This is a genomic window from Pseudomonas putida group bacterium ESBL64 (assembly GCF_045277175.1).
Classification (GTDB): Bacteria; Pseudomonadota; Gammaproteobacteria; order Pseudomonadales; family Pseudomonadaceae; genus Aquipseudomonas; species Aquipseudomonas alloputida.
Genome location: NZ_CP145799.1, coordinates 1,662,197 through 2,118,145, shown reverse-complemented (window position 1 = coordinate 2,118,145; position 455,949 = coordinate 1,662,197). Strand labels below are relative to the sequence as shown.

Sequence of the window (455,949 nt, the reverse complement as noted above, 5' to 3'; positions counted from 1 at the left end):
GGCGGCTTCATTCTCTGGGTGAGCCTGCCGGGTCGGGTCAATACCCAGGAGCTGCATGTGCGTGCGCTGGAGCAGGGCATCAGCATTGCGCCAGGACTGATATTCAGTAACACAGAGCAGTTCAACCACTGTGTCCGACTCAACTGCGGCATTCCTTGGAATAAGGAGGCCGAGCGGGCTGTGATTACGCTCGGTTTGCTGGCGCAGCAGTTGTGCAGGGAGACTGCGGTTACGCTTTTGTAAGGCTTGCAAGCTGCCTATGGAACAGGGAGCATACGCATTTTTCCTGCCAGTCTGTCCATTTGCCATGAACGTTTTGCGCTGCTTTGTTCTGATCGTGTGCCTTTTGCCGTTTTGCTGCCCGGTCGCCCCTGCCTTGGCTGCGCAACCGGCAAACGAGGTTCAGGCGGCTCAGGGTAAGCACGTGCCAAAAAAGGCGACAGCCAAGCCCGCGCACAAGCCGGTCAGCAAAGCGGTTGCCAAGCCATTGCCCAAGACAGGGCTGGACCTTAGCTTGCCCCTCGAGATGGTCAACAACCTTGAGCCGAATGTGGGCACGCTTTCCCCAATCCAGCGGCGCAAACCTTTGTTGCCGCCCATGTTCACAGAAAAGCCAGAGACCAATGACAGCCCGTTCCAGCTCAATGGCCGGCTGATCAACAACGAAATGCAGCTGCAACTGCGCAATGATAGCCGTCGTGAGGTGGAGGGCGCTGCCATCGATTTCGAGTATCGCCAATAGGCGAGAACTGACTGCTGGGTCACAGCAGATTTCATCGTGCCAGCAATTTCAAACGACTGTTTGAGCGGTTACTATCCAGGGACGTTCGTCCCGTTTTGTTCCAGGGAGTCCTGATTTTGGTGAATAGCCATGAAATGCCGTGAGGGCTGTGGTGCCTGCTGCATCGCCCCGTCCATCACTTCTGCGATGCCGCGAATGCCCAATGGCAAGCCGGCGGGTGAGCGCTGCCTGCACCTGACTGCGGCCAACCTTTGCGACCTGTTCGGCAAGCCCGAGCGGCCGGCGGTGTGCGGTGGCTTCAAGGCGGATGCCGAGGTGTGCGGCAGTGATCGTGACGAGGCAATCAGGATTCTTGGCTGGTGGGAGCAGATGACGGCGGCGTGACAGGCTGGATCTTCGACAACAAGGATAAACATGATGAGATCGTTCAAGCGTATTGCACTGCTGTGTGGCGTGGGTGTTCTGCTGTCGCCTGTGGCCTGGGCTGAAAACTGGCAAGTGGCCAAGAACGAGGACGGGATCAAGGTATCCCTCAGCGAAGTGGCGGGTTCCAAGTACAAGGCCTATCAGGGTGTTACCGTGATCAAGGCGCCGCTGGCCAAGGTGCAGGCGTTGCAGGAAGATGTGGTGGGTGCCTGCGCATGGATTCATGAGTGCAAGTTGCAGAAATTGCTCAAGCAAGAAGGTGACCAGACCTGGACCTACACCCAGTTCAATACACCCTGGCCGGTGACGCCGCGTGATTCGGTTTTGCATGTGACCACGGTCAAGGAGACGGACGGCAGCCTGGTGCGTAACCTGAAGGAAGAGCCGACCTATTTGCCGGAAGAGAAGGGCTTTGTGCGGGTGGCCAAGGTTGAGGGCTTCTGGAAGCTGGTGCCCAAGGGCGACAGCACGGAGGTGACCTACCAGGTGCACACCGAGCCGGGCGGCAGCGTGCCGGCAATGGTGGCCAACAAGTTCGTGGTGGATGCGCCGTTCAATACCCTGAAAGCTCTGCGCGAGCGGGCTGAGAAAAACTGAGGTTTAACGCGGCGCGCGGTCTCTGTGGGAGCGGCCTTGCGTCGCGAATGGGGCGCGCAGCGGCCCCCGAATCTTAGGCTTGGCGCAATATTGCGTGGGCTGCTTTGCAGCCCTTTCGCGACGCAAGGTCGCCCCCGCAAAGGCCGAACTGCGACCGGCAGGATTTACAATAAAAAAGGCTGCCCGAGGGCAGCCTTTTACGTTCAGCGATCAACGCTTACTTGCGGTCTTTCAGAGCAACGATGTCACGCTTCTGCTCACCGGTGTACAGCTGGCGCGGACGGCCGATCTTGTACGGGCTGGAGAGCATTTCTTTCCAGTGCGAGATCCAGCCCACGGTACGTGCCAGGGCGAAGATCACGGTGAACATGCTGGTCGGAATGCCGATCGCCTTGAGGATGATCCCCGAGTAGAAGTCGACGTTCGGGTACAGCGAACGCTCGATGAAGTAAGGATCGGTCAGGGCGATCTCTTCCAGGCGCATGGCCAGTTCCAGCTGCGGGTCGTTCTTGATGCCCAGCTCGCGCAGGACTTCGTCGCAGGTCTGCTTCATCACGGTGGCGCGCGGGTCGCGGTTCTTGTACACGCGGTGACCGAAGCCCATCAGCTTGAACGGGTCGTTCTTGTCCTTGGCCTTGGCGATGAATTTGTCGATGTTCGAAACATCGCCGATTTCATCCAGCATGGTCAGTACGGCTTCGTTCGCACCGCCGTGGGCCGGGCCCCACAGTGCGGCGATACCGGCGGCGATACAGGCGAACGGGTTGGCACCCGACGAGCCTGCCAGACGAACGGTGGAGGTGGAGGCGTTCTGCTCGTGGTCGGCGTGGAGGATGAAGATCCGGTCCATTGCCTTGGCCAGCACCGGGCTGATCGGTTTGATCTCGCACGGGGTGTTGAACATCATGTGCAGGAAGTTTTCCGCGTACGACAGGTCGTTGCGCGGGTACATCATCGGCTGGCCCATGGAGTACTTGTAAACCATCGCAGCCAGGGTCGGCATCTTGGCGACCAGGCGCACCGCGGAGATTTCGCGGTGTTGCGGGTTATTGATGTCCAGGGAGTCGTGATAGAACGCCGACAGGGCGCCGACTACGCCGCACATCACCGCCATCGGGTGAGCGTCGCGACGGAAGCCGTTGAAGAAGGACTTCAGCTGCTCGTGAACCATGGTGTGGTTCTTGACGGTACTGACGAACTGGGCCTTCTGCTCGGCATTCGGCAGTTCGCCATTGAGCAGCAGGTAGCAGGTTTCGAGGTAGTCGGACTGTTCGGCGAGTTGCTCGATCGGGTAGCCGCGGTGCAGCAGGATACCTTTGTCGCCGTCAATATAGGTGATCTTCGACTCGCACGAGGCAGTCGCCATGAAACCTGGGTCGAAGGTGAAGTGACCAGTGGCCCCTAACCCGCGGACGTCGATTACATCAGGACCAACGGTGCCGGTTAAAATGGGCAGCTCGACGGGGGCAGCGCCCTCGATGACCAACTGCGCTTTTTTGTCAGCCATGTGGCCTCCTATTAATGCTTGAAATCATCAGACAGACCCCCCACGCAGGGCCCGCACCACTATAGAGGGATAAATTCAGATGTCAATTTGCCTAAAGGCTTGTTGAATCAGGCATTCAAGCCTGATTTTTCCCGAAATTCTCGCCCATTTACGCCTTTTGTTCATTAAAGGCAATGCGCTATTTGGGCTACCCCGTCACGTTGTCATAAGCAGCCTAACTGTCTATACTCGGCACCCGACCGCCAGGGGCTTGCAAGCCCGAACTGCTGGGGGTCGCCGTTCCCTGGGTGGTGGGTACCTGACCAGTACACTTACCAACAACTTTGCCCTGATTCGCTAGGGGCTCTTCAGTGTGAAAAAAGCCGTGAAAAGCCAACGACCTGTAAACCTAGACCTAAGGACCATCAAGCTCCCCGTCACTGCGTACACGTCCATCCTGCACCGTATCTCCGGCGTCATCCTGTTCATCGGCCTTGCCATCATGCTTTATGCACTGGGCAAGTCGCTGGGTTCCGAGGAAGGCTTCGGTGAGGTGAAGGCGTGTCTGACCAGCCCGCTGGCCAAGTTCGTGACCTGGGGTCTGCTGTCCGCCCTGCTTTATCACCTCGTGGCAGGTGTTCGTCACCTGATCATGGACATGGGTATCGGTGAGACGCTGGAAGGCGGCAAGCTGGGCTCGAAAATCGTGATCGTCATCTCCGTGGTGCTGATCGTTCTGGTGGGAGTTTGGGTATGGTAACCAATGTCACGAACCTGTCGCGTTCGGGCCTCTATGACTGGATGGCGCAGCGCGTTTCTGCGGTCGTTCTCGCGGCTTACTTCCTCTTCCTGATCGGCTACGTGGTCGCCCACCCAGGCATCGACTACACCCAGTGGCATGGTCTGTTCTCCAACAACGCGATGCGGATCTTCAGTCTGCTGGCCCTCGTTGCCCTGGGCGCTCACGCCTGGGTTGGCATGTGGACCATTGCAACCGACTACCTGACGCCTATGTCGTTCGGCAAGTCGGCAACTGCGATTCGTTTCCTGTTCCAGGCGGTATGCGGCGTTGCGATGTTCGCTTACTTCGTCTGGGGTGTGCAGATTCTCTGGGGTATCTGATCCATGGCTAGCATTCCAACCATTTCCTTCGACGCCATCATCATCGGTGGCGGCGGCGCCGGCATGCGCGCAGCGCTGCAACTGGCTCAAGGCGGCCACAAGACTGCCGTAGTCACCAAGGTCTTCCCGACCCGTTCGCACACCGTATCCGCCCAGGGCGGCATCACCTGCGCCATCGCTTCGGCCGACCCGAACGACGACTGGCGCTGGCACATGTACGATACCGTCAAGGGTTCCGACTACATCGGTGACCAGGACGCTATCGAATACATGTGTCAGGAAGGCCCGGCTGCGGTCTTCGAACTGGACCACATGGGTCTGCCGTTCTCGCGCACCGAAACCGGCCGCATCTATCAGCGCCCGTTCGGTGGTCAGTCCAAGGACTTCGGTAAAGGTGGCCAGGCCGCCCGTACCTGTGCCGCTTCGGACCGTACCGGTCACGCGCTGCTGCACACCCTGTACCAGGGCAACCTGAAAGCGGGCACCACGTTCCTCAACGAGTACTACGCAGTTGACCTGGTGAAGAACCAGGACGGCGCATTCGTGGGTGTGATCGCCATCTGCATCGAAACCGGCGAAACCCTGTACATCAAGTCCAAGGCCACCGTACTGGCCACTGGCGGTGCAGGCCGTATCTACGCGTCCACCACCAACGCCCTGATCAATACCGGTGACGGTATCGGCATGGCCCTGCGTGCAGGCGTGCCGGTGCAGGACATCGAAATGTGGCAGTTCCACCCGACCGGTATCGCCGGCGCCGGTGTACTGGTCACCGAAGGTTGCCGCGGCGAAGGTGGCTACCTGATCAACGCCCACGGCGAGCGCTTCATGGAGCGTTACGCGCCGAACGCGAAAGACCTGGCCGGCCGCGACGTGGTTGCCCGTTCCATGGTCAAGGAAATCATCGCCGGCAATGGCGTGGGCCCGAACAAGGACCACGTACTGCTGAAGCTGGACCACCTGGGCGAGGAAGTGCTGCACAGCCGCCTGCCAGGTATCTGCGAACTGTCCAAGACCTTCGCCCACGTCGACCCTGTGGTCGCGCCGGTGCCGGTGGTTCCAACCTGCCACTACATGATGGGCGGCGTTGCCACCAACATCCATGGCCAGGCCATCACCATGGACGCCGACGGCCAGGATCACATCATCCCGGGCCTGTTCGCCGTAGGTGAAGTGGCGTGCGTATCGGTTCACGGTGCCAACCGCCTGGGCGGCAACTCGCTGCTCGACCTGGTGGTGTTCGGCCGTGCTGCCGGCCTGCACCTGGAGAAGGCGCTGAGCGAAGGCGTGGAATACCGCGACGCCAGCGACACCGACGTCGATGTTGCCCTGAACCGCCTGAACAAGCTCAACGAGCGTACCAGCGGTGAAGACGTTGCCAGCCTGAAGCGCGAGCTGCAGAGCTGCATGCAGAACTACTTCGGTGTATTCCGTACTGGCGAATACATGCAGAAGGGTATCGAGCAACTGGCCGGTCTGCGTGACCGTATCGCCAACGTCAAGATCAACGACAAGTCCCAGGCCTTCAACACCGCGCGTATCGAAGCGCTGGAGCTGCAGAACCTGCTGGAAGTTGCCGAAGCTACCGCCATCGCGGCGGAAGCCCGTAAAGAGTCCCGCGGCGCTCACGCCCGTGAAGACTTCGAAGACCGTGACGACGAAAACTGGCTGTGCCACACCCTGTACTACCCGGGTGAGAAGCGCGTTGCCAAGCGCGGCGTCAACTTTGCGCCGAAGACTGTTCCAGCCTTCGAACCAAAAGTCCGGACTTACTAAGGGTGGCTGCTATGTTGAAAGTCGAAGTTTATCGTTACAACCCGGACACCGACTCGGCGCCAAAAATGGAGTCGTTCGACGTCGATACCGGCGGCAAGGACCTGATGGTGCTGGATGTATTGGCACTGATCAAGGAAAAGGACGAGGGTTTCTCGTACCGTCGCTCCTGCCGTGAAGGCGTTTGCGGTTCCGACGGCATGAACATGAACGGCAAGAACGGCCTGGCCTGCATCACCCCGCTGTCGGCGGTGGTGAAGGGCGGCAAGCTGGTTCTGCGTCCTCTGCCAGGCCTGCCGGTCATTCGTGACCTGGTGGTCGATATGAGCATCTTCTACAAGCAGTACGAGAAGGTGAAGCCGTTCCTGCAGAACGACACCCCGGCCCCGGCCATCGAGCGCCTGCAGTCGCCGGAAGACCGTGACAAGCTGGACGGCCTGTACGAGTGCATCCTGTGCGCGTGCTGCTCGACTTCCTGCCCGTCGTTCTGGTGGAACCCGGACAAGTTCCTGGGCCCGGCAGCCTTGCTGCAAGCCTACCGCTTCCTTGCCGACAGCCGCGATACCAAGACTCAGGAGCGCCTGGCGTCCCTGGATGACCCGTTCAGCGTATTCCGCTGCCGCGGGATCATGAACTGCGTAAACGTTTGCCCGAAAGGTCTGAACCCGACCAAGGCAATCGGTCACGTACGTAACATGCTGCTGCAAAGCGGCACCTGATACAAAGCGTTGTACCTGCAGTAAGCCGAGGTGCGGGTGGTGAGCCCGCACTGAGGTAAAACCCGAACAAGGGCCCACAAAGCCCGCGTTCATTACCTATGAAGATATGAGACCAGCAGGGGCTTTCCGGGCTGGTACCCGGAAAATCAGCAGGATCCAAGTGGCGTGGTTCAGTCGCTGTTTTCGGACTTTTCCAGGTTTGCTGTGGCTCTCGCCGATCAGTCCCCTAATCGAGGGTGACCAAGCATGCAAGAAAGCGTGATGCAGCGCATGTGGGATAGCGCCCACCTTTCAGGTGGTAACGCTGCATATGTGGAAGAGCTCTACGAGCTCTACCTGCACGACCCTAACGCTGTGCCAGAAGAGTGGCGCACTTACTTCCAGAAGTTGCCAGCCGACGGCAGCACCGCTACTGATGTATCGCACTCGACAATCCGCGACCATTTCGTACTGCTGGCAAAGAACCAGCGCCGCGCCCAACCGGTTTCCGCCGGGAGCGTGAGCAGTGAACACGAGAAGAAGCAGGTTGAAGTTCTGCGACTGATCCAGGCCTATCGTATGCGCGGCCATCAGGCTGCCAAGCTCGACCCGTTGGGGTTGTGGCAGCGCCCTGCGCCCGTAGACCTGTCGATCAATCACTACGGCTTGACCAATGCCGATCTTGATACGACCTTCCGTGCCGGCGACCTGTTCATCGGCAAAGAGGAGGCGAGCCTACGCGACATCTTCGATGCACTCCAGAAGACATATTGTCGCACCATTGGCGCCGAATTCACCCACATCGTCGATTCCGAGCAGCGCAGCTGGTTCCAGCAGCGCCTGGAAAGCGTGCGCGGCCGTCCGGAGTTTTCCGCTGACGTGCAGGCCCACCTGCTCGAGCGCGTGACCGCCGGTGAGGGCCTGGAAAAGTACCTGGGCACCAAGTACCCAGGCACCAAGCGTTTCGGCCTTGAAGGCGGCGAGAGCCTGATTCCGATGCTGGATGAAATGATCCAGCGTTCCGGCTCTTACGGCGCCAAGGAGGTCGTGATCGGCATGGCCCACCGTGGCCGCCTGAACGTGCTGGTGAACACCTTCGGCAAGAACCCGCGCGAGCTGTTCGACGAGTTCGAAGGCAAGAAGATGAACGAGCTGGGCTCCGGTGACGTGAAGTATCACCAGGGCTTCTCCTCGAACGTGATGACCCCGGGTGGCGAAGTGCACCTGGCCATGGCGTTCAACCCGTCCCACCTGGAAATCGTTTCGCCGGTGGTCGAGGGTTCGGTGCGCGCCCGTCAGGACCGCCGCAACGACACCGTTGGCGACAAGGTGCTGCCGATCTCGATCCACGGCGACGCTGCGTTCGCTGGCCAGGGCGTGGTCATGGAAACCTTCCAGATGTCGCAGACCCGCGGTTTCAAGACCGGCGGTACCGTGCACATCGTGATCAACAACCAGGTTGGTTTCACCATCAGCAACCCACTGGATGCGCGCTCCACCGAGTACGCGACCGACGTTGCCAAGATGATCCAGGCACCGATCCTGCACGTGAACGGCGATGACCCGGAAGCCGTGCTGTTCGTCACCCAGCTGGCCATCGACTACCGCATGCAGTTCAAGCGTGACGTGGTCATCGACTTGGTCTGCTACCGTCGCCGTGGCCACAACGAGGCTGACGAGCCGAACGGCACCCAGCCGCTGATGTACCAGCAAATCAGCAAGCAGCGCACTACCCGTGAGCTGTATGCCGAGCAGCTGATCCAGGCCGGTCGCATCGACGCCGAGCGCGCTCAGGCCAAGATCGACGAGTACCGCAACGCGCTGGACAATGGCCTGCACGTGGTGAAAAGCCTGGTCAAGGAGCCGAACCGCGAGCTGTTCGTCGACTGGCGTCCGTACCTGGGCCATGCCTGGACCGCGCGTCACGACACCCGTTTCGACCTCAAGACCCTGCAGGATCTGTCGGCCAAGCTGCTCGAGCTGCCGGAAGGTTTCGTGGTCCAGCGTCAGGTGTCGAAGATCTACGAAGACCGTCAGAAGATGCAGGCCGGTGGCTTGCCGATCAACTGGGGTTATGCAGAGACCATGGCTTACGCCACCCTGCAGTTCGAAGGTCACCCGATCCGCATGACCGGCCAGGACATCGGCCGTGGCACCTTCTCGCACCGTCACGCGGTGCTGCACAACCAGAAGGACGCCAGCACCTACATTCCGCTGCAGAACCTGTTCCCTGGCCAGCCACGTTTCGATCTGTACGATTCGTTCCTGTCCGAGGAGGCGGTACTGGCCTTCGAATACGGCTACTCCACCACCATGCCGAACGCGCTGGTGATCTGGGAAGCCCAGTTCGGCGACTTCGCCAACGGTGCGCAAGTGGTGATCGACCAGTTCATCACCAGTGGTGAGCACAAGTGGGGCCGCCTGTGTGGCCTGACCATGCTGCTGCCACACGGCTATGAAGGGCAGGGGCCGGAGCACTCCTCCGCGCGTCTGGAGCGTTACCTGCAGCTGTGCGCCGAGCACAACATCCAGGTCTGCGTACCGACGACGCCGGCACAGATTTACCACCTGCTGCGTCGCCAGGTCATTCGCCCGCTGCGCAAGCCGCTGGTCGTCCTGACGCCGAAGTCGCTGCTGCGCCACAAGCTGGCCATCTCGACCCTGGAAGACCTGGCAGAAGGCTCGTTCCAGACCGTGATCCCGGAAATCGACGCAATCGATCCGGCCAAGGTCGAGCGTCTGGTGCTGTGCAGCGGCAAGGTCTACTACGACCTGCTGGAAAAACGCCGTGCCGAAGGCCGCGAAGACATCGCCATCCTGCGTATCGAGCAGCTGTATCCGTTCCCTGAGGACGATCTGGTCGAAATCCTCGCCCCTTACACCAACCTCAAGCATGCGGTCTGGTGTCAGGAAGAGCCGATGAACCAGGGTGCCTGGTACAGCAGCCAGCACCACATGCGCCGTATCCTGGGCCGCCACAACAAGGCACTGGTCCTGGAATACGCCGGTCGCGACGCTTCTGCCGCGCCAGCCTGTGGTTACGCTTCGAAGCACGCCGAACAGCAGGAAAAACTGCTGCAAGACGCCTTCACTGTCTAACGCCTTCGCGCACCTGAAACCGAATTTAAGGAAACACAGATAATGGCTATCGAGATCAAAGCCCCAACCTTCCCGGAATCGGTTGCCGATGGCACCGTTGCCACCTGGCACAAGAAGCCGGGCGAAGCCGTCAAGCGTGACGAGCTGATCGTCGACATCGAGACTGACAAGGTTGTCCTGGAAGTACTGGCGACTGCCGATGGCGTGCTGGGCGACATCGTCAAGGGCGAGGGCGACACCGTCCTGTCCGACGAATTGCTGGGTTCGATCGTTGAAGGCGGTGCTGCCGCCGCGCCTGCCGCGGCCGCCGCACCTGCAGCTGCTCCGGCCGCTGCCAGCGCTGACGCCGGCGAAGATGACCCGATCGCTGCCCCGGCTGCGCGCAAGCTGGCTGAAGAAAACGGCATCGACCTGGCTACCGTGGCAGGCACCGGTAAAGGCGGTCGCGTCACCAAGGAAGACGTGGTTGCTGCTGTTGCCAACAAGAAGTCGGCTCCTGCCGCTGCACCGGCTGCCAAGCCTGCCGCTGCTGCCGCTGCCCCGGTTGTCGTCGCCGCTGGCGACCGTACCGAGAAGCGCGTGCCGATGACCCGCCTGCGTGCCAAGATCGCCGAGCGTCTGGTCGAAGCCCAGTCGAACATGGCAATGCTGACCACCTTCAACGAAGTGGACATGACCGAAGTCATGGCCCTGCGTTCGAAGTACAAGGACCTGTTCGAGAAGACCCACAATGGCGTGCGCCTGGGCTTCATGTCGTTCTTCGTCAAGGCTGCCACCGAAGCGCTGAAACGCTTCCCGGCTGTCAACGCCTCGATCGACGGCAACGACATCGTCTACCACGGCTTTGCCGACGTCGGTGTTGCCGTGTCCAGCGACCGTGGCCTGGTGGTGCCGGTGCTGCGTAACGCCGAGTCGATGAGCCTGGCTGAAATCGAGAACGGCATCGCTACCTTCGGCAAGAAGGCCCGTGACGGCAAACTGTCCATCGAAGAGATGACCGGTGGTACCTTCACCATCACCAACGGTGGCACCTTCGGTTCGATGATGTCGACCCCGATCGTCAACCCGCCGCAGGCCGCCATTCTCGGCATGCACAACATCATCCAGCGCCCGATGGCCATCAATGGCCAGGTCGTGATTCGCCCGATGATGTACCTGGCGCTGTCGTACGATCACCGCCTGATCGACGGCAAGGAAGCGGTAACCTTCCTGGTCACTATCAAGAACCTGCTGGAAGATCCGTCCCGCCTGCTGCTGGACATCTAACCCTCTGGCTGCGTACCGTGCCGGGCCTGGCTTCGCGAGAAGCCATGCCGCGCGGTTCGCGGCTTGTAGCTTGTAGCTGATAAGGAATCTTTTATGACCCAGAAATTCGACGTAGTGGTAATCGGTGCAGGCCCAGGCGGCTATGTAGCTGCCATCAAGGCCGCACAACTTGGTCTGAAGACTGCCTGTATCGAGAAGTACACCGACGCCGAGGGCAAGCTGGCCCTGGGCGGCACCTGCCTGAACGTAGGTTGCATTCCTTCCAAGGCGCTGCTGGACAGCTCCTGGAAATACAAGGAAGCCAAAGAGAGCTTCAACGTCCACGGTATCTCCACTGGCGAAGTGAAGATGGACGTGGCCGCGATGGTTGGCCGCAAGGCGGGCATCGTCAAGAACCTGACCGGTGGCGTTGCCACCCTGTTCAAGGCCAACGGCGTCACTTCGATCCAAGGCCACGGCAAGCTGCTGGCCGGCAAGAAAGTCGAAGTCACCAAAGCTGACGGCACCACCGAAGTCATCGAAGCCGAGAACGTGATCCTGGCTTCCGGCTCGCGCCCGATCGACATTCCGCCGGCCCCGGTCGACCAGAACGTCATCGTCGACTCCACCGGCGCCCTGGAATTCCAGGCCGTACCGAAGCGCCTGGGCGTTATCGGTGCAGGCGTGATCGGCCTGGAGCTGGGCTCGGTATGGGCTCGCCTGGGTGCTGAAGTGACCGTCCTGGAAGCCCTGGACACCTTCCTGATGGCTGCCGACACCGCCGTGTCGAAAGAAGCCCAGAAGACCCTGACCAAGCAAGGCCTGGACATCAAGCTGGGCGCTCGCGTCACCGGCTCGAAAGTCAACGGCAATGAAGTCGAAGTGACCTACACCAACGCCGAAGGCGAGCAGAAGATCACCTTCGACAAGCTGATTGTTGCCGTCGGCCGTCGCCCGGTGACTACCGATCTGCTGGCTGCCGACAGCGGCGTGACCATCGACGAGCGTGGCTACATCTTCGTCGACGATTACTGCGCCACCAGCGTTCCTGGCGTGTACGCCATCGGTGACGTGGTACGCGGCATGATGCTGGCCCACAAGGCTTCGGAAGAGGGCATCATGGTCGTTGAGCGCATCAAGGGCCACAAGGCCCAGATGAACTACGACCTGATCCCATCGGTCATCTACACCCACCCGGAAATCGCGTGGGTCGGCAAGACCGAACAGGCCTTGAAGGCCGAGGGCGTTGAGGTTAACGTGGGCACCTTCCCGTTCGCGGCCAGCGGCCGTGCGATGGCTGCCAACGACACCGGTGGTTTCGTCAAGGTCATCGCCGATGCCAAGACCGACCGCGTTCTGGGTGTTCACGTGATTGGCCCATCGGCTGCCGAACTGGTGCAGCAGGGCGCAATCGCAATGGAATTCGGCACCAGTGCCGAGGATCTGGGCATGATGGTCTTCAGCCATCCAACCCTGTCCGAAGCGTTGCATGAAGCAGCGCTGGCGGTGAATGGCGGCGCCATTCACGTGGCCAACCGTAAGAAGCGTTAATTATAAGAAACCACGGCGGGCTGCCCGTCGTGAGTCTTGCGTGCATGACTCACCGCGGAAAGTCCGCCGGACCGGATCACACGGGAAACCCGGGGTCAACGGTCACAGGTGGTGCGGCGCCACTGATGGCGCAGCGCCGAAGCGCAGTACCTAACGAAGACGGTAAAAAGCATGAATCTTCACGAGTATCAGGGTAAGCAGCTGTTCGCTGAATACGGCCTGCCAGTTTCCAAGGGTTTCGCAGTCGACACCCCTGAGCAAGCTGCAGAAGCCTGCGACAAGATCGGCGGGAACGAGTGGGTTGTAAAAGCCCAGGTTCACGCGGGTGGTCGCGGTAAAGCGGGCGGCGTAAAGCTGGTTCGCAGCAAGGAAGACGCCAAGGCGTTCGCTGCACAGTGGTTGGGCAAGAATCTGGTTACCTACCAGACCGATGCCAACGGTCAACCCGTCTCCAAGATTCTGGTCGAATCCTGCACTGACATCGCCAAAGAGCTGTACCTGGGCGCTGTAGTCGATCGTTCGAGCCGCCGTATCGTGTTCATGGCTTCCACCGAAGGTGGCGTGGACATCGAGAAAGTCGCTCACGAAACGCCTGAGAAAATCCTCAAGGCCACCATCGACCCACTGGTCGGCGCTCAGCCGTTCCAGGGTCGCGAGCTGGCTTTCCAGCTGGGCCTGGAAGGCAAGCAAGTTCAACAGTTTGCCAAGATCTTCGTTGGCCTGGCCAAGCTGTTCAAGGATCATGACCTGGCGCTGCTGGAAGTGAACCCGCTGGTGATCAAGGCCGATGGCGACCTGCACTGCCTCGATGCCAAGATCAACATCGACGCCAACGCCATGTACCGTCAGCCGAAGCTGAAAACCTTCCACGACCCGTCGCAGGACGACGCCCGTGAAGCCCACGCTGCCAAGTTCGAACTGAACTACGTTGCCCTTGAAGGCAACATCGGCTGCATGGTCAACGGTGCCGGCCTGGCCATGGGTACCATGGACATCGTCAACCTGCACGGCGGCAAGCCGGCCAACTTCCTCGACGTTGGCGGTGGTGCTACCAAAGAGCGCGTTACCGAAGCGTTCAAGATCATTCTGTCCGACAGCAATGTCGCGGCCGTTCTGGTCAACATCTTCGGCGGCATCGTTCGCTGCGACATGATTGCCGAAGGCATCATTGGTGCAGTGAAAGAAGTCGGCGTTAAAGTTCCGGTCGTCGTTCGCCTCGAAGGCAACAACGCCGAACTGGGCGCTAAAGTACTGGCAGAAAGCGGTTTGAACATCATTGCGGCAACCAGCCTGACCGACGCTGCTCAACAAGTTGTCAAAGCTGCGGAGGGCAAGTAATGAGCGTCCTGATCAATAAAGATACCAAAGTCATCTGCCAGGGCTTCACCGGCTCGCAGGGTACTTTCCACTCCGAACAGGCCATTGCCTACGGCACCAAGATGGTCGGCGGCGTAACCCCAGGCAAGGGTGGCACCACCCACCTGGGCCTGCCGGTGTTCAACACCGTCAAGGAAGCCGTGGAAGCTACCGGCGCTGACGCTTCGGTCATCTACGTACCGGCTCCGTTCTGCAAAGACTCGATCCTGGAAGCTGCCTTTGGCGGCATCAAGCTGATCGTCTGCATCACCGAAGGCATTCCTACCCTGGACATGCTGGATGCCAAGGTCAAGTGCGACGAGCTGGGCGTGACCCTGATCGGCCCTAACTGCCCAGGTGTCATCACCCCGGGCGAGTGCAAGATCGGCATCATGCCAGGCCACATCCACTTGCCAGGCAAGGTCGGTATCGTTTCGCGTTCCGGCACCCTGACCTACGAAGCTGTGAAGCAGACCACCGACGCCGGCTTCGGCCAGTCGACCTGCGTCGGCATCGGCGGTGACCCGATCCCGGGCTCCAACTTCATCGACATCCTGAAGCTGTTCCAGGAAGACCCGAAGACCGAAGCGATCGTGATGATCGGTGAGATCGGCGGTTCGGCTGAAGAAGAAGCCGCGGCCTACATCAAGGCCCACGTGACCAAGCCTGTCGTTTCCTACATCGCCGGTGTTACCGCACCTGCGGGCAAGCGCATGGGCCACGCTGGCGCCATCATCTCCGGTGGCAAGGGTACTGCGGACGAGAAGTTCGCAGCCCTGCAGGACGCGGGTGTGAAAACCGTGCGTTCGCTGGCTGACATCGGCAAGGCCCTGGCCGAGCTGACTGGCTGGGAAGCCAAGAAGTAATACTGCTACACCCCCCACGCGCACAGAGGCCACCTTCGGGTGGCCTTTGTCGTATGTGGGGTTCGTAGGAGCGGGTTTACCCGCGAAGAGGCCGGTGCTGGCGATAGAGACTCTTCGACAGGTTTAATAGGAATTTTCATGCAGACGAATGTTTCAATCCGAGGATAATGCCTGCTGTCCTCGGTCGCGCAGACGACAAACATGTACGCACATCGGACAAGCAGCACTGTGCCAGTGCGTTTGACTGACAAAACAGTTACATTACGCGTTCACTCTGTGCCCGTACCCCAAAAGGGAACGACACGCTAAACGGGTCTGGCCTATCAAGCCGGGCAGCATTTCCCCTTACCCAAAGGGAAATCCCCTCTCGAATCCCGATTTCAGCAGTGTGGTACTACCTTAAATGAAAGTTCTCAAAGGCCAGGATATCCTGGCGCTTGGCTTTATGACGTTTGCGCTTTTCGTGGGTGCAGGCAATATCATCTTCCCGCCTATCGTCGGCCTGCAGTCTGGCCCGCATGTATGGATGGCTGCACTGGGCTTCCTGGTGACTGCCGTCGGCCTGCCGGTCATCACCGTGGTCGCCCTGGCCAAGGTCGGTGGCGGCATGGATGCCCTGAGCAGCCCGATCGGCAAGTTCTTCGGTGGCTTGCTGGCTGCTGTGTGCTACCTGTCGGTAGGCCCACTGTTCGCCACCCCGCGTACCGCGACCGTGTCGTTCGAAGTGGGCGTTGCACCGCTGACCGGTGAAAGCCCGCTGGCGCTGTTCATCTACAGCCTGGTGTACTTCATCGTCGTGCTGGCCGTGTCCATGTACCCTGGCAAGTTGCTCGACACCGTGGGCCGCTTCCTGGCACCGTTGAAGATCATTGCCCTGGCCGTACTGGGCATCGCTGCCTTCGCCTTGCCCGCCGGTACCATCGGTGACGCACAGCCTGCCTATGCCGCCGCTGCGTTCTCCAAGGGCTTCTCCGATGGCTACCTGACCATGGATACCCTGGGTGCCCTGGTGTTCGGTATCGTTATTGTCAATGCCATTCGCTCGCGCGGTGTCGAGTCGCCGAGGCTGATTACCCGCTACGCCATCATCGCCGGCCTGATCGCCGGTGTCGGGCTGGCCCTGGTTTACATCAGCCTGTTCCGCCTGGGTGCCACCAGCCACGACATCGCGGCGGACGCCACCAACGGTGCGGCGGTGCTGCATGCCTACGTACAGCACACCTTCGGCTCCCTGGGCAGCGGCTTCCTGGCCGTGCTGATCGCGCTGGCCTGCCTGGTAACCGCGGTTGGCCTGACCTGTGCCTGCGCCGAGTACTTCAGCCAGATCCTGCCGCTGTCGTACCGCGCGCTGGTGGTGATCCTCGCCGGCTTCTCGCTGCTGATTTCCAACCTTGGCCTGACCAAGCTGATCATGTTCTCGATCCCGGTGCTCACCGCCATCTATCCGCCGTGCATCGTGGTGGTTGGCCTGAGCTTCGTGAAAGACCTGTGGAACTCGCCAACGCGCATCCTGGCACCGGTGATGCTGGTATCGCTGTTGTTCGGCATGGTCGATGCGATCAAGGGCAGCAGCCTTGCCCACGTGTTGCCAGACTTCATGGCGCACCTGCCATTGAGTGATGCCGGCATGGCCTGGCTGGTACCTTCGGTGGTGACCCTGGTGGGTGCCGTGGCCTGCGACCGCATGCTCGGCAAGCCGCGCGAGGCGCTGGCCTGACCGGACAAGTCGAAGCCTGAGGGCGGCACCGGCCACAAGCCGAAGGGTGCCCGCCAAGGGTGAAAACAAGAGAGCCCCGTCTCCGAAAGGATGCGGGGCTTTTTGCTGTTTGCCTGTTTCGGCCGCTTCGCAGCAGGTAATGCATTTTTCAGTGTGCAGGTGTGCCTTTTGCCGCTTGCCAGCGTCGAAATCCGGTCCCTATCCTTTAGGCACATGGCCCTTTCGGTAACCCTGCATGAACTTCATCCAAAGCAACCTCAACAACCTGCTGGCCATCGCCTGGTTCGCCCTGTGCTGGGGTGGCTATACCCGCTATGCGATCTGGAAGGGGCGCGACACCGCGTGCCTGGCCAGTGTGCTGCACTTGTACCGCGAAGACTGGATGCGCCGCATGCTGCTGCGCGACAACCGCATCGCTGATGCCAGCGTGATCGGTAACCTGGAGCGCAACGCTTCGTTCTTTGCCTCCAGCACGCTGATCATTCTGGCTGGCATCCTCACCGTGCTCGGTGCCTCCGACCGGGCACTGTCGTTGCTGGCCGACCTGCCGCTGGTTCAGCAAACATCCCAGGGCATGTCGGAGATCAAGCTGCTGTGCCTGGCCATGGTATTTGTCTATGCCTTCTTCACGTTCAGCTGGTGCATGCGCCAATACAACTTTGCCGCCGTGCTGGTGGGGTCGGCGCCGATGATCGGTGAACGGCTGGTCAATGAGCTGGAGCGCAAGGCGTTCGCCTCCCGCGCGGCGCGGGTGCTGTCACTGGCCGCCAACCAGTTCAACTTCGGCCTGCGCTCGTATTACTTCGGCATGGCCATGCTGACCTGGTTCATCAGCCCTTGGCTATTCATGGTGGTGAGTGTGGGCGTGGTATTGATCCTGTACCGCCGGGAGTTCCATTCCGATGTACTGGAAGTGATGGTCTTCACGCCCACTGAAAGCGCCCCCACGGACGCGGGCAAGGAAAGCGCCGCTGGCAACGCTTGACCCGATCAGGGGGGGCGCCGCCGGGTTGTCTAGCGGCTGCCAACCTGCGCCTGCAGCCAGGCAACTGTCGCCGGCGAGGCCTGGCTGAGGGGGATCGAAGCCTGGTGCACGCTGCCATCCCAGCCTTCCATGGTGATCCACAATTCAGTGTTGGGTCGGGTCTTGGCCGGAACCGGGACGGAAGCGCCCATGCTGTAGGGTGAACCGAAGAAGATGCTCCCGGCCGCGCGCAGGCTGCGTGGCTTACCCACCCGCAGGTAGGTGGCCTTCACTTCGCCGATACAGTGGTTGCACAGCGCCGCACTGAAACTCTTGAAATACCCGGCCGGGCCTTCCTGGCGGGGCGCCGACGCACGGAATTCGGCCAGGCGCAGGCTCCATGGGCCCACTGCGACCACACCCGCCTCACGCTCACCCAGCCCGGCTTCACCTTTGAACAACGCCTGGTCGGCAAAATACCTGGGCATGAACCCCAAGGGGATGAGTATCAGCAGGATGTTCAGGTGAAAGCGCCATTTCAGCCACAGGCGGCGTGAGGCCGAAGGTGCGTCGGTGGTGGTGGCTCGGCTCATCGGGCGGTCTCCGGCAGGTGGGCGTCTTGCGCGGCGTTGGCCGTTGGTGCGCTGCGCGGCTTGCGTTTCAGTGCGGCTGCAGTGGCCTGTGCGGTGCGCTTGCTCCAGATCAACAGGCCGCTGAGCACCATCAAGGTCAGCACCAGGCCAAAAACGAACCAGATCATCTTGACCCACAGTCCGCCGAAGTCGCCTGTGTGCAACGGGCGCATGGATTCGGTGACGAACTCCAGCGACGTGCGATCATCCAGGGTGTGCGAGGTGGCGACCACGCCTGTGTACGGGTTGATGCTGGCGCTCTGGAACATCAGCGGGTACCAGCCGCGGCCACGGATGTTGAAGGTGTCATAGGCATTGCCGGGCAGGCGCACGAAGGATGCCTCGAAGCCGGGGATCTGCGCCTTCACCGTTTCGATGGCATGCTCCAGGCTGACCAGCCGGGGCGCTTCGCCAGCCTGCAGCAGCGGTACGTCCTCGCGGGCCACCACGGCGGGGACGTCGCGGCTTGAGATCGAGATGTGGTTGTCGGCCAGCAACGCCTGGATCAGGAACCAGGTGCCGGTGATCGCGATCACGGCAATGAACCAGATCGACCAGATACCGCTCAGGCGATGGAAGTCACCCCAGAAGATGCGCGCACCTTGGCGAAAGCGCAGGGTAGGTTTCAGAAAGCCTTTCCAGAAGCGCTTGTAGACGACCAGGCCGGTGACCAGCGAGGCAAGCATCGGCAAGCCCAGCAGCGAGACCAGGTACCACCCCCACGGGTAGCCGTTGCCGAAAGGTACCAGCCACCAGCCATGCAAGGCGCGAGTGAACTGGCGGAAGTCGAAGGAAGGGCTGATGCCCTGGATCTTCCCTGTATAGGGGTTCACGTAGAGGTTCTGGGTGGTGTTGTCCGGTTGCACCACCTGCACCTGCAGCGCGAAGTGCGACTCGTCCGGGCGCATGATGTATTGCACATCCAGATCGGGGCGGGCTTCACGCAGGGCCTTGAGCACCTGGTCGTAAGTCAGCAGTGGCGCATCATCGCTCGGCTTCGCCGCGCGTATCTCCGGTTTGGCCAGCCACACCAGCTCTTGGCTGACCACTGCCAGGGTGCCGGTGAAGCAGACGATCAGCACGAAGAACCAGATGGGCAGGGCCAGCCAGCTGTGAACCAGGAACCAGAGTTTCGAGCGTGACTTTTTGGACATAGGGGCCGGTGCCTTGTGGTTTGGGGGGCTTGCGCGTCGATCCCTCGCGGTATGAGGAAAATCCCGCCGGTACCCTTATGACGCGCGAGGGCAGGCAAACCGGAAAACCGTCTGTCATGGCGAACCCCAGGCCCCCGCTGAGCCTGCCTTTGCCGGTGGCCGTGACGGGTTAATTTTCCCGGTGTTCCATCCGTTTCGTAGGGATAGCCGAGTTGTTACTCGAAACCCATGTGCACGGATGAAACCCGATGAATGTTGAGAAGTCCCTGAAGCTCGCCCGCCGTTTCATTGAGCTGCCGGTGGAAAAGCGGCGGCTGTTTCTCGAAACCCTGGCCAGCGAGGGTATCGACTTTTCACAATTCCCGATCCCTGCGGACGTCGCCGTCGACGATCGCCATGCACTGTCCTATGCCCAGCAGCGCATGTGGTTTCTGTGGCAACTGGACCCACACGGTGCCGCCTACAACCTGCCCAGTGCGGTGGTGCTGAAAGGGGCGCTGGACACCTCGGCGGTACAGCGCGCGTTCGAGCAGGTACTGCAGCGTCACCAGGCCCTGCGTACTGTGTTCCAGACCCAGGGTGACGACGTGGTGCAAGTGGTGCAGCCAGCGGCCATCGTCATTGAAGAACACGACCTTCAGGCGCTGGCCGCCGAAGCCCGCGACGCCGCCGTCGCGCAGGCGGTGCGGGACGAAGCCGGTTTGCCCTTCGACCTCCAGCAGGGCCCGCTGTTTCGCGTACGCTTGTTGAAGCTGGCGGCACAGGAGCATGTGCTGCTGTTGACCCTGCACCATATCGTCGCCGACGGCTGGTCGATGAACGTGCTCATCCAGGAATTCGTCCACGGCTACGACGCCTTGGTTCGCGGGCAGGTGCCGGTGCTGCCTGAGTTGCCGATCCAGTACAGTGACTATGCGCTGTGGCAGCGGCGTTGGCTGGAGGCCGGGGAGCAGGCGCGACAGCTGGCTTACTGGCAGGCCAAGCTGGGCGACCAGCACCCGGTATTGCAGTTGCCTGCCGACTACCCGCGCCCGCTGCATGCCAGCCGCCAGGGCCAGCGCCTGCCCATCGCGGTGCCACAGGGCCTGAGCGAGCGCCTGGCGGGCCTGGCGCGTCAGCAAGGGGTCACCTTGTTCAGTGTGCTGTTGGCCGGTTTCAAGCTGCTTTTGCAACATTACAGTGGCCTGCAGGACATCCGTGTCGGGGTGCCGGTCGCCAACCGCAATCGCGAAGAAGTCGAGGGGCTGATTGGCGTATTCGTCAACACCCAGGTGTTGCGCACCGAGCTCGACCCGCAGATGTCCGTCGCCCAATTGCTGGGCGATATCCGCGAAACCACCCGCGCGGCCCAGAGCCACCAGGATTTGCCGTTCGAGCGTTTGGTCGAAGGCCTGCAAGTCGAGCGCAGCCTCAGCCACACGCCGTTGTTCCAGGTGTTGCACAACCATCAGGCGAACGTCGCCGACATCGGCGCCTTGCGCAGCGAATCAGGCCTTGAGCTGCACGTGCTGGAGCGTCACGAGCGCAGTGTCCAGTTCGAGCTCACCCTCGATACCGTGGAGCGCGATGGCCAGGTGCAGGCCGCCTTCACCTATGCCCGCGAATTGTTCGCCCCGGCCACCATCGAACGTATGGCGAGCCATTGGCTGAACCTGTTGCAGGCCATGGCCGCCGACCCGCTGGCGGCCATCGGCGATTTGCCGCTGCTGGGTGCCGGCGAGCGGCAGCGGCTGCTGCAGGCCAGCCAACCGGCCGCCAGCGAGTTCGCCGTCGACAACATACTTGCGCTGTTCGCCGCGCAGGTGGCGCAGCAGCCGCAGGCCCCGGCACTGGTGTTCGGCGACCGGCAGCTGAGCTATGCCGAACTCGATGCCGATGCCAACCGGCTGGCACACCAACTGATTGAGTGGGGCGTCGGGCCTGAAGTACGGGTGGGTATTGCAGTCGAACGGTCGGTGGAGATGATCGTTGGCCTGCTGGCCATCCTCAAGGCCGGCGGTGCCTATGTGCCGTTCGACCCCGAATACCCGCAAGAGCGGCTTGCCTACATGCTCGACGACAGCGGTGTTCAACTGCTGCTGACCCAGCAGGCGCTGCTGCCCCGTCTACCGCAGGACACACAAGTGCGCTACCTGGTGCTCGACCAGGCAGCAGAGGAGCTGGCGCGCTTCAGTACGACGGCTCCGCCTGCACAGCTGAATGCCGATACCCTGGCCTATGTCATCTATACCTCGGGCTCTACCGGGCGTTCGAAGGGTGTCACCATCAGCCATGGCGCCCTGGCCAACTACGTGCAGGCGGCCTTGCAGCGCCTGGCGCTGGGCCGGGTCGCGAGCATGGCGGTGGTTTCCACGCTGGCGGCCGACCTTGGCCATACCACCCTGTTCGGCGCACTGTGCAGCGGCAGCTGCCTGCATGTGATTGCCCTGGACATCAGCCTGGACGCCGAGCGTTTTGCCGCCTACATGCACGCACACGCCGTGGACGTGCTGAAAATTGTCCCTTCCCACCTGCAGGCATTGCTCGATGGCCCGCACCCGGCCCGGGCACTGCCGCAGCGTGCGCTGGTGCTGGGCGGCGAGGCTTGCCCCGCCGGGCTGATGGCACAACTGGCGCAGCTGGCCCCGCACTGCACGCTGTTCAACCATTACGGCCCAACCGAAACCACCGTGGGCGCGCTCGCTGATGCGGTCGAGGCGCCACCGGCGACGGGGCGTGCGCCGCTTGGGCGGCCGTTGGCCAACATGCAGGCTTATGTGCTGGACGCTTCGCTGCAACCGCTGAGCACCGGCTGCCAGGGCGAGTTGTATCTTGCCGGCGCAGGGGTGGCGCGAGGCTATCACCGCCGCGCGGCGATGACCGCCGAACGCTTCGTGCCCAACCCGTTCGGGGCCGCCGGTAGCCGCGTGTACCGAACCGGCGATCTGGCGCGGCAGTTGGCGAACGGCCAGGTCGATTACCTGGGGCGGGTCGACCATCAGGTGAAGATTCGCGGTTACCGCATCGAACTGGGTGAAATCACCGACACCCTCAAGCGCCAGCCCCGTGTGCACGACGCCGTGGCCGTTATCCACGGCACCGGCAGCGCGGCCCGTATCGTCGCCTACGTGGTGCCCGACAGCCAGGCCGACGCCCCGCAGGTGCTTGCCGACGTACAAGCGGCGCTGGCCAGGCAGTTGCCGGACTACATGCTGCCGAGCCGCTTCATGGCATTGCCCGGTATGCCACTGACACTCAACGGCAAGCTCGATTTACGCGCCTTGCCGGTGCCTGACGAAGGCCCGGCACAGGCCTACCGTGCCCCGCAGACAACCTTGCAACAGCAGTTGGCGCTGATCTGGCAGGACGTGCTGAACGTCGCCCAGGTAGGGCTTGATGACAACTTCTTCGCCTTGGGTGGGCATTCCCTGCTGGCGACGCAGATCATCGCCCGGGTCCGGCGCATCCTGGGGCGTGACGTGCCGTTGCGCAGCCTTTTCGAAAGCAACTCGCTGCAGGGCTTTGCCGAACAGGTACTGGGCGCTGGCGCGCAGCACGTCGAGCCGATCGCAGCGGTGCCGCGTGACCAGCCCCTGGTCGCGTCGCACGCCCAGCAGCGGCAATGGCTGTTCTGGCAGATGCAGCCGCACAGCACCGCCTACCACACACCTATGGTCGTGCGCCTGCGTGGCGAACTGGATCGTGCCGCATTGACCCAGGCCTTCGTGATCCTCTGCGAACGCCATGAAGCCTTCCGCACTACGTTCGTCGAGCGCGATGGCGTGTTGCTGCAGCGCATTCAGCCTGCGGGTGAATTACCGCTAACCTGGGACCGACTGCCAGCAACGGCCGAGCTGGCACAGATACAGGCTCAGGTACTGGCCGAGACCCAGCGGCTGTTCGACCTGGGCACCGGCCCGTTGTGGCGCGCCAAGGTGCTGCAGTTGGGCGAGCAGGACCAGTTGCTGGTGGTCACCTTGCACCACATCATTTCCGATGGTGGTTCGATGAGCGTGATGGTGCGTGAGTTCGTTGCCCTGTACCAGGCCTTGCACCGGGGCGAGGCGCCGGCATTGGCCAGGCTGCCGATCCAGTACGCCGATTACGCCGCCTGGCACAAGCACTGGCTCGACCAGGGCGAGCTCCAGCGCCAGCTGGACTACTGGCGCGGGCAGCTGGGAAGCGAGCAGCCCATCCTGGAACTGCCAATCGACCACCCGCGCAGCGCGCTGAAAGACCACCGGCTGGGGCGCGTCGCGTTCGCCCTGGACAGCGAACTGGCGCAGCGCTTGCGGCAGTTGGCGCGTGAGCATGAGCTGACCCTGTTCCAGCTGTTCCTCGGGGCTTTTGCCCTGTTGTTGCAACGCTACTGCGAACAACCCGATGTGCGCATCGGCATACCGGTGAGCAACCGCAGCCGGCAAGAGCTGGAAAACGTCCTGGGCTTTTTCGTCAATACCTTGGTCATGCGCGTCGAAGTCGACCCGGCCATGAGCGGCGCGGCGCTGCTCAGCCAGGTCAAGGCCACGGCGCTGGCCGGCCAGGCGCATCAGGACCTGCCGTTCGACCGCCTGGTCGAGGCCTTGAACCCGCAACGCTCGCTGGACCGCAACCCGCTGTTCCAGGTGATGTACAACCACCTCAGCATTGCCGGCCAGCAGGTGGGCAGCACCAGCCTGGCAGGTTTGCATGCCGAGGAAATGACCCTGCAGGGTGGCACCGCGCAATTCGACCTGACCCTGGAAACGCTGGAGACCGACGCGGCGATCAACGTGTCGTTCCTCTACGCTGCCGAGCTGTTCGAAGCCGCTACCCTGCAACGCATGGCTGAGCACTGGTGCAACTTGCTGCGCGGCCTGGCCGCCGACCCAGCCCAGGCTGTCGGCGAGCTGCCGTTGCTGGCGCCGCAGGAGCAGGCGGCCCTGTTGCAGGGCTGGCAACAGGCGGGGCTCGCGGCCGCGCCGGCGGCGGTCCACCAGCTGATTGCCGAACAGGCCCAGCGCCAACCGCAAGCGGTAGCGTTGCTGGTCGGCGACCAGCAACTGAGCTACGGCCAGCTCGAGGCCCGGGCCAACCAGCTGGCACACCGCCTGCGGGCGCTGGGTGTCGGCCCCGACGTGCTGGTGGGCATCGCCCTGGAGCGTTCGCTCGACATGGTTGTCGGTTTGCTGGGCATTCTCAAGGCCGGGGGCGCGTTCCTGCCGCTGGACCCGCAGTACCCGGCAGAGCGCCTGGCCTACATGATGCAGGACAGCGGCATCGACCTGTTGCTCAGTCACAGCCGGGTGCTGCCGGGCCTGGACGTGCAGGCCGGCATGCGTACGCTGCTGCTCGACCAACGGGTTGAGCAGCCGGGCGCCGAACATGCACCCACCGTGGCATTGAACCCACAGAACCTGGCCTACGTGATCTACACCTCGGGTTCTACCGGCCAGCCCAAAGGCGTTGCGGTCGCACACGGGCCGCTGGCCATGCACTGCCTGGCCACTGGCCAATGGTACGAAATGACCCCGGCGGACCGTGAGCTGCATTTCCTGTCGTTTGCCTTCGACGGTGCTCATGAACGCTGGCTGACCTCGCTGGTCATGGGGGGTAGCCTGCTGCTGCGCGACGATGAGCTGTGGAGCCCCGAGCGCACCTACGAGGAGATACGCCGGCATGGGGTGACCATGGCCGGATTCCCGCCGGCCTACCTGCAACAGCTGGCCGAGCATGCGGCGCATGCCGGTAACCCTCCACCGGTTCGTCTTTACAGCTTTGGCGGCGATGCCATGCCGCGGGCGACTTACGAGCGGGTGCAGCAAAGCCTGCAACCCCAGGTGATGATCAATGGGTATGGCCCCACCGAGACCGTGGTCACGCCGATGGTCTGGCGTACCCGCGCCGGGGATCATTGCGACAGCGCCTATGCACCGATCGGCCAGCCTGTCGGCGAGCGCAGTGCGTGTGTGCTGGACGCCGCCCTGGGCCTTCTGCCAGCAGGCGTGGCCGGGCAGCTGTACCTGGGCGGTGCCGGCCTGGCCCGCGGCTACCTGGGGCGCCCGGGGCTGACGGCCGAGCGCTTCGTGCCCGACCCGTTTGGCACCGAGGGTGCGCGCCTGTACCGCACCGGTGACCAGGTTCGCCTGCGCGCCGACGGGCAGTTCGATTACCTGGGGCGGATCGATAACCAGGTAAAAATCCGCGGCTTCCGTGTCGAACTGGGCGAAATCGAGGCGTGCCTGCTGGCCTGCGCCGAGGTGCGCGAGGCCGTGGTGGTAGCCGTCGACGGCCCAAGCGGCAAGCAGCTGGCGGCTTACCTGGTGCTGGCCGATAGCATTGCCGCACACGGGCCGGCCGAGCAGCGCGAGCAGCTGAAGGCGGCGCTGCGCCAGAGCCTGCCGGACTACATGCTGCCGACCCACTGGCTGGTGCTTGAGCAACTGCCGTTGCTGCCCAACGGCAAGCTCGACCGCAAAGCACTGCCGGCACCCGACTTCAGCGCCCTGCAGCAGGCCTACGTGGCGCCACGCAATGCCCTGGAGCAGCGTCTTGCCGCGTTGTGGCAGCGCGTGCTGAAGCTGCCGCAGGTGGGCGTGAGTGACAACTTCTTCGAGCTCGGGGGCGACTCGATCATCTCGATCCAGCTGGTCAGTCGGGCGCGTCAGGATGGCCTGCTGTTCAGTGCCCGTGATCTGTTCGAGCATCAGACCGTGGCCGCACTGGCCAGCGTTGCCCAGGTCGGCGCATGCGAGGTGCAAGCCGACCAGGGGCCGCTCAGTGGTGAGCAACTGCTGCTACCGGTGCACCAGCTGTTCTTTGCCCAGGAGATCCCGGCACGTCACCACTGGAACCAGTCGATCCTGCTTGAACCACGGCAGCCTTTGAACGCTGCTGACCTGGAGCAGGCCCTGCACGCCCTGGTCGAGCACCATGATGCCTTGCGCCTGAGCTTTGCGCCCGCCGATGACAGCTGGAAGGCGCGCTACCGCAGCCCTGCCCAGTGCGCCCAGGCGGCGCTGCTATGGCAGGCCGCGGTGGCCGACGAAGGTACGTTGCAAAGCTTGGTAGAGCAGGCGCAGCGCAGCCTTGACCTGGAAAACGGGCCATTGCTGCGTGCCTTGCTCGCAACGCTGGCGGACGGCAGCCAGCGCTTGCTGTTGGTCGTTCATCACCTGGTGGTGGATGGGGTGTCATGGCGCATCCTGCTGGAGGACCTGCAACAGGCCTACGCTGCCGTGCTTGCGGGTAACCAGCCGAACCTGCCCGCCAAGAGCCATTCCATGCAGGCATGGGCCAAGCGCTTGCAGGGGCATGCAGCGCACATGCAGGGCCAGCTTGGCTACTGGTGCGAGCAGTTGCAGGGGCGCGCCGCACTGCCGCGTCGGCAGGTCAGCGACCTGGCCGCAGCCAATCAGCAGTGCCACGCCCACACGGTTTACAGCCGCCTGGACCGGGCATGGACCGAGCGGCTGCTGCGCGAGGCGCCGGCCGCCTACCGCACACGGGTCAACGACCTGCTGCTGGCAGCCTTGGTGCGGGTGATTGCAGGCTGGACCGGGCGCGACGAAGTGTCGGTACTGCTGGAAGGTCATGGCCGTGAAGCGCTGTTCGACGACCTGGACCTCAGCCGCACGCTCGGCTGGTTCACCACGGTGTTCCCGCTGAAGCTGGCGGTGCCCAGCGAGCGTTCCCACACCTTGAAGCAGGTCAAGCAGCACCTGCACAGCATTCCCGACAACGGCATCGGTTTCGGGGTGCTGGGCCAATGGGGCAGCGCCGAGGCGCGCCAGCAACTGGGCCATGCACCGCTGCCGGAAATCACCTTCAACTACCTGGGCCAGTTCGATGGCAGCTTCGATCAGGCCGAAGCGCTGTTCGTGCCGGCCAAGGAAGACAAGGGCGCCGATCACGACGCGCAGGCGCCGCTGGGCAACCTGTTGAGCCTCAATGGCCAGGTGTACGGCGGTGAGCTGAGCCTGGGCTGGACGTTCAGTCGCGAACTGTTCGATAGCGCCACCCTTGAGCGCCTGGCCGCAGATTACACCCGCGAGTTGCAGGCGTTGATCGAGCACTGCTGCACACCGGGGGTGTGCGGTGTAACGCCGTCCGACTTCCCGCTGGCGCGCCTGTCGCAGACCCAGCTGGACCAACTGCCAGTGCCCGCGGCCGAGATCGCCGACCTCTATCCGCTGGCGCCGATGCAGCAGGGCATGCTGTTCCACGCCTTGTACGAGCAGCAGGCGGGGGATTACGTGAACCAGATGCGCGTCGATGTCGACGGCCTGGATGTCGAGCGTTTCCGCCGTGCCTGGGAGGCTGTACTGCAGCGCCACGATATCTTGCGCACGCAGTTCCACTGGGAACACGAGCAGGCCCTGCAGGTGGTACGCAAACACGTTGAACTGCCGTTCGTGGTGCACGACTGGCAGGGGCGCGAAGGCCTTGAGGCTGCCCTTGAGCAACTGGCACTCGACCAGCGCCAGCAGGGCTTCGACCTCAGCCAGGCGCCGTTGCTGCGCCTGGCGCTGGTGCGCACCGGTCCGGCCCGACAGCACTTGCTCTATACCAGCCATCACATCCTCATGGATGGCTGGAGCAACTCCCAGCTGTTGGGCGAAGTGCTGCACCAGTACGCCCTGCTGGGCGACGGTCAGCCCTCGGCATTGCCACCGGTCACCAGCCGCTACAGCGATTACATCGGCTGGCTGGGCCGGCAGGACGCCGCTGCCGGTGAAGCGTTCTGGAAAGACTGTCTGCGCGACCTGCAAGGGCCCACCCGCCTGGCGCAGGCCATTGCCTACGAGGCCCAGGCCGAAGCCGGGCAGGGCTACGCCGAGCATGTGCAGGTGATCGATGCCGCCACCACCGGGCAGCTGGTGGCACTGGCGCGCCAACACAAGGTCACCCTCAACACCTTGCTGCAGGGTGCCTGGCTGTTGCTGCTGCAACGCTATACCGGGCAGGACAGCGTCACGTTCGGGGCCACGGTTGCCGGGCGCCCGGCGGCGCTCAAGGGCATCGAGCAGCAGGTGGGCCTGTTCATCAACACCTTGCCGGTCACTGCCAGCCCGGCCCCGCAGCTGCCGTTCGCGCAATTCCTGCAGCAGTTGCAGGCGCAGAACGTGGCCATGCGCGAGTTCGAACACACCCCGCTGTTCGACATCCAGCGCTGGAGCGGGCAGGGCGGCGAGGCCCTGTTCGACAACATCCTGGTCTTCGAGAACTACCCGGTTTCTGAAGCGCTGCAGCAGGGTGCCCCGGCAGGCTTGAGCTTCGGCGAGGTCTACAGCCGCGAACAGACGCATTACCCGCTGACCTTGTCGATCAGCCAAGGGCAGACCTTGCAGTTGCACTACAGCCATGCGCTGGAGCATCTGCAGCGCCCGGCGCTGGCTGCGCTGGCGGACAACTTCCAGCATGTGCTGCAGCAGTGTCTGAGCTTGCCGCTGGACAGCTGCCTGGGCGCGTTCTGCCTGGTAGCCCCTGCCACCCGCGAAGGGCTGTTGCAGCACGTCAACCAAACGGCTGCCGAATACCCGCTGCAGCACAGTTATGCCGAGCTGTTCGAAGCGCAGGTGGCCCGTACCCCACAGGCGGTCGTTGCGCGCTGCGGCGACCGGCAGTACAGCTACAGCGAGCTCAACCGCCGTGCCAACCGTGTGGCCCATGGGCTGATTGCGCTGGGGGTCGGGCCTGACCAGCCAGTGGCATTGCTGGCGCAGCGCAGCCTTGAGCTGCTGGGCATGATGGTGGGCACCTTCAAGGCCGCCGCCGGCTACCTGCCACTGGACCCTGGCCTGCCACAACAACGCCTGAGCCATATCGTCGCCTTGAGCCGCACCCCGGTGTTGCTCTGCACCGAGGCGTGCCAGGCGCAGGCCGAGGCTTTGCTGGACGCACTGGACGAAGCACGGCGGCCGCAGCTGCTGGTGCTGGAAGCACTCGACCGGCCTGGCAGCGCCGAGCACGATCCGCAGCGCTACAGTGGCCCGCAGCACCTGGCGTACGTGATCTACACCTCGGGCTCGACTGGGCAGCCCAAAGGGGTGATGGTCGAGCAGGCGGGCATGCTCAACAACCAACTGAGCAAGGTGCCTTACCTGGGCCTGGGGCCGGACGACGTGATCGCCCAGACCGCGTCGCAGAGCTTCGACATCTCCGTGTGGCAGTTCCTTGCAGCGCCACTGTTTGGCGGCTGTGTACAGATTGTGCCAAACGAGCTGGCCCATGACCCTGAAGCCTTGCTGCAGCACGTGCGCGAGCAGCGCATCAGTGTGCTCGAGAGTGTGCCGTCGTTGATCCAGGGTATGTTCCAGGCCCCGGCCATTGCCGTGCCGTCGCTGCGCTGGATGCTGCCCACTGGCGAAGCGCTGGCGCCGGAGCTCGCTCGTCAATGGTTGCAGCGCTATCCCGATGTCGGGCTGGTCAATGCCTATGGGCCGGCCGAATGTTCCGATGACGTGGCGTTCTTCCGCGTCGACCTGGCGAGCACGCAAGGCGTGTACCTGCCCATTGGCAGCCCCACCGACAACAACCGCCTGTATGTGCTGGACGCCGCGCTGGAGCTGGCGCCGCTGGGCGTCACCGGAGAGCTGTGCGTGGCAGGAACCGGCGTGGGCCGTGGCTATGTCGGCGACCCACTGCGTACTGCCCAGGCCTTTATTCCGCACCCTTGCGGGGCGCCCGGCGAGCGCCTGTACCGCACTGGCGACCTGGCCCGGCGCCGTGCCGACGGCGTGCTGGAATACGTCGGCCGGGTCGATCACCAGGTCAAGATCCGCGGTTTCCGTATCGAGCTGGGCGAAATCGAAGCCGCGTTGCTCGACAGCGATCAGGTACGCGAGGCGGTGGTGATGGCCCAGCCCGGCGCCAACGGGCCGCAGTTGGTGGCCTATTGCGTGGCGGATGACGCTGTGGCTGCCGACGCGCTCAAGCAACAGCTCAAAGCCAGCCTGAAAGCCCGTCTGCCCGACTACATGGTACCCGTGCACTGGGTGCTGATGGCGCGCCTGCCGTTGACGCCGAACGGCAAGGTAGACCGCAAGGCGCTGCCGCTGCCGGACATGAGTCAGGCACGCCAGGCCTATGTTGCCCCGCGCAGTGAACTGGAGCAGCAGCTGGCCGCGATCTGGCAGGACGTGCTCAAGCTTGAGCAGGTGGGGCTGGACGACAACTTCTTCGAACTGGGTGGCGATTCGATCGTTTCCATCCAGGTGGTCGGGCGCGCCCGCCAGGCCGGCATCGCCTTCAGCCCCAAAGATGTTTTCGAGCAGCAGACGGTGCAGGGCCTGGCGCGTGTCGCTCGGCTGGGGGCCGCTCAGCAGCAGATCGACCAGGGCCCGGTCAGCGGTGAGCTGCACCTGCTGCCGGCCCAGGCCGAATTCTTCGCGCTGGCTATTCCCGAGCGCCATCACTGGAACCAGTCGGTGCTGCTGGACGCCCTGCAGCCGCTGGATGCCGACCGGCTGGAACACGCCCTGCACCAGTTGGTGGTACACCATGACGGCTTGCGCCTGAAGTTCGACGAAAGCGAACAGGGCTGGCGCGCCAGCTTCGGCGAAGCGCACGTGCGCCACGCGCTGTTGTGGCAGCGTGACTGTGCCGATGCGCAGGCGCTAGAGGCATTGTGCGACCAGGCCCAGGCCAGCCTGTGCCTGGGCAGCGGCGACCTGGTGCGTGCGGTGCTGGTAACGCAACCGGGCGAGTGCCAGCGCTTGTTGCTGGTGATCCATCACCTGTTGGTCGACGGGGTGTCCTGGCGAATCCTGCTGGAAGACTTGCAGCGTGCCTATCGTCAATGCGTGGCGGGCCAAACGGTGGTGCTGCCGGCCAAGACCAGTTCGCTCAGGGACTGGGCCGGGCAGTTGCAAGCCTATGCTGGCAGCGCAGGGCTTGGCAGCGAGCTGGCGTACTGGCAGGCGCAGTTGCAGCACGACCACGCCGAGCTGCCCTGCGACCACCCGGGTGCCGGGCAACAACGCCGACGTGCGCGCACGGTCAGCACGCAACTTGACCGCGAAGTGACCCGGCAGCTTCTGCAAGAGGCTCCGGCCACCTATCGTACTCAGGTCAACGACTTGCTGCTGACTGCGCTGGCGCGCGTGGTGGGTCGCTGGAGCGGCCAGGCCGCGACGCTGATTCAGTTGGAAGGGCATGGCCGCGAAGAACTGTCCGCCGACCTTGACCTCAGCCGAACCGTCGGCTGGTTCACCAGCCTGTACCCGGTGTGCCTGCGCGTCGAGGGCGAGCTGGGCGCGTCGATCAAGCAGGTCAAGGAGCAGTTGCGCGCCATCCCCAACAAAGGCCTGGGTTACGGTGTGCTGCGTTACCTTGGCAGTGACGAGCAGCGTCAGGCCCTGCAAGGCCTGGCAACACCACGCATCACCTTCAACTACCTGGGGCAGTTCGACGCCAGCTTCGATGGCGCCGGTGATGCCTTGCTGCAACCTTCCCGGCTGGGCGTCGGCGCCGAGCAGAGCGCTGACGCGCCGCTGGAAAACTGGCTCAGCCTCAATGGCCAGGTCTATGGCGGCGAGCTGCGCATGGGCTGGACGTTCAGCCTCGACCTGTTCGATGAACAGACCGTGCAACGCCTGGCGGACGATTACGGGCGCGAGCTGCGCAGCCTGGTCGAGCATTGCCTGCAGGCCAACGAGGCCGGTGAACAGGGCATGACACCTTCGGACTTCCCGCTGGCGGGCCTGAGCCAGGCCCAGCTCGATGCGTTGCCGGTACCGGCGGCGCAAGTCGAAGACATCTACGCGCTGTCGCCGATGCAGCAAGGCATGCTGTTCCACTCGCTGTACGAGCAGGGCAGCGGTGACTACATCAACCAGATGCGTGCCGATGTGCAGGGGCTGGATGCCGAACGCCTGCGGGCCGCCTGGCAGGCAGTCTACGACCGTCACGAGGTGCTGCGCGCCAGTGTGCTGTGGCAGGGCCAGCAGCAACCGTTGCAGGTGATCCACAAGCACCTGGCCGTGGCGCTGGTGTACCAGGATTGGCGCGAGCGGCGGGAGCTGCCCACCGCGCTCGACCAGTTGGCCAACGCCGAACGCCTGCGCGGGTTCGACCTGGGCAAGGCGCCGCTGCAGCGCATCCAGGTCATCCGCATTGGCGACGATCGCTACCACCTGATCGATACCAACCACCACATCCTCATGGACGGTTGGAGCTATTCGCAGCTGCTGGGGGAGGTACTCGAACAATACGGCGCCCAGGCCCGCGGCGAGCCTCGCCCAGCGGCGCCGGCAGGGCGCTACCGCGATTACATCGGCTGGTTGCAGCGCCAGGATGCGCAGGCCAGCGAGCAGTTCTGGAAAGCCCGCCTGGCGGACCTGGAACAGCCCACACTGCTCAGCCGCAGCCTGGCGACCGGCCAGCCATTGGCCGAAGCCGACGTGGCCGGGCAGGGGCAGGTTGTCTTGCTGCGTGATCGCCAGCAAACCCGCCAGCTCAGCGATTTTGCCCGGCAGCACAAGGTCACGCTCAACACCTTGATGCAAGGGGCCTGGTTGTTGCTGTTGCAGCGTTATACCGGGCAGGCGGCGGTCGCATTCGGTGTCACCGTAGCAGGCCGTCCTGCCGAGCTGCGCGGCGTCGAAGCGCACATCGGGCTGTTCATCAACACCTTGCCAGTGGTTGCCAGCCCGCGCCCGGAACAACCCGTGGTGCAATGGCTGCAAGCGTTGCAAAGCCTCAACCTGCAATTGCGTGAACACGAACACACGCCATTGTTCGAGATCCAGCGCTGGGCCGGTCACGGCGGCGAGGGGCTGTTCGACAGCATCATGGTGTTCGAGAACTACCCGGTCTCGGAGATCCTCCAGCAAACGGCACCCGAGGGGCTGCGTTTCGATGCAGTGCACAACCATGAGCAGGCCAACTACCCATTGACCCTGGCGGTCAACCAGGGCGAGACGCTGTCGGTGACCTTCGGCTACGACCGTGGCTGTTTCGCTGCCGTGCAGGTCGAGCAACTGGCTGGCCACCTGCGACAGTTGCTGGAGCAGATTGTCGAGGCCTCGGCGCACCAGGCGCTGGGCAGCCTGACGCTGCTCGATGCGCAACAGCAGCAGGCCACCTTCGCCCAGTGGAACCCGGCCCCCGCCGAGCACTCGGCCGACCAGGCCCTGCACAGCCGGATCGAGGCCCAGGTGCAGCGCACCCCCGATGCCATCGCCGTCACCTGCGAGGGCCAGGCCCTGAGCTATGCCCAGCTCAACCAGCGTGCCAACGCCCTGGCGCGGCGCCTGGTCGACGACGGGGTCGGGCCCGACGTGCTGGTCGGCCTGGCTGCCGAGCGCTCGCTGGACATGGTCGTTGGCATCTTCGCCATCCTCAAGGCTGGCGGTGCCTATGTGCCGCTGGACCCGGCCTACCCGGCCGACCGTTTGGCCTACATGATCGAAGACAGCGGCCTGCAGCGCGTGCTGGCCCAGCCCCAGGTGCTGGCCAGCCTGCCGGTGCCGGCAGGCGTGCGCGTGCTCAGCCTGGCAAGCAACGATGACAGCAGCCAGGCCGACCCGCTGGCCTGCTCGCCGGTCACGGTCAGCCCGGACAACCTCGCCTACGTGATCTACACCTCCGGTTCCACCGGCAAGCCCAAGGGCGTGCTGCTGCCGCAGCGCAACGTGCTGCGCCTGTTCACGGCCACCGACGCCGACTTCCGCTTCGGCAGCGACGACGTGTGGAGCCTGTTCCACTCCTATGCCTTCGACTTCTCGGTGTGGGAAATCTTCGGCGCCCTGCTGTACGGCGGGCGCCTGGTGATTGTGCCGCAGCACACCAGCCGTTCACCCGAGGCCTTCTACCAGTTGCTGGCCGATGAACAGGTCACGGTGCTGAACCAGACCCCGTCGGCGTTCAAGCAACTGATGGCGGTGGCCACCACGGCCGAGCCGCAGCGGCCACTGGCACTGCGCAGCGTGGTGTTCGGGGGCGAGGCGCTGGACGTCAACAGCCTGGCACCGTGGTTCGAACGCTTCGGCGACCGCCAGCCGCAGCTGGTGAACATGTACGGCATCACCGAAACCACCGTGCATGTCAGCTACCGGCCGCTGTCGCTGGCTGACCTGGGCAAGGCGGCCAGCAGCCCGATGGGCGTGCCGATCCCCGACCTGTCCTGGTATGTGCTCGACGGCGACCTGAACCCGGTAGCCAAAGGCTGCATCGGCGAGCTGTACGTGGGCCGCGCCGGCCTGGCGCGCGGCTACCTCAAGCGCAGCGACCTGAGCGCCACGCGCTTCGTGCCGGACCCGTTCGGTGCCCCTGGCGGGCGCCTGTACCGCACCGGTGACCTGGCGCGCTACCACGCCGACGGGGTGATCGAATACGCCGGGCGCATCGACCACCAGGTGAAGATCCGCGGCTTCCGCATAGAGCTGGGTGAGATCGAAGCCCGCCTGCAGGCCCAGCCGCAGGTGCGCGAGGCCCTGGTGCTGGCCCAGGAAGGCGCGACCGGCCAGCAGCTGGTGGCCTACCTGATCCCCGCTGCCGAGGTAGCGCTGGAGCAGCAGGCCGGGCTGCGCGCGCAGCTGCGCGAACAGCTGAAGGAAGCGCTGCCGGACTACATGGTCCCGGCGCACCTGCTGCTGCTCGACCGGTGGCCGCTGACAGCCAACGGCAAGCTCGACCGCAAGGCCTTGCCCAAGGCCGATGCCAGCCTGTTGCAGCAAGGTTATCGCGCCCCAGGCAGTGAGCTGGAACAGCAGCTGGCAGCCATCTGGCAGGACGTGCTCAAGCTTGAGCAAGTAGGCCTGGACGATCACTTCTTCGAGCTGGGCGGCCACTCGCTGCTGGCCGTGAGCGTGGTATCGCGGGTGCAACTGGAACTCGGCCTGAGCCTGACCCCGCAACTGATTTTCCAGCACCCGACCCTGGCGAGCTTCGCCGAACAGCTGGCCCAGGCATCTGCGCCGGCGGACACACAAACACTCAGCAAGCTGTCGGCTCTGCTGGACGAAATGGAGGAGGTGTGATGGACACCGCAGTCGCCACGAAAATTGCTCAGCGCTTCATCAATCTGCCGCTGGAAAAGCGTCGCCAATACCTGCAGAAAATGCTTGAAGAGGGCGTATCCCCGGCGAACCTGCCCATTCCGCTGGTGCGCGACGACACCACCGTGGTGCCGTTGTCGTTTGCCCAGGAGCGCCAATGGTTCCTGTGGCAGATGGAGCCTCAGGGCACTGCCTACAACATCGGGGTCAGCCTGCGCCTGCATGGCCCGCTGAACCTGCAGGCCTTGCAAGGCAGTTTTGATGCGCTGCTGGCGCGGCACGAGAGCTTGCGCACCACGTTCACCCATGACAGCCGCGACGGTGGCCCACGCCAGCAAATCGCCCCACAGCTGACGGTGGCGATCGAATGCCGTGAGCGCGGTGTGGGCGATGAGCAGGCGCAGATTCAGGCCTTTGTCGAAGCCCACCGGGAGCAGCCGTTCGACCTGCAACATGGCCCCGTGTTGCGCGTGGCGTTGCTGCGCCTGGCGGCCGAGGACCATGTGTTCAGCCTGGTGGTGCACCACATCGCCGCTGACGGCTGGTCGCTGAAGGTCATGGTCGATGAACTGCTGCAGGGTTACAGTGCCTGCTGCCAAGGGCATGCCGTGGCTGTTCGGCCGCTGCCCATCCAGTACGCCGACTATGCCATCTGGCAACGGCGCTGGATGGAGGCCGGTGAGCGCGAGCGGCAGCTGGCCTATTGGCAAGCGCAGTTGGGTGGCCAGCAGCCGGTGCTGGAACTGCCCACCGATCGGCCCCGCCCGGGGCTGATGAGCTACCGCGGCGCACGGCATGACTTCAGCTTGCCGGCCGAACTGTGCCAACGCCTGCAAGACCTGGCCCGCCACGAAGGGGTGACCTTGTTCGTGCTGTTGCTGGCTGCGTTCCAGGCCTTGCTGCAGCGCTACAGCGGGCAGCAGGATATTCGCGTGGGTGTGCCCATCGCCAACCGCAACCGGGTAGAAACCGAAGGGTTGATCGGGTTTTTCGTCAACACCCAGGTGCTGCGCGCGCAAATCGAGCCGCAGCAGACCTTCCGCGCGCTGTTGCAGCAAGCCCGCCAGGCCGCCAGCGACGCCCAGGCCCATCAAGAGCTGCCGTTCGAACAACTGGTCGAAGCCTTGCAGCCGGGGCGTAGCCTGAGCCACAGCCCGTTGTTCCAGGTCATGTTCAACCACCAGCGCCAGGGCAATGGCCAGCAGGCCGCCAGCGACACAGCGCTGCGTATCGAGGCTTTGCCTGGTGAAACGCGCACCGCGCCGTTTGACCTCACCCTGGAAACCTTCGAAGCGCCAGGGCAGATCGGCGCTTCTTTCAACTACGCCACCGATCTGTTCGATGTCACCACCATAGCGCGAATGGCCGGGCACTGGCTGCAATTGCTGGACGGCATCGTGGCCGACGCGGGTCAGCGAATCGCTGCGTTGCCACTGCTCAGCGACCTCGAGCTGGACGTGATCGGCCAGGCCTGGAATGACACGGCGGTGCCGGTTGCCGACGCCTGTATCCAGCACATGATCGAGCAGCGTGCCCATGCCACACCGCATGCACCGGCCTTGCAGTTCGAAGACCAGACGCTGAGCTACCAGCAACTCAACGAACACGCCAACCGCCTGGCCTGGCGCCTGATCGAAGGCGGCGTAGGGCCGGACGTCAAAGTCGGGGTGGCCCTCGAACGCTCGCCACAGATGCTCGTCGCCTTGCTGGCCGTGCTCAAGGCCGGGGGTGCCTATGTACCGCTGGACCCCCACTACCCGGACGAGCGGCTGGCCTACATGATGGAGGACAGCGGCATCAGGCTGCTGCTGACCCAACCGTCGCTCCAGGCACGCCTGCCGATACCGGCCACGGTCCAGTGCCTGTTGCTGGCGCCCGAGCACCCGCTGGGCAGTGGCTGCAACGCGGCAGCCTACAGTGTGCACAACCCGCAGCCGCAGCTGTCGGCCGAGCACCTTGCCTACATGATCTACACCTCGGGCTCCACCGGCAGGCCCAAAGGGGTGATGGTGCCCCACGGCGCGCTGGTCAACTTCATCGCCAGCATGGCCAAGGCGCCGGGGCTGGCTACCGGCGACCGCCTGTTGTCCTTGACCACGTTCTCGTTCGATATCTTCGGGCTGGAGTTGTACTTGCCGCTGGTGCAGGGCGCCTGCGTGGTCCTGGCCGGTCCGGATACTGCACAGGACCCGCAGCGGGTGCTGGAGCTGGTAGCGCAGCAGTCAGTGACCGTGCTGCAGGCCACCCCTTCGACCTGGCGCATGCTGCTAGACAGCGGCCGCGGCGAGGTGCTGGCCGGCTGCACGAAGCTGTGTGGCGGCGAAGCGCTGAGCGATGACCTGGCCCAGCGGCTGCTGGCCTTGGGCGGGCCGTTGTGGAACCTGTACGGGCCGACCGAAACCACCATCTGGTCGGCGCTGCACTGCTTGCAGCCCGCCAGGCCGCAGGCATTGCTAGGCAGGCCAGTGGACAATACCCGGCTCTACCTGCTGGGTGAGGACCTGGCGCCAGTGCCTGTTGGCGTTGCCGGCGAGCTGCTGATTGGCGGGGCGGGCCTGGCGCGCGGGTATTACCAGCGGCCAGGGCTGACCGCCGAGCGTTTCGTCCCCGACCCGTTCGCCGGGAGCGGTGAACGGCTTTACCGCACCGGCGACCTGGCGCGTTACCGGGCCGAGGGTGTGGTGGAATACCTCGGGCGAATCGACCAGCAAGTGAAGATGCGTGGCTACCGCATCGAACTCGGTGAAATCGAGGCACAACTGGCGCGTCATCCGGCCATTCGCGAAGCGGCGGTAGTCGCCCGGCCGGGGCCTGGTGGCCAGCAGCTGGTGGCTTACCTGGTGCCGCAGGACGTGGCCGTGGTCGACGATGCGCAAACGCGGGAGGCACTGGGCGAGGCGCTGAAGCGGCAACTGCGCAGCGCGTTGCCGGAGTACATGGTGCCGACCTGGACGACGTTCGTCGCAACCTTCCCCCACACCCCCAATGGCAAGCTTGACCGCAACCGCCTGCCAGCCCCTGACCTGAGTGTCGCCCGGGTGGCCTACCTGGCACCGCAGAGCGAACTGCAGCAGCAAGTGGCGCAGATCTGGCAGGAGGTGCTGCACGTCGATCAGGTCGGCCTTGCCGACAACTTCTTCGACCTCGGCGGGCATTCGCTGCTGGCCACCCAGGTCACCGTGCGCCTGCGTGAGCAGTTGAAGCTGGAAACAGCGGTCAAGGCGCTGTTCACCACCCACGACCTGCAAACCTACTGCGCCGAGATCGCTGGTGCTCAGCCGCACACCCAGGCGGTCAACGATGCCTTGGCTAAATCCTTGGAGGCCCTCAAACGTCTATCAGCCGAAGATCTGGAAAATCTGATCTCTTGACAGGGGAAGGGCGTGCAAAAGTTAATCGAATCGGTAGCAACACTGTCGGCAAAGCAACGCAAGGCGCTGGCGGTGCTGCTCAAGCAGCAAGGTGTCGATCTGTACAGCGTGGCACCTGTTTTTCGACGCGATCCGACCGAGCCGCTTTCGCTGTCCTTCGCCCAGGAGCGGCAGCTGTTTCTTTGGCACCTTGAGCCAGACAGCGCCGCCTATCACCTGCCCAGTGCGCTGAACCTGCGCGGCGCACTGGACCTGGCTGCCCTGCAGCAAAGCTTCGATGCGCTGGTGGCGCGCCACGAGTCGCTGCGCACCACCTTCGCCACTGACGGTGAGCGCACCACGCCAGTGATCCATGCCCCCGCGCCGGTGAGCATTGCCAGGCATACCCTGGCCCTGGCGCCCGGCGAGGACCGGGCGGCGCGGCTGCGCACCTGTATCACCGAAGAAATCCGCCAGCCGTTCGACCTGGCCCAGGGCCCGCTCCTGAGGGCCAGCCTGCTGTGCCTGGGGCCGGACGATCATGTGTTGCTGATCACTCAGCACCACATTGTCTCGGATGGCTGGTCGCTGGCGCTGATGGTGCAGGAGCTGGTGCACCTGTATCGCGCGTACAGCAGCGGCCAGCCTGCCAACCTGCCGGCGTTGCCGATCCAGTACGCCGACTATGCCGCCTGGCAGCGTCAATGGATGGATGGCGGCGAACGGCAGCGCCAGCTAGCCTACTGGACCGCCCAGCTGGGCGGTGAGCAGCCTGTGCTGGCGCTGCCCGCTGATCGCCCGCGGCCGTTGCACAGCAGCTACCGTGGCGCCCGCATCGACCTGCCACTGAGCCCGGCACTGGCCGATGGCCTGCGGCAACTGGCACGGCGCGAAGGGGTGACCCTGTTCATGCTGTTGCTGGCGACCTTCCAGTGCCTGTTGCACCGCTACACCGGGCAGTCGGACATCCGCGTCGGCGTGCCGGTCGCCAACCGCACCCGCAAGGAAACCGAAGGCCTGATCGGCTTCTTCGTCAATACCCAGGTGCACAAGGCCGACATCGATACGCACCAACCGTTCGTCCGCCTGTTGCAGCAGGTCAAGGCCACTGCGCTGGAGGCCCAGGCGCACCAGGACTTGCCCTTCGAGCAGCTGGTGGATGCGCTGCAGGTCGAGCGCAGCCTGAACCGCAGCCCGTTGTTCCAGGTCATGTTCAACCATCGCAGCGCCGAGCGCCGGCTGCCAGGGGCCACACAGCTGCCAGGCTTGAGCGTGGAAGTGCTGGCGTGGGAAGAAGTGAACGCCCAGTTCGACCTGACCCTGGACACGGTCGAGACCGCGGATGGCCTGTGGGCATCGCTGACCTACGCCACCGACCTGTTCGACGCGCCAAGCGTCGAGCGCATGGGGCAGCATTGGCAGCATCTGCTGCACAGTGTGGTAGCCCAGCCGCAACAGCCGGTGGGCGAGTTGCCGATGCTTAGCCCGCAGCAGACGCAAGCGGTGCTGCATGACCTTAACGACACCGCCACCGACTACCCCGGCGACTGGCGCGTGCACCAGCTGTTCGAGGCGCAGGCGCGTCGCCAGCCGGATGCCACGGCACTGCTGTTCGGCGACCAGCGCATGAGCTACCGGGCGTTGAGCGAGCTGTCCAGCCAATGGGCGCACAAGCTGATCGAACAGGGCGTCGGCCCGGAAAGCCTGGTGGGTATCGCCGCCGAGCGTTCGCTGGAAATGGTCGTTGGCCTGCTGGCGATCCTTAAAGCCGGCGCCGCCTATGTACCGCTGGACCCAGACTACCCGGCCGAGCGGCTGGCCTACATGTTCGAAGACAGCGGCATCGAACTGCTGCTGACCCAGGCGCACTTGCGCGAGCAGCTGCCGGCGTTTGCCGGGCAGGTCCTTTTGCTGGACCAGCCCGGCGAACTGGGCGGGTACTCGCGGCAGGTGCCGGCGTGCCGGCTGCACCCCGAGAACCTGGCCTACGTCATCTACACCTCCGGCTCGACCGGGCGGCCGAAAGGCGCCGGCAACCGCCACCTGGCGTTGTATAACCGGCTGGCGTGGATGCAGCAGGCGTATGCGCTGGACGGCGCCGACACGGTGTTGCAGAAAACCCCGTTCAGTTTTGACGTGTCGGTGTGGGAGTTCTTCTGGCCACTGATGACTGGTGCACGGCTGGCCCTGGCGGCGCCGGGGGAGCATCGCGAGCCGGAGCGGCTGATCGACACCATCGAGCGCCACCAGGTGACCACTTTGCATTTCGTGCCGTCGATGCTGCAGGTGTTCGTCCGCGAGCCGGGCCTGCAGCGCTGCCACAGCGTGCGGCAGGTGATCTGCAGCGGCGAGGCGCTGGCGGTGGACACCCAGCAGCAGGTGTTCAGCCACCTGCCCGGTGCCCGCCTGCACAACCTGTACGGGCCGACCGAGGCAGCGATCGACGTCACCCACTGGACCTGTGTCGACGAAGGGCGTGACAGCGTGCCGATCGGCCAGCCGATCGCCAACCTGTACACGCACATCCTTGGCCCGGCGTTCGAAGCCTTGCCCCAGGTGGCCATGGGCGAGCTGATGCTCGGTGGCCAGGGCCTGGCGCGTGGTTACCATCGTCGCCCTTCGCTGACGGCCGAGCGTTTCGTGCCCGACCCGTTCGGCAGCCACGGCCAGCGGCTGTACCGCACCGGCGACCTGGCGCGCTACCGCGACAGCGGGGTGATCGAGTACTGCGGGCGCATCGACCATCAGGTGAAGGTGCGCGGGCTGCGTATCGAACTGGGTGAAATCGAGGCACGGGTGCTGGAGCACCCGCAGGTGCGCGAGGCGGTGGTGCTGGCCCAGGACAGCGGGCATGGCCAGCAGCTGGTGGCCTACGTACTGGCCGAGGAGCAGGGCATGGCAGTGGACGCCGCCGAACTGCGCGACAGCCTTCGCGAACAGCTCAAGGGCAGCCTGCCGGACTACATGGTGCCGACGCACATCCTGCAGGTGCAGGCCTGGCCGGTGACGGCCAACGGCAAGCTCGACCGCAAGGCCTTGCCCAAGCCCGACAACAGCGCCCTGCAGCAGGCCTACAGTGCACCGCAAGGTTCGCTGGAACAGCAGATCGCGGCGATCTGGCAGGACCTGCTCAAGCTGGAGCGGGTCGGCCGCAGCGACAACTTCTTCACCCTCGGTGGCGACTCGATCGTCTCGATCCAGGTGGTCAGCCGCGCCCGCCAGGCGGGCATCCGCTTCACCACCAAGGACCTGTTCCAGCACCAGACGGTACAAGACCTGGCCGCAGTCGCCCAGGTGGGGGGGGCGGCACAGGCCGACCAGCGCCCATTGCACGGGCCAACCCCGATGCTGGCGGTGCAGCATGCCTTCTTCGACACAGCGATTGCCGACCGCCAGCAGTGGAACCAGTCGGTGCTGTTCCGCCCGCTGCAGGCGCTTGATGCACAGGCACTGGAGCAGGCGCTGCAGGCCCTGGTCACGCACCACGACAGCCTGCGCCTGAGCTTCGTCGAGGTTGATGGGCAGTGGCAGGCCAGCTACCGGCCTGCCGGGCCGGTACAGCCACCTTTGCTATGGTGCGCGACACTGGCCGATGCCGGTGAGCTGCAGGCATTGGGCACCGAGGCCCAGTGCAGCCTCAACCTGGCCGATGGGCCGATGCTGCGCGCGGTGCTGGCAACCTTGGCGGACGGCAGTCAGCGCCTGTTGCTGGCGATCCATCATCTGGTCGTCGATGGGGTGTCCTGGCGTATTCTGCTGGAGGACTTGCACCGGGCCTACCAACAGTGTGCGGCCGGGCAGGTGCCACAGTTGCCCGCCAAGACCAGTGCCTTCAGGGCCTGGGCCGAACAGCTGCAGGCCTACGCCGGCAGCGACACGTTGCAGGCCGAACTGGGCTATTGGCAGGCGCAGTTGAGCCATGCCAGCGGCAGCCTGCCGCAGGACAACAGCGCTGGCGCCCTGAGCAACCGGTACGCCCACACGGTCTACAGCCACCTGGACGGGGCGCTGACCCGACAGCTGTTGCAGCAGGCCCCGGCCGCTTACCGCACCCAGGTCAACGACCTGCTGCTGACTGCGCTTGCGCGGGTAATCTGCCGCTGGAGCGGCGAACCCTCGACCCTGATCGAGCTGGAAGGGCACGGGCGCGAAGCGCTGTTCGACAACCTCGACCTGGGCCGCACGGTCGGCTGGTTCACCAGCCTGTTCCCGCTGCGGCTGAGCCCGGCGGCAACGCTGGATGGGTCGATCAAGCAGGTCAAGGAACAACTGCGCGCCGTGCCCGAAAAGGGCATTGGCTATGGTGTGCTGCGCTACCTGGCAGACGCTGCCAGCCGTGAGTGCCTGCGTGCCTTGCCTGTGCCGCGCATCACCTTCAACTATCTGGGCCAGCTGGATGGCCACCTGGCGACCGATGAGCAGGCGCTGCTGGTGCCCTGCGTAGACCCCAAAGGCGATGAGCAAAGCCTGGACGCGCCATTGGGTAACTGGCTGACGCTCAATGGCCAGGTCTACGCCGGTGAGCTGAGCCTGGGCTGGACCTTCAGCAGCGACATGTTCGAAGTCGCCACCGTACAGCGCCTGGCCGATGAATACAGCCACGAGCTACGCGCCCTGGTCGAGCACTGCTGCCAGCGCGAACACGCCGGTATGACCCCGTCGGACTTTCCGCTGGCCGGCCTGACCCAGGCCCAGCTCGACAGCCTGCCGCTGCCGCCAGCGATGGTCGAAGACATCTTCCCGCTTTCACCCATGCAGCAAGGCATGATGTTCCATACGCTGCTGCAGCAGGGCGGGGATTACATCAACCAGCTGCGGGTCGATGTGACTGGCGTGGATCCCGAGCGCTTCCGTGCTGCCTGGCAAGCGGCGGTCGACTGCCATGACCTGCTGCGTGGCAGCTTCATCTGGGGTGAGCTGGCCAGCCCGTTGCAGATCATTCAGCGTGAGGCGCAATTGCCGTTCGCGGTGCATGACTGGCGTGGCCGTGACGACCTTGCCGATGCGCTGGAGGCGTTCGCTGCTGCAGACTGCGGGGCCGGCTTCGACCTGGGCAAGCCGCCGCTGTTGCGCCTGACCCTGATTCGCCTGGATGCGCAGCGTTATCACCTGATCTACACCAGCCACCACATCCTGATGGACGGCTGGAGCAATACCCGGCTGCTGGGCGAGGTGCTGCAGCGCTACCACGGCAGCGTGCCGGAGCAAGGGCCGGGGCGTTTCCGTGACTATATCGCCTGGCTGCAGCGCCAGGATGGCGAAGCCCGCCAGGCGTTCTGGACCCGCCAGTTGCAAGACCTGGATGCACCCACTTTGCTGGCCAGGGCCACGGACTGGGCAGCCGGTAGTGAAGGGCAGGGGCAGGTCGAGCGGGTACAGCAACTGGATGCCCGGCAGACCGCCCGCCTGGACGCCTTTGCCCGTGAGCGCAGGGTCACCGTCAATACCGTGGTGCAAGCGGCCTGGCTGCTGGTGCTGCAGCGCTATACCGGCCAGGCCTGCGTCGCCTTTGGTGCGACCACGGCTGGGCGGCCGGCCGAACTCAAGGGCATCGAACAGCAGATCGGCCTGTTCATCAATACCTTGCCGGTCATTGCCAGCCCACGCCCGGAGCAAGCGCTGGGTGACTGGCTGGACACCGTGCAGGCGCTGAACATCGCCCTGCGTGAGTACGATCACACGCCATTGTTCGATATCCAGCGCTGGGCCGGGCAGGGCGGCGAACCGCTGTTCGACAGCATCCTGGTGTTCGAGAACTACCCGGTGTCCGAAGCGCTGCAGGCCGATACCACCAGCAGCCTGGTGTTTGGTGAGGTGGCGAACCACGAACAGACCAACTACCCGCTGACGCTGGTGGTTAACCTGGGTACGCACCTGTCGCTGCAGTTGAAAGCCGATCGGGCACGGTTCAGTGCCCGGTTGGCCGAGCAACTTGGCGAGCACCTGTTGCAGGTGTTGCAGCAGATGCTTGAGAGCAGCGCCGAAACGGCGTTGGGCGAGTTGCCGATGCTGAGCCCGCAGCAGGCGCAAGCGGTGCTGCATGACCTTAACGACACCGCCACCGACTACCCCGGCGACTGGCGCGTGCACCAGCTGTTCGAGGCGCAGGCGCGTCGCCAGCCGGATGCCACGGCACTGCTGTTCGGCGACCAGCGCATGAGCTACCGGGCGTTGAGCGAGCTGTCCAGCCAATGGGCGCACAAGCTGATCGAACAGGGCGTCGGCCCGGAAAGCCTGGTGGGTATCGCCGCCGAGCGTTCGCTGGAAATGGTCGTTGGCCTGCTGGCGATCCTTAAAGCCGGCGCCGCCTATGTACCGCTGGACCCAGACTACCCGGCCGAGCGGCTGGCCTACATGTTCGAAGACAGCGGCATCGAACTGCTGCTGACCCAGGCGCACTTGCGCGAGCAGTTGCCGGCGTTTGCCGGGCAGGTGCTGCTGCTGGACCAGCCCGGCGAGCTGGGCGGTTACGCGCGGCAGGTGCCGGCGTGCCGGCTGCACCCGGAGAACCTGGCCTACGTGATCTATACCTCCGGCTCGACCGGGCGGCCGAAAGGCGCCGGCAACCGCCACCTGGCGCTGTACAACCGGCTGGCGTGGATGCAGCAGGCGTATGCGCTGGACAGCGCCGACACGGTGTTGCAGAAAACCCCGTTCAGCTTCGACGTGTCGGTGTGGGAATTCTTCTGGCCGCTGATGACCGGTGCACGGCTGGCCCTGGCGGCGCCGGGGGAGCATCGCGAGCCGGAGCGGCTGATCGACACCATCGAGCGCCACCAGGTCACCACTTTGCATTTCGTGCCGTCGATGCTGCAGGTGTTCGTCCGCGAGCCGGGCCTGCAGCGCTGCCACAGCGTGCGGCAGGTGATCTGCAGCGGCGAGGCGCTGGCGGTGGACACCCAGCAGCAGGTGTTCAGCCACCTGCCCGGTGCCCGCCTGCACAACCTGTACGGGCCGACCGAGGCAGCGATCGACGTCACCCACTGGACCTGTGTCGACGAAGGGCGTGACAGCGTGCCGATCGGCCAGCCGATCGCCAACCTGTACACGCACATCCTTGGCCCGGCGTTCGAAGCCCTGCCGCAGGTGGCCATGGGCGAGCTGATGCTCGGTGGCCAGGGCCTGGCGCGTGGTTACCATCGTCGCCCGTCGCTGACGGCCGAGCGTTTCGTGCCCGACCCGTTCGGCAGCCACGGCCAGCGGCTGTACCGCACTGGGGATTTGGCGCGCTACCGCGACAGCGGGGTGATCGAGTACTGCGGGCGCATCGACCATCAGGTGAAGGTGCGCGGGCTGCGTATCGAACTGGGTGAAATCGAGGCACGGGTGCTGGAGCACCCGCAGGTGCGCGAGGCGGTGGTGCTGGCCCAGGACAGCGGGCATGGCCAGCAGCTGGTGGCCTACGTACTGGCCGAGGAGCAGGGCATGGCAGTGGACGCCGCCGAACTGCGCGACAGCCTTCGCGAACAGCTCAAGGGCAGCCTGCCGGACTACATGGTGCCGACGCACATCCTGCAGGTGCAGGCCTGGCCGGTGACGGCCAACGGCAAGCTCGACCGCAAGGCCCTGCCCAAGCCCGACAACAGCGCCCTGCAGCAGGCCTACCGGGCGCCGCAAACCCCGCTCGAGCAGCACGTTGCGGGTATCTGGCAGGAGGTGCTCGGCCTTGAGCGGGTGGGCCTTGGCGACCACTTCTTCGAGCTGGGTGGTCACTCGTTGCTGGCGACCCAGGCGGTATCGCGGATGCGCAAGCTGCCGGGTGTGCAAGTGACGTTGCGTGACCTGTTCGATCACCCGGTGCTGGAGCGCCTGCTGGCAGCGCTCGGCGGCGCTGGCAAGGCTGCGACCGCGCACGGTGTCGAGCTATTGGCCCATGGAGAAAAAGCCACCGCACCGTTGTCGTTGATGCAGCGGCGCTTGTGGGTTGCCGAACAATTGTCCGGGGGCAGTGCTGCCTACGGCATGCCATTGGCCCTGCGCCTGCAAGGGCCGCTGCAGGTCGAGGTGTTGCGCAACAGCCTGAACGCGCTGGCGCAGCGACATGAAGTGTTGCGTACGGCCTACGTGCAGGACGACGAGGGTGATCCGCTGGCGCTGATTGCCGACCGGATCGAGGTGGATATCGCCCTCGACGACTGGTCCGGGTTCAGCCCGCAGGAGCAGCAACGGTGCATTGCCGAAGCCACCCTGGCCAACGCCAGCACACCGATTGCACTGGAGCATGCGCCATTGTTGCGCTGCCGTCTGGCACGCCTGACAGACCAGGAGCATGTGCTGTTCTTCGCCATGCACCACATCATCTCCGATGGCTGGTCGATGGGCGTGCTGGTCCGCGACCTGGTTGAAATCTACCGTCACAGCGCCCCAGGGCAGACCCACCTACTGGCGCCGTTACCGCTGCAGTATTCAGACTTTGCCTTGTGGCAGCAGGCCCTCGAGCAGGCGGGTGAGCTGCAGCGCCAGGCAAGCTACTGGCAACAGGCCTTGGCGGGCCATACCGGCCACCTTGAGCTGCCACTGGAACAGCCGCGCAGCGAGCAGGCCTCCCATGCCGGCGGTGCGGTGGACTTTAGCCTGTCGCCAGCATTGACCGATGCGCTTGGCCAGTTCGCGGCCAAGGCCGGGGTGACCCTGTACAGCACGCTGCTGGCGGCGTTCCAGTGGTTGATGCACCAGACCAGCGGTGCCCACGACGTACTGGTCGGGGCCGACACCGCAGGCCGCCAGCACAGCGAACTGGAAGGCCTGATCGGCTTCTTCGTCAATGTATTGCCGCTGCGTTCCAGGGTGAGCGATGGGCTGGCCTTCGGTGACTTCGTGCAGGGCACCCAGCGCACCTTGCTCGCGGCCCTGGAGCATCAGGACCTGCCGTTCGACATGATCGTCGAGGCCCATGGCGCCCCGCGGGTGCGCGGCATGAACCCGCTGGTGCAGGTGCTGTTCGTGATGAACAACCTGCCCGTACGCAGCGAAGCCCTGGCCGACATTACCGTGCAGGCGCTGCCCGCCCCGGCGCTGTATTCGAAGTTCGACATGGCCCTGTTCATCGAACAGGAGGCCGGGCAGCTCAGTGGCAACTGGCAGTTTGCGACAACGCTTTTCAGGCAAGAGCATATCCAGCGACTCGTCAGCGCATGGATCGCGATGCTCGAACAGATCGTCAGTGTTCAGGATATGAGGTGGCAAGCGATGAACGTTCCATTACAGGGTGGCGCCCTGGCTGGCAGCACACCGGTAAGCGCCCCGGCCAGCAAGGCCGACAAGCTGGGCAAATTCCTCAAGCGCTCTGCCGGTGCCACTGCAGCTGCACCGCCACGGGCAGCGGTGCGCGAGTCGCTGCTGGTACCAGGCCAGCTGTTCCCGTTGCTCGTCGAGCCTGGCGACGCATCGATCGACCTGATCGAGTGGGTGCGCAACAACCGGCCGCTGGTCGAGCGCAAGCTGGGCGAGCATGCCGGGATCCTGTTCCGCGGCTTTGCCCTGGAGGGTATCCAGGGGTTTGAAGCATTCGCCGAAGCTGTACAGCCGGGGCTTTACGGTCAATACGGTGACCTGCCGAAGAAGGAGGGGGGCAAGAACACCTACCGCTCCACGCCGTACCCGGAAACCAAAATGATCTTGTTCCATAACGAGAGTGCGCACCAGGACAGCTGGCCGCGCAAGCAGATGTTCTATTGCGAGCAGCCTTCGCCGGTCGGCGGTGCCACGCCGGTGGTCGACTGCCGCCTGATGTACGAAAAGCTGCCGCAGGCACTGCGGCAAACCCTCGAGGACAAAGGGCTGCTGTATGTGCGCACGTTCGCCGACAAGCTCGACGTGCCATGGCAGCATTTCTTCCGCACCGATGACCGCGCCGAGGTCGAGGCCCGTTGCCGTGCCGCTGGCATCGAATGGCGCTGGCTGGACAACGACGAGTTGCAGACCCGCACCCGCTGCCCGGCAATCATCACGCACCCGATCACCGGCGCACGCTCGTTCTTCAATCAGGTGCAGCTGCACCACATCTATTGGCTGGAGCCGGATGCGCGTGAAGACCTGCTGGCCATGTTCGGCCTGGAGCGCATGCCACGGCATGTGTACTTCGGCGATGGTTCGCCGATCCCCGACCAGGACATGCAACTGATCGGCGAGCTGTATGAAGCCTGTGCCGTGCGGTTCCAATGGCAGAAAGGCGACGTGATCCTGGTCGACAACATGCTGGCGGCGCATGCCCGTGACCCGTACGAGGGACCACGCAAGATCGTCGTGGCGATGGGCGACATGTTCGACCGGGCCGCGCTGGAGGCGGCTGCGGCCATGCAGGTGATGGCGACCGAGGAGGCCCAGGGATGAACAGTTACGTAGACCAGGCCGAGGACATCGGTTTTGCCCTGACCGTCGACCAGCAACACTGGCTCGATGCCTTGCCCGCTTGCCCGGACTGGTCACAGGCCGCGACGCTGCTGAAGATCAGCGTTCAGGGCCGGCCGGACCCGGCGCGCCTGAGCCAGGCGCTTGAGCGCTTGGTCGAGCGCCACCCGATATTGGCCGGGCGCCTGGGCACTGCCCCGGGATACCGCGGCATGCGCCAGTTCATCGGCGCCCGGCGGCCAGCCCTGACGCTGGCAGTGCAGGCCGAGGCAGGTGCGCTGGCACTGCTCGAGCCTTGGTTGCAGCAGCGCTTCGAAATCGACCAGCTGCCAGCCGCCCAGGCCTTGCTGGTACCGGCCGCCGATGCCGGGCAATGGCATCTATGGCTGGGGGTGGCGGGCTTTGCCTGCGACGCGGCTGGCATGGCCATGCTGTACCGTGACCTGGCGGCGTTGTATGACATGCCAGCCGGGCCGGATGAAGACCTGCCTGAAGCCTTCGGGCAGTATCTGGAGTGGCGTGCCGAAGTGGCCCAGGATGAGGATGCAGCGGCAGCCCGTGGCTACTGGCAAGGGCACCTGATGCCAACGGAGCAGGGCATGAGCGCGCCTTGGCCAGCCTATCGCCAGGACCAGCCAGCGACGCATCAGGCACACCATCAGGTGAATCTGCCGCTGGCCTTGCAGGGGCAGTTGCAACGCCTGGCCGACGCCCGTCAGGCCAGCCTGGACACGCTGCTGCAGGCGGCCTGGTGGGCCTTGCTGGGCCGGCTTGGCGACAGCAACCGGTTGTTGGGCGCCTGGCAGCACGATGCGCGACAGGATTATGACTACTTCGCGAACAGTGCGGGGGCGTTCAGCAAGTTATTGCCGTTGTGCCTGCAGTGGGCTGACGAAACCCGTTTCGGCGAGCACCTTGCAGCGCTCGGCGCCGCGCTGGAGCAGCATGTGGCGTGGCAGGAGTACTGGGTACCGGAATGGGTGCCCACAGCCGTGCCGACCGTGGCGTTTTCCACTACGCCGGCGCTCGCGCCGCAGGTTGCCGGCGGGCTGTGCTGGCAGGGCGAGCTACTGGCGCCGCGCCTGCCGACGGGCATCGAGCTGCAGCTGCGCATTTGCCCAGCAGCGGGTGCTGACCAACCGATTACCGTGAGCCTGGATTACCTGGCCGGGCGCTACAGTGCCCGCGGCATGCAAGGCCTGCTGGAGCAGTACATTGAATTGCTGCGCAGCATCGCTCAGGCGCCGGACCGCCCGCTGCGGCAGTTGAACCTGCTGGGTGAGGCCGAGCGCCAGCGCCTGCTGTCGATCAACCCCGCGCCGCAACCACTGGCCGCGACATCACTGGCGGCACAGATCAGCCAGTGGGCAATCGACACCCCCGACGCGCTGGCACTGGTCGCAGGTGACGCGGGCCTGAGTTACGCCCAACTGGAGTTGGCAGTGCAGCGCCTGGCGCTGGCGCTGCAGCAGGCTGGCGTGCAACCCGGGGCGGTGCTGGCACTGGCGCTGCCGCGTTCGCTGGACTGGGTCGTGGCGATGTTGGCCAGTTGGCGTGTCGGCGCAGCCTACCTGGCGCTGGAGCCGCACTGGCCCGTTGCCCGGCAGGTGCGCCTGATGACACAGGCCGGCGCCACGCAGGTGCTGGTCGAACCGGCAGCGGTGGCCAGCCTGCGTGAGCAGGGCATAGAGGCGCTGAGCCTCGACAGCCTGTACCCGCTGGCGGTTGACACTGCACGGCTGCAACCGCACGCCGCCAGCGCCAGCGATGCCGCCTATGTCCTGTTCACCTCGGGCTCGACAGGCACCCCCAAAGGCGTGGTGGTCGAGCACCGGCAACTGCTGAACTACACCGCAGGCGTGTGCCACACGCTGGCGCTGGAGGGCTGTCGTCACTTCGCATTCGGCTCGACGGTGTCGGCCGACCTTGGCCATACGACGCTGTTCGCAGCCTTGTATGTGGGTGCGACACTGCACGTGGCCGCCGACGAGGTGATGAAGGATGCTGAACTGTTTGCTGCGTACCTCGAGCAGCAGGCAATCGACTGCCTGAAGATCGTGCCGTCGCACCTGAGCGCGCTGCTGGAGTCGAAGGCACCGGCAGTACCGGCCACCGTCATCCTGGGCGGGGAAGCCCCGAGCGCGGCGTTGCTGCAGCGCCTGTTGCAGATACGTCCGGACTGCAAGCTGTTCAACCATTACGGCCCGACCGAAACCACGGTCGGGGTCATGGTGCACCCGGTTCGGGCGGTACCGACCGGCACCCTCGGGTTGTCGCAGGTGTTGCCCAACAACCAGGTCTATGTGCTGGATCAGCACTTGCAGTTGGCGGTCACCGGCGTGCTGGGCGAACTGTATGTCGGTGGGCAGCAGGTGTGTCGCGGCTACCTGCAAGACGTGCAGAGTGACCCGCCGGCGTTCGTCGAGAGCCCGTTCGTGGCGGGCGAGCGGCTTTACCGCACCGGCGACCTGGCCCGCTATCGCCCGGACGGTGCTATCGAGCTGCAAGGCCGGCGCGACCATCAGGTGAAGATACGCGGCTTCCGCATCGAGCTGGCGGAGATCGAGGCACAGCTGTCGGGTGCACCGCAGGTGGTCGAGGCGGCGGTGTTGTGTGATGGAGAAGCGCTGAGCGCGTATGTCAGCTTGCGCGACGAGGCCACGGCGGCTGCCCTGGACGCGGTCCGCGAGTACCTTGCCCGGCAACTGCCGGCGGTGATGCTGCCGCGTACCCTGCAGGCATTGCCACGGTTGCCGCGCCTGGGCAACGGCAAGCTCGACCGGCAAGCGTTGCGGCAGGTGGGCAATGAACCTGCGGCGGGTCTGCTGGCCCCGCGTGATGCACTGGAAACCGTGATTGCGCAGCGCATGGCGCAACTGCTGGGGCTGGAGCAAGTGGGCATCGAGCAGGACTTTTTTGCACTGGGCGGGCATTCGCTGCTGGTCATCAAGCTGGCGGCAGGTATTCGCAAGTTGCTGCAGTGCGACATCAATCCAGGCGTCATCTTCGACCACGCTACGGTTGCCGCCCTTGCCCAGGCGCTGCGCGAGCGCGAAGCCAACCCTGGCCAGTTGCTCAAGCTGGCCCAGGCCCGTCTGCGGCTCGACAGCATGAGCCCTGAAGAAAAAGCCCGGCTGCTGGAAAAGAGCCGCTGAGCCTCACCACGCCCAGGGGCGGGCAACCCGCCCCTGGGGTCTTTTGCATTGCCTCCCCCGTACTGCCGTGCCGATTGCGTGGAAGGATGCCGGCGAGATACTAATGCAAAAAATTCTCATTCTGGATTTTCCAGGGTGATGCGTCTTATGTAGGAGCGCGCTGAAAGCCACACGTGGCAAGCCGTTTTGACTTGCGTGTCAGGCGTCTGTCGCGGGATCTGCCCGGGGGAGGATGGGCAGCTCGGCCGTTTGGGGGCCGTTGGCGGGCGCGGGACGATTTCATTACACGATATAAATAGAGAAATACCATGCCAGCAGGATTTTTCGAGTTCAAACCATTGGTCAAGGCGCTTTGCATGTCCCGCTCGATCAGCGCCCGCTCATCACGGGCGTTGCTCGGCAAAGGGGTGCTGGGCGCCGCATTGATGCTGCCCATGGCCGCCCAGGTCTGGGCTCAGGGGGTCAACTTCGACATCGCTGCCCAGTCGCTGCCCAACGCCCTGCGTGCGCTTGGCGAGCAGGCCGATGTGCAGTTCATCTACAACGCCTCGGAAATGGCCGACCTGCGTGGCAATGAAGTGCGTGGCAGCTACACCGTCGATGCGGCAGTGGCCAAGCTGTTGCGCGGCTTGCCGGTCAGCTACAGCCTGGAGGGCGATACCCTGACCCTGGTGCGGCGTGAGCGGCCAGCGTCCTCGGCGCTGGAGCTGGGCACCACCAGCATCACGGGCAACACGTTGGGCGTGACCACCGAAGGCAGCAACTCGTATACCACCGGTGGCGTCACCATCGGCAAGAGCGAACACAAGCTCAAGGACATTCCGCAGAGCGTGTCGGTGATGACCCGCAAGCGCATGGATGACCAGAACATCACCGACTTGCCGACGCTGTTGGCCAACGCGCCGGGCATGACCTTCGCCAAAAGCCCGGGTACCGGCGGCTTCATCACCTCGCGCGGTTTTGAAATCGATTCGCTGCAGTACGATGGCGTGCCCATGACCCGTGGCATCTACGCGCTGGGCAGCTACCTGACGGAACCGACGGCATTCTATGACCGTGTCGAACTGCTGCGTGGCGGCGCTGGGCTGCTGCAGGGGGCCAACAGCCCCGGTGGCGCGATCAACTTCGTGCGCAAGCGCGGCCAGGCCAAGCCGACAGTCACCCTGACCGCCCAGGCCGGTTCCTGGGACCACTATGCCACCCAGGTTGACGTTGGCGGCCCGCTGAACGAGGCGGGCAACATCCGTGGGCGTGCCGTGGTCGACTACGATACGCGCAACTCGTTCATCGACTATGTGGGCGGCTGGGAGCAGAAGGTCTACGGTGCGCTGGACTTCGACCTGTCTGAAGACACCACCCTCGGTGTCGGCATCAGCGATCGCAAGACGCGTTTCACGCCCATGGTCGCCGGTTTGCCGCGCTTCAGTGATGGCCGGGACGTAGGCTTGTCGCGCTCGACCTTCACCGGCTCCGACTGGAACCGCGGCATGACCGAGCAGCTGGCGTTGTATGTCGACCTCGAGCACCGCTTCAACGACCACTGGAAGTTCAAGACCGCGGCGGTGGCGATCAACGAGCGCAACGAAATGACCTACGCCTACGTGGTAGCACCGACCGGCCTGGCCAACGATGGGTCTGGGTTGTTCGACTGGCGCTATGCCACTGATTTCAACTCCCACAGCCGTGGCCTGGACATGTTCGTCGATGGCGACTTCAACGGTTTTGGCTTCGACCAGGAAGTGGTCTTCGGCGGTAACTACTCACGCTTCACCAGCGACAACACCATGGCGGTGGTGCGCAGCGCGGGGGCGAACATTTTCGATCTCGACAACCACTTGCCCTTCGAGAACTACGACAGCCTGGCGGCCCGTGGCACGCGTACCGACAGCCAGTACACGATCGTGCAGAAAGGTATCTACGGTACCTGGCGCGTCAAGCTGACCGACCCGCTGACCCTGATCCTCGGTGGGCGTACCAGCTGGTACTCCTACGATTACGACTCTCAGGTCTATGAGGCCGGTGTCTATCAGTATGACAGCCCGGCTTCCAAGGCCAACAACGGTGTCGTCACCCCTTACGCGGGCCTGGTTTACGAATTGACGCCGCAATGGTCGGCCTACGCCAGCTATGCGGACGTCTTCATTCCGCAGAGTGCCAAGGGCGTCGGTGGCTCTACGATCGAGCCGATCGTTGGCAGCAACTACGAACTCGGTCTGAAGGGTGAACTCTACGATGGCCAGGTCAATACCAGCGTTGCCCTGTTCCGCTATGACCACGAGAACCGAGCGGTGCCGGTTCAGGATGTCACACAAATCTGTGATGGGTCCAGATGCTCCGAAGCGTCCGGCAAAGTGCGTAGCCAGGGCCTTGAGGCCGAGATCAACGGTGAGGTGCTGCCAGGCCTGCAAGCGTCGGCCAGTTACGTCTACAACACCACCAAGTACCTCAAGGACAACACGAACGAGGGCAAGATCTTCTCCACCTGGACGCCGAAACACTCGGTGAAGGTGTGGACGGACTACACCCTGCCTGGTGACTTCAGCCGCTTCAGTGTCGGCGGCGGTTTCAACAGCCAGAGCAGCACCGTTGCCTACGACCGCAAATTCGATTCGCCCGGCTTCACCATCTGGAATGCGCGCCTTGGTTACAAGGTCAGCGATGAAGTCAGCCTGGCGGTCAACTTCAACAACATCTTCGACAAGGTGTACTACATCCCGTCGTATGCTGCGGTCAGTGCCAACAACTACTACGGCGACCCTCGCAACTTCATGTTCTCGGTCAAATACACCCCGCAGTTCTGAACCTGGGGCCACGCAGGCCATCTTGGCGGGTACCCCGCCCAGATGGCCTGCGCCAGATCACAGCTCCCGCGCTACACGAAAGCCCAGGAAGTCGCCACGTACCGTGCGTTCGCGATCATTGCGATTGCCCGAACGCGAGAAGATCGGCGCTTCACCCCAGTCATTCCCGCGCATGTGCGCCGCCTGGCAAAGCCCGCCGTCGGCCTCCATCCAGGCGCTGCCATCGCTGGGCGCGCCGACGTAGTCCTTGTGGTAGCAGTCGGCGACCCATTCATACACGTTACCGTGCATGTCATAGACGCCAAAGGCATTGGGCGGGTAGCTGCCTACCGGTGAGGTGTAGCTGTAGCCGTCCTTGGGGCCGTAGGTATTGGCGTGCTTGCTGATCTGGTAGTCGCCTTCTTCATCGAACGGGAACGGGAACGGCCCTGTGGAGCCGGCCCGTGCCGCGTACTCGCGTTCGGCCTCGCTGAGCATGCGGTAAGTGTGGCCGGTCTTTTTGCTCAGCCACTGCGCATAGGCCTGCACATCGTAGTAATCAACGCACACTGCCGGCTGGCGCGGCCCTTGCGGGTAGCGAGGCTTGCTGGCCTGGCACAGGCGCCCTGGGCGTTTGTCACCGTCCTTGATGACCACGCCGGTTTCCTTGATATAGGCATCCAGCTCGCCGGCGGTGACCTGGAAGCGGCTGATGGCGAAGGGTTTGGCGAAGGTCACGGTATGTTGCGGGCCTTCGTCGGGCTGCTTGCCCGGTTCGTCATCCGGCGTGCCCATGACGAAACTGCCCGCAGGCAGCACGACCATTTCCGGGCAGCCGGCCTTGCAATCCTGGAAGACCTCGCCCGGGGTCTTGCTGGCAGCCTGGGCGAGTAGCGGGCAGGCCGCCATGGCCAGGGCAAGGGCCAGGCCGGTGACGGTGTAGGGGGCGCACTTCATGGCGAACGTTTCCTTTTTGGCAGGTGTGACGGGGTATTCAGGGTGCCGGGCAGCTACGGCCGAACGCCTCGATGAACGAGTCGATCAGGGGCTGCTCCAGCATCATGGTTTCGTGTGGGTAGGGTGAGTGCAGCGAAACGTCCAGCTCACCCCCTGCGCAGAACTGGCGGATGACCTGCTCGGCGGCGTGAATGTGTGCTGCGCTCTTGTGCACCTGCGACCACCAGCAACTGGGCTTGACCCTGAGCGGAGTGAGGGTGAAATCGGCGAAGCTCGCTTCCAGCTGATCGTGGATGTCGAACGCCTGGGCATTCATGATCTGGGCCTTGGCACTGGCCAGCACGCCCTGGACATCGCTGCCAGCGTCAGCCAGGTGCGCCGTGGCCCACTGGTAGAACGCCTTGACGTCCTGAGTAGGGTTGGCGTGCAGCTGCTCGGCGGCGGCCTGTTTGGCCTGCGGGAACAACAGGCCGAACAGCTCGACGGTGTCTTGCAGCTCGCGCTGGCCCGGCGTATCGCTGTGGCGGGCTGGGCGAGGGGTGTGAGGGGGGAACGCGGCGCGGCTTAACTGCGCCTCGGGCAGGGTGCTGTCGACCAGCCCCAGGAATGCGACCTCGCAGCCGGCCTGTTCCAGCTGCCGGGCGATGTCCCAGGCAATGCTGCCGCCCAGGGACCAGCCCATCAGGCGGTATGGCCCGGACGGTTGTGCCTGGCGGATCTGTGCGGTGTAGTCGGTGATCATCGCTTGCCAGCCCTGCCGTTCGGCCGGCGCCGGGCTGCCGCCCCGGTGCTGCACGCCGTAGACGCAAGCCTGCGGTTCCAGGCACCTGGCCAGCGGCTGATAGCTGAAGACCATGCCGCCGCTGGGGTGGATACAGAACAATGCAGGCAGCGGTGTGGCCGGGCGGTTGAGGGGCACGATGCACGGGCTCGCACAGGCATGCTCACGGCCCAGATGTGCAGCCAACAGGTCGATGCGGGGGTAGGCGAGCAGGTCCTGGATACGCACTGCCAGGCCCAGTGCCTGCTTGATGCTGGCCAGCAGCTGGATGGCCAGCAACGAGTGGCCACCCAGTTCGAAGAAGTGATCGTCGCGGCTGATACGTTCGACGTTGAGCGCGGTTTGCCACAACGTGGCCAAGGCCTGTTCCAGCGCGCCCTGGGGAGCGTTGTAGGCTTGCTGCAGCAGGCTGGCATCGGCCTTGGGCAGGGCCTTGCGGTCGAGCTTGCCGTTGGCTGTCAGCGGCCACCGGTCGAGCAGCAGCAGGTGCGCCGGGACCATGTAGTCCGGCAGCGCTTCCTTCAACTGTTCGCGCAGCTGCGCGCGCAGCCCGGCCTGCTGCTCCAGCGCTACCTCGGCAGCGGGGATCAGGTAGGCCACCAGCTGCTGGCCGGTCGCGCCTTCCTGGGCCAGCACCAGGGCCTCGCGCACTTGTGGTTGCGCCTGCAGGCGGGCTTCGATTTCACCCAGCTCGATGCGGAAGCCGCGGATCTTCACCTGGTGGTCGATGCGCCCGGCGTATTCGATCACCCCGTCGGCGTGGTAGCGCGCCAGGTCACCGGTGCGGTACAGGCGCCCGCCAGGGGCACCGAACGGGTCCGGCACGAAGCGCGTGGCGCTCAGGTCGCTGCGCTTGAGGTAGCCGCGCGCCAGGCCAGCGCGGCCGACGTACAGCTCGCCGATGCAGCCTTTGGCTACCGGGTTCAGGTCGCCGTCGAGTACATACCAGGACAGGTCGGGGATCGGCACGCCCATCGGGCTGCTGGCCGCCTTGCCCAGGTCAGCCCGCGACAGCGGCCGGTAGCTGACATGCACGGTGGTTTCGGTGATGCCGTACATGTTCACCAGCTGCGGCTGGCGGTCGCCGAAGCGTTCGAACCACGGTGCCAGGCTGTTGACGTCCAGCGCCTCGCCCCCGAACACCACGCTGCGCAGTGCCAGTGGCCGCTGCGGCTCGGCCGTGGTGGCCACCGCCATCAGTTGCTTGAACGCCGACGGGGTCTGGTTCAGCACCGTGACCTGTTCATCGGCCAGCAGCTGGTAGAAGGCCTCGGGTGAGCGGCTGGTGTGCTGCGGCACGATCACCAGGCGCCCGCCGTACAGCAGGGCGCCGAAGATTTCCCACACCGAGAAGTCGAAGGCATAGGAGTGGAACAGGCTCCACACGTCGTCGCTGCCGAAGCGGAAGTCGGCGTCGGTGGCCGTGAACAGGCGCAGCACGTTGCGCTGCGGCAGCAGCACGCCCTTGGGCTTGCCGGTGGAACCGGAGGTGTAGATCACGTAGGCGAGGTTGTCCGGGCTGACCGTGACCGGCGAGCAGGCCAGCGGGTCGGCCTGGGTGCTGTCATCGTTGCTTTCCAGGCTGAGCACGCGCACGCCTGCCGGCACCGGCAGGCTGGCCAGCACCTGGGGCTGGGCCAGCAGGCGCTGCAGGCCGCTGTCTTCGATCATGTAGGCCAAACGGTCGGCCGGGTAGGCCGGGTCCAGCGGCACGTAGGCGCCGCCAGCCTTGAGGATGGCGAAGATGCCGACGACCATGTCCAGCGAGCGCTCGGCAGCCAGGCCGACCAGCACGTCAGGCCCGACCCCGTCGTCGACCAGGCGCCGGGCCAGGGCGTTGGCACGCTGGTTGAGCTGGGCATAGCTCAGGGCCTGGCCCTCGCAGGTGACGGCGATGGCATCGGGGGTGCGCTGCACCTGGGCCTCGATGCGGCTGTGCAGGGCCTGGTCGGCCGGGTGCTCGGCGGGGGCCGGGTTCCACTGGGCGAAGGTGGCTTGCTGTTCCGGCGTGCCCAGCATGTCGAGCTCGCCCAGCCGTTGCTCGGGCCCCCGGGCCATGGCCAGCAGCAGGTTCTGCCAGTGCCGGGCCATGCGTTGCACGGTGGCGTGGCTGAACTGGCTGCAGTCGTATTCCAGGCTGAAGCCAAGGCCATCGGCTGCGTATTCAAGGTCGATGCCGATCAGGCATTTGGCCTGGGCGCTGGCGGTATCGAGGAAGTCCAGCTGCAGTGGGCCCAGGGCCAGCGGGCCGCTGGCAGTCCCGGCCACGCGCCAGTTGAACAGCGCCTGGAACAACTGGGTGGGTAGCACCTGGCCGTTGTGCTGCAGCGTCTCCAGGTACAGCTCCATCGGGTAGTCGCTGTGGCTCAGGGCCGCAATAGACTGCTCCCGCAGGTTTTGCAGCAGGGTCTGCACGGATTGCTGCGGGTCGAGTTCGGCGCGGTAGATCTGGGTGCTGACGAAAAAACCTACCAGCTGCTGGGTTTCGCTGCGGTTGCGCCCGGCGCTGGGCACGCCGAGGGTGAATTGCCGCTGGCCGCTGTAGCGGCCCAGCAGCACCTGCCAGGCGGCCAGGGCGATGACGAAGGGTTGCACGCCCTGCTGCCGGCTGAGCTGCAGCAGGGCCTGGAACACCTCGGCGTCCAGTTGCAGGCCATGGTAGCGGGCACTGGTGCCCTCGGGCGGTGCGTCAGCGCAGCGCGGGTCGAGGTCACCCGGCAACATCAACGGCTGCAGTTCGTCACCCAGCCGGGTATGCCAGTAGCGGGCAGACGCTTGGCACGCATCGCTTTGCAGGTAAGCCTGGCGTTGCCAGATGGCGTAATCGGCATACTGGATGGCGGGCCGTTGCAGCTTGCAGGCTCCCTGGGCGGCTGCCTGCGAATAGGCGCCGAGCAGGTCCTGCAGCAGGATCGGATTGGACCAGGCGTCTGAAACGATGTGGTGCATGTTCAGCAGCAACACATGCTCGTCACCTTGTACTTTCACCAGCCGGGCCCGGATCAGGGGCGCCTTGCCGAGGTCGAACGGTGCCAGCGCATCCGCTTCGATGAGCCGCTGCAATGCATGAGGGCGTTGCGTGGCGGGCATGGCGGTCAGGTCGTCGCAGGGCATTTCGAGGCGTGCGTCGGCTTCGACGAACTGCTGCGGTATGCCCTCGACCTCGGCGAACCTGCTGCGCAGGATGTCATGGCGGTCGACCACCGCCTGCAAGGCCATGGCCAGCTGCTGGCCATGCAGTTCACCCTTCAGTGACAGTGCCCGTGGCAGGTTGTACGCCGCGCTCTGCGGGTTGAACTGCTGCAGGTACCACAGGCGCTGCTGGGCGAAGGAGAGGGGGGCCGGCCCGGCGCTCTCGCGTGGTGCTATCCGGTCGGGTTCAGGCAGCTCATCCTGGAGGAGGGCGAGCAAGGCGTCGTCCAGCAAGTCTTCAGCGAGCGAGTCGGCATCCAGTGATTCGTGCATGGCGGTCCCTGTGGCAGTCGAGGCGAAGGACAGCAGCATGGGGGCCGGCCTTGCCGGCGAATGGCCGCTGTCCTCTGGAGAGGTGTATGGCCAGTAAACGAGCCGCCGCACGGCAAATTTACCGGCGGGCGTGTGGGTGACGGGGCGGGTGGGCAGGCCCCGGCCAGGGTTGTAACCGACCTGGTCGGGGCGAGGGATGCAGCCGGTCAGGCCGGCTGGGCTGCGGTGCGAACCTTGCCGCTGTCCATGTGTACCAACTGGTCGGCAATATCGAAGTAGCGGTCATCGTGGGAGATGACAATGATGGTCTTGCCCAGGCGCTTGAGGTCCGGCAGCAGCTCTGTGTAGAAGATGCGGCGGAAGGTTGGGTCCTGATCGGCTGCCCACTCGTCGAACACCAGTACCGGGCGCTGCTCCAACCAGGCGCTGATCAGGGCCAGGCGCTTGCGTTGCCCAGTGGACAGGTCGGTGGTGGTGAAGGCGCCGTCACGTACGCTGACCTTGTGCGCGATCTCCAGGCGTTGCAGGTATTGGGTCGCATCGTCGGGAATCTGCTGGTCACCCTGGACCACGTCGTCGAACAGGTAGTAGTCGGCGAAAATGGTGGTGAACAGTTGTCGGTAGTCATCCCGGTCAAGCACCGAGACCGGCTGACCATCCAGTAGGATGTCACCACTGTGCGGCGCATACAGGCCAAGCAGCAGCTTGATCAGCGTGGTCTTGCCACAACCGTTCTCGCCGACGATGAACACGATGTCGCCCTGGTTGATTGTGAGGTTCACCGGGCCCAGGCGAAACGGCGTGCTGCCCTCGACGGCCGGAAATGCGTACTGCACATTGCGCAGTTCCAGGCTGTCGATTGTCTGGCGCGGTGCGCCTTGGCCGTCGAGCAGCAGGTTCGGTTCGGGCGAGGAAAACTGCTCTGACAGCTCGGCAATGCGCTGGAATGCCACCTGTGCCTTGCTGACCAGCGGCAGTACGCTGACCAGATGGTCCAGCGGGCCTTTCATGTACAGCAGCACCAGCACGAAGCCGGTCATTGCCGCCTGATCGACGCTTGTCCAGGTGCTCTGCAGGGCCAGGGCCAGGCCGATGACGATGAAGAACAGCGTCGAGCCGAACGTCTTGGCCAGGATGTAGGTATTGACTGCCTTGATCTGGATGGCGCTGATCCGCTCGCTGATCCCCTGGATGTGCCGGGTGAACATGCGATACCGGCGCGGCCGGTGTATGCGCAGCTCCTTGGCGCCCTGGGCAATGGCGTTGTAATGCTTCTGCAGGTCGTCCTCGGCCTCGCGGGCGCTATTGAACCCCTTGATGCCGCGCGTGCGGGCGATGACCTGGGCGGTGATGCCGGCGCCCAATGCCAGCAGCATCAGCAGGAACAGCGGGCCGGACAATGTTGCCAGGTAGCCCATGCAGCCCAGCGTCACCGTCAGCGAAATGGTCAGGGGGGCGAAGGCGAACGAGAAATCGCTGATGGTATCGATATCGTGGGTCAGCACCGGTATCAGGCGGTGGCTGCGATAGCGCTCGATCTGCTCGATGGGCGCCGAAAGCACTTTTTCGCCCAGCTCCTTGCGCAGTTTGGCAATGATCTTCTGGCCAACGAAATTGGTGCCCATGTCGGAGAAGATGCTGCTGAGCAAGGTCAGCACGCAGAGGCCGGCAAACAACCACAGCACGGCGTGGGTCAGCCCTGCTTCGCTGTTGAGGGCGCGGTTGATGGTGGCCAGCAGCGTGGTGACGCTGAAGCCGCCGAGGATGCCCAACAGTATGGAAACCAGCACGATGGGCCAGAACGGCTTGAGCAACTGGGCAAGCTCGCGGGTCGCGCTGAGCGGTTTGCGAATCATGGGGAAGTCTTCTCCAGGCGGATCAAAGGACGTGGTCATCAAAGAAGGCTTCGCGCTCCAGACGCAGCAGAGCGGCTTTCTTGTGGGCCAGTTGAATGTCCTTCAGGTGGCCGAACCCCTGGGACTTGAGGAAGTCGATCTGGCGCGTATGGTCGATGCGCGGCTCGCCGAGAATCCGCTGGGTGCGTGGGTCATCGAGGAACATGTAATGCATCAGCGAGCGGAACCAGCCGCGCAGTTTGCCGATGCCCTGGTGCTTGGGCTCGCCGATCACCACATGCCAGCCACGGTCGTAATCGGCGACGTCGTAGTAGGGGGCGATGCGGTCTTCCTTGCACCAGTACACCTCGAAGTAGGCGAAGGGTTCGTCGTCGAAGCAGCCGATCAGCGGGTGTACGCGCGGGTCGTCGAGCATTTCGCGAATGTATTGCGCATGTTCTTCCGGAGTGCCGGTCTGCTCCCAGAAGAACGCGACTTGCTCCAGGTTCATCCAGCGGTTGAAGGCTGCAAGGTCCTTCACCGGGTCGATGGTGCGCAGTGAAAAGGTGGCGTTCAGCTTCGGCAGATGGCGTCGATAGACTTCGCCCGCCGGTTTGGGCGGGCGTTGCGGGTGGCGTTTCTCGCCGCTGAAGCAATAACGCGGGGCCGTGTGCACGCTGGCCGGCTCGCGAAGCCACGGCAGGGGTTGCTGCCAGAAGGTCTGGCGGGTACAGCGCAGGGCAAGCCTGCCTTGGTCGTCGACCTGCCAGTGATCGAAAATGCCTTCGCGTACCGCACGCACGGCAAATTCCCGGTCGCCAGGGACCTGCACATTCACCTCGTTGCATTGTTTGCGGTGGCAGAAACGGGTCGCCAGCACTGCCAGCATCGCGCTGGCCGGAAATGCTGGCGGAAGTTGCTCGAAGACGATGCGGTTGTCGACCTCCCGGTAGGGGATGGCGGCGCTGCTGTCGAGGCGCAGGCTACCGCTCTCTGGCGTTTCATCCTGGGCACTGGCTTTGCGGCCATCGGCCAGGATCAGACTGAAAGAGGGTGCGTTCATAGGGCTTCCTGTGAGGGGGCGAGTGCGACTTGTCGGGTGCTGTCCATGGATAAAGACGAACCGCACCTGCCGATGTTTAAGCGCCAGGTGCGGCACCCGGTTCAGCGCCAGCGACCTGCCAGCCGCCGCCCAGGGCCTTGTACAGGGCGATGCTGCCCATGACCCGCTTGAGGCGCAGTTGCACATCCTCGTCCTGAGCCTGGTACAGGGTGCGTTGGGTTTGCAGGACGGTCAGCAGGTCCTCGGCGCCCGCCTGGTAGCGGCTTTCGGCGATGTCGAAGGCTTTGCGCGCCTGTTGCAGTTCGATCGCCTGCCAATGCAGTTGCCGGTCGATGCCGTCCAGGGTATTGAGGGCCTTTTCCACATCGCCGAAACCGGCCAGGATAGCGCCGCGGTAGTTCTGCAGCAGTTCCTCCTGGCTTGCTACCGCCTTGTCGCGTTCAGCGCGCAGGCGGCCGTTATTGAACACCGGCGTGACCAGGCCTGCGGCGAGGCTGGTGAAGGGGTTGCGCAAGACGTCCGGGAAGTGATCGGCGCCGCTGCCGACGATCAGCGTCAGGTTGAGTTTGGGCAGCATCGCCGCGCGGGCTACGCGCACATTGGCCTGAGCCGCCGCCAGCTTGGCCTCGGCATTGGCGATGTCCGGCCGACGGCTGATCAGTTCGCTGGGCAGGCCCGCATCGATCGAGGGCCAGTTGAGCTGTTCAAAGCGCGTGTTGTCCAGTTGCAGGTCCTGCACCGGCTGCCCGACCAGGGTCGCCAGGGTGATCAGGGCCTCCCGGGCCTGTTGCTGGTAAAGCGGGCGTTGCCGTTGCTGGGTGGCGACCAGGCTTTGTTGCTGGGCCAGTTCCAGTGCTGTGGCCGAGCCTGCATCGAAGCGGGTTTGCACCAGTTGCAGGACACGCTCGGCATTGGCCAGGTTAAGGTCGGCAATCCGCCCCTGCTGCTGGAAGGCCAGCGCCTGCATGTAGCTGTCGGCAACCTTGCCGAGCAAGGTCAGTTCAACGGTCGCGCGGTCGAACTCACTGGCTTGCAGGCCGTGCAGGGCACTCTCGCGGGCTGCCGCGTTGCCGCCCCAGAAGTCCACCTCATAGCTGGCCTTCAGGGCCACATCCAGGTAATGAGTGGTGCGCTGGGTCGGGCTGGAATTCAGTTGGCTGTAGCCGTTGCCGTGCTGCAGGCGCTCGCGGTTGGCATTGGCTGCCCCGGTCACCTCGGGCAGCAAGGGGCCGCCGGCGATGATCGCATCAGCCTGTGCCTGGCGAACCCGGGCCATGGCCGCGCCGATTTCGAAGCTGTCGGTGCGGGCTTGCTCCACCAGCTGGTTCAGTGCCGGGCTGCCGAACGACTGCCACCAGCCGGTCAAGTGGCGTGGTGTGCTCTGAGGCGCGGCCGCCTGCCAGCGGGCCGGGGTATGCACACCGTGTTGCGGCGGCGTTGCAGGGGTGGCGCAGGCGCTCAGCAGCAGGCAGGCGCCGAGCAGGGGCAAGGGTTTGATCAACGTTGGGGTACTCATACGCTGGTAAGGGCGGCCACCGGGTCGAGCCGTGCAGCCTTGCGGGCGGGCATGAAGCCGAACGCGATACCGGTGACCACCGCGCAGGCGAAGGCACCGATGGCGGCAGGCAGCGAGAAGGCGACGGCGACCTGGCCCAGGCTCAGGGCGCCGCCGATCAGTAATGCCAGGGCGATGCCGCTGACGCCGCCGACCATCGTCAGCATCACGGCTTCAGTAAGGAACTGGCGCAGGATGTCGCGCTGGCGCGCGCCGGTGGCCATGCGGATACCAATTTCCCGTGTGCGCTCGCGCACGGTCATCAGCATGATGTTCATCACCCCGATGCCGCCCACCAGCAGCGAAATGGCGGCAATGGCGCCCAGCATCAGCGACAGTGCGTTCTGCGTTTTGGCTTCGGCCTGGATCATGGCCGCATTGTTGGTCAGTTCGAAGTCGGTTACGCCGTTGTGCAGTTTCAGCAGCAACTGGTCGATGACCTGCTCGGTCTGCTTCACCTGGCGCGCATCTGCGGCGGCGATCACCACGTATTCCGGGGCCTGGTTGCCGAACAGGCGCACGCTGGCGGTGGTGTAGGGCACCATCACTCGGGCGTCGGCATCCTGGTCGCCAGAGCTGGCGCCCTTGCCGGCCAGCACCCCGATGACCTGGAACGGTGCGTTCTCGATGAGAATGTACTGGCCCACCGGGTTGCGGTCGGCAAACAGTTTTTCCCGGGTCTTTTCGCCAATCACTGCCACTGCCGCGCCGGCGGCTTCGTCGGCCTCGGTGAAGAAACTGCCCTGCGCCACTGGCCAGTTGAATATCTGCGGGAAGTAGGTGTTGGAGCCGCCGACATAGAGCTTCAGGTCCTGGTTGCCATAGCGCACACCGGCCTTACCGCCATTGACGGGCATGATCATGCGCACCTGGGGCAGGGTGGCGATGGCGCGGGTGTCGTCCAGGGTGATGATGCCTTCCGGCGCCCTGGGGGCGGGTGGCTTGCCGTTGAGGTAGATGATGTTGGAGCCGAAGGCGCCCATCTGCGCCATGACCTGGCGCTTGCTGCCTTCACCCACTGCCAGCATGACCACCACCGACGCCACGCCGATGATGATGCCCAGCAACGTCAGTGCGGTGCGGAAGCGGTTGATCCACATCACCCTCCACGCCGCCTTGACGGCGTCCAGCAGTTCGCCTTTCCAGGCACCGTTGTGCTCGCTGCCGTCGTTCAGGCGCTGGCGCAGGTCGACGGCCTGCAGCACGTCGACCTCAGGGTGCGAAGCGGGCAGTGGCTCAGGCTGGGCCTGGTCGCTGATGATCTGGCCATCGCGGATTTCGATGATGCGCTTGGCCCGTGCGGCGACTTCCCGGTCGTGGGTGATGAGGATCACCACATGGCCCTGGCTGGCCAGTTCGTCGAGCAGGGCCATGACTTCGGTACCGCTGCGGCTGTCGAGGGCGCCGGTGGGTTCGTCTGCCAGAATGATGTGGCCACCGTTCATCAGCGCGCGGGCTATCGATACGCGTTGTTGCTGGCCGCCGGACAACTGGTGCGGGCGATTACCGGTACGTTCGGCCAGGCCCAGGCGGGTCAGCAGGGCATGGGCGCGTGCGTGGCGCTCGGCGGCAGGCGTGCCGGCATAGATCGCCGGCATTTCGACATTTTCCTGGGCGGTGCCGGAGGCAATCAGGTGATAGCCCTGGAACACGAAACCGAAGGCTTCACGCCGCAGCCAGGCGAGTGCGTCACTGTCCAAGCTGGCCACCTGTTCACCCGCGAACAGGTAGTCGCCACTGGAGGGGCGGTCCAGGCAGCCGAGGATGTTCATCAGCGTAGACTTGCCTGAGCCGGAGGTACCGACAATGGCGACGAATTCACCGGCGTGAATGCTCAGGTTGATACCGCGCAAGACCTCGATTTGCGGTGTATCGACGCCGCCATAGCATTTGCGGATATCGCGCAGCTCAATCAGTGGGACTGGCATTTACCCTCCTGCACTGAGCAAGGGGCTGATCAGCAGGCGATCACCTTCTTCCAGCCCTTCGAGAATCTGCACGCGCAGGCGGTCGCTGATGCCTGTGCGCACTTCGCGATTTTCAATGGCGCCGTGTTTCGTCAGTACCTGTGCCAGCCTGCGATCGGGCTGCTTGCCCGGGTTGAGCGCGGAAATCGGGGCGGTCAGCACATTGTGCGCACGGTCAGCGACGAAGAACACCTGGGTGGTCATTTCTGCCATCAGGGCGCCGTCGGCGTTATCGACGTCCAGCAACACCGTATACAACACCACCCGGCCATTGCTTTTGCTGGCCGGGCTGCCGCTGCCCTGGTTGGCATGCTCCAGCGGCTTGGGCGGCACCGGCAGGATCTGCCGTACAGTGCTGTTCCAGCGCCGGGTGCCACCGCTGAGGGTGGTGAAATAGGCGTGCATGCCGGGTTTGACGTGGCCAATGTCCGCTTCCGACACTTCCGCCCAGACTGTCATCGGTGACAATTTGGCGATGCGCAGGATCAGCGGGGTCTGCTGCTGGGCGTTAAGCGTCTGCCCCTCGCGGGCATCCAGTGCGACCACGGTGCCACTCATGGGGGCATAGATGCGGGTGTAACCCAGTTCGGCCTGGTCGCTGCGCAGGCTGGCCTGGGCCTGGCGAATCTGCGCCTGGATCATGTCGATGCGCGCCTGGGTGGCCTTGAGCTCGGCGCGCGCCGTTTGCACATCCTCTTCGCGCGTGGCGCCGCCTGCCGCCAGGCTCTGCTGGCGCTCGGCCTTCTGCCGGGCCAGCTCATGCTGGGCACGTTGCTCTTGCAACTGTGCCTGCAGGTTCTCGACCGAGTAGCGTCCCGCGTCCAGCTTGGCCTGTTGCGTGGAAGGGTCGATCTCGACCAGCAACTGGCCTTCTTGCACCGCGTCGCCGACCTCGACCTTGATGGCACGGATCTGACCGGATGCCTGGGCGCCGACGTCAACATAACGGCGTGGCTGCAAGGTGCCGATGGCGGTAACGCTGCTCTCGATATCACCCCGGCTGACAGTGACGGTATTCAGGCCATCATGGCGGGGTGGCATGATCTGCCAGGCACTTACGGCCAGCAATGTCGCCAGGCCAACTAAGGTGATCAGGGCCCGGCGGGCCAAGGGGGGACGTTTCATGCAGGGTTCCGGCCAAAGTAAGTTCCTCCGAGACACGTCGCGGGGTTGTACTTTGAACGAGAGCCCGCCCGCAAAATTTACTGCGCGGCGCGCGGCGGGTGCTGATAAATGCCGGCGGCGAGTGAACTATTGGGTTAAACGTTTAAGCTGCAACTTGCAAACACAAAAAAACCCGACAGTTGTCGGGTTTTTTTGTTGACTCGAGTTACTGCTTGGCAGGTTCTGCCGGCGTAGCTGGAGCCGGAGTAGCCGGAGCGGCTTCTTCGGCAGCCTTCTGCTCGGCTTCGGCCTGATCTTTGGCAGCTTCGGCGTTTTCCTTGGCGGCTTCGTTCATCTTATCCTGAGCTTCACCCATTTTTTCCTGGGCTTGCTCGGCGTGTTGCTGTGCGTCCTGGGCTTTGTCTTCGCTCGCTTTATCGCAAGCAGCCAGGCCCATGGCAGCGGCCAGCATCAGAGCAAAAGCAAAAGGTTTACGCATGGGGGTGTTTCTCCTTGGTGGAATAAGTGACTTGTTCCTTCGAGTGCAACTACGCGGAATAAGTTCCACGAAGATTACAGATATATAACGCCCCGTTCTACATAGACTTTTTAACGAATTTATGCCGCTGCCCTGCGGCCGGTGGGAACAGCCGATGAACGATTCAACCTTGATGGCAATGGCGGAACGCTTTCTCTCGGCGTTAAAACATTGTCAGCTGTTGCAGATGCGCGTGGCGCAGGCTGATGGTGATGGCATGACCCTGGTCCTGCCATGGTCGCCAGCGATTGTCGGCAACCCGCAAACCGGTGCCGTGCACGGCGGTGCGCTGACCACGCTGATGGACACCACCTGTGGCATGGCCACGTTGTGTGTGCTGCCGCGCTTCGAAGTGTGCCCGACGTTGGACCTGCGCATCGACTACATGCACCCGGCTGAGGCTGGCAAGGACATCTACGGCCACGCCCAGTGCTACCGTGTTACCCGCGACGTGATCTTTACCCGTGGCACCGCCTACCAGGACGACCCCGACCAGCCCATCTGCCAGGTGGTGGGCACGTTCATGCGCCTGGGCCAGGACATCAAGGGCGGCATCCGTTTCGGCGACAGTCTGAAGGAGGGCAAGGCATGATTCCGCACGCGGTGCGCCAGCAGCTCAACGCCGCCCATGCGGTGGGCGACTATCGACCATTGCTGGCGCTGATTCCCTATGCCGGGCTGATCGGCATCGAATGCGAACGTCAGGGCGATGATGTGTTGTTCCGCCTGCCGGCAAGCCCGGACAATATCGGCAACCCACTGCTACCGGCCATTCATGGCGGCGTGATCGCCGGCTTCATGGAGCTGTCGGCAGCGCTGTACCTGCTGATCTACAGCGAGAGCGCAAGCATTCCGAAGATCATCGACTTTTCTATCGACTACCTGCGCGCCGGGCATTTTCGCGATACCTACGCCCAGTGCCAGTTGTGGCGTCAGGGCCGGCGGGTGACCAACGTGGCCATCACCGCCTGGCAGGGCGACAGGCAGTCGCCGATTGCCACGGCCCGTGCGCATTTCAAGATCGAACCGGAAAAGCCCTTGAAATCATCCGGGCAGCCCCCATCTGCATGACATCCGCCGTTAACGCTGGCCGAACCGGCCGCCAGGCGCCACCGCCATCAGATCGGAGTTTCGAAGACCATGACTGTGGAAACACAAAAGGAAACGTTGGGCTTCCAGACCGAGGTAAAGCAACTGCTGCACCTCATGATTCACTCGCTGTACTCGAACAAGGAAATCTTCCTGCGGGAGCTGATTTCCAATGCTTCCGACGCCGCCGACAAGCTGCGTTTCGAAGCCCTGGCCAAGCCAGAACTGCTCGAGGGCGATGCTGACCTGAAGATTCGCCTGAGCTTCGACAAGGACGCCGGTACCGTGACCCTCGAGGACAACGGCATCGGCATGAGCCGCGAAGACGTCATTGCCCACCTGGGCACCATCGCCAAGTCCGGCACTGCCGACTTCATGAAGAACCTCACCGGTGACCAGAAGAAGGACTCGCACCTGATCGGTCAGTTCGGCGTGGGCTTCTACTCCGCGTTCATCGTTGCCGACAAGGTCGACGTGTACAGCCGCCGTGCGGGCCAGCCAGCGGCCGAAGGTGTGCACTGGTCGTCGAAAGGCGAGGGCGAATTCGAAGTCGCCACCATCGACAAACCACAGCGCGGTACCCGTATCGTCCTGCACCTGAAGAAGGACGAGCAGGAGTTCGCCGATGGCTGGCGCCTGCGCAATGTGGTCAAGAAATACTCCGACCACATCGCCCTGCCGATTCAACTGCCGAAAGAGCAGGCCGCCGCTGAAGGTGAAGAGCAGCCGGCCGAAGAGTGGGAAACCGTCAACCGTGCCAGCGCCCTGTGGACCCGCTCGCGCACCGAGGTGAAGGACGAGGAATACCAGGAGTTCTACAAGCACATCGGCCATGACTTCGAAAACCCGCTGGCCTGGAGCCACAACAAGGTCGAAGGCAAGCTCGAATACAACTCGCTGCTGTACGTGCCGGCCCGTGCGCCGTTCGACCTGTACCAGCGCGAAGCGCCGCGCGGCCTGAAGCTGTACGTGCAGCGTGTGTTCATCATGGACCAGGCCGAGTCGTTCCTGCCGCTGTACCTGCGCTTCATCAAGGGTGTGGTTGATTCCAACGACCTGTCGCTGAACGTGTCGCGTGAAATCCTGCAGAAAGACCCGATCATCGATTCGATGAAGACCGCGCTGACCAAGCGTGTGCTGGACATGCTGGAGAAGCTGGCGAAGAACGAACCCGAGCAATACAAGGGCTTCTGGAAAAACTTCGGTCAGGTGCTGAAAGAGGGCCCGGCCGAAGATTTTGCCAACAAGGAGAAAATCGCCGGCCTGCTGCGCTTTGCTTCCACCCAGGACGACAGCGGCGAGCAGAGCGTCGCCCTGGCCGACTACCTGGCCCGCGCCAAGGAAGGTCAGGACAAGATCTATTACCTCACCGGCGAGTCGTACGCGCAGGTCAAGAACAGCCCGCACCTGGAAGTCTTCCGCAAGAAAGGCATCGAAGTGCTGCTGCTCACTGACCGCATCGACGAGTGGCTGATGAGCTACCTCAACGAATTCGACGGCAAGGCCTTTGTCGATATTGCCCGTGGAGACCTGGACCTGGGCAAGCTGGATTCGGAAGAAGACAAGAAAGCCCAGGAAGAAGTCGCCAAGGACAAGGAAGGTTTGGTCGAGCGACTGAAAGGTGCGCTGGGTGACAGCGTGGCCGAAGTGCGCGTCTCGCACCGCCTGACCGATTCGCCGGCGATCCTGGCCATCGGCGAGCAGGACTTGGGCCTGCAGATGCGCCAGATCCTGGAAGCCAGCGGGCAGAAAGTGCCGGAGTCCAAGCCGATCTTCGAGTTCAACCCGAGCCACCCGCTGATCGAGAAGCTGGACCACGAGCAGAGCGAAGACCGTTTCGCCGAGCTGTCACACATCCTGTTCGATCAGGCGGCCCTGGCGGCCGGTGACAGCCTGAAGGACCCGGCGGCATACGTTCGTCGCCTGAACAAGCTGCTGGTCGAGCTGTCTGCTTGAGTTGATGCATAGGAAAGCCCGCTTCGGCGGGCTTTTTTCATGGCTGCCTTTTTTGTGAAAGTGCCAAAGGAGTGCTAGATGAGCAAAGTTATCGTCGAATCGCTGGTTTATCACCTGTCTGGCAAGGCCTTCGAAAGCCGTTTGGTCTATGAGCCGGGTGCGCTGGGCCGCCCAGGGCTGGTGATGGCGCCGAACTGGATGGGCATTGGTGAAGGTGCCGAGCGCATTGCCAAGGAAGTGGCCGAGAAGGGCTATGTGGTGCTGATCGCCGACCTGTACGGGCAATCGGTGCGCCCGTCCAATGCCGATGAGGCAGGCGTGGCGATGATGCCGCTGAAGAATGACCGTGACGAACTGCGCAAGCGCATGCAGGAAGCCCTGGCGCAATTGCTGGGGCAGTCGAAGGCGCTGCTGGAGCCTGGCAAGGTGGCCACCTTCGGCTTCTGCTTCGGTGGCTGCTGTGCGTTGGAACTGGCCCGTAGCGGCGCCGACCTGCGTGCGGCCGTGTCGTTCCACGGCACCCTGGACACGCCGGACCCTGAAGATGCCAAGCACATCAAGGGCTCGGTGCTGGTGTTGCACGGTGCCTCTGACCCATTGGTGCCTAAGGAGCAGTTGCCGGCATTCGAGGACGAGATGAACGCGGCCAAGGTGGACTGGCAGTTGCTCAGTTATGGCGGCGCGGTGCACTCGTTTACCGACCCGAATGCCAATGTGCCGGGCAAGATGCAGTATAACCGGCGCACTTCCGAGCGAGCGTTTCGTTCGATGCATAATCTGCTGAGTGAAGTATTCCAGCGTTGAGATTGCAGGGGGCTGCTTTGCAGCCCTTCGCGGGTAAACCCGCGCCTACACGACGGCCTGCGCCCAATCACCGACCTGTGTCCACCCCCGATCAGGTGTAGGAGCGGGTTTACCCGCGAAGGGCCGCAAAGCGGCCCCGATCACCGAGGCAACTCGATCCTCGAATGTTCCCCCGGCACCTCCGGCCAATCCCCCGCAGCCCACCTGGCCCGGGCCCGCTCGATCAGCTCCGGGTCGCTGGCGACGAAGTTCCAGTTCATCCGACGCGGCCCATCCAGCGGTGCGCCGCCAATCAGTACCAGTTGGCATTCACCCTCGGCATACAATGTCACCTCTTCGCCCTGCGGCAACACCACCAGGGTGCACGGCTCCACGTCTTCATCGTTCATCATCAACTCACCATCGAGCACGTACAGCGCCCGCTGCACATGCTCGGTCGGTACCAGCAAGGTGGTCGCCGGTTGCATCCGGACATGCGCATAAAGGGTAGGGGACAGCACCGGCACCGGTGACGCCAGGCAGAACCCGCTGCCCGCAATCATGCAGATACGTACACCCAGGCTGTCACTGACGGGCAGGCTCTCGGCTGGGTGATGGCTGTAACTTGCCGGGCCTTGCTCAAACGCACGTGGCGACGCCAGCCATACCTGCAGCCCATGCAGGCGCGAACCATGGGCCAGGGCATCTTCCGGGGTGCGCTCGACATGGGCGACGCCGCTGCCCGCAGTCATCCAGCTGACATCACCAGGCAGCACCCGCTGCGCCGAGCCGAGGCTGTCCTTGTGCAGGATTGCGCCTTCGAACAGGTAGGTCAGGGTGGACAGGCCGATATGCGGGTGCTGGCGGATGTCCATGCCATGCCCCGGGGCATAGTCTGTTTCGAGCATGTGGTCGAAGAACACGAACGGGCCGACGCTGCGGCACTGGGCTGATGGCAGCGGGCGCAGGATCGGCTGGCCCTCTACCGTCTCGGCTCGGGGGTGGATGACCAGTGGGCTGCTCATGGGGAAGGCTCCAGGCACGGTGGAAGTGCCTCAAGCATAGCGGTTTGCCCACCGTGGCTGAACCGTCTTGGCGGCCGCCTGGTCTACTGGGTTCGTACTTGCATGAGGAAGATGACCATGACCGCCAGAGCGCTGGCTTGTGTGCTGTTGTTCGGCTGGCTGTGCCAGGCGGCCCAGGCGCGCGAGTACCGCTACAGTGATGCCCACTTGCACTACGTGGACTTCTTCCAGGAAAGTGAAGGCATGCCGGCGCTGATCAAGGCCATGGATGCCGCAGGGGTTGAGCAGTCGATGATTTCAGGCATACCCGTGGCCAAGAAATGGCACGAAGACGAGCCCAAGCGCCCGCGCTACTACGCCGGTGATGACGCCGACGCCTATTGGTACAGCGCCACCGACACATACGTGGCGGCGGCGCTGCAGCAATTGCCAAGTCAGCAGCGCAAGCGGTTCCACCCGTTCCTCAGTGGTTTCAACCCGGTGGACAAGAATGCTGTCAGCCATATCGAGCGCATGCTCGATATGTACCCGGGGCTGTGGCAGGGCATCGGCGAGGTGTTCACCCGACATGATGACCTGACCGCGCTGACCAGTGGCGACACGCCACGTGCCAATAATGAAGCCATGACGCGTATCTACCACCTGGCGGCCGAGCGCGACCTGCCCGTGCTGCTGCATTCCAACATCACCTCCAAGCGCGAGCGCAACCCGCTGTACCTGGCGGAGATCGAAGAGCCGCTGCGCAATCACCCGCATACGCGATTCATCTGGGCGCATGCGGGCAGCAGCATGGAGATACACCGCCACCAGACGCAGATGGACTTTCTACTGCCGGTGCTGACGCGATTGCTGGAGGACTACCCAAACCTGTATGTCGATTTGTCGTGGAGTGTGCTGCAGCCGTATTTACTGGATGAGCAGGGCGCGCCGCGCAAGGAATGGCTGGCGCTGGTCGAGAAGTACCCGGAGCGGTTCATGCTGGGGTCGGATGTGGTGGGGCGGTTTGGCAGCCTGGGGGAACAGATGCACGGGTTCAAGCCGTTTCTGGATGCCTTGCCGGAGGCGGTGGCGCACAAGGTGGCCCGGGAGAATTTTCTGGCGGTGTTGCCCAAGGTACAGCAGTGACCTGTGCGGGCCTCTTCGCGGGTAAACCCGCTCCTACAGGGTGGGCACAGCGCTGAAGGCTTGTGTGGTGGGTTTACCCGCGAAGAGGCCAGCACAGGCAACACAAACAAAAACGCCCCGAACCAGTCGGGGCGTTTTCATTGACAGCAGCAGCGTCTTACTTGCCTTCCCAGCGCTTGAGCACCAGGGTGGCGTTGGTGCCGCCGAAGCCGAAGCTGTTGCTCATGACCGTGTCGATCTTGGCGTTTTCTTCGGTTTTACGCAGGATTGGCAAGTCGGCGACTTCCGGATCCAGCTCGTCGATGTTGGCAGAGCCGGCGATGAAGTTGTTTTCCATCATCAGCAGGCAGTAGATCGCCTCGTGCACGCCGGCAGCGCCCAGCGAGTGACCCGACAGGCTCTTGGTAGAGCTGATCTTCGGAGCCTTGTCGCCGAACACGGCCCGCACGCCCTTGATCTCGGCCACGTCACCGACCGGGGTCGAGGTACCGTGGGTGTTCAGGTAGTCGATCGGGGTGTCGACAGTGGACAGCGCCTGCTGCATGCAGCGGATGGCGCCTTCGCCGCTCGGTGCAACCATGTCGTAGCCGTCGGAAGTCGCACCGTAGCCAACGATTTCGGCGTAGATCTTGGCGCCGCGGGCCAGGGCGTGTTCCAGTTCCTCGACCACGACCATGCCGCCACCGCCAGCGATGACGAAACCATCACGGTCAGCGTCGTAGGCGCGCGAGGCCAGTTCCGGGGTTTCGTTGCGCTTGGTCGACAGGGCGCCCATGGCATCGAACAGGAACGACTGGCTCCAGTGCTCTTCTTCACCACCACCGGCGAAGACGATGTCCTGCTTGCCCCACTGGATCTGCTCCAGTGCGGTACCGATGCAGTGAGCCGAGGTGGCGCAGGCCGACGAGATCGAGTAGTTGATGCCCTTGATCTTGAACGGGGTGGCCAGGCATGCCGACACGGTGCTGCCCATGGTGCGGGTAACGCGGTATGGGCCGACGCGCTTGACGCCTTTCTCACGCAGGGTGTCCAGCGCTTCCATCTGGTTCAGGGTCGAGGCACCGCCGGAACCCGCCACCAGGCCGGTACGCGGGTTGGAAACCTGCTCTTCGGTCAGGCCGGCGTCCTTGATCGCGTCCTGCATGGCCAGGTAGGCGTAGGCAGCCGCATGGCCGACGAAGCGGTAAACCTTGCGGTCGATCAGTTCTTCGAGGTTGAGGTCGATGGACCCGGAAACCTGGCTACGCAGCCCCATTTCCTTGTATTCCGGGTTGAAACGGATACCCGGACGGCTGTTGCGCAGGTTTTCGGTGACGGTAGCTTTGTCATTGCCCAGGCACGATACGATGCCCAGACCAGTGATAACGACGCGGCGCATGCGAATAACCCTTAGAAATTGTCAGTGGAGGTGAACACGCCGACCCGCAGGCCTTCGGCAGTGTAGATCTCGCGGCCGTCGACGCTGACCGAGCCATCGGCGATGGCCATGTTCAGCTTGCCCTTCAGGACGCGCTTGATGTGAATGTTGTACGTGACTTTCTTGGCTTCAGGCAGTACCTGGCCAAAGAATTTCACCTCGCCCGAACCCAGGGCGCGGCCACGGCCTGGCAGGCCCTGCCAGCCGAGGAAGAAGCCAACCAGCTGCCACATGGCGTCGAGGCCCAGGCAGCCCGGCATGACCGGATCGCCTTCGAAATGGCAGGCGAAGAACCACAGGTCCGGGTTGATATCCAGCTCGGCGACCAACTCACCTTTGCCGTACTTGCCGCCTTCTTCGCTGATATGGGTGATGCGATCGACCATCAGCATGTTCGGCGCGGGCAGTTGCGCATTACCTGGGCCGAACAGCTCACCGCGACTGCAGCGCAGCAGGTCTTCCCGAGTAAAGGCGTGTTGTTTGGTCATGCGAGCTCCTCAATAACCCCCTGCGGCAGGGGATGAATCTTCCCGGCCGGCCCGAAAACCAAGCGCTTCGAGACGGCAGCCTACAGGTAGACTATTGCGTTGTGGTGAAAGTCACAGCGCACCTGGTGAAAGAAGTACAGGTGTGCACTGAAACGTCTATTTTCAGGTCCGATGAAGGTCCTGTCCAGTGTTTAAGACTGCCGCACTTTAGCATTTATCGCCAGTCGCGGTTGTCTGACCGGGTAACCAGCGCTGCAGCACCTGCTGCAATTCGGTACGGCGCAAGGGTTTGCTCAGGTAATCATCCATACCGGCGGCCATGCAACGTTCGCGGTCGCCCTGCAACGCGTTGGCGGTCAGGGCGATGATCGGTAGCCCAGCGCCGTTGGGCAACTGGCGGATGCGTCGGGTGGCTTCATAGCCGTCCAGGTGCGGCAGGCGGCAATCCATCAGCACGGCAGCAAAGCGCTGCTGGCCGACCCGCTCGACGGCTTCAAGGCCATCTTCTGCCGTGCATACTGCCAGCCCCAGGCTGCGCAGCATGGCTTCCACGACACTGCGGTTGACCGGATTGTCCTCCACCAGCAGTACCTGATCATTGTCCGGCACCGTCGTTCGTGCAGCCGTTGGCGGCGTCAGCGGGATGGGGGCAGGGGTGGCGAGTGCCAGCGGCATCTCCAGGGTAAAGGTCGAACCCAGGCCCTCACGGCTTTCACCGCGTAGCTTGCCGCCCATGCGCTCGGCCAAGGTACGAGCGATCGACAGCCCCAGCCCGGTACCGCCATAACGACGGGAAATCGAGCTGTCGGCCTGCTGGAAGGCGACGAACATCATTTCCAGGCGGTCGCTGTCGATGCCGATGCCGGTGTCGCGCACGCTGCAGGTCAGCCAGATCAGCTGCCGGTCGAGCACCTGCCAGCGTGCGTCGACTTGCACCTGGCCACGTTCGGTGAACTTCAGGGCGTTGCCCACCAGGTTCAGCAGGATCTGGCGGATGCGCGTGGGGTCGCCGTTCACCTGCAGCTGCTCGATGCCGGCCGGCAGTTGCAGGTGCAGGCCCAGGCCGCGTTGCTGGGCGCTGTGCTGGAACGACTGGACACTGCTGGTGATCAGCTCGCCCAGGTTGAAGTCGATGTGCTCCAACTGCAGCGCGGCGCGTTCGATGCGCGAAAAATCGAGGATGTCGTTGATGACCTTCAGCAAGTGCCCGGTGGACTCGCTGGCCACTGCCGTGTAATCGGCCTGTTCATTGCTCAGCGGCGTGGTTTCCAGCAGTTGCAGCATGCCCAGCACGCCATTCATCGGGGTGCGCAACTCATGGCTCATCATCGCCAGGAAATCCGATTTGGCGCGGTTGGCCTGTTCGGCCTCCTCGCGGGCCTGTATCAGTTCGGCAATGGCCTGCTTCTGTTCGGCACTGGCCTGTTCCAGGGCGCTGGCCAGGTTGTTGATGTGGCGGGCCAAGTGGCCCAGCTCGCTGTCGTCGACGACCGGCAAGGGGGTGTTGTACTTGCCTTGCTGAATCGCCTTGACCGCATGGCCCATGTCGCTGATCGGCTTGGCCAGGCTCAGGGCCAGGCGGCGTGCCAGCAAGAAGGTGAACAGCAGGGCGAACAACGCCAGGATCCCGGCCTTGATCACGATTTCCTGCTGGCGCTGACTGAAGGCGTCATCGGACATGCCGACGATCACGCGGCCCAGGTAGTCGTCACCGATGGCCGGGGTGGTGGCTTTGCCCTGTTGCAGGAAGTCGTTGTCCAGGCGGATTTGCTGCAGGCGAATGGGCGCCTGGAACACTTCGACCCGTTGCGCGCGGTTGGCACTTTCGTCGGACTGCTCGACGTACACCAGGATGTGGTTGCGGCTGTCCTGCACTTCCAGAAAGCGTACGTGCGGGATGCTGAGGGTGGCACGCATCAGCCCTTCAAGCACTTCGTTGTTGCCCGATATCACCCCATACTCCGACGCCGGTGCCAACTGGTTGGCGATCAGTTGCCCGGTGTGGTTGAGTTCCTGGCGCAGGTCCTGGATGCGTACGAAGGTGAAGAAACTGATCAGGAGCAAGGTCAGTAGCAGGGCGGGGCCGAGACTGATGATCTGCGTGCGGGTATGAATGTCCCAGCTCAAGCGTTTGCTCATGGGGTGGGTTCTCCCTCGGCCAGGGCCTTGACGGCGGCGTTCTGATCGATCGGTTCAAGACCCAGGGCCCGGGCCACCTGCTGGTTGCCACTGACCCCGTAGCGCACTGGGTACAGGCTGCGCGGCCAGCGTGTCGGCGGCTGGTCGAGCAACTGGTCGAGCACCCACAGCCAGTCGTCCTGGTCGCTGTAGGTACTGGCCAGGGCGCCGGCGCGAACGAAGCCGGCGTTCGGGCCGATCAGTGCCATCTGCCGGCCATAACTGCTCAACAGCAGGTTCTTTGCGGTCTTGGAGTTGTACAAGTCAGGGTCGTCCAGGCCCAGTAGCACATCGCTGTTGCCCAGCAGGTGCTGCAGCGGCCGGTTGTCACGCGGGTCGGACCAGTCCTGGGCCACGATCTCCAGGCCTAGCGGCCGTGCAGCATGGCGCAGTTCGTCCAGCAGAAAGCTGCTGTGCTCGCCGTACAGCACGCCAACGCGCCTGGCCTGCGGCAACAAGTAGCGTGCCAGGCGCAGTTGCCGTCCCAACGGTGCGTCGCTCCACAACAGTGTGAGGAACGCGGGGCGCGACTTTCCCAGGCGCTGTTCAGCCTGTACCCGGCTGACCCGCATGACCAGCGCCGGCGGGCCGGCGGTTTCGCCCAGGCGCCATTCCAGTGCTGCGTTGTCGAGCAGGATCAGGCGTTGGTCGGCTTTGAGCTTGCCCGGGCGCGGCAGTTCGGTGGTGGTGCGAAACTGCACATGATCGTGTGGCCGGCGGCTTTCCAGTGCGGCGATGAAGCTGCGTACACCGGGCTGGTCCTCAGCCCCAACCAGCAGGACTTCGCTGGCGGACAAAGGCCCCAACGGCCACAGGCAGAGCAGCAACAGGCGCAGCAGCAGGGCCATCAGAACTCCAGCTCCGCGCTCACGCTCAGGCGGTGACGGCTGTCGTAGCGGTTCTGCAGGGCCGAGGTCGGTTCATCGTCCAGGCGCTGCTGCCACAGCGCCGCCAGCTCCAGGTTGCTGCCATACACCCGAAAACGCTTGGCCAGGCGCAGGTCCAGACGCTCGTAGCGGTACTGGTTGAGGGCATCGTCACCGTAATAGAACAGCGCGCTCGACCAGCCGGCACCCCATTCGCGCATCCACCCGGCCGAGCCGCTGTTGCGGGCGCTAAGGCGACGGTCGTCGGGGTTACTGGCCCAGGCATCGACGTAAGCATAGGTCAGGCGCAGGCGGTCGCGCAGGGTGGGGCGCCAGTCCATTTGCGCCTCGCTGCCGCTGAAACGGGCCTTGTTGGCGTTGCTGGCGATGTACTGGTTGTTCCTCAGCGGCTCGCTGATCATGCCGGTGATCTCGTCGTAGAACAGCTTCACATCCAGGCTCAGGTCGATGTCGCTGAAGTAGCCGTTGTAGCCCAGCTCGCGCGAGCGCATGCGCTCCTGTTCAAGGTCGCCAGGGCCGCGGGTCTTGACGAAGTACTCACCGTTTTGCAGGCCGAATGAATTGGGGGTGAGGTTCTTGACCGTGTAACTCCAGTTGACGTTGTTCTCGAACATGTCGGGCGAGCGCACCGCTTCGGAGTACACCGCACGCAGACCGTGGCGTGGGGTGATCAGGTAGTTGACCGCGACGCGCGGGGTCAGCGAACTGCCTGACAGGCGCGAGTCTTCGAACATGGCGCCACCCTGCAATATCCAGTGCTCGTCGGCCCGCCATTCCAACTGGCCGAACAGGCGCCAGGTCTGGTCGTCGATGCTGCCGTTGAAGTAGGTCTGCGAGTCGGCGCGATCATAGCGGTAGTTCATGCCACTGAGCAGACGCAGGCTATCGGTCAGGCTCAGGGTGTCCTGGATTTCCAGGTCATAGCGGGTTTCACGGGTGCTCTGATCGACATCGCCGCAGACCTGCTCCCTTCCACCCTCTTTCCATTGCTGCTGCACTTTCTGCAGAAGGCCTTTCAGGGCAGGGTCGTCAGTGGAAAGGGGGGCGCCCGTTGCAATGCCGCGCGCCACTTTTTCGGCAAAGTCGGGGTTCATCTGCCAGAGCTGGGTCAGTTCGGGGCTGAACGACTGCAAGGCATCACAGGCGCGCCACACTTGCTGGCGATCAAAATGCTGGGCTGAGCCCTGGATATAAAGGCTGTGTTCAGCGCTGAAGTCTTTGGTCCAGCGCAACGAGCCCGCATAGTCCTTGGCGTTGACGTCGGCATTGTTCCCGGACTCGTACTGCTGGAACACCGGCTGGTAGGTGTAGGGCCGCTGATTGCTGCCTTCCTTGGCCGCCAGTTGCCACTCCAGGGTCTGGTCGACCGCCAGGTTGTGGTTGGCGCTGAGGTTGAAGCGGGTCAGGCGGCGGCTGTCGCGGTAGTCCTGGCCGAACTGGTTCTCATCGAAGCCGTCGTCCTGTTGGCCCGACAGCGACAGGCGCATGTCGCCACCGTCCCAACCGAAGCCGTGGCTGGCATAGAAGTCGTTGATGCCGTCCTGGCCGCGCGTCACTTTCAGCCGTGTACCATGGCTGTCGGCGGGGTTGCGGGTGAGGATGTTGACCACTGCCATCAGCGCGTTGGCGCCATAGCTGACGGTGTTCGGGCCGCGGAACACCTCGATGCGCTCGATGTCCTCCATGGCCACGGGGATGTCGCTCCAGTCCACCGTGGCCAGGCCTGCGCGGTACACCGAACGGCCATCGATCAGTACCTGCATGCGCCGTGCGTCGTTGACGTTGCTGCCGTGGTAGTTGACCGTGGGTTGATTGCCGGCACCGTAGCCGATCATCATGCCCGGTACCAGGCGCAGCAGTTCGGGGATGTCACGGGCACCGCTGGCGCGAATCAGTTCGCTGTCGAGTACGGTCATGCTGCCCGGGACAGCGGCGGGGGATTGTTTCAGGCGAGTGGCGGTCAGAACCTGTGGCAGGTCGGGGGTGTCGATGAACAGGTCGTCGGCCGCAGCCTGGCCGCCGAGCAGGGCGGTCAATAACAGCAGGCGCGGGTACGGTGGCGTGCCAGGGAACACGGAGCGGCCTTTGTTTCAGGATTGAAACAGGCATGGTAACTGACCTTGGCGTATTTTCCAGTGATCTGCAGCGGTTTTGCAGCGTGCCTGTCTTGACGCTTTCGTGGGGGCGGAAATCGAGCGCCGCCGGCGCGGCGCATCGCGAGCAAGCTCGCGCCTGCATTTGTTGCAACGTGGCCATGACAGTGTCATCTGCGTTGCTAACCTTGGCGCAAGGCAGGCGAGCCGTATAATGGCGGGGTCGCCACTTAACTTTTGGCTTTAATGGATTGGATATGACTGAACAGCAACCTGTTGCGGTTCTGGGCGGCGGTAGCTTCGGCACCGCCGTGGCGAACCTGCTGGCGGAAAACGGTGTGCCGGTGCGCCAATGGATGCGCGACCCGGCGCAGGCCGAGGCCATGCGTGTGAATCGCGAGAATCCGCGCTACCTCAAGGGTATCCGCCTGCACGATGGGGTTGAGCCGGTCAACGACTTGCTGGCCACCCTGCAGGCCAGTGAGCTGATCTTCGTTGCCCTGCCATCGAGTGCCTTGCGCAGCGTGCTGGCACCGCATGCCGAGCTGCTGCGCGGCAAAGGCCTGGTCAGCCTGACCAAGGGCATCGAAGCGCAAAGCTTCAAGCTGATGAGCCAGATCCTCGAAGAAATCGCCCCCGAGGCGCGCATCGGCGTTTTGTCAGGGCCCAACCTGGCGCGCGAAATCGCCGAACATGCACTGACTGCCACAGTGGTGGCCAGTGAGCACGAAGACCTGTGCCAGCAGGTACAGGCCGTGCTGCACGGGCGCACCTTCCGCGTCTACGCCAGTGCCGACCGTTTCGGCGTCGAACTGGGCGGTGCACTGAAGAACGTCTACGCGATCATCGCCGGCATGGCTGTGGCCTTGGGGATGGGCGAGAACACCAAGAGCATGCTGATTACCCGGGCCTTGGCCGAGATGACCCGTTTCGCCGTCAGCCAGGGCGCCAACCCCATGACGTTCCTCGGCCTGGCCGGTGTCGGTGACCTGATCGTCACCTGCTCCTCGCCCAAGAGCCGCAACTATCAGGTTGGCTACGCACTGGGGCAGGGCCAAAGCCTGGAAGAGGCAGTCAACCGCCTGGGCGAAGTGGCCGAGGGGGTCAACACGCTCAAGGTGCTCAAGACCAAGGCCCAGCAAGTGCAGGTGTACATGCCGCTGGTGGCCGGCCTGCATGCCATCCTGTTCGAAGGCCGCACGCTGAACCAGGTGATCGAGCACCTGATGCGCGCCGAGCCCAAGACCGATGTCGATTTCATTTCCATCAGCGGTTTCAACTGAGCCCTTGGCGGCTCTGACACGAGCAAGGAGCAACACATGAACGATACGCCCGAACGCGCCCAGCGCGAGTCGATCATCCTGCGGGTGCTGTGGATGCTGGTGTTCCTGGTGGTCTGGCAACTGGCCGAGTTGCTGTTGGGTGGCCTGGTGCTGGTACAGCTGATCTACCGACTGGTGTATGGCGCGCCCAGCGCCAGCCTGATGAACTTCGGCGACAGCCTGAGCCAGTACCTGGCACAGATTGGTCGCTTCGGCAGTTTCCACAGCGACCAGAAGCCATGGCCGTTCGCAGACTGGCCGGCCCCGCGTGCGCCGGAAGGTGAAGCCGCGCACGCTGTGGCACCGGCCGCGCATCCGGTGCGTGACGAGGAACCCAAGCTGTGAAGCTGTGGGTGCTGCGCCACGGTGAAGCTGAGCCGCGGGCCAAGACAGATGCCGAGCGCCGGTTGACGGCCCATGGTCGCGAGCAGGTGCTGCACAGTGCGGCTTACCTGATCGGGCAGCCATTGCAGGCGATTGTCGCCAGCCCTTACGTACGCGCCCAGCAGACCGCCGCACTGGTGCATGACACCCTGGGTTTCGCCGAACCGGTGCGCACCGTGCCCTGGCTGACGCCCGAGGGTGATGTACAGCAGGTCATCGGCGAAATCGAGCGCCTGGGGCTTGAGCATGTGCTGCTGGTCAGCCACCAGCCGCTGGTAGGCACCTTGGTCGGTGCACTGGAGCACGGCCACAGGCAACAGCCGGCAGCCATGAGCACTGCCAGCCTGGCAGAACTGGAAGGGGAGTGGCCGCTGGCCGGGTTGATGACGCTTCGGGCCATCCACTCACCCGCGTGAACTTCCCATGGCTTGTGCAGGCCACTGTTTCGCTCGCGTCTGAATGCTGGCATGGGTAAAGAGCGATAAGGCAACTGGCATTTTTGTCAGTTGCCGCACTTCACCACCGCTTGCTAGCGTTGCCACATGGCAAATATCAGGGAACGGCGAATGAGGGGTGAAATGCTGGAGCTGTTGCGCTCCCTGGACCTGCAACCCACCCTGGAACAGGTTGACCAAGGTACTTCGCTGGATTTCGCCCAATACAGCCTGCTGCGTGAATCGGCCGATGCCAAGCTTTACCACCTGATGCGCAAGGTGAACGACAACCCCGGGCTGGACCCTGTTGCGAGGCAACAATGCGAGCAGGACCTGCGGACGCTGCAGGACGCCTGCCTGCGGGTTTCGCACTTGCTGCAAATCAGTTGTCTGGCCCTGCGCCGCCTGCAACTGGACTACCAGGACCAGCGTCTGGCCCGCGAGGCGCTGGAGAGCCAAGTGGCCTACATGCAGGCCTGCCTGCGTCGGTCGCTGAGCAGTTTCGACCGCTCGGCATGACCTGATCCCCCTCGCCGATGACCTTTATGGACATTGCCGAACCGCCCCGCGATGCAGACAATGGGCCATCATTCCGGTCCGGACCAGGCGCCATGTCGCAGCAGATCTTCTTCGCCCCTGCCAACGGTTTCCCATCGGCCACCTACGGCAAGCTGTTTGCAGCGCTGGCGCCGGACTATCAGGTGCAGCACCTGGCCCAGCACGCGCATGACCCGCGCTTTCCCGTGGACGAAAACTGGCAAAGCCTGGTCGATGAATTGTTGCATCACCTGGCGCAGCAGGACCAGCCGGTCTGGGGCGTCGGCCATTCGCTGGGTGGCGTGTTGCACCTGCACGCGGCATTGCGCTGCCCCGAGTACTACCGGGGGCTGGTGATGCTCGACTCTCCGGTGCTCACCCGCGCTGATCAATGGCTGCTGCGTACAGCCAAACGCTTTGGTTTCATCGACCGCATCACACCGGCCGGGCGCACCCTGGGGCGTCGCGAAACGTTCAATGACCGCGACAGCGCCCGGGACTATTTCGCTGGCAAATCACTGTTCCGCCATTTCGATCCCGATTGCCTCGACGCTTATGTAGAACATGGCCTGCAGGTGGTGGAGCAAGGGCTACAGTTGCGCTTCGACCCTGCTACTGAAATCAGCATCTACCGCAGCATCCCGCACACCAGCCCCGCCCCCGCGCGCCAGTTGCAGGTGCCGCTGGCCATGGTGCGCGGCAACCGGAGCAACGTCATTCGTCGCCACCACACCTTGGCCGTGCGCAGTATGCCCAAAGGTGAATACCACAGTGTACCGGGTGGGCACATGTTCCCGCTGGAGCGCCCGGCCGACACTGCCAGCCTGATCAAGGGCCTGTTCGACCGCTGGAGCCAGGCATGAGCGCACACGTTGAGGAAATTCGCCTGAGCCTGGGCCATATCGAACTGGCTGCACACCTGTTCGGCCCCGAAGACGGGCTGCCGGTGATTGCCCTGCATGGCTGGCTGGACAATGCCAACAGCTTTGCCCGCCTGGCACCGCAACTGAAAGGTCTGCGCCTCGTCGCCCTGGACCTGGCTGGCCATGGTTATTCAGAGCACCGCCCGCTCGGCGCCGGGTATGCCCTGGCCGACTATGCCCATGACGTGCTGCGCGTGGCCGAGCAACTGGGTTGGCCGCGTTTCGCCCTGCTGGGGCATTCGCTGGGCGCGATCATTTCGGTGCAACTGGCCGGTGCATTGCCCGATCGGGTCAGTCACCTGGCGCTAATCGACGGCGTGATCCCGCCGACTGGCGCCGAGCAGGACGCAGGTGAGCGCTTAGGGATGGCACTGCAAGCCCAGTTGCGGCTGGATGGCAAGCGCAAGTCGGTGTATGCGACATTGGAAGCAGGGGTGCAAGCCCGGATGAAAGGCATGGTCGCGGTCAGCCGTGAAGCGGCCGAGCTGCTGGCCCAACGTGGCCTGATGCCGGTGCCCGGTGGCTACAGCTGGCGCAGCGACAGCCGGCTGACCCTGCCCTCGCCGGTGCGCCTGAGCGAGGCCCAGGCCATGGCCTATGTGCGGCGGGTGAGTTGCCCGGCGCTGTTGGTGGTGGCCGCCGACGGCATGCTGGCGCGCCACACCGGGTTGCTGGAGCAGCTACCCTTTGAACAGGTGACACTACCCGGCGGCCATCACCTGCACCTGAACGATGCGCAGGGCGCGGCCCTTGTTGCAGACTGTATCAATCGCTTCTTTGGCTTTGCTTGACTTGCACCGGACAAGTGTCGAGGCTTGGCGGGTTGAACAGGGAGACAACCATGCAACTGCCAGACATCCTGGAGCTTCAATTCGGCGCTGAGCGCCGCCTGGTTCGCCAATGAGCGTACCCGTTTCCATTCGCACTGCCTTGGCTGCCTGTCTGGTGCTCGCCACCCCCGTGTCGTGGGCCGGCGTCCTGCCGGTCCCGCAGGACGCCAAGGTGGTCGATCAACGCCCGGCGACGGAACAGGAGCGGGTCTACCCGATGGGCCCGCTACGCAAGATCAGTGGCCGCCTGCGGGTCGATGACAAAGTCGAAAGCCGCGGTCAAGTCAGCTCGGTAACCTACGAATTGCCCGTCGAGCGGACTGCACGCGAGGCCTTCACCAGTGCCCGCGAAGCACTTGTGCGCGACGGTGGCTACCCGTTGTTCTGGTGTCAGGGGCGTGATTGCGGTGAGGCCAGCCTGTGGGCCAATGATGTGTTCGCCAATGCCCGCCTCAACGGAGGCGACGAGCAGCAGGCGTTCATCCTGCTACGCCGCTCGGCAGACGAGGCCGACACCCTGGTCGCGCTGTACAGCGTTACCCGTGGCAACCGCCGTGCCTATCTGCATGTGGAAGAGTTCATCGCAGGCAGCCCGCTGGGCGAGCTGCTGCCAACCGCTGCCACGGTGCTGCGCGAAATGCGTGACACCGGCAAGCTCGACTACCCTGACCTTGCTGCGCCGCAAGACGCCTGGGTAAACCTGCTGGCCCGCAGCCTGAACCTTGACAGCACCTTGCGTGTCAGCCTCAGTGGCGCCCAGGCTGAGGCCTGGCGCGAGGCGCTGGTCAAGGCCGGGGTGCGCAATCGCCGTCTTGAAGTCGGCAGTGCGCCTACAGACGGCCTGCACCTTGAACTGATCCCTTGAACGAGCACCCTCATGGTTAACAATGATCGCCTGCTGGTCCAGATTCTGCTGGTGGCGTTGCTAGGTGCCGGCCTGTGGGTGATGGCACCGTTCATATCGGCATTGTTGTGGGGGGCCATCCTGGCCTTTGCCAGCTGGCCGTTGATGCGCTTCCTTACGCGCCTGCTGGGCGGTCGTGAGACGCTGGCAGCCGGCCTGCTGACCATGGCCTGGATCCTGATCGTGGCACTGCCGCTGGTGTGGCTGGGGTTCAACCTGGCCGATCACATTCGCGACGCTACGGCGTTTGTGCGTGACGTGCAGGTCGACGGCCTGCCCGATGCACCGGCCTGGTTGGGTGGCATTCCATTCGTTGGCGAGCGTCTGGTCAACGGTTGGCAATCGCTGGACCAGCAAGGCGCAGCCTTGCTTACCTCGATCAAGCCTTACTTTGGGCAGGTGGGCAACTGGTTGCTGGCGCGCAGCGCGCAGATCGGCAGCGGCGTGCTGGAACTGACCCTGAGCCTGGTGTTCGTGTTCTTCTTCTACCGCGACGGGCCACGTTTGGCGGCATTCGTGCTGCGCTTGCTGCACCGGCTGGTGGGCGAACGCGCCGAGTATTACCTGGACCTGGTAGCCGCTACCGTGCAGCGGGTGGTCAACGGGGTGATCGGCACGGCGGCCGCGCAGGCCCTGCTGGCGCTGATCGGCTTCCTGATCGCGGGGGTGCCTGGGGCGATCGTGCTGGGGCTGGTGACCTTCATGCTCAGCCTGATCCCCATGGGGCCGCCACTGGCCTGGATCCCGGCCACCGCTTGGCTGGTGTGGAAGGGCGAATACGGCATGGCGGTGTTCCTGGGCGTCTGGGGCACCTTCGTCATCAGCGGCGTGGACAACGTGCTCAAACCCTACCTGATCAGCCGTGGTGGCAACCTGCCGCTGGTGATCGTGCTGCTGGGCGTGTTCGGCGGCTTGCTTGCCTTCGGCTTCATTGGCCTGTTCATCGGGCCGACCTTGCTGGCGGTGGGCTACAGCCTCCTGCTGGACTGGAGCCGTAACGCGGCGCAGCCGCCACAACAGTAAGCCTGCGTCGGCCCTTTTGCGGGCTTGCCCGCTCCCACAGGTACCACACAGGCCGTGAAGGCTGTGCAGTGCCCGTGGGAACGGGCGAGCCCGCGAAGAGGCCGTTACAGGCAAACCACAACGCTGATCTTTACGCATTCTTTATCCCCACCCCCATCCCCCGATCTCGCCCCTTTACGCCCCTCCCTCGGACAATTTCCCCAAAGCGGCCCAAGCCGTAACACGGGGAGAACCACACATGAACATGCTCGACGGGCTGTCACTGCTGCTGGCAGTGGCATTGGCGTTTTATCTGCTGGTGGCGCTGCTGCGCGCCGATCGCAGCTAGGGAGCGGCCATGCACAGTTACGATTTCGCCTTGCTCCTGGCATTCTTTGCCATTGTGCTGCTACCAGCACCCTGGCTCGGGCGGTTCTACTTCAAGGTCATGGAAGGCCAGCGTACCTGGCTGACGCCTGTGCTGGGGCCGGTCGAGCAGGGCTGTTACCGGCTGGCGGGTGTGAACGCCAGCCAGGAGCAGAACTGGCGGCAATACACCCTGGCCCTGCTGGCGTTCAACCTGGTCGGCTTCCTGCTGCTGTTCAGCGTGCTGCTGTTGCAGGGCCACCTGCCACTCAACCCACAGCACCTGCCTGGCCAGGAATGGTCGCTGGCGTTCAACACCGCCGTCAGTTTCGTTACCAACACCAACTGGCAGGCCTACAGCGGTGAGGCGTCGGTCAGCTACCTGAGCCAGATGCTTGGCCTGACCGTGCAGAACTTTGTCAGCCCTGCCACCGGCCTGGCCGTGCTGGTTGCCCTGTGCCGCGGTATCGCCCGGCGCAGCGCGACGACGCTGGGCAACTTCTGGGTCGACATGACCCGTGCCACCCTCTACGGCCTGTTGCCGCTGTGCTTGCTGCTCGCGCTGTTGCTGGTATGGCAGGGCGTACCGCAGACCTTTGCCGACTACGCCCACGCGCTGACCTTGCAAGGTGCCGACCAGACCATTCCGCTGGGGCCGGCCGCCAGCCAGATCGCCATCAAGCAATTGGGTACCAATGGCGGTGGCTTCTTCGGCGTCAACTCGGCGCACCCGTTCGAAAACCCAACGGCCTGGAGCAACCTGTTCGAGGTGGCATCGATCATCCTCATTCCGGTGGCGTTGGTGTTCACCTTCGGTCACTACGTGAAGGACCTGCGTCAGAGCCGCGCCATCCTCGCCTGCATGCTTGCCCTGTTCCTGATCGGCGGTAGCACGGCGCTGTGGTCCGAGCACCAGCCAAACCCGGCCCTGGAAAGCACGCAGGTGCAGCAGACCGCCCCCCTGGAGGGCAAGGAAAGCCGCTTCGGCACCACCGGTTCGGTGCTGTGGACGGTCACCACCACCGCCGCCTCCAACGGTTCGGTCAACGCCATGCACGACAGCCTGAACCCGCTGACCGGTATGGTGGCGATGGTCAACATGATGGTCGGCGAGGTGATATTCGGCGGCGTCGGCGCGGGCCTCTACGGCATGCTGCTGTTCGTCCTTATCGCGGTGTTCCTGGCCGGGCTGATGATTGGCCGTACCCCGGAATACCTGGGCAAGAAGCTGCAGGCCCGTGAAGTGCAGCTTCTGGTGGCAACCCTGCTGGTGATGCCGGTCGGCGTGCTGGTACTTGGCGCCATCGCCGCCAGCCTGCCCGGCCCGGCCGGGGCGGTCACCAACCCGGGGGCGCATGGTTTCAGCCAGTTGCTGTACGCCTATACCTCGGGCTCGGCCAACAACGGCTCGGCCTTTGCCGGGTTTGGCGCCAACACCGTGTACCACAACCTGATGATCGGCCTGGCCATGCTCATCGGCCGCTTCGGCTACATCCTGCCGATACTGGCGTTGGCCGGCAGCCTGGCGGCGAAAAAAAGCGCGCCGCTGGGACAGAACAGCTTCCCGACTCACGGCCCGCTGTTCACCGGCTTGCTGCTGGTGACCATCCTGCTGGTCGGTGGCCTGACCTTCCTGCCGACCCTGGCCCTTGGGCCAATCGCCGAACACCTTAGCCTGGGTTTTTGAGGACCGATCATGAACATGCCCATTCCTGAAGTGAATAGCCGGCACAATGCCAAGGACCAGACCCGCTTCGCCGCGCTGTGGCGCCCGGCGCTGGTGCAGGCGTTCGTCAAGCTCGACCCGCGTCAGCTCAAGCGCTCCCCGGTAATGCTGGTGGTGGCCCTGACCGCGGTGCTGACCACCGTGCTGTGTTTTGCCCCCGGCGGCGGCGTGAGCACCGGCGTTGCGGTGCAGATTGCCCTGTGGCTGTGGTTCACCGTGTTGTTCGCCAACTTCGCCGAGGCGTTGGCCGAGGGCCGTGGCAAGGCCCGCGCCGACAGCCTCAAGGCCGGCAGCCAGGGCCTGACCGCCCAGCGTCGTCTGCGTGATGGCAGCTACGAGACGGTAGCTGCCAGCGCGCTGCGCAAGGACGACGTGGTACGCGTGGTCGCCGGCGAAATGATCCCCGGCGACGGCGAGGTGATTGAAGGCATTGCGGCCGTCAACGAGGCCGCCATTACCGGCGAGTCCGCGCCGGTAATACGCGAATCAGGTGGCGACCGCTCGGCGGTGACCGGCAATACGCGGCTGGTCTCCGACTGGCTGCTTGTCCGCATCACCAGCAACCCGGGCGAGTCGACCCTGGACCGCATGATCGCCCTGGTTGAAGGGGCCAAGCGGCAGAAGACCCCGAACGAAATCGCCCTCGACATCCTGCTGATCGGCCTGACCCTGATTTTCCTGATCGTGGTGGTGACCTTGCAGCCGTTCGCCCACTTCGTGGGTGGCAGCCTGCCGCTGATCTTCCTGGCCGCGCTGCTGGTGACGCTGATCCCGACCACCATCGGCGGCCTGCTGTCGGCCATCGGTATCGCCGGCATGGACAGGCTGGTACGGCTGAATGTCATTGCCCGCTCGGGCCGCGCCGTCGAGGCCGCCGGGGACGTGCATACGCTGATGCTCGACAAGACCGGCACCATCACCTTCGGTAACCGCCGCTGCAGCGCACTGCATGCTGCACCGGGCATTACCGCCAAGGAACTGGGGGAGGGCGCCTTGCTGGCCTCGCTGGCCGACGACACCGCCGAGGGCAAGTCGATTGTCGAATACCTGCGCCAGTTGCACGACTTCGTCGACCCGCCTGCCGGGCAGTTCGAAGCGGTGGCTTTCAGTGCCGAGACACGCCTGTCGGGTATCGACTTCGAGCAGCACCGCTACCGCAAGGGCGCCGTCGATGCGGTGCTGGCCTTCGTCGGTATGCAACGCCTGGAAATGCCGGCGGCGCTGGCCCGTGAAGTCGAACGCATCGCGCAGAGTGGTGGCACCCCGTTGCTGGTGTGCGTCGACAAGCGCTTGCTGGGTGTGATCCACCTCAAGGACGTGGTCAAGCCTGGTATCCGCGAGCGCTTCGCCGAGCTGCGCAAGCTGGGCATTCGCACGGTCATGGTAACCGGCGACAACCCTTTGACTGCGGCTGCCATCGCCGCCGAAGCGGGGGTCGATGACGTGCTGGCCGAGGCCACGCCCGAGAAGAAGCTGGCGCGCATTCGCCAGGAGCAGAATGAAGGCCGCCTGGTTGCCATGTGTGGCGACGGTGCCAACGACGCCCCGGCACTGGCCCAGGCTGACGTAGGCATGGCCATGAACGACGGCACTCAGGCTGCGCGGGAGGCCGCCAACATGGTCGACCTGGACAGCGACCCGACCAAGCTGCTGGACGTAGTCCAGGTCGGCAAGGAGCTGCTGGTCACCCGCGGTGCGTTGACAACGTTCTCCATTGCCAACGACGTGGCCAAATACTTCGCCATCCTGCCGGCGCTGTTCGCTGCCATCTACCCGCAACTGGGTGTGCTCAACCTGATGCAACTGGCCAGCCCGCAGAGCGCCATCCTGTCGGCGATCGTGTTCAACGCGCTGATCATCATCGTGCTGATCCCGCTGGCGCTGCGTGGGGTGCGCGTGCAGGCGGCCAGTGCGGCGCACCTGTTGCGGCGCAACCTGCTGATCTACGGGCTGGGCGGCATTGTGGTGCCGTTTGCCGGGATCAAGCTGATCGACCTGCTGCTCAACGCCCTGAACCTGGTCTGAGGAGGCCGCCATGACTGCTTATCTACGCCCGGCATTGAGCCTGGCTTTGTTGATGACCCTGGTGACGGGCGCCCTGTATCCGCTGGCGGTGACCGGTATTGCCCAAGTCGCTTTCCCGAACCAGGCCAACGGTAGCCTGGTACGTGATGCGCAAGGCCAGGTGCGGGGTTCGGCATTGATCGCCCAGGACTTCCAGGGCGATGGCTGGTTCCACTCGCGGCCCTCGGCAGGTGCCTACGCGACCGTGGCCAGCGGCGCCAGCAACCTGTCGCCGAGCAACCCGGCGCTGGCTGAGCGGGTAAAGGGCGATGCGGCTGCATTGTATCAGGCGCAGCAGGGGCCAGTGCCGCAGGCGCTGCTGACCACCTCGGGCAGCGGCCTGGACCCGCACTTGCCACCGGAGGCGTTGGCCTATCAGATCCCGCGGGTGGCGGCGGCACGGCAGCTGCCGGTCGAGCGCTTGCAAGCCTTGCTGGAACAGGCCACCCTCCACCCATTGATCGGCCCGCCGGTGGTCAACGTGCTGGCGTTGAACCAGGCCTTGGAAAAGCTCGCCATTGTCAGGTAATCGAAGCGCTGGCAGGAAGCCTGTAGGAGCGGGTTCACCCGCGAATGCGGTGGTGGTGCCACTGACGTATTCGCGGGTAAACCCGCTCCTACACGTTAAGGGGGCTTTCCCTGAAGTGGCCGACTGCTGGAAAAAGCAAAGGATGAAACATGAGTGACTCCGCCCGCGCCGATGCGCTGTTGGCCAACCTTCCACGCACCGGCCGGGGCCGGCTGAAGGTGTTCCTCGGCGCTGCCCCCGGCGTCGGCAAGACCTTCGCCATGCTCCAGGCTGCACACGCCCAGCAACGCCAGGGCGTGCAGGTGTTGGCCGGGGTGGTCGAAACCCATGGCCGCGCCGAAACCGAAGCGTTGCTCGGAGGGCTGCATCAGCAGCCCTTGCTGCGCAGCCAGTACCGTGGCGTCACCCTCGAGGAAATGGACCTTGACGGCCTGCTGCGTGCCGCGCCGGCGTTGGCCCTGGTGGACGAACTGGCCCACACGAACGCCCCCGGCAGCCGCCACGCCAAACGCTGGCAGGACGTACAAGAACTCTTGGCCGCGGGCATCGACGTGTACACCACGGTCAACGTCCAGCACCTGGAAAGCCTCAACGACAAGGTCCGTGACATTACCGGCGTGCAAGTGCGCGAGACCCTGCCGGACTGGGTGCTGCAGGAGGCGTTCGAGCTGGTGCTGATCGACCTGCCTCCGCGAGAGCTGCTCGAACGCCTGCGTGAAGGCAAGGTGTACGTGCCCGAGCAGGCTCGGGCGGCCATCGATGCGTATTTTTCGCAAACCAACCTCACCGCCCTGCGCGAGCTGGCCATGCAGACCGCCGCTGCTCAGGTCGATGCCGACCTGGCCCACGGCTATCGTCAGCGCGGCCAGGAGGCGCCGGCCTTGCGCGGCCGGTTGCTGGTGGGCATAGACGGTGACGACCAGGCCGAACGCCTGGTGCGCCATGCCAGCCGCGTGGCCCAGCGCCGCCACCTGCCCTGGAGCCTGGTGCATGTGGACAACGGCCGCCTGCGTGACGAAACCGCACGGCATCGTTTGCAAGCCGCGCAGCAACTGGCCGAGCGACTGGGCGGGGAGGTGGTGCTGCTGCGGGCTGGGGAAGTGGCCCGCACGCTGATCCAGCATGCTGTCGAGCGGCGGGCCAGCCTGGTGCTGGTCGGGCAATCCCGCAACCGCCTGCGTCGGCGTTTGTTCGGCGCGGGTGTGGCGGCGCGGCTGCTGCGCGAAAGCCGTGGCCTGGAAATCAACGTGCTGGACCGCGACGTGCAGCCGCCAGCGCCGCGTTCAGCCGTGCGGCGGGTGTGGGTGTGGCGTCATTACCTGCTGGCGCTGCTGGCCACCGTGATGGCTGCGGGTCTGGCCTGGGCGGTGTCCAGTGTGCTGGCGCTGCCCAATATCTCGCTGGTGTTCCTGGCGGCGGTGTTGCTGGTCGCAGTGCGCAGTAGCCTGGGACCTGCGCTGGCTTGCGCCGCGCTGTCGTTCCTGGCCTATGACTTCCTGTTCATACCGCCCAACTTCTCGTTCACCATCCAGCGCGAAGAAGACGTGCTGACCCTGGTGTTCTTTCTGTTGATGGCTGCGCTCACCGGCAACCTGGCCGCGCGCCAGCGTCGCCAGTTGCAGGCGCTGCGCGAGACCCAGGCGCAGACCAGCCAGTTGCTCGACCTGTCTCGCCGCTTGACGGTAGCCACCGACCGCCAAGCCATATTCAAGGCTGCCGGCCAGCACCTGGACGGCTGGCAGGACACCCAGGTGTGCTTGCTGGAGCGCAACGCCGAAGGCCAGTTGCAAGTGGCCAGCGGGGAAGCCTGCACCTTCAGCGACACCGAACGGGCGGCTGCCGATTGGGCCTGGCAGCACGGGCAGGCCGCCGGCCACGGCAGCGATACCCTGCCTAATGGCCGCTGGTGGTGGTGGCCATTGGCGGTGGACGATCAGCCGCTGGCGCTGCTGGGCGTGCGCCCGCGCAACGGGCAGCCGCTCAGCGACCCACGGCGGCGCCTGCTCACCGCCCTGGGCCAGCCCCTGGCCCAGGCCCTGGCCCGCGCACGCCTGGCCGAACAGCTGGAAGCCGCACGCCTGCACGGCGAAACCGAGCAACTGCGCAGCGCCCTGCTGGCTTCCGTATCCCATGACTTGCGCACGCCGTTGACCGCCATGCGTGGCAGCATCGACAGCCTGCTGGCGTTGGGCGACGCGATCCCGGCCGAAGACCGTCGCGAGCTGCTGGAGGGCACCCGCAACGAGGCCGAACGCCTCGATCGCTACATCCAGAACCTGCTGGACATGACCCGCCTGGGCCATGGCGGCCTCAAGCTGGCCCGCGACTGGGTGGCCCCGGCGGATATCGTCGGCAGTGCGCTTAACCGCCTGCGGGTGGTGCTGGCGCCGCTGCGTGTGCACACGGACGTGCCGGCCGAGCTGCCATTGCTGTTCGTGCATGCGGCGTTGATCGAGCAGGCACTGGTCAACGTGCTGGAAAACGCCGCACGCTTTTCGCCGGTCAATGGTCGGCTTGAGCTGCAGGTGGCCGTGCATGACGACCAGCTGCGCTTGACCGTCAGCGACCAGGGCCCCGGCATTCCCGTAGCCGACCGCGAGAAAATCTTCGACATGTTCTACACCGCCGCCCGTGGCGATCGCGGCGGGCAGGGTACCGGGCTGGGCCTGGCTATCTGCCAGGGCATGATCGGTGCCCATGGCGGGCAGATTCTGGTGGGCGAAGGCATTGATGGCCAAGGCACCAGCATCACTCTATGCTTGCCGCTGCCTCCTCAACCTGAAGCCGAAAGCGAAACCCCATGAGCCACTCCGCCACCCTGTTGGTCATCGACGATGAACCGCAGATCCGCAAGTTCCTGCGTATCAGCCTGGCCTCGCAAGGCTACAAGGTGCTGGAGGCCGCCACCGGTGCCGAAGGGTTGGCCCAGGCGGCACTGGGCAAGCCGGACCTGGTGGTGCTCGACCTGGGGCTGCCGGACATGGACGGCCAGCAGGTACTGCGTGAGTTGCGCGAATGGAGTGCAGTGCCGGTGATGGTGTTGTCGGTGCGTGCCAGTGAAGTGCAGAAGGTCGATGCGCTGGATGGTGGCGCCAATGACTATGTGACCAAGCCGTTTGGTATCCAGGAGTTTCTCGCGCGCGTGCGGGCGTTGCTGCGCCAGGTGCCACAAGCCGGCGGCTCGGAAGTGGCGGCCAGCTTTGGGCCGCTGACGGTGGATTTTGCCTTCCGCCGGGTGACGCTCGACGGCGTGGAGGTGGCATTGACACGCAAGGAGTATGCTTTGCTGGCGCTATTGGCCGGGCACCCCGGGCGGGTGATTACCCAGCAGCAGCTGCTCAAGGATATCTGGGGGCCGACCCATGCGGAGGATACCCACTACCTGCGCATCGTGGTCGGGCATCTGCGACAGAAGCTGGGCGATGACCCCACGGCGCCGCGGTTCATCATTACCGAGGCGGGGGTTGGCTACAGGTTGGTAGCGCCGACAGCATAACCCTCCCAAAGGCGATCGCCTGCAGGGCCTGGACGTGCGCAAGGGTGTCAGGCCCTGGGGGGCTCCTTCTCGAACAGCTGGCGAATGACTTCCAGGTAGCGTCGCGCGCCCAGGCCCAACGGGCGCGACTTGATCCAGATGATGTCTACCCACAAGCGCAGGCGGCTGGCCATGTTGTCGAAGCGCACCTCGGCCAGTGCGCCCGAGGCAATCAGCGGTTCGACCAATGGCTGCGGCAGGTAGGCCCAGCCCAGCCCGGACTGCACCAGGTCCAGCGTGGCCAGGTAGCTGTCGGTCAGCCAGATGCGCCGGGACAGCACCATGCGCGGGTCCGATCCGGTGGCCTTGCCCGAAGCCACGATGATCTGCCGTTGTTCGGCAAAGGCCTCTTCAGGCAATGGCGTACCGCTGTTCTGCCCGGCCGGATGGCGTGGTGAGGCAACGGCCACCAGCAGTTGGCTGCCGGCTTCGAGGAAGGATTCGCGCTCATCGATGCCGGGCCGTTCGAACACCAATGCCAATTGCACACTGCCGTCATGCAGCAGGCGAATGGCTTCGGTCTGGGTCGCCGAACGTACCTCGACTTCCAGGCTGGGAAATGCCTGGGCGAGGATTTCCAGCGGCTGGCTCCAGCGGCCGGTCTGCAACTCGGGCGCCATGGCGATGGTCAGGCGCTTTTCCAGGCCTTTGTGCAATTGCAGGGCCTGGGCATCCAGCAGGTTGAGTTGGCAGATGACCTGCCTGGCCTGGGGCTCCAGCGCCAGGGCGGCGTTGGTGGGCAAGGCTTTGCGCGTGGCCCGGTCGAACAGGGGCAGGTCCAGTTCCGCTTCCAGTTGGGCGATTGCCATGCTCACGGCTGAAGGCACACGGCCCAGCTTGCGGGCGGCGGCGGAGAACGAGCCGGCATCGAGCACCGCGAGGAAAATCGCCAGGGAGTCGCTGGTAAAGGCCATTGTCAGTAAACCTGATGATGATCATCTTTTATGGCTAAAAATTATGAACATTAATGCACCTGCAGGACAGCCCCCTCAATGGAGAAAAGCGTGCACAGACCAACCGCATGGCATGTCACCCACTGGAGTTGCGACCCGTTCAGCCTCGGTGCCTACAGTGCCTTGCTGCCTGGCGGGTCGCCGTTGCATCGAAGCGCCCTGGGCCAAGTGCTGCATGGGCGCTTGGTCATCGCTGGAGAAGCTTGTAATGCCAGCGCTCCGGCAATGACTCATGGTGCGTGGAATGATGGGCTGCGTGCCGCCGAGGCAGCCGTGAGTGCCGGTGCGAGCAAGGTGATCGTGATCGGTGCGGGGTGTGCAGGCCTGGCTGCCGCTCAACGCTTGCGGGAAAGGGGTGTCGATTGCACGGTGCTGGAGGCGCGTGGGCGAACGGGTGGGCGCACGCACACTGTCGAGTTGGGCGGCGTGAAAGCAGATGAAGGTGCGGCATGGCTTCAGCATTTTGCCGAGAACCCATTGGCCACTGTTGCACTTCAATATGGCTTGGCTTGCGTCGAGACCGATTTCAGTTGCCCGCTTGCAGCAGCGCGCGGCGGAGCGTTGCCGGATATCGACGCCGCCTGGGATGCCTTTACCAGGCGTCTCGATCGGCAACAGCCTTTGCCTGACGCGATCAATGGCTACATGGCCACACTCGACCCCGCGCTCGCGCGTGCCACGCAGTTCGCCATCGACGCCAACCTTGTACTGGAAGCGTGTTTGCCCGTCGAACAACTGTCGGTCTGTGCCTTGGATGAAGCGGGGGTCGGGCATGGTGATCGTATGCTGCCAGGCGGCTACAGCGAGCTTGTCGGCTTGCTGTCGAAGCACCTGGATATCCGCCTGAACAGTCCTGTCACCCACATCGACTGGTCGAGCGCGCGCGTCAAGGTAAATGAAGAGGTGTGCGACTTCTGCATTTGCACAGTCCCGGTGGGGGTTCTGAAAACGTTGCACTTTACCCCTGCGTTACCTGAAACACAGCAGGGAGCGTTGGCGCATCTGGGGATGGGCAAGCTGGAGAAAGTGATTCTGCAGTTCGATGAGCGATGGTGGCCGTGCTCACCCTCAGGCTACCTGCGCTGGTACGACGTACCCGCCAGTTGGGGGGAATGGCTGGACCTGACCGATGCTGTCGGCAAGCCCACCATTGCCGGGCTGATTGCCGCCGATGCGATCGAGCGGCAGTTCACCGGGCGCACCGATGAACAGGTGGCCATGGCCGCGTGTGAGGCATTACAGGCGTGGGCCGCAGCCGTCGGGCCCACGCCTTGACACTTACAGGCCTTCGTCCAGCACCCGGTCAATGCTGTCGACAAAGTAGTCCACGCTGGCCCGGCTGGTGCACATCGGTGGCTTGATCTTGAGGATGTTCAGGTAGTCGCCGGTCGGCTGCATGAAGATGCCCAGGTCACGCAGGCGATCGCACAGCATCATGGTTTCTTCGGTGGCTGGCTCCAGGGTGGTGCGGTCGCGCACCAGTTCCAGCCCCAGGTAGAAGCCCGAACCATGTGCCGCTCCGGCCAGCGGGTGCTTGTCGACCAGCGCCTGCAGGCGTGCCTTGAAGTAGCGCCCGGTGTCACGGGCGTTGTCCCACAGGCCTTCCTCCTGCATGACATCCAGCACCGCCATGCCGATGCGGCAACTGACCGGGCTGCCACCGGCCGAGGAGAAGAAGTAGCCCTCGGCCTCCAGCGCCTCGGCGATTTCGCGACGGGTGATGACCACGCCCAGTGGCTGGCCGTTACCCATGCCCTTGGCCATGGTAATGATGTCCGGCACCACGCCCTGTTCCTCGAAGCCCCAGAAGTACTCGCCCAGGCGGCCATAGCCCACCTGCACTTCGTCGGCGATGCACACCCCGCCGCGCGCGCGGACCTTGGCATAGGCTGCGCGCAGGTAGCCTGCGGGCAGCGAGATACCGCCGGCATTGCCGTACACCGGTTCGCAGATGATGCCCGCCAGCTGACGGCCACGGGCGTCGAGGTCAGCCAGCTTGGCGTCGACGTCTTGCAGGTAGTCGGCGGCGCTGTCGGCCCCGCGGAAGCGGCCGCGGAAGGTGTTCGGTGCTTCGACCGGGTGTACCCAGTCCGGGCGGGTTTCCAGGGCTTGCGGGTTGTCGGCGATCGACGTGGAGATGGCATCGGTGGCCACCGACCAGCCGTGGTAGGCCTCCAGCACACTGAGCAGATCGCGCCCGCCACTGTAGGCCCAGGCCAGACGAATCGCCAGGTCGTTGGCCTCGGTGCCGCTGTTGACCATGAACACCCGGTCGAAACCTTCGGGGGCCAGGTCCAGCAGGCGCTCGGAGAATTCGGTGATTGCTGCGTAATGGAAGCGCGAGTTGGTGTTCAGCAGCGACCACTGCCGCGCCGACTCGGCAACCATGCGTGGATGGCCATGGCCCAGCACCGCGACGTTGTTGAGCATGTCCAGGTAGGAACGGCCCTGCATGTCGATCAGGTAGTTGCGCCAGCCACGTTCAATGTGCGGCGGTTGCGCGTAGTAGTGCTTCTGCGAGCGGGCGAAGCTGGCGTCGCGGCGGGCCAGCAGGGCTTGTGGATCGGGTAGTGGCTCGGCATCGCAATCGAAGCCCAGCAGGGCGGCCGGTGACGGGCACAGGGCCAGCCAGGCGGCGGCTTGTGACGGCGTGGCGAAGAGCGGCGGCTGGATGCCATTGTCCAGGCATACCTGCACGCTGAGGAAGCCGCAGCTGCTGCCCAGGGCCTGGCCTTTTTCCACGGCCTGGCCGTCTGCCGGTGCGTCCTCCAGGCCTTGCAGCCACAAAGCCCAATGCGGGGTGCGCAGGCAGCCCCGGCCGTCGCCGCGGTGCTGCCAGGTGCCGGCTGCCGGCGCTTGCACCGGGCTGCCGTTGGGCACATGCAGCTCGACGCCAAGGGCGCAGGTGGCGGGTTCGTCGGGGCGGTCGATATGGGTTTGCGACAGGCGATACTGCCCGTGCAGGCTGCAGGCCGGGGCAGGGTGCAGGGTTAATAGACGTTGGTCGAAGCCGGGTTGCTCCCAGTTGCCCGCTTCACAATGCTCGCTGAGCACGCCGAGGTCCACGCGCGTCACCGGTTGCCCCGCAAGTTCGGGCAGCAGCGGCGCGCAGCCGGTCAGGTCTGGCGTGGCGGGCTGCAGGCCGGCAGCTTGCAGGATGGCCGCTTGCATTAGCGCGAAAGGCACGGCGGTGGCGGTATCGAAGATTTCCCACTCATGGGCGACGTTGTCGCGGGTGTACTGGTTGCCCGGGTCCACGGCCAGTTGCTGCGCACTGCTCAGCACCAGCACTGCCGCGCGGTTCAGTACCAGAGGCCACAACGCACGCAGCTCGGCGTCGGTCAGCGGGTTGAGCGCCTGGTAGGCGCTGATCGCCGGCAGGATCCGCAGCGGGTCGCCTTCGGCGTGATGCAGCAGCGCCGCGCAGGTCACCGACAGGTCGGCGATGCGCCACGTGCGCAGCAGGTCGCCGAAGTCGATCACCCCTTGCAACTGCCACTGGCGCTCGCCATCACGGGCCCAGACGGTGTTGTCGTCGGTAATGTCCAGGTGCACGGCCTGGCTTGGCAGCCGATCAACCAGCGGTGCGAGGTGTTCGTCGGCGACGCGGGTGGCGTGTTCGATGCGGACGCGTTGCTCGGTGTTGTGCAGGACGGGCAGCAGATGCTGGATCAACGCCTGGGCGTGTTGCGGGTCCCACTGCAGGGTGCGCGCAAGGCCGGGGTGGTCGAAATCGGCCAGGGCGCTGTCGAGCCGCGCGCACAGCCTGCCCATTTCGGCCATCACCTGCGCTGGCATGTGCTTGAGACGCGTCAACGGTTGACCGTCAATGTAGTCGAGCAGGCGTACCCGCAGCGGTTGGCCATCAACCTCCACGGCCAGCAAGTTTTCGCCGCTGTGCGCCGCACGTACTGCGGGCACCGACAGGCCGTGCTCACGCAGGTAGGCGAGGGCGGCATGCTGCGCCTCCAGCTCCACCTTGGCGTAGCTGTCATGACAGGCCTTGAGCACGAACTGCCCTCCAGCCGTGTCGACCCGGAAGTTCAGGTCCTGCTGACTGCCCAATGCCGACAACCCACCGGCAACGCCGTAGTGCATCTGCAGCAAGGCATGCGCCTGGGCTTCGCTGAGCGTGGGGCCTGGCAGGCCGGCGCGCTGGATCAGCTGTTCGAGGGCAGGGGAGACGTTTTTTTGGTGTTGACTGGGCATGGGCTCTACCGTTGGAGCAGGGGTGACAGCAGCGACTGTATGCCCGATCTGGCTGATGATGAAAGACGATCGTGATCAGAAATCCTGATAAATGGCAGCCCTTTGCCACGTACCTGGGTTGATGTTTGTTTTTGGTAAGCATTACCATTTACATTTAGTTTCACTTCCTCAGCGCTGTCAGGAATTTACCAATGCCTTCCCGTATTCCCTCACGCCCCGCATTACTGGCGATCTGCTGTTCCGTAACTCTGATGGCGCAGGCTGCCGAGCCGATCCAGCTGGAGGCGACCGATGTCAGCGCCGATGCCTTGAAAGCGCGGCCCGACGCGTTACCGGACGAGTTTGCCGGAGGCCAGGTTGCCCGTGGCGGGCGAATGGGCGTGCTGGGTAACCAGGACTACATGGATGTGCCATTTACCATGACCAGTTATACCGCCAAGGTGATCGAGGACCAGCAGGCGGAGGATATCGGTGACGTCTTGGCCAACGATCCTTCGGTGCGTGAATCATTCGGCTTCGGTAACCAGTCCAAGGTGTTCGTGATCCGTGGTTTGCCGTTGGCTGGCGACGATATTTCATTCAATGGCCTGTACGGCATCTTGCCGCGACAGATCATGTCCACCGACGGCGTCGAGCGGGTCGAAGTGTTCAAGGGGCCCAATGCCTTCCTCAATGGCGTAAGCCCGACTGGCACCGGCCTGGGCGGCAACGTCAACCTGCAGCCTAAGCGCGCCGGCGATGAGCCGACCCGCCGCTATACCCAGGACATCAGCTCTGATGGCCGCATTGGCGAGCACCTGGATATCGGCCAGCGCTTCGGTGAGGACAACCGCTTCGGCGCGCGCCTGAACCTCAGCCAGCGTGAAGGTGAAACCGCCGTCGACGACCAGGACCAGCGCACCAAGCTGTTCACCGCTGGCCTGGACTACCGCGGCGACAACTTCCGCATGTCGGCTGATATCGGCTACCAGAAACAGCGCATCAACCACCTGCGCAATTCGGTGCGCCTGGGCAGCACCGCGACCAAAGCCCCGACCGCACCGGATGCCAGTCACAACTATGGCCAGAACTGGAGTTACAGTGAGTCGGAAGATACCTTCGGCATGGTGCGTGGCGAATGGGACCTGAGTGACAACTGGACCGCCTACCTCGCCGGCGGCGCCCGTCACACGCGCGAGCAGGGTACCTACGGCACGCCGGTACTGGTCGGCAACAGCGGCGCAGCGACGATGACCGCTTCGGACATCGTGCACGGCGAAGACAACACCAGCTTCAGTACCGGCCTGAATGGGCGGCTGCAGACCGGGCCGATCAGCCACCAGATCGCCGTGGGAGCCAATACCATGTGGACCCAGGCGGAAAACGCCTACATCTTCTATTCGCCAATCAACACCAACATTTACGACACCGTGCAGCAGGCCAAGCCGGGCACGGTCACCAGCACGGGTGGCGACATGGGTGACCCTGGTGTCACCGGCAAGACTCGCGCGCGGAGCATCGCGATTTCCGACACCATTGGCGTCTTCGATGACCGCCTGTTGCTGACTTACGGCTTGCGACGGCAGCAACTGCGGGTGGAAAGCTACACCTACGATGGCACTGTTTCCCAAGGGCAGCCCAACCTGGCGAATGACGGAAGCCGCAAAGGCGACCCATACGAGGAGTCCATCACCACACCGGTCTATGGCATCGTTTTCAAGGCCACCGACAGCATTTCCTTGTATGCCAACCGCATCGAAGGCCTGGCGCAGGGGCCGACGGCGCCAGCCAATGTGTCGAACGCCAGCGAGATGTTCCCGCCAGGCCGCACCAAGCAGCTTGAGGCTGGTATCAAGTTCGACCGACAGACCTTTGGTGCGAACCTGGCCGTGTTCCGTATCGAGAAGCCTTCGGACGGCTACACCTTGAACAACGTCTTCGTTCGCGACGGCGAGCAGGTCAACAAAGGCCTGGAGTTGAGTCTGTTCGGCGAGCCGGTCCAGGGCTTGCGCCTGATGGCCGGCGGCACGCGCATGACCTCGGAGCAGAAAAACACCGCCAACGGCAGCAACGATGGCAACCATGCCATCGGCGTGCCGACGTTCCAGCTCAATGCCAGCGTCGACTGGGACGTGCCCGGCGTGCCGGGGCTGGCGCTGAATGCGAGGATGCTGCGCACCGGTGGCCAGTTCGTCGATGCGGCGAACAATGTCAGTCTGCCGACCTGGAACCGTTTCGATGCCGGTGCCCGCTACAAGTTGAAGGTAGCGGAGAAAGACCTGACCTTGCGGGTGAATGTGGAGAACCTGACCGACAAGAACTACTGGGCTTCGGCTAACGGCGGTTACCTGACCCAGGGTGACCCGCGACTGGTGAAGTTCTCCGGGACCATTGATTTCTGATAACCCGGGCGTACGTAATCTCCAGGTGTTCTATGCCCGATTGCGTCAGGGCACCTGCCTTGGGTTTTGCGGTGTTGCGTAGATCGAGCGCCGCAAGAATCAAGGCGAACACACGCCCTTCTCCTACAAATTCCCAACCTCCAGAAACGCCGCCTCCAGCAACTGCCGCGTATAGGGATGCTGTGGCGCATGGAAGATTGCCTGCGCGTCCCCTTGCTCTACCACATGCCCATGCTTGATCACCATCAATTGATGGCTCAACGCCTTGACCACTGCCAGGTCATGGCTGATGAACAAGTAGGTCAGGTTGTACTTCTGCTGCAGATTACGCAGCAGCTCGACCACTTGCCGCTGCACGGTACGGTCCAGCGCCGAGGTGGGCTCATCCAGCAGAATCAGCGCCGGCTTCAGCACCAGCGCCCGGGCAATCGCTATGCGCTGGCGCTGGCCACCCGAAAACTCATGCGGGTAGCGATGCCGCGTGCGCGGGTCCAGCCCCACTTCCTCCAGCGCCGCGATGATCGCCGCTTCCTGTTCCTGCGCGGTGCCAATGCCGTGGATGCGCAGCCCTTCGCCGACAATGTCCGCCACGCACATGCGCGGGCTCAGGCTGCCAAACGGGTCCTGGAACACCACCTGCATTTCCCGCCGCAGGGGGCGCACGGCTTTCTGGTTCAGCCCTTCGAGGTTCTGCCCATGAAAGCGAATGCCGCCCTGGCTGGAAATCAGCCGCAAGATCGCCAGGCCTAATGTGGACTTGCCCGACCCGGATTCGCCAACAATGCCCAGCGTCTGGCCCTGGGGCAAGCTGAAGTTGACCCCGTCCACCGCCTTCACATGGTCGACCGTGCGCTGCAGAAAGCCCTTCTTGATCGGGAACCACACCTTGAGGTCATCCACCTCCAACAATGGCGCACCCACCGGGTTGTGTGCCGGCAGCCCGCTGGGCTCGGCATTGATCAGCATCTGGGTGTAGTGGTGCTGTGGCGAGCTGAACAGCGTGGCGCATTCGGCTTGCTCGACAATTTGCCCGCGCTGCATCACGCACACGCGGTGGGCGATGCGGCGCACCAGATTCAGGTCATGGCTGATCAGCAACAGGGCCATGCCCATACGCGCCTGCAATTCCTTGAGCAGCTCGAGGATCTTCAGCTGCACGGTCACATCCAGCGCCGTGGTCGGCTCGTCGGCAATCAGCAGCTCGGGCTCGTTGGCCAGCGCCATGGCGATCATTACCCGCTGGCGCTGGCCGCCCGACAATTCGTGGGGCAGGGCCTTGAGGCGCTTGCGCGGCTCTGGAATGCCGACCATATCCAGCAACTCCAGGGTGCGCGCAGTCGCTTCCTTGCCCGTCAGGCCCTTGTGCAGCAGGAGGATTTCGTTGATCTGCTTTTCGATGCAATGCAGCGGGTTGAGCGAGGTCATCGGCTCCTGGAAGATCATCGCAATGCGGTTGCCGCGAATGCGCTGCAGGGTCTTCTCGCTCTGCTGCAGCAGGTCCTTGCCTTCGTAGCGAATGCTGCCGCTGGGGTGCCGGGCCAGGGGATAGGGCAGCAGGCGCAGGATCGAGTGCGCGGTGACCGATTTGCCCGAGCCACTTTCGCCCACCAGGGCCAGTGTCTCGCCTTTGCGAATATCGAAGCTGACGCCGTCCACCACCCGGTTGACCTGGTCCCCGGTCACGAACTCCACGGCCAGGTCCCGCACTTCGATCAGGTTCTGTTCACTCATGTCACTTCCTCGGGTCGAAGGCGTCGCGGGCGGATTCGCCGATGAACACCAGCAGGCTCAGCATCAGCGCCAGCACGGCAAAGGCGCTGATGCCCAGCCATGGCGCTTGCAGGTTGGACTTGCCCTGCGCCACCAGTTCGCCCAGCGAGGGCGAACCGGCGGGCAGTCCGAAGCCGAGGAAGTCCAGGGCGGTGAGGGTGCCGATGGCGCCGGTGAGAATGAATGGCATGAAGGTCATGGTCGAGATCATGGCGTTGGGCAGGATGTGCCGGTACATGATCGCGCCGTTGCGCATGCCCAGGGCGCGCGCGGCGCGCACGTATTCCAGGTTGCGCCCGCGCAGGAACTCGGCGCGTACCACGTCCACCAGGCTCATCCACGAGAACAGCAGCATGATGCCCAGCAGCCACCAGAAGTTGGGCTGCACGAAGCTGGCCAGGATGATCAGCAGGTACAGCACCGGCAGGCCGGACCAGATTTCCAGAAAGCGTTGCCCGGCCAGGTCGACCCAACCGCCATAGAAGCCCTGCAGTGCGCCGGCGATGACGCCGACAATGGAGCTGGCCACGGTCAAGGTGAGGGCAAACAGAACCGAGATGCGGAAGCCGTAGATCACCCGCGCCAGCACGTCGCGGCCCTGGTCGTCGGTGCCCAGCCAGTTGTCCGCCGAAGGTGGGGCGGGGGCGGGGACACGCAGGTCATAGTTGATGCTCTGGTAGCTGAACGGAATGGGCGCCCACAGCACGAAGCTGTCTTTCTTCGCCAGCAGTTCGCGGATGTAGGGGCTCTTGTAGTTGGCTTCCAGCGGGAATTCCCCGCCGAAGGTGGTTTCCGGGTAGCGCTTGAACGCCGGGAAGTACCATTGGCCGTCGTAACGTACGGCGATCGGTTTGTCGTTGGCGATCAGTTCGGCGCCCAGGCTCAGCCCGAACAGAATCAGGAACAGCCACAGCGACCACCAGCCACGGCGGTTGGCCTTGAAACGCTCGAAGCGCCGGCGGTTGAGGGGGGACAAGGCCATGTCAGTGCTCCCGGCTGGCAAAGTCGATGCGCGGATCGACCAAGGTGTAGGTCAGGTCGCCGATCAGTTTCACCACCAGCCCTAGCAGGGTGAAGATGAACAGGGTGCCGAAGACCACCGGGTAGTCGCGGTTGATGGCCGCTTCGAAACTCATCAGGCCCAGGCCGTCGAGGCTGAAGATCACCTCGATCAGCAAGGAGCCTGTGAAGAAGATGCCGATGAACGCCGAAGGGAAACCGGCGATCACCAGCAGCATGGCGTTGCGGAACACATGACCGTACAGCACCCGTGATCGGCTCAGGCCCTTGGCTTTGGCGGTGACCACGTATTGTTTGTTGATCTCGTCGAGGAAGCTGTTCTTGGTCAGCAGGGTCATGGTGGCGAAGTTGCCGATGACCAGCGCGGTGATTGGCAGCACCAGGTGCCAGAAGTAGTCCAGCACCTTGCCGGTGGTGCTCAGTTCGTCGAAGTTGTTGGAGGTGAGGCCACGCAGGGGGAACCAGTCGAAGTAGCTGCCACCGGCGAACAGCACGATCAGCAGGATGGCGAACAGGAACGCCGGGATGGCGTAGCCGACGATGATCGCCGAACTGGTCCACACGTCGAAGTGGCTGCCGTGGCGCACGGCCTTGGCGATCCCCAGCGGGATCGACACCAGGTACATGATCAGCGTGCTCCACAGCCCCAGCGAGATCGAAACCGGCATCTTCTCGGCGATCAGGTCGATCACCTTGGCGTCGCGGAAGAAGCTGTCGCCGAAGTCCAGCCGGGCGTAGTTCTTGACCATGATCCACAGGCGCTCGGGCGGCGACTTGTCGAAACCGTACATGCGCTCGATTTCAGCGATCAGCGCCGGGTCCAGGCCCTGGGCGCCGCGGTAGTTGGAGCCGGCCACGGAAACCTCGGCGCCGCCACCTGCAATGCGGCTGGTGGCGCCTTCGAAGCCTTCGAGCTTGGCGATCATTTGCTCGACCGGGCCACCGGGGGCGGCCTGGACGATGATGAAGTTAATGATGAGGATGCCGAACAGGGTCGGGATGATCAGCAGCAGGCGGCGCAGGATGTAGGCCAGCATCTTAATTGGCCTCGTCCGCAGGCGCTTCGCTGACCGCCGGGGTTACATCGGGCTTGATCCACCAGGTGTCGATGCCGATGTCGTACTTGGGCGACACGTTCGGGTGGCCGATGTGGTTCCAGTAGGCCACACGCCAGGTCTTGATGTGCCAGTTGGGGATCACGTAGTAGCCCCACAGCAACACGCGGTCGAGGGCGCGGCAGTGGTCGATCAGGCTCTGGCGCGAGTCGGCGTTGATCAACTGGTCCACCAGTTGGTCGATGGCCGGGTCGCGCAGGCCGATGAAGTTGCGGCTGCCGGGGTTGTCGGCGGCGGCGCTGGACCAGAACTCGCGCTGCTCGTTGCCTGGCGAGTTGGATTGCGGGTAGCCGCCAACGATCATGTCGTAGTCACGCGAGCGCAGGCGGGTGATGTATTGCGAAACGTCGACGCGGCGAATGTTCAGCTCGATACCGAGGTCGGCAAGGTTGCGCTTGAACGGCAGCAGAATGCGTTCGAACTCGGTCTGCGCCAGCAGGAACTCGATGCTTGCCGGCTTGCCTTGGGCGTCGACCATCTTGTCGTCGACGATTTTCCAGCCGGCTTCCTGCAACAGCTTGTAGGCCTGGCGCTGTTGCTCGCGGATCATGCCGCTGCCGTCACTGACCGGGTTGTGGAAGACCTCGGTAAATACTTGCTCGGGCACTTTGCCGCGCAGTGGTTCGAGGATTTTCAGCTCGTTGGGGCTGGGTAGGCCGTGGGCGGCCATTTCCGAGTTGTCGAAGTAGCTGCCGGTACGGGTGTAGGCGCCGTTGAACAGCTGCTTGTTGGTCCACTCGTAGTCCAGCAGCAGGCTCAGGGCCTGGCGCACACGCACATCCTGGAACACCGGGCGGCGGATGTTGAAGATGAAGCCCTGCATGCCAGTGGGGTTGCCATTGGGCAGCTCTTCCTTGATCAGGCGACCTTCGCGCACGGCGGGCACGTTGTAAGCGGTGGCCCAGTTCTTAGCACTGACTTCCAGGCCATAGTCGAATGCCCCGGCCTTGAGGGCCTCCAGGGCGACGGTGGTGTCGCGGTAGGCGTCGAAGGTCATGACATCGAAGTTGTAGAAGCCACGGTTGATGGGCAGGTCCTTGGCCCAGTAATCCTTGACCCGTTCGTAGCGCACCGAGCGCCCGGCCTTGACCTCGGCGACCTTGTACGGGCCGCTGCCCAACGGGATTTCCAGGTTGCCGCGGTTGAACTCGCGGTTTTCGTACCAGTGCTTGGGCAGTACCGGCAGCTGGCCGAGAATCAATGGCAGCTCGCGGTTGTTCTTGTGCTTGAACTTGAACAGCACCTTGAGTGGATCTTCGGCGACCACTTCGGCGACGTCGGCGTAGTACTGGCGGTACAGCGGGGCGCCGTCCTTGATCAGGGCGTTGAACGTGAACACCACGTCGTCGGCGCGCATCGGATGGCCGTCATGGAAGCGCGCTTCGGGGCGCAGGTAGAAGCGCACCCAGCTGTTGTCCGGGGCCTTTTCGATCTTGGCGGCCACCAGGCCGTATTCGGTGAACGGTTCATCCTGGCTCTGGCGCATCAGGGTGTCATAGATAATGCCGATGTTCTCGGCCGCCACGCCTTTGTTGATGAACGGGTTGAGGCTGTCGAAGCCGCCGAAGCTGGACTGGCGGAAGGTGCCGCCCTTGGGCGCATCCGGGTTGACGTAGTCGAAGTGCTTGAAGTCGGCGGGGTACTTGGGTGGCTCGTCGTAAAGGGTGAGCGCGTGCTGCGGTGCGGCCAGCGCGGGAAGGCTCAGGCAGGCGAGCAACAGGCTGCCTGCCAGCCGGCGCAGACGGTGCGTTGGCGTCATTGGGCTTTCTCCGAAGTCTTGATCCACCAGCTGTTCAGCCCAAGGGTGTAGGGCGGCGTGGTGACGAAGGCGAACCGGTTGCGGTAGGCCAGGCGATGGTTGTCGAGGTACCAGTTGGGGATCATGTAGTAGTGCCATGAGAGCACGCGGTCCAGGGCGCGGGCAGCGGCGATCTGGTCATCGCGGGTGCGGGCGGCGAGCAGGGTGTCGAGCAGGTGGTCGACCACCGGGTCCTTGACCCCAGCATAGTTCTTGCTGCCCTTTGTCGCGGCCTGGCTGGAATGGAAGTACAGCCACTGTTCGAGGCCGGGGCTGAGGGTCTGGTTCAGGGTCATCAGAATCATGTCGAAATCGAACTGGTCCAAGCGTTGTTTGTACTGAGCGCGGTCCACGGTGCGCAAGCGCGCATCGATGCCGATGCTGGACAGATTTTCGACATAAGGTTGCAGGATGCGTTCAAGGTTGGGGTTTACCAGCAGCAGCTCCATGCGCAATTGCTGGCCCTTGCTGTCGACCAGACGCTGGCCGTGCAGCTTCCAGCCGGCCTCGGCGAGCAGGCCCAGGGCCTGGCGCAGGGTTTGGCGGCTGATACCCCGGCCATCGGTGTGGCTGACCTTGTACGGTTCGCTGAACAGCTTGGCCGGCAACTGGTCACGGAATGGCGCCAGCAGCAGCCACTCCTTGCCGGTGGGCAGGCCGCTGGCGGCGAATTCGCTGTTGGGGTAGTAGCTGGTCGAGCGGCGGTAGGCGCTGCTGAACAGCGCGCGGTTGGTCCACTCGAAGTCCAGCATCAGCCCCAGCGCCTGGCGTACCCGCGGGTCGCTGAACGCGGCCCGGCGGCTGTTCATGAACAGGCCCTGTGTTTGCGTGGGAATGCTGTGCGGGATTTGTGCCTTGATCACTTCACCGCGGCGCACGGCAGGGAAGTTGTAACCGTTGGCCCAGTTTTTTGCCTGGTGCTCGATATAGATGTCGAACTCGCCGGCCTTGAAGGCTTCGAAGGCCACCGTCGCGTCTCGATAGAACTCGTATTCGACCCGATTGAAATTGTACTTGCCACGGTTGACCGCCAGGTCTTTGCCCCAGTAGTTCTTCACCCGTTCAAACACCAGGCGTCGTCCGGGTTGTACCTGGGTGATGCGGTAGGGGCCGCTGCCCAAGGGGGGCTCGAAGGTGGTGGCCTTGAAGTCGCGCTTCTGCCAGTAGTGTTTGGGCAGCACCGGCATTTCGCCCAGACGCAGGATCAGCAGCGGGTTGCCGGCGCGTTTGAACACGAAGCGGATGCGCAGCGGGCCGAGGATGTCTACCCGCTGCACTTCCTGCAGGTTGGTGCGGTAGATCGGGTGGCCATCCTTGAGCAGCGTGCGGTACGAGAAGGCCACGTCAGCCGAGGTGATGGGCTGGCCGTCATGCCAGCGGGCTTCGGGGCGCAGGTTGAACACCACCCAGCTGCGGTCCTCGCTGTACTCCACCGAGCGGGCGATCAGGCCGTAGCTGGAGGTTGGCTCGTCACCGGACGGGTCGTACTGGCCCGTGCCGACCATCAGTGGCTCGTTCAGCTCACTGATGCCGTACTGCTGGAAATTGGGCGTGGTAATCGGGCTCGACCCTTTGAAGGTGTAGGGGTTGAGCGTGTCGAAGGTACCAAAAGCCATGGCCCGCAACGTGCCGCCCTTGGGCGCTTGCGGGTTGACCCAGTCGAAGTGGGTGAAGGTGGCCGGGTACTTGAGCGTGCCGAACTGCGCGTATCCGTGGCTTTCGCTCACCATCGCGGCTGCGGGAAAGCTCAAGGCCAGGCTGAGTGACAGCAGGAGGGGACGTATCAAGTCGGCATCCGATCCAGAGGCGTTGGGCTTTGATCGAGTACAGTAACAGCTTGGTGGGGTTGGAAAAAGAGAGGTTTTGAAGGTGCGGGCCCCAAGCCGGGGGCAACAGGTGCCACGGTACCTGTGGGAGCGGCCTTGTGTCGCGAAAGGGCTGCGCAGCAGCCCCGGCAGTTTATGCTGAAAAGTTGAAATACTGGGGCCGCTCCGCGCCCCTATCGCGACACCAGGCCGCTCCCACAAGGCCGCGTGAGGGCCCTGGTTGCGGGATCAATGCCCGAGGTAGACGGTCAGGGTCTGGCCTGGCTTGAGGGCATGGCCGCTGCGTGGGTTCCAGCGCTTGAGGTGCTTCATTTCCACATTGAAGCGCTTGGCCACCAGGTACAGGGAATCGCCCTTGCGGACCTTGTATTGCGTGGAGCGCTTCCCGGAGGCGGCAACCCGGTTGCCGGCGGCGCTCGGTGCACTGCCACCGCGCAGGGCCAGAACCTGGCCAGCACGCAGACTGTTGCCGGACAAACGGTTCCAGCGCTTGATGTCCTTGACCGACACACGGTTGATCTTGGCGATGGCGCTCAGGTTATCGCCACGCTTGACCCGGTAGCTACGCGCCCCCACCGGTGCCTTGGCTTCGGCCACAGCCCGGGCAAACGCTGCTTTCGGCGGTTGCAGGCTGACCAGTTGCTCCGGGTTGAGGTTGGACAGGCTGGCACTGAGCAACTGCGCCTTGGCGGTGGGCACCAGCAGCTGTTTCGGGCCATCGACGGTCATGCGCTTCTTGAATGCCGGGTTGAGCTGGATCAGCTCGTCCTCGTCGATGTTGGCAAAGGCCGCGACCCGGGTAAGGTCCAGGCGGTCATTGATCGCCACCGCTTCGAAGTACGGTTCGTTGGCGATCGGGGTGAGATTGACACCATAGGCTTCTGGCGTGGACACCACCTGCGACAGTGCCAGCAACTTGGGTACGTAGTCGCGGGTTTCCTGTGGCAGCGGCAGGTTCCAGTAGTCGGTCGGCAGGCCGAGCCTTTCGTTGCGCTCGATGGCTCGGCTGACGGTGCCTTCGCCGGCATTGTAGGCCGCCAGGGCCAACAGCCAGTCGCCGTTGAACATGTCGTGCAGGCGGGTCAGGTAGTCCAGCGCGGCGTTGGTCGACGCGGTGACATCGCGGCGGCCGTCATAGAAGTTGGTCTGGCGCAGGTTGAAGTGGCGACCGGTAGCCGGCATGAACTGCCACATGCCGGCAGCGCTGGCGCGTGAGTAGGCCATGGGGTTGTAGGCACTTTCGATGGCTGGCAGCAGGGCCAGTTCCAGCGGCATGTCGCGTTCTTCAAGGCGCTCGACGATGTAGTGCAGGTAGAGGCTGCCACGTTCCCCGGCGCTTTCGATGAAGGTCGGGTTGCTGGCGAACCACAAGCGCTGCTGTTCGATGCGCGGGTTGACGTCGATGCTGTCCTGCAGGGCGAAGCCCTGGCGCATGCGCTCCCAGACATCCTGCGGCGCCTGCTCGGCCGGCTTGACCAGCAGCGGAGAAGGCTTGTGCTTGATCCGCGCCTGGTAGTTGTGCGCGCGAACGCTATCGGATTCGTCGAGCTGACGGGTGCTCTGGCAGCCCACCAAGGTGGCGGCCAGGGCCAGCGCACTGATTTGGGCCAGGCGCGTCAGGGCGACGGAATGAGAGGTTCTGCGGCTACGGGAAGACATCGGCTGATACAGGTATCCGGGCGAAAAAGTTCGGCGATTCTAGAAACCGCTCCGGGCCTGGTCAACCTTTGACCATCACTTGCGATATATCTTGCGGTTATCAGAAGGTGTCCTTCCAAGACCTCAAGGCAGCAAAAACAGCGACATGCGTGGTGTTTGAATGTCCCTTCCATTCGTCTGCTTTTTGTTTAACTAATGTTTCAGAGGTACGCAGAAAGGGGTTGGTCAGGCGCTCCAGGCCGATCGTTGATGGCAAACTGATGCGATTTTCGGCGCGCAAACGGCTAACGTCCTCGAACCGTTGTTGAACGTGCGGGTTGGTCGGTTCCACCGCCTTGGCGAAACGCAGGTTGCTGAGGGTGTACTCATGGGCGCAGTACACTGCTGTCTGCTCTGGCAGGGCCGCCAGGCGGGCGAGGGCAGGCTGCATCTGTTCGGGTGTACCTTCGAACATGCGCCCGCAACCGGCGGCGAACAGGGTATCGCCACTGAACAGGATGGGCGTTGCTGGCTGGTCGCTGAAGAAGGCGATATGCCCCAGGGTGTGGCCGGGTACCGCCAGCACCTGGAAAGTCACACCCAGCACGTCCACCCTGTCGCCTTCGTCCAGTGCCAGGTCGCGGCCGGGAATGCGTTCGTTGGCGGGGCCACAGACCCGTGCGCCGGTCAATTGCCTGAGCCGCTCCACACCGCCGACATGGTCATTGTGGTGGTGGGTGACGAGGATGTCGCTCAGCACCCATTCGGGGTTGGCAGCCAGCCAGCGCTCCACCGGGCCGGCATCGCCCGGGTCGACCACCGCACAACGGCGTTTGGCAGTATCCTGTAACAACCAGATGTAGTTGTCGGAGAAAGCGGGGAGAGCATCGATCTGTATCATGGTGCGGATCCGATTCGCCTAGCGTGGCACATGAGGGCATCTTAGCCGCGATGGCGCGGTGGGAGAACCTTCGAGGGAGAGCGCAATGACCGACCAAGCTTTTGCACAGGCCGACCCGGACTGGGTCGAGCTGATCAGCCTGGCCCGTGAGTGGTTCAACGGCCCACTTGGGCAACTGATGCTCAAGGAGGAGGACAAACTGCTGGAAGAAGAGCTCGGGCGCTTCTTTGGCGGCTATCTCGTGCATTACGGGCCCTGCGCCGAGCCACCGCCCAGAGCCCCCCAGGTGCAGCGTAACGTGCGCCTTGGTGCGCCCTTGCCGGGTGTGGAGATTGTCTGCGAAGAACAGGCCTGGCCGTTGAGCGAGCACGCTGCCGACGTGGTGGTGCTGCAGCATGGCCTGGACTTCTGCCTGTCGCCCCATGGCCTGCTGCGCGAGGCCGCCAGTGCCGTCCGCCCGGGCGGGCACCTGCTGATCGTGGGGATCAACCCCTGGAGCAGCTGGGGCATGCGCCATTTCTTCAGTCACGGTGCTCTGCGCAAGGCGCGCTGCATCTCGCCGTCCCGGGTGGGCGACTGGCTCAACCTGCTGGGCTTCGCGCTGGAGAAACGCCGCTTCGGGTGCTATCGTCCGCCGCTTGCCTCACCTGCCTGGCAGCAACGCCTGGAGGGCTGGGAACGACTGGCCGGCGGCTGGCAGGGCTCCGGTGGCGGGGTGTACCTGCTGGTGGCGCGCAAGATGGTGGTAGGCCTGCGGCCTTTGCGGCCGGAACGCCGCGAGCCAATGGGCAAGCTGCTGCCGCTGCCACTGGCGAAAGTCAACCGCACCGCAGCCAACCCCGAAACTGACAAGCACTGAATTCAAGAGTGGTACATGAGCGATAGCGTCGAGATGTTTACTGATGGTGCCTGCAAGGGCAACCCTGGCCCGGGTGGCTGGGGCGTGCTGATGATCTACAAGGGCGTCGAGAAGGAACTGTGGGGCGGCGAACGTGAGACCACCAACAACCGCATGGAGCTGATGGCCGCGATCCAGGGCCTGATGTCGCTCAAACGTGAATGCGAGGTGGTGCTGACCACCGACTCGCAGTACGTGATGAAGGGCATCAACGAATGGATGGTCAACTGGAAGAAGCGCGGCTGGAAGACCGCCGCCAAGGAGCCGGTGAAGAACGCTGACTTGTGGCAGCAGCTCGATGAGCAGGTCAACCGCCACAAGGTGACCTGGAAGTGGGTACGCGGCCATATCGGCCACCCCGGCAACGAACGCGCCGACCAGCTGGCCAACCGTGGGGTCGATGAGGTGCGCGCCCAGCGTTGAGCTGGGGTACAATCGCGACCTTTGTAACGGATGCAAGTTGGAGCGCCCGCGTGGAGCAGCAGCAAGATAAACGGTTCGTCATTCTCGATACCGAAACCACGGGTATGCCGGTTGGCGAAGGCCACCGGATCATCGAGATCGGCTGTGTCGAGGTCATCGGCCGGCGCCTGACCGGGCGGCACTTCCACGTCTACCTGCAGCCCGACCGCGAGAGTGACGAGGGCGCGATCAACGTTCACGGCATCACGGATGCCTTCCTGGTCGGCAAGCCCCGCTTTGGCGATGTCGCCGAGGAGTTCTTCCAGTTCATCCAGGGTGCCACGCTGGTCATCCACAACGCGGCGTTCGACGTTGGCTTCATCAACAACGAATTCGCCTTGCTGGGCCAGCAGGACCGTGCTGACATTTCGCAGCACTGCACCATTCTGGACACCCTGTTGCTGGCACGTTCGCGCCACCCGGGGCAGCGCAACAGCCTGGATGCGCTGTGCAAACGCTACGACATCGACAACTCAGGCCGTGAGTTGCACGGCGCACTGCTCGACTCGGAACTGCTGGCCGACGTTTACCTGGCAATGACCGGTGGCCAGACCAGCCTGTCGTTGGCTGGGAATGGCGCAGATGCCGAAGAGGACGGGCAGGGCGCTGGCGGCAGCGAGATCCGCCGGATTGTCGGGCGTGCGCCAGGGCGGGTGATCATGGCCAGCGCTGAAGAGCTGGAGGCGCATGCCGAGCGGCTGGCGGCCATTGCCAAGTCGGCGGGTGGGCCTTCGCTGTGGCAGGCCCTGACTGAGACGCCAGCCGGCTGATCTTTCGCCCTGCAACAGAAGTGGAGATCGTTGGAGGCGCGGGTTTACCTGCCGAATACGGTGGCGGCTGCGGCGGTGAATGGCGGGGGCAGATTGGCCAGCAGGCCCGGCCCTTTCGCGGGTAAACCCGCTCCTACGACGGCCTGTGTCCAATCACCGACCGGTGCCCAGTAGGAGCGGGTTCACCCGCGAAAGGGCCAGTACAGGCAATACAAGGCTCAACTACCCTGAAATGGACGCCATGTCCTTCGGAGGTAGCCACCTGATGTACAAGGACCTCAAGTTCCCGATCCTCATCGTCCACCGCGCCATCAAGGCCGACAGTGTTGCCGGCGAGCGCGTGCGCGGCATCGCCGAGGAATTGCGCCAGGATGGCTTTGCCATTCTCGCCGCAGCCGACCACGCCGAAGCACGCCTGGTCGCCGCCACTCACCACGGCCTGGCCTGCATGCTCATCGCGGCCGAAGGCGCTGGCGAGAACACCCATTTACTGCAGAACATGGCCGAGCTGATCCGCCTGGCCCGTCTGCGCGCACCCAACCTGCCGATCTTCGCCTTGGGCGAGCAGGTGACCCTGGAAAATGCTCCCGCCGAAGCCATGAGCGAGCTCAACCAGCTGCGTGGCATCCTTTACCTGTTCGAAGACACCGTGCCGTTTCTCGCCCGCCAGGTGGCGCGTGCTGCACACACCTACCTCGACGGCCTGCTGCCGCCGTTCTTCAAGGCGCTGGTGCAGCACACTGCGCAGTCCAACTACTCCTGGCACACCCCGGGCCATGGTGGCGGTGTGGCCTATCATAAAAGCCCGGTAGGCCAAGCCTTTCACCAGTTCTTCGGGGAAAACACCCTGCGCTCGGACCTGTCCGTTTCCGTGCCGGAGCTGGGTTCGCTGCTCGACCACACAGGCCCGCTGGCCGAAGCCGAGGCCAGGGCGGCGCGCAACTTCGGCGCCGACCACACCTTCTTCGTCATCAATGGTACCTCCACGGCCAACAAGATCGTCTGGCACGCCATGGTCGGTCGTGACGACCTGGTGCTGGTGGACCGCAACTGCCACAAGTCGGTGGTGCACGCGATCATCATGACGGGTGCCATCCCGCTGTACCTGTGCCCGGAGCGCAACGAACTGGGCATCATCGGCCCGATCCCGCTCAGCGAGTTCAGCCCCGAGGCGATCGCCGCGAAGATTCAGGCCAACCCCCTTGCCCGTGATCGTGGGCAGCGTATCAAGCTGGCGGTAGTGACCAACTCCACCTACGACGGGCTGTGTTACCACGCTGGGCTGATCAAGCAGGCCCTGGGTGCCAGTGTCGAGGTGCTGCACTTCGACGAGGCCTGGTTTGCCTATGCCGCGTTCCACGACTTTTTCACCGGGCGCTACGCCATGGGCACCGCCTGCGCGGCAGACAGCCCGCTGGTGTTCAGTACCCATTCCACCCACAAGCTGCTCGCGGCGTTCAGCCAGGCTTCGATGATTCATGTGCAGGACGGGGCCAGGCGGCAGCTGGACCGGGACCGTTTCAACGAAGCGTTCATGATGCACATCTCTACCTCGCCGCAGTACAGCATTCTCGCCTCGCTGGATGTGGCTTCGGCCATGATGGAAGGGCCGGCCGGGCGCTCGCTGCTGCAGGAGATGTTCGACGAGGCGTTGAGTTTTCGTCGTGCCCTGGCCAACCTGCGTGAGCACATTGCCGCAGAGGACTGGTGGTTCAGCATCTGGCAGCCGCCAAGTGCCGAGGGCATCCCCCGTCTGGCCGCGCAGGACTGGTTGTTGCAGCCGGGGGCGCAATGGCATGGTTTTGGTGAAGTGGCGGCCGACTATGTGCTGCTCGACCCGCTGAAAGTGACTTTGGTGATGCCGGGCCTGAGCGCTGATGGTGTGCTGGGCGCGCACGGCATCCCGGCGGCAGTAGTCAGCAAGTTTCTCTGGGAGCGCGGGCTGGTGGTGGAAAAAACCGGCCTGTACAGCTTTCTGGTGCTGTTTTCCATGGGCATCACCAAGGGCAAGTGGAGCACCTTGCTCACCGAACTGCTGGAGTTCAAGCGCCACTATGACGGCAACACCCCGCTCAGCAATTGCCTGCCGAGTGTGGGGGCTGCCGACGCCCTCCGCTACCAGGGCATAGGCCTGCGCGACCTGTGCGACCAGTTACATGACTGCTACCGCGTCAATGCCACGGCCAAGCAGCTGAAGCGGCTGTTCACTCGTTTGCCGGAGGTGGCCGTAAGCCCGGCCCAGGCCTATGACAAGATGGTGCGTGGCGAGGTGGAGGCGGTGCCGATCGAGGCGCTGCTGGGGCGTGTGGCGGCAGTGATGCTGGTGCCGTACCCGCCTGGCATTCCGTTGATCATGCCGGGTGAGCGGTTCACCGAGGCGACCCGCTCGATCCTGGACTACTTGGCATTCGCCCGAGCATTCAACCAGGGCTTTCCCGGGTTTGTCGCCGATGTGCACGGCCTGCAGCACGAAGGGGGCCGCTACACGGTGGATTGCATCACGGAATGCGCGTGATCTCGACGCCGGAGCGTGCCAGTTCGAAACGGTTATCACCCAGGTGGTTGACCTTGTCGCCGATGGCCAGGCGGTAGGTGGTGATGGGGGCGCCCAGCGTGCTGCCGTCGAGTTGCAGGGTGGATTCCTGAAACTCGTGCACGGGGTAGATGCGGCCTTCGGCGTCACGGGCGTGGAATTGGCCGACCATTACTGCTGCCATTTGGGTGGAAACCTCTGAATTACGTAGGAAATGTATGAAGGCATAGACCGTGAAACAGACGCGGAAGTTTTCGCCCTGCGGAAAAAAAACTTAGGCACTGGAGAACGGTCATCTATAACTACAACGTCTATTTAACCCGCAAAGGTTGGAATTGCCATGAGCCAGGTGTATTCGGTAGCAGTCGTCGTGGGCAGCTTGCGCAAGGCGTCCTACAACCGCAAGGTCGCCCGCGCACTTTCGGAGCTGGCGCCGTCCAGCCTTGCGCTGAAGATCGTCGAGATTGGCGACCTGCCGCTGTACAACGAAGATATCGAAGCCGAGGCACCGCCGGAAACCTGGAAGCGTTTTCGCGATGAAATCCGCCGCAGTGATGCGGTGTTGTTCGTCACCCCGGAATACAACCGCTCGGTGCCAGGCTGCCTGAAAAATGCCATCGATGTGGGTTCGCGTCCTTACGGGCAAAGTGCCTGGAGCGGCAAGCCGACGGCGGTGGTGAGTGTGTCGCCGGGGGCGATTGGTGGCTTTGGCGCCAACCATGCGGTGCGCCAGTCGCTGGTGTTTCTCGACATGCCCTGCATGCAGATGCCCGAGGCTTACCTTGGCGGTGCGGCGAGCTTGTTCGAGGATTCGGGCAAGCTCAACGACAAGACGCGACCGTTCTTGCAGGCGTTTGTCGACAGGTTTGCTTCATGGGTGAAGTTGAACAGGGCGGTCTGAGCCCCGAATGATGCTGTGCAGCGCCCCTGTGTAGGCGCGGGTTTACCCGCGAATGCGTCATTGAATTTGCCGACGCATTCGCAGGTAAATCCGCGCCTACCCGTCAGCGGAAGCTGTAGGAAACCCCGGCATATACGCCAAATCCTTCGCCCGGTGTCGAACGGGCATTGTCCTTGCCAGCGTCGTTGTAGGCCGGCGTCACGGTCGCTGCATAGCGCTGGTTGGTCAGGTTGCGCAGGTCCAGCCAGGTCTGCCAGTCCTGTTTCGGTGAGTCCCAGCCAACGCGTGCGCCGAGCAAGGCATATTCATCGGCGTGGTAGCTATTGGCGTAGTCCACCTGCACCTTCGAAGCCATTTGTGTGTTGACCCCGGCATAGAAGCCGCTCGGCCAGTCATAGCGCAGCTCGGCCTGGTAGTAGTGCATGGGGATGCCGGGCAGACGGTTGTCGCCAAACGTGTCGTCATCACGGTAGTGGAAGTCGCTGAAGGTGTAGGCCTGGCGCAAGCTCAGCTTGCCAGTGCCCGCGCGTTCCCACAGGGTGCTGTCGAGGCCGGCTTCAACGCCTTGGTGCACGGTAGCGCTGGCGTTGAATTCCGAGGTGAAGTTCGGCACTACCTCAACGGCCAGCAGTTCGTGGCGCACTTGCGAGTAGTACCAGGCCAGGTCCCAGCGGCCGAGCGCCGAGTCGCCACGGGCGCCCAGTTCCAGGGTGGTGGCTGTCTGGTTCTGCATCTCGATCGGCTGGATCTGCTTGCCGCCTGTGCTGGGCGCGCTCCAGATCAGCGACCACGGGTGTGGCGGCTCTACCGAGCGGCTCAGGTTGCCGTACACCTGCAAGTCCGGGCGGATGTCGTAGCGCAGCCCCAGGCGGGGTGCATAGTCCCAGTCATGCATGCTCACCTTGCCGCCTTCAGCGGGGTAGGTCACGTCACTTTCGCGGCGTGTGTAGACCATGGCCAGGCCGGTGCTCAGCCACAGGTTGGGGACCAGTTCCAGATCGTTGCCAACATGCAGCACGGTGTCCGAGCCCTGGTAGGTGAAGTCACGGGTGCGCTCGCCGAACACATCGCCATTGCGGGTAAATTGCGAAGCGCCGCTGTTGGGCAGGTGCTTGGTGGTACGCCAACCGACGGTGGTCTTGCTCTCGCGTCCGAACAGTGTGTCGCGGCGGAAATAGTTCAGTGTACCGCTGACATCGGTATAGGCGACCTTCAGGCGCATGGGGCCTTCGCGCAGGTCCATCGGGTAGTCGTGATAGACCAGTCCGGCTTCCAGGCGCGCCTCGTCGTCGAGGTAGAAGGTGGTCTTGTTGCCCACCCAGGTGCTGCCTGGTTGCGGGCGGCTGTCGTCGCGTGCCAGATAGTTGGGGTTGGCCGCGCGTGGGTGGTGCTTGATCTGGTCTTTGGTCAGGCGCCCAGGCAGTTCGTTTTCAGTTTCCCGGTAGCGCAGGTAGAAGCGGGTTTCCAGGTCGGGGTTGAAGCGGTAACCGACATTGGCGGCAATGCCCTTGGCGCTGCCGCTGCTGTGCGCCTGGTAGCCGTCATATTCCGAGTCGGTCAGGGCCACGTAATAGTCGAGATTGCCCAGCACCTGGCCCGAACTGATGTGCCGATGCTGGTAGCCGCGGCTACCGACCTCGTAGCGTACTTGCAGTGCAGGCGCGTCGTAGCCGGTGTGGGTGACGTAGTTGATGGCACCGCCCAAGGCCAGGGAGCCTTGGTCAAAGCCATTGGCGCCACGCAGCACTTCGGCACGGCTCAGCCACAGCGGTTCGAACAATTCGTAAGGCGTGCCGCCCGGGCCGGTCAGCGGCAGGCCGTCGAACATCGTGTAAACGCCGGAACCGTGCGCCCCCGGCGCGCGGTTGAGGCCCGAGCCGCGTATCGACAGCTTGATGCCGTCGTTGCCTGCCGATTGGGCGAACACCCCAGGCTGATAGGCCAGCACGTCCTGGTTGCTGGCCACCCGGCCTTGCCCCACGCGCTGCATGTCCACCAGGTTGCTGGCTCCCGGTATTTCACGCAGGCGCTCGCTGGCTGCCGTCAGCTCGTTCTGCTCCTCATCGGTGATCAGCACTCGGCCCAATTCGACCGAGGATGCCCCCAGAGCGGGCTGATTAGCAGCCAAGGCCGCCAGCAGACCGAGGCAGGACGAGAGGGGTAAATCGGAACGCATTGTACGACTCCAGGCGAAAGGCGAATGGACAACGGCGTTGAGACGAGCGAAATGCGGCTTGGAGCACGCAGAAAGTCAGCAAATCGTGCGTAACCTTCGTCATACGGTCTTGTACGAAAGTTCTTTACAAACCACGGCGGTGGAGGTGGGTGGCCTGTGCTTCGTAAGGTGACTGCAGGTAGGCAGTAATGCCTCGCTCAATCACCCGTGGAGTTCAAACATGACTGACAACGCTCGACACTCGCAGCAACCCTTGGCGGACGCCCCGGTTCGCCTGACGCCACGTGAACAGCAAGTGCTGTTGTGGTGTGCTTATGGCAAGAGCTCGTGGGAGATCGGCCAGATCCTTGAATGCAAGGAGTCGACGGTGAACTTTCACGTGTCCAACATCCTGCGCAAATTTGAAGTGCCTACCCGGGTGGCAGCTGTGATCAAGGCCATTCGCTACGGCATGCTGGCCGAGCAGTAAGGGGGGTGGAGCATGAGCAACGATCCTCGGCTACCGCGCTTTGCCGATTGCCATGACCCGTTCTGGCCGCGGGTGGATCTGGGCAGGTTGCGTGAGCACCTGCAACTGCCGCGGTCTGTCAGTGACGCGGCTTTGGAAGTGTCCGCCCGCTGCGCAGCCATCGAGGCAGCACGGGAATTCGCCTGTTGGCGGTCAGTGCTGCGAGAGCGGGGCTACAAGCGGCTCGAGGATGTGGCCGGGCATGATCATGGGCGTGCCTTGCGGGTGTGCTACATCCGTTTTGTCGAAGCGGCGGTCATGTATAGCCTGGGTTCAACCGCCTGCCTGCCTGTTCCGCGCGGAGGGCAAGTGCATGCCTGAGCGATCTGTTTTCGACCACCTGGCCCCGGCATTGGTGACGTTCCTGGGGGTGGATGGCGATGTGCTGTTCGCCGCGCTGCTGGGAGCATTGTTGGTGAGCGCGGCACGCGATCGATTGATCACCAGTGAGGCCAGGCGCCTGACTCTGGCCAAGAAACTGCTGCTGCTATTCGTGACCGTGGGCGTGGGCCATTTGTTCGAGCCACTGGTTTCGTCATTGGTGCCTTTGCTGACCCGGGGCATGGCGGCATTCGTGGCCGCTGTGGTGGTGATCCCCATCAGCCTCAAGGTCATGGTCTGGCTGGATACACTCGACCCGCGCGAGCTCATCCAGCGCTGGCGCCGTCGGGGTTAGCCATTGGCTGCGCCGCCGAGCTCACTCAGTTGCTGTTCCAACTGCTGGATGCGCTGCTTGTCCTTGATGAACAGCAGTATGGCCTGGCGATCGCTGTGCGAGAGCGTGCGCAGCCGTTCGAGCATTTCGCACTCCCAGCCCGCATCACCTGGGCCGGCGGCGTTGTGCTCGGCATGGCCCAGCAATAGCCAGTCCAGAGAGCATGCATGCTTTTTGGCGATGTCTATGCAAAGTGAGTAAGGGATGCTTTCGCGAACCTTCCAGCTGCTCAGCGTTTGCGGGCTGACCGACAGTGCACGTGACAGCTCGGCATCAGTGTTTGCGCCAGTGAGGAGCTTAAGGCGCGTGAGCACCTCAGCAAGTATGTGAGTACTCATAACAAATATCCATGACTGGTTTAATGATATTCCATGGGCTTAAACTACTCGTTATGAATACAGCCCTGCGTTTTAAGGAGCACTTCTGCAATGAGAACCATCAAATTGAAGAATACACCCACAGTTGCAGCCAATACTGATACACAGGCTAGCCTGGGCAATGCTAGCAGGTACTTGCCGTGAGTACTTACAAGCTTGTTTGCCCGCATTGCCACAGCCGGATGCGCATACGTACTAGCGAAGGGCGCCATATTTTCCTGCGAATCGCTTATTTGCAATGCACCACCGAGGCGTGTGGCTGGTCAGTGCGCGCCGAATTCGAAATGACCCATGAACTCTCCCCCAGCGGCATGCCCAACCCGGAAGTGTACCTGCCTTCGGCCAATGGTGATTTGCGCAAGGCCGCCTTGCCGGGCGCAGGCCAGGGCAGCCCGAGTGAGTGAGGCACCAGTGGGCGCAGGTAGCAAAACGTGCAGATAAAAAAACACCCCGCCTAGGCGGGGTGTTTTCTGTTACCGGGGCTGCTGGGGTGATCAACCGATCAGTTGCAGGCCCGCTTGCTGAACCATTTCCAGCAGGGGCTGCGGGTACACACCCAGTACGAAAGCGAGAATGGCGATAGCCAGCAGCATGACGCCGCCGGTGCGCTGTTCCCACTTCAGCGGGGCGTCGTGACGACGCAGGTTCGGCTCGACCAGGTACAGGGTAACCATGACGCGCAGGTAATAGTACACGCCGATGGCGCTACCGATCACCAGCGCACCAACCAACCACCACAGGTGCGATTCGACGCCGGTAGCGATGATGTAGAACTTGCCGATGAAGCCGGCGGTCAGCGGGATACCCGCCAGCGACAGCATCATCACGGTCAGTACCGCTGTCAGGTACGGGCGGCGCCAGAACAGGCCGCGGTACTCGTACAGGGCATCGGCGTCACGGCCGCCGTATGGCGAGGACATCAGGGTGATGACGCCGAAAGCGCCCAGGCTGGTGATCACGTAGGTAACCAGGTAAACGCCCATGGCTTCCAGGGCCAGGCCCTTGCTGGCGACCAACGCGATGACCAGGTAACCGAAGTGGGCGATGGACGAGTAACCCAGCAGACGCTTGAGGTTGCTCTGGGTCAGCGCCAGCAGGTTACCAATCAGGATCGAGGCTACGGCAATCACCGCCAGTACGGTGCTGAGCACGCCGCTGCTGGCAGCAGGGGAGAGCATGAACAGGCGTACGACAACAGCGAATACTGCCACCTTGCTGGCGGTTGCCAGGAACGCGGCGACCGGTGCCGGAGCGCCTTCGTACACGTCCGGGGTCCACAGATGGAACGGCACCAGCGACAGCTTGAAGGCCAGGCCGACCAGCATCATGCCCAGGCCCAGCTGGGCCACCAGGCTTGGCATGCTGGTGGTAGCCAGGGCCTTGCCGATCTGGTCGAAGCTCAGGCTGCCGGCGTCGGCGTACAGCAGGGCCATGCCGAACAGCAGGAAAGCCGAGCCTGCGGCCGACAGCACCATGTACTTGATGCCAGCTTCCAGCGATCTCTTGTTGAAGAAGGCATACGCCACCAGGCCGTAGACCGGTACCGACAACAGCTCCAGGCCGATGAACAGGCCGGCCAGGTGGTTGGCGCTGACCAGCACCAGGCCACCGAGGGCCGACATCAGCAGCAACAGGTACAGTTCTTCACGGTTGCCCGGGAAACCCTTGGAGCCCTCGCCGAGGTAGGCGTGGGCGAGGGTGACGCAGGCCAGCGTCGCCACGAGGATGATCGCCATGTACAGGCAGGCGAATTTGTCGATGGTGATCAGCGAGGTGACCGCCAGCGGCGCGACCTTAAGCGCCGGCAGGAGCGACAGCAGGGCCAGGTTCAGGCCCACGGTGGACAGCAGGAAGGTCTGCGAGTGGTTGCGCTTCCAGGCGATCGCCAGCATCACCACCACCGTGGTGATGGTGGTGATCAGCATCGGCGCCAATGCGATGAAGTGTTGAGTGGTGAATTCCATAGCGCTCTTACCGGGCCGAAGCGAGTTGAGTGAAAGCGGATCCGAGCCACTGCTGCACACCACTCATGGTGGCGGCAGAGGTGTCGAGGAACGGCTGCGGATACACGCCCAGCAGGATCAGCAATACCGCCAGACCCAGAACCATGATCAGTTCGCGACCGTCCATGCCGGCCAGCACGGTGTCGGTCTTGGCCGGGCCGAAGTAGGCGCGGTGGATCATGATCAGCGAGTACACCGAACCGAACACCAGGCCGGTGGTGGCAATCACGGTGATCCACGGTACATGCACGAAGCTGCCGATCAGGATCAGGAACTCGCCGACGAAGTTGCCGGTGCCTGGCAGGCCCAGCGATGCCGCTGCGAAGAACAGGCTGATGGCCGGCAGGTAAGCGATGCGGTGCCACAGGCCACCCATCTGGCGCATGTCACGGGTGTGCAGGCGCTCGTACAGCTGGCCAGACAGGATGAACAGTGCCGCAGCCGACAGGCCGTGGGCCAGCATCTGGATCACCGCACCTTGCAGGGCCTGCTGGCTGCCGGAGTAGATACCGATCAGCACGAAGCCCATGTGCGAGACGCTGGAGAAGGCGATCAGGCGCTTGATGTCGGTTTGTGCGAAGGCCAGGAAGGCACCGTAGAAGATACCGATCAGGCCCAGGGTCATGGCGATCGGCGCGAACTCGGCCGAGGCGTTCGGGAACAGCGGCAGGGCGAAGCGCAGCAGGCCGTAGGCCGCGGTCTTCAGCAAGATACCCGCCAGGTCCACCGAGCCTGCGGTCGGTGCCTGGGCGTGAGCGTCAGGCAGCCAGGAGTGGAACGGCACCACCGGCAGCTTCACCGCGAAGGCGATGAAGAAGCCCAGCATCAGCACGTACTCGACACCGGCAGGCAGCTCGGCCTTGAGCAGGTCGCTGTAGTTGAAGGTGAGCACGCCAGTGGTGTTGTAGTTGACCAGCACCAGGCCCAGGATCGCCACCAGCATGATCAGGCCGCTGGCCTGGGTGAAGATGAAGAACTTGGTCGCCGCGTAGATCCGGGTCTTCTTGCCGTCTGCCGAGCTGTGACCCCAGAGCGCGATGAGGAAGTACATCGGCACCAGCATCATTTCCCAGAAGAAGAAGAACAGGAACAGGTCCAGGGCCAGGAACACACCGACCACGCCGCCGAGGATCCACATCAGGTTGAGGTGGAAGAAGCCGACGTGGCGCTGGATCTCTTTCCAGGAACACAGTACCGACAGCACACCGAGCAGGCCGGTGAGCAGGATCATCAGCAGCGACAGGCCATCAAGGGCCAGGTGGATGCTGATGCCGAAGCGCTGGATCCACTGGACTTTGTATTCCAGGGCCCAGGCCGGTTCGGCGCCCGGGGCGGGAGCAAGGGTGTAGTCGCCGGTACCCCACAGCCACAGGCCGATGCCAAGCAGCAGGGACATGGTAAGCAGCGCGATCCAGCGCGGCAGGGTGGCGCCGAAGCGCTCACCCAGCCAGCACAGGAAGCCGCCGATGAAGGGGATCAGGATCAGCCAAGGCAAAATCATGACGGGTTGGTTTCCTTTGGCAAAGTCGCAAGATTCATAGTCATACCGCAGCCACTACCACGGCACCGAGCACCAGCACGGCACCCACGGCGATAGAGGCGGTGTACCAGCGCAGTTGGCCAGTCTCGGTCTTGCTCATGGCCACGTGGCCACCACGCGCCATCCGAGGAATCAGGCCGATGGTGCGGTCAACCGGGTCCTTGCGCAGGATGTGGCTGATCAGCAGGTACGGTTTGACGAAAAGCTTGTCGTAGATCCAGTCGAAGCCCCAGGCAGCGAACCACCAGGCCGACAGGACGCGACCGATGCCACTGTTGGCGACGGCGCTGACGAAGCGGCGCTTGCCCAGGAACAGCAGGGCGGCCAGCAGGATACCGGCGATGGCGATGGCACCCGAGGTGATCTCCAGCGCGTGCTTGGCTTCGCCACCGGCATGGCCGGCGCTTTCTGGCAGCACACCGGCCAGCGGCGGGGTGATCCAGGCGCCGACGAAGGTCGACAGCACGATCAGCACGCCCAGCGGCAGCCAGTGGCTGATGCCGTGGCCCGCGTGGGCTTCGGTCTTGGCTTCGCCGTGGAAGGCGATGAAGATCAGGCGGAAGGTGTACAGCGAGGTCATGAACGCGCCTACCAGGCCGGCATACAGCAGGCCGGTGTTGCCGCTGGCGAAGGCTTCCCAGAGGATCTCGTCCTTGGAGTAGAAGCCCACGGTCACGATCGGCAGGGCCGCCAGTGCCGCACCACCGACCACGAAGCTGGCGTAGGCCAGCGGCAGCTTCTTCCACAGGCCGCCCATCTTGAAGATGTTCTGCTCGTGGTGGCAGGCAACGATCACCGCACCGGAGGCAAGGAACAGCAGGGCCTTGAAGAAGGCGTGGGTCATCAGGTGGAAGATCGCCGCGTCCCAGGCACCCACGCCCAGGGCCAGGAACATGTAGCCGATCTGGCTCATGGTCGAGTAGGCGAGGATACGCTTGATATCGGTCTGTACCAGCGCAGCGAAGCCTGCCAGTACCAGGGTCACGCCACCGACCACACCTACAAGGTGCAGGATGTCCGGCGCCAGCAGGAACAGGCCGTTGGTACGGGCGATCAGGTACACGCCCGCGGTCACCATGGTTGCGGCGTGGATCAGTGCCGAAACCGGAGTCGGGCCCGCCATGGCGTCGGCCAGCCAGGTCTGCAGTGGCAGCTGTGCCGATTTACCGACCGCACCACCCAGCAGCATCAGCGTGGCCAGCACCATCCAGGTGTCGCCAGCCTGGAACTTCTGCGGTGCCAGCACCAGCAGTTCCTGCACGTTCAGGGTGCCCAGCTGGGCGAACAGGATGAACAGGCCGATGGCCATGAACACGTCGCCGATACGGGTGACGATGAATGCCTTGAGTGCCGCGTTACCGTTGTTGCGGTTGCTGTAGTAGAAACCGATCAACAGGTACGAGCACAGGCCCACGCCTTCCCAGCCGAAGTAGATGAACAGCAGGTTATCGCCAAGGATCAGGAACAGCATGCTGGCGATGAACAGGTTGGTGTACGAGAAGAAGCGCGAGTAGCCGGCTTCGCCACGCATGTACCAGGATGCGAACAGGTGGATCAGGAAGCCGACACCGGTCACCACACCGAGCATGGTGACCGACAGGCCGTCCAGGTACAGGGTGAAGTTCGGCGCGAAGCCGTCCACCGACATCCACTGCCACAGCAGCTGGCTGTACGCGCCGCCCTCAGGCGGGGCGACGTTGAACTGCCAGATGACGTAAGCGGCCGTGGCGGCCGACAGGCCTACCGAGCCGACGCCGATCAGGGCGGACAGGTTCTCCGAGAACCGTCCGCGCGAGAACGACAGCAGCAGGAAGCCGATGAGGGGAAAGACGAAAGTCAGGAAGAGAAGGTTCATCCGCGCATCTCACTGGCAGCATCGATGTCGAGAGTGTGGAAGCGGCGATACAGCTGCAGCAGGATGGCCAGGCCAATGCTGGCCTCGGCGGCTGCCAGGCTGATCACCAGAATGAACATCACCTGGCCGTCGGGCTGGACCCAACGGGCACCGGCGACGACGAACGCCAGGGCAGAGGCGTTCATCATGACTTCCAAGCTCATGAGCACGAAGAGGATGTTGCGGCGGACCATCAGGCCAACCAGACCTAAGCAGAACAGGATGCCGGCGACCGCCAGACCATGCTCGAGAGGGATAGCACCCATGATTTACTCCTTCGCCTCGTTGCGGCCCAGGTGGAAGGCGGTGACGGCTGCAGCCAGCAGCAGCATCGACGCCAGTTCGACCACCAGCAGGTACGGGCCGAACAGGCTGATGCCCACGGCTTTCGGGCCCACGGTGGTACCGCTGATGCCGGCGCCGCTCGGGGCGACGAACAGGACGTACAGCAGCTCCGCCAGCAGCAGGGTGCCGAGGATCACCGGCCCTGCCCAGATACCGGGCTTGAGCCAGCCCCGTTCCTGGGCGACCGAAGCCGGCCCGAGGTTGAGCATCATCACCACGAACACGAACAGCACCATGATGGCGCCGGCGTAGGCGATCACTTCCAGGGCGCCGGCAAACGGCGCACCCAGGGCGAAGAAGATCATGGCCACGGAAATCAGCGAAATGATCAGGTAAAGCAAGGCGTGCACGGGGTTGGTGCCAGTTACCACCCGAAGGGTGGAGACCACGGCGATCCCGGATGCGAAGTAGAAAGCGAATTCCATCTTTCTGTCCTTATGGGAGCAAGCTCTTCACGTTGATCGGCTCGGCTTCGTTCTGTGCAGAGCCCTTCGGCTTGCCAGCGATTGCCATACCCGCAACACGGTAGAAGTTGTAGTCAGGGTTCTTGCCGGGGCCGGAGATCAGCAGATCTTCTTTCTCGTACACCAGGTCCTGACGCTTGAACTCGGCCATTTCGAAATCCGGAGTCAGCTGGATCGCGGTGGTCGGGCACGCTTCTTCACACAGGCCGCAGAAAATGCAACGCGAGAAGTTGATGCGGAAGAACTCCGGGTACCAGCGGCCGTCCTCTGTCTCGGCCTTCTGCAGCGAAATGCAGCCAACCGGGCAGGCCACCGCGCAGAGGTTGCACGCTACGCAGCGCTCCTCGCCATCGGGGTCGCGGGTGAGGACGATGCGGCCGCGGTAGCGCGGCGGCAGGTACACGGGTTCTTCGGGGTACTGCAGGGTGTCGCGCTTGCGGAACCCGTGGGAGAACACCATTGCCAGGCTGCGCAGCTGGGTGCCGGTGCCCTTAACGATGTCGCCGATATACTTGAACATGGGTCAAATCCTCACTGGGCCGCGACGGCTGGCGTGTTGTAGAGCACGATCGCAGCGGTCACCAGCAAATTGATCAGGGTCAGCGGCAGGCAGAACTTCCAGCTGAAGTCCATCACCTGGTCATAGCGTGGGCGCGGGATCGAGGCGCGCAGCAGGATGAACAGCATGATGAAGAACGCGGTCTTCAGGGCGAACCACAGGAACGACAGTTGCGGCAGGATGCCGAACGGGCCGTGCCAGCCGCCGAAGAACAGGGTTACCAGCAGCGCCGAGATGAGGATGATGCCGATGTACTCACCGACGAAGAACATGCCCCACTTCATGCCGGCATACTCGATGTGGTAGCCGTCGGCCAGTTCCTGTTCTGCTTCCGGCTGGTCGAACGGGTGACGGTGAGTCACGGCGACGCCAGCGATGAAGAAGGTGCAGAAGCCGAAGAACTGCGGAATGATGAACCACAGGTTCTGCGCCTGGTACTCAACGATGTCGCGCATGTTGAACGAGCCCACCTGCACCACCACGCCCATCAGCGCCAGGCCCAGGAACACCTCGTACGACACGGTCTGTGCCGAAGCACGCAAGCTGCCCAGCAGGGCGTACTTGTTGTTCGACGACCAGCCGGCGAACAGCACCGCGTAGACCGACAGGCCGGCCATGGCGAAGAAGAACAGCAGGCCGATGTTCAGGTCGGCAACGCCCCAGGTCGGGGTGATCGGGATGACCACGAAGGCGATCAGCAGGGCGCTCATGGCCACTACCGGTGCCAGGGTGAAGATCACGCGGTCGACGAAGGGTGGGTTCCAGTCTTCCTTGAAGAACATCTTCAGCATGTCGGCAGCGATCTGGAACATGCCGAACGGGCCGACGCGGTTCGGACCGTAGCGGTCCTGCCACCAGCCCAGCAGGCGGCGCTCGACGAAGCTGAGCAGCGCACCGCAGACCACCACGGCCAGCAGGACCACGATGGCCCGCAGCACGGTGAGGATCACATCGATCACTTCGGGGGTGAACCAGCTCATTGTGCTGCCTCCTGCAGACCTTCGACGGATGCACCGAAGATGGCAGGCGGAATGCCAGCCAGGCCTTTCGGCAGCGCGACCAGGCCAGCGCCCAGCTCTTCATTGATACGCAGCGGCAGGCGCAGGGCCACACCGGCGACGTTCAGGCTCAGCAGGGCACCCTCGTTGACGCCCAGGCGGTCGGCTTCGGACTTGGCCAGGGCTACGTAGGCAGCCGGGATGCGTTCTTGAACCGGGGCGGCGCGCGAGGAGCTTTCTTCGCTGCCGAACAGGTGGAAGAACGGTACGGCAGTCCAGGTGCCACGGGCCGGGTTGAAGGCCCCCGGAATGGCGTTGAACCAGTTCAGGCGGTCGCCTTGCGATTCGATCAGGCGTACGCCTGGGTCACCGGCACGCAGGTGGCCACCGACCTCGTCCTGAAACTTGTTCCAGGCTTGTGGGGAGTTCCAGCCCGGCGACCAGGCGAACGGCACCTGCTGGCGCGGTTCGGCCGAACCCGAGTAGCCTTCCATGGAGAAGGCGAACGCGGTGTCCTTGTCTTGCGGGGTGCGCGGCTCGTGCACGCTGATGTTGGCACGCATGGCGGTACGGCCGGAGTAGCGCAGCGGCTCACGGGCCAGCTTCATGCCCTTGATGCGGAACGCAGCGCTTGGCGCGGCGTTGACGATGCCGGCCAGTTGCGGGGCGGCTTCGGCGCAGGCGCTGGTGACGTGGTCCAGCTGGGTCCAGTCGACCGGCTTGTTCAGCAGGGTGGCACGCAGGGCGTGCATCCAGCGCCAGCCTTCGTGGATCTGGATGCTGCTGTCCAGGTACTGCGGGTCGAACACCTGGAAGAAGCGCTGGGCACGGCCTTCCTGGCTGACCAGGGTACCGTCACCCTCGGCGAACGAGGCGGCCGGCAGCACCAGGTGGGCGCGGTCGACGGTGGCAGTTTTGGAGTGGTCGGCAACGATCACCACCTTGGCCGCAGCCAGGGCTGCATCGACCTTGGCGGCCGGTACGCGGGCGTACAGGTCGTTTTCCAGCACGACGATGGCATCGGCCTTGCCGCTGATGACCGCGTCCAGCGCGGCATCGACCGACTCGCCACCGAGCATGGCCAGGCCAAGGCTGTTGGCCTCAGGTACCACCAGGCTCAGCGAGCCGTTTTTCTCGCGCAGCTTCAGGGCTTTGGCGATGTTAGCGGCGGCTTCGATCAGCGCTGGGTCGGCCAGCGACGTACCGGCAACGACCAGTGGGCGCTTGGCGGCGACCAGGGCGTCGGCGATGCGCTGGGCCAGGGCCTTGGCTTCGTCGTCCAGGCCGGCGACGGCAGGGGCGCTCGGGTCGATGGCGTGGGCCACGGCGAAACCGATGCGGGCCAGGTCGGCCGGCGCGGCGTGTACGCACTCTTCGGCGACGTCGTCCAGCTTGGTTTCCGCCAGGGACGCGATGAACAGCGGGTACAGCGCGTGCTGGCCGATGTTCTTCACGGCAGCGTCGAGCCAAGGTTGCACTTTCATTGCTTCGGCCATGGCCTCGGCCTTGCCTTTGGTGGCCTGGCGCACGGCCAGGGCAACGCGGGCAGCGGTCTGGGTCAGGTCTTCACCGAGCACGAACACGGCGTCGTGGTCTTCGATGTCGCGCAGGGTCGGCACGGGCAGCGGGCTGTTGTTCAGCACGTTCAGGGCCAGGCGTACGCGGGCCAGTTCGCCCGCTTCCATGCCCGAGTAGAAGTACTCGGCGCCGACCAGCTCACGCAGGCCGTAGTTGCTTTCGAGGCTGGCGCGTGGCGAGCCGATACCGACGATGGTACGGCCGCGCAGCAGGTCGGCGGCCTTGTCCAGGGCGGCGTCCAGGCCTAGCTTGGTACCGTCGGCCAGTTGTGGCTGGCGTGGGCGGTCCTTGCGGTTGACGTAGCCGTAGCCGAAGCGGCCGCGGTCGCACAGGAAGTACTGGTTGACCGAACCGTTGAAGCGGTTTTCGATACGGCGCAGTTCGCCGTAACGCTCACCCGGGCTGATGTTGCAGCCGCTGGAACAGCCGTGGCAGATGCTTGGGGCGAACTGCATGTCCCACTTGCGGTTGTAGCGCTCGGAGTGGGTCTTGTCGGTAAATACGCCGGTCGGGCAGACCTCGGTCAGGTTGCCGGAGAACTCGCTTTCCAGCACACCGTCTTCGACGCGGCCGAAGTACACGTTGTCGTGGGCGCCGTATACGCCCAGGTCGGTACCACCGGCGTAGTCCTTGTAATAGCGCACGCAGCGGTAGCAGGCGATGCAGCGGTTCATCTCATGGGCGATGAACGGGCCGAGGTCCTGGTTCTGGTGGGTACGCTTGGTGAAACGGTAGCGGCGCTCGTTGTGGCCGGTCATTACCGTCATGTCCTGCAGGTGGCAGTGACCGCCTTCCTCGCACACCGGGCAGTCGTGCGGGTGGTTGGTCATCAGCCATTCGACGACGCTGGCGCGGAACGCCTTCGACTCTTCATCGTCGATGGAAATCCAGGTGCCGTCGGAAGCAGGGGTCATGCAGGACATGACGATACGACCACGGGTGTCGTTCTCGTCGGTGTACTGCTTGACTGCGCACTGCCGGCAGGCGCCAACGCTACCAAGCGCCGGGTGCCAGCAGAAATAAGGGATGTCGAGGCCGAGCGACAGACATGCCTGTAACAGGTTGTCTGCACCGTTGACTTCGAGCGCTTTGCCGTCTACGTGGATAGTGGCCATTGTTCAAAGTTCTTCGTTGGCCCGCGTGAGCGGGCGTGGCTAATGGAAATCGGTGAGCTTGCGACACGCCTCGATTGCTCGGGCCTGCCGGTAAGCTGGCGAGTGGCACGGACCACCCGCCTAATCATCTTGTTATGCGCCGACCACGATCGGCTTCGCCAGGTCGGGGCGCAGGGTGGCAGCGCTTTCTGGCGCCACACCGGCCTCGAACTCCGAGCGGAAGTATTTGATGGCACTGCCCAGCGGCTCGACGGCACCCGGTGCGTGAGCACAGAAGGTACGGCCCGGGCCGAGGAAGTTGACCAGTCCCAGCAGCGTCTCGATGTCCTCGGCGCGGCCTTGGCCGTTTTCCAGTGCGCGCAGCATCTTCACGCTCCACGGCAGGCCGTCACGGCATGGGGTGCACCAGCCGCACGATTCGCGGGCGAAGAACTCTTCCATGTTGCGCAGCAGCGACACCATGTTGATGCTGTCGTCGACCGCCATGGCCAAGCCAGTACCCATACGGGTGCCGACCTTGGCGATCCCACCGGCGTACATTTGTGCATCAAGGTGCTCGGGCAGCAGGAAGCCGGTACCGGCGCCGCCTGGCTGCCAGCACTTGAGCTTGAAGCCATCACGCATGCCACCGGCGTAGTCTTCGAACAGTTCGCGTGCGGTAACGCCAAATGGCAGTTCCCACAGGCCTGGATTCTTCACCTTGCCGGAGAAGCCCATCAGCTTGGTGCCGTGGTCCTCGCTGCCTTCGCGGGCCAGCGACTTGTACCAGTCGTTGCCGTTGGCGACGATGGCCGGGACGTTGCACAGGGTTTCGACGTTGTTCACGCACGTCGGCTTGCCCCACACGCCAACGGCGGCAGGGAAGGGCGGCTTGGAGCGCGGGTTGGCGCGGCGGCCTTCCAGCGAGTTGATCAGCGCGGTTTCTTCACCGCAGATGTAGCGGCCGGCACCGGTGTGCACGAACAGCTCGAAATCGAAACCGCTGCCCAGGATGTTCTTGCCCAGCAGGCCGGCGGCCTTGGCTTCATCGATGGCACGGTTGAGGTTTTTCGCTGCGGTGGTGTACTCGCCACGCAGGAAGATGTAGCCGCGGTAGGCCTTCAGGGCGCGGGCGCTGATCAGCATGCCCTCGACCAGCAGATGGGGCTGTTGCTCCATCAGCATGCGGTCCTTCCAGGTGTTCGGCTCCATTTCGTCCGCGTTGCACAGCAGGTAGCGGATGTTCATGGATTCGTCTTTGGGCATCAGGCCCCACTTCACGCCAGTGGGGAAGCCTGCGCCGCCACGGCCTTTGAGGCCGGAGTCCTTGACGCTCTGCACGATGTCGTCGGCGGACATTTGCGCCAGCGCCTTGCGGGCTGCGGCGTAGCCGTTCTTCGATTCGTACTCGGCCAGCCAGACCGGCTCGCCGTCGTCGCGCAGGCGCCAGGTCAGTGGGTGGGTTTCGGCCGAGCGCGCGATGCGGTTGGCCGGGCCGAAGGAAGTAATGGTCATACGTAACCCTCCAGCAGTTTGGAAACGCCAGCCGGCTGCACGTCACCGAAGGTGTCGTCGTCGATCATCAGTGCCGGGGCCTTGTCGCAGTTGCCCAGGCAGCACACGGGCAGCAGGGTGAAACGGCCGTCGGCGGTGGTCTGGCCGAGGCCGATGCCCAGCTCGCTCTGGATCTGGCTGACGACCGACTCATGGCCGCCGATGTAGCAGACCATGCTGTCGCACACGCGGATGATGTGGCGGCCGACCGGTTGGCGGAAGATCTGGCTGTAGAAGGTGGCGACACCCTCGACGTCGCTGGCCGGAATGCCCAGCACTTCGCCGATGGCGTGAATGGCGCCGTCCGGCACCCAGCCACGCTCCTTCTGGACGATCTTCAGGGCTTCGATGGACGCCGCGCGCGGGTCCTCGTAGTGATGCATTTCGTGCTCGATGGCCGAGCGCTCGGTTTCGCTCAGGGCGAAACGGTCTGTCTGGATAAGCGTGCTGTTCATGCTTAGCGGTCCACGTCAGCCATAACGAAGTCGATACTGCCCAGGTACGCAATGAGGTCGGCAACCATGCTGCCTTTGATCACCGAAGGGATCTGCTGCAGGTGCGGGTAGCTCGGGGTGCGGATCCGGGTGCGGTAGCTCATGGTGCCGCCATCGCTCGTCAGGTAGTAACTGTTGATGCCCTTGGTCGCTTCGATCATCTGGAACGACTCGTTGGCCGGCATGACCGGGCCCCACGAGACTTGCAGGAAGTGCGTGATCAGGGTTTCGATGTGCTGCAGGGTGCGCTCTTTCGGCGGCGGCGTGGTCAGCGGGTGATCCGCCTTGTACGGGCCTTCCGGCATGTTGCGCAGGCACTGGTCGATGATGCGGATACTCTGACGCATCTCCTCGACACGGACCATGCAGCGATCGTAGGCATCGCCGTTGTGGGCCAGCGGTACTTCGAACTCGAAGTTTTCGTAGCCGGAGTAAGGACGGGCTTTACGCAGGTCGAAGTTGCAACCGGTGGCACGCAAGCCGGCACCGGTGGTGCCCCACTCCAGCGCTTCCTTGGTGTTGTACGCGGCAACGCCGATGGTACGGCCCTTGAGGATGCTGTTTTGCAGGGCGGCCTTGGTGTATTCGTCGAGGCGCTTGGGCAGCCACTCGACAAAGTCCTTGACCAGCTTGTCCCAGCCACGTGGCAGGTCGTGGGCGACGCCACCGATGCGGTACCAGGCCGGGTGCAGGCGGAAACCGGTGATCGCTTCGATCACGGTGTAGGCGCGCTGGCGGTCGGTGAAGGTGAAGAACACCGGGGTCATGGCGCCGACGTCCTGGATGTAGGTACCCAGGAACAGCAGGTGGCTGGTGATGCGGAAGAACTCGGCCAGCATGATGCGAATCACGTCGACCTTCTGCGGCACCTTGATGCCGGCCAGCTTCTCTACCGCAAGCACGTACGGCAGGTTGTTCATCACCCCGCCGAGGTAATCGATACGGTCGGTATAGGGGATGAAGCTGTGCCAGGACTGGCGCTCGGCCATTTTTTCGGCACCACGGTGGTGGTAGCCGATGTCCGGTACGCAGTCGACGATTTCTTCACCGTCCAGCTGCAGGACGATACGGAACGCACCGTGCGCCGAAGGGTGGTTGGGGCCGAGGTTGAGGAACATGTAGTCCTCGTTGGCGCCCTGACGTTTCATGCCCCAGGCTTCCGGGTTGAAGCGTGCCGATTCCTCTTCAAGCTGCTGCTTGGCCAGGGTCAGGCTGTAGGGGTCGAACTCGGTCGCACGGGCAGGGTAGTCCTTGCGCAGCGGGTGACCTTCCCAGGTCGGCGGCATCATGATGCGGCTGAGGTGCGGGTGGCCGGCAAAGTCGATGCCGAACATGTCCCAGACTTCGCGCTCGTACCAGTTGGCGTTTGGCCAGATGCCCGTCACGGTCGGCAGGTTCAGGTCGCCTTCGCTGAGCGACACCTTGATCATCACATCGCTGTTACGCTCGATCGACAACAGGTGGTAGAACACGCTGAAATCGGCGGCTGGCAGGCCACGGCGCTGGGTGCGCAGGCGCTCGTCGACGCCATGCAGGTCGTACAGCATGCTGTAAGGCTTGGCGATGCCGCGCAGGAAACTGAGCACCTCTTTGAGCTGGGCGCGTTTTACCCACAGCACGGGCATGCCGGTGCGGGTCTCCTGGGCGACGAATGCTTCGGCGCCAAAACGGTTGTTCAGTTCGACGACCACATCCTGGTCGTCAGCCTTGTAGGGCGGAATGAAAATAGCGTTGTCCGCTGTCATGGTCTCGGTCGCTTTGGGTCAACGTTAAGAATGAAGCCAGGCCGCCGGCTCCTTCGGGAGCGGGCGGCAGGTCGCTGGATCAGACTTCGTCGGGGCTGCGCAGGTTGGTTACTGCAATGCGCTGCTCACGACGCAGGTCTTTCTGGGCTGGCATCTCGGCACGGTAAATACCTTGATCACCAACAACCCAGGAAAGCGGGCGTCGTTCTTGGCCGATCGACTCCTGCAACAGCATCAAGCCTTGCAGGAAAGCCTCAGGGCGTGGCGGGCAGCCAGGCACATAGACGTCCACGGGGAGGAACTTGTCGACCCCCTGAACGACCGAGTAGATGTCGTACATGCCACCGGAGTTGGCGCACGAACCCATGGAAATGACCCATTTTGGTTCGAGCATCTGCTCGTACAGGCGCTGGATGATCGGCGCCATCTTCACGAAGCAGGTACCGGCAATGACCATGAAGTCGGCCTGACGCGGCGAGGCCCGGATGACTTCGGCGCCGAAGCGGGCGATGTCGTGGGGTGCCGTGAAGGCCGTGGTCATTTCCACGTAGCAGCAGGACAGGCCGAAGTTGTACGGCCAGAGGGAGTTCTTGCGGCCCCAATTGACCGCGCCACGCAGCACATCTTCAAGTTTGCCCATGAAGATGTTCTTGTGGACCTGGTCCTCTAGCAGTTGATCGGTGACGGTTTCCCGTTCACCGACCGGGTACTGCTCGTTGGGCGCATCCGGATCGATTCTGGTGAGATTGTATTGCATGCCAAAGCCTCATTGTTTCAGCTTCGCTTGCCGCTTGCGGCGACCTTCGGGAGCCCAATCAAGTGCCCCGACGCGCCATAGGTAGACAAGACCTGCCAACAGAATTGCTATGAAAACGAGTGCTTCGACGAATCCGGTCCAGCCGCTTTCGCGGACGGACACAGACCATGCAAAGAGAAAGAGGGCTTCGATATCGAAGATCACGAACAGCATCGCGACCAGATAGAATTTGGCGGACAGGCGCAGGCGAGCGCTGCCGACGGGCAGCATGCCGGATTCGAAGGGTTCGTTCTTGGCGCGGCCCCAAGCCTTGCTACCGAGCAGGCTGGACAGGCCGAGCATGAAGGCGCACAGGCCGACGACACCCAGGAGGAAGATGGCAAAGCCCCAGTTGTGGGCGATGAGTCCTGCCGAATCGGACATGCTAGAAATCCTTATACAGAGACCCAGCTCTGCAGTCTGAAATAAGTGTAGAGCGGCGACTTGGCGTCGCACATGCAGTGACCAAATGTCGCAGCCGAATCAATCGCGCTGATTTTATGGGTAAACCTGGTGCAAGTAAAATTTCTGTCGCAAATTTATTCGTAGGATTAAGTACAAAAACCGTTCGTAACTGGCTGAGAGCCTTGAAATTCGGGCATTACGCGCGGTTTTGTTAATTATGTTTCTTGCTGCAGGTAACGAATTGCAACCCCTGTAATGATAATTAATATCATTTGAGCTGCTGCCGTTGAATTTGGCTCTTCTGTGCCTTGTAAAGTTCATCTGGCGATTCCCCCTACTTGCAATTGCAAAAAACCCTTGTTCTAGCAGCTCTCGGTCCTGCGCGCACCGCTCTGGGTCAATACTTTATCGGTTGAGCGATGACCGACTGATGAAGCGATGGCCCATTGGCCGAGCCAGTAGGCGAGGATGATCAGGTACGGTGCGGCGGCGAACGGGCTGACGAAGCGGTCGATGCCGATCAGGCTGTCGGAGAACACGAACAGGCCGGCACCCAGTGCTGCAACTCCCCCGCAGGCCAGTGCGCGCCAGAGCATGGCGCTGATGGCCAGGGCGTAGAGCGCTACCGGGATCAGCAACGGGCCGAGGCCGTGGCTGGCCAGTACACCGAGCAGCGCGATGCCCGTGATTGCGCTGAAGATCAGTGCGGGCAGGGCGGGGCGCAGGGTAATGCCGCAATAGCCGCGCAGGTAAGCAAGGTGGGCACAAAGGAAAGCAGCCAAGCCGAACACGAACAGGTCGGCGGGGATGGCCAGCAGGATGTCGCCGAGTACCGAGAAGGCCAGGCCGATCGAGATCCATGTGCGATAAGGCGAAACCGGGGTGCTGCGCAGCCAGGCAATCAAGGCCAGCACCGGGATGGGTTTGGTCATGAGGGCGAGCAGGGTGTTGTCGCTGGCCAGTGCATATAGATAGAGGGCAGCGGCGGTCAGGGCGAGAATCATCAGGTGGCTTGGACGAGGCATGGGCGGTCCTTGCTGCTGGGCTGCCACAAGCATAGCCCTGATCCGGGGTTTTGCTGCGGCCTGTGCCGGCCCTTTCGCGGGTAAACCCGTTTCTGCAGCGGCCTGCGCCCAATCGCCGATGTGTGTCTCCTTCCGATTAGTGTAGGAGCGGGTTTACCCGCGAATACGGTAGCGGCGGCAACGGTGAACGGCTGGTAAAAATTGGCCAGCAGGCCCGGCCCTTTCTCGGGTAAAAACAAAGGCCCGGAGCTTTCACAAGCCCCGGGCCTTGGTTCAACCGCAACCCACTATCAGTGGAACTGCTCTTCCTCGGTCGAACCGGTCAGTGCAGTCACCGACGAAGCGCCGCCCTGGATCACGGTGGTCATGTCGTCGAAGTAGCCAGTGCCCACTTCCTGCTGGTGCGCCACGAAGGTGTAGCCCTTGCTGGCGTCAGCGAATTCCTGCTCCTGCAGCTTCACGTAGGCGGTCATGTCGTTGCGGGCGTAGTCGTGCGCCAGGTTGAACATGCCGTGCCACATGTTGTGGATGCCAGCCAGGGTGATGAACTGATGCTTGTAACCCATGGCCGACAATTCGCGCTGGAACTTGGCGATGGTGGCGTCGTCCAGGTTTTTCTTCCAGTTGAAGGAAGGCGAGCAGTTGTACGACAGGATCTGGTCCGGGTACTCCTTCTTGATCGCCTCGGCGAAGCGGCGGGCTTCGTCCAGGTCTGGCTTGGCAGTTTCACACCAGATCAGGTCGGCGTACGGGTGGGCAGGTCACGGGTAATGGCCTGCCCAAAGCTGTTGGGCGACTTATCGGTAGGTGTGCTCAAAATTGGGGTGAATATAATCAACTAAGTCCAGAGACAGAGAAGGTTTTTAGGTGGGTTGCCAAGGCTAAGTGCAACAAATAATTTCTGGGTTGGTGTGGTTGTATTTTGCTCTATCTTCGCAGTTTCGGGTGCGGGGTGATTGTTTGATATTTTCATTGGAAATCACCTGTGGCATGAATTTTTGCGCGTCTGAATGCTCTGGTTTTGTTTTGGGGTTGACCTTCCTGGTTGGAAGGTGTTGGTATTGTATCTCAAGCTTGACTTATTGAGGTGCGGCAAGAAATAGTTTGTATTGGTTGTTGTAGGAAGTTTCCTTTTTCTTTGTCAGTAAAGTATGCGTGCATGCTTATGGAGGTGCTATGTCAGAGCAAAGAAACCTGTTCATCAATACCGAGCGCACTATTGAGTTGGGTAACGCGTCTTGGGAACTCGCCCAAGCGTCTGGCCTGACAGATCGCAGTGTGGTCCACTGTCCATCCAGCCGCCTGCGCGACCAAGACGGGCATGTCTTTATGAATATGTGCTCATGCTCCTACTTGGGGCTTGAGGTCGATAAACGACTGGCCCAAAGGATGTAGTACTCGAAGCCTTGTCAGGTAGTGATGGGCTGATTTTGTGCAATCCGAATAATCCGTTGGGAGTGCAAATTGAGCCTGATGATCTGCAGCGCTTGATAGTTCGCTGCGTTGAACTGGATAAGCCGGTTATTGTTGATGAGTGCTATTACGAGTACCTGCGCCACTCTTGCGTTGGAGCCTTCAGTGGCCTTGAGCAGTTGTTCGTTATTCGCTCGTTTTCCAAGTACTTCGGGTTGGCAGGTTTGCGTCTCGGCTATGTGGTCGCCAGCACGCATGCTGTCAGGCAGTTGCTCAAATTGCGTGGCCCCTGGGATATCAACCATGCGGCAGTTAAGGCGGCCCTGCATTGTCTGGCCAATCAGCCAGAAATCGCAGCGGCGCATGGTAGCCAAGATTGGGTGCGTACGCGGATTGTTAAGTGTTGCCAAGGCTTGGGAATTGGTGTCATCGATACTCTTGCCAACTTCCTGCTACTCGATGACGGCCCTGATCAGCGTTTGGCCAAAGCTTTGCACAGGGCGAGGATACGTTTCAGCGATTGCTCAGGATATCCCCATGCTGGTTCATTACTGACCAACGTGCTGCGAGTGGCAATTCCAAAGGGCGACGATCTGCAGTCGTTTATCCAGGCATTGCAAGAAGCATGAATCTAGTGTCCGGGGAAGGGACGCCCCGCACTAACAGTCACCGGCGTTAGCCAAGAAGTCGCAGGATGCAGGTATGCCTATACAACAACAATATTCTTTGATCAGAAAACTCTATACCTCCCAGCCACGCGAGATGTTGCTCGACCTAAGCATCTTGCAACGCATTGGGATATCGAGCCAGAGGGCTGCCAGCTATGCCAGGAATGGTTGGCTGAATCGCGTAGCTCGCGGTATCTATGCCTTTCCAGATAGTGAGTTGAACCTTGCGGTGGGGTGCTGCTATCTGGAGCGTCGGATCACCTGCCTGCATTTAGGAGGTAGCAGTGCGTTTCGCGAAATTTATGAAAATGATACTTCGCTAGTGTTGTGGGGCGATAACCGAGTCTCATTACCTCGGTGGTTTACCGAACGTTATTCGGTGCGCTATGTGTATGCAAGATTGTTTGATTGGGGCGGGGAGATATCTCTGCGCACGGCGACCCTTGAGCGGCGGGGTGGGCTGCTCAGGTCAGTGCCCGAGCGTGCGTTGCTGGAGATGCTATATGAAGTCGGCAGCAGTCGTGATTTGCTGAAGGCTAGGGAGTATTTCTATGCCGTTGGCGAGGTCTGTCCATTGGCCAGTGGCCAACTACTCCAGTGTTGCACCAGCGTGAAGGCTGTGCGCTTGTACCTGCGGTTGGCTCGTCAGGCGAGTTTGCTGGATGTCGATGAGTTGCTGGGGCTATGGAACATTCGAGTTGGAAGCGAGCGTCGCTGGATTTCAAGGCTCAAGGACGGCACGACGTTGTGCCTAGGCCCTCATGGATAGCGCCGTAAGCCACAGCATTAAGCGAATGAGCCCGCTGATGCATAAGGTGGCATTGCTCAAATTGCTATTTGTCCTGGCCAACGGGGTCGGGTCATTTGCGGCGTTATTCATGAGTCGGCACTTCGCTTTGGCGGATGCTGAACTGGCGACTACGGTATCGCTGATGATTATCAGCTATCTGGCCGGAAACCTGCTTGGCGGGCAACTGCCAGGACGAGTGGGTAGTCGAATTCTCTTGTTGGGCTGCTCGTCGACGGCGCTGCTCGCGCTGTTGGGCAGCCTTCTGCCGATCTTACCCATCGCAATTGCGATGATTTTGCTTTTTATGTTCAGTGCGGGCGCCATCACGCCGCTTTTCAGCGTGATGACGGCCCAGGCTGCACCGTCTGGCGATCAGGTGGGGGCTTTTGCATATCTACATCTAGCCAGTAATGCGGGTGGTGTCCTGCTGTTCGTCGTAGGGGGTGTTCTGCTGAGTTGGCAAAGCCAGTATCTCTTGTGGTTTACCGCGGCGATAAGCCTGGTTTGCCTGGTGACGAGCGCTACCTTAGCTCTGCCGATAACTGGAAGTCATCTTGATACTAAAGATACGCAGCTTAAGGCTAAGGATGTGCCGATACCTTCGGCGGTGATCTTGGCGGGTATGATATTTTTCGTATTGTCCTTGCTCGATGGCCAGCGTGAATACCAGTTCCCTCTCTGGCTAGGAGCATTGGGGGCGGGAGACGCGGCGCATCTGTTTGGAGTGGCAGGTATTGTTAATGGGTTACTGGTCATCGTTCTGACTCGACCGCTGATCGCCTTGAGCCGCCGTTGGTCTGCCATGGTCAACATGGCGCTAGCGGCGATCTGCTACGGCATTGGTTTCGGTGCTTATGCCTTGGTCGATACTTGGCCCGCAATACTGCTGTTAGTGGTGGTCTGGACCTTGGGCGAGATCATCGGTATCACCTACATGGCGACCTTGATTGCCCAGCGAGCGCCGGTGTCGCGACAAGGTTTTTTGTTTTCGTTGATACCTGTGATTCAGGCTGCGGCACGAGTGCTATGTGTGACCTTGGCTGTGCCGATGCTGGATAGCCTTGGCTTCAGTGTTACTTGGGCGGCTTTTGGTTGCGTTGGTGTGATTTTTGGCATGACCTGTCTATTTCTGCGACGTGCAAGGCTTGATCATTAGCAGAAGGGATTTGAGCGCATGAGTAAGGTAGTTGTTATTACTGGTGGCAATTCCGGTATCGGAGAGGCGTGTGCCTGGAAATTTGCCAGAGAGCAATACACAGTCATTGTGTGCGGACGAGATCATGTTAGGAACGTCCGTGTGTGTGAGAGTATCAACAGGGAGGCAGGGTGTGCGTATCCGTACTCGGTTGATTTGCGTAGCCCTACCGAGTTGACCGACCTCTTCAGGCGACTGACTCTCGATCATCCACCCATAAATTGTCTCGTCAACAGCATTGGTATTGATGGTCAATCGTTCACGATGACCGAGGAATATCCCGAGGCTGATTTTGAAGATGTCATGTCCACGAATGTAAGTGCGCCATGGCGATGCATGAAGGCGGTGTTGCCTGCAATGCGTGAGGCGGGGCGTGGCACCATTGTCAATGTCGCCTCGCTAGCGGGTCTGAATGCCAGTGTCACGGGTGGTTCTGTATACACCGCCAGCAAGCACGCACTAGTTGGAATTACCAAGGCCGTTGCAAAGGAATATGCCCCTTATGGCGTACGGGTCAATGCCGTTTGTCCGGGATTTGTGTCAACGCCATTGGCAAGGCATGTATTGGGGAGCAAGTTTGATGCGGTGTGCGCCTCGCAGCCTATGGGGCGGGTCTGTGAAGCCCATGAAGTTGCTGAGCTTGTGTACTGGCTTAGCTCGGAAGCAGCTTCTTACGTAACTGGTGTGGCGGTACCAATCGATGGTGGATTCCGCGCTTAGGGTTTACTCGGAGTTTTGGTGGGGCGTCTGTAACTCAAGGCCTTACTTCATCAGAGTAGCGTTGCATTAAAGAAGCCCGGAGCTTTCACAAGCCCCGGGCCTTTGTTCAACCGCAACCCACTATCAGTGGAACTGCTCTTCCTCGGTCGAGCCTGTCAGTGCAGTCACCGACGAAGCGCCACCCTGGATCACGGTGGTCATGTCGTCGAAGTAGCCAGTGCCCACTTCCTGCTGGTGCGCCACGAAGGTGTAGCCCTTGCTGGCGTCAGCGAATTCCTGCTCCTGCAGCTTCACGTAGGCGGTCATGTCGTTGCGGGCGTAGTCGTGCGCCAGGTTGAACATGCCGTGCCACATGTTGTGGATGCCAGCCAGGGTGATGAACTGATGCTTGTAACCCATGGCCGACAATTCGCGCTGGAACTTGGCGATGGTGGCGTCGTCCAGGTTTTTCTTCCAGTTGAAGGAAGGCGAGCAGTTGTACGACAGGATCTGGTCCGGGTACTCCTTCTTGATCGCCTCGGCGAAGCGACGGGCTTCGTCCAGGTCCGGCTTGGCGGTTTCACACCAGATCAGGTCGGCGTACGGGGCGTAGGCCAGGCCGCGGGCAATGGCCTGATCGAGGCCGGCACGGACCTTGTAGAAGCCTTCGCGGGTGCGCTCGCCAACCACGAACGGCTGGTCGTACGGGTCGCAGTCGCTGGTCAGCAGGTCGGCGGCGTTGGCGTCGGTACGCGCCAGGATGATGGTCGGTACGCCCGACACGTCAGCGGCCAGGCGCGCGGCTACCAGCTTCTGTACGGCTTCCTGAGTCGGCACCAGCACCTTGCCGCCCATGTGGCCGCATTTTTTCACCGAGGCCAGCTGGTCTTCGAAGTGCACGCCGGCGGCGCCTGCTTCGATCATGTTCTTCATCAGCTCGTAGGCGTTCAGTACGCCACCGAAACCGGCTTCGGCGTCGGCCACGATCGGCGCGAAGTAGTCGATGTAGCCTTCGTCGCCCGGGTTTTTGCCGGCTTTCCACTGGATCTGGTCGGCGCGGCGGAATGCGTTGTTGATGCGCTTGACCACGGTCGGTACCGAGTCGACCGGGTACAGCGACTGGTCAGGGTACATCGACTCGGCCGAGTTGTTGTCGGCGGCAACCTGCCAGCCGGACAGGTAGATGGCCTGGATGCCGGCCTTGACCTGTTGTACAGCCTGGCCGCCAGTCAGGGCGCCCATGCAGTTTACGAAATCTTTTTCGGGGCGGAAGGACGGGTGGGCACCTTCGGTGACCAGCTTCCACAGTTTTTCTGCGCCCTGACGCGCAAAGGTGTGCTCAGGTTGCACGGAGCCACGCAGGCGAACGACATCAGCGGCGGTGTAGGTACGGGTCACGCCTTTCCAGCGCGGGTTTTCGGCCCAGTCTTTCTCGAGGGCTGCAATTTGCTGTTCGCGTGTCAGTGCCATGGAAATAAACCTCGTCGCATCGATCTTGGGTTAATTGTGCTGATGCTCGGAGCAGATCAGGTGCCTGGCGGCTGTCCTGTTCGCAGGAATGCGGCGGCGAACGCGAAGGCTCGAAGGGGAAGGGTGGGCAGACCAGGCGAAGGTGTGCTCCGGCAGGTCGGCTCGTGGTTGCCTTGCTGCGGTGCGACGCGATTGCCAGTACTGCGGTGATGCGCTTCCGTCCCTCGGGACAACTTCTTCGTTGCAGTCGCAATCCCGTCGAACCGCCTTGTGGGCCGTATAGACACGAGGCGCCTCCAGGGGTGGGAGGAGTACGCCTCGAAGGCCCTTGCCAGGGCCCCTGATTAGCGGGAGCGAGGCCATCATGCCCTTGGGAAAAAGACCCTGTCAAATGTTTTGTAGTGCTTTTTTGTACTTACTACATCTTTGGTCTAATGCGACTTGGCAGTCAGTTTCAAGGCCTTTGGTCGAAGCCTTGAGTTGCCTGGTATCAGTCGACAAGGTCGACTTTGACCCGCAATGTCATGTTTTCACCCCGTTGGGTGCTGTACGTATGGCTTGACGCGCTGCGGTCGGCTTGGCTCTGCTGGTTGAACCCCGCCAGGGTGATCCACTCGCCGAGCTTGCCCGTGACTGTCGTGTCGGTACTTTGTACTTTCACTACATCTGCACGTTCATGGCTGATACGGTCATTATTGCTGCTTATTTGCAGACGAACCGTTTCGCCGCTCAGGCTCGGGGTTACGTAGAAGCCTTGGGTCACGTTGCGGTATTCGGTGTTGCTTTGAATGCGCCCATAGCCGTCTGTGCTGGTGCTGGTAATGGGGATGCTCTGGCCCACCTGGATCAGTGCCGGTTGCCCTTCGCTGGCTTGTACCTGTTGCATGCCGCCGTCGCGGTTGCTGGTGCCGTAGTGAATGACGCGTGCGTTGCCGCGGTTGTCCTGGAAGTTGCTGTCGTTGTTGTCGACGCTGATCAGCAGGCGCTTGGGCGCGGTATCCAGCTGTTGCAGCAGGGCGCGCAGGTCGTCGATGCGCTCGGGGCTGGCGTTGACGATCAGTTTGTTCTCGAAGGCGCTGACCGTGCCGTCCTTGCCGATGAACGCCTGCAGGGCGGGCAGCAGTTCGGCGCTGCTGCGATGCTGAAGTGGCACCACCTCGGTGGCGGCATGGGCGGTGAGGCTGGCGACCAGCAACAGGGAGGTGAAAAGGGGGCGTAGCGGCATGTCCATGATCTCCGCAGGTGGAATCAACATGATGGCAAATTTGCTGACTTTTTGCCGGATCTGGATCACGCCGGCACTGTTGCGGACGGTCGTATTATCCTGGTTTATCTTGTAGGCTATAAATTATAGTAGGCAAGATAATTGAGGTTAATTGCATGTCTCCCGTTCGCCCGCTCCTACGCCGTCATCAGTTGGCCACCGCACTGGCCCAAGACCTGGCCGGCGAGTCGTTGGTCGATTACAGCTCGGGCATGTTCCTGGCCGCGCCCCGGCGTACGGGCAAGAGCACCTTCCTCAACAACGACTTCATACCGGAATGCGTACAGCGCGGCTGGCTACCGGTTTACGTCGACCTGTGGTCGGATCGCGACGCCGCCCCTGCGCAGCTCATCAGCGGCGCCATCGGTACTGCGCTGGCCAGATTCGAAGGTGCGCTGGCCAGGACGGCGAAAAAGGCCGGTGTCGACAAGATCAACCTGCTGCGCACCCTGAGCTGGGATTTCACCCGCCCGCAACTGCCTGCGGGTACTACCCTGGCCCAGGCGCTTGCCGTGTTGCATCAAGTGTCAGGGCAGTTGGTAGTACTGATCATCGACGAGGCTCAGCACGCCCTTAACAGCGAAGATGGCCTCAATGCGATGTTCGCGCTGAAAGCCGCGCGTGACCACCTTAACCGTGGCGACCGTCCGGACGGCTTGCGCCTGGTGTTCACGGGCTCTAGTCGCGACAAGCTGGCCAACCTGGTACTCAAGAGCAAGCAGCCATTCTTTGGTGCCAGCATCACGCCTTTTCCGTTGCTGGGGCGTGAATATGTCGAATTCATCACCGCCTTGTGGAACCGTCGCCTGGCCGACAGTAACCAGTTCAAGGTAGAGGACCTGGCATACGCGTTCGAATTGGTCGGCCGGCGCCCGGAAATGCTCAACAAACTGTTGGCCGAAGTCAGTGTCGGCCTGGGGGAGGCGGGCAACCTGGGTGAACTGCTGCGCAATGGGGCGCTGAACCATCAAGCCGGGGTGTGGAGCGACTACGAAAGCGCTTGGAACGAACTTACGCCGTTGCAGCAGGCCGTGCTAGAGGTCATGGCTGAGCGCACGCTGGGTCGGCAGCCGTTTTCCCCGTTTACCGAGCAAACCCTGGTTGAGGTCAGCCGCAAGCTGGAGCAGGCCCAGGCGGTAGCCAACGTCAACACGGCAAACGTACAGAAGGCCCTCGATGCCCTGCGCGACAAGGAGCTGGTATGGAAGGCCAATCGTGGCGAGTACGCGTTGGAGGATACTGCCATGGCCGAATGGCTCGCCCGCGACCAGGCAGTCGCCGGCCACAGGTGAACCTTTGAGGTGCCCCGTAAGTCGCACTCACAGGGAGCGCGTGGGGTGATTGCATGAAGGGTGTCCTGATCTTGCTGTTATGGCTTTGCAGTCTTGGAGCACAGGCTGCAGCGGACACGCTGCGCATCAAGCAGCTGCAGCGTTGCGGCGACTTGTTCAGCGATAGCCAGCAGCGATGGTGCCTGCGTGCCGAAGGGCTCCGGGCAAATCTGCCAACGGTATGGCTCGGCGGTACGCGGCTGTCAGAAGCCGATATCGAGCGCCAGGGTGACCGGCTAACGCTGAAACTGGCGAGACAAGCCCAGCGCAGTGCCCCGCTCTGGCTGGCCGATGGCGGCAGTACCAGCAACCCGGTATGGCTGAGCCGCCAACGCAGTCATGTGATCGCCGCAGGGCCCGATGAAGTGGCGAAGAACATGGATGGCCTGACCACCTATGTCGATCTGGTCAGCTTGTTGATCGAAGAAAAATACGACGGCCTCGGCGAGGCCCGGCGCATCGCCGGTAAATACGGCGCCCAGGTTGTCGGTGCCATACCGCCGCTGAATGTCTACCAGTTGCGCTTGCCGGTAGAGGACCTGGTGCAGCGCGATGCGATGGTCCTGCGCATGGGCAGTGAAGTCAGCGTGGATGCCGTGATTGTCGAAGAGTCCGGCCCCGAGCGCGGGGAGGAGGGCAATGGGCGCAGCACCCGGGCCATCGACCAGGCGGACGAATGGGCCGCCAACCGCTTCATGGACGCGCTGTATTTCTACCGGCGCCGGATTGCCGCATCTCGCTTGCCGGTGAAGCCCGTGCGGGTCGGGGTAATCGAGCGCGAAGTGGACTTTGACGCCCCAGGGTTCAGCCATTATCGAGGGGGCTGCGAACAAGGCCAGACATGCCTCTACGCTCGCGACGGTGATCGCCCGGCAGGCCACGGCAGCCATGTCGCAGGCATTCTCGCTGCGCAGGGTGAGGGCTTTTTGCCAGGGCTGGGCAAGCACAGCCCTGGCTTCGAGGTGGTGGTAGAGCGCAACTCGGATGCCGGTATCACCGCCAACATCGCTGCCTCGGTGAACCTGGTCGAAGATGGCGTGCGGGTGCTGAACTGGAGCTGGGGCATTCACCGGGTCGGGGCACGCAATGTGAAGGGTGATGAGGTCGATTCGCTGGTGCGCTCCGGGCTGGCAATGAGTGGCTACGAGGAGTTACTTGAGGAGTTCTTCCTCTGGCTGCGCAAGGAGCACCCTGATGTGGTGGTGGTGAATTCGGCGGGCAATGGTGCGTCCTGGTCGGGGACCGATGAATATCGCCTGCCTTCGTCGTTTATCACCGAGCAATTGCTGGTGGTGGGCGGGCATCAGCGCAGTGACAAGGCTACGGTAGTTGAAGCCCACGATCACGTGCGCAAGCGTCACAGTTCCAATATCGACATGCGCGTGGACGTCAGTGCTGCTGCCTGCATACGCCCAGTGTCTGCCGAGGCTGCGCATTGCGGCACGTCGTACGCAACACCCTTGGTGACTGCCACTGTGGCGACGATGCTGTCGATCAACCCGGCACTTACCCCGGAACAGGTGCGCATGCTGTTGCGGCGCAGTGCCTTGACCCTGGGCGCCGAACAGGATTTTGAAGCGATGGATGCCGAAGACCTGACGGCGCCGATCCTGCCCTCAGAGCGTGGTGGCCGCCTGAACGACCCGGACCTGGGCCGTTCGGCGCGCCTGGACATGCAGCGTGCGCTGGACCTGGCCGTGCAGAGCCTGGAACGGGTGCGTTGAGCGGTGGCCGCTGTCAGACAAATTCCGTAACATCGCGCCCCTCGTTTTTCTAACGTCCGTCAGGACTGCACCACAGGAAGCCCATGAAGCCCGCCCGACTACGCGCCGACCTGCTCGCCGGCCTCACTACCTCGTTTGCCTTGGTCCCCGAGTGCATCGCCTTTGCTCTGGTGGCCCATCTCAACCCGCTGATGGGCCTGTATGGCGCGTTCATCATTTGTACCCTGACGGCGCTGTTCGGCGGGCGGCCGGGGATGATCTCAGGCGCTGCCGGCTCGATGGCGGTGGTGATCGTCGCCTTGGTGGTGCAGCACGGCGTGCAGTACCTGCTGGCCACGGTGCTGCTGGGCGGTGTGGTGATGATCCTGTTCGGCCTGCTGCGTCTGGGCAAACTGGTGCGCCTGGTGCCATACCCGGTCATGCTTGGCTTCGTGAACGGCCTGGCCATCGTCATCGCCATGGCTCAGCTGGAGCATTTCAAGGACGGCGAACACTGGCTCAGTGGCACGCCGCTGTACCTGATGATCGGCCTGGTCGCGCTGACCATGGCGGTGGTTTATGTGCTGCCGAAACTGACCCGTGCGGTGCCGCCGGCCCTGGTGGCGATCCTCGGTGTTGGCCTGCTGGTGTACGTGCTCGGGCTGCCTACCCGCACCCTGGGCGACATGGCGCATATCGCCGGCGGCCTGCCGGGGCTGGCGCTGCCGGAGGTGCCCTGGAATCTGGAAACCCTGAAGATCATCGCTCCCTATGCGGTGCTGATGGCCATGGTCGGCCTGCTGGAAACCCTGCTCACCCTCAACCTGACCGACGAAATCACCGAGAGCCGTGGCTTCCCGGACCGCGAGTGTGTGGCATTGGGCGCTGCGAACATGGTGTCGGGCCTGTGCGGCGGCATGGGCGGCTGCGCGATGATCGGGCAGACGGTGATCAACCTCAGCTCCAATGGCCGGGGCCGGTTGTCGGGGGTAGTGGCCGGGGTGATGATTCTGCTGTTCGTGCTGTTCCTGTCGCCGCTGATCGAGCGCATTCCCCTGGCGGCGCTGGTTGGGGTGATGTTCGTGGTGGCCCAGCAGACCTTTGCCTGGGCGTCGTTGCGGGTGTTGCACAAGGTGCCGGTGAATGATGTGCTGGCGATCGTTGCGGTGACTGTGGTCACGGTGCTCACCGACCTGGCCATGGCAGTGCTGTTCGGTATCATCATCGCGGCGCTCAACTTTGCCTGGCAGCATGCGCGGGAGCTGTATGCCGACACCCATGAGGACGCGGAGGGCGGCAAGCGTTATCAACTGCATGGCACGCTGTTCTTTGCCTCGACCACCTCGTTCCTCAACCAGTTCGACACGGCCGGGGACCCGGCCCAGGTCACGCTGGATTGCCAGCATTTGAGCTTTGTCGACTATTCGGCGGTTGCGGCGCTGAAAACCCTGCGCGAGCGCTATGCCAAGGCGGGCAAGCATTTGCGCGTGGTGCATTTGTCCGAGCGGTGCAAAAAGCTGTTGAAGCGGGCGGGCGAGCAGCACTGAAAACTGCTGGTGTCTGTGTCGGTTTCTTCGCGGGTAAACCCGCGCCTACGGGGGATCGCATACCCCTGTAGGCGCGGGTTTACCCGCGAAGAGGCCGGCACAGGAGAACCGCTTACTCTCCGCGGCTCTTCTTGACGATGCCATCGGCAATGCTCGCCGGGGCCTCGGCATAGCGGGTGAACTCCATCGAGAAGCTGGCCCGGCCCTGGGTCATCGAGCGCATCGAGGTGGCGTAGCCGAACATTTCACCCAACGGCACTTCGGCACGTATCACCTTGCCAGCCGGTGTTTCATCACCGTCCTGGATCATGCCGCGACGTCGGCTCAAGTCGCCGAGGATGTCGCCCTGATATTCCTCGGGCGTCACCACCTCTACCTTCATCACCGGCTCCAGCAACACTGCGCCGCCTTTCTGCGACAACTGCTTGGTGGCCATTGACGCGGCGATCTTGTAGGCCATCTCGTTGGAGTCGACATCGTGGTACGAGCCGTCGAACACGGCGGCCTTGAGGTTGATCAGGGGGTAGCCGGCAAGCACGCCGTTCTTCATTTGCTCTTCGATACCCTTCTGGATTGCCGGGATGTACTCGCGGGGTACCACGCCGCCGACGATCTCGTTGATGAACTCCAGGCCTTCTTTGCCTTCATCACCGGGGGCGAAACGGATCCAGCAATGGCCGTATTGGCCACGGCCACCGGACTGGCGCACGAAACGCCCCTCGATCTCGCAGGTATTGCGGATTTTTTCCCGGTAGGCCACCTGCGGCTTGCCGATGTTGGCCTCGACGTTGAACTCGCGGCGCATGCGGTCGACGATGATATCCAGGTGCAGCTCGCCCATGCCCGAGATGATGGTCTGGCCAGTCTCTTCATCGGTACGCACGCGGAATGAGGGGTCTTCCTGGGCCAGCTTGCCCAGCGCGATCCCCATTTTTTCCTGGTCGGCCTTGGTTTTCGGCTCTACTGCGACGGAAATCACCGGGTCGGGGAAGTCCATGCGTTCGAGAATGATCGGCTTGTCCATGTCGCACAGGGTGTCACCGGTGGTCACGTCTTTCATGCCGATCAGCGCGGCGATATCGCCGGCGCACACGTCCTTGATTTCGGCACGCTGGTTGGCATGCATCTGCACCATGCGGCCGATGCGTTCCTTCTTGCCTTTGACCGAGTTGAGTACCGCATTGCCTGACCTGAGCACGCCAGAATAAACGCGGGCGAAGGTGAGGGTGCCGACGAACGGGTCGGTGGCGATCTTGAACGCCAGTGCCGAGAACGGCTCTTCGTCGTCGGCGCGCCGTTCCAGGTGCTTGTCTTCATCGTCCGGGTCGGTGCCGCGGATGGCAGGAATTTCCGAGGGGGCGGGCAGGTAATCGATTACCGCATCGAGCATCAGCGGTACGCCCTTGTTCTTGAAAGAGGAGCCGAGGATGGTCGGCACGATTTCGTTAGCGATGGTGCGTTTGCGCAGTCCGGCCTTGATCTCTTCGATGCTCAGCTCTTCGCCTTCGAGAAACTTGTTGAGCAGTTCGTCATTGGCCTCGGCGGCTGCTTCTATCATGTGCGCGCGCCATTCGTCGGCAAGCGCCTGCAGCTCGGCGGGTATGTCTTCTTCGCGGTAGCTGGTGCCTTGGTCGGCGTCGTTCCAGTAGATGGCCTTCATCTTCACCAGATCGATCTGGCCGATGAAGTGCTCTTCGCTGCCGATGGCCAGCTGGATGGGCACCGGGTGGTGCCCCAGGCGTTGATCGATCTGCTTGACCACGCGCAGGAAGTCGGCCCCTTGGCGGTCCATCTTGTTGATGTAGGCCAAGCGTGGCACGTGGTACTTGTTGGCCTGGCGCCAGACTGTCTCGGACTGCGGCTCGACGCCGTCCGCGCCGCTGAATACCACGACCGCGCCATCGAGCACGCGCAATGAGCGCTCCACCTCGATGGTGAAATCGACGTGGCCTGGGGTGTCGATGATGTTGAAACGGTACTTGTGGGCGAACTGCTTGGTCGAGCCTTGCCAGAACGCTGTGGTCGCCGCCGAGGTGATGGTGATGCCGCGTTCCTGCTCCTGGGCCATCCAGTCCATGGTCGCCGCGCCATCGTGCACTTCGCCCATCTTGTGGTTGACCCCGGTGTAGAACAGGATCCGCTCGGTGGTCGTGGTCTTGCCGGCATCCACGTGGGCGACGATGCCGATATTGCGGTACAGCTCGATGGGCGTTGTGCGGGCCATGGCGGACTACCTGTGGGTGGACGGATTCCACCAAGTTAGCAGACCGGTGGAATCCTGCCCTGCCACCGGGCCGTCAGTCGGCCTGGGCTTGCAGCATCCACTGGCCATCTACTTCACGGGCCAGGCCGCTGGCCGGCAGCAAGGCTAGCAGGCGCGTGTGCAGGGCGGCCTCGGTGAAGGTCTTGAGGGTGGTCAGGTCCAGCGCGCCGACCAGGTTGAGATCAGCCTTGGTGTACGACAGCCAGGCTTTTTTCAACACCTGGGCGACGTCGCTGCCGGCGGTAGTGGCGAACCGGCGGTGCCACTGGCGGCCTTCGAAGGTGAAGTTGTGCGCGTGGCTGTAGGTGCTTTGGTCGGCGCCTTCTACGCAGCGGTGGCAGCGGCATGGGCCCTCGCCGAAGGCATTGCGCAGGTAGCTGTTGAAGTCCACGACGGGCTTGAGGGACAGGCGTTTGTCGACTTCGAACAGGTCGGCGATCAGGGGTTCTTCGGCGCTCACTCGGGATCCTCGTGTGGTGTGGCGTGCATCGGCCGGCACCCTAACAGATCGGGGCATTCAGATCACCTGTTGCAGGCCCGGCTCTTCCCAGGCAGACCCGCCCCGCACAGGTACCCTGCATACCCTGAGCAACATGCGATCCCTGTGGGAGCGGGCGTGCCCGCGAAGAGGCCAGTAGAGACAACAGAGACGGCCTGCCGTACTCTACGCGCCCGTACGCCTATACACCCACCGAGGTAACCCCGTTTGAGCATCAAGTACCCGTACATCGCCACCGTGACCATCAGCGCTGAAGACCGTGGCGGAGATACCGAGGCTTCGGAAAACCCCAGGATGCGCGTGGGCCTGGAAGCGGTGACCGAAACCCTGAAGAAGGTGCATTTCGTCGGTACGCTCGCGGCCCCTGAGAAACCGGCCACGCACATTTGCGTAACCCTGGAGAACGGCCTGACCTATTACGGCCCGATCGTCAACGGCCATGCCGAACTGGAAGGCGGCTGGATCGCCTTCGAGTCCGACATGCTTACCCCGGAAGAACTCGGCCTGTAAGCCTCAGTTCAGTTCTGCCAGGCACTGTTCGAGGATATCCAGCCCTTCCTCGAGCACCTCGGCCTCGATGGTCAACGGCGCCAGCAGGCGAATGATGTGCCGCGCCTTGCCGCTGGGCATCAGCAGCAGGCCCTTGGCGCGGGCCGCTTCCATCACCTTGGCCAGTTGTGCCGGTGCCGGGCTGCCATCGGCATTGGCGAACTCGATCCCTCGCATGGCGCCCACGCCGGTCAGGCGGCCGATGTACGGGCTCAGGCCCGAAGCCTTCCAGCGCTCATAACGGCTGACGATGGCCTGTTCCTGCCGTTCACCCCAGGTTGCAACGTTTTCGTCGGTCATCTGCGCCAGGCTGGCCAAGGCCGCCGCACAGGCAATCGGGTTGCCCGAATAGGTGCCACCCAGGCCGCCCTTGGGCAGCGCCGCCATCAATTCCTTGCGCCCGACCACTGCACCCAGCGGCATACCGCCAGCGATGCTCTTGGCCAGCAGCAGCAGGTCGGGCTCGATGCCCAGGCGCGGAAACGCGAAGCGCTGGCCGGTGCGGCCGAAGCCCGACTGGATCTCGTCGATGATGATCAGGATGCCACGCTCGTCGCAGAAGCGGCGCAGGGCCTGGGCGAAGGCCGGGTCCAGGGCAAGGAAGCCGCCTTCACCCTGCACCGGCTCGAAGATGAACGCCGCGACGTCCTCCACCGCCAGCTCGACGCTGAACAGGCGGTCCATGGCCTTGAGCGCTTGCTCGCAGGTAACTCCGGTATCCGCGCTGGGGTAGGGCAGGTGATACACCGGCCCGGGCAGTTCGCCGACCCGCTGCTTGTAGGGGGCGACCTTGCCATTGAGGTTCAGGGTGGCCAGGGTGCGGCCATGGAAGCCGCCGTCGAACGCGATGATGGCGCGTTTGCCGGTGGCGCCGCGGGCCACTTTCAGGGCGTTTTCCGCCGCTTCCGCGCCGCTGTTGGTGAGCATGCCGGCCAGTGGGTAGCTGACTGGCACAAACTGGCTCAGTTGCTCCATCAGGGCCAGGTACGGGCCGTGAGGGGCCGCGTTGAAGGCGTAGTGGGTCAGGCGGGTGGCCTGAGCCTGGATGGCCTCGACTACAGCGGGGTTGCAGTGGCCCAGGTTGAGCACGCCGATACCGCCGACGAAGTCGATGTAACGTTTGCCGTCAGTGTCCCAGACTTCGGCATTACGGCCATGGGAAAGTGTGATCGGGTGAACGATGGCAATGGATTGGCTGATACTTTCCTGGTTCATGGGGGCACGCGGACCTTGTTCGAGTTTCTTATTATCCAAGCGTGTCGGCGGGTTATTCCGCAAACGAATTATTCGATTGCGATCATTCCATGGATTCGTGATCTGGCCGGTTTTTTGGGTTGGCTGCCGGCCTCTTCGCGGGCAAGCCCGCTCCTACCAGAGGCCAGGGCAGGTCAAATCAATCGCCTTCAGCCACCCGCTCCCGGATCCACTGCACGAAGGCCCTGATCTTGGGCACTTCGGCCGCATGCTCGGCATGCGCAATGAAGTGCCTCCCGTTGCTTGCCACAGGGTGGTCCCAGGCCACCACCAGCTTGCCTTCGCTCAGCTCTTCGGCCACCAGATAGCGGGGAATCAGGGCTATGCCGCAGCCGGAGATGGCCGCGCGGATACACAGGTAGAACGTGTCGAAGCGCGGCCCGTGGTAGCTGTTCTGGCTATGCAACCCAAGCCCCAGGAACCACTCATGCCAGGCCTCCGGCCGCGACACGCATTGCAACAGGCGGTGCTCAGTCAATGCCTGGGCGCTGTCGAAACGGTGGCTGGCCAGCAGCTGCGGGCTGCACACCGGCACCACTTCTTCGCTGAACAACTCGATGCAGGTCGCCCCGGGCCAGGTGCCCTGGCCGAAGAAAAAGGCGACGTCAGCCTTGGCCTGTACCAGGTCGAATGGCTCCAGCTCGTTGCGCACATCCAGGTGAATGCGTGGGTAGCGGTCACCAAAACCCTTGAGCCGGGGCACCAGCCAGCGGGCGCCGAAGGTCGGCTGGGTGGCGATGCGCAGCACTTCGGTTTCGTCGCCGTAGCTGAGGATGTAGCGGCTGGATATGTCGATCTGGGTGAGGATCTTGTTCACTTCGGTGAGGTACAGCGCGCCGGCCGGGGTCAGGTGCAGGCGCCGGCGAATGCGCTGGAACAGCGAGTGCGAGAGCATGTCTTCAAGCTGCGCGACCTGCTTGCTGACGGCGCTCTGGGTCAGGTGCAGTTCCTGGGCCGCGCGGGTGAAGCTGAGGTGGCGAGCGGCCGCTTCGAAGCACTGAAGGGCGGTGGTCGAAGGCATCAGGCGTTTGGACATGACGGGCGAATACCGAGCAAAAAAGGAAGGAGTTCATTCCATAAAGGAATTATGTGGTTCGAAAAGGTCGTTTGTTGACCCCGGCCTATAGATTAATACTGACCTGGATCAACGATTACAACCGGTCATGCGAAGAGGAGGTCAATACCCGCTTCGGTCATCTGCAAAAAACAACAACAACACACATCAGAAATTTATAAGAATTCTGCTCAGACCTTCAGCCGCTTTGCTGCGGCCGACCCATTCGAGGGTTCTTCATGGCTTCGCAAGACAACAAGAAACAGCGCTCACTGCAGCACGGCCTGACTTCCCGTCAGGTTTCCATGATCTCCATTGCCGGCATCATCGGCGCCGGGCTGTTCATCGGGTCCTCCAACGCCATTGCCACCGCCGGCCCGGCCATCCTCATCTCCTACGCCATGACTGGCCTGCTGGTCTTGCTGGTGATGCGCATGCTGGGTGAAATGGCCATCGCAAACCCCAACAGCGGCTCTTTTTCCACCTACGCCTCGGAGGCCATCGGGCCTTGGGCGGGCTTTACCATTGGCTGGCTGTACTGGTGGTTCTGGGTGTTGATCATTCCGGTGGAAGCCATTGCCGGTGCTGACATCCTGCATGCCTACTTCCCTGGCGTGCCGTCCTGGCTGTTCGCCTTCCTGATCATGCTGGTGCTGTCGGGCACCAACCTGGTCAGCGTGAAGAACTTCGGTGCTTTCGAGTACTGGTTCGCGTTGGTCAAGGTGGTCGCGATCATTGGCTTCATCGGGGTGTGCACCTTGGCGGTGTTCGGTTTCTGGCCGCTGGCCGAGGTCTCCGGGGTCAGCCGACTGTGGGACAGCGGTGGTTTCATGCCCAATGGGTTCGGGACGGTGCTTGGGGGCGTGCTGATCACCATCTTCTCGTTCTTCGGTGCCGAAATCGTCACCATCGCGGCGGACGAAACCGCCAACCCGAAAGACAAGATTCGCCGCGCCACCAACCTGGTGGTGTACCGCATCGCCATTTTCTACCTGGCGTCGATCTTCCTGGTGGTGTCGCTGGTGGCCTGGAACGACCCCGGGCTGAAAGCAGTAGGGTCGTTCCAGCGTGTACTGGAAGTGCTGAACGTGCCGGGCGCCAAGTTGCTGGTTGACCTGGTGGTGCTGGTGGCGGTGACAAGTTGCATGAACTCGGGGCTCTACACGGCGTCGCGCATGCTCTATTCGCTTGGCGCGCGTGGCCAGGCGCTGAGCGTGACCAAGCGCATCTCCGGTTCCGGCGTGCCGACCGTGGCAGTGATCTTCTCGACCCTGGCGGGTTTCGCTGGCTGCCTCGTCAACTATGTGTTCCCGGGCAAGGTGTTTGGCTTCCTGCTGTCGACCACTGGCGCCATCGCTTTGCTGGTGTACCTGGTCATTGCCGTGTCGCAGCTGCGCATGCGTGCCCGTGCCGAGCGTGAAGGGCGCCCGCTGGAACTGAAGATGTGGCTGTTCCCATGGCTGACCTGGCTGGTGATCGGCACCATCGTCATGGTGCTGGGCTACATGCTGTTCAGCGACGCCTACCGCTATGAGACGCTGATGACTGCCGGGGTGACCGCGTTCATCCTGCTGGTTTCACTGACCCAGCGGCGTACGAAGATGGTTGCCCAGACGGTCTGATGTTTCTGCTTTAATGGGGGCGTTGCGCGCCCCCATTCCAACAAGCACAGGAAGCGTATGACTGAGCACACCCTTTCCCTTCAAGCCCTCGCGGCCCCTGAGGGTACTTGCTATGGCTGCGGCTGTTCCCACCCCAGCGGCCTGCACCTGCAAAGCCACTGGGACGCCGACGGTGTTCACCTGGTGTGCCGGCACTCGCCCGACAGCACCTTCATTGGCTGGCCTGGCCTGGTTTACGGTGGCCTGCTGGCGATGCTGGTCGACTGCCACTCCAACTGGACGGCGATGGCCTACCACTACCGTAACGAAGGCCGAGAACCGGGCAGCCTGCCGCGTATCGACTGCGTTACCGGCACGCTCAACCTGACCTACCTGAAACCTACGCCGATGGGCGTCGAGCTGTTGCTCAAGGCGCGTGTCGAAGGCGAAGTGGGGCGCAAGAGCCGGGTCATCTGCGAAGTCTGGGCAGAGGATGTACTGACGGTGACTGCCGATTCCGTGTTTGTCCGCGTCGATACCGAAAAGCTCAAGCTCAAGGCCCACGGCCAGGCCTGAGCTGCCAACGCTGATGAGTGGTCGGTGATGGTCAGCGGCTGGGGATGTCTCTAGAGTGACAGGTTCATTCCCTTGGCAAGGTTGATCATGACCGAACTCAGTGCTTTCCCCATCACCCGCAAATGGCCCGCCAAACATCCCGAACGCCTGCAGTTGTACTCGCTGCCGACACCCAACGGGGTGAAGGTGTCGATCATGCTCGAAGAGATTGGCTTGGCTTACGAGGCGCACAAGGTCAGCTTCGACAACGATGACCAATTGAGCCCCGAGTTCATCTCGCTCAGCGCGAACAACAAGATTCCCGCCATCCTCGACCCGAACGGGCCGGGCGGTCAGCCGCTGCCGCTGTTCGAGTCGGGGGCGATCTTGCAGTACCTGGCGGAGAAGAGCGGCCAGCTGCTCAGCCAGGACCCCGCCCAGCGCTACCAGACCCTGCAGTGGCTGATGTTCCAGATGGGCGGCATCGGGCCGATGTTCGGCCAGGTCGGGTTCTTCCATTTCTTTGCGGGCAAGGAATATGAAGACAAGCGCCCGCGCGACCGCTATGTCAACGAGTCCAAGCGGCTGCTGGGCGTGCTGGATCGGCATTTGAAAGGTCGGCAGTGGATGGCTGAGGAATACAGCATTGCCGACATCGCCATCTTCCCTTGGGTGCGCAACCTGGTGGAGCGCTACAACGCCCGTGACCTGGTGGGCTTCGACCAGTTCAAGGAAGTGCAGCGCGTGCTGGCGAATTTCCTCGAACGGCCAGCCGTGCAGCGTGGCCTGAAAATCCCGGGCTGATCAACCTGTGTAGGGACAACTGCCTTGTGCAAACGTTGAAAGGCCTGCGCGGTCGCCCGTAGGCGCGGGTTTACACGCGAAAGGGCCGGGCCTGCTGGCCAATCTCCACCTGCCATTCACCGTTGCCGCCGCTACCGTATTCGCGGGTAAACCCGCTCCTACAGAAGGCGGCGTACGGGTTCAGAAGATGTGGTTCAGCAGCCAGTACAGGCTGCCAGCCAACAGCATTGCCGCTGGCAGGGTCAGCACCCAGGCCATCAGCAGATTGAACAACGTGCGTTTCTGAATCCCCGACCCATTGGCGACCATGGCGCCGGCCACCCCCGAACTCAGCACATGCGTGGTCGACACCGGCAACCCGAACATATCCGCCGCGCCAATGGTGCACATCGCCACCACTTCAGCCGATGCGCCTTGGGCATAGCTGAGGTGGGTCTTGCCGATCTTCTCGCCAACGGTGACCACAATACGCCGCCAGCCAACCATGGTCCCCAGCCCGAGCGCGATGGCTACAGCCACCTTCACCCACAACGGAATATAGCGGGTGGCGTCGTCCAGCTGGGCCTTGAACAACTGCACTTGGCTGCGGGTGTCGGCATCGAATGTCACCAGGTGGTTTTTCTCCATGAGGCGGATGGCTTCACTGGTCAGGTACATGTCGTTGCGCACGTTGGCCATGGCTTCAGCCGGTACGCGTTTGAGCGAGCCATAGCCTTTGACCTCTTCGCCGATCATCCCGGTCAGCGCCGCCAATGCCGGTACCAGGTGCGGGCTGGCCTTGGGCTGGGCAATGAACAGGGTAAGCACCTGGCGCGGGTCATCCGGGGCCGCTTGCGGGTTGCTGCGCACCAGTGCCTGGCGGGTCACCTCGGCGACGGCGGAAAACTGCAGGGCCTGCGCGTTGGGCATGGTCTTGTTCAACGCATAAGCCATCGGCAGGGTGCCGACCAGAATCAGCATGATCAGCCCCATGCCTTTCTGGCCATCGTTGGAACCGTGGGCAAAAGAGACCCCGGTGCAGGTCAGAATCAGTAGGCTGCGGATCCACCACGGTGGCGGTGTTTGGCCTTCCGGTGCCTGGTAAAGTGCCTTGCGTTTGACCAGCGCGCGCAGGGCCAGCAGCAGCAGGGCTGCGCAAGCAAAACCGATCAGCGGTGAGAACAGCAGGGCATAACCCACCTTGCTGGCCTGGGCCCAGTCCACGCCGCTGGTGCCGTCACGCCCATGCATCAGCGCATTGGCCACGCCCACGCCGATGATCGAGCCAATCAGGGTGTGCGAGGACGATGCCGGCAGGCCCAGCCACCAAGTGCCAAGGTTCCAGATGATCGCCGCCAGCAGCAGGGCGAAGACCATGGCGAAGCCGGCCGAAGAACCCACTTGTAGAATCAGTTCTACCGGTAGCAGGGCGATGATGCCGAAGGCCACCGCGCCACTGGAAAAAAGCACGCCCAGGAAGTTGCACAACCCAGACCACACCACCGCTACCGGCGCCGGCAACGAATGGGTGTATATCACGGTGGCTACCGCGTTGGCAGTGTCGTGGAAGCCGTTGACGAACTCGAAGCCCAGGGCAATCACCAGCGCCAGGCCCAGCAGAAGGAACGGTGTGGCCGTGGTGATGACCGTACCGCTTGCGGTCACATCCTGCTTGAGGCTCCAGGCGGTGTAGGCGATACCCGCCAGCAGCAGGCTGAAGAACAACGTTAAGGTGGCACGCCCAGGTTTGTGGGAGAGCTGCGGGCGAGCGTCGTGTTTGGCCAGTAGTGGGCTGCTGGCCACTGACGGGGTTGCCATGGGGGCTCCGGTTGGCGTTGGGCGAAAGTGCCGAAGGCCTTGAGCATAGAAACAATTCGTAACCCGGCCGTGACCTCGATCAATGAATTATCTAGGCTCAAGACGGACGGTAATGGCAGGAGACGCCCATGATTCGCTGCAAGCGTGTCTATGATGCGGTTGAGGATGAAGATGGCCAGCGTGTACTGGTCGACCGCCTTTGGCCGCGCAACAAGCGCAAGGAAGACCTCCATGGGCAGTGGTTGCGCGAAGTGGCACCTTCGAATGAATTGCGTAAGGCGTTCCACCAGGGAGACGTAGATTTCGCCGGTTTTACCCAGCGTTACCAGCAAGCGCTGGCGGCCCACCCCGAACACTGGTATCCGCTGCTGGACATGGCCAGGAAGGGGACGCTGACATTGCTTTATGCCGGCAAGGACAGCGAGCACAACAATGCCCGGGTGCTGGCCGACTGGTTGGAAAACGAACTGGACAGGTGTGGCCCTGGCAGTTCGCCAGTGTGTTATGCCCAATGAGCGCGATGCGATGCCCTTACAGTTGATTCCCGCCCAAGACATCCACTGTACCTTCGCCCGCAACCTTACGCGCCGCGCCATGTTGCCCTACTACCGTGAATTCGACCTGCTGTGGATCGAGGACGCCTTCGACGCGGCCTGGGGCTGGCGCGAGCAGTGGCTGGTGATCGAAGGCGACACGCTGTTGGGTTTTTGCAGCCTCAGCCAGGACCGCCAGGCGCTGTTCATCCGCGAGTTGCACCTGTTGCCTGAGTACCGTGGGCGAGGGGTCGGTAGCTGGGTGCTGGAAGAACTGGCGCTGTGGGCCAGGCAGCGGCGCCTTCCCCTGTTGCGGCTGATGGTGTTCCGCAGCAACCCGGCCCGCCTGCTGTACCAGCGCCATGGCTTCATCGAAATGGGTGAAGACGAATGCTTTGTGCGGATGCAGCGGGATATCAACGTAGTAGCTAAATGATGGCTTGTCGCGACCGCAGAGCATGGGCATAGTGGATCCACACCTTTACGGCTGCCTGCAGGCGGGCAGGCCGTACTTGAGAGGATAAGGGAAAAGGAGAAGCCCCTATGAACGGAATCGGTCCACGGCTGCGGGAAGAGCGTGAGCGGCTGGGTATGACCCAGCGTGTATTTGGCGATATCGGTGGCGTCGAGCCCAACGCTCAGGGCAAGTACGAAAGCGGTGAGCGCACGCCGCGGCTAGATTACCTGGCGGCATTGGCGACCCGGGGCGTGGATGCGTTGTATGTCCTCAGCGGCCTGCGCACCCCGGCAGCACACGAAGGTTTGAACACGAATGAGTCCGGTTTGCTGGGGGCTTTTCGGAAATTGCGGTCGGATGATCAGGCGGCGCTCTTGCACCTTTTGGGGCGGTTGGCCAACGACGCCAAGCCCCGGCAAATAGTGCGGCCTCTCACAGTCGAACGTCAGTCGTTTCTGACGGAAGCAATGCGTTAGGCCCACCGTGAAAAATTTTGTTAAGGTGGCGGGATCCAATCGCCCTGCTGACGAGGTGTGTGCTTGATTAGGGTCTTAGTGGTCGATGATCACGATCTGGTACGAACCGGTATTACACGCATGTTGGCCGACATCGACGGCCTGCAGGTGGTGGGTGAGGGAGATTCCGGCGAGTCGGCGCTGAAACTGGCCCGGGAGCTGAAACCGGACGTTGTGCTGATGGATGTGAAAATGCCCGGCATCGGCGGCCTGGAGGCCACCCGCAAGCTGCTGCGCAGCCACCCTGACATCAAGGTAGTGGCGGTGACGGTGTGCGAGGAAGACCCGTTCCCCACACGCTTGTTGCAGGCCGGCGCTGCCGGCTACCTGACCAAGGGTGCAGGCCTTGACGAAATGGTCCAGGCCATTCGTCTGGCCTTTGCCGGCCAGCGCTATATCAGCCCGCAGATCGCCCAGCAGTTGGCGCTGAAACCGTTCCAGCCGCAGGGCTCGCCGTTCGACGCGCTGTCCGAGCGGGAAATCCAGATTGCCCTGATGATTGTCGGCTGCCAGAAAGTGCAGATCATCTCCGACAAGTTGTGCCTCTCGCCCAAGACCGTCAATACTTACCGTTATCGGATCTTTGAAAAACTCTCGGTCACCAGCGACGTTGAACTGACGTTGCTGGCCGTTCGCCACGGTATGGTTGACGCAAGCCTGTAAAACCCCATGTCCCAAGTCTTTGATGCCAGCGCATTCCTGGCGACCTGCAGCGGTCGCCCGGGCGTTTACCGGATGTTCGACGGCGAAGCCCGGCTGCTTTACGTGGGCAAGGCCAAGAACCTGAAGAAACGCCTGGCCAGCTATTTCCGCAAGGCTGGCCTTGCGCCCAAGACCGCCGCGCTGGTTGCGCGCATCGCCCAGGTTGAAACCACCATCACCGCCAACGAAACCGAGGCGTTGCTGCTGGAGCAGAACCTGATCAAGGAGTGGCGGCCGCCTTACAACATCCTGCTGCGCGACGATAAGTCCTACCCCTACGTGTTTCTGTCCGATGGCGAGTTCCCGCGCCTGGGCATTCACCGTGGGGCGAAAAAGGCCAAGGGCCGTTACTTTGGCCCGTACCCCAGCGCCGGGGCCATTCGCGAAAGCCTCAGCCTGCTGCAAAAGGCCTTTTCTGTGCGTCAGTGCGAAGATAGCTACTACGCCAACCGCACCCGGCCATGCCTGCAGTACCAGATAAAGCGCTGCAAAGGGCCCTGCACCGACCTGGTGACTGCCGAGGAATACGCAGAAGACGTGCGCCATTCGGTGATGTTTCTGGAAGGGCGTAGCCAGCAACTGGGCAATGAGTTGAACGCCGAGATGGAGAAGGCCGCCATGGCCCTCGATTTCGAAAAAGCCGCCGAGCTGCGTGACCAGATCGCCTTGTTGCGCCGCGTGCAGGACCAGCAGTACATCGAGGGCGGCAGCGGCGATGTCGACGTCATCGCCGCCTTCGTCAACCCGGGTGGTGCCTGTGTGCACCTGATCAGCGTGCGCGGCGGCCGAGTACTGGGCAGCAAGAACTTCTTCCCGCAGGTGGGCATCGAGGAGGAGGTGGCCGAGGTCATGGCCGCTTTCCTGTCCCAGTACTATCTGGGCAACGCAGAGCGCGAGCTGCCCGGTGAGTTGATCGTCAATGTTGTTCACGAAGACTTCAACGCCATCACCGAAGCGCTGCACACGCTGCGTGGCCGCGAACTGACCATCAGCCACCGGGTGCGCGGCACCCGCGCCCGCTGGCAGCAACTGGCCGTGACCAATGCCGAGCAGGCGCTGAATGCCCGCCTGGCCAACCGTCAGCACATGGCTGCGCGCTTCGAAGCCCTGGCCGAAGTGCTGGGCCTGGATGAAGTGCCGCAACGCCTGGAATGCTACGACATCAGCCACTCCAGTGGTGAAGCTACCGTGGCCAGTTGCGTGGTGTTCGGCCCCGAAGGGCCGATCAAGTCCGACTACCGCCGCTTCAATATCGAAGGCGTCACCGCAGGTGACGATTACGCGGCCATGCATCAGGCCCTGACCCGCCGCTATGGGCGCATCAAGGACGGCGAGGGCAAGCTGCCCGACGTGCTGCTGGTGGACGGCGGCAAAGGCCAACTGAACATGGCCCGCGATGTGATGCAGGCGCTGGGCTTCACCGACCTGACCCTGCTGGGTGTGGCCAAGGGCGTTACACGCAAGGCGGGTTTCGAAACCCTGTACCTGAACGATGTGCATCACGAATTCACCCTCAAGGGCGATTCATCGGCGTTGCACCTGATCCAACAGATCCGCGACGAAGCCCACCGCTTCGCTATCACCGGCCACCGCGCCCGCCGTGGCAAGGCCCGTCGAGTCTCCAGCCTTGAAGATGTGGCCGGGGTAGGGCCCAAGCGCCGCCGCGACCTGCTGAAACATTTCGGCGGCCTGCAGGAGCTCAACCGCGCCAGTATCGATGAAATCGCCAAAGCCCCCGGCATCAGTAAAAAGCTTGCCGAGTCGATTTATGCCAGCCTGCATAGCGAGTAGAATGCCGGGCTCAACTTGCAGCCAGTCGTACCGATGAATATTCCAAACCTGCTCACCGTTCTACGCGTCCTGCTCATTCCGTGCTTCATTCTGCTGTTCTACATGCCCTATCAGTGGAGTTACATGGCCGCCAGCAGTGTATTCGCCGTTGCCGCCGCCACCGATTGGCTGGACGGCTACCTGGCGCGTCGACTGCAGCAGAGCACGCCGTTCGGCGCCTTCCTCGACCCGGTGGCCGACAAGCTGATGGTGGCAGTGGCCTTGGTGCTGCTGGTGCAGACCCACGCCAACTTCTGGCTGACCCTGCCCGCCGCGGTGATCATCGGCCGCGAGATCGTGGTGTCTGCGCTGCGCGAGTGGATGGCTGAGCTAGGGGCGCGAGCACATGTGGCGGTGTCCAACCTCGGTAAGTGGAAGACTGCGGCGCAGATGCTGGCGCTGGTGATCCTGCTGGGCAACCCGCCGGTGGTGACCTTCTGGGTGATCCTGGGCTACGGGCTGCTGCTGGTGGCAGCGGGGCTGACGCTGTGGTCGATGGTGCACTACCTGTTGGCCGCCTGGCCGCACCTGCGCGAAGGTTCGGAAAAAAAATAAAAGTTTTTTGAATCAAGGGGTTGACGCTGTTTTAGAAATCGCTAGAATGGCACCCATCACGACGCGGGAATAGCTCAGTTGGTAGAGCACGACCTTGCCAAGGTCGGGGTCGCGAGTTCGAGTCTCGTTTCCCGCTCCAAATAAAGATCTACAGGTTTCAGTCGAAGTCTGTAAGTCGTTGAAAAAAGGCCCTTCGGGGCCTTTTTTCGTTCGAATGCATTCTGCCTCAATCCCCTCCCTCCACGAAATTCAAGTACAAACACCACAACGCGGCGCCCTGGCCGTGACGCCGTGGGCTACCTGGACATATCGCTGATCACGTCAGCGGGCATTTCAAAGATCTCGGGTGCGCTCAACAGGTCCACTGCGGACAGCAAGGCATCGGGATCGATTGGGTCTTCCAGGATCAGGGTGTGCTGGGTGTGATTGTCGGTCAGGCGCAGCGTGGGGGTGGCGTTGAATCCGTTCTCCAAGGTTTGCGCTTTTTGCGTGTCCACGACTTGGGCAGCCCGTTCGCCGGCCAGGCAGCGTTGCAGGGACGGGCCGATGTCCGGATAGTCGTGTCCAGCAGCCAACCCACGGCCGTTGCCTTGAGTATGCAGGTAGACCCAGAGCACCGCCCCCCAAACGCCTTCGCGCCCCTCACGCTGGCCCAGGCATTCGACCCGCCGCGCTTCCCGACTGGCGGCCGGTTCATGCTGGGGGAGGGGCAGGTGACGCCAGACCAGGTTGACGTGATCGTTGGTGACGATCCAGCGCTGCAGTTGCGGCAGGTAGGCCTGGCAGTGCGGGCATTCGAGTTCGGCGTAGAGGGTGAGGGTGAAGCGCGCTTCGGGGTTGCCGTAGATCCGCGGCGGGCCATCATCGGCGGTGGAACGAAAAGGTAGCGGCAGCCACCAGCACAGTGCCAAAACCGCAGCTGCGAGCCAGCCGCAGGCCCACTTTAGGTTGGTTGCACTCATCCGTTTGCGCATGTTGTTGCTCCTGGCAATTCCAGATCGAACGGCTCGAAACAGGTGCGCCGTCTCCATCCTGAGTCATGCGGAGGGCGGCATCGAGTCCACTGATGCCGAGTTGCTGCATGAGGCTATGACGCTGGCTTGCTCTTCAGGTTCCGTCATCGCCAGTGCCAGATATGAACGGGTGGCACGGTGCGGAACAACGGCTCCGCCTTCGTTTCAACGATGGACGCTGCGAGGTTAAACGCTTTCGATCAAAGTGGCGCCGCGGCGGTTTGGAAGTAAATTCACACAATGTCCCTCTACCCCTTGAAACGCATAGCCTGCAGGCAGCATGCGTCAGCGCAGGTGCAAGCCTGAACCTGGAAGCCCTGCTCAATCAGCTAGCTTTTCTGAGCTTCGGTTTTGCTCGCGAGGGGATTCGCGGTTTGATTCCTCAGGTAGGCCAAGGCGAATCGGGCAAGCGGCTGAAGCGTTACTCTCTGGTCCTGGGCCCTTGTCTTGCGTATCTGGATTGACGCACGAATCAACGGATTTTCCAGGCGATGACGGCGAGCAGATGATTGTGCAGGTTCTTAAGGAGCATGGCATTCTCGCTGACGTTTGCCATTTCCACTTTGGACCGCCCCCCTATCCTGAACGAGTTTACTCGATGCAGTACGGAGAGTCCGACTTGCCTAAGCGCTGATCAAGCCCAGAACCCAACCAGCACCAACGCCGCCACACCCAGCCCGACCGCAACCGAGCAGCCACCCAGCGACAGCGCCGCCCGGCCTTGCCGATACCAGCCGTCATGGCCCAGTTGCCGTGCCGGCGCCAGCAGGCTGCGCCACCGCAGTTCCGTATCGTGAAACGCCTGCAAGTTTGCCGTATCGGCATCCAGCCAGCGGCGGAAGTCGATACGCTCGCACGCCGTCACCTGCGGGCTCTGCAAGCGCACATACCATTGCCCGGCCACGCTCGCCAGCACATCCCGGCGCGAGCGGCCAGCCTGCAGCGCCTGGTCCATGTTGCGCTCGATAGTCGCCAGTGGCAGGTCAAGGCGCGCAGCGATGCTGGCGAAGTCCAGCTGATCGAGGCGGTTGAGCAGAAATACTTGCTGTACGCGCCGTGGTAGCCGCTTCAGTGCATGCAGCAGGGCATCGTCGGCATCGTGCTCGGCAGCAGGAGTGGGGTGCTCAAGGGGCAGCAGCAGACGGGTCATGGACAGCTCCTTGCTCTGTAAAGGGGAGGAGGGGGCATCTTCCTTGATGCGGAAACAGCGTAGGCGAAACGAGATTGATTCTCAAGTGCTGATTCCGCAAAGTTTTGTAACGAGCGTTCACGCCCTGAAACACCTTTGCTATCATGCGCGCCATCACGATCTTCATTAGCCTGAAGAGCCAAAAAAAAGACCCGGCAAAAAAGCCGGGTCAAAAACCGTGATTAGCCTGATGAGGAGATAATCTGAGAGCGACCTAAGCTTTCAGGTTATCCAGCGGATCTCGCGATCAGCTGAGTGCAATAATAATCGTTATCATTTGCCAGTCAAATGAATTTTCGCTAATCCGGTAAAAAATTTTTACCGGCGCGCTTCCTTGTCCCGGCAATCGGGGCCTTTGCCGTTACCTGGCCATCACGTTCTCTCCCTTCTTTTTTGTCTATAAACCCGCTCACTCGGTGCGTTTGTGCTCCAGCAGTGCGCGAGCCATGTCCATCATGTGCATCAGCGCGAACGTCAGTTCTCGCTGGCTGCCGTGCTGGTGGGTGGCGGTTTCCTGGGCGGTGGCTGCAGCGCAGCGCAGCAGGGCGATGGCGTGTTCCTGGGCCTGGTCGCCGGTTACGCCTTCGTGCAGGGTCCAGATTCTGTTGTCCAGGGTGGGCCGCGGTGGGTTGGGGTTGAGGTAATAGTCGAGCGCGCGGCGTGCGGCTTCGCTGTCGAGATCTGTTTCGTCGTTTTTCGATGGTTTCATGGCAATACCTGCTGATTTCCCTTCAAGCACACTGGAATCACAGAATAGGTCAAGCTGTACTATGTAGTGCCAAATAAATAATTCAGATTGTGTATTGCAGCGGTTAATACAGTCCGTATTGTTGCCGCTCATGGAAAACTGGAACGCATTTCTCAAGCGCTACAAGCGCGAACATAACCTCAGTCAGCTCCAACTGGCCGAGCGCCTGGGCATGACGCAGGGGGGCGTGGGGCATTGGCTGCGTGGCACGCGTCGGCCGACGCTGGAAACCATCAATGAAAAGCTGGAGAAGCTTGGGCTGGTGTTTCTGGAAGCCCAGGTCATGGTGGTCGAGCGCGACATCGTGCGTGAAGCGCAAGGGCTCTATACGGCCGAGCAGCCGGTTTCAGCCGAGGCGCTGCTCTATGCCAGCTTCCGCTTCCCGGTGCTGAGTTGGGCTGACCTGCAGGGGCCATTGCCTGAAACGAGCACGTCCCATGAGCAGACGGACTATATGCCCGCCGGCAATGCGTTCTGGCTGGTGGTGGAAAACGACTCGATGAACGCGGCCAGTGGTAAGAGCGTGCCCGAGGGCATGCGCGTGCTGGTGGATACCGGGCTGGAGGCACAGCCCGGCAGGTTGGTCATTGCACGGCAGCCGGGGCGCCCGGCGGTATTGCGGCAGTTGGTCGAAGAGGGTGGAGACAAGATGCTCAGGCCACTGAATACGCGCTATCCGACGGTTTTGTGTGAAGAAGGCTGCGCGTTTCTGGGAGTGGTGGTGCGGGTACATGGGGCCTTCTAGGCTGCCGGGTTGCTGCGAAGCTGTGTCACGCCACAAGGCCGCTATACGTGAGGGGCATGCCAGCCATGAACATGGATAAGTGGATTGCCCTCGTTCGCGACCGGATGGAGGAATTAGGGCTTACCCAAGAGCAGCTTGCCGAGCGCGTAGGCGTGTCGCAAGGCAGTGTAGGACATTGGGTGAACAAGCGGCGCCAACCGAAGCTCGAGTCGATGAACCGCACTTTGGTTGAGATTGGCATGCCCCACTACTGCGTCCGCTTGCAATTGCGTATTCACGGGCAGGCTGATGGTGAACGTTGTGTTTCTGGGGTGGATGACGATGATGACGAACCCGACCTCATGCGATACATCGTCTGCTTCCGTTACCCGGTGCTGGGTTGGAGTGAGTTAGAGGCTGCAACGGCTGTAGAGCCTGCTGTTTTCGAGCAGACTGACTACTTGGCACAGGGCAAGGCGTTCTGGCTAACCGTGGAAAACGATGCCATGAGCGCTGTCAGTGGCCGCAGTGTGCCGCAGGGCATGCGGATGCTGGTGGACCCAGGTGTAGAGGCTGAGGCGGGGCGTTTGGTTATCGCTCGTCAGCCCGGCAAACCGGCGATTTTCCGCGAGCTGGCCGAGGAAGGTGGGCAGCGTTATCTGAAGGCATTGAACAGTAACTACCCGGCGCTGTTGTGCGAAGAGGGTTGCGAATTTCTTGGGGTGGTCGTGCGGGTGCATGGGGCCTTTTGAAAGGGTTTGAGTAGCGGCGGCAACGGTGAACGGCGGATGGAGATTGGCCAGCAGGCACGGCCTCTTCGCGGGTGAACCCGCTCCTACAGGACGGGCTGTGTCCAACCTCCGGTGTGTGTCCACCACCAATCTGCGTAGGAGCGGGTTTACCCGCGAATACGGTAGCGGCGGCAACCGTGAACGGCGGGTGGAAATTGGCCAGCAGGCACGGCCTCTTCGCGGGTGAACCCGCTCCTACGGGCTGTTGCAGGGGCGGCCTTGTGTTGCGTTAGGGCCGCAAAGCGGCCCTCCGGCACCGTTATTCCACCAGTTCGACCAGCACAGTCCCTTCGCTGACCATGTCCCCCTCCAGGCAGAACAGCGCCTTCACTGTGCCGGCATGCGGCGCACGAATGCTGTGCTCCATCTTCATGGCCTCCAGTACCACCAGCGCAGTACCGGCTTCCACCACCTGCCCAGGTTCGACCAGCACCCGCACGATACTGCCGTTCATGGGCGCACCCAGCCCACCCTGATGGCTGTGGCTGGCTTCGGCCTCGGCAATCGGGTCGAAGGCTTCGATGGCATGCATTTCGCCATCCCAGTGCAGGTACAGCGTGCCACCCCGACGGATTGCCAGATGCTGGCGACGCACGCCGTTCTGGTCATGCACCAACTGCTCACCTTGCAGCTGCCAGGTAGAAGCAGCGCTGCGTTCCAGGGCCACTGCCTGATCGTGCCCAGCACTCACCAGATGCAAGCTGCTGCGTGCCGGCAGGCCCAAGCGCAGTCCATTACGCCCGCTCCACGGCGAATGGCGATCGTCTTCGCGCTGATGCCCCGCCTGGCCCTGCAGCCAGGCTTCGGCTGTCGCCTCCCAAAAGCCGGCCGGCAGCGCACGTGGCGCCGGCAGCAGCACATCCTGGTGGCGGGGAATGAAGCCGGTGTCCAGCTCTGCCGCCGCGAACGCAGGGTGCGCGAGAATGCGGCGCAGGAAGGCGATGTTGGTCTTCAATCCGCCAATGGCAAACTCGTCGAGCATGGCCAGCAAGCGCAGGCGTGCCTGTTCGCGGTTTTCACCCCAGGCAATCAGCTTGCCCAGCATCGGGTCGTAGAACGGCGACACCACATCGTCTTCGCTGACCCCACTGTCCACCCGCCGACCTTCGCCAGGTGCCGATTCACGGTACAGCGCCAATTTGCCGGTCGCGGGTAAAAAATCGTTGGCCGGGTCTTCGGCATACAGGCGTACTTCGATGGCATGGCCGATCAGCGGCACTTGTTCCTGTGTGATCGGCAGGGCTTCGCCGCAGGCCACGCGAATTTGCCAGGCAACAAGGTCCAGGCCGGTGATGGCCTCGGTGACCGGGTGTTCCACCTGCAGGCGAGTGTTCATCTCCATGAAGAAGAATTCGCCACGTGCATCAAGCAGAAACTCCACGGTGCCGGCACCCACGTAACCGATAGCCTGGGCGGCTCGCACCGCCGCTTCGCCCATGGCCCGGCGCAGTTCGGGCGACAGGCCGGGGGCCGGGGCCTCTTCCACCACCTTCTGGTGGCGGCGCTGAATGGAACAGTCGCGCTCGTTGAGGTACAGGCAGTTGCCGTGCTGGTCGGCGAACACCTGAATCTCCACGTGGCGTGGCTTGAGCACGTACTTTTCCACCAGCATGCGCGCATCGCCGAACGACGACTGTGCCTCACGCTGGGCCGACGCCCGGGCGTCGGCCAACTGGCTTTCTTCCTCGACCACTTTCATGCCCTTGCCGCCGCCGCCAGCGCTGGCCTTGAGCAGCACCGGGTAGCCGATGCGTTCGGCCGCGGCGCGGAAGGTGTCCAGGTCCTGGGCCTCGCCGTGGTAGCCCGGAACCAACGGCACGCCGGCGGCCTCCATCAGCGCCTTGGCTGCCGATTTGCTGCCCATGGCGTCGATGGCGCTGGCCGGTGGGCCGAGGAAGATCAGCCCGGCCTGCTCGATGGCGCGGGCGAAACCTGCGTTCTCGGACAGAAAGCCATAACCTGGGTGGATGGCCTGGGCGCCGCTGGCCTTGGCGGCGGCCAGCAGCTTGTCGACCAGCAGGTAGCTTTCGGCAGCCTTGGTGCCGCCCAGGTCGACGCGGATGTCGGCTTCGCGGCTGTGACGGGCGTCACGGTCGGTGGCGCTGTGCACGGCGACAGTGGTCAGGCCCATGGCCTTGGCGGTGCGCATCACCCGGCAAGCGATTTCGCCGCGGTTAGCGACCAGCAGGGTGGTCAAAGCGGGGCGGCTCATGGGCGCGGCTCCTTCTTGTCAACGGTTTGCCAGGCAGGGCGGCGTTTTTCTAGGAAAGCGCGCAGGCCCTCCTGGCCTTCGGCGCTGACGCGGATACGGGCGATGGTGTTTTCGCAGTAACGGCGCAGGGCCGGGCTGAGTTCGCCGTCGTCCACTTCGCGCAGCAAGTCCTTGGTGGCGCGCAATGCTTGTGGGCTGTTCTGCAGCAGGTTGCTCACCCAGGCTTCGACGTGGTCGTCCAGTTCGCTGGCCGGGTACACCTCGGCCAGCAGGCCCAGCTCGCGGGCGCGCACGCCAGTGAAACGCTCGGCGGTGAGGGCGTAGCGGCGCGCGGCGCGTTCGCCAATGGCCTTGACCACGAACGGGCTGATCACCGCCGGGGCCAAGCCGATGCGCACTTCCGACAGGCACAGCTGGGCGTCTTCGGCGCCGATGGCCATGTCGCAGCAGCTGATCAGGCCCAGCGCGCCGCCAAAGGCTGCGCCTTGCACCACGGCCAGGGTCGGGGCCTTGAGGCGATGCAGGGCGTACATCAGCTCGCCCAGTTCGTGGGCATCATCCAGGTTGGTGTTGAAGTCCAGTTGCGCCGACTGCTGCATCCAGGCCAGGTCGGCACCGGCGCTGAAATGCCGGCCACGGCCACGCAGCAGCACAAAGCGCAGGCTGGTGTCTTCGGCCAACTGGTCGATGGCCACGATCAGCTCGCGGATCATCTGCGCGTTGAAGGCGTTGTTCTTGTCCTCGCGGCTTAACCACAGGGTGGCAAAGCCGCGCGGGTCGCGGATCACTTCAAGGGTGCTGAAATCGCTCATGGGTCACATCCGGAAAATGCCGAAGCGGCTCTGTTCGATCGGCGCGTTCAGCGCGGCAGACAACGCCAGGCCGAGGACGTCGCGGGTCTGTGCCGGGTCGATGACGCCGTCGTCCCACAGGCGGGCGCTGGAATAATAGGGGTGGCCCTGACGCTCGTACTGGTCGAGGATCGGCTGCTTGAGCCTGGTTTCGTCTTCGGCACTGAATGGCTGGCCGCTGCGTTCGCTCTGCTCGCGCTTGACCTGGGCCAGCACCCCGGCGGCCTGTTCGGCGCCCATCACGCCAATCCGTGCGTTGGGCCACATCCACAGGAAGCGCGGGTCGTAGGCGCGGCCGCACATGCCGTAGTTGCCGGCACCAAAGCTCCCGCCGATGATCACCGTGAACTTCGGCACCTGGGCGCAGGCCACGGCGGTGACCAGCTTGGCGCCGTGCTTGGCGATGCCGCCTTCCTCGTACTTCTTGCCGACCATGAAACCGGTAATGTTCTGCAGGAACAGCAGCGGGATGCCGCGTTGGCAGGCCAGTTCGATGAAGTGCGCACCTTTTTGCGCGGCTTCGGCGAACAGGATGCCGTTGTTGGCCAGGATCGCCACCGGGTAGCCATGCAGGTGGGCGAAACCGCACACCAGGGTGGTACCGAACAGCGCCTTGAATTCATCGAACACCGAGCCATCGACCAGGCGGGCGATCACCTCGCGCACGTCGAACGGTTGCTTGGCATCGGCCGGCACCACGCCGTACAGCTCATCGGCCGCATACAGCGGTGCCACCGGTGCCAGGCGTTGTAGCTTGCCCTGCTTGTGCCAGTTGAGGTTGGCCACGCTGCGCCGGGCCAGGGCCAGGGCATGTTCGTCGTTGTCGGCATAGTGGTCGGCCACGCCGCTGGTGCGGCAATGCACATCGGCGCCCCCCAAGTCTTCGGCGCTCACCACTTCACCGGTGGCGGCTTTTACCAACGGCGGCCCGGCGAGGAAGATGGTCGCCTGCTGGCGCACCATGATCGCTTCGTCGGCCATGGCCGGCACGTAGGCGCCGCCAGCGGTGCACGAGCCCATCACCACGGCGATCTGCGGGATGCCTTGCGCGCTCATGTTGGCCTGGTTGAAGAAGATGCGCCCGAAATGCTCGCGGTCGGGGAACACTTCGTCCTGGCGTGGCAAGTTGGCGCCGCCGGAGTCCACCAGATAGATGCACGGCAGGCGGTTCTGCAGGGCGATGGTTTGTGCACGCAGGTGCTTCTTCACCGTCAGCGGGTAGTACGAACCGCCTTTTACCGTGGCGTCGTTGGCCACGATCATGCATTCCACGCCTTCCACGCGGCCGATGCCGGCAATCACGCCCGCCGCTGGCACGTCTTCGCCGTACACCTCATGGGCGGCCAACTGGCCGATTTCGAGGAACGGCGAGCCCGGGTCCAGCAGGCGGTCGATACGCTCGCGCGGCAGCAGTTTGCCACGCGAGGTATGCCGTTCCTGGGCCTTGGGCCCGCCGCCCTGGGCAACCTGGGCGAGCAAGCCGCGCAGGGCCTGGACCTGTTCGAGCATGGCCGCGCTGTTGACGGCAAATTCTGCCGAACGCGGGTTGATCTGGGTGTGCAAGGTAGCCATGTGCGCCCGTCCCTTATGTTCAGCGGGTTTCGTTGAACAGTTCGCGGCCGATCAGCATCCGGCGGATTTCGCTGGTGCCGGCACCGATTTCGTACAGTTTGGCGTCGCGCAACAGGCGCCCAGCCGGGAATTCGTTGATATAGCCGTTGCCGCCAAGAATCTGGATCGCCTCCAGGGCCATTTGCGTGGCGCGCTCGGCGGTGTACAGGATCACCCCGGCAGCATCCTTGCGGGTGGTCTCGCCACGGTCGCAGGCCTGGGCCACGGCATACAGGTAGGCGCGGCTGGCGTTCAGCTGGGTGTACATGTCGGCAATCTTGCCCTGGATCAGCTGGAACTCGCCGATGCTCTGGCCGAATTGCTTGCGGTCGTGGATATACGGCACCACCAGGTCCATGCAGCTTTGCATGATGCCGGTCGGGCCGCCGGACAGCACCACACGTTCGTAGTCCAGGCCGCTCATCAGGACGCGCACGCCGCCGTTAAGCTGGCCCAGAATGTTCTCTGCCGGCACTTCCACGCCGTCGAAGAACAGCTCGCAGGTGTTGGACCCACGCATGCCCAGCTTGTCGAACTTGTTGCTGCGGCTGAAGCCTTTCCAGTCACGCTCGACGATGAACGCGGTGATGCCGTGCGCACCCTTGTCCAGGTCGGTCTTGGCGTAAATCACGTAGGTGTTGGCGTCGGGACCGTTGGTGATCCAGGTCTTGCTGCCGTTGAGCACGTAGTGATCGCCGCGTTTTTCTGCGCGCAGTTTCATCGACACCACGTCGGAGCCGGCATTGGGCTCGCTCATGGCCAAGGCGCCGATGTGCTCGCCGCTGATCAGCTTGGGCAAGTACTTGAGCTTCTGCTCGTGGGTGCCGTTGCGGTTGATCTGGTTGACGCACAGGTTGGAATGGGCGCCGTAGGACAGCGCCACCGAGGCGGAGCCACGGCTGATTTCTTCCATCGACACCACATGGGCCAGGTAGCCCAGGCCAGCGCCACCGTACTCTTCCGGTACGGTGATGCCCAGCAGGCCCATGTCACCGAACTTGCGCCACATGTCGGCGGGGAACAGGTTGTCGTGGTCGATCTGCGCGGCACGCGGGGCCAGTTCGGCGGCGACGAAGGTGCGCACCTGGTCGCGGAGCATGTCGATGGTCTCGCCCAGGGCGAAGTTCAGGGAGGGGTAATGCATGCTGGGGCACCTTCTTGTTCTTGGAAATTGGGTAACACCGTAGCTCAAAGGCTAACCGCTGACCCCTGTAGGAGCGGGCTTGCCCGCGAATGCGTCAGCAGGACCACCGTCATTGCCTGGGTGATCGCATTCGCGGGCAAGCCCGCTCCTGCAAGGGTCGGCGTCATGCCGGAGGTTCCGGTATCGTTCATCACCTTTACGTTAACGTAAGCCTGCGGGAAGGCACTGTCAATCCACTCGTCACCTTTACGTAAACGTAAATCTGCGCCAGAGTATTCCCGCTTGCTTCAGCCGTGCCCAAAACAACCACAAGAAGGGACACCCATGAGTCAACCGAGCTATACCCGCGGTCGCCAGGACCGACCCTTGCTGACCCAGACCATCGGCCAGGCCTTCGATGCCACCGTGGCCCGCTGTTGCGACAGCGAGGCCCTGGTGTCCCGCCACCAGGGCCTGCGTTACAGCTGGCGGCAGTTGGCTGAACAGGTCGAAATATACGCCCGCGCCCTGATCGCACTGGGCGTGAACACCGGCGACCGTGTTGGCATCTGGTCGCCCAACTGCGCCCAGTGGTGCATCTTGCAGCTGGCCAGTGCCAAGGTCGGCGCCATCCTGGTCAACATCAACCCGGCCTACCGTGTGGGTGAGCTGGAATACGTGTTGCGCCAGTCCGGCTGCCGCTGGCTGGTCTGCGCTGAAGCCTTCAAGACGTCTGATTACCACGCCATGGTGCAGGCGCTGGTGCCTGAGCTTACCAGCGCCCGGCCTGGTGAGCTGGCCAGTGAATGCCTGCCCGAGTTGCGTGGTGTCATCAGCCTGGCCGCCAACCCGCCTGCCGGCTTCCTGCCCTGGCACGCATTGGCCGAGCGGGCAGGGCAGACGTCTGTTGAGGCCTGCACAGCCCGTCAGCAAAGCCTGCAATTCGACCAGCCGGTGAACATCCAGTACACCTCCGGCACCACCGGTGCGCCCAAAGGTGCCACGCTCAGTCACTACAACATCCTCAACAACGGTTTCATGGTGGGTGAAAGCCTTGGCCTGACGGCCCGCGACCGTATGGTGATCCCGGTGCCGCTGTACCATTGCTTCGGCATGGTCATGGCCAACCTCGGCTGCATCACCCACGGCAGCACCATGATCTACCCCAACGACGCTTTTGACGCCGAACTCACCCTGCGCGCCGTGGCCGAGGAGCGTGCCAGCATCCTTTACGGCGTGCCGACCATGTTCATCGCGATGCTCGATCATCCCTCGCGTGCGCAGATGGACCTGTCGACCCTGCGCAGCGGCATCATGGCCGGCGCCACCTGCCCGATCGAGGTGATGCGCCGGGTCATCGACCAGATGCACATGGCTGAAGTGCAGATCGCCTACGGCATGACCGAAACCAGCCCGGTGTCGCTGCAGACCGGCCCGGACGATGACCTGGAGCTGCGCGTGACCACCGTCGGCCGCACCCAGCCTCAGCTGGAAAACAAACTGGTGGACACTGATGGCTGCATCGTCGCGCGCGGTGAGATCGGCGAGCTGTGTACCCGCGGCTACAGCGTGATGCTGGGCTACTGGGACAACCCCCAGGCCACGGGGGATGCCATCGACCCGGCCGGCTGGATGCATTCGGGTGACCTGGCGGTGATGGACGAGCAGGGCTATGTGCGCATCGTCGGGCGCAACAAGGACATGATCATTCGCGGCGGCGAGAACATTTACCCGCGTGAGCTGGAAGAGTTTTTCTACACCCACCCGGCGGTGGCCGATGCGCAGGTGATCGGCATTCCGTGCAGCCGCTATGGCGAAGAGATCGTCGCCTGGATCAAGCTGCACCCTGGGCACAGCGCCACGGCCGAGGAACTGCAGGGCTGGTGCAAGGCGCGCATTGCCCACTTCAAGGTGCCGCGGTATATCCGCTTCGTCGACGAGTACCCGATGACGGTGACGGGGAAGGTGCAAAAGTTCCGGATGCGTGAGATCAGTGTGGCGGAGATTGCGGCTGCATCTGCGGGTTGATGTGCTGGCGCGGCCGGCCTCTTCGCGGGTAAACCCGCTCCTACACCGCGCCGCATTCAAGGCCGGCACGGTCCCTCGTAGGAGCGGGTTTACCCGTGAAGAGGCCGGCCCGATCAATGCAAGATCTTCACCTTGCCAAGCACCTGGTCATCCTCAACCTTTCAACGGAGCAGTGGAGATCGCTGTTCATGCCGGTGCCGTGGTCTACCCTTAAGCCTTCACCGGTGGCTCCTGGCTCGGCGGGTCGCCCACTGTCGGCGGCACGGTCGGCTTGATCGGCAGCTCGTCCGGGTCTTCTTCCGGTACGGGTGGCGGCAAGCTCGGGTCGTCGATGTTGGGATCGGGTGTCTCCGGTGGAATGGGAATGTTCATGGCCTGACCTCGCGTGGGTGGGTGAAGAGGTGCTGTAGGCTCTGACCGCTGGCAGCTGCCGTTCGCTCAATTATTTTGAACCCCCCGCCTGTGCCCGGCTCTGAACCCTTACCGCCACCAGCCTGAGGGAGCAAGGTCGATGTCACGAAACGAGCCCTTTGAAAGCGTGCCCATGGCGAACGATCACCCCGACCAGGCCATTAGCCTGGCCCAGGCGCTGTTGGCGCCACGCATCGTGATCGAAGACACCCAACCCGTGCTCGACGCCGGCAGCTTCGCCGCCAAGGCCGTCAGCGGCCAGCCTGTGGCAGTCAGCACCAAGGCCTACAGCGACGGCCACGACCGCCTGGCGGTGATGTTCAACTGGCGCCAGGCGCACAGCAGGCGCTGGCACTGCGTGCCGATGCAGGCGGCGGGCAACGACCTGTGGCAGGCCGAATTCACCCCCACCGAGCTGGGCCCGCACCGGTTCAGTATCGAGGCCTGGATCGACCCGTTTGCCACCTATTGCCACGACCTGGAGAAGAAGTACCACGCCGGCGTCGAGGTGAAACTGGAGCTGGAAGAAGGCCGTTTGATGCTGGGCAAAGGCATCGAGCTGTGCAGCGGCGCCCTGCGCGAGGCGCTCGAGGCCGTGCAGCTCCGCCTGGCTACCCTCAGTACCGATGACCAGGTGGCCGTGTTTCTCGACCCAACCACCGCCCGCCTGATGGGCGAAGCCGAACACCGCAGCTACCTGACCCGCAGCCCTGAGTTTCCCCTTGATGTCGACCGCCCGGCCGCCCTGTTCGCCAGCTGGTACGAGCTGTTCCCGCGCTCGATGACCGACGACCCGCAGCGCCACGGCACCTTCAACGACGTGCACGAACGGCTGCCGATGATCCGCGACATGGGCTTCGACGTCCTGTACTTCCCGCCCATCCACCCCATCGGCATGCAGCATCGCAAGGGCCGCAACAACGCCCTCAAGGCCGAGCCGGGCGACCCGGGCAGCCCTTATGCCATCGGCAGCCCGGAAGGCGGCCACGAGGCCATTCACCCGCAACTGGGCAGCCGCGATGACTTCCGCCGTCTGGTGGCCGCAGCGGCGGAACACGGCCTGGAAATTGCCCTCGATTTCGCCATCCAGTGCTCCCAGGACCACCCCTGGCTCAAGGAGCACCCGGGCTGGTTCAGCTGGCGCCCGGACGGCACCATCCGCTACGCTGAAAACCCGCCGAAAAAGTACCAGGACATCGTCAACGTCGATTTCTATGCGCCGGAGGCCGTGCCTTCGCTGTGGCTGGCCCTGCGCGATGTGGTGGTCGGCTGGGTCGAGGAGGGCGTCAAGACCTTCCGCGTCGACAACCCGCACACCAAGCCGTTGCCGTTCTGGCAATGGCTGATCGCCAATGTGCGCAGCCAGCACCCCGACGTCATCTTCCTCGCCGAAGCCTTTACCAAGCCGGCGATGATGGCGCGCCTGGGCAAGGTCGGCTACGCACAGAGCTATACCTATTTCACCTGGCGCAACCACAAGCAGGAGCTGCGCGAATATTTCGAGCAGCTCAACCAGCCGCCGTGGAGCCAGTGCTACCGGCCCAACTTCTTCGTCAACACGCCGGACATCAACCCGTTCTTCCTGCACACCTCCGGCCGCGCAGGTTTCCTTATCCGTGCCGCGCTGGCGACCATGGGCTCAGGCTTGTGGGGCATGTATTCGGGCTTCGAGCTGTGTGAGGGCACGCCGTTGCCGGGCAAGGAGGAGTACCTGGATTCGGAGAAGTACGAAATCCGCCCACGCGACTTCACCCAGCCCGGCAACATCATCGCCGAGATCGCCCAGCTCAACCGCATCCGCCGGCAGAACCGCGCCTTGCAAACCCATCTGGGTGTGGCCTTCTTCAATTGCTGGAACGACAACATCCTGTACTTCGCCAAGCGTACGCCCGAGCGTGACAACTACATCCTGGTGGCCGTCAGCCTCGACCCGCACAACGCCCAGGAGGCGCACTTCGAGTTGCCGCTGTGGGAGTTGGGGCTGGACGACAACGCCGAAACCCAGGGTGAAGACCTGATGAACGGCCACCGCTGGTCGTGGTACGGCAAGACCCAATGGATGCGTATAGAGCCCTGGCACCTGCCGTTCGGCATCTGGCGCATCGCGAAAGCCGGGTAAAACCGGTCTGTAGCCTTTTCCCCTGTGGGAGCGGGCACGCCCGCGAACACCGGCAGAGCCGGTGCCAAGCACCGCGGTGGCTGATTCGCGGGCACGCCCGCTCCCACAGCGATGGTGCAAGAAGGGGCAAACATGCAATTGAAAGGAGTCGCACATGGCCAAGCGTTCCCGCCCGGCAGCCTTCATCGACGACCCGCTTTGGTACAAGGACGCTGTCATCTATCAGCTGCACATCAAGTCATTCTTCGACTCGAACAACGATGGCATCGGTGATTTCGCCGGCCTGATCAGCAAGCTCGACTATATCGCCGAGCTGGGCGTCAACACCCTGTGGCTGCTGCCGTTCTATCCCTCGCCACGCCGTGACGACGGCTACGACATCGCCGAATACAAGGCCGTGCACCCGGACTACGGCAGCATGGCCGACGCCCGCCGTTTCATCGCCGAGGCCCACAAGCGCGGCCTGCGGGTGATCACCGAGCTGGTCATCAACCACACCAGCGACCAGCACCCGTGGTTCCAGCGCGCCCGCCACGCCAAGCGCGGCAGCAAGGCGCGCGAGTTTTACGTGTGGTCGGACGACGACCAGAAGTACGACGGCACGCGCATCATCTTCCTCGACACCGAAAAGTCCAACTGGACCTGGGACCCGGTCGCCGGCCAGTACTTCTGGCACCGGTTCTATTCCCACCAGCCGGACCTCAATTTCGACAACCCGCAGGTGCTCAAGGCGGTGATCGGCGTCATGCGCTTCTGGCTCGACCTGGGTGTAGATGGCCTGCGGCTGGACGCGATCCCTTACCTGATCGAGCGCGACGGCACCAACAACGAAAACCTCGCCGAAACCCACGACGTGCTCAAGGCGATCCGCGCCGAGATCGACGCCAACTACCCCGATCGCATGCTGCTGGCCGAAGCCAACCAGTGGCCGGAAGACACGCGCCCGTACTTCGGTGAAGGCGACGGCGACGAATGCCATATGGCTTTCCACTTTCCGTTGATGCCGCGCATGTACATGGCCCTGGCCATGGAAGACCGCTTCCCGATCACCGATATCCTGCGCCAGACCCCGGAAATCCCGGCCAACTGCCAGTGGGCGATCTTTTTGCGCAACCATGATGAACTGACCCTGGAAATGGTCACCGACCGCGAGCGCGACTATCTGTGGAACTACTACGCCGAAGACCGCCGCGCGCGCATCAACCTGGGCATTCGCCGGCGCCTGGCGCCCCTGCTGCAGCGTGACCGTCGGCGCATAGAGCTGCTGACCAGCCTGCTGTTGTCGATGCCCGGCACGCCAACCCTGTATTACGGCGACGAACTGGGTATGGGCGACAATATCTATCTGGGTGACCGCGATGGCGTTCGCACACCCATGCAGTGGTCGCCAGACCGCAACGGCGGTTTTTCCCGCGCCGACCCGCAACGCCTGGTGCTGCCGCCGATCATGGACCCGCTCTACGGTTACCAGACGGTCAACGTCGAGGCGCAAAGCCACGACCCGCATTCGCTGCTGAACTGGACCCGGCGCATGCTGGCGGTGCGCAAGCAGCAGAAGGCCTTTGGCCGCGGCAGCCTGCGTACCCTCACGCCCAGCAACCGGCGCATCCTTGCCTATATCCGCGAGTACACCGACGCCGACGGCAATACCGAGGTCATCCTCTGCGTGGCCAACGTGTCCCGTGCCGCCCAGGCTGCCGAACTCGAATTGTCACAATTCGCCGACAAAGTACCGGTGGAGATGCTGGGCGGCAGCGCGTTCCCGCCAATCGGCCAACTGCCGTTTCTGCTGACCTTGCCACCTTATGCCTTCTACTGGTTCCTGCTGGCCAGCCGCGATCGCATGCCCAGCTGGCACATCCAGGCCACCGAGGGGTTACCCGAATTGACCACATTGGTACTGCGCAAGCGCATGGAAGAACTGCTGCAAGCCCCCGCAAGCGATACGCTGCAAAGCACCATCCTGCCGCAGTACCTGCCCAAGCGCCGCTGGTTCGCCGGCAAGGAAGGGCCGATTGATGCCGTGCGCCTGTGTTACGGCGTACGTTTCGGCACCGCCACCACGCCGGTGCTGCTCAGCGAAATCGAAGTACTCAGCGACGGCACGGCTACCCGCTACCAGCTGCCTTTCGGCCTGCTGCGTGAGGAACAGATCCATACCGCGCTGCCGCAGCAGCTGGCGTTGTCGCGGGTGCGCCGTACCCACCAGGTTGGCTTGATCACAGACGCCTTCGTCCTTGAGCCGTTCATTCACGCTGTGATGCAAGCCTGCCAGGATGGCCTGCGTCTGCCGTGTGGCGACAGTGAGGGTGAATTGCGCTTTGAATGCACAGAGCAGCTGGCCGGCCTGGCGCTCGACGAGGAGAGCGAAGTGCGCTACCTCAGTGCCGAGCAGTCCAACAGTTCGGTGGTCATCGGCGACCGCGTGGTGCTCAAGTTGATCCGCCGGGTCAACCCGGGCATCCATCCAGAGCTGGAAATGAGTGCCTACCTGACCGCCGCCGGCTTTGCCAATATCTCGCCGCTGCTGGCCTGGGTCAGCCGGGTGGACGAGCAACACGCGCCGCACCTGCTGATGATTGCCCAGGGTTACTTGAGCAACCAGGGCGATGCCTGGGGTTGGACCCAGAACACGCTGGAACGGGCCATCCGCGACCAGATGGAGCCCACCCGCAACGACGCCGAAGCGCACACTGACGCGTTGGCCGAACTCAGCGGCTTTGCGGCCTTGCTTGGCCAGCGTCTGGGCGAGATGCACCTGCTGCTGGCCGCCCCTACCGAAGACCCGGCCTTCCAGCCGCGCCCCAGCAATGCGCGGGACAGCGAGCGCTGGCGTGCACAGATCAGCACCGAACTGACCCACGCCCTCGACCTGCTGGCCCAGCATCGCGACACGCTGGACAGCGACAGCCAGTCCTTGGTCGACGACCTGCAGCAACAGCGTGACGGTTTGGCCCAGCACATCGACACCCTGAGCAAGCAGGCTCAGGGTGGCCTGCTGATGCGTGTGCACGGCGACCTGCACCTGGGCCAGGTGCTCGTGGTGCAGGGTGATGCCTACCTCATCGATTTTGAAGGTGAACCCGCCCGGCCCCTTGAAGAGCGCCGGGCAAAACACAGCCCCTACAAGGATGTCAGCGGCGTGCTGCGTTCCTTCGACTATGCTGCTGCGATGATCTTGCGCAGCGCGTCTGCGGTGGACCTTTCCGAGCCGGCGCGGCAAGCCCGGCAGCGGGTTGCCCGGCAGTACCTGCACCAGTCCCGGCATGCCTTTGTCGAAGCCTATGGGCTGGCCACCGCCGCCATGCCTCACGCCTGGCAGCACGCCGAGGGTGAGCGCGCGGCGCTGGAATTGTTCTGCCTGGAAAAAGCCGCCTACGAGATTACATACGAAGCCGAAAACCGTCCGAGCTGGCTGGCCGTGCCTTTGCATGGTCTGCATGGACTGATCAGTACCTGGGGAGAGTCAGAATGAACGTTACAACGCGTGAAAACGGTGGCCTTCGGCAACGGGACCTCGACGCCCTGGCCCGCGCCGAACACGCCGATCCTTTTGCGGTACTCGGCCCCCACGGCGACGGCGCAGGCGGGCAGGTGGTCCGCGCCTTTCTGCCCAATGCCCTGAAAGTGCGCGTTCAGGCCCGGGATGACGGGCGGGTCCTTGCCGAAATGGAGCAGGGCAGCCTGCCTGGGTTGTTCAGCGCGCACCTCGATGAGGCACAGCCCTACCAGCTTCACATCGTCTGGGCCGGCGGCGAGCAGGTTACCGAAGACCCCTACAGCTTCGGCCCGCAATTGGGAGACATGGACCTTCACTTGTTCGCGGAAGGCAATCACCGCGATTTGTCCGGGCGCTTCGGTGCCCAGCCGACTCAGGTCGATGGCATCGACGGCGTGTGTTTCTCGGTCTGGGCGCCGAATGCCCGGCGGGTGTCGGTGGTAGGTGATTTCAACAACTGGGATGGTCGCCGCCACCCCATGCGCCTGCGCCACGGTGCCGGGGTGTGGGAACTGTTCATTCCGCGTCTGGGCGTGGGCGAAACCTACAAGTTCGAAGTACTCGGCAAGGACGGCATACTGCCGCTGAAGGCCGATCCGCTGGCCCGTGCCACCGAGCTGCCGCCGAGCACGGCGTCCAAGGTAGCCGGTGAACTCAGCCACGCCTGGCAGGATCATGACTGGATGGCGCAACGCGCCCAGCGCCATGCCTACAACGCGCCGTTGTCGATCTACGAGCTGCACCCAGGGTCATGGCGCTGCGAGCTGGACGAAGCGGGCGAAGTCGGGCGTTTCTACAACTGGCGCGAACTCGCCGAACGGCTGGTGCCCTATGTGCAGGAACTTGGCTTTACCCACATCGAACTGCTGCCGATCATGGAACACCCGTTCGGCGGCTCCTGGGGCTATCAACCACTGTCGATGTTCGCGCCCACCTCGCGCTATGGCAGTGCCGAGGATTTCGCCGCGTTCATCGATGCCTGCCACCAGGGAGGCATTGGTGTGCTGCTGGACTGGGTGCCGGCGCATTTTCCCACCGACGAACATGGCCTGGCGCGCTTCGATGGCACTGCGCTGTACGAATACGATAACCCCCTGGAGGGCTACCACCAGGACTGGAACACGCTGATCTACAACCTCGGGCGCAATGAAGTGCGCGGCTTCATGATGGCTTCGGCGCTGCACTGGTTGAAGCATTTCCACATCGACGGCCTGCGCGTCGATGCGGTGGCCTCGATGCTGTACCGCGACTACTCGCGCAAGGCTGGCGAATGGGTACCCAACCGGCACGGCGGGCGCGAGAACCTGGAAGCCATCGACTTCATCCGCCACCTTAACGGCGTCGCTGCCCACGAGGCCCCGGGTGCGCTGATCATCGCCGAAGAGTCCACCGCCTGGCCTGGGGTCAGCCAGCCTACCCAACAGGGCGGCCTGGGTTTTGCCTACAAGTGGAACATGGGCTGGATGCACGACACCCTGCACTACATCCAGAACGACCCGGTGCACCGCACCTACCACCACAACGAGATGAGTTTCGGGCTGATCTATGCCTATTCCGAGCACTTCATCCTGCCCATTTCCCATGATGAGGTGGTGCACGGCAAGCATTCGCTGATCGACAAGATGCCCGGCGACCGCTGGCAGAAGTTCGCCAACCTGCGCGCCTACCTCACCTTCATGTGGGCACACCCGGGCAAGAAGCTGCTGTTCATGGGCTGCGAGTTCGGCCAGTGGCGTGAGTGGAACCACGACAGCGAACTGGACTGGTACCTGCTGCAGTATCCCGAGCACCAGGGCGTGCAGCGCCTGGTGGGCGACCTCAACCGCCTGTACCGCGAAGTGCCGGCGCTGCACGAGCAGGATTGCCAGCCGCAGGGCTTCCAGTGGCTGATCGGTGACGACGCGCAAAACAGCGTGTACGCCTGGCTGCGCTGGAGCAGCAGCGGCGAGCCGGTGCTGGTGGTGGCCAACTTCACCCCGGTACCCCGTGAGGGTTACCGCATTGGCGTGCCGTTCGGCGAGCGTTGGCAGGAGCTGCTGAACAGCGATGCCGAGCTGTATGCCGGGTCGAACGTGGGTAATCTGGGGGCGGTGGCCAGTGAGGCAGTGGCCAGCCACGGGCAGCCATTATCGCTGGCCCTGAACCTGCCGCCGCTGGGGGTGTTGATCATGAAGCCCGCCTGACCGGTTGACCGCACTGGCCTTTTCGCCTGTAGGAGCGGGTTTATCCGCGAATCCGGTAGCGGCGGCAACCGTGAATGGCCTTTGGAAATTGGCCGGCAGGCCCGGCCCTTTCGCGGGTGAACCCGCTCCTACAACGGCCTGTGCCGAGCCACCGATGCGTGTGGCCCCGATCAGTGTGTAGGAGCGGGTTTACCCGCGAAGGGGCCGGCCCTGCCTACCACCGCATCCGCACCCCAAGGCTGCCAATCAGCCCGTTCAGGTCATTGTCATCCACATCGCTGCTGTAATCGGCGCTGACGAACAACGCCACCGAAGGCGTCACCCGCGCCACCAGCCCCAAGCCTAACTCCACCGTGGTGGAGTAGCGCGAACTGGAGATCTTGTCGACCTGGTCCAGCTTCACCTCATCGGCATTGCTGAAGTCATACCACACGTTGGTCCGCACATAGGGTTCGATGGGCATGCCGCGCACTTCGTAGCGCCCGGACAACTTGGCACCGACCCGGCCGCTCCAGCTCGGCTGGCTGTCGAAGGCTTGCAAGGTCTCCTCCTGCACCTGGTTGCCAGGGAAGAACTGCTGGTTGATCAACTGTGCCTGGGGTTCGATGACCCAGTTGCCACCCAGGCGGATCGGGTAACCGCCCTCTACCGAGAAGGTCATTGCATGGCCACTGTCGTCCAGGCGCTGGCCGTTTTCGCCACGGCCCATCACGTCGATCCGCGAGCCCATGGCCACGGCATCCAGGTGCCAACCCTGTTCATGGGTCATGCTCCAGTACACCCCCAGGCTTTCCCCGCTCAAGTTCACTGCTTTGCGCTGCTTGTCGCCCAGCAGAGGGCGCGCGCCTTTGAAGCTGCTTTGCAGGTTGTTGTGCCCCACGAAAATCCCTGCGCGGTGCACATCGCCCGCAGCAGTTTCACGCACGAACAGGTCCGGGCCGATCATCAGTTGCTGGCTGGGCGCCTCCAGCTGTGCCGGGGGCAGCGCGCGGCCGCGCGCACGGGTGGGGAAGAACTGCGCCCACTGACTGGCAATCAGGTCCGGTGCCGGCTGCTGGTGGCGTTCGCTCATCTGCTGCGAAAACGCATTGAGGGTGCCGAGGCTCAACCCACTGGCACTGAGCGGGTCGAGCGAGAGTTGCGCCGCCACGGGTTGCTGCAGAAAGCCGGGGGAGGTGGGGTCACCCTGCAGTTCGTACGCGATCGTTTCCACTGGGGTTGCCAGAAGCAGCGACGTGGAAACCGCGTAGAAAATGCTGTCGAAGCGCAAGGGGTTCGAGGTGCTTTTCATGGCGGATCTCCTTTGTTTTTGTGGTGCAGCCGGAGAACCTGGCCTGTTGTCACGAGCTGTACGGCAAAAACAGTGGGCGACCCAAACCAGCACGCCAGTTATCGCAAGCGCGCAAGAAGGCGCGAGCTAGAGGCCCGGCGCAAGTTTTTTACAGCTTGGTACTGTTCAGCTAAGGAGAGGTCGCCGCTTGCGTCAAGAAAGCGTGAAGGAAGTGTTCAAGGTGCGTCGTAACGCTCAACCTGTTGTTTTATAGGTAAAAACAGCAGGGTATAGCGGGGATCGCTATTTGCCGTGCCGTGGCTATGAAGAATGATTGCTAAAGTCGCACTTCAACGGCCAGCGGCAGGTGATCTGACAGGTGTGACCAAGGTTTGTGCCCCAGAATCCGCGGCCCATGGCTTTCGGCATTACGCAGGTAGATGCGGTCCAGGCGCAGCAGGGGCAGGCGGGCCGGGTAGGTGCGAGCAAGGTGGCCGTGGTGGCGCTCGAAGGCTTCGTGCAGGTCGCGTTGCAGGCCAAGGGTGCGGTTGCCATGGCTTTTCCAGTCGTTGAAGTCGCCGGCGATGATCACCGGGGCGTTGGCCGGCAGGGCGTCCAGCAGTTTACGCAGCAACTGCAGCTGCTTTTGCCGGTGGCTTTCCAGCAGCGACAGGTGCACGCAGACCGCATGCACCTGGCCTTGCCCCGGCACCTCCAGCACGCAGTGCAACAGGCCGCGGCGTTCGGGGCCGGTGATCGACACGTCCAGGTTGCGGTGCTCGACGATCGGGTATTTGGACAGCAGCGCATTGCCGTGGTGGCCGTCAGGGTAGACCGCATTGCGGCCGTAGGCAAAGTCGCTCCACATGCTGTCGGCGAGGAATTCGTACTGCGAGGTCTGTGGCCAGCCGGGGTAGCGCGCGGCGTGGCGGTCGTGGCTGCCGAGCACTTCCTGAAGGAAGACAATGTCGGCCTGGGTGCTGCGCACGGCCTCGCGCAGCTCTGGCAAGATAAAGCGCCGGTTGAAGGCGGTGAAGCCCTTGTGGGTGTTCACCGTCAGTACCCGCAGGCGTTTCACGGCTGGGGCCTGGCTGACGCTGGCGAAACCATTACTGCCGGCTTCGAGGCTCACAAATCCTCCTGAAGTTGACCCTGCCTTACTGTCGCCGCTAAAACCTGTGGCAGCGGGCAAACCCGCTCCCACAGGTATGGCGTAGCGATCAAAACGTAAGACCTGCCTGGGTTATCACGGTTCACTCCTCGTCGCGCTGCAACACCATCAGCAGCATCGACCGGCCCTTCACCTCGAAGGTACTGTCGAACTGCAGGTGCTGCCCCTTGCGCAACTCCGGCCGGTCGGTATCGACCAGGCAGCTCCAGTAATCGCCTTCGGGCACAGCCGGCAGCTTGAATGGCACCACGTCATGGTGGGCATTGACGATCAGCAGCACGGTGGCCTCGGCACCTGGCCGGGCGATACCGCTGACCTGTGCTCGGCCATCTATCAGCATGCCCAGGCAACGCCCGTGTGGGTCTTCCCATTGCTCAACACTCATCTCGTTGCCATCGGGTGCCAGCCAGGTCACGTCCTTGACCCCAATTGCCTCATTGTAGTCACCCACCAGGAAGCGTGAGCGGCGCAGCACCGGGTAGGCCAGGCGCAGACGCGTCAGGCGCTTGACGAAGGCCAGCAGCTCCTGGCCTTCCTCGTCCAGGTCCCAGTTCACCCAGCCGATCTCGCTGTCCTGGCAGTAGGCATTGTTGTTGCCGTGCTGGGTGCGGCTGAACTCGTCGCCGGCAACGATCATTGGCGTGCCCTGGGCCAGCAGCAGGGTGGCGAAGTAGTTGCGCATCTGGCGCATGCGCAGGGCATTGATCCCCGGGTCGTCGGTCGGCCCTTCGACGCCGCAGTTCCACGACAGGTTGTTGTCCGTGCCGTCCTGGTTGTTTTCGTCGTTGTCTTCGTTGTGCTTGTGGTTGTAAGACACCAGGTCGCGCAGGGTGAAACCGTCGTGGGCGGTGATGAAGTTGACCGAGGAATAGGGCCGGCGCCCACGGTTGTTGAACATGTCGCCCGAGGCGGTCAAGCGGGCGGCAAAATCGGCCAACTGGCCTTCGTCGCCTTTCCAGAAGGCGCGTGCGGTATCGCGGAAGCGGTCGTTCCATTCCGCCCAGCCCGGGGCGAAGTTGCCCACCTGGTAGCCGCCGGGGCCGCAGTCCCACGGTTCGGCAATCAGCTTGACCTGGCTCAGCATCGGGTCCTGACGGCAGGCGACCAGGAAGCCATGACGCTCGCTGTAGCCATCGTGGTAACGGCCAAGGATGGTCGCCAGGTCGAAGCGAAAACCGTCCACGTGCATTTCCCCGGCCCAGTAGCGAAGCGAATCGGTGACCAACTGCAGCACGCAGGGGTGGCTCAGGTCCAGGGTGTTGCCGGTGCCCGAGTCGTTGATGTAGTAGCGCTTGTCGTCCGGCATCAGGCGGTAGTACGAGGCATTGTCGATGCCGCGCATCGACAGGGTCGGGCCGCGCTCGTTGCCTTCTGCGGTGTGGTTGTAGACCACGTCCAGGATCACCTCCAGCCCGGCGTCGTGCAGGTGCGCGACCATCTCCTTGAACTCGGCGATCTTGCCGCTGGCCAGGTAGCGCGGGTGCGGGGCGAAAAAGGCGATGCTGTTGTAGCCCCAGTAGTTGTTTAGGCCCTTGTCCAGCAGGTGCTGGTCGTTGACGAAGGCGTGAATCGGCAGCAGCTCGATGCTCGACACGCCAAGGTCCTTGATGTGTTTGAGCAACTCGTCGTTGGCCAGGCCGGCGAAGGTGCCGCGCAGTTCTTCAGGCACAGCCGGGTGGCGCATGCTGATGCCGCGGGCATGCGCTTCATAAATGATCGTGCGCTCCCATGGGATCTGCACGCGCTGGTCGCGGCCCCAGGTGAACGCCGGGTCGATGACCTTGCATTTGGGCACGAAAGGCGCGCTGTCGCGCTCGTCGAACGACAGGTCACCGTCGGGGTGGCCGATGGTGTAGCCGAACAGTGCCTCGGACCATTTCAGGCTGCCGACCAGTTGCTTGGCATACGGGTCGATCAGCAGTTTGTTGGGGTTGAAGCGGTGGCCGTTTTCCGGCTCGTAGGGGCCGTACACCCGGTAGCCATAGACCAGGCCGGGGTGAGCGTCGGGGAGGTAGCCATGGTAGATCTCATCGGTGTATTCGGGCAGCTCTATGCGCTCGATTTCCTGCTCGCCGGTGGAGTCGAACAGGCACAGCTCGACCTTGGTGGCGTTGGCCGAGAAGAGGGCGAAGTTGACCCCAAGGCCATCCCAGGTGGCGCCGAGGGGGAAGGGCATGCCTTCGCGGATGCGCGATGGTGCGACCGAGCGGGTTTTCTTTGGGGTGCGGGGGCTCATGACGATCCTCGAGTGGCCGTGATGGAAGGGGAATGGTGCTGTCCTGCATTGGCCTCTTCGCGGGTAAATCCGCTCCTACATGCGCCTGTGATGAACCTGTAGGAGCGGGTTTACCCGCGAAGAGGCCCGGACAGGCTTAACCGGCAGTAGGCTTTTTCACCGCCCGGGGCTTTTTCGCTGCAGCGGGTTTAACCCCCGGCAGGGCAGACGCCTTGGGTTCTGCAGGCGCCTTCGGCTTGGCCGCTGCTTTCTTGCGCGGGGCTGCCTTGGGCGCCAGTGCTTCGGCCTCGGCCAGCTTGCGGGCCATTTCCCAGTGGCGCTCTTCTTCCCCTACGGGCTTACCTTCGGATTCCCAGATCTGGTAGGCAAATTCGCGAATACGCTTTTCATCGACACTCATCATGACGCTCCTGATGCTCAAGATTGTTGTATCAACACGTTGACCGGAAACTCCGCCAGCACGGCGCTCAACAGCAACTCCTTTGAAGAGCTGACCGCCGCACAGGCGAAAAGTCCCGTCGAGTTGGCAGGTGACAAGGCAAACGGCAATACCAGCCGGGTGTCGTCCCAGTTCTGCGCCGGGATCAACGGTGTTGCGGCACCTCCGAGCAGGCTGCTGGCCAGGCGCGGGGCGACGACGATGGCGTGCTCGCCTTCCCCCAGGCGAGCAAAGGCAATGACCTTGTCAGCGTGCCGGCCCTGTACGGTCAGTGGCAGGTAGGCACCGCGGCGGAACAGCTCGGCATGGGCCTGGCGGCAGTCCAGCACGCGGGCGATCAAGGCCTGTTTGACGCGGCCGTCGCGCCAGTGCGCCAGCAGCTCGGCTGCTGGCGTGGCGTCGTCCAGCGTGCGACGCCTCGAAGCGTAGTCCACGGCGCGGCGGTTGTCCGGGTCGACCAGGCTGAAGTCCCAGTATTCGTTACCCTGGTACAGGTCGGGCACACCGGGTGTGGTCATGCGCAACAGGGCCTGGACCAAGCCGTTGAGTGCGCCGGGGCAGGCCAGCAGCTGCGCCGCGTCGGCCAGCGACTTGCGCAGTTGCTGGTTCTCGCTGTCCAGCAGCAGGCCGTCGAGGTAATGAGCGCAGGCGCCTTCGTAGGCTTCGTTCGGCGCGCTCCAGCTACTGCGTAGCTTGGCCTCGCGCAGGGCCTTCTGCTGCCACTGGCGAACACGTTCGGCGTATTGACGCAGGGCATTGTCGTCGTTCAGGTCGAGGTCCAAGGGCCAACTGCCGAGCAGGGTCTGTAGCAGCATCAACTCGTCGCCGGGGCTGGGTGCCAGCCCGTCGTCCAACTGCGCGCGCAGGGGGGCGGCCAGCTCACGCCAGTGCTCTACCCGGCTGGCCAGCCACGTGCCGCGCTCGCTGAGTACAGCCAGGCGTGCACGCGTGTCTTCGCCGCGCTTGTGGTCGTGGGTGGCGGTGGCCAGCAGGTTGTCGGGGAAATCGCGCAGGCGCCGCTGGGCCTCATTGTGGAAATGCATGGGTGGGGCGCTGAAGCGCTCGGCCTCGAAACCCACGTCGTTACGCGACAGCAGCCGCGCGCTGCGGTAGAAGGCGGTGTCTTCCACGGCTTTGGCGGCGCTGGGCGCAGTCAGTTGCTGGAAGCGCACGCAGGCGTGGCGCAGTTGCTTGCGGGCGCGCCCCGGTGGCAGATGCCGCCAGGCTTGCCCGCCCAGCCACCGTTCAAGTTGGTCCAGTAGCGGCCAGTCGGCTTCGGCAAGGTCTTGCCGGGCGTTGGTCAAGGCCTGCTGGAAGAACGTTTCGTCCTGCGCCGGGCGCCCGCAGGCATTGAAGTAGGTTCGGTAAACCGGGTAATGCGCCACCAACGCCTGCAAGGCCCGGCGAATCGCGCCCAGGGTCAGGTCACGGGTCATCAGGTCGTTGCGCGCCACCTGCAACAGTGCCTGGGCCACCGACTCGCAGTCACCGGCCAGGCTCGCGTTGAGCACCAGGTGACGGGCCTGGCGCACTTCTTCAGGGAAGTCCGGGCGCTCGCTGACGTTGCTCCACAGTTCGCTCAGCGGCGCTTCGCCGGCCGGATCATGTTGCAGCAGCGACATCTGGTTCATGAACTCGTAGCCGGTGGTGCCGTCGGTAAGCCAGTCGCGGTGCAGGTGCTCGTCGGCACCCAGGATCTTTTCCACGTACAGGGGGAAGTGCTCCAGCCCTGCATTCAGCGGCCGCCGCGCCAGCAGGCCATCAACCCGCCGGCGCAGTTTGCGGCAGTAGCCACGCGGGTCGGCAAGGCCGTCGATATGGTCGATGCGCAGGCCGTCCACCAGGCCGCGCTCGATGAGTTCGAACAGCTTGGCATGGGTGGCTTCGAACACCACGGCGCGCTCCACGCGCAGGCCGCCCAGCTCGTTGATGTCGAAGAAGCGCCGCCAGTTGATGTCGTCGGCAGCGGTACGCCAGCTGGCCAGGCGGTAGGTCTGGCGCTCCAGCAGCAGGTGCAGGCGCTTGAAACCGGCCTCGCTGCGGCTGTCGAAGGCCACCAGGGCCGATTCGAGGTCGGCACCTTCGCGCACCAGGCGTGCCAGTTCGGCTTGTAGCGGCAGGCTATCGGCCAGCGGGGTGGCCGAGTCGCCCAATGCCGTGAAGCGCTCGGCCAACACCTTGAGCGCAGGCTCTGGGCTGAGCGCGAGAATCCAGCCGTAATCGACCGGGCAGATCGGAAAACGATGCGCGTAATGGGCCACCTGCAGCAGCCCCTGCTGTTTGTCGAACTGCAACGGTATCTCGCCATTCCTGAGCGCCACGCCATAGTCGCTGCCGAGGAACGGCAACAGCAGTTGCCCGGCCAGCAGTGGGTCGCTGGAGTGCCACTGGATGTCGAAGAACGCTGCATACGGGCTGCGCCGTCCCCAGGCCAGCAGGCTTTGCCACCAGGGGTTGTCGGCACCGCCCACGGCCATGTGGTTGGACACCGTGTCGAGGATCAGCCCCATGCCATGCTGGCGCAGGGCGGCAACCAGGCGCTCCAGCGCGGCCTCGCCGCCCAGCTCCGGGTTGACGCAGGTAGGATCGACCACGTCGTAGCCATGGCGCGAGCCAGCGCGGGCCTTGAGGATGGGCGAGGCATACAGGTGGCTGATGCCCAGCTGGGCGAAATACGGCACCAGCGGTACGGCGTGATCGAGGGTGAAGTCGCTGTGAAATTGCAGGCGCAGGGTCGCGGTCAGTGGCTTCATCGGTCACGCTCCCACGCCTGTTCGCGGGCCTGGGCCAGCAGCTCCAGGCGCCGTGCGGCGTCCTCATCGTCGAGCAGTTCGCGTACTGGAAGGGCAAAGCGCCGCCGCCAGTTGGGATGGCCATTGGTGGTGCCCGGCAGGTTGGGTTGCTCGTCGCAGCCCAGCAGGTCTTCCAGCGGTACCAGCACCAGCGGCGCACGGGTATGGCCAACGAAGCGGATGGCCGCATCGATCAGCGCGTCGTTGTCCTTCAGTTCGCCGTAGTTGGCCTCCAGGATGCGGCGCAGGCCGTCGCGTTCTTTCTGACGCTCGTGTCGCCAGTGCAATTCGGCAGCAGCATCAATCAGTTGCAAGCGGTGTCTCCAGTCGATGTCGCGGTTTGCCAGCCAGCCGGCCAGTGGCGCCAGGTCGTGGGTACCGGTTGTGGCCAGGGCATTGTCCGGCCAGTCGAGAATGGGCTTGAACTGGCCCGGCTGGGTCTGCTCGAACGGCAGCACGCGCATGCCCAGCACCGCTTTCTCGGCCAGCTTTTCGCGCAGGCTGTCGGGCACGGTGCCCAGGTCTTCGCCGAGGATGATCGCCTGGTGACGCACCGACTCCAGCGCCAGCAGGCGCAACAGGTCGTCTAGCGGGTAATCGAGGTAGGCGCCTTCGCTGGGTTTGGCCCCCTGCGGGATCAGCCATAGCCGGCGCAGGCCCATCACATGGTCGATGCGCAGGCCGCCAGCGTGGGCGAGGTTGGCCCGCAGCATCTCGATGAAGGCGCGATAGCCATTACGCTTGAGGCCCTCGGGCGAGAAGGCGCAAATGCCCCAGTCTTGCCCGACGTGGTTGAGGATGTCGGGCGGCGCACCCACGCTCAGGCCGGCCAGCAGTTCGTCCTGGCGGCTCCAGGCCTGGCTGCCGGCACCGTCGGCGCCCACCGCCAGGTCGGCGATCAGGCCCACGGCCATGCCGTTGCTGCGGGCCGCTTCGTGGGCACGTTGCAGGCCACGTTCGGTCAGCCACTGGCAGAAGGCGTGGAACTCGACCTTGGCCGGGTAGGCATTGGCTAAAGCCTCCACTTCCGGGTGGTAGGGGTCATGCCAGGCTTTGGGCCAGTTGCGCCAGTCGGCACCGAGGCCGTGCTCCACCGCCTGGGCCTGCAGCACCTCGAAGCGGCAGTGGTGCTCCAGGGTCTGGCCGCCGGCTTCGCGGAAGCTGTCAAAATCAGTGCGTAGCGGGTGGTCGCCTTGGCTGAAGCCTTGGTAAAGCGCTTCAAGCAAGCGCAGCCGAGCGCTGGCGGCGCGTGGCCAGTCGACCAGAGGGCGCTGCTCCAGCTCTTCGAGTTGTTGCTCCAGCCCGCAGGCTTCGATGGCCATGCGCACCTCCCGTTCACCCAGCAGGGCTGCGGGGCTGGTGTACAGGGTGTTGAGCAGCAGGCGACTGGAAGGTGAGTAGGGGCTGTAGTGTTCCTGGTCGATGGCCGACAGGGCGTGAATCGGGCTGATAGCCAAGGCATCGGCGCCGCGCTCGGCGGCCGAGCGGGCCAACTGCTCCAGCGCCAGGCAGTCGCCGAAGCCACCATCGCCGGGGCGGCGCAGGCTGTACAGCTGCACTGCCAGGCCCCAGTAGCGTGGTGGCGGCTGTTGCACCTTGTCTTCCAGGCTGTGGCAGCGTGTTGGCGCCACCGCCACGGTGAAGCGGCGGCTGTCGATTTCCACCTGGTGATAGCCGATGGGCAGCTCGCCGGGCAGGCGCGCCTGGTCATCGAGGCTGAGGGTGACCGAGGTGTGATCTTCCAGGGTGCAGTGGGCCACGCTGGCGGCACTGAAGTAGCGCGACAGCGCTAGCGGCTGGCCTAGGTCGGCGGTCAGCAAGGGCGGCAGGTGTTCGCTGTCTTCGGCGGTTTCCACCGCACGCAGGCTGGCGGCAACGGCCGCTTCATCGCCGGCCGGGTGGCCAAGGCCTTCGAGGACGTTGCGCAGCACGTCGTCGCTGACACGCTGGGGCCTGGCATTGGCGTCGATCCAGTCGCGGCTCAGCCCGACGCTGGATGCCAGACGGTGCAGGGCGGTTTCGCTCATGGGTGCTCCTGGGCAGGGGGAAGCAGGCTGACCACACAGCTGTAGGCAGCCAGGTGGGTATCCGGGTGGCGGGTGTCGCTGCTGTCGAACAGCCGTGTGGATGGCGCGGGCAGTTCGACCGCCTGCGGGGTGTCGGCCAGGTTCAGGTCGATGCGCAGTGTGTTGCCATTGCCCAGCCGCCAGCGCGCGGTCAGCGCTTTGTCAGCGTGCACCTCGGCGCCCAGCGCACGGCTACCGGGCAAGTGCGGGATGATGTGGCGGCGGCGCAGGTCGAGCAGTTGCTGGTAAAGGCCGTGCCAGCCGGCGATCACCGCCTTGTTCTGCGGGCGTGAAGAGGCGAAGGTCTGTTCGGCGTTGGGGTCGGGAATGTGCTCACGCTGCTTGGGGTCGGCGAACGCGGTGAAGTGGGCGAACTCGCCACGACGGCCTTCGCGTACCGCGTCGGCCAGCGCGTCATGGAAGTCGGTAAAAAATAGGAACGGCTGGCAGCTGCCGGCTTCGTCGCCCATGAACAGCAGCGGAATCATGGGTGTCAGCAGCAACAGGCCGGTGGCTGCACGCAAGGCTGGCGCGGGGCACAGCCGGGTCAGGCGCTCACCCAGCGCGCGGTTGCCGACCTGGTCGTGGTTCTGCAGGAACAACACGAAGGCGCTGGGCGGCAAATGCCCGCTGGGTTCGCCGCGTGGTTTGCCATGCCGGTTGGCCTGGCCCTGGAACACGAAACCTTCGCCAAGGCACCGGGCCAGTTGGTCGATGGGGCGATGCTGGTAGTCGGCGTAGTAACCTTCGGTTTCACCAGTCAGCAGCACGTGCAGGGCATTGTGGCCGTCGTCGTTCCACTGGGCGTCGTAACCCCGTTCCAGCAGGCCCGCCTGGTTGTGCTCGTTCTCCAGCACCAGCCACACGTGCCGGCCCGGTTCTACGGCGGCGCGTACCCGTTGGGCCAGTTCGATCAGGAAATCGGGCTGGTCGATGGCATGCACGGCATCCAGGCGCAGGCCGTCGCAGCGGTAGTCGCACAGCCACATCAGGGCATTCTGGATAAAGTACTCGCGCACCTGCGAGCGGCGAAAGTCGATGGCCGCACCCCAGGGTGTCTGCCGGTCTTCACGGAAGAAGGGGCTGGCGTACTGGTGCAGGTAATTGCCGTCAGGTCCGAAGTGGTTGTACACCACATCGACCAGCACCATCAGCCCGTGGCCGTGGGCCTGGTCCACCAGTGCGCACAGCTGCTCGGGGCTGCCGTAGGTGTTCTGTGGGGCGTAAGGGAGTACGCCGTCGTAGCCCCAGTTGCGTTCGCCGGGGAACTGCCCCAGCGGCATCAATTCGATCGCGCTGATGCCCAGTTCGGCCAGGCGCGGAAGTTGCCGGGCAACCCCGGCGTAACCCCCGAGCAGGCCAACATGCACCTCCTGGATCACGGCCTCATGCCAAGGCCGGCCCTGCCACGGGTGCTGCCAGGCATAACCGGCCACATCCACTACCTGGCTTGGCCCCTGTACGCCGTCGGGCTGGTAGCGCGAGGCCGGGTCGGCCACCTGCAGCTCACCGTCGATACGGTAGTGGTAACGGTCACCGGCCTTGCATGGCACCACGCCGCTGTACCAACCCTCATCATCCGGCAGCAGTTCGATGGCCGGCTGCCGCTCCAGTTCCACGCTCACGCTGCGCGCATCCGGCGCCCAGAGGGCGAAGCGCGCCGACGTGGCGTCCAGCAAGTGTGCGCCATGTCTGTGCATCTTCTGACCCCCGCTCAGTAGTGGCTCAGTTGTGTCTGCTTGACCAGGTCCTCGTACAGGCGGGCATAGGGTTCAACCGCCTGGCACCAGTTGAACGGCTGGGTCATCGACAGGCAGCGCATGGCGTTCAGCAGGTCCTTCTTGCCGTAAACATAGAAGGCGCGGCTGAGTGCCTCGCGGTAGCTCTCGACGGTGGACTCGTTGAACAGGAAGCCCGTCACGCCGCACTCGATAGTGTCGGCCAGGCCACCGGTATTGCGTGCTACCGGCAGCGAGCCGAAGCGTTGCGCGTACATCTGGCTAAGGCCGCACGGCTCATACCGAGACGGCATCAGCAGGAAATCGCTGCCGGCGAACATGCGCCGGGCATCGGTTTCATTGAAGCCGATACGCACACCGATGCGGCCCGGGTGACGCAGCGCCAGCTCGCGCATGGCCTGTTCTTCTTCCGGCTCGCCGCGGCCGATGATCGCGATCTGCCCGCCTTGCTCGACGATGTAGTCGGCCACGCCCAGGGTCAGGTCCAGGCCCTTTTGATAGACCAGGCGGGACACCACGGCGAATAGTGGGCCTTCGGAATCGTCCAGGCCGAACAGCTCGCGCACCTCCTGGGTGTTACGCGCTTTGCCCTCCCAGTCATTGATGCTGAAGTTGTGTTGCAGGTGCTTGTCGGTAGCCGAGTCCCAGCTTTCGTCGATGCCGTTGGGGATGCCACCGAGCAGGCCTTGCTGGGCCTTGCTGGCGAGGAAACCGTCCAGGCCGCAGCCGAATTCCGGGGTGGTGATTTCCCGGGCGTAGGTGGCGCTCACTGTGGTGATGTGGCTGGAGTAGGCCAGGCCGGCCTTGAGGAACGACAGCTTGCCGTAGAACTCCATGCCTTCTTGCTGCATGGCATGTTCGGGTATCGCCAGCTCCGGGCTGCAGCCGCGGCTGTACACCCCTTGGTACGCCAGGTTGTGGATGGTGAACAGCGTGGGCGTATTCAGGCCGCGCCAGTGCATGTAGGCCGGGGCCAGGCCGGCCGGCCAGTCATGCGCGTGCACCACTTCCGGCGTCCAGTGGATCTTGCCTTCGCCGGCAGCGATTTCGGCGGCAGCCAGGCCCAGGCGGGCGAAGCGGATGTGGTTGTCGGGCCAGTCGCGGCCATTGTTGGCACCATAGGGTGTGCCGTCGCGCTGGTACAGTTCGGGGCAGATCAACACATAGATGACCAGGCCGTCGGCCATGTCCATGCGCCCGATCTTGCAGGGCGGCAGGGCCGCGTGACCACCCAGTTCACCCACGATATGTATAGGGTTGTCGCTTTCCATCACCTGGCGGTAGCCGGGGATAAGTACCCGCACATCGTGCAGGTGCGCCAGGGCACGGGGCAGGGCAGCGGACACGTCACCCAGGCCGCCGGTTTTCACCAGATCAGCGATTTCCGAGGTCACGAACAGAATCTTGCGCATGTTCGGGTTTTGCTGGCGCTGGGCGCCGGGTGCCTTGCCTGTCGTGGCGAAGTCCGGGGTGAGCGGCTCGCGGTTATCCGGTTTGAAAGCGTCTACGTGAGGCTCGACAGCGGCACTGATCATACTTCTCTCCGTCCCTATGCTTGGTCGGGTGCTGGCACCCGTGGCGATGTTTCGTGCTGGTTCTCTCTAGTTTGAATCTGCTTAGTGCGTTCCATGCCCCAGGGTCGTGCGCGCAGGCACTACGCGATCAGCATTCCGGCCGAAGGCGCTTGGACTGGTTGGGGTGTGTGGGCCGAGGATCGGGAATAGCCCGATGCGTCTGGCCTACTTATGTTCATGACCTGCCGGGTTTCCTGAAAGTTCGACTTTTTTGGGGTCACTCTTCCATTGAGCAAATGGCGGGCCGAAAACTGAGTGTAGGAGAGAAAGTGCTAAAAAGGTGACCCACTGGTCACTATTGTTATGTGCGCAATAGACGCAAACGTTGGCGTTTGTGACGGGTTGCGAAAAGGGGTGGGCGAGTGTGGGGCAGAGGGGTTTCGAGCTGCGCCAAATTGTGGCTCGTTACGCGCAATGCACCTTTTGGGTGCGTAGGCGTAAGCGTGGCTTTAGGCTGCGAAGAGGTGGGTATGGGCGCAGGATTCTGCTTTCAGTGCTGGCCCTTTTTGGGCACAAAGCCGCTTCGGTTGCCCGATAGGGTTCAAAGACGGCGACTGGATTCAGGATCGGGTGGGAGCCATGCAGCCCCCACAGGCGAAAAAGGAATCGATCAGAGGCTGACCGCTTTATCGCCAGCGCGCTGTTGCGCCAACAGCAGGTTCAACTGGGCGACCTGCTGACGCAGCTGGTCACGTTCGTCTTTAAGTTTACGCAGCTCATCACGGCGCACGGAGACATAGAGGGTCTGGGGTGGGGTTGCAGGCATCAATGTACCCATGAGCACACCTCGCGGTTTTGGCTGGTGACAAGTCAAAGCGTAGACGCTTCACGCGGGGCGCATTCTGAATTCTTTCACCGGGCTTGGGAACTTTTTTGTTTATTGTGGTCTTGCCGTTCGTCGCTGAACCCTCGGGCGGCATGCTGGACTAATCTGAAAAGCTGGACTGTCGTCATCCATTTCGAAAAGGGAGCATTGGCTCATGCAACTGGGAATCATCGGGCTGGGCCGTATGGGCGGCAATATCGCAAGGCGCCTGATGCGCGCCGGTCACCGCACCGTGGTGCACGACCGCAACCGTGAAGCCATCATCGGCCTGGAGGGCGAAGGCGCCCAGGGCGCGCATGACCTCGGTGCACTGGTACAAAAGCTGAAAGCGCCGCGCGCGGTATGGGTGATGCTGCCGGCTGGTGACGCCACCGAGCAGACCATCGCCCAACTGGCCGAAATGCTGGAGCCGGGCGATGCGATCATCGACGGCGGCAACACCTTCTACAAGGACGACATGCGCCGCGCCGCAGAACTGGCCAAGCGCGGCCTGCATTATCTGGACGTCGGGACTTCCGGCGGCGTGTGGGGCCTGGACCGCGGCTACTGCATGATGATCGGTGGCGAAAAGGACGTGTTCGAGCGCCTGGAACCGCTGTTCAAGGCGCTGGCGCCGGGCGTGGGCGACATCCCGCGTACCCATGGCCGCAGCGGCGAGCACCAGCGTGCCGAGCACGGCTACATCCACGCTGGCCCACCCGGCGCCGGGCACTACGTGAAAATGGTGCATAACGGCATCGAGTACGGCCTGATGCAGGCCTATGCCGAAGGCTTCGACCTGCTGCGCAGCAAGGGCGGCAACGAGCTGCCCGAAGACCAGCGCTTCGACCTGAACGTGGCCGAAATTGCCGAAGTGTGGCGACGCGGCAGCGTGGTGACCTCGTGGCTGCTCGACCTTACCGCCGATGCGCTGGTGGCCGACCCTCAGCTGTCGCAATTCAGTGGCTCGGTGTCCGACAGTGGCGAAGGCCGCTGGACCATCGACGCCGCCGTCGAGCAGGCGGTGCCGGTGCCGGTGTTGTCCAGCGCACTGTTCGCGCGCTTCCGCTCGCGCCAGCAACAGGGCACCTACGGTGACAAGATCCTCTCGGCCATGCGCCTGGGCTTCGGTGGCCACGTCGAGAAGAAAGGCGAATGACTAAACAGACCCTTGCGGCCGCCCCCCCTTGTACCCTGTTCCTGTTCGGCGCCAATGGCGACCTGGTCAAGCGCCTGCTGATGCCCGCGCTGTACAACCTCAGCCGCGACGGTTTGCTGGACCGTAACCTGCGCATCGTCGGCGTTGACCATAACCCGGCCAGCGCCGAGGACTTCGCCGCGCGCCTGCACGCGTTCATGGTCGAGCGTGACAAAGGAAGCGAGGGCAGCGCCAAGTGCCTGGACGAGAAGCTATGGGCCCGCCTGGCCAAGCGCCTGGATTACCAGACGGGCGACTTTCTCGATCCGGCCACCTACCAGGCCCTGGCCAGGCGCATCGACAAGACCCGCCACGGCAATGCCATCTTCTACCTTGCCACGTCGCCGCGCTTCTTCCCCGAGGTGGCGCAGCGTCTTGGGCAGGCCGGCCTGCTGGACGAGTCTGCCGGCGGCTTTCGCCGGGTGGTGGTTGAAAAACCGTTCGGCACCGACCTGGCCAGTGCCGAGGCGCTCAACGCCTGCCTGCTGAAGGTGATGGGCGAGCGGCAGATCTACCGCATCGACCATTACCTGGGCAAAGAGACGGTGCAGAATATTCTGGTCAGCCGCTTTTCCAACGGCCTGTTCGAATCGTTCTGGAACAATCACTACATCGACCACGTGCAGATCACCGCAGCGGAAACCGTCGGTGTCGAGACCCGTGGTGCGTTCTATGACAGCACCGGCGCCCTGCGCGACATGGTGCCCAACCACCTGTTCCAGTTGCTGGCGATGGTGGCCATGGAGCCGCCGGCCGCGTTCGGCGCCGATGCGGTGCGCGGTGAAAAGGCCAAGGTGGTCGGCGCTATTCGCCCATGGTCGGCAAAAATGGCCCTGAAGAATTCCGTACGAGGCCAGTACAGCGCCGGCAAGCAGGGGCGCAAGCCGTTGCCAGGCTACCGGCAGGAGGCCAACGTCGCGCCGGATAGCCAGACCGAGACCTACGTGGCGCTGAAGGTGATGATCGACAACTGGCGCTGGGCCGGCGTGCCGTTCTACCTGCGCACCGGCAAGCGCATGAGCGTGCGTGACACCGAGATTGCCATCTGCTTCAAGCCCGCACCGTATGCGCAGTTTCGCGAGTCGGAGCTGGAACGGCCCAAGCCCAACTACCTGAAAATCCAGATCCAGCCCAATGAAGGCATGTGGTTCGACCTGCAAGCCAAACGGCCCGGGCCAGAGCTGGTGATGGAGAATGTCGAGTTGGGTTTTGCCTACAAGGACTTCTTCAAGATGACCCCGGCCACTGGCTACGAGACGCTGATCTATGACTGTCTGACCGGTGACCAGACCCTGTTCCAGCGGGCTGACAACATCGAAAACGGCTGGCGAGCGGTGCAGCCGTTTCTCGATGCCTGGGCCCAGGGCGGCGAAGTGCATGAGTACTCGGCTGGCGAAGATGGGCCTGAGGCCGGCAATGAATTGCTGACCCGCGACAAGCGGGAGTGGCACCGGTTGGGGTGAGAGGTTTCAAGCCTGTGCCGGCCCTTTCGCGGGCAAGCCCGCGCCTACAGGGCATTCCATTCCCTCAGGCACCTGCGAAGCGGGCAGCACAGGCAACCACACAAAGGAGACTCAATGCCTGCCCACATCGAAGACTACGCCCTGCTGGGCAACTGCCGCAGTGCGGCGCTGGTCAGTCGCGATGGCGCGCTGGACTGGCTGTGCCTGCCACGCTTCGACGCCCCCGCCGTGTTCGCGGCCCTGCTGGGCAACGAAGAAAATGGCCGCTGGCGCCTGGCCCCTTGCGACCCGGTAACGCACAGCAGCCGCCAATACCTGGGCGACACCCTGGTGCTGGAAACCACCTGGGTCACCGCCAGCGGTCGTGCCCGGGTGCTCGACTTCATGCCCCTGGGCGAAGTCAATTCGGTGGTGCGCATCGTCGAAGGCTTGGCTGGCGAAACCCATTTCGAAATGGACCTGGTCATGCGCTTCGACTACGGCCGCAGCGTGCCCTGGGTGGAACGGCTTGACCCACTGACCCTCAGTGCCGTCGCCGGCCCTGACCGGTTGATCCTGTGCAGCACCGTGCCCCCGCAAGCCCGCGACCACCACACCGGCTGCCGCTTTCGCGTCAGCACGGGCCAGCGCCAGGTCTTCAGCCTGCGTCACCAGCCCTCGCACTTGCCGGTGCAGCCTGACTGCAACATCGACCACGCCCTGGCAAACACCTGTGAGCAATGGCAGGCCTTCGCCGACCGCTGCCCGCAGGTAGGGCCATATACCGCCCTGGTGCGTCGGTCGCTGCTCACCCTCAAGGCCATGACCTACGCCCCCACCGGCGGTATTGTCGCTGCCGTCACCACGTCGTTGCCTGAGCGTGTGGGTGGCGAGCGCAATTGGGACTACCGCTTCTGTTGGCTGCGCGACGCGACCATGACCCTGCTGGCCTTCATGAACCTTGGTTACTTCGACGAGGCCCAGGCTTGGCGTGAGTGGCTGCTGCGCTCGGTGGCCGGCAACCCCGAGCAGATGCAGATCATGTATGGCCTGGCTGGCGAGCGTGACCTGCAGGAGTACACCTTGCCGTGGTTGGCCGGTTATGAGCATTCGCAGCCGGTGCGGGTGGGCAACGCCGCCTCGGCGCAGACACAACTGGACATCTATGGCGAACTGGCCGATGCGATGACTCAGGCGATCAGGGGCGGGTTGCCCCGTCACCCGCGCAGCGCCGCCATTTCGCGCTTGATATTGCCTTATGTCGAACGCATCTGGCGCGAGCCGGACGAGGGCATCTGGGAAGTGCGTGGCGGCCGGCAGCAGTTCGTGCACTCCAAGGTGATGGCCTGGGTCGCCTTCGACCGCGCCGCAGGGCTGGCCGACACCACAGAAGAAGGCCGCGAGCGCGGGCAGCATTATCGCCAGGTGGCGGACGAAATTCACCGCGACGTGTGCGAGCACGGCCTGGACCCCAGCGGCCGGTTCTTCGTCCAGGCCTATGGTTCGACCGAAATGGACGCCAGCCTGTTGCAGATCGCCCTGACCGGCTTCCTGCCGGCGGATGACCCACGCTTCATGCGCACCCTGGAACAGATCGAACAGCGTCTGATGAAGAACGGCCTGTTGCTGCGCTATGACAGTGACAGCTGCAGCGACGGCCTGACGCCGGGAGAGGGCACCTTCCTGGTGTGTTCGTTCTGGCTGGCTGACGTTTATGTATTGCTGGGGCGCCAGGCCAAAGCCGAAGCGCTGTACCAACACCTGACCGGCCTGTGCAACGACCTCGGCCTGCTGGCCGAACAGTACGACCCGGCCGGCCAGCGCATGCTCGGCAACTTCCCCCAGGCCTTCAGCCAGATAGGCATCATCAACACCGCGCTGAATCTGCACCGCGCACAGTGCCCGGCGCGCGACCGGGCGCGTTGTGGGTAGCGAATGAGTAGGGCGACTGCCTTGACCGGAGTAGACTAGGCCAAACCCTTTCGGCACGGAGCATACATGGGCATTCGCGGTACTGACCGGCAGATCGACAACATCGAGTTCAATGTCAGCGACATCTCACGGAGCAAGGCCTTCTATGGCAGTGTATTCGGCTGGGCGTTCACCGACTACGGGCCGACCTACACCGAGTTCAGCGATGGCCGGTTGACGGGTGGCTTCACCACGGGTGAGCCGGTGCGCCCGGGCGGGCCGCTGGTCATCCTGTACGCTGACGACCTGGAGGCCACGCAGCAACGGATCGAAGCTGCCGGGGCGAAAATCAGCCGGGCGACCTTTGCCTTCCCCGGCGGGCGGCGCTTTCATTTCATCGACCCGGACGGTTATGAGCTGGCGGTGTGGACGGCGCAAGCCTGATGGCCAATCACAAGATCGAAATCCGCCGACGCAATATCGAAAAAATCCTGCAAGCGGCGGAAAAGGTGTTTGCCGAGAAGGGCTACGGCGCCACCTCCATGGGGGATATCGCCGAGCAGGCTGAGCTGCCACGCTCCAACCTGCATTATTACTTCAGCACCAAGGACGAGCTGTTCCGCGCGGTGCTGCAGGACCTGCTGGATGTGTGGAAGCAGGACGCCCTGTGCTTCGAGAACTTCGACGACCCGCGTGTGGTACTGACCAGCTACATTCGGGCGAAGATGGGCCATTCGCGCTCGCGGCCGCTGGGCTCGAAAATCTGGGCCGAAGAGATGCTGCACGGGGCGCCGGTGCTGGGGGTGAACCTCGACGAAAGCCTGGTGCCCTGGGCGAAGATGAAAGAAGCCAAGATCCGCTGCTGGGTGGAAGAGGGGCGTATTCTGCCGGTAGAGCCTTCGGCGTTGCTGTACATGATCTGGGCGTCTACCCAGCACTATGCTGACTTTGGTTACCAGGTGCAGTTGCTCAACGGCGGCGAGGTGCTGTCTGACATGGCCTTCGAGAATGCGGTGCAGACGGTGACCAGCGTGATCTTGCGGGGAATAGGGCTGGAGCCGTGATCCGGCATTCCAGGTGGACGTGGTCTTTTTGTGGGAGCGGCCTTGTGTCGCGATCGGGCCGCGAAGCGGCCCCTCGATGTCTGCATCGCGGCAAAGACTGCTGGGGCCGCTGTGCGGCCCGATCGCGACACAAGGCCGCTCCCACAGGGATCGCGCCAGCTTTTAGAAATTGAGCAAGACAGTTGCTCCCACAGGGGGCGCGTCAGCTGTTCAGGCGGTGACCCGCTTCAACTGGCCTCACGGTAGGAGTTACGCGGATCCTGCGTCCAGTTCAGGTACGGCTTGCCGGTGTCCTGTGCCTCCATTTCGATGCGGTTTTCCACCGGGCAGGTGATCTGGCACAGGTTGCAGCCTACGCACTCCTCTTCGATCACACGGTGACCAGCGTGATCTTGCGGGGAATAGGGCTGGCGCCGTGAACCGGCATACCAGGTGGACGTGGTCTTTTTGTGGGAGCGGCCTTGTGTCGCGATTGGGCCGCGAAGCGGCCCCTCGATGTCTGTATCGCGGCAAAGACTGCTGGGGCCGCTGTGCGGCCCAATCGCGACACAAGGCCGCTCCCACAGGGATCGCGCCAGCTTTTAGAAATTGAGCAAGACAGTTGCTCCCACAGGGGCCGCGTCAGCTGTTCAGGCGGTGACCCGCTTCAACTGGCCTCGCGGTACGGGTTACGCGGATCCTGCGTCCAGTTCAGGTACGGCTTGCCGGTGTCCTGCGCCTCCATTTCGATGCAGTTTTCCACCGGGCAGGTGATCTGACACAGGTTGCAGCCTACGCATTCCTCTTCGATCACACTGTAGGCATGCGTGCCGTCAGCCTTCAGCGTGCTGGCAATCGCCTGGTGCGAGGTGTCCTCGCACGCAATGTGGCAGCGCCCGCAACCAATGCACGCCTCCTGGTCAATGTGCGCTACCGATTTATAGTTGATGTCCAGGTATTTCCAGTCGGTGGTATGCCCCACCGCCTGCCCGCGGAACGCTTCGACAGTGGAATGCCCATGCTGGTCCATCCAGCGTGCCAGGCCGTCCTGCATGTCCTCGACGATACGGAAACCATGCAGCATCGCTGCCGTGCACACCTGCACGGCGCCACTGCCCAGGGCCATGAACTCGGCGGCGTCACGCCAGTTGCCGATGCCGCCAATGCCACAAATCGGCAAGCCCCGCGTTTCCGGGTCGCGGGCGATTTCCGCCACCATGTTCAAGGCGATCGGCTTCACTGCCGAACCGCAGTAACCGCCATGGGTACTCTGGTCCCCGACAATCGGGTGGGCCACCATGCGGTCCAGGTCGACGCTGGTGATCGAGTTGATGGTGTTGATCAACGACACGGCATCGGCCCCGCCTCGGTGCGCGGCACGGGCCGACTGGCGGATATCAGTGATGTTCGGCGTAAGCTTCACGATCACCGGCAGCGCGCAGTACGTCTTGCACCAGCGGGTGACCATTTCCACATATTCCGGCACCTGGCCGACGGCCGCCCCCATGCCGCGCTCCGGCATTCCGTGCGGGCAACCGAAGTTCAGCTCGATGCCATCAGCCCCGGTGGCTTCCACCAGCGGCAGGATGAACTTCCACGATTCCTCTATGCACGGCACCATCAGCGACACGATCAGTGCGCGTTCGGGCCAGTCCTTCTTCACCTGGGTAATTTCACGCAGGTTGATGTCCAGTGAGCGGTCGGTGATCAACTCGATATTGTTGATCCCCTGTACCTGACGGTTGGGGCCATAGTGCGCCGAGTAGCGCGACGACACGTTGACCGCCGCAGGGTCTTCGCCCAGGGTCTTCCAGACCACGCCGCCCCAGCCGGCCTCGAAGGCGCGGACCACGTTGTAGGCCTTGTCGGTTGGCGGTGCTGAGGCCAGCCAGAAGGGGTTGGGTGCCTTGATGCCGGCAAATACGATAGACAAGTCGGCCATTTACGCTGCCTCCACGTTGAGCATGAGTTGGGCATGGATGGCTTCGGCGGCCAGCTTGCCGTGTTGCACGGCCTGCACGGTAAGGTCCTGCCCCAGCGCGGTGCAGTCGCCGCCTGCGTACACGCCCGGCAGGCTGGTCTGCAGGTTTTCGTCCACGCGGATGCGCTCACCCTCGCGGGCCAGTTGCGCAGCCACCGGGTCGCCGAGGCTGGCATCGTCAAAGCGTTGGCCAATGGCCTTGAAAATGGCGTCCGCAGCCAGCTCGAAGGTTTCGCCGGTATCGCGCAGGCGGCCTTCCGCCAGCTCGGTGCGGGCAAAGCGCATGCCGCGGACCCTGCCGGCGTCATCCAGCAGCACGGCATCAGGGCGGGCCCAGGTGTGCAGGCGTACCTGGTTGGCCTTGGCAATGTCCTGCTCGTGGCCGGTAGCGCCCATGTCGGCGTGGCCACGGCGGTAAACCAGGTTGACGTCGCGGGCCCCCAGACGGCTCATCTGCACGGCCATGTCGATGGCCGTGTTGCCAGCACCGATCACCAGGCAGCGGTCGGCCAACGGTAGCTGGCTCAGGTCATCGGCCTGGCGTAGCTCACGGATGTACTCGGTGGCGGCGAGCACGCCGGGTGCTTCCTCGTCGGGCAGCCCTAGCTGGCGCACGGCATTCAGGCCGAGGCCCAGGAACACCGCGTCGTACTGATCGCGCAGTTCGCCCAGGCTGAGGTTGCCACCCAGGCGCTGGCCATGGCGGACTTCGATACCGCCAATGCCCAACAAGAAATCCACTTCACGTTGGGCATAGTCGTCTACCAGCTTGTAGCGGGCGATGCCGTACTCGTTGAGGCCACCGGCTTTGTCGCAGGCCTCGAACACCACCACGTCATGGCCGTGCATGGCCAGGCGGTGGGCGCAGGACAGCCCTGCCGGGCCGGCGCCGACCACGGCGATTCGCTTGCCGGTGGCTGCCGAGCGCTTGAACGGGTGTGCGCTGAACTGGGCGTTGTCCAGGGCGTAACGCTGCAACTGGCCGATCAGCACCGGCGCGCATTCCTGGGCATTGTTGCGCACGCAGGCTTGCTGGCAGAGGATTTCGGTGGGGCACACGCGGGCGCAGCTACCGCCCAGAATGTTGGCCGAAAGAATGCGCTCGGCGGCGCCTTGCAGGTTTTCGTCACTGATGCGGTGTATGAACGAGGGGATGTCAATTTCGCTGGGGCAAGCGTTGACGCAGGGGGCGTCGTAGCAGTACAGGCAGCGTGCACTTTCCAGGGCGGCCTGACGCGCGGTGAGGGGTGGGGCCAGGTCGCTGAAGCGCTCGGCCAACTGGTCGGCGCCGGCCCGGGGGCGCGGCAAATGGTTCAGGGCGTTGGTCACGGTTGTAGCCTCTCTATTTTTTTTGGTGCAGGCGACAGGTATTGCGGTCGATTCTGGGGCCGCTCCCACAGGCGATCGCGGTCCTTGTGGGAGCGGCCTTGCGTCGCGATGGGCTGCACAGCAGCCCCAATGGCTTCAGCGCTGAACAGGCATCGGCCGCTGATGCTCGGCCCGGCGCCCCAGCACCTCATACACCGCCGGGTACGCCGGCCGTTCCACATAGCGCCCCGCGCCCGGCTCGGCGCGCAGGTCGCCATCGGCCCAGAGCACCTTGCCCTGGCTGATGGTGTGGCTTGGGATGCCGCGCACGGTGCGGCCTTCGAAAATGTTGAAGTCCACCTGCTGGTGGTGGGTTTTGGCGGAGATGGTGCGGGTGCCCTGCGGGTCCCACAGCACCAGGTCGGCATCGGCACCCACGCGGATAGCGCCCTTGCGCGGGAACAGGTTGAAGATTTTCGCCGTGTTGGTAGAGGTCAGCGCGACGAATTCGTGCATCGACAAACGCCCGCTGTTGACCCCGGCATCCCACAGTACTGCCATGCGGTCTTCGATGCCGGCGGTGCCGTTGGGGATGCGGCTGAAGTCGTCGCGGCCCATGGCTTTCTGCTCGGCGCAGAAGCAGCAGTGGTCGGTGGCGGTGGTGTGCAGGTTGCCCGATTGCAAGCCGCGCCACAGCGCCTCCTGGTGCTCGCGTGGGCGGAACGGCGGGCTCATCACATAACCGGCGGCGGTGGCCCAGTCCGGGTCACGGTAGACACTGTCGTCCAGCAGCAGGTGGCCGGGCAGCACCTCGCCATACACCGGCTGGCCCTTACCTCGCGCATAGGCGATTTCATCCAGTGCCTCGCGGCTGGAAATGTGCACCAGGTACAACGGCGTGCCGAGGGTTTCGGCAATGCGGATGGCGCGGCTGGCCGCTTCGCCTTCGACCTGCGAAGGGCGCGACAGCGGGTGGGCTTCCGGCCCGGTCATGCCCTGGGCGAGCAGTTTTTTCTGCAGGTGGTACACCAGCTCGCCGTTTTCGGCATGCACGGTGGGCACCGCGCCCAGTTGCAGGCAACGCTCGAAGCTGGCCACCAGGGTATCGTCGGCGGCCATGATCGCATTTTTGTAGGCCATGAAATGCTTGAAGCTGTTCACCCCGTGCTTGGCCACCAGCTCGCCCATCTCTTCGGCCACCTGCTCGCTCCACCAGGTGATGGCGACGTGGAAGCCATAGTCGCTGGCGCTTTTCTGCGCCCAGCCACGCCAGGTGTGGAAGGCCTCCAGCAACGACTGCTGCGGGTTGGGAATGACGAAGTCGATGATCGAGGTGGTGCCGCCAGCCAGGCCCGCAGCGGTGCCGCTGAAGAAGTCCTCGCTGGCCACAGTGCCCATGAACGGCAACTGCATGTGGGTGTGCGGGTCGATGCCGCCGGGCATCAGGTACTGGCCGCTGCCGTCGAGGATCTCGCAGTCGGTGGGCGGTTCGAGGTTTTGCCCGATGGCACGGATCAGGCCATCGGCACACAGGACATCGGCGGGATAACGCTCTTCGTGGGTAACCACGGTGGCGCCACGGATCAACAGGGACATGCCGTTTTCCTCGCAGGCTGACCGGTCTTGGCCGGTTCTTTGCATTGTCATGGATGCCAGGGCGGGCAGGGCGGCCAATCCTGTCAGACCTGACAAGATTCGAGGCTAGATGCTGATTCTGGATTCAGCAAGAAAATTTTCCCATTAAATCTGTGGTTTTTAAGTTACTGATATTTAAAGGAAAAAATTAACGCGCGAATGGGCGATGGGGTTTTCAGGGTATTTGACTAACTTGACAAGATGAAAATCTGGTCGAGATTTCTAAGCACAATTCCGCGTGCGAACTCCGGTCATCGAATCAGCCTGATGAGCGAAAAATAGAAGAAAAACTGGAGAAGGGCCTATGCAACAGAGCAGATCGGAAGTGGTCGAGCAAGATGGCCTGTTCGAGCTGTCCGAGGGCAGCGATGTCCTCGACAGCCCGCGCTACAACCCCGACATAGCACCGACCAAGGTGCACCAGCGCACCTGGAACAAATGGCACATCACCGCCCTGTGGGTGGGCATGTCCATCTGCGTACCCACCTACACCCTCGGCGGTGTCCTCACCGCCTACTTCGGCCTCAGTGTTGGCGAAGCGCTGCTGGCGATCCTGCTGGCCAACGTTATCGTGCTGATCCCGCTTACCCTCAATGCCTTTCCCGGTACCAAGTACGGCATCCCGTTTCCGGTGCTGCTGCGTTCGTCGTTCGGCATTCTTGGCTCCAACGTACCGTGCCTGATCCGCGCAGTGGTTGCCTGTGGGTGGTTCGGTATTCAGACCATGTTCGGCGGGCTGGCCATTCACCTGTTCCTGGGTTCGGTGTTTGACGGCTGGAAGGCGCTGGGCGGGACAGGCGAGGTGATTGGCTTCATGATCTTCTGGTGCCTGAACCTGTGGGTGGTGCTGCGCGGCGCCGAGTCGATCAAGTGGCTGGAAACGCTGTCGGCACCGCTGCTGGTGGCAGTGGGCGTCGGTCTGCTGTTCTGGGCCTTGCCGCACATGTCGATGACCGAACTGTTGGCACAGCCGCCCAAGCGCCCAGAAGGGGCGAGCGTGGTCAGTTACTTCTGCGCCGGGCTTACGGCCATGGTCGGCTTCTGGGCCACACTGTCGCTGAACATTCCCGACTTCAGCCGCTACGCCCGCAGCCAGAAGGACCAGATTCTCGGGCAGATCTTCGGCCTGCCGCTGACCATGTTCCTGTTCGCTGCGCTGGGTGTGGTGCTGACCGCCGCTTCGGCGTCGCTGGTGGGCGAGACGGTGTCCGACCCGGTCACCCTGATCGGCAAGATTCAAAGCCCGTTCTGGGTGGCCCTGGCCATGGCGCTGATCGTGATTGCCACGCTGTCGACCAACACCGCGGCGAACATCGTGTCGCCCACCAATGACTTCCAGAACATTGCCCCACGCCTGATCGGCCGAAGCCGCGCGGTATGGCTGACCGGCTTTATCGGCCTGGCGCTGATGGGGCATGAACTGCTGAAGAAACTGGGCCTGATTGTCTCCGACCTTAGCCTGGAGAGCGTGTATTCCAACTGGCTGCTGGGCTATTCCAGCTTGTTGGGGCCCATTGCCGGCATCATGGTGGTGGACTACTTCCTGATCCGGCGGCAGAAGCTGGACCTGGCCGGGCTATACCGCGACGACGTGTATCCCGCGTGGAACTGGGCCGGTTTTGCCGCCTTCGCCTTGCCAGTAGGGCTGACGGTAATGGCGATTGGCAACAGCAGTTTCAGCTGGTTCTACGACTATGGCTGGTTCACCGGCTCGTTGCTGGGCGGTGCACTGTACGCCGCGCTTGGCGGTTTGGCGGCACGCAACCCGGTGCGGTTGGTCAAACCCTTGCCTTGAGGCCTCGAAGAGGCCCGTACAAACAATAAGAAGCCTGAAGGAGAAGCCCGTGACCCCCGTCAAAGAGATCCTGAAGACCAACGCCCGTCACGTCGACAGCACCCGCCTGTGGCAGTCGCTGATGGACCTGGCCCGGCTCGGCGCCACTGCCAAGGGCGGTGTCTGCCGCCTGGCCTTGACCGACCTCGACCGCCAGGCCCGCGATCTGTTCGTGCAGTGGTGCGAGGCGGCCGGTTGCTCGGTCAGCATCGACGCTGTCGGCAACATATTCGCCCGCCGTCCGGGCCGTAACCCCAAGCTGCCGCCGGTGATGACCGGCAGCCATATCGACACCCAGCCCACCGGCGGCAAGTTCGATGGCTGCTTCGGGGTGATGGCCGGGCTGGAGGTGATCCGTACCCTCAACGACCTGGGCGTGGAAACCGACGCGCCGCTCGAAGTGGTGGTGTGGACCAACGAAGAAGGTTCGCGTTTTGCGCCGTGCATGATGGGTTCAGGGGTGTTCGCCGGCAAGTTCACCCTGGAAGACACCCTGGCCAAGCGCGATGCCCAGGGTGTCAGCGTTGGCGAAGCGTTGAACACCATTGGCTACGCCGGTCCGCGTGCCGTGTCGGGGCACCCGGTGGGGGCGTATTTCGAAGCGCATATCGAGCAGGGTCCTATCCTTGAGGACCAGGCCAAGACCATCGGCGTGGTCCTCGGCGCGCTGGGCCAGAAGTGGTTCGACCTGACCCTGCGCGGTGTTGAAGCCCATGCCGGCCCTACGCCGATGCACCTGCGCAAGGACGCCCTGGTGGGGGCAGCCGCTGTGGTAGAGGCGGTCAACCGCACGGCGCTTGCCCACCAGCCCCACGCTTGTGGCACGGTGGGTTGCCTTCAGGCGTACCCGGGCTCGCGTAACGTGATCCCGGGCGAAGTGCGCATGACCCTCGACTTCCGCCACCTGGAGGGCGAGCAGTTGAATGCGATGATTGCCGATGTGCGCGGGGTGATCGAGGCGACCTGTGCCAAGCATGGCCTGAGCCATGAGCTGGTGCCCACGGCAGACTTCCCGGCACTTTACTTCGACAAAGGCTGTGTCGACGCCGTGCGCGAGTCGGCCAAGGCGCTGGGCCTGCCGCACATGGACATCGTCAGTGGCGCGGGGCATGACGCGATCTTCCTGGCCGAGCTGGGGCCGGCGGGGATGATTTTCGTGCCGTGCGAAAACGGCATCAGTCATAACGAGATCGAGAACGCCACGCCCGATGACCTGGCGGCGGGCTGCGCAGTGTTGTTGCGGGCGATGCTGGCGGCGTCGGAGGCAATTGCCAGCGGGCGGCTGGCGGCCTAGGCACTGGCCTCAAGAAGGCCGTTACGGCCAAGGTGATAGCGCTGCAGGTCCTGCGCCAGGGTCAACTGCCCGCTGTAATGGGCGAGGGCCTCGTCGCGCACGGTGTCGATGTGCGGGCTGCGCCGTGGGTCGTTCTGGTAGCGGGCGCTGAAATGCGTCAGTACCAGGTTGCGCACGCCAGCGGCCTCGGCAAAGCGTGCCACCTCAGCGGCGGTGCTGTGGCCGAACGTGCCCCCGGTGCGTTCGACCACCGCCTGGGTGAAGGTGGCTTCGTGCACCAGTACATCCGCACCCCTGGCGACGGCTGCCAGCAGCGCTGGTTTGTCGTTGTCCCCGCACACGATCACCCGCTGGGGCGGACGCGAAGGGCGCAGGTAGTCGTTGCCGTTCAGCAGTTGCCCATTGAACGTCACGGTCAACCCCTTGGCCAGCTCGCCCCACAGCGGACCACGCGGTATGCCCTCGGCGTCCAGGCGCTGGATGTCCAGGCGTGGCTCAGGGTTGATTTCGGTGAATACGAAACCCACGCTGGGCACCCGGTGCGACAGTTGCACGGTGGTCACCTGCAGGGTCTCGCTGCGCCATGCGATCAGCGCTTCCACGGGCAACAGGCGTAGCTCGAACGGCAGGAAGGTGTCGCTGGCAACCAGGCCCTGGCGTACCCAATCGTGCAGTACGGCGGGCAGGATCACTTCCAGCGGCTGGGTGCGCCCGCTCATGCCCGCGCTGGCCAGCAGGCCGGGCAGGCCGAAGCAATGGTCACCATGCACGTGGGTGATGAAGATCGCGCGCAGGTCGCGGATCGAAAGCGGGGTGTGCAGCAGGCGGTGCTGGGTGCCTTCGCCGCAATCGACCAGATACCAGTGGCTGCCACTGGCTTCGATCACGGCTGTGGCGCTGACATTGCGTGCCTTGGTGGGCACCCCGGCGGAGGTGCCGAGGAACAGCAGGTCCATGCTCAGGCTCCTGTTTCAGGCCAGAAGCGGCCAAGGTGATACGGGGCGCACACCTTAGCCGGATTGCCACCCGCCGTCGACGGCCCGCTAGTTATCCTGTCGCCAGATGAGCTTGCTGGTGTCATACCCTTGCTCCCGGGCGATTGTCAGCAGTTGCTCGCGCTGCTGGTCGGTGACCGCTGGCGTGCGCGAAAGCAGCCACAGGTACTCGCGGTTGGGGTGGCCAACCAGTGCCACGCGGTAGTCCTTGTCGTGGTACAGCACCCAGTACTCGCCCTTGGTCAGGCCCGGTGCCAGGCGGCTGAACCAGTTGTCGAAGCGCACCCACAGCTTGTCGGTACTGCCCGGTTGCTGAGCCTCGGCGATGCCCTTGGCTTCATTCCACTGGCCGTCCTTTTCCTGGCAGCGGTTGGTTACATCGATACGGCCGTCCTCGCGCAAGCCATAGCGCGCTTCGGACTTCACGCAGTTACGCTGGAAGAACATCGGCAGTCGCGCCAGTTCATACCAAGTGCCCTGGTAGCGTTGCAAGTCGACCTGCTGGGTGCGCGGCGGTGCCGGGTGATCGTTGCCGGCGCAGCCGAGCAGGGCCAGGGTCATGCAGGAAAGCAGCAGTGTAGTGCGCAGCGCCATGGGTGACCTCCTTGGAGCGGATGGGGCGTACCTGTGTTTCGACGCCTGTGCGGGGAAAAAGTTGTAGGCGATATTGCCTGCGGGTAAACCCGTGCAGGAGCGGGTTTACCCGCGAAAGGGCCCGCACAGGTCCGCACAGGCCTGCCTCACAGCCAGTACGTCACCGCCCACCATCCCAACCCGCCCATCACCACGGTATAGGGCAGCGCCATCCACACCATCCGTCCATACGACAGCCGGATCAGCGGCGCAATGGCCGAGGTCAGCAGGAACAGGAACGCCGCCTGCCCGTTCGGCGTCGCCACGCTTGGCAGGTTGGTGCCGGTGTTGATCGCCACCGCCAGTGTTTCGAAATGCTCGCGGCTCATGCTGCCGTTGAGAAATGCCTGCTTCACTTCGGTGATGTAGATGGTGGCAACGAACACATTGTCGCTGATCGCCGACAGCAAACCGTTGGCCAGATACAGCATGCCCGGTTGCTGTTCGGCCGGCAGCGTCAGCACCCAGCTGATCAATGGGCTGAACAATTGTTGCTGATGAATCACCGCGACCACGGCAAAGAACACCACCAACAGCGAGGTGAATGGCATGGCGTCCTGGAAGGCACGGCCCAGGCGGTGCTCGTCGGTGATGCCGGTGAAGGCCGTGATCAGTACGATCACCATCAGGCCGATCAGGCCGACCTCGGCCACATGCAGCCCCAGGCAGATGATCAGGATCAGGGCAGCAAGCCCTTGTACCCACAGCGCGATGCGCTGGGCCTGGGTGCGTGCGGCATCGTCCTCGGCGGCATAGGCAGCCAGTACCTGGCGCACTGTTTCAGGCATCAGCGTGCCGTAGCCGAACAGGCGCAGCTTCTCCAGCAACACGCAGGTCAGCAGGCCGGCACCCAGCACCGGTATCGACACGGGCGCCACCTTGAGGAAGAAGTCAGCGAAGTGCCAGCCCATCTCGTGGCCGATCAGCAGGTTCTGCGGCTCGCCCACCAGCGTGCACACGCCACCCAAGGCGGTACCCACTGCGCCGTGCATCAGCAAGCTGCGCAGGAACGCGCGGAACTGGTTCAGGTCGTCACGGTGTAACTGCGCCACTTGCTGGTCGCTGTCCAGTGCGCTGTCTTCACGCGGGTTGGCGCCGGACGCCACGCGATGGTAGACCGCATAAAAGCCGACCGCGGCGCTGATGATCACGGCCGTCACCGTCAGCGCATCGAGAAACGCCGAAAGGAATGCCGACAGTACGCAGAACAGTAGCGACAGCATGGCTTTTGAACGCACACCCAGCAGAATGCGCGAGAACAGGAACAGCAGCAGTTCCTTCATGAAATGGATACCGGCGACCATGAACATCAGCAGCAGGATTACCGGGAAGTTGTGCTGCAGTTCTTCGTACAGTGCCTGCGGCGTGGTCATCTGCAACAGCAGGGCTTCGATCAGCAACAATCCGCCGGGCATCAGCGGGTAGCACTTCAGCGCCATGCCCAGGGTGAAGATGAACTCGATTACCAGCGCCCACCCTGCTGCAGCCGGGCCAATGGTTGCCAGCAGAAGCGGATTGAGCACCAGGAACAGGCAGATGACCGCTTTGTACCAAAGCGGCGACTGGCCCAGGAAACCGTGAGCGAGGGCGCCGGTCAGGGAGCGCGACATGAATATGTATCCTTATGATTCAGCGATGGCGCACGGTGCCGGATCATTGCGCCTTAGGCAAGGCATACAGTCCCGTTTTTGGCACAAGTACGGTCATCGGCATGAGTTAACATCCGGACCATGAACTTTTCGCCCGCAGGAGTGCCGCCCGTGACCGAGTACAGTGCATTAAAGGTCGAACTGACCGACAGCGTCGCCCATGTTCAGATCAATCGCCCAGAGAAGGTCAACGCAATGAATGCGGCCTTCTGGGAGGAAATCGTCGACATCTTCCAGTGGATCGATGACACCGATGCCGTGCGCGCGGTGGTGATCAGCGGCGCTGGCAAGCACTTTTCCGCCGGTATCGACCTGATGATGCTGGCCTCGCTGGCTGGGCAGATGGGCAAGGACGTGGGCCGCAATGCACGCTTCCTGCGCAAGACCATCCAGCGGCTGCAGGCCTCGTTCACCGCTGTGGACACGTGCCGCAAACCCGTACTGGCGGCCGTGCAAGGCTACTGCATCGGCGGCGCCATCGACCTCATCTCGGCGTGCGACATGCGCTACTGCAGCAGTGACGCGCAGTTCTCGATCAAGGAAATCGACATGGGTATGGCGGCCGATGTTGGCACATTGCAACGTTTGCCACGCATCATTGGCGACGGCATCATGCGGGAGCTGGCGTTTACCGGGCGCAATGTCGAGGCCGACGAGGCGCTGCGCATCGGCCTGGTCAACCGAGTCTATGATGATCAGGCCGCACTGATGGACGGCGTCTTTGCCATCGCCCGCGAGATTGCCGCAAAATCGCCGATCGCTGTGGCCGGCACCAAGGAAATGCTCAGCTACATGCGTGACCATCGCATCGACGATGGCCTGGACTACATTGCCACCTGGAACGCCGCAATGCTGCAGTCCGAAGACCTGCGCGTGGCTGTGGCGGCGCACATGAGCAAACAGAAACCGACGTTCGCCGACTGATCGGGCCGGGGGACGCGCAGTAAAGGAACCCCCGACATGTCAGCACGCTGGACTACTGCAGTACTCGACCCACAGATGACCGGGGGGCTGGCCGTGGCCCGCAGCCCTGAAGGGTTTCTGGTGGACGCCAACGGCGCGCTGTTCCCCCGCGACTGGCTCAAGCGCCAGGACCTCGACGTGCTGTGCGAGCACGGCATCGGTCACTTTGACGGCCAGCCGGTGTTCCTGCTGGAACTGCGCAGCGCCACTGATGTGCCTGGCTGCAGCTGGCGCGGCCTGCGTGCGTTCATGCTCGAAGGCGACTTCGACACCTACAAGGTGCTGGGCTATGCCGCACAAATCGGTACCTGGGCGCGCGAGCATCGCTTCTGCGGCAGCTGCGGCCAGGCGATGACGCAAATTCGCTGGGAGCGGGCGATGTATTGCCAGCCCTGCGACCTGCGCAGCTATCCGCGCATTTCACCCAGCATGATCGTGCTGGTGACCCGCGGTGATGAAATCCTGCTGGCGCGTTCGCCACGCTTCGTTACCGGGGTGTACAGCACCTTGGCAGGTTTTGCCGAGCCGGGTGAATCGGCCGAAGACTGCCTGGTGCGCGAAGTGCGCGAAGAAGTGGCGGTGGAGGTGCGGAACATCCAGTACGTCGGCAGCCAGTGCTGGCCGTTTCCGCATTCGATGATGCTGGGTTTTCATGCTGAGTACGCCGGTGGCGAGATTGTCATGCAACCGGACGAGATCGAGGACGCCAAGTGGTTCAGCGTCCACGACCTGCCGCCGCTGCCGGCCGGGCGGTCCATTGCCCGTTACCTGATCGATCTGTATGTTGCGCGGCGGCTGGGCTGTGATATCCCTGCTTTCCCGTCCTAGCTGCAGTGAACAATGTGCTCCGACTAGGCGCAGGGCGCAGGCAATGGTCATTCCATTGCCAAAGCCCCTCAGGCCTGCCCGAACCAGTGTTGCCACGCTAAGCGCACGGTCAACGCCAGCACCACGGTGATGAACACTGGGCGGATGAACTTGCTGCCGCCGCTGATCGCCGTGCGTGCGCCGAAAAAGGCGCCGACCATGACCGACAGGCCCATGCACAGGCCGACGATGTAGTCCACCTGCCCGGAAATGATGAACACCGTCAGCGCCGCGATGTTGCTGACGAAGTTCATGCTGCGCGCCACGCCGCTGGCGCGTACCAGGTCGATGGGGTACAGCAGCAGGGTACTGACCGTCCAGAACGCCCCGGTACCCGGGCCGGCTACGCCGTCGTAGAAGCCCAGGGTGAAGCCTTGCGGCACTTGCCACTTTTTCTTGATCGGTGCATCGGCATCCAGCGGCGCCTTGGGCGTGCCGCCGAACAACAGGTAGATGCCACAGGCGAAGACGATCACTGGCAGCATCTTGTTCAGCCATTCGGCTGGCATGTAGTGGGCGATGACGGCGCCGAGCAACGCCCCGGTCAAGGTGGCGAACAACGCCGGGCGCCACTGCGCCGGGTGGAACAGTTTGCGTTTGTAGTAAGTGAAACCTGCAGTGGCCGAGCCGAAGGTGGAACTGAGCTTGTTGGTGCCCAGTACCAGGTGCGGTGGCATGCCGGCGGTGAGCAGGGCCGGGGTGGTGAGCAGGCCCCCGCCACCGGCGATGGCATCGATGAATCCGGCGACGAAGGCGACCAGCGCCAGGATGAGTAGGGTTAGGGGTTCTACGGTGAGTTCGAAGGGCATGGGTTTTTGGCAGGCGGGGAGGCAAGGAGGCGGCAAAGTGCTGCACTAGAAGGGACACATGGTAATCCTGGGGAAGGTGTGTTGCCAGTGCCGGCCCTTTCGCGGGCAAGCCCGCGTAATCCCGTAGGAGCGGGTTTACCCGCGAAAGGGCCGGTACTGGCGAAAACATCAACTACGGATAAACGCCAGCAAATCCGCATTGATCACATCGGCATGGGTGGTGGGCATGCCATGCGGGTAGCCTTTGTAGGTTTTCAGCGTGCCATTGGGCAGCAGCCTGGCCGACAGTACCCCGGAATTTTCGTATGGCACGATCTGGTCATCGTCGCCGTGCATCACCAGCACCGGCTGCTGGATGCCCTTCAGGTCCTCGGTGAAATCGGTCTGGGAAAACGCCACGATGCCATCGTAATGGGCCTTTGCACTGCCGATCATGCCTTGGCGCCACCAGTTGCCGATGATGCCTTCGCTGGCTTCGACCCCTGGGCGGTTGTAGCCGTAGAACGGCCCTGCAGGTACATCCCGGTAGAACTGCGCCCGGTTGCTGGCAACCTGGGCCTGGAAACCGTCGAATACCGACTTGGGCAGGCCACCGGGGTTGCCGGGGGTTTGTACCATCAAGGGGGGGACGGCTGCGATCAGCACGGCCTTGGCCACCTTGTCTTCAGGGTGCCGGGCCATGTAGCGCACCACCTCGCCGCCGCCGGTCGAGTGGCCGACATGCACGGCGCCCTGGGTGCCCAGGTGGGCGACCACGGCGGCTACGTCGTCGGCATAGTGGTCCATGTCGTGGCCGTCCCATACCTGGCTGGAGCGGCCATGGCCCCGCCGGTCGTGGGCGACCACGCGGTAGCCTTCAGCGAGGAAGAACAGCATCTGCGCGTCCCAGTCATCGGCACTGAGCGGCCAGCCGTGGTGGAAGTGGATCACCGGTGCATCGCGCGGGCCCCAGTCCTTGTAGAAAATCTGTACGCCGTCCTTCGTGGTTACATAGCTCATGGTCGTGTCTCCTGGGTGCAGGAAGCGAAGGGAGCTATTGAGAATAGGAGGGTTTTTGGCGGGTATCAGGAAGTTGTGGTGCCTGTGCGGGCCTCTTCGCGGGTGAAAGGGACCTCACAGTGTAGGAGCGGGTTCACCCGCGAAGAGGCCCGCACAGGCAATACTGATGCCCTTCAGACGCGGTCGCGCATGCGGTACCAGGCCTTTGCCGCCGCTTCCAATGGCGCAGCCAACAGGTCGCCACCGGGGAAGCGGCCGTTGTCGATGCCTTGGTACAGCGCCAACAGTTCTTCATCGCCGAGAATGGCATCACTCACCGCCCGCGCCGCCGCCAACGTCGGCAGAACGCCATGGCCGGAGAAACCCTGCAGCCAGTAGCGCTGGCCCTCGCGGCCGACGTCCGGGGTGCGTTGCATGCTGCAATCAATATGGCCACCCCAGGCATAGTCGATGGCTACCCCGGCCAGTTGCGGGAATACCCGCTCCAGGTACGGGCGGGTAGCGCTGGCGACGTCCTTGGGAATGCCGCCCAGGTATGTGCAGCCGCCACCGAACAGCAGGCGGTGGTCTGGGGTGAGGCGGAAGTAGTCGGGTACGAACTGGTTGTCGATCACGCAACTGTTGCGAGGTAGTAACGAATGGGCCAAGTCGGCATCCAGAGGCGCAGTGGCGACCTGGTAGGAACCGACTGGCAACAGGCGACGCGACAGGCTGCGGTCAAGGCGGTCGATGTAGGCGTTGCAGGCCAGCACCAATACCTGGCAGCGAACTTCGCCACGGTCGGTACGGGCGACATAGCCGTCGCGAGCCTGCTGGTAGCTGAGCACCTGGCTCTGTTCGTAGATTTGCCCGCCGGCAGCCTCGATGGTACTGGCCAGGCCCTGTGCCAGTTTCAGCGGGTTGAGGTGGGCACCTTTGGCGTCGTACAGCGCGGCCTGGTAGCGCGGGCTGTCGATCCATTGCGGCAACTCGTCACGGCCGATCAGGCGCAGGGCGTCGTAACCCCATTTATGCTCGGCATCATGCAGGGCCTCTTCGAGCATTTTTACCCGGCGCGGCAATACCGCAGTCCACAGGCTGCCCGGCCGGTAGTCGATGTCGAAGCCGTGGCGCTGGGGCAGTTCGCGCATCTCGTCGGCGGCCCAGCACATGCTGGCCCATAGCCGTTGGGTGCGTTCGATGCCAAGGGCCTGCTCCAGCGGCGGCATGTCGCACGACCAGCCCAGCAGCGCCTGGCCACCGTTGCGTCCGGAGGCCGCCCAGGCAACCCGGCTGGCTTCCAGCAGCGTTACGCGTTTGCCGGCCTGGGTCAGGCGCAGGGCAGTGTGCAGGCCGCTGAAACCGGCGCCGATGATCAGCACATCGGTGTCCTGAGTGCCTTGCAGGGTAGGGCGTAATGGGATGTTGGCGGGGTAGGTCTGGGCGTAGTAACTGGCGACGTGCTGGGCGGATTGTTTGAACATGCCGGATTTTCCGTGAAAATTATTATGTTTATTTTCATGAAAATCTAGCAGTTAAATTTCACGTTGCCAATGTGTTGGTCGGGGTTTGTGGTTTGCCTGTGGTTAATGTGTTGCCTGGGCTGGCCTCTTCGCGGGTGAACCCGCTCCTACAGAGGGGCTCGCTTTTTCCGCGCCTGACGTGGCTTGCTCGGAGTTGCCTTGTTTCCGGCCGCTTTGCTTTTGCCACCTCCACCGCGACGTTTCTTCTTCCAGGGCGGGGCCGCCCCGGCCGCTGGCCCGCTGATGGTCATGCGCATGCCGCTGCAACGCTCTACCAGCTTGCCCATCCACGCCGACTGCCGGGCGACGAACTCGTCCAGGGTCATCTCGCCGCTTTGCACCATGTCCAGCGCCTGCTCCCAGATCGCCGTGGTGCCGGGATCGGCAATGGCGCGGGGAACGGCGTCGATCAGGCTGAAGGCCGCAGGTGTGCCCGACAACGCCTTGCCGTTCTTTACCAGGTAACCGCGGTCGAGCAGGCCCTGGATAATGCTGGCGCGGGTGGCCTCGGTGCCGATGCCGGTGGTTTCCTTGAGTTTCTGCTTCAGCCGAGGGTCATCCACCAGCTTGGCCACGTTTTTCATCGCCTTGATCAGGTCGCCTTCGGTAAACGGTTTGGGTGGCTGGGTCCACAGGTCTTTCAGTTGCAGGCCGTGTACGTTGCAGTCCTGGCCTTCGCGAAGCGCCGGCAGCACCTGGGCCGGTGCTGCCTCGCGGCCTTTGGCCGGGGTGAGCGCCTCGGGCAAGGCGCGGCGCCAGCCGGGCTCGACGATTTGCTTGCCCACAGCACGCAGCGCATGACCGGCGCAGTCGAAGTCGGCCTGGGTGCGGTCGTACTCATGGTTGGGCAGGAACTGCGCCAGATAGCGGGCGCGGATCAGGGTATACACGGCCTTGTGCTTGGCCGGCAGGCGCGAGGGGTCGCTGGCGGCGGCCGTGGGGATGATGCCATGGTGAGCGCTGACTTTGGCGTCGTTCCACGCCCGCGAGCGGCGTTGCGGCTCCAGGTAGGGCTGCAGCGGTGCCAGGCTGGCATCGGCCCGTTGCAGGGCGGCGAGGATGGCGGGTGCCTCGGCGTGCTGGCTTTGTGGCAAATAGCCGCAATCACTGCGCGGGTAGGTGATCAACTTGTGTGTTTCGTACAGTGCCTGGGCAATGTCGAGGGTTTCCTGGGCGCCGAGGCCGAACTTTTTCGAGCACAGCTCCTGCAGGGTGCCAAGGTCGAAGGGCAGCGGTGCTGCTTCGCGCACACGCTCGGTCGCTACCTTTACCGCTCGGGCAGTGCCGGCATGGCCGATGTCGGTGGCGGCCCGCTGTGCCAGGTCTTGCTTCAGGCAGCGGCCTTGGTCATCACAGGCGTCTTCGGGGGCACGCCATTGGGCATCGAAGCGTTGGCCGGCGTGTTCCAGCTGGACGTCGATGGCCCAGAACGGCACCGGTACGAAGTTGGCGATGCTGCGGTCGCGGTCGACCACCAGGCGCAAGGTCGGCGTTTGCACGCGGCCTACTGGCAGCACACCCTGGTAGCCGGATTGGCGGCCCAGCAAGGTGAACAGCCGGCTCATGTTCATGCCGATCAGCCAGTCGGCGCGCGAGCGGCCCAGCGCCGAGTGGTACAGGTTGAACGTCTCGTGGCCTGGCAGCAGGCGCGCCAGGGCCTTGCGGATGGAGGCGTCATCCAGCGCCGACAGCCACAGGCGCTGCACCGGGCCTCGGTAGCGGCAGTGCTCGACCAGCTCGCGGGCAATCATTTCGCCTTCGCGGTCGGCGTCGGTGGCAATCACCAGCTCCCGCGCTTCACCGAGCAGGCGTTTGACTGCCTTGAACTGGCTGGCGGTCTTGGGCTTTACCAGCATCTTCCACTTGTCTGGAATGATCGGCAGGTCGGCCAGGTTCCAGCGCTTGTAACGTTCGTCGTAGCTGTCGGGCGGGGCGGTTTCCAGCAGGTGGCCAATGCACCAGGTGACGCAGATATCGGTGCCTTGCCAGCAGCCGTCGCCTTTGCGGTTGGCGCCGAGCACTTTGGCAATGTCTTTTGCCTGGGAGGGTTTTTCACAGAGGAACAGGCGCATGGCCGGGACGCTTCATCGGGGTGGTGGGCCATAGGATGCGCAAGCGGGGGCGCAGAGGCAAGTTTTATCTGGATGGATGTACAGGTTTTTTGTCAGCGGGGATGTATATGGCCTGTGCCGGCCTCTTCGCGGGTAAACCCGCTCCTACAGGGACGCGTGGTGCTTGTAGGAGCGGGTTTACCCGCGAAGCGGCCGGCACAGGTGATGGATCAGGCGCGCGAGTCGCGCACCATGTCGACATGCGGGATGCCAGCTTCGAGGAATTCCTCGCTGACTACGCGAAAGCCCAGCCGCTCATAGAACGGCGTGGCGTGTACCTGGGCGCTGAGCATCTGCTGTTTCAGGTCGCGGTTCTGCGCTTCGACGATGACCGCATTGACCAACGCATCGCCCACCTTCAGGCCACGCCAGTCCTTGAGCACCGAGATGCGCCCGATGGTGCCGTCGGCCAGCAGGCGCGCAGTACCGATCGGATAGTCGCCTTCCAGGGCCAGGAAGTGCAGGGCATCCTGGTCTTCCGAATCGAACTCCAGCTCTGGCGGAATGTGCTGCTCGGCGACGAACACGGCTTCACGGATTCGGCGGATGTCGGCGTTGTCTTTGTGCCAATCGGCGAGGCGAACGCTGATCTTATTCATTGGCGAATCCCAGGCTCCCTTGTTTGACCAGCTGCTGTACCAGCATAAGGCCATCTTCGTCCTGCAGCCACTCGGCCAGGTTGTCGATGTGCAAGGCGTCGGCCGCACATACCAGCTTCAGCAGCTCTCGCAGTTTGCCGGGCAGTGGGCAACTACGGCCGCTGGCGAACAGCAGCAGGTCGTCTTCGAATTCCGACCAGGCCAGGCGTGCGCTGGGGTTGCGGATCAGGATGGCGCCCTGCTCAAGGGCGTCGATCAGCTCTTCCTCGCTCAGCTCTTCGCCAACGATCTGCTCGGGGTAGCGCGGCTCGGTCATGAACTGGCCGAACCAGGTCAGCAGCAGGTCCTTGTCGCCCATGTGCTTGTCGAGCAGCGCCTTGAGGCGGTCGAGGGCATCGTGCTGGATCTGGTGCGGGTCGCTGACCGGCTGGGCGTCGGCGTCGCTGTAGCGCTCTTCGTCGGGCAGGAACTGGCCGAGGAAGTCGGTGAAGTGGGTCAGCACTTCGGCAGCGCTCGGTGCGCGGAAGCCGACCGAGTAGGTCAGGCAGTCATCCACGGCCACACCGTAGTGGGCCAGGCGCGGTGGCAGGTAGAGCATGTCGCCGGGCTCCAGGGTCCACTCTTCACTCTGCTCGAACTCGGCCAGGATACGCAGGTCGGCGTGCTCCAGCAGCGGGCTGTCACTGCTGCACATCTGGCCGATCTTCCAGTTGCGCTGGCCGTGGCCCTGCAGCAGGAACACGTCGTAGTTGTCGAAGTGCGGGCCGACGCTGCCACCCGGGGCGGCGAAGCTGATCATCACGTCATCGATACGCCAGCTGGGCAGGAAGCGGAAGTTTTCCAGCAGTTCGGCCACTTCCGGAACGAACTGGTCAACGGCCTGTACCAGCAGGGTCCAGTCTTTTTCCGGCAGTTCGGCGAAGGTGTCTTCGTTGAACGGGCCGCGGCGCAGCTCCCACGGGTGTGCGCCGTGCTCCAGCACGATACGCGACTCGACTTCGTCTTCCAGGGCCAGGCCGGCGAGCTCGTCGGGGTCGATCGGGCTGATGAAGTCCGGGAAGGCCTGGCGTACCAGCAGCGGCTTCTTCTGCCAGTAGTCGCGCATGAATTCGCGGGCCGAGATGCCGCCGAGCAGCTGCAGTGGAGTATCAGGATTCATGTTCAACCTATTGAAAAAACGTAATTTTCGTACGGGAATAAAAAACGCCCGGCCAGGCCGGGCGTTGTACGCGACGCTCAGCTTAGATGCGTTTGGCCTGGGCCGCCGCGTTACCGATGTAGGTAGCGGGGGTCAGCTGCTTGAGCTCGGCCTTGGCTTCGGCTGGCATGTCCAGGCCGTCGATGAAGGTCAGCAGCGCTTCTGGGGTGATGCCCTTGCCACGGGTCAGCTCTTTGAGCTTCTCGTAGGGGTTTTCGATGTTGAAGCGGCGCATCACGGTCTGGATCGGCTCGGCCAGCACTTCCCAGCAGGCGTCCAGGTCGGCGGCGATGCGAGCTTCGTTGACTTCCAGCTTGCCGATGCCTTTCAGGCTGGCCTCGAAGGCGATCACGCTGTGGGCAAAGCCCACGCCCAGGTTGCGCAGCACGGTGGAGTCGGTCAGGTCACGCTGCCAGCGCGAGATCGGCAGCTTGCTGGCCAGGTGCTGGAACAGCGCGTTGGCGATACCCAGGTTGCCTTCGGAGTTTTCGAAGTCGATCGGGTTGACCTTGTGCGGCATGGTCGACGAACCGATTTCGCCGGCAACGGTCTTCTGCTTGAAGTAACCCAGGGAAATGTAGCCCCACACATCACGGTCGAAGTCGATCAGGATGGTGTTGAAGCGGGCGATGGCGTCGAACAGCTCGGCGATGTAGTCGTGCGGCTCGATCTGGGTGGTGTACGGGTTGAACTGCAGGCCCAGTTCGTCTTCGATGAAGGCGCGGGCGTTCTCTTCCCAGTCGATCTGCGAGTAGGCCGACAGGTGGGCGTTGTAGTTGCCCACGGCGCCGTTGATCTTGCCCAGCAGCGGCACGGCGGCAACCTGGGCGATCTGGCGCTCCAGGCGGTACACGACGTTGGCCAGTTCTTTACCCAGGGTGGTCGGGGAAGCCGGCTGACCATGGGTACGCGACAGCATTGGCACTTCGGCGTGGGCGTGGGCCAGGGCGCGGATGGCGTCGGCGACCTGGCGCATCAGCGGCAACAGCACTTCGTCACGGCCAGCGCGCAGCATCAGGGCGTGGGACAGGTTGTTGATGTCCTCGCTGGTGCAGGCGAAGTGGATGAACTCGCTGACCTTGGCCAGCTCAGGCAGCTTGGCGGCCTGCTCCTTGAGGAGGTATTCAATGGCCTTGACGTCGTGGTTGGTGGTGCGCTCGATTTCCTTGACGCGCTCGGCGTGCTCCAGCTTGAAATCGTTGGCCAGGCTGTCCAGCAGGGCGTTGGCTTCGGCGGAGAACGCCGGCACTTCGCCGATTTGCGGGTGGGCGGCCAGGCGCTGCAGCCAGCGCACTTCGACCAGGGCGCGGAAACGGATCAGGCCGAATTCGCTGAAAATGGGGCGCAAGGCCTGGGTTTTGCCGGCATAACGGCCGTCTACAGGGGAAACCGCAGTGAGCGAAGAAAGCTGCATGGGGTGTTCTCGGACAGTCAGGCTTTTGGAAGGGCGCATATCATACATGAAAATTGCGCCTGGGTCGGGTGGCTGACCAAAGGTCGGCCCAATTTGGATCTGTGGCAGCCCCTGTGGGAGCAGGCGTGCCCGCGAACACCGGCGTAGCCGGTGCCATACACCGCGTCGCCTGCTTCGCGGGCACGCCCGCTCCCACAAAGGGCAGCCCAGCCCGTCAGGTGGGGCTGCGCATCATGTCGTACAGTTCGTTCAGCAACTTGCGCCGGCTAAACACCAGCTGCCAGCGGTGCCCGCCCAGCTGCCGCCACAGTCGCGCGGCGCGGATGCCGGCCAGCAGCAAGGCGCGGATCTTCGAGGCGTTGTTGGGCTGCTGCAGGAAGCGCATGTCGCCGTGCACCTGAATGCGCTGGCGCAAGGTGCTCAGGGTGTCTTGATACAAGGCTCCACTGGAAGCGATGACGTTTTCGTGAACCAGGCCGAAATGCTCGGCCTGCGACTGGATTTGCGGCAGGCGGTTGCCGATGGTGTCCAGCAGGTCACCACGCTTGTTCAGCTGGCGTTCCAGGCCCAGCATCGACAGGGCGTAGCGCAGTGGCTCGCGCTGCAGGCTGTTGGGGTCGCGCTCGAGGGCGCCGATCAGCGCTCGGTAGCCGTCGCGCAGGTTCAGGTCGTCACCGCCGAACACCTCCAGGGTGTCCTTGGGGTCACGCACCAGCAGGCTGCCCAGCATGCAGCCGATATTGGCTTCACTGGCCTGGCCGGTGCGGGCGATGCGGTCGACAAGCACGGCGGCCTGGAACACACCGCCCAATGCGATCAGCTGCTCCTGCAGGTTGCTCATGCGCGCGGGCTCCACGGCTCGGCAGCCTCGATCACGCCGCCGCCCAGGCACACTTCGCCGTCATAGAACACCACCGACTGGCCCGGCGTCACGGCGCGCTGAGGCTCGTCGAACACGGCGCGGTAGCCGCTGGCGGTGCGTTCCAGGGTGCATCGCTGGTCGCTCTGGCGGTAGCGCACCTTGGCAGTCAACTGCCGTGGGCTGCCGAGGTCGACCGGGTTGACCCAGAAAATGTCCGAGGCCAGCAGGGCGCGGGAGAACAGCCAAGGGTGCTCGTTGCCCTGGCCGACCACCAGCACGTTGCGGGCCAGGTCCTTGTGCAGCACGTACCACGGCTCGTCACTGGCATCTTTCAGGCCGCCAATGCCCAGGCCCTGGCGCTGGCCGATGGTGTGGTACATCAGGCCATGGTGGCGGCCGATCACTTCACCTTCGGTGGTTTCAATTTCGCCCGGCTGGGCCGGCAGGTACTGCTTGAGGAAGTCGCTGAAGCGGCGCTCGCCAATGAAGCAGATGCCGGTGGAATCTTTCTTCTTGGCGGTGGCCAGGCCGTGCTTTTCGGCGATGGCGCGTACTTCGGGCTTTTCCAGTTCGCCGACCGGGAACAGCGTGCGGGCGATTTCCTGGCCGCCGACGGCGTGCAGGAAGTAGCTCTGGTCCTTGTTCGGGTCCAGGCCCTTGAGCAGTTCGGTGAGCGCGCCAGTATCGCGGCGGCGCACATAGTGGCCGGTGGCGATCAGGTCGGCACCCAGCGACAGGGCGTAGTCGAGGAACGCCTTGAACTTGATTTCGCGGTTGCAGAGGATGTCGGGGTTGGGGGTGCGGCCAGCCTTGTATTCCTCAAGGAAGTGCTCGAACACGTTGTCCCAGTATTCGGCGGCGAAGTTGGCGGTGTGCAGCTTGATGCCGATACGGTCGCACACGGCCTGGGCGTCGGCCAGGTCTTCACGGGCGGTGCAGTATTCGGTGCCGTCGTCCTCTTCCCAGTTCTTCATGAACAGCCCTTCCACCTGGTAGCCCTGCTCGATGAGCAGAAGGGCTGAGACGGAAGAGTCCACGCCGCCGGACATGCCGACGATGACGCGGGTCTTGGCGGGGTCTTTAAGTGCTGGGCTGGTCATGGGTACCGGTGTGTATCAAGGGGGAAAAACGCCGATTCTATCAAAACCGCGGCGCTGCGTCAGTCGCGTAGCAGGTCGAGGCTGTGCAGCGGGCCTTTGAGGTAGTCATCCAGGCAGCGCGGCACCAGCTCGCTGCGCCAGCGAGTGGGGTCGGCCAGCAGTTCGTCGCGGGTCAGCCACACGGCGCGGACGATGTCGCTGTCCAGTGCCAGGTCGGCGTGATGGCGCACGGGGCGGGCGGCGAAGCAGATGCGCTGGTAGGTCACGCCGTTGCTGGGGGCGGTGTACAGGTAGATGCCGACCACGCCGGTCAGCTCGACTTCCCAGGCGGTTTCCTCCAGGGTTTCGCGCAGGGCGGCCTGGGGCAGGGTCTCGTTGGGCTCGAGGTGGCCGGCCGGCTGGTTGAAGACGTGCTGGTTGGCTTTGAATTCCTCGACGAAGAGGAACTTGCCTTCGTGCTCGACGATGGTCGCTACGGTGATGTGGGGTTGCCAGGTCATTTGCCATGTCCTTTCAGATTGCCGGGACCGCCTTGCGGTCCTTCGCGGGCAAGCCCGCTCCCACAAGGTGCAGCGCAGGTCTCACAAACTGCACCTCTCCTGTAGGAGCGGGCTTGCCCGCGAAGGGCCGCAGAGCGGCCCGATTTCCCAGAAAGCACAAACCCCGGTGCGTGGCCGGGGTTTGTGCTATTACTTCAAGCGAACCTTACAGGGCAGCGATGGCGCTGTTCAGGGTCTGGCTTGGGCGCATCACCTTGGCGGTCAGCTCGGCATCCGGGGCGTAGTAGCCGCCGATGTCGGCTGGCTTGCCCTGAACGGCGTTGAGCTCGGCGACGATGGTCGCTTCGTTCTCGGCCAGGGTTTTTGCCAGTGGTGCGAAGCGTGCCTGCAGGGCAGCGTCGTCCGTCTGAGCGGCCAGGGCCTCGGCCCAGTACAGGGTCAGGTAGAAGTGGCTGCCGCGGTTGTCGATACCGCCGACTTTGCGCGACGGCGACTTGTTGGTGTCGAGGAACTTGCCGGTAGCCTGGTCCAGGGTGTTGGCCAGAACCTTGGCGCGCGGGTTGTCGTAGGTGTTGCCCAGGTGCTCCAGGGAAGCGGCCAGGGCCAGGAATTCACCCAGCGAGTCCCAACGCAGGAAGTTCTCTTCAACCAGCTGCTGCACGTGCTTCGGAGCCGAACCGCCGGCGCCGGTTTCGAACAGGCCACCGCCGCTCATCAGCGGTACGATCGACAGCATCTTGGCGCTGGTGCCCAGCTCCATGATCGGGAACAGGTCGGTCAGGTAGTCACGCAGCACGTTGCCGGTCACCGAGATGGTGTCCTTGCCTTCGCGGATGCGGGCCAGGGAGAACTTGATGGCGTCGACCGGTGCCAGGATGCGGATGTCCAGGCCGGTGGTGTCGTGATCTTTCAGGTACTTCTGCACCTTCTCGATCATGACGCCGTCGTGGGCGCGAGCCGGGTCCAGCCAGAACACCGCCGGGGTGTTGCTCAGGCGGGCACGGTTGACGGCCAGCTTGACCCAGTCCTGGATCGGCGCGTCCTTGGTCTGGCACATACGGAAGATGTCACCGGCTTCGACGTTCTGCTCCAGCACCACGTTGCCCTTGCCATCGACTACACGAACCACGCCGTCAGTCTTGACCTGGAAGGTCTTGTCGTGGGAGCCATACTCTTCGGCCTTTTGCGCCATCAGGCCAACGTTCGGCACGCTGCCCATGGTGGTCGGGTCGAAGGCACCGTTGACCTTGCAGTCTTCGATGGTGGCCTGGTAGATGCCGGCGTAGCAGCGGTCCGGGATCACGGCCTTGGCGTCTTGCAGTTCGCCTGCGGTGTTCCACATCTTGCCCGAGTCACGGATCATGGCCGGCATCGAGGCGTCGACGATCACGTCGCTCGGCACGTGCAGGTTGGTGATGCCTTTGTCGGAGTTGACCATGGCCAGGGCCGGGCGCTCGGCGTACAGGGCCTGGATGTCGGCTTCGATCTCGGCCTGCTTGTCAGCTGGCAGGTCCTTGATGCGGGCGTACAGGTCGCCGATACCGTTGTTGGCGTTGAAGCCTACTTCGGCCAGGGCAGCGGCGTGCTTGGTCAGCACGTCGTTGTAGAACTCTTCGACGATGACGCCGAACATGATCGGGTCGGAGACCTTCATCATGGTGGCTTTCAGGTGCACCGACAGCAGCACGCCGGCGGCCTTGGCGTCGGCGATCTGCTCGGCGATGAAGGCTTTCAGGGCCTTGCGGCTCAGGGTGGCGCAGTCGATGACTTCAGCGGCTTTGACGGCGGTTTTTTCTTTCAGCACGGTGGTGCTGCCGTCTTTGGCGACCAGCTCGATGCGCAGGCTGTCGTCAGCTTCGATCAGCGCGGCCTTTTCGCTGCCGTAGAAGTCGCCTTGGGTCATGTGGGCAACGTGCGACTTGGAGTCGGCGGCCCAGGCGCCCATCTTGTGTGGGTGCTTGCGGGCGTAGTTCTTGACCGACAGCGGCGCGCGGCGGTCGGAGTTGCCTTCGCGCAGCACCGGGTTCACGGCGGAACCCTTGATGCGGTCGTAGCGGGCACGGGATTCTTTTTCTTCCGCGGTGGCCGGCTCGTCGGCGTAGTCAGGGATGTTGAAGCCCTTGCCTTGCAGTTCCTTGATCGCGGCTTTGAGCTGCGGTACCGAGGCGCTGATGTTCGGCAGTTTGATGATGTTGGCTTCAGGGGTGGTAGCCAGCTGGCCCAGTTCCGCCAGGTGATCGCCTACTTGCTTCTCTGCGCCCAGTTGCTCCGGGAAGGCGGCAAGGATACGGCCAGCCAGGGAGATGTCGCGAGTTTCGACAGCGATGTCAGCCGAAGCGGTGAACGCTTCGATGATCGGCAGCAGCGAGTAAGTGGCGAGGGCGGGGGCTTCGTCGGTGAAGGTATAGATGATCTTGGAACGGGTGGGCATGCGGGTTAACTCTCTGTGTGCTGAGCGTGCTCGAGTCTCGTGGTGCGCAGGGTAGGCGCATCGCCCTGGCAGCGCCATGAGCGGAAAGTCGAGAGGCTGCGAGCGGTGATGGTGGATGCATCAGTCGAGCGTCAAGTGCTGAGCTGCGGTAACAACCCAGGCTTTATGGCCATTCATGGCCTAGGGCGGTCCGCATTTTCCTGGGATTCGCCCCGATGACCCTTCGGTCGCGGCGGAGTATACCAAACCATTCGGGCTAATCAGCAAGGCCAAGTGATATCGGCCCATTTATAAGACCAAAGACTAAGCGGCAATGCGGCGGGTTGTCGCATGCCTTGCAGGTCGGCAGATGTGGTTTAGGCTCAGTGGATCGCACGATGTCCAAACCACACCCGACAGCGGAGTAGTGCAAGCATGGGATACCAGAAAATCAAGGTTCCGACCGACGGCACCAAAATTACCGTCAATGCAGACCATTCGCTTAACGTGCCTGATCATCCGATCATTCCTTACATTGAAGGCGACGGGATCGGCGTCGATGTTTCGCCGGTAATGATCAAGGTGGTCGATGCCGCCGTGCAGAAGGCCTACGGCGGCAAGCGCAAGATTGCCTGGATGGAGGTGTACGCTGGCGAGAAAGCCACCCAGGTGTATGACCAGGATACCTGGCTGCCGCAGGAAACCCTCGATGCCGTGCGTGATTACGTGGTATCGATCAAGGGCCCGCTGACCACCCCGGTCGGTGGCGGCATCCGCTCGCTCAACGTGGCCCTGCGCCAGCAACTGGACCTGTATGTGTGCTTGCGGCCGGTGCTGTGGTTCCAGGGTGTACCGAGCCCGGTGAAAAAGCCGGGCGACGTCGACATGGTGATCTTCCGCGAGAACTCCGAAGACATCTATGCCGGCATCGAGTGGAAGGCCGGATCGCCCGAGGCGAACAAGGTGATCAAGTTTCTCAAGGAGGAAATGGGGGTCACCAAGATCCGCTTCGACCAGGATTGCGGCATTGGCATCAAGCCGGTGTCTAAGGAGGGTACCAAGCGTCTGGTGCGCAAGGCCCTGCAATACGTGGTGGATAACGACCGCGAATCGCTGACCCTGGTGCACAAGGGCAACATCATGAAGTTCACCGAGGGCGCGTTCAAGGACTGGGGGTACGAGGTGGCGCGTGACGAGTTCGGCGCTGAATTGCTCGATGGTGGCCCGTGGATGAAATTCAAGAACCCCAAGACCGGTCGCGAGGTCATCGTCAAGGACGCCATTGCCGACGCCATGCTGCAGCAGATCCTGCTACGCCCGGCCGAGTACGACGTGATCGCCACCCTCAACCTCAACGGTGACTACCTGTCCGATGCCCTGGCGGCGGAAGTGGGCGGTATCGGCATTGCGCCGGGCGCCAACCTGTCCGACACCGTGGCCATGTTCGAGGCCACTCACGGCACGGCGCCCAAGTATGCCGGGCAGGACAAGGTCAACCCGGGCTCGGTGATCCTCTCGGCAGAGATGATGCTGCGCCACATGGGTTGGACCGAGGCCGCCGACCTGATCATCAAAGGCACCAATGGTGCCATTGCGGCCAAGACCGTGACCTACGATTTCGAGCGGTTGATGGAAGGCGCCAAGCTGGTAAGCAGCTCAGGCTTTGGCGATGAAATGATCAAACACATGTAAGGCAACAGAAAACCGGCCGCCTCCTGTAAAGAAGCGGCCGGTTTTTTCGTCTATCGGCACAGCGCAGGCAGTCAGGCTTTTGCAGTTTCGCTTTGCGGCTCGCCCAGGGTTCTGGCAGCCTCTGCTGCAGCGGCCGCGGCATCTTTGATTTCGACGGCGTGCAAGCCTTTGGGGCCCTGGACGATGTCGAATATCACGGCCTGGCCAGCCTTCAGGGTCTTGTATCCGTCCATTCGGATGGCGGAATAATGGGCGAACAGGTCATCGGATTTACCTTCCTCATTGATGAATCCATAGCCCTTGGCATTGTTGAACCACTTGACTTTACCGCTTGCCATCCCTATGTCCCTCTGCAAAGGACTCCATCACTGGAGTATCATCCACTTCATCCGCATACGAACCTTGCGAAAAATCTGGTTGACTGCGCGGATCTTTATCGACCACGGTGGGTTCTTATTGGTTGTAACACCGTTTTGCCGATAGTCAAGGTCACGCGGCGCCTGCGCCGGCGGTGGCCTGTGCAGTCAACCCGCAACCTTAACCTGACGCTCATGATGAAATTCTTTCCATGCATGCACCTAGTGAGATTCGACTAACATTCAATCAGGATCGCCCGCAATCGAATGAGGACGACGGCTCAGGTCTTGCAGTTCAGGAAGCCAAGCCGATCCTGCAGGCGCCACCGATGTACAAGGTGGTTTTGTTCAACGATGACTACACACCAATGGATTTCGTCGTCGAAGTGCTCGAGACGTTCTTCAGTCTGAACCGCGAGCTGGCGACCAAGATCATGCTGACCGTCCATACCGAGGGGCGGGCAGTGTGCGGATTGTTTACCCGTGACATCGCCGAAACAAAGGCCATGCAGGTCAACCAATACGCCAGGGAAAGCCAGCATCCGCTACTCTGTGAAATCGAGAAGGACGGTTAATCGCCGACCACTTGGGTATGAGGTGAAGCTATGTTAAACCGCGAGCTCGAAGTCACCCTCAATCTTGCCTTCAAGGAGGCTCGTTCGAAGCGTCATGAGTTCATGACCGTCGAGCATCTGCTGCTGGCACTCCTTGACAATGAGGCTGCCGCGACCGTTCTGCGCGCCTGTGGCGCCAATCTCGACAAGCTCAAGCATGACCTGCAAGAGTTCATCGACTCCACCACGCCGTTGATCCCTGTCAACGACGAAGACCGTGAAACCCAGCCAACCCTGGGCTTCCAGCGCGTGCTGCAGCGTGCCGTGTTCCACGTGCAAAGCTCTGGCAAGCGCGAAGTGACCGGCGCCAACGTGCTGGTGGCGATCTTCAGCGAACAGGAAAGCCAGGCCGTGTTCCTGCTCAAGCAGCAGAGCGTGGCCCGTATCGACGTGGTCAACTACATCGCCCATGGCATCTCCAAGGTGCCAGGGCATGGTGCGCAGTCTGAAAGCGAGCAGGACATGCAGGACGAAGAGGGCGGCGAAACCTCCTCTTCGAGCAACCCGCTGGACGCCTACGCCAGCAACCTGAACGAGCTGGCCCGTGCCGGCCGTATCGACCCGCTGGTCGGTCGCGAGCAGGAAGTGGAACGCGTGGCGCAAATCCTGGCCCGTCGGCGCAAGAACAACCCGCTGCTGGTGGGTGAGGCTGGCGTGGGCAAGACGGCCATCGCCGAAGGCCTGGCCAAGCGCATCGTCGATGGTCAGGTGCCTGACCTGCTGGCCCAGAGCGTGGTGTACTCCCTCGATCTGGGCGCCTTGCTGGCCGGTACCAAATACCGTGGTGACTTCGAGAAGCGCTTCAAGGCGCTGCTCGGTGAGCTGCGCAAGCGTCCGCAGGCCATCCTGTTCATCGACGAAATTCACACCATCATCGGCGCCGGTGCGGCGTCGGGCGGGGTGATGGATGCCTCCAACCTGCTCAAGCCGCTGCTGTCGTCGGGTGAAATCCGCTGCATCGGCTCGACCACGTTCCAGGAGTTTCGCGGCATCTTCGAGAAGGACCGTGCCCTGGCGCGGCGCTTCCAGAAGGTGGATGTCAGCGAGCCATCGGTCGAAGACACCGTGGGGATTCTGCGCGGCCTGAAAGGGCGTTTCGAAAGCCACCACAACATCGAGTACAGCGACGAAGCCCTGCGCGCCGCCGCCGAACTGGCTTCGCGCTACATCAACGACCGGCACATGCCTGACAAGGCCATTGATGTGATCGACGAGGCTGGGGCCTACCAGCGCCTGCAGCCAGAGGCCAATCGCGTCAAGCGCATTGATGTGCCGCAAGTGGAGGACATCGTCGCCAAGATTGCGCGAATTCCGCCGAAGCACGTCACCAGTTCCGACAAGGAGCTGCTGCGTAACCTTGAGCGCGACCTGAAACTGACCGTGTTTGGCCAGGACCAGGCAATCGACTCGCTGGCCACCGCGATCAAGCTGTCCCGTGCCGGCCTCAAGTCGCCAGACAAGCCGGTGGGTTCGTTCCTGTTCGCCGGCCCTACCGGCGTCGGCAAGACCGAAGCGGCTCGGCAACTGGCCAAGGCGCTGGGTGTGGAGTTGGTGCGTTTCGACATGTCTGAGTACATGGAGCGTCACACCGTGTCGCGTTTGATTGGTGCGCCGCCGGGTTATGTTGGTTTTGACCAGGGTGGCTTGTTGACCGAGGCGATCACCAAACAGCCGCACTGCGTATTGTTGCTCGATGAAATCGAGAAGGCCCACCCGGAAGTCTTCAATCTGCTGCTGCAGGTGATGGACCACGGTACCTTGACCGACAACAACGGGCGCAAGGCCGACTTCCGTAACGTGATCCTGATCATGACCACCAACGCCGGTGCAGAAACCGCGGCGCGGGCGTCGATCGGCTTCACTCATCAGGACCACGCGTCCGATGCCATGGAAGTGATCCGCAAGAGCTTCACGCCAGAGTTCCGCAACCGTCTGGATACCATCATCCAGTTTGGCCGCCTGAGCACGGAGACGATCAAAAGCATCGTCGACAAGTTCCTTATCGAATTGCAGGCGCAACTGGAAGACAAGCGTGTGCTGCTGGAAGTCAGCGATGAAGCACGCGGTTGGCTGGCGGTTTCGGGCTATGACGTGCAGATGGGCGCGCGGCCAATGGCGCGGCTGATCCAGGACAAGATCAAGCGGCCGCTGGCCGAGGAGATCCTGTTTGGCGAGCTGGCCGAGCATGGTGGCGTGGTGCATGTCGACCTGCGCGATGGCGAACTGGTGTTCGACTTCGAAACCACCGCTGAGGTCGCGTGATGTGCAGGGGCTGCCTTGCAGCCCCTGCAGTTTCAAAAGGCACAAAAAAGCCCGGCACCTGGCCGGGCTTTTTCATGGCTTGAGTTTAGCGCGCACGGTAGGTGATGCGGCCCTTGCTCAGGTCGTACGGCGTCAGCTCGACGCGGACCTTGTCGCCAGTGAGAATACGGATGTAGTTCTTGCGCATCTTTCCGGAGATGTGCGCGGTTACGACGTGCCCGTTTTCCAACTCCACGCGGAACATGGTGTTGGGCAGGGTGTCGACGACAGTACCTTCCATTTCGAAGCTGTCTTCTTTCGACATGCAGTTGAGCCCTCGGATCCAGTGTTAGCCCGACGCATATCCGCACCGGGCAAAAAAGTGGCGTGGATTATGCCGGAAAACTGCGTGTCAAGCCAATGCTTTCAGTTGAGGGTGACCCAGCGCTGGTTTATCAGCAGCTCGATAGGTCGGTACTGCGTCTTGTAGTTCATCTTCTTGCAGTTCTTGATCCAGTAGCCCAGGTAAACCGCCTCCAGGTTCTGGCGCAGCGCTTCGGTGATCTGCCAGAGAATGGCGAAACGGCCGAGGCTGCGGCGCTCCTCGTCCGGCTCGTAGAAGGTGTACACCGCTGACAGGCCATTGGGCAGCAGGTCGCACACTGCCACCGCCATCAACCGGCCTTCCAGGCGAAATTCGTAGAACCAGCAGAACGGCAGGTCGCGTACCAGGAAGGTGGAAAACTGATCGCGGCTGGGTGGGTACATGTCGCCATCGGCGTGGCGCGTTTCGATATAGCGCCGGTACAGCTCGAAGTACTCTTCCTTGAACGCCGGGCGCGCTGCGGTTACGGTCAGGTCGGCGTTACGTTTGAGTATGCGACGCTGCTGGCGGTTGGGGATGAAACGCGCCGCCGGGATGCGCGCCGGCACGCAGGCGTTGCAGTTCTGGCAGTGTGGGCGGTACAGGTGGTCGCCACTGCGGCGAAAGCCCATTTCCGACAAATCGGCGTACACGTGCACGTCCATCGGCTGGCTGGGGTCGAGGAACAGCGTGGTCGCCTGCTCCTCCGGCAGGTAGCTGCAGGAGTGGGGCTGAGTGGCATAGAACTTCAACCGCGCCAACTCTGTCATGATCAACCCCTTCGGTGAGACTTTGTTTTAAGTGTAAGCCAGCTACGGGAACTCGCCTAGGCAACCCATGAAGCACTGTTGGGTTGGTCAAGGTGGCGTGCCAGGTAGCTGGCGAACTCGGCACGGCTGATGGCGTGGGCGCCCAGGCTGTGCAGGTGGTTGGTCGGCATCTGGCAGTCGATAAGCACGAAGCCGGCGTCTCGCAGGTGGTTGACCAAGGTCACGAAGCCGACCTTGGAGGCGTTGTCGGCGCGGCTGAACATCGATTCGCCAAAGAACAGCTGGCCCATGGCGAGGCCGTACAGGCCCCCGACCAGTTCGCCGTCCTGGCGAACTTCGACCGAATGGGCGATGCCGCGGCGGTGCAGCTCGCAGTAGGCGTTGCGCATGGTGTCGGTGATCCAGGTGCCGTCAGCGTAGTCGCGAGGCGCGGCGCAGGCGGCGATCACGGCCGGGAAGTCGGTGTCGAAGCTGACCTGGTAGCGGCCTTGGCGCATCAGCTTGGCCAGCGAGCGTGACACATGCAACTGGTCAGGCAACAACACCGTGCGCGGGTCGGGTGACCACCACAGGATCGGTTGGCCGTCCTGGTACCACGGGAAGCAGCCATGGCGATACGCCTGCACCAGACGCTCGGGGCTCAGGTCACCGCCGGCGGCCAGTAGGCCGTTGGGGTCGTGCAGCGCCTTTTCCAGTGGCGGGAAGGTCAGCGAGTCGCGGGTCAGCCAGGTGAGCATGGTCTATCGTGCGGTGGGGGAGGGGAGAGGGCAGCATGGCTTGGGTCAAAAGCGGGGTCAATCTCTTTGGGTGCCTCAAAGCCAGCGCGGTAACCTGCACAAGCTACCCCCTACAGGGAGGTGAGGCCGTTTTGCGGCAATTCAGGGCAATTTCCTACACATTCATCAAACCGCAGGCACCATCCGCTACATTTGCTGTCACACCTGTGCAAAAACACAGCATAAGCCTTTGTCACAAAAGAAAATGCATGCTCAAATTGCAGCTATATGAATTCGCCCCCGGCCAAACCCCCATACGGCGTGCCGCCATGGCGGCTGGCGGGCAGTAATGTTAAAAGTAGTGGTTCGTTGGTCGCGCAGCGGCCGATCACTATTGGACGCGCACCACGCGCAGGAATAGACGCGTTTTGAAGAAATCCACCGCAACTCCAGCTCCATTGCCTGTGCCACTGTGGCGGCAGCAGCTGCATTATCGCCTCAAGGAAGGTGCGTTGATCGCTGTCGGCGCGCTGTGCCTGTACCTGTGGATGGCGCTGCTGACCTACGATACGTCGGACCCGGGCTTCAGCCACACCAGCAACGTCGACCAGGTGCAGAATGCGGCCGGGCGTGCCGGTGCCTACTTCGCCGACATCCTGTTCATGGTGCTGGGTTACTTCGCCTATATTTTCCCGCTGCTGCTGGCGGTCAAGACTTGGCAGATTTTCCGCGAACGCCACCAGCCGTGGGATTGGAGCGGCTGGCTGTTCTCCTGGCGGCTGATTGGCCTGGTGTTCCTGGTGCTGTCGGGGGCAGCGCTGGCGCATATCCACTTCCACCCGCCCGCCAGCCTGCCGTTCTCCGCCGGTGGTGCACTGGGCGAAAGCCTGGGCGACCTGGCGCGCAACCTGCTGAACGTGCAGGGCAGCACGCTGATGTTCATTGCCCTGTTCCTGTTCGGCCTGACCGTCTTCACCGACCTGTCGTGGTTCAAGGTGATGGACCTGACCGGCAAGATCACCCTCGACCTGTTCGAACTGGTGCAAGGGGCTGCCACCCGCTGGTGGGAAGCGCGCAACGAGCGCAAGCGCCTTGAGGCACAGCTGCGCGAGGACGAACCGGTGTTCAAGGCCGCGCCGATGGCTGCCGAGAAGCGCGAGCCGGCCAAACCGTCACTGCGCGAGCGCATCCTCAAGCGTGAAGAGCCACCCGCTCAGCCGGTCGAGCCACGTGAGCCAACCCTTGCACGCGAACCGATTGTGCCGCCACGTGAAACGGCGCCTGAGGCATTGGCGCCGCGTGAAACCGTGGTGCCCCGCCAGCAGCACGCAGCGCCCACCATTGTGCCGCCGTCAGCCGCCAAGGCGCCGGAGCCGAGCAAGCGGGCGATGAAGGAAAAGCAGGCGCCGCTGTTCGTCGACAGCGCCGTGGAAGGCACCTTGCCCTCGATTTCCATCCTCGACCCGGCCGAACAGAAAAAGATCGAGTATTCGCCAGAGTCCCTGGCTGGCGTCGGTCAGCTGCTGGAAATCAAGCTCAAGGAATTCGGTGTGGAAGTGGCGGTGGACTCGATCCACCCCGGCCCGGTAATTACCCGTTACGAAATCCAGCCGGCCGCCGGCGTGAAGGTCAGCCGCATCGCCAACCTGGCCAAGGACCTGGCGCGCTCGCTGGCCGTGACCAGTGTGCGAGTGGTCGAGGTCATCCCTGGCAAGACCACGGTAGGTATCGAGATACCCAACGAAAACCGCCAGATGGTGCGCTTCTCCGAAGTGCTGGCCACGCCGCAGTACGACGAGCAGAAATCGCCCGTCACGCTGGCGCTGGGCCACGACATTGGCGGCAAGCCGGTGATCACTGACCTGGCCAAGATGCCGCACCTGTTGGTGGCCGGTACTACCGGCTCCGGTAAGTCGGTGGGTGTGAACGCGATGATTTTGTCGATCCTGTTCAAGTCCAGCCCGGAAGACGCGCGGCTGATCATGATCGACCCGAAAATGCTTGAACTGTCGATCTACGAAGGCATCCCGCACTTACTGTGCCCGGTGGTCACCGACATGAAGGACGCCGCCAACGCCCTGCGCTGGAGCGTGGCCGAGATGGAGCGGCGCTACAAACTGATGGCGGCCATGGGCGTGCGTAACCTGGCCGGTTTCAACCGCAAGATCAAGGACGCCCAGGAAGCGGGCGAAATCATCCATGACCCGCTGTATCGCCGTGAGAGCATGGACGATGAGCCGCCTGCGCTGAAAACCTTGCCGACCATCGTGGTGGTGGTGGACGAATTCGCCGACATGATGATGATCGTCGGCAAGAAGGTCGAAGAGCTGATCGCCCGTATCGCGCAGAAGGCACGGGCGGCCGGTATTCACCTGATCCTCGCGACCCAGCGCCCGTCGGTGGACGTGATCACCGGCCTGATCAAGGCCAACATCCCGACCCGTATGGCGTTCCAGGTGTCGAGCAAGATCGACTCGCGTACCATCATCGACCAGGGCGGTGCCGAACAGCTGCTGGGCCATGGCGACATGCTGTACATGCCGCCGGGCACCAGCCTGCCGATCCGGGTGCACGGCGCATTCGTGTCCGACGACGAAGTGCACCGCACGGTCGAGGCGTGGAAGCTGCGTGGCGCCCCGGACTACAACGACGACATCCTCAACGGCGTCGAAGAGGCCGGTAGCGGCTTTGACGGCGGCGGCGGCGGTGGCGAGGGTGACGATGCCGAAACCGACGCCCTGTATGATGAGGCGGTGCAATTCGTGCTCGAGAGCCGTCGCGCCTCCATTTCTGCCGTGCAACGCAAGCTGAAGATCGGCTACAACCGTGCCGCGCGCATGATCGAGTCGATGGAGATGGCCGGCGTTGTCACCCCGATGAACAGCAACGGCTCGCGGGAAGTGATAGCCCCGGGCGGCCCGCGCGACTGATGAACACCCTGCCTGGCGCCAACGGTGGCGCCAGGCCTTTTCAACGCTCAATGAGGATTCCCATGCGCGCGATTCGCATGCTGTTGGTTTCTGCCCTGACCCTGGGCTCGGTTACTGCTTATGCCGGTGAGCAAGACGTACAACGCCTGACCCAGTTGCTGGAAAAGTCGCAGACCATCGAGGCCAACTTCTCCCAGCTGACCCTGGGCGCCGATGGCACCAGCCTGCAGGAAACCTCGGGCAAGATGACGGTCAAGCGCCCGGGCCTGTTCTACTGGCACACCGATGCACCGCAGGAGCAGGTGGTGGTGTCGGACGGCAAGAACGTCACCCTGTGGGACCCGGACCTGGAGCAGGCCACCATCAAGAAGCTCGACGTGCGCCTGAACCAGACCCCGGCCCTGTTGCTGTCCGGGGACGTGTCGAAGATCAGCCAGAGCTTCGACATCGCCTCGAAGGAGCAGGGTGAGGTGATGGACTTCACCCTCAAGCCAAAGACCAAGGACACCCTGTTCGACTCGCTGCGCGTGTCGTTCCGCAAAGGCCTGATCAATGACATGCAGCTGATCGACAGCGTCGGCCAGCGCACCAACATCCTGTTCAATGGCGTCAAGGCCAACCAGGCGGTGCCGGACAGCAAGTTCAAGTTCGACATCCCCAAGGGCGCGGACGTGATCAAGGAGTAACCAGAGCTCGCCATGGACCTGTTTCGAAGCGAACCTGTCGCCCAGCCCCTGGCCGCCCGTCTGCGCCCGTCCAGCCTGGATGAGTATGTCGGCCAGGAGCACCTGCTGGCGCGCGGTAAACCGCTGCGCGAAGCGCTGGAACAAGGTGCGCTGCACTCGATGATCTTCTGGGGGCCGCCCGGGGTCGGCAAGACCACGCTGGCGCGGTTGCTGGCGCAGTTCTGCGATGCGCACTTCGAAACGGTGTCGGCGGTGCTGGCCGGGGTGAAAGAGATCCGCCAGGCGGTGGAGGTGGCCAAACAGCAGGCTGGCCAATATGGCCGTCGCACCATCCTGTTCGTTGACGAGGTGCACCGCTTCAACAAGTCGCAGCAGGACGCCTTTTTGCCCTATGTCGAGGACGGCACCCTGCTGTTCATCGGTGCCACCACCGAAAACCCGTCGTTCGAGCTGAACAACGCGCTGCTGTCACGGGCGCGGGTGTATGTGCTCAAGAGCCTGGACGAAGCGGCCTTGCGCAAGCTGGTCAACCGTGCGCTGACGGAAGCGCGTGGCCTGGGCAAGCGCAACCTGCGGGTGGGCGACGACGCCTTCAAGATGCTGATGGCCGCCGCCGACGGCGATGGCCGGCGCATGCTCAACTTCCTTGAGAACGCCTCGGACCTGGCTGAAGACGGCAGCGAGATCGACGTCGAGATGCTACAGAGCCTGCTGGGTGACAGTCGCCGCCGCTTCGACAAAGGCGGCGAGGCGTTTTACGACCAGATATCCGCACTGCACAAGTCGGTGCGCGGCTCCAACCCCGATGGCGCCCTGTACTGGTTTGCACGCATGCTCGACGGCGGCTGCGATCCGTTGTACATCGCCCGCCGCGTGGTGCGCATGGCCAGCGAGGACATCGGCAACGCCGACCCGCGTGCGCTTAGCCTGTGCCTGGCAGCCTGGGATGTGCAGGAGCGCCTTGGCAGCCCCGAGGGCGAGTTGGCGGTGGCACAGGCCATCACCTACCTGGCCTGCGCACCCAAGAGCAACGCGGTGTACGTGGGGTTCAAGACCGCCCTGCGCGAAGCGGCTGAGCATGGTTCGCTGGAGGTGCCGTTGCACCTGCGCAATGCCCCGACCAAGCTGATGAAACAGTTGGGCTATGGCGACGAGTACCGCTATGCCCACGATGAGCCTGACGCCTACGCCGCCGGTGAGGATTACTTCCCCGACGAGCTGGAACCGCGCCAGTACTATCAGCCGGTGCCCCGTGGCCTGGAACTGAAAATTGGCGAGAAGCTGCGCCATCTGGCCGACCTCGACCGCAACAGCCCCCGCCAGCGGAGAAAACCGTGATTGCACTCATCGCCGCAGTCAGCGCGGGTGGTATTGCCGGCACCTTGTTGCGCTTTGCTACCACCAACTGGGTAGCGGCCCACTGGCCACGGCACTTCTATGCCGGTACGCTGGCGGTCAACCTGGTTGGCTGTCTGCTGATCGGCTTGCTCTATGGCTTGTTCTTGCACAAGCCGCTGGCGCCGGTCGAACTGCGCGCCGGCCTGATTGTCGGCTTCCTCGGGGGCCTGACGACCTTTTCCTCCTTCTCGCTCGATACCGTGCGCCTGATGGAAAGCGGGCAAGTGCCCCTTGCCTTGGGCTATACCAGTATCAGCGTAGTGGGCGGGCTGCTCGCAACCTGGGCTGGCCTGTCCCTGACCCGATTCTGAACCAACACCTACACATAACGAGAGAACGATATGCTCGATTCCAAACTGTTACGCGGCCAACTTCAGGAAGTGGCGGATCGCCTGGCCTCCCGTGGCTTCAGCCTGGATGTCGCGCGCATCGAATCACTGGAAGAGCGCCGCAAGGCGGTGCAGACCCGCACCGAACAACTGCAGGCTGAGCGTAACGCCCGTTCCAAGTCCATCGGCCAGGCCAAGGCCAAGGGCGAAGACATCGCCCCGCTGATGGCGGACGTCGAGCGCATGGCCAACGAACTGGCTGCCGGCAAGGCTGAGCTGGACGCCATTCAGGCCGAGCTGGATGGCATCCTGCTGACCATCCCCAACCTGCCGGACGCCAGCGTGCCGGTCGGCGCCAGTGAAGACGACAACGTCGAAGTGCGCCGTTGGGGCACGCCGAAGGCGTTCGACTTCGAAATCAAGGACCATGTGGCCCTCGGTGAAATCAGCGGTGGCCTGGACTTCGAAGCGGCTGCCAAGCTGTCCGGTGCCCGTTTTGCTGTGCTGCGTGGTCCGGTTGCCCGTCTGCACCGCGCCCTGGCGCAGTTCATGATCAACCTGCACACCGGCGAACATGGCTACGAGGAACACTACACCCCGTACATGGTGCAGGCGCCCGCGCTGCAGGGCACTGGCCAGTTGCCGAAGTTTGAGGAAGACCTGTTCAAGATCACCCGCGAAGGCGAGGCTGACTTCTACCTGATCCCGACCGCCGAAGTGTCGCTGACCAACCTGGTGGCGGGTGAAATCCTCGACGCCAAGCAGCTGCCGCTCAAACTGGTTGCCCACACCCCTTGCTTCCGCAGCGAAGCCGGCGCTTCTGGCCGTGACACCCGCGGCATGATTCGCCAGCACCAGTTCGACAAAGTCGAGATGGTGCAGGTGGTAGAGCCGTCCAAGTCGATGGAAGCCCTGGAAGGCCTGACCGCCAACGCCGAGCGCGTGCTGCAGTTGCTTGAGCTGCCATACCGCGTGCTGGCCCTGTGCACTGGCGACATGGGCTTTGGTGCGGTGAAAACCTACGACCTGGAAGTGTGGGTGCCGAGCCAGGACAAGTACCGCGAAATCAGCTCGTGCTCCAACTGTGGTGATTTCCAGGCGCGCCGCATGCAGGCTCGCTGGCGCAACCCGGAAACCGGCAAGCCAGAGCTGGTGCACACGCTCAACGGCTCCGGTCTGGCCGTAGGCCGTACCCTGGTTGCTGTGCTGGAGAACTACCAGCAGGCCGACGGTTCGATCCTGGTGCCGGAAGTGCTGAAGCCGTACATGGGCGGCGTCGAGGTCATCCGCTAAATGGATTACCTGCCGCTGTTCCACAAGCTGCAGGGCGGCCGCGTGCTGGTCGTCGGTGGCGGTGAGATCGCCTTGCGCAAGGCACGCCTGCTGGCCGATGCCGGCGGTGTGCTGCGCGTGGTGGCGCCGGACGTCGACGGCCAGTTGGCGGCGTTGGCCCGGGAAGGTGGCGGTGAGGTGCTGGTGCGTGGCTATCAGGCAGCCGACCTGGTCGGTTGCCGGCTGGTGATCGCGGCGACTGACGACCCTGGGCTGAATGCCCAGGTGTCGGCCGATGCGCAGGCCCTTAGCCTGCCGGTCAATGTGGTGGATGCGCCGGCCCTGTGTACGGTGATCTTCCCGGCGATCGTGGACCGTTCGCCGCTGGTAATTGCTGTTTCCAGCGGCGGTGACGCCCCGGTACTGGCACGCCTGATTCGAGCCAAGCTCGAGGCGTGGATCCCTTCGGCCTATGGTGAGCTGGCCGGGCTGGCGGCACGCTTCCGGCACAAGGTCAAATCCCTGTACCCGGACGTCAACCAGCGTCGTGGCTTCTGGGAAACCGTGTTCCAGGGGCCGATCGCCGAGCGTCAGCTGGCCGGGCAGGGCGCGGAAGCCGAACGTCTGTTGCAGGCGATGGTGGACGGCGCACCGGTGCAGCAGGGTGGTGAGGTGTACTTGGTTGGTGCCGGCCCGGGTGATCCGGACTTGCTGACCTTCCGTGCCTTGCGCCTGATGCAGCAGGCCGACGTGGTGCTGTACGACCGCCTAGTCGCACCCGCCATCATCGATATGTGTCGTCGTGATGCCGAGCGCATCTATGTAGGCAAGCGCCGCGCTGATCATTCAGTGCCGCAGGACCAGATCAACCGCCTGTTGGTCGATCTGGCTCGGCAGGGTAAGCGGGTGCTGCGCCTGAAGGGTGGCGACCCGTTCATCTTCGGCCGGGGCGGCGAAGAGATCGAAGAGCTGGCCGAGCATGGCATTCCGTTCCAGGTGGTGCCGGGCATTACCGCGGCCAGCGGCTGCTCGGCGTATGGCGGCATTCCGCTGACTCACCGCGACTATGCCCAGTCGGTGCGCTTCGTCACTGGGCACCTCAAGGATGGCACCAGCAACCTGCCGTGGAATGACCTGGTGGCGCCGGCGCAGACCTTGGTGTTCTACATGGGGTTGGTGGGCTTGCCGACCATCTGTGCCGAGCTGATTCGCCACGGGCGTGCCGCGAGTACCCCGGCGGCGTTGGTGCAGCAGGGGACCACGCGTAATCAGCGCGTGTTCACCGGCACCTTGGCTGACTTGCCAGACCTGGTGGCCCAGCACGAGGTGCATGCGCCGACCCTGGTGATTGTGGGGGAGGTGGTGCAGTTGCGTGACAAGCTGGCCTGGTTCGAAGGTTCGCAGAACAGCTGAAATCGTTGGGGCCGCTTTGCGGCCCATCGCACATGCCCCAGGCATTGCAAGGCCCTTGTGTGTGGGCCTTGTGTCGCGATGGGCTGCAAAGCAGCCCGGCTTTCTCAAGCCTGCCAAATCCCTTTGCCCACCAACCGCTCTCGATCATGCGGCAAACCAAAGTCCTGCAAAGGCCCTTTAGGCACAATCCCGTTCGGGTTGATGGTCTTGTGGCTCATGTAATAGTGCTTCTGGATATGCTCCATGTTCACCGTACCCGCCACCCCAGGCCACTGGTACAGCTCACGCAGCCAGTTCGACAGGTTGTGGTAGTCGCTCAGGCGGCGCAGGTTGCACTTGAAGTGCCCGTGGTACACGGCATCGAAGCGCACCAGTGTAGTGAACAGGCGTACATCAGCCTCGGTCAGGTACTCACCCGCCAGGTAGCGATTGCGGCCTAGCAAGGCTTCCAGGTAATCCAGCTCGTTGAACACATCGTCAAAGGCAGCCTCGTAAGCGTCTTGCGTGGTGGCAAAGCCTGCGCGGTACACGCCGTTGTTCACCGCCGGGTAGATGCGCTCGTTCAGTGCTTCGATGGTCGGGCGCAGCGATGTGGGGTAGAGGTCCAGAGTATTGCCGGTCAGCTCGTTGAACGCGCTGTTGAATATGCGGATGATTTCTGCCGACTCATTGTTGACGATGCGCTTCTCTTTCTTGTCCCACAGTACAGGCACCGTCACGCGCCCTGTGTAGTGCGGGTCATCCTGGGTGTAGCGCTGGTGCAGGTACTGCAGGGCGTCTAGGTGGTCCCCGCTGGAGCCTTGCTGCTGATCGAAGGTCCAGCCATGGTCCTGCATCAGCCAGCTGACCACCGACACGTCGATCAACGGCTCCAGGCCTTTCAGCGCGCGAAAGATCAGGGTGCGGTGGGCCCATGGGCAGGCCAGCGACACGTACAGGTGGTAGCGGCCGGCCTCGGGGGCGGGCAACTGATTGCGGCGCTGGGCATTCTCCCGCTTGAACGTGCCGTCCTTGCCGTTTTCATACCACTGGTCGTGCCAGCGGCCGTCGATCAATAGGCCCATGGTGAGCTCCTGAAACAAAGTTGTTTGTCGTTGGAGCCCAGTCTAGGCCAAATCGTTCGAAGAAATAGCGCAAAGATCGCGGTTCTATTATCGGCTAAATCGATCTATTTCGAGTGTCCCAGTAGCCTTGCGCTGTTACGAACGCCTGCTCGCGGTGCTGTCCCAAACCACGCAGGGCCAGCGCCATGGTCGCAATCAGGGCCTTCTCGCCATAACTGTCTTCCACTTCGCCACGCCAGAACGCCAGCAAGTGTTCTGCCTGCAGGCTGGGCGGCTTGACATGGCGACGTTCGCTCAGCGCTGGCCACTCTTCATCCCACGCCTCACCCGCCGTGGTGCCGTAGAGATGGCTGATGACATCGGGATTGACCTCGATTTCGCCGCCATCACCCTTGATCACCACGGCATGGTCGCCCAGCAAGCGGCTGGCCTCGCGGTGCACGGCCTGGTAACCGGGGTGAAAGATGCTCTGCAATCCACAGCGAGCGCCCAGCGGGTTGAGCACTCGCGCCAGCGAGTGGATGGGCGAGCGCAGGCCCAGGGTATTGCGCAGGTCGATCATGCGTTGCAGCTGCGGCACCCAGTCGTGCAGCGGGAAGAATGCCAGCTGGTGCTGGTCCAGCGCGTTGCCGACGGCGGCCCAGTCGCGGCACAGCGGAATCTGCAGCAGGTCGAGCAGTTGCTCTGTATACATACGCCCGGCAGTGTGTGCGCCACCGCCGTGCATCAGGATGCGCACGCCATTGTTGGCCAGGCACTTGGCGGCCAGCAGGTACCAGGGCAGGTGACGCTTCTTGCCGGCGTACGTGGGCCAGTCCAGGTCAACGGCGATGCGCGGCGCCTGCAGGTGGGCGCGCAGGGCCTCGGTGAAGCCGGCCAGCTCTTCGGCGCTTTCTTCCTTGTGCCGCAGCAGCATGAGGAAGGCACCGAGCTGGGTGTCTTCGACCTTGCCTTCCAGCAGCAGGGTCATGGCTGCACGGGCCTCCTCGCGGGTCAGGCCACGCGCGCCGCGCTTGCCTTTGCCGAGAATACGCACGAATTCGGCGAACGGGTGTTCGGCGGGGGTTTCCAGAGTGAGCGGACGAGGTTCGGTCATATGCAGTTGGTCGGCTTGGGCAGGCCCGCCAGCTTGGCGGCAAGTTTGGCGGGGGTGCCGTTGAACAGGCGGTTAAGGTGCGGGCTGTTGCCCTTTTCAGGGCCCAGCTTGAGGGCCGTGTACTTGATCAGCGGGCGGGTGGCCGGAGAAAGCTGGTATTCCTGGTAGAACTGACGGAGCAGTTCGAGGATTTCCCAATGGTCCGCCGTCAACGGGATACCCTCGCGCTTGGCCAAAGCCTCGGCGGCGTCGTGGGACCAGTCTTGCAGGTCGACCAGGAAGCCATCCTTGTCCAGGGCGATCACCTGATCGCCAACGGTGAGCGTATTCATAGCCAGCTGTTGACCTTGTCGTATTGCAGCGACAGTTCGACGAACCCGGCGTAGTCCACGGCCGTTGCCAGGTCGTTGCCGACCGCGCGGGCCTGTACATCCTCGTCCAGGGCGAACAGGCGCTGGGCCAGGCCGGCGGCTTGCAGATGGCCGTGCGGCTCGCTGCCGGTGCGCAGGGCATACACGGCATCACCGCACAGCAGCAGGGCATCTTCGGCACCGAGCAGGCGCAGGCAACTGGCCAGGCGCTCGTCGCCAAACGGGGAATGGGCAATTACATGCAGGGTCTTCATCAGAGCGTTATCACCTGGTCGAAACGGGCTATCAGGGCGGTCAGCGCTGCGTCATCGAGCACTTGCACCGGCAGCGCCAGGGTCTCGGCTGCCAGGCCACGGCGGGCCAGGCTGTGGTTGCAGGCGAACAGTTCTTCGACACCGAACATCGGCAGCGCCTGCAGGTTGGCGGCCAGGTTCTTCTGTTGCACGGCGGCGGGTTGCTGGTCCGGCGCGAGCTGGAACACACCATCGTCGAGGAACAGCATGCCCAACGGCAGGTCGAACGCGCCGCCGGCCAGGGCGATGTCCAGCGCCTCGCGGGCAGAGGGGCCATTCCACGGTGCCTGACGGCTGATGATCAACAAGGACTTGGCCATATCAGTCGCCTCCGAAGCAGACAAGGCGATCGGCCACTTGCGCGGCCTCGTGCAGTTGGCCCAGCCCCGACAGTTCCCAGGGCTTGGGCAGGTTCACGGCCGGGCGCTGGTAGCGGTTGGCCTCGGCTTCGTCGAGCACGCCACGGCGCAGGGCGGCGGCGATACACACCACGGCGTCCAGCTGATGGGTCTGTATGAACGTGCGCCACTGGCCAGCCACGTCCAGTTCGTCCTGGGGGGCGACGACGTTGGCCGAGGCACTGTGCACCCCGTCCTGATAGAAGAACAGCCGGGCAATCTCATGCCCGCCGGCCAGCACCGCCTCGGCGAAGCGCAGGGCGCGTCGCGAAGAGGGCGCATGGGCCGGGGAGAACACCGCGATAGCGAATTTCATGGCTAACTCATGCAAAGGATTGGTGCCATGATAAAGCAAAAAAGCCCGCACCCGCTTGTGCAAGCGGGCGCGGGCTTTTCATTCAAACGCCAGGTTCAAGCCTGCTCCTTGCTCTCCGGCAAGAACCAGTTCAGCACCAGCGCACAAATCCCCCCGGTAGCCACACCCGACTCCAGCACATTGCGAATCGCCGCCGGCATATGCGCCAGGAACTCCGGCACCTGCGCCACACCCAACCCAAGCGCCAACGACACCGCAATAATCAGCAGCGCCCGACGGTCCAGCCGGGTGCTGGCCAGAATATTGATCCCCGACGCCGCAACCGCGCCAAACATGACCATCGCCGCGCCGCCCAGCACCGGCTCCGGCACGGCCTGAATCACCCCGGCAACACTCGGGAACAGCCCCAGTAACACCAGCATTACGGCAATCCACATACCGATATGACGGCTGGCAATACCGGTCAGCTGAATCACCCCGTTGTTCTGGGCAAAGATCGAGCTAGGGAAGGTGTTGAACAGACCGGCCAGCAGCGAGTTGGCGCCGTTGACCAGCACGCCCCCCTTGATCCGCTGCATCCACACCGGCCCTTCGACCGGCTGGCGCGACACCTTGCTGGTGGCGGTAACGTCACCGATGGCTTCCAGCGAAGTGACCAGGTAGATCACCAGCATCGGAATGAACAGCGCCCACGAGAAGCCCAAGCCAAAGTGCAGCGGTGTCGGCACCTGGAACAGCGCGGCCTCGTGCATGCCGGTAAAGTCCAGGCGGCCCAGGAAACCGGCCAGCGCATAGCCGACCGCCAGGGCGATGACGATGGCGCAGCTGCGCATCCACACCACCGGGATACGGTTGAGAACGACGATGATCGCCAGTACCACGCCCGACATCAGCAGGTTTTCGCCATTGGCAAAGGTGCCATTGGCCATGGCCCCAAAGCCACCGCCCATGCTGATCAGGCCGACCTTGATCAGCGTCAGGCCGATCATCAACACCACGATGCCAGTCACCAGCGGGGTGATCAGGCGTTTGACGAAGGGCAGGATGCGCGACACGCCCATCTCGACGAACGAGCCTGCGATTACTACGCCAAAAATGGCTGCCATTACGCCCTCGACCGGCGTGCCTTGCTTGACCATCAGCGCACCACCGGCAATCAGCGGGCCGACGAAGTTGAAGCTGGTGCCCTGAACGATCAGCAGCCCCGCGCCAAATGGGCCGAAGCGTTTGCACTGGACGAAGGTGGCGATACCCGAGATCACCAGCGACATCGAAACGATCAAATTGGTATCACGTGCAGATACACCCAACGCCTGGCAGATCAGCAGGCCAGGGGTGACGATCGGCACGATGATCGCCAGCAGGTGCTGCAGGGCTGCCAGCAGGCCGATCAACAGCCGTGGCTTGTCCTCCAGACCAAGCACCAGTTCATTGGCAGGCGCCGCTGCGCCTGGGCTGTGTTCGTGTGAGCTCATTGCTGAAAGCCGCCCCGGAAGAAAAAAGGAGCGCATTCTACGGGGTGATGAAAGATAGCGGTAGAGAAAAGCAGGATGGCGGCATGATCGGCGACCATTTGCCTGGTTATCTGACTTTTTGGTCAGTTATTGTGATTGCAGGAATAGTTGGCTCGAAACTGATGTAGGAGCGGGCTTGCTCGCGATGCGCTGCGCGGGCGCCGCTCGATCTATCAGGCGCTGAACCTCTTCCGACGAACATCCCGCAGCCCGCCCCATTTCCAGCGCCTACAAAAAAGCCCGCCTAAGCGGGCTTCTTGCGGCACAGCAATCAATCAGTCATCACGACCCATGATGCCAAACAACTGCAGCAGGCTGACAAACAGGTTGTAGATCGACACATACAGGCTGATGGTCGCCATGATGTAGTTACGTTCGCCACCATGAATGATCGCGCTGGTCTGGAACAGGATGCAGACCGACGAGAACAGCACGAAGCCAGCGCTGATTGCCAGTTGCAGGCCGCTGATCTGGAAGAAGAAGCTGGCAACGACAGCACCCAGCAGAACGAAGAAACCTGCAGTGATGAAGCCGCTGAGGAAGCTCATGTCCTTGCGGGTGATCAGCACGTAGGCCGACAGACCACCAAACACCAGCGCAGTCATGGCAAACGCGGAGCTCACTACCTCGGCGCCACCGGCCATGCCCAGGTAACGGTTGAGGATCGGGCCGAGGATGAAGCCCATGAAACCGGTGAGCGCGAAGGTGGACACCAGGCCCCAGGCCGAATCACGCAGTTTGTTGGTAAGGAAGAACAGCCCGTAGAAGCCGATCAGCACCACGAACACGTTCGGGTAGCCGACGCGCATCTGCTGGGCAACGAAAGCCATGACACCGCTGAAGGCGAGAGTAAGCGCCAGCAGGCTGTACGTGTTGCGCAGGACCTTGCTGATCTCCTGCTGCTCGACCTGCTGGCCGTGGTGGACGGCGTAATCCTGTTCGCGCATGGCGACACTCCTTGGTAAACCTGTGGTTTCGGACGTTCAGATGCTAGGAGTCTACCATTGCTCCTGCAACCCGCGACACAGAGAGTTTGACAGCGTGTTTCATTAAGGTATTATGGCGGCCGCAAAACGAGCTGGAAGCGTGGCCGAGTGGTTTAAGGCAACGGTCTTGAAAACCGTCGATGGGCAACTATCCTAGAGTTCGAATCTCTACGCTTCCGCCATATTCAAAGCCCTGATTATTCAGGGCTTTTTGCGTTTTTGGGGCCTAGAAAATCTACCCATGGGAACACCCTTGGGAATGCTCTTGATGTAATGGAATTGGGACGCGTCCTAATAATCTGCTTATTTGGTCGGTTTGGCGAGCGCCCCGACGCGTCGGTAAACCCTCTCGGTAATGTCGCCCTTGTTGTGGCCGAGAAGCAGGCTGGCATGGTCGACGTCACCCGTTTGCCGTTATCGGTCATCAGCAGGTATGGCGATCCATGTGGAGCGTTGCGCTCCTGAATCTTCCTGATGACGGTGCCCAGGCTCCTTCCACGTCATTGACCTCAAGCAGGGGCCGCAGCTTCTTGTGGGGCTTCTTCTGCTTCACGCGGTGGGCCTTGGCGATCTCGCGGTTCGCCCTGACGTCGCGATACTTCGCCATGTATGCAGGGGTAATCCCGTCGTTTGGCGCTTTGTCGAAGTAGTTGCGCAGCTGCCGGAACTCGGCCAAGTTGTCCCTCTGGGTGCGAGGCGCTTTGTCGAGATGATGTCGCGTTCGTACCGGTCGAAGATCGCTCCCTGCGTGATTAGATCCTTGGGTTTCTCTTTCGCCTCCAGTTCTGCCCACTTCAGCCTCGCCAAGCTCAAGTCGGTGCCGAGTGGCAATCCCCGGCATGATAATCAACTGAAGCTGCCCTCGTCGCGGATGCGACTGCTAGCGCAAAGCCAAGAGAAGCTAGGTGGGAAGCCATCATGCCAGGGTGGATTTGCTCCCAGGCCGCTTTTGTTCAGGCAAGTCTTTCCAGGTAGCTAGGTGCATCAGGCTCTGGAAGGACTGAGAGCACCTTGAGTCGCTGGAGCGTGCGCTCGCGGGCTTTGGATAGATGATCGCGCAGGCATGAACAGGCAGATTCAACCGTTCCATACAACAATGCTTCGAAGATCAAGCGATGTTCCATCAGCATGGCTTCGTCGTTGCTGGACTGCAGTGCTTCATGCAGTACGCGTCCGACATTCATCGGGATCTGACATTGGCGAATCACTGCTGCCATACGGGTATTACTCACCCCGGCTATGCAGGTGACGTGCAGATCCTGCTCAAGCTGTTCGATGTCTGCGCGCTGAACCAGGCGACCGGCTTCCTGGGCTTTGACGATGCGGCTCAACATTGCTTCAAGATCGCTCCGAGGCATCTGATCGACACCTTGGCGCAGAGCATCGGGCTCCAGGAGCATCCGTAGCTCGTAGTCATGCTTCACGGCCTGGGCTGTTAATGGCCCGGCCAACCAATGTGAGTACGGTTCTTTTTCTACTAGCCCTTTGTCCCGCAGTCGCATCAATGCCTCTCTGACTACGTTCCGGCTTACGTTCAATTCTTCGGCTGCGCTCTGTTCATCGATCCGGTAGTGGCCGAAGACCATGAAACGTATGACCGCCTGGGCAAGGTGGTCGTAAATGCGCTCACCCAGCGGACGGTAATCGATAAGGTCTTCTTGCGGCTCGATTCCCAAGAGCTTGCGAGTCAGGGGGACTCGGAGCGGTGTTTCGGTGGTGCCTTCAGGGTCGATCAGAAAACCCCGCCCATCAAATCGCCGTATCAGTCCTTCCTCATGGAGAAGATTGAGGGCCTGACGAACCGGCACGCGGCTTGTGCCGAAGAGCTCCGCTAACGGCCCCTCTACCAACACGAGTCCAGGAACCGTCTGCCCGCCGAGGATCGCATCGCGCAGCGTATTGCGGATTGTCTCGTAGCGAGAGGCTGGACGGTCTTCCGTTGGCTGTGTGGCAGACATCAAAGGGTTCTCATGAAGCGTGGAGGGTAAGTTTCTCACAAGCGAAGCGAGATGTGATCGAACACCGGTAACACTTCTATGAACGATTTTGGGGCAGGCTGTTACCGAAAAACCCAAAATGGATCATTTATTAAAACATACATTTTCTGGGCCGGCCTGACGTGTGGGGTCCTCTCACCCGTCTCCCTCAAGGCCCAGAGCTTTCAGGAGGTCGTAGAATACTCGCTACGAAAACTTGGCACGTTCGATGCTTTGTGAAATGTATGTATTATTAAAATGTACATTTTAGAGGTGTGCCATGCTTGCCGATGCCCATTCCTTAGCTCAGCAATTCGCCGACGGAACGACCGACCCTGTCGCCGCCCTTGAAAATGCGCTTCTAAGGGCGGAGCGGGTGCCCGAAGCATTTATCACCTTATGCGAGGAGCGAGCGCTACGCGAAGCGGCTGCGGCTAAGGCGCGCTGGCAAGCAGGTCAACCCTTGTCACCTTTTGATGGCGTACCAGTAGCGTGGAAAGACCTCTACGACCTGGCCGGCTGTGTAACAACGGCTGGTGCGAAAGTACGTTTGCACGACCAACCGGCATCACGCGATTGCTCACTGGCGACAATGCTCAGCCGGGCGGGCATGGTGAACATCGGAAAGACCAACCTCAGCGAACTGGCATACTCGGGGCTGGGCCTTAATCCCCATTTCGGAACGCCAGCCAACATTAGCTTTGTCGGCGAAGTACGTGCACCGGGAGGGTCGTCCTCCGGCTCGGCTATAGCCGTTGCGCAGGGGTGCGCGCCTATCGGTATGTCGACTGATACCGCTGGCTCCATTCGAGTGCCAGCAGCTTTCAATGGACTTGTGGGTTACCGCAGCAGTGCAAAGCGTTACTCGTTCGAAGGTGTCACGCCCCTTGCAAGTTCTCTTGATTCGCTTGGGCCGATCACCCATAGCGTTCGTGATGCCATCGTTGTCGATAACCTCCTGTTAGGTGATCAGAATGGCATGCCGCTGGACACCTCAGGCCTTCCCGCTGCAGGGCTAAAGCTGTGCGTAGATATTGATCTGCTTGATGACTCGCGCATTCAGCCTGAAGTACGCGCAAACCTTCTCGCGGCGCTTGATCGATTGGCTGCGGCGGGAGCAGTGGTCGAGCGAAAAAAAGTTAGAGCATTTGAACAAGCGCTGGACGTCATCGAGCAGATCGGATGGCTCGGGAGTGCGGAGGCTTTTGCCTACTACCAAGCGCTTCTCGATAGCACGGATGCTGAGCAGCTAGACCCGCGTGTTCGCAAGCGGCTTGAGGCCGCGCGAGCGTTTCCAGCCAGTAAGCAGGTTCGCTTGTACCAAGCTGCCGAGGCACTGAAAGCACAGATTGCGCGTGAGTTAGATGGCGCATTCCTGGTGACCCCGACAGTAGGTCACGTAGCTCCGCTTCTGGCACCGCTTGAAGAAGACGCCAACCTTTTCGTTGCTACTAACCTGGCAACACTGAGGCTGACAATGCCCGGCAGCATGCTGGACATGCCTGGCATTGCGTTGCCAAGTGGGACTGGGGAGGCAGGGCTTCCCACGAGTCTCCTTCTTTCAAGTGTGAGTGGAAATGATAAGGAACTGCTCCGAGCAGGCCTGGCAATCGAGCCTTATGTTCGAGGCGTGAATTAACAGGTCAACCGGAGTGCGGGCAATGTTTGCCTGTGAATAGTTGAATAACAAAGAGGTATTGACCATGAAGAAAGAAATTTTTGTATCAATTGGCGTTGATGTCGATGCGGTAGCCGGTTGGCTCGGTTCCTATGGGGGGGAGGATTCGCCTGACGATATCTCTCGCGGTCTTTTTGCTGGCGAAGTTGGCGCCCCCCGCCTTCTGAAGCTTTTTGAAAAATATGACCTGCGCACAACGTGGTTCATCCCTGGCCACTCGGTAGAAACCTTCCCCGAGCAAATGAAAGCTGTGGTTCAGGCAGGCCATGAAATTGGCATTCATGGTTACAGCCATGAGAACCCGATCGCGATGACGCCTGAGCAAGAAGAAATCGTCCTGGACAAATCGATTGAAGTCATCACCCAGCTTTCAGGCAAACGGCCGACCGGCTACGTGGCACCTTGGTGGGAATTCAGCAATGTCACCAATGAGCTGCTTCTGAAGAAGGGTATCAAGTACGACCACAGCTTGATGCACAACGACTTCCACCCTTACTACGTCAGGGTGAAGGACAGCTGGAGCAAGATTGACTACAGCCAACATCCCGATACTTGGATGAAGCCGTTAGTTCGTGGCGAAGAAACCGATTTGGTTGAGATTCCAGCCAACTGGTACCTTGATGATCTTCCGCCGATGATGTTTATCAAAAAATCGCCTAATAGCCACGGCTTCGTCAATCCTCGCCACTTGGAAGAAATGTGGCGCGATCAATTTGACTGGGTTTACCGCGAACATGACTACGCAGTGTTCCCAATCACGATTCACCCTGATGTGTCCGGTCGACCTCAAGTACTACTTATGCTTGAGCGCTTTATCGAGCATATGAAGAGTCATGAAGGTGTGAACTTCGTCACGATGGACGAAATCGCTGACGACTTTATCCGGCGTCAACCGCGTAAGGGTTGATTAAATACTTCGGTTCGCACGTTTATAAGCGGATCAACAACAAGAGAAATGCCGATATGACCACTACGCCAGCCACCACCACGACGCCAGTTACCGAGTCTGGTACATGGAAGCCGGTACAACTGGAATCCAAAGATGTCAAATATGCGACTTGGATTGCCTTCTTTGCTTGGGTTTTTGCAGTTTACGACTTCATCTTGTTTGGCACCCTGCTGCCGGTCATGGGCGGGCATTTCACTTGGAGCGAAACTGAGCAGGCGGAAATCGCCACGTGGGTAGCGGTTGGCGGTGCTGTCGTGGCGTTCGTCGTCGGCCCTCTCGTAGATAAGATCGGTCGACGTGGCGGGATCATCTTCACAATCGGCGGTACAGCGCTTTGCTCGGCGCTCACCGCTGTGTGTGCCGGTATGGGGAAGGGGCCGTTGATAGCTGTTCGCTCGGTCGCAGGCCTCGGTTATGCCGAGGAAGGGGTCAACGCGACGTACCTTACCGAGGTGTATGCAGCCTCGACCGATCCAAAGCTGATCAAGCGCCGGGGGTTTGTCTACAGCTTGGTGCAAAGTGGTTGGCCGGTAGGGGCTTTGATTGCTGCAGGCCTTACTGCACTGCTGCTGCCCCACATTGGTTGGCAGGGTTGTTTCATTTTTGCTGCGGTGCCTGCGCTGGTTGTGGCGATTCTGGCTCGAAAACTCAAAGAAAGCCCTCAGTTCCAGGTGCATCAGCGGATCAACCAATTGCGCAAGGCGGGAGATGATTCCGCCGCACGCAGCCTGGCTCGTGAATACCACGTTGACTATGACGAGCATGCCAAGGCAGGCGTTGCAGCAGCATTTCGTGGTGCAGCACTGCGGCCTACATTGGTTCTGAGCTTGGCGATTCTCCTCAACTGGTCGGCCATTCAAGTCTTCAGCGTTCTGGGCACGTCAGTCATCGTGAGCGTTCACAAGTTGTCGTTCGAGAACTCGTTGTGGATCCTTGTTCTCTCCAACCTGGTTGGGTTCATCGGTTACCTGGTTCACGGTTGGCTGGGCGATCGGATTGGACGCCGCAACACAGTGGCTCTCGGTTGGATGTGTGGTGGATTGGCATTCTTCGCCATGATTCAAGCGCCAAGTGATCTGATCACGGTTGTTGCCTTGTACAGTTTGGGCCTGTTCTTCCTGACCGGCCCGTATTCCGCGATGTTGTTCTTCATGGGCGAAAGCTTCCCCACCAGTATCCGTGCAACAGGGGGCGCAATTGTCCATGCCATGGGCCCTATCGGCGCCATTGTTGCTGGTCTGGGAATCACCAGCGTGCTGTCCACCGGTGGTGAATGGCACAGTGCTGCCCTTTGGTTTGGAGCGCTGCCTTGCTTCCTTTCGGGCTTGATTATGTTCGCCGCCCGGCACGTCGAACCCCATTCAGTCAAATAACAGGGATTTGTAACTATGTCTCAACCCGTAGCGTTGGTTACCGGGGCTGCCAGTGGCATTGGCCAGGCGGTTGCAATTGCGTACGCGAAGAAAGGTGTGCGCGTGATTGGTGGCTATTTGGCAGGTGACCCACATGACCCCTCTCAGACTCAGCGACTCGTAGAGGAGGCAGGTGGCGAGTGTTTAATGGTGGCGATGGACGTGACCAGCAGCGCCTCGATGGACGCCATCGCCGCAGTGGCAGTCGAACACTTCGGTCGGCTCGACTATGCCGTCGCGAACGCTGGGCTTTTGCGCAAAGCTCCGCTACTTGAGATGTCGGATGAGCAGTGGAATGAAATGCTCAACGTCGACCTTACGGGCGTGATGCGCACTTTCCGAAGCGCGAGCCGTTACATCAGTGAAGGCGGAGCCATGGTTGCCATTTCGTCGATTGCTGGTGGTGTATACGGATGGCAAGACCATTCTCATTACGCAGCTGCCAAGGCCGGCCTTCCAGGGCTCTGCCGCTCTCTTGCGGTGGAATTTGCGCCGAAAGGAATTCGCTGCAACACCATCATTCCCGGTTTGATTGAGACACCTCAATCGCTGGACAGCAAGAATTCGCTAGGGGCTGACGGTCTGGCCAAGGCGGGCAAAGCGATTCCTCTGGGACGGGTAGGGCGAGCAAGTGAAGTGGCTGACCTGGTTTGCTACTTGACCGGTCGTGAGTCGAGCTACATCACGGGACAGAGCATCATCATCGATGGCGGTCTGACCGTACGCTGGCCTGAGTAAAAAATAACAACACCGCAAGGTTTCCTTGCGGCTGCGAGGAGAAATGACAATGAAGCCATTGCAAAACCGACGTGCCGTCATTACCGGTGCAGCTAGCGGTATCGGTGCGGCGATCGCCTATGCATATGCCGATGCAGGCGCCAAGCTTGTGTTGTGTGATCGAGACGCCGAGCGCTTGGCTGTCGTTGCCAACCACTGTCGTGACCGTGGCGTCTTGGTGATCGAGTGTGTTGCTGATGTCGGTAGCAGGGAAGGGGCTCAAGCTGGCGTAGATGCCTGCGTAGATGCGCTCGGTGGCATCGATGTTCTGGTGAATAATGCCGGTATGCTGACTCAGGCTTCCTGTGTGGATCTCACTCAGGAAATGTGGGATGAGATGCTGCGGGTCGATCTGACCAGCGTATTCGTCGCAAGCCAGCGTGCTCTACCTCATATGCTGGAACAGAAATGGGGCCGCATCATAAACATCGCCTCTCAGCTCGGCATCAAAGGTGGCGCTCAACTGACTCACTATGCTGCCGCGAAAGCAGGTGTAATCGGATTCACCAAGTCCCTGGCTTTGGAAGTGAGCAAGGACAACGTCTTGGTCAATTCTGTTGCTCCTGGGCCGATTGAAACCCCGCTCGTTGAAGGGATCAGTCAGGAGTGGAAGGCTGCAAAGGCCAGAGAGTTGCCATTGGGTCGGTTCGGTAAGGTTGAAGAGGTGGCACCGATCGCGGTGCTGCTTGCCTCTGAGCCTGGCGGAAACTTGTTCGTCGGCCAAACCCTTAACCCGAATGCCGGCGACGTAATGCCTTGAGGTGAGCTATGTGTGGACTTTGTGGCCTGATCGGTGAGGATGTTCACTGGAGTGATCCTATAGACACAAGCCTTCCCGGTCGCCGCGAGCGCTTACGTCGAATTGCCTCAATTAACCAGGTGATAGCCCCCTTCAGGCTCAAAGTCAGTGACGTCCAGGGCGCTTCTTATCTGGTCCAGGGCCCCACGGGAAAGCAAGGTATTGCCTCCGGTTTGGAGCAGCTCTGGCAAACAGCCGAGGAGATTCTGGGGCGCAAGCTTGACCCCCTTGATCCAAGAATTCTCGATCACTTGGAGATGCAGGCATGAGCCTTCAGATCAATGTCCTGACCGGTTTTCTGGGCAGTGGGAAAACTACTTTGTTGCAGCGGGTGCTGGCCAATGAAGAGATGGGCGAGACGGCTCTGCTCATCAATGAATTCGGCGAGGTTGGCATCGATAATCTTCTCGTGCAGGAAATCGCGCCCAACACGGTGCTGCTGCCAAGTGGGTGCGTCTGTTGTTCGGTGCGTGGGGATCTGAAACAAGCGCTCATCGATCTGCATGACAAGCGAAATCGTGGGGAGATCCCTGCTTTCCGTCGAGTGCTTTTGGAAACGACTGGCCTTGCGGATCCTGCGCCGATTCTTGCGACTTTGCAGCGGGATCCACAACTTCGAGGTCGATACCATGTTGGGCTTATGGTGACCGTTGTCGACGCCCTGCACGCCGCTCTTCAGGAACGAATCCACCCCGAGTGGCTGGGCCAGGTAACAGCTGCTGATCGCCTTTTAGTGAGTAAGGGAGATCTGGTTAGCTCAGAGATTCTTGATCTGCTAGTGGATCACCTGAAAACCCTTAACCCGTCTGCCTCGGTCGCGCTGGCAAGTGCCATTGGGGAAGGCGATGAGCAGATGCTTGGCGAAGGGCTCAGAAGCTTGGAGCCTGATGATGAGGTCGCGGTGTGGCAGCTCTTTGCACCCATGAAGCAACCTCGGCACGGGGGCGCACAAGTTTGCGTGCTTGAGTATGAAACGCCGCTGGATTGGCTTGCCTTCGGGGTTTGGCTATCGATGCTGTTAAGATGCCACGGAGAACGTATTCTTCGGGTCAAAGGTATCTTGAGCGTGATCGACTCTGAGCAACCTATCGTGATTCACGGTGTGCAGCACTGCCTTCATTCACCGGTGCATCTTGCCAGTTGGCCTGATGGGCAGCGGCGATCACGTCTGGTGATTATCGTGCGCGATTTGGACACCAAGCTTCTAAGTAGATCGTTCGAAGCCTTCTTGAACCGTCTGGGGCGTGCTGTATGAGCGGCCCTGTCACGTTGAGAGTACTGGGTACCTCTGTGACCTTGCTCGAGTCTATTCGCTTGCGCGCGGAGCGAGAGCTGGGCATTCGAATTGAGTACCAAGTCCATGACGTTCAAACGGTTCAGCGCATTGCGTTGATGCACCCCGAGAGCTATGACCTTTACGATCAATGGTTCCATAGCATGGATTTTGTCTGGCCCGCAGGCGCAATCCAGCCCATTGATATCAGGCGCGTTGCTTTGTGGGATGAGATCAATGACCTGGCCAAGCGCGGCCGACTTCACGCTGGCGATGAGCTAGCGGGCGGTAGCCTGCCTTGCGACCGTTTGTATGTTCAGCATGATCGTAGCTTGGCCAATCACCCAACTGACTCAATCAGTATGTTGCCGCTCACGCACAATGCGGACAGCTTTGCCTACAGGCCAGACCTGCTTCCCCCTGGGTTTGGTATCGAAAACGAAAGTTGGTCCTGGCTTGTTGATCCTGGCTGGTGCGGTCATGTGGCTTTGCAGAGCGATGCAGCTATCGGGGCGCTGGACGCGGCGCTGGCAGTGCAGGCTAAGGGCCTGGCCAAGTTCGACGTAATTGGCAACCTTCGGCTGGATGAGATCGATGAGCTCGCGGATGTGCTCATCAAGCTCCAACGCCAAGGGCATTTTGCGGCTTTCTGGTCGGATGATCGTGATGCCAGTAAGCTAATGCTTGGCCCAAACGTTCACATTGAGAGTGTCTGGTCTCCAGCGCTGATGCAGCTGCATCGCGAAGGCATTCAGTATCGCCAGGCAGTTCCTAAAGAAGGCTACCGGGGCTGGTTCGGCGGCTTATCGTTGTCTCGGGCTGTTGATGGTGCAGTGAAAGATGTGGCTTACGCCTATCTGAACTGGTGGTTGGCAGGTTGGCCAGGCGCGATGATGGCGCGACAGGGCTTCTACATTTCCAATCCACTGCGAGCTCGAGATCACCTGTCGGCTGCGGAATGGGATTACTGGTACGAAGGCAAGCCAGCCAGCGAACAGTTGCTTGGGAGTGATGGTGAACCACTCATTGGGCCTGGAGAAATAAGGGAAGGGGGCTCCTACGCCGAGCGAGTGAGCCGAATCAGCGTCTGGAACTCGGTGATGGATGAGCATAACTACCTTGTCCGCAAATGGGCTGCATTTCTTAGAGCGGGCCGCTCGAAGGAGCTGTCATCCACAGCTGGAAGCTTGGGCATTGCTTAGCTCCTGTTTCGTGTAAGACAAGCAAAGTTTCGACCTGAGGGATTTCTACGCAGACTGTTCTGATGCAAACACGCTATAGGGTGACCGACTGTGATCTGCAGGAGGTGTCATTCCAGTCATCGATCTTCAACGTATCCAAGGTCGGCGCTAATCTTTGTGCTGCACTCCCGTAGCAGCGCCTCAAACTTCCCCGTAGCACCCTCGGGATCCATCACGGCATCCGGGCCTGACAGATTGATTGCAGCCGTCACTTCTCCCCTGTGGTCTTTGATAGCCATCGCAATCGCAGTGGAGTAATCCGAACGATGCAGCACCCATCCTCGCGCTCTGTCACCCTCGATCATATCTTGCAGCTCGAGCTGAGTCCGTGGGGCAGGGGCTGGGTAATCGTCTAAACGGATGTGTTGGTAAAGTGCGGCAAGTTCTACCTGGTCAAGGCCGGTGAGTAGCATGCGGCCAATCGCCGTGCAGTGGCATGCGATGCGGGTGCCAACCGGAATGTTGACGGACAGCCGCTGAGCCGCAAACGCTCGGTAGACATACAGGCTTTCCGTATTCTCCCGCACGGCCAAATGGCAGGAGAGAGAAGTGCGATCTCGCAATTGATTCAGGTGAGGCATGGCGACATCGACAATGTCGCGGCTGGCGAGGTAACTGAAGCCATCGCTGATGACTCGGGCTCCGAGCTCGTATTGACTGTTGTGTTTGTTCAAGTAACCCATATCGGTCAACGTGAACACTATCCGGTACAGCGCCGAGGTGCTGACGTTCAATCGCTCGGCGATCTCCTGCATGCTCAGACTACGCGTTCGAGCGTTGAACAGGCCAAGCACCGCGAGCCCTCGGGCTAGGGCAGGTACGCTGTAGTCGGCATCCTTAACGGGGGCGTCGATCATCGTTCGTTGCTCATCCGGGATCTGGGAAGCGATATCATGTGTGCCGGCCACGACCGCAGTGGACATGGTCTGCTTCAGCGCGTAGTCAGCACAGCATGATCTGTATCACTTAATACAGCGCGTCGATCTGTAGGGCTCGTCCATCAAACTCGGCCATCGCATCCATTAGTGCGCCCTTGAAATACTCGAGCGAAGCGCGATCACACAGGATGTGGAAGATCGGGTGCGATTCAGCACTGATGTTGATGACGATCACGTTGATCCTTGCAGCCGATGTTTGTGCAACGGCGCCATGCGCAAATGCATCGCTGCGTAGATCAACCCCACACAGTTTGGCCATGACTTCAGCCGCGTGAGCGCCGCTCAGCTGCATCCACGCATGGCTGTCTTCGCGAGGCAAAAGGTAGTTGGCCAAATGATCCATCTCCCAGCGAGCTTCTTCATCGGCGATGCGCTCACCTCTGTCTCGCAGGCTGCCCAGGAGCAAATACTCTGTCTGCGACAGACGCGCCACGTGGCTACCGTCCGGTTGGGTAATGGCCTGGTTTGGCTTATCAGGAAGGCTGAAGCCGCGGGACTGCAGGTATTCGCCACTCTGAGCGCCGCGAAAACCAACCCTTGGAAGCCCCGTCAGGTCGACCACCGCACATTGCTGAAGTGGGCCCGGCCCGATGTCATTGAGATTGGACATGTCAAAGCTCCTGGCGCTGGTTGTCTGGATCGAAGAAGGGGAGCTTTACGACGGTTGCCTGGACGACCACACCATCTTCAACTCGGATCGGAATCTGCTGCCCCGGAGTGCTCTGATCAAAGGCGGCGTAGGCCAGGCCGATGATCTGATCAAGGCTTTGCGAATACTCACAGGACGTCACATTACCGCTGATGTCCGGCCCCTTGAGAACCAGATGGCCCTCGAGCGGTTGCGGGCTGGTCTTGGGCAGCGTGAAGCCCACCAGCTTGCGTTTCTGTGGCTGCGCTTCAAGGATGTCCACGGAGCGACGACCGACAAAGAACGGCTTGTTACGGCTGACCGCCCACCCCATGTCGATTTCGCCAGGATGGGTCATGCCGTCGGTGTCCTGGCTGATGATCACATGGCCTTTTTCCAGGCGCAGCAGGCGCTGGGTCTCGACACCAAACGGGCGAATGTCGAATTCCTTGCCGGCCTCTATCAGTGCATCCCAAAGCTTCAACGCATAACGTGCAGGTACGTGGATTTCGTAACCCAATTCCCCTACGAAGCCTACGCGCAGGAGACGTGCCTTGATCCCGGCCACGGTGCCCAGGCGAACGCCCAGGTATGGGAATCCTTCAGCGGACAGATCAAGATCCGCGCACACCTTCTCCAGCACCTTGCGTGAGTCGGGCCCCGCTACGTTGACTGCCGAGATCGCGGCAGTGACGTTAGCGATGTCGACGTTCAGGCGCCATTGCGCGTTCCACTTGAGCATCTGCTGATAGATTCGATCCACGCCGCTGGTGGTGGCAGTGACGTAGAAGTGGTTTTCGGCAAAGCGCGCGCAGACGCCATCGTCGATCACCACGCCATGTTCGTTGGTCATCAGCGCGTAGCGTGAGCGACCCACGGGCTGCTTGAGAAATGCGAAGGTGTACATGCGGTTGAGAAGTTCGGCAGCGTCAGGGCCGCGCACGTCCAGACCGCCCAGCGTCGAAACGTCGATGATGCCGACCTTCCGGCGCACGTGCAGCGCCTCGGCCTGCATGCATTTATCCCGCTCGCTCGGTTTGCCATAATAGGCAGGGCGCTGCCAGATACCGGCAGGCATCATTTTTGCGCCGGCTTCCAGATGACGGCGGTGCATGGGTGTCTGGCGGTACGGATCAAACGCTCGCCCCGCGACATGGGCCAGCTTCTCCGCCTCAAAGGGAGGGCGCGCTGTGGTTACGCCTGTTTCGCTGACGCTGCGCTGAGTGGACGCTGCCACCAGTCGAGCTGTTGGCAGGGCTGAGTGGCGCCCTTGAGAAGGCCCCATGCCCACGGTGGAGTAGCGCTTGACCAGTTGCACATCTCGATAGCCGATCTTCGTGGCGTTAATGATATCGCGCACCTGCAAATCTTCGTCGAAGTCGACAAAGTCCTTGCCTTTGGGGTGCGGGAAAATCGGCCATGGAAAATTGACTTGCGCTTCTGGGCGCAGCGGCAGGGGCTTGACGTTGATGACCAGGCCTAGCGCTGTAATGATTTCGGTGGCTGTGCGAGTGGCATCAGCGAGCACGTTGTCCAGTGCGTGGAAGCCATGGGCGGAACCTGCAACGCTGAGATTCTTCGGCAGGCCGCTAAGGGTGAACTCAGCCAGTTGATCGTCATAAGACAGCTTGCCGCCGGCTTGGCACAGCAACTGATAGACCGGCATGTAGCCGCCGGACATGCAGAGCAAATCGCAATCCAGGTGCAAGCTGCTATTCGCGACCTGGCCGAGGCCGGTGATTTTTCGGATGTCGACGCCGCTGACATGGCGCATGCCTTTTTCATGCAGCGCTTCAAACACCGTGCTGTTCAGATGACAGGGGATTCCGCGCTTTTCCAGCGCGATCAGCAACGCGCGATCAGCGGGATTGGTACGCATGTCCACCAGCGCTGCAACCTGAACACCTTGCTCGTGCAGATCGAGCGCTGCGTAGTAACCGTCGTCGTTCCCCGTGAGTACCACTGCGCGTTTGCCAGGCTTTACGGCGTAGAGTTTCATCAGGCGTTGGGCTGCGCTGCTAAGCATCACCCCGGGCAAATCGTTGTTGCGGAAAATCACTGGCTGATCAAACGAGCCGCTGGCGATCAGGCATTGGGTGGCGCGCACCTTGTACATGCGTTTACCCTGAATCACCGGCAGATAGTTATCGGTGAACCATGCATTGCACGTAGCTTTCTTCAGCACTTGAATGTTGGCGTGGCCTTCAACAGCGTTGATCAGCTCGCGGCGTAGGCTATCGGCACGATTGTTTTCGACATCGAAACGGGCATAGGTCAGTGAGCCGCCCAGAATGGGTTGTTGCTCAATCAACAACACCTGTGCGCCTGCATCGGCCGCAGTCAGTGCCGCCTGCAGTCCAGCAGGGCCAGCGCCGACAACCGCGAGGTCAGCGAACAGGTAGGCCTTGTCGTAGTACTCGGGCTGGAATTTGAGATCCAAGACGCCGAGTCCGGCCTTTTTGCGAATGATGGGCTCCCATAGTTTCCATGCACCCTTAGGCTTGTAGAAAGAGCGGTAGTAGAAACCAACCGGCATGAATTTGGAGAACTTGCCAAGATAGGCGTCTTTGTCGTTGTCCAGAGAGCCGTTGAAGTTTTGCCCGGTCACCTGCGCACCACTTTCCAGCAGGTGAGTGTCCGCCAGGACGTTGGGCTCGCTCGGCAGCTGTACCAGGGTATTGGCGTCTTGACCTGCCATGGTCAGCGGGCCGCGCGGGCGGTGATACTTGAACGAGCGGGAGAGCAGGAAGCGACCATTGGCGAGCAGGGCACTTGCGATGCTGTCACCTGCAAACCCTTGATACGCTTTGCCATCAAAGCTGAAATGAAGAGGCTGATTGCGGTCGATCAACAAGCCCATGGGAGCGGGTAGGCGGCTCATTGCGCGGTCTCCTTGGCGGTCGTGAATTCAACACGGGTGGTGAACAGCTCTTTGGGATCGAAGGTGCGCAGAATCTCATCGCTGCCAGTGTGGCGTTCGGCCAGGAACCAATAGCTGGAGGGGTTGTGCATCCACCACTCGCAAACCACGCCCAACGTGTCATCGCTGTTGAACACGTAGTCGGCCCATTCGGCATCGGTACACGTCTGCGGATCGGGCATCTGCTTGAACTCACCGCCATAGGTGAACTCACTGATGTTGCGCGGCCCGTTGAGTGGGCAATTCATCACTTTCATGTCTTGCTCCTCAGTGGCTGGCCGCTGTCGCGCCCATTTCGTTGACTTGCTGGAAGGTTGAGAAACGCTCGAGGCCGAACGGCTTGATCAGTTCAGGTACCTTGCCCCCGCTGGCGACGAGTTCGGCCATGGTCTTGCCGCAAATGGGCGTAGCCTTGAAGCCCCACGTGCCCCAGCCGGCATCCAGGTAATAGTTCTTCACCGGGGACAACCCCATGATCGGGCTGTAATCCGGAGTCATGTCGGTGATCCCGGCCCACTGACGCATCAGCTTGGCATTGGCCAAGAACGGGAACATCTCGATCGCGTGTGCCAGCAGGCTTTCTTTCAGATCCAAAGTTGAGCGGGTGTTGAACAGCGGGTACGGATCCGAGCCACCGCCAAACACCACTTCGCCACGGCTGGTCTGTTGCACGTAGCAGTGCAGGGCAGAGGAGCTCACCAACGGGTCGAGGAACGGCTTGAACGGCTGGGTCACCATGGCTTGCAGAGGGAAGGTCTGGATCGGCGAGCGGATACCCGCTTTCTTCATCAACTGCGAACTCATGCCCGCCACTGCTTGCACCGCGCAGCCGCACTGGATGGTGCCGCGATTGGTTTTCACCGCCTTGATGGTGCCGTTCTCGATCACCAACTCTTGGACTTCAGTGAGCTGATGGATTTCCACGCCACGCTTAGCCGCCTGTTTGGCGTAACCCCAAGCCACTGCGTCATGCCGGGCAGTTGCGCCGTCTATGTGCCAGAGACCTGCGATCACCGGGAGATGCCCAGGGTCGAGGTTGAGTGTCGGCACGAGCTCACGAATCTGCTGACGGTCAAGCATTTCGGTGCGCCCGCCGAAGTGTTTGTTGACCTCTGCACGCTGACGGAACGAGCGCACGGTGGCGTCGGTGTGGGCGAGCGTCAGTTGGCCACGATGGGAATACATGATGTTGAAGTCGAATTCATTGGACAGCCCTTCAAACATCCGTACTGACTCGGCGTAAAAGCGCACCCCCTCGCTGGTGAGGTAATTGGAGCGGATGACCGCTGTGTTGCGCGCCGTGTTGCCGCCGCCCAGATACCCCTTCTCCAGCACCGCGATATTGGTGATGCCGTGGTACTTGGACAGGTAGTAGGCGGTTGCCAGGCCGTGGCCACCGCCACCGATGATTACCACATCGTAGGAAGGTTTGAGCGCCTTGGGAGCAGGCAAATCCACTTCGACCGGGTATTCAGAGCTGAGCCCGTATTTCAGGAGATTGAAAGGCATGCGGCCTCCGAGGAAACGCGTTGTGCATGAGCCTGCTGAACCGCAGCGGTAACGGTGTTCTTCATCAGAAAGGCAATGGTCATCGGCCCAACACCACCAGGAACTGGTGTGATAGCTGAAACTTGGGGCAGGGCGCTGTTGAAGTCGACATCCCCAACAAGCTTGCTGCGGCCATCCTCTTCAATGCGATTAATGCCGACGTCGATGACCACCGCTCCTGGCTTGAGCCAACTTGCATCGATCATCCGTGGTCGTCCGACGGCGGCAACGACAATGTCTGCCTGCCGGCACAGGGCCTTGGCATCGACGCTGCGCGAATGCACCACAGTGACCGAGCAATGCGCCTGCAGCAGCAGAGCGGCCATGGGTTTGCCGACGATGTTGGATCGCCCGATGACAACGGCGTGCTTGCCGCTCAGGTCGCCGCAAGCCTCTTCAAGCAGTTGCATGCAGCCGCTGGGAGTGCACGGCGTTAGCACATCGCGACCCTGGCTTAAGCCGCCGACATTTTCACTGTGAAACCCATCGACGTCTTTGCCCGGGGCAATGGCCTGTAACGCACGCGTTTCCTCGATGTGCTCAGGCAATGGGAGCTGCAGCAGAATGCCGTTCACGGCGTTGTCTGCATTCAAGTCTGCGATCAGCTTGAGCAGTTCACCCTGCGAGGTTTCCGCACTCAGGCGGTACTCGAGCGATTTGATTCCCGCTTCTTCTGCACGGAGGATTTTGTTGCGCACATAGACCTGGCTGGCAGGATCTTGCCCGACGAGTATTACAGCGAGCGCAGGGAAGACGCCGTCGGCGCTCAGTCGGGCGACCTCGTCTCGAACCTGCTTCAGCACACGGGCTGATGCCGCTTTGCCGTCAATCAGTTTGGAAGTACTCATCGGAAGATCACCGTTCTGTCTTCGTTGAGGAATACCCGATGCTCCAGGTGATATTTGACCGCTTTGGAAAGCGCCACGGTTTCAGTGTCGCGTCCGATGGCGACCAGGTCGTCTGGCAGATAGGCATGATCGACGCGCTGGACTTCCTGCTCGATGATCGGGCCCTCGTCCAGATCGCTGGTGACGTAGTGAGCCGTCGCCCCAATCAGTTTCACGCCGCGCGCATAGGCCTGGTGATAAGGCTTGGCGCCCTTGAACCCGGGCAGGAATGAGTGATGAATATTGATCGCACGGCCCGATATCTGCTTGCAGAGATCATCAGAAAGGATCTGCATGTAGCGGGCGAGGACGACGAGGTCAGTCCCGGTCTCATCCACAACCTTCATCAGCGCTGCTTCCTGCTGAGCTTTGGTCTCCCTGGTCACCGGCAAGTAGATAAAACGAATGCCTTCGCGCTCGGCCATAGGACGTAGATCAAGGTGGTTGGACACGATGGCCGTGATGGTCATGTCCATTTCGCCCTTGTGGTAGCGATAGAGCAGGTCGGTGAGGCAGTGGTCGAATTTGCTGACCATCAGCAGTACGCGCATCGGCTGGCGAGTATCGTAAAGCTCCCACTGCATGCCGAAAGCTTGAGCGACGTCTTCGAAGCCGGCTTTCAGCTGAGCGATGTCGCCTTCGTGGCCATCGTTGAAACGAAACACCGCCCGCATGAAAAATTTGCCGCTCAACTCATCGTCGAACTGCGCCATCTCACCGATGTAGCAAGCGTTGCCTGCGAGGTAGGAGGTCACTGCTGCAACGATGCCGGAAGTCGCAGGACAGCTGATTTTGAGAATGAAATGGTTTTTTTCATGTTGCATGGTCAGTCCTCAGAGGTGCGCGGCGTGATTTCCGGCAGGTGATTCATCGGTGAAATGCAGATTCGCCCGCGAATAAATATTCTCTTAGAGAATTAAATATTCCGGATGGCGAATTTATAGGCGAATTCAGCCGACACGTCTACACGTATGGGAAAGATTTTTTACTGACAGGAAATGTGGGGCGTGGGCGTGGGGAGGAGGAGAAGGCGAGTCCAGGTTCAGCCTGGACTCGTGGCAACCTGAGTGGTCAGGCCTCTGCGGGGGCGTAGTTCATGATCGACAGGAGGCGGATCGGGACGCTTATCAGTTTTTCCGGGCCGTGGGGAATGTCAGCATCGAATGTCAGGCTGTCACCTGCTTCCAGGTGATAGAGCTGGTTCCCGTGGCGGTAGACCATCTCGCCCTCCAGCAAGTGAAGGAACTCAGTGCCTGGGTGGGAGAAGGTCGGAAATTCCTCGCTAGCGTCATCCATGCTCACCATGTACGCCTCGAAGCTTTTCTTGGGCCCACGGGTGTGGTTCAGCAGGTGGTAGGTATGGCCTTTTTCCGTGCCACGGCGAACGACTTCCAGCCCTTCATCGCGTTTGACCAGAATCGCGCTGCTGCCTTGCTGGTCATACTGGCTGAACAGTTTTGACATCGGCATGCCGAGCACATCGCAAAGACGGCTCAGGTTTTCAAGGCTGGTCGACACCTGAGCGTTTTCAATCTTGCTAAGCATGCCCTGACTGATTCCAGCTATGCGCGCCACGTCCGCAAGCTTCAGATCCTGCGCTTGGCGCTGACGTTTTATCTGGATGCCCAGGTACTGCTCAAGCTTGAGCTTGGGTTGGCTTTCGTGTGTGTTCATGGCTTGCACTAATTCCGCACAGTAAATTTATTTTCGCACTGAGAATGTGCAAATGTGGCCGCGCCGGATAGGGTCGCTTGGCGTTATTCATCACGGGAAAAATATTTTCCCATAAACAAAGCAGAAAGGCTCCCCTCGAATCGAGTTTTTCCGCGACAGCAGCGAGTTGGCAAGCTCATTGCATTCCTGATGGGAAATTAAGTTTCCTGTTCGTAATAATCAGATCGGGCGACTAATCGACCTCCCCACCACGAATTGCTACAGCCAGGAGTCATGTCCATGTTGCCACAAGAAACACAGCGCCTGATCGAGACACACGGGATCAAGTATGTCCTGGCCCAGTTCGTAGATATCCATGGTTCGGCCAAGACCAAATCGGTACCCGTATCGGGTCTCGAGATGGTTGCCGAAGCCGGGGCGGGGTTCGCAGGGTTCGCGATCTGCGGTATGGGCATGGAACCGCATGGCCCCGATTTCATGGCCAAGGGTGACCTGGCTTCACTCACGCCAGTGCCATGGCAGCCAGGTTACGGCCGCGTGGTATGCATTGGTCATGTTGAGAACAAGCCTTGGCCATACGACAGCCGCTACGTCCTGCAGAAGCAGGTGGAGCGATTGAGCGATCGTGGCTGGACGCTGAATACCGGACTGGAGCCAGAATTTAGCCTGTTCAAGCGCGACGGACAGGGCAAGCTGCAGATGGTCGACGCCAGCGATGATCTGGACAAGCCGTGCTACGACTACAAAGGCCTGTCCCGCTCGCGCGAGTTTCTTGAGCGGCTGACCGAAGCCTTGCAGCCAGTGGGTTTCGACATTTACCAGATCGATCACGAAGACGCCAACGGCCAGTTCGAGATCAATTACACCTACAGCAATGCCATGGAATCAGCTGATCGGTTCACCTTTTTCCGCATGGCTGCCGGTGAGATTGCCAACGACATGGGCATCATTTGCTCATTCATGCCAAAGCCTGATCCCAAGCGGGCGGGCAACGGCATGCACTTTCACCTGTCGATCAGCAGCGCGACCAACAAAAACTTGTTCCACGATGCGAGCGATCCGAGCGGCATGGGCCTGTCGAAAATGGCCTACCACTTCGCCGCAGGCCTTCTGGCACATGGCCCAGCCTTGTGCGCCTTCGCAGCGCCGACGGTCAACTCCTACAAGCGCCTTGTTGTGGGCAATTCCTTGTCCGGGGCGACCTGGGCACCAGCCTTTATCGCTTTTGGCGCCAATAACCGCTCGGCCATGGTTCGTGTTCCGTATGGCCGCCTGGAGTTCCGCCTGCCGGATGCTGGCTGCAACCCCTACCTGGTCAGCGCAGCAATCATCGCGGCGGGACTGGACGGCATCGACCGCAAGCTGGAAATCGACCAGGTGTGCAACGAGAACCTCTACAAGTTGAGTCTTGAAGAAATCGCCGCGCGCGGCATCAAGACCTTACCTCAGTCGCTCAAGGAAGCCTGTGATGCCCTTGAGGCTGACCCACTGTTCGCCGAGGTACTTGGCAGCGAAATCGTGGGTGAGTTCATCAAGCTCAAGCGCATGGAGTGGGTGGAGTACAGCCGTCACGTCTCGGACTGGGAAGTGAAGCGCTACACCGAGTTCTTCTGATCTAGCCAGTTTAACCAACCCTTTCTGACACCCTGCCAATGGGTAGGGGGTCTTCTGCCCAGGAGTTAACGATATGTGTGGAATTGTGGGGCTATACCTGAAAAATCCGGCGCTGGAGCCCCAGCTCGGCAAACTCTTTGAACCCATGCTGGAAGCCATGACTGATCGCGGCCCCGACAGTGCCGGCTTCGCCATTTACGGCGATGAAGTTGCTGATGGCTGGGTGAAGTTGACCTTGCAAGCAGCAACCGATGACTACGACTTCAAAGCGCTGGTAGGCGCACTGGAAGGCAAGCTCGCGGCGTCTTTGGACTGGTTCCAAAATGCGAGCGCCATCGTGTTGAAGATCAAGGCTGAGGAAGCTGCCGTACGTTCCGCTTTGGCCGAGCTGGCCCCGGACGTGCGCATCATGAGCGCCGGCAAAAGCATCGAGATCCTCAAGGGCATGGGCTTGCCTAAAGAGATCTCCGAGCGCTTCGGTTTGGGTTCGATGAAAGGCAGCCACATCATCGGCCATACCCGGATGGCGACTGAAAGCGCCGTAACCATGGAAGGCAGCCACCCGTTCTCTACCGGCGCTGACTTGTGCCTGGTGCACAACGGCTCGCTGTCCAACCACTTCCGTCTGCGTCAGGAACTGCGCCGCGAAGGCATCCAGTTCGACACCGAGAATGACACTGAAGTCGCGGCCGGTTACCTGGCCTGGCGTCTGCAGCAAGGCGACAGTCTGAAGACCGCCTTGGACAGTTCGCTCGATGCACTGGACGGCTTTTTCACCTTCGCAATCGGCACCCGCAATGGATTCGCCGTGATCCGAGATCCGATTGCGTGTAAGCCGGCAATTCTTGCCGAAACCGACGACTACGTTGCAATGGCTTCGGAGTATCAGGCGCTGTCGAGCCTGCCGGGCATCGAGAAAGCCAAGGTCTGGGAACCTGTTCCGGCCACCATGTACATCTGGGAACGCGAGTCGGCTTAAGGAGCACGCACATGAAAACCATTGATCTTGGCAACACCACCGTGCGCGACCTTAACCAGGCGCTGCACGATCAAGCAAAGACGCTTGAGGAAAGAGAATGGGTCGTCACGCACCCTGACGGCGCGCACAACATCGCGGTCGGCGTAAACGAAGCGGTGTCCGTGGATATCCAGGGGCATGCCGGCTACTACTGCGCCGGTATGAACCAGAAGGCTTCCATCACTGTGCACGGGAACGTCGGCGTTGGTTGCGCCGAGAACATGATGTCTGGCTACGTCCGAGTAAAAGGCAGCGCTTCGCAAGCAGCGGGCGCTACGGCGCATGGCGGTCTGCTGGTGATCGAAGGCGACGCCGGCGCCCGTTGCGGGATCTCGATGAAAGGGATCGATATCGTGGTCGGCGGCAGCATCGGCCACATGAGCTGCTTCATGGGGCAGGCGGGACGCCTTGTGGTATGCGGTGACGCCGGCGATGCGCTGGGTGACTCCCTGTACGAGACGAAGATTTTCGTCAAAGGAAAGGTCGAGTCGCTGGGTTCTGACTGCATCGAAAAAGAGATGCGCCCGGAGCACATTGAAGAGTTGCAAGCGCTTCTGAACAAAGCCGGCTTCAACGAGAAAGCCAGTGACTTCAAGCGCTACGGCTCGGCTCGCCAGCTGTACAACTTCAAAGTCGACAACGCCTCCGCGTACTGATTCAGGAGCAAGAAAATGAGCGAAAAAACCCCTCCAGTCCTGCGCGAGTCGGCCACCTTTGATCGTCTGACTATTCAGGAAATCCAGCGTGCCGCCGAGACCGGCATCTACGACATTCGCGGCGGTGGTACCAAGCGCAAGCTGCCGCACTTCGACGACCTGCTGCTGCTCGGTGCGAGCGTCTCGCGCTACCCGCTGGAAGGCTACCGTGAGAAATGCGGAACGGATGTAATCCTCGGTAACCGGTTCGCCAAGAAGCCGATCCACCTGAAAATTCCGGTGACAATCGCCGGCATGAGCTTCGGTGCATTGTCGGCCAATGCGAAAGAAGCCCTGGGGCGCGGCGCCACTATTGCAGGCACCAGTACCACCACGGGCGACGGTGGCATGACGCCGGAAGAACGCGGCCAATCCCAGCACCTGGTTTACCAATACCTGCCTTCGCGTTATGGCATGAACCCTGATGACCTGCGCAAGGCCGATGCCATCGAAATCGTCTTGGGGCAGGGCGCCAAGCCCGGTGGCGGCGGTATGCTGCTGGGCATGAAGGTGACCGAGCGTGTTGCCGGTATGCGTACCTTGCCCATCGGCGTTGACCAGCGCTCGGCGTGCCGTCATCCGGACTGGACTGGGCCTGACGACTTGGCGATCAAGATTGCCGAGATCCGTGAGATCACCGATTGGGAAAAACCGATTTACGTGAAAATCGGGGCCAGCCGTCCTTACTACGACGTCAAGCTGGCAGTGAAGGCCGGCGCCGATGTGATCGTGCTTGATGGCATGCAAGGCGGTACCGCTGCGACTCAGGAAGTGTTCATCGAGCACGTCGGTATCCCCATCCTGCCAGCCATTCCCCAGGCGGTTCAGGCGTTGCAGGAGATGGGCATGCACCGCAAGGTGCAACTGATTGTCTCCGGCGGCATCCGTAACGGTGCAGACGTTGCCAAGGCCATGGCGCTGGGTGCCGATGCCGTGGCCATCGGTACGGCCGCATTGATTGCTCTGGGTGACAACCATCCACGCCTGGACGATGAGCTCAAGAAGATCGGCTCTGCGGCTGGCTTCTACGATGACTGGCAGAACGGTCGTGACCCGGCAGGTATCACCACGCAGGATCCGGAGCTGTCAAAACGTCTTGATCCGATCGAAGGCGGGCGCAGGTTGGCCAACTATTTGCGTGTTCTGGTGCTGGAGGCGCAAACCATGGCTCGAGCCTGCGGCAAATCCCACCTGCACAACCTCGACCCTGAGGATCTGGTGGCCTTGACCGTAGAATCCGCCGCTATGGCTCGCGTGCCATTGGCAGGGACTTCGTGGATTCCAGGCAGCCAGTACTGAGCATTACCTGATGCAGGAGCGCGTGTGCCCGTGGCGGCGATCTGTCTGCAACTGAATTGTTGTCTGACACGCCGCCGCCAAGGGCAAGTGCGCTCTTGCGTTCAGGCCATTCTTGATTTGACCCATCCAAGAGGCCTCAACGGCCCAGCGCTTCACCGCCTCGCTTTCTGCCAGACACTTTTCCATTCATCGCAGGAGCTTCCACAATGGTTAATCGTCTACCCGGCAAATCACTTCTTGCGTTGTTCGCGCTCAGTGCATGTATACCGCTGGCACAGGCGGCTGATGCCCCAACATTGAACACCGGCAGCACCGCCTGGATGGTAACGGCGGCGGTTCTGGTGCTGTTCATGTGTCTGCCAGGCCTTGCGCTGTTTTACGGCGGTCTCGTGCGAGCCAAGAACATGCTGTCACTGTTCACCCAATGTTTTGGTATCGCCGGACTGGTGGGGGTGCTGTGGGTGGTTTATGGCTACAGCATGGTGGTCGATACCACCAACATGGTTGAGGGCGAGGTTAGCTTCAATAGCTTTGTCGGCGGCCTGAACCGCGCATTTTTGGCAGGCATGACGTCTGAAAGCCTGGTTGGCGACATTCCGGAAGGGGTGTTTGTTACCTTCCAAATGACCTTTGCCATCATCACTCCGGCGCTCATTGCCGGGGCTTTTGCCGAACGTATGAAGTTCTCGTCGGCGCTGCTGTTCATGGCCATCTGGTTCACCCTTGTCTACGCGCCAGTGGCCCACATGGTATGGGGTGGAGCAGGGGCATTGATGCACAACTGGGGCGTGCTGGATTTCGCTGGTGGTACTGCAGTTCACATCAACGCCGGTGTAGCTGCGCTTGCCGCCTGTTTGCTGCTTGGCAAGCGTAAGGGTTACGAAAACGCTCCAATGCCTGCACATAACCTGAGCCTCACGATGGTCGGCGCGGCGATGCTCTGGGTCGGCTGGTTTGGATTCAACATCGGCTCCGGCGGCGGCCTCAGTGGCCTTTCAGGCATCGTGATGCTCAACACTCAGCTCGGTGCGTGTGCCGGTATTCTGGGCTGGATGTTCACCGAGTGGCTCAGGGTAGGTAAGCCGAGTGCGTTGGGGCTAGCCAGTGGCGCCTTGGCCGGCCTGGTCGGGATTACCCCAGCCTGTGCGTATGTAGGGGTTGGCGGCGCGCTGGCCATCGGCCTGCTTTGTGGCGTGTTCTGTTATCTCAGCGTGACGGTGCTCAAGACGCGCCTGGGCTATGACGACAGCCTGGATGTATTCGGCTTGCATGGTATCGGCGGAATGATTGGCGCCGTGTTGACGGGCGTTTTCTGCGTGCCGTCGTTGGGCGGGTTGGTCGAGAACGTCACCATGGCTGACCAGGTGATCGCGCAGGTCAAAGGGGTGGCATTCACAACGGCCTACTGCTTCATTGCGAGCTGGATCATTCTCAGAGTGTTAAAGGCCGTCGTCGGGTTGCGGGCACATGACGCTGTTGAGGAAATGGGGCTTGACCTCGGTGAGCATAACGAGCGGGCTTACAACCACTAAGTGAGGAGAGCGCCCCGGCAGTTTGCGCCCAGGAGAGTCGACAACTGGGGCCCTGGCATGGGGCGTAGGACGTGTACGATGCCTTGCGCCTAATCAGCAGCCTGCTGAGCGGCAAGCAGCATAAGGATCATGCCGGGAGGTGGCGGCAATTACTGGCCGCCACCCAGCTGATTCCACTCGCTGTACGCCGACGTCAGACCTTGGGGAAGCCGAGGCAGATCATGTCTGATCTCACTCAGCGCATTGGGGCTTCGAATCCATTCCGTCAGCCATGCGATCAGCATCGGTCGGGTAGCGTTGCAGGGTGCGACTTGCTGTTCAAGCTCGTCGGCTATTGGTTCCAGAAGCGCCAAATACGCGTCCAAATCGGCAATTTGATTGACCAAGGTATTCTTCCTCTCTCAGATCCGGATGAGTGCTGGCTCTGATGCCCTCAATGCTCAAATTTCAGCAAGTGTGTGCCTTTTTTCTGTGCCTCAGGGCATGGTCCTGGTAAGCCAACGTCAGGCTCCAGTTTCTCAATTCCGAGCGAAGTTCGTCGATGAGCGCAGTTGAGTATTTCCAGGGCTGAACGCCATTTGAAAATCGGAACAGCCGCGTCGGGAGTGGCGATCCGCTTGCCCAACTGCAAGGGATCGCCAGTCCGGAGTGTAGCTAGGTGGGCGAACCTGCTTTGGTAGCAGACGCTGCGCTACGCAGGCTCCACACCCCCCAGGTCAACCCCAGCACGGCCGCGATCAACGACGCGGATAGCACGCCGAGTTTCGCTGCCCCAAGTGAGCCAGGGTCGACGAACGCGAGGTTGGCGATGAAGATCGACATGGTGAAACCGATGCCGGCCAGCAGCCCGACCAGGACAATGCTACGCCAGTTGACCTCGGCGGGAAGCACGCACCAGCCCAGGCGGACCATCAGCCAGCTGACGCTGACGATGCCCAACGGCTTTCCTGCTACCAGGGCGACAGCGACGGCGATCATGACCCACTGGGGGCCTTCAACGGACAGGTCGACACCCGAAAGGCTGACCCCGGCGTTGGCCAAGGCAAACACCGGCATGATGCCGAAGGCTACCCAGGGGTGCAGGGTGCCTTGCATGCGCACTACCGGCGGCAGCAGTTCGCGCTGGGCCAGGCGCAGTCGTTTCAACGGGTCCATGAGGTCGCTGGCATCTTGCTCAGGCGCCTTGGCGCGCCCCAGCAATTCGCCGGTGAAGCGGGTAATGGCGTCCAGTGGGCGCTCACGCATCGGCATCGCGGTCACAGGTGTCATCAGGCCCAGCACGACGCCTGCGAGGGTCGGGTGGGCGCCGGTCAACAAGATGCCCAGCCAGACGATCGCACCGGGAAGGACGTAGGCGTAGGCTGAACCCACACCGATCTTTTGAAGCCCGATCACCATTAGCAGGCCGATCAGTGCAACGCCGAAACCGGTGTAATCAAGGCCACCTGAGTAGAAGAACGCGATGATCAGGACTGCGATGATGTCATCGATGATTGCCAGGGCGAGGAGGAACACACGTACGTTGGACGGGATCGACTTGCCGAGCAGTGCCAATACGCCCACCGCAAAGGCGATATCCGTCGCCGTTGGCACGGCCCAGCCTTGCTGGTCTGCCGACGCGTGACCAAAACTCAGGTAGAGGAGTGCGGGTACCGCTACGCCGCCGACAGCGGCTGCCATGGGGAGTGTGGCTTGGCGCAGGCTGGACAGTGCACCCTCGTGGATTTCGCGGCGGATCTCCATGCCCACGACCAGGAAAAAGATGGTCATCAAGCCATCATTGATCCAGAAATGCAGAGACTGCGAATAGACATGCGAGCCTACGCCGAACGTCAACGGCGTATGCCAAAGGGCTTCATAACTGTCGGCAGCCGGGGAATTCGCCCAAATCAATGCAGCGACTGCGGCAATCAACAGAACGATGCCGCTGACCGCTTCAATGTGCAAAAAGCGTTCAAGGTTGGCGAAGGCACGCTCAGCCAGTTTCTGGGCGCGAGGTAATTCTACTTTATGCATAGGCACAGGTACTCCCGCATGGCGGCCCGACCTGCGCTGTTCTTTAACCTGCCCCACTGCACCGTGCAGCTGGCACCCGTCCGGTAGTCTACCGAATAACCACTCTCAGATGAACAACAAGCGCCAAACCATTCACTCCCATGGGGCGTCGGTCTGGGATTTTTCCCTGCGGACGTTACGGTTTATGGTGATTTCCGAGCACGCGGGGCTTGGCGAACGGCAATTTATCCAACTGATCACCGCCACCTGCACATTGTGAAGACAGTGCGCTCGCCTTGTTTGCTTTCCTGGAGCATTTTCCGTTCTTCAGCATCATTGTCGTGGGGCGCGGTACTTAGGGTGGTCGTGTTCTGTCTCAAGGTGCTGTGCACGCTGCGACTTTGGGGTTCGGTAATGCCTTCGCCCAGCGTTCGACACCGTGCTTGCCACGCGAGGGTAAAATCGAGCAGTGGCAGGCTGGCCCAGGCTACACCGCCTAGCCCACCGCAAAGGCGGGGCATGCGGGGAGTCCAGAGGTCTTCTGGCTGATTGGTTGTATGACCTCAGGCCTAGAATCGCCAGAAGGCCGGCGAGACAAGTACCAGTACGGTGAGGATCTCGAGCCGTCCAAGCAGCATGCCAACCGTCAGCAACCATTTCGCTGCGTCCGGCAACGAGGCGAAATTACCTACAGGCCCGATAATCGTCCCCAGGCCTGGGCCGACGTTGCACACCGCGGTGGCCGCCCCGCTCAATGCCGTCATCCAGTCGAGCCCTATCAGAGAGAGGCCAAGGGCGATGACTGCGATGGTGACGGAGAAGAAGAAGGAGAACGTCAGCAGTGACCGTACGATCTCTTCATCGATGGGGTGCCCATTGTATTTCTTCGAGATCGTTGCCCGTGGATGGATCAACTGCTTCAGGCTGCTGACAAGCAAGGCAGCGGCCACCTGGAAACGGAATATTTTCAAACCGCCGGCGGTGGAGCCCGAGCACCCGCCGACGAACGTCAGGTAAAAGAACAGCATGATGGCGAAGCTGCCCCAGAGCGTGTAATCACCCAAGGCAACGCCTGTGGTGGTCACCACCGAGGTCACATTGACCGCAACGATACGAAACGCATCCCACCAAGCCAGGTCGCTGTGCAGGCAGAGCCAGGTTCCGACGGTGAGCCAGACGAAGACGAGAAAACCAATGAAACCGCGAACTTGATGGTCCGTGAGCAGGATGCGTCGATGGCCACGCAGCGTGGCGACATAGAGTGTGAAGGGCAGGCTGCCGAGTATCATGATGACCACAGCTACCCAATGCACCGCAGGCTGTGGCCAATGAGCCAGCGAGGCATCCGAGGTCGAGTAACCACCGGTTGAAATCAGCGACATCGAATGATTGATGGCTTCGAACGGGGTCATGCCGGCAGCCCACAACGCCCCTGTTCCCAATGCTGTCAGGGCCAGGTAGACCAGCAGTATCATCTTGGCAGCCACATGCGAACGTGGCGTCACTTTGTCAGACCAATCCGAAGACTCGGTCTGGAACAGGCGCATGCCGCCCACGCGCAGCAGTGGCAGGATCGCCACGGCCATGCCGATAAATCCAATGCCTCCCAGCCAGTGCAGCAGGGAACGCCATATCAGTAGCCCCGGTGATGCACTGTCCAGGCCTGTCAGCACGGTCGAGCCGGTGGTGGTAATTCCCGACATGGTTTCGAAGAACGCGTCCGTGTAACTGATGTCGCGAATTAACACCATCGGCAGCGCCGCAAATGCACACACGATGACCCAGCTTGCCGTCGTGAGGAAATACATGTCCCTGGTCCGCAGTTGCGGTATGTCGGGGACGCCCCGGGCTACCGGAAGCAGGCCGACGCACAGAACGATCAGGCTCGACCAGACGAATGCGCCGAGGTCGTCGCTGCGGTCGTACCACAGCAACGTCAGCATCGGAATCACCATGCTGACGGCCAATGTGATCAGGAATACGCCAATAATGAAGGCAATGAAACGCAATGCAGGCAGCGGCATTGAGGGAGCTCGTTGGGACAGTGCCGGCAGTATTGCTTGCTTTACGGTAATGTCGAGTAAAAAAGGCGTAAAGTCGCGGTCGGGGATTTTGCACGCCGCTTTCTGGCTCTCGCTCGATGGCTTATTGGGCTGATCTCTACGCGTGTTCCCGTCTGTCAGCTCCCAAACGGTTGGAAGAGAGGCCTCAACGCCGCGCGCCCCCTTCGCGGGTTGGCGAAAACAGCGCAAGCCTTGTGTCGCGAAAGGGCTGCGGAGCAGCCCCTGGATTTCAGCGTGGATACACGAATTGCCGGGGCTGCCGTGCAGCGCTAGTGCGGCACTGTTGAGAGTGCCGCAGTGGGCATGGAAAGCCCGCGGGCTTTCTGGATTACTTGATTAGCGGCACGCCACTGAGTTTCTGTAGTTCGTCAAAGTCGATGTCCGCGCAGATCTCGACCACTTTCAGCCCTTCAGGTGTCACTTCCAGTACGGCCAGGTCGGTGTAGATGCGGCTGACGCAAGCGATACCGGTCAGCGGGTAGGTGCACTCGGGCACCAGCTTGCTTTCGCCGGTCTTGGTCAGGTGGTCCATCATCACGAACACCTGGCGGGCGCCGGTGGCCAGGTCCATTGCGCCGCCTACGGCCGGGATCGAACCTTCGGCACCCGTGTGCCAGTTGGCCAGGTCGCCCTTGACCGACACCTGGAAGGCACCCAGTACGGCGATGTCCAGGTGGCCGCCACGCATCATCGAGAACGAATCGGCATGGTGGAAGAAGGCACCACCGGTCAGCAGGGTGACGTGCTGCTTGCCGGCGTTGATCAGGTCATCGTCTTCCTCGCCCGGCGCAGGGCTTGGGCCCATGCCCAGCAGGCCGTTTTCGCTGTGCAGGAACACTTCCTTGTCGCCCAGGTAGTTGGCCACCAGGGTCGGTGCGCCGATGCCCAGGTTTACATACGCGCCTTCCTGGATGTCTGCGGCCACGCGTTGGGCCATCTCGGTGCGGGAGAGCTTTTTGGTGATGGTCATGGCAGGCCTCAGACAGCTTTGGCGATCGAAGAAGCGGCAGCACCGGTGACGGCGACCACGCGCTGGACGAAGATACCCGGGGTGATGATGTGTTCCGGGTCCAGTTCACCAAGTTCGACGACTTGGTCGACCTGGGCGATGGCGGTCTTGGCAGCCATGGCCATGATCGGGCCGAAGTTGCGGGCGGCCTTGCGGTAGGTCAGGTTGCCCCAACGGTCACCCTTGTGCGCCTTGATCAGTGCGAAGTCGGCGTGCAGCGGCATTTCCAGCACGTACATGCGGCCGTCGATCTCACGTGTTTCTTTGCCCTCGGCCAACAGGGTGCCGTAGCCGGTCGGTGAGAAGAACGCACCAATGCCGGAGCCTGCGGCGCGGATACGCTCGGCCAGGTTGCCCTGCGGGACCACTTCCAGTTCGATCTTGCCGGCGCGGTACAGTTCGTCGAACACGTAGGAGTCGGACTGGCGCGGGAACGAGCAGATCACCTTGCGCACGCTGCCTGCCATGAGCAGGGCGGCCAGGCCGATCTCGCCGTTGCCGGCGTTGTTGCTGATGATGGTCAGGTCGCGGGCACCGGTGGCAATGAGGCCATCGATCAGCTCGGACGGCATGCCAGCCGTGCCGAAGCCACCGACCATGATGGTCGAACCGTCGGTGATCCCTTCCACCGCGCTGGCGATGGACTCGTACGTTTTATTGATCAAGGCGAGCTCCTGGTTGTTCCTGGAGTTGTGGTTGTCGGGCTGGCCGGAGCGCGTGAAGCGATGGGGCCTGTCAGCACTTGAAATGGCTTGCTGACTTTCGCTATAGCGTGCCGCAAGATAGGGCAACAGTAGAGAGGGTTTGGCTGAATTTGTGCGATTATCGAACTGTTGTGCGATCTGCGAGCAGTTCTGGCGGCTATTTGCCTCATTTCAGTTGAATGCTTAAACCGCTCATTTTTGCCCGTGGCTGGTGCGTTCCGGGGTTGCCTGCCGGCATCTTGCACTGATGAAGTGCATCCACTCCGCTGGATCGCCGATTAATCACGCCTCCCGCCGTTGGCGTGCGACTTGCTATCAGATTGCCATTCGATGTCGCGTATGGTGAAGATAATGTCGCTTTCCAGTGGTTCGATGCAGTTATCGTCGAGTGAAAAGGGTTGGCTGCCGTGGTTTGGCAAAACCGGCAAATTCAGCATGGGTTGGGCGTGCCGCCTTAACCGGGCCAGTTACCCGCAGGTCGAGCAAACGTTCGAAGCCATCGCCCAGACCCGCGTGCAGTTGCTGCATGAGTGGGTGCGCGAGCAGTGGGAACACTTGGCCGACCTGGCCGAGCAGGTGACGCCCGGGCTCGCTCAAGTCGATAGCGCGATGTTGCGCAACACCCTGGCCCAGGCTGAGGACTTTTCCGAACTGTTTGTCGTCGATGCCCACGGCATCGTCATCGCTTCGACCTGGCCCCAGCGTGGCACGCCACGCATCGAGCACTTGGCAGCCCTGGCGCAAGGGCTGAAAGCACCGTTTCTGCACGGGCCCTACAGCGACCCGCTGACCTTGCAGGTCGGCCCGTCTTCCTCGCGCTTCCACGACGAAGTCACGTTGATGTTCTACCAGCCCCTGATGCACGAGGGCAAAGTGCTAGGTTGTTTGTGTGGGCGGGTGCCCAACGATGTGCTGGGTGACCTGATCCAGCGCGAGGCAGGGCACATTTACCCCGAGTCGGGCGACAACTACCTGTTCATGGCGCAATCGCGCTTCGACCCTGGCATACAGCCCGGTACCGCGTTGTCCCGCTCGCGCTTCGAGGACGCCACCTTCACCCATGGCGAAAACCTCAAGAACGGTGTGCACACCCCCTGGACCACCGTGCAGGTCCAGCGTCATACCGAGCTGGAGCTTCGTTTCACCGACCCTTCCACGCGGGAACTGCACCCTGGCGTGAGGGAGACGATCAGGCGGGGTGCCAACCTGTTCGTGACCTACCCCGGCTATTCCGACTACCGTCATGTGCCAGTGGTGGGCAAGGGCGTGACCTTCCAGTTGCCAGGCTCACCCGACCGCTGGGGCATGATGTGCGAGGCAGACCTGGAGGAGGTCTATCGCCGGCGTTCGCTGAGCTACGGGTTGATGAAACCCTATGTAGCGATCATGGCGGGGCTGTTCGGCTGCAATTACTGGGTGCAGCACTATGCAGGCCTGCCGCAAGGGCTGACTGACGCGATCGAGGCCTTGAGCATGCTGGGCGCCACCTTGTTGTTCGGCATGCTCGGGCCCAAGCGCCTGGCCGCCAGGTTGAAGGGCATGAGCAGTGTGCTGTGCACCATCGCCGAGGGTGAAGGCAACCTGCGCCAGCGCCTGGATACCAGTACCTTGGCCAATGATGAGAGCGGCGACATGGCGCGCTGGATCAACAGCTTCATCGACCGCCTGGACACGGTGGTCGGGCAGGTGGTCAAGGCCAGTCGCACGGTTGGCAGCACCAACCAGATGATGCTCGGGCGCAGCCAGGAGGCCAGCGTAAGCTCCGCCGACGTGGCCGACGCCGTGCACCAGATGATGATCATCATGGAAGAGCAACTCGGCGAACTGCAGCAGGCCTCGGTCAGCGCCGAGCAGATGAAACAGGCCATGGACGAAGTGGTCAGCCGCGCACGCGCGCAGTACCAGGCGGTGCAGGCGGGCACCCAGTCGATCCGCGATGTGGTGGCGCGATCATCATCCAGCGTGCAGCGGCTCGACAGCCGCATGGTCGAGATCGACAACATCACCGGGTTGATCAGCGAAATCACCAACCAGACCAACCTGCTGGCGCTCAATGCCGCTATCGAGGCGGCGCGGGCCGGGGAGCATGGTCGTGGCTTCGCCGTGGTGGCCGACGAGGTGCGCAGCCTGGCCGCACGCACCTCGCGTGCCGCCGACGACATTCGCCATATGGTCGAGAGCCTGCAGGGCGAAACCCGGCAGGCGGTAAGCTTCATGGAGCAGGGCGTGCAGGATGTCGACAACAGCCTGCGCCTGGCGGAGGACGCGTCTTCCGAAAATGTGCAACTGCACCAGGCGGTGGAGGGCATGTTCGCCATCATCCAGCAGCTCAACCGTCGCAGCGTGGAATACGGCAAGACGATCGAGCAGGTCAACCAGTCCTCCAGCGAGATGCGCCAGACCGCTCTGGTGCTGCAAAGCAGTGCGCAGAAGGTGAAGGTGGATGCTGGCAAGTTGCAGAAGCTGGTGGGGCAGTTCGAAGTCAGCGATGATGGCGAACGAGGCGTCGCTGCTTGAGTAACGCACCTGTCCGGTCATCGCCAGTTGATGATCGCCGTGGGGCTGGTGGCGGTGTTCATCCATCGCCATGTCACCGGGCATACCCGCACGCCGATGCAGTTGTGCGTGGCGTTGCTGCTGATCAACGTTGGCTGGGTGCAAGCTCACGCCGCTGATCAGCATCTCGTCGATGGGCGTATTGCCCCTGAAACAGCCGCAGCCTGGCTTCATTCAGCCCTTGGCGATGGGCTCCGGCAAGCCTTTGACGCCAGGGGTCAATGCGAATACGCCACCGGCCAGGGGCTGGTCGCTCAGGTCGATGCCTTGCGGGCGAATCGACGTCACGAACAACGTTTCCAGTTGCGGGCCACCGAATGCGCACATGGTAGGTTTCTTCACCGGTAGCGGCAGGGCGCGGTCCAGCTTGCCGTCGGGAGTAAAGCGCAGTACCTGGCCGGCATCGATCGCACAGATCCAGTAGCAACCTTCGGCATCTACCGCAGCCCCATCCGGCCGGCCGGGGTGCTGGTTCATGTCGACGAAGACCCGGCGGTTGTGCGGGCTGCCGCTGTCGATGTCGTAGTCGAAAGCCCAGATCATCTGCACGCTCGGGTGTGAGTCGGAGACGTACATGGTTTTGCCGTCCGGGCTGAACGCCATGCCGTTGGGAACGGACAATGTGCCCAGCCGTGCCTGCAATGGCCCTGCCGTGCCATCTGCCATCGCGTCATACCGGTACAAGGCACCCACCGGCTCGGCGGCCATGCTGGTTTGCATCGTACCGGCCCAGAAGCGCCCCTGGCGGTCACAGCGCCCGTCATTGAAGCGCATGCCGGGCCTGGCGTGTTCGACACTGGCACGTTTGCCGGCCAGCAGACGGCCGTCTGCCTGGGGGATGAGGTGGAAGATCCCGCTCTCCTGGGCCCCCAGCCAATGGCCTCGGTGGCTGCGGGCAATGCAGCCTAGCATTTCGTCTGCGGTCCAGTGGTGGGTCTGGCCGTCCGGTTGCCAGCGGTGCAGGCTGCCTACCGGAATGTCCACCCAGTACAAGGCATTTTCCTGCGGGTGCCAGACCGGGCTCTCGCCCGTGACATTGCGTGCATCGATAATCAGTTCGGCTGTCATGGAAGCATTCTGCACTCTATCGGGGGTCAGTCGCCAAAAGGTCCGGCAGCGGTGAAGGCGCCACCTTGCAGATGAGCAGTCGGGTCATTCGCGGCGGGTTTCGGCTGCTGCTCCAGTGCCGGGCGGAAGCGTTCGGCACTGTCCTTCGGGTTGAAACCCAGGTGCGCGGCGTAGCGGTTGCTCCACCACAGGTCGCGGTTGGCGGAGACGCCATACACAACGGTGTGGCCAACGTTCTCGGCCAGCAATGCGCGCTCCACCAGGTGTGCCAGGTCGCCATAGCTCAGCCAGGTTGACAACATGCGCACATTGCGGGGTTCGGGGAAGGAGGAGCCGATACGCAGGCTGACGGTTTCGATGCCGTAGCGGTGGAAGTAGAACGTTGCCAGGTCTTCGCCGTAGGCCTTCGACAGCCCGTAATAGCAGTCCGGCCGGCGCGGCGAATGCGCATCCACTTGTTCGCCCTGGGGGTAAAAGCCGGTGACGTGGTTGGAACTGGCAAAGACCACACGTTTGATCCCGTGCTTGCGGGCAGCCTCGTAGATGTGGAAGGTGCCGATGATGTTCGCTTGCAGGATTTCTTCGAAAGCGCGTTCGGTAGAGATCCCACCCAGGTGCACGATAGCGTCTACACCGTTGGCCAGGGCCAGTACGCCGGCCTTGTCCGCCAGGTCGCAATGGATAACTTCTTCATGCTCGTCCTCGGCCGGTGTCATTGGGCTGATGTCCGATACGCGCACGATGTCGGCGTGTGCTTGCAGTGCTTCGCGAAGCACGTGTCCGAGCCCGCCGGCAGCACCGGTGAGCAGCAGGCGGTTGAAGGGTTTGCGGGTGGTCGTGGTCATTGTACTGGGGCCTTTTACTGAAATTGCATGAAGGTGCCGTACAGGAACGACACCGGCATGGGCGGGCGATAGCCCTTACAGGAAGTTGTACTGGATACCCAGGCGCCAACGGGCCTGGCGATCGTCCGTGTAACTGTTGACCTTGATGTCGCCCACCTCCATGAACGGTGCCCACTGTTTGTTGAGCTTGTACTTGATGATCAGGTTCTGCTCGTAGTCGCGCTTCTTGTTGTCGTAGCGGATGTAGTCGGTGGTGAAGTGGATGTACTGGTATTCGAATGCCCACGGGCCGCTGGGGGTATAGCCGAGCCAGCCTTCAAGGCGGGTGGTGTTCTGGTTGTCCTTGGCGCGGTCCGGCTTGCTGTGGTCAATCTGGTCGCGGTCGAGGTTGCGTGCGTCGTGGCGCACGCGGGTGGCGACGTACCAGGTGTCGCTGAGCTTGTAGTTGTACTTCAAGCCGAACTTGTAGGTGGTCGCATCCTTGGTGCTGTCCATCTGGAAGGCGGGGGTCCAGGTCGACCGGGGGCTCATCTTGTAGTTGTAGTCCACGGTGAACTCATGGCCGTTGTTGACCATGTTGTCGTAGGCGACGTCTTCGCGGTCGCCGGCAGTCTTGTATTTGATTTCTGCGGCAAACCCCAGGCCGCTGTCCTTGCGGTAACTCAGCTTTATCCGGTCGGAATGAATGCTGTCATCTTCGGTGAACGTGTGCCGGTAGTTGATGCTGGCGGAGTCTGCGCAGGCGTAGAACGACAGGCCGAGCGTACTGGCGGCGATGAGGCGGCGAAATGTGATGTTCATGCGATCTCTTTTTTTGTTTTTGTTGAGGACGTGATGAGGCGGGTGAGCAAGGTGTTCGAGGTGGTCAGCGCTCCGTGATTTTTAAAATAAGTTATCGTACGACTGTGGGGCTGTCTACGAATTATTGAAATGTTGTCTGATCACATTGCTTGATGGCTCTATTAGGCGTGTTTCAAGGGTGTGTTTGCTTTTCTTTCGGGGTCTCATGATTGCTGCAGGCATCATGAATCGGAGGTTTTATCGGGTTTTAACTGGCGCTTTTCAAATGTTGTATGATGACGTAGGATGGCCCCAGAGCGTGACTCACTCGCCACAAATCCAATAAGAAGGCTCAGACGTCCATGATCATTACTGCTGTAACCGTCCAGGTATTTTCCTACCCCACGCGCCGCGCCGTAGACAGCGCCGGCCATGCCCACCCAGGTGATGTGACCCAGGCCAGGATGGCCCTGCTGCGCATCAGGACCGAGTGCGGCAGCGAAGGCTATGCGCTGGGCGCACCCGAGCTCATTCGCCCTTATGTGCTGGATAATTTCGTGCGCAAGGTGCTGGTTGGCGCCAATGCCTTTGACCGCGAAAAAATCTGGCACGACCTCGCGCACTGGCAGCGCGGTAGCGCCAGCCAGCTGACCGACCGTGCCCTGGCGCTGGTCGAGCAGGCGCTGTGGGATTGGGCCGGTCGCAAGTTGAACCTGCCGGTGCACAAGCTGATCGGCGGCTACCGCGACAAGGTGCCGGCCTATGGCTCGACCATGTGCGGCGATGAGCTGCCCGGCGGTCTGTCCACTCCGGAAGAGTACGGTCGCTTCGCCGAAACCCTGGTCAAGCGTGGCTACAAGGCGATCAAGCTGCACACCTGGATGCCGCCGGTGTCGTTCGCGCCCAGCGTGAGCATGGACATCAAGGCATGCGCCGCCGTGCGCGAGGCCGTGGGGCCGGACATTGCGCTGATGATCGATGGCTATCACTGGTACAGCCGCACCGAGGCCCTCACTATCGGCCGTGCCCTGGAGAAGCTCGACTTTGCCTGGTTCGAAGAGCCAATGATGGAAGACTCCGCCGAGTCCTACGCCTGGCTTTCCGGGCAGCTGGATATCCCGGTGCTAGGCCCGGAAAGCCTCGGCGGCAAGCACCTGAGCCGGGCGAGCTGGGTCAAGAACGATGTGTGCGACATCCTGCGTGCGGGGGTTGCCGGTGTGGGTGGCATTGCACCGTGTCTGAAGGTTGCGCACATGGCCGAATCGTTCGGCATGGATTGCGAGATCCATGGCAACGGCGCCGCCAACCTGGCGGTCGTGGGGGCAATCAAGAACTGCACCTGGTACGAGCGCGGTCTGCTGCACCCATTCCTTGACTACGACGAGGTACCTGCCTATCTCAAACGCCTGGTCGACCCGATGGACGAAGACGGCTATGTGCACCTGTCGAACTTGCCTGGCCTTGGGGAAGACATCGACTTCGACTACGTCGAAACCAATACGCTGCAAAGCTTCTGATTCGTGCATGGCGGCACGCGTCGCTGCGTGCCGCCCGAGCGTCCAATAACTATAAGAAGGCGATCTCACATGAGCGTTATCCCCACACTCTGGGCGGGGGTCTTTGCTGCGTCTCTGGCGCTGACCTCGGTACCTGCTGCTTTAGCGAAAACCCCGGCGGATCAGTTGATCGTCGGTATGAGCATGATCAACCTGCTGTCCCTCGACCCGGCGGCGGCGACCGGGCTGGATGTGTCCGAGGTCAATGCCAACCTCTACGACATGCTGCTGGTGCAGGACGTGCGTCAGCCGGACCGGCTGCTGCCAGCGCTGGCAGAAAGCTGGCAGGTCAGCGATGACCGCAAGACCCTCACGTTCACCCTGCGCAAGGGCGTAACGTTCCAGTCCGGTAACCCGCTAAGTGCCGAGGATGTCGCCTGGTCGCTGCAGCGCGTACTCAAACTTAACCTGGCCTTGGCGTCGACCTGGAAGGCCTACGGGTTTTCTGCGGGCAATGTCGACCAGCACATGCGCGCTGTTGATGACTCAACCTTCGTCATCGAGCTACCGCGGCCGACTGACCCGTTGCTGGTGCTGAATACCCTGGCAACTTCGCCCAGCGCATTCATCCTCGACCGCAAGGTGGTGCAGCAGCACCAGAAGGGCGATGACATGGGCAGTGCCTGGCTGGCCACCCACGCGGCTGGTAGCGGGCCGTTCGTGCTCAAGGAGTGGCGCGCCAACGATGTCATCCTGATGAACCGTTTTGACGGGTACTGGGGTGGCCCAGCCAAGCTCAAACGCATCGTCATGCGCAATATGACCGAGTCGCAGTCACTGCGGTTGATGGTGGAGCGGGGCGACCTGGACCTGGCCAAGGGCATGTCCGCGCCAGACATCGAGGCGCTGGAGAAGTCTGACAACGTTCGTACCCAGACCGTGCAGCGCGGAACGTTGTACTACGTTGCCCTGAGCGTGAAGAGCAAACCCTACGACGATGTGCGCGTACGCCGGGCGGTTCGTTCGCTGATCGACTATCAAGGCATCAACCAGACCGTGATGCCGCACTATGGCCAGCTCAATCAGCGCCCGCTACCGCTTGGCCTGCCAGCAAGGCTGGATGATCCGGGCTATGCCCTGAACGTGGCCGAAGCGAAAAAACTGCTGGCCGAAGCGGGCTACCCCGAGGGCTTCAAGACCACCATCCGCGTGCTCACCGAGCCACCTTTCATCAACATTGCGTCCAGCCTGCAGTCGACCTTGGCCCAGGCCGGTATCAAGGCCACCATCGTCACCGGTACCGGCAACCAGATCTACGGTGCCATGCGTGAGCGCAGCTTCGACATCCTGGTCGGGCGCGGCGGCGGTGGTGCTGAACGGCATCCGCATTCAAGCCTGCGCACCCTGGTGTACAACCCGGACAACCGCGACGAAGCCAAGCTGAGCAACTTCCAGGGCTGGCGTACCTCGTTCTACAGCCCCGAGCTGAACAACCTGATCGAGCAGGCGGAAGTCGAACCCGACAAGGCGCAGCAACTGGCCCAGTACCAGCAAATCCAGAAAACCCTGGACGAGCAGGTGGGGGCCATCCTGCCTGTGTCGCAGATGACCGACACCGTGGTGCTCTACCACGATGTGCAGGACTACCAAGGCCATACCGCGGCCACCACCCGTTACAAAGACGTCTACAAGTCGCGCTGAGGTCAAGCCTGCGTGATTGGTGATTGCTTTTTCAGGAGCCTGTTATGTTTGCTTCGACTGCCTCTGTAATGGGTGCCCGTGTATCGGGTACCGCCCGCCGGGCCAGCACGGTGCTGGTGACCTTGCTTGGCCTGCTGGCGCTGACGTTCTTCATCGGCCGGGTCATGCCGCTGGACCCGGTGCTGGCGGTAGTTGGCCCGGATGCCGACAGCTCCACCTACGACCAGGTATACCGGGCGATGGGCCTGGACAAACCGATCTGGGCCCAGTTCGGGCTGTACTTGAACGACTTGCTGCACGGTGATTTCGGCAATGCACTGCTCACCGGCCACCCGGTACTCGATGACATCAAGCGGGTGTTCCCGGCCACCATCGAGCTGGCAACGCTGGCCATTCTGTTTGGCGTGCTGATCGGTCTGCCACTGGGCGTGGTGGCTGCCAGCAATCAGGGGCGGGTCGGCGACCATGTCGCACGGGTCATTACCTTGTTCGGCTATTCCACGCCTATTTTCTGGGTCGGCATGATGGGCCTGCTGGTGTTCTACGCCTGGCTGGGTTGGGCGGGTGGCGCAGGGCGCATCGACCTGGCCTATGACGGCATGGTCGATGAGGTTACCGGCCTGCTGCTGATCGACACGGCGCTGGCGCGTGACTGGGAGGCCTTCACCAGCGCGTTGCGCCATATCGTTCTGCCGGCGTTGATCCTGGGCCTGAACTCGGTGGCCTACATCAGCCGCATGACCCGTAGCTTCATGCTCGAGCAACTGTCGCAGGAATACATCATCACTGCCAGGGTCAAGGGGCTGTCGCGGCGCCAGGTGGTCTGGAACCACGCGTTCCGCAATATCCTCGTGCAGTTGCTCACGGTGGTCGCCCTGGCCTATGGCTCGTTGCTGGAGGGGGCGGTGCTGATCGAAACCGTGTTTGCCTGGCCTGGCTTCGGCCAATACCTCACCAGCAGCCTGATGCTCGGTGACATGAATGCAGTGATGGGCTGCGTGTTGATCATCGGCCTGATTTTCGTTGCGCTCAACCTGATAAGCGACGCCCTGTACAAGGTGTTCGACCCAAGGACCCGCTAATTCCCGCTCAGCGTGAACACATTGAATAACTATAAAAAAGGATGCGCCATGAAGACTGTATTCCCGCCGCTGCGTATGGCTTTGCTGGGCGCAGCGCTGCTGCTCGGCCCGCTCGCTGTGGTGCAGGCGAAAACCCCTGGCGACCAGTTGATCGTCGGCATGAGCATGGTCAACCTGTTCTCCATCGACCCGGCCAACGCGCCCGGCCTGGATGCCTCTGGCATCAATGCCAACCTTTACGACACGCTCATCAAGCGCGACCAGGGCAACCCGGACAAGCACCTGCCACAACTGGCTGAACGCTGGGACGTCAGCGAAGACGGCAAGCAGATCACCTTCCACCTGCGCGGTGATGTCCTGTTCCATTCCGGCAACCCGCTCACTGCCGAAGATGTGGCCTGGTCACTGTACCGGGTGATGAAGCTCAACTATGGCCTGGCTACCACCTGGAAGGCCTACGGCTACAGTGTCGAAAACATTCAAAAGCTGATCCGTGCGACCGATAGCCATACCTTGGTGATCGACCTGCCGCAGCCGACCGACCCGTTGCTGGTGATCGACTCGCTGGCTGTGTCCCCCAGCGCTGTCGTGGTCGACCGCCAGCAAGTGCTCAAGCATGAGAAGAACGGTGACCTGGGCGCGGCCTGGCTGGTCACCAATGAGGCAGGCAGCGGGCCGTTCACCCTGACCAAGTGGAGCGCCAACGATGCGCTGGTGATGACCCGTTTCGACGGGTACTGGGCAGGCCCGGCGAAGATGAAGCGAGTGCTGGTCCGCCACATGACCGAGTCGCAGTCACTGCGCCTGATGCTCGAACGCGGTGACCTGGACCTGGCCTACGGTATGGCTGCGCCGGATATCAAGGCCATCGAGAGTTCCGACACACTCCAGGTGCAAGCGTTGCAGCGCGGCACCCTGTACTACGTGGCGATGAGCATGAAGCAGCCGGAGTTTGCCAACCGCAAAGTCCGCGAAGCGGTGCGTAACCTGATCGACTACCAGGGCCTGGACCAGCAGGTGATGCCGCATTACGGCAAGCTCAACCAGCAGCCGATGCAGCTTGGGCTCGAGGCCCGGTTGCCCGACCCGGGCTACAAGCTGGATGTCGCCAAAGCCAAGGCACTGCTGGCAGAGGCGGGCTACCCACAAGGTTTCAATACAACCATTCGCACGCTGTCCGAACCTCCCTTCATTGATATCGCTGCACGTATGCAGTCGACCCTGGCTGAAGGTGGCATCAAGGCCACTATCGTCACCGGTACCGGCAACCAGGTGTATGGCGCCATGCGCGCGCGCAACTTTGAGATGATCGTGGCGCGGGGCGCCGAGCGTTATCCGCACCCGTATTTCAGCCTGCGCACCTTCGTCTACAACCCCGACAACAGTGACAGTGCTGGCCTGCCCAACTTCCAGGGCTGGCGAGCGTCGTTCTTCAGCCCCCCGCTGAATGACCTGATCGACCGGGTGGGGGTCGAGCGCGATGCGGCCAAACGCCTGGCCATGTACCAGCAGGCGCAGAAACTGTACGACGACGAGGTGGGGCCGATCATGATGATTTCGCAGATGACCGACACCGCCGTAAGCGCAGCCGACGTCAAGGGTTTCACTGGCGACGACGCCGAAGCCACCCGCTACCTGGGCGTCTACAAGCAACGTTGAGTACCGTCCGGGGGCTCACGGGTACCCCGAGCGGCCATGACTCCACATCGAGAACTTGCCGATGATTGCCAACATATCTTCTACCGAATCTACCGCCAAGCGGCAGGCCGATGCCCCGGCGTCCAGCCTTGAGGCCCTTGGCAAAAGCAGCCTGCGGGTGTTGCGCCTGCTGGTCCGCAACCCTATGACCTTGGCGGGCTTGCTGGTGGCCTTGCTGCTGGTCGTGGTAGCGGCGTTCGCGCCGTGGATCGCCACCCACGACCCGGTCATCCAGAACCTCGCCAACGCCTTGCAGGCACCCAGTGCCGCGCACTGGTTCGGTACCGACGAATACGGCCGGGATATCTTCAGCCGGCTGGTCTATGGCGCGCGTATCACCCTCTACATCATCGCCCTGGTGACGGTCATCGTCGGCCCGATCGGCCTGTTCATCGGCACGGTATCGGGCTACTTCGGCGGCATTGTCGATACCGTGTTCATGCGCGTCACCGACATTTTCATTTCGTTCCCCAGCCTGGTGCTGGCGCTGGCCTTCATCGCCGCATTGGGCCCTGGCCTTGAGCATGCGGTGGTGGCTATTGCGTTAACCTCCTGGCCACCGATCGCACGGCTGGCCCGGGCCGAAACCCTGTCGCTGCGCAAGGCCGACTTCGTGGTGGCGGTCGAACTGCAGGGCGCGTCTTCGACACGCATCATCCTGCGCCATATCGTGCCGATGTGCCTGTCGTCGGTGATCATCCGCCTGACCATGAACATGGCCGGCATCATCCTTACTGCGGCGGCGCTGGGCTTCCTCGGGCTAGGGGCGCAGGCGCCTTTGCCGGAGTGGGGGGCGATGATCTCCACGGGGAGGCGCTACATGCTCGAGTGCTGGTGGCTGGTAGCCGTACCCGGTGCGGCAATCATGCTGGTGAGCTTGGCGTTCAACCTGCTGGGCGATGGCCTGCGGGACATTCTCGACCCGCGTAGCGAGTAACCGGAGGCTTTATGTCAGCAGTCAAACTCAATGTCGAATCGCTCAATGTGCGCTTCGTCAACGGCAAGAAAGTGATGCACGCGGTGCGTGATGTGTCCTTCACCCTGGGCCGGGAAAAGCTCGCCATCGTGGGTGAGTCCGGTTCGGGCAAGTCCACCGTGGGCCGCAGCTTGCTCAAGCTGCACCCCGGCAGCGCGCAGATCACCGCAAAGGCCCTGCAGTTCGGCGATGTCGACCTGCTCAGTGCCAGCGAAAAGACCATGCAGAAAATTCGCGGCCAGCGCATCTCGATGATCATGCAAGACCCCAAGTATTCGCTCAACCCGGTGGTGCGGGTGGGTGACCAGATTGCCGAGGCGTACCTGGCGCACCACAAGGCCAGCCGCAACGACGCCCGTGAGCGGGTGCTGCAGATGCTCGACAAGGTGCATATCCGCGACCCGAAGCGCGTCTACGATCTTTATCCGCATGAGGTGAGCGGCGGCATGGGCCAGCGCATCATGATCGCGATGATGGTCATCACCAGCCCGGAAGTGATCATCGCTGACGAGCCGACCTCGGCGCTGGATGTTTCGGTGCGCCAGCAGGTGCTCAACGTGCTCGAAGAGCTGGTGGTGGAGCAGCAGATGGGGCTGATCTTCGTTAGCCACGACCTGAACCTGGTGCGCAATTACTGTGACCGGGTGCTGGTGATGTATGCCGGGCGCGTGGTGGAGTCGCTGGCTGCCAGTGACCTGCACCGTGCCGAACATCCCTACACCCGAGGCCTGCTGGCCGCTTTGCCAAGCATGGACAACCGCCGCCCGCGTTTGCCCGTGTTGCAACGCGACCCACTGTGGCTCTCCTGCTGAGGTAACTGACCATGTCCATGATCCAAGCACACGCATTGAACCTTAGCTTTGGCGTTGGCGCCACGCTCAACCAGGTGCTGCACAATGTCGACCTGAGTGTCGAAGATGGCGAGTCATTTGGCCTGGTGGGGGAGTCCGGCTCTGGCAAGACCACGGTATTGCGCTGCCTGGCCGGCCAGTACCGGCACTGGAGCGGAGCCCTGAGCATTGACGGCGTGCCGTTGCAACACAAGCTCCCCAAGGAGCACTTTCGCAAGGTGCAGATGGTGTTCCAGGACCCCTATGGTTCGCTGCACCCGCGCCATACCATCGACACTGCACTGCGCGAGCCGCTGGTGATCCACGGCATGGATGAGCGCAACGATCGCATCAACGACATCCTCGTCAAGGTAGGTCTCAACGACAGCTACCGTTACCGCTACCCGCACCAGCTGTCCGGTGGCCAGCGTCAGCGCGTGGCTATCGCCCGGGCGTTGATTCTTGAGCCTAGGGTGCTGTTGCTCGATGAGCCCACGTCGGCGCTGGATGTGTCGGTGCAGGCAGAAATTCTCAACCTGTTGTCCGACCTGCGTCAGCGCGAGAAGCTCACCTACCTGATGGTGACGCACGACCTGGGTGTGGTCAGCCATCTGTGTGACAAGGTCGCGGTGATGCAGCAGGGGCGTATCGTCGAGCAACTGGACTGCCGGGCACTGAGCCAGGACCAGGCCACCCACGATTACACACGAATGCTGGTGCAAGCCAGCCGTGACTTCAGCGCAGATCGTGCCCCGGCCATGTCGGCCTGAACCCGGCAATTACAAGGAAGATAAGAAGATGCCGAATGCCAACCTTGCGCCCGCTTCGCTGGTGCGTGCTGCCGTGGTTGCCCTGGCCATGGGCAGCAGCTTGCCGCTGTGGGCCGTAGAGGCACCTGCAAAGGTCCAGGTGCCGACGCTGGCCTACGACGACCGGCAGATCATCCTGGTATGGGAAAAGCCCGCCAGCCATGCCGAGATCGTCGACTACCACGTGTACGCCAATGGCCGGTTGCTGGGTGCAAGCAACGCCAACAACGAGCAGGTGTCACCGGCCAAACCGTACATCGACCGGTTTTACGAGCAGGACCTGCACAACTTCCACCACCGCATCGCCATTCACAGCTTCACCGCCCAAGGGCTTGCCCCCGATACCGAGTACCACTTCACCGTGCGCTCGGTCGATCGCAATGGCAAGGAGTCTGCTGACAGCCCCGTGGTTGTGCAGCGAACCACGGCCATACCGGCGCTGTTCAACGTGCAGCGCTACGGTGCCAAGGGCGATGGCAAGGCGCTCGACACGGCTGCCATTCAGCGTGCCATCGATGCTTGCAGCAAGGGCTGCAAGGTGTTGCTGCCTGCCGGCACGTACAAGAGCGGGGCGCTTTACCTCAAGAGCGACATGACCCTGGAAATCGCCGAGGGCGCTACCCTGTTAGGTTCCGAGCGTGCCGAGGACTACCCGCGCCAGGGCTATATCCAGTACCCGTATTCCACCACCGTGCGTCCGGCCTCGCTGATCAATGCCTTGCCGCGCGACCCGCGTGCGCATCAGGCCTTCGAGAATATCCGCATCGTCGGCAAGGGCACCATCGACGGCAATGGCTGGAAGCGTAACCCGGATGTGCTCGACGAGCGCGGGCAAGCCTTGCCCTTCTACCTGCCCAGCGACAACAGCCGCTACATGCACGATGGCGTGCTGGCCAAGGCTCAGGTGGAGCGGGCGGTGGCCGAGGGCATGAACGTCAAGGACGCCTACGGTCAGATGCGTTCCTCGCTGATTACCCTGCGCAATGTGAAAAACGTGTTCTATGGTGGCTTCACGGTGGTCAACCCGGCCTACCACGGCATCATGAACCTGGAGACGCAGAATGTGGTGCTGGCTAACACCACGCACCGTACCTACGACGCCAACAACGGCGACGGTATCGAGTTTGCCAACAGCCGCGGCGCCCTGGTGTTCAACAACTTCTTCGACACCGGAGACGACTGCGTCAACTTCGCCGCCGGCACTGGGGCGGATGCGGTCCACCAGAAGGCGCAGGAGGAGGCCTGGATCTTCAACAACTATTTCCGCAAAGGCCATGGGATGGTCGTGGCGGGCAGCCATACCGGCGCGTGGATTCAGAACATCCTGGCCGAGGACAACGTCTCCGATGGCACCGATGCCGGGCTGCGCATGAAAAGCACCAACTTCATGGGCGGCGGCGCACGCCACGTCACTTTCCGTGATTCGGCCATCCGCAACACGGCAAAACAGGCCTTCATCTTCACCCTGGATTACAACGACCCGAATGCCAAGCTCGATTACAAGCGCTCGGCGGTGGCGGGGCAGTTCCGGGATATCACGGTCAGCGACGTAAGCGTGGAAAACGCCCGCACCGCTGCCATCGAGGTCAAGGGCGATAGCAGCCATGGCGCCTGGCATCAGGGCCTGGTGTTTGAACGAGTGCGCTTTCGCGGGCCAGCCCCGGTGAAGATCGATGGCCTCAAGGATTCGCGTTTCGACGGGCTTCGCTTCACCGACACCGGGGGTGCCAACCCTTGGCAGGTGCAGGGCAGCCAAGGGCTTGTCTATACGGACGTAGAGCCCGCGCCGGGGCCTCAGGCCTCGCTGTAGAATGCCTGTAGCCGTTGCGCCTCACGCAGGCGCATACGGCTGTTGCTCAGGTGCAGGTACATGGCGGCGCGCGCCGCATCCACCTGGCGGCTGGCGATGGCGTCGTAGATCTGCTGATGTTCGGCATTGATACCGGCCAGGTAGGTACTGCGGTTGCTCTGCCCGGTATAGGCAGAGTTCATGCGCGTGCGGGGGATCATCTTGGTGCCCAGGTGCTTCATGATATCGATCAGGTACTGGTTACCCGCGGCCTTGGCAATTTTCAGGTGGAACTGGAAGTCGGCGTTGGTCGTGCTGCCGGATTTTTCCGGGCCTTGCATCAGGGCTTCCAAGGCTTGTTGCAGTTCTTCGAGTGCCTGTGGCGTGGCCCGTTCGGCGGCCATGCCGGCGGCTTGCACTTCCAGGCTTAGGCGGTATTCCAGCAGGTCGAGCACATCGGACAGCAGGCTGATGGTTGCCGGCCCCACGTTGAAGCTCTCCGGTGCCGGCATGTCCAGCACGAAGGTGCCCACGCCGTGGCGGGTCTCGACCAGGCCCGCTGCCTGCATGCGCGACAACGCTTCGCGTACTACCGAGCGGCTGACGCCTTCGGTTTCGATCAGTGTGGCTTCGGTCGGCAGCTTGTCACCACGCTTGAGCGTGCCCTCACGCATGCGTTGGGCGAAGCGCTCGACCAGTGCTTCGGCCAGGCGGCGAGGCTGTTGAGGGGGGCTGGCGGTCGGGTTCGGCATTACTGTGCTCTTGTGTTGGCAGCGGGCAGTATAGTGCGTTTTGGCCCCGGGCAGCGGGTATACTCCGGGATCTTCCGCTTAGCAAAGGTTCGCCCAATGGCTTCTGCCACCCCGGAAAAACGCCTGAATCTCGCCCAGCAACTGGTGCATGACCTGTCGCAGCAGATTCTCTCGGGCGAATTGCCAGCGGGAAGCAAATTGCCCACTGAAGAAGCCGTGACCAAAGCGCGTGGCGTAAGCCGTACCGTGGTGCGCGAAGCCATGTCACGGTTGCAGGCCGAAGGCCTGGTAGAAACCCGCCGTGGTATCGGCACCTTTGTTGTAGACGCCATCCCGGCAGGTGACTTCCAGAGTGCCAACCCTGGAATGGGGGGCGCATACAACGAGGTGGCGATCATCGAGCTGCGGCTTTGCCTTGAAGTCGAGGCGGCTGCCATTGCTGCCCAGCGTGCCACCCCAGAGCAACTGGCTGCCATGCGGGCGGCGCTGGATGGGAGTGTCGCTACGCAGTCTGCACCCTGCATGCGTACCGACTTCGAGTTTCACCTGCAGATAGCCCAATGCACGGGCAACAGCTTTTTCATCGACACCATGACCCATCTTGGGCATACCTTGTTGGCTGCGGCCCAGCAAGCAGTGCCAGGTGGCGATGCCGAGCAACGGGCACTGGAGGCGCGGGAGCGTGAGCAAGTGCATGCCGCGATTACCCGCAAGGATGCCGGTGCTGCCCGCGCTGCCATGCGGCTGCACTTGGTCAACTGCCTGACACGTGCCCAGCGCGCGGTCAGCGAGTGTCCGAAAACAGATCGAACATCAATTGCCTGAGCCATCGGTTGGCCGGGTCCTTGATGTACCGTCTGTGCCAGAACAGGTTGATCTCGATGTTCGGCAACTTCACGGGTGGCGGCAGTAAGCGATGATTTGCAGGGCGAACTGAACCGTGCCCGGCAGTTGGCGGGGCAGGCGCAGGCTGCTTGATGGCTTGGGGCGGTGGCTAACCTCACAGCGCATCCCGCGCCTTGCCCCGATACACCCGCAGCACATCCGCCATCACCGCCAGCGCGATCTCCGCTGGCGCCTTGCTGCCCAGGTCCAGCCCAATAGGCATGTGCAGCCGTTCTATCTGCTTGTCGGTCAGCCCGCCAATCCGCTGCAGCCGCTCGGCGCGACGGGCTGACGTGGCCGCCGAACCCATGGCGCCTATATAGAACGCTGGGGTATTCACCGCCTCCATCAATGCCAGGTCATCGATTTTCGGATCATGCGTCAGCGCCACAATGGCGGTAGCCGCATGGCAACCACCCGCAGCAATGAACAGAGAAGGCAGCACCCGATGCATCTGTGCGCCCTCGATTACGACGTGCGCCATCTCCTCGCGCGGGTCGCAGGCGATGACCTCGCAGCCCAGTCGAAAAAGCCGCGCAATGGCTCAATGTCTGTGGCAGTGTTGGGTATCTGGCCAGCCCCACAGGGACCGACATGCAAACTCGCAAAACCGGTGTTCGCGCCCAGCAGGCCGACCGCACCCGGGACAATATTCTCAAGGCCGCAGTGAAGGTCTTCAGCAAGGAAGGCTTCACTGGTGGGCGCATCGAGCAGATCTCCACACTGGCCAAGTCCAACGACCGGATGATCTATTACTACTTCGGCAGCAAGGAAAAGCTGTTCATCAGTGTGCTGGAGCACATCTATGCCAGCTTCAACCAGGCCGAAGCGAAGCTGCGCCTCGACCTCGCCGACCCTGAGCAGGCCCTGCGCGAACTGGTGGCATTCATCTGGGACTATTATGTGCGTCACCCCGAATTCGTCACCATCCTCGCCACCGAAAACCTTCACCAGGGCTTGCACGCGCGCAAGTCGCAAAACCTCAGGGCGCTGTCCGGCGAGGCGGTCGGCGTGCTGCGGCCGATCATCGAGGCCGGACAAGTAAAGGGCCTGTTCCGCGACGATATCTGCATTACCCACGCCTACCTGATGATTGCCTCGCTCTGCTATTTCTATAACTCCAACCGCCATACGCTCAGCTCGTTCCTGGCCGTGGACCTGGCGGACAAGCAGGCCAAGGCCGATTGGCTGGCCTTCATCAGTGACCTTGCGCTGCGCGGCTTGCGCCGCTGAGCCTCAGTGGCTGCCAGGGTTGGCGCGTACCTGCGCAGCCTTGGACGCCAGCCCTTGCCAGGCCGGTTTGTCGGCGGCAAAACGATGGCGCAGGTAGGCCGCGAGGTCGGCTACCTGGCGGTCCGACAGGCTGTCCTTGAAACCGGGCATGTAGCCCAGGTCGCGGGTTGCCGGGGTCGGAATGCCGTGCAGCACCACGCGCAGCAGGTTGTCCGGCAGGTCACTATGGACGTTGCTGTTGACCGCCATCGACGGGCTGACGCCAAACAGCTTCGGCCCCAGCCCATCACTGTGGCAGGCCAGGCATGCACCTTTGAATACCCGCTCGCCGTTGCTCAGCGACACTGGCGAGTCCACCTGAGGCGCGGCATTGGCGGCCAGTGCCTGCGGCTCGCCATCCAGGGCGCTGAGGTAGTGGGCGATAGCGCGCACGTCGCTTTTTGGCAGGGTGGCAAGCTCACTGACCACCGGGCCCATGGGGCCGGCCGCCACGCCGTGTTTTTCGGAGAAGCCGGTGCTGAGGTAGTTGAACAACTCGTCTTCGCTCCACGGCGTCGATGACTTGCCCAGGGCATTCAAGGCCGGGGCCTCCCAGCCATCGACCATGCCGCCAGCAAGGTAGCTGCTACCGCCTTTTTCTGCGCCCATCAGGTTGCGCGGCGAATGGCAGGCCGTGCAGTGGCCCAGGCCGTCGACCAGGTAGGCACCGCGGTTCCACTGCGCGCTGCGCTGCGGGTCGGGCTGGTATTCGCCGCGTTGCAGAAACAGCGCATTCCAACCGGCCATCAGCGGCCGCTGGTTGAACGGGAAGCGCATCTGGTTGGCGGGCGCTTCCTGGCGTACCGGGGTTTGCGACATCAGGTAGGCATACAGCGCTTGCAGGTCGGCGTCGTTGATGTTGCGAAACGAGGTGTAGGGAAACGCCGGGTACAGGTGCCGGCCATCGCGGCTGATACCTTCGCGCATGGCCCGCTCGAAGGCAGCGAAGGACCAGCGGCCGATACCGGTTTCTGGGTCGGGGGTAATATTGGTGCTGTACAACGTGCCAAAAGGCGTATCCATTGCCAGCCCCCCAGCATTGACCTTGCCGCCGCCGACCGTATGGCACACGGCGCAGTCGCCGGCCGCCGCCACCTGGCGCCCGCGCTCGAGCATGGCAGCGCTCCAGCTGCCGACACCAGGTGGCGTTACCGGGGCGATTTCGGCGCGCCAGGGCAAGGCGGTGGCAAGCATGCCCAATGCGGCGCCGAACACCCCGGCCAGCGAGCCGAACCACCACTTCGAACGCTTGGTTGACGGCTGCGCTGGCGCGGGTGCATCTGGCCCTTGGCCTTCGCCACCGAGCGCAGCGCGCACGCGTTCGGCAGTGATCGGCAGCTCGCGAAAACGAATGCCGGTGGCGTCGAAAATGGCATTGGCGATGGCCGCTGCGCTGGGTACCGAGGCTGACTCGCCACTGCCCATTGGCGGCTCGTGCTGGCGCGGCAGCATCATTACGTCGATAGCTGGCACCTCGGGGAAGGTCAGGATCGGGTAGCCGCCCCATTCCTTGCTCGCCACCGTCGACTCTTCGAAGCTGACCTGCTCCTTGAGTGCCCGGCTGGTGGACTGGATGACGTTGCCGTGGATCTGGTGACGCACACCCTCGGGGTTGACCATCATGCCGGCATCGTGGCCAATCACCACACGGGTGACGGCGACTTCGCCTGTGCGCCGGTCCACTGCGACATCAGCCACCCAGGCTGCCCAGGCCGCGCCGAAGCCGGGGAATTTACTGTGGATATAGCGCGCATAGGCAAAACCCCGGCCGCGCAGCACATCACCTTCGGCCTGTGTCTGCATGGGCCGGGTATGTGGCTGCCATTGCGCGCGTTCAGCGGTGGCTTTGACCAGGTCGATGGCGCGCGGGTCGGACAGGTGCTTGAGGCGATATTCGACCGGGTCGACGCCAGCGGCGAAGGCCAGCTCATCAATGTACGACTCATGGGCGAAGCTGTTGGGCATGGCCGACACCCCCCGCATCCATGAGGCACGCACCAGTGGCGTCATGTCATTGATGGTGACGCGCATGTGTTCGTAATCGTAAGGCGGGATCGACGTGCGATCGCCCATCTCGAACAGCGCCGGCACCGGTTCCACGGCACCGGTCAGCAGCAGGGCCAGGGTGGGCGCGCCATTGGACGGGTAGCTGGTCTGGAAGTCATAGGCGGCCACGCTGCCATCGGCGTTCAGGCCGCCATCGATTTCCATCAGCTGCGCGGTGCCCTTGGGCTCCCATACGTGTTCCTGTTCGCGGGTCAGCTGCACCCGCACCGGGCGCTGCACCGCACGCGACAGCAGCACCGCGTCGGCGCACACGTCATCGGCGCAGTTGCGGCCATAACAGCCGGCTGCCTCCATGCGAATGATCTCGATGCGTGCTTCGTCGCACGCCAGCAGCCAGGCCAGGTCTGCGCGCAGCAGGTGCGGGTTCTGCGTACCTGACCACACGCGGATCTGCCCTGCGGTGAAGTCGGCCAGCGCACATGATGGGCCGATCGATGCGTGCAGCTGGTAGGGCCACAGATAGCTGCGGCTCAGGCGCTGGCTGGCATTGGCGATGCCGTTGTCGACATCGCCCTGGTCCAGCACGGTTCGCTGCACGCGCGGGTTGTCGCGGATGGCCTGGGCGACATCGCTAAGGTCGGGCAGCTTGCCTGTGAATGGCTTCCAGCTGATTTTCAGCTCATGGGCTGCACGGATGGCTTGCTCTTCGCGCTCTGCCACCACGCCGACGAAGTCGCGGATGACCACCACGGCGACCACGCCGGGTAGATGGGCGATGGAGGATTCATCCACCGCCAGCAGGCTGTTGCCGACAAAGTCGCCGCTGTCATGGCCGGCATAGGGTGGGCGGATGACCCGACCGTGAAGCATGTTGGGCAGGCGCATGTCGTGCACATAGGTCAGCTCGCCGGTGGCCTTGCCAGGGATGTCTACCCGTGCGGCGCTACGCCCGACCAGGCGGTAGTCCTCGATGGCCTTGAGCGGGGCGTCGTCGGCAATGTGCAGCCGGAGGTTCTCACCTTGCACCAGTTCGGCAAAGCTCAGCGTGCTGCCGTTACTGGCGATAACCGTGCCGTCTTCAATGCGCAGCATTTCGGGCGGGCAGCCAAGGCGTAGGGCGGCCTGTTGCAACAGATAGCGTCGCGCTGTGGCTGCGGCCTTGCGCAGCGGTACCGCGGAAATCTGCAGGGTGGCGCTGGCAATGGTCGCGCCCTGGTTGGGTGCCCGCTCGGTGTCGCCCAGCACCATGTGCACCTGGTCCATGCGCACGTCCAGCTCTTCGGCGACGATCTGCGCCAGCGAGGTGCGGATACCAGTGCCCAGGTCGACATGGCCATTGAAGGCGTAGACCATGCCGTCGTCGCTGACCGCGATGAACAGCGCCAGCTCACGTTCCTTGACTGCAGGTGTCACGCCCTTGGCCACAGGGCCTGAGGGTGGGGTGATCTGGTCGACGATCAGCAACACGCCGGTCTTGGCCAGCATTTGGTCGCGGCTGGGCACCTGTTGTGAGTGGTTCATGGCTTTCTCCGGGTCTCGGCAGCGCGGCGCACGGCGCGCAGGATTTCGACGTGGGTGCCGCAGCGGCACAGGTTGCCGGACAGCTCATTGCGAATCTGTTCGTCGCTGGGCTCGGGAATGCGATCGAGCAGGGCCTTGGCGGTCATGATCATGCCGTTCATGCAGTAACCACACTGGGCCGCTTGCTCGTCGATGAACGCCTGTTGCACCGGGTGCGGCGCGGCCTTGCAGCCCAGCCCTTCGAGGGTGGTGATATCGCGGCCGGCGGCGCCGGCCAAGGGGATGACGCAGGAGCGGGCGGCCACGCCATCGATGATCACCGTACACGCCCCACACTCGCCCAGGCCGCAGCCGTACTTGGGGCCGTTCAGGCACAGGTCGTTGCGCAGGATCAGCAGCAGCGGGGTGTCAGGCATGGCGCTGACTTCGACGGGCTGGCCGTTGACCTGCAGGGAGATGGTTGTTTGCATTATTGGCTCATCTCTGGAGGTTGCTTGCGCTACCAAAGGACTCAAATGACGCGAGCGTTTCGGTAAGTACTCACTACATGAAATGAGTGAGCAAGAAGCAGGCCAGAGATGAATTTGCAGAGCGCTGTGGTGGGGGGCAGGGAGGAAGATTGTCGGCGTCTGGGAAATCGAGCGCCGCCCGCGCGGCGCATCGCGCTGTGCCGAACCCCCGATGCGTGTGTGTAGGAGCGGGTTTACCCGCGAATACGGTAGCGGCGGCAACGGTGATCGGCGGGTGGAGATTGGCCAGCAGGCCCGGCCCATTCGCGGGTAAACCCGCTCCTACGACGACCTTTACCCAACCACCGATGTGTGTGTAGGAGCGGGTTTACCCGCGAATACGGTGGCGACGGCAACGGTGAACGGCAAGTGTAAATTGGCCAGCAGGCCCGGCCCATTCGCGGGTAAACCCGCTCCTACGACGACCTGTGCCCAACCACCGATGTGTGTGTAGGAGCGGGTTTACCCGCGAATACGGTGGCGACGGCAACGGTGAACGGCAAGTGTAAATTGGCCAGCAGGCCCGGCCCATTCGTGGGTGAACCCGCGCCTACGACGGCCTGTGCCGAACCCCCGATGCGTGTGTAGGAGCGGGTTTACCCGCGAATACGGTGGCGGCGGCAACGGTGAGCGGCCGGTGGAAATTGGCTGGCAGGCCCGGCCCTTTCGCGGGTAAACCCGCGCCTACGACGGCCTGTGCCGAACCCCCGATGCGTGTGTAGGAGCGGGTTTACCCGCGAATACGGTGGCGGCGGAAACGGCGAAGGGCGGGTGGAAATTGGCCAGCAGGCCCGGCCCATTCGTGGGTGAACCTGCGCCTACGAAGGCCTGCGCCCAACCCCCGATGCGTGTCCAATGTGAGCGAGCTTGCTCGCGATGCGCCGCGCGGGCGGCGCTCGATCTCTCAGGCCGCGTATCTGTGACGACCACCGCGGCAGTCACAACAAATTTCAGCCCGCGTTTTCGTCGCTGTCGATCATCTTGCGCAGCAAGTACAAAATGGCTACACGTTCGCCGGCATTCAGGCTGCCCATGCTCAGTTCGCTGATCTGCCGGGCGCAGGGGATCATTGCATCGAGCAATGCCGCGCCGCTTTCGGTGAGTTCGACGATGACCTTGCGCCGGTCGCCTGGGTCTGGCGAAAGCTGCACCAGCTCACGGGCCTTCAGGCGCTCGACGATGCCGCGGATGGTTGCCTGGTCCACCGCGGTGGCCTTGATCAGCTCAGCCTGGGAGCTGGGGCCGTGGTCGCGCAGGGCGCACAGCGTGACGAACTGGATCGAGGTAAGCTGCGGGTCGCAGGCCTGCTGCTGGAAAATCGCCGTGTGCCGCTGGTAGGCCTTGCGCAGCAAGTGCCCGACCTGTTCGGTAACGTCGTAGGGGGTGTTGTCGAGCGGGGCGCTGCTGGGGGTGGTTTTTTTCGACATAGGATGGCTTGGGCTGGGTGGAAAGAGGCTGGCCGGCCGCCAATAGCGGAGCGCCCGGCCAGTATAACCCCTATCGCGCTCGCGACTCCTCTGGTGCAACCACGTCGCCGGCCAGCACTACCGCCTTGTCATCCAGGTAGATATCGCAGTTGCGCAGCGGGATGTCCAGGTGGCACGGGGTCTTGCGCTTGCCGCCGACCTCGGTGTTGGGGCCAGTGGAGAACAGGAAGTTGCCGTAGAACGCACGGGCATCCATGCACATGCCGTCGTTGCGGTCGTGCAGGCCCATGGCCGTCCATTGCGCGCGCGGCTGCAGGCCCCAGCCTATGTGCGAGATGCCGTATACCTCGGGGTCGTTGAAGTACTTCATGTAGTCACGCAGGTACTCGGCCTCGAAGCCGCCATGTATGCCGGTGATGAAGCCTTTTTCGATTTCCAGGGTGATGCGCTCGCGGCAATAGTTCTTGAACGGCAGGATGATGTCGCCCACGTCCAGCACCAGCGTGCCCTCGGCGCTGTCCTCGTTCGGCCAGGTGAACAGAAAGCCGCTGGGCCAGTGGTCCCAGCGCCCCGGTTCGTCGGCATAGCCGTACTCAGTCACGGCCGGGTACTGGCCGAGCGGGGCGTGGAAGTCGCTACCGGCCTTGGACCGCACATGCAGGCTGCGCGCCTGTTTCAACAGGGTTTCGGCAGCCAGCACCCGGCGTTTGTCGTCTTCGGTCGGCAGCATGCGCGCCAGCACCTCGGGTGGCTCCACGGCCAGCAGGATGCGCGTGCCGGTCTTGAGAATCTGCTCCTGCTCGGGTGAGTGCAGCAGCATCATGGTGTCGACGATCAGGTCGGCTGCTTCCAGCGCCCGCTGCGCCGCCAGGTTGCCGGTCAGCGCGGTGTCGCCGCAGTAGGCCGTCATGTCGTTGCCCATGGCGGTCGGGTGGTTGAACGCCGGCAGCTCTACCGCATACACCTTGGCCTTCAAACGCTGGGCGGCCTCCATGGCGGCGTTGACCGTGCGCGGGTCGGAGTAGTGGCTCTTGAGCACGGCCACGCTCTGCGTTTCGTCCACGCGAGACAGCTTCAGTACGTGCTCGAACATCTGGGTCAGTTGTGCATTGCTCACCGGCATCGGGGTTCTCCTGGGTGGCGTTGACAGGGGCGCACCATGGCAGTGCCTGGTGCTTCATCTCGGTGCAAAATAATAGTGTGTACACCCTACTTGTGCAGATGAAAACGCATCCTGCCAGCGAGCGCAAGTTATCTGTTCAAACGTTACATATCCACACATTGGCCAGTATTTGCGGTAACAATCAGCCGGGTGTCGTTTCGATCAGCTGTTTGAAAAATATTTTCGGCAGACTCTTTTCAAAGGTCATTTGTAGCGTATACGCTCTAAATCGTCAGGCGGTTGAGCCGCTGGCCACCTATCAGAACAAGAGGAGACATACCCATGCGGGGTAGGCAGAAAATCGCAATCGTCGGTGCAGGTCTGGGTGGGGCAGCCGCCGCCACATTGCTGCAACAGGCCGGGTTCGATGTCGAGGTATTCGAACAGGCTCCGGCGTTCACCCGCCTGGGCGCGGGCATTCATATCGGCCCTAACGTGATGAAAATCTTCCGCCGCATGGGGCTGGAGCAGAAGCTGGAGCTGATGGGCTCGCACCCGGACTTCTGGTTCAGCCGCGACGGCAATACCGGTGATTACCTGTCGCGCATTCCGCTGGGCGAGTTTGCCCGCCGCGAATACGGCGCCGCTTACATCACCATCCACCGTGGCGACCTGCACGCCCTGCAGATCGAGGCCATCCAGCCGGGCACCGTGCACTTCGGCAAGCGCCTGGAAAAGATCGTCGACGAAGGTGATCGGGTGCGCCTGGACTTTGCCGATGGCACCCACACCGTGGCCGACATCGTCATTGGGGCCGACGGCATCCACTCGAAGATCCGTGAAGCGTTGCTGGGGGCTGAAGCGCCGATCTACAGCGGCTGGGTCGCGCACCGTGCACTGATTCGCGGGGTGAACCTGGCACCGCATGCCGATGTGTTCGAGCCCTGCGTCAAATGGTGGTCCGAAGACCGCCACATGATGGTCTACTACACCACCGGCAAGCGCGACGAGTATTACTTCGTCACCGGCGTGCCACATGAAGCCTGGGACTTCCAGGGTGCGTTCGTCGACAGCAGCCAGGAAGAAATGCGCGCAGCCTTCGAAGGCTACCACCCCACCGTACAGAAGCTGATCGACGCTACCGAATCGATTACCAAGTGGCCGCTGCGCAACCGCAACCCGTTGCCGTTGTGGAGCCGTGGCCGCCTGGTGCTGCTGGGCGACGCCTGCCACCCGATGAAGCCGCACATGGCCCAGGGCGCGTGCATGGCCATCGAGGACGCGGCCATGCTGACCCGCTGCCTGCAGGAGACCGGGTTGTCGGACCACCGCACGGCGTTCTCCCTCTACGAGGCCAACCGTAAAGAGCGGGCATCGCAGGTGCAATCGGTATCCAACGCCAACACCTGGCTCTACACCCAGGAAGACCCAGCCTGGGTTTACGGCTACGACCTCTATGGGCAGCAGCTTAAAAGCGGGGAGGCGGCATGAGCACCTTCGTCGCTGGTGGTAACGTCAGCGCCAATGGCATCCGCCAGCATTACCTGCGCTATGGCGGCAAGGGCCATGCGCTGATCCTGGTGCCGGGCATCACCAGCCCAGCGATCACCTGGGGCTTTGTCGCCGAGCGCCTTGGGCAGTATTTCGACACCTATGTGCTGGATGTGCGCGGGCGCGGCTTGTCTTCAAGCGGCCCCGAACTGGACTACGGCACCGACGCTTGTGCTGCGGATATTCCCGCCTTTGCCGCCGCGCTAGGCCTGGATGGCTACCATCTGGTCGGGCACTCGATGGGGGCGCGTTTTGCCATCCGCGCTGCCGCCCAAGGGGCACCGGGACTGCAGCGGCTGGTGCTGGTCGACCCACCGGTGTCCGGGCCGGGCCGCCGCGCCTACCCGAGCAAGTTGCCGTGGTACGTCGATTCGATCCGCCAAGCCACGGTTGGCATGAGCGGCGATGACATGCGCGCCTTCTGTGCCACCTGGAGCGACGAGCAGCTGGCCCTGCGTGCCGAGTGGCTGCACACCTGCTACGAGCCGGCGATCGTGCGGGCCTTCGATGATTTCCACGAGGTCGATATCCACCAGTACCTGCCCGCGGTGCGCCAGCCGGCATTGCTGATGGTGGCCGGGCGGGGTGGAGTGATCGAGCCCCGTGACATTGCTGAAATGCGCGAGCTCAAGCCGGATATCCAGGTCGCGTACGTGGGCAACGCCGGCCACATGATCCCCTGGGATGACCTGGACGGTTTCTTCGCCGCCTTTGGCGACTTCCTCGACCACCCCCTCGTCTGACGGAGCACGAGACATGACCCAGCTATACCGCATCGGCCAGATCGTGCCGAGTTCGAACACCACCATGGAAACCGAAATTCCGGCGATGCTCAACGCGCGCCAGGCGATCCGCCCCGAGCGGTTCACCTTCCATTCCAGCCGCATGCGCATGAAGCAGGTGAAGAAGGAAGAGCTGGCCGCGATGGACGCCGAGTCCGACCGCTGCGCAGTCGAGCTGTCCGATGCCAAGGTCGATGTGCTGGGCTATGCCTGCCTTGTGGCGATCATGGCCATGGGGCTGGGCTATCACCGCCAATCTGAAAAGCGCCTGCAGCAGGCCACCGCCGACAATGATGCACTGGCACCGGTGATCACCAGCGCCGGGGCGCTGGTCGAGGCCTTGCATGTGATGAAGGCCAAGCGCATTGCCATCGTCGCGCCGTACATGAAGCCGCTGACCGAGTTGGTGGTGAACTACATCCGCGAAGAAGGCTTCGAGGTGCAGGACTGGCGCGCGCTGGAAATCCCCGACAACCTCGCCGTGGCCCGTCACGACCCGGCCAACCTGCCGGGCATCGTCGCCGGCATGGACCTTGAAGGCGTCGATGTGGTGGTGCTGTCGGCGTGCGTGCAGATGCAATCGCTGCCGGCAGTGGCCAAGGTCGAGGCGCAAACCGGCAAGCCGGTGGTCACCGCTGCAATCGCTACCACCTACGCCATGCTCAAGGCGCTGGACCTGGAGCCGATCGTGCCGGGCGCCGGTGCCTTGCTGTCGGGCGCCTACTGAAATCGGGAGACGGACATGAGCGACGCACAAAGCGCCCGTGACAACTACCAGGGTGTGTGGGGCCAGCGCATCGGCTTTGGCCGCAAGCCGGCCCTGCTGATGATCGACTTCATGCAGGGCTACACCACCCCGGGCGCACCGCTGTACGCCCCGGGCGTGGTCGCAGCGGTCGAGCAGGCCGCCGGCCTGCTGGCGCTGGCCCGCGACTGCGGTACCTTGGTGGTGCATACCAACATCCGTTACCAGCCGCCGCATTTTGCTGACGGCGGCGTGTGGGTGCGCAAGGCGCCGGTGATGAAGGACATGGTCGAAGGCAACCCGCTGGCAGCCTTTTGCGAGGCCGTTGCGCCACAGGCAGGGGAGGTGGTGCTGAGCAAGCAGTACGCCAGCGCTTTCTTCGCCACCAGCCTGGCCCCGCTGCTGCATGCACAGGGGGTAGATACCGTGGTGCTGGCTGGCTGCTCGACCAGCGGCTGCATCCGCGCCAGTGCGGTGGATGCCATGCAGCACGGGTTTCGAACCATCGTGGTGCGCGAGTGTGTCGGTGACCGCCACAGCGACCCGCACGAAGCCAACCTGTTCGACATCGACAGCAAGTACGGTGATGTCGTCACCCGGCAGGATGCCATGCAGCAACTCAGGCACCTGGCCGGCTGAACGCCGGGCAGCGCCTATCCAATAACAATCAAGGACCGGTGCGGGAAGCCCGTCCATGACCGCCTGCTGTCCGGGTGGTCGCCCCGCAGGAGCACTCGGGGTCTTCAGGCGCTGTCCAGGCCCGCCGCGTAGAATGCGCGGCGTGCCCGGCGCGTCGAAAACTGCTGGCCTTAAAACAACCACAAAGTCGCCCGCCAGGAGACAGGAAATGCCAATTGCGAATGCAACCACGGTCCACAGTGACATCGACCATGGCACGAAAGCGCTGTACAGCAAGATCACCTGGAGGCTCATCCCCTTCTTGTGTTTCTGCTACCTCGCAGCTTATCTGGACCGCATCAATGTCGGCTTCGCGAAGCTGCAGATGCTCGAAGACCTGCAGTTCAGCACAGCGGCCTATGGCCTGGGTGCAGGGCTGTTCTTCGTCGGCTACATCATCTTCGAAGTGCCGAGTAACCTGATCCTGCAGCGCGTTGGCGCCAAGCTGTGGATCGCCCGCATCATGATCACCTGGGGCCTGCTGTCGGCCTGCACCATGTTCGTCACCAGCACCACCCAGTTCTATATCCTGCGTTTCCTGCTGGGTGCGGCCGAGGCCGGCTTCCTGCCAGGCGTGTTGTACTACCTGACCATGTGGTACCCCACCTATCGCCGCGGGCGCATCATTGCCCTGTTCATGATCGGGCTGCCGTTGTCGAGCGTGATTGGCGGGCCGATTTCTGGCTGGATCATGGGGCATTTCGACCAGGTTCAAGGTTTGCATGGGTGGCAGTGGCTGTTCCTGCTGGAGGCGATCCCCAGCGTTTTGCTCGGCATCCTCACGTTCTGGGCATTGCCTAACCATTTTCAGCAGGCCAAGTGGCTGTCGGCTGACGACAAGGCACAACTGGCGGCAGACCTGGCCGCCGACGATGCCGAGGGCAAGGACAGCAAACACAGCTTCCGCGATGGCTTCTTCAACCTTAAGGTGTGGATGCTCGGTGGTATCGACTTTTCGATCCTGCTCAGCGCCTATGCAATGGGCTTCTGGATGCCGACCTTCATCCGCGATGCGGGCGTCAGCGACACCTTCCATATCGGCCTGCTCACGGCCATTCCAAGCCTGGCCGCGCTGGCTGGCATGCTCATGATCGGGGCCAGCTCCGACCGCCACCGCGAGCGCCGCTGGCACATCATCGTGCCGTTCATCATTGGTGCAATCGCCATGGCCAGCAGCACCTTGTTCAGCCAGAACCTGGTGATGACCGTGGTGCTGTTCGCCATTGCCTCGGCGGCGATCATCGGCGCGGTGCCGGTGTTCTTCAGCCTGCCGGCGACCTTCCTCAAAGGCACCGCAGCCGCCACCGGCTTTGCCCTGGCCTGTTCGGTAGCCAACATCGCCGGCCTGGTGAGCAACTCACTGATGGGCGTGGTCACCGACCTCACCGGCACCTCGCACGCTGCGCTGTGGGTGTTTGCCGGCTGCCTGATCCTCAGCTGCTTCCTGGTCATCGCCTTGCCGGCCAAGCTGGTCAACCGCTAGCGGCCCAGCGCTTCACGCAACGGCAGGGCAGGCGGGCCGGGGGCCCGCCTGCCGACCTCTCTCGATGCAACCCGCACGCCGGTGGCCATGCAGTGCCGCCGCGCCGGGTTGCTGTTGCCCAAATCCAGGAGTAGCCCTATGCAAGGTTTCACTGCGCCGCGTTTTTCTTCGTCTGCACGCCTGGCCGGCGGTTGTATTGCCGCCGCTTTGTGTGCAGAGGCCACGGCAGAAGAGGCCGGTTTCATCGAAGGTGCCCGCGCCACGCTGCAGGTGCGCAATTACTTCTTCAGCCGCGACTATGCCGATATCAAAGGCGCCAGCACCCAGTCGCGCACCCAGGAATGGGCGCAGGGGTTTATCCTCAATGCCAGCTCCGGTTATACCCAGGGCACCCTTGGCGTGGGTGTGGATGTTACCGGCCTGCTGGGTTTCAAGCTCGACAGCAGCCCGGAACATGCCCGGTCCGGGTTGCTGCCCAGTCTGGACAGCGGCAAGTCGGCGGACGAATACAGCCGCCTGGGTGCGGCGATCAAGTTCAAGGTGTCGCAAACCGAGCTGAAGGTGGGCGAGTTGATGCCCAACCTGCCGGTGCTGCTGTTCAGCGATTTGCGCCTGTTGCCGCCGACTTACCAGGGCGCGATGCTGGAGTCGCGCGAGTTCGCCGGGTTGACCCTGAACGCCGGCCAGTTCCGCTCCACCAGCCTGCGCGACTCGTCCAACAGCCAGAAGATGTACGCGCTGGTCAACGACCCGATCAACCCGGCGCGGCTGGCGCGCTTTACCAGCGACCGGTTCAACTACGTGGGGGCCGACTATGTCTTCAACGACAACCGTACCAGCGTCGGTGTCTGGCAGGCGCAGCTGGAGGATATCTACCAGCAGCGCTTCTACAGCTTCAAGCATGCCGAGCCGATCGGGGGCTGGACGCTGGGGGTCAATGCCGGCTACTTCGATGCCCGCGAGGACGGGAGCAAGGTGGCTGGCGACTACGATAACCATGCGCTGTTCAGCCTGTTCTCGGCCAAGACCGGCGGGCATACCTTCTATGTGGGCTATCAGCAGATCGGCGGCGATGACGGCTTTATCCAGGTAGGCGCCAACACCAACCCGATGGGTAATACGCTGCCGACCTATGAGTTCTCGGCGCCGGGTGAACGCTCGTGGCAGGTGCGCCATGATTACAATTTTGTCGCGTTGGGGCTTCCGGGGCTGACGTCGACCCTGCGTTATGTAAAGGGGCGGGACGTGGACACAGGGCTGGGCTTTGAAGGGCGTGACCGCGAGCGTGACCTGGACCTGGCCTACGTGGTGCAAAGCGGGCCGTTGGCCGGGCTTGGGATACGGGTGCGCAACGTGATGGCGCGCTCCAACTACCGGACAGATATCGATGAGAACCGCTTGATTCTGAGTTACACGATCAAGGTGTTCTGAGGGGGTAGATGGCCCGGCGCCAGCTCGGTTCCCGAAGCAACCTTGTGCTGCGAAGAAGCAATTACGGCCTAAGGCAGTCGTTTGCCTGACCGCCCTCTTCGCAGCGCAAGGCTGCTCCTGCACGGTGATGGGTAGGTTTGAGCTGTGGAGCATGACAATTGCCCTTGCAGGTCACTGCAAGGTGTCGGGCTTCAGGCTATCTGGCAGTTGCCGAAGGGCCTCCTCAAGCCGAGCGATCGGCCCAGTGAGTTGATCCGCTTCCTTGTCCTTGCCTTCACCTCTTAAGCGCTCACGCTCAACGCGCAGGTTAAGCAGATTTTTCTGCAACTTCAGTGCAGAGGTTTTGAACGAGTCCATGCTTTTCTCACGCTGTAGGCTTCCGTACCGTTGTAGGAAAAATGGACCGTAGCAGCTCGAATTTGCCGGAGAAACTGATGTTTCATACAGGCAAGACTCATTGCCACGCCATTTCCTACGGCGTGCGGTAAACAATCCTACAAACCGTGTTTCAGATCGTGTCCTCCCAAACAAGCTCAATCTACCGTATTGGCTGGGTTCAGGCGCTTTCGAGGGGCAGCGCACTTAACGCAGGTACTGCAGGCGTGTTTAGAAACTTCATGTATCAATTCCCGGCCCGCGAGCGACAGGTGCTCAGCGTCAACCACTGCGGCTGAATCCAGCCCAGCGGCATCTGCGCATCACATCTGATCCGCTTTTTTTCCATAAACCTGAATCTGTAACCGTATCAGCCCAAGCTCGACAATGTGCCCATTCCCGCATCACAACTGTAGAGGTTCCAATGGGCAAGCTGGCGCTGTTCCTGGGTGGTTTTCTGCTGCTGACCATTCTGATTGGTATTCTTGGCACCATTCCGCCAAGCTGAGTTCACTGCTTTTTCCCCTGCGCGGCCCGTCCACTTCAAGCGACGGGCCCAATCCATCGGCAAATGGCCGGTAATCTCTTTGATTGCACTGCTGGATCAGCAGTAGGTGCAAGTCATTCTCAAGTGCAGAAGCCTCGTTTAGCTCCCGCCGCTGCGCATTCGGTGGAGTTTGGCTTTGGCGTCGATACGCGCGGTACGCAGGCGTGGATCGAGCTGGCCAAATTGGCCAATTCGGCGTGTCTGCTTGTGCGATAAGTCGTTCTTTACGCTGGGAAATCTGTCCACAAAAAACGTGGGTAGGTCTGTGGATAAAGTGCTGCAAGCCAGACCCGCGGCGGGCTCTGTTAAATTGAGCAGAAATTGAACAGTTGTTTTATGGCCTGTTTCAGTGGAGCGGGCCGGCTCGGCGTATGGCTGCCAGCAAGTCACGTACCCGCGTCGGCAACTCGCCGGCAGGGTACACAGCATGCATCTGTGGGTCCTGGCCGCTGCTGGACGTCAGGCGGTACTGCGGACACACCCGCACCAGGCGGCCGGCCTTGACCTGTGCTTCGCCGACCCAGGCGGCAAGGCGGGCGATGCCGGCGCCAGCCAGGGTGCTGTGGTATACCGCGCCTCCTGAGCCCAAGCGAAGCCGGGGTCTGGGGCGCAGGCTGGTGATCTGGTCATCGTGGCAAAAGTGCCAGGCCTTGAGGATGCGTGGCGCGGTATGCAGGATCAAGGTGTGTCCCTCCAGGTCTTCCGGGTGTTGCGGTGTACCAGCCAGGGCCAGATATGCCGGGCTGGCATACAGGTGGCGCTGGTAGGGCCAAAGCGGGTAGCCGATCAGCTCGCTCGATTGCGGGAAGGCACCGCGCACCACGAAATCGAATTTACCTTGCAGCGGGTCAAGGGCTTCGTCGCTGTACTGCACGTCCAGGGTCACCTGAGGGTGGCGGCGGGAAAACTCGGCAAGCACTTGCGGTAGCACATGCTCTCCCAGCAGTTGCGGCGCGGCAAAGCGAATCCAGCCTTGGGCGCTGCCGCTGAGCGCGGCCAGTTCGTCGGCAGCATCGCGTTGCACATCCAGCAAGCGTTCGGCATGCGGCAGCAAGCGCTCGCCGGCCTCGGTCAGGGTGACGGCGTTGGCGTTGCGGTTGAGCAGTTTGCTTCCCGCATTGTCTTCCAGGGTGTGTACCGCGCGTGTAACTGCGCTGGGTGAACGCCCCAGGGCGCGGGCGGCAGCAACGAAGCTGCGCTTGTGCGCCACGCTGACGAACGCCTGGATTTCCCGCAGCATGTCCAGTGCCATGGCCTGCTCCTCGTTGCAGTTATCGCAATATGGCATTTCAACACAAGTGTGCCACTTTGATTAGCCTTGCAGGCGTCTTCACTGCCTGGAACCGCGTCATGATGGATATTGCTGTGCTTTCTGTGTTCGCCTTCGCCGCTGGGTTGATCGACGCCGCGGTGGGTGGCGGCGGGCTGATCCAGATCCCGGCCTTGTTCAACGTATTGCCCTCCGCGCAACCGGCCGCATTGCTCGGCAGCAACAAATTGGCGTCCGTGTGCGGCACGGCCTTCGCGGCCCGCTCGTTCATCCGTAAAGTGACGCTGGATTGGGGGTTGATCGTACCGGCGGCACTCAGTGCCTTTGTCATGTCGTTCGCGGGGGCCGCCACGGTGTCGCTGGTACCCCCCAGCGTCATGCGCCCGGCGGTGCTGGTGCTGATCGTGCTGATGGCTGTCTACACTTTCTGCAAGAAGGACTTCGGCACCTTGCACACACCTGCCCAGGTCGGCCGCAAGGAGCAGTGCCTGGCAGTGCTGATCGGCGGCGCTATCGGCTTCTACGATGGCCTGTTCGGCCCGGGTACCGGTAGCTTCCTGATCTTCCTGTTCATCCGCTTCTTCGCCCTGGACTTCCTGCACGCCTCGGCTTCGGCCAAGGTGGTGAACATTGCCACCAACCTGGCGGCACTGGTGTTCTTCGTACCGACAGGCAACGTGCTGTACGCCATAGCCTTGCCCATGGCGGCGTGCAACATTCTCGGCGCGCTGACCGGTACCTGGCTGGCGGTACGCAAGGGTGCCGGGTTTGTCCGCGGGCTGTTCCTGGTGCTGTTGTGTGTGCTGATCGCCAAGCTTTCGTGGGACCTGCTGGCCGGCTAGTTCAGATCACCAGGCGCTGTGCTTCGGCCTGTTCGACGCGGTTGCGGCCCCGGGCCTTGGCCCGGTACAGCGCCTGGTCGGCACTCGCCAGCAGTTCGTCGAGGCTGGGGGCCGGCATGTCTGCGTCGCAGCCTGCCACACCGATACTCACGGTAATCTGCAGGCGCTGGTCGGCCTGTACCACGTGCAGGTCTTGGATGGCGCGGCGCAGGCGTTCGGCGATGAAGTTGGCCCGCTCTGGCGCAAGTCCGGGCAGGATGACAACGAATTCTTCGCCACCCAGGCGTGCGATCAGCTCATCGTTGTGCAACTGGTCCTGGAGGGTGCTGGCGAATTGGCGCAGCACCTGGTCACCGACTGCATGGCCATGGGCATCGTTGATTGACTTGAAGTGGTCGATGTCCAGCATCATCAGGGTCAGCGGCAGCGCCTGGGCGTGCTGTTGACGGCTCTCCAGCAGCGCGTTGGCGCGGCGTGTGAAGGCGCTGCGGGTGAGCACACCGGTGAGGTGATCGACGGTGGCCTGGTGCGCCAGGCGGGCCATGAGGCTACGGTTGGCCTGGCTGACGCAGGCCACCACCAGCGGCCCGAGCACCAGCATGGCGATGCCCAGGCGCGCCGACATCAGCGTGGTAACCCCAGGTTCGCTCTGCGGCACGCTGAAATGCATGAGGTTTTGCGCCACAGCCACAATCAGCGTACTGCCGGCCGTGAGCGTCAGCAATGAAACCAGGAACGGTGAGTAGGTCCAGGCACACCACAGTAACGCGGCAATCGGGAAGGCAATGGCCCCAGGGCCACCAAAGGCGATGCTGAACGCCAGCGAGGCCAGCAGCACCAGCAACGGCGCCAGGCGGATGGGTTGCGCGCCGCCGCGCACCAAGGCCCGCACCGAGGGCGCTGTAAGCAGCACCGGCAGTACCAGCACACCGGTCGAGAACTGTTCGCTGAACCAGGCTAGCCAGGTGGCGCGCAACGACTGTTCGAACCACGGTGCGGCCATTACCGCTGCCATGCTGGCCGCCACCATGGCAGCGGCGGCGCAGGCGGCGAACACGCTAAGCACGCCGTGCGGGCTGCGCATGCGCCGGTGCATGCGTGGCAAGCGCGACATCAGCAGCCAGAGGGTGACCACCACGCCAAGATTGCACAGGTTGAACCACAGAGCCGGCCCCCAGGCGCTGCCACACAGCAGGTCGGCCCCCACCATGGCCAGCCACACCAGGCAAAAGCCCGTAAACGTGGCTTGACGGGGGTAGCGCAGGAGTACGCCGGCCAGTACCGCATTCACTGGCCAGAACAGCGACAGCGATTCGATCGGGCGTGCCAGGATGCCGCCCAGGGTGAGGGCGAAGGTCACGCCAAGTACAACGACATAAGGCAACACGCGCGATTGGGCTGGAAAAACCATGAACTCGACCGGCAAGCGGAAACGAAATCCAGGACAACGCGATGGAGCACCTGGGATAATTACCTGCAGTGTGTTGGGTCACGGTGGTTGATGTCAATCTGCCGCGATCGGTTGCGATAATGTCAAATAGCCTCTACTCCTGGCTGCTTTCCTCACAACCCGAAGAACCACGGCACCATCACGACGGTAACCAGCATCACCAGCACGGTGAACGGCACGCCAATCTTGACGAAGTCAGCAAAGCGGTATTGCCCCGGCCCAAGCACCAGCGTGTTGACCGGCGATGACACCGGCGTCATGAATGCCGCCGACGCGGCCAGCGCGACGGTCATGGCGAACGGGTAGGGCGACATGCCCAGCTGCGCTGCAGTGCTGACAGCCACCGGTGCCATCAGAACAGCGGTGGCGGTGTTGGAAATGAACAGCCCGATCACTGCGGTGACGGCGAACAGGCAGGCAAGAATGGCGCTGGGGCCGGCACCCCCCAGCACGTTCACCAGCCCACCCACCGCCAGGTCGATGCCGCCGGTTTTCTGCAGCGCCTGGGCGAAGGGCAGCATGCCCACGATCAGCACCAGGCTTTGCCAGTGGATGGCGCGGTAGGCACTGTTCATGTCGATGCAACGGCCTGCGCCCATCAGCAGGCAGCCGATCAGCGCTGCAATGACATTGGGTACGGCGCCGCTGACCATTAGCCCGACCATTACCGCCAGGCTAAGCAACGCTTGCGGCGCGCGGGTGCGGGCTGGTGCGACCAGGTCGATCTCGGCGGGAAGGCTCAGGACCAGGAAGTCTTTGGGCTTGCTCTGCAACTGGCGTACCGCCTTCCACGGGCCGACCACCAGCAGGGTGTCGCCAAGGCGCAGCTTTTCTTCCACCAGTTGCTCTTCGATAGCGGCCTGATCGCGGCGCAGGCCGACCACGTTAAGGCCATAGCGGGTGCGAAACGCCAGTTCGAGGATGCTCTTGCCGATCAACTGCGAGCCGGGTGGCAGCGAGACCTCAGCCATTCCCAAATCCTGGGATTGATCGATGAAGTAGGCGGCCTTGAAGTGCAGCGGCTCCAGTTGCATGGTTTGGCACAGGCTGCGCAGGTCGTCATGCTTGGCGAACAGGTCGAGCAGCAGCACGTCGCCCTGATGCAGTACGGTGCCCGAGTCGGCCGCGATCACGCGCGTGGTGAACTTGTGTTGGCGCTCGATACCGATCACGTTGGCGCCGTGTCTGGTGCGCAGTTTCAGCTCGCCAAGGTTGTGGCCGATTAGCGGCGACTGAGGGCGGATGCGCAGGCGTCGTTCACGGCCGTTGAGCTTGTAGTCCAGGACCAGATCCAGCAAGGTGCGGCGGCTTTCCACCCGGCCGTCCTTGCGCACTTCACCGTTGAGCCAGTGGCGGGTCAGCAGCATGTACCCGATACCCAGCACCAGCACCACCAGGCCAAACGGGGTAAAGCTGAAGAAGCTGAACCCTGCTTCGCCATGGCGTACCAGCTCGCTGTGCACCACCACGTTGGGCGGTGTGGCGACCAGGCTGAGCATGCCACTGATGAGGCCGGCAAAAGCCAGTGGCATCATCAGGCGGCTGGGTGAGAGCTGCAGGCGCGCAGCGATGCTCAGCACCACCGGGATAAAAATGGCCACCACGCCGGTGGAGCTCATTATCGATCCCAGCCCGGCCACCGCCACCATCAGCAGTACCAGCAGGCGCGCCTCGCTATTGCCGGCCCGCTCGCTCATCCATTCGCCGATGCGATAGGCAATGCCGGTGCGCACCAAGCCTTCACCAATCACGAACAGGGCGGCGATCAGCACCACGTTGGGGTCGCTGAACCCGGCCAGGGCCTGTTCCACGGTAAGGATGCCGAGTAGTGGCAGGGCGAGAATCACCAGCAGCGCGACCACGTCCATGCGTGGGCGGTTGATGACGAACAGGGTAATCACGATGGCCAGCAGGCCGAGGACCCAGAGCAACTCATGGTTCATGGGGAGGGGGTGTTCCTTCACACGGGCACGATAGACAGTAGCAGTCAGTGTGCCAGCTTGTCGTGAAGGGGGTGTTGATGTGCTGCAACAAAAAGGGCCGCTATGCGGCCCTCCGGTCACGGGGTCAGTGACGGTGGCGGTGGTGCTTCTTGCTGCCGCGGTTGTCGTCGCCCAGATGGTTGCCGAGGGCACCACCGGCCGCGCCGCCCAGGCCGGCACCCACGGTCGAACCGGTCTTGCCGCCTACTGCGCCGCCCAGCAGCGAGCCGCCAGCCGAGCCCAGGCCACCGCCAATGGCGGCTTCGGTACGGTTGCCCTTGCGCGCACCGACAGCGCTGCCGGCTGCGCCGCCAACGCCGGCACCGATGGCTGCGCCGGTCTTGCCGCCGAGCTGTTGACCAACAACGTTGCCCAGGACACCCCCCAGGCCACCGCCAATGGCGGCAGTACCGTCACCGGCGAAAGCGCCCTGGCACAGCAGCAGGCCGAGGGCAAGGGAAGGCAGAGTCAGACGCATGATACGAACCTCAAAGGAATCATCAGGATAAGTTGCCGCGCAACGAGCGGCAGGTCAGGGCTGAAAGGACGCTTCAGCGGTAGTAGCGGTCACCGCGGTATTGCCGATCGTCATCGTCGTCGCGGTCATGGCGGTGGTGGTGGCGATGGTCACGGTCACGATCGCGGTCACGCCAGCCGTCGTCATCATGGTAGCGATGGCTATGGCAACCTGCGGTCAGCAGAACAACAGCAACCAGAGAAAGGCTTGCAAGACGCGTGAGCACGATATAGGTCCTTGATCCGCATAGGTTTACGGGGCACCTTTTAAGACTGGGGCCGATCGATTTGGTTTCCTGGGTGGGCAAAAAAATTGTGCGTCCCGCGATCAGCCCTGGCGTATCGACGCGTTCCAAGCGCACTTGGCCGGCGGCGAGGTGCCCTGCAATGGGTCGCCTTGGCCAGGGCATGTTGAATCAGGATGCCGGTTGAATCGCCAGCACCACGCCATTGGTGATCTGCACCAGCACGTAATGCTTGCCCATGCGCACCCAGTGGCTTTCCTTTTCCGGTTCGGGCAGGCCTTTGGCTTTCCAGTCCTTGACGGCCTGGTCATCGCGTTTGTACTGGTCCGGAGCCTTGTCGCCGACGTTCAGTTCACGGTTGTGGGTTTCGGGGGCGGTGATGCTTTCTTCGCTCGAGGGGGCGGCGCTGACGCTCAGGGGCAGGCAAGGCAGGGCGGCGAGTAGCAGGTAGTGCAGTTTCATGATGCGTTCCTCGTGATGGCATGTCTTATCTGCGACAGCGGCAAGTGCGTGGCAATTCACTCGGGATGCCTGCCAGTGCTAGAGTCGCCTTCTTTTTCGCGACCCCGAGGATGGAACATGCGTGCGATTCTGCCGTTGGCTGCGGTGCTGATGCTGGCCGGTTGTGCTTCTGCGACCATGGAAACGGCGCGTGGCGGCAAGCCGACTGCGCAGCTCGACTCGCACAAGGCGCCAGAGCTGGTGGCCCAGTGCATCCAGTTCAGCTGGCAGGAAGAGAAGGTGTTCGGTGATGACGCCAGCGGCTACCTGGAACCGCGCAAGCAGGGCGGGTTCACCGTGTTTACCCGTGAGGCCGAAGCGTTCGTGGACGTTTACCCGCAGTCGGGCGGGACGCGTGTGGATTACTACGCGAAGCAGAACGACGGCGTGGCCCTGCAGCGCCGAGCGGCTGCTGCAACCTGCCTGTAACGGCTGGCGCTATCGCCGCTCCTGTAAGGGCCCGTGCATTCAGGGTACTGAGCAAGGCAGTTGTTGCCACAGCAGAGGCGCGCGGGCTTTACAATTTTTATCAAGTCAGTTGTGTCTCAGGGCGCGGGGTGACGGCTAGCATAAGGTGCTTCCACGCAAGGACGACACCATGGACCGTTCACTGCAACTCAACCGTATAAGCTGGGATGAGCGTGCCCCGTTGCACGCCGCTTCAAAGGACTACGAGGTCGAGCGCCTGGTCCAGCAACACGGGCACTTGTCCGAAACCGTACGCTTCGACCTGCCATTGCTCGGTGACATCGACGGGCTTGATACGGTCCACTTGCAGTGCCACATCGGCACCGACACCCTGTCGCTGGCGCGCCTTGGCGCCAAGGTTTGCGGCCTGGATTATTCCAAGGCTTCGCTGGCCGAGGCACGGGCATTGGCCGAGCGATGCGCGCTGCCCATCCAGTATGTCGAGTCTGACGTCTATGCCGCCGACAAGGTACTGCCGGCGGGTACGTTCGACCTGGTCTACACCGGTATTGGCGCGCTCTGCTGGTTGCCCCGCATCGAGCCATGGGCACGCACTGTCGCAGCACTGCTGAAACCGGGCGGGCGGCTGTTCCTGCGCGACGGGCATCCGATGCTGATGGCTGTCAACGAAGATCATCAGGACCGCCTGCAGCTCGAATATCCGTATTTCGAGCACGAAGCGCCGACGGTGTGGCACACCGACCAGACCTACGTCGAAACCGATCAGCGCCTGGCCCACACCGAAACCCATGAATGGAACCACGGCCTGGGAGAAGTGATCACTGCCTTGTTGGCCCAGGGCCTGCAGCTGACAGCGCTGGTCGAGCACCAGAGCATCCCCTGGGAGGCGCTGCCGGGGCAGATGGTCAAGGGCGAAGACGGCGAATATCGCCTGCGCGAGCAGCCTGCACGCCTGCCCCTGAGTTACACCTTGGTCGCCGTCAAAGCCTGATCAGGACAGGAAGCCACCGTCGACATTGAGCGTGGTGCCGGTGGTGTAGCTGGAGGCATCGCTGGCCAGGTACAGCACCGCGCCCGCCATTTCCTTGGGGTCGGCCACGCGCTTGAGCGGGATCTGTTGCAAGGCGGCGTTGAGGATGGCTTCGTTCTTCACCAGTGCCGAAGCGAACTTGGTGTCGGTCAGCCCCGGCAGTAGCGCGTTGCAGCGAATACCGAAGGGTGCACACTCTTTGGCGAACACCTTGGTCATGTTGATGACCGCCGCCTTGGTCACCGAGTAGATGCCTTGGAACAGCCCGGGTGAAACTCCGTTGATCGACGCCACGTTGATGATGCTGCCGCCGCCGTTCTCGCGCATCAGCTTGCCAGCCTCCACTGACATGAAGAAGTAACCACGGATGTTCACATCCACGGTCTTCTGGAACGCCCCTGGGTCGGTGTCCAGCACATTGCAGAATTGCGGGTTGGTGGCGGCGTTGTTGACCAGCACGTCCAGTCGCCCGAACTGTTCGCGAATGCCAGCGAACACCTGCTGAATCTGTTCCAGCTCACCAATGTGGCAGGCCACAGCCGTGGCCTTGCCGCCGGCGGCAATGATGGCGTCGGCCACCTGCTGGCACCCGTCAAGCTTGCGGCTGGAAACGATCACATGGGCCCCTTGCTGTGCGAGCAAGTGGGCGATGGCCTCGCCGATGCCTCGGCTGGCGCCGGAAACAAAGGCAATCTTGCCGTCGAGGTCGAACAGGTGGGTCTTGGACATGCTGTTTTCCTTGTTATCCGTCGTCGTGGGCTGTGCTCAGAGGCTGGACTTGGAAATGACCTGCAAGGTCATTTGTTCCAGCAAGCGGTTCATGTGAATGAACTGGGCGAAACGCTTGTCCTGGGTCTGGCCGTGGTAGTAGCGGTAGTAGATCTGCTGAACGATCCCTGCCAGGCGGAACAGGCCATAGCAATAGTAGTAATCGAAGTTGTCCAGGCGGATGCCGGCGCGCTCGGCGTAGTAATCGACGAACTGGCGACGGCTGAGCATGCCCGGCGCGTTGCTTGGCTGGCGGCGCATCAACTGCACTGGCGCCGGGTCGCCGGCTTCGATCCAGTAGGCCAGGCAGTTGCCCAGGTCCATGAGTGGGTCGCCTAGGGTGGCCATTTCCCAGTCCAGCACACCGATGATGCGCATGGGGTTGTCTGCGTCCAGGATGACGTTGTCGAACCGGTAGTCGTTGTGCACGATGCTAGGGCGCGGGTGGTCGGCGGGCATTTTTTCGTGCAGCCAGGCGGTTACCGTTTCCCAGCGTGGCGCATCCGGTGTCAGGGCTTTTTCATAACGGCTGGTCCAGCCCTCGATCTGGCGCTGCACGTAGCCCTCAGGCTTGCCCAGGTCGGCCAGGCCGCAGGCGGTGTAGTCCACCTGGTGCAGCTCGACCAAGCGGTCGATGAAGCTTTTGCACAGGGCTTCGGTCCGGCCAGCGTCCAGGTTAAGTTCGGCCGGGATGTCCGAGCGCAGGATGATGCCCTTGACCCTTTCCATCACATAGAATTCGCCGCCGATCAGGCGGGTGTCAGTGCAGTGTGCGTAGGCCTTGGGGCAATAGGGGAAGCCGCTGTTGAGCTGGTTGAGGATTCGGAACTCGCGCCCCATGTCGTGGGCCGACTTGGCCTTTTGACCGAAGGGGGGGCGGCGCAGCACGAAGTCGCGGTCCGGGTAGCTGACCAGATAAGTGAGGTTGGAAGCGCCGCCAGGGAACTGGCTGATGCTCGGCAGGCCGTGCAGGCCGGGGATATTGGCTTTGAAGTAAGGGTCGATGACGGCCGCGTCGAGTTCTTCGCCGGGGCGTACCTGGGTGGACTGGTCGGTGAGCGTCATGCGTCTTCCTTATTCTCGATAGCAAGTACTATTGGGTAATCTAATGGTCCGCCAGGGTTGGAACAATCGTCCCATGTGCCAAATAGGTGAGGGTGTTGCTGGTGGATCACTGCACCGAATGCAGGGCAAAAAAAACCGAAGCCGTCAGGCTTCGGTTTTTCGATCATCCGGTATTCCCAGCCCTCAGGACGGGAACAGCTCGCTGAGTTTCATCGACAGCATCATGTCGCCCTCAACCCGCAGCTTGCCGCCCATGAAGGCCTGCATGCCGTCGGTTTCGCCGCTGACGATACCTTTCAGGGTTTCGGCGTCCATCACCAGGGTGCAGTTGGCATCCGGGTTCTCGCCTTCCTGCAGGTCGCAGGTGCCGTCCTTGACGATCAGCGCGTAGTGCTTGTCTTCGTCGGTGATGTTGAAGCCGAACACCAGGTCCAGGCCGGCGGCAGCGGATGGGTTGAATTTCTCTTGCATCTTTTTGACGGCATCAGCTACGGAGGTCATGGCGCATTCCTTATAGAGTGATTTACACGTCCCCGCAGGGACACAACAAGCCGGGCTTATCGGTAAGTGACAAGCTCCGGCGCCCTCAACAGCTGCACATGGGCCTGGCTGTTGAAGGAGGCCAGTGCCACGTCGCGGCCGCGAAACTTCAGCTGGCTGAGCGACGTGTTGATGATCTGCCAGTTCAGCGCGAACGCCTGGCTGGGGGTAATGCCGGTAACCAGATGGAGCAGGGCGGCAATGGTGCCACCCGAGGTGAAGATAGCAACATGATCGCCGCTGCCGGCGGTATCCAGCACGCGTTGCAGCCCACCTTGTACGCGGGATGTAAACGAACGCCAGGTTTCCAGGCCATTATCGGCATGCTCGCCATCGTGCCAGCGTTGCACCATCAACGCGAACAGACGCTGAAACTCGCTGCGGTGCTGCGCAGCATTGCGCAGCACATGCAGGGCATCGGGCTCTTCGGGCAGCAAGTCGGGCAACAGGGCGCGGATCACACCGTCGGCATCGAACTCATTGAATGCGGCGTCGGTCTCAACCGCCGGCACCGGGCAGCCGTTGGCGTGCAGCGCCTGCAGCGCCAGCCGTGCGGTATCCTGCTGGCGGCGCAGGTCGCCAGCCACGCAGCGATCCAGCCGCACGCCCAACTGGGCCAGGTGCTCACCCAGGGCCTGGCTCTGGCGCACGCCCACGGGCGAGAGGACGTCGTAGTCATCGGCACCGAAGGAGGCTTGGCCATGTCGAATCAGGTAGAGATTGCCCACGAAAGGTTCCGGCCTGTTGGAGGTTGCTGCGAGGTTAGGATGCGGCTCACGGGCTGTCAACGAAAAAACATACAAGCGTTTGAAAAGGTTGTTTGAAAGATGTTGCCAGCGTTTACACCGGCTGGCAGCACCACAGACGCAACGGTATGCTTGCAACAGTGACGCGCCGTAGTGGCGCAGGCATTTAAGGAGTCAACGTGGAGTTTCTTGCCGAATACGCAAGCTTTCTCGCCAAAACCGCCACCCTGGTCATCGCCATATTGGTGGTGCTGTCGGCGATCGCCGGGCTGCGTGGCAAAGGTCGGCGTAAATCGGGCGGGCAATTACAGGTCACCCGACTGAACGATTTTTACAAGGACCTGCGTGAGCGCCTAGAGTCCGGCTTGCTCGACAAGGCCCAGCTCAAGGCCCTGCGCAAGCAGCAGGCCAAGGCGGAAAAACAGCAGAAGAAGGGCAAGGCCGAGGACAAGAGCCGGGTATTCGTACTGGACTTCGATGGCGACATCAAAGCCTCGGCCACCGAAAGCCTGCGCAACGAAATCACTGCGCTGCTGACGCTCGCCACCGCGCGTGACGAAGTGGTACTGCGCCTGGAAAGCGGCGGTGGCCTGGTGCACAGTTACGGCTTGGCTGCTTCGCAACTGGCGCGTATTCGCCAGGCGGGCATCCCGTTGACCGTGTGTATTGACAAGGTGGCTGCCAGCGGTGGGTACATGATGGCCTGCATCGGCGAGAAGATCGTCAGTGCCCCATTCGCCGTACTGGGGTCTATTGGCGTGGTGGCGCAGTTGCCCAACGTCAACCGCCTGCTGAAAAAGCACGACATCGACTTCGAAGTGCTGACTGCTGGCGAATACAAGCGCACCCTGACCGTCTTTGGCGAAAACACCGAGAAGGGCCGGGAGAAGTTCCAGGAAGACCTGGACATCACTCACCAGTTGTTCAAGGATTTCGTCTCCCGCTATCGTCCGCAGTTGCACATCGATGAAGTGGCCACTGGCGAAGTCTGGCTGGGCGTGGCCGCCTTGAATCGCAAGCTGGTGGACGAGCTGCAGACCAGTGACGAGTACCTGAGCGAGCGCGCACGCAACGCCAACCTGTTCCACCTGCACTATGCCGAACGCAAGAGCCTGCAGGAGCGGATTGGCATGGCCGCCAGCGGTACCGTGGAGAACGCGGTGGTAGGCTTGTGGAGTAAACTCAGCCGCCTGCGCTAACACCTTGAACCCGTTGAAATTTTTTTTCGTTCAGGGGGTTGCAAGGTTAAAGGAATGAAGACATAATGGCGCCCATCGAAACGCAGCAAACTTTGAAAAAGGTTCAGCGTTTCAAGGAGATAGCAAAGCGCAAGCAGCTAGATCCGACCTTTGAGGCCGAGTAGCAAAGTGGTTATGCTCCGGATTGCAAATCCGTCTACGCCGGTTCGATTCCGACCTCGGCCTCCACCATTCGAAAGCCCCGCAGATTAACGTCTGCGGGGTTTTTCTTTGTGGTCTAGAAACGCCGATCATTTCCGCATCATCGGGCATCGTTTCCGCATCTGCCCACTATTTGGTCGGGCTGACCACCTCACCGACGCGGCGATAAACGCGTTTTGTAATCTCCTCCTTGGAATGTCCGAGCAGCCGGCTGGCGTGGCTAATGTCCTCAATCTCCGATGCCGCCTTCGGTCGGATATCGCGGAATTGGAATTGCCGAACTTTGGTGGCCAGGTCTGTGTTGCCATCGGCGATCAGCTTGCGTGCCGCCTTGTCACGCGCCTCACTGAAGCGATTCCTCAGCATTTCCCAGCTCATGCGCAGGCCGGAGTCGTTGGTGATGAGGCGTGAGTTGCGCACGCCTTGCAGCTTGCGTCTCTCCAGGAGCGCTTCGATGAACAGGCCCAGGCCGGTCGACTCGCCATTGATGTGCCGGCGGATCCGAAGCTTCTTGTCAGTCTTGTTCTGGCCGACCCACAGGTAGTCCTCGTCGAGGTCGGCGTATGGCTGCGTTCCTTGCACAAGTCGGCCATGAGTCGGGCCAGCTGCTGTATGTGCGAGAGCTCGGTAACGATGCCTACCTGGACAAGTACGACACCGGGCGGCTGGCGGAGCGCCTCGGCAACACCCCGGCGGCTGACGGTGATGGTCAGCGGTACCGTGGTCGTGGGCTTATCCAGATCACCGGACGCGACAACTACGAGTCCTGCGGCGAAGCGCTGTTCGGTGACAGTCGTTTGCTCAACACCCCCGATCTGCTCGAGCAGCCGGTCTACGCGTCGCTGTCGGCCGGCTGGTACTGGCAGCGGGCGGGGCTCAATAGCCTCGCTGACAAGGTGCTGCACGCCGATGACTCGGTGTTCGAGCTGATGACCCGCCGTATCAATGGTGGCTTGAACGGATTGAAGGATCGCCAGGCGCTCTACAAGCGTGCGCTTGAGGTGCTGCAGTAATGCCGCTGAATTGGCGTATCGCACTTCTGGCCGTGGCGATCGGGCTCTATGCCGGTGGGCGTGGAGCCTGGGTGTGGCAGGCCAGCGAGTACGGAAAGCGGTTGGCTGACCAGGCTGCAGATTATGCCCAGCAGCTGGCGGTTAAGGATCGGGCTTACGGTCGTGAGCGTGAGGAAGCAGCAGTTGCAGCCCTGGAGCAGTTGGCTGAGCAGAAAAGTCAGCGCAAAGACCTGGAGGATCGCCTGCAGGAGCAGGGCAAAACACATTGGAAGGAGATGAGCTATGCACAACAGATTCAAGCTCGCCTGCGTGACAGGCTGGCTACTGCTGACTTGCGGCTGTCAGTCCTTGTCGACGCCGGAGCCTTTGCCGCTCCGGGTGGTGACGGTAGGGTGCGAGAAGCCGCCGGCACCGGAGGCGTGGTTCATGGAGCCGTTCGCGCCCGACTTGACTCAGCGCATGCTCAACGAATTATCGGCATCACCGACGACGGTGACCGAGGACTGATCGCACTGAAGGCCTGCCAGGCCTACGTCCGCGAAGTTACCAAATGAAAAGAGGCGAGCCAGGTAGATGCGCCAACATCCAGCCCGGCCCGCCGAACCCGCAGACCATTCCTGCAAGTCCAGCCGCAGCCTCTGCCTTGTGCACAAAGCGCGGCGAGCCTAACACCTGTTTACCCATACAGTAAAGACTTGCATACCTATGACCTCTCCAATTATTCCCTGGATGGGTGGCAAGCGCCGCCTGGCCGACCGCTTGATCCCACTCTTTCCCCCTCATGAATGCTATGTAGAAGTCTTCGCCGGCGGTGCCGCGTTGTTCTTCATGCGTCCCCAGCCCGCCCCCGTGGAGGTGCTGAATGATCTCAACGGTGACTTGGTCACCCTCTACCGTGTAGTACAGAACCACCTGGAGGAGTTCGTGCGCCAGTTCAAATGGGCGCTTAGCTCCAGGCAGATTTTCGAGTGGCAGAAGATGACGCGCCCCGAGACTCTGACCGATATCCAGCGGGCCGCCAGGTTCTTCTATCTGCAGCAGCACGCGTTCGGCGGCAAGGTCACCGGACAAACCTTCGGTACTGCGACTACCGGTCCAGCCATTAACCTGCTGCGCATTGAGGAGAACCTGTCCGCCGCGTGGCAACGTCTCGCGGGTACCTACGTCGAGAACCTGTCCTGGCTCGACTGTGCCCAGCGCTACGACCGAGCACATACGTTCTTCTACATGGACCCGCCATACTGGCAGACTGCTGGTTATGGCGTGGATTTCCCGTTCGAGGAGTACGAGCGGATGGCCGACTTCATGCGGTGCTGTAAGGGCAGGGTGATGGTCAGCATCAATGACCACCCGGACATTCGTCGAGTCTTCGAAGGCTTCTACTTTGAGTGCCTCGACATCCGTTACAGCACCACTAATCAGCGTCAGTGCAAGGCTGAGGTGACCGGTGAATTAGTATTTATGAACTGGGAGCCATCAGGTCTGCAGCAGCTTTTCTAACTGGAGATACTGCAAGAGTCGGAACAGTTCAATGCACAACGTTAAAATAAGGTTTAAGGTAGTCATGACTCTCTCCGGTTAACTATTTCTGCTCGACTTGGTGGCGAGTGGGTTTTGATGGAGCGATTTAACCGGCGAATTTTGTTGTTTGTCAACAGCTGGAGTGTGCGTGCGAAGAGGGATTGTCGTTATTTAGGCGCCGGCGCGAGTCAAGTTGTCGTCACAGTGAGAGCATTATTAATGCCATAGCGCTAATCAACTTTGTACCACAGTGATGGTGCTATTTGTACCACAGCGCTAATCTACTTCGTACCACGGTGAGGGCGTTATTTGTGCCACGGTGCAAGGCCATTTCGTACCACGGCGAAATCGCTATTTGTGCCACAGTGCAAGGCGATGCAGTACCACTGTGGCGGCGCTATGTATGCCATAGCGCTAATCAAATTCGTACCTCGTAAGACAATGATTTACGCAAATGCGTTTTTTCTCAGGTCGCCGCCCACCCTGTCGATTAGTGGGTGATTTCTCGTCTCTGCGATCGGTGGGGCCAAGGCTGGTTACCGTTCATCGGATCTAGCTTCAGCGGGCTGTTGGCGTGGCTCGGGTTCGTTCGTTTCTGTCTATGTGGAGTGGCTAGCGCGCTCGCTGTTGAGTAGAGCAAGCACCCCTGGCAGCCAGCTTTATAGCTTTTAGGCTTTTTGTATGTGGATGCATCTTGTACGATGCGTCCCCCGGGGTTCAGTTAGCCACGGTGCAATGGATAAGGATGATAGGGATTATGGAATACAAGCAGAAATCCGTACTTGCAGGGCTGGCACTTGCTTCGATTGTAGGCTTGGTTGGATGTAGCAAGCCCGATTACAAGGTGGTCGGCAATAATGGAAATGAAGTAGCCGAGCACGCAGCTAAGCGAAGTGATGCTATTGCGTTCTTGCTAAAGACTAGCGTGTATGTTGGTGAGGTGCGCGCAATGACGGTTCTGCCGGTTGGTGCAGATCTGTCAGCACAGGCCAAAAAAATGATGGATCTGAAAGCTGAGGCGGATATGTTGGGTACTGTCGTATCCCCGTACTCCCATTGTCGCGGTGTGGGTTACAAGGCAAGTGACTACTGGTCCGTTGTGGCTGGAAATATTCGAACTGAAACACCTGGCAACGCTTTGGCGGCATATGTGGAGGAGGCGCAGCAATGCCAAAATCAGGTTGATAACGTGCCTGCGGCGGTAACTTATATTGAGATCGCTGTAGGTAAGAAACCGCCTGTTGAGGGCTGTCTGCAAGTGGTTTCTCTGGGGGGGGATGAAAAGGTACAAGAGTGGAGCTGTCCGTCTGCACTGCTATCCAAGTCTTGATCGTTGGATCGTAGAAATCAGCCTTCAGTGAGTGGACGAGCTGGTGTTAGCTTGATGGTCCGCTTCGGCTAGGTGCGGTTACGGTTGTGTATCGCAAGCCAGCTCGGCCAATCGCTGACCTGTGACATTGTCGACCAGTATCTCGATGCGCTCGATGTCCGAGCGCGCAAGTACCTTTCCCATGTTTAGCCCAAGGCAGACGCCCTGTGCAGTAGCCTGTGCAATCAGGCAATTCACAGGGCTGTTTGCCACTTCGATCGACGCAAGAATTGCGCGAAGCCGCCTTTGGATATCCAGTGGTAGCACCAGGCCGGCTGTCAGTTCTCCACTTGGAATCGTGTAGCGTTGGTGCATGGTTAACTACTCAAGCAAATGGTAGTCACGATGGCTGCGAGGGTCTTTCGTTGATCCGCGACAGTTGTCACCCTTAAGTGGTGGGTGTCCGGGGAAAAACACTATGCCTTCAGCCTCAAACGCAAATGCCAGAGCTTGCATGCTCACCGCTTTGAGCTTGTCACCCCCTTCCAGCCTCTGGATCGCTTGGGAGGAGACGCCGGATGCTGAGCTGAGGGCGTCTATGCTCCAGCCCATCAGATGGCGCGCAGGACAGCAATGAGCGTCTTTAAAGCCGATTGGTAGATGTTCCTCAAGCCACGTAACGATTTCGATTTGTTCCTCGTCCAGGTAGAGGCGAAGGGGCTGACTATTAGAGAGGGGATAGGTCATGGCCACGTCACCATATACTGTTCATTCATACAGTATAATCCAAGCGGTTACGTTGGCCAAGGGGGCTGGGGGGAGGCCAAATTTAGGGGCACCACAGGTCGCAACAGACTGTGATGAGCCATTGCCTACTCGGGGGCAAGCAAGCAAGGCAGGCAGGCGGGCGAGCTAGCCAGTGTGCTATGTGCACACTCCGCGATACTGGTTCACGGTAACGCCATTTTTCATCTATCCGAGCGCCCACCTGTTGGTTACACTTGATTTTTTTCTTGGTTGATGATGATGACCACTGCAGCCTCTGATACTGACAACGTAGAGCAGCCTACCCAGCTTCAGCATGTCTTCAAAAAAAGTGGTGTGCCTACCCATACATTTGTCGAGCCGAGTGAGTTCAATAGAGTGGTGGTGGCTCTACGGACACCTGGTCGAGGTATGATTGTAGAGGGGCCTTCTGGTATTGGTAAGACCTCCTCAATACTTCGCGCGATTGAGCGAGTTTCGGGTGCGCCCTGTAAGTTTTTATCTGGACGCAAAACCGCTGATATCAAAGAGATTGAGGCTATTCCAGATAAAGATGGTCTTGGGCTCATTATAATCGATGATTTTCACCGCCTTGATGAGAGAATTCGTCAGAAGCTAGGGGATAAAATCAAGCTTCTCTCTGATGAAGAGGATGAGTCAACGAAACTTGTTCTGATTGGTATTAATCGGGCTGGTCAGTCTCTAATCGATTATGCGCCTGACCTTTTGCATCGTGTTGAGATGATTCGGTTTGGTCGTACTAACATCGAAAGAATTCAGGAGCTCATTCAGAGGGGGGAGGTTGCCTTAAATTGTTCGATCTCTGCTGCAGAGGCTATTGCCGAGGAAGCAGAGGGCAGCTTTGCTATGGCACAAGTGCTTTGCCATGAAGCATGCTTGCAGGCTGGTGTCCTTGAAAAAGGGGCGGATAATAAGAAGGTAGAGGCGAGCTTGCCAGCAGTAAGGGAAGCTGTAATCCGTGATCTAGCTCCGGCGTTTTACCCTGTGGCTAGAGATTTCGCCACAGGCAATAAGCTTCGGCGTGAAGGGCGTGCTCCATACTTACACCTCTTAAAATGGCTCTCGGTGACCTCCGAAGGTGATCTGGATACGCGTGAAGCTATTAGGGCAAACCCTACATTGAAGGCCAGTGTTTCTCAGGTCATTGAAAAAGAACATTTATCGACTCTTTTGCAGTCTAATGCTCGAGTGTCTGCGATTATTCACTTTGACCATGTAAGCCAGCTGTTGACGGTCGAGGATCCCAAGTTTCTCTACTTTATCCGCCACTTGGTGTGGTCAAAATTTGCGAGACAGGTTGGGTACGACAATATAGAATTTAAAGGCAAGTATGACTTTGCGCTTTCGTTCGCGGGCGAAGACCGCGATCTAGCTCGTAAGATTTATGAGAGCCTCCAGCAGCGTGAGTTGACGGTGTTCTATGATGAAAATGAATCTCATAGAATTCTTGGCAATGATGTTGAAGAGTACTTGGCGCCTATCTACAGAAGCGAGGCTGACTATGTGTTGCCTCTGCTAAGTGGTAGTTATCCTCGTAAAATCTGGACGAAATTTGAATCTCAGCAGTTTAAAGATAGGTTTGGTGAAAGTTCCGTTATTCCCATCATGGTCAATGATTTTTGTCCGTCCTTGTTCGATATTGCGGCAAGTGTTGGGTTTGTGAGTATTAAAGAAAAGCAGCTTGATGACGATTTGAATCGCGTCGTTGATATGCTTTGCAAGAAGATTATTGAGGAGCGCGAGAGTAAGCTCGAAGTTAATGAAGAAGCGATGGATGCCCAGGGGCAATCTTAAAATGAGTTCTAGGATTTTAGGGCAAATTTAGGGCAAAACCCGGGCCGTCTTAGGCCTAAGCAGGCTGTCCGCTGGCTTCAGATTTGCCAGTTTTACGGGCCTACAGCGGCCTACTCAGAACTCTGGGCGGGTTCAAATCCCTATCCATGGCTGCCAATGTGCCTATAGTAGTAGCGGAGGCAATAGACGATGAGAAGGCATAGAGTCCATGATCATGCCGGGCGATCCGTTGATACTTGAGGCTGCGGAGGCGGTAAGTCGGTACCATGTGGCTCAAGCAGCAGTCCGGCCCAGCAAGTGGAGCGTTGTCGCCTTTTGGGTAGGTAGAGGGCAGTCGCGATCGGCAGCTATCGACCCGAAGCTGCCCTTCACGAAGGGCAGAAATCGGCCAAAAGCGGACGTTTACTTAGGCCCGATTTTGAGTTACTGAGGCATCTACGAAGCCTGGGACGATTCAGGTTGGCGCTCCGCCACCCAAAACTCCAGCGCTTCCTAGCCGATGGCGGGGAGTCCTACAGTGCCTGGCTGGATTACCACAGCTCTTGGAAGCTGGGCCCATCGGACATTGGTGGTTGAGAGGGTCGGCCAATTTGAATGGTCACCGGAATCGGAAAATCTACTCCCACCATTGCAACTTCACCCTGCTTTAGGTTTGGCAGGAATGCAGCCGCTGAACGATCGATTTCCCCACATGCACGCTCGACAACTTCTCTATCTCTATCATTGGTCAATCGATGCACTAGAAGAGTGCCCATCTGGCTCAGTACACCTTCGGTAATGTCCCTAGGTCGTTGAGTTGCGAGGCAGATGTTCAATCCGTACTTACGGCCCTCTTTGGCAATCAGCTCAAATGCATCGAGATTCTGAAGGTCGTCCTCGTTACCGAGGGTCTTGCCGAGGAAGTTATGAGCTTCATCGAGAATCACTACCAATGGGCTCCGGCGGAAAGCTTCACATCTGGCACGCTGCAGGAGCAGCCGTCCTATTGCATTAGCAATTACTTCCCGTGCATTAAATTCATAACCGATGGAGCTCAGGCAAATCCTGAACAGACGTTTATCACCCTCCAAGAAAGCATCAAGGCTATCAACAAGATTCGGTAGGTCGGCTGCAGGGCTGAAAACGCAGCTGAGTGAGCGGGAGCTCATCACACTCATAATCCGGGTCATGAGCGAAGAACAGTACGAAAGCTCATTGCTCGCGCCTCCCCAGCGATCCATTTTATCTGCGCCGGCATCCGGATAGCAGCATTCTTGGACAACCTGCTGAACGAGGTGCCTAGGCTCGAATGGTTGGCTGGGGTTACCAACCAAGCCAGCGTTGTTGTCGCGTCTCATCGCTTCTCGGTAGGTGGTTTTAGATTGGCTGACCTTGCGCACAATTCCCCTAGGGAACAGATCTGGTGCGAGTGCCGCTAGCCGTAAGCTTTTAATCGCTTCCCTAAGCTTTGGTCCTTGGGTCTTTCCTGAAGGCTGGAACAAGGCAATAAAGTCGGTTTCCGCAAAGCTTGTGGGAGGAATGGCGACTTCGATCGACTCTGCGCTTCGGTGTATAGGTTCACCCAGGTGGCAATGAACGGTGTCGGCCCCGTTCAGCGATCGATACTCTCCAGTAGCATCGATCAATACGAGCTTGCATGAGAATTTTCGGCATTCTTGGATCAACTTGGATGTTGTCCAGCTCTTGCCGCCACCAGTCGAGCCCAAAACTGCGCAGTGTCGGCCGAATAGCTTCTCTGGGGTGACCGCGATCGGGAACCCGTTATCACCCGCAACATGTCCTAGATCCAGAGTGACGCGTGGCACTTCTGCGTCTACCCCTGCAGAAGTCAACACCGGGATTTGGGATATGAACTCACCTGGAGCGGAGTAGACTCGATCACCTAGCCGAGGATAAGAGCTGACTCCGGCTGTGATCTTAAGGGTGTGAGGGTTTACCGAGCCCAATAGGCGAATGAACCCAATAGCGTCGATATGACGAATCCCTGCAAAATCTTGAGAGATTTCAGTTCGATCGCGGTCGGGAAGATTGACCTCCGTGATACGCCCCAGAAGTACTGTCTGCTGGCCCTCGATCAAGACAAGTTCGCCGACTTCACCCTTGCCATAGCGATTTTTTCCTAGATAGTGCCCGCTTACCTCGCCCGCATGGGCAAGGTTTGTTTTGATGAGTTGAGCGCTGACACTAGATACCACCCCTATTTTCAGGGTGCTGGCCAATATTCCGTCCAGTGCCATCGATTATGCCCCTCCCTTTACACGTCTCACGGCGTTTGCTAGCTGCTCTGCAGGCGAAGCTGTACGCAGATGTGGGATGTGGCTAACCATGTCACCGAATGAGCCGCTGACGAAATGGATATCGAAGCCTTCCATCGCAAGGTCATGGAATTTTCCCCAATAGGGGCTTGAACCATGTTGGCCGCGATTGTGTAGGTGAGTGATGCCCTGGAAATCACAGAGGATGAGTTTGAGGCTTGGGTTGGACTGAATCGCAGAGTAGATGGGCTCGGAGAGGTGATCATCGTTGAAGCCGAAACCCGCAATAATTAAGCAGCTATTGGGCTGTCGCAAAAATTCCAAAAACCTTGATAGGAGCTCAAGGTGTGGCTGTAGGAATGCTTGCTGATATTTTCCCTTTGCCGGATAGATCAAACAGGCATTCTCTGGGGCGGGAGCAGCATGCTCGTAAATCTCTGTACCTTCACGACTCCAGCTTACGGAGCCATGAAGCTTCAGGAGGTGGTAAATACCCTCTGTAAATTCGTGGCTGTCCGCCTCCCGTCGCACGATGTCATAGGTGAAGTGCTTTCCATCGAATCTGCGCTTTCGGGTGTACGAGAAGCCATCAATGGTAACCATCCCTAGATCGGACGCAGCGGTTTCAAAGCACATGTCGTAGTTCGTAGTGAAAACCCTTAGTCGAGGATCTCTCACCCTGCGCCTCGCCAACTTCTGCAACAGATTCCTGTACGCTGAGATGTCGGAATTATCACTATTCATGAACTCCGAGCAGGCGTGAAGAATCACGGCTTTCACATCGTTAACAAATGCGTTGACCCCCGCGTCGCTGTTGAACGCCAAGTAGGCATCGCACTGGGACAAAAAGTGCTCGATGTTTGGGTTGTCTCTCTCAAGATAACGGACGGTATCTGCGACTTGTGCAGCGCGTTCGGAGAGCCTGTTTTGCTCCTCTGGGCACATCGCTCGTTGCCATAGCTCCCACATGCTCGGGCCGCCGACGGCGCCAAGCGAAGTACCGCTTCCCGCAAAGAACCCTAGGTTCGGGATTTGAAGTGCGGACGCAAACATGGCCGAAAGGGCGGCTTTATTGGCGCGCACTTGTTCATCATCTGCTTCGTCTGTGGACTTCAGTGCCGTGAAGGCCTCCTCAGTCAACGGCAGCCACTCGGCGGCACCTGGCGAGAGGTAAGCCTGTTGCCCCTTAAGTTTGTCGTTGAGTGGGACTACTTCGTCTGTCATGACACGATCCTTTGTCTATGGCTAACCGCAACTATCCGAGTCGAGCGATAAGCCGAAGGGGCTGAAGATGGGGACACTGTATTGGAAGAGTTGATGGGTGTCATAGTGCCATGATGCAATCACTCGCGGAAGCTGCGTTGCATGGCATGCACCGAGCGCTGAGGTGGCGGAATTGGGGAGGCAGACAGGTGCGCTCTCTATGGTCTCTAGCTTCGTCACAGTGCCCATCAGCATACTCCCGCCGGTAGCTCTTCTTCCCTGCAGGAGTCAGGTAATACAGCCCGCTGCGCAGGCCCGTGCAGAAAGTGCCAGTACCGCACAGACGGTCGCCGGTGTCGACCAGCATTTGCTGTAAGTGGCTTCGGGTGATAGCCAAAGCTCGTGGAACCGAATTGCCGAAGCTGCATTAGGTGACCCGCAGGGATGGCTGCTCCTTGAGGGCTGGGGAAGTACGCTGGTTCTGTCGCTTTTCGGCTGCGCGGGGAGGCAGGTTAGTGCTCAGCCAAGCAGTAGGCAGGCTATTCGGCAGGGCGCCAGTGGGGGGGGCGTTTATTACGGTGAAAGCTACAATACTTGGTGAAAAATCAGTTCCGCAACTGTCTAGAGGTCCCTTGATTTCAAGGGGCGGCAGAGCTACTTGAAATGATTTTTTTGCGGAACTAAAGTAGATCTAACATATTGAAAATAAAGAAAATATCTCTCGGATTGCAAATCCGTCTACGCCGGTTCGATTCCGACCTCGGCCTCCACCATTCGAAAGCCCCGCAGCCATTGAGGTTGCGGGGCTTTTTTAATGCCTGCGGATTTTTGTCCCGCGACCGATTTGGGACAAATTTGGGACACCGAAGAAAATTGCGTGTCCCAATCGTCCCCGGCAAAATCCGGTGCATGGCAACTTACGAGCAGCGCCCAGGCGGCGCATGGCGGGCAAAGATCCGCCGGAAAGGATACCCATCACTCTCTGCGACCTTCGATACCAAGGCCGAGGCCCAGCGCTGGGCAGCGGAGATCGAGGGTGACATGTCGCGCGCCCGTTTCGTCGACATGCGAGAGGCGGAGCGAACCACCCTGGCTGAAGCCTTGGATCGGTACTCCAGGGAAGTCAGCTCGACCAAGAAGGGCGCGAAGCAGGAGCAGACCCGGATCAACAAGTGGAAGAAGCATCCATTTGCCGGGAAAGGCCTAGCTGCTTTGCGATCAAGTGATTTTGCGTCGTACAGGGATGAAGAGCTCAAGGCGGGCAAGTCCACGGCCACGGTCAGGCTCGACCTGGCAATCATCAGCCACCTGTTCACGGTAGCCATCAAGGACTGGGGTATTGAGGGGCTGAGCAACCCGGTGATGAAACTGCGTATGCCCAAGGGGGCAAAGGAGAGGGACCGCCGGCCGAAGGGCTTCGAACTGGCCGGCGTGATCGAGAAGGCGGGAGCGATTCACGCCGAGATGCCGGCGATCATCCAAATCGCGGTTGAGACGGCGATGCGCCGCAGCGAGCTGCTGGGCCTGCGCCGGGAGAATGTGAAGGCGAAGCATGTGCTGCTCGAGGTCACCAAGAACGGTACCCGGCGCCTGGTCCCACTTTCCACCAAGGCGCGGGCGCTCCTTGACGGGTTGCCGGCGCGTCTGGATGGAAAAGTGTTCTCGCTGGCGCCGCACTCGGTTAGCCAGTACTTCAACCGGGCCTGCAAAGCCGCCAAGGTGGAAGACCTGCACTTCCATGACCTGCGCCACGAAGGTACATCCCGGCTTTTCGAAAAGGGACTGTCGATCATGGAGGTGGCCTCGATCACTGGCCACAAAACCATGAGCATGCTCAAGCGATACACCCACCTTTGCCCGGACGCGCTCGCGGACAAGCTGGGTTAGCGGACACTGGCCAGTGTCGGCGGCGCCTGGCGCTTCCTGCCGGGTTTGGCCGGCGTGTGCAGGCCCTGTTCGAACTCCTGCAGGAACTCGCGCACCGTGCTGACCCTCCAGCAGACACGCGAGCCCTGTTTGAAAAAAGGTGGCAGCCACGCTGCGCCGGCCTGCCGGGCACTGCGTATAGCTGATTCGGACCGACCCAACAGCTTGGCCAGTTCGGGGATGTGGATGATCTCTGGTTCCATTTAGGGCTCCTGCCGTACCCGGCGGTGATCAGTAGGATGCAACGATCTTCTTCCGCTGCTCGTGCAGCGCGTTTTCTTTGGCAAGCTGCGCGTCGCGGTCAGCCAGCCATTTCCTCGCTTTGTCCTGCGCAGCCTTGGCGCTGGTGAACAGCTTCGGCTTCGGGTGCTTCACGCCCTGGCTGTCCAAGCAGAACAGCCCGTTGCGCACGATGGTGACCTCCCGTACGGCGAAATCCTCGCCCAGGGTGTAGGCCTTGAATGAAGTGGTCATTGGTAATCCTCAGGCCGTGAAGTGGTGCCCGACCTTCGCCGCCCGGGCGGCTTCCTCGGTGCGGAACATGAGCTGGGTTTTGCTGGTGCTGCCCCAGCTGTCGTATTCAACGTCGACCCACCAGTGGCCGAACTTGCGGTACGGCTCGCCGAGGATCTTCGTTACGTAGCAGTCGATCAGGTTCATGGAAGGTCTCCACGCCGCCGATGGCGGCTGGTTGGTGGTCAGGTCGTGGCCTGGGTGATGGTCTGCTCGAAGCGCGAGGCCAGCTGGGCGTTTACTTCGGCCTTGGCCAGGCTGTCGGCTTTGCCCTTGGCCCGGTGCAGGGTTTCGTACTTGCGCAGCTGGGCAGCGGCTTCGATCAGGTCCCTCAGCAGCAGGGGCGCCGCGGCGATCAGCTTGGCGTTGGCCCGGCGCAGATCCCGGCTGAGTTCAGCAGGTCCGATCTCGGTGAAGGTCACGCAGTCGCCGCAATCAGCGATCATCCAGCCGTCAGAGGGAAGCGCCTTCACACCATCACCACTGTCGGCGCCGAGGCCGGTGAAGACATCGGTTTCGTTCAGGACTTCCCATGGGCCGGGCGTGTGTTTGTGATTCGTCATGGCAATAGCTCTCCATGCCCGCGCATGTCGGCGGGCTCGTATGGTTTAATCGGGGATTGATAGGAGGATCGATATGGCCAAGGAGACTAGAAAGCCGTGGGGCTATGCAGCAGTCGCCCTGATACCAACTGGCGTCGGGTTCGCTTTCAGTGGGCTGATGACAGGTCAGCCTGCCTTCATCTACAGCGGCCTTGGCATGGCCATACCAGGTGTATTGCTGGCCGTGACGCACTTCTGGTCGGCACGCCGGCGGGCTTGAGTTGTACGGGAAGGGGTTAGGCTTCAGGCTCGAAGCAGCGTTTGTAGCGGGACCGGTATTCCTGGCGGTCAAGGTTGGCGTGCAGTTCTTGCTCGCGGCCGGCGGCCCACATCTGGTTATGGCGTTTGTTGCAGGTGAATCCGGTGTCCGATTCGTGCTCGCCGTCTACCCACTCCAGCCATTTGCAGGTGTTGCAGTTCTTGCTCATCGCGGCGCCTTCCATACCAGGTAGGCCATGTAGATCAGGGGCAGGATCATGGCGCCACCTGCTTGCGGTAGCCAGCGTCGTAGATCTTGGCCGCAGCTGCAGCTACTTCTGGGTCGTCTACGTCAAAAGCCCCGTCCGCGCAGATGTGCTGAACGACAGTGGCAATGGATTCACGCCGCTCCGCCTCCGCGATCTGCTCAGGCGTGCGGATGGGGCTGAAGAAGGCCATGCGCAGGCAAGTCTCGGAGTCCTCTGCGCCCTTGCGACGGAACCATGTTTCATCGCCATCACGGCCCAGGATCGTCACAACTATGACCTGGTCGCTACTGGGGTGCCATTCGCATGTGGTGCCAACCGGCGGACTGCCTTCGCCAGCCCAGTGCGCCGGGCGCGGTGTGATGTACTGGATCTGGCCCTGCGTGAAGTTATGCCGGTGATCGCCGGTGCCGCCGCCGTAGGGATAAGCGCGATCCTCGGCGCCGACCACGGCGTACTGGTCCATGTTGATCCACACCTCGGTGATGCCGTGATGGGCAACCAGGCCGTGCCCATCTGCACACTCAGGCGCCTTGCTCCAATCGATCTTGCTCACAGCTGATACCTCTCATCAATCCAGCGCCCAGGCGCCCGTGCGGGTGTAGGTTCGGGTTGTGTTTCGTGCGGGGAGAGCTGGTGCTGGTTACCGGCCTGCAGCTGGCTGCCGGGGATGCAACTGATGCCGACCCCGTTGAGCAGGTAGCAGGTGACGCCGCGCTGGCTGTCGTGCTGCACGTCGATGACGTTCTCGGTTGCGCTGGCGCCGGTGGCCAGCAGCAGGAGGTAGAGGGCGAGGCGGGTCATTTGCGCAGGCCCTCATCCGGGTCCAGCCCGTAACGCCTGCACAGCGCTTGGGCTACGCCTGAGCCGCAGACAAAGGCGTCCATCATTAGCACCCAGCGCGGGGTCTTTTGCCTGCTGATCCCGCTGACGCACCGGACCGCAGTGCCGATTAGGTCATCTTCCGTGTATTCGCACCCCGCCAGCGTGATGGTGCGGCTCTGGCCCTTGAGCCGTTCAATTTCCGCCTGCAGCTCGGCAACTTGGCCGTGCTCGCATTCGTCGCTTTGGTCGTCGATCAGCTTGAGGCCCACCATTTCGTCGTCGCGCCAACCACCGTAATCGTGGTCGTACCGCTCGCAGCAGAAGCCTTCGTCGCCGTCGCGGGTCGGGATCGTGTAGCTGTCGAAAGGGCCGCCATAGGTCGGAACCATCCCGCCATCGGGGTGCTCGATCCACATGAAGAGCTTGCGGCCTGTTATCCGGCATTCGTCCGGGCACCACCGTGGCGCCGTTTGTGCGCTGGGCATACAGATTCCTTGGCCGCCATATCGCGGCAGTGAATAGAGGGGAGAAGGGCATTTGTTGGTACGGGCGAATGGGATTATGATCCGGGGCTCGCCTGCCAATTTTTCCGGGGGAGTGGGTAGAGAAATGGTTGCGATTCCGGGATTATGAAGTACTGAGTCAATCTGCTCTCGTCAATTAAAATCCAAACCTCGTTGTTGAGATAACTTTATCTAAGGATGCAGGAAGTTAAATGGATCACCACTCAGCTCAAGATTGGTTGCAGTCAGTTTTGCCGCGTTATGGATCTTTGATGGTAATGGTTGAGTCAATAATTTCCAATCTGCTCAGAGAGAAAGGTATAGACTATCTCGCAATTACATCGCGGGTTAAGGCGGAAAGCAGTGTGCTCGAAAAAATCGAGCGAAAGCAATATAAAAACCCTCCAGAGCAACTTACTGATCTCGGGGGTGTAAGGGTCATAGTTTTCTTTGAGTCTGATCTTCAGCGAGTTGCTGAGGTTATCGAGGGCGCATTTGTTATTGATGGTGATAACTCAAGCGATAAAATTCAGCAGATGTCAGTTAATCAGACTGGCTATAGGTCGTTGCATTACGTTTGCGATCTGGGTGACGAAAGGGGGGCGCTCCCCGAGTACAAGGGGTTGGCGGGACTGAAATTTGAGTTTCAGGTGAGGACAGTGTTACAGCACGCATGGGCAGAGCTTGCGCACGACAGGAATTATAAGTTCTCAGGTAAGCTGCCACATGATATTGAAAGGAGGCTTTATCTCTACGCTGGAATGCTAGAGCTTGCAGACAAAGGTCTCGATGAGCTCTCTAGGCAGATGGATACTCATATTGAGAAGGTTCAGAATGACATTAAGTCTGGAAAACTTGATGCGGTTATTGATTCTGTGAGTTTAGTTCAGTTTGTTGGGGAGTGGGCGGAGCGTCATAATGTCTCTCTGAAATTCATGGACTTTAAATCAGGGTTTGAAGATTTAATTAATGAGCTAAACCTATTTGGCGTGACTACTTTGGCGCAGCTCAGAGCGCTCGTTCCTGCTGATTACCATGAGCATATACTTGAAGAGACTACTATATATGGTGTCGTTAGGGATTGGATGTTGATTAAAGATTGGCGGGGCTTTTTCGAGCGAGTTCCTTGTAAGTGGGTGTTCGAGGATGGTGATGATGAGCCGCTTTGGAGGTACCTATCTGCTGATGATCGTCGGGAGTTTTGCCAAACATTTGAAATTATTCCCAAAGATCCCGAGTATTCCTTAGAAGGCGAATTATGATTTATTTTGTTCATTGACTCTGAATGTTCGTCACGCAGCATCAGAAATTCTTAAGCTTTTCCATGGGTCATTTGCCGTCGCTAAGGCGGCCATCGGCGGCGGGCTGACGCTATTGCCGCACATGTGCACCTGTTCGGTCTTGGTGAACGGCTTGCCGTCGGCGCCCTTGTCGATGATGTAGCTCGCCGGGAAGCCCTGGGCGCGGTACAGCTCGTGCGGCTGCAGCATGCGCAGGCAAATGTCGACGATCACGTAGGGTGTTCCCTTCACGAAGACTGTCACCAGGCCAAGGCGGTCCTTGGTGGTAACCGTCGGCGCTGGCGCGTCTGCTGCGCTGGTGTTCTCGGTGCCGTAGTAGCTGATCAGGAATGCCGCGACGCGCAGCGCGCCTTCTTCGTGCTCGGGTGACAGCTTGTACTCGACCAGGGCGTGATGCTCAGCGCCCGCGGTCATGGTCGGCACCGGCTCATCAACGGCCCGGCCCACGCAGTTGCGCCGCAGCGTGACCAAGCTGGCTGTCACAAGGCGCTGCTGGCTGCCGGTGTTGGTGACGGTGCTCATGGGGGCATCCATGCTGCGGGCTGGCGTGGTGTTGAATCCGCCATTGGCCTGCTCGATGAATGCGGTGACCAGGGCCCGGTGGTTTTGCGTCATCAGAGTGCCCATGGGTTGGTCGGCTGGCGCAGGCTTTCCGGCGTACACCGGCCCACCTGCCCCGATCATCACTGGGCTGGCCATCATCAACTCCCCGCGGTTTGCGGCGGTAACCGTGGGCAGCGGTTCACCGGGGTCGTTCACCCGGACAGTGCCTTGATGGGTTGCTGGCAGAATCACCGCGCTCGACAGCGCATGCTTCACGCCGCCGGCTACGACTGTGCCCAAGGGCTGATCCAAGCCTGGAACCCGCGGCTGCTGGCCGGCGCGTTCGCCGTATCCGGTTTGCACCAGGGTAGGACTGGCCACGGCGAATGATCCTCCGCGTGGCCACGAGGTGACCGTGCGCAGAGGTTCGTTGGTAGACTGGGCCAGCTCTCCAGACCAGTTCGCGATCGGCACGATGAAGGGCTGGGGGTTGTCCAGCACGAACTTTTTCATGCCCTTGGCGACCCGGCGCAACGTTGCGTCGGCCAGCGGCTTCTTCCGGCCGAAGATGCTCTTGCTCTGCACGGTCCAGTCAATGCAGTCGGCGGCGGTGCGCCATTTCTGCTGGCCCTTGGCTGGGTTCTTGGCGTGTGTAGGCTCCGGCCACACGATGGGCTGCCCGTCGCAGCGAGCGATCATGAATAACCGCTCGCGGCTGGTTGGCGCGCCGAAGTCGCAGGCCTTGATGACGCGCCATTCCACCTGGTAGCCCATACCTTCGAGCAAGTGCACGAACCGGCGCCAGGTGATGCCGCGACGTTTCGGGTTGGGCACCAAGAACTGCTGCTGCACCGGCACGCGCTCGCCGATGGCAGCCACGGTCCCGTCCAGCTTCATCACCCGCCCGGTAGCCTTGTCGCGCTTGGCGATCAGCGGACCCCACTGCAGGATCTGCTTCACGTTCTCCAGGCTGATGACCCGCGGCCGCTTCTTGCCGGCCCACTTCAGTCCAATCCAAGACAGGTTGCGGATCTCGCGCTTTCGCGGCTGGCCGCCGGCGGCCTGGCTGTGGTGGGTGCAGTCTGGGCTCATGTGGAACCAGCCAACTGGTCGGCCCTGGCATTCCTCATCCGGGTCACCCTCGAAAACGTCGGTGGTGAAGTGGCGCGCTGCAGGGTGGTTGGCGGTGTGCATGCTGATGGCCGCCGGGCTGTGGTTCTTTGCCACCGTCACCGGCCGGCCCAGGCCCATCTCCAGCCCGGTACCGGCGCCGCCGCCACCGCAGAAGAAGTCCACCACGATCTCATCGTCTTGCGGATCGAAGCCAAGGCCGTACTGGGTTTTGAAGTCGAGCGGGTTCTTTTTCTGAAATGCAGACATGGGCGGTCCTCGCCAGGGTGGCGTGATTTGGTGAAGTCGGGTATTAGTGCGCGGCGTAGTGCTGAGCTAAAGAGGCGATGAATGAGCTGTGAAGGGGTTTTGTTTTGGATTGAGCATCATCCGGGTCTTGCATCTTGGGTGCAGGCGGTTGGATCTATTGGTGCGATTGTTGGAGCTTTTGCAATCAGCAGTGGGCAAAACAGGCGTCAGGGTAGGCTTGCAAAACGAACTGCTATAGATCGTTTCGACGCCTACTGTGCTGTCATAAAAAATGCGGTTGAAAGCGCAGAGTCGGTTTCCGGCTTGGCACGCGATAAGGCTGCTTATTTCGAGTTTCGCTCGGTTTGGGAAAAGTATTTGGGTGAATCGTTTAAGACCTCTTTGGAGGCAGCCAAAGCGATATTGGTGCACGATCTCGCCGACTATAAACTTGTTGTCTACTACAGCGGTTTGATGGGATCAATTTATAAAATGCACTATGAAGTTGAGAAATACATGGCCGCGACCCCGAGTCCGGACGCGACATCCAAGGCTTACGATGATTTGAAGCAACTGTCATCGCTCATCAATTTCGACTGGATTCAATTCCAAGAGCGCGCTGAGCTGAAGCGGATCCGGATGAAAAGGTAGCGTTCCCATTGCAGGCGCCGCCCTCGCCGGGGAGGCGTTATCGTTGAATAGGGGAAGACGCCGCGTGGCGCTCGTGATTCTGGTTGACTATCACTTCATGGGTTACTCGACCTTGTGGCGGTCGCCATGACACTGAAAAGCGATACAGAAGCTCTTGCCTCGATCGAGGAAGAAGCCCAAGCAATGCTGAAAAAGATCGGTCTGCCGGATGACCCGGTGAAGAAGGAGGTAGTCATCTGCCTGCGCCAGATCATCGCGATTGCGCGCTACCGAAAAGGCCTGGGCGCCAACCCTATCGTTGACTAGGGGAAGGCGCTGCTGGGCAGCACCACGTAGTGAGTGAACTTTTGCGAAAGTTGATGGCTCTGAGCCATTCCCGCACTGCACAGGGCAATGCGGCCTCTCAGAGATCCAGTCATGTTTTCGGAAGACTTCTACGGCGTGTTCCTGGTTGCCGAATCGGTATTGGCATTCACCGTGCTGGCAGTTGCATACCATTGGAACCGAGGCGCTTAAGCCCCTGGAGTTATCCAAGATGAGGGCGCCCCTCTTTCGGGTGATGGCATTTTGATGTCGCATCGCACCGTCATTGCGTTGCAGTCGACTGCCCAGATCGAGCAGGGCGATGTCATGTGCTGGCGTGATCGATCCTCTACGGGATCATGTAATTACTGGAACGCGACCAAAGGCTGGAATGCTGAGGTGAGCGTGCAGGCTCAGGATGTCGCGATTGATCTGCTAGGACAGCATCTCAACTGGTGACCCTGCCGCGTGCTGGAGTGTTCCAATCGTGCCACCTCCGGGGAAGCGTTATCTTTGAATAGGGGAAGGCGCTGGCGGGCAGCGCCGAGTGATATGCTTCGCCGCTCACCAAACAAGGATGGTGGTAATGGGGTTGCGAGATCGAGGAAGATCGCCAAGATCAGGAGCTGCCGCGATGAAGACCCGAACGGCATCATTCATAGGGCTAGCGATTTGGATAGCGTTTCTTTGGCTGGGAAAGCCATCTGCATCGTTGATCAGCTATTCTGTGCCGTTTGGGATTGCTCTGATCGCCACAGGCCCCCTCGAACTGATCCCAGATCGTTGGCACAGGCTTAATTTCCTCGTCAATGCCCTGGCGACTGGATTCTTCTTTGTCAGCATCATGTTTGCGATAGTGGCAATCTCTTTCGCCCTGTCATTGAGCACAAGCGAGCGTTCGATTTTCTGCCTTGCTGGATGGGCAACGCTGTTGATTGTTTACAATTTCGCAATCCCTCGGCTGAAGCGGTCGCCTTTTCACCGACTCAGCGAGGATAGAGGTATGTACAGCCCTCCAACGGATGACGATAAACGGAACTGAGATTAGATAGGCCAATGCCGGAGCAGATTAGTCGCTGGCGGGCAGCGCCGGAGGGTCAGGCGGCTTTCGCTTCGGCCTGCTGAGCGACGATCGCTTTGGCGGCGTGGTTGATCAGGTACAGCCGATTGATCAGGCTGTCCCGAGGCTTGTCGATGGTGATCTCCCAGTAGTCGCAGCCCAGGCCAAGCACTTCGTGGTGCTCGCTCATGAGCATGCTGGCCTGTTCGACGCATTCGACGTGATGGGCTTCGTACAGGCGATCATTCAGGGAATCCCAGAATTCGCGCCCGTCTTTACCGTGTTCGATTGCTGCGAGCCGATCCTTGACCAGGCTGCGCAACTCATCCCACCGGCCTGCTTCACCGACACCGCCGTCATTCCGCATCCACTCGGGCAGGGCGGCGTACAGCTCGTCGTCATGGGTGTTCTCGCAGATCTGGCTGCACACGCCAGTTACAAGTGCCTCCCGGAAGGCTCCCTCATCGAACTCGCGCTCGCGGCAGTGCTCTTCGAGCTTCGAATGGATGTAGTAGCCGATATCGTCCCCGGCCAGGAATTCGATGCCGTAAGAGAGGCCTACGTTGAAGGTCAGGCCGTCGATGTCGCCGACAGTGGCGATGCCGAAGCGGGTGATCAGAATGTCGAATGCATAGCTGGTGGTTCGCGGTGCCTTGCAGCGCCATGCCTTCAGCTGGTCGGTGTCAGCCAGGACGGTGTATTCGTGGTCCTTCAAACACTCGGCGGCCCGCTCGCGGCGTTTGGCCTTTTCGGCTTTCCGCTGAGCGATCCATTCTTGGTGGCGTTGTTCGTCGTTCATGGCTTTCTCCATGCATGCGCCGCCCTCCGTGGCCGGATGCGGCATGGCAATTTCGTAGGGTTTGGGGTATTACGGATCACCGGCAATGGAGCCGATTTGAGGAGCTAGAAATGGCTGTTGATTACAGCAAGGGCCGCTATAACGTGTACGACGCTGACCGCAAGCTGATTGGCCGCATCGACGAAGACGAATACATCCGGAGCGGCGCGAAACTGATTTACCGAGTGGACGACGACTCCCTTTATTCCATGAATGGCGAGCTGCTTGGTTTTATCGATGATGGCATCGCTCGCACGCCGAAGGATGCGAAGATTATCCTGGTCATCGAAGCAGAGTAGAGGCTATGCCGGGCTTGACGACTGGTCAGGCCCTTTCTGAGAGCAGGATTAGGCCGGTATCGTCAGGGTCGTCGCCAAGCTCCAGGCCCGGCGCGCGCAGCTCGCGGCTCAGCCTGAACTGGTCCAGCTTGCGCACCACAGAACTCGAAAGCTTGATTTCGTGGCGCGGCGCACTTAGGAAGTGGCGGGCCGCTTCAGGCCCTAATTCATGGATGCGGTGGATGAGCAGGGTCATGGCTTCGCCGTTTTCCTCGACGCTGGCCCAGGCCTTTATCTCGGCTAGTGCCTGCCTAGTCCCTGGTCGAACCTTCAAGCGCAGGTCTTCTTCCTGCAACCGTGCGGCTTTGGCGCGGCGCTTCTCGTCGCGCTCCTTGGGTGACATCGCCATACGGCACCTCCATGATTCCGCTGGGCGGGATGTGTATGTGCAGCTGGCGGCGACGCTGCTGCGTGAGCTTCTGGATGCGTCTCATGGGTGGCACACCTCAATGGGCGTTTTCTTGGTCGAGCCAGATGGCATAACCACCAGTAGACGCTTGTTTCCTCGGTATACGCCCCAAGGCTGACCAGTGGATCTGGCCATGGCCGCAGCGTACTTCACGGCGGGCACAGGCTGAGACAGGGTGGCGATCATGGCCTACCCTCGATTCCGCTGGAGCGGGAAGTCAATGTCGAACTCGGCAATGATGCGCGCGAACCTGCAGTTACCGATGCCCAGCTCCAAAGTCACGCCCCACCGGGACATGCCGGCATCACGCAGGGCAATGATCTTGTCGGCGAGGTCACGATCCTCCTGGCTCGGTTCGGCCTTTACCTTCGTCGGTCTTGCCGGCTTCGGCGGGCTGAAGAACCTGAATCCTCCCCGCGCTGCTACGCCCCAGAGAGCGGTCTTGGTTTCGCCCAGGAGCTTTGCGACCTCACCACAGGTCATGGTCTTGGCGAGCTCTTCTACCTGAGCTGTGCGTGCCTTGGCGCGGCTTTTACGCTCGCCGCCGCGCTCCTGCTTGACTGGCTTGACCCGCTTCGGCTTCGGCTCAGGGTGATGGCGCTGCCGGAAGGGCACGTACTGGAACCCCTCTAGCACAATGATCCGGCCGCCAGACGAGAAGAAGGCCGATTTGGCGGCCTCCAGGTCGATTGATTGGTTCATGGTCACCTCATGCTGCTATTCCGAGCACCCTGTTCATGCGCTCGTCGAGGATTTCGTAGAAGGTTTTCACGCGCTCCGAGAGCTTGCGAATCATCGCCTCGTCCCGGTAGGCACGCTTCACGAACAGCGGCATGCCTGGCCAGTAGCAGATGAAGTCGATCCACTCGCGCTCCGATACCCACAGGCCGACCTGGCACTGGGCGACATGCTCTTTTGGGATCTCACCGCCCAGGATCACGTCGACCTGCAGCTTTGGCAGCTTGGTCTTGATCTCGGTCAGGCCTTTGTCGCCGACCAAGGCATCTGGCGAGTAGCCGATGCCGTGATTGAGGATGATCCCCACCTGGTGGGTCTGGACTTCCTCGCGGTCGCAGTACAGGACTCGGGCGGTGCCTTCCAGTTCGTGCCCGCGCTCGGTGTGGCGGTTACCGGTGAACGGGTCAGCGGCCTCGCCGGTGATGCGCTCGCCGATCAGCGTGTTCATGTAGGTGAATGCGCCGGCACCGAAGCCTGCCTCGCCTTTGCCGTTTACCAGCAGGCAATCCAGTTCGCTGCAGGTGATGATGCCCAGGCGCAGGTCTAGCCAGGCCTGGCTGCCTTGCTCGACGTCTGAGATGATCTGCATGGCTTACTCCTGCGGCCGGTTGGCCGATTTGGTGAGGCGGGCTAGCACAATGTCGAACTCGGATTTGTAGACGTTGGCGGAGCAGCCGTATTTGGCCGTAAAGTTGTCGACCAGCACTTGGGTACATTTCTTCAGCAGCGCGTCGAGCTGTGCGGCTTGCCGCGGTGTGATAACGGGCTCGACAGGATCCTGCGACGTAACAGCACCCTGGCCGTCATCGTCTTCACCGGTTGTGGTGAAGTTCAGCAGCGCACCTGCTGTGTATCGCTTCCCGTAGCTAACAGAACTGGCAACGGCTTGGACGGCATTCTTGCTGCCGGTAGCATCGGCTGGCAGGAGGATTGATGTGGTTTCCCTGTGGCCGTCTCGATGACTAAGGACGCCCTCAACCTCGATGCCTTTGTCGGTGCGTGGAATTCGGAAGGTGAGAGCAAAGCCGTGCTTCGCCAGGATTGGCTTCAACTCTTCGTTGATGTCCTCCCATAGGGCGTAGGTAGATTGGACGTTCTTGTACTTGTCCTTGATTGCGCCGCGCTCACGGATAACCGGAAGCTCTTCCTGCATGGCGGCTAGCGCGGCATCGAACGCTTGCTGCGCCTGTTGCGCTTGGTGCTGGCGGTGCATCGCCATCAATCGCTCCATCTTGTCGATGTCTGCATTGGGGGACATTGCGACTTGCTGGATGATCTGCAGGATGGTCGCCGACTCGGCGGCTACAGCCTGTGACTGGGAATGGGTTTCGACCCTGGCTACTTGGCTCATGGCGACCTCAGAAGTTGATGGTGATGTTCGGGACTTCGCGGCGGGCGATCTTGAGAACGATGGCCCTGGCCAGCTCCTCGGTGATGTTCAGTGACATCAACGCTGTTTTGGCCTCGCCCATGACCTTTGCCTTGTGGGCTTGGTCGCGCTCGCGGGCCTCTTGCTGGCGGAGGATCTCGGCTGCTGCTGCATCAGCACGGCGGCGTTCGTCCTGGCGCGCCTGCTCGGCTGCCTCCTCTTGCCGGCGGGCAGCGTCCTGGCGCTCCTGCTCCATCCGCTGCTCGGCCGCAACGCGGTCGGCCTCGGCCTGAATCCGAGCGCGCTCGGCTTGTTCGGCCTGCAACTTGAGCTGCAGGCGCTGGTTCTCGGCTTCCCGCTCTTGCGCAGCGGCCTGGTCAAGCAGCTCCTGCTCGCGGCGGGCTGCGGCTTCGCGTGCTGCCTGCTGCTCCTGGGCCACACGCTGGCGCTCAGCCTCGACTGCGGCCTCCTGTGCCAGCCGGATGCGGTCTTGCTCGGCGCGCTCGTCTGCTTCGCGGCGCAGGCGGGCCAGCTCGGCCGTACTTCCGGCGGGCGACCAGGGCGGCCTGCACTGCATTCAGAGAAGCCTCTTTGGTCCGAGCTGCCTCAGCCTCGAATTCCTCCCACGCTTCGCCCAACTGGAACGCGGAGAGCTCGCTGAGGCGCGCCTGCAGCTGCTCGGCATCCAAGGGGCTCAGCTCGGCGGCCAGGTCCTTCATACGGTTGATTGTGTCGTTGTGGCGGTCGATCCGAGCATCCTCGGCGGCTTCCCACTCGGTGAGCGGCCGGCGCGTCTCGTCCCGTAGCGCGTCCATCTTGGTCACGAACTCGCGCAGCTCGGCCTCAACGATCTTCGGCATTTCCTTCAGACGGCGCAGGTAGTCGCGGCCAGGCTTCTCGACAGCGGTCTTCGACTTGCTGACTTTGGCGGCAAGGCTGGCGATGCGCTCGCGGCCCTTGCGGGTTTTCAGGTCAGGCACTTCGCCCAGTACCTCACCCTTCACCAGGTCGATGAATTGTTGCAGGCCGCCGGCCACGTAAATGGCCGGGGCGTTCGCCTCGCTGATCTCTTCGATCGCGATCAGTTTCTGTTCTGCGGACATTAGAAAACCTCGCGCCAGGCCGGCGCCGTCAGTTGGGATAGGGAAATGCCAGGTCACCCAGGCACGGAGGTACGCTCCAGGCCCTGGCTGCGGTGGATGGTTGCGCGCTCTCGCCGCTTACGCTCCGGGTAGGTCCGGTTATCCCCTAAGGGCCCGCCGGGCTCGGGTGCGTGTGATTCAGGAAGTGATGCTGCCAGCGAGGGCGCTGGCGAGCATGAAGAAGGTGCAGGCGAAGAGCATGGAGAAGGAGCCGCGCCATATGACCAGGCGCCGGGCGCGCTGGTAGCTGCTCATGACTTAGGGGCCAAGGACTTGATGGCCGACTTGCCCAGCGCACGCAGCGAGCGACGGAAGTTTCCGAGGTCGCGGCGCGCCTTCTTGCGCTCTCTGACGAAGTAATAGGCCCTGGTGCAGTGGACGCATCCTTGCTTGAGCAGGTAATCCATTACCTCTTTGTCATTCAGGCTGCGGTCTTCGTCCTGCGACCACTCTCTGAATGCGTCCCACATGTGCGTCTTGCGGCGATTTTTCTCGTCATACAGGATCTGGAAATGCTTTTCGCTTCCGTTCGGCCAAGGAAGATCGCCAAGTTCTGGGTGTGGATTTGCAGGCTTCGGGCCAATCAAATCGAAGCGGTTCTCACATCGACCGAGGTGAAGACCGATCTCGGCCGTCAACGACTTGATCCGCTGCAAGACTGATTCGTGAGCGGCCAAGGTGATGAGAATCGAGCGCTCAAGCTTCATGCCCGCACCTCATACCCGACCGTCCATTCTCCGCAGATACAGGCCCGGCACTTCCAAGCCTGCGGGTTCTCGATGCTGGCCAGCGCCGCCTCATTCACCGCTGCCGCGAACGTCGGGCCCTTGAACAGCATCAGCACCCGGTCAGCCGGCATGGCCTGAGCCTCGGGCAGTTCGGCGATCTGCTCGTCGATGAGCGTGGTGATCAATGGCGTAGTCATGCAGCCTCCTTGCGCCGAACGGCAATACGCCGGATGCGCTCGCAGTAGTGTTTGAACTCCTCGGCGTCGATGGCGAGGAGGGAGAAGTAGGCGACCACCAGGGTTTCGGCTTTGGCGTCCTCCACCGGGCCAGAGCCCGGCAGAAGCATCGTTTCGATAGCCGCGTTGATCGCGCTGACGGCGATGCTGTGAGGGCTCATTCCGCCCCCTCGGCCTGGGCCATTACTCCTTCCTTGGCAAAAGGGGTGAGCAGATGGCGGGCGATCTCTTCCAGCGCCGACTCAGGGTTGGCCACGCTCAGGATCTCGTCAGCTGCCGCTGCTGCGTCGCTGGTCACCTTGCAGCGCGCCGCCAAGACCAGGCGACCTAACACCGAATTGCTGATATCCGACTGGCCAAGCTGACCCATGACGAACTCATCCACCGCCTGTGCAAAGCGCTCATAGGTGACACCCTGCTTCGGGCGCATCCGACGCTGAAACACTACGTCGCGGCGCGCCATCAGCTCAGCGATGCCGTCGTCGATCCAAGTGGATTCCGCGTCGGCTACTTCGCTCACCGCCGGCGGCATCCGATTGTCGTACTCAAACTGTGCTGCTCGAAGTGCGCCCATGGTCGCCTCCAGAATGATCAGCCCTTAAAGGGCGTGTAAGGGATGTCGGAGATTCGGATCGGATAATCTGAACCGCCTGCCTGGGATTCTCGGTAGGCGGCACGCTCAGATTTCTCTCTGAACTCAGCGAGACGCTCAGCTGTGATTCGCGCTATGCGTCGCTCGCGCTTGGCCAGCGCCTTGATTGGGTCGGCCATGGTCGCCTCCAGGTGGTGGGTTACTCGGCGGGTGGGGAAGGGAGGGGCTGCCAGTGGGTGACGCCGTTGCTCAGGTACATCTTCGTGTAGAGCTGATTCCCAGCGTCATCCAGGCCGGCGGTGACATCGCCGAAGTAGTCTTCGATGTGCATCATGTCCATTCCGCCCTTTGGCCACGCATGGCGCCCTGCGTGCGGCGATGTTCCATCGGCGTAAGCGAGAACAGAGTCATCCTGTAATTCGGGCAGCCTATCGCTGCACTTGATCCAGCCGCTCATGGCTTCACCCGGGCGGCGAGCATGGCCTTGCCGTATTCGTAAGCCATGCTTGCGGTATGAACCGGGTCGCTGTTCGAGTGATAGCTGCCGCTTCCCTCGTCGCCAGGCCAAGACAGAAGGCCGACAAGCGCCTTAGCCGCGAAGTAGTCGAGCAGGGTCATGCCTGACATGAGCTGCTTGGCCTCGTTGACATGAGATGGCTGGAAGGTGTCGTGGTCATACGAGACCGGGAACGCCGGTCCGCCTGTGTCTTTGCTCATCTTGTGAACCTCGGTAGCCAACCGCATTGGCCAGGAGCCAGGCGAAGGTGACCAAACCCACCGTGAAAGGTGGCCTGGCGCCTGCCGATGCGGTCGGAGAATGGGAAATTGGCGTATCCTGTCAATGTGATCTCATCTCGACATCAGTAGGCGGATAGCGCGACTTTGAAAAAATTTATTGAGCCAATCAAAAGGTCAGTGAATGGACTGATCAACTTTGTGTTTCGAATGACAGGAATTCCCTGGGTCACTACATTCATCTCAACGCAGCTAGCAAAACGTAAGCACTTCAAATGCGCGGCGCTGGCGACTCAATGGTTGTCGCTTTCAATTGTCGGCTGGCTGATATGGATGGGAGTTGGGTACTTGGTTGCTGGTGAGACATTGAAGGGCGTCAACCTATGCCTCGGCGCGTTGCTCACTTTCGCCAAAACTTTTGACGCGACTCTCGACTCTTACCGCCAACTGAAGTTTTCTGCTGAGTAGGCAAAAGCCACATTAATTTCATGGCCGGCCCTGTCGCCAAGGCCTGCCAGTTAAATATTTAGGCTTCAATGAGGCCTAGCTGGCACCGCACTTCGGTGACAGCCTCAGAAGGCTCGCAGCCATCGCAGTACAGGTCGTGCAGCCATTCTTCAGCTTCGCCCTGGTCATCTACGATGTAGCGGCCGAGGATCTGGCGAGCCTGTGCGATCCAGCAATCCAAGGCGCTGGTCTTGAGCATCTTCGCGGCATTCATCAGCCGCCATGGTTACCATGTTGAACATCGTGGATCCCTCCGGTTGATTTCCCAGATGCCACTCATGGAATGGCACCTGGTGAAATCCCGGCCTCGCTACTGGCGACAGGCCGGGGGTGTTGCGTCAGCGGTGATCGCTCGAGCTCAGCCGCCGACGGCCCTGCTCTCAGTTAGGTTGGCCTTGAGCTTCCCTATCACCTCGCGTCGATCGGCCTCGGCGGGGTGGTCATGGGGTCAGGTGTTCGCTACACGACTGTCAACTGCAGCTCTGCGGCCCATTGGGTGGGGCAGTCCGCCGTGGGTTGCCGGTCCGTGTTCCGGCTGGGCTTGCTACTTCATTGGCTGGTTCCTCCTGTTGGTTGATCGCTGCTCGTGCTTTGCCAGGCACCTACGCCCGTTCTGAGGGCATCCCGGCAGGGAGCATCTGCAGCGCAGCCCTCCATCCGCTTTCCGTGGCTCGGCCAATGTTCCTGCCGTGCTGACGTTTCGCCTGATTTCGAGCTGGCCAGTTCCAGAGCTGGCATGGGGATCGAATTTATTGCTCGCGCTTTACCGTTTCCGGGATCGATCCGCGAGGTTCCCATCAATGTGAAAGAGCGGTGAGGCTTGAGGGCCTCGTTCGAGGGCCTCAGTGGCGCCTCGATGGAATGAACGATAAGCCAATGCCTAATCGCTGTAAATAGGTAATGCCTAATTATTTTTCTGTGGACGAAAAAAAGCCCGCTGAATGGCGGGCTGATTTCTTGGGGATTGAATAGGTCTTAGGCGTCTACGCTGCTCGTTCAAGCCCAATTATGTACCGCGCCCCCTGCTCCGGAGTAGGTACGGTCGAAAATGTAAATTTATGCTTTTCGGTCAGATCCTGAGCCATAAGAAGCTTTTCCTGAAGGAAGCGAAGGTTGCTTCTGTCGGAAGACTTATCTATCGCCTCAGCGCTTGGTACCGCCAGCAGAATATGGGGTTTCTGACCGTACTCGATAAAGGCATCATTCCCCCTGAGCTGGTCGAGTCTGCAAACGCGAGAAAAGAATGCCTCAAATTGCTGCTGGAGATTGCGCCCTGGACCCATACTGCACATGTTAATCGCCAGGCTGGAAGAGAAGTAATCGCAATACACCGACGCCTGCGTGCTCCGGATCGTGACCGGTACCGGCACGTGAAATCGGTCAGAAAATTCGGGAGCCAGAACGCTCATCGCCTTTTTCACGCTGGTAACAAGCCGATTTTGTTCTGCCTTCTTGGCGTTGGCTCTAAATGCTTCAGTCATCGCGCTCAGGCTGGCGCACGCACGCAGGGCTTGCTTCGCAATCTCTTCGAGGTTATCGCCTTGACCCTCTTCTATGTCCCCTAGCGTCACTCCGCTAACCGGGGGGACCCATGATGCAAAGTCGCCGGTCTGTAACAGATGGTCGAAAAGGCTGGATGATGCTGTGCGAGCTATCCCCATAAGGCTCAGACCATGTGCGCCAAAAACCGTAGTCATGACCTCTTCGGAGAGAGCAGTAATGATGCGAGGCTTTGTGCCCGGCTCGCCGACAATCGCAACCGCGACAGTGAGCAACTCGCCAGACATGGCAATGGGCTCAACTCGGATAGGCGCCCAGAATGCTGTCAATTCGGGGAGCTCTGGGAATTGCTCGAGGACATCGTTGCGTAGCCCATATCGGGCAAGCCAATCTTCTGACATATTTGCTCAACCGCATGGGAGATTCTGGACTCGATCCAGACATAGAGGTCGCGGAGCGCGTCCTCACTGATCATACGCTCTAGTCCAGCCTCGATGAAAAGGCCTTCGACTTTACCTACCAGCGGAGCAAAGCTCTTGTTCGCTTTCTTCCGGAACGCATACCTAGCTAAGTCATCCACCCCAAGCGTAGCGCCGTAATCGGAGCGTTCCAGCAGCCAGTTAATAATGTCGATCTCAGGTGAGGGTAGGCCAAGGTCAGCCCATGTCGACCCACCGAAGCTTTGAGCGTGATCGATCGCCCAATGTTCAGTTCCATCATAAATCATCTGACCTAGATGACGATCTCCGTTCGCGATCAGCTGATCGAATGCGGCAACCAGGTCTATGTTTTTGAGGGCAGCGTGCAGTTGGGCAAAATTGCCTAATCTTGCGAATGAGTGGCCAGCAACGGCAGCCGTTCCAAAACCAAGCATCCTAGACTCAATTGGGATTGGCGGTTTCGCGCGCGGATCAACCAGTACCAGGTATGGATCTGGGACCTTCACTCCAAGCGCTCTTCCGATGACAGAAGAAACCAGCTCAGACTGAAGCTGTGCTCGATTGTGGCAAATTTTCACAAAGGCTCGAAGGCTCGCCACTGCCTTGTCTGGACGAATATCTCCGACAAGGAGAGCCAGATTGTCTCTCCCCTCATCCACATAGAGCTTGCTCCCCCTTTGAAGGGTCGCATATTGAATTGCTCTCACTTCCTTGAAAGCTCCGTTAGCAGATCGTTGATGAGGGTCCACGCGCGATCGTCGATCTCTCCACGCTCTGCGAGCCCGATCATCCTACTGATCACGGCTTGAGATCTTGGCGAGGCTCTGTCTTTTGCTTCCTTCAGCTGACCTACCAAGCCTTCGAACTCCGTTGCCCCCACCTCAAGCAGGTCTTCTTCGAGAGCATCCTCCGATAGATTCTCGAAGGAAAAACCGGAGCGAAGCCCCCAGTGCTCTGGACTGACAACATCAGAGAAATACGCGATCAGGTCCATAAGTTTCGATTTGTCGATCCGGCCGTTTTTAACCCAGCCCTGAACCGACGGAGGCTTCACTTGGAAGTCGTCTGCGAGCTTTTTCTTCGATACGCCTTTGGCGATCCGGGCTGCCTCAATGGCAGCGCCTAATTCTGGTCCGGTAAGCATTGCCTAATTAGGCCTATCCCTACCGTGGTTAGGCAATGGCTTGTGCTAGATAAGGTAATGCCTTATATTCATCGGTAAATCTCCAGGAGAGAACTCATGAAATCAGCAGAAGCAGCCAAAGAAGCATCCCGCGTGCTGGGCAGTCAGGCGGAATTGGCGCGCCGGCTGAAGGTTGCGGCACCCACCGTCAACCAATGGTGTTCAGGAGAGCGCACGGTCCCAGCCAAGCGCGCATTACAGATTGAGGCGCTTACGAATGGCGCTGTGAATCGTGCCGACCTGTGTCCTTCCTTTCCATGGAGCCAGATCGACAGCAACCCGACCCACGCGCTTTCCGCCGCTTAATCACTTTCAACCACAAAGGAACCCACCGTGTCGTACTTCGACCCCGACCACCTGCACAACAAGCCCACCAAGGTTCGCTTGGATGAGGCTGCCGACGATCTGCTGTCGGCGATGGCTCGCTTCAAGCGCACGCAGAAGGCTGTGCTCGCCAGGGAAATTCTGGAGCGCGGTCTCGACCAGATGATGCAAGAGCTTAACGCGAAGACTGACGTGGCCTGAAGTGGCCGAGGAGGCCCTGTGCCAGAAAGCAAAGAGCTGGGAATCCAGCTCGACGGGAAGGGCAATTCAGATCTGGCGTATCTCGCCAGGCAGAAGGGCTTAACCCCTGAGCAACTGGCGGCACGAATCATCAATGAGGCTCTCGACCGAATGACGAGAACAGAGCCTGGCCGAAGCAATGTTCGGTCGTTTCGCAAGGGCTGATAAGCCCCTGAGGGACTCATGAGGAACTGCCGTTGAACACAGCAAAACCAAAACCGCAGACGCAAAAAAGCCGGTGGCTAGACCGGCTTCTTGTACTGCATTCGTAACGCTTGTGTGAGGTCATCATATATGCACCAGAGCATCCAAGGCAATACCGCGTACCCCGCGCCACGAAATTCGAGCTACGAAAATGTGACGCGCACAATGTCACTCAGCCTTGGCGGGGTGAAGATCAAGCAGGACGCCGAAGGTCGGTATTGCCTGAACGACCTGCATAAGGCTGCCGGCAAGGAAAAGCGTCACGCCCCAGGCTACTGGCTTGCCATCCAGCAAACCGGCGAGCTGATAGCTGAACTGGAAACTACCGGAATTCCGGTAGTTACGATTGAGGGCAGAAACGGCGGAACCTTCGTGATGAAGGAGCTGGTTTATGCCTACGCCATGTGGGTGAGCGCCAAATTCCATCTCCAGGTCATCCGCACCTTCGACGCTGTCGTGGTCGGCCACATCGAGGTAGTGGAAGGGCGCCAGGCCCGCGAGCGTGCACGCCTTGAAGCCCCGGCGCTGACCGACGCCATCAAGCATGGTCGCCTCTCCATCGGCAAGGACGTCAAGCACTACCACTTCAGCAACGAGTTCGACCTGATTAACCGAATCGCCCTGGGCATGCCATCCAAGGCCTACCGCGCAGCGCATTGCATCAGTTCTGCCGACTCCATCCGCGATCACCTCACCCCGTGCGAGATCCGCTGCATCGAGCACCTGCAGCGCGTGAATGCCTCGCTGATCGATGTGGGCATGGACTTCGAGTCGCGCAAGCAGAAGCTGAGCCAGATCTACATCCAGCGGCATAGCCGCGCTCTGCTCTCCGAAATCAAGCGGCTGGAGTTCTGACCATGGCGAAGAGCACCTACCAGAAATTGATAGAACGCGCCGCCCTGACCGCGCTTGAGCTGCACCGGGTATCCAGCCAGAAGAAGGCGCTCAAGGCGGAGCTGAGCTCGATGTACGACACCTTCTTTGCTGCTCGTGGCCGCCCCGAAGGCCGCTTCGATCCTGACAGCGACGCCTTCTTGCCGGTGATTAGCTTCACCGAACCCCAATTCCAGCGTGTTCAGGCAGCCAAGAAGGCCGAGTACAACGCCAAGCGCCGCCATGAGACGGCTATCCGCGCCCTGGCCGCTCACACACAGGAGGTCGCGTGATGGCGATTTTGAACTGGGCCGATGCGCCCGAATGGGCCACCCACATCGTGCGCGCCGTGGATATCCCCGACATTGAGTGCTGGGCCTTGAAGGCCGGTGACAACTACTACAACGAGACGTGGCGCGAGTCCCTACTTGCTTCTTTCGATATGGGCGACGAGGGAGCGGGCGAGCCGGCTTACTGGGAGGTCGCAAGCGCTAGGCCTTCACTTGACACAATGGAGGTCCAATGATGGCTCGCATCCGCACTGTCAAACCCGAGTTCTGGTCGAGCGAGCAGGTCATGTCCTGCAGCCCGCTGGCGCGCTTGCTGTTTATCGGCATTTGGAACTTCTGCGACGACGGCGGCAATCACCCCCTGGCCCCGCGCACCATCAAGGCCCTGGTCTTCCCTGGTGACGACATCACCACAGACCAAGTGAGCGCACTGCTGGGCGAACTGGAAGGCGCCGAATTGACCATGAGCTACTGGGTTGCCGGCAAAAACTACCTGCACGTTTGCGGCTGGAAGCACCAGAAGATCGAGAAGAAGAACTTCAAATACCCAGCTCCGCCGTCAGAAATCGACGACGAGTCGGAGAGCGGTCGTCGACAATTAGCCGAAGAGTCGCCGACTGGTCGTCGAACGGTTGACCCCGGAAGGGAAGGGAATGGAAGGGAAGAACACAACACGCAACGCGCGAGCGAGGATTCCGGCGTTGACCCAAAGCTTCCGACCGAGATGGACCTTGAGTGGAAGCCAGACGACAAGCTGCTGAAGGCCTACGCCAAGCGAATGGGCACCCCTGTAGACCTGTTCACTGATGAAGCGACCGCTGCGTTCGTCTGCCACTACTCGGCATCAGGCCGCTGCGAGACTCAGGCGTCGTGGGTGAGCCTGCTGGTCAAGTGGATTAAGCGCGACGTGGCAACCGGCAGTAATGTTCGCCCGTTCCCGGTGAAGCGCCAGGCCAATGGCCCCGACTTCAACGACACCAGCTGGGCTGATGACCTGGGGGATCTATGAACGCACAACCGAAACTGCGAAGCGTCACGCAGATCATGGCGGCGACCAAGAATGTGCCCGCCGAGGTGCAGGCCCCGGCCAAGCAACTGGACCAGCGCACCACCAAGGTGGTCAACGCTTTGTTTCTGGAGCTGCAGGCCATCTTCCCTGCGTGGAAGCAGGCTTGGCCTGATGACGACGCACTGATGGCTGCCAAGCGCAGCTGGATCAAGTCCTTCGCCGCGGCTGGCATCAACACTCTGGAGCAGATCCGCTTCGGCATCCAAAAGTGCCGGGTGCTGGGTACCGACTTCGCCCCGAGCAGCGGCAAGTTCATCAAGCTGTGCCAGCCGACCCCGGAAGAGATGGGCATTCCGCCGCTTGCACGGGCCCTGGCAGAGGCGTTGGAGAACTTTCACCCCAGCAGGGCAGGTGCACGCCAATGGTCGCACGCAGCGGTGCGCCACGCGGCCCTGCAATGCGAGGCGCAGAACCTGGGGTCGATGGAAGTCGAGCGAGCCGAGAAGGTCTTCGCCCGGGCCTACGACATCACCATCCGCATGCTGGTGGCCGGCGAGCCACTTGGCGACATCGCCACCGGCATCGGTCACGACAGCCAGAAGAGCCTGATCGAGCTGGCCGATGAATACGCCAGCCAGCGCCAGGCCCGCCTGTTGGACCTGCAGCAGATCCCATCGAGCGCCGCCGCGTGCCGTGCACACCTGCTGGCCAAGTTGAACATCAAGCGCGCCGGGCAGCCGGCCGGGGAGGGGGTGTGATGCGCACCTATCTCAAAGCCGTGCTGATGATCGTGCTTTTGCCGTCGGCCGTGATCGCCGGATCGGTGATGGCCTACCTGTGGTGCGAGTTCGCGATATCGCTGGACCTGCCAAAGCCTGTTCGCTTCGGCATCTACATCACGCCGGTGGTGTTACTCGCTGCAATCCCAGTTGCCTGGGTGCCGAAAAAACTCGAGGAGAAGCACTGATGGACACCAACAAGATGCGCGAGCAGTTCGAGGCGTGGGTCCTTCGGGAATGGCCTGAGCAATCGCTGGCCCGTTTCACTACCGGCGAATACCAGGGCTTCACGGTCGAGCACTGCTGGAAGGCCTGGCAGGCATCCCGCGAGGCTTTACAGGTCTACTCAATCAGTCCGGAAGCCTCTGCGCTAATGCAGCGTATCGATGACGAGGAGCGTGGGCAGGCGCTGCGTGCTGAGGTGTTCGTCCGCGAATCGGGGCGCGCCTCGATCTCCGCCCTTCAGCGGCATTTCAAGATCGCCTATGGGTCTGCGTGCCGGCTTATGGATCGGCTGGTTGCTGACGGCGTTGTCAGCCCAATTGACTCGGATGGCCGCCGCCAGGTCCTGCCAAAGGTAACACCATGACCGAGAAGATCAGCGTCAACAGCCAGGCCAAGCTGTCGGAGGCGATCACCACGATCACCCGGATGTTCCGCGACAAGAAGTTCGTCGTGGTCAGCATGCGCCCAGGCAAGGACCGCACCCTGGACCAGAACGCCCTGTGGTTCGCCATGTACGAGCGCATCGCCAAGAGCACCGAGATGGGTGACATCGAGGACGTGCGCCGCTACTGCAAGCTGCACCTGGGCGTGCCGATCATGCGCGCCGGCTGCGACGAGTTCCGCACCGGCTGGGCTGAGTCGTTCATCCACCTGGATTACGACGTGAAGCTGCGCCTGATGGGGCCGTGCGCCATGTTCGGGCCGGATGGTTTCCCTGTCACCCGCCTGTTCGACCGGGCCCAGGGCTGCCAGTACACGGACCGCATCGTTGAAGAGTTCAGCCGCAAGGGTGTGTTCTTCGGCGACCTGCTGAGCGAGGAGGCGGCATGAGGATCGTATCCAAGAAGGTGCGCGAGAGCGCCCGCGGCCAGGATTGCACCGTGCGCATCCCTGGCGCCTGCAACTTCAACCCGGAGACCACCGTGCTGGCCCACCTGCCATGCGGGAAGAAGGGCATGGGCATGAAGGGCTTCGACACCGTGGCGGTCTACGCCTGCAGCGCCTGCCATGACGTGCTCGACGGTCGCGGCAAAGGCGAGGTGGACTGGTCAGACATGCCACGGGCGATCGCTGAGACTCATGAGGCCCTGATTCGGGCTGGCATTCTGACCGTGAAGGGGGCTGCATGATCACTCTGCACCTGCCATACCCGCCAAGCGTGAATACCTACTGGCGCCACCCGACCACTGGCAAGCTAGCCGGCCGCCATCTAATCAGCGAGAAGGGCCGCAAGTACCGCGCCGACGTGTGCTGGTCGATACCGCATGCCATCGAGAAGCTTTCCTGCAGGCTCTCTGTGACGATTGAGTGCTTCCCGCCTGACAGGCGCAAGCGTGACCTCGACAACGTCGCCAAGGGCCTGCTGGATGCCTTGTCGCATGCCGGGGTCTGGGGTGACGACGAACAGATCGACGACCTACGCATCGTGCGCCGGGAGACCACCAAAGGCGGCGCCGTGCGCGTCCGTATCGAAGCGCTCAAGGAGGCTGCATGACACCAGCATGGGGATTCCTGATTTTGGCCACCCTCATGGTGGTGGGTGGTGTGTCGCTGTCCTGGGCGGGCGCGGTGCGCCGCAAGCGCTTCTACGAAGAATTCATTTTGAGCAAGGCCAAGCGGGCAGGGGGTAAGCAATGAGCTATCAGAACGTGATTTCCGCAGTCGTTCGAGCCCTGGCGGCCGAGACAATCAACAGCGCCGGCGGGTGCAATGTCGAACCGCGCGTGCAGTCCAGCAAGCTCAAGGGGGAAATATCGGGGAAGGATGCCGCGCTGCTGGCTGACTCGATCGTGCACAAGCTTCTGCATGCCCAGCTCAGCCCGCGACACTGGAATGCCCTGGTGGCGAAGTACAGCACGCACAAGGGTCGCAAGATCGATTCAATTGGCCGGCTCGTTGCCATCGTGCCAACCCCGGCGCCTAATCGCTTCACTCAGCAGGCCGTGCTGGCCTGGGCGGTTCCGCAGCAAACGAAGGGGATTCAGCGCAAGGTGCCTCAGTTCAAGGCGCCCGAACCACGCGAGAACAAGGAGGAAGGGCAGTGGGACTGGCGCAACAAGGCTGCCGCCGCCGCCGTTGAGCGCGCCAACAAGCATGCCCGGGCCGTGGCCGAGGTGAAGCCGGGGGAGATGATTGTCCTAGCTGAGTCGAATTACGACATGACCAACTGGGATTCCCAGGGACTTACCGAGCGCACCTATCAGCGTTGGAACAAGGCGATCAAGGGAGCGTTGGAGGCGATGGTCAACGAGGCGCTGGTCGAGGCGCAGCACATGCTGGAGGCGATTGGAGTGCTGTCCGGCGAGGCGGCGTGAATGAGGCCCTCAAAAGGGCTTGCAATATCATGTCGCCATGTCGTAAATTTGCCCCATCCTGTCATTCCTGCGCGTGTTGAGGAGTGATAACCGAGCATCGGCATGCGGTTATGTCAAAACCGGGTGGTTGTTGATGGTAGTGGGTGGTTTGGTTCTGATGGTTATTTGGTTCCTGCAGGCACTCACTGATTCACCAAAAGCGGTACAACAACTTGGACAAGAAGGAGGGACACGTATGGGTAAGGCTATTCTCAAAGCAACTGTAAATTTCGCTGCAAACGCTTCGACGGCCTACTACGTCAACAACCTGCCCGCATTAGCCATTCAGGACTGCTGAGAAGTCAGAGTCCAAAAAGAGCACTAAGCCACTTGTCCGGCTGCCTCAATACAAAACCCGGCCCTTAGAAGCCGGGTTTTTTATTGACCTTTGAGGGCCTAACAAGCCCCGGCCATTCCGGAGGGCTTCCCATACGGTGCGCGCGCTAATCGATGCCCATCGATTTCGTGATGAGCGACGCCCCTACTGCAAGAAACTGGTCAACGAGCTTCGATGTCGTCGCTTTAGCCCCATCGGAAGACGCCTTTTTCAACTTTTCGCCCAGTGTGTCGCTGCCGATCTCTGGCTGATCTACGTGCTTCATCGATTTAAGCCCCGCCGCAGAAAGGGTGAAGCGCGAACTGAAGCGCCCGGCTCGCTGAGAGAGGTAACCCTCCTCGGCGAGCCAGTACGCAGAGTGTTCTATGAAATCACTTAGCTCTCTCCATCCAGAGGTGTAGATCACCCCTCCGGTTACATCTCTTGTTGGCTCCTCGTCGCTGAGCCCTAGTTCCTTGGGGCCCAAGAAAACAGGCTCAGGGAATCTTGAATAGAGTGTCGAGAGAATCAGAGCGGTGATCTCGTCGAATCGTTCAATGTTTGATTTTTCCATGGCTCTGCTCATCGTCAAAAAACATGTCAGGACGATAGCACAGGGCCATTTCCTGATGCGTGCACGCTTTGGCACGCCTAAGCCTTCGGGCACAACTGGAGCGAATGGATGGACCCGACCGACCTCGGCCCAGGCACAGCCACTTGGCTGGGCGGAACGGGCACTGTATTGCTGGGCGGCTTCCTATGGCTGCGCAAGTGGCTGTCTCGGGATGCCACCGACAGGGCGATGGACACCGCCGACATCGGCGTCGTCCGCCGCCTGAATGAGCTGCTGGATATTGAGCGTGAGGCCCGGAAAGAAGCCGAGGCCCGCGCCGACCAGTTCGCCAAGGAGCGCAATGACCTCGCTGCCACTGTTGGCCGCATGGAAGGGAAGATCGAGGCCCTGACCAGTCAAGTGGCCAGCCTGACAGAGCGGGTAGCGTTGCAGAGCGATGAAATCGCCCGCCTGCGCACCAAGCTTGGAGGGACTACCTGATGGACCGATGCGCACTTGAATTCATCGCCCGCCGCTGGTGGCGCCGGGCAGAGGTCTGGATCATCGCCGCTCTGTTGGTTACAGGCGGCGCTGTACTCGGCTGGCAGTCAGCCTACTGGGCCATGGCCAGCACCCAGGCCAACCAGGTGAAGCAGATCCGCGAAGCCTACGACGCGGCTATGGCCGAGCGCGACAAGCGCCTGGATGAGCTCACCAGTAAGGCTGAGAGCGCCGCGACCAAAGCGTCGAAGGCTGCGATCACCGCCAACCAGGCCGCCGATAAGGCTGATGAGGCCCTCAATCGAGTTGCTCCGTAGGATGCTCAGCGAAGCTATATTTGTGGAGTTGTCGTTGACATTTGAACAAGGACACTCATATGAAAGGGCGCATTAGTCTCACTGACTTTATTTCCGACGTGAAAGCTGATCTGCGGAAATCTGCCGACACGGATGATCCATTCTTCATTATGGGGGATGTGGAGCTGGAGGTTGCTTTCACGCTGGACATCAGCGGGGGCGGGAAGGCCAAGTTTTTGGTGGTGGATTTGGCGACCGATTCGAAAGCAAGCCAGACGCACAAGGTGAAAATAAAACTGACGCCAAAGTTCTTCTGCGAGCTTGATCCTAAAGAGGCAAGTGAAGCGAGTGACGCTAACACCATGACTCTGAAGGGGAAAACTTACATGATGGAGGATGTTGCTGCCGCAGAGCCCCCCAATGCTGTTGGTGGGTGTTAGGTGTGCCGCAGTTGAGTGCGGCACGGTTGATTACTTGACCTTCAGTGCTTCCTGGATGGCGTCCGCATAGCCAGACAGGTTCATGAATTCACGGCCTAGGCTCACGTTATCGTTACCATTTCGGTTGGTAATTACCTCAAGCGCAGCTGCCACTGCAAACGCCCGGCGCTGCTCGGTGGAAAAGTCGCTGTCTACCGCGTTTCGAATTGCGGAATGGATGGTTTCAGACATTGGTACATCCTTGCGTTAAGTGGAACTCAACTAATACCGGCAATCCGCTATTATTTCAAGATTGAGAGACAGCATGACAGCCAAGCAACCCGACTGAGAGGCAATCGAGAGAGCCTACCGGGCAGGGCGCAGTCCAGCACGCCCTGCCGGCACTCCTGTCTAGAGCGTCCAGATCTCGAACAGGGCTATTGCACCAAGTCCAAGTATTACCAGGGTAGTGGTGGACCAGATCCGTTTAGTCGCCAAGTAAGTAGTGGCTAGTCCGAGTGCGGTAATTGCTAGGGTGATCATTGTGTATCTCCGTTTTTGGTTTGAGCCCCTAGTGTTCCTTATTTTTTTTTGAACAAGCCTCATTTTCCGACGATTTTCCGTCAACTTTTTAACAATCTTTCTTCGTTTCTATGCATCTCTCGGCGGTGATCTATGGAGCGGCCAAATCCACCGGAAGACCTGCTTGAGTCAGTCTGGCTTACGCTGCGCCCAGCGCCTGATGTCTGGGAGTGGATACAGCGCGAGATCCTGGCTGATACCGGTAGCATCCATAACCCCGAGCATGGGCATCTCATCGACGCGAGTATCGGCGTGCTGTGGGCTTCATCGTCATTCAACAAGAAGGGGCGTTCAGTACTTGGCCAAGCCGAGCAACTGATGATCCGCGCGGGCGGTTGGCAGAAGGCTCGGCAAGAGCAGCAGATGCGCGAATGGTTCGGCGAGGAGCCAGAGTTCCTCATCACGCTGGCGGGTGACTATTGCGTCCAGTGCAGCGAGGCCGAGTTCTGCGCCCTCATAGAACACGAGCTGTATCACATAGGCCACAAGCTAGATAAGTACGGCGCCCCAGCATTCGGCGATGACGGCATGCCCAAGCTTGAGATGCGCGGCCATGACGTCGAAGAGTTCGTCGGAGTGGTTCGCCGGTATGGGCCAAGCCATGAGGTACAGCAGCTGATCGACGCTGCAAGCCGGCCGCCTGAGGTGGCCAAGATCAACATTTCGAGGGCCTGCGGAACCTGTCTGCTCAAGTCTGCTTGACCTTTGACAGACCTAAGACGGAATTGAACCTATGGCGGCCCTGAGCAACGAGGTGAAAGCCTTTATCGTTCAGGCCCTGGCCTGTTTCGATACCCCCGCACAGGTGGCGGTCTCTGTCCGAGAAGAATTCGGCATTGAGGTGAGCCGCCAGCAGTGCGAATCGCATGACCCAACCAAGAGCGCAGGCCGAGATCTGGCCAAGCGCTGGCGGACCCTGTTCGAAGACACACGCAAGCGATTCCGTGAAGAGACATCCGAGATCCCTATCGCCAACCGGGCATTCCGGCTTCGTGCGTTGGGAAGGTTGGCTGAGAAGGCCGAGGCCATGAAGAACATGGCCCTGACTGCGCAGTTGCTCGAGCAGGCTGCCAAAGAGGTCGGCGATGTCTACGTGAACCGCCAGACCAAGAACGAGAATCCCCACGACAACGTGCCGCCTACCCGGGTGCAGGTCGACGTGGTGGATGCGAGGAAGCCTGATGCCGTCACTTAACGTGCCCCAGGCCAGCTTCCTCCGCATGGAGAACAAGTTCCGCGGCTTCGTGGCTGGGTTCGGCTCCGGCAAGACCTGGGTAGGCTGCGCGGCGCTGTGCAAGCACGTATGGGAATAGCCACGGATCGACTCCGGCTACTTCGCTCCGACTTACCCGCAGATCCGCGACATCTTCTTCCCGACCATCGAAGAGGTCGCCTTCGACTGGGGCCTGAAGGTCAAGACGAAGGAGAGCGACAAGGAGGTCGAGTTCTACAGCGGCGGCCAGTACCGCAGCACGACCATCTGCCGCTCGATGGAGAAGCCGCAGACTATCGTCGGTTTCAAGATCGGGCACGCCTTGGTCGACGAGCTCGATGTTCTGCCAGCGCTCAAGGCCGAACACGCCTGGCGCAAGATCATTGCCCGGATGCGCTACAACGTTCCCGGGCTGAAGAACGGCGTGGATGTGACCACGACCCCTGAGGGTTTCAAGTTCGTCTATCAGCAGTTCGTGAAGCAGTTGCGCGAGAAGCCGGCCCTGCAGGGCATGTACGGCTTGGTGCAGGCCAGCACGTTCGACAACGAGCTGAACCTGCCCCCGGACTACATACCATCACTGATGGAATCCTACCCGGCCCAGCTGATCCTGGCGTACCTGAACGGCCAGTTCGTCAACCTGAACGCCGGCTCGATCTACCACGCCTACGACCGCAAGCTGAACTCCTGCTTCGACACGGTCGAGGCGGGTGAGCCGCTGTTCATCGGCATGGACTTCAACGTCGGCAAGATGGCGGCGATCACGCACGTCAAGCGCGCAGACGACAAGCCCAGGGCTGTGGATGAGTTGATCGATGGCTTCGATACCCCGGACATGATCCGGCGCATCAAGGAGCGCTACTGGCGGCACAACGGGCGCGACTACGAGAAGACCTGCGAGATCAGGATCTATCCCGACGCCTCTGGCGGGTCGCGCAAGTCGGTCAATGCCAGTGAGACGGACATCGCCATCCTGCGCCAGGCCGGCTTTGCCGTGATCGCGCCCGACGCCAACCCGCCTGTGAAAGACCGCATCAACGCCATGAACGCGATGTTCTGCAACGCGAATGGAGAACGCCGCTACCTGATCAACCCGCTGCGATGCCCGACCTATGCAGACGGCCTGGAGCAGCAAGTGTGGGCGCCAAACGGCGAACCCGACAAGAAATCAGGCGTGGACCACGCGAACGACGCCGGCGGCTACTTCATCCATCACGACTACCCGATCAGCAGGCCGGTCACTCACGTGCCGATCTCGTTCACTTTCTGAGGCCACCCATGCCGAATTTCCTTCCCCGGGCAGAGTACTCGGAGGCCTTGCCCGGCTGGCAGCTGGTCAAGCGCTGCGTGGCGGGCGCCCGCGAGGTGCGCAAGCATGATATCTACCTGCCGATGCCGGACCCGGAGAACAAGTCTCCCGAGAACCAGGCGCGGTACAAGCAGTACAAGAAGCGGGCGATGTTCCTGAACATCACCGGGCGCACGCGCACCGGCCTGCTGGGCGCCGTGTTCCGCAAGACTGCAGAGCTGGAGCTTCCCGCCGGGGTCGAGTACCTCAAGGAGAACGCCAGCGGCGATGGCACGAGCCTGGAGCAGCTGTCCAAGGACGCCGTGGGCGAATGCCTGGACGCCGGTCGCGGCGGGTTCCTCGTGGACTTCCCTGCGGTTGAGGGCGTGTCCTCAATGGCTGACATGCAGGGCCGCAGCGCGCTGATTCACCACTACGGCGCCGAGTCGATAATCGACTGGGATGAGCAAGTGGTCGATGGCGTGAAGCGCCTGGTCTATGTATGCCTGTTGGAGTGCGTGTCCGTGTTCAGTCCGGACAGCCTGGAGCGCACAACTAGCACCCAATATCGCGTGCTGCTGCTGGTTGATGGCCGCTACGTCCAGCGCGTCTACGCCGAAGACGGCAACACCTACACCGAGGTCGCGCCGCTCGATAAGAATGGCCGCCCCTTCGACCACATCCTGTTCAGTTTCTACGGCGCCCAGAACAACGATGCCAGCGTCGACAAGTCGCCCCTCGAAGACCTGGCCGACGTGAATATCCTGCACTACGGCAATAGCGCCACGGTGGAGGAGAGCGGTTTCATCAGCAGCCAGCCGACGCTGTTCATCACCACGGATATCAGCGCCGACGAGTTCGCCAAGGTGAACCCGAACGGCATGCACATCGGATCGACCCGTGGCTACAACCTCGGTAAATCCGGTGACGCAAAGCTTGTCCAGGCAACCGAGAGCCAACTGGCCCGCACGCTGATGAAGGACAAGGAAGAGCAGATGCTGATGATCGGCGCGCGCATCGTCCAGAAGGCGGGTGGCGCGGAGACGGCCGAGGCAGTGCGAATTCGCTACAGCTCGGACAACAGCGTTTTGGGCACCATCGCCGGCAACGTGTCCGAGGCCCTGAAACGGGCCATCCTCGACGCCGAGCGATTCATGATGGGCGAGCCGGACGAGGAAGGCACGGTCTTCTGGCTCAACCAATCGTTCTTCGACGAGACGATGACCGCCCAGGACATCCTGGTCCAGGTCCAGCTGTGGCAGCAGGGCCTGATTGCGAAGTCTGACCTGCGCACCAACCTCCGCCAGGGTGGCGTGCTTGAGGCTGACCGTACCGACGAACTGATCGACGATGAACTGGCCCAGCAGGCGCCGGTAGACGGAAGCAGCACCGGAGGCGGCGAGGATGAGCAGTGATGGCTACCTGTCCGACGCAGCGACTCGCCACCAGGTACACGTCCAGCGCTACGCCGGCGGCAGCCTCAAGCGCCTGGCCAAGTTCATCACCAAGGCCATCAGCACTGCCAAATCGCGCGTATCCGAAGGATTGAGCCGATACGGCACCCAACGGTACGAGAAGCAGATCCAAGAGCTTCAGGGCGAGCTGGCGGGCGTCTACGGCGAGATGAAGCAGCAGGCAGTGCTCGACTTGACCGAATTCGGTGGCTATGAGGCTGAGTTCAACATAACTCTGCTGGGCAAGGTCGTGAAGACGGTCGTCCAACTGAACAGGCCCAGCATCGAGCAGGTAGCCGCTGCTGCGCTGGCTGATCCTCTCGATTTAGAGGTCGGCAAGGGCCGCCAGCGCATCAGCATCAACGGCGCGCTCGACCAGTACGGCACCAAGAAGAGCACTGAGATCATCAGCGAGATCCGCATGGGCTCAGCGCTGGGCGAGACTTCCGGGCAGATCACGCGCCGGTTGACGTCACTTGGCGTCCAGCAGCGCGATCAGGCACAGGCCCTGGTCAACACCATGACCAACCACATCGCCACAACGGCGCGCGTGGAGGTGCTCAAGGACAACGACGACATCCTCAAGGGGATGCGCCGGATCGCCACCCTGGACAGCCGAACCACGCTGTTTTGCATGAGCATCGATCAGACGATCATTCCGCTGGATGGGCCGAAGCCGCCGTATCACTGGCGGTGCCGCACCACGGTCATCCCGGTGCTGAAAGACGAGTTCGCCAGGGAGATCCCCGGCTCAACCAGGCCTTCTGTCGGCCCTGATGGTGCCGAGCAGGTTAACAGCAAGAGCAGCTACGCCGAATGGCTTGCACGGCAGCCCGCAGCGTTCCAGAAGGACGTGCTTGGCCCTGCTCGCTACGAACTGTTCAACAAAGGCGAGTTGTCCATCGACCGTTTCGTCGATGACGACGGCACGACCCTAACCCTCAAGCAGCTGCGCGAGCGTGAGCCGATGGCTTTCAATCGGGTCGAGATGTAGTAGGCTGCAGCGCCATTCGATGGACGCCGCAATGCTTCAATCCCTTGCTATGCCTGAGCTCATGAAAATTTTTGCAACTGTCAAAATCGCTGTTGCGAATCGCGGGAACCCTGCTTTAGTGCTCGAGCAGGTCTTGGCCATGCACAGAATCAACTCACAACTTGTCATCGATGGTCACACTACCGATCAATCGCTTGTTACCGCGCTCATGGTAATTTTAGAGCATGAGACCTGCTGCGATCTGGTTGAACCAAACCCTCCACTGGTATCGACTGTTCTCAGCACGATTTTGGGTGACAGGCCAATTCTGAGCCTCACCGACCGAGGCGAAAAGCTCGCTACTGATTTAGGTCTCTGACCCAAACCCGCTTCGGCGGGTTTTTTTATGCCCGCAGGCAGGGCCTGCTCAACGTCTCAGGGAGACAGCAATGACCTTGAAATTCCAGCTGGACAGCCTCGAAGGCGTCGAAGAATCCATCCAGGCCCTGTACGTCGAAAAGGACGGCAAGTTCGTTCTCGGCATTGATGGCCTGCCTCAGCAGGAGGACGTAACCGGCCTGAAGGCCAAGGTGGAGGAGCTCTTGGGTGAGAAGAAGGCAGCCGAGAAGGCCCGTCGCGAGGCCGAAGAGAAGGCGCGCACTGAAGCAGAGGAGGCCGCTCGCAAAGCCGGCGACGTCGAGGGGCTCGAGAAGTCCTGGTCCGAGAAGTTCGCCCGCCGTGAGGCTGAGCTGACCGCCCAACTCGAAAGCACCAACAGCACCCTGCAAGGCCAGATCCGGGATCTGACCGTAGGGCGCACCGCGACCGAGATCGCGACCACCTTGGCTGTTCCAGGCAGCGCCAAGGCATTGCTTCCCCACATCGAACGCCGGCTGAGCGTCGAGCAACGCGACGGTAGACCCACCGTTGTCGTGCTGGACGCCGCCGGGAAGCTCTCGGCGGCAACGCTCGATGAGCTGAAAGCAGAATTCACCAACGATCCGGCCTTCGGTCCGCTGATCGCTGGCAGCAAAGCATCTGGCGGCGGGGCCGGGGGTGCTGGAAAAGGCGGCGGGGCCGCAAGAGGCAACATCGGCGGCACCAAAGAGGAACGCACGGCGGCACTGGCCAGCCGGTTCCCAGACCTTCCACTGAAATAAGGAAATACACCCATGTCCCTGTCGCAAATGCAGGTTTTCAACGAATACATCATGCCGGCGACCATCGAGACGCTGGATCAGATGCTCGTTGCGTTCAACGCCGCCAGCCGCGGCGCCATCGTGCTGTCCCCGGACGGCTTCACCGGCGACTTCCTGCAGGAGTCGTTCTTCCAGACCCTGGCCGCTGCCCAGCGCCGCGTTGATCGCTACGCTGCCAACGGCGCCGCGCCGATCACCGACTTGACCGAGCTGAAAAACACTTCGGTCAAGGTTGCTGGTGGTTTCGGCCCGATCCGCTACGAGCCCTCGCAGATGACCTGGTTGGAGCGCCCGACCGCCCAAGGCATCGAGGTCGCATCCCGGGCGTTCGCAGAGATCCTGCTGAAGGACCAACTGAACACCGCCATCGCCGCCCTCGTGGCTGCGATCACAGCCCAGGCCGCTGCCGTCAACGATGTCTCGGCCACCGCAGGCATCACCTACGCCGGACTGAACAACGCTCACGCGAAGTTCGGTGATGCGAGCCAGAACCTGGTCACCCAGGTAATGCAAGGCACCACCTACCACAAGCTAGTCGGTCAGAACCTGGCCAACCAGCAGCAACTGTTCCAGGCCGGCAACGTCCGCGTGATCGATATCCTGGGCAAGGTCTCGGTTGTGACCGATGCCCCGGCGCTGATGCAGGACGGCACCCCGGACAAGGAGATCATCCTGTCTCTGGTCCAGGGCGCGGCTCTGGTGCACGACGGCCGAGACATCATCAGCAACGTCCAGACCAACAACGGCAAAGAGCGGATCGAAACCACGCTGCAGACCGACTACACCTTCGGCCTGGGCCTCAAGGGCTACACCTGGGATGTGACCGCCGGCGGCAAGTCTCCGACTGATGCCGAGCTGGCCACCGGCACCAACTGGGACAAGACCGCTACCAGCATCAAGCACACCGCTGGTGTTGCTCTGATCGGTGACGCCTCCAAGTAACCCTGATGGCGGGCTGGGCCTATGGCTTGGCCCGCTGAGGGTGTGAGCATGAGCAAGAACAACATCTGGTACTTGGCGGGACCGTTCCACCAGTATCAGGAGAACGTGAAGGCACTGGCTAAGGAAGCCGGCTTGGTAATCGTTGATGCCAACGCTGCTACCAGTCGCAAGGGCGAGGCCAAAGACGTGCCTGAGGTGACCATTCGCCCCGAACTGAAGGCCGTGGTTGTCGGGGCTGGCGGGCTGAGCCAGGACGTGGTCGATCAACTGACTGCTGAGCTGGCCGCCATTGGCGTAATGGTTGAATCGTTCGCAGTGCAGAGCCTGGAGCGCCCAGAGGGTGAGCTTGGCGAAACAGCCGGCCGCCTGTTCCAGGTGCTGGAAGCGGTCAATGCCGGCATCGCCAGCCTGCAAAGCGAGCGCGATGGCGAGGTCGAGAAGGCCGGCAAGTTGCAGGAGGAGAACGAGCATCTCCGCGCTGAAATCGCTGCCTTGAAGCAGGCTGCGGCCAGTGACCCAGAGGTGGAGCAGCTGAAAGCCAAGCTGACAGAGGCCGGGGTGACCTATCGCGCCAACGCCTCGAAAGAGTCTCTGCAGAAGCAGGTCGACGAACTCGCCAAGTAACACAGGGGCATCGGCCCCACTCATTACAGCGGAGGCCTGATGGCTACCTACATCACCGTGGCCGACGTGGATAGCATCCTCGGGGCTGGCTGGGCAGCTGACGACCTCAAGGACGAGGCCGTGTTTGAGGCAAACGCCTACCTGACAGCGCTAAACCTGGTCGGCGTCGACATGGACGACATCCCTGGCGACGTGAAAGAGGCTGGCGCTAGGCTGGCCAAGTGCGCGTCTCAAGGGAAGTTGTACGAGCAGCATACCGAAGGGTCGCTTGAGGCGAAAACCGTCAAGGCCGGTTCGGTATCGACCAGCAAGACCTTCGGATCGATCGACAAGACCAGCGCGGCAGCCCAACCTGCGTGTGTGCAACTGGCGCTGGCCCTGCTCACGCCCTGGCGCAGCAATCCATTCGCGTTCCGCGTGTCGAGGGGGTAGGGCATGGGTCTCCGTGAAGACATCCAGGCCGACCTGGCCGAGGCATTCGACGACGATCTGGCTGATGCTGTGTCCACAATCACCGGCACCTACATGGGGCCGGGCGTCTTTGATCCGGTTACCGAAACCACTACAGCCCAGCCAGTGACCTACACCGGGCGCGGCGTGCTCGACAGCTACGACAGTCGGCGCGTTGACGGACTGAACATCCTGGTGGGCGATGTGCTGTTGATCTGTTTGGCCAGCGAGGTCACCGACAAACCGGCAGTCGGCCACGAAATCACCGCCAACGACCTGATCACGGGCGAGCCTGTGAAATACCGCATCGTCAGCCCAGGCATCGACCCGGCCAAGGCCCACTACGAGATCCAACTGAGGAAGTGACCATGGCCAGGGGAAGAGGTTGGAGCACACCACCAAGCGCATTTGCTGGTGTGGTGGAGGATGCACTGACTCAGCGCTCTAGGGCGATAGCAATGGCAATGCTTGGCGAGATCGTGTTGCGCTCTCCGGTCGGTAACCCTGATCTATGGAAAAGCCCTCCGCCCCCTGGTTATTCCGGCGGGAGATTCAGGGGAAGCCACATTGTCAGCATTGGCAGTCCCGTTTACACGCAGACGACCAAAATTGACAAGGTCGGAGCAGAAACAATCGCAGAAGGGCAACGGCAGCTTTCAGGCCTGGAGCCCTTCACTGTCATTTACATCCAGACAAACTTGCCTTATGCCGAAAAGCTTGAGGATGGTCATTCGACCCAGGCGCCGGGCGGTATCTATGCAGTGTCGTTCAACGGCGTATCGCAGGCTTACTCATGACCTTCGAACAGATCCGTGCCATTGTCATCGGGCGCATGCAGCAGTGGGCGGGAATTCCCGCAGACGCTGTCGATTACCCGAATCCGCCAAAACCATTCAATCCGGCTGGCCGCGCCATTTGGGCTCGGCTGGCTGATGTTCCTGGCTTGAGCAGCACGCCAGAGGTCGGTTTCGGCCCATGTGTGCGTCAGACCGGCATCGTCATCATTCAGCTGTTCGTGCCGAGCTACAGCGGCACCCTGGCCATCACCCGGGCAGTCGACACGCTGGTAGCCCAGTTCCAGTACTACAGCGCCCCGGAAGGCCCGTTTGACTTCGTCGAGGCATCCCCGCAGGTCGTCGGCGACGAAGGTAGCGGCTGGTACCAGGTCAACGTCCGGGTGCCATACCGGGCCTATTGATCAGGATGGCCCAGGACTCCAAGATAGTGGCGCAAACCAAGCCACCATGGCCTAACGCCGTGGGTCTCGATGGCTTCGTGGTGATTTCCGGGAATTGTGTCGACCTTTCCTTCTGGCCAGTCAGAAAAAGCATGCACTATTACTGCAGATGACTTTTGAATGCTTCCGGTGGCGTAGTAGTCCTGAGACTGCCGCGTTATCTCATTCAGCTTTAGGTAAAACTGATGCCGCCAGTGCTCTTCATGGCTTTCGCACTCTTGAAGTAGCTGAGATGAGGAAATCCTGACCTTGGTGTTTTGATACTCAGTGATTAGGCGAGCAGCAGTTAACCATGCGAGCCTGTCCGATGGTGGAAATGACAAGGCAATATTGCCGCCCATCAAGGCGGAAAATGCTCGCTCAAGAGTTGTTGTGGCGTGGTTCAACAGCCTCTCATTCTCTCTGACTTCGTCGGACGCCTTTCTTTCTTCGCGCAGGTTCAGGCTGTTTTTTCGTATTGTCCAGAAAGCCCCGAAAGCAGATGCAGCGGCCGCTATGGCCGACGCTGCATTAAGACCTATTGTCCATAGAGTGTTTGTGTCTTGGTCGATCATGGTTATCCCTGCCGGCTCTTGAAAGTTCGCATGGTACGCGACCTACAGAGTCAGAACATCCACCGCCCCATGGCGGTTTTTTTACGCCTATCGATAGGAGAAACCGCATGTCGAGCGGAGCCAAGGTCCAGCTGGCCTGGATCAAAGAAGTAACCCCCGGGGTGACCTCGGCCGGCGACTGGAACGTGCTGACCCGAATCAGCAACGGCCTGATGCCGACCTTCAACTCGGAAGAAAACAACGAAATCGGCTTCACCCGCATGTCGCAGGGCACAGCCCAGACCACCGTGGATGTGGGCGGAGACATCGAGACCAAGTGGCGGTACGGCGCGCTGGACGAGTTCATGGCCTCCTGCTTCGGCAAAGCCTGGGCGGCCAACTCGCTGACCATGGGTGACGACCGAATCACCTTCTCAATCGCCTCCTACGCGACGGATATTGGCGTATCGGCCATTGCCCGCGGCGTGCAAATCGCGACCATGAACTTCGATTTCCCAGGCGACAACGAGGTCACGGTTACCACGACCATGGCCGCGCGCGCCTGGGATGACAAGGGCGACAACACGTCGTTCATCGTCAACGCCCAGCCCGAGACCAGCCAGCGCCGCTTCAGCTTCAAGGACATCAGCGGCCTGAAGATCAACGGCGTCCAGGTGGGGGAAGACAACGCCTGCGTCGACAGCTTCAACCTGCAGTTCGACAACGCGGTCCAGACCCAGCGCTGCATCGGCAACGGCAACCCGTACCCGGGCAACATCATTGCCACCACCTTCACCCCGTCCGGCGCGATCACCATCAGCTGGTCGAAGATGGCCTACGAGCTGTGGAAGGCCCAGAAGGGTAATGACGCGATCAGCTTGGAATTCACCATCGGCAACGCTGACGGCGGGTATCGCTTCCTGATCCCCGAGATGGAAGTGACCGCCGACTGGCCGGATGGCGGCTCGACCGACATCATCCAGGTCGAACTGAACTACACCGCTCGCCGTGTCGCCCCGACCATCACCCGCCTGCCGGCTCCGATCGTCGTGGCTGCCGTGGATGTCACACCGGCCACCCTGAGCCTGGAAGTGGGTGATACCGGTGACCTCGAAGTCGTGGTCACCCCGGACGGTGCCAGCCAGCAAGTCACCTGGACCAGTTCCGCCCCGACCATCGCCAGCGTGAGCGAGACCGGCCTGGTCACCGCTCTGGCAGTCGGCACCGCCACCATCACGGCCACCAGCGTCGCAGGCGGCACCAAGACCGATACCTGCGCTGTAACCGTAACCGCTTAAACCTTTGCCCGGCGCGCCCTGCGGTGTGCGTCGGGCCTTTTACCGCAGAGGAATACCATGGGCATCACCATTGCGAGAAAGCCAGAGCTGGACATCAACGGCGAGCGCTGGGTGCACTTTAAGGTCGGCCCGGGCGGCCTGGCGGTGAAATGCGAGAAGGGGCCGGACACGGCCGCCATTCTGGTCGCATCCATCGCCAACCCGATCTACAAGTCGCACCAAGCCGTGATCCGCCGGCACCTCGCCGCGCTGAACCAGCAGGCAGGCGTAGGCACCGCTGGCTTTACCATCGACTCCATCCCCGATGTTGAGCTCGAAACCGACGACGATCTGTTCATCGACCTGGCCACCAAGCACCTGATCAAGGACTGGCAGGGTATCGATGTCGAAGAGCGTCCAGGCGAGCCAGCCAAGTACACCCCGCAGCTGTGCAAGTCGCTGATCGAGCAGATGCCAAGCATCTACTTCCTGGCCCTGCGCACCGGCCTCGACATCGCCAAGCGCATTGAGGAGCAGGCCCAGGCCACTGCGGAAAAGCAGTAGCGGCATATCGCTGGGGTAGGGACTGGGCCGGTCCTGAGAACGAGAAGAAGCGCTGGAAGCATGAGCGCCTCGGCCTCAAGGCCCAGGAGCCGCCAGAGATCGACGACGTGGTTGCCGAGATCCTTGAGGCCTACGGCCACATCGGTCGGTCCCGGCAGTACGTCGGCATGATGGGAGCCCCGGCCCCGATTGCGCCGGCGGCCATTGCCGAATACCTCGACCGATACCCCTCAGTGATATGCCGCGAAGAGTTCGATGCCGCCATCTTCGCCTTGGACGACGAGTTCCGCCGGCGGTGGGACGAGCAGCAGGAAAAAGCTCAGGCAGGGTCAGAGGGCAGGCCTAAAAGGCGCTGATGGGTCCGTCGTTATGGTAGATTCTGGCCATCTTTAGGGAGGAAGCCATGAATCGAACGCTACTGATCGCCACCCTTGTCTGCCTGCCTTTGCCGGCCCTGGCTGCGAGCGGGGTCGAGAGCTGCAAAAAAATATCGGCTATGGCCGCGAAGGCAATGGAGGCCCGCCAGGATGGAGAGCTTCTGGAGGATGCCATGGCATCTGTAGGCGACCAAAGTAAATTCTCTGATGCGATGGTGCTTAAGGCCTACAAGGTTCGCGTTTTTGAGGATTCGAAGGAGCGGGCCACCGCAATATCTGAGTTCCAGAACGCCGCGTACCGAGAGTGCTACGAAGCGTATAACTGAAGTATCGATTCACAAATTGCCCGCCTTGTGCGGGTTTTTTTATGCCCGGAGAAAGGTATGGCGCAGGAATCCCGTCTGGCGGTAACGATCGACTCGCGGGGCGCAAAGCGCAATGCGGATGACCTGAGCAGCTCCCTCGAACGCATGGAGCGCGCCGGCGACTCGGCAGTATCATCGGTCGATGGTGTGAGCAGCAGCCTCGATGATCAGCGCAAAGAGCTATCTCAGCTGCTGGGTCAGATCAACCCAGCCGTAGCAGCGCTCGGCCGCCTGGACGACATGCAGGAGAAGCTGGCCAAGTTCAAGGGCAGCAAATTTCTCGACGCTGAAACTTTCGACGAGTACAACCAGCGCATCAACACCCTTCGCCAGGGTCTTGGAGAATCCGCTGAGGGCATGAATAAGGCGGGAATGTCGGCTAGGGCATACCAAGCTGCGTTACGGGGAGTGCCGGCACAGTTCACCGACATTGCCGTCAGCCTACAGGGTGGGCAGGCCCCACTGACCGTGTTCCTGCAGCAGGGCGGCCAGCTCAAGGATATGTTCGGCGGGATTGCGCCTGCAGCAAAGGCCTTGGGCGGCTACATAGTCGGCCTGGTAAATCCGTTCACTGTGGCGGCCGCGGCTGCAGGCGCATTGGCCGTGGCCTACTACAAAGGCTCTGAGCAGTCCGACGCTCTGCGCAACAGCCTGATCCTAACCGGTAACTTCTCCAAGGCATCAGAAGCGCAGCTGATCAGCTTGGCTGAGTCGGCAGACCAGGTTTCGGGCACATTTGGCCAGGCAGCAGGAGCTCTGGCGCAATTGACCGCTGCCGGCACGAACACCACCGGCAACTTGAAGCTGATCACCACGACCGCTGTTGAGATGCAGCGAGTTACCGGCAAGGCTGTCGAAGAGACAGTGGCTGAGTTCATCAAGCTCGGCAAGGATCCGGTCGCCGGTATTGTTGAGCTCGACGAGAAGTACCGGTTCTTGACCGCTTCGGTGTACGCCCAGATCAAGGCCTTGTCGGACCAGGGCAATGCAGTTGGCGCAGCTGACTTGGCAGAGCGCACATATGCTGAGGCAATGGGGCAGAGAACCTCGAAGATCCGCGAAAATCTTGGAAGCATTGAGCGTGGATGGCTAAACATCAAGGATGCCACCAACGAGGTCCTTGATGCCTTTGCAAGCATCGGCCGGAAAAGCGTCGAGAGTGAAGGCAAGGCCATCACCCAGCTGCAGCAAAAGATCGCCTATCTGCAAAGCACGCTGGACACCGCTTACGAAGACAACGATGCCCGTGATCGTATCGCCAGCCTTCAGGCTGAGCTCAAGCAGCGTCAAGGCATCCAGCAGGCCAATGCGAAAACCTTGGAGGATGAAGAGAAGCGGCGTCGCATCCAAGAGGAAGGGCGCAAGGGTCTCGATGCACTAGATAGCACCTACAAAAGCTCGATGACTCAAACCCAGCGCCTAAACAAGGAGCTGACCGACCTCGACAAGGCGCGCGCCAAGGCAGTAGCCGCGGGTGTCTTCACCGCAGCGGAAGAAGCGAAGTACGCACAGTCCAGGAAGAACATCGAGCAGGAAATCGCGGACATCAAGACCCGCGAGGCGAAGAAGAACGCGCCGAAGAACGTCAACCGAGGCGTGGCCGAGGCCGAAAACACCTTCGCTCGACTTTACGGCCAGTACGACCCTGCAGCCCAGGCCGCACGGGCACTCACCAAGGAGCAGGGCCAGCTCGACCTGGCCCTGACCAAGGGCAAGATCACGCAGGAGGAATACAGCAAGGCGCTGGCGCAGGCTTCGATCAACTATGCGGCAGCGCTCAAGGGCGCCCAGGGCCTCACGGCCGTGGAGCAGTACCGCGCACAGTTGCAGAAGCAGCTGGCCAACGAGCGCGACCAATATGCGCTTGACGCAGCCAGCATCGGAATGGGTGACCTGCAGGCCTCCCGCATGCAGCAGCGGCTCAACCTGGAGATGCAGACCAACGACCGCCTGCTGCAGCTTCAGACGGAATTGGCCAACGCCACGGACGAGAAGCAGCGGCAGGCGCTCCAAGGGCAGATCGACGCCATCAACGAGTTCCTGCCCCAGCAGCTTGCAGCGATGCAGGCCGGGTGGGCGCAGATGGACCAGGCCATGCTCAACCCGATCAACGGGTGGACAGCGGCGGTGCAGAACTTCGGCAACCAGGCGCGGGATATCGCCGGGCAGACGGAGTACATCTTCTCCAGCGCGTTCAACAACATCTCCACCGACATCACCGACGCGATCATGGATGGGCAGTTGTCGTTCAGCAACCTGGGTGACATCGCCGGTAACGTGGTGCGCGACATCCTCGCGGGCTTCGTGAAGATGGGCGTGCAGATGGCGCTGAATGCTGCGCTGAACGCCACCCTAGGTACGGCTGCAGCCAGTCAGAGCATGATCTTGGCTGGAACCACGGCCACCGCCTGGGCGCCGGCGGCGGCGATGGCATCCCTGGCAACGCTGGGCGCCAACTCCGTGCCCGCGGCTGCAGCGCTGACATCGACCACTGCTCTGGCATCCAGCTTGGCTGTAATCCCGGGATTCGCCACGGGCGGATACGTGTCCGGAGCCGGTACCGGCACCTCCGACAGCATCATGGCCAGGCTGAGTGACGGCGAGTTCGTGGTAAACGCCGCAGCGACCAAGCGTAACCGGGCGCTGCTGGAGGCGATCAACTCGAATGAGCGGGTATCGGTGGCCGGTGGTGGTGGCTCCGTCGCTTCCACGCAGCCGGGTTCGTCAGGGGCATCCGGTATTCAGCAGAACATCTACATCCAGAACCACACCACTGCGCAGGTGGAGCAACGACGCATGCCTAACGGAGACCTTGAGTTTGTTATCCGGGAGGCAACTGGCCGAGCTGTTCAAGAGGTCGCTGGGCAGCTCGCTTCAGGTTACGGCAACGTAGTGGATGCCGGGGAAGGTGCTTATGGGTGGAGGCGCCCAGGCGGCTAACCAACAAATCAGGAGATTCACATGGAACAACAAGCAGTTGCAGAATCCAAATTCCCGGCTGGCCGGGCTAAGTCATTCCTCTTGGATGAAGATTGGATCGAGATCACCCTCGGTGAACTGGTCGACCTAGCTGATTTTGAGCTTGGCGTGTGCTTTCAGTGCGGCTTGGCGACAATCACGCGCGATGGGGCGATTCGCCCTGCGACTTCAGAGGTGGAGGTTCAGGTTAAGCGCGATGGCGGCGAATGGGCCTCGGCATTCAAGAATGCATGGACCTTGGGCTCGCTCGACACGCATGAGGAGGAGATCAAGGTTCCTGGCGAAGGCATGGTTCTGATCCGCGCAAGGAAATCTGCGCAGCCAACCAGTGATGTACGCGACGATGTAGCCCTGGTAGCCAGGCGCCGAGCATTAGCCTAACGCCTGGCCATCCTGTCACTCAGACTTTCGGTTAGCCGGGCTCTCCTCGTTCAGCTGCTGCAAGTCCATCAGGATGATGTTTATGGTCGATCCAAGCCGACCAAGGGCCGCATTCAGGTGCGCCTTGCTCATCTCATCAGTGACTGGGGTGTTGGCGTAATCATTCAAGTGCGACTTGAACCGCTCCAGTTCGTCTCTGGCGACATTGTGTCGTCCGATCATGTCTAGCTCCTTATTTACCTAGAAACCCCACCTCCCTTGCTGGGCCCTCACGCCCGGGAAGCGGAGGGGGTCGAGCATAGGACAGATAGCCAGCACATTGCTATCTAAGGTACGCCTCAACGAGGAATGGCAATGATTCAATACCCGGCAGAATTGCCACTTCCGCTGCAGGATGGGTATGGCTACGACACGGTTGACCCAATGCGCTCAACGCGAATGGTCACCGGGCGGCGCCGATACCGAAAGGTGCACAGTTACGTTCCTTCGACACTGACATTCAACTTTGTCTTCGATGAGGATGAGGCGGGCTTCTTTGAAGCCTGGTATGCAAGGACGCTGAATGACGGTCTGGAGTGGTTCGAAATGCCTCTCCAGCTTCCTGCTGGATTCGCCAAGTACCAGGTTCATTTCGTAGGGATATATGGGCGAACAGAGCTCACTCAGGTCTCGCGCTGGAGATACTCCATCAGTGCGGAGCTCAAGCAGCGGCAGCTCATTCCCGAAGGATGGGAGCAGTTCCCTCAGTACTGGCTGAACAAGAACGTGATCGACCTCGCCATGAATAAGGAGTGGCCCGAAGCATGAGCCTGATCGAGGAGTGCTACGCCTCGGGCAGAGGCGAGTTGGTCGACACCATCGAGGCGCGGGAGGAGGGCGGTACGGTCTCGCACTGCTACTGCGCTGGCTGGGAAGATCGAGTATGCACCACTGAGGACGGTCGCACGTTGACCTTCATCGCTATGGCGATGGACCTAGGCCTACCGAAGAGCGACAACAGTGCGTTCCAGAACATTGTGCTCGGGATGGATAACGTCACTGGAGAGGTGCAGGAAGTAGTTGAGGAGGCAAAGGAGGACGACGAGCGCTTCATCATCACCATCCGGCGCTATCTCGCCGAAGATCTTTCGTTTCCGCAAGAGCGATATCGGATGACCCTGCTCAGCCGGGAGTATGAAGACGGCATCGCCAAGCTGACTTGCGGCTTTATGGATCTACTCAATACCAACGGCATGCGTGAGTTCCTCACCGCGACAAAAGCCCCTGGCCTGAAGTACCTCTAACCATGATCGAGAAATTCATGCGCGCCCCGTATTGCGAGGGTGCACGGGGGCCTATTGCCTTCGACTGCTGGGGGCTGTGCATCGCGGTGCGCCATGAGGTGTTCGGCCTGCCGCTGCTGCCCAGCCTGGGCGCAGTGGGCAAGAACAAGCTCAGGGCCAACACCGAGGCCTATCACGACCTGCGCCAGGACATGGAGGAGTGCGCCCCGGAGCCTGGCGCGATCGCCGCCGTGTTTCGCGGCGCGCTGTGCCTGCACGTCGGCGTGGTCGTGGAAAGCGAAGGCCGGATGAAGGTGCTGGACACAAACCCCGGCGGCGCCTGCCTCCGGACAACCGGCGAGTTCGAAGCCGCTCATCCCAAGGTGGTCTATTACCGTGATCGAGTTCTACCCGAACAAGCTGAGTGACACGGCGCCGCTCGGCACCTGGAAGACTGATCGCCGCATGTCCATCGAGGAGTGGCTGAAGTGTCAGGCTGTATCCTATGAGCGCCGCGAAAGCCCGCCAATCAGCGTGGTGCTGAACGATGAGGTGATCGAGCAGCACCTGTGGCACAAGGTGAAGTTCAAGCCTGCCGACTTGCTGCAGATCTACCGCGAGCCGAAGGGCACCGACCCATTCTCCATCACCTTCGCGCTGTTCAAAGGCGCCAAGGCGGTGCTCAAGTCGATCATGCCCAAGATGCCCGGCATGCCATCCAGCGCAGGTACTCAGCAGGGCGACCCCCTGACCGAGGCCAGCGCCAAGGGCAACAAGGTCAAGCTGGGGGAGCCGGTGCGCCAGATCGCAGGGCACCAAAGGGTCTATCCGTCGTATCTGACCCAGCCACGCAGGGCACACGTTGCGCCGCGTGACCAGCGCGTGGAAATGCTGCTGTACATCGGCGAAGGCGAGTACGAGGTACCGCTGGCCAAGGTCAAGGTTGGCGAAACCCCGCTGATTTCACTGGGATCCGATGCAACGTTCACGATTTACCCGCCAGGCGCTGATCTGTCGGGCGACCCAGCCCACATCAACTGGTTCAACGTTCCTGAGGTAGGGGCAAGCTCCAGCGGCTCGGCCGGCCTTGAACTGACCATGGCCACCGACCTCACCAGGTCTGCAGTCGCTTCGGCGTACCAGTTCGTTGACGATACGATCAGCGTGCCGTCCGGATCCGGCCAGTTCCCGGCCGACTGGTCGAACGGGATCATCATCCGCGTGCTTGCACCGTACACCTACACGGTGATCGACGGTGGCGCCGGGCGCGACATCATCCGTGGCCCGCTGGAAATGCTGAATCCCACGGCAGGAATGCTCATCGAGGTGGCCGGGGCGAACGCTGGCCTATACGTGGTCAACAGCTACACGCCATACAGCCCTGGCGTGCCAGCCAACCCCGGCACTGCGTCGACGCTGACCGGATCAGCCGCGCCCAGCAGGTACGACTTCGACGTCACGCCGCTGAGCTTCAGCCTGGTCCGCGGCGCGTCCACGTATCCGATCACGCTCAACACGGCAACGACCGACCTCACCGGTCTGGTGTCTGCTCTGAATACCCTGCTCAGCGGTACGCCATTCCAGGCACAGCAGAGCAGTGGTCTATTGCGCTTCGTCGAGCTGACCCCGTTTGCTGGTCAGGCCATCACGGCTACCGGCGCGTCCACCATTCTGGGATCGTCTCCGATCGGGTCAACCGGCACGGCAACGACGAGCGCCATTCCCGAGCAGCCAGCAGAAATGACGCTGGACTATGACGGAGGCTCCCCTGTGGTGGGTCTTGCGTTGGGTCAGGGCCTTGCCACCATCGGCCCGCGCGGCCTGCGGTACCGGATCACGGCCTTCAGCACGAGCCTGCTCGAGGTTGAGCGCCTGACCTCGTCCGGCTCGACCGACACGGGCTGGCCTGGCTTTAACGCCATGCAGACGGTGAATGGCCTCATCACGCTGGATGCTTCGAACCTGCAGGGCGGCTACCGCGGGCCGTTTGCACTGTGCCCAGAGGGAGAACTGGTAACCGATATCGAATGGACAGTTACCTATGCGAACGGTCTGTGCGGAATCGGGCGAGAAGGGCAAATCTATGAGATCCCTGCTTACCATGCCTTCGAGTACAGGGACATGAATACAGCTGGTGAATGGACGGTAATCGAGAAGGAGCATTGGGGCGGATCGCTTGACGCTCAGGGATTCACGAACAGGACGACGGCCCCGTACCCTATGCGTCCAGAAGGGAGGATCAGGAAGCTTTACGTAGACAGGCCAGGACGGATCAACGATGAGGCGCGAGATGACGCCACATGGACGGACCTGCGTGGTCGCCTCCAGAACTCGCCCACCAGCTATCCAGGCCTCACTGTGATGACCTGCAATATCCGGGGTGGTGACCGGCTATCAGCGCAGTCGGAAAGCCAGGTCAGCGTCGAGGCCACCCGAATCCTGCCACTGATGGAGGGTGGTACCGGGCCAAGCCGCGACATTGTGCCTTGGTGCATATACCAGCTGAAGCAGCGCGGATACACGGACGAAGACCTGGATCTGCCTGAGTGGCAGGCCTTCCACAACACCTGCGTGGCCCGCGGCGACACCTACGACGAAACGCTGGATTCGACGATCACCGTCAAGGACATGATCAACAACGCGCTGGCGTGCGGGTTTGGCGAGCTGGTGACCTTCCGAGGCCTGCTGCGCCCGGTTCGGGATAGTGCCAGGGCCGCATTCGACGTGACCTACGGCCCGAAGACGCAAACCTACTCGCCACAGAACATGACCAAGATGCTCAAGATCAGCGGCGCCATGCCGTCGATCAACGACTTCGACGGCGTGGATGTTGAGTACTTCTCCCGAGAAACGTGGGCCTGGGAAACGGTCGAGTGCCGTTGGCCAGGGGACCTTGGCACCAAGGTCGAGAAGATAAAGATGCCGGGCATCAGCGATGAGACCCGGGCCTGGCGTATCGGCATGCGCCGGCGTGGCCACCAGAAGTTCCGTACCGACATCTACACCTGGGAAACCGAGATGGACGGCAGCAACAGCGGCTACCTGAGCTTTGCGGCCGTTGCGGATGACGCTCCAAAGCGGTGCCAGAGCGCCATCCTACTGGACTTCGAAGTCACCGGCTCGGGAACGCTGCTGACCTCATCGGAGCCGCTGGACTTCAGCGCCGGCGGCGAGCACCGGATCGGTGTGCGCAAGCTGGACGGCACCTTATCCGGGCCATGGACTGCCACGCAGGTGGATCCGTACACGGTCCGCGTCGATGCGCTCGACTTCACCCCAGAAGTGGATGGCCCTCTTGAGCCGCCTCACATCCTGTTCGGACCGGCCTCGCGCTGGGCCTACCCCGTACTGATCACCAGTTCCGACCCAGCCAACGGCAATACGGCGATGAAGGGCATGCCCTACGACGCCCGGGTTTACACCTACGACGACCAATTACCACCGGCCTGACCGGACCTTATCGAGCATGCCCGCCTTGTGCGGGCTTTTTCATGCCCGGAGAAAATATGCGATACAACACCGGAAACCCAGTTGAGCCGGACGGTTCCAGCAGTCCATTCGATCTATATGACAACGCAGGAAATCTGGACCTCGCAACCAATGGGATCGCGCCGACCTGGATCGACAGGCTGGGCGTGACAAGGAAGTCCTTCGCAGGCATGGAGCAGCTGTTTGATGCAGCTCAGGATGACCGTAAGGCAGCGTTTGATCAGTTCATGGCTGATAGCGCATACCAGTTCATGGGCGACTATGCCGCTGGCATCAATCTGACCGCTTATAACCAGATTTTCCGGAAAGACGGTGAATTTTACCGGGCAAGCCCCGTCCTCAACCTTCCCTACACCACAACCGGAAACTGGACCACGGAGGGCGGTAGCTTCGTTCCAGTGGGTGACGCTTACCTTCGCCAGGAGCTGTCCCTGAAGCTTGTTCCCAACGCTCGTGATTCAGGCGCAACTGGCACGGGAACCGCTGACCAGGCGGGCAACTTGAATGCTGGAATCAACACAGCCTGGGCGTTTGATATCAACGCGGGCGTTTATCCAATTTCCACGACCGTCACGTCCAAAGGCAAGGACATGGAGACGCGTGGATTTGTACGTGCAATGGAAGTAGGTGGCGACCCGGCTATGGCCCACGATCAGATCATGGAGGGGATTCTGTTCCCGCAAGAGGCGTTCCAGAAGTTCGACGCTTCGTATTTCTGGCGCGTAGGGCCAGTGATCGCATTCTGGGGGGATTCGAACACAGCGTTTTGCGATGCCAGCGCGAATCGCGTCACGGCGCTGGGCGAAGGCTCCACTCCTGCAAACGTCGAGATGAAGCTGCGCGAATACGTCTACTACGCAGAAGGCCGGGTACGGGGCGATGGTTCGCCTGGTGAGACTGCCCAGTTCGGCTGGAACGGCCTGGAGAACGCCATCACGACCTTCCAGCCGCAGGTGATGGTTCTGGCTTGGGGCACCAACGATATCGCCCAGGGCTTCAGTCGTGAGCAGTACCTGGATTATATGCGGCTCCAGATCGAGCGATTGCTTGTCGGCGGTATCAGGCCGATTGTGCAGTCGATTCCATACCATGGAACCGAGGCAAACCGCCTGAAGGCTGTGGCGTGGAACAGCAGCCTTAAGCGGCTGTGCGACTTCTACGGCGTCCGGTTCGTCACTCTTTACAACCTGTTCGCCAACACGCCCAGCTACTACTTCTGGTCGGACAACGTGCACTACCAGGCTCCTGCCACCCGCATGATCTCGCAGATCGTGTGCGATGCCATCCTGGATGAGTACGGACTTCCCCGCGACAAGCTCAAGGTCAACAAGGCTCGCCGCGGCGCCATCGGCATTGATGGATCTTTCGGCCTTTCTGGTCTCAGACACAGCCTTGGCAAGCCACTGACTGTGGTTCAGACACCGAACATCTACCTGCGCCAGTTCTACCCGTACTCGGTCAAGATCCCGGCCGGTACGGAGGTTCATTTCCAGGCGGCAGGGCCGTTCTCGGCAATCTTCAACCGCCCGGATGGTCCAGCTTCCGGGTATCTGGTGAACGGCGGATCGACCACCACCCTGACGCGAGGCAACACGATTGCCATAAACTCGATTGCATCGCGCTTCGATGGTAGCTATTCGAACTTTCGCGTCTCGCACGCCACGTCGGATCTATACCTGGTGGCCACGCACTCATCGGCTGAGTTCCCGGTCGACCTGTGCTATTCGGCTGCCGAGGTGTCGAGCTCGCAGTTCATTCCGGGCCAGGTGATCACTGTCACGGACGGAACCAAGGCAATTCAGACGGTGATGCAGGATGTATCCCTGGGACTGAAGGGCACAGCGGTTAACAGTTCCATTCCTAATGTTGGACCTATTGCTACCAGGACAGCGATCACCAGTGCTCCAGAGGGGTTCCTTTTCCTCCAGACCGGGACTGTTGGGTGGTGGAAATGGACAGCTGGCGCTTGGGTAGCAATGTAGCTTAGCTAGGCAAGCGAGGAGTCTTGCTGCCTTATCGGCAGCAGACCCCCGACAACTATCTGAGTTGTGCATCACGCTTGGCGATTGCTTCCTGCTGCGCGAAGAGCTGTGGATGAAGAGCCTCTGCCTGATGCATCAAGGCCTGGACGTTAAGCCTGCCGCCAATCAAGCGCCCTTCCGGTGAAATGAAGACTGACGATGCGTCAATCGAGGCGGTCGACTCACCGTCATCAAGATTGATAACAACCACATTTTCTTTCTTCTGCTTTCCGCCGCCGTTGAGATATTCCACATAGTGCTCACGAATGTTTCTAACAGTTCGAGCTTTATCCGCTGCCACAAGGAAGGGCGCAGTTAACTCAGGCTCAAGAAGGTTTCTCTTGTGAGCTTCAACTATCCACTCGACTGACTTGTGGACGGTGGCGACGAACAAATGATCCTCGATGTGAGTGAAATCGGGGTTCATCTGTTTCACTCTGGCTTTAGCAAAAAACACCTCAGGATCTGTGTCGAGTTTCAGATCCTCAGCCTGCAAATCCATGACGCGCCGCCCTTGGTGAACAACTGCTGCTACCCAGTTCCGCGCGGTAGCCATTACAAACCAGTCACTCATAGCGATCCCTCATCTGTAGGAATGTTGTTCATAGCACCAAGCCATCATGCTGTATAGAGGAAGGCCTATTTGCTCGCAAGAACAATTAGAGCTGCCGGCCTAGGGCCTCACCTCGACCGGCACCTTCAGCCCGCTATGCGGGCTTCTTTTTGTCTATAGGAAATGACCATGGCCAGACTCACCGAATCCCAGGCCGGAGGCGCAAACGTGCTCCGGTTTCTGGACCTGATCGCCTTTTCCGAAGGCACCTCGACCATCTAGGCTAGCGACGACGGCTACAACGTGCTGTACGGCGGCAGCCTATTCCATGGCTATGCGGATCACCCACGGCGTAAGCTGACATTCCCCATCAACGGTAAGCCGGTTACCAGCACCGCTGCTGGCCGGTACCAGTTGCTCGAGCGTTACTGGGACGCATACCGGACCAGCCTGCGCCTGGCGGGCGGATTTACGCCAGAGAATCAGGACCGCATCGCGTTGCAGCAGATCCGGGAACGTAAGGCCCTGGACGACATAAAGGCTGGCCGCATTCAGCAGGCAATCGCCAAGTGCTCGAACATCTGGGCCAGCTTCCCGGGCAACACCTACGGGCAGAACCCGCACCGCTTGGACAAGCTGCTCGGGCGCTGGGTGGAACTCGGCGGAGCGCTGGCATGAACTGGCTCGGCGCGGTACCGGAATGGTGCTGGTGGTTGATCGCGCTTGTGCTGGTCGCTGGTGGCCAGCAGTACCGGGTGGTGGTCGCCCAGGGCGAGACAGCCGAGGCACGAACTGAACTGTCCGACTACCGCCTGGAGGTCGCCGAGCGCGACCGGCGCGCCGCCGCCCAGGCCAGAACCGAAGAACACCGGATCGCAGATGCACAACAAGAGGCGAGGGTCAAGGGGCATGAAGAAAGAACGATTGCTGATGCTGGCGCTGCTGGCGCCGATGCTGCTGGCCAGCGGCTGCGCAATGACGCCTCCCACCTCGCTGCCGCCGTCAGTTGCTCCGGCACGGATACCGCCGCTGTCGCCCGAGGCGAGGCAGCCACCCGTGCCGCGATGGTGCTCTCCGAATTGCTCGACCGGTCTGTCGCTACGAATAGAGAACTGGCGCAAGCTTATGACCTTGCCCGAATAGCTGGGCAGCAATGCGAGACAGAGCATGATGCGGTCATGCTAGTAAATTAGACTTTGGGGGAATGGAGCGCGCGAGTCATTCTTCGTGATCCTATGCTGGCACGGCAATGGCAAGTCGGGAGGGTGAGTGGTAGCTGGAGGCAAGTGTGTCGTCACGCTCAGGCTGGCACAAGTCCTGCCCTGTGACCGGCCTGAGCACAATTCATCTCCAGCACATGAGGACCTGAAAATGGGTAGACCCTTCGATTTCCCTACGCCGCAAAGTGTGACCATCGGCAACCCTACAATGTTCGTTCCTGCCGAACGAGTTTTGAATCTGTACAACCAAGATTCCGACAATCCGAAGGCTGTTAATTTCAGCCAGAGAGTGAGGGATTGGTTCATTCACGAGGCTTACGCCGTTGGCTGGAGCAACGCGGGGGTAGATGGTGGCAACACTGGCATCCTGTTGGTTGCCAATGTTCAAGTCATTCCGCATCCAACCTATCCCCAGTTGACGTAAGGTTTGGCCTAACCCCTGGCAGCACGCAGGGTCTTGGCGCATTTCGGCTGACCTTCCTTGGCCTAGGGCGACCAAATAATTGGCGTACCGCTGCATCATTGTTTAGTGCTGGCGCAGGTATGCCGCCTTGTTGTGAGCATCGGAAACGCCCCGCTTTCTTGTGGGCCAGCTGCGCTTTCACGAATTCCTTTTTCCATTCGTGCTCGCGCAGCGGGGCCGTCGGGGGCTGCGTGGCTGCCGCCTCTCAGGTTTGGGGTGTGTTTCCGATGGAGTTCGTCGCCGATGAAGGTGCTGGCGGCCCGACGGGCAGCTCGTAGCCATATAAAGGAAAGGAAGTGGTCGGCAGAACGCCACAGGGGGATCTTGAGGCGTGGGACAAATCTGGGACATCGAATGTCCCAAACCATGATGAATCAAGACGCAGGAAAATTAGGCGAAACTCAATGAATACAGGAAGTTGAGCAGTTTCATGCAGTAAAATAGCAGGTCTATACCGGATTGCAAATCCGTCTACGCCGGTTCGATTCCGACCTCGGCCTCCACCATTCGAAAGCCCCGCAGCTTAACGTCTGCGGGGTTTTTCTTTATGAGTCCACAAAAGCCACGAGTTCGGTAACTTTTGGCATGGAGTTCCGAAACCGCTTGGCCAACCTTGAGTCGCGGTCCTGCGCGATCAGGGCCGGCGTGCTGGGGGCCATTGATGTCTAGTCAAACACTGAGCGCAGCTGCTTGAGCCCGTAGATGTTGGCGGAAGACCCGGTCCAGCTTGCGCTCGTCGTGCTGTTGTTCGGTCATTTCGTGGTTCTTGCGTGCAGGCGCCGCCCTTGCCGGGAACGCGTTATCGTTGAATTAGAGGTGATATGCTTCGCCGCTTACCAAACAGGGAGGGTGGTAATGAAACTGCGGGAGAGGCACAAGGCGTTTCAGGAATGGTTCACGCCGAGGCGGCGTAGGCGAGCGGGCGGAACCTTACTCGCCATCTGGGCTGTCGGCATCTTCATCTACCCTGGCCAGCACTGGATCTATGTATTGACGCCAGGAGTCATGTGGTTCTTCAGCGCTTGGCCGCCCGAGTTTCACGACAAGCGTTGAGTCTTTGGCGGGGCTGCTGAATAGCCGATTGTCCGATTCAGCTCACAGATGAGTCAGACGAATTTGCGTAAAACTGCACGTTCGCTATGGTGGCAATAAACCACCTGACTACAACTAAAGTCGTAGGAGCGCCTCATGAGAATACGCGGTGATGTTTTCTGGGCCTGGGCTGACCCGACGCTTCATCACCGAACTCACGACGAGACGCTCGACGATGGGACATACATTGATGTTCAGACGCGACTGTCGCGGACAGGCAAAACGCAGATGTTCATCGGGGTGTATGCCCCTGGTGGCATGGCTATCCTTGAAGAGGCCTTCGATTCTCGCCCTGGCGAGTCGATGACCAGGGCACTGGCGTGGGGCGTTGGCCGGGCCCGACGGGTCGCCGCTGAAGGTGCGCCTGCTGCGGGCTTTATGGCTGCCTCGAAATAGCGGCCAGGCGCGCAGCGCCGGAGGTCAAGCGGCGACCTATTGTCATCAGCGAAGACACCGTGCATGAAACCTCTGCGTCTCCAGACTTCCAGCAATCCGGCAGGGAGGCTTCATCGGCCTGGCCCGTTATCCTCGCTGGCCAGCGCCTTCTCTTTTGGACTTTTTCATCAAGTAGTCGCTGACATAGCGCACCGTGTTTTCCAAGGCCTGCGTCATGTCGGGATGGGTAAACGCGTACTTGCGCTCCAATTGCCTGCTGTTTCCCATGTCGAAGCGCTGTGTCTGAATAAAGTTCAATGACTCGGCGCTGATCGCCAAGCGGGTCGCCAGTCCCGGAATTGTCAATATCGACCTGAGCAACCCTATGGGTACATGGCGGCGGGGTGCCTTGACCTTTAGCGTGTCTGCGATCTGCACAAGCATTCCCTGCAAGTTTGGTGTTCGCTCATACAGCGCCAGCACTTGCCGGTTGGCCATGGCGGGGTCGAACGCCACGCAAGTTATCATGTTCACCAGATAATCGACGCTGACCAATGGCAACCAGTGACTGGCGGAACCGGGAACAGCTTTGAACCGGCCTTGTGCCAGATTGCGAATGAGTTCGGCAAGCGGTTGTCCGTCCAGGATATGCCCGTTCTCGCTGTGGCCGCACACCGTAGCAGGGTGAACAATCGTGTAATCCGCATCCGCGTCTTGCATATAGCGGATGACTGCAAAATGGGACTCGAGTTTGCTGCCTTCGTAGCCGCCTACACGGGCGTAGACCGCGGGCCAGTTTGTGTTTTCAGGGCACTGAATATCAACCCCGATACGGGCAAGGTGGTTGAGGTTTTGCAGCATGAAGCCGCCTACCATGAGCAATCGGATGCGCTGGCTGGCCGCAAGCCTGGCCACGCTCAGAGCACCTTGGACATTGACTGTGCGGGCGCGCTCCGGTGTCAGCCCCCAGGAAAATGCCGCCGCGAGATGGAAAAATACAGCGGCCGAAGTGACGCGTTCTTTGTCTGCTTCGCTGAGGCCAAGCCCCTCCTGGCTGATATCGCCTTCAACGGCATGGAGATACTCCGGGTTACCCCCCAGTTGGCCTACCTGCTCCTTGAGGCGTTCGATGTTACCGGGGCTGCGCATCAGCACCCAGGTCTTGTGCCCTTGCGCAGTAAGAGCGGCCAGCAAATGTTGCCCCACAAAGCCGCTGCCGCCGGTGACAAAGCATTCCACACTCATGTTTGAACCCTTGTTTGGATAATGGGCGCAGGCTAAGGTGTAGAGCCTGCTCTACAGTCAAGGGTTTTTAACGTGAATATTGGAGAGTTGGAGCGCCGGAGTGGGCTCAGCCGCCATGCATTGCGCTATTACGAACAGCTCGGGCTTATCGAGCCACACCGACAAGCCAACAACTATCGCAGTTACAGTGAACAGACCGTAGCTGACTTGGCCTTCATACAGAGCGCCCAGGGCGGGGGCTTTTCACTTGCTGAGATTGGGGACATTCTTGTGGCCAGGCGGGGGAACACGATCGATTGCGCGCAAGGCGCCGTCTTGGTCGCCGCCAAGATGGCCGAGATTCAAACGAAGATCGCCACGTTACAAGCCGCTTATGTTTTTCTGGACGCGGAGCGTGCCAAGCTCGAAGCCAGTGCTATTGCCAATGGGCAGATAATGCTTTGAAGTCCTGTCCGTGACTATTTTCGATCGAGCGTCAGCCTTCAGGTAAGGTGACACCGCAGATAAATTCCTGCGTCCCCAAGCGGTGCGAGCCGAATTCCACCACGTAGCCGTCTCCTCTGCGCTGCGCCTCTGCCATGGCCGTTTTCTGGTCGGCATAAACGTCGACAAAATGCCATGGATGTCGGTCTCTCAGGACCCCCCATCCGATGACCCAGCCTTCCCGCGAAGGGTCTGGCGGCAGGTTCTTCGCCAAGCTTCGAATGGACATACCGATCTCCTCATATGCACAGGCTCGCCCTTGCAGGTTGAGCACTTTTCTTGAACCACACCTCGCGGGCGCCGGTCTTCAGCATGAAGGATGAGTGATAATTCCAGGTTTCCTCTTCAAATATTGAAATGTTCGCAGTCTAGGGTTGAACTCAAGCCAATTCCACCATCGAGGGAGTCAGGAAATGGATTATTCCAGCATGGTTGAATCGTTGGACAAGATGCTGAAGGCAACGGCTGCAGGCAAGGCCTGCCTCCAGCCGTCAGATACAGAGCTTCACCCATACCTCCGTAGCCATTCGTCCGCGACGTCACCCATGGTTGATGGGGTACCACTCTTGATCCAAAGCATGAGTCCACGGTCGAACTTGAATGCCGCGCCGCACTCGCTGAGCAGAAACTGACGAACCTTCTGCGTGTTGCGGTAATGCTTGTCCAGTGGAGTCGTACGGCTAATCGGCCCGGCGTGCCAGTCGACGGTCATGGTCTGTTCCTTTGACAATTGAGAAGGCAAAAAGCCCGTAGAGGGTCATCTACGGGCTTTGCTGTGGTTCCACATGACCTGGCTCGGACTGTCAGCCTTCGAACTGTATCACCATCCGGCCTTTGATCTTGCCCTCAAGCATCTCGTCAAAGATCTGGTTGATATCCTCGATCGGTCGCAGCGTTACCTTGGGCACCACTTTGCCTTCAGCGGCAAACTGGAAGGCTTCCTGCAGGTCCTGGCGTGTACCTACCAGCGAGCCCACCACTTCGATCCCATCAAGCACCAGGCGGGGAATATTCAGGTCCATGGACTCCGACGGAAGCCCGACGGCCACCAGTCGCCCGCCAGCGCGCAAGGCATCGACAGCCGAGTTGAACGCGCCTTTGGCAACGGCAGTAACGACGGCAGCATGTGCACCGCCGGTTTTAGCCTGGATGACCTTCGCGGCATCTTCGTTGAGCGGGTTGACGACCAGATCCGCGCCCATCTCGCTGGCGAAGCGCAGTTGCTCTTCGTTGACATCGATGGCGATGACTTTGGCGTTGAACACATTCTTGGCATATTGCAGGGCCAGGTTGCCCAGGCCGCCGAGGCCGTAGATGGCGATCCATTGGCCGGGGCGGACGTTGGAGATCTTCACTGCCTTGTAGGTCGTGACGCCGGCGCAGGTGATGCTGCTGGCGGCAGCGGAGTCGAGGCCGTCGGGCACTTTAACCGAGTAGTCGGCCTTGACGATGCAGGCCTCGGCCATGCCGCCGTCCACGGTGTAACCGGAATTCTTCACGTCGCGGCACAGGGTCTCGTTGCCGCTGTTGCAATATTCGCAATGTCCGCAACCCTGGTAGAACCAGGCAACGCTGGCACGGTCGCCTGGCTTGAGCGAGGTGACGCCCGGGCCAACTTCCTGAACCACGCCAATACCTTCGTGGCCCAGTACTACACCGGTCTTGTCACCAAAGTCGCCATTTTTCACGTGCAGGTCGGTGTGGCACACACCGCAGCACTGCATCTTCAGCAGCGCTTCGCCGTGTTCGAGAGGGCGCAGGGTTTTCTCTACCACGTCCACGCGACGGCCTGGTGCAACGACAGCAGCTTTCATGAGAGCCTCCGTGTCTATCCGATATGAGCTTGGGTTATCGCTGGGACAGCATAGACCTCGCCTGGCCAGGCAAAACTGCTTCAGATCATGGTCATGGTGGACGTTTGCGCAAAATACCGACGGATGCCTGACTGGCATTTGCGGAAAAAAGAAAAGCCCGCGGCAATGATGCGGCGGGCTGCAAGAACGTACGGAGCAGGGTCAGTGTGCCCACCCGGATGTCGGCATTTCGTGAAGATCAGGTCATGGGGCTGTCATCATCTGCACCGAAGTGCGCAGGGCCATAAAAAAGCCCGCCATAAAGGCGGGCGAAAGACGTTTGAAGGGAGAGCCTGCAGGTTGCGCCGGGCCGGTTAACCCAGGATTAAGCGACAACGCATTGACCCAGCATCCTGATCAGCCTATACAGGCCTGCCATTATCCCAGGAGCCAGCATGCGCGACGAAGACGACCTGCACGAACCCGAGCACGATCACCTGCTTGACCACGAATTTCTCTACGACGACGTGGAGCCCGAGGCAGATGCCCAAGGTGCCGAGGATGAAGTGGAGGAAGACGAGGAGACGCTGGATGACCTCGATGATGAAGAGCGCGATCACCCAGCCTGGTTCGACGACTGCGACGACTGACTCAGCGACCATCCACCGAGAACCGCCCGGGCCCGCTTACCGCCAGCAACAGCAGGCCGCCCATGATGCTGAGGTTTTTCAGAAACTGGGTCATGTTGGCGCTGCGCTCGGGGTCGACCATGTTCCAGAACGGGTGGCCCAGCAGCGCCGTGCCCAGTACGAACAGCGCGAATAGAAAGGCCAGCGGCCGCGTGTAGAAACCGAGGATCAACAGGATTGCGACGACGAACTCCATGATGACGGCAATCCCTGCTGCCAGCATCGGAGCAGGGGCGCCGAGCGAGGTCATGTAGCCTACCGTGCCATCGAAGCCGGTCAGCTTGGCCCAGCCAGACAAGACGAAGAGGACCATCAGCAGTACGCGGGCGATCAGGATAATGATGTCGCGTTGACCATCGAACAGGGAGTAGCGCATGGCGGCGTTCCAGTGGACGGGGACAAGCTCCACTTTAGCAGCTACGCCAGACATTGCTGTCAGGCAGCAAAAAGGCGCCGCAGGGGCGCCTTTTCAACGAAGTTTGGTGCGAGTGGCGGGACTCGAACCCGCAAGGCTCACGCCGACAGATTTTAAGTCTGCTGTGTATACCAATTCCACCACACTCGCACGTTTGAAGGGGTCGCAACGACCAGCTCGCTTCTAAGCAGAAGGGCTTCGCAATCAAGCGCGCTTTATAACCCATTGTTATAGTTGAGTCAACTGCAGCACCTATGATCAACAGATAGAAGAGGCGATCGAACGGGCAATTGACACCTTGCTGTCGTTACGCCACTGTTGCCCATGATTGGATCCAAGCGTGTTCCGCAATGACTTGGGGCCGAGTTGGCGAAGGTGTGGTGCGTCCACGGTTATTCTGGCGGCTGTTGTTCGCGCAGGTGCTCGTGTTGGCCTCTGCCGGCGGTGGTATGATCATGCGGCTCAGCCTGTGATTGCTGAAAGAGGCCATGCCGCGGCGCATCAGCCCGGCGCTGGCCGAGCCGGAACGCTGACAGCCTGTAGTCGTTCAGCTGTCTACTGGCAGACACTCCAGGCTACGTTCATTTTCTCCCTCCTGCTGTGCCAGTGGAGTTTGCATGGTTTCAGCCGACTGCCTCGACGCTTCCCTCATGCCCGCCCATCGTTATGAACAGCTGGTTCAGTCGGTGGTGGATTATGCCATCTACATGCTCGACCCTTCCGGCCATGTGGTGTCTTGGAACGCCGGCGCGCAACGGATCAAGGGTTACCGTAGGGATGAAGTGATCGGCAAGCATTTTTCGTTGTTCTTCACCCCACAGGATTGTGCTCAGGGCCGCCCCGAGTGCCTGCTGCGTCAGGCGCTGGAGCAGGGTGTGGCGCAGGACGAAGGCTGGCGGGTGCGCAAGGACGGCTCGCAGTTCTGGGCCCTGGCGGCACTGGATGTGATCCGTGATGAAAATGGCCAGATCATTGGCCTGGCCAAAGTCACACGCGATATCACTGACCGTCGCGAGTCGGCGCTGCAGCTCGACGCAGTGCGTGCCCAGCTGTTCCAGGCGCAGAAGCTTGAAGCCCTCGGCCAGTTGACCGGTGGTCTGGCGCACGACTTCAACAACATGTTGACCATCATCATCAGCTCCGCGCGCCTGGCGCTGGCCACCCAGGACCCGGCACGCACCCAGCGCATGTTGCAGCACATCCTCGATGCCAGCCAGCGTGGCACCGAACTGACCCAGCAACTGCTCAGCTTTGCCCGTCACCGCAAGCTCGATGTGGCCAGCGTTGCCCCGGCAGACTTGGTTAACGCTACGCGTGGCCTGCTTGAGCATGCATTGCCAGGCTCGATTGACTTGAACGTATTGCTGCAACCGGACCTGCCGCGGATCGAGGTGGATGCCGGGCAACTGCAGATGGTATTGCTCAACCTGTTGTTCAATGCCCGTGATGCCATCGACGGGCATGGCCGCATCAGCCTGACTGTCGATGTGGTCGAGCTGCTCGGCGAAGTTGAAGGGCTGAAGGGCAGCTTCGTGCGCTTCGAGGTGGAAGACACCGGCGCAGGCATACCCACAGAGATACTGCCGCGTATCTTCGAGCCGTTTTTCACCACCAAGCCTTTCGGCAAGGGTACCGGCCTGGGGCTTAGCCAGGTCTATGGGTTCGCCCGGCAAAGTGGTGGTGCCATTTGTGTCGACAGCGAGCCTGGCCGGGGAACTTGCATGCGACTGTACTTGCCAATGTATCAGGACCAGACGGATAGCCCACTCGACAGGTAGACATCATGGCACAGGCACTGAAGCGGCTGGTAACGGGGATCGACGGGCTCGACGCGTTGCTCAAGGGTGGCCTGATAGCTGGCGCCTCCTACATTATCCAGGGGCCACCGGGGGCCGGTAAGACCATCCTCGCCAATCAGCTGGCCTGCGGCCACGTGCGTGGCGGTGGTCGGGTGCTGGTGGCCACCTTGCTGAGCGAGTCGCATGAACGCTTGTTCCAGTACCTGTCCACGCTGGACTTCTTCGACCCGGCGCTGGTCGGTGACAAGATCCAGTTCGTCAGCGCCTTTGATACCCTTGAGCAGGACGGGCTGGATGCGGTGGTGCGGTTGCTGCGCCAGGAAATTGCCCGGCAACAGGCCAGCCTGCTGATCGTCGACGGTGTGCTCAATGCCCGGGTACGCGCGGAAACCGCGCTGGACACCAAGAAGTTCGTTTCTGAGCTGCAGGGGCATGCCGCCTTCGCCGGTTGCACCGTACTGTTGCTGACCAGTGCCCGGCTGGACGAGGGCAGCCCGGAACACACCATGGTCGATGGCGTGATCGAACTGGGTGAGCAACTGGTGGGCAGCCGCGCCGTGCGCCACGTCCAGTTGCGCAAGACCCGCGGCAGTGGTGCGTTGTCGGGGCGTCACGAATGCCTTATCGATGAGTCCGGCATGCAGGTCTATCCTCGCCTGGAAGCGTTGTTCAGCCACCCTAGCCAGTTGGGCAGCGGCACCTTGGCGCGTATCAGCAGCGGTGTCCCAACCTTCGATGAAATGCTTGGCGGTGGCTTGGCCACCGGGTCAGTCAGCCTCTTGATGGGGCCTTCGGGGATTGGCAAGACGTCATTGGGCCTGGCCTTTCTGGGTGCCAGCACGCCGCAGGCGCCGGGGTTGCATTTCGGTTTTTACGAAACGCCCGAACGCCTGCGCAGCAAGGCCGCTTCGCTCGGCTACGATTTTGCCGCGATGGAGCAGGGCGGTAGCTTGCAGCTGTGCTGGCAGCCGACCACCGAGGGCTTGCTGGACCAGGTTGGCGCGCGGCTACTGGAGCGTGTGGCGGCGCAGGGCAGCAAGCGCGTGGTGATCGACAGCCTTGGCGCATTCAGCCGCCTGGCTATTGACCCGACGCGGCTGAATGCGTTTTTCCGCGCGCTGGCGGGTGAGTTGCGCGCGCGCGATGTCAGCGTGGTCCTGACCTGGGAGATGCGCGACATTTTCGGCGCGGAAATCAGCGCCCCCGCGCCGGACCTGTCGAGTATCGTCGACAACCTTATGCTGATGCGCTTTGTCGAACTGGACTCGCAACTGCGGCGCATGCTGTCGGTCCTCAAGGTGCGTGACAGCCACCATGACCCGGCCTTGCACGAGCTGCTGATCGGGCCGCAAGGCATTACCTTGCGCAAGGCATTCGAAGGTGCCTGCGGTGTGCTTTCGGGAACGCCGACGCCGCAGGGGAGCGGGTGACGGACGAGCCGATGAACACCATCCTGATTGTCGATGACGAGTACCTGATCGCCGATATCCTCGGTTTTGCCCTGGAGGACGAAGGTTTCGTGGTGGAAAAGGCGAGCAATGGCTGCAAAGCACTGGAGGCGTTGAAGGAAAAACGCGTGCAGCTGGTGATTACCGACTACATGATGCCGCTACTCAACGGTGAGGAGTTGGCACGTGCCATACGCCAGGACCCGGCGTTAAGCGAGTTGCCGGTCATCCTCATGAGCGGCGCACAGGCCAGCCAAGGATGCCCGGCCCTGTTTGCCGCAATATTCGACAAGCCGTTCGACATGGATGAGATGATCGCCACGGTGCATCAGTTGATGGGCACCTGAGGCTGGCGGTCGAGCGCATCCATGCCCCTCGGGTGGCGCTAGTGTGAGTCTTCGTGTTTCTCCGGAGCCGGGTTGCCGGCCTGGATGCGTTTGAAGATCTCTTCTCGATGGACCTGAACATCTTTCGGTGCATCGATACCGATTCTCACCTGCATCCCTTTGACGCCCAGAATGGTGACTTTGATGTCATCGTTGATGACGATGCTTTCGCCAACCTTACGGGTGAGTATCAGCATGTAATTCTCCTTGGTGATGTAAAAGTCCGCAGGGCTAGTTGCCGCTGCGGCGGGAGCTTGTCCCTCTTCCTTCTCATTAAAGACGCTTTCGGCGGATAGTAATTCCCCGACAGACAAATTCTGTTGCGTGTCTTCAGTTGCAGGTGCCAAAGCAAACCGTCAACGGTTTGTCGGCCAAGGTGCTCGCTGGCAAGAATAGGGGGCTTGGCGACTAATGGGAAATTTCTTCGCATCATGGGCTGAATAGACAAGCTCAATGGTCCTCCTGTTCCTCGAGTGCCTGAAGAAACAGCAGCAAGGCCACTTCCTCCGGGTCCAGGCCTTTGCGCACACGGTTTTTCGGTAAATTGGCCAGGCGCCCCAAGGCATAGTGCTCCAGGACTGCCGGGTGGATGTAACAGCGCCGGCACACGGCCGGTGTATTGCCCAGGCGTGTGGCCACCTGGCGGACTATCGCGGCCACCTGGCGTTTGGCTTCACTTTCCGGCTCCCAGGCCAAGGGCTTCAGCAGGTTCAATGCCAGGCTGCTGCCGGCCCAGGTGCGATAATCCTTGGCGGTGAAGTCGGCGCCGGTCAATTGCTGCAGAAACTGATTGACCTCGCTGGAGCCGACACTATGGCGCTGGCCGTCTTCATCCAGGTATTGAAACAGCGCCTGCCCAGGCAGTTCCATGCAGCGTTTTAGCAGGTTGGCCAGGCGTCGGTCGTTGAGGGTGACGTTGTGCTCGACGCCGCGCTTGCCGCGGAACTGGAAGCGGATAGTGCTGCCTTTGACCTGCACATGGCGATTGCGCAGGGTGGTCAACCCGTACGACCGGTTATCGCGCAGGTAGCGCTGGTTGCCAATGCGGATCAGGGTGTGATCCAGCAGGCTCACCACCAGTGCCATGACCTTTTCCCGGTCCAGCCCTGGCCGCGCCAGGTGGGCTTCCAGCTGTGTGCGCAGCTTTGGCAGGGCCTGGGCGAACGCAAGCATGCGCCCATACTTGTGCTGGTCGCGCAGTTCGCGCCACTGTGCGTGGTAGCGGTACTGCTTGCGGCCGCGGGCATCGCGGCCGGTAGCTTGCAGGTGGCCTTGCGGGTCGGCGCAGATCCACACATCCGTGTAGGCCGGGGGAATCACCAGTGCGGCGATGCGCGAGAGGGTGTCGCTGTCACGTACCCGTTGGCCATCGGCATCCAGATAGATGAAACGGTCGCGCCAGCGCCGACGGGTCAGGCCCGGCTGACTGTCGTCAACGTAATGCAGGGTGCGCGGCAGGGGGCAGTCGAGCATGGGCAGCAGGCCTCGATCAGGTCACTGATCAATGGACAATACGCGCGCTAAGGATGCTCAACCCAAAAGGGCCACCGACTTGATCTGGGCGAACAGTGTCTGCCCTGTGTGCAAGCCGAGCTGGTCTGCCGAGAAGCGGGTGATGCGTGCAAGCAGGGCATTGCCGCCAGCATCCAGGCTGACCAGCACATGCGCCGGGTTAGCCGCCGGACGGCTTTCGCGCACACGCACCGGCAGGCGGTTGAGGATGCTCGATGCGCTGTCCGCCGCCAGGGCCAGGCTGACATCCCGGGCCTGAACCTTGACGCGTAGGGTGCTGCCCATCACCTGCGCCGCGTGGGTGATGCGCAGCAGCGGCCCGTTGCTGCCGGGCAGGCGCAGGTCAAGCAGGCCGTAGTGCGGGTCGTGCCCTACCACCTTACCCTCGAACACGACGCCGGCGTCGTCGCCCTGGGCCAGCGACAGGTCAAGGCGAGCCAGGGTTTCGCCGATCGGGCCGCTGGCAATCGCCTGGCCTTGTTCCAGCAACACCAGGTGGTCGGCCAGCCGCGCGACTTCATCCTGGGCGTGGCTGACATATATCAGGGGGATGTCCAGTTCGTCGTGCAGGCGCTCCAGGAAGGGCAGTATCTCGCGCTTGCGCGGGCCGTCGAGGGCTGCCAGCGGCTCGTCCATCAACAACAGCCTTGGGCTGCTGAGCAGGGCGCGGGCAATACCTACCCGCTGCGCCTCGCCACCCGACAGGGTTGCCGGGCGGCGCTCCAGCAAGTGGCCGATACCCAGCAGTTGGCACGCCTGGTCGAGGCTGACCTTGCGTTCAGCGGGCGCTACTCGGCGCCAGCCGAACGTCAGGTTGCCGCGCACCGACAGGTGCGGGAACAGGCTGGCTTCCTGGAACACGTAGCCCACCGGGCGCAGGTGCGGTGCCTGGAAGTAGCCACGGGTGCTGTCTTCCCAGACTTCGCCGTTGACCTCGATATAGGCGCTGGCGGCCCGTTCCAGCCCGGCCAGGCAGCGCAGGCAGCTGGTCTTGCCGGAGCCAGAGTGGCCGAACAGTGCGCTGATGCCGCGCCCGGGCAGGTGCAGGTTGACGTCCAGGGTGAAGTCGTCGCGCGCCAGTTTCAGGCGCGCCACAATCGATGCGGTCATTTCAGCTCCAGCCAGCTTTGCCGCGGCGTCCAGCGTACAGCAGGAGCAGCACCAGGAAAGAGAACACCAGCATGGCACCGGCCAGCCAGTGGGCTTGCGAATACTCCATGGCTTCGACGTGATCGAAAATTTGCACCGAAACCACGCGAGTCTTGTCGGGAATGTTGCCACCGATCATCAGCACGACGCCAAACTCGCCCACCGTGTGGGCAAAGCCGAGGATGCTGGCAGTGACGAAGCCAGGGCGGGCCAGCGGCAGCACCACATGAACGAAGGTGTCCCAGGGGCTGGCGCGCAGGGTAGCGGCGACTTCCAGGGGCCGCTGGCCGATCGCGCCAAAGGCATTCTGCAGGGGTTGCACCACGAACGGCATGGAGTACACCGTCGAGCCAATCACCAGGCCTGTGAAGCTGAACACCACACTGCCCAGGCCTAGCGCCTGGGTGGCCTGCCCGAGCCAGCCGTGCGGGCCAAGGGCGATCAACAGGTAAAAGCCGATCACCGTCGGTGGCAGTACCAGGGGCAGTGCCACCACCGCACCCACCGGCCCGCGCAGCCATGAGCGTGTGCGCGCGAGCCACCAGGCGACCGGTGTGCCGATGACCAGCAGGATCAGGGTGGTCAGGCTGGCCAGTTTCACGGTCAGCCAGATGGCGCCCAGGTCACTGGCATCGAGTGGCATCAGCGTTCATAACCATAGGATTTGATCACCGCTGCGGCTTTCGGGCCTTTGAGGTATTCGACCAGTGCCTTGGCGGCCGCATTGTCCTTGCCTTTGTTGAGGATGACGGCGTCCTGGCGGATCGGGTCGTGCAGGTCGGACGGCACGATCCATGCCGAGCCATGGGTCACCTTGCCGTCCATGTAGATCTGCGACAGGGCGACAAAGCCCAGCTCGGCGTTGCCGGTGGAGACGAACTGGAAGGCCTGGGTGATGCTCTGGCCTTCGACGATCTTGCCTTTGGTGGCTTCGGTTAGCTTCAGCCTGTCCAGTACCTGGGTGGCGGCCAGGCCGTAAGGTGCCGCTTTCGGGTTGGCGATGGACAGGTGTTTGTATTCGTTCTTTTTCAGCACTTCACCCTTGGCATCTACGTAGCCTTCCTTCGCAGACCACAGGGCCAGGGTGCCGATGGCGTAGGTAAAGCGCGAGCCGGGTACGGTTTCCTTTTCTGCTTCAAGCTTCTTGGGGGTGGTGTCGTCAGCGGCTAGGAACACTTCGAACGGTGCACCGTTCTTGATCTGCGCGTAGAACTGCCCGGTGGCGCCATAGGCCGCGACCAGTTTGTGGCCGGTGTCTTTTTCGAAGTCCTTGGCGATGGCCTGGATAGGGGCTGTGAAGTTGGCTGCGACCGCGACCTGGACTTCGTCGGCCCAGGCAGTGTTGAAGGCGAACAGGCTGGCCAGGGCAGTGACGGCCAACTGGGGCGAGCGGATACGCATGAAGACAGCTCCTTGAGGTTATCGTTATAGCCTTGACTATATAGCGATAAGCCATTGGCCGGGAAGAGGCCAGGCCTGCCTGTCAGAATGCCTGGTGACCGATCACTGCCAGTGCCTTACCGGCAATCTCCCGGGTCAACTCACCCGCCGGCATGTGCCGGCCCAGCCGCAATGCCTGCCCCGACCACAGATTGCTGAAATCACTCTTACCCTGCGGATCGGTGATCGCCCGTAAAGGCATCAATGCCCCGCCCGCCAGCGGGAAGCGCGGTGCTAGCTCGCTCATCGGCCCCAGCTCGCGCATGAGGCGATTGTTGATGCCGCGCGCCGGTCGGCCGGTGAACAGGTTGGTCAGCGCGGTGTCGCTGGCAGGTGCGCTGTCCAGCGCCCGGCGATGCGCTGGCGACACCTTGGCCTCGGGGCAGAACAGGTAAGCCGTGCCGATCTGCACTGCCGAGGCACCCAGGGCCAGTGCCGCCAATAGCCCGCGGTGGTCGCCGATACCACCGGCGGCAATCACCGGCACGCCGACGGCATCGGCCACCTGCGGTACGAGCGCGAAGGTGCCTATCTGGCTGGTGATGTCATCGCTGAGGAACATGCCGCGATGGCCACCGGCTTCATAGCCCATGGCGATGATCGCATCGCAGCCATTGCGCTCCAGCCAGGCCGCTTCTTCCACGGTCGTGGCGCTGGACAGTACCTTGGCACCGCTGGCCTTTACCCGCTGCAGCAGTTCGGCCTGCGGCAGGCCGAAGTGGAAGCTCACCACCTCCGGGCGCAACGCTTCGACCAGCAGGCAGCTCTGCTCGTCGAAAGGCGCACGGTTGGACACCGGCGTGGGCGCCGCGAAGTCGGCGCCCACTTCGCTGTAATAAGGCTCAAGTGCCTGCTTCCAGCGCGCATCGCGCTCGGCATCGGGCGCTGGCGGCTGGTGGCAGAAGAAGTTCAGGTTCAGCGGGCGCCCCGGGCAGCCGGCGCGGAATGCAGCGATCTCGGCGCGCACCTGTTCGCCGCTGAGCATGGCGCAGGGCAGGGCGCCCAAGCCACCTGCCAGGCCCACGGCAATGGCCATGCCCGAGCCTGTCGCCCCCGCCATGGGTGCCTGCAGAATGGGCAGCTCGATGCCCAACAGGTCGAGGATACGGCGGTCGGGCCAATGGCTCATGCGATTCTCCTTGCGTGGGGCGAGCGATGCGGCGGGGGCTTGCGGCAAGTCTTAGAGGGCCTTGCTGACCTGGATGTCGCTGATTTTCTCGGCGTCTTCGCCGTGGATCTTGCGCAGGGCCTCAAGGGCTTGCTCTTGCGAGGCATCGGGCATCAGCGCGAAATCCCAGCGACGTTGGCCGTCGAGCTTGTATTTGATGACGTACTTGATGGTCTGGGTCATGGTGGCCTTATCTGAGTTTCGACGACGAGCGACGGATGATCTTGATCTTGTGGGTCAGCGTTGGCTTGCGGGTGACCGAGATCGGGCGAGTGGTGACGGTATCGATGGTGATGTTCCAGAAGCCGGTGCTGGGTACGGTGATCTTCGCCGGAAACTTCTCGAAATGGCCGCCGTGGTAAGTATGACGGCCGCCGTTCTTGAAGCTGCGGAAGTTGGCGTCGTTCATCAGGCGGATATTGCAGCGCTGGGAGCACTCGATGACGACGATATCGTCCTCGTTGAGGTGCTCGCGCTGGTGTACGAATTTCATGTGATGCTCCGCAAGGTTTGGATCTGCAAAAGCAAAAGATACCACGATGTGCCGTTACACTGCCGCGTTGATCGCCAGGCGTAGATAATTCTGCCAAAGCAGGGAGCAAAACCGCCTGGATGTGGTCGAAGCGAATTCCTGAAGGCAGAGGTGCAGCAAATGAAGTGGATGGTGGCGGCGTTGTCGGTTGCGCTCGGTGGCTGCGTGAGCGTCGCGGAGCTGGAGCAATCGCGTGAAACGATGGATGTGATCTCTGGCAAGAGCCCACGCGCCTATGCCGATTGCGTAAAGGAAAAGCTTGCCGATACGCGTGACCCGCTGACCGAAGAGCAGCGTGGCGACGGCCTGCGGCTGATCGTACCGCAGAAAATCACCTCAGGTGCCGGCCCGGCGGCGCTGGTGGATATCGACAAGCGCGGCAGCGGCAGCAGCATCAAACTGCACGAGCGGCTGAATAACTTCCCGCTGCGCCTTGGGGATGTGCGCACTGCGGCAACGCAGTGCATCTCTGGAAGTTGATCTGAAGCAACGGGTCCTCCTTTCTCTGCTTATATGTTTTAAGCCTAAACATATAACAAAAGAAAAGGAGATTCGTGATGACACCGTTGAGACGCGTGATGATCGGCAGCTTGCTGATCCTGATCTGGCCCGCGGCACATGCCGCTGAGGGACAGAAGGTCTTCACCCAGGGTGGGGCCAACCCCGCCGCCATGGCCTGCCTGGGTTGCCATGGCCCGGACGGCAATGGCATTGCGGCTGCCGGCTTTCCACGTTTGGCCGGGCTACCGGCCGGTTATCTTGCCAAGCAGTTGCAGGACTGGCGCAACGGCAGCCGCAAGCAGCCAGTGATGGAACCTTTGGCCAAGGCCCTGAGCGACGACGAAATCAAGGCCGTCAGTACCTACCTGGCCAGCCTGCCAGCAGCGCCCGCTGGCGACCTGCACCGCCAGCAGATTGCCGATGACCCGACCACCCGCATGGCCCTGTACGGCGACTGGAGCCGGCAGATTCCAGGTTGCGTGCAATGCCACGGGCCGGGTGGCGGCGGGGTGGGCGAACACTTCCCGCCCTTGGCCGGCCAGCCCGCCAGTTACCTGGTGGCACAGCTCAATGCCTGGCGCGACGGCAGCCGCAGCAATGACCCCAACCAGCTGATGGTCGGCGTGGCCAAGGCCATGACCGATGAGGAGATCAAGGCCGTTGCCGAGTTCTTCGCCCGCCCCGCCAGTCAGGAGGTCACGCCATGAAAACCTTGATTCCCGTCTTGTTGCTGCTGGCCGTGGGCAGCGCCCAGGCCACGCCGATCGCCATGGAAGACCAGTCGCAGTTGAAGGTGCCCGGTGTGCAGGCTGCACCGCAGTTCGTGCCGCCTGCTGAGCGTGAGTTGCCCGATAATGCCTTTGGCAAAATGGTGCGTGAAGGCCACGCTTTGTTCGTCGACACCCGCCGACTGATGCCCGAGGCGGTGGGCAACGGCATGAACTGCAGTAACTGCCACCTCGATCAGGGGCGGTTGGCGCATTCGGCGCCGTTGTGGGGTGCCTACCCGATGTACCCGGCCTATCGCAAGAAGAATGACAAGGTCAACACCTTCGCCGAGCGTATCCAAGGGTGTTTTCAGTTCAGCATGAACGGCAAGCCGCCGGCCGCTGACAGCCCGCAGATGACGGCCCTGGCGGTGTATTCATACTGGCTGTCGACCAAGGCGCCGACCGGCGTGGAGATTGCCGGACGTGGTTATCCGGAGGTGGCACAACCCAAGGGTGGTTATGACTTCAAGCGCGGCCAGCAGGTTTACCGTGAACAATGCGCGATTTGCCATGGCGATAACGGTGAAGGGCAAAAGGTCGCCGGCGAGTACGTAATGCCGCCGCTTTGGGGCAAGGACTCCTACAACTGGGGGGCTGGCATGCACCGCATCAATACCGCTGCGTCGTTCATCAAATACAACATGCCGTTGGGCAAGCCGGGCAGCCTCAGCGATCAGCAGGCCTGGGATGTGGCGGCGTGGATCAACCGCCACGAGCGGCCACAGGACCCGCGGTTGGTAGAGGGATCCATCGAGAAAACGCGGGTGAAATTTCATGCCAATGATGGGGTGAACCTGTATGGTCAGGAGGTTGATGGGGTGCTGATCGGACAAGGGACGGGTAGCTGAGGTCAGCCAGTGGCCGTCTCTTCGCGGGTGAGCCCGTTGAAAAGGCCGCCACTGGCACGCTGATTTTCCTGTCATCCAACGGTCATGTATGACAGCAATATTTACGATCCCCCGGAACTATCTACACTGGGATATCTCTATGATGGCAACGGTCGTTAACGGGGGCATTGTAAGGTGACTGCCGCCTGATTAGACTGCGCCGAATTCCACAGGCCTAGCCTTTTGTAAGGACGTATATGATCAAAAAATGCTTGTTCCCGGCAGCCGGCTACGGCACGCGCTTCCTGCCTGCTACCAAAGCCATGCCCAAGGAAATGCTGCCGGTGGTCAACAAGCCACTGATCCAGTATGGCGTTGAAGAAGCATTGGATGCGGGTCTGAACGAGATCTCCATCGTTACCGGGCGCGGCAAGCGCGCCCTGGAAGACCACTTCGACATCAGCTACGAGCTGGAAAACCAGATCAAGGGCACCGACAAGGAAAAATACCTGGTCGGTATTCGTCGTCTGCTCGACGAGTGCTCCTTCTCGTACACGCGCCAGACCGAAATGAAAGGCCTCGGCCACGCCATTCTCACTGGCCGCCCACTGATCGGCGACGAGCCGTTCGCGGTGGTGCTGGCGGACGACCTGTGCGTCAACCCGGAAGGTGACGGCGTGCTGACTCAGATGGTCAAGCTGTACAAACAGTACCGCTGCTCGATCGTCGCCATCCAGGAAGTCGACCCGCAGGAAACCAACAAGTATGGTGTGATCAAAGGTGAGATGATCCGCGACGACATCTTCCGTGTAACCGACATGGTCGAAAAACCGGCCCCGGAAGACGCGCCTTCGAACCTGGCGATCATCGGCCGTTACATCCTGACCCCGGATATCTTCGACATCATCGCCAACACCAAGCCAGGCAAAGGCGGTGAAATCCAGATCACTGATGCCCTGTTGCAGCAGGCGAAGGATGGCTGCGTGATTGCCTATAAGTTCAAGGGCAAGCGTTTCGACTGCGGTGGCGCCGAAGGCTACATCGACGCGACCAACTTCTGCTTCGAGAACTACTACAAGACTGGCAAGGCTTACTGATAAGCCCTGCTGGCCTCAAAGCCATCCTTCGGGATGGCTTTTTTGTTTGCGGCGGCCAACGGCGGTATGCTGGACGCCTGCCTGGGAGAGTGAATACATGGCCTTCGATTTTGATCTGTTCGTGATTGGCGCCGGGTCCGGTGGTGTGCGCGCAGCGCGTTTTGCTGCCGGTTTTGGTGCAAAAGTGGCAGTGGCTGAAAGCCGCTACCTGGGGGGGACCTGCGTCAACGTCGGTTGTGTGCCGAAAAAACTGCTGGTATACGGCGCGCACGTTGCCGACGAGCTGGAGCAAGCCGCGGGTTTCGGCTGGACGTTGGAAGAGGGGCATTTCGACTGGGGCACCCTGATTGCCAACAAGAATCGGGAAATCGAGCGCCTTAACGGCATCTACCGTAACCTGCTGGTCAACACCGGGGTGACCCTGTTGCAGGGCCACGCGCGTCTGACGGGTGCCAACGAAGTGGAAGTGGACGGTCAGCGCTACACCGCCGAGCATATCCTCATCGCTACCGGAGGCTGGCCGCAGGTACCGGACATCCCCGGCAAGGAACTGGCCATCACCTCCAACGAAGCCTTCTACCTCAAGGACTTGCCGCGCCGCGTGCTGGTGGTGGGTGGGGGTTATATCGCCGTCGAATTCGCCGGCATCTTCCAAGGCCTGGGGGCCGACACCACACTGCTGTACCGTGGCGACCTGTTCCTGCGCGGCTTCGATGGCTCGGTGCGCACCCACCTGAAGGAAGAGCTGGAAAAACGCGGCCTCGACCTGCAGTTCAACGCCGACATCCAGCGCATCGACAAGCTTGAAGATGGCCGCCTGAAAGCCACGCTCAAGGACGGCCGCGAGCTGGTCGCCGATTGTGTGTTCTATGCCACTGGCCGGCGCCCGATGCTGGACAATCTGGGCCTGGAGAACACCGGCGTCGAGCTGGATGCGCGCGGCTACATCCGGGTTGATGAGCAGTACCAGACCACCGCGCCCTCGATTCTCGCCATTGGTGATGTCATCGGCCGTGTGCAGTTGACCCCAGTGGCCTTGGCTGAAGGCATGGCCGTGGCGCGGCGCTTGTTCAAACCCGAGCAATACCGCCCGGTGGATTACCAGAACATCCCCACTGCGGTGTTCAGCCAGCCACCCATCGGTACCGTAGGCTTGACCGAAGAGCAGGCGCTGGAGGCCGGGCACAAGGTGCAGGTATTCGAAAGCCGCTTCCGGGCCATGAAGCTGACCCTGACCGACATTCAGGAAAAGACCCTGATGAAGTTGGTGGTCGATGCCGAGACCGACAAGGTGCTGGGCTGCCACATGGTCGGTCCTGACGCTGGCGAGATCATTCAAGGCCTGGGCATTGCACTTAAAGCCGGTGCGACCAAGCAGCAGTTCGACGAAACCATCGGCGTGCACCCGACGGCGGCCGAAGAGTTCGTGACCATGCGCACCGTCACCCGCTGATGACGTGGAGCCTGCTCTACAGCCTGTAGACGCAGCCTTGTGCTGCGACGAGGTCCTTGCTGACACCGGAATGTTTCTGTCATTCGGGCCTCGTTGCAGCACAAGGCTGCTTCAGAGGTGTGTACAAGGCCGGATCAATACACCCACACCTCGACCCGCCGGTTGCGCAGCCGGCCTTGCTCCTGTTCATTGCCGGCCACTGGCAATTCATCGCCCATCCCGGTCACCTGCAGCACCTCCACGCCACCACGCGCCAGTTCGCGGCGCACTGCTTGCGCACGCAGGCGGGAGAGCAGGGCTGCGCGCCCGGGCGTTTCCTTGGGGTCGCCGAACCCCACCAGCACTGCCTTGCCCTGCAGCTTCCCGGCCTGGCGCAGGTACTCTGCCACCCGCTGCACATCGCGCAAGGCCTTGTTGTCCAGCCTGGCGCTTCCTTCCTGGAAGCGGAAGTTCACACTCAGCCGCTGCGCCTGCAGGGTCAGGATGCGATAGCGCGGTGGCATGTCGCTTTGGGGGGCGACAGACAGGGCCTTGATCTGCTGCGAAACGAAACCCTGCTGGGCGATGATCGCCTGGCCGGCCGGGCTCTGAGCGAAATCGACCAGGGCCTTGGCCTGGGGCTTGGGGTTGGCCGGCAGGTAAAAGTACAGGCGCCGTGAGAGCGGGTAGTCCTCGCTGGCCACACGTGCACGCTCTGGCAGCATGGCCGGCGCGTCGCCTTCGGCCACCGCCAGCACCTTGGCCCCGTGTACGGCGGCCAGGCTGCTGAAACCGATGGCCTGGCGGTCGGTACCCACGCGTTGCGCCAGTTCGTCGCTGGACTCGAAGCGCCTGGCCTTGGCCGAAAGTTCGCCGTGCTGAGGTTCCAGCACCAGCGCCTTGAAGGTCTCGAAAGTGCCGGAACGGTCGTCACGGGCATACAGATGAATGGCCCCGCCAGGTATGCCCAGTTGTTCCCAGCGCTGGATCTGCCCGGAGAAAATCTGCGCCAGTTGCCGGGTGTCCAGTTGGGGTATTGGGTTGTCGGGGTGGACGATGATCGCGACGCCGTCGAGGCCGATCACTTGTTCTGCGCCGGCTGCGCGCAGGTCGCCCAGCGCCTGCAACTGGCGCACTTCACTGTCGTTGATCGGTCGCGAGGCGGCGGCCAGGTCAGCCTCGCCACGGCCCAGCGCGACAAAGCCTGTGCTTGAACCGTGGGCGGCAATGTCGATGCGCAAGGGCTGACCATGCACGTCGCGGGCGGTAATCACCCGCTCGTTGGCGACCTTGCCTGGCTGTTGTGCGATGGCGGTGGCCTGCTGCGCGCGCAATTGCCCCTGCACCAGCGCCGGCATCAAGGCCGCGCCGATGGTGTTGGAGCCTTGGACACGCAGATGCAGGGGCTCAGACAAGGTCGCTAGTGGAAGCAAGGTGAGCAGCAAGACAAGCAGGCGGAGCATGCCGGGTGGCCTATGGCACAGTGTTGGCCGGCAGATTACGACAGTGGCGTGATGATAATGTGACGGGGGCGTACACCTTCCAGCGTGCAGCGCCTGCCAGATCGTGCGCCGCGCGGGCGACGCTCGATCTGGCAGGCGCTGCAACGCTGAAGACGTTAATGTGCCCCGGCCGACTTGCTCAGGTCGCTCTCGGCCCATTCGGTATAAATGCAGGCGTCGGCCACTGCCCAACGCACCTTCACGCTGTCGCCCGGCTGCATCGGCATGCCCGCGGCCGACAGGGCCTTCACCGTCAGCTCGGTACCCCCTGCAGTCACCACATGACAGGTCTGGCTTTCACCCAGGAACAGCACTTCGCCCACCTTGGCACTGACCTCGTTCCAGCCTGCCGGCAATGGCTCGCGCGCCGCTTGTTCGGCGGTCAGGGCCAGGGCTTTTTCCGGACGCACCATGATCAGCGCATCCTGCTCGGCGGCCAGGCCTGGGGTGAGGCGGATGGCCACTGGTTGGCCCTCGAAGCTGCCTGCGCCATTGCTGCTGGCCTTGATCCGCAGGAAGTTGGAGTTGCCCAGGAACGACGCAACAAAGGCATTCGGCGGATTCTGGTACAAGTCGTACCCGGTGCCCAGGCCGACGATCTTGCCGTGGCTGAAGATGGCGATGCGCTGCGACAGGCGCATGGCCTCTTCCTGGTCGTGGGTCACGTAGACAATGGTAATGCCCAGGCGGCGGTGCAACTGGCGCAGTTCGTCCTGCAGGTCTTCACGCAGCTTCTTGTCCAGCGCGCCGAGCGGCTCGTCCATCAGCAGGATACGCGGCTCGTACACAAGCGCCCGGGCGATCGCCACGCGCTGCTGCTGGCCGCCCGACATTTGCGAGGGTTTGCGGTGCGCGAACGGCTCCAGTTGCACCAGCTTGAGCATGGCGTCGACGCGCTTTGCGGTTTCGGCAGCGCCGAGTTTGCGAATGGCCAGTGGGAAGGCGATGTTGTCACGCACATTCAGGTGCGGGAACAGCGAATAGCGCTGGAACACCATGCCGATGTCACGCTTGTGCGGCGGCACGTTGACCAGCGACTGGCCGTCGACCAGGATCTCGCCGCTGCTGGGTGTTTCGAAGCCGGCCAGCATCGACAGGGTGGTGGACTTGCCCGAGCCGCTGGAACCGAGGAAGGTCAGGAACTCGCCGTCCTGGATCTCCAGGTCGAGGTTGTCCACGGCGGTGAAGTCGCCGTAGTGCTTGTTCAGGCCGCGCAGGCTGACCAGGGTTTTGCCGTGCGCGTTGTCTTTGATCACTGCACTCATTGTTGTTTTCTCCGCGCTCAGGCGTTTTCGGTGCGCCGGCGCAAGGCGGCGGCAATGAACATGACCAGCAACGACAGGCCGATCAGCAAGGTCGAAGCCACGGCGATGACCGGGCTAAGGTCCTGGCGCAAGGTGGTCCACATCTTCACTGGCAGGGTCTGCAGGTCGGGGCTGGCCATCATCACGCTCAGCACCACTTCATCCCAGGACACCAGGAAAGCGAACAGGCCACCGGCGATCATGCCGGGGCGGATGGCCGGGAACGTGACCTTGAAAATGGCCTGCAGGCGTGATGCACCGCAGATCACCGCAGCATCTTCGATCGACTGGTCGAACAGCTTCAGCGAGTTGATGATCGAGATGATCGTGAACGGCAGGGCGACGATCACGTGGCTGACCACGAAGGCGAACAGCGTGCCGGTGTAACCTAGCTTGAGGAACAGTGCGTATACCGCCACGGCAATGATCACCAGCGGCACGATCATCGGCATGGTAAACAGCCCGTACAGCAGCTCGCGGCCCGGGAAGCGGCCACGCACCAGGGCGAATGCGCTGGGCAGGCCCAGCAACACGGCGGCGATGGTGGTCAGCACGGCCACTTTCAGGCTGGCCAGTGCGGCGTCCATCCACTCCGGGTTGGAGAAGAACTGGCCGTACCACTTGAAGGTCCAGCCCGGTGGCGGGAACACCAGCCACTGTGACGAGCCGAATGACAGCAACACAATGAAGACCACCGGCAGCAGCAGGAAGGCCGCGATGACCCCGGTGGTCAGGTACAGGCCCGTACGCAGCGGGCGGCCCATGGCATTGGGAGACAGGAGCATGGCGGTTTACCTCGCGTTGCCAACCGGGGATTCCGGCTGCAGCTTCAGGTACAGGTAGAAGAGCACCAGGGTGATCGCCACCAGCAGTGCGGCAGCGGCGCTGGCCAGGCCCCAGTTGAGGAACGACTGCACCTGCTGGATGATGAATTCAGGCAGCATCATGTTCTGCGCGCCCCCCAGCAGCGCCGGGGTGACGTAGTAACCGAGCGACATCACGAACACCATCAGCGCCCCGGAGAACAGCCCCGAGCGGCACAGCGGCAGGAACACCTTCCAGAAGTTGGTCCACGGGCTGGCACCACAGATCGAACCTGCCTGCAGCACCATCGGGTCGATGGCGTGCATGGTCGCCTGCAGTGGCAGCACGATGAACGGGATCATGATGTAGCTCATGCCGATTACCACGCCGGTGAGGTTGTGCACCATTTCCAGCGGGGCATCGATGATGCCCATGGCCATCAACGCCTTGTTGATCACGCCCGAGCTCTGCAGCAGCACCAGCCACGAGTAGGTGCGCGCCAGCAGACTGGTCCACATCGACAGCAGCACGATGTTCAGCAGCCAGCGGCCCCACCCCTTGGGCACCAGGGTGATCGCCCAGGCCAGCGGGAAGCCCAGCAGCACGCTGATCAGGGTAACCACGCCGGCCACCGAGAAGGTGTTGAACAGCACCCGTGCATAGGCCGAGTTGGCAAACAGCTGCTCGTAGTTACCTAGCCCCGGGGTGGGTTCCAGCACCCCGCGCAGCAGCAGGCCGACCAGCGGGGCGAAGAAGAACACGCCAAGGAACAGCAGGGCGGGCAGCAGGTTGCGGCTGCCTTTCCAGCGCTGGCTCAGGCTTGCGCGGCGCGGGGCGGTGCCCGGGGCGCCAGCACCCGTGGGGGTGCCTTGCGCATTGTGCAGGGCGTTGATGGCGACTTTCATTTGACCAACCACTCATTCCAGCGCGCGGCGATGGCTTGACCGTTCTTGGCCCAGTAGGCGAAGTCGAGGGTGACCTGGTCCTGGGCGTAAGCAGTCGGCAGGTTTGGCGCGAGGTCCTTGTCCAGCTTGGCCACGCTGTCGACGTTGACCGGCGCATAGGCGGTTTTGTTGGCGAATTCGGCCTGGCCTTCGGCGCTGCTGGCGTTGGCCAGGAATTTCATGGCCGCTTCCTTGTTCTTGGCGCCTTTGGGGATGACCAGGAAGTCGGCCATGACCAGGTTCTGCTTCCAGCTCACACCCACCGGTGCACCGTCTTGCTGCAGGGCGTAGACACGGCCATTCCAGAACTGGCCGAGCGAGGCTTCACCTGAGGCCAGCAACTGCTGTGACTGGGCGCCACCGCCCCACCAGACGATGTCTTTCTTGATGGTGTCGAGCTTCTTGAAGGCGCGGTCCAGGTCCAGCGGGTACAGCTTGTCAGGGGCTACGCCGTCGGCCAGCAGGGCCAGTTCCAGCACGCCGGGGCTGGGCCATTTGTACAGGGCTCGCTTGCCGGGGTAGGCCTTGGTGTCGAACAGCGCGGTCCAGTCCAGCGGCTTGTTGGCCCCGAGCTTGCCTTCGTTGTAGCCGAGCACGAAGGAGAAGAAGAATGAGCCGACGCCATGGTCGGAGACGAAGCGTGGGTCGATCTTGTCGCGCTTGATCTGGTTGAAGTCGAGGGGTTCGAGCAGGCCTTCGCTGGCGGCACGCAGGGCAAAGTCGGCCTCGACGTCGACCACGTCCCACTGCACGTTTCCGCTCTCGACCATGGCCTTGAGCTTGCCGTAGTCGGTGGGACCGTCCTGCACGACCTTGATGTTCGTGGCTTTGGTGAACGGTACTGCCCACGCTTCTTTCTGGGCGTCCTGGGTCGTACCGCCCCAGCTGACGAAGTTGAGGCTGTCGGCGGCCTGGGCGGCCTGACATGCCAGGGTCAGCAGGCTGGCGGACAGCACTGCGGTTACACGTTTGCTTAACAGCATGGTTACGCCCTCGTTGCTTTTGTTATTCGAGGCGGGGCTTGTGGTGCGCCCGCCAATAATGTTCGGGGAGCAGCTAAAACAAAGTGTTCTGATGGCCGTTTTTAATTGTAGGTGCCGGCCTGCAGGTTTAAGGTCTACGGGATATCATATTATGGTATTCCAAGATTTTGGCAAGAGGTATGAGGCGACCGGCCATCACTCCGCCCTGTCAAAAGCACCAAGGGCCCTGTAGGCGCGGGTTTACCCGCGAATGCGTCGGTGGTGTCACCCTCGCATTCGCGGGTAAACCCGCGCCTACAGGGCCCCGCTAAATCAATTGCTTGTGTGTTCTCAGCCATCCATCCCCGGGTCGAACGGGATGCTCTGCACCACCTCCAGCTCATAGCCCGCCAGCCCCGCGTATTTCAGCGGTGGCCCCAGGTGACGCAGCTTGCCCACGCCAAGGTCCTGCAGAATTTGCGCCCCGGTACCCACTTCGGAATACACCTTGGACTGGCCACGTTGATAGGGCCGCACAGGGTGGGTCAGTTGTGGCACACGCTCAAGCAAGGCCTGGGAGGATTCGTGGTTGGCCAGGATCACCACCACGCCAGTACCTTCCTCAGCCACCTTCTGCAGCGCCGCCCACAGCGTCCAGTTGGCGGGGCCGGCGTACTCGGCACCCACCAGGTCGCGCAGCGGGTCAATCACATGCACCCGCACCAGGGTCGGCTGTTCGCGGCGAATGTCGCCCATGACCATGGCCATGTGCACGCCACCTTCGATGCGGTCTTCATACGTGACCAGGCGGAAGGTGCCATGCACGGTCGGTAGCTCGCGCTCGCCGATGCGCTTGATGGTCTGCTCGGTGCTCAGGCGGTAGTGGATCAGGTCGGCGATGGTGCCAATCTTGATGCCATGCCGGGCGGCGAACACTTCCAGGTCAGGGCGACGGGCCATGGTGCCGTCGTCGTTCAGCACTTCAACGATGACCGAGGCCGGGCTGAAGCCGGCCAGGCGTGCCAGGTCGCAGCCGGCTTCGGTGTGGCCGGCACGGGTCAGCACGCCGCCTTCGCGTGCCCGCAGGGGGAAAATGTGGCCAGGTTGTACCACGTCTTCGGGGCGGGCGTTGGGGGCCATGGCCGCTGCCACGGTGCGTGCCCGGTCAGCGGCGGAAATGCCGGTGGTGACCCCGGTGGCCGCCTCGATCGACACGGTGAACGCGGTGCTGAACACGCTACCGTTGGCCGGAACCATCTGCTCCAGGCCCAGGCGCTGGCAGTGATCGTCGGTCAAGGTCAGGCAGATCAGCCCGCGCGCCTCGCGGGCCATGAAGTTGATGGCCTGGGCGTCGCAGCGCTCGGCGGCGATCAACAGGTCGCCTTCGTTTTCCCGGTCCTCGTCATCCACCAGCAGGACCATCTTGCCTTGCCGGTAGTCCTCGAGAAGTTCCTCGATGGTGTTGAAAGCCATGGTGCACGCTCACTGTGGTGGGGTGAATTTTATGGTATACCATCATACACAAATATCGCCGTAACAGGAGAGCTGCACATGAAGGCCTACTGGATCGCCCATGTGGACGTGACCGACCCCGAGCAGTACCAGCAATACACCCAGCGCGCCCCGGCTGCCTTCAAGGCATTCGGCGGGCGCTTCCTGGCCCGTGGCGGGCGCAGCGAGGCGATGGAAGGGAGGGCTACGCCTCAGCGTAGTGTGGTGATCGAGTTCGATTCCTACGAGCAGGCGTTGGCGTGTTATCGGTCCGAGCTGTATCAGCGGGCTTGCAGCCATCGGCAAGGTGTGGCGAAGGCTGAGGTGATCATTGTTGAAGGTTGGGAGGCCTGAGCAATAACCTGACGCCAGGTTCTTGCTGGCCCCGACGCATAAAACAGGAATGCCCGCCTGGGCGGGCACTTTTGTGATTCTCCCGTTACTGCAAGTGTACCTTCAACTCTCCAGCTGCCTGACGCATCGCCGCCTTCACCGCCGGCACCTGGCTCAATGGATTGAGCAGACCGTAGTCATGGATCATCCCGTTGTAGCGCACCGAGGTAACGGTCACGCCAGCAGCATTGAGCTTGCGGGCATAAGCCTCGCCTTCATCCCGCAACACATCGAACTCAGCCGTTTGCACCAGCGCTGGCGGCAAGCCCTTGAGCTGTTCACTGCTGGCCCGCAGCGGCGAGGCGTAGATCTGCGCCCGCGCCTTTGCATCAACGGTGTAGTTGTTCCAGAACCACTTCATCATCCCGGTGGTCAGGAAGTGTCCTTCGGCAAACTGCTTGTACGATGCTGTCTCGAAGCTGGCATCGGTCACCGGCCACAGCAGCAACTGGAAGCGCAGGGCAGGGGTACCGGCCTCTTTGGCCTTGAGTGCAACCACCGCCGCCATGTTACCGCCAACGCTGTTGCCGGCTACAGCCAGGCGCTTGCCATCCACGCCGATCTCCTTGCCATGCTCGGCCACCCAGCGAGTCGCGGCGTACGCCTGGTTGATCGCCGTCGGGTAGTGCGCTTCCGGTGACGGGGTGTAGTCCACATAGACCGCCACCGCACCCGAGCCGACCACCAGGTCGCGGATCAGTCGTTGGTGGGTCGGGAAGTCGCCCAGCACCCAGCCGCCGCCGTGGAAGAACATGAACACCGGCAGATCACCTTTGACGTTAGTCGGGCGTACCACTTGCAGCTTGATCGACTGGCCATTGGCCTGAATCGTGCGTTCCTTCACTTCGATCCCCGAGAGGTCGACCTTTACCGAGGCCTGGGCGCCGGTCAGTACCGCGCGGGCGTCGTTTGGTGTGAGCTGTTCCAGCGGCTTGCCACCCCCTTTCTCCAGGGCTTCGAGGAAGGCCTGGGTGTGTTGTTCGACACCAGGGCTGCCTGCGGCGAAGGCACTGGAAACGGACAGGGCCAGGAGGGAGGCGGTGAGGGCTTTGTGGACAATGTTCATGAGCGAATCCTTTTCTGTGCAAGTGTTGGTAGTGGGCGTCTTGCCTGGCCTGAGGGGCCATCGCTGCGACTTGTGCGTAGATTAGGCAGATGCACTCGTGGGAAAAAGCCGCTATAAAGTGTTTGACTGTCAGCAAGAGCGAGACAATGAACCCTTACGAAGACATGCGGATCTTTGCCCAGGTGATGGAGGCCGGTAGTTTCACCGCTGCCGCCGACCGTCTGGGCATGTCCAAGCAATCGGTCAGCCGGCGTCTGATGCAGCTTGAAGAGCGCCTGGGCGTGCGCCTGCTCAACCGCTCCACCCGGCGCCTCGATGCCACGCCACTGGGGCAGCACTACTACCAGTCGGCCCTGCGCCTGCTGGGTGAAGTGCAGCAGGTCGAACACGACATCAGCGGCCAGGCCCAGGTCCTGCGCGGCACCTTGCGCCTCAGCGCGCCGCTGTCGTTTGCCATGGCGCACCTGGGTTGCCTGCTGACCGAGTTTCTGCAGTTGCACCCCCAGGTTGATGTAGAAGTAGACCTGAGCGACCGCGCCGTCGACCTGATTGGTGAAGGCTATGACCTGGCGCTGCGGATTGGTGCACTGGAGGACTCCAGCCTGATTGCCCGGCGTATCGCCAGTGTCGAGCGGGTCTACTGTGCGAGCCCGGCGTATTTGCAAGCACGAGGAGTGCCGGAAAAACCGGATGAGCTCGCCGCGCATGATTGTCTGCCCTATGGGCATTCGCGGCAGGTGCAGTGGCAATTCCACAAAGGTGGCAAAACCCAGGCAATTCAGGTGACCGGGCGCATGCGTGCGAACAATGGCGAGTTGCTGCGGGGGGCTGCGATTGCCGGGATGGGGGTCACTTACCTGCCGACCTTTATCGTTGGGCAGGCGTTGGCGGAGGGGCAACTGGTGACGGTTCTGGATGAGTGGCGCCCGCCCGCGCTGCAGCTCTCGGCGGTGTATCCGCAGCACCGGCAGGTGGCGCGGCCGGTGCAGGGTTTTGTCAGCTTCCTGCGTACGCGGCTGGCGCAGCTCTGACGGTCGGTACAGGCTATGCTTGCCCTATGAGTACGCCCGTTCCTTTACGCCAACCTTGCCCCCCTGGCGCCTGCGTCTGCGGCCGCGAGCAATTGGCCGACCATCCGCAGGCTGCCCAGCGCATCCTCTTGCTGACCCGGCAGGAAGAAAAACGCCTGCTCGAACGCCTGGAAAACCTGAGGGACCTGGAAGACCTTCAACGTCTGCAGCAGCGCCTGTACGAAAACCTCGGCATCCGCGTGCACATCGCCCCCGGTTACAACGAGGTACGGACCATGCGCGGCATCGTCATCGAGCTGGACGAGCAACCCGGGCTGTGTCGCAAGACCCGGCAGTCTATCCCGGCGGCAATCCGGCGCGGGCTGGAGCGTAATCCGCAGGTTGCGTTTCGGTTGCTCGATACGCATGACCTGTTGCGTGATACCTGAGCGTTGATACCAGCACCGGTCGCTCCCACACAGGGGCGCGTCAGTTCCGTTAATTTTTACAACGCTTGCTACGTCTACTTGAAAGCCACCCTGCGCCAGGCGCGCAGCGGCATCATCATTTAAGGAGACAGGCAATGACTTCCGTTTTCGACCGCGACGATATCCAGTTCCAGGTAGTGGTCAACCACGAAGAGCAATATTCGATCTGGCCCGACTACAAAGCCATCCCCAACGGCTGGCGAGCCGTGGGCAAAAGCGGCCTGAAGAAGGACTGCCTGGCCTACATCGATGAAGTCTGGACCGACATGCGCCCGCTGAGCCTGCGCCAGAAAATGGCCGAAGCTGCCGCCCAGTGACCGTGCTGAACCTGCTGTGCCTGCCGTACTCCGGGGCCAGCGCCATGGTCTACAGCCGCTGGCGGCGCAAGCTGCCGGCATGGTTGCAGGTACGCCCGGTAGAGTTGCCTGGGCGGGGGGCGCGCATGGCCGAGTCGCTGCACACCGACATGCAAGTGCTGGCTCGGCAACTGGCCAGCGAGCAGCGACTGGCGGCAAGCGCTCCTTATGCGCTGCTCGGCCACAGCCTGGGCGCTCTGCTGGCCTTCGAGCTGGCCCATGAGCTGCAGGCATTGGGCTGCCCGGCGCCGCTGGCCTTGTTCGCCTGCGGCACCGCGGCACCTACCCGGCGTGAGGACTACGACGGCAACAACTGGCGCGAGCCCAAGAGCGACGCCGAGCTGATCAGCGAGTTGCGCGCGCTGCAAGGTACGCCTGAGGAAGTGCTGGCCAACGCTGAGCTTATGAGCCTGACCTTGCCGACCTTGCGCGCCGATTTTCTGTTGTGCGGCACTTACACCTACCGGCAGCGACCGGCGTTGCAGTGCCCACTGCATGTACTGGGTGGCGTGGAAGACCGGGCCAGCGATGAGCAACTGCGGGCATGGCGCAGTGAAACCCAAGGCGCGTTCTCGCTGCAGATGTTCCCAGGTGGCCATTTCTTCATCCATGAGCAGGAAGACCGTGTGCTCGCTGCGCTGACCGCGTCGCTGCAACCGCTTCGGCTGTCCGCCTGATTGACGTCACCGCTTGCCTGGGGGAGGCTAGGGTTTTTCCCAGGCAAGAGGCAGACAATGCTGATCGATCCACTCAAGGCCACGCTGCTGGTCGTCGACATCCAGGAAAAACTGATCGGTGCCATGAGCGACCCCGAAGGCACTCGGGCACGGGCCCGCTGGTTGCTGGCGGCGACTGCCGAGCTTGCGCTGCCGACGGTGATTTCCGAGCAGTACCCCAAAGGCCTGGGCCATACCCTGGCCGAACTGCTGGCCGCAGCGCCGGCAGCCGAAGTGGTGGAAAAAAGTCACTTTTCCTGCGTGGCTGCCGAGTGCCTGCCGGCCAGTTTGATGGCGCGCGAGCAGGTGATCGTCTGCGGCATGGAAACCCATGTTTGTGTGCTGCAGACTGTGCTCGGCCTGCTGGCGCTGGGCAAGCAAGTATTCGTGGTCGAGGATGCCTGCGACAGCCGCACCCCGGCCAGCAAGGCCGCAGGCCTGGCGCGCATGCGTGCCGCCGGTGCGCAGGTAGTGACCCGCGAGATGGTGCTGTTCGAATTGATGGGCAGTGCCGGGCACCCGCAGTTCCGCCACATCAGCAAAACCTATCTGGTCGGTGAACAGCCCTGAACGGCCGGTTACTGGCCATTGCGGTGATGGCCCTGGCGCTGTTGCAAGGCTGTGCCGGGCGCCGGGAAGAAGCGCCCGAAGCAGCCCCGGCCAAAATCCGTGCGCAGCTCCTGCGGCTGTTACCCGCCCAGGTCAAGGACCGCGAGGGTTGGGCCAACGATATCCAGGCAGCCTTCGAAGCCCAGCGCATAGCGCCCAGTAAAAGTAACCTGTGCGCAGTGCTGGCGGTGACCGAACAGGAGTCGACCTTCACTGCGGACCCGCAGGTGCCCAACCTTGGGCGTATCGCCCGCCAGGAGATCGACCGCCGCGCTGCGCGTCTGCATATTCCCAAACTGCTGGTCGACGGTGCGCTGAAGACGCCGTCGGGCAACGGCAAGAGCTACCAGCAGCGGTTGCAGACGGTGCGCAGCGAAAAGCAGTTGAGCGAACTGTACGACGAAGTCGTTGCTCGCGTGCCGCTGGGCAAGACCTTGCTGGGCGGGCTGAATCCGGTGCACACCGGCGGGCCGATGCAAGTCAGCATCGATTTTGCCGAAAAGCATGCGAGGGATTACCCCTACAGCCATGAAGGCACGATTCGCCAGGAAGTGTTCAGCCGGCGCGGCGGCATGTACTTCGGTATTGCCCACCTGTTGGGCTACCCGGCCAACTACGAGCGCCAGCTTTACCGTTTCGCCGATTTCAACGCAGGCTGGTACGCCAGCCGCAATGCGGCATTCCAGGCGGCATTGAGCAAGGTCACGGGGGTGAAGTTGGCACTGGACGGCGACCTGGTGGCGCCGGGGGCGATCATGCCGGGGACGACTGAACTGGCCGCGCGTAAGCTGGGGGTGAAGCTGGGGCTGCGTAACCCGCAGATCCGAAGCCAGCTGGAGGAGGCCGACAGCCTGGCGTTCGAGGACAGCAAGCTGTACAGCGGGGTGTTCGCCCTGGCGGATGCCAAAGCCGGCAAAACGGTGCCCCGCGCAGTGTTGCCGGGCATCGAGCTGAAGAGCCCGAAGATTACCCGCAAGCTGACCACGGCCTGGTTTGCCGGGCGGGTGGATGAGCGCTATCAGCGGTGCATGAAGCGTTAGCCTGGCAGCAACCGCGATCCTTGAGCGGGTTTACCCGCGAATACGGTGGTGGCGGCAACGGTGATCGGCGGGTGGAACTTGGCCAGCAGGGCCGGCCTCTTCGCGGGTAAACCCGCTCCTACACGACGGCCTGCGCCCAACCACCGACGCGTGTCCAATGTAGGAGCGGGCTTGCCCGCGAACACGGGCGAAGCCCGTGCCATCCACCGCGCGGGCCTGTCCGATCAGCGCCCGCCCAATGCCCCAACCACTTGGTCAACGCTGGCTTTGAGCCCCGCAATCGCATCTTCAGGGTCACTCTCCACCACCACCAGCTTGGCCCCGGCCGCCTTGATCACCTCGGCCACTGCCGCTTCAGGCTGACGATGGTCCAGCACCAGCGCCACGTCCTGCGCCTTCAGGTTCTCCCCCAGCGCCTTGAGGGCTGCCGCATCCCATTCGGCCGGCAGTGGCTGCTCGACCGCATCCAGGTTCAACCCGTTGACCAGATACCCCAGCCGCTCCGACAGGCTCACCACCGTCAGGTTGTCGACTTTGGCCAACCGCGTCTGGCTGCTGGCCGAAAGCTCCAGCAATTGGCGTTTGAGCCCTGCCAGGTTGCCCTGGATCTTTGCCTTGTCGTCCGGCGCCAGGCGCTCCAGGTCATTGGCCACCACGTCGGCCATGCGCCCGAGGTTGGTCGGGTTGAGCCAGGGGTAAGCACCATAGGCATCGTCACCGTTCACCGCAATGCCCGGCAGTGCGCCATCCACCGGTCGCGCGGCATCGATCTCGACAATGCGGATATTGCTGCGTCGGGCCATCGGGTACAGCGGGTCGTCACGCCAGATCGAACGCACCCCGATCACCGCATCTGCCTGCTGGGCGGCCTTGTGCAGGCCTGCGCCACCACGCCCGCTGAAATACGACGGTTGGCGGCTGGCAGGCAGGTTGGCCGGTGCTGCCTGCTGAAGCCGCACCGCAGTGCCGTCGAGCAGGGCGCTGGCCAGGCTGTGGGTGATGGGCAGGGTCGTCAGCACTTGCGTGGCGAAAGACAGGGACGGCAGGCCGGCCAGTGCCAGCGCCAGGGTCAGGTGTTTGAAGTTCATGCCGGGTTTCCTTGCAGGCGGGGAACGAGGGCGCGGGCCAGGGCGGCCAGGGCAAAGCAGATGCCGGCGACCAGGATGATCGCGGCCCCTGACGGCACCGGCAGGTCGAAAACGATCGGCAGCAAAATACCGAGCAGGGTACTGATGGTGGCAATCAGCACCGACAGGAAGAAAAAACCCTTGAGCGACTGACTGACCAGGCGAGCGGCGGCGGCCGGGATGACCAGCAGCGCACCGACCAGGATGGCCCCGATCACCTTCACCGCAGCCACGGTCACCAACGTCACCAGCACCACGAACAGATAGTCCAGGGTCTTCACCGCTACCCCGCGCACAGCCGCCAGCTGCGGGTTGAAACTGGCCAGCATGATGCGGTTGTACAGCGGCAGCGCCAAGGCCAGCACCAGCGCCGCGACGATGCCCAGCACGAGCAAGTCCTGGGCGCTAACGGTCAGCACCGAGCCGAACAGCACGTTCTCGAGGATGTGCACGTTGATCTTGCCTGCCAGCATCAGCAGCAGGCTGGCGCCCAGCGCCAGCGACACCGACAGGAACACGCCAATCAGTGTGTCCGGCGACAGCCCGGTACGGTTGCGCAGGAAGTTGAGCAGGATGCCGAACAGCAGGCAGTAGCCGAACAGGCTGCCGTACGGGCCGGTATAGGGCTCACCCAGCAGGATACCGATGGCCACGCCGGTCAGCGCCGCATGGCCGACCGCTTCGGAGAAGAAGGCAAAGCGCTTGACCACCACCAAGGTACCCAGGCCGCCCAACACCGGGCCGATCATCAGGCCGGCCAACAGGGCGTTGACCACGAAGCCGTAGGCCAGCGCCTCGGGCAGATAGCCGGCAGTGGCCCAGTCCTGGACCGTTTGGCGAAAGATTTCAAAACTCATCAGGCAAGGCTCTCGCTACGCGGGTGAACGGAGAACAGACCGAGCAGACGCTCCGGAGTCAGGGCCTGGGCAGGCGGCGCATCGAACAGCACCTGGCGGTTCAGGCCTGTTACCCGGTCCGCCAGACGCAACACGGCTTCCAGGTCATGCTCGATCCACAGAACGGTAGTGCCGGCCTGGCGCCAGCCCTGCAATAACTGTTCGAACACCTGGATTCCGGCTTCATCGAGGGCCGACATCGGTTCGTCCAGCACCAGCAACTGCGGCTCTGGGATCAGGCCTTGGGCCAGCAGCACGCGCTGGCGCTCACCCCCGGACAGTGCACCCATGCGCCGCGTGCGCTTGTCGAGCATGCCAACCTGAACCAAGGCTGCATCAATGGCTGGCTTCACGCGCCGCGACAGGCCGAGGAAGGCCGGGCGGCGCTGGCACATGGCGGCCATGAAGTCGTCCACGGTCATGGGCAGGCCGCGGTCGAACTCCAGTGCCTGCGGCACGTAGCCAATCACTTCGCGCTCACCAGGCCAATGCAAGGTCAGCTGGCCCTGGTGTGGCATCTGCCCGAGCAGGGTCTTGATCAACGAGCTCTTGCCGCCGCCGTTGGGGCCGACGATGGCGTGCACGCTGCCTGCTGCCACGCTGAAACTGACCTGTTCGAGGATGCGCGTACGCCCCAAGGTCAGGTCGATGCCAGTGAACTCGATGCGCGGCCCGCAGGCTGTCACCCGCTTGGCGGCAGCGGTCATGCGCGGTTCTCCTGAATGGCGCGGACCACGGTGTCCAGGTTGCGCTTCATTTCCACCTCGTACTTGTCCTTGGTGTAATCGCCGTAGGAGATATGCGTCAACGGATACAGGCGTACGCCGGACTCACGCTGAATGGTTTCGACATAGGCCGACGGGAAGTCCATTTCCGAGAAGATCACCCGCACGTCCAGTGCCTTGAGCTGGTCGATGGTTTTTTTCAGCTGCGCCGGGCTGGGCTCGATGCCATGGGCCGGCTCGACGACGGCGGTCACCTCCAGACCGAAGTCGCGCACCAGGTAGTCATAGGCAGCATGGATGGTGGCGACCCGGAACGTTGCGCCAGGGGCTTCGGTGACCTTGGCCAGGGCCTCGGCACGCAGGGCGCGCAGGCGCTTGGCGTAGGCACGGGCGTTTTGCGTGTACAACTTGGCGTTGTCCGGGTCGAGCTTGCCCAGTTCACGGGCGATGTTGTTCACCTGGGCGATGGTGGTGCTGATCGACAGAAAGGTGTGCGGGTTGACCACCTTGCCGGCACCGCGCGCGGCGATGCCAGTGGCCGCCAGCAGCGGCACGTTCTGATTGGCTTCGATAGTGGCAATGTCGGGTTTTTCGCTGGTGGCGATCATGCGGTCTGCGAAATCGTCATGGCCAACACCGTTGAGCACCACCACGTCCAGCGTGCCGATGCGCTTGATGTCCTCGGCCCGCGGCTCGTAGGCGTGCGGGTTGAAGCCCGCCGGAATCAGGGGAACCACCTCGGCCTTGTCGCCGACAATATTGCTCACGTAGCTGTAGTAGGGGTGCAGGGTGATGCCGATTCGCAGCGGCTTGCTGTTATCGGCCAGGGCCATTGCCGGCAGGGCAAGGGACAGGAGCAGGGCGAGGGCGGAGCGAAACATGGGCGGGTCCTTGGGTTCAGTGACGGTGTTCGCGGGTGACCCCGGCGTCGTAGTGGCTGACCACCTGTTGCCAGCCAGCCGCGATCAGGGCGGCCTGGCCGAGGTCGTCCGGGATCACGGCGGCGCTGTCGCGGCGCAGCCAGATATCGGCTTGGCCTGTGCTGTCGGGGGGCAGGATCAGCAGCAGGCTACCGGCCACTTCCGGGGCCTGGCTGCGGCCCAGGTAGGCGCCGGGTTCCAGCCATGACCATTGGTGGCTGCCACGGCTTTGGCTGCCGGCATCGACCACGAACGGCGGCAGGCCTTCTTCGGCCAGGGCCTTTACGCTGGGCGGGACGGCGTTTTCTTCGCGCAGGAGCTGGATCTCGTCGAAGGCTACCCGCAGGTCGGTGTAAAGGCCTTGCTCGGCGGCGGTGAGGTCGCGGCGGGCGTCGATCTGGTGGCTGGCGATGGCCTGTTCGTCCTCGCGCTCACCGCGCAGCAGCACCACGCTGGCGGCGAGCACCACGATCAGCAAGCTTGCCAGCAGCACGTACAGGGTTTCGTGCCCGGCACCGGCCGGGCGAATGACGTGGGCGCGGCTCATGGCTGGGCGATATCGGCGTAGTCCACTTCCACCACGTGCCCGGGGCCAGCATCGAACAGCACGTAGAATTCGCCGTCCGGGCGTTTGAAGGTCAGCGTCGAGTCGTCGCCAAGCTTGCCGCCGACCAGCACCTGTTCGTCATAACCGATCACGTCCAGGGTCACTCCGGGGGCACCGCTGCCGTCCGAGAAACCGCCGGTGCACTTGACCTGGCCGCTGGCCAGTTCTTCGCATTCGCACATCGGGTTGTGCGCCAGCGCAGGGCCGGCGACCAGTACCAGCAAGGGCAGCGCCAGGGTGCGCATCCGGTGATTCATTTGTTTTCTCCTTGTTTCTCGAGCCATGCCACAGTGGCTGGCGATGCCTTGGCCAGGGGGATCGACGCCTGGTGCATGCTGCCGTCCCAGCCTTCCAGGGTGATCCAGATGTGCGCGTCGGGTTTGGTACGCGGCGGAATCGGCAACGAGGTGCCCATGTTGTAAGGTGCACCGAAGAAAATGGTGCCGGCGGCGCGCAGGCTTCTTGGCTTGCCGATGCGCAGGTAGGCTGCCTTGACGTTTTTTATGCAGGCCTTGCACAGCGATGCATTGAACGATTTGAAGTAGCCGGCGGGGCCGTCGGCGCGTGGCGCCTCGTCACGCAGTTCCGCAAGGTCGAGGCTGTAAGGGCCGACCTGGATGTCACTGATCACGTTGGCGCCAAGGCCGGCGTCGCCGCGGAACAGCCTGGCGTCGGCGAAGTACTTGGGCATGAAGCCCAGCGGGATCAGGATCAGCAGGATGTTCAGGTGAAAACGCCACTTCAGCCAAAGCTGCTTCAGCGGGCTGGCGGGCAGGGCCTGGGCCTGGCTCATGAATGGATCTCCACGGTGGTTTCACTGTGAGCTGCACGCGGAGCGCGCTCGCTGCGCTTGAGGGCCGCGGCGGTGGCCTGGGCGGTGCGCTTGGCCCAGATCAGCAGGCCGCTGAGCACCATCAGGGTGAGGATCAGGCCGAAGAAGAACCACACCAGCTTGATCGGCAAACCGCCAAAGTCGCCGGTGTGCAGCGGGCGCATGGACTCGGTGACGAACTCCAGGGCCGAACGGTCGCTGATCAGGAACTGGCTGTCGACATTGCGTGTGTACGGATTGACCGACGCACTCTGAAACATCAACGGGTACCAGCCCGGGCCAGACAGCATGACGTGGCTGTAGGCAGTGGCGGGGAGCGAGATGGAGGTCACTTCCAGCCCCGGGATCGCCAGACCGGCAAGGCGTGCCGCCTCATCCAGGTCGATGCGCGAGGCGGGGCTGCCATCTGGCGTTTGTGGCACTTCCTCACGGGCGATCACCGGCACGATGGGCTGGCTGGAAAGGGTGATGTGGTTGTCAGACAGGATCGCCTGGATCAGGAACCAGGTGCCGGTGACGGAAATGACCGCAATGAACCAGATTGACCACACCCCGGACAGACGGTGCAGGTCACCCCAGAAAATTCGCGAACCATGGCCGGTACGCACGGGTTTGAAAAAGCCTTTCCAGAACTTCTTGTAAACCACCAGGCCGGTGACCAGCGAGGCCAGCATCGGCAGGCCGAGCAGCGAGACCAGGTACCAGCCCCAGCTGAAACCGTTGGTGAACGGCACCAGCCACCAGCCGTGCAGGGCGCGGGTGAAGGCTTCGAAGTTGAAGTCCGGGGTCTTGCCCTGAATGGTTCCGGTGTAGGGGTTTACATACAGCGTCGGGCGGGTGCCGTCAGGCAGGGTGACATTGGCTTTCACCGCGAAGTGCGAACCATCTGGCTGGCTCAGGCGCTCCACCACCATGTCCGGCTCGGCCTTGTTCAAGGCCTCCAGTACCTGCTGAAAGCTCATGCGCTCGGTGTCCGCGTCTGGCTTGTTGGCGCGCACAGCCGAATCGGCGAGCCAGACGATTTCCTGGCTGACCACGGCGAGCATGCCGGTGAAGCAGACGATCAGGACAAAGAACCAGATCGGCAAGGCGAGCCAGCTGTGGACCAGGAACCACAGCTTGGATTTGGATTTTTTCGGTGATTGGGCCATCAGACGGTCTTCTGCTATGGGTGGTCGAGCGTGTGCCAACCAAAGAGTGCTGTACTGATAAGGACGAATGAGAATCGAAAACCTGCAGGTTAAAATGAAAGCAAATGTTTCAAAGCACAAACACCGGACTGCGCACGAGGCACCAGTCCGGCCTTGATGGCTGGTTGTAGAGAGGGGTCAGGCGCGGGTCAGTGCCACGGCTGCTTGGGGCTTTTCGTGCAACTGCTCCAAGTCCTGGTACAGCGCTCGGCCAATTTCCGCAGCGCGTGCCGGCAGGACCGAAAGCAGGGTGTCACTCAGGCCGTGGCTGTTTTCGCAGAAGCCCTGCAGGTACACCGAGGCTTGCAGGTCCGGGCTGGCCAGTACGCGGTAGTTGCGGTCGACGCTGAAGTCCTCCAGGTAATCGGCCAGCGGCGCGAGCAATTCACGGTGCGAGCGGCGCTCGTAACCGGTGGCGAGGATAACGGCATCGTAGCGGTGGGTTTGCTGCTGGCCGGTGGCGAGGTCGCGCAGGGTCAGTTCCAGGCCTTCGCGGGTGGCCACCACCGCTTCCACCTGGCGCCGGCACAGCACGTTGTGGCGGTGCTGATGGGCAACCTTCTGCCGGTAGAGGATGCCGTAGATGCGCTCGATCAGGTTGAGGTCGACCACCGAGTAGTTGGTGTTGTGGTATTCGCCCAGCAGTTTGCTGCGCTGTTCGGCCGGTTCGTTGTAGACCAGGTCGGTATAGTCGGGCGAGAAGATCTCGTTGACGAAGGGGCTGTCGTCGGCGGGCTTGAGGGCCGAGCCGCGCAGAATCATGTCGACCTTGACTGACGGGTAGCTGTCGTTGAGGTCGATGAACGCCTCGGCGGCGCTCTGGCCTGAGCCGATCACGGCAATGCGCATGGGTTTGCCAGCCGTGCACGGCAGTTTGGTCAGGCTGCTCAGGTACTGCGAGTGGTGGAAGACTCGCGGGTCATCCTTGAAGGCGCCGAAGTTTTCCGGGATTTTCGGCGTGCCACCGCTGCCCACCACCACTGAGCGGGTGGCGCGGCTGTATTCGCGGCCTTGTTTGTCACGCGTGATCACGCAGAGGTGTTGGACCCGGCCTGCATGCATGTGCGGTTCGATGCGCAACACTTCCTGCCCATACACCGCCTGGGAGGCGAAATGCTCGGCGGCCCAGCGCAGGTAGTCGTTGTACTCCAGGCGGCAGGGGTAAAAGGTGCCGAGGTTGATGAAGTCGGCCAGGCGCTGCTTCTGGTGCAGGTAGTTGACGAAGCTGTAAGGGCTGGTTGGGGTACGCAGCGACACCAGGTCCTTGAGGAACGAGATCTGCAACTCACTCTGGGTAGCCAAGGTCTCGCCGTGCCAGTGGTAGTCTTGCTGCTTGTCGATGAACAGTGCGTCGAGTGCATGGCCCCGGGATTCGGCGAGTTCTTCCAGGGCGATGGCCAAGGCCAGGTTGGAGGGGCCGAAGCCCACGCCGATCATGTCTTTGATGGTTTCCTGCTGTGAGGACTGGCTCATGGCTGCGATTCCCTGAATGGTCGAATATGGACGCCCGCCGGGGCTCCGGCTCCTGCGCAAGTACATGAGTTGGAACGAGCCAGCCGAGGGGGAATTTAAGCGGGCTAAAGAACAGCGTGAGGCGGCCGATGTGTTGGTTACGGCAAGGACCAATTTTTCAGGCAGGGAATCAACATGAGCGGTATCACGGCAAGCAACCTGATGATCAATGGTGTTTCAGCGCAGACGCTGAGCGCGAACGCAGCAACCGAGCGTGAGCAGGCGAAGCAGGCCGGTGAGGCGGTGGGGCCCTTGAGCATCAGCAGTGACAGCATGAAGGTGTCGGCGGGTAGCCCGGCGCAATCCACCGACACAGAAGGCAGTGGCGAGTCGGAGGCTGTGAGCGAGCTGCGTCAATTGATCAAGGATCTGCAGAAGCAATTGGCAGAGGAACAGAAACAGTTGGCTGCATTGCAGAACAGCAAGATGGACGAGGCTGCGAAAGCAGCAGCGGTTGGTGCCAAGCAGGCGAGTATTGCTACCCTCAATGGGCAGATCATGGCGGCCACGGCGCAGTTGCTGGAACTGTTGCAGCAAGAGGGCGGCAGCAGTGCGGGCGGGATGGTCAGCGCTACGGCCTGACTGGACATGCACAGGCCGCTGTAGGAGCGGGTTTACCCGCGAATGGGCCGGCCCTGCTGGCCAATTTCCACCCGCCGTTCACCGTCGCCGCCTCTACCGTATTCGCGGGTAAACCCGCTCCTACACATGCACAGGCCGCTGTAGGAGCGGGTTTACCCGCGAATGGGCCGGCCCTGCTGGCCAGTTTCCACCTGCCGTTCACCGTCGCCGCCGCTACCGTATTCGCGGGTAAACCCGCTCCTACACATGCACAGGCCGCTGTAGGAGCGGGTTTACCCGCGAATGGGCCGACCCTGCTGGCCAGTTTCCACCTGCCGTTCACCGTCGCCGCCGCTACCGTATTCGCGGGTAAACCCGCTCCTACACCTATCGAGGGTGGACATACATTGGTGATTGGGCGCAGGCCGTCGTGTAGGAGCGGGTTTACCCGCGAAAGGGCCGGGCCTGCTGGCCAATTTCCACCCGCCGTTCACCGTTGCCGCCGCGACCGTATTCGCGGGTAAACCCGCTCCTACACCTATCGAGGGTGGACACACATTGGTGATTGGGCGCAGGCCGTCGTGTAGGCGCGGGTTTACCCGCGAACACGGGCGAAGCCCGTGCTATCCACCGCGTTGTCTGTTTCGCGGACAAGCCCGCACGCGCCAGGAAATGGCGGTCATTCGGCCGCCAACCGCCCCTTGTTCTGCCGGTCGGCCTTGTACTGCATGGCCACTGCCGGTGCCGGTTTGGCGGCACCGGTTTCCAGCCATTGACGCATGCGGCTGGCATCGGCGAAGTGGGTGTACTTGCCGAAGGCATCGAGAATGACCATGGCCACCGGGCGGTTATCCATGCGGGTCAGCAATACCAGGCAGTGCCCGGCCTCGTTGGTGAAGCCGGTCTTGGTCAGCTTGATATCCCAGTTGCTTTTGTTCACCAGGTGGTCGGTGTTACGGAAGCCCAGGGTGTAGTTGGGCTTGCGGAAGGCGACGGTCTTTTCGCGGGTGGTCGACAGCTCACTCAGCATGGGGTACTTGCGCGAGGCCATCAGCAGCTTGGCCAGGTCGCGGGCAGTGGATACGTTCTGCGTCGACAGGCCAGTCGGCTCAACATAGCGGGTGTGGGCCATTCCCAGGCTGCGGGCTTTGGCATTCATTGCCTTGATGAACGCCGGATAGCCGCCGGGGTAGGCGTTGGCCAGGCTGTTGGCCGCACGGTTTTCCGACGACATCAGGGTAATCAGCAGGGTTTCGCGGCGGTCCAGCTGGCTGCCCAGGCGTACGCGCGAGTACACGCCTTTCATCTCCGGGTTGTTGGCAATGGTCATGGTGAGCATTTCATCCATGGGCAACTTGGCATCCAGCACCACCATCGCCGTCATCAGTTTGGTCACCGAAGCGATCGGCACCACGCGGTCGGCATGGCTTGAATACAGCTCCTGGTTGCTGTTCAGGTCGATCAGCAGAGCGCTGCCTGAAGCCAGATGCAGTTTGGAGGGGTCACGTTGAACCTGGGCCGGGGGTTGTGCAGCAGCAGTCGACGGAAGGGTCGCGGTACCTGTGAGCAACAGCAGCAGGCTGAGGATGGACAGGGATGTTTTCACGTTGAGGCTCACTAAAAGTTGGTATGTCGTTGGCTGTGCAAGGGTTTTCCCCCTAAAACCGATGCATTCTGGAGTATGGCTGAATTGCTGTCGAATGCCTTATGCCTAAAGGGCGCAAGGTGAACGATATTTAATCCTGTACCCATTACGTTCTTTTCCAGCTTCGCCAGTTCCGTCCAATCGTTGGCAGAATTCAACCACTTGGCGTAGGTCGAGAGAAGCACCTGCACCGAGCGCCCAAGCTGCCCAGCAATGAACGCTGGATTCGTGGTGACGAGCCAGAAGGCTGGAAGATGAATGGCGACTCCGTCGAGACGCGGCGCTTCTGCTTCGAGCGGTATTGCGCGATCTCTCTGGCCCTTGCCAGTGCGCCAAGAGCCCGGCTGTTCAACATTACGGTGCGGGTGTATTTCGTCTTGGTCCGCTCGACTGCCTGCTTTTCAACCACGATCCGGCAGATGTGAGCCGTCTTTTTCTCGACGTCGACCTCATCCCGGCGCAGCGACATAATCTCGCCCGTGCGCATACCCACCCTGCGACACGCTGCGGATGACCCGATTTGCCTCAGAGGCGGTCGACCGTATCTTCAGGCCCGGTTTTCGGTACAGCAAGGCAGAGGTGCTGCTGATGGACTTGCGGCAACCCGGTGAGTTGGCAGAGGACTTGTTTGCGCTCAAGCAATGAGTGGCTGCATTCGACCTACATCTGCCTTTAAAAAAGGACAGCTAACGGCCAGAAGAGGACCGTCGAAGACATTACCTGATGGGCTGATTTGTGGAACGAGGCGGTCATCCATGTTCCGCTGCTAGCATTGATCTGAACTGAGAAATGAGCGCTGAAGATAATCCGGCTCCTTCGAACACTGCGCAGGTGAAGCTAACGGGTGCAGGGCCTGGAGCAGTTATGATGCGGTCTGCAACCACAGCTACTGCACTGCTTCGATAGCGCGTGCGCCCGTCATAACCTACGGCATTTTTTTGCAGAAATTCAGCGCTGTTCGAGGTATGAGGAACTGTGTCGAGTAGCCCGGCTCTCGCAAGTGCCAGCGTTCCACCACAGATGCCAGCAATTGTCGCTCCACTTGAACGACTAGCATGAAGAAAGTCTCGAATATCCGGAGCTTCTGTACGCTCCCAGACCATTCCTCCAATCACGACAACAACGTCCGGTTTCCAGTCCAGGCATTGTTGCAAGCCACTATCGACAGTTACAGCCAATCCGCCCTGCGAGTGGAGCGGCCCTGTAGTAGGTGCGAAAAACCTGACGTCGATCCCATAAAATGGAGACGCAGTTCCAGCAATGAATGCGTATTCCCAGTCAGCAAAACCCGGTGTCAGTATCAAACCCACGCGTGCCATCAGCCAGATTCCTCCATGAATGCCGATAGCGTACGGCGGCTTCAAACAGACATCAAGGTTCAGCTAGCGGTGCTCATAGGAAGGGAGGATGATGTTCCCGGTCGCGATATTGGATTCAATATCGAAATTAAGAATACTGTGCTGCTGGCACCAGGGCCTTGGGCAATTTGAAATTTGTCAAGTGTCGGCAAGCTTGATTGACTACGATTATGAGGGCGAAAGCGAAGCTGACGCATCTTAGATAACACGCAATTGACTCCAGACCGCCGGGGGCATTTAGTGAGCTCCTCAGACTTTGTCTTCAGTAAGTGACCGCTTTTGGCCGATAACTGTTCTCCACGAAGGACAGCAATGGGTCGAAAGCGGCCTGTCGTGAATCGCAGATTTCGACCCATTAGAGATAGTCAGGCCGCCTGCTGGCTCAGAGCCCGACGCAGGACATCCGACAAACGCTTCAGACCTTCATCCAGCTTGTCGGGAGCAACATGGCTGAAGTTCAGCCTCAGGTGCCCTGGATGTTTGTCAGGCTCTGGGAAGAAGGGCTCTCCTGGCATGAAAGCCACATTGGCCGCCAGTGCCGGCTCGAGCAATGCCCGGGTATCGATGGGGTGCTTGAGCGTCAACCAGAAGAACAACCCTCCCTCTGGCATCTGCCACTCGGCCAGGTCGGCGAAGTGCGTCTCCAATGCCGCCTGGAAAGCGTCTCGACGACCTCGGTAATAGCTGCGTAACTCTTCAAGATGACGGTCAAGCTTTTCTGTCCCCAGCCATTGAAGCACCTGCCATTGGCCAACCCGACTGGTGTGCAGGTCCGCCGACTGTTTGAGCCGCAGCAAGTGCGGGAACAGGTCGGGGCTGGCAATCAGATACCCAATCCGCAAGCCGGGCAGCAAGGTCTTGGACACAGTACCGGTATAAATCCAGCTGGTGGTGCTCAGACGGCTGACAACCGGCATGGCCGCGACGCTGTCGAAGCTCAGCTCTCGATAAGGCTCATCTTCGATCAATGTGACGTTGAACTCATCGAGAAGCGCCGCGACTTCGTCCCTTTTCCTGTCGCTGTAGCGCAGCCCCGACGGGTTCTGGAACGTTGGAATCAGATAGATGAACGCGGGGCGGTTCAGGCTCAGCAGTTCGCGCAGCGACTCCAGGTCCGGGCCATCCCGCTCCATCGGCAGCGAAAGGCAGTGCGCGCCGAAGAACTGGAAGCTTTGCAATGCAGCCAGATAGGTAGGGGCTTCCAGCAGTACCGGCGTTCCTTTGTCGATATACAGTTTTGATGTCAGGTCCAGAGCCTGCTGCGAGCCGCTGAGAATGAGCACTTGGCTAGCCTCGCACGTGATTCCCAAGGCACGGGCTTCCCTGGCCAGCGCCTCACGCAACATCGGCTCACCCTCGCTCATCCCGTACTGGCCCATGCTGGTGGGCATTTCAGCCCAGTCCACAGAGGGCAGCATCTCCTCTGCCGGTAGCCCCCCTGCAAAAGACATCATCCCTGGGCGCTGCGCGGCGGCCAGAATTTCACGAATCAAAGAGCTTTTAAGGCGCGAAACACGTTCAGAAAATGCCATGGATCACCTCTGGCCAAGCGCGAACAATATAGGTCAAACTCCTTTACCTAAAGTAGAGCGCTCGTCGAGAATAAGTCAATATGATTGACCTAAAAAACCAGGAAGCACAGCAGCAGGCCATGGAGGCGTTTTTCTTTGGCTATCAGGCGTTCACCACCAAGGCCGACGAGATGCTTGAGCGCAGGGGCTTGGGCCGTGTGCATCAGAGGATCGTTTTTTTCATAGCCCGGCACCCGCACCTCAGCGTCAAGCAACTGCTGGCTCTGCTCGGCGTGACCAAGCAGGCGCTGAACATACCGCTCCGGCAATTGGCAGAGATGGGCTTAGTGGACAGCGTGGCATCGCATACCGACAAACGGATGCGTTTGCTTCAGTTGACCAAAGAAGGCTCGCGACTTGAGGAAATGCTGCGACGTGAACAAGTAAAGCTGCTTGAACGGGCATTCGGTGAGGCCGGAGCGCCGGCGGTAGAGGGATGGCTGGCTGTCAATGCGGCATTGGGGAAGATACAAAATTCAACGTGAACCCGGATACCCGGAAGAAGGCCTCTGTAGACGCGGTTTCATTAGGAACATGCGTATGCTGAGCAGATTTGATTGTCCGCAATGGGTCGACAGCGGACTGTGGGAGGTGGGTGTAGCTGACGACCCAGGACGGATCTTGGTTGGCTGAACGCCTGGATGGGGGAATAAAGCTGTCTAAAACCGCCCGAAAGCGTCTCGGTTTTATTGGGCCAAAGTCGCTGAAACTGGCTGAACCCTATTAGACAGGCCAGATGCTCAGGCCGCTTGCGGTGCGGTCTGAGGCTAGATTCCCACGCTACTGCTGCATTGCCGGGATGTGCTGGATGGACGTACAGCCGGCGCGTACCAATTTTTGTACCAATAGTGGGATGCAGTTCAGCGAAAGGTCCTGGTATTGAGGTTCTCGCCCGTGTCCGGTGATCTGATATAAAACCTTTCTGGACAGGGTAAGCGCACACTTGATGTAGCTCAGAGCTTCTGAGCATTGAGAGGTGCGTATGACCATAGATAGGGATGGAATTGTTTGTGATCAGCAGGCTATCAGGCCGGCTGAAAACAATGGTCCGCCAGGCAGTCAAGACTCGGAAGGTAAAAGGGAGCAGCCCGAGGATCGCGACGATTCCGCACATAATCGGCCCTTTCGAGGCAGGCAGAGATCAGGCCCGCCGGACCCATCGCGGGCATCCAATGCCGAGCGTTATAGTTATCACAAGCGCCCACTGGAGTAACTTCCAGTACAGTGTGTAAAGGCTGGCGGAAGTACTGTTCAGCCCAGCTGATAGAAGCCCAGCCCCGCGCTGGGCTTTTTGCATTCATGAGACGCCATGAGGGCTTGTGATAGCAGGGCTGGGCATCGACGTTCAGCGATGGATGAGCGAGAGCTCGCTGATGATGCAGATCGAGCCGTCCTCGGCGGGGGTTGCGTCGGTGTAGTCGACCTGGTTGTAGACCCCGCCGTGGAACTCGAACAGGTGCGAAGCCCAGGTACTGTCGAGCTGCAAATCGCCCGACGAGGCGGATACCCCGTTGCATTCGGCCGTCACGGTTACCACGCCTTCAGACGTCGTGTGAATGCTGATGTGGAACGTCGCACCCAGTGGCACCCCCTTCAGGACTGTGGAATTCACCGGGTCGGTCTGGTTGAAGGTGCGTCGAAACCCCAGTGTGATGTTGCCCTTGTTCCAGAACACCTTTACTGGCGGGCCGTCGTCCCCGCGTACGTGCATCTGGGCGATGACCACCTTCTGCGCGGAGTTGACCTTGGTCAGCGTCATGGTCTGGCGATTCCAGTGATCCTGGGCGCTGGCCAGCGTCCAGTCTTGCGTTTCTGTCCATTCGCAGCGTGTCCTGTGGGTGCTTTTGCTCGATGCTCCTTTGGTTGGGGCTGAGAACTGGATCGAGCCATCGCTGAGCACCGTCACGATGCTGGGAAAGCGGGCAATCGCTTCAGCACCGTTTAGCTCCAGAGCAACGGGGTTGGTTGAGGAGACGGCTACCGGCGTGGCGATGGTGAGGTGGCTGATATCTACGGCCATGGGGAACTCCTGGCGAAAAGGTTTGAGTGACAGAGCAGCCGTACAAGCGACGGCTGAATACAAAGTTAGCCTCAAGCTAAATCATGGTCAATAGCTTGCGGCTAAATTAATTTCGCTTCACGGGAAATTACCTGCTGGCGAAATTTTTCCGCAGTGGGGGCTTTACGCAGGATTTGGCAGTGAGATAAGCTTTCGCCGAGCACTGTACGAATATACAGCTATCGGGATGAGAATATGGCTAGCCACATGAAGTCGGAAACCCAACAGCGCCAGGAAATGACCGGAATAGAGCGGCTTAGCCTGCGGGTATCGTCAATGATCAACCACCCGCTCGCACAGACGCAGCGCTGGGTAGTGGTGCACCGTCTGGATACCGACGGTGAAGCGGAATGGGAGGAGGTGATGGGCCAACTGCTGGAAATGCCCGAGTTGCAGCTGACGTTCAATGATGACGCTAGCGTGACGGTGCGATGGGCGCGCAGTAGCGTGGAAGAGCGTGATGATTTTATCGTCGAACGCGACTGCGAGGCGCAGGTCGAGGAGGCTGCACCGTTCTGAGCTTCAGCAAAAGCCCGCCGGTCAGGGCGGGCTTCGGTTTATACAAGGTGGGCATTCCACACCAGCAGGACCCTGGCCTGTATGTAGGTTTCCTCCCGACGAATCATGCGGTCTTTGTGCCGCGAGTTGTCGGAGATCATCTCGAAGTGGTCCTCGTCCGCGATCTGTAGCCGCTTGATGTAGATGTGGTCGCCCCAGGAAAAGAAGTAGATACCATCGCCGACAAATTCGCGGATGCTGACGTCGACGATCAGCGGGTCGCGGTGCCTGATGGTCGGCTCCATCGACTGGCCCCAGCCGGTTACCATCTTCAGGTGATGGTGCTCGCTGAACGCCACGCCCAGTTCGCGCAGGTGGCTGGGGCTGACGCGAACGTCCTTGAACATCTCGGGGTAGTCGTGGGGGATCTGGCCGCCGCCCATGGCTGCCCGCACGTCATAGTGGGCAATCCACACTTCGTCACCGACCAGGCCGGGGCGCAGCGGCTCGGCTTCCAGCAGCGTGGCATCTGCAGGCTCTTGCGCCGCAGCCAGCAGCCTTTGCCGGGTTTCTTCAGCGATACCTTTGCCGCTTCGGGCAAGCATCTGTTTGACCAGGTCGGCTGCAGAGAGCTTGTTGTCACCTGGCTCGACAGCCGCCTGTGCGTGTTCGCCTGGCGACAGCGCGTCGAACCAGCCCCGTGGCAAACCTTCGATGCCCTCGATGCGGCGGGCCACGTCATCGCCCAGGTTTTTCACGGTCTTGTCGGAAAGGATCTGACTCAGGTGTGCAGGCGCCATCCCCCAGCGCTCTGCGCAGGTGCCCTTTCTCTGGCTGCCGATCAGCTTCACCAGGTTGTGCTTGCGAATTTGGTAGATGTCCATGGGGTGAAGCATGCCAGTGTTTAGCTTGCTGCTAAATGTGCGCATGGCTAAATCTGCTCTTGTGGTGTTGTTAGCTGTAGGCTAAATTAAGCGCGCGAACAAGGAAAGCTGACGAGACATTTTTCTCCAGGGCTGATCACATCATCATCTGTAATGAGGTTCACATGGATCCGACCGACCTCGGCCCGGGTACCGTCACTTGGCTGGGCGGTACGGGGACTGTATTGCTGGGTGTGTTTCTGTGGCTGCGTAAATGGTTGTCCAGGGATGCAGTCGACCGTGCGATGGACACCGCAGAAATTGCCGTCATCCGCCACCTGACAGAGCTGCTGGACATCGAACGGGACGCTCGAAGGGAGGCGCAGGCAAAAGCTGATCTGCTCACCAAGGAGCGAAACGAGCTGGTGATGACCGTAGGCCGGCTGCAAGGCAAGGTCATGGTGCTGTCCAGTAAGCTGGGCAGTAGCGGCCAAACCTCAGGTGGCAGCCCGGGCAATCCGTGAAGCACAAAAAAAGCCCGCCATATTGGCGGGCGACAAGGGCGTAGGGAGCAACGCACAACAAATTCGGTTCAGGCAACCAGAGTACCTGGTTGCAACTGTTCGGCCAGTGCCTGGGCTGAGGCGCGGGTCGGCATCGGGCCGCTCACGGCTTCGCCGTTGCGAACCAGGTACCAGCACGCCAGCAGGCCCTGCTCACGCAGTGAGGCGGGAACGGCGCTACCGACAACGGACATGATCTGGATAGTGGCCATGGGGACCTCCTGTGAAACATGGCTCTACCATACGCAGCAGCCGGATATGTTTGAAATCAACTTCCTCGATAGTGATCATTGCTCCTATCAACCATTACCAGCGCGGTGGCCCGTAGTACACCGGTGGCGGCCCATAGTAGGTGCGGTAGCCCGGTGGCGGCGGGGGTGGTGCGTAGTAGGGCTGGTAGTACACCGGCTGTGGTGGCGGTTGTACGTACACCGGCGGCGGCGCGTAATAGACCGGCTGGCGTTCGACATACACTGTGCGGTCATGGCCGCCATAAACCGTCGCCCCAACCACGGCGCCGACCACTGCCGCACCCAGCAGTGGCCCCGGCCCATACCAACCACCGTGCCCATGGCCGCCATAGCCGCCGTGCGCTGCTGCAGGCCCGCTGATGGCCAGGGCGCCGACCAGCAGGACGATTCCGGGAATGAGACGGTTCATAAAACAACCTCGCAGGAAAACCCCACGTCCGGGGCCCTGTTACTATGACTCCGGTCTCTGTCAGCTGAGCACAGGGGAACGGTAAAGGTTGTGTAAGGGGCGACCAGTGGTTGACTCTGTTACGCTGAATAAACGTTTCAGTCATGACTAAGGGGCCTGTTATGCCGACAACTCCAAGCCGGGACACCGTGCTTTGCATCTCTCTGGCCGGTCGTCCCGGCACCTTCGGCGTGCGCTTTCACAACCACCTGTATCAGCAGTTGGGCCTGGACTTCTACTACAAGGCTATGCGCACCGATGACCTGCCGGCGGCAGTGGCAGGGATCCGCGCCTTGGGTATTCGCGGCTGCGGGGTGTCGATGCCGTACAAGGAAGCCTGCATGGCCTTGGTCGACGAAATCGATCCTTCGGCGGCGGCCATCGACTCGGTCAATACCCTTGTCAATTGCAATGGCCACCTCAAGGCGTACAACACCGATTACCTGGCTGTGCGCCAATTGCTGGCTCAGCATCAGGTCGATCCGGGCACGGCCTTTGCCCTGCGAGGCAGCGGTGGCATGGCCAAGGCCGTGGCCAGCGCCTTGCGCGATGCCGGGTTTGCCGAAGGCATCATCGTTGCACGCAACGAGCAGGCCGGGCGTCAGTTGGCGGATGTCTGTGGTTATCGCTGGGTACCTGAGCCAGGCGACCTCTGCCCGCCGATGCTGGTGAACGTGACGCCGATCGGTATGGCAGGCGGGCAGGAGGCAGAAGAGCTGGCGTTTCCCGAGCACGCCATCGCGGCGGCGGAGCGGGTGTTCGATGTGGTGGCAATGCCGGCGCAGACGCCGTTGATTCTCCGGGCTCAGGCGTTGGGCAAGCCGGTGATCACTGGGCTGGAGGTCATTGCGCTGCAGGCGCTGGAACAGTTCGTGTTATACACCGGGGTAAGGCCGACGCAGGCGCAGGTGGATGCGGCGGTGGCATACGCGCGGGCAACCTAGTTACGCCTACCCCCTTCGCAGCATCAGCCGCGAAGGGGGTACAGGCGAAACCCGGATCAGAACACCTCGTGCCCGTTATCCAGCTGTTTGTCGACCAGTGCCCGGCCATGGGCCAGCGACACACGCTGCGCATTCTCAAGGTCGGAGAAGAACTGCATGGGCATCGACATGCGCTTGCTGGTGTGCCCGTCAGGTGCCGTGATCAGGCAGCCGGCGGCATAGGGCAGGGGGGAGTCGGGATGGGGCATCACGCTGGCAGTGATGGTGTGCTCGCGGTATTCACAGTGAAGAGATTGCATCGTCCTTACCTCGCTGTGGCATGTGAAGCAGTTACCTTCATATACCACAGCAAGAGGCCGGGAGTTCCCGGCCCGACGAGCGCGCCGCGACGAACGCTTAGCCTTCGAGCTCGGTTGGCTGGATCACTTCGACCCAATAACCGTCCGGGTCCTTGACGAAGGCCAGGTGGTTCATGCGGCCGTCCTGCAGGCGTTTCTGGAACGGTACTTCCAGTTCCTCGAAGCGCGCGCAAGCGGCGCGTACGTCGGGTACCGAAATGCAGATGTGGCCAAAGCCGCGCGGGTCGGTGTTGCCATTGTGGTAGGCGAAATCGGCATCGTTTTCGGTGCCATGGTTGTGGGTCAGCTCCAGCACGCCAGGGATCGCCTTCATCCACTGGTGGCGGGCGGTGTCATCAGCGGGGATCTGGGCAGGGTCGACCAGGGCCAGGAAGTACAGGCTGAAAGCGGCTTCAGGGAAGTCACGCTTGTCCACCAGGCGGAAGCCCAGCACGCGGGTGTAGAAGTCCAGCGACTTCTCGATGTCCTTGACCCGCAGCATGGTGTGGTTGAAGACGAACTGGGCGGTGGCGGCGTCAGGTTGCGCGGTGACGCCAGGCAGGGTTTGCAGATCGTGCAGGCTCATGGGAACTCCTGAGACGGGGCCGGGCACAGGGCGCCGGCAAAACAGACAGGCTGGCCATGATACGGCAGTGCGCCGATTGCGCAAATGAAAGCGCCCTGCAAAGGCAGGGCGCTGAAATTAGAGGCCCGCATGTGCGGGCGCGTGATGGGGTCGCTAGTCCTTTAGCTGTTTCGATACTGAGCCAGTCCTTGTGAAAAAAGTGTGAAGCCTATGTGGGCATTTCATCAGCGTACCCAGCTTTCTACCGTGGCGGCCCCATACTGTTCTTTCCAGGCCTTGAGGCCACGGTGGTTGCCGCCTTTGGTCTCGATGCGTTCGCCGGTGTGCGGGTTCTGATAGACCTTGACCACCCGCGGGCGGCGTTGTTGCTTGGGGGGTGTGCTGGAAGCGCGGGCCACAGCCTTCGGGTCGAGGATGGCGATGATATCGCGCAGGCTCTTGTCATAGCTTTTCATCAGGCCGACTAGTTTCTGCTCGAATTCGATTTCGCGTTTGAGGCCGGCATCCTTTTTCAACGCTTCCAGTTGCGCCATCTGTTCCTGGAGCGCTTTTTCGGCAGCACGAAACTCTGCAAGTCTGGACACTGTAATCACTCCTGTACGTCGGTCGTGGCAGGGCGTGACGAACATTGAAGACGCGTAAAAACGCCGGCCACGCAGTTGGGTTTCACTGTTCGCTGATATCGAGTGTAGTCATTCATGTCTACTGGGTAAACTGCTAACTTTTTGCAAGTAAGCCGGGAACTTTCCTAGTTTTGCGTGCGCTATTTTGCGGTTTTTCTGCGGTTGCGCGACAGGGGGGCTAGACCATGGTCCAATGGCCCGCGCCAGAGCCTTTGCGCGATCATTTCAGATGATGGCCGACTCATGTTCGACCTGCCGCAGTGCCGTGGCCAACCCGTGCCACAGGTTGTTAACTCGTCTTCACTCTGGATGTTTCCTCGCATGTTTTCCCCTTTCCCCCTCGCCCCCGGGCGCCGTGTTACCGGCCTGTTTCTATTGTGTGCCGGTGTCAACGCCCAGGCTGCCGGGTTTCTTGAAGACGCCAGTGCCAAGATCGAAGCACGCAATGTCTATTTCAACCGCGACTTCCGGGACGGTTACAGCAGTTCCAGCCAGGGCGCATCCAAGCGCGAAGAGTGGGCACAAGGCTTTATCCTCAATGTGCAATCGGGTTATACGCAAGGCCCGGTAGGTGTTGGTGTGGATGCGCTGGGCATGTTCGGCTTCAAACTGGATTCCAGCCCGGCCGACAGCAACAGTGGATTGCTGCCCTCGTCTGGCCACGACCCCCGGCACTCGGCCGACCAGTATGCGAAGATGGGCCTGGCGGCCAAGGTCAAGGTGTCCAATACCGTGCTCAAGTACGGTTCGATGATGCCGGATGTGCCGTTGCTCAAGTACAACGATGGCCGTCTGCTGCCGACCCTGTTCCATGGGGCCATGCTCACCTCTGAAGAACTGCACGACCTGAAGTTCACCCTGGCTCGCCTGGACAACTACACCGCTCGGGATTCCACCGATCGGCAGGACATCCGCGTGCACTGCAAAAACAAGCGTTATGCCTGCGATACCGAAGCCGACCACTTCGACCTGGCCGGTGTCGACTACCGTTTCAACGAGCGTTTCAGCGCGCAGTACCAAGTGGCCAAGCTGGAGAATATCTACCGCCAGCACTTCCTCGGCCTGGTGGCCAGTCAGCCGCTGCCGGTGGGCAGCCTGTCGGCTGACATGCGCCTGATCAAGAGTGATGACATCGGCAATGCCCGTGCGGGCGAAATCGACCATCGCGCCTTCAGCGGCATGCTTGGCTACAGCCTCGGTGGCCACAAGCTCAGCGCCGGCTGGCAGCGCATGTATGGCAACAGTGCCATGCCGTACCTGGATGGCAGCAACCCGTACTTGGTCAACTACGCCCAGGTCAATGATTTCGCCGCTGCACAGGAGCGCTCCTGGCAAGTGCGCTATGACTACGACTTCAAGGCGTTGGGTGTACCCGGCCTGACCTTCTTCACCCGTTATATCAACGGCGACAATATCAAGGTGCCGGGCAGCGGTGCCGAAGGCAAGGAGTGGGAACGCGACACCGAGTTCAAATACCAGGTGCAAAGTGGCTCTTTCAAGGATGTCAGCGTACGCCTGCGTAATTCCACTTACCGCAGCAACTATGAACAGTGGGCGCGTGACATGGATGAGACGCGGGTCATTGTCAGCTACAACTTCTCGATCTTCTAAGCGGCTGCTTTGCCAAATACCGGTAGCCGCCTGACAATGGTGGCGGGTTCCCGCAAAGGGCAGGGCAATGAAAGACCTGTTGTTGATCGGCATCGGCGCGGGTGACCCGCGCCAGGTCACCTATGAAGCAGTCGATGCGCTGCGTAGCGCTAGCGTGTTCTTCGTGCTCGACAAGGGCGAGGACAAAGATGAACTGGTACGCCTGCGCAAGGCCATTCTGCAGCGCTACCGCCCCGAAGGTGGCTATCGCCTGGTGCCGGTGGTCGACCCTTTGCGCGATGGGCAGGCGGATGACTACCTGGGCGCGGTGCAGCACTGGCACCGGCAGCGTGCTGCGCTGTATGCGCGCCTGATCGAGGAGGAAATTGGCGACGGGGAAACGGGGGCCTTCCTGCTGTGGGGCGAGCCCACCCTGTACGACAGTACCCTGCGCATTCTCGACCTGGTCCGCGAACAGGGCGTGACGTTGCGCTTGCAGGTCATCCCTGGCATCAGCAGTGTGCAGGCGCTGGCGGCGCGGCACCAGGTGCCGCTCAACCGCATCGGCGAGCCCCTGACCGTGCTGCCGGGGCGACGCCTGGCCGGGCAGGGGGCTATCGACAACGTGGTGGTGATGCTCGACGGGCAGTGCGTCTTTGCCGGGCTCGATGACCCGGCGCTGACCATCTATTGGGGCGCGTACCTGGGGACCGAGGATGAAGTGCTGATCGCCGGGCCGTTGCAGGCGGTGAAGGCACGGATACTGGAAGTGCGCGAGCGGGAGCGGGCGCGCAAAGGGTGGATCATGGATACCTATCTGCTGCGCAGAGAGCTGTGAGGTGGGTTGCCTGTGTCGGCCTCTTCGCGGGCAGGCCCGCTCCGGCAAGCGAAACAGGCAACGCCGTGCTCAAGGGTTACCCAGAATGCCCACCACCGTGTCCCGCAACTGATCGATGCTGAACGGCTTGCCGATCAGGTGCATGCCCTCCGGTACCGTGAGGCTGTCGGCGTAGCCGCTGGCGAACAGCACCGGTAATAGCGGCCGCAGTTCGCGCGCTTTGCCCGCCAGCACCTCACCTCGCATGTCCGGCAGCCCCACATCGGTCATCATCAGTGCCAGCGTCTGGCTTGGGTCTTCAAGTACACGCAGGGCGGCTGCGGCGTCTTCTGCCTCGATGACCTTGTAGCCCAACTCGTCGAGCACTTCGACCGTCAGCATACGTACGATGTCGTCGTCTTCGACTACCAGAAGGTGCATGGTTCAAATCCTGTACAAATGAGTGTCTTTAATCTGTGCACCGCGCGGCATCAGAAGTTCCCGAGGATACCGCTCCATGCAAATAGATGGAACGATTGCCGAATGCAACCTTCAAATACTGGCTAAATGCCCTGCCAGACCCGTGAAAGCTGGTTAGACTCGCTTATCAGGACAGCGCAGTGGCAGATAACAATAACGACTGATCGGCCACTCTTTTCAATGGACTTTTCTAGCTCGGGCGTTTTCTCATGATTCAAGCAGCCTCGATGGACCAGCGAAGCTTTCGCAAGCTGTTGAGCCGTAACATCGGCCTCCCCCTGGGGGTTGGCCTGCTCGGGGCCGTGGCCTTCGTCGCGGTGATCAACTACCTGCTTTCGGCCATGCAGTGGGTCGAGCACACCGACCGGGTGATCGGCAACGCCAACGAAACGGTCAAGCTCTCGATCGACATGGAAACGGGCATGCGCGGCTTCCTGATCACGGGCGACGAGCGCTTCCTTGACCCTTACGAGGTGGCCAAGCCACGCATTCTCGGCAGCCTGCAAAGCCTGCGCAGCATGGTCGAGGACAACCCGCAGCAGGTTGACCGTATTGACCGGCTGATGGCCTTGCAGCGGGCCTGGAACGACTTCGGTAACGAGATGATCAGCCTGCGCCGCAGCCAGGGCGATTACCAGGCCTCGATCGGCAATGGCCGGGGCAAGCGCATCACCGATGAAATCCGCAAGGAGTTCGATGACCTGATCATTACCGAACAACAACTGCGCATGGCCCGTACCGAAAAAGTCAGTACCGTCACCTTGACGGCGATTTCGGCTTTCGTGCTGTTCATTGTCGGTCTCAGTGCATTGCTGGCCTACCTGGGCCGTCGTGACCTGCTGGCACTTTCGGCCAACTACGCTGAAAACCTGCAGGCCCAGCAGCGTTCGGCGCAGCGCCTGGAGCACCAGGCCTGGCTACGCAACGGCCAGACCCAGCTGGCGCAGCAGGTGCTCGGGCAGCTGACCTTGCCCATGCTCGGCGAGAACATCCTGCGCTTCTTTGCCTCTTATCTGGGCAGCGTGGTGGGCGCCGTGTACGTGCGCGACGAGCATGGCCGGCTGGTGCGCGTGGCCTGTTATGGCCTGAGTACCGAAGCGCAGGCCCGCGAGCAGATCGAGTCGGATCACCATGGCCTGTTGGCCCAGGCGGTCCGCGAAGGCCGCTTGCTGCGCCTGGAGGAACTGCCCGAAGACTACTACCGCCTCAGTTCCGGCCTGGGCAGTGGCTTGCCGCGCAGTGCATTGCTGATGCCGGCGACCGAAGACGGGCAGATCAACGGGGTGATCGAGCTGGGTTTCCTGCGCCCTTTGCAAGAACGGGATGAAGAGCTGCTGGAGCGGGTCGGCGGCAACCTGGGCATGTCGATCGAGAGCGCCCGTTATCGTCAGCGCCTGCAGGAAGTGCTGGCCGAAACCCAGCAACTCAATGAAGAGCTGCAGGTGCAGCAGGAAGAACTCAAGACTGCCAACGAAGAGCTCGAAGAGCAGTCACGGGTGCTCAAGGAGTCTCAAGCCCATCTGGAAACCCAACAGGCCGAACTCGAGCAGACCAACGAGCAGTTGTCGGAACGCACCGATGCGCTGGACCGCAAGAACGATGAGCTGAGCCAGGCGCAGCTGGAGCTGCAGGCCCGTGCCGACGACCTGCAGCGATCGAGCAAGTACAAGTCCGAATTCCTCGCCAACATGTCCCATGAGCTGCGCACGCCGCTCAACAGCTCGCTGATCCTGGCCAAGTTGTTGGCTGAGAACGGTGAAGGCAACCTCAGTGAGGAGCAGGTCAAGTTCGCCGAATCCATCTACTCGGCCGGTAACGATCTGCTCAACCTTATCAACGACATTCTCGATATCGCCAAGGTCGAGGCCGGCAAGCTCGAAGTACGGCCCGAGACCACCCAGGTCGAGCGCCTGGTCGAAGGCTTGCGCGGCATGTTCCAGCCGCTTGCCGGCCACAAGGGGCTGGCCTTCGAGGTCAAGGTCGAGCCGCAGGTACCGGTCACGCTGTTCACCGACCGTCAGCGCCTGGAGCAGATCCTCAAGAACCTGTTGTCCAACGCCATCAAGTTCACCGAGCGTGGCCAGGTCAGCATGAACGTCAGCTTCCAGGCTGGCAGCGGTATCGTGTTCGCAGTCCGTGACACCGGCATCGGCATTGCGGCCGATCAGCAGCAGGCGATCTTCGGCGCCTTCCACCAGGTCGATGGCACCAGCAATCGCCGTTATGGTGGCACTGGCCTGGGGCTGTCGATCTCCCGTGACCTGGCGCATTTGCTCGGAGGCCAGATCAATGTCGACAGCAGCCCCGGGCAAGGCAGCGTGTTCAGCCTGATTCTGCCGGAGCGCTATGCCGCCGAGGCCGAAGACGTCGAGCCGCAAAGCCTGCGCCCGGCCGTCGATGCGTTGCCGCCTGCACCGCAAGCGCCGTTGGCCGCCGCTGTCATGCGCCCGGCGCCGGCCTTTGCCGACGACCGCGAGCGGGCCCCTTTCGATACCCGTTGCATTCTGGTGATCGAAGACGAGCCCAATTTTGCCCGCATTCTCTTCGACCTGGCCCATGAACTGGGCTATAGCTGCCTGGTGGCCCATGGCGCCGACGAAGGCTTCGAGCTGGCAGCCCAGTACATTCCGGATGCGATCCTGCTGGACATGCGCCTGCCCGACCACTCGGGCCTCACCGTCCTGCAGCGCCTCAAGGAGCAGGCCAGCACCCGCCATATCCCGGTGCACATCATTTCGGTGGAAGACCGCGTCGAGGCGGCCATGCACATGGGGGCGGTGGGGTATGCGGTCAAACCCACCAGCCGCGAGGAGCTCAAGGAGGTGTTCGCTCGCCTGGAAGCCAAGCTTACGCAAAAGCTCAAGCACATCCTGCTGGTGGAAGACGACGACCTGCAGCGCGAGAGCATCGCCCGGCTGATCGGCGACGACGATGTCGAGATCACGGCCGTGGCCATGGCCCAGGATGCACTGGCGCTGTTGCGCCAGAACATCTACGACTGCATGATCATCGACCTCAAGCTGCCAGACATGCTCGGCAACGAGCTGCTCAAGCGCATGACCGCCGAGGATATCCGCGCCTTCCCGCCGGTGATCGTGTATACCGGCCGCAACCTCACCCGCGAGGAAGAAGCTGACCTGCTCAAGTACTCACGCTCGATCATCATCAAGGGCGCACGTTCGCCGGAACGCCTGCTCGACGAAGTGACGCTATTCCTGCACAAGGTCGAATCGCAGCTGTCCAACGAGCGTCAACGCATGCTCAAGACCGCGCGCAGCCGCGACAAGGTGTTCGAGGGTCGCAAGGTGCTGCTGGTGGATGACGATGTGCGTAATATCTTCGCCCTGACCAGTGCCCTGGAGCACAAGGGCGCCATTGTCGAAATCGGCCGCAACGGGCGCGAAGCCATCGAGCGCCTGGAGCAGCACGACGACATCGACCTGGTGCTGATGGACGTGATGATGCCGGAGATGGACGGCTTCGAGGCCACGCGGCTGATCCGTCAGCAACCGCGCTGGCGCAAACTGCCGATCATCGCCGTGACCGCCAAGGCCATGAAGGATGACCAGCAGCGTTGCCTGCAAGCCGGTGCCAATGATTACCTGGCCAAGCCGATCGACCTGGACCGCCTGTTCTCGTTGATCCGTGTCTGGCTGCCGCAACTGGAGCGAATTTGACTAGCGAACGCAACACCGACATCGAGATCCGACTGCTGATCGAGGCGATCTACCTCAAGTACAGCTACGATTTCCGCAATTATTCCGGCGCTTCGATCAAGCGTCGGATCCTCCACGCGCTGCGTCAGTTCGATTGCCTGACGGTGTCTGCGCTGCAGGAGCGTGTGCTGCACGACCCGGGCATGTTCATGCAACTGCTGCAGTACCTGACGATCCCGGTCAGCGAGATGTTCCGTGACCCTGACCACTTCCTTGCCGTGCGCAACGAAGTGGTGCCGCTGCTGCGTACCTGGCCCTCGATCAAGGTCTGGATCGCTGGCTGCAGCACGGGGGAAGAGGTGTATTCCATGGCCATCCTGTTGCGTGAGGAAGGGCTGCTTGAACGCACCATCATCTACGCCACCGACATCAACCCGCATTCGCTGGACAGGGCCAAGCAGGGTATCTACTCGATGCAGAGCATGCGCGAATACGAGGAAAACTACCGCCTGGCCGGTGGCCGCCGTGACTTCGCCGAGTACTACACCGCCGCCTATGGCAACGCCATCATGGACAGCAGCCTGCGCGACAATGTCACCTTCGCCGACCACAGCCTGGCCACCGACAGCGTGTTCTCCGAGACCCAGTTGGTGTCGTGCCGCAATGTGCTGATCTACTTCAACAAGGACCTGCAGGATCGGGCGCTGGGCCTGTTCCATGAGTCGCTCTGCCACCGCGGTTTCCTGGTGCTGGGTAGCAAGGAGTCGGTGGATTTTTCGGCCTACAGCGATCGTTTCGAGCCGCTGGTCAAGCCCCAACGGATCTTCCGTAAATCATGAGCGGCGTACGCGCAGTGGTGATCGGCGCCTCGGCCGGTGGCGTGGCGGCATTGTTCCAGGTGCTCGGCACGTTGCCATCGGCGTTCGCCATACCGGTGCTCTGCGTGCTGCACCTGCCGGACGACCGCCACAGCCAACTGGCTGGCGTGCTGCAGCGGCGGCTGCATCGGCCGGTGTGCGAGGCACGTGACAAGGAGAGGATCAGCGGCGGGCAGATCTATGTGGCAGGGCCGGGTTACCACTTGTCGGTGGAGCGCGACCTGACGCTGTCGCTGAGCCAGGAAGAACCGGTGCATTTCTCGCGCCCAGCGATCGACTTCCTGTTCATCTCGGCGGCCGATGCCTATGGCGACAGCCTGCTGGGTGTGCTGCTTACCGGCGCCAACGAAGACGGCGCCAGGGGCCTTGCCTACATCAAGAACAATGGGGGGCGCACGATTGTCCAGGACCCTCGTGACGCACAGGTTGCCCTGATGCCGGAGGCCGCCCTGGCCCTGCACCAGCCCGACCATATTCTTACTCTGAGCGGTATCGGGCAGTTGCTCGCGACCCTGGAATACAGCGCATGCTAAGCCACACCATCGCCAAACTGCTGATTGTCGACGACTTGCCGGAAAACCTGCTGGCGCTCGATGCCCTGATCCAGGGCGAGGACCGCGAGGTGCACCAGGCACAGTCTGCCGAGGCTGCCTTGTCGTTGCTGCTCGAGCACGAGTTCGCACTGGCCATTCTCGATGTGCAGATGCCGGGCATGAACGGTTTTGAACTGGCCGAGCTGATGCGCGGTACCGACAAGACCAAGCACATCCCGATCGTCTTCGTCAGCGCGGCGGGTCGCGAGATGAATTATGCCTTCAAGGGCTACGAGAGCGGGGCCGTGGACTTTCTGCACAAGCCGCTCGACACCCTGGCGGTGAAAAGCAAGGTCTCGGTGTTCGTC

The 455,949-nt window shown here is 61.9% G+C and carries 416 protein-coding genes, 4 tRNA genes and 11 pseudogenes (2 of these 431 only partly in view); 220 read left to right on the top strand and 211 right to left on the bottom strand.

Translation table 11 applies throughout. From position 1 onward, the window contains the following. The 4 genes from V6093_RS09625 to V6093_RS09610 form a co-directional block, all read left to right on the top strand. Positions 1-243, top strand: partial view of a PLP-dependent aminotransferase family protein gene (locus V6093_RS09625; protein ID WP_003254223.1) — the 3' portion only. It extends 1,200 nt beyond the left edge of the window; the window shows 243 of its 1,443 coding nt (coding positions 1,201-1,443); the start codon falls outside the window, past its left edge; it ends in the stop codon at positions 241-243. Between the two features lie 64 nt (positions 244-307). After that, positions 308-742, top strand: a complete 435-nt coding sequence (locus tag V6093_RS09620) for a hypothetical protein (RefSeq protein ID WP_047604313.1) — start codon at positions 308-310, stop codon at positions 740-742. A gap of 129 nt (positions 743-871) precedes the next feature. Then, positions 872-1,126, top strand: coding sequence for a YkgJ family cysteine cluster protein (locus V6093_RS09615; RefSeq protein ID WP_003254220.1), 255 nt, complete (start codon positions 872-874; stop codon positions 1,124-1,126). A 33-nt stretch (positions 1,127-1,159) separates the two neighbouring features. Further along, positions 1,160-1,765 (top strand): START domain-containing protein, encoded by a 606-nt coding sequence (locus tag V6093_RS09610; protein WP_047604107.1) that lies wholly within the window; start codon positions 1,160-1,162, stop codon positions 1,763-1,765. Positions 1,766-1,982: 217 nt separating this feature from the next. On the opposite strand, the gene gltA is transcribed toward V6093_RS09610, so the two are convergent. Continuing rightward, on the bottom strand, positions 1,983-3,272 hold the full coding sequence (gene gltA / locus V6093_RS09605) for a citrate synthase (RefSeq protein ID WP_003254218.1): 1,290 nt from the start codon (positions 3,270-3,272) through the stop codon (positions 1,983-1,985). Positions 3,273-3,624: 352 nt separating this feature from the next. Between gltA and sdhC the strand changes: the two genes are divergently transcribed. The 11 genes from sdhC to V6093_RS09550 all read left to right on the top strand — a co-directional run bounded on the left by sdhC (position 3,625) and on the right by V6093_RS09550 (position 17,663). After that, the gene (gene sdhC, locus V6093_RS09600; RefSeq protein ID WP_008091902.1) at positions 3,625-4,011 is read left to right on the top strand and encodes a succinate dehydrogenase, cytochrome b556 subunit; all 387 of its coding nucleotides are present in this window, start codon (positions 3,625-3,627) and stop codon (positions 4,009-4,011) included. After that, positions 4,005-4,373: a succinate dehydrogenase, hydrophobic membrane anchor protein gene (gene sdhD / locus V6093_RS09595; protein ID WP_003254214.1), complete on the top strand. Its 369-nt coding sequence runs from the start codon at positions 4,005-4,007 to the stop codon at positions 4,371-4,373. Before sdhC ends, sdhD begins: the two co-directional genes overlap by 7 nt. Positions 4,374-4,376: 3 nt before the next feature. Next, positions 4,377-6,149, top strand: a complete 1,773-nt coding sequence (gene sdhA / locus V6093_RS09590; protein WP_003254213.1) for a succinate dehydrogenase flavoprotein subunit — start codon at positions 4,377-4,379, stop codon at positions 6,147-6,149. 11 nt (positions 6,150-6,160) lie between these two features. Continuing rightward, entirely contained in the window at positions 6,161-6,865 is a 705-nt protein-coding gene (locus V6093_RS09585; protein ID WP_003254212.1) for a succinate dehydrogenase iron-sulfur subunit, read from the top strand. 246 nt (positions 6,866-7,111) lie between these two features. Then, the gene (locus V6093_RS09580) at positions 7,112-9,943 is read left to right on the top strand and encodes a 2-oxoglutarate dehydrogenase E1 component (RefSeq protein WP_003254210.1); all 2,832 of its coding nucleotides are present in this window, start codon (positions 7,112-7,114) and stop codon (positions 9,941-9,943) included. A 42-nt stretch (positions 9,944-9,985) separates the two neighbouring features. Next, complete coding sequence (odhB, locus tag V6093_RS09575) at positions 9,986-11,209, top strand: 2-oxoglutarate dehydrogenase complex dihydrolipoyllysine-residue succinyltransferase (RefSeq protein ID WP_003254209.1); 1,224 nt, start codon at positions 9,986-9,988, stop codon at positions 11,207-11,209. A 93-nt stretch (positions 11,210-11,302) separates the two neighbouring features. After that, entirely contained in the window at positions 11,303-12,739 is a 1,437-nt protein-coding gene (gene lpdA / locus V6093_RS09570) for a dihydrolipoyl dehydrogenase (protein ID WP_003254207.1), read from the top strand. A gap of 171 nt (positions 12,740-12,910) precedes the next feature. Beyond that, positions 12,911-14,077 carry an ADP-forming succinate--CoA ligase subunit beta gene (gene sucC, locus V6093_RS09565; protein WP_003254205.1) on the top strand — a complete coding sequence of 389 codons (1,167 nt, stop codon included), beginning with the start codon at positions 12,911-12,913 and terminating at the stop codon, positions 14,075-14,077. Beyond that, a complete protein-coding gene (sucD, locus tag V6093_RS09560) occupies positions 14,077-14,961 on the top strand; it encodes a succinate--CoA ligase subunit alpha (RefSeq protein WP_003254203.1) in 885 nt (294 codons plus the stop codon). Before sucC ends, sucD begins: the two co-directional genes overlap by 1 nt. 403 nt (positions 14,962-15,364) lie before the next feature. Then, positions 15,365-16,678 carry a branched-chain amino acid transport system II carrier protein gene (gene brnQ, locus V6093_RS09555; RefSeq protein ID WP_003254201.1) on the top strand — a complete coding sequence of 438 codons (1,314 nt, stop codon included), beginning with the start codon at positions 15,365-15,367 and terminating at the stop codon, positions 16,676-16,678. Positions 16,679-16,913: 235 nt separating this feature from the next. Then, the gene (locus V6093_RS09550) at positions 16,914-17,663 is read left to right on the top strand and encodes a DUF599 domain-containing protein (RefSeq protein WP_003254200.1); all 750 of its coding nucleotides are present in this window, start codon (positions 16,914-16,916) and stop codon (positions 17,661-17,663) included. A gap of 29 nt (positions 17,664-17,692) precedes the next feature. Here the strand turns inward: V6093_RS09550 and V6093_RS09545 are convergent, their stop codons facing one another. Continuing rightward, positions 17,693-18,235, bottom strand: coding sequence for a thiamine pyrophosphate-binding protein (locus V6093_RS09545; RefSeq protein ID WP_144000334.1), 543 nt, complete (start codon positions 18,233-18,235; stop codon positions 17,693-17,695). After that, positions 18,232-19,428, bottom strand: coding sequence for a PepSY domain-containing protein (locus V6093_RS09540; protein WP_003254197.1), 1,197 nt, complete (start codon positions 19,426-19,428; stop codon positions 18,232-18,234). Before V6093_RS09540 ends, V6093_RS09545 begins: the two co-directional genes overlap by 4 nt. 248 nt (positions 19,429-19,676) lie before the next feature. On the opposite strand from V6093_RS09540, the gene V6093_RS09535 reads away from it, so the two are divergent. The 5 genes from V6093_RS09535 (at position 19,677) to V6093_RS09515 (ending at position 55,043) form a co-directional block, all read left to right on the top strand. Then, positions 19,677-35,369 carry a non-ribosomal peptide synthase/polyketide synthase gene (locus V6093_RS09535; protein WP_406669781.1) on the top strand — a complete coding sequence of 5,231 codons (15,693 nt, stop codon included), beginning with the start codon at positions 19,677-19,679 and terminating at the stop codon, positions 35,367-35,369. Next, positions 35,369-38,758 (top strand): non-ribosomal peptide synthetase, encoded by a 3,390-nt coding sequence (locus tag V6093_RS09530; protein WP_047603525.1) that lies wholly within the window; start codon positions 35,369-35,371, stop codon positions 38,756-38,758. Before V6093_RS09535 ends, V6093_RS09530 begins: the two co-directional genes overlap by 1 nt. Positions 38,759-38,770: 12 nt before the next feature. Next, positions 38,771-49,069, top strand: coding sequence for an amino acid adenylation domain-containing protein (locus V6093_RS09525; RefSeq protein WP_341782630.1), 10,299 nt, complete (start codon positions 38,771-38,773; stop codon positions 49,067-49,069). Continuing rightward, positions 49,066-52,242 carry a non-ribosomal peptide synthetase gene (locus tag V6093_RS09520; protein WP_406669780.1) on the top strand — a complete coding sequence of 1,059 codons (3,177 nt, stop codon included), beginning with the start codon at positions 49,066-49,068 and terminating at the stop codon, positions 52,240-52,242. The genes V6093_RS09525 and V6093_RS09520 overlap by 4 nt, the downstream gene beginning before the upstream one ends. Positions 52,243-52,550: 308 nt before the next feature. Next, positions 52,551-55,043 (top strand): TonB-dependent siderophore receptor, encoded by a 2,493-nt coding sequence (locus V6093_RS09515; protein ID WP_108078746.1) that lies wholly within the window; start codon positions 52,551-52,553, stop codon positions 55,041-55,043. Between the two features lie 57 nt (positions 55,044-55,100). On the opposite strand, the gene V6093_RS09510 is transcribed toward V6093_RS09515, so the two are convergent. From V6093_RS09510 to V6093_RS09475, 8 genes are all read right to left on the bottom strand, one after another. Continuing rightward, positions 55,101-55,979, bottom strand: coding sequence for a formylglycine-generating enzyme family protein (locus V6093_RS09510; RefSeq protein ID WP_003255995.1), 879 nt, complete (start codon positions 55,977-55,979; stop codon positions 55,101-55,103). 37 nt (positions 55,980-56,016) lie between these two features. Further along, complete coding sequence (locus V6093_RS09505) at positions 56,017-60,264, bottom strand: amino acid adenylation domain-containing protein (RefSeq protein WP_406669779.1); 4,248 nt, start codon at positions 60,262-60,264, stop codon at positions 56,017-56,019. A 167-nt stretch (positions 60,265-60,431) separates the two neighbouring features. Next, on the bottom strand, positions 60,432-62,081 hold the full coding sequence (locus tag V6093_RS09500) for a cyclic peptide export ABC transporter (RefSeq protein WP_047603464.1): 1,650 nt from the start codon (positions 62,079-62,081) through the stop codon (positions 60,432-60,434). 22 nt (positions 62,082-62,103) lie between these two features. After that, entirely contained in the window at positions 62,104-63,123 is a 1,020-nt protein-coding gene (locus V6093_RS09495; protein WP_003251532.1) for a GNAT family N-acetyltransferase, read from the bottom strand. Positions 63,124-63,199: 76 nt separating this feature from the next. Then, complete coding sequence (locus V6093_RS09490; RefSeq protein WP_108078070.1) at positions 63,200-64,639, bottom strand: efflux transporter outer membrane subunit; 1,440 nt, start codon at positions 64,637-64,639, stop codon at positions 63,200-63,202. Then, positions 64,636-66,606, bottom strand: a complete 1,971-nt coding sequence (locus V6093_RS09485) for a MacB family efflux pump subunit (protein ID WP_014755890.1) — start codon at positions 66,604-66,606, stop codon at positions 64,636-64,638. The genes V6093_RS09490 and V6093_RS09485 overlap by 4 nt, the downstream gene beginning before the upstream one ends. Further along, positions 66,607-67,770, bottom strand: coding sequence for an efflux RND transporter periplasmic adaptor subunit (locus V6093_RS09480; RefSeq protein ID WP_019750845.1), 1,164 nt, complete (start codon positions 67,768-67,770; stop codon positions 66,607-66,609). It abuts the gene before it with no gap. 205 nt (positions 67,771-67,975) lie between these two features. After that, positions 67,976-68,248, bottom strand: coding sequence for a hypothetical protein (locus V6093_RS09475; RefSeq protein ID WP_003251523.1), 273 nt, complete (start codon positions 68,246-68,248; stop codon positions 67,976-67,978). 154 nt (positions 68,249-68,402) lie between these two features. Here V6093_RS09475 and V6093_RS09470 point away from each other — a divergent pair, with 154 nt between their 5' ends. The 4 genes from V6093_RS09470 to V6093_RS09455 all read left to right on the top strand — a co-directional run bounded on the left by V6093_RS09470 (position 68,403) and on the right by V6093_RS09455 (position 72,136). Next, positions 68,403-68,879, top strand: a complete 477-nt coding sequence (locus tag V6093_RS09470) for a PaaI family thioesterase (RefSeq protein WP_003251521.1) — start codon at positions 68,403-68,405, stop codon at positions 68,877-68,879. Beyond that, on the top strand, positions 68,876-69,358 hold the full coding sequence (locus V6093_RS09465) for a PaaI family thioesterase (RefSeq protein WP_003251519.1): 483 nt from the start codon (positions 68,876-68,878) through the stop codon (positions 69,356-69,358). The genes V6093_RS09470 and V6093_RS09465 overlap by 4 nt, the downstream gene beginning before the upstream one ends. A 69-nt stretch (positions 69,359-69,427) precedes the next feature. Continuing rightward, the gene (gene htpG / locus V6093_RS09460) at positions 69,428-71,332 is read left to right on the top strand and encodes a molecular chaperone HtpG (protein WP_012051738.1); all 1,905 of its coding nucleotides are present in this window, start codon (positions 69,428-69,430) and stop codon (positions 71,330-71,332) included. Positions 71,333-71,410: 78 nt separating this feature from the next. Beyond that, on the top strand, positions 71,411-72,136 hold the full coding sequence (locus V6093_RS09455; protein ID WP_108078072.1) for a dienelactone hydrolase family protein: 726 nt from the start codon (positions 71,411-71,413) through the stop codon (positions 72,134-72,136). A gap of 140 nt (positions 72,137-72,276) precedes the next feature. Here V6093_RS09455 and V6093_RS09450 read toward each other — a convergent pair whose 3' ends face one another. Then, positions 72,277-73,140 carry a pirin family protein gene (locus tag V6093_RS09450; RefSeq protein ID WP_003251514.1) on the bottom strand — a complete coding sequence of 288 codons (864 nt, stop codon included), beginning with the start codon at positions 73,138-73,140 and terminating at the stop codon, positions 72,277-72,279. 117 nt (positions 73,141-73,257) lie between these two features. On the opposite strand from V6093_RS09450, the gene V6093_RS09445 reads away from it, so the two are divergent. Continuing rightward, positions 73,258-74,265, top strand: a complete 1,008-nt coding sequence (locus V6093_RS09445) for an amidohydrolase family protein (protein WP_406669778.1) — start codon at positions 73,258-73,260, stop codon at positions 74,263-74,265. 157 nt (positions 74,266-74,422) lie between these two features. On the opposite strand, the gene fabB is transcribed toward V6093_RS09445, so the two are convergent. The 5 genes from fabB to V6093_RS09420 form a co-directional block, all read right to left on the bottom strand. Beyond that, a complete protein-coding gene (gene fabB, locus V6093_RS09440; RefSeq protein WP_003251511.1) occupies positions 74,423-75,643 on the bottom strand; it encodes a beta-ketoacyl-ACP synthase I in 1,221 nt (406 codons plus the stop codon). Positions 75,644-75,654: 11 nt separating this feature from the next. Continuing rightward, entirely contained in the window at positions 75,655-76,170 is a 516-nt protein-coding gene (gene fabA, locus V6093_RS09435) for a 3-hydroxyacyl-[acyl-carrier-protein] dehydratase FabA (RefSeq protein WP_003251509.1), read from the bottom strand. A 207-nt stretch (positions 76,171-76,377) separates the two neighbouring features. Beyond that, on the bottom strand, positions 76,378-78,309 hold the full coding sequence (locus V6093_RS09430; RefSeq protein ID WP_004576958.1) for an ATP-binding protein: 1,932 nt from the start codon (positions 78,307-78,309) through the stop codon (positions 76,378-76,380). Then, the gene (locus tag V6093_RS09425) at positions 78,306-79,196 is read right to left on the bottom strand and encodes an ABC transporter substrate-binding protein (RefSeq protein WP_014860316.1); all 891 of its coding nucleotides are present in this window, start codon (positions 79,194-79,196) and stop codon (positions 78,306-78,308) included. Before V6093_RS09425 ends, V6093_RS09430 begins: the two co-directional genes overlap by 4 nt. After that, complete coding sequence (locus V6093_RS09420) at positions 79,196-81,310, bottom strand: TonB-dependent siderophore receptor (protein ID WP_047603456.1); 2,115 nt, start codon at positions 81,308-81,310, stop codon at positions 79,196-79,198. Before V6093_RS09420 ends, V6093_RS09425 begins: the two co-directional genes overlap by 1 nt. A gap of 275 nt (positions 81,311-81,585) precedes the next feature. Here V6093_RS09420 and V6093_RS09415 point away from each other — a divergent pair, with 275 nt between their 5' ends. The 14 genes from V6093_RS09415 to V6093_RS09350 all read left to right on the top strand — a co-directional run bounded on the left by V6093_RS09415 (position 81,586) and on the right by V6093_RS09350 (position 95,845). Further along, entirely contained in the window at positions 81,586-82,611 is a 1,026-nt protein-coding gene (locus V6093_RS09415; protein ID WP_010954935.1) for an NAD(P)H-dependent glycerol-3-phosphate dehydrogenase, read from the top strand. Between the two features lie 36 nt (positions 82,612-82,647). Next, positions 82,648-82,995 carry a DUF4389 domain-containing protein gene (locus V6093_RS09410; RefSeq protein WP_003251499.1) on the top strand — a complete coding sequence of 116 codons (348 nt, stop codon included), beginning with the start codon at positions 82,648-82,650 and terminating at the stop codon, positions 82,993-82,995. Then, the gene (gene sixA / locus V6093_RS09405) at positions 82,992-83,450 is read left to right on the top strand and encodes a phosphohistidine phosphatase SixA (RefSeq protein ID WP_012051746.1); all 459 of its coding nucleotides are present in this window, start codon (positions 82,992-82,994) and stop codon (positions 83,448-83,450) included. The genes V6093_RS09410 and sixA overlap by 4 nt, the downstream gene beginning before the upstream one ends. A 162-nt stretch (positions 83,451-83,612) precedes the next feature. Further along, positions 83,613-83,987, top strand: coding sequence for a hypothetical protein (locus tag V6093_RS09400; protein WP_144000579.1), 375 nt, complete (start codon positions 83,613-83,615; stop codon positions 83,985-83,987). A gap of 92 nt (positions 83,988-84,079) precedes the next feature. After that, entirely contained in the window at positions 84,080-84,868 is a 789-nt protein-coding gene (locus V6093_RS09395) for an alpha/beta fold hydrolase (RefSeq protein WP_406669777.1), read from the top strand. Next, positions 84,865-85,719, top strand: coding sequence for an alpha/beta hydrolase (locus V6093_RS09390; protein WP_003251491.1), 855 nt, complete (start codon positions 84,865-84,867; stop codon positions 85,717-85,719). Before V6093_RS09395 ends, V6093_RS09390 begins: the two co-directional genes overlap by 4 nt. Positions 85,720-85,828: 109 nt before the next feature. Then, entirely contained in the window at positions 85,829-86,623 is a 795-nt protein-coding gene (locus tag V6093_RS09385; RefSeq protein ID WP_003251489.1) for a DUF4892 domain-containing protein, read from the top strand. 12 nt (positions 86,624-86,635) lie between these two features. After that, positions 86,636-87,685, top strand: a complete 1,050-nt coding sequence (locus tag V6093_RS09380; protein ID WP_003251487.1) for an AI-2E family transporter — start codon at positions 86,636-86,638, stop codon at positions 87,683-87,685. 238 nt (positions 87,686-87,923) lie between these two features. Beyond that, positions 87,924-88,013 carry a K(+)-transporting ATPase subunit F gene (gene kdpF / locus V6093_RS09375; RefSeq protein WP_003251485.1) on the top strand — a complete coding sequence of 30 codons (90 nt, stop codon included), beginning with the start codon at positions 87,924-87,926 and terminating at the stop codon, positions 88,011-88,013. Positions 88,014-88,022: 9 nt separating this feature from the next. Then, the gene (kdpA, locus tag V6093_RS09370; RefSeq protein WP_047603451.1) at positions 88,023-89,717 is read left to right on the top strand and encodes a potassium-transporting ATPase subunit KdpA; all 1,695 of its coding nucleotides are present in this window, start codon (positions 88,023-88,025) and stop codon (positions 89,715-89,717) included. 9 nt (positions 89,718-89,726) lie between these two features. Next, positions 89,727-91,781, top strand: a complete 2,055-nt coding sequence (gene kdpB, locus V6093_RS09365) for a potassium-transporting ATPase subunit KdpB (RefSeq protein ID WP_144000331.1) — start codon at positions 89,727-89,729, stop codon at positions 91,779-91,781. A gap of 10 nt (positions 91,782-91,791) precedes the next feature. Beyond that, positions 91,792-92,349, top strand: a complete 558-nt coding sequence (gene kdpC, locus V6093_RS09360; RefSeq protein WP_019750856.1) for a potassium-transporting ATPase subunit KdpC — start codon at positions 91,792-91,794, stop codon at positions 92,347-92,349. Positions 92,350-92,498: 149 nt separating this feature from the next. Next, positions 92,499-95,153 (top strand): sensor histidine kinase KdpD, encoded by a 2,655-nt coding sequence (locus V6093_RS09355; RefSeq protein ID WP_121783127.1) that lies wholly within the window; start codon positions 92,499-92,501, stop codon positions 95,151-95,153. After that, positions 95,150-95,845 carry a response regulator gene (locus tag V6093_RS09350; protein WP_003251475.1) on the top strand — a complete coding sequence of 232 codons (696 nt, stop codon included), beginning with the start codon at positions 95,150-95,152 and terminating at the stop codon, positions 95,843-95,845. Before V6093_RS09355 ends, V6093_RS09350 begins: the two co-directional genes overlap by 4 nt. Positions 95,846-95,892: 47 nt before the next feature. On the opposite strand, the gene V6093_RS09345 is transcribed toward V6093_RS09350, so the two are convergent. After that, complete coding sequence (locus V6093_RS09345) at positions 95,893-96,798, bottom strand: LysR family transcriptional regulator (protein ID WP_003251473.1); 906 nt, start codon at positions 96,796-96,798, stop codon at positions 95,893-95,895. A gap of 78 nt (positions 96,799-96,876) precedes the next feature. Here V6093_RS09345 and V6093_RS09340 point away from each other — a divergent pair, with 78 nt between their 5' ends. After that, on the top strand, positions 96,877-98,112 hold the full coding sequence (locus V6093_RS09340; protein WP_144000330.1) for an NAD(P)/FAD-dependent oxidoreductase: 1,236 nt from the start codon (positions 96,877-96,879) through the stop codon (positions 98,110-98,112). A gap of 3 nt (positions 98,113-98,115) precedes the next feature. On the opposite strand, the gene V6093_RS09335 is transcribed toward V6093_RS09340, so the two are convergent. Next, on the bottom strand, positions 98,116-101,046 hold the full coding sequence (locus V6093_RS09335) for an aminotransferase (protein WP_406669776.1): 2,931 nt from the start codon (positions 101,044-101,046) through the stop codon (positions 98,116-98,118). Positions 101,047-101,237: 191 nt separating this feature from the next. Between V6093_RS09335 and V6093_RS09330 the strand changes: the two genes are divergently transcribed. Next, positions 101,238-103,427: a TonB-dependent siderophore receptor gene (locus V6093_RS09330; RefSeq protein WP_047603444.1), complete on the top strand. Its 2,190-nt coding sequence runs from the start codon at positions 101,238-101,240 to the stop codon at positions 103,425-103,427. A gap of 123 nt (positions 103,428-103,550) precedes the next feature. Here V6093_RS09330 and V6093_RS09325 read toward each other — a convergent pair whose 3' ends face one another. The 7 genes from V6093_RS09325 to gloB form a co-directional block, all read right to left on the bottom strand. Next, positions 103,551-105,158 carry an ABC transporter ATP-binding protein gene (locus tag V6093_RS09325; protein ID WP_341782636.1) on the bottom strand — a complete coding sequence of 536 codons (1,608 nt, stop codon included), beginning with the start codon at positions 105,156-105,158 and terminating at the stop codon, positions 103,551-103,553. 1 nt (position 105,159) lies between these two features. Then, entirely contained in the window at positions 105,160-106,179 is a 1,020-nt protein-coding gene (locus tag V6093_RS09320; protein ID WP_010954919.1) for an ABC transporter permease, read from the bottom strand. Position 106,180: 1 nt separating this feature from the next. Beyond that, entirely contained in the window at positions 106,181-107,254 is a 1,074-nt protein-coding gene (locus tag V6093_RS09315; RefSeq protein ID WP_003251466.1) for a microcin C ABC transporter permease YejB, read from the bottom strand. A 1-nt stretch (position 107,255) separates the two neighbouring features. After that, the gene (locus V6093_RS09310; protein WP_406669775.1) at positions 107,256-109,091 is read right to left on the bottom strand and encodes an extracellular solute-binding protein; all 1,836 of its coding nucleotides are present in this window, start codon (positions 109,089-109,091) and stop codon (positions 107,256-107,258) included. Beyond that, a complete protein-coding gene (locus tag V6093_RS09305) occupies positions 109,088-110,917 on the bottom strand; it encodes an extracellular solute-binding protein (protein WP_033726868.1) in 1,830 nt (609 codons plus the stop codon). Before V6093_RS09305 ends, V6093_RS09310 begins: the two co-directional genes overlap by 4 nt. A 267-nt stretch (positions 110,918-111,184) precedes the next feature. Continuing rightward, positions 111,185-112,615 (bottom strand): lytic transglycosylase domain-containing protein, encoded by a 1,431-nt coding sequence (locus V6093_RS09300; protein WP_004576948.1) that lies wholly within the window; start codon positions 112,613-112,615, stop codon positions 111,185-111,187. A 100-nt stretch (positions 112,616-112,715) separates the two neighbouring features. Then, positions 112,716-113,495 carry a hydroxyacylglutathione hydrolase gene (gloB, locus tag V6093_RS09295; RefSeq protein ID WP_004576947.1) on the bottom strand — a complete coding sequence of 260 codons (780 nt, stop codon included), beginning with the start codon at positions 113,493-113,495 and terminating at the stop codon, positions 112,716-112,718. A gap of 85 nt (positions 113,496-113,580) precedes the next feature. On the opposite strand from gloB, the gene V6093_RS09290 reads away from it, so the two are divergent. The 4 genes from V6093_RS09290 (at position 113,581) to V6093_RS09275 (ending at position 118,140) form a co-directional block, all read left to right on the top strand. Further along, positions 113,581-114,354: a class I SAM-dependent methyltransferase gene (locus tag V6093_RS09290; protein ID WP_003251461.1), complete on the top strand. Its 774-nt coding sequence runs from the start codon at positions 113,581-113,583 to the stop codon at positions 114,352-114,354. A gap of 15 nt (positions 114,355-114,369) precedes the next feature. Then, positions 114,370-114,816, top strand: coding sequence for a ribonuclease HI (gene rnhA / locus V6093_RS09285; protein WP_003251460.1), 447 nt, complete (start codon positions 114,370-114,372; stop codon positions 114,814-114,816). Between the two features lie 50 nt (positions 114,817-114,866). Further along, positions 114,867-115,625, top strand: a complete 759-nt coding sequence (gene dnaQ, locus V6093_RS09280; RefSeq protein ID WP_003251459.1) for a DNA polymerase III subunit epsilon — start codon at positions 114,867-114,869, stop codon at positions 115,623-115,625. A gap of 265 nt (positions 115,626-115,890) precedes the next feature. Next, positions 115,891-118,140 (top strand): Orn/Lys/Arg decarboxylase N-terminal domain-containing protein, encoded by a 2,250-nt coding sequence (locus V6093_RS09275; RefSeq protein WP_004576946.1) that lies wholly within the window; start codon positions 115,891-115,893, stop codon positions 118,138-118,140. On the opposite strand, the gene V6093_RS09270 is transcribed toward V6093_RS09275, so the two are convergent. Beyond that, positions 118,124-118,342 (bottom strand): hypothetical protein, encoded by a 219-nt coding sequence (locus tag V6093_RS09270; protein WP_003251457.1) that lies wholly within the window; start codon positions 118,340-118,342, stop codon positions 118,124-118,126. The two genes, V6093_RS09275 and V6093_RS09270, sit on opposite strands and share 17 nt — an antisense overlap. Positions 118,343-118,498: 156 nt before the next feature. Between V6093_RS09270 and chrR the strand changes: the two genes are divergently transcribed. Beyond that, positions 118,499-119,059: a class I chromate reductase ChrR gene (gene chrR, locus V6093_RS09265; protein ID WP_047603440.1), complete on the top strand. Its 561-nt coding sequence runs from the start codon at positions 118,499-118,501 to the stop codon at positions 119,057-119,059. 103 nt (positions 119,060-119,162) lie between these two features. Here the strand turns inward: chrR and V6093_RS09260 are convergent, their stop codons facing one another. After that, positions 119,163-121,235, bottom strand: coding sequence for a TonB-dependent receptor domain-containing protein (locus V6093_RS09260; protein WP_179053576.1), 2,073 nt, complete (start codon positions 121,233-121,235; stop codon positions 119,163-119,165). A gap of 220 nt (positions 121,236-121,455) precedes the next feature. Here V6093_RS09260 and V6093_RS09255 point away from each other — a divergent pair, with 220 nt between their 5' ends. Genes V6093_RS09255 through V6093_RS09245 form a run of 3 tightly spaced genes read left to right on the top strand, consistent with a single transcriptional unit; the run spans position 121,456 to position 122,419 of the window. After that, entirely contained in the window at positions 121,456-121,704 is a 249-nt protein-coding gene (locus V6093_RS09255) for a helix-turn-helix domain-containing protein (protein WP_003251454.1), read from the top strand. A 12-nt stretch (positions 121,705-121,716) separates the two neighbouring features. Further along, entirely contained in the window at positions 121,717-122,064 is a 348-nt protein-coding gene (locus tag V6093_RS09250; protein WP_047603438.1) for a head completion/stabilization protein, read from the top strand. After that, the gene (locus tag V6093_RS09245) at positions 122,057-122,419 is read left to right on the top strand and encodes a hypothetical protein (protein ID WP_014590308.1); all 363 of its coding nucleotides are present in this window, start codon (positions 122,057-122,059) and stop codon (positions 122,417-122,419) included. The genes V6093_RS09250 and V6093_RS09245 overlap by 8 nt, the downstream gene beginning before the upstream one ends. Here V6093_RS09245 and V6093_RS09240 read toward each other — a convergent pair. Further along, positions 122,416-122,796, bottom strand: coding sequence for a helix-turn-helix domain-containing protein (locus tag V6093_RS09240; protein ID WP_047603437.1), 381 nt, complete (start codon positions 122,794-122,796; stop codon positions 122,416-122,418). The two genes, V6093_RS09245 and V6093_RS09240, sit on opposite strands and share 4 nt — an antisense overlap. A gap of 179 nt (positions 122,797-122,975) precedes the next feature. Here V6093_RS09240 and V6093_RS09235 point away from each other — a divergent pair, with 179 nt between their 5' ends. Then, entirely contained in the window at positions 122,976-123,239 is a 264-nt protein-coding gene (locus V6093_RS09235) for an ogr/Delta-like zinc finger family protein (protein WP_010954906.1), read from the top strand. Positions 123,240-123,329: 90 nt separating this feature from the next. On the opposite strand, the gene nuoN is transcribed toward V6093_RS09235, so the two are convergent. The 15 genes and pseudogenes from nuoN to V6093_RS09160 all read right to left on the bottom strand — a co-directional run. Next, positions 123,330-124,799: an NADH-quinone oxidoreductase subunit NuoN gene (gene nuoN / locus V6093_RS09230; RefSeq protein WP_012051767.1), complete on the bottom strand. Its 1,470-nt coding sequence runs from the start codon at positions 124,797-124,799 to the stop codon at positions 123,330-123,332. 7 nt (positions 124,800-124,806) lie between these two features. Next, positions 124,807-126,339 (bottom strand): NADH-quinone oxidoreductase subunit M, encoded by a 1,533-nt coding sequence (nuoM, locus tag V6093_RS09225; RefSeq protein ID WP_003251448.1) that lies wholly within the window; start codon positions 126,337-126,339, stop codon positions 124,807-124,809. Between the two features lie 40 nt (positions 126,340-126,379). Next, on the bottom strand, positions 126,380-128,233 hold the full coding sequence (gene nuoL / locus V6093_RS09220; protein ID WP_003251447.1) for an NADH-quinone oxidoreductase subunit L: 1,854 nt from the start codon (positions 128,231-128,233) through the stop codon (positions 126,380-126,382). Next, entirely contained in the window at positions 128,230-128,538 is a 309-nt protein-coding gene (gene nuoK / locus V6093_RS09215; protein WP_003251446.1) for an NADH-quinone oxidoreductase subunit NuoK, read from the bottom strand. The genes nuoL and nuoK overlap by 4 nt, the downstream gene beginning before the upstream one ends. 3 nt (positions 128,539-128,541) lie before the next feature. Next, a complete protein-coding gene (gene nuoJ, locus V6093_RS09210) occupies positions 128,542-129,042 on the bottom strand; it encodes an NADH-quinone oxidoreductase subunit J (protein ID WP_003251444.1) in 501 nt (166 codons plus the stop codon). A 10-nt stretch (positions 129,043-129,052) separates the two neighbouring features. Continuing rightward, positions 129,053-129,601: an NADH-quinone oxidoreductase subunit NuoI gene (gene nuoI / locus V6093_RS09205; RefSeq protein ID WP_003251442.1), complete on the bottom strand. Its 549-nt coding sequence runs from the start codon at positions 129,599-129,601 to the stop codon at positions 129,053-129,055. An 11-nt stretch (positions 129,602-129,612) separates the two neighbouring features. After that, complete coding sequence (nuoH, locus tag V6093_RS09200) at positions 129,613-130,620, bottom strand: NADH-quinone oxidoreductase subunit NuoH (protein WP_003251440.1); 1,008 nt, start codon at positions 130,618-130,620, stop codon at positions 129,613-129,615. Next, positions 130,617-133,331: an NADH-quinone oxidoreductase subunit NuoG gene (gene nuoG / locus V6093_RS09195; protein WP_012051769.1), complete on the bottom strand. Its 2,715-nt coding sequence runs from the start codon at positions 133,329-133,331 to the stop codon at positions 130,617-130,619. The genes nuoH and nuoG overlap by 4 nt, the downstream gene beginning before the upstream one ends. 132 nt (positions 133,332-133,463) lie before the next feature. Beyond that, positions 133,464-134,825: an NADH-quinone oxidoreductase subunit NuoF gene (gene nuoF, locus V6093_RS09190; RefSeq protein WP_010954901.1), complete on the bottom strand. Its 1,362-nt coding sequence runs from the start codon at positions 134,823-134,825 to the stop codon at positions 133,464-133,466. After that, positions 134,822-135,319 (bottom strand): NADH-quinone oxidoreductase subunit NuoE, encoded by a 498-nt coding sequence (gene nuoE, locus V6093_RS09185; RefSeq protein ID WP_003251433.1) that lies wholly within the window; start codon positions 135,317-135,319, stop codon positions 134,822-134,824. Before nuoE ends, nuoF begins: the two co-directional genes overlap by 4 nt. A 2-nt stretch (positions 135,320-135,321) precedes the next feature. Continuing rightward, positions 135,322-137,103 (bottom strand): NADH-quinone oxidoreductase subunit C/D, encoded by a 1,782-nt coding sequence (gene nuoC, locus V6093_RS09180; RefSeq protein ID WP_047603431.1) that lies wholly within the window; start codon positions 137,101-137,103, stop codon positions 135,322-135,324. Positions 137,104-137,182: 79 nt separating this feature from the next. Beyond that, positions 137,183-137,860: an NADH-quinone oxidoreductase subunit B family protein gene (locus V6093_RS09175; protein ID WP_003251429.1), complete on the bottom strand. Its 678-nt coding sequence runs from the start codon at positions 137,858-137,860 to the stop codon at positions 137,183-137,185. Between the two features lie 9 nt (positions 137,861-137,869). Next, positions 137,870-138,283 (bottom strand): NADH-quinone oxidoreductase subunit A, encoded by a 414-nt coding sequence (locus tag V6093_RS09170; RefSeq protein WP_003251427.1) that lies wholly within the window; start codon positions 138,281-138,283, stop codon positions 137,870-137,872. A gap of 383 nt (positions 138,284-138,666) precedes the next feature. Continuing rightward, positions 138,667-139,329 (bottom strand): lysoplasmalogenase, encoded by a 663-nt coding sequence (locus V6093_RS09165; RefSeq protein WP_047603429.1) that lies wholly within the window; start codon positions 139,327-139,329, stop codon positions 138,667-138,669. Positions 139,330-139,619: 290 nt separating this feature from the next. After that, positions 139,620-140,081, bottom strand: a pseudogene (locus V6093_RS09160) (isocitrate lyase); the annotation flags it as partial. A 654-nt stretch (positions 140,082-140,735) separates the two neighbouring features. Here V6093_RS09160 and V6093_RS09155 point away from each other — a divergent pair. From V6093_RS09155 to V6093_RS09140, 4 genes are all read left to right on the top strand, one after another. Continuing rightward, positions 140,736-141,371 carry an aminotransferase class I/II-fold pyridoxal phosphate-dependent enzyme gene (locus V6093_RS09155; RefSeq protein WP_279840257.1) on the top strand — a complete coding sequence of 212 codons (636 nt, stop codon included), beginning with the start codon at positions 140,736-140,738 and terminating at the stop codon, positions 141,369-141,371. A gap of 73 nt (positions 141,372-141,444) precedes the next feature. Next, positions 141,445-142,179, top strand: coding sequence for a type IV toxin-antitoxin system AbiEi family antitoxin domain-containing protein (locus tag V6093_RS09150; RefSeq protein WP_047603547.1), 735 nt, complete (start codon positions 141,445-141,447; stop codon positions 142,177-142,179). A 25-nt stretch (positions 142,180-142,204) separates the two neighbouring features. After that, the gene (locus V6093_RS09145; protein WP_047603556.1) at positions 142,205-143,356 is read left to right on the top strand and encodes an MFS transporter; all 1,152 of its coding nucleotides are present in this window, start codon (positions 142,205-142,207) and stop codon (positions 143,354-143,356) included. 18 nt (positions 143,357-143,374) lie between these two features. Next, the gene (locus V6093_RS09140) at positions 143,375-144,115 is read left to right on the top strand and encodes an SDR family NAD(P)-dependent oxidoreductase (RefSeq protein WP_080756731.1); all 741 of its coding nucleotides are present in this window, start codon (positions 143,375-143,377) and stop codon (positions 144,113-144,115) included. Between the two features lie 123 nt (positions 144,116-144,238). Here V6093_RS09140 and aceA read toward each other — a convergent pair whose 3' ends face one another. Both aceA and V6093_RS09130 read right to left on the bottom strand, forming a co-directional pair. Further along, positions 144,239-145,564 carry an isocitrate lyase gene (aceA, locus tag V6093_RS09135; RefSeq protein ID WP_012051772.1) on the bottom strand — a complete coding sequence of 442 codons (1,326 nt, stop codon included), beginning with the start codon at positions 145,562-145,564 and terminating at the stop codon, positions 144,239-144,241. Between the two features lie 490 nt (positions 145,565-146,054). After that, positions 146,055-146,819, bottom strand: coding sequence for a secretin N-terminal domain-containing protein (locus V6093_RS09130; protein ID WP_173879731.1), 765 nt, complete (start codon positions 146,817-146,819; stop codon positions 146,055-146,057). Between the two features lie 125 nt (positions 146,820-146,944). Between V6093_RS09130 and V6093_RS09125 the strand changes: the two genes are divergently transcribed. The 3 genes from V6093_RS09125 to V6093_RS09115 all read left to right on the top strand — a co-directional run bounded on the left by V6093_RS09125 (position 146,945) and on the right by V6093_RS09115 (position 151,409). Beyond that, positions 146,945-148,120, top strand: a complete 1,176-nt coding sequence (locus V6093_RS09125; RefSeq protein WP_003251412.1) for a hypothetical protein — start codon at positions 146,945-146,947, stop codon at positions 148,118-148,120. Positions 148,121-148,173: 53 nt separating this feature from the next. Then, entirely contained in the window at positions 148,174-149,883 is a 1,710-nt protein-coding gene (locus V6093_RS09120; protein WP_108079134.1) for a S8/S53 family peptidase, read from the top strand. An 83-nt stretch (positions 149,884-149,966) separates the two neighbouring features. After that, the gene (locus V6093_RS09115; protein ID WP_003251409.1) at positions 149,967-151,409 is read left to right on the top strand and encodes a SulP family inorganic anion transporter; all 1,443 of its coding nucleotides are present in this window, start codon (positions 149,967-149,969) and stop codon (positions 151,407-151,409) included. A gap of 112 nt (positions 151,410-151,521) precedes the next feature. Here the strand turns inward: V6093_RS09115 and fusA are convergent, their stop codons facing one another. Together fusA and V6093_RS09105 are read right to left on the bottom strand one after the other, a co-directional pair. Continuing rightward, positions 151,522-153,633, bottom strand: coding sequence for an elongation factor G (gene fusA, locus V6093_RS09110; RefSeq protein WP_047604834.1), 2,112 nt, complete (start codon positions 153,631-153,633; stop codon positions 151,522-151,524). A 73-nt stretch (positions 153,634-153,706) separates the two neighbouring features. Then, complete coding sequence (locus tag V6093_RS09105; protein WP_014755923.1) at positions 153,707-154,132, bottom strand: hypothetical protein; 426 nt, start codon at positions 154,130-154,132, stop codon at positions 153,707-153,709. Between the two features lie 246 nt (positions 154,133-154,378). Here V6093_RS09105 and V6093_RS09100 point away from each other — a divergent pair, with 246 nt between their 5' ends. Next, positions 154,379-154,681 (top strand): hypothetical protein, encoded by a 303-nt coding sequence (locus tag V6093_RS09100; RefSeq protein WP_003251402.1) that lies wholly within the window; start codon positions 154,379-154,381, stop codon positions 154,679-154,681. 3 nt (positions 154,682-154,684) lie between these two features. Here V6093_RS09100 and V6093_RS09095 read toward each other — a convergent pair whose 3' ends face one another. Next, a complete protein-coding gene (locus V6093_RS09095; RefSeq protein ID WP_047604833.1) occupies positions 154,685-155,935 on the bottom strand; it encodes an aspartate aminotransferase family protein in 1,251 nt (416 codons plus the stop codon). Positions 155,936-156,113: 178 nt separating this feature from the next. Beyond that, positions 156,114-157,010, bottom strand: a complete 897-nt coding sequence (gene gcvA, locus V6093_RS09090; RefSeq protein WP_003251398.1) for a transcriptional regulator GcvA — start codon at positions 157,008-157,010, stop codon at positions 156,114-156,116. Between the two features lie 257 nt (positions 157,011-157,267). Here gcvA and V6093_RS09085 point away from each other — a divergent pair, with 257 nt between their 5' ends. The 3 genes from V6093_RS09085 (at position 157,268) to V6093_RS09075 (ending at position 159,988) form a co-directional block, all read left to right on the top strand. Continuing rightward, on the top strand, positions 157,268-158,650 hold the full coding sequence (locus tag V6093_RS09085; RefSeq protein ID WP_003251396.1) for an amino acid permease: 1,383 nt from the start codon (positions 157,268-157,270) through the stop codon (positions 158,648-158,650). 57 nt (positions 158,651-158,707) lie between these two features. Beyond that, positions 158,708-159,205, top strand: coding sequence for a PaaI family thioesterase (locus V6093_RS09080; RefSeq protein WP_014755926.1), 498 nt, complete (start codon positions 158,708-158,710; stop codon positions 159,203-159,205). A gap of 87 nt (positions 159,206-159,292) precedes the next feature. After that, positions 159,293-159,988, top strand: coding sequence for a glutathione S-transferase N-terminal domain-containing protein (locus V6093_RS09075; protein ID WP_003251392.1), 696 nt, complete (start codon positions 159,293-159,295; stop codon positions 159,986-159,988). 180 nt (positions 159,989-160,168) lie between these two features. On the opposite strand, the gene V6093_RS09070 is transcribed toward V6093_RS09075, so the two are convergent. Beyond that, positions 160,169-161,785, bottom strand: a complete 1,617-nt coding sequence (locus V6093_RS09070) for an inorganic phosphate transporter (protein ID WP_265978091.1) — start codon at positions 161,783-161,785, stop codon at positions 160,169-160,171. A gap of 128 nt (positions 161,786-161,913) precedes the next feature. Here V6093_RS09070 and V6093_RS09065 point away from each other — a divergent pair, with 128 nt between their 5' ends. The 7 genes from V6093_RS09065 (at position 161,914) to V6093_RS09035 (ending at position 166,516) form a co-directional block, all read left to right on the top strand. Further along, a complete protein-coding gene (locus V6093_RS09065) occupies positions 161,914-162,300 on the top strand; it encodes a DUF488 domain-containing protein (RefSeq protein WP_108078326.1) in 387 nt (128 codons plus the stop codon). 10 nt (positions 162,301-162,310) lie between these two features. Next, entirely contained in the window at positions 162,311-162,754 is a 444-nt protein-coding gene (locus V6093_RS09060) for a GNAT family N-acetyltransferase (protein WP_012051782.1), read from the top strand. Between the two features lie 107 nt (positions 162,755-162,861). Next, positions 162,862-163,251, top strand: a complete 390-nt coding sequence (locus V6093_RS09055) for a helix-turn-helix domain-containing protein (protein WP_012051783.1) — start codon at positions 162,862-162,864, stop codon at positions 163,249-163,251. A gap of 63 nt (positions 163,252-163,314) precedes the next feature. Beyond that, the gene (gene uvrY / locus V6093_RS09050; protein ID WP_003251380.1) at positions 163,315-163,953 is read left to right on the top strand and encodes a UvrY/SirA/GacA family response regulator transcription factor; all 639 of its coding nucleotides are present in this window, start codon (positions 163,315-163,317) and stop codon (positions 163,951-163,953) included. 6 nt (positions 163,954-163,959) lie between these two features. Beyond that, a complete protein-coding gene (uvrC, locus tag V6093_RS09045; RefSeq protein WP_003251376.1) occupies positions 163,960-165,783 on the top strand; it encodes an excinuclease ABC subunit UvrC in 1,824 nt (607 codons plus the stop codon). 33 nt (positions 165,784-165,816) lie between these two features. After that, the gene (pgsA, locus tag V6093_RS09040) at positions 165,817-166,377 is read left to right on the top strand and encodes a CDP-diacylglycerol--glycerol-3-phosphate 3-phosphatidyltransferase (RefSeq protein ID WP_010954882.1); all 561 of its coding nucleotides are present in this window, start codon (positions 165,817-165,819) and stop codon (positions 166,375-166,377) included. Positions 166,378-166,440: 63 nt separating this feature from the next. Further along, positions 166,441-166,516 (top strand) — tRNA-Gly (locus V6093_RS09035). A 157-nt stretch (positions 166,517-166,673) separates the two neighbouring features. Here V6093_RS09035 and V6093_RS09030 read toward each other — a convergent pair. The 3 genes from V6093_RS09030 to V6093_RS09020 form a co-directional block, all read right to left on the bottom strand. Continuing rightward, the gene (locus V6093_RS09030) at positions 166,674-167,351 is read right to left on the bottom strand and encodes a DsbA family protein (protein WP_265978090.1); all 678 of its coding nucleotides are present in this window, start codon (positions 167,349-167,351) and stop codon (positions 166,674-166,676) included. Between the two features lie 673 nt (positions 167,352-168,024). Continuing rightward, positions 168,025-168,540 carry a DUF4880 domain-containing protein gene (locus V6093_RS09025; RefSeq protein ID WP_014859055.1) on the bottom strand — a complete coding sequence of 172 codons (516 nt, stop codon included), beginning with the start codon at positions 168,538-168,540 and terminating at the stop codon, positions 168,025-168,027. A 448-nt stretch (positions 168,541-168,988) separates the two neighbouring features. After that, entirely contained in the window at positions 168,989-169,288 is a 300-nt protein-coding gene (locus V6093_RS09020; RefSeq protein ID WP_003251328.1) for a DUF6124 family protein, read from the bottom strand. A 130-nt stretch (positions 169,289-169,418) separates the two neighbouring features. On the opposite strand from V6093_RS09020, the gene V6093_RS09015 reads away from it, so the two are divergent. Beyond that, positions 169,419-170,072, top strand: a complete 654-nt coding sequence (locus tag V6093_RS09015) for a LexA family transcriptional regulator (protein WP_003251326.1) — start codon at positions 169,419-169,421, stop codon at positions 170,070-170,072. Positions 170,073-170,137: 65 nt separating this feature from the next. After that, on the top strand, positions 170,138-170,803 hold the full coding sequence (locus tag V6093_RS09010) for a LexA family transcriptional regulator (RefSeq protein WP_014755936.1): 666 nt from the start codon (positions 170,138-170,140) through the stop codon (positions 170,801-170,803). Positions 170,804-171,101: 298 nt separating this feature from the next. On the opposite strand, the gene V6093_RS09005 is transcribed toward V6093_RS09010, so the two are convergent. The 4 genes from V6093_RS09005 to V6093_RS08990 are packed head-to-tail and all read right to left on the bottom strand — an operon-like array spanning position 171,102 to position 176,660. Further along, the gene (locus tag V6093_RS09005; RefSeq protein ID WP_406669774.1) at positions 171,102-173,054 is read right to left on the bottom strand and encodes an acetyl/propionyl/methylcrotonyl-CoA carboxylase subunit alpha; all 1,953 of its coding nucleotides are present in this window, start codon (positions 173,052-173,054) and stop codon (positions 171,102-171,104) included. Continuing rightward, on the bottom strand, positions 173,051-173,866 hold the full coding sequence (locus V6093_RS09000; RefSeq protein ID WP_014860829.1) for a gamma-carboxygeranoyl-CoA hydratase: 816 nt from the start codon (positions 173,864-173,866) through the stop codon (positions 173,051-173,053). Before V6093_RS09000 ends, V6093_RS09005 begins: the two co-directional genes overlap by 4 nt. A gap of 3 nt (positions 173,867-173,869) precedes the next feature. Next, on the bottom strand, positions 173,870-175,477 hold the full coding sequence (locus V6093_RS08995; RefSeq protein ID WP_047604828.1) for a carboxyl transferase domain-containing protein: 1,608 nt from the start codon (positions 175,475-175,477) through the stop codon (positions 173,870-173,872). Positions 175,478-175,496: 19 nt separating this feature from the next. Beyond that, a complete protein-coding gene (locus V6093_RS08990) occupies positions 175,497-176,660 on the bottom strand; it encodes an isovaleryl-CoA dehydrogenase (protein ID WP_003251317.1) in 1,164 nt (387 codons plus the stop codon). A 324-nt stretch (positions 176,661-176,984) separates the two neighbouring features. On the opposite strand from V6093_RS08990, the gene V6093_RS08985 reads away from it, so the two are divergent. Further along, complete coding sequence (locus V6093_RS08985) at positions 176,985-178,667, top strand: AMP-binding protein (RefSeq protein ID WP_108078328.1); 1,683 nt, start codon at positions 176,985-176,987, stop codon at positions 178,665-178,667. Positions 178,668-178,877: 210 nt separating this feature from the next. Here V6093_RS08985 and V6093_RS08980 read toward each other — a convergent pair whose 3' ends face one another. Then, on the bottom strand, positions 178,878-179,039 hold the full coding sequence (locus V6093_RS08980) for a hypothetical protein (protein WP_003251307.1): 162 nt from the start codon (positions 179,037-179,039) through the stop codon (positions 178,878-178,880). A 139-nt stretch (positions 179,040-179,178) separates the two neighbouring features. On the opposite strand from V6093_RS08980, the gene V6093_RS08975 reads away from it, so the two are divergent. The 3 genes from V6093_RS08975 (at position 179,179) to glgB (ending at position 186,879) form a co-directional block, all read left to right on the top strand. Beyond that, the gene (locus V6093_RS08975; protein WP_047604826.1) at positions 179,179-181,197 is read left to right on the top strand and encodes an alpha-1,4-glucan--maltose-1-phosphate maltosyltransferase; all 2,019 of its coding nucleotides are present in this window, start codon (positions 179,179-179,181) and stop codon (positions 181,195-181,197) included. 154 nt (positions 181,198-181,351) lie between these two features. Beyond that, positions 181,352-184,672, top strand: coding sequence for a maltose alpha-D-glucosyltransferase (gene treS / locus V6093_RS08970; RefSeq protein ID WP_265978088.1), 3,321 nt, complete (start codon positions 181,352-181,354; stop codon positions 184,670-184,672). Then, positions 184,669-186,879 (top strand): 1,4-alpha-glucan branching protein GlgB, encoded by a 2,211-nt coding sequence (glgB, locus tag V6093_RS08965; protein WP_047604824.1) that lies wholly within the window; start codon positions 184,669-184,671, stop codon positions 186,877-186,879. The genes treS and glgB overlap by 4 nt, the downstream gene beginning before the upstream one ends. Positions 186,880-187,093: 214 nt before the next feature. Here glgB and V6093_RS08960 read toward each other — a convergent pair whose 3' ends face one another. From V6093_RS08960 to V6093_RS08920, 9 genes are all read right to left on the bottom strand, one after another. Beyond that, the gene (locus V6093_RS08960) at positions 187,094-188,170 is read right to left on the bottom strand and encodes an autotransporter outer membrane beta-barrel domain-containing protein (RefSeq protein WP_047604823.1); all 1,077 of its coding nucleotides are present in this window, start codon (positions 188,168-188,170) and stop codon (positions 187,094-187,096) included. A 316-nt stretch (positions 188,171-188,486) separates the two neighbouring features. Beyond that, positions 188,487-189,281, bottom strand: a complete 795-nt coding sequence (locus V6093_RS08955; RefSeq protein ID WP_014860821.1) for an endonuclease/exonuclease/phosphatase family protein — start codon at positions 189,279-189,281, stop codon at positions 188,487-188,489. A gap of 121 nt (positions 189,282-189,402) precedes the next feature. Beyond that, the gene (gene glgX / locus V6093_RS08950; protein WP_088512498.1) at positions 189,403-191,556 is read right to left on the bottom strand and encodes a glycogen debranching protein GlgX; all 2,154 of its coding nucleotides are present in this window, start codon (positions 191,554-191,556) and stop codon (positions 189,403-189,405) included. A 136-nt stretch (positions 191,557-191,692) separates the two neighbouring features. Continuing rightward, positions 191,693-191,959: a DUF2934 domain-containing protein gene (locus V6093_RS08945; protein WP_070096762.1), complete on the bottom strand. Its 267-nt coding sequence runs from the start codon at positions 191,957-191,959 to the stop codon at positions 191,693-191,695. 14 nt (positions 191,960-191,973) lie between these two features. Further along, positions 191,974-194,748, bottom strand: a complete 2,775-nt coding sequence (locus V6093_RS08940) for a malto-oligosyltrehalose synthase (RefSeq protein ID WP_108078331.1) — start codon at positions 194,746-194,748, stop codon at positions 191,974-191,976. After that, the gene (gene malQ / locus V6093_RS08935; RefSeq protein WP_014860818.1) at positions 194,745-196,814 is read right to left on the bottom strand and encodes a 4-alpha-glucanotransferase; all 2,070 of its coding nucleotides are present in this window, start codon (positions 196,812-196,814) and stop codon (positions 194,745-194,747) included. Before malQ ends, V6093_RS08940 begins: the two co-directional genes overlap by 4 nt. Beyond that, complete coding sequence (gene treZ, locus V6093_RS08930; RefSeq protein WP_274083636.1) at positions 196,811-198,553, bottom strand: malto-oligosyltrehalose trehalohydrolase; 1,743 nt, start codon at positions 198,551-198,553, stop codon at positions 196,811-196,813. The genes malQ and treZ overlap by 4 nt, the downstream gene beginning before the upstream one ends. A gap of 14 nt (positions 198,554-198,567) precedes the next feature. Next, positions 198,568-200,127: a glycogen synthase GlgA gene (gene glgA, locus V6093_RS08925; RefSeq protein ID WP_012051800.1), complete on the bottom strand. Its 1,560-nt coding sequence runs from the start codon at positions 200,125-200,127 to the stop codon at positions 198,568-198,570. Between the two features lie 649 nt (positions 200,128-200,776). Then, a complete protein-coding gene (locus V6093_RS08920; protein ID WP_003251280.1) occupies positions 200,777-200,944 on the bottom strand; it encodes a DUF6026 family protein in 168 nt (55 codons plus the stop codon). A 202-nt stretch (positions 200,945-201,146) separates the two neighbouring features. Here V6093_RS08920 and gnd point away from each other — a divergent pair, with 202 nt between their 5' ends. The 5 genes from gnd to V6093_RS08895 all read left to right on the top strand — a co-directional run bounded on the left by gnd (position 201,147) and on the right by V6093_RS08895 (position 206,586). Then, positions 201,147-202,130, top strand: a complete 984-nt coding sequence (gnd, locus tag V6093_RS08915; RefSeq protein WP_047604817.1) for a phosphogluconate dehydrogenase (NAD(+)-dependent, decarboxylating) — start codon at positions 201,147-201,149, stop codon at positions 202,128-202,130. Further along, complete coding sequence (zwf, locus tag V6093_RS08910) at positions 202,127-203,632, top strand: glucose-6-phosphate dehydrogenase (protein ID WP_012051802.1); 1,506 nt, start codon at positions 202,127-202,129, stop codon at positions 203,630-203,632. The genes gnd and zwf overlap by 4 nt, the downstream gene beginning before the upstream one ends. 114 nt (positions 203,633-203,746) lie before the next feature. Next, positions 203,747-205,543 carry a glycoside hydrolase family 15 protein gene (locus V6093_RS08905; RefSeq protein ID WP_064614867.1) on the top strand — a complete coding sequence of 599 codons (1,797 nt, stop codon included), beginning with the start codon at positions 203,747-203,749 and terminating at the stop codon, positions 205,541-205,543. Positions 205,544-205,609: 66 nt separating this feature from the next. Beyond that, entirely contained in the window at positions 205,610-205,966 is a 357-nt protein-coding gene (locus V6093_RS08900; protein WP_003251273.1) for a VOC family protein, read from the top strand. Beyond that, complete coding sequence (locus tag V6093_RS08895; protein WP_012051805.1) at positions 205,966-206,586, top strand: TetR/AcrR family transcriptional regulator; 621 nt, start codon at positions 205,966-205,968, stop codon at positions 206,584-206,586. Before V6093_RS08900 ends, V6093_RS08895 begins: the two co-directional genes overlap by 1 nt. Before the next feature lie 227 nt (positions 206,587-206,813). Here V6093_RS08895 and V6093_RS08890 read toward each other — a convergent pair. The 4 genes and pseudogenes from V6093_RS08890 to hydA all read right to left on the bottom strand — a co-directional run. Next, a pseudogene (locus V6093_RS08890) lies at positions 206,814-206,960 on the bottom strand (4Fe-4S binding protein); the annotation flags it as partial. A gap of 272 nt (positions 206,961-207,232) precedes the next feature. Then, positions 207,233-208,507, bottom strand: a complete 1,275-nt coding sequence (preA, locus tag V6093_RS08885) for an NAD-dependent dihydropyrimidine dehydrogenase subunit PreA (protein WP_406669773.1) — start codon at positions 208,505-208,507, stop codon at positions 207,233-207,235. Then, entirely contained in the window at positions 208,508-209,875 is a 1,368-nt protein-coding gene (locus tag V6093_RS08880) for an NAD(P)-dependent oxidoreductase (protein WP_014860805.1), read from the bottom strand. 135 nt (positions 209,876-210,010) lie between these two features. After that, positions 210,011-211,450 carry a dihydropyrimidinase gene (gene hydA, locus V6093_RS08875; protein WP_017148215.1) on the bottom strand — a complete coding sequence of 480 codons (1,440 nt, stop codon included), beginning with the start codon at positions 211,448-211,450 and terminating at the stop codon, positions 210,011-210,013. A gap of 343 nt (positions 211,451-211,793) precedes the next feature. Here hydA and V6093_RS08870 point away from each other — a divergent pair, with 343 nt between their 5' ends. Together V6093_RS08870 and V6093_RS08865 are read left to right on the top strand one after the other, a co-directional pair. Further along, on the top strand, positions 211,794-213,284 hold the full coding sequence (locus tag V6093_RS08870; RefSeq protein WP_047604814.1) for an NCS1 family nucleobase:cation symporter-1: 1,491 nt from the start codon (positions 211,794-211,796) through the stop codon (positions 213,282-213,284). A gap of 49 nt (positions 213,285-213,333) precedes the next feature. Beyond that, the gene (locus V6093_RS08865) at positions 213,334-214,617 is read left to right on the top strand and encodes a Zn-dependent hydrolase (RefSeq protein ID WP_060546239.1); all 1,284 of its coding nucleotides are present in this window, start codon (positions 213,334-213,336) and stop codon (positions 214,615-214,617) included. Here V6093_RS08865 and V6093_RS08860 read toward each other — a convergent pair. The 3 genes from V6093_RS08860 to nhaB all read right to left on the bottom strand — a co-directional run bounded on the left by V6093_RS08860 (position 214,614) and on the right by nhaB (position 217,855). After that, positions 214,614-215,573, bottom strand: coding sequence for a ribonuclease Z (locus V6093_RS08860; protein WP_003251258.1), 960 nt, complete (start codon positions 215,571-215,573; stop codon positions 214,614-214,616). The two genes, V6093_RS08865 and V6093_RS08860, sit on opposite strands and share 4 nt — an antisense overlap. Positions 215,574-215,660: 87 nt before the next feature. Next, a complete protein-coding gene (locus V6093_RS08855; protein WP_003251256.1) occupies positions 215,661-216,206 on the bottom strand; it encodes a lipocalin family protein in 546 nt (181 codons plus the stop codon). A 146-nt stretch (positions 216,207-216,352) separates the two neighbouring features. Continuing rightward, complete coding sequence (gene nhaB / locus V6093_RS08850) at positions 216,353-217,855, bottom strand: sodium/proton antiporter NhaB (RefSeq protein ID WP_003251254.1); 1,503 nt, start codon at positions 217,853-217,855, stop codon at positions 216,353-216,355. 150 nt (positions 217,856-218,005) lie between these two features. Here nhaB and V6093_RS08845 point away from each other — a divergent pair, with 150 nt between their 5' ends. Further along, complete coding sequence (locus V6093_RS08845; RefSeq protein WP_004576977.1) at positions 218,006-218,818, top strand: crotonase/enoyl-CoA hydratase family protein; 813 nt, start codon at positions 218,006-218,008, stop codon at positions 218,816-218,818. 36 nt (positions 218,819-218,854) lie between these two features. Then, positions 218,855-219,685, top strand: a complete 831-nt coding sequence (gene nudC, locus V6093_RS08840) for an NAD(+) diphosphatase (protein WP_012051813.1) — start codon at positions 218,855-218,857, stop codon at positions 219,683-219,685. A 68-nt stretch (positions 219,686-219,753) separates the two neighbouring features. On the opposite strand, the gene V6093_RS08835 is transcribed toward nudC, so the two are convergent. The 11 genes from V6093_RS08835 to V6093_RS08785 form a co-directional block, all read right to left on the bottom strand. Further along, positions 219,754-220,533 carry a TSUP family transporter gene (locus V6093_RS08835; RefSeq protein WP_003251244.1) on the bottom strand — a complete coding sequence of 260 codons (780 nt, stop codon included), beginning with the start codon at positions 220,531-220,533 and terminating at the stop codon, positions 219,754-219,756. A gap of 168 nt (positions 220,534-220,701) precedes the next feature. Beyond that, the gene (locus V6093_RS08830) at positions 220,702-221,532 is read right to left on the bottom strand and encodes an alpha/beta fold hydrolase (RefSeq protein WP_047604811.1); all 831 of its coding nucleotides are present in this window, start codon (positions 221,530-221,532) and stop codon (positions 220,702-220,704) included. 173 nt (positions 221,533-221,705) lie between these two features. Beyond that, a complete protein-coding gene (locus V6093_RS08825) occupies positions 221,706-222,995 on the bottom strand; it encodes an FAD-binding oxidoreductase (RefSeq protein WP_047604810.1) in 1,290 nt (429 codons plus the stop codon). A 146-nt stretch (positions 222,996-223,141) separates the two neighbouring features. Then, on the bottom strand, positions 223,142-225,106 hold the full coding sequence (locus V6093_RS08820) for a DNA topoisomerase III (protein ID WP_265978071.1): 1,965 nt from the start codon (positions 225,104-225,106) through the stop codon (positions 223,142-223,144). A 209-nt stretch (positions 225,107-225,315) separates the two neighbouring features. Beyond that, entirely contained in the window at positions 225,316-225,744 is a 429-nt protein-coding gene (locus V6093_RS08815; protein WP_003251237.1) for a GNAT family N-acetyltransferase, read from the bottom strand. Next, entirely contained in the window at positions 225,737-226,903 is a 1,167-nt protein-coding gene (locus V6093_RS08810) for a cupin domain-containing protein (RefSeq protein ID WP_070096676.1), read from the bottom strand. Before V6093_RS08810 ends, V6093_RS08815 begins: the two co-directional genes overlap by 8 nt. A gap of 82 nt (positions 226,904-226,985) precedes the next feature. Further along, positions 226,986-228,356, bottom strand: a complete 1,371-nt coding sequence (gene purB, locus V6093_RS08805) for an adenylosuccinate lyase (protein WP_003251234.1) — start codon at positions 228,354-228,356, stop codon at positions 226,986-226,988. Positions 228,357-228,570: 214 nt separating this feature from the next. After that, the gene (hflD, locus tag V6093_RS08800) at positions 228,571-229,197 is read right to left on the bottom strand and encodes a high frequency lysogenization protein HflD (RefSeq protein ID WP_003251232.1); all 627 of its coding nucleotides are present in this window, start codon (positions 229,195-229,197) and stop codon (positions 228,571-228,573) included. Further along, positions 229,194-230,318 (bottom strand): tRNA 2-thiouridine(34) synthase MnmA, encoded by a 1,125-nt coding sequence (mnmA, locus tag V6093_RS08795; protein WP_406669772.1) that lies wholly within the window; start codon positions 230,316-230,318, stop codon positions 229,194-229,196. The genes hflD and mnmA overlap by 4 nt, the downstream gene beginning before the upstream one ends. Positions 230,319-230,377: 59 nt before the next feature. Beyond that, complete coding sequence (locus tag V6093_RS08790; protein WP_003251227.1) at positions 230,378-230,818, bottom strand: NUDIX hydrolase; 441 nt, start codon at positions 230,816-230,818, stop codon at positions 230,378-230,380. Between the two features lie 205 nt (positions 230,819-231,023). Then, positions 231,024-233,249, bottom strand: a complete 2,226-nt coding sequence (locus V6093_RS08785; RefSeq protein ID WP_406669771.1) for an NADP-dependent isocitrate dehydrogenase — start codon at positions 233,247-233,249, stop codon at positions 231,024-231,026. A gap of 414 nt (positions 233,250-233,663) precedes the next feature. Between V6093_RS08785 and icd the strand changes: the two genes are divergently transcribed. Then, positions 233,664-234,920, top strand: coding sequence for an NADP-dependent isocitrate dehydrogenase (gene icd / locus V6093_RS08780; protein ID WP_047604806.1), 1,257 nt, complete (start codon positions 233,664-233,666; stop codon positions 234,918-234,920). A 71-nt stretch (positions 234,921-234,991) separates the two neighbouring features. Here the strand turns inward: icd and cspD are convergent, their stop codons facing one another. Then, entirely contained in the window at positions 234,992-235,258 is a 267-nt protein-coding gene (gene cspD / locus V6093_RS08775) for a cold shock domain-containing protein CspD (RefSeq protein WP_014590372.1), read from the bottom strand. Between the two features lie 230 nt (positions 235,259-235,488). On the opposite strand from cspD, the gene clpS reads away from it, so the two are divergent. Together clpS and clpA are read left to right on the top strand one after the other, a co-directional pair. Continuing rightward, entirely contained in the window at positions 235,489-235,851 is a 363-nt protein-coding gene (gene clpS / locus V6093_RS08770) for an ATP-dependent Clp protease adapter ClpS (protein WP_003251220.1), read from the top strand. Between the two features lie 30 nt (positions 235,852-235,881). After that, entirely contained in the window at positions 235,882-238,152 is a 2,271-nt protein-coding gene (gene clpA / locus V6093_RS08765; protein ID WP_003251217.1) for an ATP-dependent Clp protease ATP-binding subunit ClpA, read from the top strand. A gap of 85 nt (positions 238,153-238,237) precedes the next feature. Here clpA and infA read toward each other — a convergent pair whose 3' ends face one another. The 3 genes from infA to aat all read right to left on the bottom strand — a co-directional run bounded on the left by infA (position 238,238) and on the right by aat (position 240,002). Further along, positions 238,238-238,456, bottom strand: a complete 219-nt coding sequence (gene infA, locus V6093_RS08760; RefSeq protein WP_002553999.1) for a translation initiation factor IF-1 — start codon at positions 238,454-238,456, stop codon at positions 238,238-238,240. 101 nt (positions 238,457-238,557) lie between these two features. Next, entirely contained in the window at positions 238,558-239,265 is a 708-nt protein-coding gene (locus tag V6093_RS08755; protein ID WP_003251215.1) for an arginyltransferase, read from the bottom strand. A gap of 56 nt (positions 239,266-239,321) precedes the next feature. Beyond that, positions 239,322-240,002, bottom strand: a complete 681-nt coding sequence (gene aat, locus V6093_RS08750) for a leucyl/phenylalanyl-tRNA--protein transferase (RefSeq protein ID WP_003251213.1) — start codon at positions 240,000-240,002, stop codon at positions 239,322-239,324. Between the two features lie 407 nt (positions 240,003-240,409). Between aat and V6093_RS08745 the strand changes: the two genes are divergently transcribed. The 6 genes from V6093_RS08745 (at position 240,410) to cysG (ending at position 248,009) form a co-directional block, all read left to right on the top strand. Next, on the top strand, positions 240,410-242,911 hold the full coding sequence (locus V6093_RS08745; RefSeq protein WP_014859313.1) for a DNA translocase FtsK: 2,502 nt from the start codon (positions 240,410-240,412) through the stop codon (positions 242,909-242,911). Between the two features lie 62 nt (positions 242,912-242,973). Further along, positions 242,974-243,597 (top strand): outer membrane lipoprotein chaperone LolA, encoded by a 624-nt coding sequence (lolA, locus tag V6093_RS08740; protein ID WP_003251209.1) that lies wholly within the window; start codon positions 242,974-242,976, stop codon positions 243,595-243,597. A 12-nt stretch (positions 243,598-243,609) separates the two neighbouring features. Then, entirely contained in the window at positions 243,610-244,935 is a 1,326-nt protein-coding gene (locus V6093_RS08735) for a replication-associated recombination protein A (RefSeq protein ID WP_003251207.1), read from the top strand. Beyond that, positions 244,932-245,306 (top strand): fluoride efflux transporter CrcB, encoded by a 375-nt coding sequence (crcB, locus tag V6093_RS08730; protein ID WP_003251205.1) that lies wholly within the window; start codon positions 244,932-244,934, stop codon positions 245,304-245,306. The genes V6093_RS08735 and crcB overlap by 4 nt, the downstream gene beginning before the upstream one ends. Positions 245,307-245,336: 30 nt before the next feature. Next, positions 245,337-246,617 (top strand): serine--tRNA ligase, encoded by a 1,281-nt coding sequence (gene serS / locus V6093_RS08725; RefSeq protein WP_010954808.1) that lies wholly within the window; start codon positions 245,337-245,339, stop codon positions 246,615-246,617. Then, positions 246,618-248,009: a siroheme synthase CysG gene (gene cysG / locus V6093_RS08720; protein ID WP_010954807.1), complete on the top strand. Its 1,392-nt coding sequence runs from the start codon at positions 246,618-246,620 to the stop codon at positions 248,007-248,009. It begins immediately after the preceding gene. A 104-nt stretch (positions 248,010-248,113) separates the two neighbouring features. Here the strand turns inward: cysG and V6093_RS08715 are convergent, their stop codons facing one another. From V6093_RS08715 to V6093_RS08685, 7 genes are all read right to left on the bottom strand, one after another. Continuing rightward, on the bottom strand, positions 248,114-249,073 hold the full coding sequence (locus V6093_RS08715) for a glutathione S-transferase family protein (RefSeq protein ID WP_020191940.1): 960 nt from the start codon (positions 249,071-249,073) through the stop codon (positions 248,114-248,116). Between the two features lie 94 nt (positions 249,074-249,167). After that, a complete protein-coding gene (locus V6093_RS08710) occupies positions 249,168-250,169 on the bottom strand; it encodes a glycosyl transferase family protein (RefSeq protein WP_406669770.1) in 1,002 nt (333 codons plus the stop codon). After that, positions 250,166-250,501: a TusE/DsrC/DsvC family sulfur relay protein gene (locus tag V6093_RS08705; protein WP_010954804.1), complete on the bottom strand. Its 336-nt coding sequence runs from the start codon at positions 250,499-250,501 to the stop codon at positions 250,166-250,168. The genes V6093_RS08710 and V6093_RS08705 overlap by 4 nt, the downstream gene beginning before the upstream one ends. Beyond that, the gene (tusB, locus tag V6093_RS08700; RefSeq protein ID WP_144000312.1) at positions 250,498-250,794 is read right to left on the bottom strand and encodes a sulfurtransferase complex subunit TusB; all 297 of its coding nucleotides are present in this window, start codon (positions 250,792-250,794) and stop codon (positions 250,498-250,500) included. Before tusB ends, V6093_RS08705 begins: the two co-directional genes overlap by 4 nt. After that, positions 250,794-251,153 carry a sulfurtransferase complex subunit TusC gene (gene tusC / locus V6093_RS08695; protein WP_010954803.1) on the bottom strand — a complete coding sequence of 120 codons (360 nt, stop codon included), beginning with the start codon at positions 251,151-251,153 and terminating at the stop codon, positions 250,794-250,796. Before tusC ends, tusB begins: the two co-directional genes overlap by 1 nt. A 1-nt stretch (position 251,154) precedes the next feature. Beyond that, positions 251,155-251,547, bottom strand: coding sequence for a sulfurtransferase complex subunit TusD (gene tusD, locus V6093_RS08690; RefSeq protein ID WP_003251188.1), 393 nt, complete (start codon positions 251,545-251,547; stop codon positions 251,155-251,157). A 95-nt stretch (positions 251,548-251,642) separates the two neighbouring features. Further along, positions 251,643-253,022 (bottom strand): nucleobase:cation symporter-2 family protein, encoded by a 1,380-nt coding sequence (locus tag V6093_RS08685; RefSeq protein ID WP_014859306.1) that lies wholly within the window; start codon positions 253,020-253,022, stop codon positions 251,643-251,645. Here V6093_RS08685 and V6093_RS08680 point away from each other — a divergent pair. After that, positions 253,013-253,189, top strand: coding sequence for a hypothetical protein (locus V6093_RS08680; protein WP_162996115.1), 177 nt, complete (start codon positions 253,013-253,015; stop codon positions 253,187-253,189). The genes V6093_RS08685 and V6093_RS08680 overlap by 10 nt on opposite strands. Before the next feature lie 147 nt (positions 253,190-253,336). On the opposite strand, the gene V6093_RS08675 is transcribed toward V6093_RS08680, so the two are convergent. Then, complete coding sequence (locus V6093_RS08675; protein ID WP_003251184.1) at positions 253,337-254,008, bottom strand: Bax inhibitor-1/YccA family protein; 672 nt, start codon at positions 254,006-254,008, stop codon at positions 253,337-253,339. A gap of 133 nt (positions 254,009-254,141) precedes the next feature. Between V6093_RS08675 and V6093_RS08670 the strand changes: the two genes are divergently transcribed. Further along, positions 254,142-254,229: transfer RNA gene (locus V6093_RS08670), tRNA-Ser, on the top strand. Positions 254,230-254,471: 242 nt separating this feature from the next. Here the strand turns inward: V6093_RS08670 and V6093_RS08665 are convergent. Together V6093_RS08665 and V6093_RS08660 are read right to left on the bottom strand one after the other, a co-directional pair. Beyond that, positions 254,472-254,723 (bottom strand): hypothetical protein, encoded by a 252-nt coding sequence (locus tag V6093_RS08665; protein WP_181321376.1) that lies wholly within the window; start codon positions 254,721-254,723, stop codon positions 254,472-254,474. Positions 254,724-255,000: 277 nt separating this feature from the next. Further along, positions 255,001-256,005: a GntR family transcriptional regulator gene (locus V6093_RS08660; RefSeq protein ID WP_003251179.1), complete on the bottom strand. Its 1,005-nt coding sequence runs from the start codon at positions 256,003-256,005 to the stop codon at positions 255,001-255,003. Between the two features lie 298 nt (positions 256,006-256,303). On the opposite strand from V6093_RS08660, the gene V6093_RS08655 reads away from it, so the two are divergent. The 8 genes from V6093_RS08655 (at position 256,304) to V6093_RS08620 (ending at position 264,113) form a co-directional block, all read left to right on the top strand. Then, entirely contained in the window at positions 256,304-257,662 is a 1,359-nt protein-coding gene (locus tag V6093_RS08655; protein WP_274083699.1) for an amidase, read from the top strand. 64 nt (positions 257,663-257,726) lie between these two features. Continuing rightward, the gene (locus tag V6093_RS08650) at positions 257,727-258,608 is read left to right on the top strand and encodes a polysaccharide deacetylase (RefSeq protein ID WP_003251175.1); all 882 of its coding nucleotides are present in this window, start codon (positions 257,727-257,729) and stop codon (positions 258,606-258,608) included. A 56-nt stretch (positions 258,609-258,664) separates the two neighbouring features. Next, the gene (locus V6093_RS08645) at positions 258,665-260,023 is read left to right on the top strand and encodes an MFS transporter (RefSeq protein WP_004576120.1); all 1,359 of its coding nucleotides are present in this window, start codon (positions 258,665-258,667) and stop codon (positions 260,021-260,023) included. 15 nt (positions 260,024-260,038) lie between these two features. Beyond that, positions 260,039-260,800, top strand: coding sequence for an SDR family NAD(P)-dependent oxidoreductase (locus V6093_RS08640; RefSeq protein WP_003251170.1), 762 nt, complete (start codon positions 260,039-260,041; stop codon positions 260,798-260,800). Positions 260,801-260,849: 49 nt separating this feature from the next. Continuing rightward, a complete protein-coding gene (locus V6093_RS08635; protein WP_003251169.1) occupies positions 260,850-261,599 on the top strand; it encodes an SDR family NAD(P)-dependent oxidoreductase in 750 nt (249 codons plus the stop codon). 8 nt (positions 261,600-261,607) lie between these two features. After that, positions 261,608-261,907 (top strand): hypothetical protein, encoded by a 300-nt coding sequence (locus V6093_RS08630; protein ID WP_003251167.1) that lies wholly within the window; start codon positions 261,608-261,610, stop codon positions 261,905-261,907. After that, a complete protein-coding gene (locus tag V6093_RS08625) occupies positions 261,904-262,893 on the top strand; it encodes a CobW family GTP-binding protein (protein ID WP_406669769.1) in 990 nt (329 codons plus the stop codon). The genes V6093_RS08630 and V6093_RS08625 overlap by 4 nt, the downstream gene beginning before the upstream one ends. Further along, positions 262,890-264,113 (top strand): PotD/PotF family extracellular solute-binding protein, encoded by a 1,224-nt coding sequence (locus V6093_RS08620; RefSeq protein WP_047604731.1) that lies wholly within the window; start codon positions 262,890-262,892, stop codon positions 264,111-264,113. The genes V6093_RS08625 and V6093_RS08620 overlap by 4 nt, the downstream gene beginning before the upstream one ends. Before the next feature lie 116 nt (positions 264,114-264,229). Here V6093_RS08620 and V6093_RS08615 read toward each other — a convergent pair whose 3' ends face one another. From V6093_RS08615 to V6093_RS08580, 8 genes are all read right to left on the bottom strand, one after another. Then, on the bottom strand, positions 264,230-265,009 hold the full coding sequence (locus V6093_RS08615) for an IclR family transcriptional regulator (RefSeq protein WP_033727036.1): 780 nt from the start codon (positions 265,007-265,009) through the stop codon (positions 264,230-264,232). Between the two features lie 109 nt (positions 265,010-265,118). Next, complete coding sequence (locus V6093_RS08610) at positions 265,119-265,700, bottom strand: sarcosine oxidase subunit gamma (protein WP_267827945.1); 582 nt, start codon at positions 265,698-265,700, stop codon at positions 265,119-265,121. A 1-nt stretch (position 265,701) separates the two neighbouring features. Then, a complete protein-coding gene (locus tag V6093_RS08605) occupies positions 265,702-268,599 on the bottom strand; it encodes a 2Fe-2S iron-sulfur cluster-binding protein (protein ID WP_108078953.1) in 2,898 nt (965 codons plus the stop codon). Next, a complete protein-coding gene (locus V6093_RS08600) occupies positions 268,596-268,895 on the bottom strand; it encodes a sarcosine oxidase subunit delta (protein ID WP_003251157.1) in 300 nt (99 codons plus the stop codon). The genes V6093_RS08605 and V6093_RS08600 overlap by 4 nt, the downstream gene beginning before the upstream one ends. Before the next feature lie 10 nt (positions 268,896-268,905). Further along, positions 268,906-270,147: an FAD-dependent oxidoreductase gene (locus tag V6093_RS08595; protein WP_003251155.1), complete on the bottom strand. Its 1,242-nt coding sequence runs from the start codon at positions 270,145-270,147 to the stop codon at positions 268,906-268,908. Beyond that, the gene (gene folD, locus V6093_RS08590) at positions 270,129-271,034 is read right to left on the bottom strand and encodes a bifunctional methylenetetrahydrofolate dehydrogenase/methenyltetrahydrofolate cyclohydrolase FolD (RefSeq protein ID WP_047604728.1); all 906 of its coding nucleotides are present in this window, start codon (positions 271,032-271,034) and stop codon (positions 270,129-270,131) included. Before folD ends, V6093_RS08595 begins: the two co-directional genes overlap by 19 nt. Beyond that, positions 271,031-271,897, bottom strand: coding sequence for a formyltetrahydrofolate deformylase (gene purU / locus V6093_RS08585; protein ID WP_003251152.1), 867 nt, complete (start codon positions 271,895-271,897; stop codon positions 271,031-271,033). The genes folD and purU overlap by 4 nt, the downstream gene beginning before the upstream one ends. Before the next feature lie 247 nt (positions 271,898-272,144). After that, positions 272,145-272,747, bottom strand: a complete 603-nt coding sequence (locus V6093_RS08580; protein WP_003251150.1) for a helix-turn-helix domain-containing protein — start codon at positions 272,745-272,747, stop codon at positions 272,145-272,147. A gap of 279 nt (positions 272,748-273,026) precedes the next feature. Between V6093_RS08580 and glnT the strand changes: the two genes are divergently transcribed. The 6 genes from glnT (at position 273,027) to V6093_RS08550 (ending at position 279,333) form a co-directional block, all read left to right on the top strand. Then, entirely contained in the window at positions 273,027-274,361 is a 1,335-nt protein-coding gene (gene glnT, locus V6093_RS08575) for a type III glutamate--ammonia ligase (RefSeq protein WP_003251148.1), read from the top strand. Positions 274,362-274,434: 73 nt separating this feature from the next. Beyond that, positions 274,435-275,340 (top strand): glutamine amidotransferase family protein, encoded by a 906-nt coding sequence (locus tag V6093_RS08570; protein ID WP_406669768.1) that lies wholly within the window; start codon positions 274,435-274,437, stop codon positions 275,338-275,340. An 11-nt stretch (positions 275,341-275,351) separates the two neighbouring features. Next, complete coding sequence (locus V6093_RS08565; protein WP_003251145.1) at positions 275,352-276,035, top strand: protein glxC; 684 nt, start codon at positions 275,352-275,354, stop codon at positions 276,033-276,035. A 15-nt stretch (positions 276,036-276,050) separates the two neighbouring features. After that, complete coding sequence (locus V6093_RS08560; protein WP_003251143.1) at positions 276,051-277,373, top strand: FMN-binding glutamate synthase family protein; 1,323 nt, start codon at positions 276,051-276,053, stop codon at positions 277,371-277,373. Between the two features lie 206 nt (positions 277,374-277,579). After that, the gene (locus V6093_RS08555; protein WP_274094431.1) at positions 277,580-278,905 is read left to right on the top strand and encodes an ammonium transporter; all 1,326 of its coding nucleotides are present in this window, start codon (positions 277,580-277,582) and stop codon (positions 278,903-278,905) included. 71 nt (positions 278,906-278,976) lie between these two features. Beyond that, complete coding sequence (locus tag V6093_RS08550) at positions 278,977-279,333, top strand: hypothetical protein (RefSeq protein WP_047604726.1); 357 nt, start codon at positions 278,977-278,979, stop codon at positions 279,331-279,333. Positions 279,334-279,559: 226 nt separating this feature from the next. Here V6093_RS08550 and nhaA read toward each other — a convergent pair whose 3' ends face one another. Continuing rightward, the gene (gene nhaA, locus V6093_RS08545) at positions 279,560-280,921 is read right to left on the bottom strand and encodes a Na+/H+ antiporter NhaA (RefSeq protein ID WP_003251136.1); all 1,362 of its coding nucleotides are present in this window, start codon (positions 280,919-280,921) and stop codon (positions 279,560-279,562) included. Positions 280,922-281,178: 257 nt separating this feature from the next. Here nhaA and V6093_RS08540 point away from each other — a divergent pair. Then, a pseudogene (locus tag V6093_RS08540) lies at positions 281,179-281,272 on the top strand (hypothetical protein); the annotation flags it as partial. A 197-nt stretch (positions 281,273-281,469) separates the two neighbouring features. Here V6093_RS08540 and V6093_RS08535 read toward each other — a convergent pair. From V6093_RS08535 to V6093_RS08525, 3 genes are all read right to left on the bottom strand, one after another. Continuing rightward, on the bottom strand, positions 281,470-282,924 hold the full coding sequence (locus V6093_RS08535) for a TrkH family potassium uptake protein (RefSeq protein ID WP_003251133.1): 1,455 nt from the start codon (positions 282,922-282,924) through the stop codon (positions 281,470-281,472). A 367-nt stretch (positions 282,925-283,291) separates the two neighbouring features. Continuing rightward, complete coding sequence (locus V6093_RS08530) at positions 283,292-283,933, bottom strand: 3-oxoacid CoA-transferase subunit B (RefSeq protein WP_003251131.1); 642 nt, start codon at positions 283,931-283,933, stop codon at positions 283,292-283,294. A gap of 8 nt (positions 283,934-283,941) precedes the next feature. Continuing rightward, positions 283,942-284,637, bottom strand: a complete 696-nt coding sequence (locus V6093_RS08525) for a 3-oxoacid CoA-transferase subunit A (protein WP_003251128.1) — start codon at positions 284,635-284,637, stop codon at positions 283,942-283,944. Between the two features lie 369 nt (positions 284,638-285,006). Between V6093_RS08525 and V6093_RS08520 the strand changes: the two genes are divergently transcribed. After that, positions 285,007-287,193, top strand: coding sequence for a methyl-accepting chemotaxis protein (locus tag V6093_RS08520; RefSeq protein ID WP_375136187.1), 2,187 nt, complete (start codon positions 285,007-285,009; stop codon positions 287,191-287,193). Between the two features lie 213 nt (positions 287,194-287,406). Here V6093_RS08520 and V6093_RS08515 read toward each other — a convergent pair whose 3' ends face one another. From V6093_RS08515 to V6093_RS08505, 3 genes are all read right to left on the bottom strand, one after another. Then, entirely contained in the window at positions 287,407-288,300 is an 894-nt protein-coding gene (locus tag V6093_RS08515; RefSeq protein ID WP_144000307.1) for an SMP-30/gluconolactonase/LRE family protein, read from the bottom strand. Between the two features lie 26 nt (positions 288,301-288,326). Next, positions 288,327-289,145 carry an NAD(P)-dependent oxidoreductase gene (locus tag V6093_RS08510; protein WP_014756026.1) on the bottom strand — a complete coding sequence of 273 codons (819 nt, stop codon included), beginning with the start codon at positions 289,143-289,145 and terminating at the stop codon, positions 288,327-288,329. 75 nt (positions 289,146-289,220) lie between these two features. After that, the gene (locus V6093_RS08505; protein WP_406669767.1) at positions 289,221-289,946 is read right to left on the bottom strand and encodes an oligogalacturonate-specific porin KdgM family protein; all 726 of its coding nucleotides are present in this window, start codon (positions 289,944-289,946) and stop codon (positions 289,221-289,223) included. A 341-nt stretch (positions 289,947-290,287) separates the two neighbouring features. On the opposite strand from V6093_RS08505, the gene V6093_RS08500 reads away from it, so the two are divergent. From V6093_RS08500 to V6093_RS08465, 8 genes are all read left to right on the top strand, one after another. Beyond that, positions 290,288-291,442 carry a mandelate racemase family protein gene (locus V6093_RS08500; RefSeq protein ID WP_014590404.1) on the top strand — a complete coding sequence of 385 codons (1,155 nt, stop codon included), beginning with the start codon at positions 290,288-290,290 and terminating at the stop codon, positions 291,440-291,442. A gap of 69 nt (positions 291,443-291,511) precedes the next feature. Further along, positions 291,512-293,122 carry an ABC transporter substrate-binding protein gene (locus tag V6093_RS08495; RefSeq protein WP_367244250.1) on the top strand — a complete coding sequence of 537 codons (1,611 nt, stop codon included), beginning with the start codon at positions 291,512-291,514 and terminating at the stop codon, positions 293,120-293,122. 68 nt (positions 293,123-293,190) lie between these two features. Next, entirely contained in the window at positions 293,191-294,204 is a 1,014-nt protein-coding gene (locus V6093_RS08490; RefSeq protein ID WP_017148229.1) for an ABC transporter permease subunit, read from the top strand. A 48-nt stretch (positions 294,205-294,252) separates the two neighbouring features. Then, on the top strand, positions 294,253-295,863 hold the full coding sequence (locus V6093_RS08485; protein WP_121783188.1) for an ABC transporter substrate-binding protein: 1,611 nt from the start codon (positions 294,253-294,255) through the stop codon (positions 295,861-295,863). A 61-nt stretch (positions 295,864-295,924) separates the two neighbouring features. Next, the gene (locus tag V6093_RS08480; RefSeq protein WP_012051864.1) at positions 295,925-296,839 is read left to right on the top strand and encodes an ABC transporter permease; all 915 of its coding nucleotides are present in this window, start codon (positions 295,925-295,927) and stop codon (positions 296,837-296,839) included. An 11-nt stretch (positions 296,840-296,850) separates the two neighbouring features. Further along, positions 296,851-297,690 (top strand): ABC transporter ATP-binding protein, encoded by an 840-nt coding sequence (locus V6093_RS08475; protein WP_012051865.1) that lies wholly within the window; start codon positions 296,851-296,853, stop codon positions 297,688-297,690. Positions 297,691-297,701: 11 nt separating this feature from the next. Beyond that, entirely contained in the window at positions 297,702-298,478 is a 777-nt protein-coding gene (locus V6093_RS08470) for an ABC transporter ATP-binding protein (RefSeq protein ID WP_014590407.1), read from the top strand. Positions 298,479-298,506: 28 nt separating this feature from the next. Further along, a complete protein-coding gene (locus tag V6093_RS08465; protein ID WP_014590408.1) occupies positions 298,507-300,327 on the top strand; it encodes a glycosyl hydrolase family 28 protein in 1,821 nt (606 codons plus the stop codon). Here the strand turns inward: V6093_RS08465 and V6093_RS08460 are convergent. Continuing rightward, a complete protein-coding gene (locus V6093_RS08460; RefSeq protein ID WP_012051868.1) occupies positions 300,312-301,058 on the bottom strand; it encodes a FadR/GntR family transcriptional regulator in 747 nt (248 codons plus the stop codon). The genes V6093_RS08465 and V6093_RS08460 overlap by 16 nt on opposite strands. A gap of 96 nt (positions 301,059-301,154) precedes the next feature. Here V6093_RS08460 and V6093_RS08455 point away from each other — a divergent pair, with 96 nt between their 5' ends. Next, entirely contained in the window at positions 301,155-301,883 is a 729-nt protein-coding gene (locus tag V6093_RS08455) for a FadR/GntR family transcriptional regulator (protein ID WP_144000304.1), read from the top strand. Here the strand turns inward: V6093_RS08455 and V6093_RS08450 are convergent. Together V6093_RS08450 and V6093_RS08445 are read right to left on the bottom strand one after the other, a co-directional pair. Then, positions 301,843-301,968, bottom strand: a pseudogene (locus V6093_RS08450) (LysR family transcriptional regulator); the annotation flags it as partial. The gene V6093_RS08455 and the pseudogene V6093_RS08450 sit on opposite strands and share 41 nt — an antisense overlap. 90 nt (positions 301,969-302,058) lie before the next feature. After that, positions 302,059-302,466 (bottom strand): annotated as a pseudogene (locus V6093_RS08445) (XdhC family protein); the annotation flags it as partial. Between the two features lie 71 nt (positions 302,467-302,537). Here V6093_RS08445 and V6093_RS08440 point away from each other — a divergent pair. Next, positions 302,538-303,176 carry a TetR family transcriptional regulator gene (locus V6093_RS08440; protein ID WP_014590411.1) on the top strand — a complete coding sequence of 213 codons (639 nt, stop codon included), beginning with the start codon at positions 302,538-302,540 and terminating at the stop codon, positions 303,174-303,176. A 3-nt stretch (positions 303,177-303,179) separates the two neighbouring features. Here the strand turns inward: V6093_RS08440 and V6093_RS08435 are convergent, their stop codons facing one another. The 4 genes from V6093_RS08435 to V6093_RS08420 form a co-directional block, all read right to left on the bottom strand. Continuing rightward, positions 303,180-306,743, bottom strand: coding sequence for a molybdopterin cofactor-binding domain-containing protein (locus tag V6093_RS08435; protein ID WP_179053594.1), 3,564 nt, complete (start codon positions 306,741-306,743; stop codon positions 303,180-303,182). Beyond that, positions 306,740-307,213, bottom strand: coding sequence for a (2Fe-2S)-binding protein (locus tag V6093_RS08430; protein ID WP_004577303.1), 474 nt, complete (start codon positions 307,211-307,213; stop codon positions 306,740-306,742). The genes V6093_RS08435 and V6093_RS08430 overlap by 4 nt, the downstream gene beginning before the upstream one ends. 989 nt (positions 307,214-308,202) lie before the next feature. Next, the gene (locus V6093_RS08425; protein ID WP_003251120.1) at positions 308,203-308,679 is read right to left on the bottom strand and encodes a MarR family winged helix-turn-helix transcriptional regulator; all 477 of its coding nucleotides are present in this window, start codon (positions 308,677-308,679) and stop codon (positions 308,203-308,205) included. 70 nt (positions 308,680-308,749) lie between these two features. Beyond that, a complete protein-coding gene (locus V6093_RS08420; protein WP_028699472.1) occupies positions 308,750-309,802 on the bottom strand; it encodes a 2,5-dihydroxypyridine 5,6-dioxygenase in 1,053 nt (350 codons plus the stop codon). A gap of 321 nt (positions 309,803-310,123) precedes the next feature. On the opposite strand from V6093_RS08420, the gene nicC reads away from it, so the two are divergent. From nicC to V6093_RS08390, 6 genes are all read left to right on the top strand, one after another. Further along, positions 310,124-311,272: a 6-hydroxynicotinate 3-monooxygenase gene (gene nicC / locus V6093_RS08415; RefSeq protein ID WP_108078820.1), complete on the top strand. Its 1,149-nt coding sequence runs from the start codon at positions 310,124-310,126 to the stop codon at positions 311,270-311,272. After that, complete coding sequence (gene nicD, locus V6093_RS08410; RefSeq protein ID WP_047604720.1) at positions 311,269-312,075, top strand: N-formylmaleamate deformylase; 807 nt, start codon at positions 311,269-311,271, stop codon at positions 312,073-312,075. The genes nicC and nicD overlap by 4 nt, the downstream gene beginning before the upstream one ends. A 13-nt stretch (positions 312,076-312,088) precedes the next feature. Then, a complete protein-coding gene (locus tag V6093_RS08405; protein ID WP_003251112.1) occupies positions 312,089-312,841 on the top strand; it encodes a maleate isomerase in 753 nt (250 codons plus the stop codon). 15 nt (positions 312,842-312,856) lie between these two features. Then, complete coding sequence (locus V6093_RS08400; protein ID WP_003251109.1) at positions 312,857-313,498, top strand: N-carbamoylsarcosine amidohydrolase; 642 nt, start codon at positions 312,857-312,859, stop codon at positions 313,496-313,498. Positions 313,499-313,706: 208 nt separating this feature from the next. Next, positions 313,707-315,020, top strand: coding sequence for an MFS transporter (locus V6093_RS08395; RefSeq protein ID WP_003251108.1), 1,314 nt, complete (start codon positions 313,707-313,709; stop codon positions 315,018-315,020). 138 nt (positions 315,021-315,158) lie between these two features. Beyond that, on the top strand, positions 315,159-316,451 hold the full coding sequence (locus tag V6093_RS08390) for an OprD family porin (RefSeq protein WP_047604719.1): 1,293 nt from the start codon (positions 315,159-315,161) through the stop codon (positions 316,449-316,451). Positions 316,452-316,622: 171 nt separating this feature from the next. Here the strand turns inward: V6093_RS08390 and V6093_RS08385 are convergent, their stop codons facing one another. After that, positions 316,623-316,808 carry a hypothetical protein gene (locus V6093_RS08385; RefSeq protein WP_004577268.1) on the bottom strand — a complete coding sequence of 62 codons (186 nt, stop codon included), beginning with the start codon at positions 316,806-316,808 and terminating at the stop codon, positions 316,623-316,625. A gap of 911 nt (positions 316,809-317,719) precedes the next feature. Next, entirely contained in the window at positions 317,720-318,625 is a 906-nt protein-coding gene (locus tag V6093_RS08380) for a LysR substrate-binding domain-containing protein (protein WP_406669766.1), read from the bottom strand. Between the two features lie 98 nt (positions 318,626-318,723). On the opposite strand from V6093_RS08380, the gene V6093_RS08375 reads away from it, so the two are divergent. After that, a complete protein-coding gene (locus V6093_RS08375) occupies positions 318,724-319,485 on the top strand; it encodes a TSUP family transporter (protein WP_003251098.1) in 762 nt (253 codons plus the stop codon). Position 319,486: 1 nt separating this feature from the next. Here the strand turns inward: V6093_RS08375 and V6093_RS08370 are convergent, their stop codons facing one another. From V6093_RS08370 to V6093_RS08350, 5 genes are all read right to left on the bottom strand, one after another. Further along, positions 319,487-320,911, bottom strand: a complete 1,425-nt coding sequence (locus V6093_RS08370; RefSeq protein ID WP_003251095.1) for a GGDEF domain-containing protein — start codon at positions 320,909-320,911, stop codon at positions 319,487-319,489. A gap of 137 nt (positions 320,912-321,048) precedes the next feature. Continuing rightward, positions 321,049-322,878, bottom strand: a complete 1,830-nt coding sequence (locus V6093_RS08365) for an SLC13 family permease (RefSeq protein ID WP_047604718.1) — start codon at positions 322,876-322,878, stop codon at positions 321,049-321,051. A 124-nt stretch (positions 322,879-323,002) separates the two neighbouring features. Next, the gene (locus V6093_RS08360; RefSeq protein ID WP_003251091.1) at positions 323,003-323,395 is read right to left on the bottom strand and encodes a glycine zipper domain-containing protein; all 393 of its coding nucleotides are present in this window, start codon (positions 323,393-323,395) and stop codon (positions 323,003-323,005) included. 73 nt (positions 323,396-323,468) lie between these two features. After that, positions 323,469-323,660: a hypothetical protein gene (locus tag V6093_RS08355; protein WP_080580367.1), complete on the bottom strand. Its 192-nt coding sequence runs from the start codon at positions 323,658-323,660 to the stop codon at positions 323,469-323,471. Positions 323,661-323,849: 189 nt separating this feature from the next. Beyond that, positions 323,850-324,140 carry an RcnB family protein gene (locus V6093_RS08350; protein ID WP_003251088.1) on the bottom strand — a complete coding sequence of 97 codons (291 nt, stop codon included), beginning with the start codon at positions 324,138-324,140 and terminating at the stop codon, positions 323,850-323,852. 117 nt (positions 324,141-324,257) lie between these two features. On the opposite strand from V6093_RS08350, the gene V6093_RS08345 reads away from it, so the two are divergent. Both V6093_RS08345 and V6093_RS08340 read left to right on the top strand, forming a co-directional pair. Beyond that, positions 324,258-324,608 (top strand): hypothetical protein, encoded by a 351-nt coding sequence (locus tag V6093_RS08345; RefSeq protein WP_012051882.1) that lies wholly within the window; start codon positions 324,258-324,260, stop codon positions 324,606-324,608. Between the two features lie 169 nt (positions 324,609-324,777). Then, on the top strand, positions 324,778-325,599 hold the full coding sequence (locus V6093_RS08340; RefSeq protein ID WP_012051883.1) for a bifunctional 2-polyprenyl-6-hydroxyphenol methylase/3-demethylubiquinol 3-O-methyltransferase UbiG: 822 nt from the start codon (positions 324,778-324,780) through the stop codon (positions 325,597-325,599). Here the strand turns inward: V6093_RS08340 and V6093_RS08335 are convergent, their stop codons facing one another. The 4 genes from V6093_RS08335 to V6093_RS08320 form a co-directional block, all read right to left on the bottom strand. Next, complete coding sequence (locus V6093_RS08335) at positions 325,600-326,367, bottom strand: SDR family oxidoreductase (RefSeq protein WP_003251082.1); 768 nt, start codon at positions 326,365-326,367, stop codon at positions 325,600-325,602. It lies immediately after the preceding gene. A 36-nt stretch (positions 326,368-326,403) separates the two neighbouring features. Beyond that, complete coding sequence (locus V6093_RS08330; protein WP_047604717.1) at positions 326,404-327,471, bottom strand: phosphotransferase family protein; 1,068 nt, start codon at positions 327,469-327,471, stop codon at positions 326,404-326,406. 183 nt (positions 327,472-327,654) lie between these two features. Continuing rightward, a complete protein-coding gene (locus V6093_RS08325; RefSeq protein WP_003251077.1) occupies positions 327,655-327,972 on the bottom strand; it encodes an SCP2 sterol-binding domain-containing protein in 318 nt (105 codons plus the stop codon). A 56-nt stretch (positions 327,973-328,028) separates the two neighbouring features. Beyond that, a complete protein-coding gene (locus V6093_RS08320) occupies positions 328,029-328,739 on the bottom strand; it encodes a histidine phosphatase family protein (RefSeq protein WP_003251075.1) in 711 nt (236 codons plus the stop codon). A 197-nt stretch (positions 328,740-328,936) separates the two neighbouring features. Between V6093_RS08320 and sohB the strand changes: the two genes are divergently transcribed. Further along, positions 328,937-329,956 (top strand): protease SohB, encoded by a 1,020-nt coding sequence (gene sohB, locus V6093_RS08315; protein WP_004577258.1) that lies wholly within the window; start codon positions 328,937-328,939, stop codon positions 329,954-329,956. Between the two features lie 154 nt (positions 329,957-330,110). Then, positions 330,111-330,184, top strand: a tRNA-Cys gene (locus V6093_RS08310). Between the two features lie 102 nt (positions 330,185-330,286). Here the strand turns inward: V6093_RS08310 and V6093_RS08305 are convergent. After that, positions 330,287-330,718, bottom strand: a pseudogene (locus V6093_RS08305) (integrase); the annotation flags it as partial. Here V6093_RS08305 and V6093_RS08300 point away from each other — a divergent pair. From V6093_RS08300 to V6093_RS08285, 4 genes and pseudogenes are all read left to right on the top strand, one after another. After that, a pseudogene (locus V6093_RS08300) lies at positions 330,715-331,170 on the top strand (glycoside hydrolase family 19 protein); the annotation flags it as partial. The pseudogenes V6093_RS08305 and V6093_RS08300 overlap by 4 nt on opposite strands. Then, positions 331,170-331,724, top strand: coding sequence for a lysis protein (locus V6093_RS08295; RefSeq protein ID WP_406669765.1), 555 nt, complete (start codon positions 331,170-331,172; stop codon positions 331,722-331,724). The pseudogene V6093_RS08300 and the gene V6093_RS08295, both read left to right, overlap by 1 nt. A 151-nt stretch (positions 331,725-331,875) precedes the next feature. Further along, the gene (locus V6093_RS08290; protein WP_406669764.1) at positions 331,876-332,670 is read left to right on the top strand and encodes a DNA adenine methylase; all 795 of its coding nucleotides are present in this window, start codon (positions 331,876-331,878) and stop codon (positions 332,668-332,670) included. A 778-nt stretch (positions 332,671-333,448) separates the two neighbouring features. Continuing rightward, entirely contained in the window at positions 333,449-334,021 is a 573-nt protein-coding gene (locus V6093_RS08285; RefSeq protein ID WP_406669763.1) for a hypothetical protein, read from the top strand. Positions 334,022-334,099: 78 nt separating this feature from the next. Here the strand turns inward: V6093_RS08285 and V6093_RS08280 are convergent, their stop codons facing one another. Then, positions 334,100-334,375, bottom strand: coding sequence for a hypothetical protein (locus V6093_RS08280; protein ID WP_406669762.1), 276 nt, complete (start codon positions 334,373-334,375; stop codon positions 334,100-334,102). A 6-nt stretch (positions 334,376-334,381) separates the two neighbouring features. After that, on the bottom strand, positions 334,382-334,747 hold the full coding sequence (locus V6093_RS08275; protein WP_406669761.1) for an XRE family transcriptional regulator: 366 nt from the start codon (positions 334,745-334,747) through the stop codon (positions 334,382-334,384). Between the two features lie 279 nt (positions 334,748-335,026). Between V6093_RS08275 and V6093_RS08270 the strand changes: the two genes are divergently transcribed. After that, positions 335,027-336,580, top strand: a complete 1,554-nt coding sequence (locus V6093_RS08270) for a TIR domain-containing protein (protein WP_406669760.1) — start codon at positions 335,027-335,029, stop codon at positions 336,578-336,580. A gap of 530 nt (positions 336,581-337,110) precedes the next feature. Here the strand turns inward: V6093_RS08270 and V6093_RS08265 are convergent. Both V6093_RS08265 and V6093_RS08260 read right to left on the bottom strand, forming a co-directional pair. Then, positions 337,111-338,817, bottom strand: a complete 1,707-nt coding sequence (locus V6093_RS08265; RefSeq protein ID WP_406669759.1) for an ATP-binding protein — start codon at positions 338,815-338,817, stop codon at positions 337,111-337,113. A gap of 3 nt (positions 338,818-338,820) precedes the next feature. Next, positions 338,821-340,059 carry an SIR2 family protein gene (locus V6093_RS08260; RefSeq protein WP_406669758.1) on the bottom strand — a complete coding sequence of 413 codons (1,239 nt, stop codon included), beginning with the start codon at positions 340,057-340,059 and terminating at the stop codon, positions 338,821-338,823. Between the two features lie 888 nt (positions 340,060-340,947). Here V6093_RS08260 and V6093_RS08255 point away from each other — a divergent pair. After that, positions 340,948-341,925 (top strand): site-specific integrase, encoded by a 978-nt coding sequence (locus V6093_RS08255; protein WP_265977951.1) that lies wholly within the window; start codon positions 340,948-340,950, stop codon positions 341,923-341,925. Here V6093_RS08255 and V6093_RS08250 read toward each other — a convergent pair. The 4 genes from V6093_RS08250 to V6093_RS08235 are packed head-to-tail and all read right to left on the bottom strand — an operon-like array spanning position 341,922 to position 343,040. Continuing rightward, the gene (locus V6093_RS08250; protein WP_265959245.1) at positions 341,922-342,167 is read right to left on the bottom strand and encodes an AlpA family transcriptional regulator; all 246 of its coding nucleotides are present in this window, start codon (positions 342,165-342,167) and stop codon (positions 341,922-341,924) included. The genes V6093_RS08255 and V6093_RS08250 overlap by 4 nt on opposite strands. Before the next feature lie 28 nt (positions 342,168-342,195). Further along, entirely contained in the window at positions 342,196-342,438 is a 243-nt protein-coding gene (locus tag V6093_RS08245; protein WP_265977950.1) for a hypothetical protein, read from the bottom strand. Positions 342,439-342,447: 9 nt separating this feature from the next. Further along, positions 342,448-342,624, bottom strand: a complete 177-nt coding sequence (locus tag V6093_RS08240) for a hypothetical protein (RefSeq protein WP_020190135.1) — start codon at positions 342,622-342,624, stop codon at positions 342,448-342,450. A gap of 38 nt (positions 342,625-342,662) precedes the next feature. Beyond that, positions 342,663-343,040: a hypothetical protein gene (locus V6093_RS08235; RefSeq protein WP_265977949.1), complete on the bottom strand. Its 378-nt coding sequence runs from the start codon at positions 343,038-343,040 to the stop codon at positions 342,663-342,665. Between the two features lie 73 nt (positions 343,041-343,113). Between V6093_RS08235 and V6093_RS08230 the strand changes: the two genes are divergently transcribed. Continuing rightward, positions 343,114-343,299, top strand: coding sequence for a hypothetical protein (locus V6093_RS08230; RefSeq protein ID WP_265977948.1), 186 nt, complete (start codon positions 343,114-343,116; stop codon positions 343,297-343,299). 16 nt (positions 343,300-343,315) lie between these two features. Here the strand turns inward: V6093_RS08230 and V6093_RS08225 are convergent, their stop codons facing one another. The 4 genes from V6093_RS08225 to V6093_RS08210 are packed head-to-tail and all read right to left on the bottom strand — an operon-like array spanning position 343,316 to position 344,853. After that, positions 343,316-343,507 (bottom strand): hypothetical protein, encoded by a 192-nt coding sequence (locus V6093_RS08225; protein ID WP_265977947.1) that lies wholly within the window; start codon positions 343,505-343,507, stop codon positions 343,316-343,318. 46 nt (positions 343,508-343,553) lie between these two features. Continuing rightward, positions 343,554-344,099 (bottom strand): hypothetical protein, encoded by a 546-nt coding sequence (locus V6093_RS08220; protein WP_265977946.1) that lies wholly within the window; start codon positions 344,097-344,099, stop codon positions 343,554-343,556. Next, entirely contained in the window at positions 344,096-344,347 is a 252-nt protein-coding gene (locus V6093_RS08215; protein WP_265977945.1) for a hypothetical protein, read from the bottom strand. Before V6093_RS08215 ends, V6093_RS08220 begins: the two co-directional genes overlap by 4 nt. Further along, positions 344,344-344,853 (bottom strand): hypothetical protein, encoded by a 510-nt coding sequence (locus tag V6093_RS08210; RefSeq protein ID WP_265977944.1) that lies wholly within the window; start codon positions 344,851-344,853, stop codon positions 344,344-344,346. Before V6093_RS08210 ends, V6093_RS08215 begins: the two co-directional genes overlap by 4 nt. A gap of 230 nt (positions 344,854-345,083) precedes the next feature. Between V6093_RS08210 and V6093_RS08205 the strand changes: the two genes are divergently transcribed. After that, positions 345,084-346,133, top strand: a complete 1,050-nt coding sequence (locus V6093_RS08205) for a GTP pyrophosphokinase family protein (RefSeq protein WP_265977943.1) — start codon at positions 345,084-345,086, stop codon at positions 346,131-346,133. A gap of 30 nt (positions 346,134-346,163) precedes the next feature. Here V6093_RS08205 and V6093_RS08200 read toward each other — a convergent pair whose 3' ends face one another. Next, positions 346,164-348,095, bottom strand: a complete 1,932-nt coding sequence (locus tag V6093_RS08200) for a DNA cytosine methyltransferase (protein ID WP_406669757.1) — start codon at positions 348,093-348,095, stop codon at positions 346,164-346,166. A gap of 81 nt (positions 348,096-348,176) precedes the next feature. On the opposite strand from V6093_RS08200, the gene V6093_RS08195 reads away from it, so the two are divergent. From V6093_RS08195 to V6093_RS08180, 4 genes are all read left to right on the top strand, one after another. Further along, entirely contained in the window at positions 348,177-348,725 is a 549-nt protein-coding gene (locus V6093_RS08195) for a hypothetical protein (protein ID WP_014756151.1), read from the top strand. Positions 348,726-348,851: 126 nt separating this feature from the next. Then, entirely contained in the window at positions 348,852-349,031 is a 180-nt protein-coding gene (locus tag V6093_RS08190) for a hypothetical protein (RefSeq protein WP_265977941.1), read from the top strand. A 264-nt stretch (positions 349,032-349,295) separates the two neighbouring features. After that, on the top strand, positions 349,296-349,487 hold the full coding sequence (locus tag V6093_RS08185) for a hypothetical protein (RefSeq protein WP_265977940.1): 192 nt from the start codon (positions 349,296-349,298) through the stop codon (positions 349,485-349,487). A gap of 175 nt (positions 349,488-349,662) precedes the next feature. Then, on the top strand, positions 349,663-350,070 hold the full coding sequence (locus V6093_RS08180; RefSeq protein WP_265977939.1) for a hypothetical protein: 408 nt from the start codon (positions 349,663-349,665) through the stop codon (positions 350,068-350,070). Positions 350,071-350,125: 55 nt separating this feature from the next. Here the strand turns inward: V6093_RS08180 and V6093_RS08175 are convergent, their stop codons facing one another. Further along, entirely contained in the window at positions 350,126-350,887 is a 762-nt protein-coding gene (locus V6093_RS08175; RefSeq protein ID WP_265977938.1) for a hypothetical protein, read from the bottom strand. A 110-nt stretch (positions 350,888-350,997) separates the two neighbouring features. On the opposite strand from V6093_RS08175, the gene V6093_RS08170 reads away from it, so the two are divergent. Further along, a complete protein-coding gene (locus V6093_RS08170) occupies positions 350,998-351,225 on the top strand; it encodes a hypothetical protein (protein ID WP_265977936.1) in 228 nt (75 codons plus the stop codon). A 25-nt stretch (positions 351,226-351,250) separates the two neighbouring features. Here the strand turns inward: V6093_RS08170 and V6093_RS08165 are convergent, their stop codons facing one another. The 16 genes and pseudogenes from V6093_RS08165 to V6093_RS08090 all read right to left on the bottom strand — a co-directional run bounded on the left by V6093_RS08165 (position 351,251) and on the right by V6093_RS08090 (position 360,804). After that, positions 351,251-351,613 (bottom strand): hypothetical protein, encoded by a 363-nt coding sequence (locus V6093_RS08165; RefSeq protein ID WP_265977935.1) that lies wholly within the window; start codon positions 351,611-351,613, stop codon positions 351,251-351,253. 249 nt (positions 351,614-351,862) lie between these two features. Beyond that, the gene (locus V6093_RS08160; RefSeq protein WP_265977934.1) at positions 351,863-352,375 is read right to left on the bottom strand and encodes a hypothetical protein; all 513 of its coding nucleotides are present in this window, start codon (positions 352,373-352,375) and stop codon (positions 351,863-351,865) included. 7 nt (positions 352,376-352,382) lie between these two features. Continuing rightward, positions 352,383-353,000 (bottom strand): YqaJ viral recombinase family protein, encoded by a 618-nt coding sequence (locus V6093_RS08155; RefSeq protein ID WP_265977933.1) that lies wholly within the window; start codon positions 352,998-353,000, stop codon positions 352,383-352,385. Positions 353,001-353,003: 3 nt separating this feature from the next. After that, positions 353,004-353,762: an ERF family protein gene (locus V6093_RS08150; RefSeq protein WP_265977932.1), complete on the bottom strand. Its 759-nt coding sequence runs from the start codon at positions 353,760-353,762 to the stop codon at positions 353,004-353,006. Positions 353,763-353,769: 7 nt separating this feature from the next. Next, positions 353,770-354,883, bottom strand: a pseudogene (locus V6093_RS08145) (hypothetical protein). Positions 354,884-355,173: 290 nt separating this feature from the next. Beyond that, positions 355,174-355,629, bottom strand: a complete 456-nt coding sequence (locus tag V6093_RS08140) for a hypothetical protein (RefSeq protein ID WP_265977931.1) — start codon at positions 355,627-355,629, stop codon at positions 355,174-355,176. After that, complete coding sequence (locus tag V6093_RS08135; RefSeq protein WP_070384115.1) at positions 355,626-355,847, bottom strand: hypothetical protein; 222 nt, start codon at positions 355,845-355,847, stop codon at positions 355,626-355,628. The genes V6093_RS08140 and V6093_RS08135 overlap by 4 nt, the downstream gene beginning before the upstream one ends. Beyond that, positions 355,844-356,047 carry a hypothetical protein gene (locus tag V6093_RS08130; RefSeq protein ID WP_084850547.1) on the bottom strand — a complete coding sequence of 68 codons (204 nt, stop codon included), beginning with the start codon at positions 356,045-356,047 and terminating at the stop codon, positions 355,844-355,846. Before V6093_RS08130 ends, V6093_RS08135 begins: the two co-directional genes overlap by 4 nt. After that, entirely contained in the window at positions 356,044-356,460 is a 417-nt protein-coding gene (locus tag V6093_RS08125; RefSeq protein ID WP_265977930.1) for a hypothetical protein, read from the bottom strand. The genes V6093_RS08130 and V6093_RS08125 overlap by 4 nt, the downstream gene beginning before the upstream one ends. Positions 356,461-356,477: 17 nt before the next feature. Further along, positions 356,478-356,657 (bottom strand): hypothetical protein, encoded by a 180-nt coding sequence (locus V6093_RS08120; protein ID WP_265977929.1) that lies wholly within the window; start codon positions 356,655-356,657, stop codon positions 356,478-356,480. A 20-nt stretch (positions 356,658-356,677) separates the two neighbouring features. Then, the gene (locus tag V6093_RS08115; RefSeq protein WP_265977928.1) at positions 356,678-356,935 is read right to left on the bottom strand and encodes a DUF551 domain-containing protein; all 258 of its coding nucleotides are present in this window, start codon (positions 356,933-356,935) and stop codon (positions 356,678-356,680) included. Next, complete coding sequence (locus V6093_RS08110; RefSeq protein WP_265977927.1) at positions 356,932-357,195, bottom strand: hypothetical protein; 264 nt, start codon at positions 357,193-357,195, stop codon at positions 356,932-356,934. Before V6093_RS08110 ends, V6093_RS08115 begins: the two co-directional genes overlap by 4 nt. 544 nt (positions 357,196-357,739) lie before the next feature. Then, entirely contained in the window at positions 357,740-357,934 is a 195-nt protein-coding gene (locus V6093_RS08105) for a hypothetical protein (protein WP_265977925.1), read from the bottom strand. Positions 357,935-358,703: 769 nt separating this feature from the next. After that, positions 358,704-359,507 (bottom strand): hypothetical protein, encoded by an 804-nt coding sequence (locus tag V6093_RS08100; RefSeq protein WP_265977924.1) that lies wholly within the window; start codon positions 359,505-359,507, stop codon positions 358,704-358,706. Between the two features lie 38 nt (positions 359,508-359,545). Beyond that, on the bottom strand, positions 359,546-360,409 hold the full coding sequence (locus V6093_RS08095) for a hypothetical protein (protein ID WP_406669756.1): 864 nt from the start codon (positions 360,407-360,409) through the stop codon (positions 359,546-359,548). Then, the gene (locus V6093_RS08090; RefSeq protein WP_265977922.1) at positions 360,364-360,804 is read right to left on the bottom strand and encodes a hypothetical protein; all 441 of its coding nucleotides are present in this window, start codon (positions 360,802-360,804) and stop codon (positions 360,364-360,366) included. The genes V6093_RS08095 and V6093_RS08090 overlap by 46 nt, the downstream gene beginning before the upstream one ends. Before the next feature lie 96 nt (positions 360,805-360,900). On the opposite strand from V6093_RS08090, the gene V6093_RS08085 reads away from it, so the two are divergent. From V6093_RS08085 to V6093_RS08015, 15 genes are all read left to right on the top strand, one after another. Then, positions 360,901-361,149 carry a Cro/CI family transcriptional regulator gene (locus tag V6093_RS08085; RefSeq protein ID WP_265977921.1) on the top strand — a complete coding sequence of 83 codons (249 nt, stop codon included), beginning with the start codon at positions 360,901-360,903 and terminating at the stop codon, positions 361,147-361,149. Positions 361,150-361,176: 27 nt separating this feature from the next. Then, on the top strand, positions 361,177-361,368 hold the full coding sequence (locus V6093_RS08080; RefSeq protein ID WP_012053015.1) for a hypothetical protein: 192 nt from the start codon (positions 361,177-361,179) through the stop codon (positions 361,366-361,368). A gap of 408 nt (positions 361,369-361,776) precedes the next feature. Continuing rightward, complete coding sequence (locus V6093_RS08075; RefSeq protein WP_265977920.1) at positions 361,777-362,466, top strand: KilA-N domain-containing protein; 690 nt, start codon at positions 361,777-361,779, stop codon at positions 362,464-362,466. Positions 362,467-362,468: 2 nt separating this feature from the next. Continuing rightward, positions 362,469-362,777 carry a hypothetical protein gene (locus V6093_RS08070; protein WP_265977919.1) on the top strand — a complete coding sequence of 103 codons (309 nt, stop codon included), beginning with the start codon at positions 362,469-362,471 and terminating at the stop codon, positions 362,775-362,777. Further along, a complete protein-coding gene (locus tag V6093_RS08065) occupies positions 362,777-363,010 on the top strand; it encodes a hypothetical protein (protein WP_265977918.1) in 234 nt (77 codons plus the stop codon). Before V6093_RS08070 ends, V6093_RS08065 begins: the two co-directional genes overlap by 1 nt. Further along, positions 363,007-363,783 carry a DnaT-like ssDNA-binding domain-containing protein gene (locus V6093_RS08060; RefSeq protein WP_265977917.1) on the top strand — a complete coding sequence of 259 codons (777 nt, stop codon included), beginning with the start codon at positions 363,007-363,009 and terminating at the stop codon, positions 363,781-363,783. The genes V6093_RS08065 and V6093_RS08060 overlap by 4 nt, the downstream gene beginning before the upstream one ends. Next, positions 363,780-364,541: a replication protein P gene (locus V6093_RS08055; RefSeq protein ID WP_265977916.1), complete on the top strand. Its 762-nt coding sequence runs from the start codon at positions 363,780-363,782 to the stop codon at positions 364,539-364,541. Before V6093_RS08060 ends, V6093_RS08055 begins: the two co-directional genes overlap by 4 nt. After that, on the top strand, positions 364,541-364,750 hold the full coding sequence (locus V6093_RS08050) for a hypothetical protein (RefSeq protein WP_265977915.1): 210 nt from the start codon (positions 364,541-364,543) through the stop codon (positions 364,748-364,750). The genes V6093_RS08055 and V6093_RS08050 overlap by 1 nt, the downstream gene beginning before the upstream one ends. After that, complete coding sequence (locus V6093_RS08045) at positions 364,750-365,151, top strand: DNA translocase FtsK (RefSeq protein ID WP_265977914.1); 402 nt, start codon at positions 364,750-364,752, stop codon at positions 365,149-365,151. Before V6093_RS08050 ends, V6093_RS08045 begins: the two co-directional genes overlap by 1 nt. After that, positions 365,148-365,618: a hypothetical protein gene (locus V6093_RS08040; protein ID WP_265977913.1), complete on the top strand. Its 471-nt coding sequence runs from the start codon at positions 365,148-365,150 to the stop codon at positions 365,616-365,618. The genes V6093_RS08045 and V6093_RS08040 overlap by 4 nt, the downstream gene beginning before the upstream one ends. Next, positions 365,615-365,917, top strand: coding sequence for a nuclease domain-containing protein (locus V6093_RS08035; RefSeq protein ID WP_265977912.1), 303 nt, complete (start codon positions 365,615-365,617; stop codon positions 365,915-365,917). The genes V6093_RS08040 and V6093_RS08035 overlap by 4 nt, the downstream gene beginning before the upstream one ends. Further along, positions 365,914-366,282, top strand: coding sequence for a RusA family crossover junction endodeoxyribonuclease (locus tag V6093_RS08030; RefSeq protein WP_265977911.1), 369 nt, complete (start codon positions 365,914-365,916; stop codon positions 366,280-366,282). The genes V6093_RS08035 and V6093_RS08030 overlap by 4 nt, the downstream gene beginning before the upstream one ends. Next, a complete protein-coding gene (locus V6093_RS08025; RefSeq protein WP_265977910.1) occupies positions 366,279-366,425 on the top strand; it encodes a hypothetical protein in 147 nt (48 codons plus the stop codon). The genes V6093_RS08030 and V6093_RS08025 overlap by 4 nt, the downstream gene beginning before the upstream one ends. After that, a complete protein-coding gene (locus V6093_RS08020) occupies positions 366,422-367,102 on the top strand; it encodes a hypothetical protein (RefSeq protein WP_265977909.1) in 681 nt (226 codons plus the stop codon). The genes V6093_RS08025 and V6093_RS08020 overlap by 4 nt, the downstream gene beginning before the upstream one ends. Before the next feature lie 157 nt (positions 367,103-367,259). Then, entirely contained in the window at positions 367,260-367,439 is a 180-nt protein-coding gene (locus V6093_RS08015; RefSeq protein ID WP_265977908.1) for a hypothetical protein, read from the top strand. Positions 367,440-367,584: 145 nt separating this feature from the next. Here V6093_RS08015 and V6093_RS08010 read toward each other — a convergent pair whose 3' ends face one another. Then, positions 367,585-368,031, bottom strand: coding sequence for a hypothetical protein (locus V6093_RS08010; protein ID WP_265977907.1), 447 nt, complete (start codon positions 368,029-368,031; stop codon positions 367,585-367,587). 108 nt (positions 368,032-368,139) lie between these two features. On the opposite strand from V6093_RS08010, the gene V6093_RS08005 reads away from it, so the two are divergent. Genes V6093_RS08005 through V6093_RS07995 form a run of 3 tightly spaced genes read left to right on the top strand, consistent with a single transcriptional unit; the run spans position 368,140 to position 369,247 of the window. Further along, on the top strand, positions 368,140-368,511 hold the full coding sequence (locus V6093_RS08005; protein WP_265977906.1) for a chemotaxis protein: 372 nt from the start codon (positions 368,140-368,142) through the stop codon (positions 368,509-368,511). Further along, the gene (locus V6093_RS08000; protein WP_265977905.1) at positions 368,511-368,828 is read left to right on the top strand and encodes a hypothetical protein; all 318 of its coding nucleotides are present in this window, start codon (positions 368,511-368,513) and stop codon (positions 368,826-368,828) included. Before V6093_RS08005 ends, V6093_RS08000 begins: the two co-directional genes overlap by 1 nt. 59 nt (positions 368,829-368,887) lie before the next feature. Beyond that, positions 368,888-369,247 carry a trypco2 family protein gene (locus tag V6093_RS07995; RefSeq protein ID WP_265977904.1) on the top strand — a complete coding sequence of 120 codons (360 nt, stop codon included), beginning with the start codon at positions 368,888-368,890 and terminating at the stop codon, positions 369,245-369,247. 30 nt (positions 369,248-369,277) lie between these two features. On the opposite strand, the gene V6093_RS07990 is transcribed toward V6093_RS07995, so the two are convergent. Further along, the gene (locus V6093_RS07990; RefSeq protein WP_265977903.1) at positions 369,278-369,478 is read right to left on the bottom strand and encodes a hypothetical protein; all 201 of its coding nucleotides are present in this window, start codon (positions 369,476-369,478) and stop codon (positions 369,278-369,280) included. Between the two features lie 423 nt (positions 369,479-369,901). Between V6093_RS07990 and V6093_RS07985 the strand changes: the two genes are divergently transcribed. From V6093_RS07985 to V6093_RS07925, 13 genes and pseudogenes are all read left to right on the top strand, one after another. Continuing rightward, entirely contained in the window at positions 369,902-370,510 is a 609-nt protein-coding gene (locus tag V6093_RS07985) for a putative metallopeptidase (protein ID WP_265977902.1), read from the top strand. Between the two features lie 31 nt (positions 370,511-370,541). Next, entirely contained in the window at positions 370,542-371,003 is a 462-nt protein-coding gene (locus V6093_RS07980; RefSeq protein ID WP_265977901.1) for a DUF2280 domain-containing protein, read from the top strand. Continuing rightward, positions 370,990-372,291, top strand: a pseudogene (locus V6093_RS07975) (terminase large subunit domain-containing protein). The gene V6093_RS07980 and the pseudogene V6093_RS07975 overlap by 14 nt, the downstream one beginning before the upstream one ends. A gap of 8 nt (positions 372,292-372,299) precedes the next feature. Then, positions 372,300-373,724: a DUF4055 domain-containing protein gene (locus V6093_RS07970; RefSeq protein ID WP_265977900.1), complete on the top strand. Its 1,425-nt coding sequence runs from the start codon at positions 372,300-372,302 to the stop codon at positions 373,722-373,724. Then, the gene (locus V6093_RS07965) at positions 373,714-374,757 is read left to right on the top strand and encodes a phage head morphogenesis protein (RefSeq protein ID WP_265977899.1); all 1,044 of its coding nucleotides are present in this window, start codon (positions 373,714-373,716) and stop codon (positions 374,755-374,757) included. The genes V6093_RS07970 and V6093_RS07965 overlap by 11 nt, the downstream gene beginning before the upstream one ends. A 31-nt stretch (positions 374,758-374,788) precedes the next feature. Then, complete coding sequence (locus V6093_RS07960) at positions 374,789-375,115, top strand: hypothetical protein (RefSeq protein WP_265977898.1); 327 nt, start codon at positions 374,789-374,791, stop codon at positions 375,113-375,115. Between the two features lie 70 nt (positions 375,116-375,185). Then, entirely contained in the window at positions 375,186-375,896 is a 711-nt protein-coding gene (locus V6093_RS07955; protein WP_265977897.1) for a hypothetical protein, read from the top strand. A 12-nt stretch (positions 375,897-375,908) separates the two neighbouring features. After that, on the top strand, positions 375,909-376,877 hold the full coding sequence (locus V6093_RS07950; RefSeq protein ID WP_054881770.1) for a major capsid protein: 969 nt from the start codon (positions 375,909-375,911) through the stop codon (positions 376,875-376,877). 48 nt (positions 376,878-376,925) lie between these two features. Beyond that, complete coding sequence (locus tag V6093_RS07945) at positions 376,926-377,501, top strand: hypothetical protein (protein ID WP_265977896.1); 576 nt, start codon at positions 376,926-376,928, stop codon at positions 377,499-377,501. Between the two features lie 39 nt (positions 377,502-377,540). Beyond that, a complete protein-coding gene (locus tag V6093_RS07940) occupies positions 377,541-377,933 on the top strand; it encodes a protein singed (protein ID WP_265977895.1) in 393 nt (130 codons plus the stop codon). Positions 377,934-377,936: 3 nt separating this feature from the next. Next, the gene (locus tag V6093_RS07935; protein ID WP_265977894.1) at positions 377,937-378,317 is read left to right on the top strand and encodes a glutamate 5-kinase; all 381 of its coding nucleotides are present in this window, start codon (positions 377,937-377,939) and stop codon (positions 378,315-378,317) included. Positions 378,318-378,319: 2 nt separating this feature from the next. Beyond that, positions 378,320-378,748 carry an HK97 gp10 family phage protein gene (locus tag V6093_RS07930; protein ID WP_265977893.1) on the top strand — a complete coding sequence of 143 codons (429 nt, stop codon included), beginning with the start codon at positions 378,320-378,322 and terminating at the stop codon, positions 378,746-378,748. Continuing rightward, a complete protein-coding gene (locus V6093_RS07925) occupies positions 378,745-379,149 on the top strand; it encodes a phage tail terminator-like protein (protein WP_265977892.1) in 405 nt (134 codons plus the stop codon). Before V6093_RS07930 ends, V6093_RS07925 begins: the two co-directional genes overlap by 4 nt. On the opposite strand, the gene V6093_RS07920 is transcribed toward V6093_RS07925, so the two are convergent. Next, positions 379,143-379,742 (bottom strand): hypothetical protein, encoded by a 600-nt coding sequence (locus tag V6093_RS07920; protein WP_265977891.1) that lies wholly within the window; start codon positions 379,740-379,742, stop codon positions 379,143-379,145. The genes V6093_RS07925 and V6093_RS07920 overlap by 7 nt on opposite strands. 107 nt (positions 379,743-379,849) lie before the next feature. Between V6093_RS07920 and V6093_RS07915 the strand changes: the two genes are divergently transcribed. From V6093_RS07915 to V6093_RS07890, 6 genes are all read left to right on the top strand, one after another. Next, complete coding sequence (locus V6093_RS07915; RefSeq protein ID WP_265977890.1) at positions 379,850-381,019, top strand: phage tail tube protein; 1,170 nt, start codon at positions 379,850-379,852, stop codon at positions 381,017-381,019. A gap of 57 nt (positions 381,020-381,076) precedes the next feature. Continuing rightward, on the top strand, positions 381,077-381,562 hold the full coding sequence (locus V6093_RS07910) for a hypothetical protein (RefSeq protein WP_265977889.1): 486 nt from the start codon (positions 381,077-381,079) through the stop codon (positions 381,560-381,562). Positions 381,563-381,669: 107 nt separating this feature from the next. After that, on the top strand, positions 381,670-381,918 hold the full coding sequence (locus tag V6093_RS07905; protein WP_265977888.1) for a hypothetical protein: 249 nt from the start codon (positions 381,670-381,672) through the stop codon (positions 381,916-381,918). A 47-nt stretch (positions 381,919-381,965) separates the two neighbouring features. Next, the gene (locus tag V6093_RS07900) at positions 381,966-382,265 is read left to right on the top strand and encodes a hypothetical protein (protein ID WP_265977887.1); all 300 of its coding nucleotides are present in this window, start codon (positions 381,966-381,968) and stop codon (positions 382,263-382,265) included. Positions 382,266-382,322: 57 nt separating this feature from the next. Continuing rightward, the gene (locus tag V6093_RS07895; protein WP_265977886.1) at positions 382,323-385,244 is read left to right on the top strand and encodes a phage tail tape measure protein; all 2,922 of its coding nucleotides are present in this window, start codon (positions 382,323-382,325) and stop codon (positions 385,242-385,244) included. 21 nt (positions 385,245-385,265) lie between these two features. After that, a complete protein-coding gene (locus V6093_RS07890; RefSeq protein ID WP_265977885.1) occupies positions 385,266-385,664 on the top strand; it encodes a hypothetical protein in 399 nt (132 codons plus the stop codon). Between the two features lie 15 nt (positions 385,665-385,679). Here V6093_RS07890 and V6093_RS07885 read toward each other — a convergent pair whose 3' ends face one another. After that, positions 385,680-385,886, bottom strand: a complete 207-nt coding sequence (locus V6093_RS07885; RefSeq protein WP_265977884.1) for a hypothetical protein — start codon at positions 385,884-385,886, stop codon at positions 385,680-385,682. A gap of 132 nt (positions 385,887-386,018) precedes the next feature. Between V6093_RS07885 and V6093_RS07880 the strand changes: the two genes are divergently transcribed. The 5 genes from V6093_RS07880 to V6093_RS07860 are packed head-to-tail and all read left to right on the top strand — an operon-like array spanning position 386,019 to position 392,397. Further along, complete coding sequence (locus V6093_RS07880; RefSeq protein WP_256819165.1) at positions 386,019-386,471, top strand: transposase; 453 nt, start codon at positions 386,019-386,021, stop codon at positions 386,469-386,471. Next, a complete protein-coding gene (locus V6093_RS07875; protein ID WP_265977883.1) occupies positions 386,468-386,947 on the top strand; it encodes a DUF1833 family protein in 480 nt (159 codons plus the stop codon). Before V6093_RS07880 ends, V6093_RS07875 begins: the two co-directional genes overlap by 4 nt. 2 nt (positions 386,948-386,949) lie before the next feature. Further along, a complete protein-coding gene (locus V6093_RS07870) occupies positions 386,950-387,354 on the top strand; it encodes a hypothetical protein (protein WP_265977882.1) in 405 nt (134 codons plus the stop codon). Beyond that, positions 387,323-390,376 carry a host specificity factor TipJ family phage tail protein gene (locus V6093_RS07865; RefSeq protein WP_265977881.1) on the top strand — a complete coding sequence of 1,018 codons (3,054 nt, stop codon included), beginning with the start codon at positions 387,323-387,325 and terminating at the stop codon, positions 390,374-390,376. Before V6093_RS07870 ends, V6093_RS07865 begins: the two co-directional genes overlap by 32 nt. 56 nt (positions 390,377-390,432) lie before the next feature. Then, entirely contained in the window at positions 390,433-392,397 is a 1,965-nt protein-coding gene (locus V6093_RS07860) for an SGNH/GDSL hydrolase family protein (RefSeq protein WP_265977880.1), read from the top strand. A 55-nt stretch (positions 392,398-392,452) separates the two neighbouring features. Here V6093_RS07860 and V6093_RS07855 read toward each other — a convergent pair whose 3' ends face one another. Next, positions 392,453-393,010 (bottom strand): hypothetical protein, encoded by a 558-nt coding sequence (locus V6093_RS07855; protein ID WP_265977879.1) that lies wholly within the window; start codon positions 393,008-393,010, stop codon positions 392,453-392,455. Positions 393,011-393,178: 168 nt separating this feature from the next. On the opposite strand from V6093_RS07855, the pseudogene V6093_RS07850 reads away from it, so the two are divergent. The 4 genes and pseudogenes from V6093_RS07850 (at position 393,179) to V6093_RS07835 (ending at position 396,160) form a co-directional block, all read left to right on the top strand. Beyond that, positions 393,179-393,667, top strand: a pseudogene (locus V6093_RS07850) (glycoside hydrolase). Continuing rightward, positions 393,664-394,182, top strand: coding sequence for a DUF2514 domain-containing protein (locus V6093_RS07845; protein WP_265977878.1), 519 nt, complete (start codon positions 393,664-393,666; stop codon positions 394,180-394,182). Before V6093_RS07850 ends, V6093_RS07845 begins: the two are co-directional and overlap by 4 nt. 178 nt (positions 394,183-394,360) lie before the next feature. After that, a complete protein-coding gene (locus V6093_RS07840) occupies positions 394,361-394,633 on the top strand; it encodes a hypothetical protein (protein WP_265977877.1) in 273 nt (90 codons plus the stop codon). Positions 394,634-395,860: 1,227 nt separating this feature from the next. Beyond that, positions 395,861-396,160 carry a hypothetical protein gene (locus V6093_RS07835; protein WP_012051896.1) on the top strand — a complete coding sequence of 100 codons (300 nt, stop codon included), beginning with the start codon at positions 395,861-395,863 and terminating at the stop codon, positions 396,158-396,160. 126 nt (positions 396,161-396,286) lie between these two features. Here V6093_RS07835 and V6093_RS07830 read toward each other — a convergent pair whose 3' ends face one another. Then, a complete protein-coding gene (locus V6093_RS07830) occupies positions 396,287-397,384 on the bottom strand; it encodes an SDR family oxidoreductase (RefSeq protein ID WP_108078240.1) in 1,098 nt (365 codons plus the stop codon). A 72-nt stretch (positions 397,385-397,456) separates the two neighbouring features. Here V6093_RS07830 and V6093_RS07825 point away from each other — a divergent pair, with 72 nt between their 5' ends. After that, a complete protein-coding gene (locus V6093_RS07825; RefSeq protein ID WP_060538835.1) occupies positions 397,457-397,828 on the top strand; it encodes a MerR family transcriptional regulator in 372 nt (123 codons plus the stop codon). A gap of 31 nt (positions 397,829-397,859) precedes the next feature. Here the strand turns inward: V6093_RS07825 and V6093_RS07820 are convergent, their stop codons facing one another. The 3 genes from V6093_RS07820 to adhP all read right to left on the bottom strand — a co-directional run bounded on the left by V6093_RS07820 (position 397,860) and on the right by adhP (position 399,681). Continuing rightward, positions 397,860-398,096, bottom strand: a complete 237-nt coding sequence (locus V6093_RS07820) for a hypothetical protein (RefSeq protein ID WP_047603475.1) — start codon at positions 398,094-398,096, stop codon at positions 397,860-397,862. A gap of 276 nt (positions 398,097-398,372) precedes the next feature. Continuing rightward, positions 398,373-398,579: a DUF6434 domain-containing protein gene (locus V6093_RS07815; RefSeq protein WP_003250934.1), complete on the bottom strand. Its 207-nt coding sequence runs from the start codon at positions 398,577-398,579 to the stop codon at positions 398,373-398,375. A gap of 91 nt (positions 398,580-398,670) precedes the next feature. After that, a complete protein-coding gene (gene adhP / locus V6093_RS07810; protein WP_047603476.1) occupies positions 398,671-399,681 on the bottom strand; it encodes an alcohol dehydrogenase AdhP in 1,011 nt (336 codons plus the stop codon). A gap of 434 nt (positions 399,682-400,115) precedes the next feature. On the opposite strand from adhP, the gene V6093_RS07805 reads away from it, so the two are divergent. Then, positions 400,116-400,310 (top strand): hypothetical protein, encoded by a 195-nt coding sequence (locus tag V6093_RS07805; RefSeq protein ID WP_003250932.1) that lies wholly within the window; start codon positions 400,116-400,118, stop codon positions 400,308-400,310. Between the two features lies 1 nt (position 400,311). On the opposite strand, the gene V6093_RS07800 is transcribed toward V6093_RS07805, so the two are convergent. After that, positions 400,312-400,725 (bottom strand): DoxX family protein, encoded by a 414-nt coding sequence (locus tag V6093_RS07800; RefSeq protein ID WP_003250931.1) that lies wholly within the window; start codon positions 400,723-400,725, stop codon positions 400,312-400,314. 104 nt (positions 400,726-400,829) lie between these two features. Continuing rightward, positions 400,830-400,914 (bottom strand) — tRNA-Leu (locus V6093_RS07795). A gap of 467 nt (positions 400,915-401,381) precedes the next feature. Between V6093_RS07795 and V6093_RS07790 the strand changes: the two genes are divergently transcribed. Genes V6093_RS07790 through V6093_RS07780 form a run of 3 tightly spaced genes read left to right on the top strand, consistent with a single transcriptional unit; the run spans position 401,382 to position 404,358 of the window. Continuing rightward, positions 401,382-402,542, top strand: a complete 1,161-nt coding sequence (locus V6093_RS07790; protein WP_265977876.1) for a nitrogen regulation protein NR(II) — start codon at positions 401,382-401,384, stop codon at positions 402,540-402,542. 5 nt (positions 402,543-402,547) lie between these two features. Then, positions 402,548-403,993 carry an ATPase domain-containing protein gene (locus V6093_RS07785; protein ID WP_003250928.1) on the top strand — a complete coding sequence of 482 codons (1,446 nt, stop codon included), beginning with the start codon at positions 402,548-402,550 and terminating at the stop codon, positions 403,991-403,993. Positions 403,994-404,004: 11 nt separating this feature from the next. Continuing rightward, a complete protein-coding gene (locus V6093_RS07780) occupies positions 404,005-404,358 on the top strand; it encodes a response regulator (RefSeq protein ID WP_003250927.1) in 354 nt (117 codons plus the stop codon). A gap of 38 nt (positions 404,359-404,396) precedes the next feature. Here the strand turns inward: V6093_RS07780 and csrA are convergent, their stop codons facing one another. From csrA to V6093_RS07740, 8 genes are all read right to left on the bottom strand, one after another. Beyond that, on the bottom strand, positions 404,397-404,594 hold the full coding sequence (gene csrA / locus V6093_RS07775; RefSeq protein ID WP_003250926.1) for a carbon storage regulator CsrA: 198 nt from the start codon (positions 404,592-404,594) through the stop codon (positions 404,397-404,399). A gap of 253 nt (positions 404,595-404,847) precedes the next feature. Continuing rightward, positions 404,848-405,870 carry a DNA topoisomerase IB gene (locus tag V6093_RS07770; protein ID WP_003250925.1) on the bottom strand — a complete coding sequence of 341 codons (1,023 nt, stop codon included), beginning with the start codon at positions 405,868-405,870 and terminating at the stop codon, positions 404,848-404,850. Positions 405,871-405,927: 57 nt separating this feature from the next. Continuing rightward, positions 405,928-407,019 carry a molybdenum ABC transporter ATP-binding protein gene (gene modC / locus V6093_RS07765; protein WP_265977875.1) on the bottom strand — a complete coding sequence of 364 codons (1,092 nt, stop codon included), beginning with the start codon at positions 407,017-407,019 and terminating at the stop codon, positions 405,928-405,930. Position 407,020: 1 nt separating this feature from the next. Further along, positions 407,021-407,701, bottom strand: a complete 681-nt coding sequence (modB, locus tag V6093_RS07760; protein ID WP_003250923.1) for a molybdate ABC transporter permease subunit — start codon at positions 407,699-407,701, stop codon at positions 407,021-407,023. After that, on the bottom strand, positions 407,701-408,459 hold the full coding sequence (gene modA / locus V6093_RS07755; protein WP_265977874.1) for a molybdate ABC transporter substrate-binding protein: 759 nt from the start codon (positions 408,457-408,459) through the stop codon (positions 407,701-407,703). Before modA ends, modB begins: the two co-directional genes overlap by 1 nt. 82 nt (positions 408,460-408,541) lie before the next feature. Further along, positions 408,542-409,627, bottom strand: coding sequence for an NAD(P)H-dependent flavin oxidoreductase (locus V6093_RS07750; RefSeq protein ID WP_406669755.1), 1,086 nt, complete (start codon positions 409,625-409,627; stop codon positions 408,542-408,544). A 51-nt stretch (positions 409,628-409,678) separates the two neighbouring features. Next, entirely contained in the window at positions 409,679-409,849 is a 171-nt protein-coding gene (locus V6093_RS07745; protein ID WP_012051910.1) for a hypothetical protein, read from the bottom strand. 7 nt (positions 409,850-409,856) lie between these two features. Further along, a complete protein-coding gene (locus V6093_RS07740) occupies positions 409,857-410,159 on the bottom strand; it encodes a DUF1883 domain-containing protein (RefSeq protein ID WP_003250918.1) in 303 nt (100 codons plus the stop codon). Positions 410,160-410,318: 159 nt separating this feature from the next. Between V6093_RS07740 and V6093_RS07735 the strand changes: the two genes are divergently transcribed. The 5 genes from V6093_RS07735 (at position 410,319) to gorA (ending at position 414,846) form a co-directional block, all read left to right on the top strand. Next, a complete protein-coding gene (locus tag V6093_RS07735; RefSeq protein WP_003250915.1) occupies positions 410,319-410,678 on the top strand; it encodes a hypothetical protein in 360 nt (119 codons plus the stop codon). A 77-nt stretch (positions 410,679-410,755) separates the two neighbouring features. Further along, positions 410,756-411,406 (top strand): cytochrome c, encoded by a 651-nt coding sequence (locus V6093_RS07730; RefSeq protein WP_144000232.1) that lies wholly within the window; start codon positions 410,756-410,758, stop codon positions 411,404-411,406. Next, positions 411,403-412,317, top strand: a complete 915-nt coding sequence (locus V6093_RS07725) for a c-type cytochrome (protein ID WP_003250910.1) — start codon at positions 411,403-411,405, stop codon at positions 412,315-412,317. Before V6093_RS07730 ends, V6093_RS07725 begins: the two co-directional genes overlap by 4 nt. A gap of 236 nt (positions 412,318-412,553) precedes the next feature. Next, positions 412,554-413,393, top strand: a complete 840-nt coding sequence (gene galU, locus V6093_RS07720) for a UTP--glucose-1-phosphate uridylyltransferase GalU (protein WP_003250908.1) — start codon at positions 412,554-412,556, stop codon at positions 413,391-413,393. A 97-nt stretch (positions 413,394-413,490) separates the two neighbouring features. After that, complete coding sequence (gene gorA / locus V6093_RS07715; protein WP_265980449.1) at positions 413,491-414,846, top strand: glutathione-disulfide reductase; 1,356 nt, start codon at positions 413,491-413,493, stop codon at positions 414,844-414,846. Positions 414,847-414,980: 134 nt separating this feature from the next. Here gorA and V6093_RS07710 read toward each other — a convergent pair whose 3' ends face one another. The 6 genes from V6093_RS07710 to ribBA all read right to left on the bottom strand — a co-directional run bounded on the left by V6093_RS07710 (position 414,981) and on the right by ribBA (position 421,814). After that, positions 414,981-416,288: a substrate-binding domain-containing protein gene (locus tag V6093_RS07710; protein WP_047603490.1), complete on the bottom strand. Its 1,308-nt coding sequence runs from the start codon at positions 416,286-416,288 to the stop codon at positions 414,981-414,983. Positions 416,289-416,443: 155 nt separating this feature from the next. Continuing rightward, positions 416,444-417,592, bottom strand: a complete 1,149-nt coding sequence (locus V6093_RS07705; RefSeq protein ID WP_004576591.1) for an ABC transporter ATP-binding protein — start codon at positions 417,590-417,592, stop codon at positions 416,444-416,446. Positions 417,593-417,609: 17 nt separating this feature from the next. Further along, positions 417,610-418,416, bottom strand: coding sequence for an ABC transporter permease (locus V6093_RS07700; protein WP_003256236.1), 807 nt, complete (start codon positions 418,414-418,416; stop codon positions 417,610-417,612). Positions 418,417-418,422: 6 nt separating this feature from the next. Then, complete coding sequence (locus tag V6093_RS07695; RefSeq protein ID WP_014590488.1) at positions 418,423-419,340, bottom strand: ABC transporter permease; 918 nt, start codon at positions 419,338-419,340, stop codon at positions 418,423-418,425. After that, positions 419,337-420,362, bottom strand: a complete 1,026-nt coding sequence (locus tag V6093_RS07690; RefSeq protein WP_014859208.1) for a polyamine ABC transporter substrate-binding protein — start codon at positions 420,360-420,362, stop codon at positions 419,337-419,339. The genes V6093_RS07695 and V6093_RS07690 overlap by 4 nt, the downstream gene beginning before the upstream one ends. A 330-nt stretch (positions 420,363-420,692) precedes the next feature. Continuing rightward, on the bottom strand, positions 420,693-421,814 hold the full coding sequence (ribBA, locus tag V6093_RS07685; protein WP_003256231.1) for a bifunctional 3,4-dihydroxy-2-butanone-4-phosphate synthase/GTP cyclohydrolase II: 1,122 nt from the start codon (positions 421,812-421,814) through the stop codon (positions 420,693-420,695). A 78-nt stretch (positions 421,815-421,892) separates the two neighbouring features. Between ribBA and V6093_RS07680 the strand changes: the two genes are divergently transcribed. Continuing rightward, positions 421,893-422,186, top strand: coding sequence for a DUF1330 domain-containing protein (locus tag V6093_RS07680; protein WP_047603492.1), 294 nt, complete (start codon positions 421,893-421,895; stop codon positions 422,184-422,186). Between the two features lie 85 nt (positions 422,187-422,271). Here the strand turns inward: V6093_RS07680 and V6093_RS07675 are convergent, their stop codons facing one another. Then, positions 422,272-423,291, bottom strand: coding sequence for an alpha/beta hydrolase (locus tag V6093_RS07675; RefSeq protein WP_047603494.1), 1,020 nt, complete (start codon positions 423,289-423,291; stop codon positions 422,272-422,274). A 146-nt stretch (positions 423,292-423,437) separates the two neighbouring features. Between V6093_RS07675 and V6093_RS07670 the strand changes: the two genes are divergently transcribed. From V6093_RS07670 to V6093_RS07645, 6 genes are all read left to right on the top strand, one after another. Then, positions 423,438-424,322 carry a LysR family transcriptional regulator gene (locus tag V6093_RS07670; RefSeq protein ID WP_003256226.1) on the top strand — a complete coding sequence of 295 codons (885 nt, stop codon included), beginning with the start codon at positions 423,438-423,440 and terminating at the stop codon, positions 424,320-424,322. A gap of 26 nt (positions 424,323-424,348) precedes the next feature. Beyond that, the gene (locus tag V6093_RS07665; protein ID WP_003256224.1) at positions 424,349-424,750 is read left to right on the top strand and encodes a hypothetical protein; all 402 of its coding nucleotides are present in this window, start codon (positions 424,349-424,351) and stop codon (positions 424,748-424,750) included. Positions 424,751-424,884: 134 nt separating this feature from the next. Continuing rightward, positions 424,885-425,106 carry an MbtH family protein gene (locus tag V6093_RS07660; RefSeq protein WP_003256222.1) on the top strand — a complete coding sequence of 74 codons (222 nt, stop codon included), beginning with the start codon at positions 424,885-424,887 and terminating at the stop codon, positions 425,104-425,106. Beyond that, positions 425,103-425,822 (top strand): thioesterase II family protein, encoded by a 720-nt coding sequence (locus V6093_RS07655; protein ID WP_010954637.1) that lies wholly within the window; start codon positions 425,103-425,105, stop codon positions 425,820-425,822. The genes V6093_RS07660 and V6093_RS07655 overlap by 4 nt, the downstream gene beginning before the upstream one ends. A gap of 57 nt (positions 425,823-425,879) precedes the next feature. Beyond that, complete coding sequence (locus V6093_RS07650; RefSeq protein WP_003256219.1) at positions 425,880-426,431, top strand: isochorismatase family protein; 552 nt, start codon at positions 425,880-425,882, stop codon at positions 426,429-426,431. Between the two features lie 26 nt (positions 426,432-426,457). Continuing rightward, the gene (locus V6093_RS07645; protein ID WP_265977820.1) at positions 426,458-427,510 is read left to right on the top strand and encodes a DUF1615 domain-containing protein; all 1,053 of its coding nucleotides are present in this window, start codon (positions 426,458-426,460) and stop codon (positions 427,508-427,510) included. Positions 427,511-427,734: 224 nt separating this feature from the next. On the opposite strand, the gene V6093_RS07640 is transcribed toward V6093_RS07645, so the two are convergent. From V6093_RS07640 to V6093_RS07600, 9 genes are all read right to left on the bottom strand, one after another. Continuing rightward, positions 427,735-428,598, bottom strand: coding sequence for a metal ABC transporter solute-binding protein, Zn/Mn family (locus tag V6093_RS07640; protein WP_108079239.1), 864 nt, complete (start codon positions 428,596-428,598; stop codon positions 427,735-427,737). Next, positions 428,595-429,494, bottom strand: a complete 900-nt coding sequence (locus tag V6093_RS07635) for a metal ABC transporter permease (protein ID WP_003256215.1) — start codon at positions 429,492-429,494, stop codon at positions 428,595-428,597. The genes V6093_RS07640 and V6093_RS07635 overlap by 4 nt, the downstream gene beginning before the upstream one ends. Then, on the bottom strand, positions 429,494-430,240 hold the full coding sequence (locus tag V6093_RS07630; protein WP_019751012.1) for a metal ABC transporter ATP-binding protein: 747 nt from the start codon (positions 430,238-430,240) through the stop codon (positions 429,494-429,496). The genes V6093_RS07635 and V6093_RS07630 overlap by 1 nt, the downstream gene beginning before the upstream one ends. Beyond that, positions 430,237-431,139 carry a metal ABC transporter substrate-binding protein gene (locus V6093_RS07625; protein ID WP_003256213.1) on the bottom strand — a complete coding sequence of 301 codons (903 nt, stop codon included), beginning with the start codon at positions 431,137-431,139 and terminating at the stop codon, positions 430,237-430,239. Before V6093_RS07625 ends, V6093_RS07630 begins: the two co-directional genes overlap by 4 nt. Before the next feature lie 16 nt (positions 431,140-431,155). After that, positions 431,156-431,725 (bottom strand): DUF6162 family protein, encoded by a 570-nt coding sequence (locus tag V6093_RS07620; protein WP_144000227.1) that lies wholly within the window; start codon positions 431,723-431,725, stop codon positions 431,156-431,158. After that, positions 431,722-432,042: a hypothetical protein gene (locus V6093_RS07615; protein ID WP_003256211.1), complete on the bottom strand. Its 321-nt coding sequence runs from the start codon at positions 432,040-432,042 to the stop codon at positions 431,722-431,724. Before V6093_RS07615 ends, V6093_RS07620 begins: the two co-directional genes overlap by 4 nt. Next, entirely contained in the window at positions 432,039-432,578 is a 540-nt protein-coding gene (locus V6093_RS07610; protein ID WP_014859351.1) for a hypothetical protein, read from the bottom strand. Before V6093_RS07610 ends, V6093_RS07615 begins: the two co-directional genes overlap by 4 nt. Further along, a complete protein-coding gene (locus V6093_RS07605; protein ID WP_265977816.1) occupies positions 432,575-433,768 on the bottom strand; it encodes a PepSY domain-containing protein in 1,194 nt (397 codons plus the stop codon). Before V6093_RS07605 ends, V6093_RS07610 begins: the two co-directional genes overlap by 4 nt. Positions 433,769-433,945: 177 nt before the next feature. Beyond that, the gene (locus V6093_RS07600) at positions 433,946-435,280 is read right to left on the bottom strand and encodes a lysine N(6)-hydroxylase/L-ornithine N(5)-oxygenase family protein (RefSeq protein ID WP_003256208.1); all 1,335 of its coding nucleotides are present in this window, start codon (positions 435,278-435,280) and stop codon (positions 433,946-433,948) included. 174 nt (positions 435,281-435,454) lie between these two features. On the opposite strand from V6093_RS07600, the gene V6093_RS07595 reads away from it, so the two are divergent. Beyond that, positions 435,455-435,901: a hypothetical protein gene (locus V6093_RS07595; protein WP_003256207.1), complete on the top strand. Its 447-nt coding sequence runs from the start codon at positions 435,455-435,457 to the stop codon at positions 435,899-435,901. 658 nt (positions 435,902-436,559) lie between these two features. Here V6093_RS07595 and pbpG read toward each other — a convergent pair. Both pbpG and V6093_RS07585 read right to left on the bottom strand, forming a co-directional pair. Beyond that, positions 436,560-437,486: a D-alanyl-D-alanine endopeptidase gene (pbpG, locus tag V6093_RS07590; protein WP_012051929.1), complete on the bottom strand. Its 927-nt coding sequence runs from the start codon at positions 437,484-437,486 to the stop codon at positions 436,560-436,562. A gap of 193 nt (positions 437,487-437,679) precedes the next feature. After that, complete coding sequence (locus tag V6093_RS07585) at positions 437,680-437,994, bottom strand: hypothetical protein (protein ID WP_230623058.1); 315 nt, start codon at positions 437,992-437,994, stop codon at positions 437,680-437,682. Positions 437,995-438,011: 17 nt separating this feature from the next. Here V6093_RS07585 and V6093_RS07580 point away from each other — a divergent pair. Beyond that, positions 438,012-438,167 (top strand): annotated as a pseudogene (locus V6093_RS07580) (DNA polymerase V subunit UmuC); the annotation flags it as partial. 107 nt (positions 438,168-438,274) lie between these two features. Here V6093_RS07580 and V6093_RS07575 read toward each other — a convergent pair. Further along, a complete protein-coding gene (locus V6093_RS07575; protein WP_080756727.1) occupies positions 438,275-438,844 on the bottom strand; it encodes a DJ-1/PfpI family protein in 570 nt (189 codons plus the stop codon). A 15-nt stretch (positions 438,845-438,859) separates the two neighbouring features. Here V6093_RS07575 and V6093_RS07570 point away from each other — a divergent pair, with 15 nt between their 5' ends. Continuing rightward, positions 438,860-439,015, top strand: coding sequence for a hypothetical protein (locus tag V6093_RS07570; RefSeq protein ID WP_190295163.1), 156 nt, complete (start codon positions 438,860-438,862; stop codon positions 439,013-439,015). 233 nt (positions 439,016-439,248) lie between these two features. On the opposite strand, the gene V6093_RS07565 is transcribed toward V6093_RS07570, so the two are convergent. Further along, entirely contained in the window at positions 439,249-440,415 is a 1,167-nt protein-coding gene (locus V6093_RS07565; protein WP_265977808.1) for a PLP-dependent aminotransferase family protein, read from the bottom strand. Between the two features lie 80 nt (positions 440,416-440,495). Here V6093_RS07565 and V6093_RS07560 point away from each other — a divergent pair, with 80 nt between their 5' ends. Beyond that, on the top strand, positions 440,496-440,939 hold the full coding sequence (locus V6093_RS07560) for a MarR family winged helix-turn-helix transcriptional regulator (RefSeq protein WP_012051939.1): 444 nt from the start codon (positions 440,496-440,498) through the stop codon (positions 440,937-440,939). 860 nt (positions 440,940-441,799) lie between these two features. Here the strand turns inward: V6093_RS07560 and V6093_RS07555 are convergent. Further along, a complete protein-coding gene (locus tag V6093_RS07555) occupies positions 441,800-442,474 on the bottom strand; it encodes a polysaccharide lyase family 7 protein (RefSeq protein WP_003256199.1) in 675 nt (224 codons plus the stop codon). Between the two features lie 234 nt (positions 442,475-442,708). Here V6093_RS07555 and V6093_RS07550 point away from each other — a divergent pair, with 234 nt between their 5' ends. Beyond that, on the top strand, positions 442,709-443,032 hold the full coding sequence (locus V6093_RS07550) for a DUF1654 domain-containing protein (protein ID WP_033726573.1): 324 nt from the start codon (positions 442,709-442,711) through the stop codon (positions 443,030-443,032). Positions 443,033-443,070: 38 nt separating this feature from the next. Here the strand turns inward: V6093_RS07550 and V6093_RS07545 are convergent, their stop codons facing one another. Then, entirely contained in the window at positions 443,071-443,895 is an 825-nt protein-coding gene (locus V6093_RS07545) for a S24 family peptidase (RefSeq protein ID WP_108079246.1), read from the bottom strand. Between the two features lie 164 nt (positions 443,896-444,059). Between V6093_RS07545 and V6093_RS07540 the strand changes: the two genes are divergently transcribed. Further along, entirely contained in the window at positions 444,060-444,398 is a 339-nt protein-coding gene (locus V6093_RS07540) for a chemotaxis protein (RefSeq protein WP_108079247.1), read from the top strand. Positions 444,399-444,466: 68 nt separating this feature from the next. On the opposite strand, the gene V6093_RS07535 is transcribed toward V6093_RS07540, so the two are convergent. After that, positions 444,467-444,649: a hypothetical protein gene (locus V6093_RS07535; RefSeq protein ID WP_010954600.1), complete on the bottom strand. Its 183-nt coding sequence runs from the start codon at positions 444,647-444,649 to the stop codon at positions 444,467-444,469. Positions 444,650-444,743: 94 nt separating this feature from the next. Then, positions 444,744-445,097, bottom strand: coding sequence for a hypothetical protein (locus V6093_RS07530; protein WP_003256193.1), 354 nt, complete (start codon positions 445,095-445,097; stop codon positions 444,744-444,746). 161 nt (positions 445,098-445,258) lie between these two features. Between V6093_RS07530 and V6093_RS07525 the strand changes: the two genes are divergently transcribed. Continuing rightward, positions 445,259-446,080 carry a shikimate 5-dehydrogenase gene (locus V6093_RS07525; RefSeq protein ID WP_341782891.1) on the top strand — a complete coding sequence of 274 codons (822 nt, stop codon included), beginning with the start codon at positions 445,259-445,261 and terminating at the stop codon, positions 446,078-446,080. Between the two features lie 56 nt (positions 446,081-446,136). Here the strand turns inward: V6093_RS07525 and V6093_RS07520 are convergent, their stop codons facing one another. The 3 genes from V6093_RS07520 to V6093_RS07510 form a co-directional block, all read right to left on the bottom strand. Continuing rightward, positions 446,137-446,379, bottom strand: a complete 243-nt coding sequence (locus V6093_RS07520; RefSeq protein WP_003256190.1) for a hypothetical protein — start codon at positions 446,377-446,379, stop codon at positions 446,137-446,139. A 97-nt stretch (positions 446,380-446,476) separates the two neighbouring features. Next, positions 446,477-447,004 carry a lactoylglutathione lyase gene (gloA, locus tag V6093_RS07515; RefSeq protein WP_014861144.1) on the bottom strand — a complete coding sequence of 176 codons (528 nt, stop codon included), beginning with the start codon at positions 447,002-447,004 and terminating at the stop codon, positions 446,477-446,479. 224 nt (positions 447,005-447,228) lie between these two features. Beyond that, positions 447,229-447,588: a histone-like nucleoid-structuring protein, MvaT/MvaU family gene (locus tag V6093_RS07510; RefSeq protein ID WP_010954596.1), complete on the bottom strand. Its 360-nt coding sequence runs from the start codon at positions 447,586-447,588 to the stop codon at positions 447,229-447,231. A gap of 360 nt (positions 447,589-447,948) precedes the next feature. Here V6093_RS07510 and V6093_RS07505 point away from each other — a divergent pair, with 360 nt between their 5' ends. Next, positions 447,949-449,238, top strand: coding sequence for an OprD family porin (locus V6093_RS07505; RefSeq protein WP_341782890.1), 1,290 nt, complete (start codon positions 447,949-447,951; stop codon positions 449,236-449,238). Between the two features lie 67 nt (positions 449,239-449,305). After that, positions 449,306-450,055, top strand: a complete 750-nt coding sequence (cobF, locus tag V6093_RS07500; protein ID WP_047603090.1) for a precorrin-6A synthase (deacetylating) — start codon at positions 449,306-449,308, stop codon at positions 450,053-450,055. 69 nt (positions 450,056-450,124) lie between these two features. Here cobF and V6093_RS07495 read toward each other — a convergent pair whose 3' ends face one another. Continuing rightward, positions 450,125-450,475 (bottom strand): response regulator, encoded by a 351-nt coding sequence (locus tag V6093_RS07495; RefSeq protein ID WP_003256181.1) that lies wholly within the window; start codon positions 450,473-450,475, stop codon positions 450,125-450,127. 248 nt (positions 450,476-450,723) lie between these two features. Between V6093_RS07495 and V6093_RS07490 the strand changes: the two genes are divergently transcribed. The 4 genes in view from V6093_RS07490 to V6093_RS07475 are tightly spaced (each overlapping or abutting the next) and all read left to right on the top strand, a layout consistent with a single transcriptional unit that may run on beyond the window. After that, positions 450,724-454,191 carry a response regulator gene (locus V6093_RS07490; protein ID WP_108079249.1) on the top strand — a complete coding sequence of 1,156 codons (3,468 nt, stop codon included), beginning with the start codon at positions 450,724-450,726 and terminating at the stop codon, positions 454,189-454,191. Continuing rightward, positions 454,188-455,009, top strand: coding sequence for a protein-glutamate O-methyltransferase CheR (locus V6093_RS07485; RefSeq protein WP_010954591.1), 822 nt, complete (start codon positions 454,188-454,190; stop codon positions 455,007-455,009). The genes V6093_RS07490 and V6093_RS07485 overlap by 4 nt, the downstream gene beginning before the upstream one ends. Continuing rightward, on the top strand, positions 455,006-455,581 hold the full coding sequence (locus V6093_RS07480; protein ID WP_019751057.1) for a chemotaxis protein CheB: 576 nt from the start codon (positions 455,006-455,008) through the stop codon (positions 455,579-455,581). Before V6093_RS07485 ends, V6093_RS07480 begins: the two co-directional genes overlap by 4 nt. After that, positions 455,575-455,949 carry the start of a hybrid sensor histidine kinase/response regulator gene (locus tag V6093_RS07475; protein ID WP_003256177.1) on the top strand. 852 nt of this gene lie beyond the right edge of the window, so the window shows 375 of its 1,227 coding nt (coding positions 1-375); it begins with the start codon at positions 455,575-455,577; the stop codon falls past the right edge of the window. The genes V6093_RS07480 and V6093_RS07475 overlap by 7 nt, the downstream gene beginning before the upstream one ends.

Bases quoted from the DNA above. Each gene is read 5' to 3' on its own strand.
- V6093_RS08655 (WP_274083699.1), top strand. From the start codon at position 256,304: ATGCTTGCCGATGCCCATTCCTTAGCTCAGCAATTCGCCGACGGAACG.
- V6093_RS08290 (WP_406669764.1), top strand. From the start codon at position 331,876: ATGACCTCTCCAATTATTCCCTGGATGGGTGGCAAGCGCCGCCTGGCC.
- lolA (WP_003251209.1), top strand. From the start codon at position 242,974: ATGCGCGCGATTCGCATGCTGTTGGTTTCTGCCCTGACCCTGGGCTCG.
- V6093_RS08005 (WP_265977906.1), top strand. From the start codon at position 368,140: ATGGACCCGACCGACCTCGGCCCAGGCACAGCCACTTGGCTGGGCGGA.
- folD (WP_047604728.1), bottom strand. From the start codon at position 271,034: ATGAGTACTTCCAAACTGATTGACGGCAAAGCGGCATCAGCCCGTGTG.
- V6093_RS08825 (WP_047604810.1), bottom strand. From the start codon at position 222,995: ATGTTCAAACAATCCGCCCAGCACGTCGCCAGTTACTACGCCCAGACC.
- V6093_RS07650 (WP_003256219.1), top strand. From the start codon at position 425,880: ATGCTGATCGATCCACTCAAGGCCACGCTGCTGGTCGTCGACATCCAG.
- V6093_RS08990 (WP_003251317.1), bottom strand. From the start codon at position 176,660: ATGCATTACCCCTCCCTGAACTTCGCCCTGGGCGAGACCATCGACATG.
- V6093_RS07995 (WP_265977904.1), top strand. From the start codon at position 368,888: ATGAAAGGGCGCATTAGTCTCACTGACTTTATTTCCGACGTGAAAGCT.
- sucD (WP_003254203.1), top strand. From the start codon at position 14,077: ATGAGCGTCCTGATCAATAAAGATACCAAAGTCATCTGCCAGGGCTTC.
- V6093_RS09260 (WP_179053576.1), bottom strand. From the start codon at position 121,235: ATGCGTTCCGATTTACCCCTCTCGTCCTGCCTCGGTCTGCTGGCGGCC.
- modB (WP_003250923.1), bottom strand. From the start codon at position 407,701: ATGCCACTCGATGCCAGTGACCTGGGCGCCATCTGGCTGACCGTGAAA.
- V6093_RS08735 (WP_003251207.1), top strand. From the start codon at position 243,610: ATGGACCTGTTTCGAAGCGAACCTGTCGCCCAGCCCCTGGCCGCCCGT.
- V6093_RS08440 (WP_014590411.1), top strand. From the start codon at position 302,538: ATGCAAACTCGCAAAACCGGTGTTCGCGCCCAGCAGGCCGACCGCACC.
- V6093_RS07985 (WP_265977902.1), top strand. From the start codon at position 369,902: ATGGAGCGGCCAAATCCACCGGAAGACCTGCTTGAGTCAGTCTGGCTT.
- V6093_RS08160 (WP_265977934.1), bottom strand. From the start codon at position 352,375: ATGAACCAATCAATCGACCTGGAGGCCGCCAAATCGGCCTTCTTCTCG.
- V6093_RS09490 (WP_108078070.1), bottom strand. From the start codon at position 64,639: ATGAGTACCCCAACGTTGATCAAACCCTTGCCCCTGCTCGGCGCCTGC.
- ribBA (WP_003256231.1), bottom strand. From the start codon at position 421,814: ATGGCTTTCAACACCATCGAGGAACTTCTCGAGGACTACCGGCAAGGC.
- V6093_RS09350 (WP_003251475.1), top strand. From the start codon at position 95,150: ATGAGCCACTCCGCCACCCTGTTGGTCATCGACGATGAACCGCAGATC.
- V6093_RS08565 (WP_003251145.1), top strand. From the start codon at position 275,352: ATGAAAACCATTGATCTTGGCAACACCACCGTGCGCGACCTTAACCAG.
- nuoC (WP_047603431.1), bottom strand. From the start codon at position 137,103: ATGACAGCGGACAACGCTATTTTCATTCCGCCCTACAAGGCTGACGAC.
- V6093_RS09065 (WP_108078326.1), top strand. From the start codon at position 161,914: ATGATTCGCTGCAAGCGTGTCTATGATGCGGTTGAGGATGAAGATGGC.
- V6093_RS09005 (WP_406669774.1), bottom strand. From the start codon at position 173,054: ATGAGCCGCCCCGCTTTGACCACCCTGCTGGTCGCTAACCGCGGCGAA.
- V6093_RS08435 (WP_179053594.1), bottom strand. From the start codon at position 306,743: ATGAACCACTCACAACAGGTGCCCAGCCGCGACCAAATGCTGGCCAAG.
- V6093_RS09250 (WP_047603438.1), top strand. From the start codon at position 121,717: ATGAGCAACGATCCTCGGCTACCGCGCTTTGCCGATTGCCATGACCCG.
- V6093_RS09300 (WP_004576948.1), bottom strand. From the start codon at position 112,615: ATGTCTTCCCGTAGCCGCAGAACCTCTCATTCCGTCGCCCTGACGCGC.
- V6093_RS08465 (WP_014590408.1), top strand. From the start codon at position 298,507: ATGCCGAATGCCAACCTTGCGCCCGCTTCGCTGGTGCGTGCTGCCGTG.
- V6093_RS08490 (WP_017148229.1), top strand. From the start codon at position 293,191: ATGGGTGCCCGTGTATCGGGTACCGCCCGCCGGGCCAGCACGGTGCTG.
- V6093_RS09240 (WP_047603437.1), bottom strand. From the start codon at position 122,796: ATGAGTACTCACATACTTGCTGAGGTGCTCACGCGCCTTAAGCTCCTC.
- V6093_RS07800 (WP_003250931.1), bottom strand. From the start codon at position 400,725: ATGCGCTACTCCCTGTTCGATGGTCAACGCGACATCATTATCCTGATC.
- V6093_RS09470 (WP_003251521.1), top strand. From the start codon at position 68,403: ATGAACGATTCAACCTTGATGGCAATGGCGGAACGCTTTCTCTCGGCG.
- V6093_RS08785 (WP_406669771.1), bottom strand. From the start codon at position 233,249: ATGCCCACCCGTTCCAAGATCATCTATACCTTCACCGACGAAGCCCCC.
- V6093_RS08660 (WP_003251179.1), bottom strand. From the start codon at position 256,005: ATGTCTGCCACACAGCCAACGGAAGACCGTCCAGCCTCTCGCTACGAG.
- V6093_RS07595 (WP_003256207.1), top strand. From the start codon at position 435,455: ATGAGCGGTATCACGGCAAGCAACCTGATGATCAATGGTGTTTCAGCG.
- V6093_RS08375 (WP_003251098.1), top strand. From the start codon at position 318,724: ATGATGGATATTGCTGTGCTTTCTGTGTTCGCCTTCGCCGCTGGGTTG.
- V6093_RS08275 (WP_406669761.1), bottom strand. From the start codon at position 334,747: ATGACCTATCCCCTCTCTAATAGTCAGCCCCTTCGCCTCTACCTGGAC.
- kdpB (WP_144000331.1), top strand. From the start codon at position 89,727: ATGAACATGCCCATTCCTGAAGTGAATAGCCGGCACAATGCCAAGGAC.
- V6093_RS09025 (WP_014859055.1), bottom strand. From the start codon at position 168,540: ATGACCCGTCTGCTGCTGCCCCTTGAGCACCCCACTCCTGCTGCCGAG.
- V6093_RS08230 (WP_265977948.1), top strand. From the start codon at position 343,114: ATGGCCAAGGAGACTAGAAAGCCGTGGGGCTATGCAGCAGTCGCCCTG.
- V6093_RS08155 (WP_265977933.1), bottom strand. From the start codon at position 353,000: ATGCAGATCATCTCAGACGTCGAGCAAGGCAGCCAGGCCTGGCTAGAC.
- tusD (WP_003251188.1), bottom strand. From the start codon at position 251,547: ATGAAATTCGCTATCGCGGTGTTCTCCCCGGCCCATGCGCCCTCTTCG.
- V6093_RS07735 (WP_003250915.1), top strand. From the start codon at position 410,319: ATGAAGTGGATGGTGGCGGCGTTGTCGGTTGCGCTCGGTGGCTGCGTG.
- V6093_RS08515 (WP_144000307.1), bottom strand. From the start codon at position 288,300: ATGACAGCCGAACTGATTATCGATGCACGCAATGTCACGGGCGAGAGC.
- galU (WP_003250908.1), top strand. From the start codon at position 412,554: ATGATCAAAAAATGCTTGTTCCCGGCAGCCGGCTACGGCACGCGCTTC.
- V6093_RS09310 (WP_406669775.1), bottom strand. From the start codon at position 109,091: ATGACGCCAACGCACCGTCTGCGCCGGCTGGCAGGCAGCCTGTTGCTC.
- V6093_RS09270 (WP_003251457.1), bottom strand. From the start codon at position 118,342: ATGGCAGCAGTAATGGTCGGCCAATTCCACGCCCGTGACGCCGAAGGC.
- V6093_RS09610 (WP_047604107.1), top strand. From the start codon at position 1,160: ATGAGATCGTTCAAGCGTATTGCACTGCTGTGTGGCGTGGGTGTTCTG.
- gloA (WP_014861144.1), bottom strand. From the start codon at position 447,004: ATGAGCCTGCACGATCTGCAAACCCTGCCTGGCGTCACCGCGCAACCT.
- brnQ (WP_003254201.1), top strand. From the start codon at position 15,365: ATGAAAGTTCTCAAAGGCCAGGATATCCTGGCGCTTGGCTTTATGACG.
- V6093_RS08625 (WP_406669769.1), top strand. From the start codon at position 261,904: ATGAGCCTTCAGATCAATGTCCTGACCGGTTTTCTGGGCAGTGGGAAA.
- uvrC (WP_003251376.1), top strand. From the start codon at position 163,960: ATGTCCCAAGTCTTTGATGCCAGCGCATTCCTGGCGACCTGCAGCGGT.
- V6093_RS08945 (WP_070096762.1), bottom strand. From the start codon at position 191,959: ATGATGAGTGTCGATGAAAAGCGTATTCGCGAATTTGCCTACCAGATC.
- V6093_RS09020 (WP_003251328.1), bottom strand. From the start codon at position 169,288: ATGAAACCATCGAAAAACGACGAAACAGATCTCGACAGCGAAGCCGCA.
- V6093_RS07940 (WP_265977895.1), top strand. From the start codon at position 377,541: ATGGCTACCTACATCACCGTGGCCGACGTGGATAGCATCCTCGGGGCT.
- V6093_RS08835 (WP_003251244.1), bottom strand. From the start codon at position 220,533: ATGCCCTTCGAACTCACCGTAGAACCCCTAACCCTACTCATCCTGGCG.
- rnhA (WP_003251460.1), top strand. From the start codon at position 114,370: ATGAGCGATAGCGTCGAGATGTTTACTGATGGTGCCTGCAAGGGCAAC.
- V6093_RS07820 (WP_047603475.1), bottom strand. From the start codon at position 398,096: ATGTCCATTCGAAGCTTGGCGAAGAACCTGCCGCCAGACCCTTCGCGG.
- aat (WP_003251213.1), bottom strand. From the start codon at position 240,002: ATGCTCACCTGGCTGACCCGCGACTCGCTGACCTTCCCGCCACTGGAA.
- purU (WP_003251152.1), bottom strand. From the start codon at position 271,897: ATGCAACATGAAAAAAACCATTTCATTCTCAAAATCAGCTGTCCTGCG.
- V6093_RS08650 (WP_003251175.1), top strand. From the start codon at position 257,727: ATGAAGAAAGAAATTTTTGTATCAATTGGCGTTGATGTCGATGCGGTA.
- V6093_RS09015 (WP_003251326.1), top strand. From the start codon at position 169,419: ATGGAAAACTGGAACGCATTTCTCAAGCGCTACAAGCGCGAACATAAC.
- sdhD (WP_003254214.1), top strand. From the start codon at position 4,005: ATGGTAACCAATGTCACGAACCTGTCGCGTTCGGGCCTCTATGACTGG.
- cspD (WP_014590372.1), bottom strand. From the start codon at position 235,258: ATGGCAAGCGGTAAAGTCAAGTGGTTCAACAATGCCAAGGGCTATGGA.
- V6093_RS07665 (WP_003256224.1), top strand. From the start codon at position 424,349: ATGAGTACGCCCGTTCCTTTACGCCAACCTTGCCCCCCTGGCGCCTGC.
- V6093_RS07750 (WP_406669755.1), bottom strand. From the start codon at position 409,627: ATGAGCCATTGGCCCGACCGCCGTATCCTCGACCTGTTGGGCATCGAG.
- V6093_RS08895 (WP_012051805.1), top strand. From the start codon at position 205,966: ATGGCCAATCACAAGATCGAAATCCGCCGACGCAATATCGAAAAAATC.
- V6093_RS07980 (WP_265977901.1), top strand. From the start codon at position 370,542: ATGGCGGCCCTGAGCAACGAGGTGAAAGCCTTTATCGTTCAGGCCCTG.
- V6093_RS07770 (WP_003250925.1), bottom strand. From the start codon at position 405,870: ATGCTCGACTGCCCCCTGCCGCGCACCCTGCATTACGTTGACGACAGT.
- V6093_RS09175 (WP_003251429.1), bottom strand. From the start codon at position 137,860: ATGCAATACAATCTCACCAGAATCGATCCGGATGCGCCCAACGAGCAG.
- V6093_RS07915 (WP_265977890.1), top strand. From the start codon at position 379,850: ATGTCGAGCGGAGCCAAGGTCCAGCTGGCCTGGATCAAAGAAGTAACC.
- kdpF (WP_003251485.1), top strand. From the start codon at position 87,924: ATGAACATGCTCGACGGGCTGTCACTGCTGCTGGCAGTGGCATTGGCG.
- V6093_RS08975 (WP_047604826.1), top strand. From the start codon at position 179,179: ATGTCACGAAACGAGCCCTTTGAAAGCGTGCCCATGGCGAACGATCAC.
- V6093_RS09550 (WP_003254200.1), top strand. From the start codon at position 16,914: ATGAACTTCATCCAAAGCAACCTCAACAACCTGCTGGCCATCGCCTGG.
- V6093_RS09585 (WP_003254212.1), top strand. From the start codon at position 6,161: ATGTTGAAAGTCGAAGTTTATCGTTACAACCCGGACACCGACTCGGCG.
- treZ (WP_274083636.1), bottom strand. From the start codon at position 198,553: ATGCACAGACATGGCGCACACTTGCTGGACGCCACGTCGGCGCGCTTC.
- gcvA (WP_003251398.1), bottom strand. From the start codon at position 157,010: ATGTCCAAACGCCTGATGCCTTCGACCACCGCCCTTCAGTGCTTCGAA.
- V6093_RS07670 (WP_003256226.1), top strand. From the start codon at position 423,438: ATGAACCCTTACGAAGACATGCGGATCTTTGCCCAGGTGATGGAGGCC.
- glgB (WP_047604824.1), top strand. From the start codon at position 184,669: ATGAACGTTACAACGCGTGAAAACGGTGGCCTTCGGCAACGGGACCTC.
- mnmA (WP_406669772.1), bottom strand. From the start codon at position 230,318: ATGACCAGCCCAGCACTTAAAGACCCCGCCAAGACCCGCGTCATCGTC.
- nuoN (WP_012051767.1), bottom strand. From the start codon at position 124,799: ATGGAATTCACCACTCAACACTTCATCGCATTGGCGCCGATGCTGATC.
- V6093_RS07900 (WP_265977887.1), top strand. From the start codon at position 381,966: ATGAATCGAACGCTACTGATCGCCACCCTTGTCTGCCTGCCTTTGCCG.
- V6093_RS07505 (WP_341782890.1), top strand. From the start codon at position 447,949: ATGTTTTCCCCTTTCCCCCTCGCCCCCGGGCGCCGTGTTACCGGCCTG.
- V6093_RS08385 (WP_004577268.1), bottom strand. From the start codon at position 316,808: ATGGACTCGTTCAAAACCTCTGCACTGAAGTTGCAGAAAAATCTGCTT.
- V6093_RS08365 (WP_047604718.1), bottom strand. From the start codon at position 322,878: ATGAACCATGAGTTGCTCTGGGTCCTCGGCCTGCTGGCCATCGTGATT.
- glgX (WP_088512498.1), bottom strand. From the start codon at position 191,556: ATGAGCCCCCGCACCCCAAAGAAAACCCGCTCGGTCGCACCATCGCGC.
- V6093_RS08605 (WP_108078953.1), bottom strand. From the start codon at position 268,599: ATGAGCCGCCTACCCGCTCCCATGGGCTTGTTGATCGACCGCAATCAG.
- V6093_RS07920 (WP_265977891.1), bottom strand. From the start codon at position 379,742: ATGATCGACCAAGACACAAACACTCTATGGACAATAGGTCTTAATGCA.
- V6093_RS08455 (WP_144000304.1), top strand. From the start codon at position 301,155: ATGGCTTCTGCCACCCCGGAAAAACGCCTGAATCTCGCCCAGCAACTG.
- V6093_RS09075 (WP_003251392.1), top strand. From the start codon at position 159,293: ATGACCGAACTCAGTGCTTTCCCCATCACCCGCAAATGGCCCGCCAAA.
- V6093_RS09080 (WP_014755926.1), top strand. From the start codon at position 158,708: ATGACTGAGCACACCCTTTCCCTTCAAGCCCTCGCGGCCCCTGAGGGT.
- V6093_RS07710 (WP_047603490.1), bottom strand. From the start codon at position 416,288: ATGCTCCGCCTGCTTGTCTTGCTGCTCACCTTGCTTCCACTAGCGACC.
- V6093_RS08255 (WP_265977951.1), top strand. From the start codon at position 340,948: ATGGCAACTTACGAGCAGCGCCCAGGCGGCGCATGGCGGGCAAAGATC.
- V6093_RS07745 (WP_012051910.1), bottom strand. From the start codon at position 409,849: ATGACCCAGACCATCAAGTACGTCATCAAATACAAGCTCGACGGCCAA.
- V6093_RS08015 (WP_265977908.1), top strand. From the start codon at position 367,260: ATGGTTATTTGGTTCCTGCAGGCACTCACTGATTCACCAAAAGCGGTA.
- fabA (WP_003251509.1), bottom strand. From the start codon at position 76,170: ATGACCAAACAACACGCCTTTACTCGGGAAGACCTGCTGCGCTGCAGT.
- V6093_RS08815 (WP_003251237.1), bottom strand. From the start codon at position 225,744: ATGAATAAGATCAGCGTTCGCCTCGCCGATTGGCACAAAGACAACGCC.
- V6093_RS09245 (WP_014590308.1), top strand. From the start codon at position 122,057: ATGCCTGAGCGATCTGTTTTCGACCACCTGGCCCCGGCATTGGTGACG.
- V6093_RS08595 (WP_003251155.1), bottom strand. From the start codon at position 270,147: ATGCCTTTCAATCTCCTGAAATACGGGCTCAGCTCTGAATACCCGGTC.
- V6093_RS08630 (WP_003251167.1), top strand. From the start codon at position 261,608: ATGTGTGGACTTTGTGGCCTGATCGGTGAGGATGTTCACTGGAGTGAT.
- V6093_RS08285 (WP_406669763.1), top strand. From the start codon at position 333,449: ATGGAATACAAGCAGAAATCCGTACTTGCAGGGCTGGCACTTGCTTCG.
- V6093_RS09115 (WP_003251409.1), top strand. From the start codon at position 149,967: ATGAAGCCCGCCCGACTACGCGCCGACCTGCTCGCCGGCCTCACTACC.
- V6093_RS07635 (WP_003256215.1), bottom strand. From the start codon at position 429,494: ATGAGTTTTGAAATCTTTCGCCAAACGGTCCAGGACTGGGCCACTGCC.
- V6093_RS07550 (WP_033726573.1), top strand. From the start codon at position 442,709: ATGGCTAGCCACATGAAGTCGGAAACCCAACAGCGCCAGGAAATGACC.
- modC (WP_265977875.1), bottom strand. From the start codon at position 407,019: ATGACCGCATCGATTGTGGCGCGCCTGAAACTGGCGCGCGACGACTTC.
- gltA (WP_003254218.1), bottom strand. From the start codon at position 3,272: ATGGCTGACAAAAAAGCGCAGTTGGTCATCGAGGGCGCTGCCCCCGTC.
- V6093_RS08475 (WP_012051865.1), top strand. From the start codon at position 296,851: ATGTCAGCAGTCAAACTCAATGTCGAATCGCTCAATGTGCGCTTCGTC.
- aceA (WP_012051772.1), bottom strand. From the start codon at position 145,564: ATGGCACTGACACGCGAACAGCAAATTGCAGCCCTCGAGAAAGACTGG.
- V6093_RS07785 (WP_003250928.1), top strand. From the start codon at position 402,548: ATGGCACAGGCACTGAAGCGGCTGGTAACGGGGATCGACGGGCTCGAC.
- V6093_RS07700 (WP_003256236.1), bottom strand. From the start codon at position 418,416: ATGCTCCTGTCTCCCAATGCCATGGGCCGCCCGCTGCGTACGGGCCTG.
- V6093_RS07575 (WP_080756727.1), bottom strand. From the start codon at position 438,844: ATGGCACGCGTGGGTTTGATACTGACACCGGGTTTTGCTGACTGGGAA.
- V6093_RS09055 (WP_012051783.1), top strand. From the start codon at position 162,862: ATGAACGGAATCGGTCCACGGCTGCGGGAAGAGCGTGAGCGGCTGGGT.
- V6093_RS08530 (WP_003251131.1), bottom strand. From the start codon at position 283,933: ATGACCATCACCAAAAAGCTCTCCCGCACCGAGATGGCCCAACGCGTG.
- V6093_RS09465 (WP_003251519.1), top strand. From the start codon at position 68,876: ATGATTCCGCACGCGGTGCGCCAGCAGCTCAACGCCGCCCATGCGGTG.
- V6093_RS07605 (WP_265977816.1), bottom strand. From the start codon at position 433,768: ATGGCCCAATCACCGAAAAAATCCAAATCCAAGCTGTGGTTCCTGGTC.
- V6093_RS07930 (WP_265977893.1), top strand. From the start codon at position 378,320: ATGGCCAGGGGAAGAGGTTGGAGCACACCACCAAGCGCATTTGCTGGT.
- V6093_RS08615 (WP_033727036.1), bottom strand. From the start codon at position 265,009: ATGATCGACGCCCCCGTTAAGGATGCCGACTACAGCGTACCTGCCCTA.
- V6093_RS09425 (WP_014860316.1), bottom strand. From the start codon at position 79,196: ATGGCCCTGCTGCTGCGCCTGTTGCTGCTCTGCCTGTGGCCGTTGGGG.
- V6093_RS08085 (WP_265977921.1), top strand. From the start codon at position 360,901: ATGAAATCAGCAGAAGCAGCCAAAGAAGCATCCCGCGTGCTGGGCAGT.
- V6093_RS07600 (WP_003256208.1), bottom strand. From the start codon at position 435,280: ATGAGCCAGTCCTCACAGCAGGAAACCATCAAAGACATGATCGGCGTG.
- nicC (WP_108078820.1), top strand. From the start codon at position 310,124: ATGCGGGGTAGGCAGAAAATCGCAATCGTCGGTGCAGGTCTGGGTGGG.
- V6093_RS08675 (WP_003251184.1), bottom strand. From the start codon at position 254,008: ATGCGCGAACAGGATTACGCCGTCCACCACGGCCAGCAGGTCGAGCAG.
- V6093_RS08190 (WP_265977941.1), top strand. From the start codon at position 348,852: ATGACACTGAAAAGCGATACAGAAGCTCTTGCCTCGATCGAGGAAGAA.
- V6093_RS08985 (WP_108078328.1), top strand. From the start codon at position 176,985: ATGAGTCAACCGAGCTATACCCGCGGTCGCCAGGACCGACCCTTGCTG.
- V6093_RS08390 (WP_047604719.1), top strand. From the start codon at position 315,159: ATGCAAGGTTTCACTGCGCCGCGTTTTTCTTCGTCTGCACGCCTGGCC.
- clpA (WP_003251217.1), top strand. From the start codon at position 235,882: ATGTTAAACCGCGAGCTCGAAGTCACCCTCAATCTTGCCTTCAAGGAG.
- V6093_RS08225 (WP_265977947.1), bottom strand. From the start codon at position 343,507: ATGAGCAAGAACTGCAACACCTGCAAATGGCTGGAGTGGGTAGACGGC.
- V6093_RS09540 (WP_003254197.1), bottom strand. From the start codon at position 19,428: ATGTCCAAAAAGTCACGCTCGAAACTCTGGTTCCTGGTTCACAGCTGG.
- gloB (WP_004576947.1), bottom strand. From the start codon at position 113,495: ATGATACAGATCGATGCTCTCCCCGCTTTCTCCGACAACTACATCTGG.
- V6093_RS08940 (WP_108078331.1), bottom strand. From the start codon at position 194,748: ATGAAGCCACTGACCGCGACCCTGCGCCTGCAATTTCACAGCGACTTC.
- V6093_RS08185 (WP_265977940.1), top strand. From the start codon at position 349,296: ATGTCGCATCGCACCGTCATTGCGTTGCAGTCGACTGCCCAGATCGAG.
- V6093_RS07815 (WP_003250934.1), bottom strand. From the start codon at position 398,579: ATGACCGTCGACTGGCACGCCGGGCCGATTAGCCGTACGACTCCACTG.
- sdhA (WP_003254213.1), top strand. From the start codon at position 4,377: ATGGCTAGCATTCCAACCATTTCCTTCGACGCCATCATCATCGGTGGC.
- V6093_RS08470 (WP_014590407.1), top strand. From the start codon at position 297,702: ATGTCCATGATCCAAGCACACGCATTGAACCTTAGCTTTGGCGTTGGC.
- glnT (WP_003251148.1), top strand. From the start codon at position 273,027: ATGTTGCCACAAGAAACACAGCGCCTGATCGAGACACACGGGATCAAG.
- V6093_RS09480 (WP_019750845.1), bottom strand. From the start codon at position 67,770: ATGAAACGTCCCCCCTTGGCCCGCCGGGCCCTGATCACCTTAGTTGGC.
- V6093_RS07990 (WP_265977903.1), bottom strand. From the start codon at position 369,478: ATGTCTGAAACCATCCATTCCGCAATTCGAAACGCGGTAGACAGCGAC.
- serS (WP_010954808.1), top strand. From the start codon at position 245,337: ATGCTCGATTCCAAACTGTTACGCGGCCAACTTCAGGAAGTGGCGGAT.
- V6093_RS09030 (WP_265978090.1), bottom strand. From the start codon at position 167,351: ATGCGCAAACGGATGAGTGCAACCAACCTAAAGTGGGCCTGCGGCTGG.
- V6093_RS09380 (WP_003251487.1), top strand. From the start codon at position 86,636: ATGGTTAACAATGATCGCCTGCTGGTCCAGATTCTGCTGGTGGCGTTG.
- V6093_RS07495 (WP_003256181.1), bottom strand. From the start codon at position 450,475: ATGCACCTTCTGGTAGTCGAAGACGACGACATCGTACGTATGCTGACG.
- V6093_RS08600 (WP_003251157.1), bottom strand. From the start codon at position 268,895: ATGAAAGTGATGAATTGCCCACTCAACGGGCCGCGCAACATCAGTGAG.
- V6093_RS08265 (WP_406669759.1), bottom strand. From the start codon at position 338,817: ATGGCACTGGACGGAATATTGGCCAGCACCCTGAAAATAGGGGTGGTA.
- kdpC (WP_019750856.1), top strand. From the start codon at position 91,792: ATGACTGCTTATCTACGCCCGGCATTGAGCCTGGCTTTGTTGATGACC.
- V6093_RS08900 (WP_003251273.1), top strand. From the start codon at position 205,610: ATGGGCATTCGCGGTACTGACCGGCAGATCGACAACATCGAGTTCAAT.
- V6093_RS09505 (WP_406669779.1), bottom strand. From the start codon at position 60,264: ATGCTGCTGTCCTTCGCCTCGACTGCCACAGGGACCGCCATGCACGAA.
- V6093_RS09070 (WP_265978091.1), bottom strand. From the start codon at position 161,785: ATGGCAACCCCGTCAGTGGCCAGCAGCCCACTACTGGCCAAACACGAC.
- V6093_RS07660 (WP_003256222.1), top strand. From the start codon at position 424,885: ATGACTTCCGTTTTCGACCGCGACGATATCCAGTTCCAGGTAGTGGTC.
- V6093_RS09330 (WP_047603444.1), top strand. From the start codon at position 101,238: ATGCCTTCCCGTATTCCCTCACGCCCCGCATTACTGGCGATCTGCTGT.
- V6093_RS09445 (WP_406669778.1), top strand. From the start codon at position 73,258: ATGACCGCCAGAGCGCTGGCTTGTGTGCTGTTGTTCGGCTGGCTGTGC.
- V6093_RS08240 (WP_020190135.1), bottom strand. From the start codon at position 342,624: ATGAACCTGATCGACTGCTACGTAACGAAGATCCTCGGCGAGCCGTAC.
- V6093_RS08520 (WP_375136187.1), top strand. From the start codon at position 285,007: ATGTCGCGTATGGTGAAGATAATGTCGCTTTCCAGTGGTTCGATGCAG.
- V6093_RS08165 (WP_265977935.1), bottom strand. From the start codon at position 351,613: ATGGCGATGTCACCCAAGGAGCGCGACGAGAAGCGCCGCGCCAAAGCC.
- V6093_RS08110 (WP_265977927.1), bottom strand. From the start codon at position 357,195: ATGAGCAAAGACACAGGCGGACCGGCGTTCCCGGTCTCGTATGACCAC.
- V6093_RS07640 (WP_108079239.1), bottom strand. From the start codon at position 428,598: ATGAACTTCAAACACCTGACCCTGGCGCTGGCACTGGCCGGCCTGCCG.
- V6093_RS09095 (WP_047604833.1), bottom strand. From the start codon at position 155,935: ATGAACCAGGAAAGTATCAGCCAATCCATTGCCATCGTTCACCCGATC.
- fusA (WP_047604834.1), bottom strand. From the start codon at position 153,633: ATGGCCCGCACAACGCCCATCGAGCTGTACCGCAATATCGGCATCGTC.
- tusB (WP_144000312.1), bottom strand. From the start codon at position 250,794: ATGAAGACCCTGCATGTAATTGCCCATTCCCCGTTTGGCGACGAGCGC.
- modA (WP_265977874.1), bottom strand. From the start codon at position 408,459: ATGCGTATCCGCTCGCCCCAGTTGGCCGTCACTGCCCTGGCCAGCCTG.
- nuoH (WP_003251440.1), bottom strand. From the start codon at position 130,620: ATGAGCTGGTTCACCCCCGAAGTGATCGATGTGATCCTCACCGTGCTG.
- V6093_RS08340 (WP_012051883.1), top strand. From the start codon at position 324,778: ATGGACCGTTCACTGCAACTCAACCGTATAAGCTGGGATGAGCGTGCC.
- V6093_RS09400 (WP_144000579.1), top strand. From the start codon at position 83,613: ATGCTGGAGCTGTTGCGCTCCCTGGACCTGCAACCCACCCTGGAACAG.
- V6093_RS09620 (WP_047604313.1), top strand. From the start codon at position 308: ATGAACGTTTTGCGCTGCTTTGTTCTGATCGTGTGCCTTTTGCCGTTT.
- V6093_RS07480 (WP_019751057.1), top strand. From the start codon at position 455,006: ATGAGCGGCGTACGCGCAGTGGTGATCGGCGCCTCGGCCGGTGGCGTG.
- V6093_RS08180 (WP_265977939.1), top strand. From the start codon at position 349,663: ATGAAGACCCGAACGGCATCATTCATAGGGCTAGCGATTTGGATAGCG.
- V6093_RS08075 (WP_265977920.1), top strand. From the start codon at position 361,777: ATGTCACTCAGCCTTGGCGGGGTGAAGATCAAGCAGGACGCCGAAGGT.
- V6093_RS08685 (WP_014859306.1), bottom strand. From the start codon at position 253,022: ATGAGCTCACACGAACACAGCCCAGGCGCAGCGGCGCCTGCCAATGAA.
- V6093_RS08485 (WP_121783188.1), top strand. From the start codon at position 294,253: ATGAAGACTGTATTCCCGCCGCTGCGTATGGCTTTGCTGGGCGCAGCG.
- V6093_RS08705 (WP_010954804.1), bottom strand. From the start codon at position 250,501: ATGAATACGCTCACCGTTGGCGATCAGGTGATCGCCCTGGACAAGGAT.
- V6093_RS08755 (WP_003251215.1), bottom strand. From the start codon at position 239,265: ATGACAGAGTTGGCGCGGTTGAAGTTCTATGCCACTCAGCCCCACTCC.
- V6093_RS07875 (WP_265977883.1), top strand. From the start codon at position 386,468: ATGAGCCTGATCGAGGAGTGCTACGCCTCGGGCAGAGGCGAGTTGGTC.
- V6093_RS08125 (WP_265977930.1), bottom strand. From the start codon at position 356,460: ATGGGCGCACTTCGAGCAGCACAGTTTGAGTACGACAATCGGATGCCG.
- kdpA (WP_047603451.1), top strand. From the start codon at position 88,023: ATGCACAGTTACGATTTCGCCTTGCTCCTGGCATTCTTTGCCATTGTG.
- V6093_RS07520 (WP_003256190.1), bottom strand. From the start codon at position 446,379: ATGCAATCTCTTCACTGTGAATACCGCGAGCACACCATCACTGCCAGC.
- V6093_RS08860 (WP_003251258.1), bottom strand. From the start codon at position 215,573: ATGGACCTGCTGTTCCTCGGCACCTCCGCCGGGGTGCCCACCAAGGCA.
- V6093_RS07960 (WP_265977898.1), top strand. From the start codon at position 374,789: ATGCTTCAATCCCTTGCTATGCCTGAGCTCATGAAAATTTTTGCAACT.
- V6093_RS07830 (WP_108078240.1), bottom strand. From the start codon at position 397,384: ATGAGTGTGGAATGCTTTGTCACCGGCGGCAGCGGCTTTGTGGGGCAA.
- V6093_RS08055 (WP_265977916.1), top strand. From the start codon at position 363,780: ATGAACGCACAACCGAAACTGCGAAGCGTCACGCAGATCATGGCGGCG.
- chrR (WP_047603440.1), top strand. From the start codon at position 118,499: ATGAGCCAGGTGTATTCGGTAGCAGTCGTCGTGGGCAGCTTGCGCAAG.
- V6093_RS08325 (WP_003251077.1), bottom strand. From the start codon at position 327,972: ATGACCTCCGTAGCTGATGCCGTCAAAAAGATGCAAGAGAAATTCAAC.
- V6093_RS09010 (WP_014755936.1), top strand. From the start codon at position 170,138: ATGAACATGGATAAGTGGATTGCCCTCGTTCGCGACCGGATGGAGGAA.
- V6093_RS08350 (WP_003251088.1), bottom strand. From the start codon at position 324,140: ATGAAACTGCACTACCTGCTACTCGCCGCCCTGCCTTGCCTGCCCCTG.
- V6093_RS08715 (WP_020191940.1), bottom strand. From the start codon at position 249,073: ATGGGCCTATTGATCGACGGCCGCTGGCACGACCAGTGGTATGAAAAC.
- V6093_RS07805 (WP_003250932.1), top strand. From the start codon at position 400,116: ATGCGCGACGAAGACGACCTGCACGAACCCGAGCACGATCACCTGCTT.
- V6093_RS07945 (WP_265977896.1), top strand. From the start codon at position 376,926: ATGAGCAAGAACAACATCTGGTACTTGGCGGGACCGTTCCACCAGTAT.
- V6093_RS08790 (WP_003251227.1), bottom strand. From the start codon at position 230,818: ATGACCTGGCAACCCCACATCACCGTAGCGACCATCGTCGAGCACGAA.
- V6093_RS08050 (WP_265977915.1), top strand. From the start codon at position 364,541: ATGCGCACCTATCTCAAAGCCGTGCTGATGATCGTGCTTTTGCCGTCG.
- V6093_RS08820 (WP_265978071.1), bottom strand. From the start codon at position 225,106: ATGCGCCTGTTCCTCTGTGAAAAACCCTCCCAGGCAAAAGACATTGCC.
- V6093_RS07585 (WP_230623058.1), bottom strand. From the start codon at position 437,994: ATGTCGCTGCGCCGGGATGAGGTCGACGTCGAGAAAAAGACGGCTCAC.
- V6093_RS09145 (WP_047603556.1), top strand. From the start codon at position 142,205: ATGAGCCCGCTGATGCATAAGGTGGCATTGCTCAAATTGCTATTTGTC.
- V6093_RS09390 (WP_003251491.1), top strand. From the start codon at position 84,865: ATGAGCGCACACGTTGAGGAAATTCGCCTGAGCCTGGGCCATATCGAA.
- V6093_RS08115 (WP_265977928.1), bottom strand. From the start codon at position 356,935: ATGAGCGGCTGGATCAAGTGCAGCGATAGGCTGCCCGAATTACAGGAT.
- V6093_RS07630 (WP_019751012.1), bottom strand. From the start codon at position 430,240: ATGACCGCTGCCGCCAAGCGGGTGACAGCCTGCGGGCCGCGCATCGAG.
- zwf (WP_012051802.1), top strand. From the start codon at position 202,127: ATGACTAAACAGACCCTTGCGGCCGCCCCCCCTTGTACCCTGTTCCTG.
- V6093_RS09120 (WP_108079134.1), top strand. From the start codon at position 148,174: ATGAAGGGTGTCCTGATCTTGCTGTTATGGCTTTGCAGTCTTGGAGCA.
- V6093_RS07675 (WP_047603494.1), bottom strand. From the start codon at position 423,291: ATGAACATTGTCCACAAAGCCCTCACCGCCTCCCTCCTGGCCCTGTCC.
- treS (WP_265978088.1), top strand. From the start codon at position 181,352: ATGGCCAAGCGTTCCCGCCCGGCAGCCTTCATCGACGACCCGCTTTGG.
- V6093_RS09385 (WP_003251489.1), top strand. From the start codon at position 85,829: ATGAGCGTACCCGTTTCCATTCGCACTGCCTTGGCTGCCTGTCTGGTG.
- adhP (WP_047603476.1), bottom strand. From the start codon at position 399,681: ATGAAAGCTGCTGTCGTTGCACCAGGCCGTCGCGTGGACGTGGTAGAG.
- V6093_RS08640 (WP_003251170.1), top strand. From the start codon at position 260,039: ATGTCTCAACCCGTAGCGTTGGTTACCGGGGCTGCCAGTGGCATTGGC.
- V6093_RS08140 (WP_265977931.1), bottom strand. From the start codon at position 355,629: ATGAAGCTTGAGCGCTCGATTCTCATCACCTTGGCCGCTCACGAATCA.
- V6093_RS08635 (WP_003251169.1), top strand. From the start codon at position 260,850: ATGAAGCCATTGCAAAACCGACGTGCCGTCATTACCGGTGCAGCTAGC.
- V6093_RS08235 (WP_265977949.1), bottom strand. From the start codon at position 343,040: ATGACGAATCACAAACACACGCCCGGCCCATGGGAAGTCCTGAACGAA.
- V6093_RS07885 (WP_265977884.1), bottom strand. From the start codon at position 385,886: ATGATCGGACGACACAATGTCGCCAGAGACGAACTGGAGCGGTTCAAG.
- hflD (WP_003251232.1), bottom strand. From the start codon at position 229,197: ATGAGCAACCTGCAGGAGCAGCTGATCGCATTGGGCGGTGTGTTCCAG.
- V6093_RS08200 (WP_406669757.1), bottom strand. From the start codon at position 348,095: ATGTCTGCATTTCAGAAAAAGAACCCGCTCGACTTCAAAACCCAGTAC.
- V6093_RS07855 (WP_265977879.1), bottom strand. From the start codon at position 393,010: ATGAGTGACTGGTTTGTAATGGCTACCGCGCGGAACTGGGTAGCAGCA.
- nuoK (WP_003251446.1), bottom strand. From the start codon at position 128,538: ATGGGTGCTATCCCTCTCGAGCATGGTCTGGCGGTCGCCGGCATCCTG.
- V6093_RS07955 (WP_265977897.1), top strand. From the start codon at position 375,186: ATGACCTTGAAATTCCAGCTGGACAGCCTCGAAGGCGTCGAAGAATCC.
- nuoI (WP_003251442.1), bottom strand. From the start codon at position 129,601: ATGTTCAAGTATATCGGCGACATCGTTAAGGGCACCGGCACCCAGCTG.
- V6093_RS09345 (WP_003251473.1), bottom strand. From the start codon at position 96,798: ATGGCCTTTACCAGCGACTCCCTGGCGATTTTCCTCGCGGTGCTCGAT.
- V6093_RS09255 (WP_003251454.1), top strand. From the start codon at position 121,456: ATGACTGACAACGCTCGACACTCGCAGCAACCCTTGGCGGACGCCCCG.
- V6093_RS08000 (WP_265977905.1), top strand. From the start codon at position 368,511: ATGGACCGATGCGCACTTGAATTCATCGCCCGCCGCTGGTGGCGCCGG.
- V6093_RS07625 (WP_003256213.1), bottom strand. From the start codon at position 431,139: ATGTTTCGCTCCGCCCTCGCCCTGCTCCTGTCCCTTGCCCTGCCGGCA.
- V6093_RS08250 (WP_265959245.1), bottom strand. From the start codon at position 342,167: ATGGAACCAGAGATCATCCACATCCCCGAACTGGCCAAGCTGTTGGGT.
- V6093_RS08070 (WP_265977919.1), top strand. From the start codon at position 362,469: ATGGCGAAGAGCACCTACCAGAAATTGATAGAACGCGCCGCCCTGACC.
- V6093_RS07725 (WP_003250910.1), top strand. From the start codon at position 411,403: ATGAAAACCTTGATTCCCGTCTTGTTGCTGCTGGCCGTGGGCAGCGCC.
- V6093_RS09140 (WP_080756731.1), top strand. From the start codon at position 143,375: ATGAGTAAGGTAGTTGTTATTACTGGTGGCAATTCCGGTATCGGAGAG.
- V6093_RS07525 (WP_341782891.1), top strand. From the start codon at position 445,259: ATGCCGACAACTCCAAGCCGGGACACCGTGCTTTGCATCTCTCTGGCC.
- V6093_RS09410 (WP_003251499.1), top strand. From the start codon at position 82,648: ATGAACGATACGCCCGAACGCGCCCAGCGCGAGTCGATCATCCTGCGG.
- lpdA (WP_003254207.1), top strand. From the start codon at position 11,303: ATGACCCAGAAATTCGACGTAGTGGTAATCGGTGCAGGCCCAGGCGGC.
- nuoE (WP_003251433.1), bottom strand. From the start codon at position 135,319: ATGAACAGCACGCTTATCCAGACAGACCGTTTCGCCCTGAGCGAAACC.
- tusC (WP_010954803.1), bottom strand. From the start codon at position 251,153: ATGGCCAAGTCCTTGTTGATCATCAGCCGTCAGGCACCGTGGAATGGC.
- V6093_RS07695 (WP_014590488.1), bottom strand. From the start codon at position 419,340: ATGAAAGTCGCCATCAACGCCCTGCACAATGCGCAAGGCACCCCCACG.
- V6093_RS07705 (WP_004576591.1), bottom strand. From the start codon at position 417,592: ATGAGTGCAGTGATCAAAGACAACGCGCACGGCAAAACCCTGGTCAGC.
- V6093_RS08270 (WP_406669760.1), top strand. From the start codon at position 335,027: ATGACCACTGCAGCCTCTGATACTGACAACGTAGAGCAGCCTACCCAG.
- V6093_RS08645 (WP_004576120.1), top strand. From the start codon at position 258,665: ATGACCACTACGCCAGCCACCACCACGACGCCAGTTACCGAGTCTGGT.
- V6093_RS09475 (WP_003251523.1), bottom strand. From the start codon at position 68,248: ATGCGTAAACCTTTTGCTTTTGCTCTGATGCTGGCCGCTGCCATGGGC.
- V6093_RS07565 (WP_265977808.1), bottom strand. From the start codon at position 440,415: ATGGCATTTTCTGAACGTGTTTCGCGCCTTAAAAGCTCTTTGATTCGT.
- V6093_RS09510 (WP_003255995.1), bottom strand. From the start codon at position 55,979: ATGAAGTGCGCCCCCTACACCGTCACCGGCCTGGCCCTTGCCCTGGCC.
- V6093_RS08420 (WP_028699472.1), bottom strand. From the start codon at position 309,802: ATGCCGGTGAGCAATGCACAACTGACCCAGATGTTCGAGCACGTACTG.
- V6093_RS08920 (WP_003251280.1), bottom strand. From the start codon at position 200,944: ATGGGTACATTGATGCCTGCAACCCCACCCCAGACCCTCTATGTCTCC.
- V6093_RS08430 (WP_004577303.1), bottom strand. From the start codon at position 307,213: ATGCAAACAACCATCTCCCTGCAGGTCAACGGCCAGCCCGTCGAAGTC.
- V6093_RS09495 (WP_003251532.1), bottom strand. From the start codon at position 63,123: ATGAACGCACCCTCTTTCAGTCTGATCCTGGCCGATGGCCGCAAAGCC.
- csrA (WP_003250926.1), bottom strand. From the start codon at position 404,594: ATGCTGATACTCACCCGTAAGGTTGGCGAAAGCATCGTCATCAACGAT.
- V6093_RS08570 (WP_406669768.1), top strand. From the start codon at position 274,435: ATGTGTGGAATTGTGGGGCTATACCTGAAAAATCCGGCGCTGGAGCCC.
- V6093_RS09355 (WP_121783127.1), top strand. From the start codon at position 92,499: ATGAGTGACTCCGCCCGCGCCGATGCGCTGTTGGCCAACCTTCCACGC.
- clpS (WP_003251220.1), top strand. From the start codon at position 235,489: ATGCATGCACCTAGTGAGATTCGACTAACATTCAATCAGGATCGCCCG.
- V6093_RS07925 (WP_265977892.1), top strand. From the start codon at position 378,745: ATGACCTTCGAACAGATCCGTGCCATTGTCATCGGGCGCATGCAGCAG.
- V6093_RS07880 (WP_256819165.1), top strand. From the start codon at position 386,019: ATGATTCAATACCCGGCAGAATTGCCACTTCCGCTGCAGGATGGGTAT.
- V6093_RS08280 (WP_406669762.1), bottom strand. From the start codon at position 334,375: ATGCACCAACGCTACACGATTCCAAGTGGAGAACTGACAGCCGGCCTG.
- nuoJ (WP_003251444.1), bottom strand. From the start codon at position 129,042: ATGGAATTCGCTTTCTACTTCGCATCCGGGATCGCCGTGGTCTCCACC.
- V6093_RS07935 (WP_265977894.1), top strand. From the start codon at position 377,937: ATGGGTCTCCGTGAAGACATCCAGGCCGACCTGGCCGAGGCATTCGAC.
- V6093_RS07570 (WP_190295163.1), top strand. From the start codon at position 438,860: ATGAATGCCGATAGCGTACGGCGGCTTCAAACAGACATCAAGGTTCAG.
- V6093_RS08855 (WP_003251256.1), bottom strand. From the start codon at position 216,206: ATGGCGCTGCGCACTACACTGCTGCTTTCCTGCATGACCCTGGCCCTG.
- V6093_RS08260 (WP_406669758.1), bottom strand. From the start codon at position 340,059: ATGACAGACGAAGTAGTCCCACTCAACGACAAACTTAAGGGGCAACAG.
- V6093_RS08620 (WP_047604731.1), top strand. From the start codon at position 262,890: ATGAGCGGCCCTGTCACGTTGAGAGTACTGGGTACCTCTGTGACCTTG.
- V6093_RS08205 (WP_265977943.1), top strand. From the start codon at position 345,084: ATGGATCACCACTCAGCTCAAGATTGGTTGCAGTCAGTTTTGCCGCGT.
- V6093_RS08555 (WP_274094431.1), top strand. From the start codon at position 277,580: ATGGTTAATCGTCTACCCGGCAAATCACTTCTTGCGTTGTTCGCGCTC.
- V6093_RS09535 (WP_406669781.1), top strand. From the start codon at position 19,677: ATGAATGTTGAGAAGTCCCTGAAGCTCGCCCGCCGTTTCATTGAGCTG.
- malQ (WP_014860818.1), bottom strand. From the start codon at position 196,814: ATGAGCGAAACCGCCCTGCACCGTCTGGCATCCAGCGTCGGGCTGAGC.
- icd (WP_047604806.1), top strand. From the start codon at position 233,664: ATGGGATACCAGAAAATCAAGGTTCCGACCGACGGCACCAAAATTACC.
- cobF (WP_047603090.1), top strand. From the start codon at position 449,306: ATGAAAGACCTGTTGTTGATCGGCATCGGCGCGGGTGACCCGCGCCAG.
- V6093_RS08810 (WP_070096676.1), bottom strand. From the start codon at position 226,903: ATGAATCCTGATACTCCACTGCAGCTGCTCGGCGGCATCTCGGCCCGC.
- hydA (WP_017148215.1), bottom strand. From the start codon at position 211,450: ATGTCCCTGTTGATCCGTGGCGCCACCGTGGTTACCCACGAAGAGCGT.
- V6093_RS08010 (WP_265977907.1), bottom strand. From the start codon at position 368,031: ATGGAAAAATCAAACATTGAACGATTCGACGAGATCACCGCTCTGATT.
- V6093_RS07645 (WP_265977820.1), top strand. From the start codon at position 426,458: ATGGCCCTGGCGCTGTTGCAAGGCTGTGCCGGGCGCCGGGAAGAAGCG.
- V6093_RS09060 (WP_012051782.1), top strand. From the start codon at position 162,311: ATGCCCTTACAGTTGATTCCCGCCCAAGACATCCACTGTACCTTCGCC.
- V6093_RS09150 (WP_047603547.1), top strand. From the start codon at position 141,445: ATGCCTATACAACAACAATATTCTTTGATCAGAAAACTCTATACCTCC.
- V6093_RS09545 (WP_144000334.1), bottom strand. From the start codon at position 18,235: ATGAGCCGAGCCACCACCACCGACGCACCTTCGGCCTCACGCCGCCTG.
- V6093_RS08480 (WP_012051864.1), top strand. From the start codon at position 295,925: ATGATTGCCAACATATCTTCTACCGAATCTACCGCCAAGCGGCAGGCC.
- nuoL (WP_003251447.1), bottom strand. From the start codon at position 128,233: ATGAACCTTCTCTTCCTGACTTTCGTCTTTCCCCTCATCGGCTTCCTG.
- V6093_RS07950 (WP_054881770.1), top strand. From the start codon at position 375,909: ATGTCCCTGTCGCAAATGCAGGTTTTCAACGAATACATCATGCCGGCG.
- V6093_RS07620 (WP_144000227.1), bottom strand. From the start codon at position 431,725: ATGAGCCGCGCCCACGTCATTCGCCCGGCCGGTGCCGGGCACGAAACC.
- V6093_RS09580 (WP_003254210.1), top strand. From the start codon at position 7,112: ATGCAAGAAAGCGTGATGCAGCGCATGTGGGATAGCGCCCACCTTTCA.
- V6093_RS08090 (WP_265977922.1), bottom strand. From the start codon at position 360,804: ATGCTTACCGGACCAGAATTAGGCGCTGCCATTGAGGCAGCCCGGATC.
- V6093_RS07790 (WP_265977876.1), top strand. From the start codon at position 401,382: ATGGTTTCAGCCGACTGCCTCGACGCTTCCCTCATGCCCGCCCATCGT.
- V6093_RS08175 (WP_265977938.1), bottom strand. From the start codon at position 350,887: ATGAACGACGAACAACGCCACCAAGAATGGATCGCTCAGCGGAAAGCC.
- V6093_RS08505 (WP_406669767.1), bottom strand. From the start codon at position 289,946: ATGAACATCACATTTCGCCGCCTCATCGCCGCCAGTACGCTCGGCCTG.
- fabB (WP_003251511.1), bottom strand. From the start codon at position 75,643: ATGCGCCGCGTCGTTATCACTGGTCTGGGCATCGTATCGTGCCTGGGC.
- V6093_RS08905 (WP_064614867.1), top strand. From the start codon at position 203,747: ATGCCTGCCCACATCGAAGACTACGCCCTGCTGGGCAACTGCCGCAGT.
- V6093_RS09275 (WP_004576946.1), top strand. From the start codon at position 115,891: ATGTACAAGGACCTCAAGTTCCCGATCCTCATCGTCCACCGCGCCATC.
- V6093_RS09290 (WP_003251461.1), top strand. From the start codon at position 113,581: ATGACCGACCAAGCTTTTGCACAGGCCGACCCGGACTGGGTCGAGCTG.
- V6093_RS07615 (WP_003256211.1), bottom strand. From the start codon at position 432,042: ATGAATCACCGGATGCGCACCCTGGCGCTGCCCTTGCTGGTACTGGTC.
- V6093_RS07530 (WP_003256193.1), bottom strand. From the start codon at position 445,097: ATGAACCGTCTCATTCCCGGAATCGTCCTGCTGGTCGGCGCCCTGGCC.
- V6093_RS09130 (WP_173879731.1), bottom strand. From the start codon at position 146,819: ATGTTGATTCCACCTGCGGAGATCATGGACATGCCGCTACGCCCCCTT.
- V6093_RS07490 (WP_108079249.1), top strand. From the start codon at position 450,724: ATGATTCAAGCAGCCTCGATGGACCAGCGAAGCTTTCGCAAGCTGTTG.
- nhaA (WP_003251136.1), bottom strand. From the start codon at position 280,921: ATGCATAAAGTAGAATTACCTCGCGCCCAGAAACTGGCTGAGCGTGCC.
- V6093_RS07535 (WP_010954600.1), bottom strand. From the start codon at position 444,649: ATGGCCACTATCCAGATCATGTCCGTTGTCGGTAGCGCCGTTCCCGCC.
- V6093_RS08870 (WP_047604814.1), top strand. From the start codon at position 211,794: ATGCAACAGAGCAGATCGGAAGTGGTCGAGCAAGATGGCCTGTTCGAG.
- V6093_RS08100 (WP_265977924.1), bottom strand. From the start codon at position 359,507: ATGTCTGGCGAGTTGCTCACTGTCGCGGTTGCGATTGTCGGCGAGCCG.
- V6093_RS08135 (WP_070384115.1), bottom strand. From the start codon at position 355,847: ATGACTACGCCATTGATCACCACGCTCATCGACGAGCAGATCGCCGAA.
- V6093_RS08045 (WP_265977914.1), top strand. From the start codon at position 364,750: ATGGACACCAACAAGATGCGCGAGCAGTTCGAGGCGTGGGTCCTTCGG.
- V6093_RS09315 (WP_003251466.1), bottom strand. From the start codon at position 107,254: ATGCTGGCCTACATCCTGCGCCGCCTGCTGCTGATCATCCCGACCCTG.
- V6093_RS09170 (WP_003251427.1), bottom strand. From the start codon at position 138,283: ATGTCCGATTCGGCAGGACTCATCGCCCACAACTGGGGCTTTGCCATC.
- V6093_RS09335 (WP_406669776.1), bottom strand. From the start codon at position 101,046: ATGCCCAGTCAACACCAAAAAAACGTCTCCCCTGCCCTCGAACAGCTG.
- V6093_RS08060 (WP_265977917.1), top strand. From the start codon at position 363,007: ATGATGGCTCGCATCCGCACTGTCAAACCCGAGTTCTGGTCGAGCGAG.
- V6093_RS08335 (WP_003251082.1), bottom strand. From the start codon at position 326,367: ATGTCCAAGACCCACCTGTTCGACCTCGACGGCAAGATTGCCTTTGTT.
- nuoF (WP_010954901.1), bottom strand. From the start codon at position 134,825: ATGACCATTACTTCCTTCGGCCCGGCCAACCGCATCGCGCGCTCGGCC.
- V6093_RS07780 (WP_003250927.1), top strand. From the start codon at position 404,005: ATGAACACCATCCTGATTGTCGATGACGAGTACCTGATCGCCGATATC.
- sucC (WP_003254205.1), top strand. From the start codon at position 12,911: ATGAATCTTCACGAGTATCAGGGTAAGCAGCTGTTCGCTGAATACGGC.
- V6093_RS09340 (WP_144000330.1), top strand. From the start codon at position 96,877: ATGGAGAAAAGCGTGCACAGACCAACCGCATGGCATGTCACCCACTGG.
- gnd (WP_047604817.1), top strand. From the start codon at position 201,147: ATGCAACTGGGAATCATCGGGCTGGGCCGTATGGGCGGCAATATCGCA.
- glgA (WP_012051800.1), bottom strand. From the start codon at position 200,127: ATGATCAGTGCCGCTGTCGAGCCTCACGTAGACGCTTTCAAACCGGAT.
- V6093_RS07845 (WP_265977878.1), top strand. From the start codon at position 393,664: ATGAACTGGCTCGGCGCGGTACCGGAATGGTGCTGGTGGTTGATCGCG.
- V6093_RS07690 (WP_014859208.1), bottom strand. From the start codon at position 420,362: ATGCTGTTAAGCAAACGTGTAACCGCAGTGCTGTCCGCCAGCCTGCTG.
- V6093_RS09515 (WP_108078746.1), top strand. From the start codon at position 52,551: ATGCCAGCAGGATTTTTCGAGTTCAAACCATTGGTCAAGGCGCTTTGC.
- V6093_RS08510 (WP_014756026.1), bottom strand. From the start codon at position 289,145: ATGACCACGACCACCCGCAAACCCTTCAACCGCCTGCTGCTCACCGGT.
- V6093_RS08710 (WP_406669770.1), bottom strand. From the start codon at position 250,169: ATGACCGAACCTCGTCCGCTCACTCTGGAAACCCCCGCCGAACACCCG.
- V6093_RS09415 (WP_010954935.1), top strand. From the start codon at position 81,586: ATGACTGAACAGCAACCTGTTGCGGTTCTGGGCGGCGGTAGCTTCGGC.
- V6093_RS07835 (WP_012051896.1), top strand. From the start codon at position 395,861: ATGAGAATACGCGGTGATGTTTTCTGGGCCTGGGCTGACCCGACGCTT.
- V6093_RS07965 (WP_265977899.1), top strand. From the start codon at position 373,714: ATGAGCAGTGATGGCTACCTGTCCGACGCAGCGACTCGCCACCAGGTA.
- V6093_RS09125 (WP_003251412.1), top strand. From the start codon at position 146,945: ATGTCTCCCGTTCGCCCGCTCCTACGCCGTCATCAGTTGGCCACCGCA.
- V6093_RS09530 (WP_047603525.1), top strand. From the start codon at position 35,369: ATGGACACCGCAGTCGCCACGAAAATTGCTCAGCGCTTCATCAATCTG.
- V6093_RS08535 (WP_003251133.1), bottom strand. From the start codon at position 282,924: ATGCCGCTGCCTGCATTGCGTTTCATTGCCTTCATTATTGGCGTATTC.
- nhaB (WP_003251254.1), bottom strand. From the start codon at position 217,855: ATGTCGCGCTCCCTGACCGGCGCCCTCGCTCACGGTTTCCTGGGCCAG.
- V6093_RS08425 (WP_003251120.1), bottom strand. From the start codon at position 308,679: ATGTCGAAAAAAACCACCCCCAGCAGCGCCCCGCTCGACAACACCCCC.
- V6093_RS07860 (WP_265977880.1), top strand. From the start codon at position 390,433: ATGCGATACAACACCGGAAACCCAGTTGAGCCGGACGGTTCCAGCAGT.
- V6093_RS08215 (WP_265977945.1), bottom strand. From the start codon at position 344,347: ATGACCCGCCTCGCCCTCTACCTCCTGCTGCTGGCCACCGGCGCCAGC.
- nuoG (WP_012051769.1), bottom strand. From the start codon at position 133,331: ATGGCCACTATCCACGTAGACGGCAAAGCGCTCGAAGTCAACGGTGCA.
- V6093_RS08120 (WP_265977929.1), bottom strand. From the start codon at position 356,657: ATGGCCGACCCAATCAAGGCGCTGGCCAAGCGCGAGCGACGCATAGCG.
- V6093_RS08380 (WP_406669766.1), bottom strand. From the start codon at position 318,625: ATGGCACTGGACATGCTGCGGGAAATCCAGGCGTTCGTCAGCGTGGCG.
- V6093_RS08025 (WP_265977910.1), top strand. From the start codon at position 366,279: ATGACACCAGCATGGGGATTCCTGATTTTGGCCACCCTCATGGTGGTG.
- V6093_RS08400 (WP_003251109.1), top strand. From the start codon at position 312,857: ATGAGCGACGCACAAAGCGCCCGTGACAACTACCAGGGTGTGTGGGGC.
- V6093_RS09455 (WP_108078072.1), top strand. From the start codon at position 71,411: ATGAGCAAAGTTATCGTCGAATCGCTGGTTTATCACCTGTCTGGCAAG.
- V6093_RS08170 (WP_265977936.1), top strand. From the start codon at position 350,998: ATGGCTGTTGATTACAGCAAGGGCCGCTATAACGTGTACGACGCTGAC.
- infA (WP_002553999.1), bottom strand. From the start codon at position 238,456: ATGTCGAAAGAAGACAGCTTCGAAATGGAAGGTACTGTCGTCGACACC.
- V6093_RS09085 (WP_003251396.1), top strand. From the start codon at position 157,268: ATGGCTTCGCAAGACAACAAGAAACAGCGCTCACTGCAGCACGGCCTG.
- V6093_RS09320 (WP_010954919.1), bottom strand. From the start codon at position 106,179: ATGGCCTTGTCCCCCCTCAACCGCCGGCGCTTCGAGCGTTTCAAGGCC.
- pgsA (WP_010954882.1), top strand. From the start codon at position 165,817: ATGAATATTCCAAACCTGCTCACCGTTCTACGCGTCCTGCTCATTCCG.
- V6093_RS07910 (WP_265977889.1), top strand. From the start codon at position 381,077: ATGGGCATCACCATTGCGAGAAAGCCAGAGCTGGACATCAACGGCGAG.
- V6093_RS07560 (WP_012051939.1), top strand. From the start codon at position 440,496: ATGATTGACCTAAAAAACCAGGAAGCACAGCAGCAGGCCATGGAGGCG.
- V6093_RS08560 (WP_003251143.1), top strand. From the start codon at position 276,051: ATGAGCGAAAAAACCCCTCCAGTCCTGCGCGAGTCGGCCACCTTTGAT.
- V6093_RS09485 (WP_014755890.1), bottom strand. From the start codon at position 66,606: ATGCCAGTCCCACTGATTGAGCTGCGCGATATCCGCAAATGCTATGGC.
- V6093_RS08030 (WP_265977911.1), top strand. From the start codon at position 365,914: ATGATCACTCTGCACCTGCCATACCCGCCAAGCGTGAATACCTACTGG.
- V6093_RS08330 (WP_047604717.1), bottom strand. From the start codon at position 327,471: ATGACGCTCACCGACCAGTCCACCCAGGTACGCCCCGGCGAAGAACTC.
- V6093_RS08610 (WP_267827945.1), bottom strand. From the start codon at position 265,700: ATGTCCAATCTCAATGACATCGGGCCGGGCCCACTTCAGCAATGTGCG.
- V6093_RS08460 (WP_012051868.1), bottom strand. From the start codon at position 301,058: ATGCCGAACCCGACCGCCAGCCCCCCTCAACAGCCTCGCCGCCTGGCC.
- V6093_RS09450 (WP_003251514.1), bottom strand. From the start codon at position 73,140: ATGAGCAGCCCACTGGTCATCCACCCCCGAGCCGAGACGGTAGAGGGC.
- odhB (WP_003254209.1), top strand. From the start codon at position 9,986: ATGGCTATCGAGATCAAAGCCCCAACCTTCCCGGAATCGGTTGCCGAT.
- V6093_RS08295 (WP_406669765.1), top strand. From the start codon at position 331,170: ATGCCGCTGAATTGGCGTATCGCACTTCTGGCCGTGGCGATCGGGCTC.
- V6093_RS08980 (WP_003251307.1), bottom strand. From the start codon at position 179,039: ATGAACATTCCCATTCCACCGGAGACACCCGATCCCAACATCGACGAC.
- gorA (WP_265980449.1), top strand. From the start codon at position 413,491: ATGGCCTTCGATTTTGATCTGTTCGTGATTGGCGCCGGGTCCGGTGGT.
- nudC (WP_012051813.1), top strand. From the start codon at position 218,855: ATGTCAGCACGCTGGACTACTGCAGTACTCGACCCACAGATGACCGGG.
- V6093_RS08500 (WP_014590404.1), top strand. From the start codon at position 290,288: ATGATCATTACTGCTGTAACCGTCCAGGTATTTTCCTACCCCACGCGC.
- V6093_RS08105 (WP_265977925.1), bottom strand. From the start codon at position 357,934: ATGAATGCCGCGAAGATGCTCAAGACCAGCGCCTTGGATTGCTGGATC.
- V6093_RS08150 (WP_265977932.1), bottom strand. From the start codon at position 353,762: ATGAGCCAAGTAGCCAGGGTCGAAACCCATTCCCAGTCACAGGCTGTA.
- purB (WP_003251234.1), bottom strand. From the start codon at position 228,356: ATGCAGCTTTCTTCGCTCACTGCGGTTTCCCCTGTAGACGGCCGTTAT.
- V6093_RS07730 (WP_144000232.1), top strand. From the start codon at position 410,756: ATGACACCGTTGAGACGCGTGATGATCGGCAGCTTGCTGATCCTGATC.
- V6093_RS08960 (WP_047604823.1), bottom strand. From the start codon at position 188,170: ATGAAAAGCACCTCGAACCCCTTGCGCTTCGACAGCATTTTCTACGCG.
- V6093_RS07545 (WP_108079246.1), bottom strand. From the start codon at position 443,895: ATGGACATCTACCAAATTCGCAAGCACAACCTGGTGAAGCTGATCGGC.
- V6093_RS08040 (WP_265977913.1), top strand. From the start codon at position 365,148: ATGACCGAGAAGATCAGCGTCAACAGCCAGGCCAAGCTGTCGGAGGCG.
- V6093_RS08495 (WP_367244250.1), top strand. From the start codon at position 291,512: ATGAGCGTTATCCCCACACTCTGGGCGGGGGTCTTTGCTGCGTCTCTG.
- V6093_RS07740 (WP_003250918.1), bottom strand. From the start codon at position 410,159: ATGAAATTCGTACACCAGCGCGAGCACCTCAACGAGGACGATATCGTC.
- V6093_RS09000 (WP_014860829.1), bottom strand. From the start codon at position 173,866: ATGAGCGATTTCAGCACCCTTGAAGTGATCCGCGACCCGCGCGGCTTT.
- V6093_RS07890 (WP_265977885.1), top strand. From the start codon at position 385,266: ATGGAACAACAAGCAGTTGCAGAATCCAAATTCCCGGCTGGCCGGGCT.
- V6093_RS08245 (WP_265977950.1), bottom strand. From the start codon at position 342,438: ATGACCACTTCATTCAAGGCCTACACCCTGGGCGAGGATTTCGCCGTA.
- V6093_RS07870 (WP_265977882.1), top strand. From the start codon at position 386,950: ATGATCGAGAAATTCATGCGCGCCCCGTATTGCGAGGGTGCACGGGGG.
- V6093_RS09615 (WP_003254220.1), top strand. From the start codon at position 872: ATGAAATGCCGTGAGGGCTGTGGTGCCTGCTGCATCGCCCCGTCCATC.
- V6093_RS08580 (WP_003251150.1), bottom strand. From the start codon at position 272,747: ATGAACACACACGAAAGCCAACCCAAGCTCAAGCTTGAGCAGTACCTG.
- V6093_RS09165 (WP_047603429.1), bottom strand. From the start codon at position 139,329: ATGCCTCGTCCAAGCCACCTGATGATTCTCGCCCTGACCGCCGCTGCC.
- V6093_RS08995 (WP_047604828.1), bottom strand. From the start codon at position 175,477: ATGGCTACCTTGCACACCCAGATCAACCCGCGTTCGGCAGAATTTGCC.
- V6093_RS08065 (WP_265977918.1), top strand. From the start codon at position 362,777: ATGGCGATTTTGAACTGGGCCGATGCGCCCGAATGGGCCACCCACATC.
- V6093_RS08020 (WP_265977909.1), top strand. From the start codon at position 366,422: ATGAGCTATCAGAACGTGATTTCCGCAGTCGTTCGAGCCCTGGCGGCC.
- V6093_RS07970 (WP_265977900.1), top strand. From the start codon at position 372,300: ATGCCGAATTTCCTTCCCCGGGCAGAGTACTCGGAGGCCTTGCCCGGC.
- V6093_RS09430 (WP_004576958.1), bottom strand. From the start codon at position 78,309: ATGAGCAAACGCTTGAGCTGGGACATTCATACCCGCACGCAGATCATC.
- V6093_RS07540 (WP_108079247.1), top strand. From the start codon at position 444,060: ATGGATCCGACCGACCTCGGCCCGGGTACCGTCACTTGGCTGGGCGGT.
- V6093_RS09395 (WP_406669777.1), top strand. From the start codon at position 84,080: ATGTCGCAGCAGATCTTCTTCGCCCCTGCCAACGGTTTCCCATCGGCC.
- V6093_RS08830 (WP_047604811.1), bottom strand. From the start codon at position 221,532: ATGAGCTATGTAACCACGAAGGACGGCGTACAGATTTTCTACAAGGAC.
- V6093_RS08035 (WP_265977912.1), top strand. From the start codon at position 365,615: ATGAGGATCGTATCCAAGAAGGTGCGCGAGAGCGCCCGCGGCCAGGAT.
- V6093_RS08210 (WP_265977944.1), bottom strand. From the start codon at position 344,853: ATGCCCAGCGCACAAACGGCGCCACGGTGGTGCCCGGACGAATGCCGG.
- V6093_RS07895 (WP_265977886.1), top strand. From the start codon at position 382,323: ATGGCGCAGGAATCCCGTCTGGCGGTAACGATCGACTCGCGGGGCGCA.
- V6093_RS08130 (WP_084850547.1), bottom strand. From the start codon at position 356,047: ATGAGCCCTCACAGCATCGCCGTCAGCGCGATCAACGCGGCTATCGAA.
- V6093_RS09500 (WP_047603464.1), bottom strand. From the start codon at position 62,081: ATGATTCGCAAACCGCTCAGCGCGACCCGCGAGCTTGCCCAGTTGCTC.
- V6093_RS09325 (WP_341782636.1), bottom strand. From the start codon at position 105,158: ATGAGTGAACAGAACCTGATCGAAGTGCGGGACCTGGCCGTGGAGTTC.
- cysG (WP_010954807.1), top strand. From the start codon at position 246,618: ATGGATTACCTGCCGCTGTTCCACAAGCTGCAGGGCGGCCGCGTGCTG.
- V6093_RS07555 (WP_003256199.1), bottom strand. From the start codon at position 442,474: ATGGCCGTAGATATCAGCCACCTCACCATCGCCACGCCGGTAGCCGTC.
- V6093_RS08345 (WP_012051882.1), top strand. From the start codon at position 324,258: ATGCGTGCGATTCTGCCGTTGGCTGCGGTGCTGATGCTGGCCGGTTGT.
- preA (WP_406669773.1), bottom strand. From the start codon at position 208,507: ATGGCCGACTTGTCTATCGTATTTGCCGGCATCAAGGCACCCAACCCC.
- nuoM (WP_003251448.1), bottom strand. From the start codon at position 126,339: ATGATTTTGCCTTGGCTGATCCTGATCCCCTTCATCGGCGGCTTCCTG.
- V6093_RS08395 (WP_003251108.1), top strand. From the start codon at position 313,707: ATGCCAATTGCGAATGCAACCACGGTCCACAGTGACATCGACCATGGC.
- V6093_RS08360 (WP_003251091.1), bottom strand. From the start codon at position 323,395: ATGCGTCTGACTCTGCCTTCCCTTGCCCTCGGCCTGCTGCTGTGCCAG.
- V6093_RS07610 (WP_014859351.1), bottom strand. From the start codon at position 432,578: ATGAGCCAGGCCCAGGCCCTGCCCGCCAGCCCGCTGAAGCAGCTTTGG.
- V6093_RS07840 (WP_265977877.1), top strand. From the start codon at position 394,361: ATGGGTAGACCCTTCGATTTCCCTACGCCGCAAAGTGTGACCATCGGC.
- htpG (WP_012051738.1), top strand. From the start codon at position 69,428: ATGACTGTGGAAACACAAAAGGAAACGTTGGGCTTCCAGACCGAGGTA.
- V6093_RS08195 (WP_014756151.1), top strand. From the start codon at position 348,177: ATGAGCTGTGAAGGGGTTTTGTTTTGGATTGAGCATCATCCGGGTCTT.
- V6093_RS07680 (WP_047603492.1), top strand. From the start codon at position 421,893: ATGAAGGCCTACTGGATCGCCCATGTGGACGTGACCGACCCCGAGCAG.
- V6093_RS08405 (WP_003251112.1), top strand. From the start codon at position 312,089: ATGACCCAGCTATACCGCATCGGCCAGATCGTGCCGAGTTCGAACACC.
- nicD (WP_047604720.1), top strand. From the start codon at position 311,269: ATGAGCACCTTCGTCGCTGGTGGTAACGTCAGCGCCAATGGCATCCGC.
- V6093_RS09520 (WP_406669780.1), top strand. From the start codon at position 49,066: ATGAACAGTTACGTAGACCAGGCCGAGGACATCGGTTTTGCCCTGACC.